General features: G+C 63.6%; 413 protein-coding genes, 1 tRNA gene, 6 rRNA genes, 5 pseudogenes and 4 riboswitches (2 of these 429 running past the window's edge). Of the genes and pseudogenes, 214 read left to right on the forward strand and 211 right to left on the reverse strand.

From position 1 onward, the window contains the following. From M1E17_RS20305 to M1E17_RS20320, 4 genes are all read right to left on the reverse strand, one after another. A protein-coding gene (locus M1E17_RS20305; protein WP_457963721.1) for an ABC transporter permease crosses the window boundary here: on the reverse strand, window positions 1–632 show its 5' end (the start). 1,687 nt of this gene lie to the left of the window's left edge; the window shows 632 of its 2,319 coding nt (coding positions 1–632); it begins with the start codon at window positions 630–632; its stop codon lies beyond the left edge, outside the window. Between the two features lie 5 nt (window positions 633–637). Continuing rightward, window positions 638–1,378 (reverse strand): ABC transporter ATP-binding protein, encoded by a 741-nt coding sequence (locus M1E17_RS20310; protein ID WP_457963722.1) that lies wholly within the window; start codon window positions 1,376–1,378, stop codon window positions 638–640. Between the two features lie 9 nt (window positions 1,379–1,387). Continuing rightward, window positions 1,388–1,924, reverse strand: coding sequence for a helix-turn-helix transcriptional regulator (locus tag M1E17_RS20315; protein WP_457963723.1), 537 nt, complete (start codon window positions 1,922–1,924; stop codon window positions 1,388–1,390). 161 nt (window positions 1,925–2,085) lie between these two features. Beyond that, a complete protein-coding gene (locus M1E17_RS20320; RefSeq protein ID WP_457963724.1) occupies window positions 2,086–3,231 on the reverse strand; it encodes an alpha/beta hydrolase in 1,146 nt (381 codons plus the stop codon). A gap of 259 nt (window positions 3,232–3,490) precedes the next feature. Here M1E17_RS20320 and M1E17_RS20325 point away from each other — a divergent pair, with 259 nt between their 5' ends. The 4 genes from M1E17_RS20325 to surE all read left to right on the forward strand — a co-directional run bounded on the left by M1E17_RS20325 (window position 3,491) and on the right by surE (window position 6,468). Then, entirely contained in the window at window positions 3,491–4,006 is a 516-nt protein-coding gene (locus M1E17_RS20325) for a cyclophilin-like fold protein (RefSeq protein ID WP_457963725.1), read from the forward strand. Between the two features lie 125 nt (window positions 4,007–4,131). Then, window positions 4,132–4,605 carry an SRPBCC family protein gene (locus M1E17_RS20330; protein WP_457963726.1) on the forward strand — a complete coding sequence of 158 codons (474 nt, stop codon included), beginning with the start codon at window positions 4,132–4,134 and terminating at the stop codon, window positions 4,603–4,605. Window positions 4,606–4,699: 94 nt separating this feature from the next. Beyond that, window positions 4,700–5,686, forward strand: coding sequence for a PfkB family carbohydrate kinase (locus tag M1E17_RS20335; RefSeq protein WP_457963727.1), 987 nt, complete (start codon window positions 4,700–4,702; stop codon window positions 5,684–5,686). Continuing rightward, window positions 5,683–6,468 carry a 5'/3'-nucleotidase SurE gene (surE, locus tag M1E17_RS20340; protein WP_457963728.1) on the forward strand — a complete coding sequence of 262 codons (786 nt, stop codon included), beginning with the start codon at window positions 5,683–5,685 and terminating at the stop codon, window positions 6,466–6,468. Before M1E17_RS20335 ends, surE begins: the two co-directional genes overlap by 4 nt. 89 nt (window positions 6,469–6,557) lie before the next feature. On the opposite strand, the gene M1E17_RS20345 is transcribed toward surE, so the two are convergent. Both M1E17_RS20345 and M1E17_RS20350 read right to left on the reverse strand, forming a co-directional pair. Then, on the reverse strand, window positions 6,558–6,695 hold the full coding sequence (locus tag M1E17_RS20345; RefSeq protein ID WP_457963729.1) for a methionine/alanine import family NSS transporter small subunit: 138 nt from the start codon (window positions 6,693–6,695) through the stop codon (window positions 6,558–6,560). Continuing rightward, on the reverse strand, window positions 6,692–8,266 hold the full coding sequence (locus M1E17_RS20350; protein WP_457963730.1) for a sodium-dependent transporter: 1,575 nt from the start codon (window positions 8,264–8,266) through the stop codon (window positions 6,692–6,694). The genes M1E17_RS20345 and M1E17_RS20350 overlap by 4 nt, the downstream gene beginning before the upstream one ends. A 277-nt stretch (window positions 8,267–8,543) precedes the next feature. On the opposite strand from M1E17_RS20350, the gene M1E17_RS20355 reads away from it, so the two are divergent. Beyond that, on the forward strand, window positions 8,544–9,017 hold the full coding sequence (locus tag M1E17_RS20355) for a GNAT family N-acetyltransferase (RefSeq protein WP_457963731.1): 474 nt from the start codon (window positions 8,544–8,546) through the stop codon (window positions 9,015–9,017). Window positions 9,018–9,071: 54 nt separating this feature from the next. On the opposite strand, the gene M1E17_RS20360 is transcribed toward M1E17_RS20355, so the two are convergent. Then, window positions 9,072–9,743: a hypothetical protein gene (locus tag M1E17_RS20360; RefSeq protein WP_457963732.1), complete on the reverse strand. Its 672-nt coding sequence runs from the start codon at window positions 9,741–9,743 to the stop codon at window positions 9,072–9,074. A gap of 197 nt (window positions 9,744–9,940) precedes the next feature. Between M1E17_RS20360 and M1E17_RS20365 the strand changes: the two genes are divergently transcribed. After that, window positions 9,941–11,554, forward strand: a complete 1,614-nt coding sequence (locus tag M1E17_RS20365) for a phospholipase D family protein (protein ID WP_457963733.1) — start codon at window positions 9,941–9,943, stop codon at window positions 11,552–11,554. Window positions 11,555–11,636: 82 nt separating this feature from the next. On the opposite strand, the gene M1E17_RS20370 is transcribed toward M1E17_RS20365, so the two are convergent. Beyond that, entirely contained in the window at window positions 11,637–13,154 is a 1,518-nt protein-coding gene (locus tag M1E17_RS20370; protein WP_457963734.1) for an MFS transporter, read from the reverse strand. A 190-nt stretch (window positions 13,155–13,344) separates the two neighbouring features. On the opposite strand from M1E17_RS20370, the gene M1E17_RS20375 reads away from it, so the two are divergent. Then, window positions 13,345–13,902, forward strand: coding sequence for a hypothetical protein (locus M1E17_RS20375; RefSeq protein WP_457963735.1), 558 nt, complete (start codon window positions 13,345–13,347; stop codon window positions 13,900–13,902). Further along, complete coding sequence (locus M1E17_RS20380) at window positions 13,899–16,763, forward strand: ATP-binding cassette domain-containing protein (protein ID WP_457963736.1); 2,865 nt, start codon at window positions 13,899–13,901, stop codon at window positions 16,761–16,763. The genes M1E17_RS20375 and M1E17_RS20380 overlap by 4 nt, the downstream gene beginning before the upstream one ends. Before the next feature lie 49 nt (window positions 16,764–16,812). Here the strand turns inward: M1E17_RS20380 and M1E17_RS20385 are convergent, their stop codons facing one another. Beyond that, window positions 16,813–17,979: an ROK family protein gene (locus M1E17_RS20385; RefSeq protein ID WP_457963737.1), complete on the reverse strand. Its 1,167-nt coding sequence runs from the start codon at window positions 17,977–17,979 to the stop codon at window positions 16,813–16,815. A gap of 159 nt (window positions 17,980–18,138) precedes the next feature. Here M1E17_RS20385 and M1E17_RS20390 point away from each other — a divergent pair, with 159 nt between their 5' ends. The 9 genes and pseudogenes from M1E17_RS20390 to M1E17_RS20430 form a co-directional block, all read left to right on the forward strand. After that, window positions 18,139–19,434: an ABC transporter substrate-binding protein gene (locus tag M1E17_RS20390; protein WP_457963738.1), complete on the forward strand. Its 1,296-nt coding sequence runs from the start codon at window positions 18,139–18,141 to the stop codon at window positions 19,432–19,434. Window positions 19,435–19,496: 62 nt separating this feature from the next. After that, window positions 19,497–20,471 (forward strand): carbohydrate ABC transporter permease, encoded by a 975-nt coding sequence (locus M1E17_RS20395; protein WP_457963739.1) that lies wholly within the window; start codon window positions 19,497–19,499, stop codon window positions 20,469–20,471. After that, window positions 20,468–21,379 carry a carbohydrate ABC transporter permease gene (locus M1E17_RS20400; protein WP_457963740.1) on the forward strand — a complete coding sequence of 304 codons (912 nt, stop codon included), beginning with the start codon at window positions 20,468–20,470 and terminating at the stop codon, window positions 21,377–21,379. Before M1E17_RS20395 ends, M1E17_RS20400 begins: the two co-directional genes overlap by 4 nt. Continuing rightward, window positions 21,376–23,103, forward strand: coding sequence for an alpha-glucosidase (locus M1E17_RS20405; RefSeq protein WP_457963741.1), 1,728 nt, complete (start codon window positions 21,376–21,378; stop codon window positions 23,101–23,103). The genes M1E17_RS20400 and M1E17_RS20405 overlap by 4 nt, the downstream gene beginning before the upstream one ends. A gap of 43 nt (window positions 23,104–23,146) precedes the next feature. Further along, window positions 23,147–25,087 (forward strand): family 49 glycosyl hydrolase, encoded by a 1,941-nt coding sequence (locus tag M1E17_RS20410; protein ID WP_457963742.1) that lies wholly within the window; start codon window positions 23,147–23,149, stop codon window positions 25,085–25,087. A gap of 219 nt (window positions 25,088–25,306) precedes the next feature. Next, complete coding sequence (locus M1E17_RS20415; protein ID WP_457963743.1) at window positions 25,307–25,588, forward strand: hypothetical protein; 282 nt, start codon at window positions 25,307–25,309, stop codon at window positions 25,586–25,588. A 57-nt stretch (window positions 25,589–25,645) separates the two neighbouring features. Then, window positions 25,646–26,455, forward strand: a complete 810-nt coding sequence (gene ppgK, locus M1E17_RS20420; RefSeq protein WP_457963744.1) for a polyphosphate--glucose phosphotransferase — start codon at window positions 25,646–25,648, stop codon at window positions 26,453–26,455. A 240-nt stretch (window positions 26,456–26,695) separates the two neighbouring features. Further along, window positions 26,696–27,730 (forward strand): alpha-hydroxy-acid oxidizing protein, encoded by a 1,035-nt coding sequence (locus M1E17_RS20425; RefSeq protein WP_457963745.1) that lies wholly within the window; start codon window positions 26,696–26,698, stop codon window positions 27,728–27,730. A 340-nt stretch (window positions 27,731–28,070) separates the two neighbouring features. Next, window positions 28,071–28,387 (forward strand): annotated as a pseudogene (locus M1E17_RS20430) (recombinase family protein); the annotation flags it as partial. A 118-nt stretch (window positions 28,388–28,505) separates the two neighbouring features. Here the strand turns inward: M1E17_RS20430 and M1E17_RS20435 are convergent. From M1E17_RS20435 to M1E17_RS20445, 3 genes and pseudogenes are all read right to left on the reverse strand, one after another. Continuing rightward, window positions 28,506–29,549: a PDDEXK nuclease domain-containing protein gene (locus M1E17_RS20435; protein WP_457963746.1), complete on the reverse strand. Its 1,044-nt coding sequence runs from the start codon at window positions 29,547–29,549 to the stop codon at window positions 28,506–28,508. A gap of 260 nt (window positions 29,550–29,809) precedes the next feature. After that, entirely contained in the window at window positions 29,810–30,430 is a 621-nt protein-coding gene (locus tag M1E17_RS20440) for an IclR family transcriptional regulator (RefSeq protein WP_457967855.1), read from the reverse strand. Between the two features lie 48 nt (window positions 30,431–30,478). Continuing rightward, a pseudogene (locus M1E17_RS20445) lies at window positions 30,479–30,643 on the reverse strand (helix-turn-helix domain-containing protein); the annotation flags it as partial. Window positions 30,644–31,131: 488 nt separating this feature from the next. On the opposite strand from M1E17_RS20445, the gene M1E17_RS20450 reads away from it, so the two are divergent. The 6 genes from M1E17_RS20450 (at window position 31,132) to M1E17_RS20475 (ending at window position 40,747) form a co-directional block, all read left to right on the forward strand. Beyond that, the gene (locus M1E17_RS20450) at window positions 31,132–33,198 is read left to right on the forward strand and encodes a BCCT family transporter (RefSeq protein WP_457963747.1); all 2,067 of its coding nucleotides are present in this window, start codon (window positions 31,132–31,134) and stop codon (window positions 33,196–33,198) included. A 106-nt stretch (window positions 33,199–33,304) separates the two neighbouring features. Next, window positions 33,305–35,662 carry an arylsulfatase gene (locus tag M1E17_RS20455; RefSeq protein ID WP_457963748.1) on the forward strand — a complete coding sequence of 786 codons (2,358 nt, stop codon included), beginning with the start codon at window positions 33,305–33,307 and terminating at the stop codon, window positions 35,660–35,662. A 171-nt stretch (window positions 35,663–35,833) separates the two neighbouring features. Then, on the forward strand, window positions 35,834–37,378 hold the full coding sequence (locus M1E17_RS20460; RefSeq protein ID WP_457963749.1) for an aldehyde dehydrogenase family protein: 1,545 nt from the start codon (window positions 35,834–35,836) through the stop codon (window positions 37,376–37,378). A 50-nt stretch (window positions 37,379–37,428) separates the two neighbouring features. Beyond that, the gene (locus M1E17_RS20465) at window positions 37,429–39,042 is read left to right on the forward strand and encodes a GMC family oxidoreductase (RefSeq protein ID WP_457963750.1); all 1,614 of its coding nucleotides are present in this window, start codon (window positions 37,429–37,431) and stop codon (window positions 39,040–39,042) included. A 117-nt stretch (window positions 39,043–39,159) separates the two neighbouring features. Further along, entirely contained in the window at window positions 39,160–40,185 is a 1,026-nt protein-coding gene (locus tag M1E17_RS20470; RefSeq protein ID WP_457963751.1) for a formylglycine-generating enzyme family protein, read from the forward strand. 244 nt (window positions 40,186–40,429) lie between these two features. After that, window positions 40,430–40,747 carry a CBU_0592 family membrane protein gene (locus M1E17_RS20475; protein WP_457963752.1) on the forward strand — a complete coding sequence of 106 codons (318 nt, stop codon included), beginning with the start codon at window positions 40,430–40,432 and terminating at the stop codon, window positions 40,745–40,747. A 115-nt stretch (window positions 40,748–40,862) separates the two neighbouring features. Here the strand turns inward: M1E17_RS20475 and metH are convergent, their stop codons facing one another. Continuing rightward, complete coding sequence (metH, locus tag M1E17_RS20480; RefSeq protein WP_457963753.1) at window positions 40,863–44,513, reverse strand: methionine synthase; 3,651 nt, start codon at window positions 44,511–44,513, stop codon at window positions 40,863–40,865. Window positions 44,514–45,647: 1,134 nt separating this feature from the next. Here metH and M1E17_RS20485 point away from each other — a divergent pair. After that, window positions 45,648–48,020: a P-loop ATPase, Sll1717 family gene (locus M1E17_RS20485; protein WP_457963754.1), complete on the forward strand. Its 2,373-nt coding sequence runs from the start codon at window positions 45,648–45,650 to the stop codon at window positions 48,018–48,020. 306 nt (window positions 48,021–48,326) lie between these two features. Here M1E17_RS20485 and M1E17_RS20490 read toward each other — a convergent pair whose 3' ends face one another. The 8 genes and pseudogenes from M1E17_RS20490 to gcvP all read right to left on the reverse strand — a co-directional run bounded on the left by M1E17_RS20490 (window position 48,327) and on the right by gcvP (window position 59,869). Further along, window positions 48,327–50,462, reverse strand: a complete 2,136-nt coding sequence (locus M1E17_RS20490) for a hypothetical protein (protein ID WP_457963755.1) — start codon at window positions 50,460–50,462, stop codon at window positions 48,327–48,329. Window positions 50,463–50,744: 282 nt separating this feature from the next. Further along, window positions 50,745–51,327 (reverse strand): annotated as a pseudogene (locus M1E17_RS20495) (ATP-binding cassette domain-containing protein); the annotation flags it as partial. A gap of 25 nt (window positions 51,328–51,352) precedes the next feature. Then, a complete protein-coding gene (gene lipA / locus M1E17_RS20500; protein WP_457963756.1) occupies window positions 51,353–52,360 on the reverse strand; it encodes a lipoyl synthase in 1,008 nt (335 codons plus the stop codon). 13 nt (window positions 52,361–52,373) lie between these two features. Next, the gene (locus tag M1E17_RS20505; protein WP_457963757.1) at window positions 52,374–53,801 is read right to left on the reverse strand and encodes an L-serine ammonia-lyase; all 1,428 of its coding nucleotides are present in this window, start codon (window positions 53,799–53,801) and stop codon (window positions 52,374–52,376) included. Between the two features lie 162 nt (window positions 53,802–53,963). Continuing rightward, entirely contained in the window at window positions 53,964–55,289 is a 1,326-nt protein-coding gene (gene glyA / locus M1E17_RS20510; protein WP_457963758.1) for a serine hydroxymethyltransferase, read from the reverse strand. Next, window positions 55,286–55,669, reverse strand: coding sequence for a glycine cleavage system protein GcvH (gene gcvH / locus M1E17_RS20515; RefSeq protein ID WP_457963759.1), 384 nt, complete (start codon window positions 55,667–55,669; stop codon window positions 55,286–55,288). The genes glyA and gcvH overlap by 4 nt, the downstream gene beginning before the upstream one ends. Window positions 55,670–55,844: 175 nt before the next feature. Then, window positions 55,845–56,981, reverse strand: coding sequence for a glycine cleavage system aminomethyltransferase GcvT (gcvT, locus tag M1E17_RS20520; protein WP_457963760.1), 1,137 nt, complete (start codon window positions 56,979–56,981; stop codon window positions 55,845–55,847). 11 nt (window positions 56,982–56,992) lie between these two features. Continuing rightward, window positions 56,993–59,869 (reverse strand): aminomethyl-transferring glycine dehydrogenase, encoded by a 2,877-nt coding sequence (gcvP, locus tag M1E17_RS20525; RefSeq protein ID WP_457963761.1) that lies wholly within the window; start codon window positions 59,867–59,869, stop codon window positions 56,993–56,995. Between the two features lie 146 nt (window positions 59,870–60,015). Further along, a riboswitch (glycine riboswitch) is annotated at window positions 60,016–60,114 on the reverse strand. A gap of 162 nt (window positions 60,115–60,276) precedes the next feature. Between gcvP and M1E17_RS20530 the strand changes: the two genes are divergently transcribed. Beyond that, complete coding sequence (locus tag M1E17_RS20530) at window positions 60,277–60,348, forward strand: hypothetical protein (protein WP_457967857.1); 72 nt, start codon at window positions 60,277–60,279, stop codon at window positions 60,346–60,348. Window positions 60,349–60,663: 315 nt separating this feature from the next. Here the strand turns inward: M1E17_RS20530 and M1E17_RS20535 are convergent, their stop codons facing one another. The 4 genes from M1E17_RS20535 to M1E17_RS20550 form a co-directional block, all read right to left on the reverse strand. Then, the gene (locus M1E17_RS20535) at window positions 60,664–61,896 is read right to left on the reverse strand and encodes a saccharopine dehydrogenase family protein (protein ID WP_457963762.1); all 1,233 of its coding nucleotides are present in this window, start codon (window positions 61,894–61,896) and stop codon (window positions 60,664–60,666) included. A 78-nt stretch (window positions 61,897–61,974) separates the two neighbouring features. Then, on the reverse strand, window positions 61,975–64,017 hold the full coding sequence (locus M1E17_RS20540; RefSeq protein ID WP_457963763.1) for an ABC transporter ATP-binding protein: 2,043 nt from the start codon (window positions 64,015–64,017) through the stop codon (window positions 61,975–61,977). After that, window positions 64,014–65,762, reverse strand: coding sequence for an ABC transporter ATP-binding protein (locus M1E17_RS20545; protein WP_457963764.1), 1,749 nt, complete (start codon window positions 65,760–65,762; stop codon window positions 64,014–64,016). The genes M1E17_RS20540 and M1E17_RS20545 overlap by 4 nt, the downstream gene beginning before the upstream one ends. Before the next feature lie 222 nt (window positions 65,763–65,984). Next, window positions 65,985–67,571: an ABC transporter substrate-binding protein gene (locus M1E17_RS20550; protein WP_457963765.1), complete on the reverse strand. Its 1,587-nt coding sequence runs from the start codon at window positions 67,569–67,571 to the stop codon at window positions 65,985–65,987. Between the two features lie 479 nt (window positions 67,572–68,050). On the opposite strand from M1E17_RS20550, the gene M1E17_RS20555 reads away from it, so the two are divergent. Further along, window positions 68,051–68,920: an ATP-binding cassette domain-containing protein gene (locus M1E17_RS20555; protein ID WP_457963766.1), complete on the forward strand. Its 870-nt coding sequence runs from the start codon at window positions 68,051–68,053 to the stop codon at window positions 68,918–68,920. Between the two features lie 623 nt (window positions 68,921–69,543). Here M1E17_RS20555 and M1E17_RS20560 read toward each other — a convergent pair. From M1E17_RS20560 to M1E17_RS20575, 4 genes are all read right to left on the reverse strand, one after another. Next, complete coding sequence (locus M1E17_RS20560; RefSeq protein WP_457963767.1) at window positions 69,544–72,192, reverse strand: hypothetical protein; 2,649 nt, start codon at window positions 72,190–72,192, stop codon at window positions 69,544–69,546. Between the two features lie 58 nt (window positions 72,193–72,250). Beyond that, window positions 72,251–74,326: an alpha-amylase family protein gene (locus M1E17_RS20565; protein WP_457963768.1), complete on the reverse strand. Its 2,076-nt coding sequence runs from the start codon at window positions 74,324–74,326 to the stop codon at window positions 72,251–72,253. Between the two features lie 88 nt (window positions 74,327–74,414). Beyond that, window positions 74,415–76,205, reverse strand: coding sequence for a dipeptide/oligopeptide/nickel ABC transporter permease/ATP-binding protein (locus tag M1E17_RS20570; protein WP_457963769.1), 1,791 nt, complete (start codon window positions 76,203–76,205; stop codon window positions 74,415–74,417). Further along, on the reverse strand, window positions 76,202–77,143 hold the full coding sequence (locus tag M1E17_RS20575; protein ID WP_457963770.1) for an ABC transporter permease: 942 nt from the start codon (window positions 77,141–77,143) through the stop codon (window positions 76,202–76,204). Before M1E17_RS20575 ends, M1E17_RS20570 begins: the two co-directional genes overlap by 4 nt. Before the next feature lie 538 nt (window positions 77,144–77,681). On the opposite strand from M1E17_RS20575, the gene M1E17_RS20580 reads away from it, so the two are divergent. From M1E17_RS20580 to M1E17_RS20605, 6 genes are all read left to right on the forward strand, one after another. After that, window positions 77,682–78,716 (forward strand): D-2-hydroxyacid dehydrogenase, encoded by a 1,035-nt coding sequence (locus tag M1E17_RS20580; protein ID WP_457963771.1) that lies wholly within the window; start codon window positions 77,682–77,684, stop codon window positions 78,714–78,716. A gap of 37 nt (window positions 78,717–78,753) precedes the next feature. Further along, window positions 78,754–80,298, forward strand: coding sequence for an ABC transporter substrate-binding protein (locus M1E17_RS20585; protein ID WP_457963772.1), 1,545 nt, complete (start codon window positions 78,754–78,756; stop codon window positions 80,296–80,298). Between the two features lie 163 nt (window positions 80,299–80,461). Then, window positions 80,462–81,241 carry an SDR family NAD(P)-dependent oxidoreductase gene (locus M1E17_RS20590; protein WP_457967859.1) on the forward strand — a complete coding sequence of 260 codons (780 nt, stop codon included), beginning with the start codon at window positions 80,462–80,464 and terminating at the stop codon, window positions 81,239–81,241. A 105-nt stretch (window positions 81,242–81,346) separates the two neighbouring features. Beyond that, on the forward strand, window positions 81,347–82,993 hold the full coding sequence (locus tag M1E17_RS20595; RefSeq protein ID WP_457963773.1) for an FAD-dependent oxidoreductase: 1,647 nt from the start codon (window positions 81,347–81,349) through the stop codon (window positions 82,991–82,993). Window positions 82,994–83,055: 62 nt separating this feature from the next. Continuing rightward, window positions 83,056–83,199 (forward strand): hypothetical protein, encoded by a 144-nt coding sequence (locus tag M1E17_RS20600; protein ID WP_457963774.1) that lies wholly within the window; start codon window positions 83,056–83,058, stop codon window positions 83,197–83,199. Continuing rightward, the gene (locus M1E17_RS20605; RefSeq protein ID WP_457963775.1) at window positions 83,196–83,543 is read left to right on the forward strand and encodes a family 1 glycosylhydrolase; all 348 of its coding nucleotides are present in this window, start codon (window positions 83,196–83,198) and stop codon (window positions 83,541–83,543) included. The genes M1E17_RS20600 and M1E17_RS20605 overlap by 4 nt, the downstream gene beginning before the upstream one ends. Here the strand turns inward: M1E17_RS20605 and M1E17_RS20610 are convergent. From M1E17_RS20610 to uxaC, 8 genes are read right to left on the reverse strand one after another with little or no spacing between them, the layout of a single operon-like run. After that, window positions 83,449–85,116 carry an MFS transporter gene (locus M1E17_RS20610; RefSeq protein ID WP_457963776.1) on the reverse strand — a complete coding sequence of 556 codons (1,668 nt, stop codon included), beginning with the start codon at window positions 85,114–85,116 and terminating at the stop codon, window positions 83,449–83,451. The two genes, M1E17_RS20605 and M1E17_RS20610, sit on opposite strands and share 95 nt — an antisense overlap. Then, window positions 85,113–85,862: an IclR family transcriptional regulator gene (locus tag M1E17_RS20615; protein WP_457963777.1), complete on the reverse strand. Its 750-nt coding sequence runs from the start codon at window positions 85,860–85,862 to the stop codon at window positions 85,113–85,115. The genes M1E17_RS20610 and M1E17_RS20615 overlap by 4 nt, the downstream gene beginning before the upstream one ends. Continuing rightward, the gene (locus tag M1E17_RS20620; RefSeq protein WP_457967861.1) at window positions 85,859–86,302 is read right to left on the reverse strand and encodes a MarR family winged helix-turn-helix transcriptional regulator; all 444 of its coding nucleotides are present in this window, start codon (window positions 86,300–86,302) and stop codon (window positions 85,859–85,861) included. Before M1E17_RS20620 ends, M1E17_RS20615 begins: the two co-directional genes overlap by 4 nt. Before the next feature lie 52 nt (window positions 86,303–86,354). Next, window positions 86,355–87,233 (reverse strand): 2-hydroxy-3-oxopropionate reductase, encoded by an 879-nt coding sequence (locus tag M1E17_RS20625; RefSeq protein ID WP_457963778.1) that lies wholly within the window; start codon window positions 87,231–87,233, stop codon window positions 86,355–86,357. Beyond that, window positions 87,230–87,817, reverse strand: a complete 588-nt coding sequence (locus M1E17_RS20630) for a gluconokinase (RefSeq protein WP_457963779.1) — start codon at window positions 87,815–87,817, stop codon at window positions 87,230–87,232. The genes M1E17_RS20625 and M1E17_RS20630 overlap by 4 nt, the downstream gene beginning before the upstream one ends. Further along, the gene (manD, locus tag M1E17_RS20635) at window positions 87,807–89,036 is read right to left on the reverse strand and encodes a D-mannonate dehydratase ManD (RefSeq protein ID WP_457963780.1); all 1,230 of its coding nucleotides are present in this window, start codon (window positions 89,034–89,036) and stop codon (window positions 87,807–87,809) included. The genes M1E17_RS20630 and manD overlap by 11 nt, the downstream gene beginning before the upstream one ends. Then, entirely contained in the window at window positions 89,033–90,490 is a 1,458-nt protein-coding gene (locus tag M1E17_RS20640; protein WP_457963781.1) for a mannitol dehydrogenase family protein, read from the reverse strand. Before M1E17_RS20640 ends, manD begins: the two co-directional genes overlap by 4 nt. Then, window positions 90,487–91,890: a glucuronate isomerase gene (gene uxaC / locus M1E17_RS20645; protein ID WP_457963782.1), complete on the reverse strand. Its 1,404-nt coding sequence runs from the start codon at window positions 91,888–91,890 to the stop codon at window positions 90,487–90,489. The genes M1E17_RS20640 and uxaC overlap by 4 nt, the downstream gene beginning before the upstream one ends. 201 nt (window positions 91,891–92,091) lie before the next feature. On the opposite strand from uxaC, the gene M1E17_RS20650 reads away from it, so the two are divergent. Then, window positions 92,092–93,153: a LacI family DNA-binding transcriptional regulator gene (locus M1E17_RS20650; protein ID WP_457963783.1), complete on the forward strand. Its 1,062-nt coding sequence runs from the start codon at window positions 92,092–92,094 to the stop codon at window positions 93,151–93,153. Between the two features lie 75 nt (window positions 93,154–93,228). On the opposite strand, the gene M1E17_RS20655 is transcribed toward M1E17_RS20650, so the two are convergent. Then, complete coding sequence (locus tag M1E17_RS20655) at window positions 93,229–93,375, reverse strand: hypothetical protein (protein WP_457963784.1); 147 nt, start codon at window positions 93,373–93,375, stop codon at window positions 93,229–93,231. A 119-nt stretch (window positions 93,376–93,494) separates the two neighbouring features. Continuing rightward, a complete protein-coding gene (locus tag M1E17_RS20660; protein WP_457963785.1) occupies window positions 93,495–94,271 on the reverse strand; it encodes an alpha/beta fold hydrolase in 777 nt (258 codons plus the stop codon). A gap of 440 nt (window positions 94,272–94,711) precedes the next feature. On the opposite strand from M1E17_RS20660, the gene M1E17_RS20665 reads away from it, so the two are divergent. From M1E17_RS20665 to M1E17_RS20685, 5 genes are all read left to right on the forward strand, one after another. Next, window positions 94,712–96,193 carry an FAD-binding oxidoreductase gene (locus M1E17_RS20665; protein WP_457963786.1) on the forward strand — a complete coding sequence of 494 codons (1,482 nt, stop codon included), beginning with the start codon at window positions 94,712–94,714 and terminating at the stop codon, window positions 96,191–96,193. Beyond that, window positions 96,190–98,394, forward strand: a complete 2,205-nt coding sequence (locus M1E17_RS20670) for a malate synthase G (RefSeq protein WP_457963788.1) — start codon at window positions 96,190–96,192, stop codon at window positions 98,392–98,394. Before M1E17_RS20665 ends, M1E17_RS20670 begins: the two co-directional genes overlap by 4 nt. 17 nt (window positions 98,395–98,411) lie before the next feature. After that, window positions 98,412–98,837 carry a GlcG/HbpS family heme-binding protein gene (locus tag M1E17_RS20675; protein WP_457963790.1) on the forward strand — a complete coding sequence of 142 codons (426 nt, stop codon included), beginning with the start codon at window positions 98,412–98,414 and terminating at the stop codon, window positions 98,835–98,837. A 72-nt stretch (window positions 98,838–98,909) separates the two neighbouring features. Beyond that, on the forward strand, window positions 98,910–100,697 hold the full coding sequence (gene uidA / locus M1E17_RS20680) for a beta-glucuronidase (protein WP_457963792.1): 1,788 nt from the start codon (window positions 98,910–98,912) through the stop codon (window positions 100,695–100,697). Window positions 100,698–100,785: 88 nt separating this feature from the next. Further along, window positions 100,786–102,240 carry a family 43 glycosylhydrolase gene (locus M1E17_RS20685; protein WP_457963794.1) on the forward strand — a complete coding sequence of 485 codons (1,455 nt, stop codon included), beginning with the start codon at window positions 100,786–100,788 and terminating at the stop codon, window positions 102,238–102,240. Window positions 102,241–102,342: 102 nt separating this feature from the next. On the opposite strand, the gene dtd is transcribed toward M1E17_RS20685, so the two are convergent. The 3 genes from dtd to M1E17_RS20700 all read right to left on the reverse strand — a co-directional run bounded on the left by dtd (window position 102,343) and on the right by M1E17_RS20700 (window position 104,688). After that, window positions 102,343–102,795, reverse strand: a complete 453-nt coding sequence (gene dtd / locus M1E17_RS20690) for a D-aminoacyl-tRNA deacylase (protein ID WP_457963796.1) — start codon at window positions 102,793–102,795, stop codon at window positions 102,343–102,345. Window positions 102,796–103,161: 366 nt separating this feature from the next. Next, a complete protein-coding gene (locus tag M1E17_RS20695) occupies window positions 103,162–103,935 on the reverse strand; it encodes a hypothetical protein (RefSeq protein WP_457963798.1) in 774 nt (257 codons plus the stop codon). A gap of 144 nt (window positions 103,936–104,079) precedes the next feature. Continuing rightward, window positions 104,080–104,688 (reverse strand): TetR/AcrR family transcriptional regulator, encoded by a 609-nt coding sequence (locus M1E17_RS20700; protein ID WP_457963800.1) that lies wholly within the window; start codon window positions 104,686–104,688, stop codon window positions 104,080–104,082. 216 nt (window positions 104,689–104,904) lie between these two features. Between M1E17_RS20700 and M1E17_RS20705 the strand changes: the two genes are divergently transcribed. The 4 genes from M1E17_RS20705 to M1E17_RS20720 all read left to right on the forward strand — a co-directional run bounded on the left by M1E17_RS20705 (window position 104,905) and on the right by M1E17_RS20720 (window position 110,079). Then, complete coding sequence (locus M1E17_RS20705; RefSeq protein WP_457963802.1) at window positions 104,905–106,359, forward strand: APC family permease; 1,455 nt, start codon at window positions 104,905–104,907, stop codon at window positions 106,357–106,359. Window positions 106,360–106,413: 54 nt separating this feature from the next. Next, the gene (locus M1E17_RS20710) at window positions 106,414–107,217 is read left to right on the forward strand and encodes a MoaF C-terminal domain-containing protein (RefSeq protein ID WP_457963804.1); all 804 of its coding nucleotides are present in this window, start codon (window positions 106,414–106,416) and stop codon (window positions 107,215–107,217) included. 43 nt (window positions 107,218–107,260) lie between these two features. Then, a complete protein-coding gene (locus M1E17_RS20715) occupies window positions 107,261–108,670 on the forward strand; it encodes an aldehyde dehydrogenase family protein (RefSeq protein ID WP_457963806.1) in 1,410 nt (469 codons plus the stop codon). A 146-nt stretch (window positions 108,671–108,816) separates the two neighbouring features. Then, window positions 108,817–110,079, forward strand: a complete 1,263-nt coding sequence (locus tag M1E17_RS20720; protein WP_457963807.1) for a cation:proton antiporter — start codon at window positions 108,817–108,819, stop codon at window positions 110,077–110,079. Here M1E17_RS20720 and M1E17_RS20725 read toward each other — a convergent pair. After that, window positions 110,076–110,528 (reverse strand): hypothetical protein, encoded by a 453-nt coding sequence (locus M1E17_RS20725; RefSeq protein WP_457963809.1) that lies wholly within the window; start codon window positions 110,526–110,528, stop codon window positions 110,076–110,078. The two genes, M1E17_RS20720 and M1E17_RS20725, sit on opposite strands and share 4 nt — an antisense overlap. A gap of 150 nt (window positions 110,529–110,678) precedes the next feature. On the opposite strand from M1E17_RS20725, the gene M1E17_RS20730 reads away from it, so the two are divergent. Beyond that, window positions 110,679–111,263 (forward strand): hypothetical protein, encoded by a 585-nt coding sequence (locus M1E17_RS20730; RefSeq protein WP_457963810.1) that lies wholly within the window; start codon window positions 110,679–110,681, stop codon window positions 111,261–111,263. A gap of 7 nt (window positions 111,264–111,270) precedes the next feature. On the opposite strand, the gene M1E17_RS20735 is transcribed toward M1E17_RS20730, so the two are convergent. Next, window positions 111,271–111,840 (reverse strand): helix-turn-helix domain-containing protein, encoded by a 570-nt coding sequence (locus M1E17_RS20735; RefSeq protein WP_457967863.1) that lies wholly within the window; start codon window positions 111,838–111,840, stop codon window positions 111,271–111,273. 95 nt (window positions 111,841–111,935) lie between these two features. Between M1E17_RS20735 and M1E17_RS20740 the strand changes: the two genes are divergently transcribed. Both M1E17_RS20740 and M1E17_RS20745 read left to right on the forward strand, forming a co-directional pair. Next, the gene (locus M1E17_RS20740; protein WP_457963812.1) at window positions 111,936–112,865 is read left to right on the forward strand and encodes an NAD(P)/FAD-dependent oxidoreductase; all 930 of its coding nucleotides are present in this window, start codon (window positions 111,936–111,938) and stop codon (window positions 112,863–112,865) included. Between the two features lie 83 nt (window positions 112,866–112,948). Next, window positions 112,949–113,215, forward strand: coding sequence for a hypothetical protein (locus M1E17_RS20745; RefSeq protein WP_457963814.1), 267 nt, complete (start codon window positions 112,949–112,951; stop codon window positions 113,213–113,215). A gap of 36 nt (window positions 113,216–113,251) precedes the next feature. Here the strand turns inward: M1E17_RS20745 and M1E17_RS20750 are convergent, their stop codons facing one another. The 4 genes from M1E17_RS20750 to M1E17_RS20765 all read right to left on the reverse strand — a co-directional run bounded on the left by M1E17_RS20750 (window position 113,252) and on the right by M1E17_RS20765 (window position 116,014). Then, window positions 113,252–114,034: a hypothetical protein gene (locus tag M1E17_RS20750; protein WP_457963816.1), complete on the reverse strand. Its 783-nt coding sequence runs from the start codon at window positions 114,032–114,034 to the stop codon at window positions 113,252–113,254. Next, window positions 114,034–114,480, reverse strand: a complete 447-nt coding sequence (locus M1E17_RS20755; protein WP_457963817.1) for a hypothetical protein — start codon at window positions 114,478–114,480, stop codon at window positions 114,034–114,036. Before M1E17_RS20755 ends, M1E17_RS20750 begins: the two co-directional genes overlap by 1 nt. A 507-nt stretch (window positions 114,481–114,987) precedes the next feature. Further along, window positions 114,988–115,353 carry a DsrE family protein gene (locus M1E17_RS20760; RefSeq protein WP_457963819.1) on the reverse strand — a complete coding sequence of 122 codons (366 nt, stop codon included), beginning with the start codon at window positions 115,351–115,353 and terminating at the stop codon, window positions 114,988–114,990. Between the two features lies 1 nt (window position 115,354). Then, the gene (locus tag M1E17_RS20765) at window positions 115,355–116,014 is read right to left on the reverse strand and encodes a sulfurtransferase TusA family protein (protein ID WP_457963821.1); all 660 of its coding nucleotides are present in this window, start codon (window positions 116,012–116,014) and stop codon (window positions 115,355–115,357) included. A gap of 127 nt (window positions 116,015–116,141) precedes the next feature. On the opposite strand from M1E17_RS20765, the gene M1E17_RS20770 reads away from it, so the two are divergent. The 8 genes from M1E17_RS20770 (at window position 116,142) to M1E17_RS20805 (ending at window position 122,500) form a co-directional block, all read left to right on the forward strand. Next, the gene (locus tag M1E17_RS20770; RefSeq protein ID WP_457963823.1) at window positions 116,142–117,869 is read left to right on the forward strand and encodes an AfsR/SARP family transcriptional regulator; all 1,728 of its coding nucleotides are present in this window, start codon (window positions 116,142–116,144) and stop codon (window positions 117,867–117,869) included. A gap of 29 nt (window positions 117,870–117,898) precedes the next feature. After that, a complete protein-coding gene (locus tag M1E17_RS20775; RefSeq protein ID WP_457963825.1) occupies window positions 117,899–118,297 on the forward strand; it encodes a GNAT family N-acetyltransferase in 399 nt (132 codons plus the stop codon). Window positions 118,298–118,415: 118 nt separating this feature from the next. Beyond that, on the forward strand, window positions 118,416–119,336 hold the full coding sequence (locus M1E17_RS20780; protein ID WP_457963827.1) for a hypothetical protein: 921 nt from the start codon (window positions 118,416–118,418) through the stop codon (window positions 119,334–119,336). Window positions 119,337–119,426: 90 nt separating this feature from the next. Beyond that, the gene (locus tag M1E17_RS20785; RefSeq protein ID WP_457963829.1) at window positions 119,427–120,251 is read left to right on the forward strand and encodes an alpha/beta fold hydrolase; all 825 of its coding nucleotides are present in this window, start codon (window positions 119,427–119,429) and stop codon (window positions 120,249–120,251) included. Window positions 120,252–120,308: 57 nt separating this feature from the next. Beyond that, a complete protein-coding gene (locus tag M1E17_RS20790) occupies window positions 120,309–121,088 on the forward strand; it encodes a hypothetical protein (RefSeq protein WP_457963831.1) in 780 nt (259 codons plus the stop codon). A 112-nt stretch (window positions 121,089–121,200) separates the two neighbouring features. Further along, window positions 121,201–121,815, forward strand: a complete 615-nt coding sequence (locus M1E17_RS20795) for a TetR/AcrR family transcriptional regulator (RefSeq protein ID WP_457963832.1) — start codon at window positions 121,201–121,203, stop codon at window positions 121,813–121,815. Next, window positions 121,812–122,186 (forward strand): DMT family transporter, encoded by a 375-nt coding sequence (locus M1E17_RS20800; protein ID WP_457963834.1) that lies wholly within the window; start codon window positions 121,812–121,814, stop codon window positions 122,184–122,186. Before M1E17_RS20795 ends, M1E17_RS20800 begins: the two co-directional genes overlap by 4 nt. Further along, window positions 122,186–122,500 (forward strand): DMT family transporter, encoded by a 315-nt coding sequence (locus M1E17_RS20805; RefSeq protein ID WP_457963836.1) that lies wholly within the window; start codon window positions 122,186–122,188, stop codon window positions 122,498–122,500. Before M1E17_RS20800 ends, M1E17_RS20805 begins: the two co-directional genes overlap by 1 nt. Before the next feature lie 16 nt (window positions 122,501–122,516). On the opposite strand, the gene M1E17_RS20810 is transcribed toward M1E17_RS20805, so the two are convergent. Then, window positions 122,517–122,990, reverse strand: coding sequence for a carboxymuconolactone decarboxylase family protein (locus M1E17_RS20810; protein ID WP_457963838.1), 474 nt, complete (start codon window positions 122,988–122,990; stop codon window positions 122,517–122,519). 142 nt (window positions 122,991–123,132) lie between these two features. Next, on the reverse strand, window positions 123,133–123,834 hold the full coding sequence (locus M1E17_RS20815) for a TetR/AcrR family transcriptional regulator (RefSeq protein WP_457963839.1): 702 nt from the start codon (window positions 123,832–123,834) through the stop codon (window positions 123,133–123,135). Window positions 123,835–123,922: 88 nt separating this feature from the next. Between M1E17_RS20815 and M1E17_RS20820 the strand changes: the two genes are divergently transcribed. Next, a complete protein-coding gene (locus tag M1E17_RS20820; RefSeq protein ID WP_457963841.1) occupies window positions 123,923–124,327 on the forward strand; it encodes a VOC family protein in 405 nt (134 codons plus the stop codon). A gap of 48 nt (window positions 124,328–124,375) precedes the next feature. Here M1E17_RS20820 and M1E17_RS20825 read toward each other — a convergent pair whose 3' ends face one another. Then, complete coding sequence (locus tag M1E17_RS20825) at window positions 124,376–125,158, reverse strand: alpha/beta fold hydrolase (RefSeq protein WP_457963842.1); 783 nt, start codon at window positions 125,156–125,158, stop codon at window positions 124,376–124,378. A 98-nt stretch (window positions 125,159–125,256) separates the two neighbouring features. Between M1E17_RS20825 and M1E17_RS20830 the strand changes: the two genes are divergently transcribed. Further along, window positions 125,257–125,730 carry a DUF1990 family protein gene (locus M1E17_RS20830; RefSeq protein WP_457963844.1) on the forward strand — a complete coding sequence of 158 codons (474 nt, stop codon included), beginning with the start codon at window positions 125,257–125,259 and terminating at the stop codon, window positions 125,728–125,730. Window positions 125,731–126,106: 376 nt separating this feature from the next. Here M1E17_RS20830 and M1E17_RS20835 read toward each other — a convergent pair whose 3' ends face one another. From M1E17_RS20835 to M1E17_RS20845, 3 genes are all read right to left on the reverse strand, one after another. Further along, window positions 126,107–126,283 (reverse strand): hypothetical protein, encoded by a 177-nt coding sequence (locus M1E17_RS20835; RefSeq protein ID WP_457963845.1) that lies wholly within the window; start codon window positions 126,281–126,283, stop codon window positions 126,107–126,109. A 492-nt stretch (window positions 126,284–126,775) separates the two neighbouring features. After that, complete coding sequence (locus M1E17_RS20840) at window positions 126,776–127,168, reverse strand: hypothetical protein (RefSeq protein WP_457963847.1); 393 nt, start codon at window positions 127,166–127,168, stop codon at window positions 126,776–126,778. Window positions 127,169–127,573: 405 nt separating this feature from the next. Beyond that, window positions 127,574–128,350 carry an SDR family NAD(P)-dependent oxidoreductase gene (locus tag M1E17_RS20845; RefSeq protein ID WP_457963849.1) on the reverse strand — a complete coding sequence of 259 codons (777 nt, stop codon included), beginning with the start codon at window positions 128,348–128,350 and terminating at the stop codon, window positions 127,574–127,576. Window positions 128,351–128,432: 82 nt separating this feature from the next. Here M1E17_RS20845 and M1E17_RS20850 point away from each other — a divergent pair, with 82 nt between their 5' ends. Continuing rightward, window positions 128,433–129,041, forward strand: a complete 609-nt coding sequence (locus tag M1E17_RS20850; protein ID WP_457963851.1) for a TetR family transcriptional regulator — start codon at window positions 128,433–128,435, stop codon at window positions 129,039–129,041. A 17-nt stretch (window positions 129,042–129,058) separates the two neighbouring features. Here the strand turns inward: M1E17_RS20850 and M1E17_RS20855 are convergent, their stop codons facing one another. Together M1E17_RS20855 and M1E17_RS20860 are read right to left on the reverse strand one after the other, a co-directional pair. Continuing rightward, the gene (locus tag M1E17_RS20855; RefSeq protein ID WP_457963853.1) at window positions 129,059–129,760 is read right to left on the reverse strand and encodes a putative glycolipid-binding domain-containing protein; all 702 of its coding nucleotides are present in this window, start codon (window positions 129,758–129,760) and stop codon (window positions 129,059–129,061) included. 29 nt (window positions 129,761–129,789) lie between these two features. Further along, complete coding sequence (locus M1E17_RS20860; protein ID WP_457963854.1) at window positions 129,790–130,020, reverse strand: hypothetical protein; 231 nt, start codon at window positions 130,018–130,020, stop codon at window positions 129,790–129,792. Between the two features lie 103 nt (window positions 130,021–130,123). On the opposite strand from M1E17_RS20860, the gene M1E17_RS20865 reads away from it, so the two are divergent. Continuing rightward, complete coding sequence (locus tag M1E17_RS20865; protein WP_457963856.1) at window positions 130,124–131,053, forward strand: aldo/keto reductase; 930 nt, start codon at window positions 130,124–130,126, stop codon at window positions 131,051–131,053. Between the two features lie 16 nt (window positions 131,054–131,069). On the opposite strand, the gene M1E17_RS20870 is transcribed toward M1E17_RS20865, so the two are convergent. Beyond that, entirely contained in the window at window positions 131,070–131,504 is a 435-nt protein-coding gene (locus M1E17_RS20870) for a YkvA family protein (protein WP_457963857.1), read from the reverse strand. A gap of 155 nt (window positions 131,505–131,659) precedes the next feature. Between M1E17_RS20870 and ftsH the strand changes: the two genes are divergently transcribed. Beyond that, window positions 131,660–133,726: an ATP-dependent zinc metalloprotease FtsH gene (gene ftsH / locus M1E17_RS20875; RefSeq protein WP_457963859.1), complete on the forward strand. Its 2,067-nt coding sequence runs from the start codon at window positions 131,660–131,662 to the stop codon at window positions 133,724–133,726. A 9-nt stretch (window positions 133,727–133,735) separates the two neighbouring features. Here ftsH and M1E17_RS20880 read toward each other — a convergent pair whose 3' ends face one another. Next, window positions 133,736–134,572 carry a response regulator transcription factor gene (locus M1E17_RS20880; RefSeq protein ID WP_457963860.1) on the reverse strand — a complete coding sequence of 279 codons (837 nt, stop codon included), beginning with the start codon at window positions 134,570–134,572 and terminating at the stop codon, window positions 133,736–133,738. Between the two features lie 423 nt (window positions 134,573–134,995). Here M1E17_RS20880 and M1E17_RS20885 point away from each other — a divergent pair, with 423 nt between their 5' ends. After that, window positions 134,996–136,087: a hypothetical protein gene (locus M1E17_RS20885; protein ID WP_457963862.1), complete on the forward strand. Its 1,092-nt coding sequence runs from the start codon at window positions 134,996–134,998 to the stop codon at window positions 136,085–136,087. A 98-nt stretch (window positions 136,088–136,185) separates the two neighbouring features. Here M1E17_RS20885 and M1E17_RS20890 read toward each other — a convergent pair whose 3' ends face one another. The 6 genes from M1E17_RS20890 to M1E17_RS20915 all read right to left on the reverse strand — a co-directional run bounded on the left by M1E17_RS20890 (window position 136,186) and on the right by M1E17_RS20915 (window position 142,314). Continuing rightward, window positions 136,186–136,350 (reverse strand): hypothetical protein, encoded by a 165-nt coding sequence (locus M1E17_RS20890; RefSeq protein WP_457963864.1) that lies wholly within the window; start codon window positions 136,348–136,350, stop codon window positions 136,186–136,188. A 5-nt stretch (window positions 136,351–136,355) separates the two neighbouring features. Beyond that, window positions 136,356–137,405: a glycosyltransferase family 2 protein gene (locus M1E17_RS20895; protein WP_457963865.1), complete on the reverse strand. Its 1,050-nt coding sequence runs from the start codon at window positions 137,403–137,405 to the stop codon at window positions 136,356–136,358. Between the two features lie 419 nt (window positions 137,406–137,824). Then, on the reverse strand, window positions 137,825–138,898 hold the full coding sequence (locus M1E17_RS20900) for a LacI family DNA-binding transcriptional regulator (protein ID WP_457963867.1): 1,074 nt from the start codon (window positions 138,896–138,898) through the stop codon (window positions 137,825–137,827). A gap of 169 nt (window positions 138,899–139,067) precedes the next feature. Further along, window positions 139,068–139,877 carry a carbohydrate ABC transporter permease gene (locus M1E17_RS20905; protein WP_457967865.1) on the reverse strand — a complete coding sequence of 270 codons (810 nt, stop codon included), beginning with the start codon at window positions 139,875–139,877 and terminating at the stop codon, window positions 139,068–139,070. Window positions 139,878–139,963: 86 nt separating this feature from the next. After that, complete coding sequence (locus M1E17_RS20910) at window positions 139,964–141,061, reverse strand: carbohydrate ABC transporter permease (RefSeq protein WP_457967867.1); 1,098 nt, start codon at window positions 141,059–141,061, stop codon at window positions 139,964–139,966. Between the two features lie 5 nt (window positions 141,062–141,066). Continuing rightward, on the reverse strand, window positions 141,067–142,314 hold the full coding sequence (locus tag M1E17_RS20915; RefSeq protein ID WP_457963868.1) for a sugar ABC transporter substrate-binding protein: 1,248 nt from the start codon (window positions 142,312–142,314) through the stop codon (window positions 141,067–141,069). Between the two features lie 392 nt (window positions 142,315–142,706). Here M1E17_RS20915 and M1E17_RS20920 point away from each other — a divergent pair, with 392 nt between their 5' ends. Further along, on the forward strand, window positions 142,707–144,737 hold the full coding sequence (locus tag M1E17_RS20920; RefSeq protein ID WP_457963870.1) for an amylo-alpha-1,6-glucosidase: 2,031 nt from the start codon (window positions 142,707–142,709) through the stop codon (window positions 144,735–144,737). 110 nt (window positions 144,738–144,847) lie between these two features. Continuing rightward, on the forward strand, window positions 144,848–145,321 hold the full coding sequence (locus tag M1E17_RS20925; RefSeq protein WP_457963871.1) for a sensor histidine kinase: 474 nt from the start codon (window positions 144,848–144,850) through the stop codon (window positions 145,319–145,321). A 52-nt stretch (window positions 145,322–145,373) separates the two neighbouring features. Here M1E17_RS20925 and M1E17_RS20930 read toward each other — a convergent pair whose 3' ends face one another. Continuing rightward, complete coding sequence (locus M1E17_RS20930; protein ID WP_457963873.1) at window positions 145,374–145,985, reverse strand: NADPH-dependent FMN reductase; 612 nt, start codon at window positions 145,983–145,985, stop codon at window positions 145,374–145,376. 197 nt (window positions 145,986–146,182) lie between these two features. On the opposite strand from M1E17_RS20930, the gene M1E17_RS20935 reads away from it, so the two are divergent. After that, window positions 146,183–146,365 (forward strand): hypothetical protein, encoded by a 183-nt coding sequence (locus M1E17_RS20935; RefSeq protein WP_457963875.1) that lies wholly within the window; start codon window positions 146,183–146,185, stop codon window positions 146,363–146,365. A 16-nt stretch (window positions 146,366–146,381) separates the two neighbouring features. Here the strand turns inward: M1E17_RS20935 and M1E17_RS20940 are convergent, their stop codons facing one another. Further along, window positions 146,382–146,882, reverse strand: coding sequence for an N-acetyltransferase family protein (locus tag M1E17_RS20940; protein WP_457963877.1), 501 nt, complete (start codon window positions 146,880–146,882; stop codon window positions 146,382–146,384). A 190-nt stretch (window positions 146,883–147,072) separates the two neighbouring features. Between M1E17_RS20940 and M1E17_RS20945 the strand changes: the two genes are divergently transcribed. Beyond that, window positions 147,073–147,999 (forward strand): SRPBCC family protein, encoded by a 927-nt coding sequence (locus tag M1E17_RS20945; protein WP_457963878.1) that lies wholly within the window; start codon window positions 147,073–147,075, stop codon window positions 147,997–147,999. Between the two features lie 149 nt (window positions 148,000–148,148). Then, entirely contained in the window at window positions 148,149–148,937 is a 789-nt protein-coding gene (locus tag M1E17_RS20950; RefSeq protein ID WP_457963880.1) for an SRPBCC family protein, read from the forward strand. Window positions 148,938–149,098: 161 nt separating this feature from the next. Here M1E17_RS20950 and M1E17_RS20955 read toward each other — a convergent pair whose 3' ends face one another. Beyond that, window positions 149,099–149,500 (reverse strand): winged helix-turn-helix transcriptional regulator, encoded by a 402-nt coding sequence (locus tag M1E17_RS20955; RefSeq protein WP_457963882.1) that lies wholly within the window; start codon window positions 149,498–149,500, stop codon window positions 149,099–149,101. Window positions 149,501–149,674: 174 nt separating this feature from the next. Between M1E17_RS20955 and M1E17_RS20960 the strand changes: the two genes are divergently transcribed. Together M1E17_RS20960 and M1E17_RS20965 are read left to right on the forward strand one after the other, a co-directional pair. After that, window positions 149,675–150,349: an FMN-dependent NADH-azoreductase gene (locus M1E17_RS20960; RefSeq protein ID WP_457963884.1), complete on the forward strand. Its 675-nt coding sequence runs from the start codon at window positions 149,675–149,677 to the stop codon at window positions 150,347–150,349. Window positions 150,350–150,404: 55 nt separating this feature from the next. Beyond that, a complete protein-coding gene (locus tag M1E17_RS20965) occupies window positions 150,405–151,046 on the forward strand; it encodes an NADPH-dependent F420 reductase (RefSeq protein WP_457963886.1) in 642 nt (213 codons plus the stop codon). Window positions 151,047–151,118: 72 nt separating this feature from the next. On the opposite strand, the gene M1E17_RS20970 is transcribed toward M1E17_RS20965, so the two are convergent. The 9 genes from M1E17_RS20970 to M1E17_RS21010 form a co-directional block, all read right to left on the reverse strand. After that, entirely contained in the window at window positions 151,119–152,318 is a 1,200-nt protein-coding gene (locus M1E17_RS20970; protein WP_457963887.1) for a Gfo/Idh/MocA family protein, read from the reverse strand. Next, window positions 152,315–153,109 (reverse strand): ThuA domain-containing protein, encoded by a 795-nt coding sequence (locus M1E17_RS20975; RefSeq protein WP_457963889.1) that lies wholly within the window; start codon window positions 153,107–153,109, stop codon window positions 152,315–152,317. Before M1E17_RS20975 ends, M1E17_RS20970 begins: the two co-directional genes overlap by 4 nt. A 60-nt stretch (window positions 153,110–153,169) precedes the next feature. Continuing rightward, window positions 153,170–153,922 carry a carbohydrate ABC transporter permease gene (locus tag M1E17_RS20980; protein ID WP_457967869.1) on the reverse strand — a complete coding sequence of 251 codons (753 nt, stop codon included), beginning with the start codon at window positions 153,920–153,922 and terminating at the stop codon, window positions 153,170–153,172. Between the two features lie 145 nt (window positions 153,923–154,067). Continuing rightward, window positions 154,068–155,030 (reverse strand): carbohydrate ABC transporter permease, encoded by a 963-nt coding sequence (locus M1E17_RS20985; RefSeq protein WP_457963890.1) that lies wholly within the window; start codon window positions 155,028–155,030, stop codon window positions 154,068–154,070. A 12-nt stretch (window positions 155,031–155,042) separates the two neighbouring features. Beyond that, window positions 155,043–156,278 (reverse strand): sugar ABC transporter substrate-binding protein, encoded by a 1,236-nt coding sequence (locus M1E17_RS20990; protein ID WP_457963892.1) that lies wholly within the window; start codon window positions 156,276–156,278, stop codon window positions 155,043–155,045. A 174-nt stretch (window positions 156,279–156,452) separates the two neighbouring features. Then, on the reverse strand, window positions 156,453–157,490 hold the full coding sequence (locus M1E17_RS20995) for a LacI family DNA-binding transcriptional regulator (RefSeq protein ID WP_457963894.1): 1,038 nt from the start codon (window positions 157,488–157,490) through the stop codon (window positions 156,453–156,455). A gap of 193 nt (window positions 157,491–157,683) precedes the next feature. Beyond that, window positions 157,684–159,720: an aldo/keto reductase gene (locus M1E17_RS21000; RefSeq protein WP_457963896.1), complete on the reverse strand. Its 2,037-nt coding sequence runs from the start codon at window positions 159,718–159,720 to the stop codon at window positions 157,684–157,686. Between the two features lie 67 nt (window positions 159,721–159,787). Further along, window positions 159,788–161,986, reverse strand: coding sequence for an alpha-xylosidase (gene yicI, locus M1E17_RS21005; RefSeq protein WP_457963898.1), 2,199 nt, complete (start codon window positions 161,984–161,986; stop codon window positions 159,788–159,790). A gap of 9 nt (window positions 161,987–161,995) precedes the next feature. Beyond that, window positions 161,996–164,074: a beta-galactosidase gene (locus tag M1E17_RS21010; RefSeq protein WP_457963899.1), complete on the reverse strand. Its 2,079-nt coding sequence runs from the start codon at window positions 164,072–164,074 to the stop codon at window positions 161,996–161,998. 146 nt (window positions 164,075–164,220) lie between these two features. On the opposite strand from M1E17_RS21010, the gene M1E17_RS21015 reads away from it, so the two are divergent. Next, window positions 164,221–165,213 carry a LacI family DNA-binding transcriptional regulator gene (locus tag M1E17_RS21015; RefSeq protein WP_457967871.1) on the forward strand — a complete coding sequence of 331 codons (993 nt, stop codon included), beginning with the start codon at window positions 164,221–164,223 and terminating at the stop codon, window positions 165,211–165,213. A gap of 26 nt (window positions 165,214–165,239) precedes the next feature. Here the strand turns inward: M1E17_RS21015 and M1E17_RS21020 are convergent, their stop codons facing one another. The 3 genes from M1E17_RS21020 to M1E17_RS21030 are packed head-to-tail and all read right to left on the reverse strand — an operon-like array spanning window position 165,240 to window position 168,888. Beyond that, complete coding sequence (locus tag M1E17_RS21020) at window positions 165,240–166,193, reverse strand: carbohydrate ABC transporter permease (protein ID WP_457963900.1); 954 nt, start codon at window positions 166,191–166,193, stop codon at window positions 165,240–165,242. Beyond that, the gene (locus tag M1E17_RS21025) at window positions 166,190–167,209 is read right to left on the reverse strand and encodes an ABC transporter permease (protein WP_457963902.1); all 1,020 of its coding nucleotides are present in this window, start codon (window positions 167,207–167,209) and stop codon (window positions 166,190–166,192) included. The genes M1E17_RS21020 and M1E17_RS21025 overlap by 4 nt, the downstream gene beginning before the upstream one ends. An 8-nt stretch (window positions 167,210–167,217) precedes the next feature. Beyond that, window positions 167,218–168,888, reverse strand: coding sequence for an extracellular solute-binding protein (locus M1E17_RS21030; protein WP_457963903.1), 1,671 nt, complete (start codon window positions 168,886–168,888; stop codon window positions 167,218–167,220). A gap of 259 nt (window positions 168,889–169,147) precedes the next feature. Here M1E17_RS21030 and M1E17_RS21035 point away from each other — a divergent pair, with 259 nt between their 5' ends. Continuing rightward, complete coding sequence (locus M1E17_RS21035) at window positions 169,148–171,994, forward strand: beta-glucosidase (RefSeq protein WP_457963905.1); 2,847 nt, start codon at window positions 169,148–169,150, stop codon at window positions 171,992–171,994. Window positions 171,995–172,046: 52 nt separating this feature from the next. Here M1E17_RS21035 and M1E17_RS21040 read toward each other — a convergent pair whose 3' ends face one another. Together M1E17_RS21040 and M1E17_RS21045 are read right to left on the reverse strand one after the other, a co-directional pair. Further along, window positions 172,047–172,979, reverse strand: coding sequence for a threonine/serine dehydratase (locus tag M1E17_RS21040; protein ID WP_457963907.1), 933 nt, complete (start codon window positions 172,977–172,979; stop codon window positions 172,047–172,049). Window positions 172,980–173,015: 36 nt separating this feature from the next. Continuing rightward, on the reverse strand, window positions 173,016–173,279 hold the full coding sequence (locus M1E17_RS21045; protein ID WP_457963908.1) for a hypothetical protein: 264 nt from the start codon (window positions 173,277–173,279) through the stop codon (window positions 173,016–173,018). Between the two features lie 171 nt (window positions 173,280–173,450). Between M1E17_RS21045 and M1E17_RS21050 the strand changes: the two genes are divergently transcribed. After that, entirely contained in the window at window positions 173,451–174,047 is a 597-nt protein-coding gene (locus M1E17_RS21050) for a thymidylate kinase (protein WP_457963910.1), read from the forward strand. A 15-nt stretch (window positions 174,048–174,062) separates the two neighbouring features. On the opposite strand, the gene M1E17_RS21055 is transcribed toward M1E17_RS21050, so the two are convergent. The 4 genes from M1E17_RS21055 to M1E17_RS21070 form a co-directional block, all read right to left on the reverse strand. Continuing rightward, on the reverse strand, window positions 174,063–175,538 hold the full coding sequence (locus M1E17_RS21055) for a cation:dicarboxylate symporter family transporter (RefSeq protein WP_457963912.1): 1,476 nt from the start codon (window positions 175,536–175,538) through the stop codon (window positions 174,063–174,065). A gap of 134 nt (window positions 175,539–175,672) precedes the next feature. Further along, the gene (locus M1E17_RS21060; protein WP_457963914.1) at window positions 175,673–176,041 is read right to left on the reverse strand and encodes a cupin domain-containing protein; all 369 of its coding nucleotides are present in this window, start codon (window positions 176,039–176,041) and stop codon (window positions 175,673–175,675) included. Window positions 176,042–176,291: 250 nt separating this feature from the next. After that, window positions 176,292–177,212: an MBL fold metallo-hydrolase gene (locus M1E17_RS21065; RefSeq protein ID WP_457963916.1), complete on the reverse strand. Its 921-nt coding sequence runs from the start codon at window positions 177,210–177,212 to the stop codon at window positions 176,292–176,294. After that, the gene (locus M1E17_RS21070) at window positions 177,202–178,275 is read right to left on the reverse strand and encodes a Gfo/Idh/MocA family protein (protein WP_457963918.1); all 1,074 of its coding nucleotides are present in this window, start codon (window positions 178,273–178,275) and stop codon (window positions 177,202–177,204) included. Before M1E17_RS21070 ends, M1E17_RS21065 begins: the two co-directional genes overlap by 11 nt. 194 nt (window positions 178,276–178,469) lie before the next feature. Here M1E17_RS21070 and M1E17_RS21075 point away from each other — a divergent pair, with 194 nt between their 5' ends. From M1E17_RS21075 to M1E17_RS21120, 10 genes and pseudogenes are all read left to right on the forward strand, one after another. Further along, window positions 178,470–179,531 carry a Gfo/Idh/MocA family protein gene (locus M1E17_RS21075; RefSeq protein WP_457963920.1) on the forward strand — a complete coding sequence of 354 codons (1,062 nt, stop codon included), beginning with the start codon at window positions 178,470–178,472 and terminating at the stop codon, window positions 179,529–179,531. Continuing rightward, a complete protein-coding gene (locus tag M1E17_RS21080; protein ID WP_457963921.1) occupies window positions 179,528–180,532 on the forward strand; it encodes an ABC transporter substrate-binding protein in 1,005 nt (334 codons plus the stop codon). Before M1E17_RS21075 ends, M1E17_RS21080 begins: the two co-directional genes overlap by 4 nt. Further along, window positions 180,529–181,344: an ABC transporter ATP-binding protein gene (locus M1E17_RS21085; protein WP_457963922.1), complete on the forward strand. Its 816-nt coding sequence runs from the start codon at window positions 180,529–180,531 to the stop codon at window positions 181,342–181,344. Before M1E17_RS21080 ends, M1E17_RS21085 begins: the two co-directional genes overlap by 4 nt. Further along, window positions 181,331–182,137: an ABC transporter permease gene (locus M1E17_RS21090; protein ID WP_457963924.1), complete on the forward strand. Its 807-nt coding sequence runs from the start codon at window positions 181,331–181,333 to the stop codon at window positions 182,135–182,137. The genes M1E17_RS21085 and M1E17_RS21090 overlap by 14 nt, the downstream gene beginning before the upstream one ends. A 70-nt stretch (window positions 182,138–182,207) precedes the next feature. Then, a pseudogene (locus M1E17_RS21095) lies at window positions 182,208–182,351 on the forward strand (GntR family transcriptional regulator); the annotation flags it as partial. 60 nt (window positions 182,352–182,411) lie between these two features. Next, the gene (locus M1E17_RS21100; RefSeq protein ID WP_457967873.1) at window positions 182,412–183,047 is read left to right on the forward strand and encodes a UTRA domain-containing protein; all 636 of its coding nucleotides are present in this window, start codon (window positions 182,412–182,414) and stop codon (window positions 183,045–183,047) included. Further along, entirely contained in the window at window positions 183,034–183,771 is a 738-nt protein-coding gene (locus M1E17_RS21105; protein ID WP_457963926.1) for an amidohydrolase family protein, read from the forward strand. The genes M1E17_RS21100 and M1E17_RS21105 overlap by 14 nt, the downstream gene beginning before the upstream one ends. Continuing rightward, window positions 183,768–184,094 carry a hypothetical protein gene (locus M1E17_RS21110; protein ID WP_457963928.1) on the forward strand — a complete coding sequence of 109 codons (327 nt, stop codon included), beginning with the start codon at window positions 183,768–183,770 and terminating at the stop codon, window positions 184,092–184,094. The genes M1E17_RS21105 and M1E17_RS21110 overlap by 4 nt, the downstream gene beginning before the upstream one ends. A gap of 19 nt (window positions 184,095–184,113) precedes the next feature. Continuing rightward, complete coding sequence (locus M1E17_RS21115) at window positions 184,114–184,764, forward strand: bifunctional 4-hydroxy-2-oxoglutarate aldolase/2-dehydro-3-deoxy-phosphogluconate aldolase (protein ID WP_457963930.1); 651 nt, start codon at window positions 184,114–184,116, stop codon at window positions 184,762–184,764. Further along, a complete protein-coding gene (locus M1E17_RS21120; protein ID WP_457963932.1) occupies window positions 184,742–185,749 on the forward strand; it encodes a sugar kinase in 1,008 nt (335 codons plus the stop codon). Before M1E17_RS21115 ends, M1E17_RS21120 begins: the two co-directional genes overlap by 23 nt. Window positions 185,750–185,983: 234 nt before the next feature. Here the strand turns inward: M1E17_RS21120 and M1E17_RS21125 are convergent, their stop codons facing one another. After that, on the reverse strand, window positions 185,984–186,556 hold the full coding sequence (locus M1E17_RS21125) for a hemerythrin domain-containing protein (RefSeq protein ID WP_457963933.1): 573 nt from the start codon (window positions 186,554–186,556) through the stop codon (window positions 185,984–185,986). Window positions 186,557–186,671: 115 nt separating this feature from the next. Beyond that, on the reverse strand, window positions 186,672–187,046 hold the full coding sequence (locus M1E17_RS21130) for a hypothetical protein (RefSeq protein ID WP_457963934.1): 375 nt from the start codon (window positions 187,044–187,046) through the stop codon (window positions 186,672–186,674). Window positions 187,047–187,315: 269 nt separating this feature from the next. Between M1E17_RS21130 and M1E17_RS21135 the strand changes: the two genes are divergently transcribed. The 13 genes and pseudogenes from M1E17_RS21135 to M1E17_RS21195 all read left to right on the forward strand — a co-directional run bounded on the left by M1E17_RS21135 (window position 187,316) and on the right by M1E17_RS21195 (window position 199,174). Continuing rightward, on the forward strand, window positions 187,316–188,596 hold the full coding sequence (locus M1E17_RS21135; RefSeq protein ID WP_457967875.1) for an ATP-binding protein: 1,281 nt from the start codon (window positions 187,316–187,318) through the stop codon (window positions 188,594–188,596). A gap of 281 nt (window positions 188,597–188,877) precedes the next feature. Further along, the gene (locus M1E17_RS21140; RefSeq protein ID WP_457963935.1) at window positions 188,878–189,678 is read left to right on the forward strand and encodes a hydroxypyruvate isomerase family protein; all 801 of its coding nucleotides are present in this window, start codon (window positions 188,878–188,880) and stop codon (window positions 189,676–189,678) included. A gap of 101 nt (window positions 189,679–189,779) precedes the next feature. Next, window positions 189,780–190,658: a 2-hydroxy-3-oxopropionate reductase gene (locus tag M1E17_RS21145; protein WP_457963936.1), complete on the forward strand. Its 879-nt coding sequence runs from the start codon at window positions 189,780–189,782 to the stop codon at window positions 190,656–190,658. Between the two features lie 160 nt (window positions 190,659–190,818). After that, a complete protein-coding gene (gene gcl, locus M1E17_RS21150; RefSeq protein ID WP_457963938.1) occupies window positions 190,819–192,609 on the forward strand; it encodes a glyoxylate carboligase in 1,791 nt (596 codons plus the stop codon). A 3-nt stretch (window positions 192,610–192,612) separates the two neighbouring features. Beyond that, window positions 192,613–193,812, forward strand: a complete 1,200-nt coding sequence (locus M1E17_RS21155) for a glycerate kinase (protein ID WP_457963939.1) — start codon at window positions 192,613–192,615, stop codon at window positions 193,810–193,812. Then, complete coding sequence (gene allB, locus M1E17_RS21160) at window positions 193,805–195,148, forward strand: allantoinase AllB (RefSeq protein WP_457963941.1); 1,344 nt, start codon at window positions 193,805–193,807, stop codon at window positions 195,146–195,148. Before M1E17_RS21155 ends, allB begins: the two co-directional genes overlap by 8 nt. 10 nt (window positions 195,149–195,158) lie before the next feature. Continuing rightward, on the forward strand, window positions 195,159–195,533 hold the full coding sequence (locus tag M1E17_RS21165) for a winged helix-turn-helix domain-containing protein (RefSeq protein ID WP_457963943.1): 375 nt from the start codon (window positions 195,159–195,161) through the stop codon (window positions 195,531–195,533). A gap of 79 nt (window positions 195,534–195,612) precedes the next feature. Further along, a complete protein-coding gene (bcp, locus tag M1E17_RS21170) occupies window positions 195,613–196,092 on the forward strand; it encodes a thioredoxin-dependent thiol peroxidase (protein ID WP_457963945.1) in 480 nt (159 codons plus the stop codon). Between the two features lie 158 nt (window positions 196,093–196,250). Next, on the forward strand, window positions 196,251–196,928 hold the full coding sequence (locus M1E17_RS21175; protein ID WP_457963946.1) for an ABC transporter ATP-binding protein: 678 nt from the start codon (window positions 196,251–196,253) through the stop codon (window positions 196,926–196,928). Window positions 196,929–196,956: 28 nt separating this feature from the next. After that, window positions 196,957–198,117, forward strand: coding sequence for a DUF6297 family protein (locus M1E17_RS21180; protein WP_457963948.1), 1,161 nt, complete (start codon window positions 196,957–196,959; stop codon window positions 198,115–198,117). Beyond that, window positions 198,105–198,212 (forward strand): annotated as a pseudogene (locus M1E17_RS21185) (hypothetical protein); the annotation flags it as partial. The gene M1E17_RS21180 and the pseudogene M1E17_RS21185, both read left to right, overlap by 13 nt. A 99-nt stretch (window positions 198,213–198,311) precedes the next feature. Next, window positions 198,312–198,473, forward strand: coding sequence for a hypothetical protein (locus M1E17_RS21190; RefSeq protein ID WP_457967969.1), 162 nt, complete (start codon window positions 198,312–198,314; stop codon window positions 198,471–198,473). A 272-nt stretch (window positions 198,474–198,745) separates the two neighbouring features. Beyond that, the gene (locus M1E17_RS21195) at window positions 198,746–199,174 is read left to right on the forward strand and encodes a nucleotidyltransferase family protein (protein ID WP_457963949.1); all 429 of its coding nucleotides are present in this window, start codon (window positions 198,746–198,748) and stop codon (window positions 199,172–199,174) included. A gap of 245 nt (window positions 199,175–199,419) precedes the next feature. Here M1E17_RS21195 and M1E17_RS21200 read toward each other — a convergent pair whose 3' ends face one another. Both M1E17_RS21200 and M1E17_RS21205 read right to left on the reverse strand, forming a co-directional pair. Continuing rightward, window positions 199,420–199,680 (reverse strand): hypothetical protein, encoded by a 261-nt coding sequence (locus tag M1E17_RS21200; RefSeq protein ID WP_457963950.1) that lies wholly within the window; start codon window positions 199,678–199,680, stop codon window positions 199,420–199,422. 179 nt (window positions 199,681–199,859) lie between these two features. Then, window positions 199,860–200,048 (reverse strand): zeta toxin family protein, encoded by a 189-nt coding sequence (locus M1E17_RS21205; RefSeq protein ID WP_457963952.1) that lies wholly within the window; start codon window positions 200,046–200,048, stop codon window positions 199,860–199,862. 428 nt (window positions 200,049–200,476) lie between these two features. On the opposite strand from M1E17_RS21205, the gene M1E17_RS21210 reads away from it, so the two are divergent. Further along, on the forward strand, window positions 200,477–201,049 hold the full coding sequence (locus M1E17_RS21210; RefSeq protein ID WP_457963953.1) for an N-acetyltransferase family protein: 573 nt from the start codon (window positions 200,477–200,479) through the stop codon (window positions 201,047–201,049). Between the two features lie 321 nt (window positions 201,050–201,370). On the opposite strand, the gene M1E17_RS21215 is transcribed toward M1E17_RS21210, so the two are convergent. Continuing rightward, window positions 201,371–201,673 carry a hypothetical protein gene (locus tag M1E17_RS21215; RefSeq protein ID WP_457963955.1) on the reverse strand — a complete coding sequence of 101 codons (303 nt, stop codon included), beginning with the start codon at window positions 201,671–201,673 and terminating at the stop codon, window positions 201,371–201,373. Window positions 201,674–201,939: 266 nt separating this feature from the next. Here M1E17_RS21215 and M1E17_RS21220 point away from each other — a divergent pair, with 266 nt between their 5' ends. The 9 genes from M1E17_RS21220 to purM all read left to right on the forward strand — a co-directional run bounded on the left by M1E17_RS21220 (window position 201,940) and on the right by purM (window position 210,106). After that, window positions 201,940–203,055, forward strand: a complete 1,116-nt coding sequence (locus tag M1E17_RS21220; protein ID WP_457963957.1) for a PP2C family protein-serine/threonine phosphatase — start codon at window positions 201,940–201,942, stop codon at window positions 203,053–203,055. Then, window positions 203,052–205,022, forward strand: a complete 1,971-nt coding sequence (locus M1E17_RS21225) for a glycosyltransferase (RefSeq protein WP_457963959.1) — start codon at window positions 203,052–203,054, stop codon at window positions 205,020–205,022. The genes M1E17_RS21220 and M1E17_RS21225 overlap by 4 nt, the downstream gene beginning before the upstream one ends. After that, window positions 205,012–205,344, forward strand: a complete 333-nt coding sequence (locus tag M1E17_RS21230) for an STAS domain-containing protein (protein ID WP_457963961.1) — start codon at window positions 205,012–205,014, stop codon at window positions 205,342–205,344. Before M1E17_RS21225 ends, M1E17_RS21230 begins: the two co-directional genes overlap by 11 nt. Next, entirely contained in the window at window positions 205,337–205,759 is a 423-nt protein-coding gene (locus M1E17_RS21235; RefSeq protein WP_457963963.1) for an ATP-binding protein, read from the forward strand. Before M1E17_RS21230 ends, M1E17_RS21235 begins: the two co-directional genes overlap by 8 nt. 194 nt (window positions 205,760–205,953) lie before the next feature. Continuing rightward, on the forward strand, window positions 205,954–206,451 hold the full coding sequence (gene uraD, locus M1E17_RS21240) for a 2-oxo-4-hydroxy-4-carboxy-5-ureidoimidazoline decarboxylase (protein ID WP_457963965.1): 498 nt from the start codon (window positions 205,954–205,956) through the stop codon (window positions 206,449–206,451). Next, on the forward strand, window positions 206,448–206,786 hold the full coding sequence (uraH, locus tag M1E17_RS21245) for a hydroxyisourate hydrolase (protein ID WP_457963967.1): 339 nt from the start codon (window positions 206,448–206,450) through the stop codon (window positions 206,784–206,786). Before uraD ends, uraH begins: the two co-directional genes overlap by 4 nt. Window positions 206,787–206,876: 90 nt before the next feature. Continuing rightward, a complete protein-coding gene (locus tag M1E17_RS21250; RefSeq protein ID WP_457963969.1) occupies window positions 206,877–207,191 on the forward strand; it encodes a hypothetical protein in 315 nt (104 codons plus the stop codon). Window positions 207,192–207,260: 69 nt separating this feature from the next. Beyond that, window positions 207,261–208,943 carry an amidophosphoribosyltransferase gene (purF, locus tag M1E17_RS21255; RefSeq protein ID WP_457963970.1) on the forward strand — a complete coding sequence of 561 codons (1,683 nt, stop codon included), beginning with the start codon at window positions 207,261–207,263 and terminating at the stop codon, window positions 208,941–208,943. After that, complete coding sequence (gene purM, locus M1E17_RS21260; RefSeq protein WP_457963972.1) at window positions 208,940–210,106, forward strand: phosphoribosylformylglycinamidine cyclo-ligase; 1,167 nt, start codon at window positions 208,940–208,942, stop codon at window positions 210,104–210,106. Before purF ends, purM begins: the two co-directional genes overlap by 4 nt. 263 nt (window positions 210,107–210,369) lie before the next feature. Here the strand turns inward: purM and M1E17_RS21265 are convergent, their stop codons facing one another. The 3 genes from M1E17_RS21265 to M1E17_RS21275 form a co-directional block, all read right to left on the reverse strand. Then, window positions 210,370–210,675, reverse strand: coding sequence for a hypothetical protein (locus M1E17_RS21265; RefSeq protein WP_457963973.1), 306 nt, complete (start codon window positions 210,673–210,675; stop codon window positions 210,370–210,372). Window positions 210,676–210,876: 201 nt separating this feature from the next. Beyond that, window positions 210,877–211,656: a VOC family protein gene (locus M1E17_RS21270; protein ID WP_457963974.1), complete on the reverse strand. Its 780-nt coding sequence runs from the start codon at window positions 211,654–211,656 to the stop codon at window positions 210,877–210,879. Between the two features lie 298 nt (window positions 211,657–211,954). Then, the gene (locus M1E17_RS21275; protein WP_267279321.1) at window positions 211,955–212,188 is read right to left on the reverse strand and encodes a DUF3073 domain-containing protein; all 234 of its coding nucleotides are present in this window, start codon (window positions 212,186–212,188) and stop codon (window positions 211,955–211,957) included. A 274-nt stretch (window positions 212,189–212,462) separates the two neighbouring features. On the opposite strand from M1E17_RS21275, the gene M1E17_RS21280 reads away from it, so the two are divergent. After that, window positions 212,463–213,395 carry a septum formation family protein gene (locus M1E17_RS21280; RefSeq protein ID WP_457963975.1) on the forward strand — a complete coding sequence of 311 codons (933 nt, stop codon included), beginning with the start codon at window positions 212,463–212,465 and terminating at the stop codon, window positions 213,393–213,395. Window positions 213,396–213,436: 41 nt separating this feature from the next. Here M1E17_RS21280 and clpB read toward each other — a convergent pair whose 3' ends face one another. After that, a complete protein-coding gene (gene clpB / locus M1E17_RS21285) occupies window positions 213,437–216,094 on the reverse strand; it encodes an ATP-dependent chaperone ClpB (RefSeq protein ID WP_457963976.1) in 2,658 nt (885 codons plus the stop codon). Between the two features lie 204 nt (window positions 216,095–216,298). Between clpB and M1E17_RS21290 the strand changes: the two genes are divergently transcribed. Next, window positions 216,299–216,634, forward strand: a complete 336-nt coding sequence (locus M1E17_RS21290) for a hypothetical protein (protein ID WP_457963977.1) — start codon at window positions 216,299–216,301, stop codon at window positions 216,632–216,634. A 320-nt stretch (window positions 216,635–216,954) separates the two neighbouring features. Here M1E17_RS21290 and M1E17_RS21295 read toward each other — a convergent pair whose 3' ends face one another. The 5 genes from M1E17_RS21295 to M1E17_RS21315 all read right to left on the reverse strand — a co-directional run bounded on the left by M1E17_RS21295 (window position 216,955) and on the right by M1E17_RS21315 (window position 220,873). Continuing rightward, entirely contained in the window at window positions 216,955–217,632 is a 678-nt protein-coding gene (locus M1E17_RS21295; protein ID WP_457963978.1) for a hypothetical protein, read from the reverse strand. Between the two features lie 91 nt (window positions 217,633–217,723). Continuing rightward, window positions 217,724–218,788 (reverse strand): sulfate/molybdate ABC transporter ATP-binding protein, encoded by a 1,065-nt coding sequence (locus M1E17_RS21300; RefSeq protein ID WP_457963980.1) that lies wholly within the window; start codon window positions 218,786–218,788, stop codon window positions 217,724–217,726. Then, entirely contained in the window at window positions 218,785–219,639 is an 855-nt protein-coding gene (locus tag M1E17_RS21305) for an ABC transporter permease (RefSeq protein ID WP_457963981.1), read from the reverse strand. The genes M1E17_RS21300 and M1E17_RS21305 overlap by 4 nt, the downstream gene beginning before the upstream one ends. Continuing rightward, complete coding sequence (modA, locus tag M1E17_RS21310) at window positions 219,636–220,466, reverse strand: molybdate ABC transporter substrate-binding protein (RefSeq protein ID WP_457963983.1); 831 nt, start codon at window positions 220,464–220,466, stop codon at window positions 219,636–219,638. Before modA ends, M1E17_RS21305 begins: the two co-directional genes overlap by 4 nt. Continuing rightward, on the reverse strand, window positions 220,463–220,873 hold the full coding sequence (locus M1E17_RS21315; RefSeq protein WP_457963985.1) for a TOBE domain-containing protein: 411 nt from the start codon (window positions 220,871–220,873) through the stop codon (window positions 220,463–220,465). The genes modA and M1E17_RS21315 overlap by 4 nt, the downstream gene beginning before the upstream one ends. A 179-nt stretch (window positions 220,874–221,052) precedes the next feature. Here M1E17_RS21315 and M1E17_RS21320 point away from each other — a divergent pair, with 179 nt between their 5' ends. The 6 genes from M1E17_RS21320 (at window position 221,053) to M1E17_RS21345 (ending at window position 226,842) form a co-directional block, all read left to right on the forward strand. Then, a complete protein-coding gene (locus M1E17_RS21320) occupies window positions 221,053–222,387 on the forward strand; it encodes an FAD-binding oxidoreductase (protein ID WP_457963987.1) in 1,335 nt (444 codons plus the stop codon). A gap of 120 nt (window positions 222,388–222,507) precedes the next feature. After that, window positions 222,508–223,734, forward strand: coding sequence for a sensor histidine kinase (locus M1E17_RS21325; RefSeq protein WP_457963989.1), 1,227 nt, complete (start codon window positions 222,508–222,510; stop codon window positions 223,732–223,734). Between the two features lie 77 nt (window positions 223,735–223,811). Then, complete coding sequence (locus M1E17_RS21330; protein WP_457967877.1) at window positions 223,812–224,399, forward strand: response regulator; 588 nt, start codon at window positions 223,812–223,814, stop codon at window positions 224,397–224,399. Between the two features lie 77 nt (window positions 224,400–224,476). Then, window positions 224,477–225,349 carry a hypothetical protein gene (locus M1E17_RS21335; RefSeq protein WP_457963991.1) on the forward strand — a complete coding sequence of 291 codons (873 nt, stop codon included), beginning with the start codon at window positions 224,477–224,479 and terminating at the stop codon, window positions 225,347–225,349. A gap of 120 nt (window positions 225,350–225,469) precedes the next feature. Further along, window positions 225,470–226,339, forward strand: a complete 870-nt coding sequence (locus M1E17_RS21340) for a DUF4031 domain-containing protein (protein ID WP_457963992.1) — start codon at window positions 225,470–225,472, stop codon at window positions 226,337–226,339. Window positions 226,340–226,422: 83 nt separating this feature from the next. Continuing rightward, complete coding sequence (locus M1E17_RS21345; RefSeq protein ID WP_457963993.1) at window positions 226,423–226,842, forward strand: VOC family protein; 420 nt, start codon at window positions 226,423–226,425, stop codon at window positions 226,840–226,842. Window positions 226,843–226,876: 34 nt separating this feature from the next. On the opposite strand, the gene M1E17_RS21350 is transcribed toward M1E17_RS21345, so the two are convergent. Both M1E17_RS21350 and M1E17_RS21355 read right to left on the reverse strand, forming a co-directional pair. Further along, complete coding sequence (locus M1E17_RS21350) at window positions 226,877–227,278, reverse strand: YccF domain-containing protein (RefSeq protein WP_457963994.1); 402 nt, start codon at window positions 227,276–227,278, stop codon at window positions 226,877–226,879. Window positions 227,279–227,386: 108 nt separating this feature from the next. Next, complete coding sequence (locus M1E17_RS21355; RefSeq protein WP_457963996.1) at window positions 227,387–227,983, reverse strand: phosphoribosylanthranilate isomerase; 597 nt, start codon at window positions 227,981–227,983, stop codon at window positions 227,387–227,389. Between the two features lie 297 nt (window positions 227,984–228,280). Here M1E17_RS21355 and M1E17_RS21360 point away from each other — a divergent pair, with 297 nt between their 5' ends. Together M1E17_RS21360 and M1E17_RS21365 are read left to right on the forward strand one after the other, a co-directional pair. Then, a complete protein-coding gene (locus M1E17_RS21360) occupies window positions 228,281–229,975 on the forward strand; it encodes an FG-GAP-like repeat-containing protein (protein WP_457963998.1) in 1,695 nt (564 codons plus the stop codon). A 132-nt stretch (window positions 229,976–230,107) separates the two neighbouring features. Then, complete coding sequence (locus tag M1E17_RS21365; protein WP_457964000.1) at window positions 230,108–230,773, forward strand: HutD/Ves family protein; 666 nt, start codon at window positions 230,108–230,110, stop codon at window positions 230,771–230,773. Window positions 230,774–230,907: 134 nt separating this feature from the next. On the opposite strand, the gene M1E17_RS21370 is transcribed toward M1E17_RS21365, so the two are convergent. After that, window positions 230,908–232,092, reverse strand: coding sequence for an integrase catalytic domain-containing protein (locus M1E17_RS21370; protein ID WP_457964002.1), 1,185 nt, complete (start codon window positions 232,090–232,092; stop codon window positions 230,908–230,910). Window positions 232,093–232,258: 166 nt separating this feature from the next. Between M1E17_RS21370 and M1E17_RS21375 the strand changes: the two genes are divergently transcribed. The 5 genes from M1E17_RS21375 (at window position 232,259) to M1E17_RS21395 (ending at window position 235,579) form a co-directional block, all read left to right on the forward strand. After that, window positions 232,259–232,789 carry a ferritin gene (locus M1E17_RS21375; protein WP_267276647.1) on the forward strand — a complete coding sequence of 177 codons (531 nt, stop codon included), beginning with the start codon at window positions 232,259–232,261 and terminating at the stop codon, window positions 232,787–232,789. 145 nt (window positions 232,790–232,934) lie between these two features. Further along, window positions 232,935–233,000: riboswitch (guanidine-III (ykkC-III) riboswitch) on the forward strand. Window positions 233,001–233,009: 9 nt separating this feature from the next. Continuing rightward, window positions 233,010–233,333 (forward strand): DMT family transporter, encoded by a 324-nt coding sequence (locus M1E17_RS21380; RefSeq protein WP_457964004.1) that lies wholly within the window; start codon window positions 233,010–233,012, stop codon window positions 233,331–233,333. After that, complete coding sequence (locus tag M1E17_RS21385) at window positions 233,333–233,713, forward strand: DMT family transporter (RefSeq protein WP_457964006.1); 381 nt, start codon at window positions 233,333–233,335, stop codon at window positions 233,711–233,713. Before M1E17_RS21380 ends, M1E17_RS21385 begins: the two co-directional genes overlap by 1 nt. Window positions 233,714–233,756: 43 nt before the next feature. After that, a complete protein-coding gene (locus tag M1E17_RS21390; protein WP_457964007.1) occupies window positions 233,757–234,383 on the forward strand; it encodes a nucleoside/nucleotide kinase family protein in 627 nt (208 codons plus the stop codon). Between the two features lie 179 nt (window positions 234,384–234,562). Further along, window positions 234,563–235,579, forward strand: coding sequence for an aldo/keto reductase (locus M1E17_RS21395; protein ID WP_457964008.1), 1,017 nt, complete (start codon window positions 234,563–234,565; stop codon window positions 235,577–235,579). Here the strand turns inward: M1E17_RS21395 and M1E17_RS21400 are convergent. Further along, entirely contained in the window at window positions 235,576–236,358 is a 783-nt protein-coding gene (locus tag M1E17_RS21400) for a hypothetical protein (protein ID WP_457964010.1), read from the reverse strand. The genes M1E17_RS21395 and M1E17_RS21400 overlap by 4 nt on opposite strands. Next, a complete protein-coding gene (locus M1E17_RS21405) occupies window positions 236,355–237,290 on the reverse strand; it encodes an ABC transporter ATP-binding protein (protein WP_457964011.1) in 936 nt (311 codons plus the stop codon). The genes M1E17_RS21400 and M1E17_RS21405 overlap by 4 nt, the downstream gene beginning before the upstream one ends. A gap of 102 nt (window positions 237,291–237,392) precedes the next feature. Here M1E17_RS21405 and M1E17_RS21410 point away from each other — a divergent pair, with 102 nt between their 5' ends. Continuing rightward, window positions 237,393–238,043 (forward strand): MBL fold metallo-hydrolase, encoded by a 651-nt coding sequence (locus M1E17_RS21410; protein ID WP_457964012.1) that lies wholly within the window; start codon window positions 237,393–237,395, stop codon window positions 238,041–238,043. Between the two features lie 244 nt (window positions 238,044–238,287). Here the strand turns inward: M1E17_RS21410 and M1E17_RS21415 are convergent, their stop codons facing one another. Then, window positions 238,288–240,204, reverse strand: a complete 1,917-nt coding sequence (locus tag M1E17_RS21415) for a DEAD/DEAH box helicase (protein WP_457964014.1) — start codon at window positions 240,202–240,204, stop codon at window positions 238,288–238,290. A 335-nt stretch (window positions 240,205–240,539) separates the two neighbouring features. Between M1E17_RS21415 and M1E17_RS21420 the strand changes: the two genes are divergently transcribed. Then, window positions 240,540–241,265 (forward strand): class I SAM-dependent methyltransferase, encoded by a 726-nt coding sequence (locus tag M1E17_RS21420; RefSeq protein WP_457964015.1) that lies wholly within the window; start codon window positions 240,540–240,542, stop codon window positions 241,263–241,265. A gap of 95 nt (window positions 241,266–241,360) precedes the next feature. Here M1E17_RS21420 and M1E17_RS21425 read toward each other — a convergent pair whose 3' ends face one another. Then, window positions 241,361–242,770 carry an MFS transporter gene (locus M1E17_RS21425; RefSeq protein ID WP_457964016.1) on the reverse strand — a complete coding sequence of 470 codons (1,410 nt, stop codon included), beginning with the start codon at window positions 242,768–242,770 and terminating at the stop codon, window positions 241,361–241,363. 119 nt (window positions 242,771–242,889) lie between these two features. Between M1E17_RS21425 and soxR the strand changes: the two genes are divergently transcribed. Both soxR and trmB read left to right on the forward strand, forming a co-directional pair. After that, window positions 242,890–243,384 (forward strand): redox-sensitive transcriptional activator SoxR, encoded by a 495-nt coding sequence (gene soxR, locus M1E17_RS21430; protein ID WP_457964017.1) that lies wholly within the window; start codon window positions 242,890–242,892, stop codon window positions 243,382–243,384. Between the two features lie 149 nt (window positions 243,385–243,533). Further along, entirely contained in the window at window positions 243,534–244,457 is a 924-nt protein-coding gene (gene trmB / locus M1E17_RS21435) for a tRNA (guanosine(46)-N7)-methyltransferase TrmB (RefSeq protein ID WP_457964018.1), read from the forward strand. Between the two features lie 2 nt (window positions 244,458–244,459). Here trmB and M1E17_RS21440 read toward each other — a convergent pair whose 3' ends face one another. Continuing rightward, a complete protein-coding gene (locus M1E17_RS21440) occupies window positions 244,460–244,906 on the reverse strand; it encodes a hypothetical protein (RefSeq protein WP_457964019.1) in 447 nt (148 codons plus the stop codon). 74 nt (window positions 244,907–244,980) lie between these two features. Then, a complete protein-coding gene (locus M1E17_RS21445; RefSeq protein WP_457964021.1) occupies window positions 244,981–246,585 on the reverse strand; it encodes a hypothetical protein in 1,605 nt (534 codons plus the stop codon). A gap of 257 nt (window positions 246,586–246,842) precedes the next feature. On the opposite strand from M1E17_RS21445, the gene M1E17_RS21450 reads away from it, so the two are divergent. Together M1E17_RS21450 and M1E17_RS21455 are read left to right on the forward strand one after the other, a co-directional pair. Next, window positions 246,843–247,685 (forward strand): DUF1206 domain-containing protein, encoded by an 843-nt coding sequence (locus M1E17_RS21450; protein WP_457964023.1) that lies wholly within the window; start codon window positions 246,843–246,845, stop codon window positions 247,683–247,685. A gap of 82 nt (window positions 247,686–247,767) precedes the next feature. Beyond that, window positions 247,768–248,262: a type II toxin-antitoxin system RatA family toxin gene (locus M1E17_RS21455; RefSeq protein ID WP_457964025.1), complete on the forward strand. Its 495-nt coding sequence runs from the start codon at window positions 247,768–247,770 to the stop codon at window positions 248,260–248,262. 21 nt (window positions 248,263–248,283) lie between these two features. On the opposite strand, the gene M1E17_RS21460 is transcribed toward M1E17_RS21455, so the two are convergent. Together M1E17_RS21460 and M1E17_RS21465 are read right to left on the reverse strand one after the other, a co-directional pair. Continuing rightward, window positions 248,284–248,946: an anti-sigma factor family protein gene (locus tag M1E17_RS21460; RefSeq protein WP_457964027.1), complete on the reverse strand. Its 663-nt coding sequence runs from the start codon at window positions 248,944–248,946 to the stop codon at window positions 248,284–248,286. After that, complete coding sequence (locus tag M1E17_RS21465; protein ID WP_457967879.1) at window positions 248,943–249,443, reverse strand: sigma-70 family RNA polymerase sigma factor; 501 nt, start codon at window positions 249,441–249,443, stop codon at window positions 248,943–248,945. Before M1E17_RS21465 ends, M1E17_RS21460 begins: the two co-directional genes overlap by 4 nt. Before the next feature lie 162 nt (window positions 249,444–249,605). On the opposite strand from M1E17_RS21465, the gene M1E17_RS21470 reads away from it, so the two are divergent. Further along, entirely contained in the window at window positions 249,606–250,145 is a 540-nt protein-coding gene (locus tag M1E17_RS21470; protein WP_457964028.1) for a COG4315 family predicted lipoprotein, read from the forward strand. Between the two features lie 108 nt (window positions 250,146–250,253). Here the strand turns inward: M1E17_RS21470 and M1E17_RS21475 are convergent, their stop codons facing one another. From M1E17_RS21475 to M1E17_RS21485, 3 genes are all read right to left on the reverse strand, one after another. Then, window positions 250,254–251,066, reverse strand: a complete 813-nt coding sequence (locus M1E17_RS21475; protein WP_457964029.1) for a hypothetical protein — start codon at window positions 251,064–251,066, stop codon at window positions 250,254–250,256. Further along, window positions 251,059–251,637, reverse strand: a complete 579-nt coding sequence (locus M1E17_RS21480; RefSeq protein WP_457964030.1) for an RNA polymerase sigma factor — start codon at window positions 251,635–251,637, stop codon at window positions 251,059–251,061. Before M1E17_RS21480 ends, M1E17_RS21475 begins: the two co-directional genes overlap by 8 nt. Window positions 251,638–251,764: 127 nt before the next feature. After that, window positions 251,765–252,403, reverse strand: a complete 639-nt coding sequence (locus M1E17_RS21485; protein WP_457964031.1) for a protein tyrosine phosphatase — start codon at window positions 252,401–252,403, stop codon at window positions 251,765–251,767. A gap of 142 nt (window positions 252,404–252,545) precedes the next feature. On the opposite strand from M1E17_RS21485, the gene M1E17_RS21490 reads away from it, so the two are divergent. Continuing rightward, on the forward strand, window positions 252,546–253,139 hold the full coding sequence (locus M1E17_RS21490) for a DUF5655 domain-containing protein (protein ID WP_457964033.1): 594 nt from the start codon (window positions 252,546–252,548) through the stop codon (window positions 253,137–253,139). 81 nt (window positions 253,140–253,220) lie between these two features. Here the strand turns inward: M1E17_RS21490 and M1E17_RS21495 are convergent, their stop codons facing one another. Continuing rightward, window positions 253,221–254,072, reverse strand: a complete 852-nt coding sequence (locus M1E17_RS21495; RefSeq protein ID WP_457964034.1) for a DMP19 family protein — start codon at window positions 254,070–254,072, stop codon at window positions 253,221–253,223. A gap of 349 nt (window positions 254,073–254,421) precedes the next feature. On the opposite strand from M1E17_RS21495, the gene M1E17_RS21500 reads away from it, so the two are divergent. The 5 genes from M1E17_RS21500 (at window position 254,422) to M1E17_RS21520 (ending at window position 259,033) form a co-directional block, all read left to right on the forward strand. Further along, a complete protein-coding gene (locus M1E17_RS21500) occupies window positions 254,422–254,724 on the forward strand; it encodes a hypothetical protein (protein ID WP_457964035.1) in 303 nt (100 codons plus the stop codon). Between the two features lie 343 nt (window positions 254,725–255,067). Next, complete coding sequence (locus M1E17_RS21505; protein ID WP_457964036.1) at window positions 255,068–255,349, forward strand: heavy-metal-associated domain-containing protein; 282 nt, start codon at window positions 255,068–255,070, stop codon at window positions 255,347–255,349. 55 nt (window positions 255,350–255,404) lie between these two features. Then, window positions 255,405–257,546 (forward strand): heavy metal translocating P-type ATPase, encoded by a 2,142-nt coding sequence (locus tag M1E17_RS21510; RefSeq protein ID WP_457964037.1) that lies wholly within the window; start codon window positions 255,405–255,407, stop codon window positions 257,544–257,546. A 121-nt stretch (window positions 257,547–257,667) separates the two neighbouring features. Further along, a complete protein-coding gene (locus tag M1E17_RS21515; protein ID WP_457964039.1) occupies window positions 257,668–258,246 on the forward strand; it encodes a hypothetical protein in 579 nt (192 codons plus the stop codon). 163 nt (window positions 258,247–258,409) lie between these two features. Next, entirely contained in the window at window positions 258,410–259,033 is a 624-nt protein-coding gene (locus tag M1E17_RS21520) for a DUF305 domain-containing protein (RefSeq protein ID WP_457964040.1), read from the forward strand. A gap of 157 nt (window positions 259,034–259,190) precedes the next feature. Here M1E17_RS21520 and M1E17_RS21525 read toward each other — a convergent pair whose 3' ends face one another. Continuing rightward, a complete protein-coding gene (locus tag M1E17_RS21525) occupies window positions 259,191–259,772 on the reverse strand; it encodes a TetR/AcrR family transcriptional regulator (protein WP_457964041.1) in 582 nt (193 codons plus the stop codon). A 131-nt stretch (window positions 259,773–259,903) separates the two neighbouring features. On the opposite strand from M1E17_RS21525, the gene M1E17_RS21530 reads away from it, so the two are divergent. Together M1E17_RS21530 and M1E17_RS21535 are read left to right on the forward strand one after the other, a co-directional pair. Next, on the forward strand, window positions 259,904–260,083 hold the full coding sequence (locus tag M1E17_RS21530; protein WP_457964042.1) for a hypothetical protein: 180 nt from the start codon (window positions 259,904–259,906) through the stop codon (window positions 260,081–260,083). After that, on the forward strand, window positions 260,080–260,610 hold the full coding sequence (locus M1E17_RS21535) for a DUF2269 domain-containing protein (protein ID WP_457964043.1): 531 nt from the start codon (window positions 260,080–260,082) through the stop codon (window positions 260,608–260,610). The genes M1E17_RS21530 and M1E17_RS21535 overlap by 4 nt, the downstream gene beginning before the upstream one ends. A gap of 21 nt (window positions 260,611–260,631) precedes the next feature. Here M1E17_RS21535 and M1E17_RS21540 read toward each other — a convergent pair whose 3' ends face one another. The 3 genes from M1E17_RS21540 to M1E17_RS21550 are packed head-to-tail and all read right to left on the reverse strand — an operon-like array spanning window position 260,632 to window position 263,275. Continuing rightward, on the reverse strand, window positions 260,632–261,615 hold the full coding sequence (locus tag M1E17_RS21540) for an ABC transporter ATP-binding protein (RefSeq protein WP_457964044.1): 984 nt from the start codon (window positions 261,613–261,615) through the stop codon (window positions 260,632–260,634). Next, complete coding sequence (locus M1E17_RS21545; protein WP_457964046.1) at window positions 261,616–262,488, reverse strand: ABC transporter permease; 873 nt, start codon at window positions 262,486–262,488, stop codon at window positions 261,616–261,618. Continuing rightward, entirely contained in the window at window positions 262,481–263,275 is a 795-nt protein-coding gene (locus tag M1E17_RS21550) for an ABC transporter permease (protein WP_457964047.1), read from the reverse strand. The genes M1E17_RS21545 and M1E17_RS21550 overlap by 8 nt, the downstream gene beginning before the upstream one ends. 186 nt (window positions 263,276–263,461) lie before the next feature. Between M1E17_RS21550 and M1E17_RS21555 the strand changes: the two genes are divergently transcribed. Continuing rightward, window positions 263,462–266,935, forward strand: a complete 3,474-nt coding sequence (locus M1E17_RS21555) for a DEAD/DEAH box helicase (RefSeq protein WP_457964049.1) — start codon at window positions 263,462–263,464, stop codon at window positions 266,933–266,935. A gap of 403 nt (window positions 266,936–267,338) precedes the next feature. Then, window positions 267,339–268,298 carry a family 43 glycosylhydrolase gene (locus M1E17_RS21560; protein ID WP_457967881.1) on the forward strand — a complete coding sequence of 320 codons (960 nt, stop codon included), beginning with the start codon at window positions 267,339–267,341 and terminating at the stop codon, window positions 268,296–268,298. Window positions 268,299–268,418: 120 nt separating this feature from the next. Here M1E17_RS21560 and M1E17_RS21565 read toward each other — a convergent pair whose 3' ends face one another. Continuing rightward, on the reverse strand, window positions 268,419–269,708 hold the full coding sequence (locus M1E17_RS21565; protein ID WP_457964050.1) for an ammonium transporter: 1,290 nt from the start codon (window positions 269,706–269,708) through the stop codon (window positions 268,419–268,421). 453 nt (window positions 269,709–270,161) lie between these two features. Here M1E17_RS21565 and M1E17_RS21570 point away from each other — a divergent pair, with 453 nt between their 5' ends. Beyond that, complete coding sequence (locus M1E17_RS21570) at window positions 270,162–270,632, forward strand: sensor histidine kinase (protein WP_457964051.1); 471 nt, start codon at window positions 270,162–270,164, stop codon at window positions 270,630–270,632. Here the strand turns inward: M1E17_RS21570 and M1E17_RS21575 are convergent. The 3 genes from M1E17_RS21575 to M1E17_RS21585 all read right to left on the reverse strand — a co-directional run bounded on the left by M1E17_RS21575 (window position 270,613) and on the right by M1E17_RS21585 (window position 273,666). Beyond that, window positions 270,613–271,188 (reverse strand): YdeI/OmpD-associated family protein, encoded by a 576-nt coding sequence (locus M1E17_RS21575; RefSeq protein WP_457964052.1) that lies wholly within the window; start codon window positions 271,186–271,188, stop codon window positions 270,613–270,615. The genes M1E17_RS21570 and M1E17_RS21575 overlap by 20 nt on opposite strands. Window position 271,189: 1 nt before the next feature. Next, window positions 271,190–271,615 (reverse strand): VOC family protein, encoded by a 426-nt coding sequence (locus M1E17_RS21580; protein WP_457964054.1) that lies wholly within the window; start codon window positions 271,613–271,615, stop codon window positions 271,190–271,192. A 122-nt stretch (window positions 271,616–271,737) separates the two neighbouring features. Then, window positions 271,738–273,666 carry an FAD-binding monooxygenase gene (locus M1E17_RS21585; protein ID WP_457964055.1) on the reverse strand — a complete coding sequence of 643 codons (1,929 nt, stop codon included), beginning with the start codon at window positions 273,664–273,666 and terminating at the stop codon, window positions 271,738–271,740. A 183-nt stretch (window positions 273,667–273,849) separates the two neighbouring features. Between M1E17_RS21585 and M1E17_RS21590 the strand changes: the two genes are divergently transcribed. From M1E17_RS21590 to M1E17_RS21615, 6 genes are read left to right on the forward strand one after another with little or no spacing between them, the layout of a single operon-like run. Next, on the forward strand, window positions 273,850–275,415 hold the full coding sequence (locus M1E17_RS21590; protein ID WP_457964056.1) for a fumarylacetoacetate hydrolase family protein: 1,566 nt from the start codon (window positions 273,850–273,852) through the stop codon (window positions 275,413–275,415). After that, a complete protein-coding gene (locus M1E17_RS21595) occupies window positions 275,412–276,101 on the forward strand; it encodes a GntR family transcriptional regulator (RefSeq protein ID WP_457964057.1) in 690 nt (229 codons plus the stop codon). The genes M1E17_RS21590 and M1E17_RS21595 overlap by 4 nt, the downstream gene beginning before the upstream one ends. Window positions 276,102–276,159: 58 nt before the next feature. Next, the gene (gene hpaE / locus M1E17_RS21600) at window positions 276,160–277,701 is read left to right on the forward strand and encodes a 5-carboxymethyl-2-hydroxymuconate semialdehyde dehydrogenase (RefSeq protein WP_457964058.1); all 1,542 of its coding nucleotides are present in this window, start codon (window positions 276,160–276,162) and stop codon (window positions 277,699–277,701) included. A 42-nt stretch (window positions 277,702–277,743) separates the two neighbouring features. After that, window positions 277,744–278,838, forward strand: a complete 1,095-nt coding sequence (hpaD, locus tag M1E17_RS21605; protein ID WP_457964060.1) for a 3,4-dihydroxyphenylacetate 2,3-dioxygenase — start codon at window positions 277,744–277,746, stop codon at window positions 278,836–278,838. Between the two features lie 2 nt (window positions 278,839–278,840). Then, window positions 278,841–279,626, forward strand: a complete 786-nt coding sequence (gene hpaH, locus M1E17_RS21610) for a 2-oxo-hept-4-ene-1,7-dioate hydratase (RefSeq protein ID WP_457964061.1) — start codon at window positions 278,841–278,843, stop codon at window positions 279,624–279,626. Then, window positions 279,611–280,426: an HpcH/HpaI aldolase family protein gene (locus tag M1E17_RS21615; protein WP_457964063.1), complete on the forward strand. Its 816-nt coding sequence runs from the start codon at window positions 279,611–279,613 to the stop codon at window positions 280,424–280,426. The genes hpaH and M1E17_RS21615 overlap by 16 nt, the downstream gene beginning before the upstream one ends. Before the next feature lie 4 nt (window positions 280,427–280,430). Here M1E17_RS21615 and M1E17_RS21620 read toward each other — a convergent pair whose 3' ends face one another. The 10 genes from M1E17_RS21620 to M1E17_RS21665 form a co-directional block, all read right to left on the reverse strand. Then, the gene (locus M1E17_RS21620; RefSeq protein ID WP_457964064.1) at window positions 280,431–280,829 is read right to left on the reverse strand and encodes a hypothetical protein; all 399 of its coding nucleotides are present in this window, start codon (window positions 280,827–280,829) and stop codon (window positions 280,431–280,433) included. A 208-nt stretch (window positions 280,830–281,037) separates the two neighbouring features. Then, window positions 281,038–281,463 carry a heat shock protein transcriptional repressor HspR gene (locus M1E17_RS21625; protein WP_457964066.1) on the reverse strand — a complete coding sequence of 142 codons (426 nt, stop codon included), beginning with the start codon at window positions 281,461–281,463 and terminating at the stop codon, window positions 281,038–281,040. A 14-nt stretch (window positions 281,464–281,477) separates the two neighbouring features. Beyond that, the gene (locus tag M1E17_RS21630; RefSeq protein ID WP_457964068.1) at window positions 281,478–282,449 is read right to left on the reverse strand and encodes a DnaJ C-terminal domain-containing protein; all 972 of its coding nucleotides are present in this window, start codon (window positions 282,447–282,449) and stop codon (window positions 281,478–281,480) included. Window positions 282,450–282,544: 95 nt separating this feature from the next. Continuing rightward, window positions 282,545–283,291 (reverse strand): nucleotide exchange factor GrpE, encoded by a 747-nt coding sequence (locus M1E17_RS21635; RefSeq protein ID WP_457964069.1) that lies wholly within the window; start codon window positions 283,289–283,291, stop codon window positions 282,545–282,547. 2 nt (window positions 283,292–283,293) lie between these two features. Continuing rightward, complete coding sequence (gene dnaK / locus M1E17_RS21640; RefSeq protein ID WP_457964071.1) at window positions 283,294–285,165, reverse strand: molecular chaperone DnaK; 1,872 nt, start codon at window positions 285,163–285,165, stop codon at window positions 283,294–283,296. Window positions 285,166–285,490: 325 nt separating this feature from the next. Next, window positions 285,491–285,757 carry a hypothetical protein gene (locus M1E17_RS21645; protein WP_457964073.1) on the reverse strand — a complete coding sequence of 89 codons (267 nt, stop codon included), beginning with the start codon at window positions 285,755–285,757 and terminating at the stop codon, window positions 285,491–285,493. Between the two features lie 129 nt (window positions 285,758–285,886). Then, window positions 285,887–286,786: a carbohydrate ABC transporter permease gene (locus tag M1E17_RS21650; protein WP_457964074.1), complete on the reverse strand. Its 900-nt coding sequence runs from the start codon at window positions 286,784–286,786 to the stop codon at window positions 285,887–285,889. Window positions 286,787–286,789: 3 nt separating this feature from the next. Then, window positions 286,790–287,668, reverse strand: a complete 879-nt coding sequence (locus M1E17_RS21655; protein ID WP_457967883.1) for a carbohydrate ABC transporter permease — start codon at window positions 287,666–287,668, stop codon at window positions 286,790–286,792. 185 nt (window positions 287,669–287,853) lie between these two features. Continuing rightward, the gene (locus M1E17_RS21660) at window positions 287,854–289,185 is read right to left on the reverse strand and encodes an extracellular solute-binding protein (RefSeq protein ID WP_457964075.1); all 1,332 of its coding nucleotides are present in this window, start codon (window positions 289,183–289,185) and stop codon (window positions 287,854–287,856) included. Between the two features lie 279 nt (window positions 289,186–289,464). Next, on the reverse strand, window positions 289,465–291,651 hold the full coding sequence (locus tag M1E17_RS21665; RefSeq protein WP_457964076.1) for an MMPL family transporter: 2,187 nt from the start codon (window positions 291,649–291,651) through the stop codon (window positions 289,465–289,467). A gap of 162 nt (window positions 291,652–291,813) precedes the next feature. Between M1E17_RS21665 and M1E17_RS21670 the strand changes: the two genes are divergently transcribed. The 7 genes from M1E17_RS21670 (at window position 291,814) to M1E17_RS21700 (ending at window position 298,154) form a co-directional block, all read left to right on the forward strand. Further along, window positions 291,814–292,332: a MarR family winged helix-turn-helix transcriptional regulator gene (locus M1E17_RS21670; protein ID WP_457964077.1), complete on the forward strand. Its 519-nt coding sequence runs from the start codon at window positions 291,814–291,816 to the stop codon at window positions 292,330–292,332. Between the two features lie 75 nt (window positions 292,333–292,407). Next, entirely contained in the window at window positions 292,408–293,226 is an 819-nt protein-coding gene (locus M1E17_RS21675; protein WP_457964079.1) for a methyltransferase domain-containing protein, read from the forward strand. Between the two features lie 66 nt (window positions 293,227–293,292). After that, window positions 293,293–293,916 (forward strand): LysE family transporter, encoded by a 624-nt coding sequence (locus M1E17_RS21680; RefSeq protein ID WP_457964080.1) that lies wholly within the window; start codon window positions 293,293–293,295, stop codon window positions 293,914–293,916. A gap of 125 nt (window positions 293,917–294,041) precedes the next feature. Next, window positions 294,042–294,581, forward strand: a complete 540-nt coding sequence (locus M1E17_RS21685; protein WP_457964081.1) for a low molecular weight protein-tyrosine-phosphatase — start codon at window positions 294,042–294,044, stop codon at window positions 294,579–294,581. Window positions 294,582–294,657: 76 nt separating this feature from the next. Beyond that, window positions 294,658–295,773: a GTP-binding protein gene (locus M1E17_RS21690; RefSeq protein ID WP_457964082.1), complete on the forward strand. Its 1,116-nt coding sequence runs from the start codon at window positions 294,658–294,660 to the stop codon at window positions 295,771–295,773. A gap of 58 nt (window positions 295,774–295,831) precedes the next feature. Continuing rightward, window positions 295,832–295,954, forward strand: coding sequence for a type B 50S ribosomal protein L36 (gene ykgO / locus M1E17_RS21695; protein ID WP_056624948.1), 123 nt, complete (start codon window positions 295,832–295,834; stop codon window positions 295,952–295,954). Window positions 295,955–296,051: 97 nt separating this feature from the next. Then, window positions 296,052–298,154, forward strand: a complete 2,103-nt coding sequence (locus tag M1E17_RS21700; RefSeq protein ID WP_457964083.1) for a chorismate-binding protein — start codon at window positions 296,052–296,054, stop codon at window positions 298,152–298,154. Between the two features lie 77 nt (window positions 298,155–298,231). Here M1E17_RS21700 and cls read toward each other — a convergent pair whose 3' ends face one another. Continuing rightward, complete coding sequence (gene cls / locus M1E17_RS21705; protein WP_457967885.1) at window positions 298,232–299,704, reverse strand: cardiolipin synthase; 1,473 nt, start codon at window positions 299,702–299,704, stop codon at window positions 298,232–298,234. Window positions 299,705–299,801: 97 nt separating this feature from the next. Between cls and M1E17_RS21710 the strand changes: the two genes are divergently transcribed. Beyond that, window positions 299,802–300,743, forward strand: a complete 942-nt coding sequence (locus M1E17_RS21710) for an aminodeoxychorismate lyase (RefSeq protein ID WP_457964084.1) — start codon at window positions 299,802–299,804, stop codon at window positions 300,741–300,743. A gap of 31 nt (window positions 300,744–300,774) precedes the next feature. Here the strand turns inward: M1E17_RS21710 and M1E17_RS21715 are convergent, their stop codons facing one another. After that, window positions 300,775–300,978: a hypothetical protein gene (locus M1E17_RS21715; protein ID WP_457964086.1), complete on the reverse strand. Its 204-nt coding sequence runs from the start codon at window positions 300,976–300,978 to the stop codon at window positions 300,775–300,777. A gap of 144 nt (window positions 300,979–301,122) precedes the next feature. On the opposite strand from M1E17_RS21715, the gene M1E17_RS21720 reads away from it, so the two are divergent. From M1E17_RS21720 to M1E17_RS21735, 4 genes are all read left to right on the forward strand, one after another. After that, window positions 301,123–301,632: an NUDIX domain-containing protein gene (locus M1E17_RS21720; protein WP_457964087.1), complete on the forward strand. Its 510-nt coding sequence runs from the start codon at window positions 301,123–301,125 to the stop codon at window positions 301,630–301,632. Between the two features lie 199 nt (window positions 301,633–301,831). Continuing rightward, on the forward strand, window positions 301,832–302,104 hold the full coding sequence (locus M1E17_RS21725) for a hypothetical protein (protein WP_457964089.1): 273 nt from the start codon (window positions 301,832–301,834) through the stop codon (window positions 302,102–302,104). Between the two features lie 301 nt (window positions 302,105–302,405). Continuing rightward, window positions 302,406–302,951: a GNAT family N-acetyltransferase gene (locus tag M1E17_RS21730; RefSeq protein ID WP_457964091.1), complete on the forward strand. Its 546-nt coding sequence runs from the start codon at window positions 302,406–302,408 to the stop codon at window positions 302,949–302,951. An 88-nt stretch (window positions 302,952–303,039) separates the two neighbouring features. Further along, complete coding sequence (locus M1E17_RS21735) at window positions 303,040–304,251, forward strand: acetyl-CoA C-acyltransferase (protein WP_457967887.1); 1,212 nt, start codon at window positions 303,040–303,042, stop codon at window positions 304,249–304,251. 48 nt (window positions 304,252–304,299) lie between these two features. Here the strand turns inward: M1E17_RS21735 and M1E17_RS21740 are convergent, their stop codons facing one another. Beyond that, a complete protein-coding gene (locus tag M1E17_RS21740) occupies window positions 304,300–304,500 on the reverse strand; it encodes an AsnC family protein (RefSeq protein ID WP_457964093.1) in 201 nt (66 codons plus the stop codon). A gap of 80 nt (window positions 304,501–304,580) precedes the next feature. Then, window positions 304,581–305,114 (reverse strand): hypothetical protein, encoded by a 534-nt coding sequence (locus M1E17_RS21745; protein WP_457964095.1) that lies wholly within the window; start codon window positions 305,112–305,114, stop codon window positions 304,581–304,583. Between the two features lie 104 nt (window positions 305,115–305,218). Then, window positions 305,219–305,335: riboswitch (SAM riboswitch) on the forward strand. A 13-nt stretch (window positions 305,336–305,348) separates the two neighbouring features. On the opposite strand from M1E17_RS21745, the gene M1E17_RS21750 reads away from it, so the two are divergent. Genes M1E17_RS21750 through M1E17_RS21760 form a run of 3 tightly spaced genes read left to right on the forward strand, consistent with a single transcriptional unit; the run spans window position 305,349 to window position 307,243 of the window. Further along, entirely contained in the window at window positions 305,349–305,627 is a 279-nt protein-coding gene (locus M1E17_RS21750) for a DUF1737 domain-containing protein (protein WP_457964097.1), read from the forward strand. Next, window positions 305,624–306,034 (forward strand): rhodanese-like domain-containing protein, encoded by a 411-nt coding sequence (locus M1E17_RS21755; protein WP_457964099.1) that lies wholly within the window; start codon window positions 305,624–305,626, stop codon window positions 306,032–306,034. Before M1E17_RS21750 ends, M1E17_RS21755 begins: the two co-directional genes overlap by 4 nt. Further along, window positions 306,035–307,243 carry an O-succinylhomoserine sulfhydrylase gene (locus M1E17_RS21760; RefSeq protein WP_457964100.1) on the forward strand — a complete coding sequence of 403 codons (1,209 nt, stop codon included), beginning with the start codon at window positions 306,035–306,037 and terminating at the stop codon, window positions 307,241–307,243. Between the two features lie 34 nt (window positions 307,244–307,277). On the opposite strand, the gene M1E17_RS21765 is transcribed toward M1E17_RS21760, so the two are convergent. Both M1E17_RS21765 and M1E17_RS21770 read right to left on the reverse strand, forming a co-directional pair. Further along, window positions 307,278–307,583, reverse strand: coding sequence for a DUF1905 domain-containing protein (locus M1E17_RS21765; RefSeq protein ID WP_457964102.1), 306 nt, complete (start codon window positions 307,581–307,583; stop codon window positions 307,278–307,280). Between the two features lie 156 nt (window positions 307,584–307,739). After that, the gene (locus M1E17_RS21770) at window positions 307,740–308,642 is read right to left on the reverse strand and encodes a LysR family transcriptional regulator ArgP (RefSeq protein ID WP_457964103.1); all 903 of its coding nucleotides are present in this window, start codon (window positions 308,640–308,642) and stop codon (window positions 307,740–307,742) included. Window positions 308,643–308,711: 69 nt separating this feature from the next. Between M1E17_RS21770 and M1E17_RS21775 the strand changes: the two genes are divergently transcribed. Beyond that, on the forward strand, window positions 308,712–309,335 hold the full coding sequence (locus M1E17_RS21775) for a LysE/ArgO family amino acid transporter (protein ID WP_457964104.1): 624 nt from the start codon (window positions 308,712–308,714) through the stop codon (window positions 309,333–309,335). A gap of 114 nt (window positions 309,336–309,449) precedes the next feature. Here M1E17_RS21775 and M1E17_RS21780 read toward each other — a convergent pair whose 3' ends face one another. Both M1E17_RS21780 and M1E17_RS21785 read right to left on the reverse strand, forming a co-directional pair. Next, window positions 309,450–310,709, reverse strand: coding sequence for a glutamate--cysteine ligase 2 (locus M1E17_RS21780; protein ID WP_457964106.1), 1,260 nt, complete (start codon window positions 310,707–310,709; stop codon window positions 309,450–309,452). 187 nt (window positions 310,710–310,896) lie between these two features. Then, on the reverse strand, window positions 310,897–312,420 hold the full coding sequence (locus M1E17_RS21785) for a UDP-N-acetylglucosamine 1-carboxyvinyltransferase (RefSeq protein ID WP_457964107.1): 1,524 nt from the start codon (window positions 312,418–312,420) through the stop codon (window positions 310,897–310,899). A gap of 194 nt (window positions 312,421–312,614) precedes the next feature. On the opposite strand from M1E17_RS21785, the gene M1E17_RS21790 reads away from it, so the two are divergent. Beyond that, the gene (locus tag M1E17_RS21790) at window positions 312,615–313,475 is read left to right on the forward strand and encodes a hypothetical protein (RefSeq protein WP_457964109.1); all 861 of its coding nucleotides are present in this window, start codon (window positions 312,615–312,617) and stop codon (window positions 313,473–313,475) included. 39 nt (window positions 313,476–313,514) lie between these two features. Here the strand turns inward: M1E17_RS21790 and M1E17_RS21795 are convergent, their stop codons facing one another. The 3 genes from M1E17_RS21795 to M1E17_RS21805 are packed head-to-tail and all read right to left on the reverse strand — an operon-like array spanning window position 313,515 to window position 316,587. Next, window positions 313,515–314,309 (reverse strand): energy-coupling factor transporter transmembrane component T family protein, encoded by a 795-nt coding sequence (locus M1E17_RS21795; protein ID WP_457964110.1) that lies wholly within the window; start codon window positions 314,307–314,309, stop codon window positions 313,515–313,517. Continuing rightward, window positions 314,306–315,937, reverse strand: a complete 1,632-nt coding sequence (locus tag M1E17_RS21800; RefSeq protein ID WP_457964112.1) for an ABC transporter ATP-binding protein — start codon at window positions 315,935–315,937, stop codon at window positions 314,306–314,308. The genes M1E17_RS21795 and M1E17_RS21800 overlap by 4 nt, the downstream gene beginning before the upstream one ends. Next, entirely contained in the window at window positions 315,937–316,587 is a 651-nt protein-coding gene (locus M1E17_RS21805; protein WP_457964114.1) for an ECF transporter S component, read from the reverse strand. Before M1E17_RS21805 ends, M1E17_RS21800 begins: the two co-directional genes overlap by 1 nt. 67 nt (window positions 316,588–316,654) lie before the next feature. Then, a riboswitch (TPP riboswitch) is annotated at window positions 316,655–316,796 on the reverse strand. 57 nt (window positions 316,797–316,853) lie between these two features. Here M1E17_RS21805 and M1E17_RS21810 point away from each other — a divergent pair. From M1E17_RS21810 to M1E17_RS21830, 5 genes are all read left to right on the forward strand, one after another. Further along, complete coding sequence (locus tag M1E17_RS21810) at window positions 316,854–317,396, forward strand: heme-degrading domain-containing protein (RefSeq protein WP_457964116.1); 543 nt, start codon at window positions 316,854–316,856, stop codon at window positions 317,394–317,396. A gap of 362 nt (window positions 317,397–317,758) precedes the next feature. After that, window positions 317,759–318,034 (forward strand): hypothetical protein, encoded by a 276-nt coding sequence (locus M1E17_RS21815; RefSeq protein WP_457964118.1) that lies wholly within the window; start codon window positions 317,759–317,761, stop codon window positions 318,032–318,034. A gap of 111 nt (window positions 318,035–318,145) precedes the next feature. Then, window positions 318,146–318,421: a hypothetical protein gene (locus M1E17_RS21820; RefSeq protein WP_457964120.1), complete on the forward strand. Its 276-nt coding sequence runs from the start codon at window positions 318,146–318,148 to the stop codon at window positions 318,419–318,421. Window positions 318,422–318,526: 105 nt separating this feature from the next. Next, window positions 318,527–319,021 (forward strand): DUF2975 domain-containing protein, encoded by a 495-nt coding sequence (locus tag M1E17_RS21825; protein ID WP_457964122.1) that lies wholly within the window; start codon window positions 318,527–318,529, stop codon window positions 319,019–319,021. Further along, on the forward strand, window positions 319,021–319,266 hold the full coding sequence (locus M1E17_RS21830) for a helix-turn-helix domain-containing protein (protein ID WP_457964124.1): 246 nt from the start codon (window positions 319,021–319,023) through the stop codon (window positions 319,264–319,266). The genes M1E17_RS21825 and M1E17_RS21830 overlap by 1 nt, the downstream gene beginning before the upstream one ends. Here M1E17_RS21830 and M1E17_RS21835 read toward each other — a convergent pair. Continuing rightward, window positions 319,253–319,909 carry a GDSL-type esterase/lipase family protein gene (locus M1E17_RS21835; RefSeq protein ID WP_457964126.1) on the reverse strand — a complete coding sequence of 219 codons (657 nt, stop codon included), beginning with the start codon at window positions 319,907–319,909 and terminating at the stop codon, window positions 319,253–319,255. The two genes, M1E17_RS21830 and M1E17_RS21835, sit on opposite strands and share 14 nt — an antisense overlap. 189 nt (window positions 319,910–320,098) lie before the next feature. Between M1E17_RS21835 and M1E17_RS21840 the strand changes: the two genes are divergently transcribed. Then, the gene (locus M1E17_RS21840; RefSeq protein ID WP_457964128.1) at window positions 320,099–320,362 is read left to right on the forward strand and encodes a DUF4235 domain-containing protein; all 264 of its coding nucleotides are present in this window, start codon (window positions 320,099–320,101) and stop codon (window positions 320,360–320,362) included. A gap of 80 nt (window positions 320,363–320,442) precedes the next feature. On the opposite strand, the gene mnhG is transcribed toward M1E17_RS21840, so the two are convergent. From mnhG to M1E17_RS21870, 6 genes are read right to left on the reverse strand one after another with little or no spacing between them, the layout of a single operon-like run. Next, entirely contained in the window at window positions 320,443–320,853 is a 411-nt protein-coding gene (mnhG, locus tag M1E17_RS21845) for a monovalent cation/H(+) antiporter subunit G (protein ID WP_457964130.1), read from the reverse strand. Then, window positions 320,843–321,121, reverse strand: coding sequence for a monovalent cation/H+ antiporter complex subunit F (locus tag M1E17_RS21850; protein WP_457964132.1), 279 nt, complete (start codon window positions 321,119–321,121; stop codon window positions 320,843–320,845). Before M1E17_RS21850 ends, mnhG begins: the two co-directional genes overlap by 11 nt. Continuing rightward, the gene (locus M1E17_RS21855) at window positions 321,118–321,660 is read right to left on the reverse strand and encodes a Na+/H+ antiporter subunit E (protein WP_457964134.1); all 543 of its coding nucleotides are present in this window, start codon (window positions 321,658–321,660) and stop codon (window positions 321,118–321,120) included. Before M1E17_RS21855 ends, M1E17_RS21850 begins: the two co-directional genes overlap by 4 nt. Next, window positions 321,657–323,261 carry a Na+/H+ antiporter subunit D gene (locus tag M1E17_RS21860; RefSeq protein ID WP_457964136.1) on the reverse strand — a complete coding sequence of 535 codons (1,605 nt, stop codon included), beginning with the start codon at window positions 323,259–323,261 and terminating at the stop codon, window positions 321,657–321,659. Before M1E17_RS21860 ends, M1E17_RS21855 begins: the two co-directional genes overlap by 4 nt. Further along, on the reverse strand, window positions 323,258–323,836 hold the full coding sequence (locus M1E17_RS21865; protein WP_457964138.1) for a Na(+)/H(+) antiporter subunit C: 579 nt from the start codon (window positions 323,834–323,836) through the stop codon (window positions 323,258–323,260). Before M1E17_RS21865 ends, M1E17_RS21860 begins: the two co-directional genes overlap by 4 nt. Further along, window positions 323,833–326,841: a Na+/H+ antiporter subunit A gene (locus tag M1E17_RS21870; protein WP_457967889.1), complete on the reverse strand. Its 3,009-nt coding sequence runs from the start codon at window positions 326,839–326,841 to the stop codon at window positions 323,833–323,835. The genes M1E17_RS21865 and M1E17_RS21870 overlap by 4 nt, the downstream gene beginning before the upstream one ends. A gap of 207 nt (window positions 326,842–327,048) precedes the next feature. On the opposite strand from M1E17_RS21870, the gene M1E17_RS21875 reads away from it, so the two are divergent. The 3 genes from M1E17_RS21875 (at window position 327,049) to M1E17_RS21885 (ending at window position 330,215) form a co-directional block, all read left to right on the forward strand. Next, window positions 327,049–328,452, forward strand: a complete 1,404-nt coding sequence (locus tag M1E17_RS21875; protein WP_457964139.1) for an MFS transporter — start codon at window positions 327,049–327,051, stop codon at window positions 328,450–328,452. Between the two features lie 93 nt (window positions 328,453–328,545). Continuing rightward, complete coding sequence (locus tag M1E17_RS21880) at window positions 328,546–329,028, forward strand: cation:proton antiporter regulatory subunit (RefSeq protein WP_457964140.1); 483 nt, start codon at window positions 328,546–328,548, stop codon at window positions 329,026–329,028. 5 nt (window positions 329,029–329,033) lie between these two features. Next, window positions 329,034–330,215: a cation:proton antiporter gene (locus M1E17_RS21885; protein ID WP_457964142.1), complete on the forward strand. Its 1,182-nt coding sequence runs from the start codon at window positions 329,034–329,036 to the stop codon at window positions 330,213–330,215. Window positions 330,216–330,256: 41 nt separating this feature from the next. On the opposite strand, the gene M1E17_RS21890 is transcribed toward M1E17_RS21885, so the two are convergent. Both M1E17_RS21890 and dcd read right to left on the reverse strand, forming a co-directional pair. After that, a complete protein-coding gene (locus M1E17_RS21890) occupies window positions 330,257–330,877 on the reverse strand; it encodes a hypothetical protein (RefSeq protein WP_457964144.1) in 621 nt (206 codons plus the stop codon). 496 nt (window positions 330,878–331,373) lie between these two features. Next, window positions 331,374–331,949: a dCTP deaminase gene (gene dcd, locus M1E17_RS21895; RefSeq protein ID WP_267279327.1), complete on the reverse strand. Its 576-nt coding sequence runs from the start codon at window positions 331,947–331,949 to the stop codon at window positions 331,374–331,376. Window positions 331,950–332,230: 281 nt separating this feature from the next. On the opposite strand from dcd, the gene M1E17_RS21900 reads away from it, so the two are divergent. Beyond that, window positions 332,231–333,808 (forward strand): CAP domain-containing protein, encoded by a 1,578-nt coding sequence (locus M1E17_RS21900; protein WP_457964145.1) that lies wholly within the window; start codon window positions 332,231–332,233, stop codon window positions 333,806–333,808. A gap of 22 nt (window positions 333,809–333,830) precedes the next feature. Here M1E17_RS21900 and M1E17_RS21905 read toward each other — a convergent pair whose 3' ends face one another. Further along, window positions 333,831–334,277, reverse strand: a complete 447-nt coding sequence (locus M1E17_RS21905; RefSeq protein ID WP_457964147.1) for an SRPBCC family protein — start codon at window positions 334,275–334,277, stop codon at window positions 333,831–333,833. Window positions 334,278–334,536: 259 nt separating this feature from the next. Here M1E17_RS21905 and M1E17_RS21910 point away from each other — a divergent pair. After that, window positions 334,537–334,610: transfer RNA gene (locus M1E17_RS21910), tRNA-Gly, on the forward strand. Between the two features lie 7 nt (window positions 334,611–334,617). Here M1E17_RS21910 and M1E17_RS21915 read toward each other — a convergent pair. Next, on the reverse strand, window positions 334,618–334,995 hold the full coding sequence (locus M1E17_RS21915; protein WP_457964149.1) for a hypothetical protein: 378 nt from the start codon (window positions 334,993–334,995) through the stop codon (window positions 334,618–334,620). Between the two features lie 204 nt (window positions 334,996–335,199). Here M1E17_RS21915 and M1E17_RS21920 point away from each other — a divergent pair, with 204 nt between their 5' ends. Further along, complete coding sequence (locus M1E17_RS21920; protein ID WP_457964150.1) at window positions 335,200–335,337, forward strand: hypothetical protein; 138 nt, start codon at window positions 335,200–335,202, stop codon at window positions 335,335–335,337. A gap of 183 nt (window positions 335,338–335,520) precedes the next feature. On the opposite strand, the gene M1E17_RS21925 is transcribed toward M1E17_RS21920, so the two are convergent. Further along, entirely contained in the window at window positions 335,521–336,888 is a 1,368-nt protein-coding gene (locus M1E17_RS21925) for an MFS transporter (RefSeq protein ID WP_457964151.1), read from the reverse strand. Between the two features lie 160 nt (window positions 336,889–337,048). On the opposite strand from M1E17_RS21925, the gene M1E17_RS21930 reads away from it, so the two are divergent. Continuing rightward, on the forward strand, window positions 337,049–337,903 hold the full coding sequence (locus tag M1E17_RS21930) for a LysR family transcriptional regulator (protein WP_457964153.1): 855 nt from the start codon (window positions 337,049–337,051) through the stop codon (window positions 337,901–337,903). A gap of 159 nt (window positions 337,904–338,062) precedes the next feature. Continuing rightward, window positions 338,063–338,377: a hypothetical protein gene (locus M1E17_RS21935; protein ID WP_457964155.1), complete on the forward strand. Its 315-nt coding sequence runs from the start codon at window positions 338,063–338,065 to the stop codon at window positions 338,375–338,377. Window positions 338,378–338,516: 139 nt separating this feature from the next. Here M1E17_RS21935 and M1E17_RS21940 read toward each other — a convergent pair whose 3' ends face one another. Both M1E17_RS21940 and M1E17_RS21945 read right to left on the reverse strand, forming a co-directional pair. Beyond that, window positions 338,517–342,035, reverse strand: a complete 3,519-nt coding sequence (locus tag M1E17_RS21940) for a bifunctional proline dehydrogenase/L-glutamate gamma-semialdehyde dehydrogenase (RefSeq protein WP_457964157.1) — start codon at window positions 342,033–342,035, stop codon at window positions 338,517–338,519. A gap of 272 nt (window positions 342,036–342,307) precedes the next feature. After that, a complete protein-coding gene (locus tag M1E17_RS21945; RefSeq protein WP_457964159.1) occupies window positions 342,308–343,771 on the reverse strand; it encodes an amino acid permease in 1,464 nt (487 codons plus the stop codon). A gap of 166 nt (window positions 343,772–343,937) precedes the next feature. Here M1E17_RS21945 and M1E17_RS21950 point away from each other — a divergent pair, with 166 nt between their 5' ends. From M1E17_RS21950 to M1E17_RS21965, 4 genes are all read left to right on the forward strand, one after another. Then, a complete protein-coding gene (locus M1E17_RS21950; RefSeq protein ID WP_457964160.1) occupies window positions 343,938–344,855 on the forward strand; it encodes a LysR family transcriptional regulator in 918 nt (305 codons plus the stop codon). 106 nt (window positions 344,856–344,961) lie between these two features. Then, window positions 344,962–345,387, forward strand: a complete 426-nt coding sequence (gene panD, locus M1E17_RS21955; protein WP_267276775.1) for an aspartate 1-decarboxylase — start codon at window positions 344,962–344,964, stop codon at window positions 345,385–345,387. Between the two features lie 52 nt (window positions 345,388–345,439). Next, the gene (locus M1E17_RS21960; protein ID WP_457964162.1) at window positions 345,440–346,366 is read left to right on the forward strand and encodes an AEC family transporter; all 927 of its coding nucleotides are present in this window, start codon (window positions 345,440–345,442) and stop codon (window positions 346,364–346,366) included. 45 nt (window positions 346,367–346,411) lie between these two features. After that, window positions 346,412–347,545, forward strand: coding sequence for an FAD-dependent oxidoreductase (locus tag M1E17_RS21965; protein WP_457964164.1), 1,134 nt, complete (start codon window positions 346,412–346,414; stop codon window positions 347,543–347,545). 54 nt (window positions 347,546–347,599) lie between these two features. Here the strand turns inward: M1E17_RS21965 and M1E17_RS21970 are convergent, their stop codons facing one another. The 4 genes from M1E17_RS21970 to M1E17_RS21985 form a co-directional block, all read right to left on the reverse strand. Further along, on the reverse strand, window positions 347,600–349,087 hold the full coding sequence (locus M1E17_RS21970; RefSeq protein WP_457964165.1) for an MFS transporter: 1,488 nt from the start codon (window positions 349,085–349,087) through the stop codon (window positions 347,600–347,602). A gap of 66 nt (window positions 349,088–349,153) precedes the next feature. After that, window positions 349,154–351,784 carry a trehalase-like domain-containing protein gene (locus tag M1E17_RS21975; RefSeq protein WP_457964167.1) on the reverse strand — a complete coding sequence of 877 codons (2,631 nt, stop codon included), beginning with the start codon at window positions 351,782–351,784 and terminating at the stop codon, window positions 349,154–349,156. A 257-nt stretch (window positions 351,785–352,041) separates the two neighbouring features. Then, window positions 352,042–353,031 carry an LLM class flavin-dependent oxidoreductase gene (locus M1E17_RS21980; RefSeq protein ID WP_457964168.1) on the reverse strand — a complete coding sequence of 330 codons (990 nt, stop codon included), beginning with the start codon at window positions 353,029–353,031 and terminating at the stop codon, window positions 352,042–352,044. Between the two features lie 217 nt (window positions 353,032–353,248). Further along, on the reverse strand, window positions 353,249–355,582 hold the full coding sequence (locus tag M1E17_RS21985; RefSeq protein WP_457964169.1) for a chromosome segregation ATPase: 2,334 nt from the start codon (window positions 355,580–355,582) through the stop codon (window positions 353,249–353,251). A 231-nt stretch (window positions 355,583–355,813) separates the two neighbouring features. Here M1E17_RS21985 and M1E17_RS21990 point away from each other — a divergent pair, with 231 nt between their 5' ends. Continuing rightward, complete coding sequence (locus tag M1E17_RS21990) at window positions 355,814–357,529, forward strand: helicase HerA-like domain-containing protein (RefSeq protein ID WP_457964170.1); 1,716 nt, start codon at window positions 355,814–355,816, stop codon at window positions 357,527–357,529. 131 nt (window positions 357,530–357,660) lie between these two features. Continuing rightward, entirely contained in the window at window positions 357,661–358,653 is a 993-nt protein-coding gene (locus M1E17_RS21995; RefSeq protein WP_457964171.1) for a hypothetical protein, read from the forward strand. A 105-nt stretch (window positions 358,654–358,758) separates the two neighbouring features. Here M1E17_RS21995 and M1E17_RS22000 read toward each other — a convergent pair whose 3' ends face one another. From M1E17_RS22000 to M1E17_RS22075, 16 genes are all read right to left on the reverse strand, one after another. Beyond that, complete coding sequence (locus M1E17_RS22000) at window positions 358,759–360,741, reverse strand: NHL domain-containing thioredoxin family protein (protein ID WP_457964172.1); 1,983 nt, start codon at window positions 360,739–360,741, stop codon at window positions 358,759–358,761. Next, window positions 360,741–362,891, reverse strand: coding sequence for a cytochrome c oxidase assembly protein (locus tag M1E17_RS22005; protein ID WP_457964173.1), 2,151 nt, complete (start codon window positions 362,889–362,891; stop codon window positions 360,741–360,743). Before M1E17_RS22005 ends, M1E17_RS22000 begins: the two co-directional genes overlap by 1 nt. A gap of 109 nt (window positions 362,892–363,000) precedes the next feature. Beyond that, window positions 363,001–363,288 carry an HU family DNA-binding protein gene (locus M1E17_RS22010; RefSeq protein ID WP_267276786.1) on the reverse strand — a complete coding sequence of 96 codons (288 nt, stop codon included), beginning with the start codon at window positions 363,286–363,288 and terminating at the stop codon, window positions 363,001–363,003. Between the two features lie 460 nt (window positions 363,289–363,748). Then, window positions 363,749–363,865, reverse strand: a 5S ribosomal RNA gene (rrf, locus tag M1E17_RS22015). Between the two features lie 235 nt (window positions 363,866–364,100). Then, window positions 364,101–367,225 (reverse strand): 23S ribosomal RNA (locus M1E17_RS22020). A 539-nt stretch (window positions 367,226–367,764) separates the two neighbouring features. Next, window positions 367,765–369,288: ribosomal RNA gene (locus M1E17_RS22025) — 16S ribosomal RNA — on the reverse strand. The 16S, 23S and 5S rRNA genes sit together here, the layout of an rRNA operon. Window positions 369,289–369,871: 583 nt before the next feature. Next, on the reverse strand, window positions 369,872–372,910 hold the full coding sequence (locus M1E17_RS22030) for a glycoside hydrolase family 2 TIM barrel-domain containing protein (RefSeq protein ID WP_457964174.1): 3,039 nt from the start codon (window positions 372,908–372,910) through the stop codon (window positions 369,872–369,874). A 120-nt stretch (window positions 372,911–373,030) separates the two neighbouring features. Then, complete coding sequence (locus M1E17_RS22035; RefSeq protein ID WP_457964176.1) at window positions 373,031–374,035, reverse strand: LacI family DNA-binding transcriptional regulator; 1,005 nt, start codon at window positions 374,033–374,035, stop codon at window positions 373,031–373,033. A 189-nt stretch (window positions 374,036–374,224) separates the two neighbouring features. Continuing rightward, a 5S ribosomal RNA gene (gene rrf, locus M1E17_RS22040) occupies window positions 374,225–374,341 on the reverse strand. Window positions 374,342–374,568: 227 nt separating this feature from the next. Beyond that, a 23S ribosomal RNA gene (locus M1E17_RS22045) occupies window positions 374,569–377,693 on the reverse strand. 539 nt (window positions 377,694–378,232) lie between these two features. Continuing rightward, window positions 378,233–379,756 (reverse strand): 16S ribosomal RNA (locus tag M1E17_RS22050). A gap of 680 nt (window positions 379,757–380,436) precedes the next feature. Further along, window positions 380,437–380,742, reverse strand: a complete 306-nt coding sequence (gene rpsN, locus M1E17_RS22055; RefSeq protein ID WP_050687445.1) for a 30S ribosomal protein S14 — start codon at window positions 380,740–380,742, stop codon at window positions 380,437–380,439. Window positions 380,743–380,745: 3 nt separating this feature from the next. After that, window positions 380,746–380,913 carry a 50S ribosomal protein L33 gene (rpmG, locus tag M1E17_RS22060; protein ID WP_013602737.1) on the reverse strand — a complete coding sequence of 56 codons (168 nt, stop codon included), beginning with the start codon at window positions 380,911–380,913 and terminating at the stop codon, window positions 380,746–380,748. Then, on the reverse strand, window positions 380,913–381,149 hold the full coding sequence (gene rpmB, locus M1E17_RS22065; RefSeq protein ID WP_108598676.1) for a 50S ribosomal protein L28: 237 nt from the start codon (window positions 381,147–381,149) through the stop codon (window positions 380,913–380,915). Before rpmB ends, rpmG begins: the two co-directional genes overlap by 1 nt. Window positions 381,150–381,402: 253 nt before the next feature. Further along, the gene (locus M1E17_RS22070; protein WP_457964178.1) at window positions 381,403–382,164 is read right to left on the reverse strand and encodes an SGNH/GDSL hydrolase family protein; all 762 of its coding nucleotides are present in this window, start codon (window positions 382,162–382,164) and stop codon (window positions 381,403–381,405) included. 50 nt (window positions 382,165–382,214) lie between these two features. Beyond that, window positions 382,215–382,694 carry a MarR family winged helix-turn-helix transcriptional regulator gene (locus M1E17_RS22075; RefSeq protein WP_457964180.1) on the reverse strand — a complete coding sequence of 160 codons (480 nt, stop codon included), beginning with the start codon at window positions 382,692–382,694 and terminating at the stop codon, window positions 382,215–382,217. A gap of 70 nt (window positions 382,695–382,764) precedes the next feature. On the opposite strand from M1E17_RS22075, the gene M1E17_RS22080 reads away from it, so the two are divergent. Next, the gene (locus tag M1E17_RS22080; RefSeq protein WP_457964182.1) at window positions 382,765–383,052 is read left to right on the forward strand and encodes a YciI family protein; all 288 of its coding nucleotides are present in this window, start codon (window positions 382,765–382,767) and stop codon (window positions 383,050–383,052) included. Here the strand turns inward: M1E17_RS22080 and M1E17_RS22085 are convergent. The 10 genes from M1E17_RS22085 to M1E17_RS22130 all read right to left on the reverse strand — a co-directional run bounded on the left by M1E17_RS22085 (window position 383,049) and on the right by M1E17_RS22130 (window position 396,539). Further along, window positions 383,049–383,903, reverse strand: coding sequence for an SGNH/GDSL hydrolase family protein (locus M1E17_RS22085; RefSeq protein WP_457964184.1), 855 nt, complete (start codon window positions 383,901–383,903; stop codon window positions 383,049–383,051). The two genes, M1E17_RS22080 and M1E17_RS22085, sit on opposite strands and share 4 nt — an antisense overlap. A gap of 358 nt (window positions 383,904–384,261) precedes the next feature. Further along, window positions 384,262–385,302, reverse strand: a complete 1,041-nt coding sequence (locus M1E17_RS22090) for a siderophore-interacting protein (RefSeq protein ID WP_457964185.1) — start codon at window positions 385,300–385,302, stop codon at window positions 384,262–384,264. Further along, the gene (locus M1E17_RS22095; RefSeq protein ID WP_457964186.1) at window positions 385,299–386,126 is read right to left on the reverse strand and encodes an ABC transporter ATP-binding protein; all 828 of its coding nucleotides are present in this window, start codon (window positions 386,124–386,126) and stop codon (window positions 385,299–385,301) included. Before M1E17_RS22095 ends, M1E17_RS22090 begins: the two co-directional genes overlap by 4 nt. A 1-nt stretch (window position 386,127) precedes the next feature. Continuing rightward, complete coding sequence (locus tag M1E17_RS22100; RefSeq protein ID WP_457967890.1) at window positions 386,128–387,165, reverse strand: FecCD family ABC transporter permease; 1,038 nt, start codon at window positions 387,163–387,165, stop codon at window positions 386,128–386,130. A gap of 71 nt (window positions 387,166–387,236) precedes the next feature. Further along, window positions 387,237–388,358, reverse strand: coding sequence for a FecCD family ABC transporter permease (locus M1E17_RS22105; RefSeq protein ID WP_457964188.1), 1,122 nt, complete (start codon window positions 388,356–388,358; stop codon window positions 387,237–387,239). Between the two features lie 10 nt (window positions 388,359–388,368). Beyond that, on the reverse strand, window positions 388,369–389,472 hold the full coding sequence (locus M1E17_RS22110) for an iron-siderophore ABC transporter substrate-binding protein (RefSeq protein WP_457964190.1): 1,104 nt from the start codon (window positions 389,470–389,472) through the stop codon (window positions 388,369–388,371). 186 nt (window positions 389,473–389,658) lie between these two features. Continuing rightward, the gene (locus M1E17_RS22115) at window positions 389,659–390,396 is read right to left on the reverse strand and encodes a hypothetical protein (protein ID WP_457964192.1); all 738 of its coding nucleotides are present in this window, start codon (window positions 390,394–390,396) and stop codon (window positions 389,659–389,661) included. 212 nt (window positions 390,397–390,608) lie between these two features. Further along, the gene (locus tag M1E17_RS22120) at window positions 390,609–394,091 is read right to left on the reverse strand and encodes an ATP-binding protein (protein ID WP_457964193.1); all 3,483 of its coding nucleotides are present in this window, start codon (window positions 394,089–394,091) and stop codon (window positions 390,609–390,611) included. After that, window positions 394,088–395,077, reverse strand: a complete 990-nt coding sequence (locus tag M1E17_RS22125) for a DUF4194 domain-containing protein (protein WP_457964195.1) — start codon at window positions 395,075–395,077, stop codon at window positions 394,088–394,090. The genes M1E17_RS22120 and M1E17_RS22125 overlap by 4 nt, the downstream gene beginning before the upstream one ends. Further along, window positions 395,070–396,539, reverse strand: a complete 1,470-nt coding sequence (locus tag M1E17_RS22130; RefSeq protein ID WP_457964196.1) for a DUF3375 family protein — start codon at window positions 396,537–396,539, stop codon at window positions 395,070–395,072. The genes M1E17_RS22125 and M1E17_RS22130 overlap by 8 nt, the downstream gene beginning before the upstream one ends. Window positions 396,540–396,809: 270 nt before the next feature. On the opposite strand from M1E17_RS22130, the gene M1E17_RS22135 reads away from it, so the two are divergent. From M1E17_RS22135 to M1E17_RS22145, 3 genes are all read left to right on the forward strand, one after another. Continuing rightward, window positions 396,810–397,100 carry a hypothetical protein gene (locus tag M1E17_RS22135; protein WP_457964197.1) on the forward strand — a complete coding sequence of 97 codons (291 nt, stop codon included), beginning with the start codon at window positions 396,810–396,812 and terminating at the stop codon, window positions 397,098–397,100. Window positions 397,101–397,173: 73 nt separating this feature from the next. After that, on the forward strand, window positions 397,174–399,159 hold the full coding sequence (locus tag M1E17_RS22140; RefSeq protein WP_457964198.1) for an acyl-CoA dehydrogenase family protein: 1,986 nt from the start codon (window positions 397,174–397,176) through the stop codon (window positions 399,157–399,159). Window positions 399,160–399,210: 51 nt separating this feature from the next. Beyond that, the gene (locus M1E17_RS22145; RefSeq protein WP_457964200.1) at window positions 399,211–400,056 is read left to right on the forward strand and encodes a hypothetical protein; all 846 of its coding nucleotides are present in this window, start codon (window positions 399,211–399,213) and stop codon (window positions 400,054–400,056) included. A gap of 11 nt (window positions 400,057–400,067) precedes the next feature. On the opposite strand, the gene M1E17_RS22150 is transcribed toward M1E17_RS22145, so the two are convergent. Further along, window positions 400,068–400,466: a YchJ family protein gene (locus M1E17_RS22150; protein ID WP_457964201.1), complete on the reverse strand. Its 399-nt coding sequence runs from the start codon at window positions 400,464–400,466 to the stop codon at window positions 400,068–400,070. Window positions 400,467–400,696: 230 nt separating this feature from the next. Here M1E17_RS22150 and M1E17_RS22155 point away from each other — a divergent pair, with 230 nt between their 5' ends. The 7 genes from M1E17_RS22155 (at window position 400,697) to M1E17_RS22185 (ending at window position 408,177) form a co-directional block, all read left to right on the forward strand. Then, a complete protein-coding gene (locus tag M1E17_RS22155; protein WP_457964202.1) occupies window positions 400,697–401,587 on the forward strand; it encodes a hypothetical protein in 891 nt (296 codons plus the stop codon). Window positions 401,588–401,796: 209 nt separating this feature from the next. Further along, a complete protein-coding gene (locus M1E17_RS22160; RefSeq protein WP_457964204.1) occupies window positions 401,797–402,870 on the forward strand; it encodes an aldo/keto reductase in 1,074 nt (357 codons plus the stop codon). Window positions 402,871–402,973: 103 nt separating this feature from the next. Further along, on the forward strand, window positions 402,974–403,978 hold the full coding sequence (locus M1E17_RS22165) for an aldo/keto reductase family protein (protein ID WP_457964205.1): 1,005 nt from the start codon (window positions 402,974–402,976) through the stop codon (window positions 403,976–403,978). Window positions 403,979–404,205: 227 nt separating this feature from the next. Then, window positions 404,206–405,315, forward strand: coding sequence for a sulfite oxidase (locus M1E17_RS22170; RefSeq protein WP_457964207.1), 1,110 nt, complete (start codon window positions 404,206–404,208; stop codon window positions 405,313–405,315). Between the two features lie 233 nt (window positions 405,316–405,548). Then, window positions 405,549–405,935, forward strand: a complete 387-nt coding sequence (locus M1E17_RS22175) for an RNA-binding S4 domain-containing protein (protein WP_457964208.1) — start codon at window positions 405,549–405,551, stop codon at window positions 405,933–405,935. Window positions 405,936–406,126: 191 nt separating this feature from the next. Continuing rightward, window positions 406,127–406,717, forward strand: a complete 591-nt coding sequence (locus M1E17_RS22180) for a hypothetical protein (protein ID WP_457964210.1) — start codon at window positions 406,127–406,129, stop codon at window positions 406,715–406,717. Next, window positions 406,714–408,177, forward strand: coding sequence for an amidohydrolase family protein (locus tag M1E17_RS22185; protein ID WP_457964212.1), 1,464 nt, complete (start codon window positions 406,714–406,716; stop codon window positions 408,175–408,177). Before M1E17_RS22180 ends, M1E17_RS22185 begins: the two co-directional genes overlap by 4 nt. Here the strand turns inward: M1E17_RS22185 and M1E17_RS22190 are convergent. Further along, window positions 408,174–408,677 (reverse strand): hypothetical protein, encoded by a 504-nt coding sequence (locus tag M1E17_RS22190; RefSeq protein WP_457964213.1) that lies wholly within the window; start codon window positions 408,675–408,677, stop codon window positions 408,174–408,176. The two genes, M1E17_RS22185 and M1E17_RS22190, sit on opposite strands and share 4 nt — an antisense overlap. 186 nt (window positions 408,678–408,863) lie before the next feature. Between M1E17_RS22190 and M1E17_RS22195 the strand changes: the two genes are divergently transcribed. After that, the gene (locus M1E17_RS22195; protein ID WP_267276813.1) at window positions 408,864–409,481 is read left to right on the forward strand and encodes a uracil-DNA glycosylase family protein; all 618 of its coding nucleotides are present in this window, start codon (window positions 408,864–408,866) and stop codon (window positions 409,479–409,481) included. A 92-nt stretch (window positions 409,482–409,573) separates the two neighbouring features. Here M1E17_RS22195 and M1E17_RS22200 read toward each other — a convergent pair whose 3' ends face one another. The 3 genes from M1E17_RS22200 to M1E17_RS22210 form a co-directional block, all read right to left on the reverse strand. Beyond that, window positions 409,574–410,749, reverse strand: coding sequence for a type II toxin-antitoxin system HipA family toxin (locus tag M1E17_RS22200; RefSeq protein ID WP_457964215.1), 1,176 nt, complete (start codon window positions 410,747–410,749; stop codon window positions 409,574–409,576). Next, complete coding sequence (locus tag M1E17_RS22205) at window positions 410,746–411,012, reverse strand: helix-turn-helix transcriptional regulator (protein ID WP_457964216.1); 267 nt, start codon at window positions 411,010–411,012, stop codon at window positions 410,746–410,748. Before M1E17_RS22205 ends, M1E17_RS22200 begins: the two co-directional genes overlap by 4 nt. A 141-nt stretch (window positions 411,013–411,153) precedes the next feature. Further along, window positions 411,154–411,720, reverse strand: a complete 567-nt coding sequence (locus tag M1E17_RS22210; protein WP_457964218.1) for a hypothetical protein — start codon at window positions 411,718–411,720, stop codon at window positions 411,154–411,156. Between the two features lie 271 nt (window positions 411,721–411,991). Here M1E17_RS22210 and M1E17_RS22215 point away from each other — a divergent pair, with 271 nt between their 5' ends. The 6 genes from M1E17_RS22215 (at window position 411,992) to M1E17_RS22240 (ending at window position 419,809) form a co-directional block, all read left to right on the forward strand. Further along, window positions 411,992–413,845 carry a glycoside hydrolase family 15 protein gene (locus M1E17_RS22215; RefSeq protein ID WP_457964220.1) on the forward strand — a complete coding sequence of 618 codons (1,854 nt, stop codon included), beginning with the start codon at window positions 411,992–411,994 and terminating at the stop codon, window positions 413,843–413,845. 124 nt (window positions 413,846–413,969) lie between these two features. Further along, on the forward strand, window positions 413,970–414,725 hold the full coding sequence (locus tag M1E17_RS22220) for a FadR/GntR family transcriptional regulator (RefSeq protein ID WP_457964222.1): 756 nt from the start codon (window positions 413,970–413,972) through the stop codon (window positions 414,723–414,725). 19 nt (window positions 414,726–414,744) lie between these two features. Continuing rightward, window positions 414,745–415,908 carry an asparaginase gene (locus M1E17_RS22225; RefSeq protein WP_457964224.1) on the forward strand — a complete coding sequence of 388 codons (1,164 nt, stop codon included), beginning with the start codon at window positions 414,745–414,747 and terminating at the stop codon, window positions 415,906–415,908. Window positions 415,909–415,979: 71 nt separating this feature from the next. Then, window positions 415,980–417,419, forward strand: coding sequence for an aspartate ammonia-lyase (locus M1E17_RS22230; protein ID WP_457967892.1), 1,440 nt, complete (start codon window positions 415,980–415,982; stop codon window positions 417,417–417,419). Window positions 417,420–417,500: 81 nt separating this feature from the next. Continuing rightward, the gene (locus M1E17_RS22235) at window positions 417,501–419,015 is read left to right on the forward strand and encodes an amino acid permease (protein WP_457967894.1); all 1,515 of its coding nucleotides are present in this window, start codon (window positions 417,501–417,503) and stop codon (window positions 419,013–419,015) included. 122 nt (window positions 419,016–419,137) lie between these two features. Beyond that, window positions 419,138–419,809, forward strand: coding sequence for a FadR/GntR family transcriptional regulator (locus M1E17_RS22240; RefSeq protein WP_457964225.1), 672 nt, complete (start codon window positions 419,138–419,140; stop codon window positions 419,807–419,809). A gap of 117 nt (window positions 419,810–419,926) precedes the next feature. Here M1E17_RS22240 and M1E17_RS22245 read toward each other — a convergent pair whose 3' ends face one another. The 7 genes from M1E17_RS22245 to M1E17_RS22275 form a co-directional block, all read right to left on the reverse strand. Next, a complete protein-coding gene (locus tag M1E17_RS22245; RefSeq protein WP_457964226.1) occupies window positions 419,927–420,922 on the reverse strand; it encodes a substrate-binding domain-containing protein in 996 nt (331 codons plus the stop codon). A 91-nt stretch (window positions 420,923–421,013) separates the two neighbouring features. Beyond that, a complete protein-coding gene (locus M1E17_RS22250) occupies window positions 421,014–422,051 on the reverse strand; it encodes an ABC transporter permease (RefSeq protein WP_457964227.1) in 1,038 nt (345 codons plus the stop codon). Next, window positions 422,048–423,580, reverse strand: coding sequence for a sugar ABC transporter ATP-binding protein (locus M1E17_RS22255; protein WP_457964229.1), 1,533 nt, complete (start codon window positions 423,578–423,580; stop codon window positions 422,048–422,050). Before M1E17_RS22255 ends, M1E17_RS22250 begins: the two co-directional genes overlap by 4 nt. Further along, window positions 423,577–424,545, reverse strand: coding sequence for an amidohydrolase family protein (locus tag M1E17_RS22260; RefSeq protein ID WP_457964230.1), 969 nt, complete (start codon window positions 424,543–424,545; stop codon window positions 423,577–423,579). The genes M1E17_RS22255 and M1E17_RS22260 overlap by 4 nt, the downstream gene beginning before the upstream one ends. Continuing rightward, entirely contained in the window at window positions 424,542–425,534 is a 993-nt protein-coding gene (locus tag M1E17_RS22265) for an aldo/keto reductase (RefSeq protein WP_457964231.1), read from the reverse strand. Before M1E17_RS22265 ends, M1E17_RS22260 begins: the two co-directional genes overlap by 4 nt. Then, complete coding sequence (locus M1E17_RS22270; protein WP_457964233.1) at window positions 425,531–425,845, reverse strand: L-rhamnose mutarotase; 315 nt, start codon at window positions 425,843–425,845, stop codon at window positions 425,531–425,533. The genes M1E17_RS22265 and M1E17_RS22270 overlap by 4 nt, the downstream gene beginning before the upstream one ends. After that, the gene (locus M1E17_RS22275) at window positions 425,838–427,205 is read right to left on the reverse strand and encodes an L-fuconate dehydratase (protein WP_457964235.1); all 1,368 of its coding nucleotides are present in this window, start codon (window positions 427,203–427,205) and stop codon (window positions 425,838–425,840) included. Before M1E17_RS22275 ends, M1E17_RS22270 begins: the two co-directional genes overlap by 8 nt. Window positions 427,206–427,410: 205 nt before the next feature. Here M1E17_RS22275 and M1E17_RS22280 point away from each other — a divergent pair, with 205 nt between their 5' ends. The 5 genes from M1E17_RS22280 to M1E17_RS22300 all read left to right on the forward strand — a co-directional run bounded on the left by M1E17_RS22280 (window position 427,411) and on the right by M1E17_RS22300 (window position 433,771). Then, window positions 427,411–428,289, forward strand: coding sequence for a fumarylacetoacetate hydrolase family protein (locus M1E17_RS22280; protein WP_457964237.1), 879 nt, complete (start codon window positions 427,411–427,413; stop codon window positions 428,287–428,289). Next, on the forward strand, window positions 428,286–429,059 hold the full coding sequence (locus tag M1E17_RS22285; RefSeq protein ID WP_457964239.1) for an SDR family NAD(P)-dependent oxidoreductase: 774 nt from the start codon (window positions 428,286–428,288) through the stop codon (window positions 429,057–429,059). Before M1E17_RS22280 ends, M1E17_RS22285 begins: the two co-directional genes overlap by 4 nt. 221 nt (window positions 429,060–429,280) lie before the next feature. Then, a complete protein-coding gene (locus M1E17_RS22290) occupies window positions 429,281–430,597 on the forward strand; it encodes an ATP-binding protein (protein WP_457964240.1) in 1,317 nt (438 codons plus the stop codon). A gap of 199 nt (window positions 430,598–430,796) precedes the next feature. Further along, the gene (locus M1E17_RS22295; protein WP_457964242.1) at window positions 430,797–432,341 is read left to right on the forward strand and encodes a DUF222 domain-containing protein; all 1,545 of its coding nucleotides are present in this window, start codon (window positions 430,797–430,799) and stop codon (window positions 432,339–432,341) included. Window positions 432,342–432,511: 170 nt separating this feature from the next. Further along, a complete protein-coding gene (locus M1E17_RS22300) occupies window positions 432,512–433,771 on the forward strand; it encodes a low temperature requirement protein A (protein ID WP_457964244.1) in 1,260 nt (419 codons plus the stop codon). On the opposite strand, the gene M1E17_RS22305 is transcribed toward M1E17_RS22300, so the two are convergent. The 4 genes from M1E17_RS22305 to M1E17_RS22320 all read right to left on the reverse strand — a co-directional run bounded on the left by M1E17_RS22305 (window position 433,768) and on the right by M1E17_RS22320 (window position 438,238). Continuing rightward, window positions 433,768–434,421, reverse strand: a complete 654-nt coding sequence (locus M1E17_RS22305) for an HD domain-containing protein (RefSeq protein ID WP_457964246.1) — start codon at window positions 434,419–434,421, stop codon at window positions 433,768–433,770. The two genes, M1E17_RS22300 and M1E17_RS22305, sit on opposite strands and share 4 nt — an antisense overlap. 40 nt (window positions 434,422–434,461) lie before the next feature. Next, the gene (locus tag M1E17_RS22310) at window positions 434,462–435,568 is read right to left on the reverse strand and encodes an NAD(P)-dependent alcohol dehydrogenase (protein ID WP_457964247.1); all 1,107 of its coding nucleotides are present in this window, start codon (window positions 435,566–435,568) and stop codon (window positions 434,462–434,464) included. Between the two features lie 9 nt (window positions 435,569–435,577). Then, entirely contained in the window at window positions 435,578–437,074 is a 1,497-nt protein-coding gene (locus M1E17_RS22315; protein ID WP_457964248.1) for an aldehyde dehydrogenase family protein, read from the reverse strand. Window positions 437,075–437,215: 141 nt separating this feature from the next. Next, entirely contained in the window at window positions 437,216–438,238 is a 1,023-nt protein-coding gene (locus M1E17_RS22320) for an AraC family transcriptional regulator (RefSeq protein ID WP_457964250.1), read from the reverse strand. Between the two features lie 153 nt (window positions 438,239–438,391). On the opposite strand from M1E17_RS22320, the gene M1E17_RS22325 reads away from it, so the two are divergent. From M1E17_RS22325 to M1E17_RS22340, 4 genes are all read left to right on the forward strand, one after another. Next, the gene (locus M1E17_RS22325; protein WP_457964252.1) at window positions 438,392–439,375 is read left to right on the forward strand and encodes an SDR family NAD(P)-dependent oxidoreductase; all 984 of its coding nucleotides are present in this window, start codon (window positions 438,392–438,394) and stop codon (window positions 439,373–439,375) included. Between the two features lies 1 nt (window position 439,376). Continuing rightward, window positions 439,377–440,261 carry an amidohydrolase family protein gene (locus M1E17_RS22330; RefSeq protein WP_457964253.1) on the forward strand — a complete coding sequence of 295 codons (885 nt, stop codon included), beginning with the start codon at window positions 439,377–439,379 and terminating at the stop codon, window positions 440,259–440,261. A 78-nt stretch (window positions 440,262–440,339) separates the two neighbouring features. Further along, entirely contained in the window at window positions 440,340–440,795 is a 456-nt protein-coding gene (locus tag M1E17_RS22335; protein WP_457964255.1) for a MaoC family dehydratase, read from the forward strand. A 95-nt stretch (window positions 440,796–440,890) separates the two neighbouring features. Next, window positions 440,891–442,486 carry an acyl-CoA synthetase gene (locus M1E17_RS22340; protein WP_457964257.1) on the forward strand — a complete coding sequence of 532 codons (1,596 nt, stop codon included), beginning with the start codon at window positions 440,891–440,893 and terminating at the stop codon, window positions 442,484–442,486. A 50-nt stretch (window positions 442,487–442,536) separates the two neighbouring features. Here M1E17_RS22340 and gluQRS read toward each other — a convergent pair whose 3' ends face one another. Further along, the gene (gene gluQRS, locus M1E17_RS22345) at window positions 442,537–443,427 is read right to left on the reverse strand and encodes a tRNA glutamyl-Q(34) synthetase GluQRS (protein WP_457964259.1); all 891 of its coding nucleotides are present in this window, start codon (window positions 443,425–443,427) and stop codon (window positions 442,537–442,539) included. A 416-nt stretch (window positions 443,428–443,843) separates the two neighbouring features. Between gluQRS and M1E17_RS22350 the strand changes: the two genes are divergently transcribed. The 3 genes from M1E17_RS22350 (at window position 443,844) to M1E17_RS22360 (ending at window position 446,537) form a co-directional block, all read left to right on the forward strand. Then, a complete protein-coding gene (locus M1E17_RS22350; protein ID WP_457967896.1) occupies window positions 443,844–444,302 on the forward strand; it encodes an Lrp/AsnC family transcriptional regulator in 459 nt (152 codons plus the stop codon). An 88-nt stretch (window positions 444,303–444,390) separates the two neighbouring features. Next, complete coding sequence (locus M1E17_RS22355) at window positions 444,391–445,899, forward strand: WXG100 family type VII secretion target (RefSeq protein ID WP_457964261.1); 1,509 nt, start codon at window positions 444,391–444,393, stop codon at window positions 445,897–445,899. Window positions 445,900–446,024: 125 nt separating this feature from the next. After that, complete coding sequence (locus M1E17_RS22360) at window positions 446,025–446,537, forward strand: hypothetical protein (protein ID WP_457964262.1); 513 nt, start codon at window positions 446,025–446,027, stop codon at window positions 446,535–446,537. Between the two features lie 49 nt (window positions 446,538–446,586). Here M1E17_RS22360 and M1E17_RS22365 read toward each other — a convergent pair whose 3' ends face one another. After that, window positions 446,587–447,042 carry an Lrp/AsnC family transcriptional regulator gene (locus tag M1E17_RS22365; protein ID WP_457964264.1) on the reverse strand — a complete coding sequence of 152 codons (456 nt, stop codon included), beginning with the start codon at window positions 447,040–447,042 and terminating at the stop codon, window positions 446,587–446,589. A 105-nt stretch (window positions 447,043–447,147) separates the two neighbouring features. On the opposite strand from M1E17_RS22365, the gene M1E17_RS22370 reads away from it, so the two are divergent. Next, window positions 447,148–447,786, forward strand: a complete 639-nt coding sequence (locus tag M1E17_RS22370; RefSeq protein WP_457964265.1) for a LysE family translocator — start codon at window positions 447,148–447,150, stop codon at window positions 447,784–447,786. Between the two features lie 61 nt (window positions 447,787–447,847). Here the strand turns inward: M1E17_RS22370 and M1E17_RS22375 are convergent, their stop codons facing one another. From M1E17_RS22375 to M1E17_RS22390, 4 genes are all read right to left on the reverse strand, one after another. Next, window positions 447,848–448,813, reverse strand: a complete 966-nt coding sequence (locus M1E17_RS22375) for a hypothetical protein (RefSeq protein ID WP_457964267.1) — start codon at window positions 448,811–448,813, stop codon at window positions 447,848–447,850. A 9-nt stretch (window positions 448,814–448,822) separates the two neighbouring features. Beyond that, window positions 448,823–449,323 (reverse strand): DUF456 domain-containing protein, encoded by a 501-nt coding sequence (locus M1E17_RS22380; protein ID WP_457964268.1) that lies wholly within the window; start codon window positions 449,321–449,323, stop codon window positions 448,823–448,825. Between the two features lie 150 nt (window positions 449,324–449,473). Further along, a complete protein-coding gene (locus M1E17_RS22385) occupies window positions 449,474–450,673 on the reverse strand; it encodes an NAD(P)-dependent malic enzyme (protein WP_457964270.1) in 1,200 nt (399 codons plus the stop codon). A 290-nt stretch (window positions 450,674–450,963) separates the two neighbouring features. Then, entirely contained in the window at window positions 450,964–451,572 is a 609-nt protein-coding gene (locus M1E17_RS22390) for a TetR/AcrR family transcriptional regulator (protein WP_457964272.1), read from the reverse strand. Window positions 451,573–452,151: 579 nt separating this feature from the next. Here M1E17_RS22390 and M1E17_RS22395 point away from each other — a divergent pair. Then, on the forward strand, window positions 452,152–453,291 hold the full coding sequence (locus M1E17_RS22395; RefSeq protein ID WP_457964274.1) for an FG-GAP repeat domain-containing protein: 1,140 nt from the start codon (window positions 452,152–452,154) through the stop codon (window positions 453,289–453,291). 40 nt (window positions 453,292–453,331) lie between these two features. After that, window positions 453,332–455,551, forward strand: coding sequence for an FG-GAP repeat domain-containing protein (locus M1E17_RS22400; RefSeq protein ID WP_457964276.1), 2,220 nt, complete (start codon window positions 453,332–453,334; stop codon window positions 455,549–455,551). A 59-nt stretch (window positions 455,552–455,610) separates the two neighbouring features. Here the strand turns inward: M1E17_RS22400 and M1E17_RS22405 are convergent, their stop codons facing one another. Beyond that, entirely contained in the window at window positions 455,611–456,897 is a 1,287-nt protein-coding gene (locus tag M1E17_RS22405; RefSeq protein WP_457964278.1) for an MFS transporter, read from the reverse strand. A gap of 116 nt (window positions 456,898–457,013) precedes the next feature. Here M1E17_RS22405 and rraA point away from each other — a divergent pair, with 116 nt between their 5' ends. From rraA to M1E17_RS22420, 3 genes are all read left to right on the forward strand, one after another. Next, complete coding sequence (gene rraA, locus M1E17_RS22410; RefSeq protein WP_457964280.1) at window positions 457,014–457,511, forward strand: ribonuclease E activity regulator RraA; 498 nt, start codon at window positions 457,014–457,016, stop codon at window positions 457,509–457,511. 96 nt (window positions 457,512–457,607) lie between these two features. Next, complete coding sequence (locus M1E17_RS22415) at window positions 457,608–459,269, forward strand: MDR family MFS transporter (RefSeq protein WP_457964281.1); 1,662 nt, start codon at window positions 457,608–457,610, stop codon at window positions 459,267–459,269. Between the two features lie 258 nt (window positions 459,270–459,527). Next, the gene (locus tag M1E17_RS22420) at window positions 459,528–460,967 is read left to right on the forward strand and encodes a sugar porter family MFS transporter (protein ID WP_457964283.1); all 1,440 of its coding nucleotides are present in this window, start codon (window positions 459,528–459,530) and stop codon (window positions 460,965–460,967) included. 105 nt (window positions 460,968–461,072) lie between these two features. Here M1E17_RS22420 and M1E17_RS22425 read toward each other — a convergent pair whose 3' ends face one another. After that, window positions 461,073–461,373, reverse strand: partial view of an N-acetyltransferase family protein gene (locus M1E17_RS22425; protein WP_457964285.1) — the 3' portion only. It continues 251 nt past the right edge of the window; only the last 301 of its 552 coding nucleotides appear in the window; its start codon lies beyond the right edge, outside the window — the gene reads right to left on this strand; it ends in the stop codon at window positions 461,073–461,075.

Consider the following 461,373-nt stretch of genomic DNA (forward strand, 5'->3'; position numbering starts at 1 on the left):
GTGAGCCGGTAGCCTGCCAGGTACCGCAACGGGGCATCAGCACTGATCAGCGAACCCATCTCTGTTGGCAGGACCCAGCCGCGCTGGGTTTCGCCGCGGACCGACGTCGTGGTGAGGTCTATCAGCACGCCTACGATACGGAATTCAGCAGGGCCGGCCGCCGTCGGCAGTGTAACGCTCTCTCCGAGACGCAGTTCCGGAGGGTTCCAGCCGTCGTGTGGAGTCACCGCAATCTCACCGGCTTGTTCGGGCCAGCGTCCCTCCACAAAGGACAGCTTCCCCACCTCTCCGCCGGGGCCACCACGCCCCACAACCTGCAGCGGACCTTTCTCGTCGCCGGACTGTGCCAGGAGCACCACGCTGTCCTGGACCTCGCCAAGGGCAGCTACGTTGGGCAGCGACGCTGTGGCTTGGATGTCGTTTCTGCTGACAAGGGCGGAATCGAACTCGAAAACCAGATGCGGTCCGGCCGCGGCCTCGAAGGCGCGATCCCACGGGCGGTGGGTGTCCCACAACAGGCTGGCCGACAGGACTGTCGTGACGGCGGCGAGGAAGGACATCAACAGGATGCTCAGGGTCCGGACTTTGTGTCGGCGGATGCTGGCATATGCCATGGTTCTGATTGCGTTCACCGCACTCACCGGCCCTCTGCCGTCCAGCCGATCAGGTCTGCTGCTGTTCCGGTCCGCTGGACACTGAGCCTGGTGTCGTCCGCCAGCCGGCCATCCCTCAGAGTCAGGATGCGCCGGCCGTAGCTTGCCGCCAGCTTAATGTCATGCGTCACGAGCACCACTGTCTGCCCGGCATCATTCAGTGCGGCCAGCAGATCCATCACGTTCTTGCCGGAGCGGGTATCCAGGGCGCCGGTGGGTTCGTCTGCGAGGACGATGTCCGGTGCATTGATGAGGGCCCTGGCCAGCGCAACCCTCTGCCGCTGGCCCCCGCTGAGCGTCTCCGGGTACCGCCGCGCCAGCTCGGCCGCACCAAGTTCCTCCAGCTGCTCAAGCGCCCGGGATTTGGCCTTTCCGCGGCGGACTCCGGCCAGTTCGGCGGGCACCATGACATTCTCGAGTACCGTCAGGCTTTCGATCAGATTGAAGAACTGAAAGACGAAGCCGACGCCCTTGCGGCGGTGTTTCGCCAGGGCGGACTCGCTTGCCCCGCCCACGTCCATCCCGCAAACCTCCACCCTCCCGGAGGTGGGGCGGTCCAGGCCTGCGATCAGATTAAGCAGGGTCGATTTACCGCTGCCGGATGGGCCTACGACGGCGGCGAACTCCCCCCGTTCAATGTTCAGGCTGATGCCGTCGAGCGCAGCGACGCCCGAATTTTCGGCAAACAGGCGGCTGACGTTCTGCATGACGACGATGGCGTTCATGCCACTCACCTAGTTCCTGCTGAGCTGCTCCACACAGGCATCGATCCATTTCAGGCTGGCTTCGGTATGCAGCCGCCCAGCCTGGAACAAAAGTGCCAGCGGCGAGCCTGTTTGTCCGCTGGACGTGCCCTCCAGGGCGCGCTCCTGGTCTGCCAGGTCGCGCAGCCGCTGCAGGTAGGCGTGCCGCTGGCTGTCGAGGACCTTGAGGATCCTCGCCGTGTCCGGTTCCCGTTGCAGGGCCAGGAGCAGCACTTTCACATAAATTTCTTCCCTAAGCAGCTCCGGCTGCTTGTCAGGGTTATCCAACCATTCATCGAAGAGCCGGCGCCCCTCGTCAGTGGCGACAAACTCCTGCCGCCCACGGTCCCCGCGGCTTCCGGACGGCTGAACCAGCCCGTCCCGTTCAAGCCGCTGCAGCATCTGGTACACCGATCCAATGTTGAGGTCCCACGTACCTGCCAGCATGTCCTCGAACTGCTGCTTGACCTCGTACCCGTGGAGGGGGCCCGCAGTCAGGAGTCCAAGGATGCCCAGACGAAGGGACACCGGAACCTCCTCACTACCGTTTCAACCTGCTATGTATAGGACAGAAGCATATGCCATATCTATAGGGGATTCAATAGTTTTTCACCACGGCCGCTGGCTCCGTAACGCCGAGAGACTAAGGGAGCCCGCCAACCGGAAGTTGGCGCAGCTCCCCTGCCTCCCTAGAGCTTGGTGCGGAAGAAGTCCGTGAGCTTGTCGAAGGGGATGAGGCCCACCCGGTCGTAGAGGTCCACGTGGCCGGCCCCGGGGACCCAGAAGAGCTCCTTCGGTCCGGTCGCGAGCCGGTAGGCCTCTTCGCTGAACTCCCTCGAGTGCGCCTGGTCGCCGGTGATGAAGAGCAGCGGGCGCGGGGAGATCAGGTCCAGGTCGTTGAACGGGTGGAAGTTCATGAACTTGGTGTTGGTGGCCAGGGCGGGGTGCGTGGTGGTGTTCGGGTGGTACCCGCGTGCAGTGCGGTAGAAGTCGTAGAACTCGCGGTCCACCGCCGTGGATTCTGAGGTGAGCACGTCCGGTGTGCCGCCGGTGTACTGGATCGCGCCGCCGGCGAATTCGACGTCGCGCTGGGCAGCTGCCTGCGCGGTGATGGCCTGGCGCTGTGCGAGGGTCACGGATTTGTTGAGCCCGTCGCGGTTGGCGGCGCCCATGTCGTACATGCTCACCGTGGCGATGACCTTGATCCTGGGATCGATCTTTGCCGCGCTGATCACAAAGCTGCCGCTGCCGCAGATCCCGATGGCCCCCACGCGCTCCTTATCTACGAACGGCTGCGAGCGCAGGTAGTCCACGGCGGCGCTGAAGTCTTCGGCATAGATGTCGGGCGAGACCGCGTTGCCCGGCTTGCCGGCGCTTTCTCCCCAGAAGGAGAGGTCAAAGGAGAGCGTGACGTAGCCCTGCTCGGCCATTTTGGTGGCGTAGAGGTTGGCGCTCTGTTCCTTGACGGCGCCCATGGGGTGGCCCACCACCAGAGCCGGGTGGGTGGTTCCGCGGTTCAGGTTGTTGGGCACGAACAGGTTGCCCACCACCTTCATCTCGTACCGGTTCTTGAATGAGATCTTCCGGACCGTGACCTGGCTGCTGGTGTAGAAGTTGTCTGCGCCGTTGGAGAGATCCCCGGGCTCCAGGTCCTTGCGTGCAGCCGGGGCGGCGAACGCCTGCTCCGCTCCTGCCAGGCCCGTTGCTCCGGACAGCCCGATGGCCGCCGCACCCGCGCCGGTGAGCTTGATCAGGTTCCGGCGCGATACGCCCTGTTCCGGGGCAGCCGCGGTTCCCAAAGCAGTGGTGTCGCTTCCGTTGAAGTTTGTGCTCATCGTATTCATCCTCGTGATCGTCGGTTACGTATCTTGATGGACTTCTTCGTCCTTTCGAGCACATCACAGCCGGATTGGTCAGTGAGAGTCCCTGCTGAGACTGGTTCTGCCAGAGCCCCCGTCCAGCGCCCCATAGGACGGTAAGGGAGGGATGAACGCGAGGGAGGCTCTGCCATAACCCGTCTTGACAGAGCCCTTGTTACCGCCGGATGCAGGCCGTTGGATGGAAAAGCAACCGAAAACGGAGAGGGAGGACGCCATGAAGCGACTTGCCATCATTGCGGCAATCCTGGTCCTGGCCTTCGCCGCCGTCACTGCCTGCGGCAGCAGTGACGGCGCCCCCACAGCCGATCAGCCGCTGCCGACACCGCAAACCAGCACGGAGGACACTGCCACCATGCAAAGCTCACCAATGGCAAACGGCACACCGATCACCATAAACATCGACGGACGGGCGGTAAAAGGCATTCTCCACGACAACGCCACCGCACGCTCATTGATCGGCCAACTTCCCCTGACTCTCACGTTCAAGGACCATGGCGGCCAGGAAAAGAGCGCCCGCCTGCCAGCGCCGCTCTCCCTCGAGGGCATGCCGGCGGGAAGCGACGCGGACCCGCTGACCATCGGCTACTACGCGCCGGACCAGGTACTGGTGCTGTACTACGAACACGTCGGGCGCTTCAACGGGATCGTCCGCATCGGCACGTTCGAGGACCTCGTCGCAGTACGCGACCAGCCCGACGGCTTTACGGCGAAGCTGGACCTTGCGTCTTAGATAGCGGAACTGGTGACGGACGACGGCGGGACCTCCCGCCGTCGTCCGCTTCCTTTTAACATTTCCCCTAGTCAGGCGGATGCTAAGTGTGCTTACCATGAAATGCGACTAATGAGGAGGAAGAGATGCAAACAGTAGAAGAAACTGTCGATGTTGCCGTTCCCGTACGGACGGCGTACGACCAGTGGACACAGTTCGAGACCTTCCCGCAGTTCATGTCCGGTGTTCAGTCCGTCACTCAATTGACTGACACAACGAATCACTGGGTGACCAAAATTGGCGGCGTGGAGCGTGAATTCGACACCGAAATCGTGGAACAGCAGCCCGACGAACGTATCGCCTGGCGGAGCGTGGACGGTAAGTCGCACGCCGGCGTCGTTACGTTCACCCCGCTGGACCCGACGGACACCCGGGTCTCGGTCAGATTCGAATGGGACCCGGAGACCTTCACAGAAAAAGCCGGAGCCGCACTGAACCTCGATGAGATGCAGGTCAAGGCCGATATGCGCAAATTCAAGGACTTCATTGAGTCCCGCGGCACGGAAACCGGTGCATGGCGCGGTGAAGTGGATGAGAACGGCCCGATGGGCCAGCCCTGAGACAACACAGCCGGGTATCGGCCGGACTCTTCCGACGGGAAGAGGCAACTATGTCCGGGATTCCATCTGTAAAGCCTGGAAGGCGTGATGAAGCATGGGTTCAGTAGTGATTTTCGCTCCTTCCCCCGTCCTCACCGTCACCGTGGAGGACATCAAAGGCATCACAGATATCCATATCCACGCGGGCGGCCAGGGAGTATGGCAGGCCCGAATGCTGGGTGCGCTTGGCGCAACAGTGACCATGTGTGCAGTCTTCTCCGGCGAAACCGGGCGGGTCTTGCGGCACCTAATAGCTGATGAAGGTGTCAGGGTGCTGGCCGTGGCCGGAGAAGGCAGCAGCGGGGCATACCTGCATGACCGCCGCGGTGGTGAACGCCATATCCTGGCGGAATCGCCCGGCGACCGGGTTACGCGCCACGAACTGGACGAACTCTACGGGCTGACGCTGCAGGCGGGAATCGAAGCCGGGACCGTGATCCTTAGCGGCACCGGCCGGGAGGATGCGGTACCGGCCGACATGTACCGCAGACTTACGGCCGATCTGGGTGCTGCCGGATGCACTGTCATCGCGGATCTCACCGGCGACAGGCTGAACGGCGTCCTGGCTGGTAAACCAGCGGTGATCAAGATGGCCGACGACGAAATCATGAGCAGTGGCCGTGCCGGCGCCGCGGAGACCAACCGGATTATTAAAGCCATGCACGAACTCGTACGAGAGGGTGCGACGTCGGTCATTATCACCCGCGCCCATCTGCCCTCGCTGCTCCTTCACGACGGTGCGGTCAGCGAAATCCACATCCCGCAACTTCAGACGGTGGATAACCGCGGGGCCGGTGATTCACTCACGGCCGGGATGGCCGCCGTACTGGCTGATCACGGGACCCTGCATGATGCAGTGATTTTAGGCACGGCGGCCGGCGCGCAGAACGTCACCCGCCACGGCCTGGGCACTGGAGAGGCAACAGCAATCCGCGAACTCGCCAACCTCGTCAGGATCGTTCCACTGGACGACACCACCGAGCAAGAACCGGCACAGCAGATGAGCCCCGATGAGCTGGCACGAAAGGTCAGGAAAGCATGAGCCAGCCTGCGCGTGTCCTCATTACCAATGACGACGGCATCGCGTCCCCGGGCCTGCTGGCTTTGGCCGCCGCGGCCGTCCGGGCTGGCCTGAGCGTCGTGGTCGCAGCACCCGCGTCCGAAGCCAGCGGCAGCAGTTCCTCGATTACCGCTGTGGAGCAGGACGGCAGAATTTCCATTGAAGAACGCCAGCTGGAGGACCTGGACGGCGTTGAAGCCTACGCCGTCCATGGGGCCCCGGCCTTCATCACGATGATTGCCACCCATGGCGCCTTCGGTCCCCCACCAGACATCGTTCTATCCGGCGTAAACCGTGGGGCCAATGTGGGCCGGGCAATATTGCACTCCGGAACGGTCGGAGCGGCACTGACAGCCGGTGTCAACGACGGACGCGGGATGGCAGTATCCCTGGACACCGGGCTCAATCCGGACGCGATCCACTGGGAAACAGCTGCCCGGCTGGCCACTGGGCTGCTGCCGTTCCTGATGGAACAGGACGTCGGCAGTGTCCTGAACCTCAACGTTCCGAACAGTGCCGGGCCCAAACTTCCCGAGTACCGTACAGCCACCCTAACCAGATTCGGCATCGTGCAGACCACCCTCGCCGAGCGCGGACAGCAGCATTTACGTTTGGCCATCGCGGACACCACGGAGGAACCGGACCCGGACAGCGATGCGGCGTTACTGGCGGCGGGCTTCGCCACGGTGACTGCCATCCAGCCGGTCACCGGAACCAGACTGCCCTCCCTGCCCGCGCTGCCGCACGCAACGTCACGTGGTTAGGTTGCGCCACTCTACAACGCCCTTTCCTACAAGAGCGGACGACGGCGGGACTTCCCGCCGTCGTCCGTGACACTACGGTTTCGGATTCTTCAGAGCTCCGGTGCGTGCTCCTCGGGCAGCGCCCCCTCATCCTCCGGGTGCCGCGCAAGGTTGAGCAGCGCCAGCGCCAGGCCGCCCCAAACCGTAAGGATGGCGATGATCATCATGGTGATCGCGATGGGTGTCACAGTGCCGTCTCCTTTGCTTCTTCCGCCACCACGGAGTCGTATTCCGGATCGTGATGGGCCTTGGATCTCTGGCTCCACGGGATGAAGGTCAACACCAGCGCCAGGACCACCAGCCCGCCGGCCATGCCCCAGCCAAACAGGCCCACAAACCACGCGGGATAGCCCTCATAGGTGGTGGAGATCTTGCTGATGAATTCGCTGGACACCATGTAGATCAGCGCCAGCGGCACAACGCCGGCTACCAGCACCATCCAGGACCGGCGCATCTTGATGGTGGAAATCCGGTTCAGATGGGCGGACAGAAGTGGAAGCTTTCGCAGGAACCACGCAATGACCACTACGGTCACCAGCGCCCCGAGAGTGATGCCGAAGCTGTTCACAAAGGCGTCAGAGGTATCCAACAGGTAGAGCCCCGTTGCCGTCGGGAAGAGTCCCAGCGAGACAACAGCCACCAGGCCGCTGACCGTTACTGAGGCCTTGATCCGGCCCCAGCCGAGCTTGTCCTGCACTGCGGCAACGATGACTTCCAGTACAGAGATCAGCGATGTTACTCCTGCGAACACCAGGGATCCGAAAAACAGCACGCCCATGACTGCCCCGAAGGGAGCCTGCGAAACGATGGTGGGGAAGGCGACGAAGGCCAGACCGATCCCCTGGGTTACTACATCGTTGACACCCGCACCCGCGGCCTGCGCCATGAACCCCAGAGCGGCGAAAACACCGATCCCGGCCAGGATCTCGAACCCGGAGTTGGAAAAGGCAACCACCATGCCGGAGCCGGTCAGGTCCGTCCTGCGCTTCAGGTATGAGGAATAGGTGACCATGATGCCGTATCCCACCGAGAGCGAAAAGAAGATGTGGCCATACGCGGCAGCCCACACGCCCGGGTCAGCCAGCGCAGCCCAGTCGGGAGTGAAGAAGGCGTTTAGCCCTTCTGCCGCGCCGGGAAGGAACAGCGACTGGAGCACCAGCAGGAGGAACATCACTACCAGCAGCGGGAGCAGGATGGAGTTCGCGCGTGAGATGCCCTTGCGGATTCCCGCGACCATGATCACGATGACCGCTACCCAGATCAACAGCAGCGGGAAGAAGACGGACGGGACGTAGCTGAATCCGATGCCCGGTGCGTCGGCAACCTGGAGGAAGTTTCCGAAGAAGTAGCCCTCGGCGTCATCCCCCCACGCCTCGGTGAAGGAGAAGATGGTGTACATCAGGGACCACGCAATGATCACCGCGTAATAGGCTGCGATGACGAAGCAGACAAGCACCTGCCACCATCCCAGGGGTTCTGCGGCCCGGTGGAGCCGCCGGTACGCCAGCGGCGTCGAGCCACGGAACTTGTGGCCCACCGCGTAGTCCAGGAACAGCAGCGGAATGCCAGCTGTCAGCAACGCCACAAGGTACGGGATCAGGAACGCCCCGCCGCCGTTGTCGTAGGCGATGTACGGGAAGCGCCAGATGTTGCCCAGGCCCACGGCCGAGCCGATGGCCGAAAGGATGAAGAGCCGGCGCGAGGAGAATGTCTCGCGTTTTACAGGTGCCGATGCGTTCGGTGAGGATGTGCTGCTCATTCCGTCACGCCCCAGATTGTTGCTCGCATTTGTGCCGTGCCGCCGTCAGCACGGCAAATTTCTGGCCGGTTCATGGGGGACTCGCTCTCAGGTGAAGGTGGACGACCAATTCACTGGCTATCTGGGGACTTTACTGCGCATTCTTCGGCTCATGGAAGCCCTCACCTCAAACCAGTGCGGCTCAAGGTAGTCGCCGGTCCGTTACGGCGGGACCTTCCGCCGTCGTCCCCATGAGCCGTGCCGCGGTTTCGCGGCGCCTGCCGGTACGTTTAAGGCGATGATTTCCATTGACCGGGACGACCCCGCACGCCACGATGTCCGTCAGCTCCTGAGCGAACACCTTGCGGACATGTTCGCCACCTCGCCCGCCGAGAGCGTCCACGCCCTGGACCACTCGGCCCTTTCCTCGTCATCAATCACGTTGTGGACAGCCCGCGAGGCGGGCGGCCTGCTGGGGTGCGGTGCACTCAAGGTCCTGGATTCCCCGCCCGGGTCCCCCAGGCATGGCGAAATAAAGTCCATGCGTACCGCAGCGGGTGCACGGGGACGGGGTGTGGCCACTCTTGTGCTCCGGCATATCCTCGACGACGCCCGGGCCCGGAACCTCGAGCGCGTCTTCCTGGAGACCGGGACCGAGGACTACTTCGCTCCCGCCCGGCGCCTGTACCTCGGCAACGGCTTCGCCGAGCGCCCGCCTTTTGCCGACTACACCCTGGATCCAAACAGCGTCTTCATGGAACTCCACCTGTAGGAAAGGCCGCTGGACGACGGTGAGGCTCACAAGCGCTGGGTGATCCGCGAAGAGTTAGCCTGGCTTCCCCAGATCGGCGCTCCGGCGGAGCTGCCGCAGCAGCGCAGCCCCGGTCGCCAGCTCCACGACGTAGACCAGCAGGGGCGGCAAGTCACCGGTAGCAACCAGGACGGCGGCGAAGACTCCGGCCCCGCCCACATTGAGCCAGCCCGGCCAGCGCGGGTCCTGTGGCAGGGCACCGGACTTGGCGTGAGCACGCGCCCGTGCCAGCAACCCGCCACCCAGGGCAGCCATGCCGGCAAGGCTCAGCCCCATATACCCCTGGAACGTCCACATGGGCACATTCCCCAACGCGAAGGCCTCCGGATCCTTGTATCGCGCCTCCAGGTGACCCAGGAACAGACAGGCTCCCGTGGCCAACGGAAGTGCAGCCGCCTGGACAAACCGCTGCCCCTCCAAGGGTTCCTGACCACCCCGATCACTTCCCGTACCCCAGTGACGGGCCAGCATCACCACCCCCACGGGCAACGCAGCTGTGCCTGCGGCCAAGAGCACTTGCTGGGTACTCCACTGTCCAGGGTCCGCGAGCAGAATGGCCAATTTGCGCTGCGGATCTCGTTCGACATACACCCGCGAGACTGGCATAAAGGCCCCGGCCAGGAACGTCGCCGATCCCGCCATCATGACAGCCGCCGCTGTCGCATCTCCGCGAATTCGCCGAGCCATGGGATTACGGTAAGCCTCGACGTCGGCAGAGACAAGGTCGCGAGTGACTCTTAAAAACCTCCGGCTGCTGTTCCGGGGTCGGCCTCCGGAATTGCCAGGACGACAATGTCACCCTCTGACATTGATCACCACAGTCGTAGGCTATGGGGTAGGCCGGACGACTGGTGACCGGCCTCGGGTCCCGAAGGGAACGACGAGTGAACGGTAGTCCGGATTACTGGTTCTTGAGTGCCGCTGAGCGGGGGAATGACGCCACCCGGGTGCACGCCGGCGGCGCGGGATTGTCGTCCTGGTCCCAGGGCAACCTTGTGCGGCCCCTGATTCACGGGGCCACCTACTTCGCCCGGCTGCATAAGGAGCTCTCGGCACTTCAGGCGGGAGACCGTGTGTGGTTCACCGACTGGCGTGGCGATGGCGACGAGCGGCTGACGGCGGACGGACCTGCGATCGGCGAGTTACTGGCCCGGCTGGCGCGGGCCGGCGTGGAAGTGCGCGGCTTGGTTTGGAGATCCCACGGAGAGCGCGTCTCTGCCCCCATGAGTAACCGGTCCAATGAGCTGCTCAGCCGCCAGATCAACGACGCCGGCGGCGAGGTGCTGCTGGATCAGCGCGTGCGCATTTTTGGCTGCCATCACCAGAAGCTGTTCGTCATCCGCAGCGGTAGCGATCCCTCGCGGGACGTCGCGTTCGTAGGCGGGATCGACCTCTCCCACAGCCGCCGGGACGACGCCGATCACGCGGGAGACCCACAGGCGGTAGACATGGATCCCCGGTACGGGAAACAACCTCCGTGGCACGACGCCGCCGTCGAACTGCGCGGACCGGTGGTGGCAGACGTGCTGGAGTTGTTCGCGGAAAGGTGGAATGACCCCCATCCCCTGGACCACCGCACACCGTACCGGATGCTGCTGCAACGCCTGGCCGACATGCCCCGGCACCCCGAACCCCTGCAGGAGACTGCGCCGCCGCCGCCACCGGCCGGCCCCCATGCCGTGCAGCTGCTGCGCACGTACGGCGTGAAGCATCCGCCGTTCCCCTTCGCCCCCAGTGGTGAGCGGAGCGTTGCCCGGGCGTACACAAAAGCCTTCGCCCTGGCCCGATCGCTGATCTACATTGAGGACCAGTACCTGTGGTCAGCAGAGGTCGCAGCCGGAATCGCGGCGGCCCTCGAACAGAACCCCGGGTTGAACGTGATCGCCGTGGTCCCCCGCTACCCGGACTCCGATGGTCCGCTCGGAGGGCCACCCAAGCGGCTGGGGCAGCTGCGTGCCATCCAAACCATAAGCCGCTCTGCCCCCGACAGATTCGGTGTGTTCAATCTGGAGAACACAGCGGGGACCCCGATCTATGTGCATGCCAAGATCTGCATCATCGACGACACCTGGTTCACCTGCGGATCGGACAACTTCAACCGCCGGTCCTGGACCACGGACAGCGAACTTACGTGCGCGGTCATCGACACCACGGCCGGTGAGCAGGAAGCGCCAGGAGCAGACACTGGTCCGGGCGCTTCCCGTCCGTTGGCCTACAGCCTCCGGCTCCAGCTCTGGGCCGAACACCTGGGACTCGACGAGAGTGACCCCCGGCTCCACGATCCGTCGGACGGCCTCCGCCTGTGGAACGCCGCCGCCGATGCCCTGGACGATTGGTATGAAACCGATCGCCGCTCGCCCCGGCCGAAAGGCCATGTGCGGCACCACACCACAGAACCGGTGTCGCGACTTCAGCGCCTATGGGCGCAGCCTGCAAACCGCTTCCTGGTTGACCCGGACGGCCGCCCCCGCAAGTTGCGCGGCACTACTGAGTTCTAGGCAGGGACAAAGCCAACACTTGCGAGGAAGCAAAGCGGACGACGGCGGGGCCTCCCGCCGTCGGACGCTTTGCTTTTGGTGTCTACCGCGGCTCCACAGCGCCGCTGAAGGATTGGTGGCCTTCGCTTTGGGCTCGGGCATTGATGACCAGGGCTGTGATGAGTCCGGATGCAGCGAGGAGGATGGCCGCCACGAAAAGTGCAGCACTGTAGCCACTGGTCAGTGCCTCGCCGGCTGTTGCCCTCAATGCGGCATCTCCGGCGGCGTGGGAGGTATAGAGCTTTGTGAGCGCATCGGGGAGCCGGGCATCGGTGATGCCCACGGAGACGGTGGAGAGCACCGCTACCCCGAGGGCCACACCGATCTGCTGGGACGAGTTCAGCAGCGCAGACGCGATGCCCGAGTCCTGGGCCTCGATGTTGTTGACGGCAGTGAGGGTCAGCGGGATGAAGCTCAGGGCGAAGCCGAAGGCCAGGGCAAAGATGCCGGGCAGCAAGGCCGCATATGTCGTGGAGCTTTGGATGGTGGAGAACCACAGAACGGCTGCACTTGAAATCAGGATCCCGGCCGTGGAGATGATCCGTGGGGCGAAGCGGACCACGAGCTTGGAAGCGGTTCCGGCGCCCAGGACAATGCCGACACCAAACGGAAGCCAGGCGAGGCCGGTCAGGACAGGGTTGTAGCCAAGGACGTGCTGCATGTACAGCGTCAGCAGGTAGAAGGTCCCCATGGGCCCAAAGGCCACCAGGAGCATGGCCAGGTAGGAGCCGGAGCGGTTCCGGTCCCGGAACAGACGCAGCGGCAGGAGCGGGTCGCTGCTGCGGGCCTGCAGCCTGATAAAAACAGGAATCAGGACGGCGGCAACCGCGAGGGAGGCGAGGGTGAGGACGTCGTTCCATCCCTGTTCGCCGCCACGGATGATCGCGAAGACGAGTGCGGTAATGCCTCCGGTTCCGGTCAGCGCGCCAACGAGATCCATGCGGCCCTCGTGCCTGGGCGCGTCCACCAGGGTGCGGGTGCCGGCCAGCAGGGCTAGTCCGATGGGCACGTTGATAAAGAAGACCCACCGCCAACCCAGGGTTCCTGTCAGCACGCCCCCCAGCAGCAGGCCGGCGGTGATGCCAAGGCCGGACATTGCCCCGTAGACGGCAAGCGCTTTGTTCCGTGCCTCGCCAGCGGGAAATGTCGTAGCAATGAGGGCCAGCGCGTTGGGTGCAGTCAATGCTGCCCCGATCCCCTGGAGGGCACGGGCCGCGATCAGCACAGGGCCTGTTGGGGCCAGGCCTGCTGCCAGCGATGCGACGGTGAACAGCAGGACACCAAGCTGAAGAGTGCGCCGCCGGCCAAACAGGTCCCCCACCCGGCCGCCAAAAATCAACAACCCGCCGAAGGCGAGGATGTAGGCGTTGATCACCCAGGGAAGTGTTGCGGCAGGTATGCCCACCTCGTTCTGGATGGTGGGCAAAGCGATGTTCGCGATGGAATCGTCCAGAACGAGCATCAACTGGGCGGTCGCAATAACCAGCAGGGCGAGCCCGAGACGGCGGCCCGGGGGTTGCGCTACCGCTTCAATTTCAATGGAAGCAGCAGACGTGGACATCAGATCTCCTAAGATTTTCGCGGCCAATCGATACCCCCAGGGGGTATATCTGTCATCGATCTTTTATACCCCACCGGGGTATGGAAGATCAAATGGGAACCGAGGATTCGCCGGATGGTTCACAGGTGACCTGACGTCACACAACGGAACCGCATCCCGCTCCTGACCAGCAACGGCCTACCCTTGACAGGTGACTTTGACTACGATCCGCACCGCCGCCGCGAGCTCCCTCGCCGCCGCAGGTCTACTGTTTACCCTCGCCGCCTGTTCAGCACCGGCCGCCACCCAGCCAACCACCTCCGCGCCGGCTTCCACGGCAACGTCTTCCAGCAGCGCCGACTCCGGACCCTGCACCGGTGTGAAGGTCATCGTCGACTCGGGCGCCCTGAAGCAGGCTGCCGCTGACAAGTCCGTTTGCGTGCCCGTGGACGCAGCAACTCCGGCCTCCAAGGTGCTCGAAGAAGCAGACGTCAAAACCGTAGGCACCACCCAATATCCCAACGAACTGATATGCCGTGTAAACGGTGTGCCAGCCGCAGACTTCGAGATCAAACACAAGGCCGGCACGTACAAGGAAGAATGCAGCGGCATGCCCGCCGCTTTTGCGTACTGGGCTATGTGGGTGAAGCCGGCCACCGGTGACTGGGCCTATGCCCAGGAGGGCCTGGCCACTCTGCAGATGAAGCCCGGAGAGAGCCTGGAACTGCTCTTCTCGGTCGACGGCGAACCGGCCGCCCCGAAGGCATGACCTTCCGACCCGCGCCGTTACGTGCAGCGGCGGCTCTCGCCGTCGTCTTCATCGCGGCGCGGGTCATCTACCGCATCCTGTTCAACGGTGCGGGCATCGGCGAACCGGTCCTGCTCGACCTGCCGCCGGTGCGGCTGCCTGCCCCCTTTGCCCACGTGGTCTTCCTCGGTCCTGTCACGGGACCCGGCTTGTGGCAGGCGGTTCTGTCAGCCCTGCCGATCGCCGGGATCATCCTCGGTTTCGGCATCCTCAACGCCTGGGTGGACATTGCCCGCGGCTTCGTGCACTTGGCCCGACGCGGGCCCATGCAGGGCATTGCCCGGATGCTTGTGGTGGCGTGGGCGGCGCTGCCGGCGCTTGCCGACGCCGTAACCTCCGTACGCCTGGCCTTCCGCTTGCGGGGCGAACGCTTCGGAGCCCGTGCCCTGGTGCCCGTACTCGAGCGAACCCTGGAGCACGCCGGGCGGGTTGCCGCGGCCCTGGAGCTGCGCGGCTTCGGGAGCCGGGCAGCGCATAGTTCCAATAACGACGGCGACATTCCGCTTCTGGTGCGAGACGCACAGTTCCGCATCGGTGATGCGCAGGTGCGCGTTGCCGGCTTCACGCCGTCGAGCGGGTCCATTTCGGTGATTACCGGGCCCACCGGCTCCGGCAAGTCCACCGTCCTGCGGGGCATCGCCGGGCTGCTCTCCCACGTTGACGGCGGAGAAATCTCCGGCACCGTGCGCGTCGGCGGAGCGGACCGCGCCACCACTCCGCCACGCGATACCGCACGCCTTATCGGCGTGGTCCTGCAGAATCCCCGGGCCGCGTTTGCCAGCACCCGGGTTCGGGACGAAATCTCCCTCGCACTGGAACTGCGCGGCATGGCATCCGGGGCAGCCAACGCCCGGGTGCTGGAGGTAGCGGAAAGCATCGGGGTGGAAGCCCTGCTGGACCGGAATCTCAGTACCCTCTCGGCGGGTGAGGCCACACTCGTGGCCATTGCTGCCGCGGTGGTGGAGCGTCCGGCCCTGCTCCTGGTCGATGAGCCCCTGGCCGATCTTGACACCGCAGCGCGCCGGCACGTCATCGCCGTACTCAGCGCCCTCGCCCACGAATCCGGTGTCTGCGTCATCGTGGCGGAGCACCGGGCGGAGCAGCTGGTACCCGTTGCCGACTCGTGGTGGACCATCGACGGCGGCGCCCTGGTGCCGGGTTCCGCGCCAGCCGCGCGTTCACACCGTCTCGAGGCCAGGCCGACGCCAGCGGCGCCGGCGGATCTGGTGCCAGTACTGACTGCCACAAACCTTGCCGTGCACCGCAAGGGCAAGCCGCTGGTGCGCGAAGCGTCGCTGACCCTGCACCGCGGTGAGGTGGTGGCCCTGGTGGGGCCGAACGGGGCCGGAAAGTCGTCCCTTCTGGTGGCGCTCGCGCTGGGTGAGGGAACGGTTAGTGACGGAACCGTCGACGGCGGCACGGGCGGTCAAAACATGCTCGACGGCGGCCGCGTCGCCCTCGTCCCGGACGCCTCGGACGACCTCTTCACCAGGGACACGGTGGCGGGAGAGCTGCGCGCGGCCGAGCGGCGCCAGGCGCGCCGAAAGAACGGCGCAAAACCTGAGCCGGGCTCCGCGGCTTCACACTTGGCCCGGTTGCGCGGAGACGTCAGTATTCCCATTGGCCACGAGCATCCCCGGGACCTCTCCGCAGGCGAGCGCAGGATCCTTGCCATCGCGCTGCAGACCATGGACGATCCCCAGGTACTCCTGATCGATGAGCCCACCCGCGGACTCGATCCTGCGGCGCGCGCAGCAGTCGCCGCGGCACTGCGGGCCGCAGCGGACACCGGCACGGCGGTCATGATCGCCACACACGACCACGATTTTGCCCAAGGCCTCGGCGCCCGGATCCTTCCGATGAGTGACGGCGTCGCGCCTTCTTCCGTCGCGGCCGATGTTCCTGAAGAGCCCCTTCCGTCTCCCCGGCCAACAGGTGCCGGAGCACGACCGAGGGTTATCGACGAACAAGCAGACTTCCAGGGCGCGGCCAGAAAGCCCCGTATCCGCATGCCCCGCGGCGTCGAGCTCGCAGTCCTGGCCGCCGCAAACGTTCTGGCCCTCGCAGCTTTCTGCTGGCCGCTCCTCGCCGCGGCCCTCCCGCAGGATGCCGCCGCTGCCCTCCCCTACGCGGCGCTGGCCATCGCGCCGCTCGCCGTCGTCGCCATTGTGGTCTCCCTCGACGGCTCGGTCAGCTCGGCACACACGGTGGCGTTGCTTGGCGTCCTGGCCGCCGTCGGCTCGGCAGTGCGCGTGGCGAGCACCGGCGTCGGCGGCGTGGAGGCAGTGTTTATCCTGCTGATCCTGGCCGGCCGGGCCTTCGGTGCCCGTTTCGGGCTGCTGCTGGGCGCCGCCACCATCGCCGTCTCCAGTGCCTTGTGGAGCGGGATCGGGCCCTGGACACCATTCCAGATTTTCGCCTGTGCATGGGTGGGTGCCGGGGCGGGCCTGCTCCCCCGCAGCGTGCGCGGCAAAGCCGAACTGTGGATGCTGTGCGGCTACGGCGTCGTGGCGTCCTACGTATTCGGCCTGCTGACCAACCTGTGGTTCTGGCCCTTCGCGGTAGGCGCCGGCACCGGCATCTCCTACGTGCCCGGCGCGCCGCTGGGCACCAACCTCAGCAGCTTCCTGCTCTACTCACTGGTGACGTCGACGGCGGGCTGGGACACCCTGCGCGCCGTCACCACCATCATCGGAATCATTCTGGTGGGCCGGGCCGTTCTCGCCGCGTTCCGGCGGGTGAAGCCGGTCTCCAATATGGGCGGGAACGCCGCGAAAGCTCACTCCCCCCAGGCCAAAGACCGGCTGCAACTCCGGGTTTGAAGGCACCCTTGCCGCACCGTCCCTAACCCATCAACGGAACCTCTAGGCGCTAATCGCGCTCGGACAGGATGGAGAGTGCTGGCAGGGTTCCGTGGACGAATGCCTGTATGGCAAGGACAGCGGCCCCGCGGCACCATTGCACGTTATCTTTTGACGCCAGGACGATGGGGGGCGTGGTGGCCCGGGGGTCGCGGTCCAAGGCAATGCCCGCTTCGACGGCGGCGCGGGCTACCGCGGCGAGCCGGACGCCTTCTCCGGCGATGATGATGCGCTGTGGCAGTGTGAGGTTGCAGATGGCTGCGATCAGTCTGCCGAGCCCGCGGCCAGCGTCGTCGACGACCCGCCTCGCGGCAGGATCTCCCTGTTCTGCCAGATCCAAGGCCTGTTCGTAGTCCACTTCACGCCCGAGGGCATTGGAAACATGCCGTGCGATGGAATCAGAATTCAGAACGCTAGTTGCGCAGCCCCGATGGCCGGCAAAACAAAGGGGACCTGTGGGGTCGAGCGGCCAGTGTCCTACGAGGCCGATGCCGTAATCGTCCCCCGTGACAAGGGCGCCGTTGGCTACAAGGCCGAACCCTGTTCCGATGCCGAGTGTGACAACTGCGAAGCGGTCATCTTCCTTCCCCTCGCCGAACCAATGTTCGTATTCGGTAAAGGCAACGAGGTCGTTGTCTATCAGGGTGGGTATTCCTGTTGCTGATGTGACCATGTCCGCCAGGTCGAGGTTGCTCCATCCAAGAAACCTGGCGTCAATGACGAACTTCCGGTCTCGAATCAAACCGCCGATACCGATACCGATGCCGCTGATGTCTTTCTCCAGCCCCAGACGCTGGGTCAACCCTGTGATTTGCTGGACGACTGCGACCGGGTCGCGATCCTTAATCGCTTCGGTTCGGTGGCTCCTGATTTCACCGCGAAGATTCGTCTGCGCAGCGATGATCTCGCTTTCGCGGATCTTCATTCCGATGAAATGTCTGGAATCGGCGTCGACATCCAACAGGCGGGTGGGCCGGCCCACCCGGCCGTCGTTGTGCTCCCCTACCTCTCTGAGCAGGCCTTCCTCAATCAGGGGTGTACTGAGGCGCGTCAGGGAACCGGGGGAGAGCTGGAGTCGGCGGGCTATCGCTGCCCTGGAAATCGGCCCCCTGCGCAGGACCTCGATCGCTACAGGAAGCGAGGCGTCCGGGGCCGACCACATTGACTGAGAATTCACAAAGACTATCCTGCCACGTCGAATTAGTTCTGTCATTCAACTTTTTCGCCTCCCTCCTGCGCCAAAATCGCCTATTGACAGTGCTAATAGTTTTGGAACAAAATAATTAACCAAGCCCGCAGCCGGGTTTTCACACTCTTAGACCAACGGAGCTCACCGATGTTCACCCAAAACAAACTCTCGAGGCGGGCCTTCGCGGCTCTGGCAACATCTGCTGTCGCCGCACTAGCCCTGTCAGGATGTTCTGCACCCCAAGCCAATTCCGAGGCAAAGACCCTCAAGGTCTGGTGGTGGGAAAACGATGACAGTGCCCTCTCCACCGGCTGGAACCGTGCCATTGAACTCTTTGAAGAGAAGCACCCCGACGTGAAGGTCGAGTTCGAACTCAAGACCTACGAGCAGATGCAGCAGTCAGGTCAGCTCCTGCTCGATTCCAATGACGCACCCGACGTCCTGGAGTACCTGAAAGGCAATGCCACAGCAGGCGTTGTTTCGCAGGCCGGGCTGCTGACCGACCTCACGGATGTGGCCAAGGACCGCAACTGGAAACTGGACAGCACCGCACAGGACGTCGGACTCTACGAAAACGGCGTGATGGGCTCCGGCCAGCGGTACGGCATCACGAACTACGGCGAGTACGTCTCCGTCTGGTACAACAAGGACCTCTTCGCTCAGCAAAACCTGCAGGTTCCCACGTCGCTGCCTGAGCTCGAACAAGCCATGGACAAATTCATCGGTGCAGGGATCACCCCGCTGGCCCTGGGCTCCCAGGACTACCCCGGCACCCACCTGCTGTACGAACTGGCGCTGGCCAACATGGACAAGGATGCCTGGTCCGCCTATCAGCAATTTGAAGGCGACGTTGACTGGAGCGCCTGGGAAAAGGCCGCCCAAACTGTGCAGGACTGGACCAACCGCGGTTACATCAGCAAGGACTCCACCGGCGTCAGCGCCCAGGACGCCGGCAACGCCTTCGCGGCAGGGCAGTACCCCATCTTCGTCTCCGGCACCTGGTGGGCCGGCGGCTTCGCCGACGATATCAAGGACTTCCAGTTCGACCAGTTCCTCTTCCCCGCCACAGACCTGCACCCCGGTTCCGGCGGCAACCTCTGGGTTGTCCCAGAAAAGGCACGCAACAAGGAACTCGCCTACGACTTCATGGAGATCACCATGAGCCCGGAGATCCAGAACCTGCTGGGCAACGAAGGGGCTGTTCCTGTCGCCGCCGATGAAGCGGCCATCACCTCCCCGATCGGCAATCTCACTACTCCGAGGTTCAACGAACTGCTGAACAGCAACGACGGCGGCCTGGGCTGGTACCCCGATTGGCCCGTCCCGGGACTCAATGACGTGCTGATCGCCCAGACCAGTGACCTGGTCCAGGGCAACATCACTCCGGCAAAGGCCGTGGAAAACATCAAGGCAGCTTACGAACAGGGCAAGCCCAGCAAGTAGGCCCGCCCCCAATATGTGGCGGCGCACCAGTCAGGCGCGCCGCCACATCAGAAGGACACACCATGACCGCAGTAACCCCGGCCCCTACGGCCCCCGCATCCCGGAACACCCCACCCAGAACAGGAACGCCGCGGCGAACTGCACGGGAGACCCCGCTCGGCTACTGGATCTACCTCCTGCCCGGCGCCATCGGCTTCATCGCCATCGTGGCCATCCCTTTCGGCATGAACCTCTACTACAGCCTCACCAGCTGGCGCGGCGTCGGCACCCCCAAGTTCGTCGGCCTGGACAACTACGTGCGCCTCGTGGCCGACCCCGCCTTCTGGGCCTCATTTCTGCACAGCACCGCCTTCATCCTTGCCATGGCCGTCATTCCCACCGCCCTGGGAGTCTTCCTGGCTGCCGTCCTCTTCGACTACATTGCTCCAAAGTTCGGTGCCCGGACAGCCAGCATCCTCCGCGCCATGTTCTACCTCCCGCAGATCCTTCCGATCGTGGTGGCCGGCGTCCTGTGGAAATGGCTGTACCAGCCGCAGTACGGGATCATCAACACAGTCCTTGACGGCATGGGGCTGGGCTGGCTCCAGCAGAACTGGCTGGGTGATTCCGATACAGCCATGCTCGCCGTCATGAACGTCCTGATCTGGCTTCAGATCGGCTACACCATCGTCGTATTCATGGCAGGACTCTCACGGGTGGATCCGGCCCTTTACGAGGCGGCCGAGATTGACGGTGCCGGCTGGTTCCAGCGTTTCTGGAGCATCACCATCCCCCAGCTCCGCCCGGAGATCGCCGTCGTCCTGATCACCACGTCTGTGGCCGCCCTGAAGGTCTTCGCCCCGATCTACGTCCTCACCAAAGGCGGGCCCGGGACCAGCACCATCGTCCCGGCCTACTTCTCGTACTCAAACTTCTTCACCACCACACAGGTGGGCTACGGCGCCGCCGTCGCCTCGCTCCTGGCGCTGCTCGTCACCATCATCGCGATCGTCCTGCTGCGCTACCAGACCCGCAACGCCGAGGGATTCGAAAAGTGACCACCACAGCCCCCGCTCCCGACACCGCCACACCATCACCGGAACGCCGGCACAAACCGGCCCGCACCAACAGGAGCGCCAGGAGCCGGCGCGGCATCAGCGGCTGGACCGTCCTGATTCTGTTGGCCGTGGCCGCGGCGCTGATGATTTTCCCCTTCTGGCTGGCCCTGATCAACGCGTTCAAACCCTCCACGGAGTACATCGCTGATGGCCCCATCGGAATCCCCACCGAACTGGACTTCACCGCGATCATCGACTTCTGGATCGGCGTGAACTTCAACCAGAAACTGCTCAACAGCGTCATCCTCTCCGGCAGCGTAGCCCTGATTGCCGCCACGTTGAGCCTGCTCAGCGCCTTCGCCATCGGCATCGGCCGGCTCAAAGGTAGGGTGTGGATCCTCGCCGTCTTCATGCTCGCCTTCACAATCCCGCAGGAAGCCTTGGTCTACCCGCTGTTCGTCCTCTCCCGGGAACTGAACCTCTACGACAACCTGCTCGGCGTCACCATCATCCTGGCCGTCCTGCAAAGCGCCTTCGGCACCTACATGCTCGCCTCCGTGCTCGGATCCTTCCCCATGGAAGTCCTCGAGGCAGCCCGACTGGACGGGGCAAGCCGCTTCCAGATCCTCCGGGTCATCGTCCTGCCCCTGACCCGCCCAACACTGGCCGTGCTGGTGACCTTCTTCTTCATCTGGACCTGGAACGACTTCTTCCTCCCCCTGGTCCTACTGCCAAGCGCTTCCAACCAAACCGTGTCCGTGTCTCTGGGCGCACTCAGCGGCCAGTACACCAGCGACCCCACCGCACTGGCCGCAGCATCCATGGCCGGCATCCTGCCAGCACTGATCTTCTTCCTCCTCTTCCAGCGCACCCTCATGCGCGGCGTAAACATCGGAGCCATCAAGTGACCACCCTCCAGCCCGCACTCCGACACCCCAGCCTCCGCCCCACTGATGAATGGTGGAAGGCGGCCGTCGTCTACCAGGTCTATCCACGCAGCTTCGCCGACTCCAACGGCGACGGCATCGGCGACATTCGCGGCATCATCAACCGCCTCGACCACCTGGAAGACCTTGGTATCGACGTCGTCTGGCTCTCCCCCGTCTACGCCTCACCCCAAGATGACAACGGCTACGACATCAGCGACTATTACGCCGTGGACCCCACCTTCGGGACCCTGCAGGACCTCGACGAACTGATCGCCGGACTCCACGCCCGCGGCATGAAACTGGTCATGGACCTCGTGGTCAACCACACCTCCGACGAACACGCCTGGTTCCAGGAATCGTGCTCAAGCCTGACAAGTCCCAAACGTGACTGGTACATCTGGCGCGATCCCCGTGACGGCGCAGAACCCAACAACTGGGGCTCCTTCTTCTCCGGCTCCGCCTGGGAGCCGGACGAGACCACAGGACAATACTTTCTCCACCTGTTCTCGAAAAAGCAGCCAGACCTCAACTGGGACAACCCCGAAGTCCGGGCAGCCATCTACCAGATGATGAACTGGTGGCTGGACCGGGGCATCGACGGCTTCCGCATGGACGTCATCAGCTTCATTTCCAAGCACCCGGACCTGCCGGACGGCGACGTCCCGGATGGAGGTAGCTGGGGCGACGGCATCGCGTTCTACGGCTCCGGGCCCCACGTTCACGAATATCTCCAGGAAATGCACCGGGAAGTCTTCGCCCACCGGGACGCCGACCTCATGACCGTGGGAGAAATGGTGGACGCCACGCCCGAACTCGCGCGGCTCTACACGAATCAGCAACGCCTGGAACTGGACATGGTGTTCCACTTCGAACACGTCGGGCTGGACCATGGTCCCGGCGGAAAATTCACCCGTAAGCCCCTTGACCTCGTTGCCGTCAAGCAATCATTCGCCCGATGGCAGGAAGCGCTGGCCGAAGTGGGCTGGAACAGCCTCTACTGGAACAATCACGACCAGCCCCGGGTTGTGTCCCGATTCGGAAACGACACGGACTACTGGTACGAATCCGCGACCGCCCTGGCGACGGTACTTCACCTGATGCGCGGAACACCCTACATCTACCAAGGTGAAGAGCTCGGGATGACCAACATGGCATTCCAAAGCATCCATGAGTTCCGTGACCTGGAAAGCCTGAATCACTACCGCGAAGCCATCACCGGAAGTGACGGCAGCACGGCAGCCGAACTCCTTGCCGGCATCGCCATCGGGGGACGGGACAATGCACGCACGCCTGTGCAGTGGGATGCGACGCCGAACGCCGGCTTCACCACAGGCGAGCCCTGGATTCCGGTCAACCCGAACCATGCCTGGCTCAACGCTGCCGCCCAGCGTCAGGACGCCGATTCGGTCTTGGCCTGGTACCGCAGCCTGGTCCGCCTCCGCCATGAAGAGCCGGTCCTTATCAACGGGCGCTTCACCCTCCTGCACGCGGATGACCCGCAGCTCTTCGCCTACACGCGGATCAACGACACCACCGAGCTGCTGGTCCTGGCCAACTGCTCCTCAGAACCTGCAGCACTCGCCGCGGAAACCTACAGTCATTGGACACGTGCTGACGTCATCCTCAGCAATCAGTTAGTCAACCGCCCCATCCAGAAGGAACTGCTGCCCTGGGAGGTGATCGTCCTTCGCCGCCTCGTCTGAGGCCTTTCGACTCACCCGCCAGCATCCAACGAGAGGAACCATCATGCCCGAAACAGGTCTGGGCCGTCTGGCCAAACGCATCACTGCCGCAGCCGCCGTCGTACTCTTCAGCACTGCCGCCCTCCCGGCGCACGCAGCGCCCGCCGCCGCGCCGGCAGCTCCGGCAGCACCGGCAGCACCGGCCAAGGAAGCTTCCATTACCACCGTGGACAACGGCAACCTGCACACCTGGTGGCACGACAACGGGGTCTTCAACACCGAAGGCCCCACCGAGGACAACGAGGTGCGCCAGTCCTCGATTTACGACGTCCAGGTCGCCTCGGCCAACCAACCGGAGAAGGCCTACGACGCCTTCACCTACATGAGCATCCCCCGCAGCGGAAAGGACAAGGTCGGCTACACCAAGGAAGACGGCGCGGAGTTCTCCTCCCAGGCAGGCCTGTCTATGAGCTGGTCCAGCTTCGAGTACGCCAAGGACGTTTGGGTGGACGTCAATCTCAAAACCGGCCAGACCATCACCTCGGCCGACCAGGTCCAGATCCGTCCCAGCAGCTACAACTTCGAAAAGAAGCTCGTGGACTCGGACACGGTGAAGATCAAGGTGCCGTACTCTGACGCCGGGTACCGGTTCTCGGTGGAGTTTGAGCCGCAGCTGTACACGGCGTACAACAACATGTCCGGGGACAGCGGCAAGCTGACCACCAATGCGGAGGGCAACCGCGCCATCCACACCGAGCCCCGGAACTCCATGATGATCTTCGCCGAACCGAAACTCAGCGGCGGACAAAAGGAGCGCCTGGTTCCGACCAAGGAATCAGGAAGTATCCACTACCCGGCCGAAGGTGAGGTGACCAACCTCAACTCGGTTGCCGAGGAGATCATCTACTTCAAGCCCGGCACGTACAGCATGGGCTCGGGCTATCACGCGGTCCTGCCGCCGAACGTGAAGTGGGTGTATCTGGCCCCGGGCGCCTATGTGAAGGGAGCCTTCCGGTTCTTCCACGACAACCAGAGCCAGTACAAGGTGACCGGCTATGGCGTCCTCTCCGGCGAACAATACGTGTACGAGGCGGACACGGCCAACAACTATAACGCTCTGAGTGGAGCCTCAAACTGCCACGTCTCCTGCGTGAAAATGCTTCAGTTCGAAGCATCAAACACCGAACAGAAGCTGGACCTGCAGGGCGTCACCATCAACGAACCGCCGTACCACTCCTTCGTCGTCTACGCGCACGAAGGAGAAAAAGAGGTGGGCGTAGAACGCTTCCGGATGAATGTGGAGAACTACAAGCAGGTAGGCAGCTGGTACTGGCAGACCGACGGCATCGAGCTGTACAACGGCAGCACCATGAAGAACACATTCTTCAATTCCAACGACGACGTGCTGAAGATGTACCACAGCGACGTCACCATCGATAACACCGTGATCTGGAAGAACGAGAACGGACCCGTGGTCCAGTGGGGCTGGACCCCACGAAACATCAACAACGTCAACGTCACCAACACCTCGGTCATCCATAACCGGATGTACTGGAAGGACGTCAAATACAACACCTGCATCTTCAATTCCTCCTCCCACTGGGAGGACATGGGCTCCACCACCAAGGCGGACCCCAGCACCACGGTCAAGAACATGACATTCGAAAACTTCAAGGTAGAGGGCATGACCAACTGCGCCATCCGCGTCCATGCCCTGTCCAACACCGAGAACATCAACATCAGGAATCTCAAGATCGACAGCTGGAACGGACTTGACTGGACCTCGCAGGTCAGCCACCTCAAGCGCTACACCAACCCTGCAGGCGAGAAGGTAACCATCGGCAACGAGGTGACTGACGGCAAGGGCCTCGCACTGGAAAACTACTCCGTTGGCGGCGAAATCATCGAGAAAACCGCCGGCAACTGGGCCGACTACCAGCCTGGCCGGCTCGGCTTCGACGGCGAGAACTGGGACAGCTGGAACGCCTTCAAGTCCACCCCATAGCAGGGGAAGTACAACCAGATCGTGAAACAAGGCGGGCAGCAGCACACAAGCCGCTGCCCGCTTCACGATCTAATGACGACCACCATGGTCATCAACAACAAGACCGGGACGTCCCATCCGGGTCGTACAAAAGCCCAGGCACGGCCTTGAACCCAACAATGCCGGGTTAGATCCGCTCGTCATCTCCCCTGCCATCAATTCACTACCCTAGGAGGGCTCATGTCCCACGGCGCCAATCGGCTACCCGACAACGAGGGCGGCCTCACCACACCCAACAGCCTGCTCCCTGGTCCTCCACCGCTCTCGCTAGCCGTTGAGGTCACGACAGGGGACGACACCCTTAGCCGGGACCAGAAAATCAGCGAAGCCGTCGACCGACTGATACCTGCCGCGTTCGAACATAGGCACGGCATCCTCGTCACGGAACAAGACATCGGCATGTACACGGTCCAAGTCGATCCGAGCGTGCCCTGCGGCGTTATCCACGAAAAGCGGCACTGAACAACCAGGTTGGCGGTCCTCCCCTGCCTCCACGCTCCTGCATCGAAGGAAAGTCATTTGGACGAGAAGTCACACAAAAACACGCCGCTGATCGGTATCGACATTGGAGGCACCGGCATTAAGGGCGGCATCGTCGATTTGATGGAGGGCAGGCTGCTGGGCGAGCCGTTCTGCGTACCCACCCCGCGGCCGGCAACACCCGGGGCCGTCGCCGAATCCGTGATGCTGGTCGTCTCTGAACTCTCGGCCCGCCCCGGAGCGCCCGCTCCCGGCTCCCCCGTCGGCGTGACCTTCCCGGGCATCATCCAGCACGGCGTGGTTCGTTCCGCGGCCAACGTGGACAAGAGTTGGCTTAACACCAATATGAATGCCCTCCTAGCGGCGCGTCTGGGTCGGCCCGTTGAGGTCATCAACGACGCCGACGCTGCCGGGCTAGCAGAAGCGCGCTACGGCGCTGGGGCCGGGGTTGCCGGCACCGTCCTCGTGATCACTTTGGGCACCGGAATTGGTTCTGCATTTATCTCGGACGGGAAACTGGTACCGAACACCGAATTGGGTCATCTGGAGATCGGTGGCCACCACGCCGAAAGCAACGCCTCAGCCGTTGCCCGCGAAAGAGCAGGCTTGTCGTGGAACGAATACAGCCTTCTGCTACAGCGCTACTTCTCCCACATCGAGTTCTTGTTCTCCCCCGAACTGGTCATCGTCGGCGGCGGCATCTCCCAGCGGGCACACGACTACCTGCCCAACCTCAAGCTCCGCACGCCCATCGTGCCGGCAGTTCTTCGCAACGAAGCAGGCATCGTCGGTGCCGCCGGCGAAGCTGCATCCAATCATCAAGAAATCCCAAGCTCCCGAATAAGTTAGAACGGGCACAAATTCTTGTCGGAACCAACACAGGTTTACGGAAGATAGGTTATCGGCGTTTTTCTAGGACGAGTAGATGTAGATGAGACGGACCCGGTGGCGCCTTATGACTCATGCGCAACTGCCGCCCACTTATGTACAAGTTGGTGCATCCTACTGGGAAGGACGGTTCTAGTACTGTAACGCCGCGGTGCGCGAATGCCGCGGGTGGCGCGTGAGACGCCGGAAGAGCAACCGCTGGTGCGTGAGTTGGAGACCACCTCCCTCGGCATGAAGTTGTCCATGCCGGTGATGGTCGGCCCTGCGGGGGCTCAAGCCATCAGCCCGGAGGCCGAGGTTGCCGTCGCCCAGGCGGCCCGCGAGGCGGGCACTGCCATCGGGCTGAGTTCTTTCGCCACCAAGCCCATGGAGGAGGTCGCTGCAGCCAACGCCAACTGGCTCTACCAGCTTTATTGGACAGGCACCCGCGACGACATCCTGTACCGGATCGAGCGCGCCAAGAAGGCCGGCGCCAAAGCACTGATCGTCACCCTCGACGCCACAGGAGGTGGGTTGGGACGCCGGGACTGGGGCAGCCCGCCGATCCCCTCTCAGATCGACTTGCAGGCGGTCTTGAAGTTCGCGCCCATGGCACTTTCCCGTCCCCAATGGCTGGCAAAGTACTTGGCCAACGGTCAGATCCCGAACCTCACCGTCCCTAACTCGGCCAACGGTCCAGGCAACGCCCCGATGTTCGGGCAGGTCTACGCCGAACTGATGTCCACGCCGGTGCCGACCTGGAATGATGTTCGTTGGCTCCGTGAGCAGTGGGATGGCCCTTTCGTGGTCAAGGGTCTCTACCGCGGTGAGGAAGCCAAGCGCGCTGTAGACATCGGAGCAGACGCGATCGTGGTCTCCAACCACGGCGGTAACAACCTGGACAGCACCTATCCCAGCATCCGCGTCCTGCCTGCTGTCGCACGTGCGGTCAACGGCCAGGCAGAGGTCTGGTTCGACGGTGGGATCCGACGTGGAATGGATGTCGCCAAGGCCCTGGCCCTAGGGGCGGACTTTGTCCTCCTCGGACGGTTGTGGATTTTCGGGCTCGCTGCAGGAGGGCAGCAAGGCGTCGAAGACATGCTGAACATGGTCCGAGACGGTCTCCACTGGTCGCTGGTCGGACTCGGGCACAGGTCCTTCAAGGACCTGAACGAAGACGATATCGCCGCACCCGACGACTTCTTCTTCGACCCTGACACCAAGTCAAGGCTGGACAGCCTGGAACTTCGCATCTAACGCGACGCTGGGCCCCGCTTAGGAAAATTCCTCCGGACGAAAGGAAATGGACAATGGAAACAATCACAGCTCCAACTCCCCTGATCGAGTGGATGGACGGCTACGCATCGCGTCCGCCCGGTGGCCGGTACCCGGGCAAGTGCAGGCACCCACAAAGTACCCACCGTATTGCCGCTACGGGTACCAGTGACGACAGGTTCTCTCTGCGGGAATGCGCCCTCTGCGGAAGCCGGGCATGGTTCAGCCGCAAGAGCAATCGACGTACAGATTGGATACAGGAGTGACCGAAGATCCGTTACGGCCGCCTGGCTGAACGTGACGAACAGGGAGAGAGCTATGCAAAGGAGTGCGGGTAGACATCAAAGAGAGCCTCGTCTTTACCGGTGAGGACTCCCCCATGGCCAGCCTCATGCTCTCCGTCATGGGGGCCTTCGCCGAATTCGAGCGCTCCCTCATCCGGGAGCGTCAGAGGGAAGGCATCGCCCTGGCCAAGCAGCGCGGCGCCTACAAAGGGCGGAAAAAGACCCTCACTCCGGAGCGGGCCGCCGAACTGGTTAGCGCGCCGGCAGCGGTGTCCCGAAAGCCCTCCTTGCCCGGGGCTACGGGATCAGCAGGGAGACCGTCTACCAGTACCTCCGCCACGCCAACCTGGGGTGAACCTATCCCCTGCCTGCGCTCGATATGCCATATCCGGACCTCGTCCTAGCTTGACGGAATCTTTATTATCGGCTCTTTAAAAGAGGTAGGGGGAGGAGCTCCGGAAGGGGCTTCGGAACTATCCTTCTGCGGTGTCCGGTTCGGCCCATTCGAGAGCCGCGACGAGGTGTCCCTCGTTGGGCAGGGCCTGCTGTTCCGCTGGAGGAAGCTTGTCATAGGTGTAGGCTGCGACGGCCATGGGCGATGTTGACCGGCCGAGGCTGTAGCGGACGCTGCGGTCGTTCTTGGTCCCGCAAATCAAGATGCCGACCGTTTCGTTGTGGTAATCCCGGCGGAGCATGTCATCGACGAGGGCAACATAGAAGTTGAGCTTTCCTGCGTATTCAGGCTGGAACTTGCCTGTCTTAAGTTCGATGACCACGTACCGAAGTTGCTCGATGTGGAAGAACAGCAGGTCGACGTAGTAGTCATCACCATCGACGTCGAAGTGTACCTGGCGGCCCACGAACGAAAAGCCTGGACCCAGCTCGCGGAGGGTTTCGGTGATGCGACTCGTCAGCGCGTTCTCCAGGTCGCGTTCGGCGCTCTCACCCGACAGGCCGAGGAACGCGAAGTTGTAAGGGTCCTTTGCCATTTGCTGGGCAAGTTCGGACTCCGGAGCCGCGAGCTGGCGGGTGAAGTTTGATGGCGCCGCGCCGGTGCGTTCCATTGAATGATTCATCATCATGTTCAGCAGTACGTTTCGGGACCAGCCGTACTGAACGGCCGCGGCCGCATACCAGTCCCGCTCCTCGCCGGTGGCTGCCTTGTCCCAAATCGTACGGATGTGACCCCACGGCAAATGTGCCACAAGCTGTGGCACATGTTCAGCCGTGTCCCAGGCGCGGACCATCGCGGTCATGTACTGCAGATTCCGGTACGACAGACCCTTCATATCGGGAAAGGAAATCGCGAGATCGGCGGCAAGCCGCCTGATGACTCCAGTCCCCCAGCCCTGGCTCGCCTGGCGGGCGATAATGTCCTTACCCAATGACCAGTAAAGCTCGATTACCATGGTGTTGACGGTTCGCTGCGCTTGGATTCGCGCACCGGCGATCCCGGTCTTCAGAGCTTCCAGCAGCTCCGCATAGTCCGCCGGCAGTTCGATTTCTGAAGAGACCATGCCTCAACCCTATCTACCGGCAAACGTGCCACAGGCTATGGCACATTTGTACCCGCCGGCAAAAAGGTGACCGCTCACTCATGTTGACGAAAGGCTGGTTATCGGCCTTTTAAACCAAGCGGGGGAGGACCCCGAAAGGGGCTGTTTTCCTGCCATCCTTCGTTGCGCTTTCCCCCAGACTTCGTAACTCACAAAAGCTTAGCCAGCGCCAGGTTCACTGCGCGAATGTCCAGGAAGGCAGGGCGCGCGCGGTTTCACTTTCAATGATGGACTTGTACGGGTCCGTATCCCATGTTTTCGCTGATTTTTCGGCTGGCCGATTTGAGCTCTTCGATCAGTCCGGGCACCTCTTCGGGGTCAAATCTGAAGGACGGGCCCGCGATGCTGACGGCCCCAATGACGGTTCCCTCGTGGCCACGGATCGGGGCGGCGATACCATTGAGTCCGTCTTCGAGTTCTCCGCGCACTGTGGCGTATCCGCGGTTCGCCACTGTCAAAAGTTGCTCCTCCAGTTCCTCCCGCGAGGTGATGGTCTGCTTTGTCACCTCGGGCATACCCAAATCCTTCAAGATGCGGCTGCGCTGTGCGGTGGAGAGTGATGCCAGGAAGACTTTTCCGCTCGACGTAGCGTGAATGGGGGTCAAGCGGCCCATCCAGTTTTGCGTTGCAGCTAGCGTTGAGGGACCGAAGGCTTCATCGATGTTCACGACGTGGTCCGAGCTCATAACGGCAAGGTTGACAGTTTCCCCGAATTTTGCGGCGAGGGCTTCAAGGACAGGCCGGGCCTCCCTTGTCAGGTCCAGCCGCATCGGTATGGCATTAGCCAAGTGAAGGATGCCCAGTCCGAGCTGGTACTTCCCCCGCCCGCTGCTCTGGGCCATACCTTGTGCTTCCAGCGCTCTGAGAAGCCGGGAAATGGTAGACTTATGGACTCCCATTTCCTCGGCGACTTCCGTGACGCCAGCACTGCCGGTTCGCGCCAGGATCCTCAGAACTGCAATGGCACGATCAACTGATTGAAGGCCGCCCCCCTGTAGTTCGGAAGCGGACTGCCCGCCGTCCGTCATTGGGTCAACATCGCGCATAAATGCCATGTATTTATACTCGCAGACTCGTTCCCTGGATCATGGAACGCCATAAAGGCCACTTGCGGCATCGTTGTGGGCTTCTGCTCAGGGCAGGGCATCCTATTCCTCTCAGCGCAAGGAACAGGCAGACCCCTCCCAACGAAATAATCCCCCATCTGCCGTAAAACTATTGACCCGGAACGTGATTCGGGTAACACTGAAAGCACAAGTTGCGGAGGACGCAACTTAGTACACATAGCGAACTAATGACTGTCCTTGCAGTGAAGAAGCCACCTCTGCAAGGGATGAGACGCCAGACGCGCAGAAGTAAGTGCTCGACATCTGTCGTGGACGAACTTCAGCGAATGCCATCAAAGACAGAACGCATGGCATCTTGGTCACCAAGAACGGCGGGCCACTCCACCGCTGAACTGAGCGAAGACGTGCGTCACTGAAAATCGTTATGCCTCCACTCTGACTGAAGAGTAAATCAAACGAACTGAGGTACATGTTTCATGGCTAAAGACGTATCGTCCACTCACAGAAGGAACAGCGACGAAGCGAAAAACGCCGCCCGCAAGGCCGGCAAGCCCATAGGCAGCCTGGATTACATCCGGCCGCGGTACCCCCACAACATTCACCCGGCGTTAGTGCCTGGTATCAGCGTCGATGAACAGCGCCGGAATTACAGTCTGGACAAGGTCGTCCTTGCTGTGGCTGGTACCTTGACCGTGGCATTCGTCGTCTGGGGCATCATCAGCCCATCCAGCGTTTCCGAGGTGGCAAGCGCGGCATTCTCCTGGACCACCACCAACCTGGGCTGGCTCTTCAACGGCGTCGCCACCGTCGTGCTGGTGGCTCTGCTGTGGTTGGCTCTCAGCCGATACGGGAAGATTCCGCTCGGGAAGGACGGTGAGAGCCCCGAATTCTCCACGTTTTCCTGGGTGGCGATGCTCTTCGCCGCCGGTCTCGGCATCGGAGTGCTGTTCTGGGGTCCCGCCGAGCCGCTGACCCACTACCTGAAGCCGCCACCGCGAACGGTCGAGGCCGAATCAGTCGAAGCCATGCATCAGGCACTGGCCCAAACGTACTACCACTGGGGATTTCACGCCTGGGCCATGTATGCCCTGGTGGGCGGTGCGGTCGCCTACGTGGGATACCGGCGCGGACGCGCACTGTTGATGTCCTCGATATTCCGACACCTCTTCGGACAAAGGCAGACTGACGGATTCGCTGGAAAACTGGTGGACATCTTCGCCATCATCGCCACCCTGTTCGGCACGGCTGCAGCCTTAGGGATCGCCGCACTCCAGATCGGCCAAGGCGTCATCATCGTTTCGGGTGTCTCTGAACTGACGAATGCTGTCCTCGTCGGTATCATCGGCGTGCTGACGATCGCCTTTATCCTCTCTGCCGTTTCCGGCGTCGCCAGAGGCATCCGCTATCTCTCGAATATCAACATCATTCTCACTTTGGGCATCGTCGGAGTGGTGTTCATCCTAGGGCCGACGCTGTTCCTGCTGAATATGCTGCCATCGGCGATCATGGAGTATATCGGATCACTGTTCGATCTCATGGCACGTTCTGCTTCCTGGGGAGAAGACACACAGCAGTTCCAATCCACGTGGACTGTCTATTACTGGGCCTGGTGGATCTCCTGGTCACCGTTCGTCGGCATCTTCATCGCTCGCATTTCCCGCGGCAGGACCATCAGGCAATTCATCCTTGGTGTGATCTTCATTCCATCCGCGCTGCTTTTTGTCGCGTACGGAACCATGGGGGCAACTGCAATCTGGATGCATCGCGAGGGGAGTCCGGGGTTCCACGATTCGATGGCTGCTCCCGAAGTGCTATTCACCTTGGTGGACAATCTTCCCTTCGCGGAATGGCTTCCTCTGGTAATCATGGTGGTGCTGGCGATCTTCTTCATCACCTCTGCCGACTCCGCCTCAATGGTTATGGGTATTCTCACCACACGCGGCAGTCAGGATCCTCCCAAACTCGTGGTGGTTTTCTGGGGCCTGGTCATGTCCGGGATCGCCGTGGTCATGTTGTTGATCGGGAACGCGTCCGCTCTTGCAGGGCTGCAATCACTAGTGATTGTCACGGCTGTGCCGTTCGCCATCGTGATGTTCCTGATCATCTTTGCCTGGTTCCGGGAGCTGAGATCAGACCCGTATATCTTGCGGGCCCGATATGCCGAGATCGCAGTGAGCAACGCCGTATTAGAAGGCGTCCACAAGTACGGAGACGACTTCGGCCTCGAGGTGGTAGAGACCGAGCCAGGGCGCGGAGCCGGTGCCGAAACCGATTCGGAGCATGAGGACTACACGGAGTGGTATCAGCGCACCAATGCAGAGGGGGAGCCGGTGGGTTTTGACTACGAAACCGGTAAATGGGCCGACGGCTGGGACCCTGAGACCGGCCAAATCGGCACCGTACCCACGCAGGAGACCGAGGACGCAGAAACGGGTGAAGACGAGGAATCCATGAATGAGGGCATCCGTTCTCATGACGATTCCTCGCAGCCGGTGTCCTCGCTCCCGCCAGGTGGTGCCCGGGCAACGACGGCCGGACTATAAAAGGCCACCGCACACGACAACTAAATTTGAGGGTCATTTCCATGACTCTGAGCCTGCCGGCACGACCGGCCAAACCTTAACAGTCTTCGATAGGAGCAAAAATCCGATGAATGAAATCAGAGACATTCTTCCCATCCCGGCAGGGAGAAGCCAGCCGGTAACGGCAGCCATGGGAATTCATCAACAGGAGGCACCCTTCACCCCTGTTGCCCCGCTTCGGGCCCCGGAGGGCGCTCCGAACGTGGTGGTGGTCCTCATCGATGACATGGGCTTTGGCGCCTCGAGTGCGTACGGTGGGCCCTGTGAGATGCCGACCGCGGAAAAGCTGTCTGAAGAAGGCCTTCGTTACAGCCGCTTCCACGTCACAGCTCTATGCTCACCCACCCGCCAGGCGCTGATGACGGGCCGGAATCACCATTCAGTGGGCATGGGCGTGACCACCGAAATGAGCACATCCGCCCCCGGTTACACGGGATTCCGCCCGGATAGTGCGGCAACCATTGCCCAGACCCTGAGCATGAATGGCTACAGCACCGCCGCGTTCGGCAAATGGCACCAGACCCCGCCCCGTGAAGTCAGCCCGTCGGGGCCGTTTGACCGGTGGCCCATTGGCGAGGGCTTCGATAAGTTCTACGGCTTCATGGGCGCCGAGATGAACCACTGGTACCCTCAGCTCTTCGACGGCACCACCCCCGTCGAGCCGACACGCCGGCCAGAAGACGGCTACCACCTCTCGGAAGACCTCGTTGACCAGGCCATCAACTGGGTCCAGACCCAGAAAACCCTCACGCCCGAAAAGCCGTTCTTCAGCTACATAGCCTTTGGCGCCACCCACGGACCCTTCCACGTCGCCCCTGAATGGAAGGACAAGTACCGCGGCCGCTTCGACTGTGGCTGGGACGACCAACGCGAAGCAACCCTGGCCAGGCAGAAAGAACTGGGCGTCGTCCCCGAATCCGCCGAGCTGAGCCCGTGGGCCGACGTCGTGCCGCACTGGGATGAACTAGGCGACACCGAGCACCAGGTAGCCGCCGCCTTCATGGAAACCTACGCCGGATTCGCCGAACACACGGACGCCCAGGTGGGCCGCTTCGTTGATGCCCTGGACGAACTGGGCGAACTGGACAACACCCTCTTCATCTACATCCTCGGTGACAACGGCGCTTCCGGCGAAGGCGGCATCGAAGGCACAATGCGCGAGCATCTGGTAGGCCACGGCTTCAAAGACAGCACGGAGGCCATGGCCCGGGAAATCGACGCCCTCGGCGACGCGAGCACATATGGCATCTACCCTGTCGGGTGGGCCCTGGCCATGAACACGCCGTATCAGTGGACCAAACAGGTCGCTTCCCACCTTGGCGGCACCCGCGACGGCATGATCATGCGCTGGGGCAACGGCATGCGGCAAGGCGGCGGCGGCGTGCGGAACCAGTACCACCACGTCATCGACATCGCCCCAACCATCTTCGAAGCAGCCGGCATCCCCCATCCCGTCACGGTTAACGGGGTGACCCAGCAGCCCATCGAGGGCACCAGCATGGTCTACACCTTCAACGCTCCCGACGCCGAAGACCGCAGGCGCACCCAGTACTTCGAAATGTGCGGCAACCGCAGCATCTACCACGAAGGCTGGACGGCAGTCACCCGCCACGGCACCCCATGGGAAATGGTCCCGGAAGGGCTGCCCTCCTTCGACCAGGACGTATGGGAGCTCTACGACATCCGGAACGACTGGAGCCAGGCCCACAACCTCGCCCACAAGCATCCGGAAAAGCTACGGGAACTCCAGCAGCTCTTCCTGATCGAGGCCAGCAAATACAACGTCTTCCCCCTTGATGACCGGGTCACGGAGCGGGAAAACCCCGAAGTCGCCGGACGGATCGACCTGCTGGGCCACCGGACATCGGTGACCTACCGTGCCGGCATGGGCCGCTTCACCGAAGAAACGACCCTGAACGTGAAGAACAGGTCCCACAGCGTCACCGCCCGGGTTGATGTCCCCGACGGCGGCGCCGAAGGTGTCCTGATAGCCCAAGGCGGCCGCTTCGGCGGCTGGTCCCTCTACGTGGCGGACGGACACCTCAGCTACGCCCACAACTGCTACGGCCGGGACCTCTACATCGTCTGCTCCGACGAGCGCCTCGTGCCGGGAACCCAGGAAGTCACCCTGGAATTCCAGTACGACGGCGGCGGCATCGGCAACGGCGCGGACATCCGCCTCGCCGCTGACGGCAAGATCATCGGCAAAGGCAGGGTAGACCAAACCACCGCCTATTACTTCTCCTTCGATGAGACGCTCAACATCGGTATCGACCGCGGCACCCCAGTCACCGACGATTACCTCCCGGTTGACAACGGGTTCACCGGCACGATCCACACCGTGCGGATCGACTTGCACGACGACGGGCACGACCAGCACCTCACTGCTGCAGACCGTCAGCGCATGGCACTGGCCCACCAGTAATCCGCAGGGCGGGTCGACAATGGCCCTCCCCCAAAGGCAGCGCTGGGCCTGGACCTGACCAACCTCGTCCGGGCCCTGCATCCGCCACCAGCGACTCTCTCCGGGAAGGGCGCCGCAACACTGCGTCCTTCCCGGAGGAACCGAAACTTTATGAAGAGGAAGGACAACTAAATGTCCGGAATGTATCTCGGCGAGAAGTCGGCACACGCCGGCGCTGAGCCCTTAGCAGCCGAAGGAACCCCCGCCGGAGCCGAAACCCTGTTCATCGGCGGCCGATGGGTCGCGCCCCAGTCAGGAGAGACCCGGACGATTAGCTGTCCGGCAGACGGGTCTGTCGTCGGGCTCGTTGCTGAGGCCGGGGAAGCCGACACCGTGTCCGCGATCGGAGCGGCCAAAACAGCTCATGACGAGGGCCGCTGGTCCTCGGTGCCCGAGCCTGAACGCGGAGACCTTCTCCTGGCCGTGGCACGCCGCCTGCGGGAGCGAAGGGACGAATTCGCCCGGGCGGAGTCCCTGGACACGGGAAAACGTCTGGTGGAATCAGAGATTGACATGGAGGACGTGGCCGCCTGCTTCACCTACTTTGGGAAGCTCGCAGGCCAGCAGGCGGGACGGGTGGTCGATGCCGGCAATCCCGCCGTCGTCAGCAAAATCGTCCACGAGCCGGTCGGAGTGTGCGGTCTGATCACGCCCTGGAACTATCCACTGCTGCAGGCAGCCTGGAAGGTCGCGCCGGCCTTGGCTGCCGGGAACACCTTCATCCTCAAGCCGGCAGAACTCACACCGCACACAGCGATACTGCTGATGCAGGTCCTGGACGAGGTGGGCCTGCCGCCGGGAGTGGCGAACCTCGTCCTCGGGCCAGGCGCCGTCGTCGGAGCACCCCTGGCAAGCCACCCGGACGTTGACCTGATTTCGTTCACGGGCGGCCTGACCACCGGAAAGACGATCGCTATCCAAGCGGCAGACACCGTCAAGAAGGTAGCGCTGGAGCTGGGAGGAAAGAACCCCAACGTCATCTTCGCGGACGCCGACTTCGATGCCGCCGTCGACAACGCCCTCAACGCGGCTTTTGTGCATTCAGGACAGGTCTGCTCCGCCGGCGCCCGCCTGATCGTGGAGGAATCCATAGCAGAGGCTTTCGTGGACGAGTTGGTGCGCCGCGCCCAGAACATCCGCCTCGGCGGACCCTTCGACTCCGATGTTGACGCCGGACCGCTGATCTCGGCGGCCCACCGCGACAAGGTCACAGCATATGTGGAAGCCGGTCTGGCGGAGGGTGCCCGCCTGCGTTGCGGAGGACGATGGGGAACAGATCAACTGGCCGACGGCTACTACTACCTCCCCACGGTCCTTGACAACGTTCACAGTGGAATGTCGGTACTCACCGAAGAGGCCTTCGGCCCCGTCGTTACCGTCGAAACCTTCAACGGCGAGGACGAAGCTGTGGCCCTGGGCAACGACACGATTTACGGCCTGGCCGGCGCGGTCTGGAGCCAGGACGCCGGACGGTCCCAACGGATGGCCGCCCGGTTGCGGCACGGCACGATCTGGATCAATGACTTCCACCCCTACCTGCCCCAGGCCGAATGGGGCGGCATGAAGCAGTCCGGAAGCGGCCGCGAACTTGGCCCCACCGGTATGGCCGAGTACCAGGAAATCAAGCACGTCTACCAAAACCTCCGCCCCGCCGTCACCGGCTGGTTTCCCCAGTAATGGCAGGGCATGACGCACAGGTTCCCATGGCACAACCCGGAAAGGAAAGTATGTTGAACGGGCCGCACGAGCAGAATTTTGACTATGTAGTGGTGGGTGCGGGGTCGGCCGGCGCCGTGGTCGCAGCCCGCCTTAGCGAGGATCCCTCGGTGCGGGTAGCACTGATCGAGGCCGGTCCCCGGGATGAAGGCATCGACGAAGTCCTCACCCTGAACCGGTGGATGGAACTGCTGGAATCCGGCTACGACTGGGACTACCCCGTCGAAGAACAGGAGAACGGGAACTCGTTCATGCGGATGGCCCGCGCCAAGGTACTGGGCGGGTGCTCCTCCCACAATTCCTGCATCGCGTTCTGGGCCCCGGCAGAGGACATCGACGAATGGGAATCGAAGTTCGGCGCCACAGGCTGGAACGCCGGGACGGCCTTCCGGATCTACCGCAAGATCGAAAACAACGCCGACGACGGCGAGCACCACGGCCACGACGGCCCCGTAAGGCTTCGCAATGTACCCGCGGCAGATCCCTGCGGCGTGGCCCTGCTTGACGCAGCCGAGGCAGCCGGAATTCCCCGTGCCAAATTCAACGCGGGCAAAACCATCACCCAGGGCGCGAACTTCCTCCAAATCAACGCCACCGAGGACGGAAAGCGGGCATCCTCCTCGGTGTCCTACCTGCACCCCGCCGCGGACCGCGAAAACCTCGTCATCCTTGACTCCACCCACGCCACCCGGTTGGTCTTCGATGACAACAAACGCTGCATCGGCGTCGAAGTCGTTGATAACGCCTTCAGCGCCCCCACGATAGTCAGGGCCTCCCGCGAAGTAATCGTCTCCGCCGGAGCCATCGATTCGCCCAAACTGTTGATGCTCTCAGGGATCGGTCCCGCTGAACACCTGGCCAAGATGGGCGTGGATGTACTCGTTGACGCCCCCGGGGTCGGCGCCAATCTTCAGGACCACCCGGAGGCCGTCATCCAATGGCAGGCCAAGAAGCCGATGGTCACCGAATCGACCCAGTGGTGGGAAATCGGAGTTTTTGCCCAAATCGACGAAGGCCTCGACCGGCCCGACCTCATGATGCACTACGGCACCGTCAATTTCGACATGCACACCTTCCGGCAGGGCTACCCCACAGCCGACAACGTGTTCTGCCTGACTCCGAACATCACGCACGCCCGTTCCAGGGGAACCGTGCGTCTCCGCTCACGGGACTACCGGGACAAGCCGCGGGTGGATCCCCGCTACTTCACCGACCTGGAAGGATACGACCTGCGGATCATGACGGCGGGCCTGCGCAAGGCACGGGAGATCGTGGCACAGACCCCGCTGGCAGAGTGGGCCGGTGAAGAGCTCTTCCCCGGAGCAGACGTCCAAACCGATGAGCAGATCCAGGACTACATCCGGCGCACACACAACACCGTCTACCACCCCGCCGGTACAGTCCGCATGGGCGCGATCGACGACGCCGTGTCGCCGCTGGACCCCGAACTCAGGGTCAAAGGAGTCACAGGCCTGCGCGTCGCGGACGCCTCAGTAATGCCTGAACTCGTCACGGTGAACCCCAACCTCACCGTCTATATGATCGGGGAGCGTGCAGCTGAACTGATCGCGGGGGAATTTAAGACGGCGGCGGCGATTGAAGAAGATGTCCCCGCAACCCTCTGAAACCAGGACCCTGCCGGCGGCCCCGCCTGGCCGGCAAGGCCGCCCGCAGAAGGCACCTCCGATGCCAACACGCGACAAGTCCTCCAACCTGGAAACAGCCGGCCCCAAAGAGGAAATATGAACCTGCCAATTGCTGATGCCACACACGACTCATCTGGTGGCGGACCCCTCATCCCCGGCCAGACGAAGGGATGTTGTGCGCCGTCCCGTGAAGCGCGTCTGCCTGAGATCGCCAACGAGGGGCCGGCCCACTACACGGGACTGACGGGGCAGGAATCCCACCACAGCATTGACATCCCCCAGGGGATATTCAGCATGGGCGATGCATTTGGGGAAGGCTACCCAGCAGACGGGGAGACGCCTGTCCATCAGGTCGAACTGGACGCTTTCCGCATCGACGCCACGGCCGTCACCAACAGCATGTTCGCTGCCTTCATCCAGGCCACTGGGTACCGCACCGAGGCCGAGCAGTACGGATCCTCCGCAGTGTTCCATCTGCTTTCCACCGCCACCGGTCGGGACATCTTCGGAGCCGCTGCCGGAGCCCCCTGGTGGCTGAACATCCGGGGCACCGACTGGGCACACCCCACCGGCCCGGGTTCAAACTGGCAGGACATCCCGGACCACCCTGCAGTGCATGTCTCCCATCACGACGCCCTGGCCTACTGCACCTGGGCCGGCCGTCGTCTGCCCACCGAGGCAGAGTGGGAATATGCCGCACGGGGTGGCCTGGAGGGCCTGCGCTACGCCTGGGGCAACGAGCTCACCCCGGACGGGGAACACCGCTGCAACATCTGGCAAGGCACCTTCCCGGCAACCAACACCAGCGAAGACGGACACGCCGGCACCGCCCCCGTCCGCTCCTTCCCGCCCAACGGGTACGGCCTCTATGAAATGGCAGGCAACGTCTGGGAATGGTGCGCCGACTGGTTCCTGCCCAAGTACTACCGCAACTCCCCCACCCATAACCCGCAAGGACCAACCATCGGCGCGGGACGCGTCATGCGTGGCGGCTCGTACCTCTGCCACGACTCCTATTGCAACCGTTACCGCGTAGCAGCCCGCACCGCCAACACGCCCGAATCATCCTCCGGCAATTTGGGCTTTCGCACTGTAGCGCTAGGACTGGACAGGCAGCGTTGACAACACCCGGAACTCTGGCAGCTATGAACTCACAGGGCGGCGGGCGAAGCGGTCTCTGCGCCCTGAATTTTTGGCTGACATGATGCTGAAAGGTGGCCGCCGCACTTCAGTCGGGACGGGAGGACTACGCCCGGGCCCACCCATGTCCGACAGCAAAACCGCGGCCGGCATCCAGCACATGCAGCTACGTGCCACGGCCATTTTCCAGCTGAGAAAAAACTGAAACCGACAGAGGACATCAACCGTGGACATCATTGCTGAAATATCCGGCTGGCTAGGGGCACTGGGAGTCCTCGTTGCCTACCTGCTCTTCTCGATTGGCCGTATCCCCAATGGCAGGCTTTTCCAAACCGCTAATCTATTTGGATCCGCCGCGCTCCTTGTCAACGGTTTTCATCATGGAGCCTGGCCATCGGTCAGCACGAATATCGTCTGGTGTGCGATTGCGGCATGGGCTCTGGTCCGTCTCAAGCAGTTGGCAGTGCAGCCGAACTTAACCGAACTCAACCCCCATCTGGACAAGGACGAGCTTTTACCCCGGCCTGGGCCGAGCGACGTCTAAACCAGAAGCCGGACATTCCACGTCAGGCAGTCACTCAAACACCGTCAGGATGGGGTCCAAAACGGGATTTCCTGCAGCTTTCTGGTGGACAGCCTGGATTGGACCACACCCAAGCTCACACCTTGAAGTACTTCGCCTCCGGGTGGTGGAACACGAACGCGTCGGTGGACTGTTCGGGGTGCAGCATCAGCTCGTCACTGAGGATCACGCCCATCCGCTCGGGTTTCAGCAGCTCCGTCACCTTGCGGCGGTCCTCCATGTCCGGGCACGCCGGGTAGCCCAGCGAGAAGCGGGCACCGCGGTAGTCGAGCTTGAAGTACCCTGCCTTGTCCTTGGGCTCCTCGGCTGCGAAACCCAGCTCGGTGCGGATACGGGCATGCCAGAACTCCGCCAGCGCCTCGGTGAGCTGCATGACCAGGCCGTTGAGTTCGTAGTAGTCGCGGTAGTGGTTCCCCTTGAACAGCTCCGCTGTCACCTCATCGATCGCTGAACCGGCGGTGACCAGCTGGATTGGCAGCACGTCGATCTGGCCCGATTCGCGCGAGCGCACGAAGTCGGCGAGGCACAGGTGCCGGTCCCGGCGCTGGCGCGGGAAGTCGAAACGCAGGCGCTCGGTGCCGATCGGGCCGCCTGAACCGCCATCGGGGGCGAGCAGTCCCGCAGTGCCCAGGACGCCGTCGTGATCCTCTCCGTGGTGCAGCACCACCACCTGCTCCCCCTCGGAGACCACCGGGAAATAGCCGTACGCGACGGACGCGTCAAGCATTCCCTCGGCGAGGATGCGGTCCAGCCAGTAACGCAGGCGCGGCCGGCCCTCGAGTTCCACCAGTTCCTCGTAGGAGGCGCCGTCGTCGCCGCGGCCGGGCTTGAGCCCCCACTGCCCCATGAACGTGGCGCGCTCGTCGAGCAAGGCCGCGTAGTCGTGCAGCGCCACGCCGCGGACGATGCGCGTGCCCCAGAACGGCGGCGCGGGCACGGCGTTGTCGGCGACGACGTCGGAACGCCCGGGCATCGCCTCCGGTTCGGTCACCGTGAACTTCGCCCCGCCCTTGTGGATCCGCTTCTTCAGCGGCGGAAGGCCGACGTCGTCCGGCGACTCACCGCGGGCAACGCGGACCAGCGGCTCCATGAGTGAGAGGCCCTCGAAGGCGTCCTTGGCGTAGCGCACCACGCCATCAAACTGCTCGGCAAGGTCCTGCTCCACGTAGGCGCGGGTCAGGGCTGCCCCGCCGAGGATGATGGGCCATTTCTTCGCCAGGCCACGGGACTGCAGCTCCGCGAGGTTCTCCTTCATCACCACGGTGGACTTCACCAGCAGGCCGGACATGCCGATCACATCGGCGTTGTGCTCCTCCGCTGCGGCCATGATCTCGGCGATCCCCTGCTTGATGCCGATGTTGATGACTTTGTAGCCGTTGTTGGTGAGGATGATGTCCACCAGGTTCTTGCCGATGTCGTGCACGTCGCCGCGCACGGTGGCGATCACCATGGTGCCCTTGCCCGACGCATCCGACTTCTCCATGTGCGGCTCTAGCAGGGCCACGGCGTTCTTCATCACCTCGGCGGACTGCAGCACGAACGGCAACTGCATCTCGCCGGCGCCGAAGCGCTCGCCCACCACCTTCATGCCCTCGAGCAGGTAGTCGTTGATGATGCCGAGCGGGGTCATTCCCTCGGAGCGGGCCAGGTCGAGGTCCGCTTCCAGGCCCTTGCCCTCGCCGTCGATGATGCGCCGCTCAAGGCGCGCACCGGTGGGCAGCGCCGCGAGTTCAGCGGCGCGCTGGTCCTTGAGCGCTGCGGTGTCGACGCCGGCGAACAGGTCCAGCATGATGGCCAGCGGGTCGTACGTGGTGTTGCCGTCGGCGTCGTATTCGCGGCGGTCCCAGACGAGGTCCAGCGCCACCTTGCGCTGTTCCTCCGGCAGGGACGCGAGCGGCACAATTTTGGCGGCGTCGATGATGCCGCTGGTCAGGCCCGCCTGCACTGCCTCGTGCAGGAACACCGAGTTCAGGACCATGCGCGCTGCGGGGTTCAGGCCAAAGGACACGTTGGAGACGCCGAGGGTGGTGTTGATGCCGGGGTACTTCGTGGTGATCTGGCGGATGGCCTCGATCGTTTCGATGCCGTCCCGGCGGGTCTCTTCCTGGCCGGTGGCAACCGGGAAGGTCAGGGCGTCCACGATGATGTCCTCGACGCGCATCCCCCATTCGCCCACCAGGGCGTCCACGAGGCGGGAGGCGATGGCCACCTTGCCCTCGGTGGTGCGCGCCTGGCCCTGCTCGTCGATGGTCAGGGCGATCACGGCGGTGCCGTGTTCCTTCACGAGCGGCATGATGCGTGCGAAGCGGCTGGTGGGGCCGTCGCCGTCCTCGTAGTTGACGGAGTTGACCACCGGGCGGCCGCCGATATGTTCGAGCCCGGCCTGGAGTACGGCCGGTTCGGTGGAGTCCATGACCAGCGGGAGCGTGGAGGCCGACGCGAAACGGGAGACGATCTCCTTCATGTCGGCCACGCCGTCGCGCCCCACATAGTCGATGCACACGTCCAGCAGGTGCGCGCCAACGCGGACCTGCTCGCGGGCAATGTCGACGCAGTCGTCCCAGCGCTCTTCGAGCATCGCCTGGCGGAACGCCTTTGAACCGTTCGCGTTGGTGCGCTCACCGATGGCGAGGTAGGACAGCTCCTGGTCGAAGTTCACGTGGTGGTAGAGGGACGCGATGCCGGCTTCCCGTTCGGTGGGAACGCGGCTGCCATCGGCACCCCTCCCGCCGCTGGCAACGCTGGCGCCGTTGCGGAAGGGCGCAAGACGTTCGACGACGGCGGCCATGTGCTCCGGCGTCGTACCGCAACAGCCGCCCACCAGGCCCAGGCCGAATTCGCGCACGAACTGCTCGTGCGCGGTGGCGAGTTCGGAGGGTGACAGCGGGTAGTGCGCGCCGTTGGGGCCAAGCACGGGCAGGCCGGCGTTGGGCATGCAGGCGATGGCCACGGAGGACTGCTTGGACAGGTGGCGGAGGTGCTCGCTCATCTCGTCCGGCCCGGTGGCGCAGTTCAGGCCGATGGCGTCGACGCCGAGCGGTTCCAACGCGGTGAGGGCCGCGCCGATTTCGGATCCCATCAGCATGGTTCCGGTGGTCTCGACGGTCACCTCGACGAAGATGGGGAGCCGGATGCCCCGGGTGACGATGGCCTGCTTGCAGCCGTTGACCGCGGCTTTGGTCTGCAGGAGGTCCTGGCTGGTTTCGATGAGGAAGGCGTCCGCTCCCCCGTCGATGAGGCCCTCGGCCTGCAGCGCGAAGGTCTGCTTGAGGTAGTCGTAGCTGGTGTGCCCGAGGCTGGGGAGCTTGGTGCCCGGGCCCATCGAGCCCAGGACCCAGCGCATGCGTCCGTCTGTTTTTTCTGCCGCTTCGGCGCGGTCGCGGGCGATCTCTGCGCCCTTCCGGGCGAGCTCTTCGATCCGGTCGTCGATGCCGTAGTCGGAGAGGTTGGACCAGTTGGCGCCGAAGGTGTTGGTTTCGACGGCGTCGATGCCTGTGGCGAAGTACGCGTCATGGATGTCTGCGAGGACGTCCGGCCGGGTGTGGTTGAGGATCTCGTTGCAGCCTTCGAGCCCCAGGAAGTCCTCCTCGAGCGAGAGTTCGCGGCCCTGCAGCATGGTGCCCATCGCGCCGTCGGCAATGACGACTCGGTGGTTCACGGCGTCCAGCAGCTCCTGCGAACGGGCGGGGCGGGGCACGGATTCTATATCAAGCGCAAAACGAGGCATCTAAACAGGTTACGTGCGACACACCGAAACATTGCTTCGTATTTCGATGTGCTACGACGGGGCGGTGGCGTGCTTTGGACGGCCGGCCGAGCCCATCACGATGTTGGCTTGGCAGCTTCGTCCCGTAACGGCACGCCACAGGTGCCGCGGGCGCTGAAGAGAGGGTTGGGGGCTCGCAGATTTGACGGTGTTGTTTGTGATCCCCGCCAGGCCGAAGAGTTCGTTCCCGATGGCGGCCCGGGCGGCATCGGTTGGTCTGATCGGCCCAGAAGCGGACGCGGTACGGGGCCCTAGCCGTAGGCGTGCAGCTTGACACGCTCGGCTTCCGGCACGAGCCAACACCCTGCCAGATTGAGGAGCCCGGTCCAGTTGTCCCTGACCAATGGCATCAGGCGGCAGGCTTGCCGGACGTGAGGTCGGCGGAATGGACGTCGGCGACGCCGAAGATTCTCACAAACCCGGAGTACTCCAGGTACGGCTGGGTGCCCGCTCGAGGATGAGTTGTGTCCGACGAGTGGGGCGTGAAAAGACTGCTGAAATCGCGAGAACACTAGAGAGCAGGTTGCTTGCCGGTCGGCAGAACAGGAAATCAGCAAAGGTTGGGGGCCATGTGTCACTTCTCGACATGACCTCATGAGAGCAAGTAGGTGAGTGTCATTTAGGACAATCACGGGTAACTTGTTGGTTCATTAGCTTGAGTTGCTGACGTGCTTCCGTTGCGCAGCAAGCAGAGCCTAATAGGGGGATAAATGGAGTTCGAAGAGAAGCTCTCATCGTTTGCAGCGAGGCTAAGCCAGCCGTGTGGTGCAGCGTGATGCCAAGTCCTACTTCACAGTTCTTTTGGACGACAACAACCGCAAGCCCATCGCTCGCCTGCACTTCAACCGCACCCAGAAGTACAGCGCGCTCTTGGCGTCAACAAAGAAGAAACCAGGGTGCCCATCAGCAGTTTGGAAGAGATTCATGAACATACAGAACCGCTGTGTGCGAGCGTCAAGAGCTACCTCTGAGCGCCCGTTTCGAGATTTAGGAAACAAGCTCCGCAGCGCGACTGACAGGACTCAACCTTCGCATTGTTCTTTGAACATCCTTCCCGCTCGTCGTGTCAAGGCTATTTAGTAAAGGATTACGACCGTGTCAACGATCTTCTTTGGTTATCCGGAACAGCCCCCTGCCAATGCCGAAGTCATGAGAAATACGGCGCAAAGCCTTGGAAGTGACTCCGGCATCACCGCTACGACTTGGCAAGACTTGACCGTTGACGGTCGAATTGTCATCGACCAAGTCCTAGACGCAATTGATAACTGCGACATGGCCGTTTTCGATATCACTTCTCTCAATTCAAATGTTCTGTTCGAATTAGGGTATGCAGTTGGGCGAGGAAAGATAATTTGGCTCACTCTCGATTCCACCGATTCTAGAGCGAAGAAGAACTGGAAAGATCTGGCCATTCTCAGCAATGTTGGTTACACGGCCTACCGAAACAGCGATGATCTCGTAAAGCTCTTTTATAGAAACAAGCCACTGCTGACGCCGGATTCACTCTATGACAAACTTATAGAACCGGCACTTCCGGAGCACGCCAGCGACCGGCGGTCGATTCTCTATTGCACCACATTTGAACCTTTTGAAGCCTCAAACAAGCTAAGTAACATGCTTGATGAGAGACAGCGACGCGGCCAAAGTGTTACAACTTCTGACCCCGGTGAATCTAGCCTTATCCCCATTGACTGGTTCGCACCACGGATTGCAAGCGCGGCCGGAGTGCTCGTAAATTTCGCTGGTGCCAAACGCAACAGAGCGAATATCCATAACAACAGGCACGCCCTAGTGGCCGGGCTAGCTACCGGTCTTGAGACCCCCGTCCTCATGCTCGCAGAAGGGGACTATCCAGCACCTTTTGACTACGAGGCAAAGCTAAGAATTTATGAAACCGCTGAGGAGTGTGTCGAAGAAGCGCGCAAGTGGTTGGACAACCTTGAATATGAAGGAATATCTTGGAACGCCCCTAGGTCTACGTCACCCAGTGCTTTGGGTGGGCTTCGCTTCGGGGAACACGTAGCGGAAAACGAACGAACGGAATTGGCAGAATATTTTGTTGAAACCTCCGCCTACCATGAGGTCGTTGCCGCGCGGGATAGCATCTTCGTGGGCCATCGAGGAACAGGTAAGACTGCTAACGCCATGCAAGCTTATCAACACATTGCAGCCAATAAAACAAATTTAGCTATCCTAATCAAACCATCCGGTTTTGAGTTCCCGGCTATGCTGGCGGTAGTGCTTCGTCTATCGTCGCATCAGCAAGATTACTTTTTTGATTCGCTTTGGCGCTTCATAATTCAAACTGAAATAGCGTCTGCCATGCTCCAACGACTACGCAGCCGCAGCTCCTTTGTGCCTTTCAGCGCAGATGAGCAGGCATTTATTGATTACGCCTCCAGCACCCCTTTCGATATGGACGAGGACATCTCGGTGCGGCTTGAGCAGACATTGATGGCGCTCACTGAATCCCTAGCAGCGACCACCACGACGCTCGATACCGAAAGGAACCTCATAAACGAAGCGTTCCACACTGAGGCGCTAGCCACGCTACGAGCCCAGCTTGGTCACGTTCTGAAAGGGAAGAAACGAGTAGCTGTCTTCGTCGACAACCTGGACAAGGGCTGGGAGCGTGGAGCGGACTTCAAAGTCATGGCTCGCTTTATTTTAGGTCTCCTAACCGCCCGAGGTAGAGTCGTAACTGATTTTGAGAAAGAGGACTACTGGCGTACCGCCATAAAGCTTACCGTCTCCGTGTTCCTGAGGAGCGACATATATACCTATTTGAGACGCGAGGCACGCGAGCCCGATAAGTTGCCTATCTCTACTATTTCTTGGCGCGATGCACAAACCCTCAAATCAGTCATCGAGTCACGGTTTATAATAAGCGAAGCTCATCCAGACCGAGTCTCTGAACTTTGGGAGAAGTATTTCTGCCCCTCTATAGGAAACTTGACCACCGGCGAGTACCTGACCAAGGTCACTCTTCCTCGACCAAGGGATGTGGTTTTTTTCTGCAATGCTGCTGTTGGAAAAGCCATCGACCGCCGACATACGCGTGTGGAGTCCGACGATTTCCTAGCCGCGGAGGAGGTCTATTCGCAATACGCCTACGAGGCGCTATTGGTTGAGAACGGTGTAACAATTCCCGAAATGGAGGATGCACTTCTAAGCTTCATCGACTCTACAGAAATTGCAACCGCAGGTATTCGAAAGCAAGAACTTTCACGCGGTGGTCTCGGGGACGACCGAATAGAACCTATACTCGATAAACTTCTATCGATGTCCTTTTTCGGTATTGAAATCTCAGAGGGAGTATTTGCTTATCCCGAGGTCGGAAGTGACATGGCCGCGGCCAGTGCACGGGCAAAAAAATATGAACCGCATACAGACTCTCGGCGGCTCATTATCCACCGCGCCTTTCGTACCTTTCTTGGCATCAATACCACTAACGGAAATCAGAAATAAGGTAACCTGCGGAGCATTCGTAGCTCATGAGCCCATCGTGCGCCTCCACAGCTGCATCAGCCCATAAGGTCGTTTCTACTGGGGATTCAGCTATAAGGCCGGTACTTACAGTGCCGAAAGGCACCATAACTATACAATCTGCCTCGCCGACAGATTAGGTCCAATTGGTTCCAGGCTGCGGTAGGGACCGGTTGCTCTCGGGCAGGCGATGCATGGGAGGAACCAGGCAGTCAGCTGTTGTCATGCAAGCATCTGCTGATCTTTCCATGGTATTCCCCGAAATCCGGGAGTCCGGTGGCCCAAGGGTTACCCCGCCGGGGGTTCGCTATCGCCGAACTCTGCGAGCTGCAAACCCCACGCCGCCCGATCGTCAAAGTAGATGCGCCGCGCATCAGTTGAGAGTTTGTACGTTCGGCGACCGCTCTTGACGGCCTCACGAACGATCAGATTCTGCTCGTCGAGTCGCTTAGCTCGCCACCCGATGAGCTGATGAGATACGTCTAGTTCACCGGCGATCTCGCTGGCGTAAAGTGGCCGAGCTTCAGAATCAAGGCTACGCAAGATCCCCAGTTCAGTTTGGGGAAGTAGTTGTTCGCTTGCCACACGGGCGACGACATCGGAGTATTTCTTTGCAATGTTAGTAACTACACAGGTCCCCTGCCGACAGAGCGGGCAAAGCATGTGATACTTCTTGAGGGAATCGAGGTCGGAAGAGTCGAAAACTGCGCCACAGGAGTCGCATTGAATTTCTTGATTCGTCGAGACGTAGGCCTGCAGAATCGGGTTATAGTCAAAGACTCGCTCAACAAAGTACAGTCTTTGTTCTCTTGATTTTGTAGGGCGTCCAAACGCGATGTTGTACTTTTCACACAGACCAAAATTCAGAGCGTAGATCGAAACGAGCAGCCCATCACGATTACTCATCACAAAATATTTGGTAATGAAAAAATTCAGTTCAAGCGTGGACAGTAGAGTTTCGAATGAGGGATTCACATTGAAGTGACTTGTAGGATGACGGCCATCGACCGACTGAAAGATGCTTGCGCTTTCCTTCGATCGCAGAGAACGTGCGCGGGCGACTACTTGCTCGAGCAGTTCCTTCAGGCTGAATATTGTCGATCGCTCGTGGAATGATTCATGCAGAAAGGCCCCCATCGCGAAGTAGGGCTCAAGTTTCTCTTCGTAGTAGCGCTTGGCCGCATCCCGAACTCCCTGGACGGTTATTCGGCGCCCATAAAGCAACTGCGATTCGTGGGCAAAAAACAGTATGTATCCAAGTGTGCGAGGGTTGCCCATCGATGCCTGGAATAGGGTGTCCCAAAGCTGCGAATCTCGGCCGATATCCATGAATCGGACGGGGTCCAGTCCGAAGTGATGCAGCCGCCGCTCGACCAAGCGTTTAGTGAATTCGCTGGACTTCTCCTCCATTGAGGCAACGCCCGATTGTCCGTAGATGCTGTGGAGGTCGAGCGTTATTTCCTCTATCTTGGATTTGTCCAGATTTCCGTAGTAAATACGCCCTGGGTAGGCAGCAATTTTGAACTTGACTAACTCCTCGGACCAGTTGTTGAGTGGTGCTACGAGAACATCGACCACGGACCGCATCGCATCTTCGGGGAGCTCTGAGAAGTCGTCGAGAAAAACATAGAGGTGCTTGATACCGAGTGGTTGCAATAGCGATTTAAGCCCAGTGATCAGGCGGTGGACGTCGATGCTTCGGAGAAGAACATCGGAGTACTCCGATTCAGATTCTGATTCGGAGGAGGCTTCTGCGGAAGCAGAAAAGTTTGCACTTGGGCCGGTGGCGGACAACTCTGTCCCCGCTTGTACGCCGATCAAGGCCCCGTTCTGGTCCCGCTGCCGCACGGATGCAGTGCGAATTCCCTGAACATTTACGAACTTAGGTTCTTCAAGTTCCATGAGAAACTCATCGAGTTTCTTTTCGAGGTCGTTGTATTCGCCAGTGAAAGCTTCGCGCAGGCGACTGCGCCAAGCGGAGTTCAGCTGGGCTCGCAAGTCGTCGCGAATTCCAATGACAACGGCTTTTAGGAACGCCGTCAGTAGGAGAAGGTGATCCAGTGCTGCGTCGCTGAGTGCACCGTCGGTTGAGGTCAGTGCGCTCGTTAGCGCGGGATCGACGCGTGAAGATTCAAAGACAGTTTTGATGTCAACATATGCGGCGATCACGTCCTTCTGCGCAAGTAGACTCTTGCGCGCCCGAAGGAACACGGTTGACTTTCCGGTACCCTTCCGGCCAACGATGAAGGTGGTCGTAGGTTGTCGGATCTGCTTGAGTACGTGGTCATGGGGTAGCGGATCGACGTAGAGCTGCTCGATGAGGTCTTTTCCGTCCGCAGTCTCCATCTCCGCGCGGCGGTAAAGCTTCAGGAGTCGAATAGCCTCAGTGAACTTTTCAAGCTCCTCTGTGTTGAAATCTGGCAATCTTCATCCGATCCATGTGACGTACTCGAAAACGATAGTGAAACGCATCATGCCACAACACGGCTGACCAAATAGCCCGCGTTACATCGTTTACCCTAGCAAGTTGAATGCACAGTACGATCGATGCGCTCAAGTTGAATCATGGGTTCCGGAGCGGGGGGTGCGTGGGCCTACTCAGTGCGCTCCCAAAGATCAGCTAGAAGACGACAATAAAGGCTCCATTTCGGTCTCGAGTATGCGACGACGAACGCCAACAACCATTCGATTCGTAAAGAGCTATAAAGACGTCGCCCCATCCAGGATCAGCAGGGACGGCCGCTCCAGAAGAAAGCCCGTGCAATCGTCAGCGGCTGCTTCTCGCCGGAGACACATTGGCGCCCTCGTCGTCCAAAACAGTCGTACCCGCCAGGCAATGCCGCACGAACCCGTCCACATACGTCGCCCGCTCCCTGGATTTCGCCCTCGGTAGCCGACGGCCGCCCATAAGCAATGTTGTCCCGGATGGTGCCGCCGAAAAGCCACGTATCGTGCAGCGCCCTCCCCCTCCGCGAGCGCAGCTCACGCGGCGGCACCGAGGTGACGTCCACGGCCGTCGAGCCTTATCCGCCATGCATCAATTTCCTAGAACCGCATCATCAGGTTCACCAGGATGGTCTTGCCCACGCCGGTCAGGCCAACTATCGCCACCGTCTGCCCCGGCTCCGCCACCAAGACAGCGACGAGATCAGCGGCTTGTCCGGCGAATAGTAGAAGGAGACGTCCATAAACGCCTGCACATCGCCAAGCTGCATCGCCCCGACCGCCACGGCAGGCCGCCCACCACCGCAATCCCCATATTTACCAGGTCCCCGATGAACGTCATAGACGTCCACGCAGACTTTTACGGCAGATCAGGAATGCCCTGCGAGCAGGGAGCTGGCTTCCTGGCGGGTGCTGCCCGAGGATTCGATGTGCGCCAGTTCGGCCGGGATTTCCCAGCCCTTCTTGCGCATCGCTGTGGCCCAGAGCCGGCCGGCACGGTAGGAGGAGCGGACCAGCGGCCCGGACATCACACCCAGGAAGCCCATCTCGATCGCTTCGTCCTGGAGGTCCACGAATTCCTGCGGCTTGACCCAGCGGTCCACCGGCAGGTGCCGTTCACTCGGGCGCAGGTACTGGGTGATGGTGATCAGGTCACAGCCCGCCTCGTGCAGGTCACGGAGGGCCTCGGAGATTTCCTCACGGGTTTCACCCATGCCAAGGATCAGGTTGGACTTGGTGACCATGCCCAGCTTCCGGCCCTGCGTGATGACATCCAGGGACCGGTCATACCGGAACGCCGGCCGGATCCGCTTGAAGATCCGCGGCACGGTTTCGACGTTGTGCGCGAACACCTCAGGCTTTGAATCGCAGATCGCCTCGATGTGCTCGGGCTTGCCGGAGAAATCCGGGATCAAAAGCTCGACGCCGGTGCCCGGGTTCAGTTCGTGGATCTTGCGGACCGTCTCGGCGTACAGCCAGACACCCTCGTCGGCCAGGTCATCACGGGCCACACCGGTGACGGTGGCGTACCGCAGCTGCATGGCCTGCACGGACCGGGCCACCTTGGTGGGTTCAAACATGTCCACCGGCGACGGCTTGCCGGTATCGATCTGGCAGAAGTCACACCGCCTGGTGCACTCGGACCCGCCGATCAGGAACGTGGCTTCCTTGTCTTCCCAGCACTCAAAAATGTTCGGGCAGCCCGCCTCCTCACACACCGTGTGGAGGCCTTCCTTCTTGACCAGATTCTTCAGCTGAACGAACTCGGGACCCATCTGGACCTTGGCCTTGATCCACTCCGGCTTCCGTTCCACCGGGGTGGCCGCGTTGCGCTGTTCGATGCGCAGCATCTTCCGGCCTTCTGGTGCCAGTGTCATCAGTACTCTTTCCTTAGCATTCGACCACGTTGACGGCCAGGCCGCCCATCGCGGTTTCCTTGTATTTGGAGGACATGTCCTTGCCCGTTTCGCGCATGGTCACGATCACCTCATCCAGCGACACCCGGTGCGTTCCATCGCCCCACAGCGCCATCTTGGCGGCGTTGATCGCCTTCGCCGACGCGATGGCGTTCCGTTCAATACACGGAATCTGAACCAACCCGCCGATCGGATCACACGTCAACCCCAGGTTGTGCTCCATCGCGATCTCCGCCGCGTTCTCCACCTGCTGCGGCGTGCCGCCCATGACCTCGGCCAGGCCCGCGGCCGCCATGGACGACGCCGAACCCACCTCGCCCTGGCAGCCCACCTCCGCCCCCGAAATAGATGCCTGTTCCTTGTACAGCACCCCGATGGCACCGGCCGCCAGCAGGAACCTGACCACGACGTCGTCGCGGTCCTCCTGATTGGCGCTCTCCATCCCCGGCGCGAAGTGCAGCGCGTAGAACAGCACTGCCGGGATGATCCCGGCCGCGCCGTTGGTCGGGGCGGTGACCACCCGGCCGCCCGAGGCATTCTCCTCATTGACGGCGAGAGCGATCAAGTTAACCCACTCCTGCCAATACTTCTGGTCATAGAAGTCCTGGTCCTGGCCTTCACCGTCCGGCCGTGAGCTTTCCTTTTTCAGCCGGTCGTACCAATCCGGGGCACGACGGCGGACCTTCAGTCCGCCGGGCAGCAGGCCTTCGCGCTTGAGGCTGGTGGCCACGCAGTCCTCCATGACGGACCAGATGTGCAGCAGGCCTTCGCGGATCTCCCTGGGAGTGCGGTTGTCCTCCTCGTTGACCCGCATTACGTCGCTAATGCCCAGCCCGGTTTCCCGGCAGTGCTCCAACAGTTCAGCGGCAGTCCGGAACGGCAGCGGCAGTTCCTTCTTGGATTCCTCTAGCTCCTGCTGCGCAGCGTCTTCCTCGCCCTCGCGGACGATGAACCCGCCACCCACGGAGAAAAAGGTGGCAGTGTGCAGGACATTGCCCTCGCCATCGGACACAGTGAAGGTCATGCCATTGGTGTGGCGCGCCAGGATGGTCAGCGGCCGCAGCACCATGTCATTCACGCCATAAGGCAGCGGCACGGTCCCAGCCAACTGCAGGACACCCGTCTCCTCAATCGCAGCCAGCCGCTCCTCCACCTCATCGGGCAGGATCAGCTCCGGATGAAACCCCTCCAGCCCGAGCAGGATCGCGGTCATGGTGCCATGACCGTGCCCGGTAGCAGCCAACGACCCGTAAAGGTCCACCCGCAACCCCGCCACCTCGGCCACCATGCCAGAGGCCTTCAGCTCCTCCGCAAACACAGCAGCAGCCCGCATCGGCCCGACGGTGTGCGAACTTGACGGTCCAATGCCAATGGAAAAGAGATCAAAGACTCCAACGGCCATGACGACTTCCTAACTAACTAATTTTCAGGATGCGGCACCGCAGTAACGGTGCCGCATGAGGGGCCGGCGGAGCCGGACTTTTCGAAAGCGTGCGTCAAAGCGACGAAGGAGCAGCACGCGTGAAAATGTCCGGTCCGGCGGTCCCGGAGCCAGCCACGGCGCCTAGGACAGCGGTGCCACGCCCGGGTAGAGCGGGTGGGCCGCGGCGAGGGCTTCGACGCGGTGACGGAGCCCGGAAAGGTCGGCTCCGGCGTCGGCCATCAATGCCTCGGCGATGATGTCCGCAACCTCGCGGAAGGCTGCTTCGCCGAACCCTCGGGTCGCCAGTGCCGGAGTGCCGATCCGCAGCCCGGACGTCACCATGGGCGGGCGGGGGTCGAACGGCACGGCGTTGCGGTTCACCGTGATGTCGATCTCCGCGAGCCGGTCCTCAGCCTGCTGCCCGTCCAGTTCGCAGTTCCGCAGGTCCACCAAAACCAGGTGCACATCGGTGCCGCCAGAGATGACGTTGATGCCCTTGGCGGTGACGTCCGGCTGGACCAGGCGCTCGGCGAGGATCCGGGCGCCGGCAAGGACCCGTTCCTGCCGTTCCCGGAACTCCTCAGACGCGGCGATCTTGAACGCCACGGCCTTGCCCGCGATGACGTGCTCCAGCGGCCCGCCCTGCTGGCCCGGGAACACCGCCGAGTTGATCTTCTTGGCGATGGCGGCGTCGTTGGTCAGGATGATGCCGCCACGCGGACCGGCGAGGGTCTTGTGCGTGGTGGAGGTGGTGACGTGGGCGTGCGGCACCGGGGAGGGGTGCAGCCCGGCGGCAACCAGTCCGGCGAAGTGCGCCATGTCCACCATCAGGTAGGCGCCCACTGAATCGGCGATCCGGCGGAACTCGGCGAAGTCCACCTGGCGTGCATAGGCCGACCAGCCTGCCACGATCAGGACCGGTTTGTGCTCGTGGGCCAGGCGCTCCACCTCGGCCATGTCGATCCGGTGGTCCTCTTCGCGGACCTGGTACGGGATGACGTTGTACAGCCGGCCGGAGAAGTTGATCTTCATGCCGTGGGTCAGGTGGCCGCCGTGGGCCAGGTTCAGGCCCATGATCGTGTCGCCCGGCTTGATCAGCGCGTGCATCACCGAGGCGTTGGCCTGCGCACCTGAATGCGGCTGGACGTTCGCGAACTCGGCGCCGAACAGGGCCTTGACCCGCTCGATGGCGAGCTGTTCGATGACATCAACGTGCTCGCAGCCACCGTAGTACCGCTTGCCCGGGTAACCCTCGGCATACTTGTTGGTCAGCACCGAGCCCTGCGCCTGCATCACTGCCACGGCGGTGTGGTTCTCCGACGCGATCATCTCCAGGCCGTCGCGCTGGCGGCCCAGTTCGTCGTCGATCTTGGCCGCGATCTCCGGATCCAGGACCGACAGGTCCGCGTCCAGGCTCGGCGAAACAACCTGCTCAAATGCTGCCGTGGCGGCAGCAGCGCCGCTCACAGCTCGCCGCCGTTGACCGTTGCGTACTCGGCAGCTGACATCAGCGGACCTTCTTCGGTCACGGCCACCCTGAACAGCCAGCCGGCACCATAGGGATCGTTGTTGATCAGGGCAGGATCACTGACAACGGCCTCGTTGATCTCCGTCACCTCACCAGTGACCGGCGAGTACAAATCGGACACGGACTTGGTGGACTCAACCTCGCCGCAGGTCTCCCCCGCGGTCACGGAAGAGCCGACGTCGGGCAGGTCCACGTACACAATGTCGCCCAAGGCGTCGGCCGCAACGGCGGAGATCCCAATCCCCGCAGGCCCCGCCCCATCCGAGGCAACCCACTCGTGCTCGGCCGAATACTTCAGTTCAGCAACTACTTTGCTCATGCGATTTCCTTAATTTGGTGTGAGAAGTGAGAGAGCGTCCGCCCAAACACTGCGTAAAGTGAGAGAGGGTTGGAGGGCCGGCGGAGCCGGGCTTTTCGAAAGCGTGCGTCAAAGCGACGAAGGAGCAGCATGCGTGAAAAGTCCGGTCTGCCGGTCCGTACCCAGCCCCGGAGGCTTACTTGGCCCGCTTGTAGAACGGCAGCGCTACAACTTCAAAGGGTTCCAATTTGCCGCGAAGATCCACGTCGACAACCGTGCCCGGCTCGGAGTGCGCGACGTCCACATAGGCCAACGCCACGGGGTAACCGAGCGTCGGGCTCGGCTGGCCGGAAGTGACCTCGCCGATGAGTGTGCCGTCTTTGAGGATTGAATAGTGAGCGCGGGCAGCCCGGCGGCCAGTGCCTTTGAGGCCGACGAGCTTTGCGCCGATGGTGGATCCGACGCCCGCAGCCTTGATGGCCGTCAGCGCTTTCCTTCCGACGAAGTCGCTTTCCTTGGCCAGGGAAACAACCGGGCCGAGTCCTGCTGCGTAGGCGTTCACGTAGCGGGATAGTTCGTTGCCATAGAGCGGCATGCCGGCTTCGAGACGCAGTGAGTCGCGGGCTGCGAGTCCTGCCGGGATGAGTCCATGGCTTTCCCCGGCTTCGAGCAGCGCTTCCCACAGGCTGGCTGCGTCCACGTTCGGGACGTAGATCTCGAAGCCGTCTTCGCCGGTATAGCCGGTGCGGGCGAGCAACAACTCCTGCCCGTTGATATCTGCTTCAACGGCCGCGTAATACTTCAGGTCCCTGACCGGCTGGTGCTGCCCGGCGGGGACCAGCGTCAGCAGGATCGCTTCCGCGTTCGGTCCCTGCACAGCGATCAGCGACGTCTCAGCGGAGGCGTCCCGAACGACGACGTCAAAGCCAGCCGCACGGTCCGCCAGCGCCGCCGCAACCACCTTTGCGTTGCCGGCATTGGGGACCACAAGGTACTCGTCCACGCCGTCTTCGGGAGACGGGCGGCGGTACGAAATGAGGTCGTCGATGATGCCGCCGTCGGTGTTGCAGATCAGGGAGTACTTCGCCCTGCCCACGGCAACGGCTGAAAGCTTTCCCACCAGCGCGTAGTCCAGGAAAGTGGCTGCATCCGGGCCGCTGACCCACACTTCGCCCATGTGGGAGAGATCGAACAGGCCTGCTGTATTACGCACCGCGTGGTGCTCGGCGAGCTCGGACTCGTACTTGAGGGGCATCTGCCAGCCACCGAAGTCCGTGAAGGACGCGCCGGCCTTTTTGTGCTGCTCGTACAGGGCTGTGTAGTTCTCAGTCATGAGTCGCGTCCTTAGTTTTCGAGGTCTGCAGTGTTGTCCTCGAACGCTTCGAGGGGAGGGCAGGAGCACACAAGGTTCCGGTCACCGGCGGCACCGTCTACCCGGCCCACGGGCGGGAAGTACTTGTCCTGTTTCAGGTGCGGGACCGGGAACGCCGCCTGCTCGCGCGGGTATTCACGGCCCCACACGGAACTTACGACGGCGGCAGCCGTGTGCGGTGCGTTGCGCAGCGGCGACTTCTCAACAGTGAAATCACCGCTGGCCACCTGCTCGATTTCCGCGCGGATGATGATCATCGCTTCGATGAAGCGGTCGATCTCAGCCAGGTCTTCGGACTCGGTGGGCTCCACCATCAGTGTGCCCGCAACGGGGAACGACAAGGTGGGAGCGTGGAAGCCAAAGTCGATGAGGCGCTTGGCCACGTCCTCCGCGGTGACGCCGGTGCGGGCCGTCAGTTCGCGGAGGTCAAGGATGCACTCGTGGGCCACGAGTCCGCCTGCACCCGTGTACAGGACGGGGAAGTGCTCATCCAGCCGGGAAGCAACATAGTTCGCAGCGAGCAGCGCCGACTTGGTGGCTTCGGTCAGGCCCCGCCCTCCCATCAGCTTCACGTACGCCCAGGAAATCGGAAGGACACCGGCCGATCCATAGCGCGAAGCGGAGATGGCCACGCCCCCGCCTGAGGAAGCCTTGTTCGCGTCGCCGGGCATGAACGGTGCCAGGTGTGCCTTGGCTGCGACCGGGCCAACGCCGGGACCGCCGCCACCGTGCGGGATGCAGAAGGTCTTGTGCAGGTTCAGGTGGGACACGTCGCCGCCGAACTTACCCGGCTGGGCCAGTCCCACCAGCGCGTTCAGGTTGGCGCCGTCCACATACACCTGTCCGCCGGCCTGGTGGATGGCGTCGCAGACCTCGCGGACGTCAGCGTCGTACACGCCGTGGGTGGACGGGTAGGTGATCATGATGCAGGACAGCACGTCCCTGTTTGCCTCGATCTTGGCGGTCAAATCGGCGTGGTCGATGGTTCCGTCGGAAGCCGTGGCCACCACAACAACCTTCATGCCGGCCAGCACGGCTGACGCAGCATTGGTGCCATGCGCGGAGGCCGGGATCAGGCAGACGTTGCGCTGCTCGTCGCCGCGGGACAGGTGGTAGCCGCGGATGGCCAGCAGGCCTGCAAGCTCACCCTGGGAACCGGCGTTCGGCTGGATGGACACCTGGTCGTAGCCGGTGATTTCGGTAAGGTCCGCTTCCAAACCTTCAATCAGTTCCCGCCAGCCCGCCGTTTGGGAGTCCGGAGCGAACGGGTGGATCGAGGCAAACTCCGGCCAGGAGATGGCTTCCATCTCGGCCGTCGCGTTGAGCTTCATGGTGCACGAGCCCAGCGGAATCATGGTGCGGTCCAGCGAAAGGTCCCGGTCGGACAGCTTGCGGATATAGCGCAACAGCTGCGTCTCGGAACGGTGAGTGTTGAACACCGGGTGCTGCAGGAAATCGGACGTACGGACAACGCCGGACGGCAGCTCAAAGCCGGCAGCGGATTTCACGGGACCGGCGCCAAAGGCGACTGCCACGGCGGACAGGACATCCGGCGTCGTGGTTTCATCCACGGAGACGCCAACGGTGTCAGCGTCGATGAGCCGCAGGTTGATGCCGCGGGCTTCGGCGGCGGCAATGACTTTGTCCGCCTTGCCGGGGACGCGGACCGTGAGGGTGTCGAAGAATGACTCGGACACAAGGTCGCGGCCGGCGGTCTTGAGGGCGGTTGCCAGGGTCCGGGCGTGGCCGTGGACGGTTTCGGCGATCGCCTTCAGGCCTTCCGGGCCGTGGTAGACCGCGTACATCGAGGCAACGATTGCCAGCAAAGCCTGGGCAGTGCAGATGTTGGACGTGGCCTTTTCGCGGCGGATGTGCTGCTCACGGGTCTGGAGGGCCAGCCGGTAGGCAGGAACCCCGGCGTTGTCCCTGGAAACGCCAACGATGCGGCCCGGGAGCGTGCGCTCCATGCCTTCGCGGACGGCCATGTACGCGGCGTGCGGGCCGCCGAAGAACAGCGGCACGCCAAAGCGCTGCGCGGTTCCGACGGCGATGTCGGCACCTTGCTCGCCCGGGGGCGTGATGAGGGTGAGCGCCAACAGATCGGCGGCAACAGTGACCAGCGCGCCGCGTTCCTTGGCGGCAGCGATGACCGGTGCGTGGTTGAAAACGCGGCCCGAAACACCGGGCTGCTGGAGGACCACTCCGTTGATGTCGCCGTCGGGCAAGCCCTGGCTCAGGTCCGCGATCTCCACCTCGAAGCCGAGTGCCTCAGCGCGGCCCTTCACGATGGCGATGGTCTGCGGGAGGCAGTCCGCGTCCAGGACGGTCTTGCCGGCAGCAGCGGACCTGGACTTGTTGGCCCGGCGCATCAACAGCACGGCCTCGGCCACAGCCGTTGCTTCATCCAGCAGGGAAGCGTTGGCCACCGGAAGGGCCGTGAGGTCCTGCACCATTGTCTGGAAGTTCAGGAGCGCCTCGAGCCGGCCCTGGGAAATTTCGGGCTGGTACGGCGTGTACGCGGTGTACCAGGCCGGAGCTTCCAGGATGTTGCGGCGGATCACCGGCGGGGTGACGGTGTCGTAGTAGCCCTGACCGATCATTTGGACGGCGGTCTTGTTCTTGGCGGCGAGGCGGCGCAGTTCGGCCAGGACCTCAACCTCGCTGAGCGCGTCCGTGCCGCTTGGAAGTGTCAACGGTGCGGACTGACGGATGGAATCGGGGACGGCCACGTCTACCAGGCCGTCCACGGAGTCGTAGCCGATTGCCTTGAGCATGGTGTCAACGTCGGCCTGGCGCCGGGCGCCGATGTGCCGGTCCGCGAAAGCGGTGGGGGTTGATTGAACAGTCAAGAGGAACTCCATGATTCAGGCGCCCAGTGAGCGCCACGATGATGTGGGTTCCTCCCCGCTCTGTATTGGACCTGAGAGATTCCGCAGATTGTGTTCTGCTTGCACCGTCGGTGAGCCCGGTTTAACGGACTGCTTTCCAGAGTTGCCTCGCCGCGGCGGTACATGGGCCTGAGAGATTCCTGGGGAGGATTTGCTCCTACGGCGCCTGACTGGATGTACCGGCAGGACTCTCCCGCCGCAGTTCAAAAGCGTTGCGTCACCCTTGGGTGGGTGGCACGGTTCACACCATAGCGGGTATTTCTGCAACTACGCAAGGCAAGGTTTGACCGGCCAGGGACCTGGCGGCTGACTAGCGCCGCCTGACCCGGAGCCGTCTTGAGCGCCTCTACCCGGAACTGGACACGTTCATGCAGGTCCGCCGCGAGTTCGATCCCCGCGGGATATTCCTCAACGACCACACGCGGGCCCTTGTAGGCTAACTCGGCAATTCCGGCGCAGTGGGACACGCGGGCGCATGGACTTGCCTCGTACGCCCGGCTGCCGTCCGGTGACGAAGTTTCACCACTTTCACCTAGTTTCACTACGTTTCCTCTGGAGGTCTGGTGCAGAACCCCTTCAAGCCGACGGCAGGAGCAACGCCCCCCTGCATTGGTCGGGCGGGCCGGGCTTTTGGACGAGTTCGAGTACGGCCTGCAGCAGGGTTCCAGAGCCCCTGGCCTTCTGACCATAGGCCGCTAGTCGGACTGGTCCAGTCAATGATTGCCCTGTTATCAGGTGACCTGCAGGACCTGGGTTCAGGCGAGTTTGGTTACCTGGTAAGTGTGGCCGGCCGCACGGAGTCGCTGTATGAGCACGTTGCCGAGTGCAGTGGCCGGTGTCAGCGACCCTTTCGCGGTCGGCAGCCGGTCGCCGTCGAGGGCAAGAGCGAGTGCAGTCTCGCCTGCCATCACGGCGGTGGCGGCATAGCCGGGATCACCAGGGCCAGCAGCAATCGCCTGGTATCGGTGCCCGTCCTCGGTGCGGGCGGTCACCTGAGAGTGGAACCAGCCCGCGCGCTGGGTGCTGGTGCTCGGACCCGCACCTGGTGCCGGAAGACAGCGGTCGAGCACCCCCCGGGTCGGCGGGAACGCCATCGCGCCCATGAATGCCCGGAGTCCGAGTGCCACTGCCCTGGCGAGAACCGCTCCTGCCGGTCCGCGGGCCACCCCCATCACCTCGCCGTACTGAAGGGAGCGGCCGTAGGCCCAGCCCTGCAGTGCGTTGCTGCGGCGCACTATCCGGGTGTTGACCGCGGCCATGATGAACGGCGCGGTCCAGGTGCCGTCATCGGAACGGCGCACAGTACCGGCGTCAGGAGGCTGTTGTGTCGTCGGCTCCCGTGTGCGGTCGGGGCTCAGAGCATAGGGGTCCGCGGCTAATGACCTCAGGGCGGTGCTCGATCGCATCGCCTCGAGCTGCCCGCGAAACGATTCGAGCGTGCCTCCGCTGATGCCACCCTTGGCCGTAGCAACGAGTTGGACCTCGACCAAACCGCCAGCGCCATCGGCTTCTGCCGCCTGATGAAGCAGCAGTACAGCGAGGTCGGACGGCACGGAGTCGTAGCCGCAGGAGTGCACGATCCTGGCCCCGCTCGTCCTGGCCAGAGCGTCGTAGCGATCGATCGCCTCCCGGACGAAGGACACCTCACCCGCGAGGTCGGCGTAGTGGGTACCGGCCCGTGCGCAGGCGTCGACCACAGGTAGTCCGTGTTTCGCGTATGGACCGACGGTTGTGAAGAGCACGCGTGTGCCCACGGCCAGGGCGGCGATCGAGTCCGCGTCCTCCGAGTCGGCTTCGATGAGGGCCCATCCGTGCGCCGCGACCGGCAACTGCGACCGAAGGGCCCCGAGTCTGGACCTCGACCGGCCCGCGAGTCCAACTCGCATCCCAGCCGGTGCATGCTCCGCGACGTAGCCGGCGATCAGTCGGCCAGCGAAACCCGTCGCTCCGTAGAGAACGAGGTCATGTTCCCGAGATGAGTTTTCCATAACTGCAGCCTTTCACAGCGGCAACTCCACGCTGACACGCGGGTCCTTGCCTTGGTCCTCGCAAGCAACCGGAACCGATCAGACCTCCGCCACCGGAGCGGCAAACTGCGCCTCGTACAGCCGGGCGTACGCCCTGCCCGCAGCAAGCAGTGAAGCGTGCGTCCCCTGCTCGACGATCTGGCCGGCCTCCATCACCAGGATGAGGTCGGCGTCGCGGATGGTGGACAGCCGGTGGGCGATCACAAACGAAGTCCGGTCGGACCTCAAAGCGCTCATCGCCTTCTGCACCAGCACCTCCGTCCGGGTATCCACCGAAGACGTCGCCTCATCCAGGATCAAAACCGAAGGCCGCGCCAGGAAAGCCCGCGCAATCGTCAGCAGCTGCTTCTCCCCCGCGGACACATTCCCGCCTTCGTCCTCAAGAAGAGTGTCGTACCCGTCCGGCAGCGACCGCACAAACCGGTCCACGTACGTCGCCCGCGCCGCCTCCAAAATCTCGTCCTCAGTAGCAGAAGGCCGCCCGTACGCGATGTTGTCCCGGATGGTCCCGCCGAACAGCCACGTATCCTGCAGCACCATCCCCATCCGCGAGCGCAGCTCACGCCGGGACACCGAGGTGACGTCCACGCCGTCGAGCGTTATCCGCCCCGCATCAATCTCGTAGAACCGCATCATCAGGTTCACCAGGGTGGTCTTCCCGGCCCCGGTGGGCCCCACAATTGCCACCGTCTGCCCCGGCTCCGCCACCAAGGAAAGCGAAGAAATCAAAGGCTTGTCCGGCGAATACGAGAAAGAAACAGACTCAAACACCAGCCGGCCCCGGCCAAAACCATCGGCAGAAGAAACCCCAGGCAACGGATCCGGCAGCTCCTCGTCCTCATCCAACAACGAGAAAACCCGCTCCGCGGACGCCACCCCGGACTGCAGCAGGTTGGCCATGGACCCCAGCTGCGCCAGCGGCATGGTGAACTGCCGCGAGTACTGGATGAACGCCTGCACATCGCCCAGCTGCATGGCCCCGGACGCCACCTGCAGGCCGCCCACCACGGCGATCCCCACATACACCAGGTTCCCGATGAACGTCATGGCCGGCATGATCAGCCCGGAAATGAACTGCGCCCCGAAGCTCGCCTCATACAGCTCCGCGTTCTTCTGCCGGAACCGCTCGCCCACCTCCTGCTGCCGGCCGAACACCTTCACCAGCGCGTGCCCGGTGTACGTCTCCTCGATCTGCCCGTTCAGCTCCCCCGTGTGCTTCCACTGCGCCACAAACAGCTTCTGCGAACGCTTGGCAATCAGTGCCGTGATCCCCAGCGTCATCGGCACGGTCACCAGCGCAATCAGCGCCAGCGTGGGCGACAGGATGAACATCATCATCAGCACACCCACCACGGTCAGCACCGACGTGACCGCCTGGCTGATGGACTGCTGCAGGCTCTGCGAAATGTTGTCCACGTCGTTGGTCACGCGGCTCAGCAGCTCGCCGCGCTGGATGGAATCGAAATACCGCAGCGGCAGCCGGTTGATCTTCGCCTCGATCCGCTCCCGCAGCCCGAACACCGTCCGTTGCACCACCGCGTTCAGCACATACGCCTGCACCCACATGAACGCCGACGCCAGCACATACAGCACCAGCGCCCACAGCAGCACGCTGGACAGCGCCGCGAAGTCGATCCCCTGCCCAGGCGTCAGCGCCATGGGCGTGAGCATGTCCGCCTGCTGGTTCTGCCCGGACGCCCGCAGCTGCGCAATCACGTCCGCCTTGCTTACCCCGGCCGGCAGCTCCCGGGACACCACACCAGCGAAGATCAGGTTGGTGCCCTCCCCCAGCAGCCGCGGCCCGATCACCGAGAGCGCCACACTGGCCACCCCCATTACAAGCACCAGCAGCAGCCACGCCCGCTCCGGCCGGAGTGTTCCCAGCAGCCGTTTGGCCGACGGCCCGAAGTTCATCGCCTTTTCGGCGGGGACGTTCATCCCCGCGAACGGCCCGCCGCGTCCCGGTCCGCCCGCCGGACGCGGGATGCGTTCGACGACGGCGGGCCCGCCTTTCGCGGCTGGTGCCGTTCCGCCGGTGGTTCCGGAAGAAGCGTTCGACGGCGGGCGGTGCGGGGAGCTCATACCGTCTCCTCCGCTGCCAGCTGGGACGAGACGATCTCGCGGTACGTCCCGGACGTCTCCAGCAGCTCACTGTGCGTTCCGCGCCCCACGATCCTGCCGCCGTCGAGCACTAAGATCTGGTCCGCGTCAACGATGCTGGACACGCGCTGGGCGATGATCACCAGCGTGGCGCCGGCGGTGCTGCGCTTGAGGGCCTGCCGGAGCCGGGCGTCGGTGCCGGTGTCCAGCGAGGAGAAGGAGTCGTCGAAGATGTAGAGCTCGGGCCGTTTCACCAGGGCCCGGGCAATGGCCAGCCGCTGCCGCTGCCCGCCCGAGACGTTGGTGCCGCCCTGGCTGATGGTGGCGTCCAGCCCGCCCTCCATCTCCTCCACAAAATCCCTGGCCTGGGCGATGCCTAGCGCTTCCCAGAGCTGGTCCTCGGTGGCGTCAGGCTTGCCGTAGAGCAGGTTGCTGCGCACGGTGCCGGTGAACAGGTAGGGCCGCTGCGGGACCAAACCGATGTGACCCCAGAGCAGGTCCGGGTGCAGCTCACGCACGTCCACGCCGTCGATCCTGACCGAGCCGGTGGTGGCGTCGAACAACCGCGGCATGAGGTTCACCAGGGTTGTTTTGCCGGCGCCGGTGCTGCCGATGATCGCCGTCGTCTGGCCGGAGCGGGCGGTGAAGCTGATGCCGGAAAGGACGGGCTGGTCGGCACCCGGGTAGGCGAATCCGACGTCGAGCATTTCCAGCTCTCCCCGGCGGTGCCCGTCGCTGGAGGGGGCGCTGCTGACAGGATGCAGCGGCGGCCGGACACTGGATTCGGTTCCCAGCACCTCGCCGATCCGGTCCGCCGAGACGGCTGCCCGTGGGATCATCACGGCCATAAACGTGGCCATCATGACGGACATCAGGATCTGCAGGAGGTAGCTGAGGAACGCGATCAGGGTGCCCACCTGCATGGAGCCGTCCTGGATCCGGAACGAGCCGAACCAGATCACTGCCACGCTTGAGACGTTCAGCACCAGCATCACCACCGGGAACGCGAGCGCCATCAGCCGGCCGGTGCGGAGGGCGGTGTCCGTGACGTCCTCGTTGGCGCGGGCAAAGCGTTCCGTTTCGATGTCCTCCCGGACAAAGGCGCGCACCACGCGGATGCCGGTGAGCTGCTCGCGGAGCACCCTGTTGACGGTGTCGATCCGCTTCTGCATCTTCCGGAACAGCGGCACCATCCGGACGGTAATCAGGCCGACGGCGATCAGCAGCACCGGCACCGCGACGGCGATCAGCCAGGACAGCTGCGCGTCCTGCCGCACGGCCATGATCACCCCGCCGATGCTGAGCATGGGCGCGGTGACCAGCATGGTGGCGGACATCAGGACCAGCTGCTGGACCTGCTGGACGTCGTTGGTGGATCTTGTGATGAGGCTTGGCGCGCCGAACTTGGTGACTTCCTGCTCAGAGAACTCGCCCACCCGTTGGAAAACAGCCCCGCGCAGGTCCCGGCCCACGCCCATCGCCGCCTTCGCTGCGAAGTACACCGCGATCACGGCGCACACGATCTGCAGCAGCGTGATGGCCAGCATCAGGCCGCCCAGGTTCAGGATGACCCCGGTGTCCCCCTTGGCCACGCCCTCATCGATGATGTCCGCGTTCAGGGTGGGCAGGTACAGGGACGCGATGGACTGCGCCAGCTGGAAAACCACGACGGCGGCCAGCAGCTGCCGGTGCGGCCGCAGGTATTCAACAAGCAGTTTCCAGAGCAAAAGCGGCTCCTGGTCCAGGGCTCACGGAACGTGATGCGAAGGTCAGTTTACGTCCGGAGGCTGGGTGAATTCCCTGAGAATGCCGGACATTCCCTGCCGGTTCTCGCAGAGCGTATTGGCCGTTGACGAGCAGAATAAAGCGGGTGGCCGAAGGAAAGGTCCTTCGGCCACCCATAGGCAGTCGCGGTCAAACGACTTTTGCCTGGTCTCTTTCAGGCCCGGTCAGCCCGTTTTTACATCAAAGGTCCGGATGGACGGGAAGTTCTTCTTACCGTTTCCCAGGAAGAGAACATCCTTGGATGTTACATAATTCGCGGAGTTGTAGAACAGTGGAGCGAACAATGCCTCCTCGACGACGTATTCGTTCAGCTTCTTGTACTTTTCGTTACGCGCCTCGGGGTCCACCTCCGAGCTCGCCTCCGTGAGGAGCGCGTCGACTTCTGGCACGGTCCACTGGAACGGGTTCTGGGTCTTACCCTTGAGTTGGCGGATTACCTCACGTGGCCCCACGTCAGTTCCCACTGTAAAGAAGTACATCGGGTAGTTGGCACCGGCCACTGCCGCCGTCGCGTTCTGAATGGGGACAGGTTCCCAGTTCACTCTAATTCCGATGTCTCCGAGCGCCTGCGAGATAGTGGGCTCAAAGTTCGTCGACATTACGGTGCTGGGCATTGATATCTCGAAGCCATTGGAGAATCCTGCCTCGGCGAGGAGTTTGCGGGCTTTCTCCGGATCGTAGCTGTACGTGGAGTCAAGGCTCTCGTCATAGATGGCTCCGTTCAGGTTGAACTGCTGAACGGTGGGCACACCCTGTCCCAACAGGATTTTTTCGACCATTGCCTTGCGGTCGAACGCGTAATTAATAGCCTGGCGGACCCGCACATCCGCAAGCGGCTTGAGCTTGGTACCGGCCCGGTCAGCCAGGTTGAGGTAGGAGACAGACGCGCCTTTCACCTGAACGTGGTTAAACTCTGGCCTGCCCTGGAACTGGGGCATCGCGTTCGCCTGCACTTGGCCGGTATCAATCTCTCCTGCCTTAAGGGCGTTGACGATAGCCGTTGCGTCGGAAATTACTCGAACCGTGATCGTCTTGAACGGGTAGGCATCAAGGTTCCAGTAGTCTTCACGTCGCTCAAGCACGAAGGAGCTGCCAGTGACGCTCTTCTGCGTGTTGAGGGTGTATGGGCCCGATCCGATCGGATTGGTGGCGATGTTGGGATCGCTGAGGTTTTTGTCATCGGCGATTACGCCGGCGTCAGTGGCAATGTTGTTGAGGAACGCCGGGTCCGGGGCGGTGAACTTGACGATAACCGTTTGTTCATCCGGGGCCTCGACGGACTCCACGGAGGTGAATTTGTCGGTCTGCTGCCCCGGGGTCGCCTTGTTGCGCTCGAAGGTTGCTTTGACATCTGCCGACGTTGCGGCCTCGCCGTTGCTGAACTTCAGGTCGTCACGCAGCGTCAAGGTCAAGGTGAGTGCGTCGTCGCTGTATTTCCATTCCTTGACAGCGTTAGGCTTCAGGTTGCCGTCGTTGTCCAGATACAGCAGGGTGTCGTAAATGGACCCCCAAACATAGGCCTGTGTACCGCCATCAAGCTGTGCCGGGTCCAGCGACCGCGGTGCAGCCGTCACCCCGAGGGTAATCTTCGCATCGCTGGCCCCCGACCCATTCGCGGGGGCATTGCCGGAATCGCTGTTCGATGGGGCGCACGCCGAAGTTGCGAGGACGCCGGCGATCAGCATCGCCGTGTAGGAAGCGCGCACTCTCCTGGACCTGTTCCCGGGAAGCGCTGTGTTGCGCATGTTCATGAGGACTCCTTTGTCTTGCAAACGTCCCATGCTGCTAGCGTGCGGACGTCCCCGAAAGTCTCGGGCTGAGATAAGTGAACCACCTCACAGCCCGCTTGACAACCGGTTGCCGCAAAAAATTTCCAGTAAGGCGGAAATTGGACAAACTAACGCGCACTTCCGTGCAGATATGCGAGAACTTGATTGCGGCAATCGCTTGTCAAGCACAGTGGTGGGATGCTGTACTGGATGCGGGCGGGAAAAAAGTAATTGGCCCAACACTTGTTGAGCGGCCACCCAAACCAGGCCTTGCACGGATGACGAAGGAGCCACCGCATGTGCATTCGAACGCGAAAGTCCGGCAGGACGATGGAGCTGTCACGAGGGAGAACCCGGACACGCGATGTCCAGTTGGTCAAGACATTGAGGAGCGCATCGCCTCAGGGCAGCCTCCTTATGGGTGCTGCCGGAAAATCTGAGCCAGCTTTGAGAGGGAAATAATGAGTCAGCTTCTGGAAGTCAAAGATCTTCGGGTCTCCTTTGCTGGACGAGGTGTCCGCGCCCGCTCGATAGAAGTGCTGCATGGCGTCTCGCTGTCTATCGCACCTGGCGAGGTATTGGGACTCGTCGGTGAGTCGGGGTCCGGCAAGACGACCATTGGCAGAGCTGTACTGGGCCTTGTTAAATCCAGTGGCGGCAACATTGTGCTAAACGGACAAGACATTACGCATGCTGACGCGAAGACGCGGAGGTCCCTGGCGCGCGAGATCCAAGTGGTTTTTCAGGATCCGTACTCTTCGCTTAACCCGGCACTGACAGTCGGGGACATCCTGAGTGAGCCGCTTATCGTCCAGGGGGCCTCGCCGCGCGATGCGCGGGCGAAGGTGCGCACGCTGCTGGATCAGGTCGGGCTGCCCAGCGATGCTGCCGAGCGGCTACCGAAGGAGTTCAGCGGCGGTCAGCGACAGCGCGTGGCCATCGCACGGGCGCTCGCTCCAGGGCCACGACTGATTGTCTGTGATGAACCTGTTTCCGCCCTCGATCTGTCGACGCAGGCCCTCGTGTTGGATTTGCTCCTCGATATCCAGCGCGAAACGGGCCTCGCATATCTGTTCATTTCGCATGACCTCTCCGTGGTTCGGCATGTGAGCCATCGTGTGGCTGTTATTTACAAGGGCGACATCGTGGAGACGGGGCCAGCGCGGACCGTAACACTCAAGCCGGAGCATCCATACACGCAGCGGCTGCTCCTCGCAGCACCGGTCGCCGACCCCGCCAACCAGGAGAAGCGTAGAACGGAGCGCCGCCGGCTTATCGAGCAGCAGCGGCAGATGGACGAGCAGGCTGGAGCAGCCTCGTTGGCCAGCTGATCTATCTGCTGGAGCCGGCGCATTGCCTGAGCCGGGCGGCTCAGAACCGTGGGGCAACTGCTGAAAGCGCAAGAGTGCTCATGTGACCCGTCGCGGCGTTTAGCGCTGGGCGAGGGATCCCCTAATGCTAATTCCTATGCCCACGCGAACCATGTTCGCGTGGGCTCCAGGGCGCCACATCGTGCCAGCAACGGATCCTCGAAAAGCTCCCAGGGCCGGGCTATCGGCTTGATCAATACCAGCGGAAGCTAGCTCGGGCCACAGGCCGGCTACGCGACGGCATTTTCGAAACGAACATGGCCGGTACGGGCACCGACGGGTCCACGCGGAGCTGCTCAAAGCAGGGGTGGGCGGTCGCGAAGAACGCCGTGCTGAAGCTGAAGCTAATGCAGGCCCTTGGGTTGGGTCTGCAAGGGATCTCCAAAAAGCTCGAGGGCCTGAGCCCGGTGCAATACCGGGCCCAGGCCCTCGCTGCTTAGGATACTATTGGCCAGTCCAACTGCCGGGACCAGTTCACATTCGCCGCGAAGCATCTGCGGTCTCGATCGGGTGAGCGGGCGGCTTTTTACGGGCGATAACGAAACGAGCATCGGCGGGTCTCCCGCCGCCGTCGGGTGCAGTGTTCAGCGGGAGGCTATATAACGTACCTCTACATCAGCACTGTTCCTCGTGGTCCAGGTCGAGCTATGCACGAGCTGGTAGGGCTGGTTCGAGAGGGTTTCGTTGAAAGCCGGCACGAAGACGGGGTGGTCCCCGTCAGTGTGCACCTCAGCGAAGTAGACCAGAGGGAATGCCGACGATGTGTAACCGGACGGCAGTACTGCGGAGAAGCCGCCGTGAATATGCGCCATTTCGACCGTCTCGTAGTCCTCGGCCTGGTTAAGGTGTCGGTAGCGGAGTACAGCACGGGTTATGGCGGGATCTGCGGTCAGGAGCCGAACCTCAAGCGACTCCCCGCGGTCGAAGGATGCCACGTGCTCGAACCGGGCGTCGGCGATCCATCGCTCCTTTCGTCGCTCAGGTCGTGAATGTGCTTCACCGGCCCGTTTTTTCGGCGCACGCTCGAGTTCCCGCTTAAGGAGGTGAAGGTCCTCCCGCATCCCCATGATCCTGTCGGACCAGGTGCCACGGTCGGAGGTTCCGACGCCGAACGCGAGGTCGTCCTGATAGACACCCTGGACAATCCTCGCGATGCCCGCATAAGCGGCGTGCGCGGTCTCCAGGATCCGGATTGCGTCCTCAAGGAGGCCTGTATCGCCCGTCCGCCGGAACAGCGCGTACTGCACTGCGGACCGGAACTTGCCGGCAAAAAACTGTCCGAGCTGGATGAGCACCCGTAGATCGATGATGGTGCGCAGCGTCTGCGCACTGTCGGAGGAGGCGGTGGCGGTGGCGCGTGACAACGCCTGCTCGCCTTTTGCAACCATCGCCTCAATCCACGCTGCTACCTCGAGCGGTGTGTACTTCGGCTGCAGTCGGCCTGGAACCGCATCATCGGCGTACTCTCCGACGCTGTAGAACAAGGTCGGATCAAACGGGCTGACCCCTTCCCACGTCTTGGGATCAGGTGTATCCCAGGCGTAATGCATCGAAAGCTTCCATTCAGAGATGGGCAGGTCGACGTACATTTCGGGAGAGTAGAAGTTGTTGGCCCCGCTGACGCCATGGACAACGGTTACCAACGGCAGGATGCGGCTCAAGTTGGCAAGAGCCGTCTCGAAGTCGCCTGCGGCACTGCCGTACTCGGAGCGAAGCGTGCGCTGCCAGATCTCCGGACTCGCATCCGGATCGTAGAGGAGACGGCCCCAAAGCACGTAGGTGTACCGGTATTTGCGCCAGTCCGACACACCGAGGCGGAGATCATCACGTACGTAGGGATCGCGGCGGGCCGGTTCCCCGGTGCCTCGTCGTCCCTTGAAGGTCAACGGCTCGCAGAATTCGATGCCTCTGGAACCGCCAATGGTCGAATACCGGCCGAAGCCACTGGCGATGGCAGGGTCACCCCACAAGAGCAATTTCTGAGTTCCCGGCCACACCCGAAAAATGACGTCGGTGGGCCGGTCCTCGTTGAGGTAGTCGGCGAAACCGTAGCGCGTGAACCGCCGGTCGCCGTCCGTCACCCCGGTCATCGCCTTCTCCATGCCGGGAAAGTGGAGGGGGTGCCGTTCATGCTGGCGAATCGAGGCCTGGTGGTAGGGCAGGCCCATATGCTCAGCCAAGTATTTTGCCGAGATCACCGGCCGCAGGTTTGGCTTCCTGGCTGCATCAATGAGGGGCTGATCCACCCCTTTCGCGTGCATGTCGACCTCGATTGGGCGGCCAATCCTGGAAATTCGGTCGAAAACTTTCTCCCAGAAGACCTCATGCCCCTCCTCATGAATCCCGCCCTCATGATGGACCCGGAAAGTGACCCCGTCAATTTCGGGTATCCGTTCCAGGAGTAGACCGAGGGCATCGGCGGAGTAGTCCGCGTGCGACTCCGGGCCGATGCCGAGGATCGGATACCAGTGGCGGGAGTCGTACCCGAAGTCGTAAGCGTGGTTCCACAGACCCAGTTGAAAACTCATGCCGCGGCGACGCGTCTCCCGGGCTATGTAAGCCAACGCCTCGAAGTTCCGGTCACGTTCGGCACTTGAAATACCCTCTGCCCGCACCTGGTATCCCGGCACGTCCAGCAGGAAGGGGTAGGCGAAAACAAGGTAGTTGTCCGTGGCGGTACGGCTCTCCCACCCCGTCCCGTAGTTGTACTGCATTCCAAACGCCAGGTGGAACCGGTTGAAGCGCTGTGCAGCGAGATGGTCGAGATACTCGGTCCAGAAGGAACGGTCGTGGAACCACGGGCTGTCTTCGTGGACGCTTGAAAAGTTCCGTTGAATGCCTCTCACCGGGACAGCAGGGCGCTGGGACTCCTTCCAGCCAAGCGGAAGTCCGTCCAGGCCATCAGCACGGGCGCGCTCCGTGATTTCCGAGAGAGCATATGCGTACCCACGCTCGTCCCCGGCCACAATGGCGACCCGGCGCCCACCGTAGGACGGCTCTGTGACTATGAGCGAGTACGACTCGGCCTCGCTCGAACCTGCGAGCGCCTCCAGTGCGAGCGCGTCAGTATCAGCGTTGTCCAGAAGCACGATCTCCAAGGCGGGATGCTTCCCGGGCCCCCCAACGCTGAGCGCCGGCCCGTCAAGCTCCCGCAGCTTTTCAATGGCCCATTGGACCGCCGTCAACTGGACGATGGCTGGATCTGAAGTGATAGTGAGGTGGGAGTTCAGCATGCTGGATTCCTTCCGATGTTGTCGGCCAGTTGATCGTCGTGTCCGCGGCTTGGAATCATTACTGCGTCGTAACAGTGATGACCTCGAATAGCTCAAGTGGGGGCAAATCGATTACCAGGTCGTCGTTCACGGCGGCTGTATCCAGTTCCAGGCCAGTGACCAGAGCCTCCACCAGGACCTTCTCCCGGCCGCGTCCGGTCAAATGCAGCCGGCCTCCGCTGACGGAAACGTGTGGTCCATAGGAGCGACGCCGGGCACCGGTGTGGTTGAGGAAATGGATGACAGTGCTGTTCCCGCTTCGTCCTGCAATGAGCTCAACACCTTCATGGATGTCGCCGCGGATGTCCGGGGTAACGAGGGACTGAACGAGTCCCAGGAGGTGGTCCCGCACGTCGGTTTTTCCGAACTCCCGATACGTTCGCCCGATTGTCCACGGGACATACGCGACTTCGCCATCTCCATAGATGCTGCGCGCGTAATCGGGATGCGCACTTCCCGTGTGGCCATAGGCGAGTTCGGGCGGAGCGAACGGAGCTTGGGGAAGCATGAAGCCGACCTTTGCTGCGTCGGGCTTCCATACATAGGGAAAGTATCGTCCATAAACCGGGACAACTGGTGCCTCATAGTGGAACTCGCCCATCCTGGGCTGAGCAGTGTCCGTCACGAAAGTGGAGCGAAGCTCGGTTCCGGACAGCACGGAGTCCAAGGCGCGAAATGCCGGATTGCACTGCAGCTCAACGACGCCGTCACGGCTTAGACCGGAGGAACCGGTGGCCACCATCTTCCCGCCCCGATGGATGAACGCGTCCACCGCTGCAGCTGCTTTGCCCAATGTTCCCACATCGGGCAAGACGAGCAGGGAGTACTGGTCCAGTCCTCCATTCTCTCCGAGCTTTCCCAGCTGGTCGACCGGAATCACATCGAATGGCAGGTGAGCCTCAAGGAGTGACTGGTAGACCCCCCGAAATTCCTCGAGAGCGTCCCAGTGGTTTGGTGCCGACGAGGCGATGTCTGGCCGCACCAGGCCGATGTTTGCCGCAGGGCGCAGCGTCCGGTACAGGTCGCTGTGCCGGCTACGGAATCGCATCACTTCCCGGCCCAGGGAGATGCTCGAGGCCATGGGGAGACGCCCGGGCGCGCCCATGTAGTACGCCGAAGGATTCCCGCCACGGGCCATGGTCTGAAGCACGTACTGCGCGAAATGCTCGGGTTGCTCTGAACCCATTCGATACGTGCTGTCAATGAAGGCGACACAGTTGACCATGACGGACGATTCCGGCCTTGAGGACACGTGGGCGCTGACCGCCTCCGCCGTAGCGTGTGGCCACAATTCCTTCCCGGGCATGGATCGGAAGGCGTTGTTGGCTTCCAAATAGACAATCGGGGCCCCGGCACGAAGGATGACGCCAATGTCCCGTGACTTCGAGTTCACATGATCCGCAATCCGCGCGGTCAAATCGCCAAGTGTCGCACTCACGTACTGGCGCCAGAGACCGAACGTCTCCGCCTTCATGTCAGCAGGAAGTTCTTTCCCGCCACTGAAGCGCTCAAACCCACTCTTGCACGAGTCACAGTGGCACGGCCCGTGCATCACCTCGTCGTAATCGCGTTCGTTAAAGTTGAACCAGTTAAAGAACACGGCGTCGATGTCGTAGCGATCAATGAGCTCGTCGAGCACATCGAACGTCCGGGACTGGTAGTACTCAGATGAAGGGCAGACGCTGAAGAGCGTGTGATATACCTGCGGTTTTCCCTCCACTGATCGGAAGAGCCAGTCAGGATGCTCTTTCGCTATCCGCGTCGATACCTTCGACATGTCCAGCCTGGCAATGATCTTAAGTTCGCGCCGCTTCGCTGCTGCCACGGCGTCACCGAACAGGTCGCCCGAAGGACGCATGCTGAGGAGCGGATTGCGCGTTTGGAAGGGCAGGTCGGTGGGATAAAAAGACTCAATCCCGCCCGCGTTGAGCAACCACGTGTCCGCGCCGTATTCGACGGCGGCATCAGCAGCCTTGTCGACGTCCATATGAACGTCGATTTCCTGCAGATTCGTTTGCAGCACGTTGTACGGATCGAGCCAGCGGCTGTCTTTGGGCAGGTCACGATCGTATTCACCGGAAGAACCGTGAAGCATGGAAAAACCTATCTAGTGAGTTCCGGCTATATGCCGACTGAGGGTAGGTGAGGGGATAGTGGGCTGATACAGCGGGTCGATCGTCCGGCTATCCGGCAAGTTCCTTAGCCGCCGGCACTCTGACGACTGGGGCGTCTTCGCGGACACTTTCCTCATCGAGAATCGATTCCAGAAGCTCCCGTGTGTAGGGGTGCTGTGGGTTCCTGAACACCTCCACCACGTCTCCTGTCTCGACGATCCGGCCCTGCTGCATGACGGCCATCCGGTCGCAGATGTCCGCTACGACGCCGAAGTTGTGGGTGACCAGTAGAATCGCCATTCCCATCTCCTTCTGAAGATCGCGGAGCAGGTCGAGAATCTCAGCCTGGATGGTGACGTCGAGGGCAGTGGTGGGTTCGTCAGCGATCAGGAGCTTGGGTCGGCTCGCTACGGCACCGGCGATCAGAATTCGCTGCGCCATGCCGCCGGAGATTTGGTGCGGATACAGGTCAAAGGTCCTTTGCGGATCGGTGATGCCCACATGTTCCATCAGCTCAAGCGCCCGTTCCCGAGCGGCGCGCCGCGAAAGCGTCGTCGCACTCCGGATGCCCTCGACAAGCTGGGCGCCCACCGTGAACGAAGCGTCGAGGTTCGACATTGGCTCCTGCGGGACGTAAGCGATGGAACGGCCGCGAAGCTTGCGGAGCTCCCCTTCACGCAGCCCAATGAGCTCACGGCCCTCAAGCTTGATTGAGCCGTTCGTAATGATTGATTCCGGAGGAAGCACTCCCAGGATCGCAAAGGCGGTCTGGGTCTTGCCGGACCCCGATTCGCCGACAAGTCCGAGGGTTTCTCCCGCCCGCAGGTCGAGTGAGACCCCCTTGAGCACGGGCTTCTTTTCGCCTGACGGCGTCGGGTAGGAGATTTCCAGGTTCTGTACTTGAAGCAGGTCAGAGTCCGTGCCGTCGGTCTGGCCAGCCGGGGTGACTGCCGCTTGGGCCGGCGCCCCCACCTTCGAGGCCTTGGGGCGGACACCCTCAAGCGCATCCCGCAGTGAGTTTCCCAGCAGGACCAGACACGCAGACATCAGCCCGAGCAGCAGCGCCGGCCAAACGAACTGAAGCGGGTCGACGTAGAGATTGAGAAAGCCGGACGAGATCATTCCGCCGAAGCTCGGGATCTCAGCGGATCCAAGGCCGAGAAATGCCAGGCCGGCCTGGACGTTGATGGCCGAGCCAGTGAGGAACGCCGCAGAGATGATGACTGGCCCGCGCACCACCGGCATGACGTGCCGGCCCAGGACCCGCAGTGTTGACAGCCCCGACACTCGGGCGGCGTCGACGTAGAGCTCGTTCTTCACACCGACTGTCAGGTTACGCACGATACGGTAGACACCCGGGGCAAGAAGGACGCCAAAGATAAGCATCGTGGCCCGGTAGTCGCCCTTCGTCACCGGCATGAGGACGATCAGCAGAAGGATTCCCGGGAAGGTCATGATCAGGTTGAAAATCCACTCGACCGAGGTCCGTACGCGGTTCCCGAAGTACCCGCCAACCAGTCCGAAGAAGAGCCCGATGACGATTGCCACACTGGTACCGATCAGACCGGAGATGACGCTCGTGTTGATCGCGTAGAGCAGGCGCGCAAAGATGTCCTGTCCGCTTTGGTCTCCGCCCAGTAGGTAGCCGGGGGTCCCCATTTCGGCGTTCACGGCATCCAGCGATGACTCGTTTGGCCCGTGCAGCGTGATGACCGGCGCCAGTATGCCGATGATGATGACCAAAAGCAGGAAGCTGGCCGTGATGATGGCTTGTGGGTCTCGGATCAGTCTGCGGTATGCCGACCGGCGTACGGGAGTTGCCGGAGCCTCCGTCGCGATGATCGCTGATTCGGTGCTCAATAGATTCTCGCCTTCGGATTTAGCCAACCATTGATGAGGTCCGTCACCAGATTGACGCTGACGACGAGCATCACACTGAATACTGTGATGCCCATGATGACTGGGATGTCCCCCTGCAGGGAGGAGTTGAACGCGAACGAGCCGAACCCAGGAAGGGCAAACACGTTCTCGATGATGAGTGCACCGCCGAACATCGAGATGAACTCAAGCGACAGGACAACGAGGGCCGGAGCAGCGGCATTGCGCAGCGCATGGCGATACACGATGGACCACGTCGGCACGCCGCGGGTACGGAGCGTCCGGACGTAGTCCTTCTGGAGCTCGCCGATCATCGTTCCCCGTACCTGGGCGGCGATGTTCGCGATTCCGTTGATAACAAGCACGATCACCGGAATGGTGATTGACGCGGCCCATTTGCTCGGACTTTCGCTGAACGGGGTAAACCCGGTTGCAGGCAGGAGACGCAGATTGATGGAGAGGACGACCACCAGGACAATTGCAATGAGCAGGTTCGGCAGAAGGTGCCCAAGCAGCGACGCGCTCTGCGTCACCCTGTCAATCGCCCCGGCACGTGAAGCCGCAAGTACGCCGAGGGCCACGGCCACTATGACACTGATAATAAGTGCGGTGAGAACGATCGAGAGCGTCACGCCAAGACGTGATACCACCGCACCGACCACCGCCTCACTCGTAAAAAAGGAGACTCCGAAGTCGCCGCGGACAACTCCGCCGAGCCAGTCAAAGTACTGAACGATGAACGGGCGGTCGAGTCCCATGTCCTTCTTCAGAGCGTCGATCGACTCTGCTGTCGCTGCTGGCCCAAGGATATTGGCGGCCACTCCATCAGATGAAAAGCTCAGCAGCCAATATGTAAGAAAGGTCACCAGAGCGGCAAGAATCACTCCGATACCGAGACGGCGAAGAATGTACTGAAGCATTCTTGGCCCTACCTAAGCTCTCGCCGCAGAGTAAACGAGTTGGAAGGTGGCAACTCGGTTGCTGGCGACCACTGCGGCCGCGGAGCTCTGCGCCGGATAGATGAGCGTATGCACATCGCGATGACTCCTTTGTCGTACGTTTTGATTGATGCCGACCTCAAAGGCCAGCCTTGGTACCGCGCAAGCTAACTCTATGCGCAAACGACGGTTTTGACAACCGGTTGCCGTAGATCCCTGCCCCGGCTCGCGCTGATGGCTACCAGTCGCGACCGGTGTCTGAAAAGTGAATCGAAGGTCCGGCCGCTCTTTCGGTAAGCCAAGCACCGCGGGCTGCAGCAATCGATTGACAAGATATCCCCCTTGAGTGATGTCAGCAAACTTGTACCCGCTCCCCGCCCGCCGTCGCTTACGGGAAAACAGCACTATTCGCCATCAGTTTTTTCTGGCAACCGGTTGACTTAAATGCTTATCTGCGTACGCTGATGGCAACTGGGTTGTGAAAAACCACCCGCTCCAACTGAAACGAGGAAGTTCAGCGATGGTTGCAGATTCGCCTGTCCACGAGGTACGCAGCGTGCTCGCCACAGTCATGTGGGAGCCTGAGGAAATTGACCAGCTTCGGCAGGCGTTCGCTCCAGCGGAGTTCCTCCACCTTCATCCCGGGGACGCGGACGGCATCGCTGACGCCCTTCAGCGTGTGGATGTTGCCATCCATTTGATGGATATCGATGATCGGTTCCTTGCGGCACCCAATTTGCGCTGGGTGCACTGTGATCATTCCGGATTGACACGCTCGGCACGTCCCGAGGTGTTCGAGAAGGGGATTGTCGTTACAGGATCGGCCGGCAGGTCCGCCCAGGCCCTTGCGCAGCACGGATTCTACTTCGCCCTGTCATTGACCTTTGACGCGAAGCAGCTTTTCGCAATGCAGGACGCACACGTGTGGCGCGGCATTCCGGACTACCACAACCGTTTGGCGCTATGGGGGAAGACCCTGGGGATCGTCGGATTGGGGAACACCGGCCAGGCGATGGCTGAACTAGGCAAGGCGTTTGGTATGAACGTCATCGGCTACCGTCGGAGCGCCGGTGATCTCCCCGGCGGTGTGGACAGGATGCTTTCAGCTGATGCGGGCGATTCCCTGGATGCACTTTTAGAAGAATCCGACGTGGTCATGCTGGCTGCTCCCCTGAACGACGAGACCTACCATCTGTTCTCCCGCGATCAGTTCAAACGGATGAAGAACGACGCCTACCTCATCAACATGGCCCGGGGCCAGCTCGTCGACCAGGACGCACTGATCAGCGCGTTGAACGCAGGAGAAATTGCGGGAGCCGGACTCGATGTGACTGACCCTGAGCCCTTGCCGGGCGACTCCCCGCTTTGGGACATGTCAAACGTCATAATTACGCCCCATATGACCCCGAAGCTTCCGTCACGCACCCAGCGGTCGATCGATCTCATCCTTGAGAACCTCCACCGGTACCAGCGCAATGAGCCGCTGCTCAACGCCCTTACGCCACGGGATGTCTTCACCAAAGGCCCCCGTCCAACTCAACCGATCCATTCCTGAAACACGGCTTGCCAACCCACCGAGCAAAGGAGCTCCCATGCCTCAAATCCACTCACGGCGCCGCGCGATCGGCGCCATCGCCGCCGCAACCATCCTGGCCCTCTCGGCCTGCGGCACGGGCGAAACCAAGCCTTCGGCCACTGGAGGCGGTAACAGCGACAGCACCGCGACGGTCGCACTCGGCGTGCAGGCCCCGCCCAATTCGTTGGACCCTGCACAGCTGCATGACGGCACCCAACGGTACGTCTGGTCGTCCCTCTACGACACGCTTATTTACAGCAACCACGACGGCAAGCTGGTACCAGCTGCCGCCGAGAGCTGGGAGTACTCCGACGACGCACTCACGCTGACCCTGAAACTCCGGGACGACCTCACCTTCAGCGACGGTGATCCTGTCACCTCGGCGGCGGTGAAGGCCACACTGGAACGCACCAAAAACACCCCGGGACCGCAGCAGAGCAACTTGGCTGCTATCGAGTCCGTCGAGGCTCCCGATGAGCGGACCGCTGTCCTCCGTCTCAAGCATCCGGATCCCAACCTCCTTGTCGCTCTCTCCTATGGGTCCGGTGTCATCGGTGACCCCGACACGCTCGCTGACCCGAGTACCGCCCTCAACCCGGTAGCTTCCGGCCCGTACGTCCTCAACAAGGACAAGACGATCGCTGGGACGACCTACGTCCTGGAACGGCGCGAGGACCACTGGAATGCGGACGCCTACCCGTTCAAGACGGTCACCATCAGGGCGATTCCGGACCGGACTGCGCTCTTCAATGCACTGCTCACCGGAGAACTCGACGCCGGCAGCGTCGACGGGACCCAGGCGGAGCAGGCTAAGGGCGGCGGACTGAACGTGAAGCGCGTCGATTCCACTGCGATCGCTGAGCTGGTGCTCGCCGACCGCGCAGGGACCGTGACCCCGGCGCTTGCCGATGTCCGGGTCCGCAAGGCCATCAACATGGCCCTGGACAAGGAGGGCATCGTGAAAGCGATCCTTCGCGGCAACGGCAAGACGACCAATCAGGTCTTCAACGATTTTTCGCCGGCATACGACCCGGAACTCGACGACGTCTACCGCCATGACCCCGAAGCGGCGCGCAAGCTTCTTACTGAAGCTGGCTACCCGGACGGCTTCAAACTGGTGATGCCCGCCAACCTGCCGTCGCTGCAATATCAGCCCACCATCAGTCAAGCACTCGGGGATATCGGAATAGAGGTGGAATGGGAGCCCGTGCCCGCCCAGAATGCCGGACAGAATACCAAATGGGGTGCCTACTGGAACATCGGTGCCACTGCGGCGGCAACCAGGACGGCAGCTGTGTATTACCGGTCGGGTGGTTCCCAGAATCCATTCAAGTACACGGATCCTGAACTCGACAAACTGTTCGAGCAATTGGATGCCGAGACAGATCCCGAGCGTCAGGGAGCAATCCTGAAGGAAATCAACGAATTCGGAGTGCAGGACGCCTGGTTCGCTCCAGTTTTCTCGCAGGCGGCGCTCTGGGCGACTCAGCCCGGCTTCGAATACGTCGGCACGGGTGTATCGCTGTTCGACGTCCGCAATTTCGGCACAAACAACAAATAGGCCGGCTTTTGCAACGATCCGCCCGTTGGGCACCCACCGTGGTGCTCCGACGGGCGAATCGGCATCCCGCCACTATCCACCCCTCCGTAATGACACAGTGTGTCATAACATGGGTGCCCCCGGCCCTCAACGAATCCACATCATCACCGTCTGGAAGGACATCATGGGCAACGAAGCCACGTGGCAAGAAGCCATTACAAACAACCGTTTTGCAGGGAAAACCGTCATCGTCACCGGTGCAGCCTCCGGGATCGGGCAGGCGACCGCCCTGCGCATCGCGAAGGAGGGTGGCAAGGTCATCGCTGCTGACATCAGCAAGGAACGCCTCGACGCCCTGGTGGAAGAGAACGCGGGCCTGGACCTGGTGCCTGTGCCCGGCGACGTCTCCACCGAAGAAACGGTCGCCGCAATCGTCGCGGCTGCCGGAGGGCGCGTCCACGCCCTGGCCAACGTCGCCGGGATCATGGACAACTTCGCGCCCATCCACGAGGTGGACGACGAACTCTGGGACCGCGTTTTCCGGATCAACGTCACCGCTCTTATGCGCCTCACCCGCGCCGTTGTCCCGCTCATGCTCGACGCCGGCGCAGGCTCGGTGGTCAACGTCTCCTCGGAGGCCGGCATCCGCGGCTCGGCTGCCGGCGCCGCCTACACCGCCTCCAAGCATGCCGTTGTCGGCCTCACCAAGAACTCGGCAGTGATCTACGGGCCCAAGGGACTTCGCTTCAACGCGGTGGCTCCCGGCCCCACGATCACCGGCATCGTGGCGAACTTCGGATCCCGGATGGCCGCAGAACGCCTTGGCCCGCTCATGCAGGCCACCATCCCCACCCCGGCAACGGCCGCGCAGTTGGCTGCCTCCATCACCTTCCTGCTCAGCGACGATGGCACCAACATCAACGGCGCCATCCTGGCTTCCGACGGCGGCTGGTCAGCCCTGTAGTGAACCGAAAACGGACGACGGCGGGAGGTTCCGTCGTCGTCCGTGTCTTTAAGCCTGCCCGGGTCAAAAGTGGAACCGGCGCCCATGAACTGAAGGAGCAAAAGCATGTCAGAGTCAAAGCTTTTTGACCACAGCTATGACGTCGTGGTCGTCGGCACCGGTGCCGCGGGACTGGCGACAGCCATGGGCGCCGCCGATGAAGGCCTTCGGGTACTCCTGCTCGAAAGCACCGGAAAGTGGGGCGGCAACACCGCCATGTCCGGGGGCGGCATGTGGATGCCGAATAACCCGCTGATGCAGCGTGACCGCGCCGGCGACTCCCGCGGTGAGGCGCTGACCTATCTGGAGGCGACGGTCGGCGAGGAGTTCCGGGCCACGACGCGGGCCCGGAAAGAGGCGTTCGTCGACGGCGTCGCCGACTTCGTCAACACAGCAGAGAAGTACGGCGTGAGATTCGTGCGTGCGGCTGACTACCCGGACTACTACCCCGAGCTCCCGGGCGGCAAGATCGGCCGTGGCCTGGAGGTGAAGCCGTTCAATATCAAGAGGATCGGCGATTGGTGGACGACGTGCCAGGCGCCGGTCGCACTCCCGGTGAAGACCGACGACATTTGGCTTCTGGGCCGGGCCTGGTCAACACCGTCCGGCTTCATCCGCGGGGCGCAGCTCGTCTTCCGCGCCCTCGGCGGGGCGGTCACCGGCAAGAAGCTCGCCGGCATTGGCGCCGGATTCGCCGCTGCCTTCCTCGACGTCGTCGTCCAGAAGCAAGGTGCTGACCTGTGGCTGAATGCCCCGCTGCAGGAACTCATCGTGGAGGACGGCCGTGTCGCAGGGGTACGGATAACCCGGGACGGCGAAGCACTGACAATTGGTGCGGCGCGCGGCGTGATGCTGGCCGGCGGCGGCTTCGACCATAACAAGGACCTCCGCCAGAAGCACCACGGAATCGACGGCGCCCCGTCAGGCGCCCCGGGCAACCTCGGGCGGCCCATCGAAATTGCGCAAGACAACGGCGCCGCGCTTGAGCTCATGGACGACGCCTGGTGGGGCGGATCGGTCGCAGCAGCGCCTGGCCATGGCGCCGCATTCATTGTGGGTGAGCGTTCCCTGCCCTACTCGGTCATCCTCGACGCCAAGGGCGATCGGTTCGCGAACGAGTCCGAGTCCTACGTCGACCTCGGCCACCACATGCTCGAGCACGACAAGGACGGCCCGTACTGGCTGGTCGGAGACGCCCGGCACGCCCGCCGCTACCTCCGCACCTTCGCGATCGACCCGAAGAACAACAAGGCCATGAAAGAGGCGGGGATTATGGTCAAAGCGGACACAATTCCCGGGCTCGCTGCGAAACTCGACATGGATCCCGCCCGCCTGGAGGCGACCATCCACCGGTTCAACGGCTTTGCCAGGGCCGGTGTCGACGGCGACTTTGGGCGCGGCAACTCAGCCTACGACCGCTACTACGGCGACCCCACGGTCCACCCCAACGCCTGCCTCGGTCCGCTGGAAAAGGGTCCGTTCACCGCGTTCAAGGTGGTGATTGGAGATCTCGGCACCAAGGGCGGCGTCGTCACCGACGCCGAGGCCCGGGCATTGCGCGAGGACGGCACGGTCATCGAAGGCCTCTACTCGGCCGGCAACAACTCCGCCTCCGTCATGGGACGGACATATCCCGGCCCAGGTTCCACTATTGGCCCCGCCGTCGTGTTTGGTCTCCGCGGCGCCCGCCACATGGCACGCCAAGGCCATTGATGCCTCGACTAGGGCACTCGATTTTCCAACCATCTCTATCCGATTGATCGGCATGGACCAGGATGAACTTTCCCAACGAATTCCTCTGGGGTGCCTCCACCGCACCCCATCAGATCGAAGGCAACAACGTCAACAGTGACTTCTGGGCCCGGGAGCAGCTCCGGGCCACTTTTCCAGCGCGGAACTGGCCCACTACCGCCGCATGATCGACACCGCACTCGCGCTGGGCCTGAAGCCTGTCATCACGCTGCACCACTTCACAAATCCCCGGTGGTTCGCCGAGGAGGGCGGGTGGATGGGGCCGCCGGCAGTCGAGCGGTTCACGGCATATGCCGAAGCCGTTGCAGGCATTCTCGATGGCGTTGACTGGATCTGCACCATGAACGAGCCCAATATGCTCGCGTTGATGACGACGATGAGCCGTGCAGCCGAGCAGCAGACAGACAAAAAGTGGCTCAGCCCCACCGTCGACGATGATGCCCGCCCAGTCCTGCCCGACCCCAACCCTGAGATCGGCTACCGGCTAGTCGAGGCATCACGCCGTCCGTGATCTCGTGCGGGAACGGACCGGCGCCGCAGTGGGATGGACTGTGGCGAACCAGGCACTGGTAGCTTTGCCGGGCGGCGAGGACATGTTCGAGCGCCACCCGAAACCGAGCCTGGCATGGCTTGGGAACGTGGCCAAGAGCGGGTCTGTTTCCCCTTCTGTCACACAACCCGCGGTTTCGGAATGAACGCGGCCAGGACTCCGCAAACCACAGCTGCAGGCAGCCCGAGGACAAGTGCCAGAAAAAATCCCTGTTGACTCGGTTCATCGGTGCCCCTGCAGCCCCGGCGGAGCCAGCGAGAACGGCTGCCACAACAGCTGCGGCAATGCTTGTTCCCAATGCACGCATCAGGGTATTCAAGCCGTTTGCTGCCCCGGTCTCTCCCACCGGAACAGCGAGCATAATCAACGTCGGCATAGCCGCATAGCCGAGCCCGATGCCAATTCCGATCATCATGTTGACGACCAGCACAAGCCAAATGCTTGGCAGCATGAGCACAGCTGCGAGATACGCGAGTGCGATGATGGTTGCCCCTGCTACAAGGAGCAGCTTCGGGCCCGCGCGCCGGCTTATGCGTCCCGCAATAGGTGCCATGGCGAGCATCGCCAAGCCTGACGGGACGAGAATCAGGCTCGCATCCACAATGCTCAATCCGAGACCGCCGGAAGATTCCGGCAACTGGAGCAATTGGGGAAAGACGATGCTGGATGAAAAGAGAGCAAATCCCATGGCGACCGACGCCAGGTTTGTCATCAGGACAGGCCCTTTGGAGCTCACAAGAAGGTTAACCAACGGGTTCTGTCTCCGGAGTTCGTACCATCCCCACGCCAGCAGCGAGAGAATTCCGATCAATAAAGACACCAGCGTTGGTACGCTCAGCCAACCCCAGGTGTTCCCCCGCGAAAGGGCAAGCAGCAAGCCCACCAACCCCATGGCGAGGCCAACGGCGCCCCAAAAATCGAACCGCCCCTGATTGCGGGATTCCCCAGCCGGAACAACGAGGAGATACAGCGCCACAGCGACTGCGCCGATTCCAGCAGAGACCCAGAAGAGCGCATGCCAGTCAAAGTACTCCGTCACCAGCGCACTGACCGGGAGACCCAGAGCACCGCCAACGCCCAAGGTGGCGCTTACCAGGGCGATTGCTCCGCCGAGTTTTCCTGGAGGAAGCTCATCCCTCAAAATGGCTATCCCCAGGGGTATGACACCCGTTCCCATACCCTGCAGCGCCCGGCCAATAATTAGGGGCAGAACCGACAGCGAGAACGCACAGACGACTGACCCAGCCACCAGGAGCGACAGCAAAATGATGGAAACGCGCCGCTTGCCATACATATCCCCCAGCTTTCCCGAGACAGGGGTGCAAATGGCCGCCACCAAGAGCGTCACAGTGATGACCCAAGCGGTGTCATCTCTGCCGGCCTCCAGCAGCTCGGGCAACTTCGACTGGATCGGAATGAGGATGGTCTGCATGAACGACCCACCCAACCCAGCAAAGGCAAGGGCAGCCACCAAAGGCGCATGTCTCCGAACTTTTCCGCCGGCTTGTTCAACTGCGACGCTCTTGGTACTCACTGAAGCTTCTCCGAGATGGTTTGGGCAGCCTTGGTAAGGATGGGCACCGCTCTGCTGGCGAAGTGCTCGTCCAGCCGGGAAACAGGGCCGGACACTGAAATGGCTGTGGGTGTAGGTGCATCAGGGACCGCTACGGCAAAACAGCGGACGCCAATTTCTTGCTCTTGCTCGTCGACCGAAAAACCTCTTTCCCGGATGAGCCTGAGGTCCGCCAGCAGGTCGCTGGCCCCGCTGATGCTTCTGGCCGTCGGGGTGGGCATTCCTGCCCGCATGAGTATTTGCTGGACCGTGTCTTCGCTCAATTGGGCAAGAATGGCTTTGCCAATTCCTGTCGTATGGGTGTGGGCGCGGCGGCCCACTTCCGTAGAAGTGCGCATGGAATGAAGAGAGGGCACCTGAGCCACATAAACCACCATGTCCACATCAAGCACCGCCATCTTGGCGCTCTCTCCCAGCTGGTCCACCAGCGTCTTGAGTTGCGGGAGGGCCAGAGCACCGAGTTGTTTGATTGCTCCATCTCCCAACGTGATCAGCCGGGGACCCAGTGCATAGCGACGGTTGGGGAGCTGGCGAATACAGCCGAGGGTGACCAGGGTGCGCAGATGGCGGTGGATGCTAGGCGGGGGAATATGGGTGGACGAGGAGAGTTCGCTCAGTGTGGCGGCTCCCCCGAGGTTTTCGATCAGTTCCAACAGTTCAAACACGCGTCCGACGGCCTGTACACCAACAGGGGATTTTTCAGTCATGGTGTTTTCAGGGCTGACTTCGTCAGGGATTCCGTGAGCTGGCGGAGTGCCTCCGCTGCATTGACAGCATCGCTCTCGCTCCATTCTCCGAGACACTGCTGAAAGAGCGCTGATCGTTGCGTTTGCACATGCCGGAGTTTGTCCTCGCCCGCCGGCGTCAGTGCGAGAAGATGAGCACGGCCGTCCCTGGGGTCCTTTCTTCGGACCAGCAAGCCTTGCTCTTCCAACTCGGCGATTTGCCGGCTGAGGACCGGCGCGCCGACGCCGAGACGGCCGGCAAGCTGCGTAGCCCTGCATTCCCCGTCACTGATGGACCGAAGCACGAAGTGCAGGGCTACTCCAAGTCCTTCTCCACGCAGGCTGGCCGTATCAATGCGGCGCAGTGCACGTTGGACGCCTAGCAGTTCGTACACCAGGGCTGCCGTCACGTCAGCTGTCATGACGAACCCTGTATCGCCGAACGCGGCGGCGATCAAACGTGAGCACTGACGGTTACTCGCGGCCGCTGAGCTGGAGGACCTGCTTGAAGAGTCCGGAGTGGTCCAGTGCGCCGTCGCCCTGGTTGACGGTGGCGGCGACGAGCTGTGCGACGACGGCGCCGAGGGGGACGGCGACGCTGGCTTCGCGGGCGGCTGAGGTGACGATGCCCAGGTCCTTGTGGTGCAGGGCCAGGCGGAAGCCGGGGTCGAAGTTGCGGTCCAGCATCTTCTGGCCCTTCTGCTCCAGGACCTTGGAGCCGGCCAGGCCGCCGCCGAGGACCTTGAGCGCGGCGTCGGTGTCCACGCCGTAGGCCTCGAGGAAGGCGATCGCTTCGGCGAGGACTTCGATGTTGACGGCGACGAGGAGCTGGTTGGCTGCCTTGACGGTCTGGCCGGAGCCGGAGGGTCCGACGTGGACGATGGTTTTGCCGACTGCGTTCAGGACGTCCGCGGCTGCGTCGAAGTCTTCCTTGTTCCCGCCGACCATGATGGACAGGGCGGCGTCGATGGCGCCCTGTTCGCCGCCGGAGACCGGTGCGTCGAGGGGGCGGATGCCGGCGTCGCGGGCGTCGTCGGAGAGGCGCTTGGCGACGTCGGGGCGGATGCTGGACGCGTCGATCCAGAGCGCGCCCTTCTTCGCGTTGGCGAAGACGCCTTCTTCGCCGCTGACGACACCTTCAACATCGGGGGAGTCAGGGACCATGGTGATGACGACGTCGGCGTCCTTGACCGCGTCCGCGATCCCGGCGGCGCCCTTGCCGCCTTCGGAGACGAGCTTGTCGATCCTGTCCTGGCTGCGGTTGAAGCCGGTGACGGTGTGGCCGGCCTTGACCAGGTTGATGGCCATGGGCAGGCCCATGATTCCGAGTCCGATAACTGCAACGTTGCTCACGATGGTTCTCCAATGCTGATCGAAGTAGTTGGTCGATAAGTGCGGCGCGGCGCCGACGAATTCGTGCCGGCGTGCACGAGCGAAGCTAAAGTGAATGACACGATCTGCTCGACGGGCGTGTCGATGTCTACCACCACTCCGGCCTCATCGGACTCGAGGTCCTCCAGCGTTTCCAGCTGCGAGTCCAGCAGCGACAGGGGCATGAAATGGCCCGGCCGCGCGGCCATCCGGCTGGCGAGCAGGTCCCGTGCCCCGTTCAGGTGGAGGAACCTTACTGTGGAGTCGCCGTTGCGGATAATGTCACGGTAGCTGCGCTTAAGTGCGCTGCATGCGATCACCAGCCCGGTCTGCGACGCCGAGAAGCGCCTGCCGATTTCGGCGAGCCATGGTGCCCGATCGCCGTCGTCCAGTGGAGTACCGGAGGCCATCTTGTCAATGTTGGACTGGGGGTGCAGCGAGTCTCCGTCGACGAACTCTGCCCCGAGGCGGGCAGCGATGGCGGCACCCACTGTACTTTTGCCGCAGCTGGTCACGCCCATCACCACGATATGGGCTGGAACGCCGGACTCTGGTTTACCAGTCATGGACCGTGCCGTCGACGAGGCGGTTGTAAGGCAGGTAGGCCTGCTGGTACGGGTAGGCTGCCGCGGCTTCCTCGTTGAATTCGACGCCGATGCCGGGCTTGTCCCCTGGGTGGAGGTAGCCGTCCACGAAGGACATGGACTGTTCGAAGACCTCGTTGGTCTTGTCCGAGTGGGGCATATATTCCTGGATGCCGTAATTGTGGATGGCCAGGCCCACGTGAAGCTGCGCGCCGAATCCCACCGGGGAGATGTCGGTGGGGCCGTGGAAGCCGGACTTGATCTGGTACTGCGCGGCGAAGTCCATCACCTTCTTCAGCGGCGAGATCCCGCCGAAGTGGGTGGACGCGGCCCGGACGTAGTCGATCAGCTGTTCCTTGATGACTGTCTGGAAGTCCCATACCGTGTTGAAGATTTCCCCAATGGCCAACGGGGTGGTGGTGTGCTGGCGGACCAGGCGCAGGCCCTCCTGGTTCTCGGCGGGGGTGCAGTCCTCCAGCCAGAACAGGTCATACGGTTCCAGCGCCTTGCCCAGCTTGGCTGCCTGGATGGGGGTCATCCGGTGATGGCCGTCGTGCAGGAGCGGGATTTCCGGGCCAAATTCGTTCCGGACCGCCTCGAACACGCTGGGCAGGTGGCGCAGGTACGCGCGGGTGTCCCAGTCCTCCTCCAGCGGGAAGGCGCCGCGGCCGGCGGGCTCGTAGTCGTAGCGCTCCCCCGAGGCCTGCGCCTGGGCGGCAACCCCGTAGACAGCTTTGATACCGGGAACGGCGGTCTGGATCCGGATGGACTTGTAGCCCAGTTCCAAGTGTTCCCGGACCGAGTCAAACAGGGACGGGATGTCCGCGCCTGAGGCATGGCCGTAGGCCCGCAGCCCGTTACGGGAGGCCCCGCCCAGGAGCTGGTAGACGGGCATGCCGGCCATTTTGCCTTTGATGTCCCACAACGCCATGTCGACGGCGGCGATCGCGGCCATGGTGACCGGGCCACGGCGCCAGTACGAGGAGCGGTACAGGAACTGCCAGGTGTCCTCGATCCGGTGCGGATCCTTGCCGATCAGCAGCTGCGCAACATGTTCCTTCAGGTAGGCCGCTACGGCAAGCTCGCGCCCGTTCAGGGTGGCGTCACCGATGCCGGTCACCCCGTCCTCGGTGGTGATGCGCAGGGTCACGAAGTTACGCGACGGACTGGTCACGAAGACTTCCGCGGCAATGATTTTCACAGCTGGGTCCTTTCAGGGGAGGTTAGCCAGGTACGGGATTCAGTACGTGGGAGTGATTCTGCGAACGTGCCTGTGAGGCTTTCTATCAGCTGCACTGCGGCGGCATCCGCTGCCAGTCCCGCATCCACCAGTTCCAACAGGGCACGGATCCGCGCAGTCCCCGCCAAGGCGATTGCAGCAGCCACGTCCGTTGCCAGCGGGTCCTGGGCAGGAGCCAGCCGGGCCGTGCACTCCATCCATGCGGAAATCATGAGTGCGGCACCGCTGCCGGACCGGCCTGCGGCCCGTTCCGCGCGCAGAACGGGAACGGCCCGCATCCGCAGCTTCGTGGTGCTATCCATGGCTATCTGTGACAGGTTGTGCGCAATGCGTTTATTGCCGAACCGTGTCAGCAGCGCCTCCCGATAAGCGGGAATCGCGAGGTCCCTGGCGGGCAGGTTGGCCTCGGCTTCGTCCCAGAAGGCCTCAACGGCATGGCGGCATAGAGGGTCGGCCAGGGCCTGTGCCACGGTTCGATGCCCCCGTAGCTGCCCGGCATAAGCCAGGAGCGAATGGGCTCCGTTCAGAAGCCAAAGCTTTCGGTTTTCGTACGGCTCGATATCCGCCACGAACAAGGCTCCGGCGTCCTCCCACCGCGGCCGGCCCGCGGGAAAGTCTCCGCTGAGGACCCAGCTGGCAAACGGTTCGGCCACCACCGGGGACATGTCCCGGTAGCAGCAGGAAGCTTCCACCGCAGCGACGTCTGCAGCCGTGGTGCGTGGGGTGATGCGGTCTACCGACGTGCTGACAAAACTCGTGTTGGTACTGATCCACTCGGCCAGGCCCGGCTCCCAGGCTTTGGCCATGCCCACTACTGCATTGCGGGCGACGGCACCGTTGTTGGCGAGGTTGTCGCAGCAGACAACGGCCAAAGGACCGCGGCCCGCTGCGCGTCGGGAGGCAAGGCCGAATACCAGCCTGCCCAGCGGAGTCGCTGGATCACCGTTGCTGCGCAGGGTGGCCAGGTCCGCGGCCACCTCAGGAGCGTTACTGTTGAAGGCGCCCTGGGAGTCTGCCAAATACGCCGCTTCGGTAATGGTCAAGGTGACCACGGCAGTATCGGGCGATGCCAGCAGTACGGCGAGCCTGGCCACGTCCGCGCCGTCCGCCGCTTCTACAATGCTGCCGATGACAGCGAACGAGTCTTTGGAATCTGCGCGTTCCACCAACGTAAACAGGCCGTCCTGCTCTGCCAGCGCAAGTGCGGCATCCGGGCGGCGGCCGGTGAAGGCGGCGATGCCCCAATTCGCAGCATCGCCGGCCTGCTGGGTGTACCAGGCCTGATGGGAGCGGTGGAAGGCGCCCAGGCCCAGGTGGACTATCCGCACCGGTGGCTTTGGGCCGGACCAGAAGGTCCGATTGAGCCGCGGAAGCCCGACCTCAGTCTGTGTTTGCTTCTCCAGACCGGTGCTCATAGCTTGAAGACCCGCCGGGGTGAGCCGTCCACAATGTCGACGATGAGTTCATGTGCCCGGTCTTCGCTGACGCGGTGTTCAGCCACCAATCGGGCCAGGAACGACGCCTCGATCCGGCGGGCGGCGTCGTGGCGGGCGGGAATGGAGCAAAACGCCCGGGTGTCGTCGATGAAACCGGAGGAACGGGAGAAGCCTGCAGTCTCGGTGACGGCGGAGCGGAACCTCAGCATGGCGTCCGGCGCGTCCAGGAACCACCACGGCGAACCAAGATAGACGGACGGGTAGAAGCCGGCCAGCGGGGCAAGTTCCCGGGAGAACACGGTTTCGTCCAACGTGAAGAGAACCAGGTGGAAATCCTTGGCCGTACCGAAGTCCTGCAGGACGGGACGGATGCCTTCGGTGTAGTTGATCGCGAACGGAATGTCGTGTCCGGTGTCGGCCCCGAAAGTCTGGAAGGTGGGTTCGTGGTGGTTGCGGTAGGAACCGGGGTGGATGGTCATCACCAGGCCGTCCTCCACCGACATCCGTGCCATCTGGTACATCATGTGTGCTTCGAAGTCGTCGCGGTCCTGGGCACTTGCCGTGCCTGAGCGGGCGCGGTCAAACAGTTTCGCGGCGTCCGCCGCTTCAAGCTTGAGGGTGGCCGGGGTGCGGACTCCATGGTCCGCAGAGACTGCGCCATGTTCCACAAAATAACGACGCCGGTTCTCCAAGGCCGTGAGGTAGGCACCATAGCCCGTGCCGCCGTCGCCCGCTGCCGCAATGAGCCGGTCCACGTTCTCCGACCACGCGGGGTGGGCAATATTGAGATAGGCGTCCGGGCGGAAGGTGGGCAAGACGCGCCCATGGAAGGACGGGTCCTGGGCAATTGCTTTGTGGCTCTCAAGGGTGTCCAGTGGATCGTCCGTGGTGGCCAGGACCTCGATGTTGAAGTCTTTGAACAGTTCCCGGGGCCGGAAGCCGGGCTCCTGGAGCTTTTCCGAGATGGCATCGTAGCTGGCATCGGCTGTTTCCGCGCTCAGCTCCCCTTCGAAGCCAAAGACGTCGCGGAACTGGGTGCGGAGCCAATATCCCGAGGCAGTGCCGTCGAACAAGGGCCACGCCTTGCAGAACTCGAGCCACACCGATCGGCTCTCCGGCTTGTAGGTAGCGGATTCCTGGAGCCGGTCCAGCGGTATGCCACTGGCATGGATCAGCCGGGTGACGTAGTGGTCCGGGCTGACCAGCAGCGCTGCCGGATCGGGAAAGGGAGTGTTCTGCTCGATGACTGCGGCGTCAACGTGCCCGTGCGGGGAAATGATGGGAAGGTCCTGGACGCGCTGCAGGAGTTCGCGGGCTATGCGGCGGGTTCCTGGATCAGCGGGCAGGAGCCGGTCTGGGTTGGCGGCAATCGATGACATGAGTCAATAGTCCGGTTTTAGGCATGCTATGTCAACCGGTTGCCATAGAGAGGTCGGCTACCGAATACGCGCTGACGTAAGAATGGTCAGGGATGACTTCCTTTCCCTACCTGTACCTTCCTGGAAGACGGCGCCAGATATTTAAGGTTTTTGGCAACCGGATGGATGTCTTTTCGCACCAAGGCAGTTAGGATTAGGTCCATGACTAAACTTCCAGCTTCCGACGCCCAAGTTGTGGCTGGCGATTCCCGTTCCAAAAGTGAGGGCAAGGCCCCCGGCAGGACCAATGCCACGATTTATGACATTGCGAAGCTGGCAGGAGTGAACCCGTCCACTGTTTCCAGGGCGCTCAGCAAGCCTGGCCGGGTCAGTGCGGGTACGAGGCAGCTCATCGAGGAAGCCGCCGCCGAGCTCAATTATCAAGTTAACCCGTTTGCCAGGGCGCTTCCGACGGGACGAACAAATACGTTGGGCCTGATTGTTGCCGACATTACGAATCCAACATTCTTCGGAACTATACGGGGTGCGGAATCCACCGCGGCATTCCGCGATTATTCTCTGATTCTGGCTGAGTCAGCCGAGTCGCCTGACCAGGAGCTTGCAGCCGCCCAGCGCATGTTGGCCAGTGTTGACGGGCTAATTCTTGCCAGTCCTCGAATGGACGATGACCACATCCGGGACCTCGCCAAGGAGAAACCGGTTGTGGTCGTCAACCGTGATGTAGAAGGCATCGCCTGCGTCGTTCCTGACGTCAACAAGGGCATTGGTGAAGCCATCCGCCATCTGGCCGGAAACGGGCATCAAAGAATCGTCTTCATTTCAGGTCCCACGGCCTCCTGGATGTCGGGCCAGCGCTGGAGGGGCATCCAGGAGGCTTGCGAGTGGTCGCGCATAGAAGCGGTAAAAATTGACTCCGACAGCCCCACGGTCAAGGGAGGGCGGGCCATGGCCCGTTTCGTCGTCAGCAGCGGCGCTTCAGCGGTGATTGCCTACAACGACCTTTTGGCGATAGGCCTCATGCAGGAACTGCAGGCGGCCGCCTACGCAGTCCCGGATCAGATCAGCATCATCGGGTTTGACGATATTTTTGGCGCAGACTTCACCACGCCGGGGCTCACCACTGTCCGCGCCCCGATGGAAAACTGTGGAATCGAAGCGGCCACCATATTGCTTCGGACACTCAAGGAGCCAGGAGAGGCAACTTTCACCCGCTACATCGATACTGAGCTGGTGGTGCGTGGGTCCAGCGGCCGGCTTCTCTAGCGGCAGCAGCGGGTCAGTCCCTCCTGATCCCACTATGTGAAAACGCGATAATTCCGGAGAAATGGTGGGCCAGAGCTAGGCCGCAAGGTAGACGTCAAACTCGGCGAGTTCCACTATTCTTCGCGTCCCATCGGACGCCAGAACCCAGAAGAGATCCATGGACGGTTGAATCTCTTCAACGTGTCCCGTCAGGTGGACAACAGTGCCCACTTTGACTTCCACGTAGTCCCCCTTGGCGATCTGGCTGCAGTCTCCGAGAGGGGACGCTCCGCCTTGAAGCGAGGAGCAATCTGTTTGTTGCTTTGGTATCGACTCGCGCATTGATCTCATGGTTTTCGTCGTTAGCTACTGAATTGAGCGTGATCAGCCACGAGGCGGGCGATCTGTGCCGGCTCCGCCACCGGTGCAAGATGTGCGGTTCGGGTGAGGATTTCGTGCCGTGCCTTGGGTGCGCTTTGCGCGATCAGTTTCTGATCTTCGATGGGATTGGCGCTGTCGCTTTCCCCGCTAATAACCAGAACCGGAACCTGTATCGTCGGTAAATCCTCACGCACGTCCGCTTCAGACAGGAGATCGCATGCGTTGGCGTACCCGACAGGATCCGTTGACTCGAGCATCTGCCGGTACCGGAGGACGACGTCGGGGTTTTTTTGCTGGAAATCGGCGGTGAACCATCGATCGATGATTTGAGGCACCAAGGGCACAACTCCCTGGGCCCGCACCAACCTGCCGCGCTCTTCCCAAACATCGCGTCGAAAGCGCGCTGCACAGCACATCGCGGTAACAGACTGAATTCGCTCCGGCCTATAAGCAGCAGCCCCCAGCGCGACCATTCCGCCAAGGGATACCCCGGCCACATGAGCCTTGCTGATGCCCGCGCCGTCCAAAACATCAAACAGATCCTCGACCAGATCGTCAAGGTCGAACGGCCTGTGACCGAGGGGACCACCGCGGTCCCTCTGATCGAATCGGACTATGTCAAAAAACGGCCGTAGCTCGGCAACAACCTCATCCCACATCTGCATTCCGGTGGCGAGGGAATTCACAAAGACGATGGTGCCCAACGATGGTTCAGAGTCCGTCCTTGGCTCAACGACTATGTTGAAAGCTCCGGTCATGCCTGGCCACCTGACCCAGTCAAGGCCAGGGAAGATGCGGCGCCTTCGGCGCCAATCCTGGAGGTGAGGAATGTAAGTTTCGGCATGGGAGCTCCTTATGCTCGGGGGTCTACTCTGTGTGCCCGCTCTGACGACATCCGAGCCCTGGCTAGGAAGGTTCTATAGGTTAGCGTAGGGGCGCAATGCCGGCAGTGTCAACCGGTTGCCAGACCTTACATCAAACGCCCGCGATAAGTCAGTATCGCTCCGAAAGGGGGAGGCGGCGGGGCGCGGCCAGTAGGAAGGGTTCGAGGCAGTCCTTTTTCGGCAACCGGTTGTCAGTGACAGCAATGCATGTTTTACTGAAAGCTGCAGCGGTACAGGAAACGCCATAGTCCGAGCCTTTCTGGCTGGAGATGTTCTTCGCAGACCAAAATTTGACCTCACAGGAGTGGCACCACATGTCAGACATAGCGAAAATTTCGGAGAGGGCCGTGGCTGGTGACGTATCCGCAGCGGCCGACAAAGAACGGATTTCTCCCAGTCCACTCCTTGACGAACTGGCGCTGGTACTGCCGGCGGACGCGCTCATTGCTGATCGCAAAGCCATGGAGCCCTACCGTCGGGACCGTGCACTTGATCCAGATGCTGCCGTGCCCATGGCTGTGGTGCTGCCTTTGACGACTGCGCATGTGCAGTCCGTGATCCGATGGGCGGCCAAGCATCGGATCCCGGTAGTACCTCGAGGCGCCGGTACGGGTCTGTCTGGGGGAGCTACGGCAGTGGAGAACGGCATTGTGCTCAGCACCGAGCGGATGCGCTCCATCGATATAGATCCCGCTACGCGTACCGCCGTGGTTCAGCCGGGTCTTTTCAACGCTGAGGTCAAAGCCGCAGTGGCCCAGGAGGGCCTGTGGTACCCGCCTGATCCTGCCTCCTACGAGATCTGCACGATCGGCGGCAACGCCGCCACCAATGCCGGGGGCTTGTGCTGCGTCAAGTATGGCGTCACGTCCGATTACATCCTGGGTATGGAAATCGTCACCGCTGACGGCAGGGCCATAAAGCTGGGAGGCCCACGACTCAAGGACGTGGCGGGGCTATCCATGCTCAAGCTCTTCGTTGGCAGCGAAGGCACCCTCGGAATCATCACTGAACTCACTTTGCGGCTTCTGCCAGCCGCCCCGCCCGCCCGCACTGTGGTTGGGTGGTTTTCAAGCAGCGAACAGGCTGCAAACGCCGTCGTCGACATTGCTTCGAGCATCCGCCCCTCGATGCTTGAGTACATGGACGGAACTTCCATTAATGCTGTCGAAGACGTGCTGGACATGGGGTTGCACAGGCATGCCGCTGCGCTGGTTGTGGCACGTTCAGACGATCAGAGCCCCAGCGGCGCGGAAACCGCAATGATGCTAGGTGCCTTTCAAAAGCACGGCGCGTTTGAGTCGTTTGAGGTTGCGGATCAGGAGGAGGGCGAGCGTTTTGCCCACGCGCGGCGTATTGCCATTCCCGCTGTAGAAGGATTGGGCACATTGCTGTTGGAGGACGTGGGAGTCTCAAGCCCCCGTCTGGGAGAGCTCGTTGTTGGGGTTGAGCGAATTGCACAGAACCGCAATGTCGTCATCGCCTTCATCGCTCATGCGGGTGACGGCAATACACATCCGCTGGTCGTATTTGACCCTGCAGACACGAACATGAGGGACCGCGCCTACCGTGCCTACGGCGAAATCATGGACCTGGCCATCGAACTGGGCGGGACAATCACCGGCGAGCACGGGGTGGGACGACTGAAGCGCCCATGGCTGATAAACCAGATTGGCGAGGACTTACTCCAAATCTCGCACAGTGTGAAAATGGCGCTGGATCCAGATGGCATCTTGAACCCCGGAAGTATTTTTGCCGCACCGCCATCGCGCGGCACTGCCAACGAGGGGCGCTCATGAGTCACCACAATAGCCGCGTCGACGCCGACGGCCTGGCCGTCGACCCAGCCCTTCATGCCTTTATCGAATCCGAGGCGCTGCCTGGAACCGGAATCGACGCTGCCGGGTTCTGGCGCGGCTTCGGAAGAATCGTCAAGGACCTGACACCACGAAACAGGGAGCTCCTCGCTGTACGTGACGAACTGCAGGGCCGTATTGACGAATGGCACAGGCTGCATCCGCTCCCGTTTGACCAAACCGAGTACCAGACGTTTCTGCAGGACATCGGATACCTTCTGCCGGCGCCGGAAGGCACCCAGGTCCGGACGTCCAACGTGGATGATGAGATCGCGAAACTTGCCGGCCCCCAGTTGGTGGTGCCCGTCACCAACGCCCGCTATGCACTCAACGCGGCTAACGCCCGATGGGGATCGCTTTACGACGCCCTCTACGGAACAGACGCACTGGACGCGAAGGCAGCTGCAGCCGGATATGATCCCCAGCGCGGCCAGGAGGTCGTCGCGTATGTGCGTGGTCTGCTCGATGAATTTATCCCGCTGACAGCAGGCAGCCATGCCGGTTCCACCGGTTACGCGGTACGCAACGGAAAGTTGTCGGTCACCCTTTCCGACGGTTCAAGCAGTGGCCTGGTCCATCCTGACCAGTTGGTGGGCTACACAGGAGAAGCCGATTTGCCGTCCACCATCGTTTTCCGCCACCACGGCCTTCACATAGAGGTCATCTTCGACCGAAGCACGGTTGTCGGAGCATCAGATTCAGCTGGTGTAGCCGACGTGCTGGCAGAGGCTGCTATCACCACCATTGTCGACTTCGAAGATTCGGTCGCCGCCGTCGACGCCGAGGACAAGATCGTGGGTTACCGCAACTGGCTGGGCCTGAACAGGGGTGATCTGAAGGACGTCTTTGAAAAGGGCGGCGACAAGGTCGTGCGCCGGTTGGCGGATGACCGGCACTACACATCCCCCTCTGGAGGCGAGGTAGTTCTGCCCGGGCGAGCCGTGCTTTTCGTCCGCAATGTTGGCCACCTCATGACCACCGACGCGGTCCTTGATTCTGACGGAAACGAGATAGGCGAAGGCATCCTGGATGCTGTCCTGACATCGCTGACGGCCCTGGCCGGGCTGGATCCGCAGAATCCTCGACGAAACAGTCGAACCGGCTCAATCTATATCGTCAAGCCCAAGATGCACGGCCCGGAGGAGGTGGCTTTCACCGTGGAACTTTTTGGCCGTGTCGAGCAACTGCTGGGCTTAGCGGCGAACACCCTTAAGCTCGGGCTCATGGACGAGGAGCGCCGCACCACAGTCAACTTGAAGGCCTGCATAGCCGAGGCCGAGGACCGCCTTGTTTTCATCAATACAGGCTTCCTTGACCGTTCCGGCGATGAGATCCACACCTCTATGGAGGCAGGACCTTTCGCCCGCAAGGCCGAACTGCGCAATCATCGGTGGCTTTCGTCCTATGAGGATCAGAACGTCGACATCGGAATTGAAGTGGGTTTGCCGGGCAGGGGCCAGATCGGCAAGGGCATGTGGGCGATGCCTGATCTCATGGCGTCAATGCTCGAACAAAAGATCGTGCACCCGATGGCAGGTGCCAGCACGGCCTGGGTACCGTCCCCCACTGCGGCAACCCTGCACGCAATTCACTATCACCGGGTCGACGTCGCGGAGAGACAGCGGGAAATTGCCCTCCAGGGCCAGCGGGGCACCCTTGAGGGCATTCTCACCGTGCCTGTTGAGACTGACCCGGACTGGTCGCCGGAAGAGCGCCAGGAAGAGCTTGATAACAATATGCAGTCCTTGCTGGGATATGTCGTCCGCTGGGTGGACCAGGGAATTGGATGCTCCAAGGTTCCGGACATTCATGATGTCGCCCTCATGGAGGACAGGGCCACGCTCCGCATCTCAAGTCAACACATTGCGAACTGGCTCCGCCATGGCGTGATCACGGAGCAAGAGGTGCACGAGAGCATGCAGAAAATGGCGGCCGTCGTCGACGCCCAAAATTCAGCCGATCCCCTCTACCGCGCGATGGCTCCCAACATCTCCGAGAGCATCGCATACCAGTGCGCCGTCGATCTGGTGCTGGAGGGAAGCACGCAGCCGAACGGCTACACAGAGCCCCTTCTGCACCAGCGCCGGCGCCAAGTGAAATCAAAGACGCTCAGCTCCATCTACGCGGAAAGCCCCAATTCATGACCTTGCCAGGAGCCACCATGCAGAACTTCGTTGAAACACCATCGGTGAACTACGCCACTGCCGCCCGGGCTGTTTCCCTGGCCATTGAGGCAGGAGCACAACGCGGCGTCCTGGTTTCGGTCAGTGTCGTGGATCCAGCAATGGGCCTTATCGCCTTCGGCCGCGCAGACGGTTCGATGCCCCACAGTGTGGAGACCAGCCGCCGAAAGGCCAACACCGCCGCCTCATCGAGACGCCCGACAGGGTGGATGCAAGGTGACTTCGCAATTGCCCTCCCGATGGGCACAGACAATCTGCTGACCAACATTCGTGGCGGGTTCCCTTTGATTTATCAGGAGAAACATCTTGGCGGCCTCGGTATCGCTGGAGGTACGCCTGACCAGGATTCCGAGATCGGTCTTGCAGTCCTGGACGCCCTTGCAGGGGATGCGTCGGAGGCCTGACTCCAAAACCGACAGTACTTCCGCGGTTCTGTTCCGCATCGACGCTTCGCACCAATACTGAAGGAGAACCGCGTGCTTAAACCACGTTCCACACCTACCCGCGAACTTCACAACCTCGACGGTCTTTGGCTGTTTGCGCTGGATACCCAAGCAGGAGAAAGCCCATGGACCCGGGTCCTGGATACAAAACTGGAAGCTGCGGTACCGGCGAGTTACAACGATCAATTCGTCTCCCCCGAAATTCGGAATCACGTGGGTTGGGTCTATTACCAGCGCACCGTGCGCGTTCCGCGTGGCTGGTCCGAGGAACGCACCGTGCTGCGTTTCGATGCTGCAACGCATGCAAGCCGGGTGTATGTAGGCGACACCCAGGTTGCCGAACACACCGGAGGCTATACACCCTTTGACGCAGACATCACTGACTTCGTCCAGCCAGGTGAGGAATTCCGGCTGACTGTCGCTGTAGGCAACGAGCTAACCAACACGACAATCCCTCCTGGCACGATCACGATGTCACAGAATGGCCGACGCACCCAGACCTATCTTCACGATTTCTACAATTACGCAGGACTGGCACGGTCTGTCTGGCTGTACAGCACACCTCAACTTCATCTCCAGGACGTGACAGTCACAACACAGGTCCGGGGGATGGCGGGCATCGTTTCCTACACCGTCCAGCAGACGGGCACCGCTGATGTAAGGGTGACCATCCTGGACCAGGAGAAGACACGAGTTGCCTCCGGGTCCGGGCAAAGCGGAACGATGGAAATCGAATCGGTCAATCTATGGCAGCCGGGTGCCGCATACCTCTACGAACTTCTCGTGGAACTCGTTGACGACGGGAAAGTTATCGATTCCTATACTGAGGTTTTCGGTGTCCGGACCGTAGAAGTAAAGGGCACCGAGTTCCTCATCAACGGCGAGCCCTTCTATTTCACTGGCTTCGGAAAACACGAGGACACCGCCATTCGCGGCAAGGGACACGACAATGCTTATCTCGTCCACGACTTCCAACTATTGGATTGGATCGGCGCGAACTCGTTCCGCACTTCCCATTACCCGTACGCCGAAGAAGTGCTGGAGTTTGCAGACCGTCACGGCATTGTGGTCATAGACGAAACAGCCGCTGTGGGCCTGAATCTCGGCGTACAGGCAGGCCTCTCGGGGAAGCCCACAACGCCTTCGTTCTCGCCCGAGACCTTCAATGATCAAACACGGGAAGCACACGCCCAGCACATTCGTGAATTGATCGCCCGCGACAAAAATCATCCCAGCGTGGTGATGTGGTGCATAGCAAACGAAGCGGCGACAAACGAAGAGGGTGCCCGCGAATACTTCGAGCCTCTTGTGAACCTGGTGCGGGAACTCGATCCCACCCGGCCGTTGACTTATGCCGTTGTCATGTTTGCTACCTTCCGCAACGATCTGATCGTTGACCTGTTCGACGTCGTAGGCCTGAACAGGTACTACGGCTGGTACGTCATGAGCGGTGACCTGGAGTCAGCCGAGAACTATTTGCGGATGGACATCCAGGGATGGATTGAGCGCGTCGATAAACCCATCATGATGACCGAGTACGGAGCTGACACTCAGCCGGGGGTCCATTCCGTGTGGGACCAGCCCTGGACGGAAGAATACCAAGAGGCCCTCTTGGAGATGCACCACCGCGTATTCGACGAATTCCCGCAGTTTGTCGGTGAACAAATTTGGAACTTCGCGGACTTCCAGACCAGCAACGGCATCCACCGCGTCGACGGAAACAAAAAGGGCGTGTTCACCAGAACCCGCCAACCGAAGGCCGCGGCACATGCACTCCGCAAACGGTGGCGGACAATCGGCAATCGCAAGCCAAAGAACTAAAAAGGGCAGTTGTTTCTCTGAGTAGTAACAGGGCGGCGTGGGTATTCAGCGCCGCCCTGTTTGATCAAGAAAGAAAGCCGTTGTGCCCATGAGTTCGCTTATCCTTCCAGGCTTTTACCCGGACCCTTCCATATGCCGGGTCGGTGAGGAGTATCTCCTTGTCAACTCCACATTTGAGTATTTCCCCGGTGTGCCCATCTTCTCGAGCCGAGACCTGCTTAGCTGGCGCCAGGTGGGGCACGTACTCGATAGGGAAAGCCAACTTAACGTCAGTTCCGGCATAGAGGGCGCAAGCGGGGGCATATTCGCACCTACGATCCGCTTCCAGGACGGCCGCTTCTGGATGACAACCACCAATATGCACGACCTGCGTAAGGGGCACCTTATTGTCTCGGCGGAGCGTGCGGGTGGGCCTTGGAGCGAACCGGTGTACACACCCGGGCTCATCGGCATTGATCCCGATCTCGCGTGGGACGAGCACGGTGACTGTTACCTCACGTGGTCCGACGTCGTACGGGGTGGCATATCGCAGGCCCGGATTAATCCGCAGACCGGACAGGTGCTGTCCGAATCCCGGGAAATTTGGGGTGGCACGGGTGGCGCCCATGTGGAGGGCCCACACGTCTACGCACGAAACGGCTGGTGGTACCTCCTGGCTGCAGAGGGCGGCACTGCCGCTGGCCACATGATCACTGTGGCTCGGGCGCGCACCATAGACGGCCCGTACATCGCCAATCCAGCAAATCCAATCCTGACGAACCGAAGTACAGCGCATGCAGTGCAGGCGGTAGGTCATGGCGACCTTTTTGAGCTTCATGATGGAAGTTGGGCAATGGTGCATCTTGGGACCCGGCCCCGCGGGTCCTTCCCAAAGTGGCACACCAACGGGCGGGAGACGTTTCTCGTCGGAATCGACTGGGTGGATGACTGGCCCGTCATTGCCGAGGACCGGTTTACCGCACCAAACGTTGACACCTCGTTCGAGGACCTCTTTGCTGAAAACGAGCTCCACTCGAGGTGGATTTCCCCCGGAGCGAACCCCTCTTCATTTGTCACACCGAGCGACAACGGACTCGTACTGCTTGCTGGACGGGCACCAGACTCGACGCGGGCAGAGCGGCTGCTTGCGGTGCGGGCATGCGATCCGGAATGGACTGCAAGCGTTCAAGGTACGGGCGACTTGGCGTTGACTGTACGCATCGATGACCTGCACCAAGCAATCGTTCAACGAGTAGGGGGCAAGGTAACTGCCCGCGTTGTCATCGGTCCAGCAGATCAGACTCTAGCCATGCAGGATTCCGTACCAGAAGACGTCGCACTGACCATTCGCGCAGTATCACCCGGTGGTCAGGCCGGCCACCGACAAGGGCCCGACACCCTCGTGCTCGGCACAGGCGTCGGCGCCGCCTTCCAGCATCTGGCTTCCCTCGATGGCCGCTACCTGTCAACAGAGGTGGCGGGTGGATTCACCGGACGTGTAGTGGGGATTGAAGCCGTCGGTTCCGACGCCCTTGTACGTTCCTTCTCCTACAGTTCGCCCTGACCTCGCGCCGGGCGTTTCCCGCCTATGGCTGGCGGCCCCCAACCCTCAGCTTTGCTCAAAACTTCCGGACGTCACCGCGGGTCGGTATCCGGCCCACCGCTCTCAGCCGCGGCGGGGAGCTGAAAAATCGGCGGTGTCGAGGCTGATCGTGAACGGTCCGTCATTGACCAGGGACAGTTGCATCATGGCCCCGAACCGCCCGGTGGAAACCTCCGCCCCCAGGCCCCGCAGGGAAGCGATCAGGTGTTCAATCAACGGCTCGCTGGTGTTCGCCGGCGCCGCGTCCGACCAGGAGGGGCGCCTTCCCCGCCGTGTGTCCGCGTACAGCGTGAACTGGCTGACCACCAGCAGGGGGCCGTTCTGGTCGGCACACGACCTCTCGCCCTCAAGGATCCGCAGGGTCCAGATCTTGGCAGCGAGGGCCGAAGCATCGTCCAAGGTGTCCGTGTGGGTGGCGCCGGCCAGGACAACGAGTCCCGGGCGGTCAATGGAACCCACCGTTTCGCCGTCGACTGTGACCTCGGCTCGGGTGACCCGCTGAAGGATGGCTCGCACGCATCAACCCTAACGGAGTCCGGCATCGGGTTTTGTGCGCGGGCCAGGCCGCTGGCGGCAGCCCTCAGCTTGGCGCCGTCAGGCCGACGTCGTCCGGGCTCTGCAAGAAACCCTTGAACGACTCCGCCCGTAGCACTGCCGACTGGAGCGCCCCGGCATGGGCCGTGAAGTTCCGGGTGGAAGCCCCCACGCGAGTCAAACTCCAGCGTGGGGGCTTCCGGGGGCCACCAGTTCTTGGGAAACGGGGAAGCCGAGAACAACTTACAGGCTGTTCACCTCCTCAGAAGCTGAATCCAGCCGGATCCCAGGATTCTTGAGTGAATCTTGAGCGCCGTTCGCATCACCCGCCGGCATCACCCGCCAGCGTCACCCCGCCGGCCGCAGTGACGTGATCATCCGCCGGATGTCCGCGTACTCCACCGTTTCCTTGTACTTCCTGGCCTGCTCCAGGTAGGGCAGGGACGCGGCCCCCGGCGTTACGTTGTTCTCCGGGTTGAAGAACGCGCCGAACATCGCAGCAGTGGGCGGCCAGTTAAAGAAGTGGAAGATGCACGATGCAGAGTCCCCGCTGGGTGCCGGGACCGAGGTGATGCCGTAGGCTGCCGCCGGTGTATCAGCCGGACCGGGGGTGGCGCCATTCCCGCGGGTCTCGTACACGAACCGGGGAGCTCCCTCACCCTGCATCAGCTCCGGCAACTCTTCAGAATCCAGCACAGAGTACGGATACCGGTCCATGCACGTGGACCCGACGGTCATGTTGGTCCGGAGCGCCGCCAGCGGCCGCCCGGCCTCGTTGGTGACCTCCGCGAAGGCACCGCCGCCCTCGGGAAGCTCGCCCGCCGGGTCCCTGACGCTCCAGGCGGTTGGGTGCTCGAACATCAGCTGGCCGTCGGCCGTGGTGTAGCTGGTCCAGGCTTCCGACGCCGGTGCCGTGCCGGTGGCATTCGGCGAGCCTGTCGCCGTCGGCGTCCCAGTTGTTGTCGGCGTCGCAGTTGCTGTCGAGGTGGCCGTCGCGGAGGTGACGGTGGGGCTGGGGCTCGACGTCGTCGTCGGTCCCGCCTGCGGGCCGCAGCCCGTGAACAGTAGCGCCATCAGTATGGCTGTGGGAAAAACCGCGACTGAGGCGGCCGGGCTGCGCATCACACGCTCCTCAAGGTCCGAGTTGGATCCTTAAATTGTGGGGCTGCCGTGCGCGTTAGGATCCGGCGGCGGCACGATTGGCGCCGAACCGTTGCGGTGATAACAAAAGGCTCCTGCGTGGCGCTATCTGGCGATCAGCCGTCGTTACCGAACCGGGAGGGGGCTGCTGCCGCCGGGGCTGTCGCTTGTGCTCTCCAGAATTGCGACGAGCTTGCCCACCTGGATGACGGCGGCCTTGATCCGTTGGGGGTCGCTGATGGTGAGGAATTGCAGCATGAGGCCGTCCAGGGCAGCAAAGATGGCCAAGGCTGCACCGTTGTCCACGTTGAGTCCCCGTTGCCTCAGGGCATCTTCAACGGTGCTCATGTAGTTCGCGTAAAGGCGTTCCACCAATGCCCGCACCTCGGGGTTGCGCCGGGATTCGAGAAGCATCTCGAACTGGAACAGCTGCAGCTCCGGTTCCTTCGACACCGTTTCGATGAGTGAATCGGCAAAGTTCTCGTCAAAGTCCGCGATCTTTTCCAGGCCAGTCTCCTCGATGGACCGCTGGATGGCCCACTCCATGGTGGCGGCGAGAAGACCCTCGATAGAGCCGAAGTGGTGCGTCACGAGGGTGTGGTTCACTCCTGCCCGCGACGCAACGGCACGGTACGTGACACCCCGTAGACCCTTTTCCCCGACGACGTCAATCACCGCGGACAGCAAGGCATCGCGCCCGTCTCCATAGGGCAAGCGGGTTGACGGCTGGTTCATGCACCGAGTCTAGCCCTCCTGGTCGGCTCCGGAAAAAGCATTGACAGCCAGAACTAAACAAATGTATAGTTCTGGAATGTGGCTGGTATCACGCAATGTGCGGAGCCGGCTCGAGCAGATTTCTTTCCCATGGAGCGCACCGTCGCGTGCCAGCAGGGACTTTCCAATACTTCTGCGCAGGCCTTGTGCCTTGCACACTTCTGAAAGAGCCAACGGATGAATCAAGAACCAGTCGGAATCTCTACCCGCCCAGTGCAAGAGGATCCAGCACCTGCCTCCTCCTCCCCACGGCTGAGGCCAAACAAGCTCGGCGTCATCGCCATTGCCTTCTTTGCCATTGCCGCAGCCGCCCCCATGGCCGCCGTGGTGGGAGCCAGCCCGGTACTGTTTTCGGCCAGCGGCCCGGGAACACCCGTTATTTACGTGATTGCTGCCCTGCTGGTGGCTCTCTTCTCAATCGGATACCTGCGGATGAGCCAACACATCACCAACGCGGGCGGCTTTGTCGCCTATATGGCCAAGGGACTGGGCAACAAGTGGGCAACCGGCGGGGCCGGGATCGCCATCCTGACCTACCTGAGCCTTCAAGTTGGCCTGTGGTCCCAGTTCGGCGTTTTTGCGCAGTTGCTGGTCGAAGGCCTGACGGGCATCAGCCTGCCGGTCTACTTCTGGATCGCCGTATTGCTTGCTGTGGTTACGGGCCTGACGATGCGGGGCGTCGATGCGAGCCTGAAGGTCCTGGGAGTCCTCATCCTCGGCGAAGCCTTTGCGGTAGCGGCCCTCGTGGTGTCCCTGATTGCCCAGAAGGGGCTCGGCATCTTCACGTTTGAAGGGTTCACTCCATCCAGTGTTTTCGGTCCGGGCCTGGGCATTTCCCTGCTGTTTGCCTTCGCCTGCTTCACCAGCTTCGAAGCAACCGTCGTCTTCGCCGAGGAGGCAAAGAACCCGCGGCGCACCATTCCCCGTGCGGCTTATTTTGTCATCGCCTTCATTGGCATCTTCTACACCATCTCCACCTGGGCCATCAGTGGAGCCATCGGCATCGACAACATCCAAACCGTCGCCGCCGAAAACCCTGCAGGAATGGTCTTCGATCTCGCCGAATCCAGCGCAGGCTATTGGCTGAACCTGACAATGCAGATCCTGGTTGTCACGAGCTTCCTGGCGATGCTCCTGGGCCTGGCCAACATGTTCTCCCGATACCTGTTTTCCCTCGGCCGGGCCGGAGCCCTGCCCGCCAAGCTGTCCTCCGTCTCCAAGACCGGCGCCCCGCACTTCGCAGGACTCGTCAACGGCCTCGTTCTCCTGGCGATCATCAGCATCTTCCTGCTCGCAGGCGCCGACCCCATTACAACCGTCTTTGCCTGGTTCGTGGCCCTTGGCACTGCAGGCTTCATCACCATCCTGCTGGTGACATCAGCGGCAATCGTCGTCTTCTTCGCCAGAAACCGGATCCGGGACAACCTCTGGGTCACCGTTATTGCGCCGTCCCTGTCTTTCCTGGCCTTCATCGTCATCGGATACCTGACGCTGGACAACTACGACGCACTGCTCGGCGGAGCAGGCGGCGTGGCCCGGTGGCTGCTCCTCGGCATCCCGCTCTTCTTCATGGCCGGGATCGCCCGCGGCGCACAAAAGCCATCCATCAATTTCGCCGCAGTCATCGGCTGACCCAAACCTCCACTTGACCCGTACACCAGCAGCAAAAGAACAAGGAACAAGAACATGACTTCAGCTGACATCCAGGACTACATCCCCGAAGACCAGTGGCCCCCCGTCTCGGCCATGCTGGAAGGCTTCGGCGATCAGACCCTGCCCGCCTCCCCCGCCCTGGCCGGCACCACATTGAGCCTCCCGGGCGAGGACGGCTCCCACGCCGAGTACGTTTTTGACGATGAGTCTTCGCTGGCATGGACAGTTAGCCGCAATGGGGACACGACCACCGGAACGGCGGGCTACAAGGCGATCGAAGCCCGGCCCGGCATCTTCATCATCGACTTCATCCGAGGCGAAGGTTCCGCCGCAGAAAACGTCACCATCATCGCGGACCGCAACACGGGGGCCACAACAACCGGTGTCTCCCGGTTTGTCACCGTGGACGGCAGGACGCGGAGCACCACCGATTTCAGCCAGGCCAACACTGAGGGTTCCCCAGTGCGCCACCAGCGCTCCACGGCCCTGGTCGGCAAGCGGATCTACTACCGCTACAGCGACGTCGAAACGTACGAACACATCTACCTCAACCCGGGAACCTTCACGTGGAACTGCATCCGCGGCGGCGAGGCAGGGCTGGCCGATACCGACCGTTGCATGACCTGGGAAGTGGCAGAGGACCTTTTCATCTTCTTCTGGACCGAAAAGGTCATGTGTATCGAAGCCGTGCTGCTGGTGGACCTGCGCGGGCAGCGCTCCATCGGCCGGATGTTCGGCTGGGACGATCCTGCAGCCGAACCCGTCGTCCTGCCCTTCAACTCCCGCCTCAGCGTCCTGAACACCACTGAATACCCGCAGGACTTCCAGAAGCACTAGCGGTCAGGACAGTACCCACCATTACTCGAAGAGGAGTAGCGAAATGAAAACGTACGAATCATTGCTGGACGAGGTCACCGCAGTCTCGGGCAGGACCCGCACCATCCTTGACCCTGCCACCGGTGGGATCGTCGGCGAGGCGCCCGTTCATGACCTTGAATACCTTGAGCGGACGGTCACCGGCGCGCAGGCTGCCCAGCCGGCGTGGGCAGCATTGGGCCACGACGCCCGGTCCGCTGCGCTCCTCAAGGCGGCCGACGCCGTCGAACGCTCCGCCGAGGAACTCGCCCATATTCTCTCCCGCGAGCAGGGCAAACCGCTGAACGGCCCGAACGCCCGCTTCGAGGTGGGCGCCTGCGCGGCATGGTTGCGCGCCGCTGCCACCATTCGCCTGGAACCTGAAATGGTAGTGGACGACGGCGAGACCCGGGCGGAGCTGCACTACAAGCCCATCGGCGTCGTTGCCGCTATCGGCCCGTGGAACTGGCCCATGATGATCGCGGTGTGGCAGATCGCCCCCGCCCTGCGAATGGGCAACGCCGTCGTCGTCAAACCCTCCGGCAACACCCCGCTCTCCGTCCTGGCGCTGGTGAAAGTCATGAACGAAGAGCTTCCCGAGGGCATCCTGTCGGTCGTTTCCTGCGGCCGCGAGGTTGGCGCACGCCTGACCGACCACCCGGCCATCGGCAAGATCATGTTCACCGGCTCCACCGCCGCCGGCCGCGCCATCATCAAATCCTCCGCGGACACCGTCAAGCGGCTCACCCTGGAGCTCGGCGGGAACGACGCCGGCATCGTCCTGCCCGACGCCGACCCGAAAGCCATCGCGGAGGACGTGTTCTGGGGCGCGTTCATCAACACGGGCCAAACCTGCGCCGCGCTGAAGCGCCTCTACGTCCACCAGGACATCTACGACGCCGTCTGCGAGGAACTCATCACCGTGGCCAGGGCCATGCCCATGGGCAACGGCCTGGATGAGAACAACGTCCTGGGCCCCCTGCAGAACAAGGCACAGTACGACGTCGTCGCCAACCTCGTGCAGGCAGCCAAGGACTCCGGCGCCCGCGTCCTGCTGGGCGGAAACCCGGATACCAGCCAGCCCGGCTGCTTCTACCCCACCACCCTCGTGGCGGACATCGACAACGACAACCCGCTGGTCACCGAGGAACAGTTCGGCCCCGCCCTGCCCATCATCCGCTACAGCACCATCGACGAAGCAGTGGAAATGGCCAACGGGCTCGACGTTGGACTGGGCGCGTCCGTCTGGTCCCCCAACCTGACGGCCGCCCGCGAAGTCGCAGGCCGCATCCAGGCCGGCACCGTGTGGATCAACAAACACGGCAACGTGGACCCCCGCATCCCCTTCGGCGGCGCCAAACAGTCCGGCTACGGCCTCGAGTTCGGCGTCGAAGGCCTCAAAGCCCTCGGCATCCCCCAGGTCATCAACGGCTAAGGACTTTCTGCGACGCCGGCGGTTGGGCACAAGCTGCCCGACCGCCGGCGCTTGGCGTCCGGCATCCTTCCTGCCGAACGGCTGACAGTATGGCGCCATCACCATGGGGGCGGTAGCTTTGGAATCTCTTCGTCGAAGCAGCCGAAGTGCCGGAGGTACCGCTGATGCCTGGCCTGTCCACGTCATTGATTCTGATCGCTATGCTGGCCATCGCAGCGCCCCTGGCCAGCCGTTCCCTTGATCGTGTGGTCAAGGTTCCGATTGTGGTGTTCGAGATTGTCCTGGGAATCCTGCTCGGCCCCAGCCTGTTGGGGTGGATCCAGCCCACCGAGTTCGTAGACACCTTGGCCCAGTTCGGGCTGGCCATGCTTTTCTTCGTTGCCGGCAACGAGATTGATTTCGCCGTAATCCGGGGCCGCCCCGCCACCCGTGCGTCTGCCGGCTGGGTCATCTCCCTCGCGGCGGGTATTGGCGCCGGGTTCATCCTGGCCCCGGGTCCGGAGGCTGCGGTGATCATCGGCGTCGCCCTGTGCTCCACAGCCCTGGGCGCGCTGCTGCCCATCCTTCGCGACGCGGGTGAATCAAAATCCCCGATGGGTATCGCGGTCACCGCATTAGGTGCCGCCGGGGAGTTTGGTCCCCTGATTGCGATCTCTCTGTTCTTTAGTGGCAGGGAATTGGGGCCGGCAACAGCGGTACTTCTGGGGTTTGTTCTCGTGACCGCTCTGGCCATTTATCTCGCCTCGCGCGCCCGGCACACACTGCTCCACTCCCAGGTAACCAGGACCCTCCACACCAGCGGCCAGTTCGCCGTCCGGTCCATCATGTTCATCCTCACGGCCCTGGTGGTGCTGAGCATGGTGCTGGGACTGGACATGCTGCTGGGTGCCTTCGCCGCCGGAGTCCTCTGGAAAGTTGCGATCGCGCGTGCCCCCGAACACGACCGGCATGTCATCGAGATGAAAATCGATGCGATCGCCTTCGGGTTCCTGGTGCCGATCTTCTTCATTGACACCGGCATCGACTTCGACCTGCGCGCGCTCACCGCCAGCCCCGCCGCCCTGGCGCTGGTCCCGGTGTTCCTGATCCTCCTGCTCATCATCCGCGGCCTGCCGTCATTGCTCGCCGCTCCTCCAAAGTCCAGCCCCGCCAGCAAACGGGCCATCATGCTGTTCGGGGCAACGGGGTTGCCGATTATCGTGGCGGTGACAGCCATTGGCCGGAACGAGGGGCTGATCTCCAGCGGGATCTCCTCCGCACTTGTTGGGGCAGGGATGCTCTCGGTACTCCTGTTTCCGCTGCTCGCACTTCGTCAGCTTCAACGCACGCCGTCGGAACGCCAGGGCCGCACCAAGAAATCCCGCAGGAAACAGGACCGGGCCAACGTCCCTGGTGAGGCACCACATTAGGCTGGTCTTCGGTTCCCAGCGCTCAGCAAGTCCAGCAGCATCGCGATCACGGCGGCCGGGATCAAGAAGATGCCGGCCAGGACGCCCCAGCCGCCGTCCTCAAACTGCAGGGCGAGTCCGCCCACCACCACCGCGGGCAGGCTGGTGAGGACAGCCACCCACCGCGGACTGCCCCGCAGCCAAGCCCAGCCAGCGGCAACGGCAAAGGCAGTTGCGCCCATCAGGACCAGCCGGTGCCCCACCGGATAAGTGGGTGGCTGAACGATGAAGGTAAAGGCGTCGGCCAACCCGCAGGCCATCAGCACGGCCGCGAGCAGGACCAGCAACGCCCAGGCGCCTTCCCGCCAACGGATCAGGTACATGGACTGACGGTAGCCCACCTCCCTAGTCCATTGCCGGACCACGGCTTCCGAACGGCGAATTCCCAGCGCGAAGCTGGACATTTCCATCTCGGATCCCTGACAGACTGTTCTTCCCCCGCAGGTGAGGGGACGACGGCGGGTGGTCCCGCCGTCGTCGGCGTCTCCGGAAAACCCGGCCGGCTTTGGCGTTGCCCTTATGGGGAGGCGGCGGTTGACCCGTAGGGAAGACTATGAGGTATGGGGAAATTGGGGGATTTGGATACGGTGCTCTGGGATAAACGGCTTCAGGGGGACGGGGCATCATCGCGCCCGGAGCCGAAGTGGCGAAGGCCCGCATCCCTGACGTTGGCCGGGCTGGCGTTTGCAGGGGTCACGGCCGCGGTGGTCTTCCTGGCGTCCGCCCCCGACGGGGACAAACGGGACGTGCGCTGCTATTACCACGCGGATCTGACCACCACGTACCCCGCCCCCTACGCTCCCCACGTCACTCTGCCGCCCTACATCCTGGCGGGAGAAGTGGATGCCGGATCCAGCACCGCCACTCCCCTCACGCTCTGCAGGGATACCTGGGACCAGGGACTCATGAACCCTGGGAACATTACGGACGACCTCATTCCATCCGATTTTCAGCAGCCCACCGCCCCTGCCAATCCCAGGGATGTCCGGGACGTCGAAGGGGAACCTCCCACCGCTGTTCCGTACGACGTCGGCCCTGGCCACTTCGTGCCGGAACTGACCGCCTGCATCGTGGACAACGCTGTGGCCGTCATCCCGGGCCCGGCGCAGGTCTGCAATCAGCTCGGTATCCCGGCCTTCGAATAGCCGGCGCTCAGTCCTTACTCGCCTTGGCACGGACATGTATGCGTTCGCCTTGTCCGCCGAACAGACTCAAAATTTCTGCCGGCTGCTCGCCGTCGCTGCCAAACCAGTGCGGAACATGAGTGTCGAATTCGGCTACCTCGCCGGGCCCCAGGATCAGGTCGTGATCTCCCAGAATCAGCCGCAGGCGGCCCGAGAGAACATAAAGCCATTCGTATCCTTCATGGGTCTTCGGGTCAGGGTGGGCCTTTGTGGTGGGGATGACGATTTTCCACGCCTGCATCCCGCCCGGTTGCCTGGTCAGCGGGATCACGGTGCGCCCGTTGGCGCTGCGGGGCTTGAGCCGTATCCGCGGATCGCCCACTTCCGGTGCGCCCACCAGTTCCTCCAGCGGCACCCGGTAGGCCTGCGCCAGTGGGAGGAGAAGTTCCAGGCTGGGGCGCCGCTGTCCGCTCTCCAGGCGCGACAACGTGCTTTTTGAGATTCCAGTTGCTTCGGCGAGGCTGGTCAGGGTCACATTCCGCTGCGTGCGCAGCCGTCGCAGCCGAACCCCAACCTGATCAAGCGCGGACTGAATCATCATGCTTGTGTCATTCACGAACCTATCCAAGGGCAATTTCCCGGAAACGGCAACGTTTGTTGTCGATTCAGGGACTTGGCGACAGCCTTGAGGACATGAGCGATTATGACGTAGTGATAGTGGGCGGCGGGGCTGCAGGACTGTCCGCCGCATTGGTGCTGGCGCGGGCCCGCCGCAAGATTCTGGTGGCTGACTCCGGGGGGCCGCGGAACGGGCCCGCCCCGCACATGCACGGTTTCCTCTCCCGTGATGGCATGCCACCCGCGGAGCTTCTGGCTGTGGGCCGGGCTGAGGTGAAGAGCTACGGCGGCGAGCTGCTCGAGGGTGAGGTCACGGAACTTGTGACCGCCGGCAGTTCAGGATTCTGGGTGCTGATGGCGGGCGGCCGGAGGATTTCGGCGAGGCGCATCCTGGTGGCCACCGGGTTGCGGGATGAGCTTCCTGATATCCCCGGCCTTGCTGACCGGTGGGCCCGCGATGTGTTGCACTGCCCGTACTGCCATGGGTACGAAGTCCGGGACCGGCAGCTGGGTGTGCTCGGCGGCGGACCCGACTCGGTCCGCTACGCGCAGATTGTCCGGCAGTGGGCTGACGACGTGGTGCTGTTCGTACCTGCCGGCTTCCTGACCGTACGCCAGCGTTCGGAGCTGGTGGCCCGTTCGATCGGGATTGTTGAAGGGGACGTGACCAGGGTTCTGGTGGAGGATGACCGCCTGCACGGTGTCGAAACCGACGACGGCCGCATCGTCCACCGGGATGCGCTGTTCGTCCCGCCGCGCTTTGTCCCCAACAACGATCTCCTGGCCCGAATGGGCTGCGAGCTGGACGACGCCGGATGGGCAGTACGGGATGGCGCTGGCCAGACCACCGTTCCCGGAGTATGGATCGCGGGCAACGTCGCCAACCCCCGGGCCCAGGTCATCACTGCGGCCGGCGAAGGATCCACTGCGGCGATGGCCATCAACGCCGATCTGGTGGATCAGGACATCCGGGACGCCGTCAGCGCCTTCAACCTGGGCTTCTGAACCTGGGCTTCTGACGGCACAAACTCTTGCTTTGACACGGCGTTCCGGCCACCAACACTTTTGAAAATACTCAAGGAGCACACATGTCCAACCAACCTACGATGACCCCCACGGCGAAGATCCTTCCGCCCAACAAGCATCAGCTGGCCCTGATGATCTGGCTGGCGGTGTTCCCCTCCCTGACCCTGATCAACCTCGTATTAGGAGACTGGCTGGGGACCCTGCACCCCATACTGCGCACATTTGTCCTGGCAACAGTCGCCGTCCCGATTGTCATCTATGGCCTGATGCCGTACCTGCATCGGCTACGCGCCAGCCTGCTGAAGCGCGCCGCCGTCGCTAAGCCTTAAGACCTGGCGTGTGAATCGCAGCGATAAGTGGCGGCCTCATTCTGCCTTCGACGACGCGGGGTAGAGGAAGACCTCTACCGTGTCGCCGCGGTAATGGAACCGGAAGATGCTCCCATTCGGAAGGCGTTCCATGCCGTCGTCCACCGACAGGAAGTCCCCGTTGATGTCTGCAAAAAGATCGACCCCAGGCGGCACACAGTTGGCGCCGTCTACACGGGGACCGGAACGGTCGATGATCATGAAGCACTGGAAGCCCTGTCCGTCCACTGAGAACCAGGGTTCAACCCCCCGATACGGTTGATAGCCGCGGAAGCTGGATTGGCCTTCATCCGCACCCAGGAATCCCAGCACCGAGAGCACGACGCCGTCTGCCTCGTCTGCGATTGGATGCAATGTGGCATCGGGATGCGGTGTTGCAATCCATGCCACGGCGACCACACCGGCAAGAAAGACTGCCAGCGCGCCGGCCGTAAATGAGTAACGTCGGGCTCGGGTCGCCGTGAGACGACGCCAGGTCAACGACGTCCATCCAATCCTGGACTCCGTCACGGGCGCGATGCTGGTTTCCGGGTCCGGCCATTCGTCAATAAACGTAGTCCGGGTGGAGTGAGCAACTGACCCGGAATCCGGTGCTACAACGGGTCGTCTGACATCGGTGCCGGTGACGGCGTGCGGACTCGCGGTGCGCGCCGCCTCCAGTTCCGCCAGTCTTGCCAGTGCTGCCGGGTCGGACTGGATATCCGGATGCGGACCGTATGCCCTCCTGCGGAGCTCGTCCAGCTCGCGCTCAGCATCGGGCCGGGGTGCGGATGGGCCCATCAGCCCTCCTCCGGAACGAGATAGACGTAAGCGTCCACCGTGTCGTAACGAAGTACGAATCGGATGATCCCGTCCCCGGCGCGTCCTTCGAATCCTTCAAACCCATCGCCGTGTGAGGAAACGTCCATTATGAGATCTGCTGGCGCCGGGGTACAGCGATATTCTGAGAGCGTACGGCTCGCCCGGTGCAATGCCACCAGACACGGCGAGTCGAACGCGTTCACCCCGGAATAGATCTCGAGACCGAGATACGACCCGTGTCCGCGGAGGGTTGAGGCCTCCATCCCCTCAACCAGCAGTACGGGGAGACCGTTACCGGCGGCGGCACCGGTCGAATGAAGAGTGGCGTCAGGACGCGGCGGGGATAACAGCAGGGTCGCCACAACGATCACTCCCGCGAGGACCAGTGCGCCACCGAGCCAATACAGGCGACTCCGCTTTGGCACGGAGTGTTCTATCGGGGCAGTGTCGGTGGGGGCTTCCGAATCTGCCGCACTCTCGCTCACGGGGGCAACCGGCAGAGAATCGTCGCCAGTGCGGTCCGCCGCCTCAAGTTTGCGCAACCTCGCCAGGGCCGGAGGGTCGACACCTATGTCCGGATCCGGACCGTATGCCCGCCTGCGGAGCTCATAAAACTCACCGTCGGCGTCCGAAGAGTGCCTGAAGCCTTCCACAGCTCAAAGTACACCCGTCCCGCGGAGCGGGTCTATACGCTCACACATGGGTCGCCGGAACCTCGCGCCGAAGCCCTGGGGATTGAGCGATTGAGGTGCGGAAGCCCACAAAGGGATTGGGCAACGGACATTTTGATGACCACACCATCGCTATCCCGGATCGTCCAGGCAACAAGCTCGTTTTCGGCTTCCACAACATCCTGGAGAACCCAAATGTCGGCATCCTTCCTTGGTTCCGGCTCGTACGGATGCCTTGCGGATCAACGGGGCGGCTTCGGATCAGGCGAACGCGACCGTCTTGGCTCCGGCCACGACCTCTTCGACGACCTTGGCGGCTCCCACGATGGTGGAGCCCTTCTCGAGTTGCTCCTCGTTGATGCCTCGGGGCTTGGCGCAAGCGCCGCACAGCCAGACCTGGCCGCCGTTCTCGATGAACTCGGTGTACAAGTTGCCGAGCTCCGGCAGCCCCGGCTGGGCCACTCCGTCGGTTCCACCCTTGGTCCCCAGCCACACGGCTTCGATCGTGCACAGCACGATCGCATCCTGACCCGCTGCCGCGGCGACGTTCGCGGCGACAAACGGGAGCGTGGCGCGCTCCGGTTCTTCCTTTCCATAGGTGCAGTTGAAGATCAGCTTCTCGCTCATCTCATCGTCCCCTTTCCACACTAACCAGCAGACGTCCGTCTCCCGGTGCTTTGATTGAATGAACAACGTGGCCCATCAGACGGGCCATGGAAGGCAGATCCTCTTTGGCAGCCGGATCGCGCGTGCTCACCACAAGCACGTCGCCGATCGGGATGTGTTGGATCTGTTCGCGGAAGTCTCGGGCGAGACCGTCGGCGCACCCGAGGTCTCCCGCGTCGTACGAGTGCACCTGACCCGGCTCGACTGCTGTGCTCAGGCGGAAGCCCGAGCACAGCAGATCAATCGCTTCCACGCGACCGTCGGTGCCGACGTCGAGCATCATGTGCTGCTCGAGGAGCCGCCATCCCCTCGCGTCGTGGAGCCGGAAGCGGTACGTCACCACCGCACGGCCTTCGATCTCCTGGACGCTGGAGGCCTCCACCTGGAACTGGTCTGCCCCCGCGAACCAGCCAGCGAACCGGCGGATGGTGGCGTCCGCACCCTGGTCTGTCATGAGCCTGCCCGGGACCAGCATCCTGAACTGGATGTCCTGGGCCAGCAGTGACTGGGCTCGCGTGAACTCCCGGGCGGCCAGGGCGTTCAGAAAAGCGGCCGCGACGTCACGCGGTCCAGCCGCAGCGGGGACGCCCCGCAGGCTGTTGTGCGTACCTTTGGAGAGCATGGCCCCTCCTCAACTCGGTTCATTCTCGATTCCGCTTCTTTCCACTCACGCTACGAAGGACACCGTTCCGCGAACGTTCCGCTGGGAACGACGTCCGGAGCCGGGGCTGTCGGTTACCATCGCTGTAATGAAGGAAGTGGAATTCCAACTCCTCGGGCGGTTTGCCGTCGCAGTCGATGGCAATCTGATGCCGGGTGACGCTTGGGGAAGCCGTCGGGCAGCAGACGTTCTCAAGCTGCTCGCTCTCTCCCCTGACCTTCGCCTGCACAGATCGCAGGTTATGGAGGCGCTCTGGCCCGAGAGCGATCCTCAGGCCTCTGGCACAAGCCTCCGAAAAGCCCTGTATTTCGCCCGGCGCGCCACAGCAGATGAGCAGACCGTCGTGAGCCACCAGGGGGTGCTCGTGCTCTGGCCCGCTGCCCAGGTCCACACCGACGTCGAGCGATTCGAGGGTGCGGCGCGCCAAGCGCTGGCTGCGAGTAATACTTCGGCCTGCCGAGCTGCAGCGAATCTTCACCACGGCGAACTCCTTCCCGACGACCGCTACGAGTCCTGGCTGGCCGAGCCACGCCAGCGTCTTCGCCAGCTGTATCTGGATCTTCTGCGCGTAGGGGAGCTGTGGCAGCGGCTCTCCGACGAAGACCCTACCGACGAGCAGGCAGCCCGCGCGCTCATGCGGGCCCATCTGGCCGCTGGCGAACGCAGAGAGGCTATCCGGCGGTTCGAGCGGCTGCGCGAGGCACTCCAAGACCACCTGGGCGTCGGGCCGGACCCGGCCACTATCGCCCTCTACGAAAACGTTCTGACCGTCGAAGGTGCGCTCCAACCCACCCAGGCCGAACGTGCCCACGCCCTGCTCGCCTGGGCCTTGGTGCATCTGAACCGCAACGACCTCAAGGAGGCGGAGCGTGCAGCGGAGGAGGCACGCTCCATCGCCCTCGACTCCAGACTGGGCCGAGAGCTTGGAGAAGCCGCTGTCATCCTCGCCAAGGTCGCCATGGCGCAAGGCCGCTGGCGCGAGCGGTTCGCCGAAGAGCTCGTGGAGTCTATGCGCATGAGGGCCAACATGGAGCCCATCGTCTACGACGCCCACCTCTGCCTTGCCGAGTACCACCTCACAGGGCCTGAAGGCTACGTCATCGCTGCCGACTTCGCACGACAGATGATGGGGATGGCCCAGGAGGCTGGGTCCCGGACCGGCACCGCCCTCGGCCAACTCATGCTTGGCGAGGCCCAGCTACTTGCCGGGCATCTCATCGACGCCCAAAAGAACCTCGCACAGGCGGCGCAGGCAAATGACCACGAAGGCTGTCTTTCCGGATCGGCCCTTTCGCGGCAGAGGCTCGCGGAGGTCGCACTCATTGGCGGCCGCAAGTTCGACGCAAACCGGCTGCTCAGCCGGGCGCGCTCATTCGCCGTCCGTTCCGAACTTGCCACCCACCTGTTGGTGCGTGTCTTCGGCACCATGATCCAGGCAGCTGCCGATTCGAAGAAGGCCCTCGCCGTCGTGCGGGCCGCCGAGCGGGAGCTGAGCGGGATGCGTTCCTGCGAGCCCTGCTTGATGGGCTACCTGACCAGTGCTGCGGCGGCCTGCGCGCGAGCCGGCGAACTTGATCGAGCACGCTCCTTCATCAGCAGAGCCGAAGGAATTGCAGGCATGTGGCAAGGAGGCCTGTGGAGCGGCGCTGTGTGGGAAGCCCGTGGCGTCCTCCGTAAGGCCGAAGGCGCGGACGATCAGTCTCGTGCAATGTTCCGCGAGGCAGCCCAGGAGTACACGCGCGCCGGCAGCCAGTCCGATGCCTACCGCTGCCTCGAAGCCGCGGCGACCCACACCAGGAGCACCCCTTCCGGGTAGGTGCTCGCACGGCTGCAATGCTGTTCAGCATGACGATCACCTTTGAATGGCGCGGTGCGGTAGGGAACGAAGAGATCAATCAGCTGCACGCGCAGGGGTTCGATCATGCGTACGTTGAAAATGATTGGACTGGCCTGCTCTCACGCCACAGCCTGGGCTGGGTCACAGCTCGCGACGACGAGGGCCTCGTCGGCTTCGTCAACGTGATCTGGGACGGTCAGGCACACGCGTTCATCGAAGACACGTTGGTTGCTGATCGTGCCCGCCGGCAGGGCGTCGGGAAACGGCTCATTGCCCTGGCAACGGAGGAAGCCAAGGCAGCTGGATGCGAATGGCTGCACGTTGACTTCGACGATCACCTGAAGGGCTTCTACCTGGACGTCTGCGGTTTCCGTCCCACGAGTGCCGGTCTCATTCAGCTCCGGTAGTTTCTGGCAGGTCGATGGTGGCGGGTAAACGACTTGCGTCGGGTGTGCGTGTTCCACCGACGCTCCCATGAAGGAATGCCCTAGGGTGGTTTTGCCTAGGCTCGACCCCACACACCACGTGAAACGAGACGCATCCATGGGACTGTTTTCCCGCAAATCCAATACCGCCGATCCGCACCTGCCGGAACTGAGCATTAAACAAGCGGACAAACTTCGTGCCATGTCCGTCGCCGCGGTCAGCCGTCTCGGCGTCTCCGCAGTGGCGGCAGGAGACCACCTCGCTGTGTCAGAAGGCAGCGGGAACGGGTACGGACTGTTCGCCGTCGGGCGGAAGGCAGCGCAGCTGCCCGAATCGGACTGGCCCGGCATGGTCGAGCAGCACTTCGGCAGCATCATCGGGGGCACTTCACAGTCTTCGGAGCTAGCGGTGGATGAAATGTTGAGCCGCGTCTATCCCAAATTCATCTCCCCAGGAACACTGGCACATTCCCAGCAGATTGACCCGTCACGGTACGGCTACGCCCGGGACGTCGCCATGATCCCCCTCTTGGTCGCGCTGGATTCCCCGGAATCCGTCACCTACGTGGGCGCACCCGAGATTGAAACCGCCGGCGGAGAAGACATCGTCTGGGACGCCGCGCTGAAGAACCTGATCGCCGAGGGTCCGGGTGAGCCTGAGGCAATGAACTACGAAGACGGATCCTTTCTGGTCTTCGAAACCGAATCGGTCTACCAGGCATCCTGGCTGGCTTACCCGGACCGGTTCTTTGAACTTCTCGGCTACCAGCCCGGACCACTCGGGGCGCTGCTCAGCATCCCGGCTACGAATATCCTTTGCCTCCATTTGGTCACCGAGGCCACAAGCATCACCGACATCTCCGCGATGATCAGCGTCACTGGGGCCATGCAGGCCCAACACCCATCCGCGCTCAGCCCCCTTCTCTACTGGTGGGATGGCACTACCGTGCAGCCCATTACAGGCCACGACGGCGAAAACGTCCATCTGATCGTCCCGGACGAACTCGCCAGCATCCTCTAACTACAACAGCCTGGCCAGGCGGTGAGCTCCTCGTGTTGAGCTGAGGGGCTGGCAGAGCTATCAGTCAGCGAGCGGGGAGGGATGACCAACATGAGGGAAAGAATGGCTGATCCGGAGACGACCGGGCAGTTCAGCACGGTGACGGTCGAATCTGAGGACGGAACGCTCACTGCACTTGCCCGCCCTGGACAAGGAGTCCCCATCGTCATCGTGCACGGGGTCATCGCGGATGCGCTTACCTGGAAGCAGGTCTCCAGAAACGTAGCGCCTGGGCGTCCAGTCTTCTTGCTCAATCGCCGGGGACGCGTCCCGAGTGCTCCCCTGGGTGAAGGGTATGGAGTCGAGCGGGAGGTGCAGGACCTCCTGCGCTGGCTATCGACTCTTGAAGGTCCGGTTGACCTTGTTGGGCACAGCTACGGCGGCCTCATAGCGGTTCAGGCTGTTCGACAGGGTGCCAACGTTCGCTCGCTGGTCCTGTACGAGCCGGTCGCACATCCCTTTGGCCTCGAGGCGCTGCCGCTCGTGGCGGCGGCCATTAGCGCCGGCGATCTTGATACCGCCGTCGAAATCATCAACGTTGATCTTTCCGGCTACACCAAAGCACACGTTCAGGCACTCCGGGATGGCCCAGCATGGCCTAAGCTCATGCAGCTAACAGAGCCCGCCGCCGTCGAGCTGCATGCAATCAACCACTTCGTTCTCACCGTCCCACAGTCATGGAGTACTCCAACGACGCTCATCGCAGGCGAGTTGAGCAGGAACCGCCCGCCCTACGGGCCGAGCGTTGACCTGTTTATGGAAACCTTGGACGTCGGGAGTGTCACCATCTTGGCGGGCCAAGACCACCTGGCGCACGTGACCGCTCCACAGGAACTGGCGGACGCAATAAACGGTGGCCTTCCGACTGGACGATGACAGGTGGCTCGTACCAACCCATCACACACTCACGGACATCCAAGGGAGAATGACTCCATGCTCCTGAATCCCGCGGTCCTGCCCGCGCCGCCGAACCGTGCTCCAGACGTTCAAGATGACTTTTCCGGCCCACTGCGTACCGACTTATGGGTGGATCACTACCTGCCGCACTGGACCACCCCGGACAGGTCAGCCGCGCGCTACGAGACGACGCCGGCGGGGATGCAGCTGCGTATCGACGCCGACCAACTCGACTGGCGCCCCGAGGACGCGCCATTGCGGGTCTCCAACCTCCAGACGGGCAACTTCTCCGGCGGTCTTGGGTCGAGTGTGGGTACGCATCGTCACCGGAAGGACGGATTGAGCGTTCGTACGCCGACCGCCACCCAGCTTCTCTGGGCGCCCTCGGCGGGCCGCGTCGACATCACCGTCAGTGCCTCCCGTGACGAAGAGTGCATGCTCGCCGCCTGGCTTGTCGGCGCAGAGCATCTGGGTGCCCGGCATGCCGGCGAGGTTTGCATCTTCGAACTTGACGCTGCCGCCGTCGGGCCTACTACCACCGCGCGGTCGGGGATTAAGGCCCACGGCGACCCGGAGCTGGTCACGGACGTGACCACCGTCGAGATCCCCGTCGACGCTTCCAAGCCGCATACCTGGACGGCGATCTGGGGCAACGGCCAAACGATCATCGGCTGCGAGGGCCTCGCCATCCGGCACATTCAGCAGGCCCCCGACTATCCGCTCTTCCTGTTGATCGACCTCTTCGAGATTGGACCGCCCAGTGGCGCCTACCCGAAATCAGCGACCCTCCACCACTTCAGAGGCTGGACTGCCTGACCGCGCTCATCTGAGTAGCTCGCGCCCCAATACGGCAATGCTCCGTTCCGTCCGGTTGTGAAGTTGGCCACTCGACTTGGACGCTTGGCCAACTTGCTGATAATTTCATTGAATGCCATCCACACGGGAGCACCGGAGCATTCAGGAGCGGCGCCAACAACTCCTCGACGCCACGATCCATGTGATGTGCGCAGAAGGGGTGGCGTCAGCGACCACGCGCGCCATCACCAAGCAGGCGGGACTGCCCCACGGGGCGTTCCACTACTGCTTTGATTCTAAGAACGATCTCTTCGCAGCACTGCTCGAAAGAGAGCTGCACCAAGCCATAGCAGCAGCCTTTGAGCCCACCGGCACGGGTGTGAACGTCCAGCTCCGGATAGAGCATGGACTAACGACCCGTCTTGAGGCAGTCAAGGCAAGGCCCGATTATGAGCTCGCTCTTGCGGAGCTGGCTGTGATGTCACGGCGTGACCCGGAACTGCAGCCTCTCACCGGCTGGGAGCAGGCAGCCTGCTTGAAAGCTCTCAGTTCGTACCTGGAGAAGTGGTCTGCCGATGACGACATTACGTGGGTGGCACCGCCGGAAAAGGTAGCTGCACTGCTCATTGCGCTGATCGACGGGATCACCTCGGCATGGCTGAACGACCGTGACGATGAACGTGCCGCCTCATCCATCCAGTTGGCCGCTCAAGCCACTTCCTCCCTACGGAAAAGGAACACGCCGTGAAATGGCTTTCCCTCGCCGGCGCCATTCTCTTGGAAGTTGCTGCGGCGCTGTCCATGCAGGCTGCTGTCGTTGACGCCGGGTGGTACGCCCTGGTGGTCATCGGTTACCTGGGTGCTTTCGTACTCCTTGTCCAGGTTCTCAAAGCCGGCATGGCTGTGGGCGTCGCCTACGGCATCTGGGGCGCCTCAGGCGTGGCGCTGACCGCGATTCTGGCAGCAATCCTTTTCGGTCAGGCACTCACCGGTGTGATGATCATGGGTCTGGTGCTGATCGTCGGCGGGGTCCTGCTCGTGGAAATAGGGTCCCAACGAGCCTTGGCCGCCAGAAAGAACTCAGCCCTGCCCGCCGCCGCAGAGCGAGTGGACGCCTGATGGGCTGGGTCCTTCTCTCCATTGCGATCATTTCCGAAGTGGGCGCAACCATCAGTCTCAAAGTCGCCACCGACGGAAAGAAGCGCTGGTATGCGCCGGTGGCCATTGGCTATATTGCGGCTTTCACCCTCTTGGCTGGCGCTCTATCGTTTGGGCTCCCCATCGGAGTGGCCTACGGCGTGTGGGCAGCGTCAGGGGTGGCCCTGACCGCCGTCCTGGCCCGCTATATCTTCAAAGACCCCCTGACACTAACGATGGGTGCCGGCATAGGCCTCATCATCGCCGGGGTGTTCCTGGTGGAACTGGGCCACTGACAGGACTGCCGCTCCCCTACGGCGCGACGGGGTAGGCCCCGCTGATGGCGATGCGGTTGTAGGTGTTGATCGTCATCGTCAGCCACGTCACTGCGGACACCTGGCCGGGGGTCAGATGGGCTACCGCCGATTCGTACAGTCCCCGGTTCCTGTGGGAATCCTGGATGGCGGTGATGTACTCGGCGAGGGCAAGGGCCGAGCGCTCCTGCTCGTCGAAGTACAGGCTTTCCCGCCAGGCAGGCAACACACTCAGCCGCTCCGGCGTCTCGCCCTTGGCCAGCGAGTCCTTTGTATGGATCCGCAGGCAGAAGGCGCACCCGTTGATCTGGGACGCCCGGATCTTGACCAGTTCGACGAGCAGCGGCGACAGTCCTTCCGCGAGCGCTGTCTTATCCGCTAATGTCCCCACCGCCGTCAGTGCCCCGTAAAGCTCCGGGTGCCTGCTTCCGACGTTCGTGCGGCGGGCCTTAGTTGTGGTGGTTATGGTCATTGGTCCTCCTGGTTTGATGGTGGTCAGTCAGCGCGTGTTCCTGCACTGGTTCCACCATCCATCCAGCCCGACGGCCAGGGCGAAGGAATGGGACGAAATGGCACTGAACGTCCCACGGCTGGCATGGGCGGCAACGAAGGAACTACTTCTCTGCCCGGTGGCTGGCCAGATAATCGGCGGTTGCCGTGCCGTCAATGGCGAATTCGGTCAGCCGCCGTAGGAACGCCCCGTCGATGTCCTGTCCCGTAGCGATCAGCCGGTGATGGACCGCCCCATACAGGGCGTCGATCACCGTGACCAGATCGACGTCGTCGCGAATCTGCCCGCGGCGCTGGCCCCGGCGCAGGACCGCAAGAAACCCCAGCCGGCGCTCCCGCAGCAGCGTCTGGCGGAACTGCCCTGCGAACTCTTCACTGCGGATCGCCTCAGCCATGAGGTTGGAAACTATCGACGCCGCCCCGCCCACCTTCAGGCAGTAGGTCAAAGCGACAAGGTAGGCGTGCAGGTCCCGTGCCACGTCGCCGGAGTCATCAACGTTGGTCAGCAAATTCGTCTTGAACGTAAAGGCTTCCAGCACCAGAACCTGACGGGAGGGCCAATACCGATACAGAGTTGACTTGCTCACACCCGACGCCCGGGCAACGGCGTCCATGGTGACGGCGTCGTACGTCAAACGGTCAACCAGGACACTGGCGGCCTTCAGAACACGAAGCCGCAATTCAGCCTCATGCGAGGCCACCAGGGGATGGGCGGGATCCGCCGCGCTTCGCTGCGCTACCCGAAACCCTGCCATCGCCCGCCGGAATCGATGACGGCTGTCCACTCCGTCATTGGATGCACTCATGGAAGGTCCTTTTATCTCTCACGGCCCTGTAGTTGTGGAGCTTACACCCGCCAGCGAGGTTGTGACGGGCGCATGAAAGACTCGCAGGATGAATGACGATTCAGAAGGCGCGTTGCATCATATCGAGCTGTGGGTGCCTGACATCCATAGAGCCTCGGCCGAGTGGGGCTGGATCCTGTCCGCCCTGGGATACGAGACGTACCAGACCTGGCCCCGTGGAATCAGTTGGCTAAGAGGCTCCACCTACATAGTGCTGGAGGAATCACCGGATCTGAGTGGCCGGCATCATCAACGAAGGGCACCTGGATTGAATCACCTCGCATTCAAAGCGGGAGGCAGGACCCGCGTGGATGCCCTTGCTGGAGACAGTGTTAAGCACGGCTGGACGCCCTTGTTCCCGGACAAGTACCCACACGCCGGCGGACCGGACCATTATGCTGCCTACCTGGCGAATTCAGACGGCTTCGAAATAGAGCTCGTCGCCACCCGCTAGGACTATTCGCAGCCGTTGTTTTCGAAAGCTGCCTCCTTTCGTGCGCGCTCAATGCTCCAAGCGAACAAGCCATTCGTCGAGGAGACGGCCAGTCAGCTCCGGTTGGTCAAGGTGGGCGTTGTGGCCGGCTCCGTCGAGAACTGCAATCGTGGATCGCACGTAGTGGTCGGCGAGGGCGATCTGATCGTAGAACCCGACCACGTGGTCTTGCCTTCCGGTGATAACGACAGTCGGCCCCTGAAACGTGGGCGAGCGATCCTCAGGCTCCGTCCTGAACGAATAGTTGCCCGAAATCCGATCGATGGCCTCCTGGTCAAAGGCCCGCAATCCCGGCAGCACTGATTCACGGAACAGGTCCCAGTTCTCGGGCGACTGGACCACGGCCATTGCCTCGTAGTCCGTTGCATCCTCGAAGTCCAAAGACGCCAAAAGGCCTGTATCCCTTTGCAGGACAGTCTTGGATGGCACATTCCGTGCACCTTGCTCTGCCACCGCAACCGGGCAAATGAGTGCCAGACCCAGAACCTGATCGCCAAATTCAGCAACGATGTGCCGCGCGATCATTCCACCGAATGAGTTTCCCAACACTGCGAACTTTTCGTTTCCAAAGGTGTTCCTGGCGAATTCCACAACCGCTTCCGCCACACTGTCGGCGCTGTCAATTTCCGGCCCCGCTGCGGACTTGCCCATGCCCGGAAGATCGATGTACACACGCTTCCACTGGCCCTGCGCGGCGAAGACTGGATCGAGCGCCAACATGTGGTGATGATCGACGCAGAACCCATGGATCATCAGGATGGGGGTACCGGACCCATACTCAACGGAATGCACCCCTGAACGCTACACCCCGACGTCGGCCCTAGGCTGGGTAGCTACATACGCCTACGCCCTCTCCTCCCCGAGGCGGAGCCGGCTGAGAAGAGGATGACATGACCAGCCCGGACCTTCACCGCTGGCCTCCCGGCAACGGCACATATCGCCGATCAGAGGTGACGGCGGGGATCGGATATGGCGAAGCCGTGTGGCAGCGGGTCGCCAGCGAAGTTCTCCTGTGGAAGGTAAAAACCGCTAGTGGTTTTGCTGTGGACTCCACGGGTCCGGTGTCGCCCGGCGACCGTGTCATCGTCACAGCAGGCCTGTTCGGTCTGACTGTTGTGGAGCCGGTTCAAGTCGTGGCTGTTGTGCAGAAGGCAGACCGGAGCGGTTTCTCCTACCGCACACTGCCGGGACACCCCGTCCATGGGGAGGAAGCGTTTATCGTCCACCGCCACGGCGATGAAGTCCGGCTCACCATTCGCTCACTCACCCGGGCGGCGTCTAGGCATCCGTGGCGGGGGCTCTTCCCACTCCTCCTGGTAGCCCAGCGAATGGTACGACGGCGGTACTTGCGCGCGCTCCGCTGACTAAGCGCAGCCGCCGCGAGCTAAAGCCATGGTCTTTATCGTGGTCTGATGGGCGGGCCTTAGTACCGACTGGGTGCAGGGAATGGAACGGCATCTTCCCGTTAGGGTTGCCAGATGGACATCCTGATCGCAGCCGCAGCGGTGCTTGGCGCCCCAACTGCCTTGGCGGCTGTCTGGTTCTGGTCGTCACGCAGGAACCGGGCCAACGGCACAAGGCGCGCAGGGAGCGGTGACCTGCTTGGAATTGCGGATGAACTCTTCCGCCCACAAACCCATCAAGCCCAGCAAATTCAGACGATCCAGCATGAGCTTCCAGCGCCTGCCCCCTCCCCTGGTGACCCGCATACTTCCTCATCCTGAGGTGCTGTAAAGCGAGTTAAGAACGTGGCCGTCGTCGTATGATCAGGCGTGCTCCATAGCCGAGGAGGCCCGCAGCTCCCGCCAGCGCCAGCACGGCACCAAAGGCGATCATCTGGCCCAGGAACATCACGGCCGCCACTCCAAGGGTGGCTGCATACGTGAGGGTAAAGGTGAGAGTGGAGGAGTCGTTCATCGCCCCAGGCCCCTGAAACGATCGAGACGCTCCGGCCGCGCTTCCACTGTGCACCCATTAAGTGACTGCAACGGCAGTGTGTTGCTTAAATTCATAGCTCCCCCAAGCTGTTTCCCCGCCGCCAAGTCTACCGGGACAGATCCGGGTTCACCTCCAAGGACGGCCCATGCCCTCTGTCTATTTCCTGGAACTGGGCGCAGAAGGCGGTACCAGCCAGGGAACCCCCGAATGTTCTGACGACGGCGGGGACCGCCGTCGTCCTTCTCTGCCGAGAAGTCTCTACCCGCGGACGGGTCAGGCCGAAGTTCGAGGCCGCGCTGGAGCTGCGCCGCCGGATTAAGGCCCACGCCGCGACACTACGGTGGCTGGCCTCCTGTGGTCACCAACGACATGCTGCACACCGTGCTCCGCCGCCGCGAGAACGGCGAGTCCGTCGATCACGGCGACCCCCACGGCTCCGCGCTAGTCACTCAAGGCATGCCGGCGGGGTCGTCAGCGCCCAGCAGGGAGCTGGTAGATCGCCACGTGGATCTTTCCCGAGTCTTTCGGCGGGATGACTACCCGGAATGCCGGCCCCCGTCCGGAGTCTGTCTCTTTGGAACACAGGGTGGAACCTGGCTCAATCCCGACGCCGCGCAGCACCTTCGCGTCCTGCCCAACGATCTCCGCATTGGGGGCCACCATCGAACCCGCCGACACACAGATGGACTTCATCTCCTCAGTATCGGCCGTGAAACTCGTCAGGGAAGCACCGGCAAAAGGCTCAAGCGGAGTCTGGTCCACCGCAATGCCGTCGGCACTCGCCGGAAGGCTTAGGTCCAGCGGTGCAAAAAGCGAAGCCGCCAGGCTGCTTGCGTCGCCGGGGGCAGGGGAATCCATGGTCATGTCAGGTCCTGTCGTCGTAGAGCCGGAGGCTTCCAAACGAGTGTCTGCCGGTGTCGCGCCTCCCGGCCGCGCGACACCGGGGGTGGCGCATCCGGCCAGCAAGATGCCGGTCACGGCCAGGGCCGCCGTCGCCATTCCTTTGCGCGCCATCACTTGACACGTCCGGAGCTGCGGTGAGTTGAAGATTCGCCTGTCATGTTGCAATTCTGCGCGATCCCTACTTCGTTAAGGCGTCCAAGCTGCTTGTCAGTGATGTTTACAACATCAGCACCGCTGGAAACGGGCCAGCATTCGCTGTGGCTGCCACAGTAGAAAGCCCATGCGGGCAAGTAGGACACCGACGTCTGGACCCACGGTTACGGAGATCCAGTGGGCAGCGTCAGATGCCCGCTCCCGGCCAGCGGCCTACAGTGCCGACCAGCCGCCGTCGGACGCCAGGATGGCGCCGTTGATGTTGGTGCCGTCATCGCTCAGCAGGAAGGTGATGGACGCAGCAAGCTGCGCGGCGGTGGCGACGGCGGGGACGGTGGCCTGCATGATCGGACCCAGACGCTCGGCGGCCGTTTTCGACCCCCAGTTCGCCACGATGCCGGTCATGGTGGGGCCCGGTGCCACAGCGTTGAACCTCAGGCCTTGCGGCCCATAAATCACTGCCGAGTTTTTGGTCAGGCCGACGACGGCGTGCTTGGACGCCGTGTACGCGGCACCGGCGGCGGACCCGCGCAGGCCCGCTTCGGAAGCGACATTGACCACCGATCCCGCTCCGGCTTGCAGCATCAGCGGAACCACCGCACGGGTGAGGCGCATGAGTGCGGTGACATTGATGCGGAAGACGTTGTCCCACATGTCGTCGTGGATCTCGTGGATGGGAGCGAAGTTGTCCATGATGCCCGCCACGTTGGCAAGGGCGTCAACCCTGCCGCCCGCCGCGGCAACCACGGCAGCCACCGTCTCTTCCGCGCTGATGTCTCCGGCCACGGGAACGATATCCAGGCCGCTGTTGTCGGCAACCAGGTCATCCAGCCGCTCCTTGCTGATATCGGCCGCGATCACCCGGCCGCCCTCCTTCGCGATGCGCAGGGCCGTAGCCTGGCCGATGCCCGAAGCTGCGCCGGTAACGATGACCGTCTTGCCGGTGAAGCGGCCCTCGGTGGCCACTTCCTGCCATGACGTGTTGCTCATGCTGTGCTCCCGAACGTAGTGGTGTTGATGCCTTCCAGCTTATGACACTCTGTGTCATTATGGAAGAGTGAATACTGGACGGATGCGAACTGAAGAGTCCACGGCTGCCGGGTCCCGCTCCACCGGACGGCCCGCCACCATCGATCCGGACGCGGTAGCCGCGGTGGCACTGCGGCTGTTCAGCCACCAGGGGTACGAGAACACGTCCATGGAGGACGTCGCCCGGGAAGCGGGCATCGGACGCAAGAGCCTGTACCGGTACTTCTCCACCAAGGCGGACCTGGTGTGGGGCGGGATGGAACCGGTCATTGAGGCCGTGACCCAGGAGTGGGACGTGTCCCCGGCCAGGCAGAGTTCCGACGGCGGCGTCCTGGCTGGGCTCCGGGCCGCCGCCGTCGCTGGGGTCACCACCCTCCCGGATCTTGCAGTGACCCGCGGGCGGCTGCGCCTCATCGCCGAGCACCCCGATCTGTCCAGCCGGAGCTACGAATTCCTGGCGCCGCAGCGGGAGCGCGCACGCCTCCATCTCGTGTCGCTGGGGCTTGGAGAGGATACGGCCCGCTACCTGTGCGCAGCGTTTCTGGGTGCGACGTTTGAGGCGTGGCTGCTGTGGGCGGCCGGCGAAGACGCCGATCCTGCGCCCTACCTCGCCGCGGCTATGGGGGTGCTTAGGGTCCCGGAAGCGGACTGAGGTTGGCTCTACAAAGATCAGGCGCCTTTCCCGTGGGGCAAAGGCACCAACCTGGCAAGCCCCGGGTACAGGGTGACAACGCCGTGCTGGTCGGTAGTCAGCTCTGCCGTGAAGTCCCGGCTCTCCGAGCTGAAGCGGACCGTGCCTGCTGAGGCGGGTGAGCTGCTGTATCTCTGCCTGCTGGGGAACACCCTGAGGCTGGGAACTTCCACCCAAGCCATGGTCAGCAATGACTCCCCTTCGGAAGATCCCGGACCCACCGCTCGCTGACCCAGCAAATTCAGCCGCCGGATGGGCATGGTGTTGGTCATGGGGCACAGGCCGAGGTCACAATCCAGTGAATCGCGGAGCTCGTCGGGGTTATCGATACCCGGCGGCGGCATGGCTGCAACTGCGTGCCCATCACCTCCCGACGCACCGCTTCCGGAAGCGGACGCGTGTGAACTCCAGACGCCGCCCTCACTGCGTTCAAGTTCGAGCTGGCGGCTCCAGCCGTGGCCGTGAACCGTGGCCGCCAGCCTCCGAGTGACCCACTGAGCCCCGGTTTCCAGGACCCAGCTCAGCGCGTACCAGTCGGTGCGGGACGTCCCGTGTGCCCGGAGCCTGTCCCGTCCAAAAAGGACGGCGGCTGTATCCAAGCGGCCCGGGTCATCCTCGCCCTGCCAGGCATAGTCACTGAAGACCTCGTTGCCCGCATCCGGCTCTGGCCGCGGGGGCATAGCGCCTTGCACGGCCTGCTCACCGCAGGCTAACTGCCTGCAGTGTCCGGGTCTGCAGCGTCCGGGTCCTCTTCGGGCTCAAACGTGTTGGGCTCCCCCGTGGCACCCAGGCCCACGCCCTTATCTCCGCCGGGGATCCCGCCGTCGGCGTTTTGGTCCCCATCCTTACCGGCAGGGGTTCCGCCGTCCGCTGGCTTTAGCTGCTGATCGTCGTCGGGCATTTCGTCGTCGGGCAATGAATCTGGTGAATTGATTGTCATGGCTCCTCCTTGACGGGTGGCAACCACGGTATCAGCGCCGGCAAGCATGCAGAATAGCGGAAGGGAAATCTCTTAACCCGATACTTCTAGCCCGAAGGAAAGCATGGAATACAGGATTCTCGGCCGTACCGGACTCTCCGTCTCCACAGTCTGCGTTGGGACAAGCTCGCTGGGCAGCCACCCTGCCCCTCGCGGCACCGACACCGCCGTGGCCACCATCCGCCGGGTTTTTGAGGGTCCCTTCAATTTCATCGACACGTCCAACGAGTACGGGAACGGCGGCAACAGCGAACGCAGGATCGGCCAGGCCATTGCCGAAGCCGGTGGGCTGCCCGAAGGGGTTGTCATCGCCACCAAAGTGGATCCCGTCGTGGGAACCCGCGACTTCTCGGGCGACCGCGTCCGCCGCTCCGTGGAGGAAAGCCTGGAACGCCTGGGCCTGGACCGCCTCCAGCTGGTGTACCTGCACGACCCCGAGAAAATCACGTTCGAAGAAGGTACCGCGGCCGGCGGCCCCCTGGAAGCACTGACCGAACTCAGGGACCAGGGCGTGATCGGAAACATCGGCGTAGCTGGCGGCCCGATTGACCTGGAGCTGAAGTACCTGGCCACGGACATGTTCGACGTCGTCATCAGCCACAACAGGTACACGCTGGTGGACCGGACTGCCGAACCGCTGATCCAGGACGCGATGGAACGCGGCGTCGCCTTTGTCAACGCCGCCCCCTTTGGCGGCGGGATGCTTGTCAAGGGGCCCGACGCCGAACCCAACTACTGCTACCGCCCCGCGAGCCAGGCTACTATCAGCCGCGTCCGGAAGATGGAGGCGATCTGCGCCGAGCACTCGGTGCCGCTGGCTGCCGCCGCGCTGCAGTTCTCCACCCGGGACCGGCGCATCACGTCCACGATTGTTGGGATGTCCGAACCCGCGCGTGTTGACCAGACCCTCCAACTGGCCGAATGGGATATCCCCGCCGAGGCCTGGGCCCGGATCCTGCCGCTCGCCGCGGCCGGGACCGGCGAACTCGACTAGCCAAAACGCGGGCCGGCTATGCTGCCCCGGCTGTGCCTGGAGCCTGTGGCCGCCCCGCTGCCTTAACGATGATTTCCAGGCCGGCAGGGGTTCCGGGCCAGTGCCGGCTCAGCGCCTCCGGTCCCGCACGCCGGAGGACTGAACGCAGCACCATGGCAACAATAATGGCGTCATCGGCATAGCCAATCACCGGGATGAAGTCCGGAACCAGGTCAAGGGGAGACAGCAGATACGCCAGGAGGAGCACCAGCCGGACCCGAATCCCCAGGGCCAGGGTGCGGTCAGCAGCGAGCCGGCGGATCAGGCGCAGCAGGTCCGGGAGCATCCGCAGCGCATCCTTCGGGGTGACAGTCTCCGGGTGCCTGCGCGCGTAAAGCCACAACAAAAACAGCAGGACGGCGTATGCCAGCAGGATGCCGGCAACCACCCCGGCAACGCTCTCCCACAACATGTCGCCTCCGCTTCCCGGCGCCCTGGTTTCAAGGCCCCGTCCTGAGGGTACAGGCCCTGCATGCGGACCTTTCGCCTGGCACGGGAAGATGAGGCGAATGGTGGGAACAAGTATCGTAAAAAGTGCGAAGGCTGGATCTTTCCCGGAGGTATCCCATGGCCGAACCAGCACCGTCCAAGGACGAACAACAGGATGGCGGTTCCGCCCCGCCCGCGGCCGCCGACGGCAAGACGCCGTGGCGGACCGAAGGGTTGCCTGCCCGCCAGTCACAGCCTGAAAAACGCTTCGGCGGGTGGAAGCGCACGCTGGTGTTTGTCCTGCTCTACCTTGCCTTCTTCGCTGTGCTGTCCCTCCAGGACCGGCAAAACCAGCCACTGTCCATCGCCTATACCGAGTTCAAGGAAGAGGTCCGGGACAACAACATTTCGGAAGTTTTCGCGCGCGGTCAGACCATTGAGGGGAGCCTCCGGTCCGAAAGGCCAGTGCCCGACGGCGGCGGGGCCAACTACAGCCAGTTCACCACCGAGCGTCCCCTGTTCGCCGACGACAGCCTGCTGACCGAACTGGAGCAGAACGATGTCACGGTGCGGGCCACGCCCCTGGTTGATGAACGGGGTGTCCTGACCAACCTGCTCATCGCCGTCGCCCCCATTGCCCTCCTGGTGGCGTTCTATCTCTGGCTCTTCAAGAAACAGTCCGGACTGCTCGGCGGCCTGGGCGGATTCGGGGCAGGCAAGAAGTTCCAGCCCGTGGACCCGGAGAAGGTGAGGGTCACCTTCAAGGACGTGGCCGGGATCGACGAAGTGGAAGCCGAAATTTCAGAAGTGGTTGACTTCCTCAAACAACCGCAGAGATACCGGGACCTGGGTGCCAAACCACCCAAGGGGGTCCTTCTCAGCGGCCCGCCGGGAACCGGCAAGACGCTGCTCGCGCGTGCCACTGCGGGAGAAGCCGGCGTCCCCTTCTTCCATGCAAGCTCCTCTGAGTTCGTCGAAATGGTGGTGGGCGTGGGAGCCAGCCGCGTCCGGGAGCTGTTCCAGGCCGCCCGGGAGGCGGCGCCGTCCATCATCTTCATCGACGAAATCGACACCATCGGACGCAAGCGGGGCGGTTCGCTGTCAGTGGGCGGGCATGATGAGCGCGAGCAGACGCTGAACCAGATCCTGACCGAAATGGACGGCTTCTCCTCATCGGAGGGCATTGTTGTCCTGGCCGCCACGAACCGGCCGGATGTCCTGGATCCCGCACTCCTGAGGCCTGGCCGGTTTGACCGTTCCATCACAGTCCATGCCCCGGACCAGGCCGGCCGAGCGCAGATTCTCCGGGTGCATTCCGGCAACGTCAAACTTGGCCCGGACGCCGATTTGGAAGCGATCAGCCGGATCACGCCAGGCATGACGGGGGCTGAACTGGCGAACCTCGTCAATGAGGCAGCACTCCTGGCAGTCAAGCGTTCCCGGTCAGCCGTCAGCCAACGGGATCTCCTGGACGCCCTGGAAAAGGTCCAGCTGGGAACCGTGAGGAACGTTGTGATGCCGGCCGAGGAGCGCAGGCGGACGGCGTACCACGAATCAGGGCACGCGCTCCTGGGCATGCTGGAACCCGGCGCCGATCCGGTCCGGAAGATTTCCATCATTCCGCGGGGCCGTGCGCTGGGGGTGACCCTCTCCACGCCCGACACGGACCGGTACGGCTACGACGAGAACTACCTCAGGGGGCGGATCGCCGGAGCCCTGGGCGGCATGGTGGCTGAGGAACTGGTGTTTGGCCTGGTTACCACCGGTGCCGAAAGCGACCTCCAGACCAGCACCCACCTCGCCCGGATGATGGTGGGCCGTTGGGGCATGTCCGAACGAATCGGGCCGGTGCAGGTCCTGCCCGAAGAAGGTGACCCGCGGGCTGCCGGCGTGTCCGAAGGCATGCTGGACGCGGTGGCCGAGGAGGTCAGGGCCCTGGTGGAGCAATGCCACCAACGGGCACGGACCCTTCTGCAGGAAAACCGCTGGCGGCTCGACTCCCTGGCACAACGGCTGCTGGAGAAGGAAACCCTGGATGAGCCCGAGATCTACGAGGCGGCAGGCCTCCAACACCCTCCGGCGAATGCCGACACCGACGCCGCTGGTGCCGGTGCTGGTGCTGGTGCTGCGGCGCCTTCTGCTGCGGCCGGCACAGTCGCCGAAGGAACCAGCCCCGCACAGCGCTTTCGGGCAGACCCGGACTGAGGCGGGGCCTTACGGAGCCATCCGGTAGCCCACACCCCGGACCGTTTCCACCCAGCGGGGGTCGCGTGAATTGTCGCCCAGGCGCTTGCGCAGATTTCCCAAATGGACCTCGACGGCGCGCTCCTCGCCGGTGCTTACATAGGAGCCGGTGTTGTAGGGCTCGTTCCTCAGCCGGCGGACCAGGTCAGCCTTGGTCTGCACCACCCGTCCGTTTTCCATCAGGACCAGGAGCAGGTCGAACTGGGTCCGGGTCAGATCCAGCGGCCGGCCATCAATGGCAGCCATGCGCGATCCCTCGTGCAGGGTCAATCCCTTATGTTCGAAGTCGCAGCGGATGATTGTTCCCTGACGCTCGGCAACGTGGCCGGCAGGAGAGACAGGGGACGACGGCGGCGGCGCCGGCCGCTGATGTCCGGATGGGTACCCGTTCCCCTGTTGCGGTGTTGAGGTGGTTTCTGTTGCCCTTGCACTTAGGGCCCGGGGCCGCCGGAGCATTGCCGCGATCCTGGCCCTGAGCTCCCGCGGCCTGAACGGCTTGGTGAGGTAGTCGTCGGCTCCGGCCTCGAACCCCATCAGGGCATCCGCTTCCTCCACCCTGCCCGAGACGATGATGAGGTAGGCATCGCTGAAGGTACGGATCCGGCGCGATGCCTCAATGCCGTCAAAGTCCGGCAGGCCAACGTCCATGGTGACGACCACCGGGTTGTGCTCCCGGACCGCCTCCACGCCCTCGATACCGGAAACCGTCGCATGCACAGCGAAACCTGACTGCTGCAGCACCTCCGTCAGAGATGTCCTGACGTCGTCGTCGTCCTCCACTACAACAGCAATACCCCGCTCAACCATCTACTCCCCCACTAGTCCGTTAGATTCCTGTGCACGCCGGAGATTGCAGGCTGCTCACCCCAGGGCGGCGCCGCCAAAATCGTGCGTTTAGTCATATCGGCGCTTCAGCAGTCCGCATCGGCACTACATCACGCTATTTCATGTTGTATTCGGATTCATAAACCGAATGGATGGGTATTGCAGTAACTCAACCCTGAAGACTGAACATGAGCCTACAGACCGAAATCGCTCCTTTACGCAAATTTCCCTTACTTTGAGTCATTCTTGAGGATGGGAAAAAATTGCGTCTTTCTTGAGGATATTTGGGACTCAATTTCACCCCACTGAAGCTATTGCGTTGTGGGTCAGATGTGGCCCATGATCAAGGAGCGCTCAATGGGGCGCGAAGCTGCTCACTGGGGAGCAACAGGTAAGGGGCGTTACATGGCTTCTTTTCGGTTTTCCGTTCCGGATCATTCCCGCTGGCTGAAACTGCTGGCGATGTTCACTGCGGCCGGGCTGGCGATGCTGGTGTCTGTCCCGCCGGCTTCCGCGGCAGACACCACTCCGATGGATCCAAATCCCGGTCCGGCTGGAAACTTCGCTTGGAAAGGCTTCAACTGGGAGAAGCGTTTCTGGGGTGGAGCTCCGCAGTACAACAAGGCTTTTGCTGCCGGGAACGTCAGCAACCCGGATGCCAACGGTTACGTCACCATGACCCTGACAAATCCCACCCGGGAAGCTCCGGTGGGAGCGGAGTTCCAGTCCACCAGGCAAGGGTTTGGGTACGGGACCTACTCAACCACTGTGGAGAAGAACTTGAGCCTGCTGCAGAAGGAAGTGGTGTGGGGGTGCCTGTTCACCTACGATCCCTTGGCCGCACCGGGTTTCAACGAGATCGACCTGTGTGAGGCGTCCGCCTGGGGCGGCGGGGCTGCGTACGGCGAGTCGTGGCCCGTCACGCAGGGCCACGGATACTGGTTTGATGCAAGCAAGCCACCGGGGCAGGGAAACAACACCATAGTTTTTGATGTCACTGCAAGTCCCGTCACCACGCACAGGATGGTCTGGGAACCCGGGAAGCTGACGTTTGAAACCTACGCCGGCGCTGGCTTTGTGGGCACGCTGCTCAAGCGCACCGTCCTGGAAGGCGCTACCGTTCCCGTCCCGGCCAAGGAACAGATCCACTTCAACCTGTGGGTCACCGGTGGAGGCGGCGGGGATCCTGCCCATGTGAAGCCGGAAACCGTTGTGATCCGTGACTTCTCCTTCACCGCTGCGTCCACTGCGCCGGCTCCGGCGCCTGTCCCGGCCATCAAGCTCACCGCCGCCACCACCAAGTCGAAGGGGGTTAACACCACCACCCTGAAGTGGGCCGGCGCCGTGGGAACCAACGTCACCCTCTGGATCAACGGCCTGCCCCGGACGGTGGCCAACACAGGCAGCTATGTGAACAAGTTCAAGGGCGGGAGCACCACCTCATACAAGGTCTGCGATGCCGGCGGATGCTCAAACCCCGTCAGTGTGGTGACCTAGCATCCCGCTTGCACCCGCTTGCGCACAATGCAGGGCGGCCAACTGGCCGCCCTGCATTGTGCTGTTACCCCTGACGGGGTTTCAACGCGTGTTGCTGGCTAGGACTTTGCCCCACGGACGGGAACGATCCTCTTGACGGCCATTCCGAGGGCCACCAGGGCAAACGCGGCGAGGGCGAACCAGAAGAGGTCGCCGGCCCCCGTCATGGCGAGCGTTCCAGAACCTACTCCGGCTGCGGCCGGGGCTGCTGGGTTGTCATACATAAGTGTTACCAGGCTTTCTTGTTGTTAAGGGCTGCATCTGCATACGCCTTCGCGTGGACCACCTGCAGGAACAGGTCGATCACCAGCTCGTACATGGTGGCGGCCCCGAGCATGTATTTCCATCCCCGCAGCCGCACCGTCACCACACGTTCGATCACGAAGACACCGGTCACGGCAAGCCAGAATGGCTGGATGTGCAGCCCTGCCCCCGTGCCCAGTGCAAACGCCACCGTGCCGAAATAGGCAAGTGTCACCAGCACTCCAACCACGGCCAGTGCCTGCCTTCCCCAATAGGGACGGGTGACCCGCGTCCATCCGTACTGGACGCAGTTCTCCACGGCTCCACGTTTCCACCGAAGCCGCTGGGCCCAGAGCTCCCGCCAGGACGGCATGACCTCTGTGACCAGAGTGCAGTCAGCCGGCGACTTGATCCGGTAATGGAGGGTGAGCAGGGCGAAGGAGAGCTCGTTGTCCTCTGTCAGGACGGACGTGTCGTATACCCCACCGCGTCCGTTGCCGGGAGGCAGGGAACCGTCCAGGCGGGCTGCCACAACGTCCCGAAGGGTCCGCGCCCGGAACAGCGCCGCAGTGCCCGTAACCACCAGGCATTTCCCCTTAAGCCGCTTGACGTCGCGGGCGTACCTGGCATATTCGTTCCGTTGCAGGTGGCCAACGAATCCTCCGCCGCTTCCCCCGCTGAACACCCCTCCAACCGCACCAAGCCGCGAATCCGCCTGCAGGTGAGCCACTGCCCGTTCGATGAAGTCAGCGGACAGTTGGGAGTCGGCGTCCTGGATAAGGATCAAGTCCTCGGGCGCAGCGTCCGGAAGCAGCCTGCTGAGGACAAAGTTGAGTGCTCCGGCCTTCTTGTCCACGTTCCCCTCCGTCGGGACAACCTCAGCTCCCTGGGCAAGTGCCAGCTGCTGCGTAGCGTCTGTGCAATTATCTGCGACGACAATCACCCTGCCCGGCGGAAGAGTTTGATCTTTAAGTGACTGGAGCGTTGCGGTGATTCCTGCGGCCTCGTTGTGGGCCGGAATGAGGACTGTAATCACCGGAGCGTTATACCGGGCTGCGTTTTCACAAAACCTGGGGATTTCCAGGCATCAGCCCGGTTTACCGCATCACAATGTGACCTGTCACTCATTATTCGCAATCCCTGCCCGAAGTTATCAAATATCTACTGACTTTGACTATTCCAAGGGGAACGCAAACCATAAGCACAAAAAAGGAAGGGATAGAACAAGGTTTCATAAAGAAGAGCGCACCCCGTAGGAGGCTCAACACGGAAACCTTGAGTTACAGCAGAAGGCCTTGAGCTTCCGCTGCGCCTGAGGTCAGATCTTCGGGGTGGCCAGCGGGCCCCACGGCGCGAACGAACACTTGAGGCCCCAGCCGGCGGCCTCCGCCAGGCGCGAACGAACACTTGAGGCCACAGCCGGCGGCATGGCACCCTCGTGGCGTTGGCCGGGTTTTACAGTCCTGGCGGCGTGGCCAGTGGGCCTCCGCCGTCGCGCAGGACAAGCCGGGAGGGAAGAAGGACATGCTCGGGCGTGCGTTGCTGGCTCGATGGGCCGTCGAGGATGGAGCGCATGATGTCCACAACCGTGCCCGCCGCCTCTTCGATCGGCTGGGCGATACTGCTCATTCCCACCGCGGCGGCGACAGGAGTGTCGTCGAAGCCGATCACTGCCGGGACCTTGTCCGGGAAGGCGGCCCGTAGCTGTTCCGAGGCACCGAGTGCCAGGGAATCACTGGCACAGACTATTGCTGTGGCGCCGTTGGCCAGCAAGGTAAGCGCTCCTGCTGCACCTTCCCGGATACTGTCCGGGACGCCCACTGACAAAAGATCCAGTTCGTGTGGCCCCAAGTGGGGGGACAATGCAGTTTTCCAGCCTTCCCTCCGGTCCCGTCCCAGGTCATACCCGGCGGGGCGTTCCCTTGCTGGCCTGTCACTGTCCGGCCAGCCGAGAAAGCCGATGCGGCGATGGCCCTGATCGAGCAGATATCGTGTTGCTTCCACGGTCCCGGCCTGGCCATCGACATCCACCCAGGCGTGGGGGCATGCGTCATTGTCAGCGCTCCAGGGTCGCCCGAACGTGACAAACGGGACTTCCCGATCCATGAGCCAGCGCGTCCGGGGATCATCCTGACGCGTGTCGGCGAGGATAAATCCGTCAAGGTCGGATGTCTCCAGGAGCTCCCCGTAGGCTTCGATTTCAGCGTCGTCGTGCGGGACGGCAAAGACCGTAACCCGGTAGCCGTGCTGTTGAAGGCTCGCAGTGAGGGAGTGGAGGAACCGGTCCATGATGGCACCGTTGATGCCGTCCGCTGAGGGAAAGAGCCGGTAACCAAGGTTTCGGGACCGGCGGGTGCGCAGTTGCCGTGCGGCAATGTTCGGTCGGTATCCGGAAGCGGCGATGAGCTCCGTCACCCGTTCCAGCGTGGGGGGACTGACGCGCTCGGGGGCGTTGATGGCATTCGAAATGGTTTGCCTGGAAACACCAAGTTGCTGCGCCAGGCTCGCCAGGGTTGGCCGGGAACCCATCTGACCTCTGCTTCCCTGCTGGTAACTGAAATTTCCAAGGCTCTTCTTGAACGTTCAAGGCCTGTGCTCCACCAGTGTAGGACAACAGCGCCGTCGTCGGGAGGCTTTGGACTGGAGTCGGGATGGCGCACTCCAGTCCAAAGCAGTGTTCCCTAGGTAGACCGCGCGCTCACTCCTTCAACGCTCCGGCTGTGCTGTTCATGATCCTTTTCTGGAAGATGAAAAACACTATGGCCACCGGGATGGTCATGATGGCTGCTGCCGCCAGTTTGAGCGGATATTGCGTTCCGGCACTGAGCTGGCCGGACGAGAGCTGGGCCACACCCTTGGTAAGAGTGACAAGCTCAGGACTTTGGGCGGCAATGATGAAGTGGCTCAGCTCGTTCCAGGAACCTTGAAACGAGAGAATGACGATGGTCATCACTGCCGGCATGGACATAGGCAGGACGACGGACCAGAAAGTGCGGAAGGTCCCTGCGCCGTCGATTCTGGCTTGTTCCTCGACGCTTGCCGGGATGGACTCGAAGAAGTTCTTCATAATGAACACGCCGGCCGCATCTGCCATGAGCGGGATGATCATTCCCGCGTAGGAGTCGTAAAGTCCCAACTGGTTGATCACCAGGAACTTGGGAATCAAGAGAACGACCCCGGGGACGGCCATAACAGCCACGACTCCCGCGAAAATAACGGACCTTCCACGGAAGGGGATCCGGGCCAGGGCATAGCCCGCAAGCAGATCGAAGAACACCCGCCCGCAGGTGACGAAGACCGTGACCACCACGGAGTTCCCGAACCACAATGGAAAATCCGAATTGAGGAAAAGCTTCTCGTAGGCCAATGTGGACCAGGTTGCCGGAAACAGCGACAGGGGATCGCTCGCGGCGTCGGGTTCGGTCTTGAATGAGGTGGCGAGGTTGATGAGGAACGGAAATATATAGACCACGGCCAGTGAAATGAGGACCAGGTAGGCCAGCCAAATAAATTTCCCCTGGCGTTTCCGGCGGGTCTTGCCCGGCGCTGGGGATGCCGGGGCGGCGGTTTCCGGCGTATCGGCTATCAGCGCAGTCACTGTGCTCTCCCTCGGCTCGGTTTTGGATTCATTCGTTTGCGGCGGGGCACGGATTCACGTTCTCGCAGTATCAGGCGCTGGATGACGGTGAAGACGATGATGATGGCGAACAGCAGGAATGCGATGGCTGCGCCTTGCCCCCATTGTTGATTGTTAAAGGCGGTGCTGAAGGAAAGGTAGGCGGGGGTGAGGGTGGTCTTTGCGGGTCCGCCCTGTGTGCCTGTGTAGATCTGGTCGAACACCTGCCACGAGCCGATCAGACCGAGGGTGATCACGGTGAAGAGCGTGGGACGGAGCATGGGAAGGGTTACGTACCAGAAGCGCTGCCAGGCGCCGGCGCCGTCGAGCATTGCCGCTTCTTCAAGTTCGCCCTGCAGGTTCTGCAGAGCGGCGATAAAGAGCAGCATGAACGTCCCGGAGGTTGTGAATATCGCCATGAGGATGAAGGCGGACATGGCCACGGAAGGCCCGGAAAGCCAGTCCCACCAGCTCACCCCCATGAGTGTTCCGGACGCCAACGCCGCGGGCGGTTCGCCGATGCCAACCGACTGCGCCAGGAGATGGATGATCCCGGTAGGTTCCTGGAACCAGTTAGGGCCGCTAATCCCCAGCAGTGACAGGAATTTGTTCACAGCTCCTGTGGCATTGAACAGGAACAGCCATAGGACCGTGATGGCCACTGAGCTGGTGACGGAGGGGAAGTAGAAGGCGGTCCGGAAGAAGCCCTTTCCCTTCAGAATCCTGCTGTTAACGAGTACCGCCAAGAAGAGGGATGCTATGGTCTGCAGCGGAACAACCAGCACAACGTAGTACAGGTTGTTCCGCAGTGCGGTACCGAAGTCCCTTTCGGCCAGGCCGCCGCCCGAGATAACCGCTTCGAAGTTCTCTGCTCCCACGAAGTGTGTGCCGCCGGAGAACGGGCTCCCCCTTCCCGTCCAGTCCGAGATGCTGACCCAGGCTGCCATGATGACAGGCAGGACCAGGAAGAGGCCGAGGATGATCAGCACGGGAGCCGTGAAGAGCCACCCGGTGGCGTTCTGGTTGCCCTTAGTCCCGCTTCTGCGGGTTCCGGTTCCGCGGGTACTGCGTGTCAGGGTGCTCACTTTGACAACGTCGCCGTCATTTCGGTCTGGATGGAATCCAGGATGGCTTTCGGATCTGAGGTCTGCAGCGTTGCCAGTTTCGCGTTGAAGTCCTTGAGTACGTCAGCTGCGCCGGGCTGGGACGGGAGGGTCTGGGCATACTCGACGCCGGCAATGGAGGCTTCCTGTTCGGGGAACTCCTTCTTGAACTCGCTCTCGGCAGAAACGACCGAGGGCATGACGCCAAAGGCCTTCGCGAAGGTCATCTGGGTCTGGGTGCCGGTCAGCTGCTCAACCAGGGCCTTTGCTGCGGGCTTGTTCTTGCTGTCAGCTGCGATTCCCCAGCAGTTGGTGAACTGCAGGGTGCCCTTGCCCTTGGGGCCTGCCGGAAGCTCTACCGTGCGGTACTTGATGGACGGGAAGTCCTTGGACAGGGCTCCTGCTATCCAGTTCCCTTCGATCGTCATAGCCGAAAGCTGTTTGCCGAAGGCCTCGCCTCCCCAGCCGGCGCCCAGGTCAGAGGAGTACTTTGCCACGCCATCGGTGAGCATCTTCTTGACGAAGGTGAGTGCCTTCACGTTCTCGGCGCTGTTGACGGTGGCTGTTTTGCCGTCGGAGCTGAGCAGGGACCCGCCTGCCTGGGGGAAGAAGGCACCGACGCGTGCGACTTCAGGGCCGAAGGACAGGCCGACGGCGTTGCCGGAGGTCAGCTTTTTGGCCGTGGCTTCGAGTTCGTCCCAGGTGGTGGGAATATCGGCATCGGTCAGACCTGCCGCCTGCCACAGGTCAATGTTGATGACAAGGGACAGCGTGGAGGAATCCTTGGGTGCGCAGTAGAACTTCCCGTCATAGGTGAAGGCTTTGGTCAGGCTTGGCTGGAAGTCAGCCTTGTTGGCCAGGGAGTCAGCGTAGGGCTCAAGGGAACCGTTGGAGGCGTAGCCGCTGAGCTGGTCAGGGGACAGGTAGAAAACGTCGGCAGGCTTTCCTGAAGCGAAGCCCTGACTGAGCTGCTGGATCAGATCTGAGGCTACGTTCACGGAGGCTTCGGTACCGGATGTCTTGGACCAGTCCGCCACGGCAGATTTCACAGCGGTTGCCTCTGCATCGCCGGAAGAGGCGATCAGCACGCTGATCGGTCCCGAGCCCGCATCTGATGATTTAGTGTCCGAGCTGGCAAAACCGGAACCGCAGGCGCTCAGGCCAAGGGCGCCGGTGACGCAAATGGTGATCGCTGCTGCGAGGCGGGAGGCGCGTGGTGTTTTCATTCGTGGGGATCCTCTGCTTCATTGGAAGGCGTCCGTCAATGGGCGCGCTGAAAGTGACGTGCGTGTTCATTGGAGTTGGTCAGTCCGCCTACGGTGAGCGGGCTGCCCAAGGTGCCTCCGCCGTCGGGCAGTGAACACCGCGATGAGAAGGAGCGGTGAACCGGGGCCATCAGGTCAAGGGGCTTTTGATCGATCAACTTTTGCTGTAAAACTGTATTTGAACGATCAAACGGGTGTTTCACAATGATGGTTGTGAGTTCTGCCACTGTCAAGGCCTGAGAGATCAACAATCAGTGAGCCTGGAATCTGCGCCCACTTTGACCAGCGAATATCCACCTCGCACCCGTAGTACGTCCCGAGCAATGTCCCGCGCTTGCGGCCAAGGAGTATCAATGAACAACCGGCAGCCCTTCCTTCACGATTTGAATGTCCTCCTGGCCGCTCCCATGCAGGTCTGGTCTGAGCATGACGGACAGCTGCGGCGCAGCGGCGGCGTCCAGGGCATCTACTGTGCCGATACCCGGGTGATCGATGAGGCTGTACTTACCATCAATGGTGAGGAACCAGAACCTGTTGGCTCATCCTCGGCCCAGGGCCATGTTGTGTCCTTCCAGGCCCTCATCCGGACCCTCGGCAGCGAGAATCCAGATCCGCTGGTCAGCCTGACCCGCCGCCGCAGCATCCTCCCCGATCGCGTCAGCGAGGAAATCATCCTGCGATCCGATCTGAGCAAGGACGTTACAGCGTTGGTTGAGATGGAGCTCGGGTCCGACTTCTCACCGTTGGAGTCGGTGAAGGCCGGTGGCAGGGCGCACCCTGTCCCGCCGGTATTGGACGGCGGGGTTTGGAAGGCGGCCGACGAAGGCGTCAGCTCTTCGATCAGCGCGCCAGGGGCCGTGATTGAACCGAACAGCAGCCAGCTTCGCCTCCGGTGGGAAGTAAGGATTCCGGCCCGCGGTACCGCCCGGGTCGGCTGGGAGGTCCAGGCCAAGGACAGTCTTGCCCCCTTCGTTGCAGCCCAGCCCACGACTGCATCATTCCGCGTCCGTGCTGATGACCGGCGCCTGAGCGCGCTGGCAGAAAAGGCCCTCGGTGACCTTGAAGGGCTGCGAATGTCTGCTCTTTCCTCGCCGCAGGATGTTTTCCTTGCCGCCGGGGCTCCCTGGTTCTTCACGCTGTTTGGACGGGACTCGCTGATCGCAGCCAGAATGCTCCTCCCGGTTGAGCCGTCAGTGGCAGCGGGGACGCTGCGCACGCTGGCCGCCCGCCAGGGCACAAAGTACGATCCTGCCACTGCGGAACAACCAGGCAAGATCCTTCACGAAGTGCGCCGCGGCGAATTCCGGATGCCCGAGGACGCCAGCAACGGCGAATTGCGGCTTCCGCCCGTCTATTTCGGCACAGTTGACGCGACACTCCTCTGGATTTCCCTTCTTCACGACGCCTGGAAATGGGGCATGCCCGAGGAGGAAGTCAAGGACCTGATGAGCAACCTTGAAGAAGCACTGCTCTGGCTCCGGGACTGGGCGGACCCGGACGGCGACGGCTTCCTTGAGTACATCGACGAGACAGGATTCGGCCTGGCCAACCAGGGCTGGAAGGACTCCGCGGACTCCATCCGATGGAACGACGGCTCGCTCGCCACAGGTCCCATCGCGCTGGCAGAGGTGCAGGCTTATGCCTATCAGGCGGCTACACACGCTGCGGATCTGCTGGAGGCGTTCGGACTTAAAGGCGCTGAGGACTGGAGGGGTTATGCAGCGAACATGGCTGACAAGTTCCGCAGTGCGTTCTGGTGCAGGGACGAGATCGGGGCGTACCCGGCGATTGCACTGGATGTGGATAAGCGGCCGGTTGATGGAGTCGCCAGCAACATGGGCCACCTGCTGGGCACCGGCATTCTGAATGAGGAGGAAAGCGAGCTTGTGGCACGCCGGATCATGCACCCCACCATGTTTTCCGGTTATGGTGTCCGCACTTTGGATACGGGGAACGGAGCCTACTGGCCCCTGCGTTACCACTCCGGGTCCGTGTGGGCTCATGACACGGCTATGACCCTGGACGGCCTGACAAAAGCCGGCTTTAACGACGAAGCAGCCCTCCTGGCTGCCGGTGTCATGGACGCAGCCGAAGTCTTCGACTACCGGCTGCCCGAGCTGTTCTCCGGCCACAGCCAAGCCCAGGGCGGGCCCCAGCCTTACCCGGCGTCGTGCCGCCCCCAGGCCTGGGCCGCCGCGTCGGCAATCCCCCTGATGCTGGCAACCCTGGGCCTGACACCGCAGGGGCCCGGGCTGCTGCCCACGGTTTCCGCCAGTGTCCCCACACCCTTTGGTGCGTGCACTTTCGAGGGGCTTCAGGCCGGCGGGCTGCCCTTCGCCGTGCACGTCGACCGGCAGGGTGGTGCCACCGTTATTCCTGCATAGCAAACCCCTTTCAACTTTTGATCTGATCTTGACGAAACCCTTCGGAACCCATGCGCTTGGCGGTTCAGTCTTGAAGCATAAGACCACCAGCTGCGGGGAAGCAGGAAGTCATGGGAAGCGAATCAGCTCTTCAAGAAGTAACAGCCGTGGGAGGCGTGATCACGGATCAACATCCGCTCGACTTCCACACCTTGGGGCTTGCCGGCTGCATTGACCGGCTCACGGCGCCCCTCCGCCAGCAAGGTACCGCGGTCCGCTGGGACACCCCGCACTGGGGCATCGAGATCCCGGCGAACTGCGCGTCCCTGCTGTACCAGTCGGCCCGGGAAGCGTTGAGCAACTCCTTGAAGTACTCAGATGCTTCCGAGCTCACCATCCAGCTCGCCGCGGTGGACCACGGCATTCGCCTGGTAGTGGCCGACGACGGTTCGGGCTTTGACAGCAGGATCGCCATCAGCGGCAGGCACCACGGTTATGGCTTGCGGCTTATGTCAGTGGCAGTCCATGAGGCCGGAGGCAGCGTTGATATCTGCTCCAGTCCGGGACGCGGCACCTGCGTGACAGTCACCCTTCCGCTGGACTAAGTCATGTGCAGGCTCCCCGTCCAGCGCCGCATCCGTTACACCAACCTGTGTGTCAGCGCGACAGCTTCTCCCTGTCCGGCTCCGGGTCACCGATGTGGCCAGGTGCGTTGGCAGCAAGGACCCGCTGGACAAAGGCGCAGTATTCCTCCATGTAGTGACTCAGGAATTTGGCTGTGGACTCGTCCTTGACCTCGCCGTCCTCACCGAAGACGTTGGCATTGAACTTGACGTAAGCTTCCGGGGCATTAAGCTGCGGCGCGTCCAGGAAGCTCAGCACGCTGCGCATGGAGGACTGCATCACGGCTGTGCCGATGCCGCCGGGTGACGCGCCGATGATGCCGGTGGGTTTGCGGGCGAAGGAGTTTGTTCCCCAGGGGCGGGACCCCCAGTCGATGGCATTCTTCAGGGCGCCGGGGATGGACCGGTTGTACTCGGGCGAGACGAAGAGGATGCCGTCGGATTCCTCAATGGCTTCCTTCAGGGCCCGGCCTTCGGGCGGGAAATCCGCGTCGTAGTCGTAGCTGTAGAGCGGCAGGTCCTTGATGGCGATCTCAGTGAACTCCAGCTCGGCCGGAGCCAGTTTGATCAGGGCCTTGGACAGGGTCCGGTTGATGGAGCCAGTTGCCAGGCTGCCGACAAAGTATCCGATCTTGTGCGTTGCCATAACAATCCTTCCAACAGCCCGCAGTAGCAGCGGGCTGGGTACTGGTTGGTGAAACGGGTGATAGAGGCGCAATGCACCACCCAGTCCAGCACAGAACGTTTCCCGCGGCCAGAGGTTTGCGGGGTTCTTGACAGCATGCAGTTGGGAGCGCTGAATAAAGCTGACCGAAGATTTCCAGCACACCGCGGGAGCAGGGCATGACTGACAAACCAGAGGCAACGGAGCGCATCCACAACGAGGCTCCGGCAGAAGGGGACCTCGACGCTGACCCCACTGATCTCCGGATGCACTCCCAGGATCCTGCCGAAGGCGCCGACTTCCCGAGCACAGACTTCTCCAAAACTGACACGGGACAGGCGGAGCCCACTTCCGGCCGTTAGCGCAGACGACGGGCGGCTACTGACCCGGATCCCTGACCATCCGGATCTCCGGCAACCTATACCAGTCCGGCGGCAACAAATTGTGCGCGCCGTCGGGGCGAAAACCGTGCTTGCCATAGAAGGCGCGGGCGCGAGGGTTGTCTTCAAGCACCCACAGGTAGGCGGGAGCCGCACCAACCGCGGCCTCCAGCAGCGTCCGGCCGAGTCCCGAGCCGTGCGTATGCCTCAGGGTGTAGAGGCAGTAGAGTTCCAGGGCGTGCGGCTGGTCCTTGTCACGGCCGGGGCCGGCGTCGGCCAGCCCCACCACCTGACCGCCTGGATCCAGGGCGATGAGCCGCGGCTCCCGGACCCCAAGGTAAGCGCGGCGCCGTTCAATCCGCTCCGGAATGCTGGCACGGCGGGCGGCGAAAAAGTCCGAAGGAAGCAGGTGCGAGTAGCACTCCTCGTGGGCCAGCGTATGCATCTGGACCACGGCCTCGGCGTCCTCAGGAGTGGCCTGGCGGATTCTGTACTCCATAAGTTCCAAGCCTAGCCCGGCAGTCCGGGAGGCCCTCGAAAGGAGGCTGCCCGGAACCCAGCTCAAAGCAATTGGCGAGTCGCGGCGTCGTACATTTGCTCTGGCCGCAGGCTTCCCCGGAAGGTATGGTAAGCATGCTGATGAATTACTGCTGTCCTCATCAGCTCCGGTTCCAGTCTAAGGAGACATCGTGAGCACGAAGGTGGAAAAACGCATTCTGGTGAACGTGCCGGTGAGCACGGCCTACAACCAATGGACCCAATTCGAGGACTTTCCGCACTTCATGGGCGGCGTCAAAAGCGTGACGCAACTGACTGACGACCGCCTGGAATGGGTGGCCGAGATCGGCGGCATTCGCCGGCAATGGACGGCCAAAATCCTGGAGCAGATCCCGGACCGCAAGGTGGCCTGGGCTGCCACGGAAGGGGCAACCAACGCCGGTGCCGTGGAGTTCGAAGACGTCGGCGGGGGCCAGACCTCGCTGCGGCTGACCGTTGAATACGAGCCCGAGGGCATCATCGAGAAGGTGGGTGACAAGCTCAACGTCGTGGAGCGGCAGGCCGAGGCCGACCTGAAGAGGTTCAAGGAGTTCATCGAGGACGAACGGTATGCCAGCGGCGCCTGGCGGGGCACGGTGAATGAGGGGGCCTCCGTGGGCACCCCGGGCGTTGAGGACGCGGCGGCATCCCGCGGTGATTCCGGCAAGGCGGGCGTCTCGGGCAAGATGGCGGCAGCTGCCGGGGCGGCAGCCGCGGCGGGTGCAGCGGCAGCCATGGCCAGCGGCGGCAACAAAGGCGCCACCGCAGCTGCCGACGAAACGGTAACGCCAACCGCTCCCGGGGAGCCAGCCACGGTCACGCCATTGACGACGGACACCACCACAGACACCACAACATCCGGCACGATGGCGGCAGCCGGCTCCACAGGTTCGGTGGCCGACCTGGGCGATGACAGGATCGGGCACGCCTTCGACCAGACCAATGGCCTGGTGGACATGACGGGCGAATCCGATGAGACGGTGGAGGGCGAAAACCTGAGCGCCGGCGAGCGCCGGGAGAACGAGAACAGGCCCGACGGCGGCCTTCCGCCCGTGGGAGGCGGCCTCGGCCAGCACTGACCGGGCGGCCGCCGTCGGGTTCTGCGGCTGCAGCACCCCGCGCGAGCGGCCCTGCCCCGCTTGGACGGCCCTGCCCGGCACCGCTTATGCGGGCCAGGGCCGTTCCTGCGGTTTCTTCGTCAGATTCACGTCACGTGGAAGGAGACGTTGTGAGCACAAAAGTTGAGAAGCGGATTGTGGTGGATGTACCGGTAACTACCGCCTACAACCAGTGGACCCAGTTTGAGGACTTCCCGCACTTCATGGGCGGCGTCGAGAGCGTCACCCAACTCGGTGATGACCGCCTGAAATGGGTGGCCCGGATCGCCGGTGTGCGCCGCGAGTGGGAAGCCAGGATCCTGGAACAGGTGCCGGACCGGAAGGTAGCGTGGGCATCCACCGGCGGCGCCACCAATGCCGGCGCCGTTGAGTTCGAAGACGCTGGCGGCGGCAAGACAGCCATCGCGTTGACCCTGGACTATCAGCCCGAGGGCGTGGTGGAAAAGGTGGGCGACCTCCTCCATGTGGTGGCGCGGCAGGCCGAGATGGACCTGAAGAAGTTCAAGAAGTTCATCGAGCACGAAGGCCACGCGAGCGGCGCCTGGCGGGGAACCGTCCACGGCGGCACCGTGGGTTCGGGAGCCGACGACGCCGGTGCCGGGGCTGTCGCAGGGTTAGGGTCAAGCGCTGGCGCTGGCGCAGGCGGGACAACCGCTGCAGCCCCTGGCGGGACAACGGCGGCAGGCCCGGACGTTGCAGGCCCGGGCGGCGTGGACCAGCCGGAGCACAACCGGTTTGCCCACCCGTTTGACCAGACCAATGGCCTGGTGGACGTTGAGGGCGAGTCGGACGAAACTGCCGACGGCGAGCTCCGCAGCGCAGCCCAGCGCCGGGAGGACGAGAAGCGCGGCCGGGGCTTCATTCCACCGCCTTCGGGAGGAACAACCGGACAGTTCTGACCAGCCGGCCGCAAGGGCCGCCGTCGGAAGCCCGGAAGTCTCATCCGTAACCGCTCCCGCTCAGGCGACAGCGGCTCTGCCCGCATGAGCGGCCCTGTCCCGCACGAGCGGTCCTGCCCCGCACCGCTTATGCGGGGCAGGACCGTTCCTGCGTGCGGGCGTCAGGACGGCACGTTCCGGTCATGCTCCGTCCGCGCCAGTGCCACCGCGGGCATGCTTGTTTCGGCCCAGTCCTTGAGCCCGTACACCAGGCCCAGCAGCGAGCGCCCCAGCGGTGTGAGTTCGTAATCTGTTCGCACCGGAACCGACGGGGTGACGTGGCGTCGCAACAGGCCGTCGCGCTCGAGGGCACGAAGGGTGGAGGTCAGCATTTTTTGGCTGGCCCCGGGGATCCGGCGCCTCAGTTCGCTGTGCCGCAACTGCCCCTCCGCGAGCTCCAGCAGCACCAGGGTGACCCACTTACTGCTGATGGTTTCCAGGAGTTGGCGCGCCGGACAGTGCTCCAGCCCGGCGTTGTAGGCCACCTGCGATTCCTGGCGCTTCTGATCGGCCGTCAGCGTCATGGTCAATGTCCCCCTCATGGTCCAGCGTGCGGACACCAGCGTACTCGGGGCGCTCTGCCGGAGGCACCTCAGCGTGCCTTAGGCACTTCAGAGTGCGTTCTTACGTCACCCGCCGCGCGCAGGAAGGATCGGATGGACGGGCCTTCAGCCCAGCCCACTTCGAAAGGAAATCCCTTGCCCACCATCCTCCATGTCAACGCGTCCCCCCGAGGCACCAGGAGCGGCTCCCTGCAGCTGGCCCGGCATTTCATCAGGACCGTGCAGGCCTCCACCCCCGGGGACATTGATATCCAGACCCTGAACGTGTTCGATCCCGGCGCCCTGCCCGAGTTCGGCACCACCGCCGCTGCGGCCAAGATGGCGGTATTCTCGGGCCAGGAGCAGACCCAGGAGCAGCTCACCGCGTGGGAGTCAGCCCGTGCCGTCTTTGACCAGTTTGCGGCTGCCGACGCCTACGTCTTCAACATCCCGATGTGGAATGCCGGCGTCCCTTATGCCCTCAAACAGTGGATCGATCTGGTGACGCAGCCCGGCTGGAGCTTCGGCTTTGATCCGAAGGATGGCTACAGCGGCCTCCTGGAGGGGAAGCATGCCATGGCCATCCACACCAGTGGCGTGTACGCACCGGGAGTTCCGCCGGCCTTCGGCCAGGACTTCAGCAGCACCTTCTTCGCTGACTGGCTGGACTTCGTGGGGATCAGCGATGCCGTCCATGTCCGCTTCGCGCCCACTGTGCTCAACGCCAGCCCTGAGGAGACGCGCCGCCTTGCGGAAGAAGAGCTCGACGGCGCCGCGCCGGCTTTCGCTGCGAAACTCACCCCGGCGGAACTACTGGCAGCCCGTGGCTGAAATATTCCCGCGGATCGGCTGAAATATCTGGGCTGGAGGGGCTGTTGGGCCGGACATGACAACAATAGGAATCATCGGTGCAGGACACATTGGAAGCCAGATTGCCCGGAAGGCGGTTGAACTCGGCTATGACGTGGTTATCAGCAACTCCAGGGGACCCGAAACCCTCAGCGGCCTGGTGGCGGAACTTGGCCCCAACGCCCGCGCCGCAACGGCGGAAGAGGCAGCAGCGGCGGGCGATTACGCCGTCGTAACCGTGCCTTTGAAGAATTACCGGGACATCCCGGTGGAGCCGCTGGCGGGCAAGATCGTCATCGACACCAACAACTACTACTGGGAACGGGACGGTCGCATTCCGGCCTTGGACAGGGGTGAGGCAACAACCTCCGGGCTCCTCCAGGAACACCTGCCGGAGTCCAAGGTAGCCAAGGGCTTCAACCACATCATGGCCTCGGAGATCACCACCGACGGCACCCCCGCCGGCACGCCGAACCGCCGGGCGCTGGCCACGGCCAGCGACTACCCGGAGGCGGCTGAACTGGTCACCCGGCTGTACGACGAGTTCGGCTTCGACACCGTCAACATCGGGCTGCTGTCCGAGAGCTGGCGGGTGGAGCGGGACCGGCCGGCATATGTCATCCGTCAGGACGAAGCCGAACTCAAGGAAAACCTCGCCAACGCAACCCGCACCATCTGATTCGAAAGTGGCTGGCAGCAGACGCTGCGAAAACGCTGTTTCACGACGTCTGCTGCCAGTCAGTTGGGGCCGTCAGTGGATCGGTTGATGTGACGGACCGAGGTCAGCCGCGGAAAAGGCGCCCGCGGTGGCCCAGGACAGAAGGACATCCGCGACGTCGGGCCGTTTCTCGTCCAGGACCGCCTGGCGGTAGGAGCGCTGGAGCAGAGCGTCGATACTGATGCGCCGGCCGGTGGCGGCGCTCTCAATCGCGGCTTCCACCATGGCCAGGCTGAGGATGTTGTCGTGTACCTGGCCCATGGGTGCCGCTCCCGTCCGGAGGGCGGTGGCGAATTCCCGGAGGGAACCGTGGACCTCGGTACCCGGGTCCGCCACGCTGCTGAATGCAAAAGTCCCGCCGTTCGGGGCAAAGCCGGTGCTCTCCGGGCCGGAAGCCTCCGCCATGAGCGAGGTCTCCGCCGTCGGCTGGTTTTCGCCGTCCCACAGCACGGTCCCGTGTTCGCCGCCCAGCCGCCAGGCTGCGTTCCATGACGTTTCCAGCCCCGGGCTGCACCAGCTTCCGTTGAAGACGAACCGCTGGCCGCCGGACATCTCGAAGGACGCCACGGCCGCGGCGTCGCCGCGGTACCAGCTCCACGGCGGGTTGTACTCCTCGCAGAAAACGGAGACAGGATCACCGTCCAGGAGGAAACGGGCCATATCGAACTGGTGGATGGCCATATCCAGCAGCAGCGGGTGGTCCATCTGGTCGCGGAACCCACCGAAACGGGGGGCTTTGAAGAAGTCAGCGGAGACGATCCCCAGCCGCCCCACCCCGCCGGCCATAGCCTTGGCTGCAAAGAGGTTGCGGTTGTACCGGCGGGATTGGCTCACCATGAACAACTGGCCGGTGGCTTCGGCAGCTGCCGCAAGGCTCAGCCCCTGGGCCACCGTGGAAGCCACGGGCTTCTCCCCCAGCACGGGCAGCCCGGCAAAAAGGGCTTCGGTGGTCACCGGATGGTGGGCAGCCGGAACGGTGACGTTGACAACAGCCTGGGCGCCGACGTCGGACGCCAGCTGCGCGGTTCCCGTCCCCACCGGCAGGTCCGGCTTTCCGATCGCAGCGGCGCTGGCGCGCGCCGCGTCCAGGTCAAGGTCCACGATGCCGCGGAGTTCCACCAGCGGCGAGGCTTCCACGGCACCGAGCCAGGCGCGGCCCATGGCACCGGCGCCCACCACCACCACTTTCAGAGGCGTGCCGTCGTCGTCGATGGTGGCGGAGGGGCGGCTCATGCGTCGCTGTCCTCGTAAATGGCTGTAGCGCCCTGGTACCCGGCGCCCTTGAAGAACTCGTTGGTGTCGTAGCGCAACAGTTCCGGCAGCTCTCGCCGGTCCCGGTCCGTGGCGGCCCACTGGACGCCGTTGGAGATGACCCGGCGGATGTCCTTGTGGTGGTACACGGGATAGTCCTGGTCCCCGGGGCTGAAGTAGAAGATCTTGCCGTGGCCGCGGCGGAAGGTGCAGCCTGACCGGAACACTTCGCCGCCGCTGAACGAGCTGATGAAAACCAGTTCCTCCGGCGCGGGGATGTCGAAGAACTCGCCGTACATTTCCTGCTCGTCGATGATGATCGGATGCGGGACTCCCTTGGCAATCGGGTGCGTGGGGTCCACGGTCCAGACCAGTTCGCGGTCCTGCTCGCTGCGCCACCGCAACGTGCAGGTGGTGCCCATGAGCTTGGTGAAGATCTTGGACCAGTGGCCGGAGTGAAGCACGATCAGGCCCATGCCGGACAGGACGTGGCGGTGGACCCGTTCGACAATTTCGTCGTCGACGGCACCATGGGCCATATGACCCCACCAGGTCAGGACGTCCGTATTGGCCAGGACTTCCTCGGTGAGGCCGTGTTCCGGTTCGTCAAGGGTGGCGGTGCGGACCACGACGGCGGCACCCAGGTTCTCCTCGATGCCCTCCTTCACGGCGCCGTGAATGCCCTGGGGGTAGAGCTTTGCCACCTGCTCGTGTTCCTGTTCGTGCCGGTTTTCGTTCCAGACGGTGACCCGGATCGGGGCAGTATCAGTCATTGCTTCTCCTATGGTTTCTGATGTTGTTGCTGAAAGTTCGGGAACTGGGTGTGCTGCGCACTACTTCACCGCGCCGCCGGTGGTTCCGGCAGCCACGTACTTCTGCGCCGCGATGAGCAGGATGATGGCGGGGATGGAGGCGAGGACCGCCGTGGCCATGACCGAGCTCCAGTCGTTCACGTACGCACCCATGTACTGGAAGATGCCCAGAGTGACAGGACGGACGGCATCGGTGGTGGTCAGGGTGAGGGCAAAGAGGAAATCACTCCAGGTGAACAGGAACGTGAAGAGCCCGGCCGTGATCAGCGCGTTGCGGCTCAGCGGAAGCACAATGGACCAAAAGGCCCGGAGGTGCCCCGCTCCGTCCACCTTGGCAGCCTCGATCACGGAGGCGGGCATGTTGTTCATGAACGCCCGCATGATGAGGATGGCAAAGGGGATGCCGTGGGAGGAATCGGCCAGGATGAGTCCGGGGATGGAGTTCAGCAGCCCGAGGTCGTTGTACGCCGTGTAAAGGGCATTGGCCACCACGATGCCAGGGATCATCTGGCTGATCAGGATGGCAAAAAGCACAACGCCGGCGCCGCGGACCTTGAAGTAGGCCAAGGCATAAGACGCCGGCGCGGCAATGGCCAGGCTGAACAGGACACTGCCCAGCGCCACCACCAGGCTGGTTGCCAGGTTCCGGCCCTGTTCCCTGATGGCCGTGGCGTAGCCGCTGAAATCGGGCGACAACGGGAGCCATGAGGTCTGCAGCGTGGCCCCATTGGGCTGCAGGGATGCGTTGATCATCCAATAGACGGGGAAAAGCATGATGGCGAGGAACAGTAGCGCCAGGGCCGTGTTCCCCCACCGCCGGAATCCTCCGGACTGGCCGGCGTGGCCTGCCGTGCTGCGCAGCCGGCGGGTTGTGCCGGCGCCGGCATCCTTTGAGGTCAATTTAATGGTCATCGAATCCTCACTCGTCAACGGCGCGACGGTTAACGCGCAGGTACAGAACTGCGAATACCAGGGAGATCAGCACCAGGACGTTGCCCATGGCCGCGCCTTCGCCGAACTTGAAGTCCTGGAAGGACAGGGCGTAGGACTGGGTGGCGATGGTCTGCGTGGAGTTGGCGGGCCCGCCGTTGGTCAGGCCCAGGATGATGTCCAGGACCTTGAGGGTGTAGACCACTCCCAGCACCAGGACCACACTGACCACCGGGCGGAGCATCGGCCACGTCACGTGGCGGAAGGCCCGCCATCCGGTGGCACCATCCAGCGAAGCCGCCTCATACAGTTCATCCGGGATGTCCTGCAGCCCGCCGTAGAGAACGGTGACGTTGAAGGGAATGCCGATCCAGATGTTGACTCCGACAACGGCGGCCAGGGCCAGCGAGGTGCTGGTGAGCCAGGGAATGCCGGTGCTGATGAGGCCAAGGCTTTCCAGGAAGTTGTTCAGGGCCCCGCTGTCTTTGTCCAGGATCCAGCGCCACACGGCACTGGACACGATGAGCGGCAGCAGCCAAGGCAGAAGCAGCAGCGAGCGGAGAATGCCGTTGAGCGGGAACCGCCGCTTGAAGAACACCGCGAGGCCCAGCCCCAGCACGAACTGTCCGGCAATGGAACCGGCAGTAAACAGGGCAGTGTTGATCAACGACGTGGAAAAGAGCGACGACGACAGAACACTTGCGTAATTGGCGAACCCCACCCATGGGGCTTCCCCGGTGTAGAAAGTGCTGGTGGAGTAGTCCTGGAAGCTCATCAGGACGTTCTTCACCACCGGGTAGCCAAAGAACAGCACGAGATAGGCGACGGCAGGCAGGAGGAACAGCCACTGGTAGACCCGCTCCCGGCGCCGGTATCCCTGGCGGCGGGCACCGGCGGGACCCGGGAGTGCCTGCACCGGGCGGTGCCGCACCTGTTCGACGGTTGTTGACATTGGGAGGTGCCCTTAACCTTCCTGGGCTTGCTTGAGGGCGTCCGCGGGGCTGGCCTTGTCAGTCAGTGCTGCCTGGATTGCGGTGTAGATCTTGGTGGCCTGGGCGGGCCACTCCTCTCCGAGCTGGCCGGTCCTGGCCCGCGCGTCCTTGACCAGTTCGGCAAATGAAGCCAGCTTCGGGTTCTCGGCCGCGAACTGTGCAGCAACCGCGGTCTTGGAAGGAATGGTGTTGCGTGCCTTGGCCATGGCCAGCTGGTTTTCATCGCTGTTCATGCACGCCACGACTTCGGCGGCCTTTGCCTGCCTGTCCTTGTTGCCGGTCTGCGGCACGGTCCAAACTTCGCCGCCCAGCGGGCCAACCGCCGTCTTGCTGGAATCCTTGACCGGGATGTCAACCACGCCGTACTGGAGTGCAGCCTGCTTGTCCAGCACCGGGATCTGCCAGGGGCCGTTGACCATCATGGCGGCCTTCCCCGCAACGAACTGGTCGTTAACGTCCGCCTGGGTCCAGTTCAACGCAGATGAGGACACCGATCCGCTATCCACCAGATCGGTCCAGAGCTGGAGTGCCTCGGCGGTTTCGGAGGTGGCAATGTTTTTCTCGTCGCCGCCGTTGGACCACATAAAGGGAAGGAACTGCCAGGTGCCCTCGTAGGTCGCGTTGGCGTTGAAAGCGAGTCCGTACTGGTCACCGGAGGTGAGCTTTGCTGCCGCTGCCTTAAGCTCCTCCCAGGTCTTGGGCGGGGTCACTCCGGCCTGGGCCAGTACGTCCTTGTTGTAGAAGAGGGCGATGGTGTTCACCGTGGGGGCCAGGCCGTACACCTCGTCCTTGTACGTTCCGGCGCTGAGGATTCCCTCTGGATAGCCATCGGTGCTGATCTTGAAATCGCTCAGCGGTGCCAGGGCGCCGGTGCCGGCAATCTGCTGAAGGTCGGGGTTGTCCAGCATCAGGACGTCAGGAAGGGTCTTTGAGGATGCCTGCTGCAGCACCTTGGCGATGAGGGACTTGCCCGGTATGGTTTCGCGCTTGATGCTCACGCCGGCCTGGGAACCACAAGTCTCCAGCGTGTTGCCGATGACCGACTTGTCCGGCTCGTTGTTGTAGTAGTCCACAACGGTAATTTCCGTCACGGCTCCGCCGCCGCCCGGCGCTGGGCTTGCGCCACAGCCGGCGAGAACCAGTGGTAACCCTGCGAGTGCCGTGACGGCGAGAGCGGCGGCTTTGGTGCTGACGAAAGCTGACTTCATTATCAGATCCTTTTCTGACGGACCGGGGCTGCATCGCCGCGGTTTTTCATTTTTTTAGGAGGCAACTGCTGGGTTGTTGGAGAGGGATTACGGGTGTATCGATACGCATCGACGATGCGTCTTTTTTCGGCATCCGCTCCGGAGTGTGGGTGGCCCCGGGGAGATGCCTTCTGGCTAGGAGGTGGACTGGGGTGCAGGAGCCACGAGCCCTGCGGTGCCATGCCGGTGGGTTATCACCGGTGGTATGAGTTCGAGTGTTCCCCCAGCGTCAGGGCTCTCTGCATTCATGAGGTTGAAAAGGATTTCAACGGCGCGCTGGGAAACCAGCCTTGGCTGGAGGTCCAGGATGGTGAATTCCTGGAGTTCAGCCATGGCCTCGGAAACCGCGCCGACCCCGACGACCGATGCGTCGCTGCCTGGTTCCAGCCCCCTTTCACGAAGGATCCGGGGAAGGAGTTCCAAGGTGGTGGTGTCCGGGGAGATGAACGCTGGCCTTCCGTCAGTGCCGGCAACGCAGGCATCAACGGCGGCTTCGATACTTCTGCGGTCAGTGCGGGCCGGAAGATGGTCAAGTGTCACGCCCAGCCTCTGGGCGGCCTCTTTCGCGCCCCCCAGGAATCTGTCCACGTAGTTCAGCTTGCTTCCGGCCAGCTGAGTGCGCCAACCGATAATGACTCCGCTGGTGTGTCCCGCCTGTGACAACTCCTCGACGCAGAGTTCGCCCGCCCTGGCGAAGTCCGCATCGATGCAGTTGAGGCCGGTGGAGTCATTCGGGATGCCGATGAACACCACCGGTACCCGCAGTTTCCGGACCACGGGAATCCGTTCGTCTTCGGCGTGGACCTGCATCAGGATCAGCCCGTCACAGAGCTGCTGCCCCACCACCCGCTCCAAGCCCTGGTTGCCCTCCTCATCCGTCACCAGCAGGACGTCGTGATCGTGGCGCCGGGCCGTGGCCGCGATCACCGCGATGAACTCCATCAGGGATCCGAACTGAGACTCCGGCGTGAGGGGAATAACCAGGCCGATCACTTGGGACTTTCGGCTGGCCAGCGCCCGGGCCCCCGCGTTCGGCCTGTACGTCAGCTGCTCAATGGCGGCCTCCACCCTCAGCCGGGTCTTTTCCGAGATGGGCCGCTTACCGCTCATGACGTAGGAGACAGTGCTCTGGGAAACGCCCGCCACGGCGGCAACGTCCTTGCTTGTTGGCACTGGCTCCCTTTCGTATGGGGCTGTCGCCGGTTCTCAACCGATCGGTGTCGTCGATGCGTATCGTCGATGCGTATCGAGAAAGTCTGACACGCAGTTCGGCCCACACGCAAGGGTCAGGGCGGCCTGAATTTCCTTCCCAAGGGCAACCTCGCTGCCGCCAGGCTACGGCTGTTGCTGCAGGTGAAGTCCGCCGTCATTCGCGGAGTGCTGGAAAGCCCTTCTGGCCGTTGCGCAGGTCCAGCCACGAGGACTGCTCGTCAGTCAGTTCGATGCCAAGACCCGTCATCGTGCCGCGATACTCAGCAATTGACCGTGGCCCCACCAAGGCAAAGGTTGGGAATTGCTGGGCCAGCACGTAGGCCAGCGCCACAGCTGTAGCCGGCACTCCGAATTCTGTTGCCAACTGTTCAGCCCGGCGCTTCCGCTCAAAGTTTGCATCGCCATAGAAACAACGCACCAGATCAGCGTCACTGAGGTCGTCAGCATTTGCGCGCGCGAAAAACCCGCGTGCCTGTGAAGACCAGGGCAGGAGCGCCACATTGTGTTCCGTGAGCCAACGTTTGGACTCCGGGTCGGTAGCAGTCCGGCATCCGGTCCAGGGCACATCGTAGGCTTCCGCCAGGCCGAAGTAGTTGCTCAGGACGGTGAGGGGCCGTTTGCCATTCGCGGCCGCCCAAGCATTGGCTTCATCAAACCGCTCCAACGACCAGTTCGAACCGCCAAAGGCCGTAATACGCCCCGCAGCGGCATGCTCGTCCAGCACATCAACAAACTCACCAACCGGGATGTCAGGATTGTCGCGGTGCATGAGGTACACGTCGGCATACTCAAGTCCCTGCCGGTCCAGGGATTCCAGCAGTTGCCGGGACAGGGAATCAGGATCACAGTGCGGCGTGTGGGCTCCTTTCACAATGACCACCGCATCCTCGCGGACCCCGCGGTTCGCGAGCCACTTTCCGAACCGCTTTTCGTGTTCACCGTTGGTGCCGTACAGCCACGCCGTGTCGAAGGTGTTGCCGCCGGCGGACCAGAACGCGTCAAAGAGCGACGATGCATGCGCCAGGTTCGGCTGGTTGTCACAGCCCATAACAAGCCTGGAGACGGATTTGCCCAACCCGGGAATCTGCGCATAGCGCATGGGTGTATCGGGCATGACAGCCAGTGGCAGGCCAGAGACGGTAGGAACGTTGGCCTCATCGATTTCGAACGGGAACCGCACACCCACCTGGTCCCGCCAGCGCTCCAGCACAGCCGAGGTTCCCAGCGTGTCGTCAAGGGACATCTCAACGGGCTCCTGGCCGGTGGCCACCGCCTGTGCGAGGGCGTCGGCCTCCAGGGCGTACGGCCGGTTGGCAGGGCTGTCCGAAGCGAAGGTGAACTTCTGCGGCTGCTCCCCCACACGCCGGAGTACCAGCTCCTGCCGGTCGTGAATGGTCCAGGGATCAGAAAGGAACAGGGTGCCCTCTGAACCGGAGATTGTCACCTCTTCGGGGTTCTCGATGCGGATCCCCGCACGCAGTGTTGCCGTGAGCTTCGAAGGGAAGGTCAGGTGTGCAACCGCCCATTCGTCCACGCCTGTGCTGCCGACGTGTCCGGCCCCGCGCACATCGAGGGGTTCAACGAAGGGTTGCCCGGAAGCTGCGCCTGCCACGGCACGTGCCATCGTCACCGGATAGCCACCGACATCGAGAATGCCGCCGCCGGCAAGGTTCGGGTCGAACAACCGGCCCTTCTTTTCAGGCACGTCAAAGCAGAAACTGGCATCGATGTGCTGGACCTGCCCGATGGCTCCGTTACGGATGAGCTCGAGGAGCTTCACCGTCTGCGGATGGAACCGGTACATGTAGGCCTCGATGAGGATGACGCCTGCGGTGCGCGCGGCGTCGACAACAGCCATAACGCTTCCATGATTCGGCGCGAGCGGCTTCTCGCACAGGACATGCTTGCCTGCGCGCACCGCGGCCAGTACGAGCTGCGCGTGACTGGTGTTCACGGTTGACACGTAGACAGCGTCAACGTCCGGGCTGGCCAGCACCTCTGCGTACGTGCCGGTGATAGCGTGCGGGACACCGGCTTCCACCGCGAAGGCCTTCGCCCGGGTCCGGTCGGAACTGCCGACTGCTACGAGCTCCCCCGTCTGGCTGGACGGAAGTTGCTTTGCGAACCGCCGGGCAATATGTCCCGGCCCGAGGATTCCCCACCTGATGGACCCCGCGACAAACTCCTTCATGACAAACTCCTGTGCGCATAAACGTTCGTGAATAGTCTGCTGATGTTGGGCAACGCTGCAACCCTAACTAGTGCTTGGTGCCGGTGTCGGCCAGGACCTGCGCCACCGCCCGGCCGCTTTCCACCGTCACCTCAAACCGGGCAAAACCGCCGTCGGCCTTCGGAACGGTGACCGTCCTGTGATGGCCGTCGACGGCGGCGAAGGCCTTGAATTCCACCTCATTGGCCCAGTCATATTCAGGCCTGTCGCTGACAGTTCCGAGCGGCAGGACCGCACCCTGGCGGACGTAAACTGCAGCCTCCATCACCGAGAAGGCCTTGCTGTGCCAGCGCTGTCCGGACAGCTGCTCGCCGCTTTCCAGATGCGTCCAGGTGCCCTCCGGCAAATAGAAGTCCACTGAGCCGCCACTCCCCATGACCGGCGCCACGAGCAGCTCAGACCCCAGCATGTACTGCCTGTCGAGGTGGGCGCACGCCGGATCGTCCGGGAACTCCAGGAACATGGGGCGCATCAGTGGCGTCCCCGTCTGGTGGGCTTCCTCCGCGGCGCCCAGCAGGTAGGGCATCAGCTTCATCTTGAGCCCGGTGAAGTGGCGCAGGACGTCGCTGGATTCGTCGTCCACCAGCCAGGGCACCCGGTAGGAGGCTGAACCGTGCAGCCGAGAGTGCGACGACAGCAGCCCGAAGGCGATCCACCGTTTGAAGAGCTCAGGGTCGGGGGTGCCTTCGAACCCGCCGATGTCATGGCTCCAGAACGCGAATCCCGAGGACGCGATGGACAGGCCACCGCGGAGGGATTCGGACATCGCGGAGAAGGTGGACTCGCAGTCCCCGCCCCAGTGGACGGGCAGCTGCTGTCCGCCCGCGGTGGCCGAGCGGGCGAACAGCACGGCCTGGCCTTCGCCCAGCTCCTTGGTCAGCAGGTCAAAAACCGTCCGGTTGTAGAGCTGGGCATAGTAGTTGTGCATCCGCTGGGGATCCGAGCCGTCATGCCATGCCACATCGGTGGGAATGCGCTCGCCGAAGTCCGTCTTGAAGGAATCCACGCCCTGGTTCAGCAGGGTGCGCAGCTTGTCCTGGTACCACGTGACAGCGTCCGGATTGGTGAAATCCACCAGGCCCATGCCGGCCTGCCACATGTCCCATTGCCAGACCGAGCCATCCGCCTTTTTCACCAGGTAACCCAGCTCGGCGCCTTCACGGAACAGGTACGAGCGCTGCGCTATGTAGGGGTTGATCCACACGCAGACCTTGAGTCCCCGCTCGTGGAGCCGGCGGAGCATGCCCTCCGGGTCAGGGAAGGTGGCAGGATCCCAGATGAAGTCGCTCCAGTGGAAGGCACGCATCCAGTGGCAGTCGAAGTGGAATACGGACAGCGGAAGCCGGCGCTCTGCCATCCCGTCAATGAAGGACATCACCGTCTTTTCGTCGTAATCCGTGGTGAACGACGTGGAGAGCCACAGCCCGTAGGACCAGGCCGGGATGCGTGAGGGCCTCCCGGTCAGCTCGGTGTAACGGCGCAGAATCTCCTTGGGCGTTGGTCCGTGGATCACAAAATACTGGAGCTTCTGCCCCTCCACGCTGAACTGCGTACGGGACACCACTTCGGAGCCTATTTCGTAGGACACGCGCGCCGGGTGGTTCACGAAAACGCCGTAGCCGGCGTTGGTGATGAAGAACGGCACGTTCTTGTAGGCGAGCTCACTGGACGTGCCGCCGTCCTCATTCCAGATGTCGATCGACTGGCCGTTCTTGACCAGCGGTCCGAACCGTTCGCCCAGGCCGTAGACGTTGGTGCCCACGCCGAGCGTCAGCTGTTCATGGACAAAGTGCTTCCCGTCCTGGTCCGTGATCACGCCGATGCTGCGGGGCACGGAGCTGGTCAGCAGACGGCCGTCACCCACGAAGTCAACGTTCCAGTCGCCCCCTGTGCTGACGCGTGCGGTAAGGCCGCCGGAGGTGAACGTGGCCGTCCCGCCGTCGTTCCCGATGCTGACGTCCGCGGTGCCTTCCTTCAGTTCGAAGTGCGGGCCAACGTCCACGCCGCCCTGGAAGTGTTCAATGGTCACGCCAATGACATCGGGAAGGGGTGATTCGAAGGTGATGGTCAGCTGGGGGCAGTTCAATGCATCGCCGCGGTCCGCGATCCTCTTGGTGGGCGCGAAGACCGTCAGTTTGTCCTCCGATGCTTCCACATCCACCACGTCCCGCGGATGCAGGGCAGACAGGCCCTTGCGGTACAGCCAGTAGCCGTCCGTGAATTTCATGCTGTTCCTCTATTTCCCTAGTTCTTTAAGTACGAGAGCCCCGAACGGCGGCAAGGTCAGGTGCTGGTTGTGCTCGGTGCCGGTGAGCAGGTCCACGGACGCCCAGCCGAGCTGAACCGTCTGCGGCAGTTTCGAATGGTTGAGCAGGAACAGGTGGCCGCCGCGGCTGGCTGCTTCCACCTGTTCCGGAAGCGCCGCGGCCAGCGGGGAGGCGATGCCAGCTGAATCCAGGGCTGCCGCCATGACCACGTCCAGCGCCTCTGCGGGAAGGTCCGCGCCGACGTACCAGGCACTTCCCTCGCCTTGGCGGTTATGTACGACGGCGGGCTTGCCTTTCAGGTGTCCCTCGCCAAAGTGGGCAACGGCCTGCGCGGTTTCCTCCCGGAGGGCCAGGCTCTCCGCCCAGACAGTGGCCTGCCAGGCTGCCTCAGCCCGTCCTGCGAGTACCGCGCTGGCAAAATCAATGCGGAGCGGGGAGGCTAGCGGCAACCACTCCTCGCCGTCCACACCAAGGAGTTCCGACAGCACTCCCGGGAAGCGTCCGGGTGCCAGATGTCCGTTTCCGTCGGCTACTGCGCTGAACGGGCCCACCACCAGGTGTCCGCCGCCCCGCATATACGCCACCAGCGAGCCGGCGTGCTCCTGCGTGAGGAGGAACAGGCTCGGCGCCAGGACCAGCTCGAATCTGTCCAGGTCCGCGGAAGGATGGACCACTTCAACGGCGAGCCCTCTCCGGAGGAGCGGCGCGTAGTAGGCCTGGATCTGCTTCAGGACGTCCAGCCGGCTGGTGGGGGTGTCCGGCGATTCGGCCGCCCACCAGCTGTCCCAGTCAAAAAGGACCGCGATCCTCGCCTTGCAAGGCGTGCCGGCCAGCTGCCGCAGGGACTGCAGGTCGCTTCCGAGTTCCGACACTTCGCGGAACACCCGTGTGTGTTCTCCGGCCAGGGGCACTACGGCGGAGTGGAAGCGTTCGGCGCCGAAGCTGGACTGGCGGAACTGGAAGTAGCAGACTCCATCGGCACCCCGGGCAATGGCAGAGAGGGCATCCACCCGCAGTTCGCCCGGTTCCTTGGCCACGTTGTGTTCGCGCCAGTTCACCGCCGAAGTTGCGGACTCCATGAGCAGCCATGGTTCACCGCGTGAGAGCCCCCGGCACAGGTCGTGGGTCAGCGAGCCCAGCCGGTGGGACCCTGGATCGGACGGATCGGTGTACCAGTCGTTGGCCACCACATCCGTTTCCTTGGCGAACGAGAAGTAGTCGGCGCCGCGGAAAAATCCCATCAGGTTGGTGGTGACAGGGCTCGTGGGGTCGTGGCGGCGGATGATGTCCCGTTCGGCGGTATACAGGGACAACAGCTGGTCGGAGGTGAAGCGCTGGAAGTCCAGGGTTTGGCTGGGATTGATCAGGTAAGGCGCCCGGCGCGGCGGCATGATCTGGTCCCAGCTGCCATACCGCTGGCTCCAGAACGTGGTGCCCCAAGCGCTGTTCAGCTCCTCCAACGATCCGTAACGCCGCATCAGCCAGGCGCGGAACGCCAGCGCGCTTTCGTCGTCGTAGCTGATCTGGCCCAGCTCGTTGCCCACGTGCCACATGGCAACCGCCGGGTGGCCCGCATACCTTTTGGCCAACGATTCCGTAATGGCAGCCGCGGCACGACGGTATTTGGCAGACGACGGGCTGAACTGGTTGCGTGAGCCGTACCAAAGGGTGCGGCCGTCCGCGTCAACAGGAAGCGTCTCGGGGTAATCGTGGCCCAACCAGGGCGGTGGTGATGCAGTGGGGGTAGCCAGGCAGACCCGTATGCCCCCGTTGTGCAAGAGGTCCAGGATCTCGTCCAGCCAGCCGAAGTTGCGGGCCCCTTCCCTGGGTTCAAGCAGTGCCCAACTGAACACCCCGACGGTGGCCAAGTTGATTCCGGCTTGCTGCATCAGCCGGATATCCTCCGGCCAGCTTTCCGCCGGCCACTGCTCGGGGTTGTAGTCCGCGCCGTGGATGAGTCCCAACGTCTCCGTCAGGGAGCCCAAGCGGCCCTGAGGGGTGGAAGTGGGAGAAAGGTCAAAGTTGATCATGGCATCGAATCGCTTCAATCAGGTTGGACAGTGTGGTTACTTAAAGCTGAGGTGATTGGCGGAGAAACAATCGAATTTCATCGAAACTGTGCAACATCTAATCCATATTTACTGGCTATGATGGGGGTTCCACCCGCTGAGGAAGGGAGTGGCCCGTGGCCACCATGAATGACGTCGCCAGGGCAGCCGGAGTTTCCACCAGCACGGTGTCCTACGTCTTGAGCGGCAAGCGGACTATCTCCGAGGAAACCCGCGAACAGGTCCTGGCCGCCATCCGGAAGCTGGACTACAGCCCCCATTCCGGCGCGAGGTCCCTTGCCTCCAGCAGGTCCAACGTGCTGGGCCTGATGGTTCCCCTGCGAGCGGACGTGAACGTCAGCGTGATCATGCAGTTCGTCGCCGGGGTTGTGACCACTGCCCGGGATTTCAACCAGGACGTCCTGCTCCTGACCCAGGACGACGCCGACGGCATCCACCGGGTGACCTCCCAGTCCATCGTGGACGGGCTGCTCATGATGGATATCGAAGCCCGCGATCCCCGGATCCCCCAGCTTGCGAAGCTCCGGAAGCCCGCTGTCCTGATCGGCTTTCCGGACGATCCACAGGGCCTGAGCTGCGTGGACTTCGATTTCGCCGCAGCCTCCCGCGCTGCCGTCCGCCACATGGCCGAGCTGGGCCACCGGAGTCTGGGTTTCATCGGCTCCCCGCAGGCCTCCCTGGAGCGTCACGCCACCTACGCCGACCGCGCCCGTAAAGGCTTTGAAGACGCCTGCCAGGCTGCCGGCATCACCGCTTCCCTCAGGGCCTGCGAACCCACATCCGGCGCCCTCGCAGGCGCCCTGGACGCCATGTTCTCGCGTGACGAGCCGCCTACTGCCCTGGTGGTCCACAACGAAGGACTGCTCCCCCTGCTGCGGGAAGCCCTGGCCCTGCGCGGACTGCAAATCCCCAAGGACATCTCGGTTGTTGCCATCGCTCCCGAAGACGCGGCCATGGCCTCCGCCCACCCGTGGACTGCAGTCTCCATCCCTGCCCACGACATTGGACGCGCCGCCGTCGAAATGGTCATGGACCGGCTCAACTCGGACAAGCCCGTGGAGATCCGGCTCATTGTGCCCTCCCTGGTGCAGCGCGACACCTCTGCGGCCCCAAGCTAGGAGAGCCTGTGCGGCGCCGTTGAAGGTCACCCCTTCACCGCGCCGATCATTACTCCCTTGGTGAAGTGCTTCTGCACCAGGGGATAAACCAGCAGAATGGGCACAACTGCCACCACAATGACGGCCATCTGCAGGGCCAGGGACGGTGCTGCCCCCTGCCCAACATCAATCTGGCCGGGAACCATCACGCCTTGCAGGACGTAGGAGCGCAGCACAACCTGGAGCGGGTTCATGGCGCTGTCATTGATGTAAAGGACGGCATTGAAGAACGCGTTCCAGTAGCCCACGCCGTAGAAGAGGGCGATGACTGCGGTCACGGCCTTGGACATCGGAAGCACAATCTGGGCCAGGATCCGCCATTCGCTGGCACCGTCGATCCGGGCACTGTCCAGGATTCCCCTGTCGATCCCCATAAAGAAACCGCGCAGGATGATGATGTTGAAGACCGAAATGGCCCCGGGAAGGATCAGCGCCCAGTAGGTGTTGATCAGGCCCAGTCCGGACACCAGCAGGAAGGCCGGAATCATGCCGGCGCTGAAGAACATGGTCAGCAGCAGGGTGAACAGCAGCGGCGTATGGGCGAAGGAGCCCGGCCGTGAGAGCCCGTAGGCACACAGGACCGACACCACCATGCTGAGCACGGTTCCCACCGCAGTCACGCCCACGCTCACCAGCACGGCCCGGGTGACCACGCCGCCGCTGATGATCTGGCGATAGGCGTCAATGCTGATTTCGCCGGGAATGATGACCATCCCGCCGGCCGCGGTGATGGTGGCCTGGGAGGACAGGCTGGTCAGCACGATTGCGTAAAGCGGTCCCAGGACGGCCAGCACCACCATGGTGAGCACGGCCGCCTTGCCGATCTTGGCAACCGGGCCCGGCTCTTCCTCCCAGACGGGCCTGGACGGATTCCTGCGGCGCAGGGCTGATGGCTTGGGCAGGGCGAATGATTCTGTTGGCTGTTTGCTGATGGTGCTCATGACTTTGAGTACACCCCGCTCTCTCCGAAAATGTGGGCAAGTTTGTTGGCGCCCAGAATGAGGGCCAGGGACACGACGCCCTTGATCAGGCCGGCCGCAGCAGCGTAGCTCCAGTCACCGTTCTGGATGCCGGTGTAGTAGACGAATGTGTCCAGGACCTCGGAGGCCTGCGCACCCACGGCGTCCCGCTGCAGGATGAGCTGCTCGAAACCCACCGACAAGGCATCCCCCAGGCGCAGGATGAGCAGCAGGACAACCACACCGCGCAGTCCTGGCAGCGTCACGTGCCAGGTCCTCCGCCAACGGCTGGCTCCATCCACTGCTGCCGCTTCGTACTGCTCCTGGTCTATGGCGCTGAGGGCGGCAAGGAACACGATGATGCCCCAGCCGGCGTCCTTCCAGATGGCCTGCGAAGTGATGAGGAACAGGAACGTATCCGGGTTGGTCATGATGTCCATGGCCTGCCAGCCTTGCGCCCTCAGGCTTTGGCTCAGGAGGCCTGCACCGCCGAAGACCTGCTGGAAGACGGACACCACAAGCACCCAGGAGAAGAAGTGCGGCAGGTAAACAATCGCCTGGATGGTGGAACGCAGCGCCGGGGACAGCATGGAGTTAAGCAGCAATGCCAGCACAATGGGGATGGGAAAGAAGAAGACCAGCTGGAAGGCAGTAATCACCAGGGTGTTTGTCACGGCGAGCCAGAAGCCAGGGTCTCCCAGCACCCGGCCGAAGTTGTCCAGGCCAACAATAGGACTGTCCTGGATGCCCACGAAGGGTGAGTAGTCCTGGAACGCCACGATGTTGCCCAGCATTGGCACATAAGAAAAGACCAGGAGGAGCGCAATTGCCGGCAGGGTCATCAGCACCAGGGACTTATCCCGCATCAGCCTGGTCCGGAAGCCCGTCTTCTTCCGGGCCGCAGTTGCCTTGCCGCCGCCGTCCTCAGCGCGGTGGCTGCGTTTGCCGTCGTTCGCCAGAGCTGCCGGGGCAGTCCGGGTGGATTCAGTGGTAGTCATCGCGGATCCTACGCGTTCAGGAATCCTGCGTAGAACTCACGCAGTTCATCGCCGCCATTGCGCTTCCAGGTAGCGATGGCGGTGTCAAGATCGGAAATGCTCTTCCGTCCGCGGAGGATGTCCTTGGCGAGGTCCTCGAAAGGGGCCCCCAGTGAACCGAACTTATTGGGTTCCTGGATCTGCATGCCGTAGAAGACGTCGTCCACCACGTTGGGGGCCTGCCGCGCCTCCCACTCCGTTTTGGTCTTTACATAGCCCGGGTACTGGACATGGTTGTTGACCACTGCAGAGTTGACCAGGAAGGCGTAGGTACTGGTGACTTCCTGCTTGCCCTTCTCGGTGGCCTGGGGGATGTTCTGCGCGTCACGGGTGTAGTGGACGCCCTCAACGCCATTGTTGATGAGCATGTTTTCTTCCGTGCCGAAGGGTGCGGCCGCGAAGTTGGCCACGGCCAGCAGCTCTTCCACCTTGGCCGGATCATCGGTTTTTTTGATGAAGCTGAAGATGCCGGCCGGTGAGCCGCGGAACAGTGTGGGCTTGCCGCCGTCGGGGGCAAAGTAGTCAAGCGGCTGCATTTGGAACTTGGGATTGCTGGGCAGGACCCGGCCCAGGGCTTCATGCCATCCGCCCAGGCCGTCGTTGGTCATCAGGACGGCGCCGGATTCGAACCGCTGCTTGGCCTGCTGGGAGTTGCCGGCCACGGCATCGGGGTGGACCGCTCCCGAGGCGAAGAGCTTGGCCGCCCATTCCAGGGCGGCCCGGTATTCGTCGGTCTCGAACTTGTTCTGGAGCTTGCCATCCACCAGCTTCCATTTGGGCACCACACCGTGCATGATCTGGGCGCCGTTCCACACGTCGTCGGAGCCCCAGCGGTTCTTGGCCGGATCGGTCAGTTCCTTAGCCACGGAAATGTAGTCATCCGCGGACTTGGGCGGTTCCACGCCGAGTTCGTCGAAGAGGTCCTTGCGGTAGAAGAAGGCGTCCGTGATAAGCGCGGCCGGGTACGGCAGTCCATAAAGTCCGCCTTCAAAGCAGCTGTACTTCCAGGAGGCGGTGGGGAGGTTGGCGAGGTTGGGGTATTTCTTGACCTTGTCGCCGGCAAGGTACTCGGAAAGGTCGGTGAACAGTCCCTTGGCAGCCTGGCCGAAACGAGGAGGAAGGTTCCAGGAAGGAATGACTACCCAGTCCGGGACGTCCTTCGGTGAGGCGAGCACGGTCTGGATCTTGTCCGCGTAGGTGTTGCCGTCACTGACCTGGAAATGCAGCTTGGTGCCCAGCCGCTCGTTGACTGCCTGGTAGTAGCTGTTATCAGCCGGGGGCACCGCCCACCAGGCGGGACTCATGACGGTGTAGCTGCCACCCTTCCCGGGCACACCCTGGACCGATTTCACGAGTGACTCGGGAATCCTGGTGAAGCCCGGGGCGGAGCCGTTTACCCCTGGGATGTCCGGCTTGACGATGTCCAGCGGAATGTAATCCGGCACCAGCTTGGCCGCGGCGTCTGAGAGGCCAGCAGAGTTGGTGGCCTGGGGTGCCGCCCCTCCGCTGCTGCAGGAGCTGAGGGCTGCCGCGGCTACCGCGCCGCCAACGATTCCCAAAAAGGACCGGCGTCCTAACCCTGCGCTCTTGAACGTTGAAAGCGAGGCTCTGGGTTCCGGTGAGGTGATTTTTCCAAGCATGATCTGCACTCCTTCGTGTGGACTTCCGTACGGGTCTGGCGCTGGGGCCTGCGCTCCGACACCCGCCTCGTGGCGGTTCAGTGGCATCGATAAGCAGGTGAAGAATCATCGAAGCGTTTCGATTGGTTCAGTGTAGGGCATGCCATTTTCGACGGCAAGGGTCGATTGTGTTGCCGCTCACAGGCGGAAGTGCAACACTATTGGTCAGTTGAGAACACGCAAGCGATTAAACAACTCTGGTTCCAAGAACGGATCAACCATGCCCTTGCCAACCACTGCAGCAGCCACCCACTCAGGCACAAAACCAGGCACAGAACCAGGCACAGACGCCGCGGCCCCCCGTGCCTCCGCAGTCCCGGCCATGGTGGCCAGGCTTACTCTGGAGCAGAAAATAGCGATGCTCCATCAGCATGCCCCGGCCGTGGAGGAACTGGGCCTGGCACGGTTCCACACCGGTGAGGAAGGTGCACACGGGGTGGCCTGGCGGGGTACGGCCACCGTCTTTCCGCAGCCGGTGGGACTTGCCGCCAGCTGGGACGAGGACCTGATCCGGAGGGTGGGCACCGCCGTCGGGCTGGAGGTCCGGGGCAAGAAGGCCCAGGATCCGGACGTCAGCGCCAATGTCTGGGCGCCGGTGGTAAACCCGCTGCGCCATCCGCTTTGGGGCCGCAATGAGGAGGGCTTCTCCGAGGACCCGCACCTCACGGCGACGCTCGCGAGTGCCTACTGCGCCGGGCTGAAAGGAAACCATGACAGGTTTTGGCTGACCGTACCCACCCTGAAGCATTTCCTGGCCTACAACAACGAGGCTGACCGCAACGTTTCCAGCAGCCAGCTTCGGGCCCGCGTGCTGCACGAATACGAGCTCCCGGCCTACCGGGGACCCATCGAGGACGGCGTGGCCGGGGCCGTTATGCTCTCCTACAACCTGGTCAATGGCCGGCCGGCCCATGTCTCGGACCTGGTGGCGTCCCAGCTGCGCACGTGGCACGGCGGGGAGGACATCGCGATCGTCACCGATGCCGGCGCCCCGTCCGCCCTTTATACCGCGGAAAAGTATTTCGACGACGGCCCCGCCGCCTACGCCGCTGCGCTCCTTGCCGGCGTGGACAGCTTCACCGAAGACAGCGACAACCCGGAACCGTCCCTGCAGCATCTTCGGGCTGCGCTGGAGCGCGGGCTGATTGGCGAAGAGGATATTGACCGTGCGGTGGGCCGCCTCCTCGCCCTGCGGGAGCGCACCGGCGAGTTCGAGCCCGACGGCGGCCCTTACGGGGTGTTGGGGGCGGAACTGATCGGGGATCCCGGGCATGTGGAACTGGCCAGGGAAGCGGCGCGGAAGTCACTGGTCCTGCTGCGCAATGCCGCTTCCGGCCTGGATGTCCCGGTCCTTCCGTTGGGAGCGGAACCAGGGAGGATCGCGGTGATCGGCGCCCTGGGTTCAAGGGTTTTGAGCGACTGGTACAGCGGCACGCTCCAAAACGCCGTGAGCATCGCCGACGGACTTTCGGGCCGGTACGGGGACGTGGTGGCTGAGGCCGGCATGGATCAGGTGACGCTGCGCTGCGTCCGCACCAACACCTACCTGGGAAGCGAGGATCCGGGAACCTCCCTGGCGGCCGGCACAGCAGCCCCCGGGCTCGCGGAGACGTTCCTGCTGAAGGACTGGGGTGGCGGCGAGTCCACCCTGCAGTCCGCCGCCACCGGCAAATTCGTGGCGGCCAACGGCTACTACCTCACGGCGTCTGCGGACCGCGTGGGCGGCTGGGTGGTCCAGGAAACCTTCCGGCTTCACCACGAAGTGGACGGCACGGTGGCCGTGCAGCACATCGGTTCGGGAAAATGGCTCCGGATTGAGGCCCACACCGGCAGCGCGGCGCTGTCGGCAAGCACCAAGGAAACCGCCGACAGGTTTGTGCTCAGGACCGTCGGCTCCGGCCAGCAGGCTGCACGCGAGGCAGCCGCCGCAGCAGATGTCGCCGTCGTGGTGGTGGGAAATGATCCCCACCTGGGCGGCAGGGAAACCATCGACAGGTCCACACTGGCACTTCCCCAGCAGGAGCAGGAACTCATCAGGCTGGTCCGTGAGGCGAATCCCCGCACGGTGGTGGTGATCGCCTCCTCCTACCCTTACTCCCTGGAGGCGCTGGCGGACATTCCGGCCATTGTGTGGACGTCCCATGCAGGCCAGGAACTGGGCAACGGCCTGGCTGACGTCCTCAGCGGAGACTCGGAGCCAACCGGACGCCTGGCCCAAACCTGGTGGGCGCGGGACGGGGATCTTCCGGACATCCTGGACTACGATCTCATCGCATCGAAGGGCACCTACCTCTACAGCGACGCCGAACCGCTGTTCCCGCTGGGGCACGGCCTGGGCTACAGCACCGTGAACTACGAATCTGTGGTCCTGGCCCAAGGTTCACTGGAGGTGGCGGTCCGCAACGTGGGCGCGCGGACGGCCCACGAACTGGTTCAGGTCTACGCTGCATGCTCCGGCCACCCCTTTGAGTTCCCGCGGCGCCTTTTGGTGGCGCACCGGCGCGTGGAACTAGCCCCGGGAGAGCTCCGCACGGTGAACATCGAGGTGCCCCTGGACCGCCTGGCCACGTACAGCGTGACTGAAAACCGGATGGTGGTGGAACCCGGAACGTATGAGCTGATGGTTGGGCCCTCGGCCGGCAGCCTGCTGCTGGGAGCGGAACTGACGCTCAGCGGTCAAGGCAGCGGCCCGCGCCGCCGCGGGGAATGGATCCGGGCGGAGCACTTTGATGATCACACCAACCTCGCGCTGGTGCCGGAAACGCCGCTGGCAGGCACCGCCGTCGCACCCGTTTCCGGGCAGGAAAGGGCGACGGCGGTCTACCGGGGCTGGGAGGGCGGCGCTCCCCAGTCGGTGGTCTTGCGGCTGTCGGCAGCCGGTGCCGGCAGGGTGGCCGTTCAGCTGGCTGCCCGCGGCGGAACCTGGATGGACGTCGGCTCTGCAGACGTAAGCAACGGGTTCAGCGGCGAGCGGCGCCTGGGGCTTTCTGCTGCCGCCGGCACCTTTACGGCGCTTCGGCTGGTACTGGAAGGATCCATCACGGTGACCGAACTGCAGGTGGGCTGAGCATTCCGCTCCCGTGCTTTTCGTGGCGCCCGGAACTAGGGTCAGCTCCGGCTCACAGCGTGGCGGGATCGGTGTTGGCCCCGCAGAGGACCACTACCACCCGCTCTCTTGAGCCGGGCACGTAGGCGCCCGAGTGCAGGGCGGCAAAAGCCGCGGCAGCACCGTGCTCCACTGCCAGGCGGTACTGGCTCCACAGCTCCCGGCGGGCGGCGATGATATCGGCGTCGGACACCAAAACGCTTTCGACGACGGTGCGCGCCGCCACCGTAAAAGCGATCTCGCCAATTCGCCGCGCGCCCAGGGAGTCGGCGGCGATGCCGGACACCGCAACGTCCACCGGCGCCCCGGCGGCGAGCGCGGAGTGCAGGGTGGGCGCGGTTTCCGGTTCCACTGCAACCACCCTGGCGCGGCCTTCGACGGCGGCAGCTATCCCGGCCATCAAACCGCCGCCGCCCACCGCCACCAGGACTGTGTCCACGCCGTCGAGCTGTTCAAGGAGTTCCGATCCCACTGTCCCCGCGCCGGCAACGATCTCCGGCTGGTCGTAGGCATGGCAGTACACCGCTCCAGTTTCTGCGGCATGCGTGACAGCGGCTTCATAGGCCACGGCGTACTCGGCACCGGCCTGGATGACAGTGGCACCGGTTGCTTCGAGTTTCCGCACTTTGACGGCAGGGGCGGTTTCAGGCACGAAGACCGTGGCGGGGACTCCCAACTGGGCAGCGGCATAGGCGTTGGCGAGGCCGGCGTTTCCGCCGGAAGCCACCACCACGCCCACATCGGGCTTGAGCTCCCCGCGCTCCTTGGTGGCCAGGATGCGGTTGAGCGCCCCACGTGCCTTGAACGTCCCGGTATGCTGCATAAATTCACATTTGAACCAGACTGGTCCGGGATAGGTGCCTGAATCGGCTTTCAGGATGGGCGTTTGCCGGGTCAGTCCAGCGATTCTGGCTGCCGCCTGGTCCACGTCGTTGCGGGTGATCAAGGGGCTCCTCTTGTGGGGCGGGATGGACGGGAACAATTAGGCCTGGTCGTCCCACATTCCCGATTCGTCCGCAGCCGCTTCCGGTTTTGGTTCTGCAGTTTGGCCAGCCTGGCCGCCGCTGCCCACGTACGACGCCGGCACGGTCCCTGGCGCCTGCGTCTGCTGCTCCTCGCGGATGTTTGTTGCCGTGCCCGCGTCCGGCTTGGGCTGCTGTTCGGCCTTCGGCTCCGCTGCGTGGTCCGGATCGCCGGGGCCGCGGAGGTCTGCGGAGTTCTGCGGCTCTTCGCTTGAAGTGGTCATGACTGCCTTTCACCTGGGAAAACTGCGCTTTGTCAGCCCCGGAGGTTCCCGGGAGGATTCCAGCCTACGTTCTGCCGCGCTACAGGTAAGGTGTGAGGTCCGCCTCAAGGAGGCAGATCGCGGCACAATCCGGCAACGCCCGCCGTTTAACCGGTGGCGAAGGGAGGCCAGATGCTTATTGTTCTGACGGGAATCGACGGTTCGGGAAAATCAACGGCCGCCGGCGCCCTGGTGTCCGCTGCCCGTGCCCAGGGCAGGAATGCACGGCTGCTGAGCAACCACGCCGGGCGGCGGAGCATGTCCGTGCTCAGCGCCAAGCTGGGCCTCCGGCTTCCCACACGGCTGGCCGACGCCGTCGAAACGACCTTCCGCGTAGTGAATGTGCTGGTCTCCCATGCCAGGGCCAGCAGGTTTGACGGACTGGTGGTGATGGACCGCCACCTGTACTGCCAGCTGGCACTGAGGGAAACCAAGGACCTGCGGCGTGGCCGCCTGCTCCCCTGGCTGCTGTCTGCCCTCCCAGCACCCGATGCGGTGATCCACCTGGACATCGAACCCGAACTGGCGCACCAGCGGATCGTGGCCCGCGGCACCGATGTGGAGTCGCTGGCAGATTTGGTGGCCTTCCGGGACGCCTACCGCTCGCTGCCCGAATATGCGGACTTCCTGGAAGTTAACGCCGGCGTCCCGCCAGCCGAGCTGGTTGCCCGGCTGGCGGGTATCGCCAATGGCCTCTGCGCCCTTAGTGCCTCACCTCAGCCCCGCTAGTTAGTACGGCGGCAACTAGCGCGCCGGAACGGGAACAGCACTGTCGGGCGCTGCGGAGGGCCCGCCGTCGTGCGTTTCCGCATTTTCCGTTACCGCGTGCGGTGCTGCATCGGGCATTACTGAAGAGCCGACGGCGGGTGCCGGGTCAGCGGCGTCGGCCGCCAGTTCCTCCGCCGGGAGCTCTCCCCGGAAGGCCCGGAGCATGGCCTCGCGGTCGAACTGCCCCTCCCATTTGGCCACGACGAACGTGGCCACGCAGTTGCCCAGCAGGTTGACGGAGACGCGCATGGAGTCCATGAGGCGGTCGGCGCCGAGCAGCAGGGCAACACCGGCCACCGGGAAAATGCCCAATGCCCCGGCGGTGGCGGAAAGTGCCAGGAAGGCAGAGCCGGGGACCCCTGCCATGCCCTTGGACGTCAGCATCAGGATGCCCAAAGCCACCAGCTGCTGGCCGAGGTCCAGCTGGTGCCCAAAGGCCTGGGCCAGGAAGAGCAGCGAAATGGACAGGTAGAGGGCGGCGCCGTCCAGGTTGAACGAGTATCCGGTGGGGACCACCAGCCCGGTGGTGGCCCGGGAGCAGCCCGCGTTGGTCAGTTTGGTCATAATGCGTGGCAGGACTGACTCCGTTGAAGCGGTCCCCAGGGCCAGCAGGAATTCTTCGCGGGAGTACTTGATGAACTGCCACAGCGGCACCCGCGGATACACCCACGCCACAATGAAGAGCAGCCCAATGAACACGATCGCAGCACCGTAGCAGGCCGCGATCAGGAGTGCGTAGGTGCCGAGCGAGCCCAGGCCGTACTGGCCGATGATGAAGGCCATCGCCCCGAATGCGCCGATGGGGGCAACCCGCATGACCCAGGTCATGATCTTGAAAAACAGTTCAAGGACGGTTTCCAGGAGGATGACCACCGGCAGGCAGCGCTCGCGGCCCATCACAACGATTGCGGCACCGAAGAAAACGGAGAAGCAAAGCACCTGCAGCAGGGTGTTGGAGGCGAACGCTCCCACCACACTGGTGGGGATGATGCCCAGCAGGAACTGGCCGGCGTCCTTGGGCGGCGCGGTGGCGGTCTTGGCATTGAGGGCGTCCTGGGAGAGCGACGCCGGATCGATGTTCAGGCCCGCGCCCGGCTGCACGATGTTGCCCACCACAAGTCCGAACACCAGCGCGAACAGGGTGGCCGCCGTGAAGTAGATGAGCGCCTTCACGCCTACGCGCCCCACGGCCTTTACGTCTCCCACGGCCGCTATGCCTGTCACGATCACCAGGAAGATCAGCGGCGCGATGATCATCTTGATCAGCTGGATGAACCCGTCTCCCAGCGGCCGCAGGCCGGACCCGAGGTCCGGCCAGAAATGTCCGATCAGGATGCCGGCAACAACGGCCACCAGAATCTGCGCGAAAAGGGACTTGTACAGCGGTTTCCTGCCGGCTGTACCTGTGTCAATCGGCAGTGGGACTTTGCTTGGCGCGGGGACGGGAATCATGTGCTGCCTATCGCTGAGGGGACGGCACTGTGTGCGCCGGACGGTCACCAGCAACGCTAGAGAGCAAGTGTTTCCGGAAAGCTACATCCGCTATGCGGAAATGTTTAACCGTAAAACGGAATTTTGGGTTGGCCTTAGGTCAGGGCGTGCAGACCGCGGCTCCGGGGCCTGCCGAATGAGGCGGCACCCAGGAATTCGACGGCGACAAAAGGTTCGCTGCCCACAACCCATTCGTCGTGGCCCGGTGGAAGGGCATACGTATCGTTCGCATGAATGGTGGAGCGGACGCCGTCTGACGTTTCAATTTCCAGTGAGCCCGAGACGCAGTATCCGAGGTGGTTATGCTCGCAGAACTCAGTCATCTCGGTGGGTTTGACGGACGTGGACCAGCGCCAGCCCGGAGCCAGGATCAGCCGGGCCACCGAATAGTCGTCCACGGTGACCAGATCGAACTCAGCCTTGTCTGGACACCGCTTCTTGTCCGGGACATCAAAGGATTTCACTGCCAAAGCTCTAACAAAATTTGCGGCCATTTTTGAGACGCTGCCTATGAATGAGGGTTCGGGATACCCAGGGGCGAGACCAGGGAAGGGCGCGGGCCGCCGACGCACAGCACTATGCTGACGCAAAGCACTGCGGGGCGAGCCCGCTGTTGTGGTCCCGTGGACGCGGAACCACACGGACGTTAAGTGGTGAAGATGTATCTACCACCGTATCCATCCGGCCCCTGAAGTCAATGGGCCTTCCGTAAGGCTAGGACAGGTCGCAGACCTGCAGCAGATCGGTTCCCACAGTGAGGTCGCCGTGGAAACTCTGCTGGACAATTTCCTTCCATTTTTCTTCCGGCAAATGGCCAGGGATGAGGTGGGTCAGGACCAGCCGGGAGACATTGGCGGCTGTTGCCACCCGGCCCACGTCATGGACCGAGGTGTGGTAATCCGGTATGCCGTACCCCGGGAAGAGTGCTTCATGAATGAGCACGTCTGCACCCTGGGCCGCTGCAATCAGCTTGTCGGAGGGCCTTGTGTCACCGGATATGGCTACAGAGTGGGCGGCGGTCCTGAATACGTATCCGAACGCATCCTCGACAGGAGAATGCTCCACCTCCACCGCAGACACCTGCCATCCGGAAAAGTTCAGTATGAGCCCGTCTTTGACCTCCACCACAGGAACGCTCAGGAGGGCAGGGTCATAGCCATGCCGGAGCCTGGCCCGGATGTCGTAGTCATGGGCCGCAAAGACCCGGTTGACGTATTCGAGGGTGCCGGGAGGACCGATGACAGTGGGCGGCTTCTTTTGGGTCCCGTGAATCCATGGCGCCAGGATGAGGAAGCCCAGATCAGCATTGTGGTCCAGGTGGTTATGGGTGATGAGCACGTGGGTGACATCCTCGGGACGCCAGCCGAGGTGGAAGAGCTGGTAGACGCAGCCGTTGCCGGTATCCACCATGACGACGTCGTCGCCGATGGCCAGCACGGTGGAGGGGCCGTAGCGGCCATCCACCACCGCCGGAGTACCCGTCCCGCTCAGCCAGCAGCGTAGCCGTACCCGCTCCAGTCCCTTGTCTTCTGACGGGGGTTCGGTAAGCCAGGCGCGGGCGAGCTGCCCGCCCTGGAGGTATTCCTCGAGGAGCGATTCCGGTTCATGCGATTCCGGTTGATGGCTAGTGGTCATTTTCGGGCCCGCCCTTCGCCCCGACCTGCATGGAGGTCATGTCCGACGGCCGTTTGGAGCAGCCGGACCTGGCGGACTCGTAAGCGGCAAGAATGGTCTTCAGGCTGCTGAGCAGCCGGGTGGGAGTGGCCTCCGGCTCGGCTCCGGTTCTGATGCAATGGACAAAGTGGCTGACCTCCTCGGCAAACCCCATGGAACTGTTCTCGTCCTGGACTGTGGTCTGCCGCCCGTCGACCGTGTAAATGATCCGGCCGGTCCACACATCCAGTTCCAGTGAACCCCTGTCGAAGAACAGCTCGAGTCCCAGCCGCCGCGGTCCAAGATGCCTGGAACGTGCAGTGAAAACGAATGATCCGAGGGCCCCTGAGGTGAACCGCGACGTGACCACCGCAGTAGTTTCCAGTGACCCCTCGGGCGCACCGGCTTCCGCACTGGTAAAGGCAGAAACTTCCTCAAAGGGTCCCACCATGGCCTCGGTCAGTGCCACGGTGTGGATTCCGGCCTGCATAAGATACCCGCCTCCTGCAGTATCCGGTGAAAACGTCCAAGCCGGAGCACCGCCTGTTGATGAGACGTAGAGTGAGCTTTCGTGCCTGGCCTTGATCAGGAACGGCTGACCGAGGGCGTGCTTGCGAATGAGCTCCTCAGCCTCCCGGCGCGCGCTGGAAAAGAGCCAGTTCTCTGCGACCATGACTGTTTTGCCGCTGGCCTCTGCCGCCCGGGCTATGGCTTCTGCGTCCTGCAGGTTTGTTGCCATCGGCTTCTCAACCAGAACGTGGACGCCGGCATTCAGCGCCTGGAGAACCATGGGTGCGTGCAGGTGCGGCGGGGTGCAGATATCCACTGCGTCAACATCGCCCGATCTGAGGAGTTCGTCCAGATCCGTGACGCATCTGGGGATCCCGAACTTGTCCGCGAGCTGTTGGGCCCGTTCCTGGTTGGGGTCCACCAGCACCTCAACCCGGGCGCCCGCAGCGACCGCCCAAGCGGGCAGATGCGCCACTTCAGCAATGTCGCCCGCCCCTATCAGGGCGACGCGTACCGGTTGTTCGTTGGCTGCCATAGCCTCCGCCTTTCCGCTGTCCACCTTTCAGAAGATGTCGATAACCGTACCTCAGGCCGGACTAGAAAAAAAGAGTTAGTCCGACCCAAAGTCCTCTTGACAGCTTGTTTTTGGACATATTAGTCTGACCAATGAAAACGGTGAAGCAGCCGCCGGTGCACGAAAGCACGACAGTGTGACCACAGGGGGTCGCAGTGCAGCTTGGAATGATCGGTTCGGATCTGCTCCACGCGCTGGAGTACACATCCATCATCAACGCGGGCCCTGGGCCCGCCTTTCCCAAGGCCAAGGTGGACCATTCCGCCGCGGTCGGAGGCATGCCCTCGCCTCAGTTCCGGTGTCCGGGGGCCTGGGATCCTGTCCTGCCCTCAGCGGACGACATCCTGGCAGACAGCGCTTTCCGGGATGTCAGGGTCACCTCGTGGTGGGGCCAGGACCAAACATTGGTCAGACAATGGGCCGCGGAAACGGGCGTAGAGCACGTCGCAGCGCGGCCGGAGGAGATGCTCGGCCGGGTTGACGGGGTCCTGATCTGCACCTGGGATGGCAAAGACCATGCAGCACTGGCCCGCCCCTTTGTGGAGGCCGGGTTGCCCGTGTTCGTGGACAAGCCCTTTACGGAAAGTACCAGGGACGCCCAAGAACTCCTCAGCCTGGCCGAGGCGAGTGGCTCTGTCCTCTTTTCATCATCGCCGTGGAAATGGTCGCCCGCCGTCCTCGAGCTGATCAACCAGGCCCCCGATCTGGGGGATATCAAGACCTGTGTTGCCAGCGGTCCGTACCTGGACAACCCCTATTTTTATACGACCCACATGGTGGAGACCGGGCAGGCAATCCTGGGCACCGGCGCCATATCGGTCCAGGCGCAACACTCATCGGCGGCACGCATCATCGTCGTGACCTACCAGGACGGGCGAATGCTCGTGGTGAATGCGCTGCAAGGAGTAGCAGCCACGCGACACGTGGTGCTCTACGGCTCGAAGGGGTACCTCGAAGCCGACATAGGTGAGGGACAAAAAGAAGCAGGAATGGTGGAGACACTCGCCAGGTTCCTGCGTGGAGCCGCCGAAGGGCGGCCCCCTCTCCCCTATGCCTACCCCTTTGAAGCCACCGCAGTAATGGAGGCAGCACAGGCCTCCATCGATGCCGGCGGAACGCCGGTGCGCCTGGACAGCCTCCTGGAAGAACAGGCAGGCGGCCACGAATTCACGCCAGGCGCGGTCACACCACCCCTCAAGAAAGAAGGAGCATCGTGAAAGTTCTCAGTTCCGGACGTTCCGGACTCATTGGACTGCTGTGTCTCGCATTAGCGTTCGTCACCACTGGCTGCGCAGGAGACACGCCCCAGCAAGGCCAGGACGCCAAGATCCCCATGACCTTCACGGGGGCCGGAAACCTGTCCTGGCTCAACGTCTTCGTGGCCGAGGATGAGGGCATCTTCGACAAGCACGGGATCGAATCAACCGTGAGGGTCTTCGACGTCGGATTCCTGGGAACCGAAGCGGTCCTCGCCGGCGAAGCACAAACCGCAGGCTCCGTGGAGTTCCCCCTCCTTGGCCTCCTTGGCCAGGGTGCCGGGCTGGTTGTGCCAGCAGTGGTGGCCACCGCTGAGGACCAGCGCATTGTGGTCAAGGATTCCATCCAGAAGCCGGAAGACCTGCGTGGCAAGAAGATTGGCCTGATCGGCGGTTCGGCCTTCGAATACTCCTTCCAGGAGTATCTGAACCATTTCAACATCCCCAAGGAAGAAGTGGAGTTCGTGAATGTTGACGCGGCTGAGCAGGTGGCCGTGATGGCCCGTGGCGACATCGACGGTTTCCTGAATGTCGAGCCTGTTATCTCCCGTGCGTTGAACTCCCTGGAGAATGTCCATGTCCTTGAGCCCGGCACGGAAGAGGTCTACACCACGCGGATTTTGCTCCAGATGAACAAGGACTGGGTGAACCAAAACCCTGACGGCGTGAAGAAGGCACTGGCTGCCCTGATCGAAGCAAATGATTTCATCAAGGCAAACCGGGACAAGGCAGCCGAGATCGGCGCCAAGTGGACCAAGTCCGACAAGGCAACGGTCACTTCATTCCTGGAGGACGCAAAGTTCGACTACAACGTGCACTATGACGCCGAGACCCGCCAGAGCATGGAAAAGATCGCTAACTGGATGATGCAGAACGGCAAGCTGGAAAAGATGCCTGACCTGAACCAGGTCTTCGTGACGGATCATCTGAAGGAAGTTGCACCGGAGCAGGTGAAGGAATGATGAAGCGCGCAGAAAGCGGCACCAAGACCGCAACGGGAATTGAGCTGCAGAAGGTCACCAAGCACTTTCCCCCCACCCGGAGCACCGCCGGGTACACGGCGGTCCGGGATGTTGACCTCGCTGTACGCCCGGGAGAGTTTATGTGCATCCTGGGGCCCAGTGGATGCGGGAAGTCCACCCTGCTGCACATGATGGCCGGCTTCGAAAAGCCGAGTGCCGGGGCCATTCTGATCAATGGGCATCAGATCGTTCGGCCTGGTGCAGACAGGGGCGTGGTCTTCCAGAACGAGATCGCGCTGTTTCCCTGGCTGACCGTGGAACACAACGTCGAATACGGGCTCAAAGTCCGTGGCGTGGATAAGGACCGCCGGCTCGCTGCAGTCGATGATGCCCTGACCCTGGTGGGCCTGGACCAGCATCGCCACAAGCTGCCACGGGAACTGTCCGGCGGCATGAAGCAACGCGTCCAGATTGCCAGGGTCCTGGCCAATGACCCGGACGTCATGCTGATGGATGAGCCCTACGGAGCACTCGACGCCCAAACGCGGATGAGGCTCCAGGACGAGTTGGTTGACGTCTGGCAACGGAAGTCAAAGACGGTTGTCTTCGTCACGCACGACGTTTCAGAATCTGTCTACCTGGCAGACCGCGTGGCGGTGATGACTGCCGGGCCGGCTGCAGGGATTAAGAATGTCTTCGAGATTGATCTGCCGCGGGTGAGGAATCGGACTGATTCGGAATTCGTGGACCTGGCCTCGTCATTGACGGCGGAACTCCAGCACGGAAAGGAACACGACGATGGCAATAACTGACGTCCATGTGACACATCCGCCGGCGGAGGAAAGGGGAAAACTTGAAGCGCGCCCCTGGATTACCTATACCGCCGTGGTGGCAGCTGCCATCGTCCTGTGGCATCTGCTGTCGCTGGTGGTGAATCCGCTGTTTCTGCCCAGCCCGTTGCGGGTGGGAGCAGCCACGGTGGAACTGATCGGCTCCGGTGAAATGCTCCAGCATGTTTCTGCCTCGTACGGCCGGGTGCTGTCCGGGTGGGCTATCGGTGCCGCCCTGGCCATCCCGCTGGGACTGCTGGCAGGGCGGGTGACGTTGCTGCGCGTGGCGTTGGAACCCTTCCTGAACTTCTTCCGGTTTGTTCCACCCATCGCCTTTCTGAGCCTGGCTTTGATCTGGCTGGGCATCGGCGAGACCTCCAAGGTTGCACTCATTGTCTATGCCTCCTTCTTCATCGTCTTCCTCAGCGCAGTGGCGGGGGTGCAGGGTGTTGATAAGGAGAAGATCCATGCAGCGCAATGCCTCGGGGCCAGCAGGAGGCAAGTAATTACCACTGTGGTAATGCCGGCGGCAGTGCCGGAAATCGTCACCGGCCTCCGCACAGCCATGGGCATCGCGTTTATGACCGTGGTTGCAGCCGAACTTGTGGCAGCAGAAACCGGCATCGGGTTCTTGATCTACAACTCGCGGCTATTCGCCCGCACTGACATTGTGTTCGCCGGCATCCTGGCCCTGGGTGTCATGGGCCTGACGGCGGACATCCTGTTCAGGCAACTCACCCGCCCCATCCATTACCGGTACGCGCTTCGCTTCTGATCCGCGCCTCTGATGAATATGGTGTTCGTGGGCACTGGATGTTCCACGGCCGGCATCTGGAAGGAGATCGATGGGTGACGTTAGCAGGGCAGACCACGCGTTCGAACAGCTGGAGAGGCTCATTTTGGAGCTCAGCAGCCAGGACGTGGACCGGCTACCACCTGAGACAGAACTTAGTCAGAAATTTGGGGTTTCGAGGGCAACTGTTCGAGAGGCGCTTGGCCGGCTGGAAGCTGCCGGAAGAGTGCAACGCAGACGGGGAAGGGGTACCACTTTGACGCCGTTGGTTCGGCCAGCCATCCGGTACCCCGCGAATATCATCGGCTCCTTCGCGGACTTCCTCCGCGAGTCCGGTGTTGATCACAAGCTCCTTGAGTTTTCCGTGACTCATATGGAGCTTGAGGAGGACATTGTCAGGCTGTTCGATAAAGACAAGTTCGACAAGGACAATATGTCGAACTCGGGCTTCCGAAGCATCAGGTGCTATTCCCTGGGCGGAGTTCCGGCAGCACTCCTTTATCACCTGCTTCCGGCAACCATCCAGGGCAGCCCGCTTCACGTGGAGAAACTGCGCGGTGACATCGTTCCCTTCCTGGAGGCGGTACACCATGTGCAGATCGACAGTGTCACCAGCGCCATCACCGCGGAGGAAGCGTCCGAAGACGTGGCCAGGCAACTGGGCCTCAAAATCGGAAGCGCCGTGCTGGTGATGTACACCCGCGTTATCGACAGCGAAGGGGCCACCCTTGCTTTGGGCGCGCTCGCCTTCAACCCGGCGGTTGTCACGCTCGGGGTGGAGGCGCTGGAGCACGTCACGGCAGGCGGCCAGCTGCAGTTCCCCACGGGATGGCTGCAGCGCAATGTCACCGCCCGAAGTCCCGGAAGGAGGGAAACAAATGAAACATATTGATGTCCACCAGCACCTTGGTCCCTGCAACGTCTTCGATTTGGAGGTTACGAAAAGCCAATTGGCGGCAGCCATAGACGACACACCGCTGGAGGGCTGCATCGTTCAGCCATTTCCGGGAGCTGCTGACGCTCCCCTGCAGCACGACGCGATCGCGGACCTGGCCAGGACGGCTCCGTTCAAGATCTGGGGCATCGCGAGCATCAATCCGCACATCCCCGACGACGCCTACCGCAACGAGATCCGCCGCTGCGTCCAAGACTTTGGTTTTGTCGGGGTTAAGCTCCACTCGATCGGGCACGCTGTCCATCCAGGCAGCAAGGACGGGCACAAGGTATTCACAGTCGCCCAGGAGTTGGGTATTCCGGTTATGGTGCACACGGGAGACGGAGTCCCGTTTGCGGACCCTACCGCCGTCCTCGGCCCGGCCCAGGAGTTCCCCGACGTTTCCATCCTCCTGGCCCACGCCGGCATGTCCACGTTCGCCGGTAACGCCATCGCAGTGGCCCGCGTCTGCCCCAACGTCTACCTCGAACCGTCCTGGTGCAAGACTCCCGAAATCGGCGCCATGATTGAGGCTCTGGGGGCGAACCGCGTGATGTTCGGCGCGGACCTGCCCTTCAACGTCAGGCCTGAAACCGAAAAGTTCCTTGCCCTTGGACTGTCCCCACGCGATCTGGAAGCAGTCATGTGGGGCACCGCCTCCGACTTTTTCAAACTGCAATGACGAACGTGATGGTGCGCGTCAGCGTCTCGATGGTTGTCGCGCCGGACAGAACCAGTGAAGTGATTCGCCGATTCGACGAGTCCTTCTTTCCCGCCATCTCTGCTCAGGACGGATTCCTCGAATGCGTCCTGCTCAGGGAGACAGACCGCGCTGACTCAGGCGATCTTCAACACCTGCGCATGGATATCAGCTTCAGCAGTGAGCGGCAGAGACTCAACTGGGTGGAGACAGAGTTGCACGACGACGTGTTTGCGCTCCTGGTCCAGGATACGAACAGCTACGAAGCCCTCCACCTCTCCGCCGTGTCAGCACAGGAGCAATAGGAGATACAGGAGATTGAGAATGATTACACCCTCTGATCTTGGGGTTATCGCGATCGTCCGCCTCCGCAACATTGCCGCCGGGGACGAAATCCTCGAGGCCCTAACCGGCGCAGGCATCCAAAGCATTGAGGTCACCCTCGGTACTCCCGGCTGCCTGGAGACAGTGGCTCGCTGGAGCCGGGCCCGGGCAGGCAATATCGGCGTTGGCAGCGTCCGGACGGAATCGGACGCCCGGCAGGCCATCGAAGCCGGTGCCCGTTTCCTTGTCACTCCGACGACGATGCCTCCAGTGCTGCAGGCAGCCCGGGAAGCACAAACCCCGGTGGTCTGCGGCGCCATGACCCCTACCGAAATAGACTCGGCCTGGCAGCAGGGCGCCACAGCGGTGAAGGTATTTCCCATTGATGCGCTGGGTGGTCCTGCCTACATTCGTGCCCTGCAGGGACCCATGCCGGACATCCCGCTGGTTCCCACTGGCGGCGTCGATGCCGAGCAGAGCAGGAACTACGCCCTCCTGGGCTGCGTCGGAGTCGGCGTCGGCAGCGCCATTGTGGAGGAAAAGACCGCCGCCACCGGTGATTGGGCCTCCCTGGCCCAGCGGGCCGCCGCATTCGTCCAGGCATGGCAGGCGCCTGGCCAGGCGGGACGTGGCGCAGGAACCGGAGCCTGAGGTGGCGTGGTCACCGGCGATCCGGCCGCTGGGCGGGCTGCTCGACGTTGTGGGAGTGGGTGAAGCGATGATGCTCCTGCAGGCCCCGCCGCCGTCGAGCATTAAGGAAGCACCCCACCTCGAGGTGAACGTGGCGGGCGCAGAATTCAACGCCTGCGCGGCCGTGGCGCGACTGGGCGGACGAGCGGCGCTGCTCACCAGCCTTGGCGACGACGCGCCGGGGCAGCGGGTTTGGCAAACAATGATGGAGCTTGGCGTTGAAACCCAGTTTGTCCGCGTGGATCCCGCCCGCCCCACCGGGATCTTCCTCAGGGAGACACCCAGCGATGGAAGCCGCCGGGTGTTCTACTACCGCCGGGGATCGGCCGCCTCGGCGATGGACGGCTCAGACGCGGACCGGCTGGTGGCGGACCAGGCGCCCCGCGCTGTGCTGCTGTCAGGGCTGACGGCGGCGCTCGGTCCGGGGCTGCGGGACCTGATCAAGAGAATTTCCTCGGATGCTGCCAGCCGCGGCAGTGCGGTGGTGGTTGATGTCAATCTTCGTCCCACCCTGGGCAGCATGGCAGAGGTCATCGCCACCATCCGTGACGTGCTTCCCCTCGTTGACCTCCTGGTCCTGGGTGACGACGAATCGCCGGAACTGTTTGGAACAACGTCGCCTGATGCTGTTTTCTCCGCCGCCGCTGAGGCGGGCGTCAAGGAGACGGTCCTGAAGGGCGCTGAGCGTGGCTGCTGGTTCCAGGGCGACGACGGCAAGCCTGTCCACCAGCCGGCCCTCGCGTCCCAGGTAGTGGACCCCATCGGCGCCGGCGATGCATTCTTGGGCGGGTATCTGGGCGCCCGGCTCGCGGGGATCCCGCCGGCTGGGGCGGCAATACTTGGCTCACAGTTCGCGGCGGGTGTTATTGCCTCGGTGGGCGACACCAACGGGCTTCCGGGTCCTGGGGAAGCGAAGTCGCTGCTGGAAGCCGTTTCGAAGGGCTGACCGGGACAAAGGTGTAGCCCGGAACATTGGGGGACGTTCCGGGCTACGGCATCAACTGTACGCTACCGGCGCGCATCCGCTGACCACGACTCGCGCTGCGTCCGCAATTTTTTGGTCCAGCCGCCCCGAAACGGGGCACTTCAACACGGACACGCCGGCCGCCGTCGTGATTTACGACGACGCCTCCAAAGTGCCCCACGACCGTTTGCATCGCTGGGGACCACGGCCTGCACGCTAGCCGGTATGTCTTCCTGTGAGCTTGTCCAAAAGCCGGTCGACCATGCCCACACCCGGTCCGACGGTCTTGTGGAAAAGCTCAGAGTGGGGTGCGCTGGGGTGCGGCCTGGTGGGTGCCAGTTTCTTGGCCTTCTGCACCTTCTCGCCCAATTCGACGAGTTTCTCGGCAGGAATATGAGTCCGGAGTTTCGGGAACTGTTCGGATTCTTCATCGTTCGCGTGGTGGCGCAACTGTGCCTCAAGTTGCCCAACCAGCTCCATGAAAGTCGGCTCAGAAGGATCGACGCCTTCTATCCGCTTCATCAGCTGAACGATCTCGTCATGTTCCTTTTTATCGTGCTCCACCTCCTCAGCGCCGTTCGGAATGTGCTTCTCCATCGCTGGGTAGACGTACATCTCCTCTGCGACCGCATGGCGCATCACTTCAGCGATCAGGGTGTCTGCCAAGTCCTTGCGCCGCTCGGCGTCCGGGGTGCCCCCAATTTGGCTGAACAGCTCAACCATTTCCTGGTGGTCGGCAGTGAGGATGTCGACGACATCCAAACCCGGCCCAACATTGGATTCCGTCATGACGCGGCCCTCCTGTAGATCGCCGTTAGGGAGCGTAATTATGAGAGCCAAGGTACCACCGCACGCGAGCGCGATCCATGGCCGTTTTTCTCTTTCTGCCTCGTCCTGCCGTGGGTCAGGGTTTGCCCGCTGCGTCGGGTTTATCACTCTCCCCGGCTTCCGGAACAACCTGGTTGGCGATCAGATCAACGCGGTCCGCTGCCGTTAGGTCCTCGTCGTTTTGAATAGCGGCGACGTCGGGACTTTCGACGGCGTCAGCCTGCTCCTGTTTGGTGTTCTCGGTTTCCTTCTTGGTGCCTTCCTCCTTGGGAGTGCCGTGGTGGTGATGGGGATCCTTGTGCCGTGCTTCCTCTAAATGGTGCTCCAGTTTCTCTTCTGCGTCCCGTCGGCGCTGGCCCACGGTGCGCATTTGCTGGGTGTTTGGTGTACCGGCGTAGCCCTCCACATGGTGGCTGGGTTCCGGCGGATTCTGGTGCTGTTTCTCGCTCATACTGGCATCGTCCCACCAGACGTTCACGGCAGGAAGGCCCTGTTTCGCAGAAATGCCGGCTTGCTGCAGACTGAGCATCTCGTCAGCTTTTCTAATCCTTACGCGTTAGCTTTCATTGCTTTTGCTTATGTTCTGGAGGTTCCATACTGAACAGACCACGACGGCGTGAGGCAGGTTCGCGCCGCCCGCCCCCTTTCCCTCCGAGAGAATGCGACGCACCATTGACTCCCACGACGGATATGACCTGGGCAGCCAAAACCACGGCAGCCATGCAGCCCTGGCACATCCGCGATTTCCATCCTGACGATCTGGACCAGCTCATCGGCGTCTGGCAGGAGTCCAGGATCGAGGGGGTGCATCCGGTCTACACCCTGGCGGAGATTATCGATGCCTGCTCAAATGGGGTTGCTGCTGTAGCCGTGACCGAAGGGAGGGTTGTAGGGGCGGCAGCCTGCAAAATACAGGACGACCGGGCATGGATGGTCATGCTCGCCCAAGCCGCGGACTGGCGGCAGCAGGGACTGGGCAGTGCACTCCTCGCAGGAATTGAAGGCAGGCTTACCAGCCAGCGGATTCGAAGGATCTCGGCGCTTCTCCCGGCCTCGGAGACCCGGATCGAGGCCTTCCGGAACAGCGAATACAGGGTAGAGGAGGACCTGCATTATTTTGAGAGGACCATTCCCCTTCAGCCTCGGGAAATCAAACCCTTGGGTCAGCTGGGAGGACGACTCCTCCCGCACGGACTATGGAATGCCCTGGCCGGCATGCAGCGTGAGAAGGACCTGATCGAACAGCGGTTGATCCTGCCATTGGCGCGGACTGAACTCGCCAAGTCCCTGGGCGTCATTCCGCCGCGTTCCGTGGTCCTTTTCGGCCCTCCCGGCACAGGAAAAACGACATTTGCAAAGGCCGTCGCATCACGCCTTGACTGGCCCTTCGTGGAGGTGTTCCCCTCTCGGCTTGCCTCCGACCCGCAGGGCCTCGCCGGGGCCTTGCGTAAAGTATTCCAGGACATTGGCGAGCTTGAGCACGCGGTGGTGTTCATAGACGAGGTCGAGGAGATAGCCTCCACCCGTAAAGGTGACGCATCATCGCTGCAGGGAGTCACCAATGAACTGCTGAAAATCATTCCGGCCTTCCGGGAGAAGGAAGGCAGGATACTGATCTGCGCGACGAACTTTATCCGGTCGCTGGACAAGGCGTTCCTGCGGCATGGCCGCTTCGATTATGTGATTCCCATTGGTCCGCCCGATCTCACGGCGCGGATAGCCATCTGGAAGCGCTACATCCCTCCCGCAATCTCGCCCCGGATCAATCTCGAAGCGCTGGCTCAGGCGAGCGAGCGCTTCTCCCCTGCGGACATCGAGTTCGCAGCCAGAAAAGCATCCCAGCAGGCACTTGAGCAGGCAGTGCAGGCCGCGACGATTTCTGGAGAACCGGCATTGACGACGGAGGCCTACCTTCAGGCCATCGACGGAACCCGTGCCACCGTCACTGAAGCGGTGGCCAAGGACTTCTTTGAAGATATAGACCGGATAGCGAGGGTTTAGCCTGCTCTTCGGTCTGCCCTGTTGCATGTGAGGCCGAGCCGGCAGGCACCTTCCACCTAAGCCTCTTCGGCCAGTTCGCGACCCGCTGCCGGGCGCCGCCACTTCTTCTTGAGGAGTAAGCACCTCCCTGAATGATCACGCGCCGCCCCCTGCCCTCTTGACTGCCTACCCCTACCTTCCCTACACTTTTCATAGAGCAGAATCTAAATTCCACAAAGCGGAAAGCGATGGACGCCAAAGCTGAGGGATCTGGAGAAAAGCCCACCCGGAAGGACCACCCCATGACGTACACAGTGAACTGCTCCATCATGCTGACGGAGCTGCCCCTGCTCGAGCGGCCCGCCGCCGCCAAGGCAGCCGGCTTTGACGCCATCGAGTTCTGGTGGCCATTCGACACGTCCGTCCCCACAGACGCCCAGGTAAACGGGTTTGAGAACGCCATCAAGGACGCTGGCGTCCAGCTCACCGGACTGAATTTCAACGCCGGCAACATGCCGGGCGGTGACCGGGGCCTCGTTTCCTGGCCTGCACGGTCCGCCGAATTCCTGGACAACATCGACGTTGTGGCCGGCATCGGCGAGCGGCTCGGCTGCAAGGCCTTCAACGCCCTCTACGGCAACAGGATCGACGGCGAATCGCCCGAGAAGCAGGACGCCACCGGCGCAGAAAACCTCGCGGCGGCAGCAGCCGGCGTGGCGCGCATCGGCGGCACGGTCCTCCTGGAACCGGTGAGCGGCGCACCCAGGTATCCCCTCCTCACGGCTGAAGACGCGCTCAGGGTTATCGCCCGCGTCAAGGCCGAATCCGGCGCAACCAACGTCAAACTCCTCGCCGACTTCTACCACCTGGCAGTCAACGGCGACGACGTGGAATCCGTCATCGAAAACCACGCCAAGGACTTCGGCCACATCCAAATCGCCGACAACCCCGGCCGCGGGGCTCCCGGAACCGGTGAGCTTCCCCTCGGCGAGTGGATCGCCCGCAGCCGCGCACTCGGCTACACCGGCTACATCGGCCTTGAATACAAGGAACCGCAGGAAACAGCCTTCAACTGGGCCATCCGGCAGCGCGTCTCCAAGTAATCCCAACTAAGTAGCGCTAAGTGTCGTTTAGAGTCCTCATAACGACAGATAGCGCGACCTAGTTGGGTAAGCCACCCACAGACTTCAGAAAGAGAACCATCATGAGCAACGTTGCAGTTATCGGACTCGGAATCATGGGCCTGCCCATGGCCATCAACCTGGTCAAGGCCGGCCACACAGTCACCGGCTTCAACCGCAGCCAGGACAGGATCGACAAGCTCGTCTCCGAAGGCGGCAAGGGCGCCGCCGGCATCGCGGATGCGGTCAAGGATGCCGACGTCGTCATCACCATGGTGCCTGACTCCCCCGATGTTGAGGGTGTGGTCAGCGGCGACGAAGGCGTCTTCGCCAACGCGAAGCAGGGCGCACTCTGGATTGACGCGTCCAGCATCCGCCCCGACGTCGCCAAGCGCCTCTCCGACGAAGCCCGCGAAGCCGGCATCCGCCCGCTCGACGCACCGGTCAGTGGCGGCGAACAGGGCGCCATCAACGCCGCCCTCTCCATCATGGTCGGCGGCGAGAAGGCAGACTTCGACGCAGCCTCGGACGTCCTGAACGCCGTCGGCAAAACCATCGTCCACGTCGGACCCTCCGGCTCCGGCCAGACCGTCAAGGCAGCCAACCAGCTCATCGTCGCCGTCAACATCGAAGTCCTCGCCGAAGCCATCGCCTTCCTCGAGGCCTACGGCGTGGACACCGACGCCGCGCTCAAGGTCCTCGGCGGCGGCCTGGCCGGCTCCAAGGTCCTGGACCAGAAGGGCCAGAAGATGCTGGACCGCAACTTCGACCCCGGCTTCCGCCTGGCCCTGCACCACAAGGACTTGGGCATCGTCACCTCAGCCGCCCGCGAAGCCAACGTCGCCGTCCCCCTCGGCGCCGTCGTCGCACAGCTCGTGGCCGCCACCGTCAACCAGGGCGACGGCGCACTGGACCACTCCGGACTCTTCAAGCAGGTCCTCCAGCTCAGCGGCCGCAGCTAACCCCGCCCTTTCCCTCCCCCCTAAGAGTTTTTGTCCAGATACGGCGACCAAAACGCCCTTTATCTCGCCGTATCTGGACAAAAACTCGCTTCAGCACACCCAAAAACAGCCCGGACAGCTCAACCGCCGGGGACACAACAGACTTAAGTAGGAGCACACCATGAGCAAGATGCGTACCGTTGATGCAGCGGTGGCCATCCTGGAAAAGGAAGGCGCCATCGAGGCGTTCGGCCTGCCAGGCGCCGCCATCAACCCCTTCTATTCCGCCATGCGCGCCCACGGCGGAATCCGGCACACGCTGGCCCGCCACGTTGAAGGCGCCAGCCACATGGCCGACGGCTTCAGCCGCGCCAAGGACGGCAACATCGGCATCTGCATCGGCACCTCCGGCCCCGCAGGCACCGACATGATCACCGGCCTCTACGCTGCGTGGGCCGATTCCATCCCCATGCTCTGCATCACCGGCCAGGCCCCCGTGGCCAAGCTGCACAAGGAAGACTTCCAGGCCGTGGACATCGAGTCCATCGCCAAGCCCGTCACCAAGATGGCCATGACCGTGCTGGAGCCGGGCCAGGTTCCCGGCGCCTTCCAGAAGGCCTTCCAGCTGATGCGCTCGGGCCGCCCCGGCCCCGTGCTGCTGGACCTGCCCATCGACGTGCAGTTGGCCGAAATCGAATTCGACATCGACACCTATGAGCCCCTGCCCGTCGAAAAGCCCAAGGCCTCCCGCAAGCAGCTGGAAAAGGCCCTGGACATGCTGACTGCCGGCGAGCGGCCGCTGATCGTGGCCGGCGGTGGCATCATCAACGCCGGTGCGTCCGCGCAGCTGGTGGAACTGGCCGAAATCCTGAATGTTCCGGTGATCCCCACGCTGATGGGCTGGGGCACCATTCCGGACGACCACCAGCTCATGGCAGGCATGGTGGGCCTGCAGACGAGCCACCGCTACGGCAATGAGAACTACCTGCGCAGCGACTTCGTCATCGGCATCGGCAACCGCTGGGCCAACCGCCACACCGGCGGCCTGGACACCTACACTGCCGGCCGGAAGTTCGTGCACATCGACATCGAGCCCACGCAGATCGGCCGGGTGTTCTCGCCGGACCTGGGCATCGCGTCCGACGCCGGTGCGGCGCTGGCCGGGCTGGTTGAGCTCGCCCGCGAGCGCAAGGCGGCAGGGTCCCTGCCGGACTACAGTGCCTGGGTTGCCGAATGCCAGGAGCGCAAGGCGTCCCTGCACCGCAAGACCCACTTCGAAAATATCCCCATCAAGCCGCAGCGCGTTTATGAAGAGATGAACAAGTCCTTCGGCCGCGACACCATCTACGTGTCCACCATCGGGCTGTCCCAAATCGCCGGCGCGCAGATGCTGCACGTGTTCGGCCCGCGCAAGTGGATCAACGCCGGCCAGGCAGGGCCCCTGGGCTGGACCGCTCCGGCAGCCCTCGGCGTCGTGCGTGGCAAGCCTGACGAGACGGTTGTTGCCCTCTCCGGTGACTACGATTTCCAGTTCATGATCGAGGAACTGGCCGTGGGCGCGCAGTTCAACCTGCCGTACATCCACGTGGTGGTGAACAACTCCTACCTGGGCCTGATCCGCCAGTCCCAGCGCGGCTTCAGCATGGAGCAGAACGTGTCACTGGCGTTCGAGAACATCAACAGCGCGGACCTGTCCGAAACCACCCGCGGCTACGGCGTGGACCACCTGAAGGTGGCCGAGGGCCTGGGCTGCAAGGCCGTCCGAGTGGAGGACCCCAACGACCTCGCCGCCGCGTTCGACAAGGCCAAGGCCCTGATGGGTGAGTTCCAGGTTCCCGTGGTGGTTGAGGTGATCCTGGAAAAGGTCACCAACATCTCAATGGGTGTGGAAATCAACGCCATCAACGAGTTCGAGGAACTGGCCGAGACCGCCGCGGACGCGCCCACCGCCATCCTGGCCCTGCAGGCCTAAACCATGCGGATCGTCATTGCCCCGGATAAATTCAAGGGATCGGCCTCGGCACCGGACGTGTGCAGGCACCTGGAAAAGGGGCTGCAGCGCGCTGCCGGCGGCAAGCTGGAGGTTCTCCGGATTCCAGTAGCCGACGGCGGCGAGGGCACCCTCGACGCCGCCGTCGGCTCCGGCTTCACCCGCCGGAGCGCCACGGTCAGCGGGCCTACCGGCCAGCCGGTCGAGGCGGATTTCGCGGTCCGCGGCCACGAGGCAGTCATTGAGATGGCGGCGGCCTCGGGCCTGGCCCTCCTCCCCGCCGGCGCGCTGGTTGGCGGACGGCCCGGCGCCACAGCGGCCACCACCGCGAGCAGCCTGGGCACCGGGCAGCTGATCCGCGCCGCGCTGGATGCCGGCTGCCGCCGCATCGTCCTGGGTGTTGGGGGGAGTGCGAATACCGACGGCGGTGCGGGGCTCCTGCAGGGGTTCGGCGCCAGGTTGCTGGACGCAACGAACAACGAACTGCCGCCGGGCGGAGCGGCGCTGGCCAACCTGCACAGCATCGACTTCACCCACTTTGAACCCCGCCTGGTAGACGCCCGCTTTGTGCTGGCCTCCGACGTCGACAATCCCCTGCTGGGCGCCCAGGGCGCCGCCGCAGTTTTTGGGCCTCAAAAGGGCGCAACACCGCAAGATGTCGAACTCCTCGACGCCGCCCTGGCCAGGTTTGTCGAAGTCCTGGCCAGGGAAATCGGAATCCGTGCCATCAAAGCCGCAGAGGCTCCGGGCGCCGGGGCGGCAGGTGGGGTGGGCTTCGCTGCAATAGCGGCCCTGGCCGCCAGCCGCCGCCCGGGCATCGACGTCGTGCTTGAATTCACGCAACTGGCGCGGCGGTTGGAGGGCGCGGACCTGGTGATCACCGGGGAAGGCAGCCTGGACGAACAAAGCCTGCTGGGCAAAACCCCTCTGGGCGTGGCCAGGGCGGCTGCGGCAGCCGGCGTGCCGGTGATTGCCGTGTGTGGGCGTACCACGCTTGACGCCGGACAGCTGGTGGAAGCCGGGTTCCAGGATGTTTACGCTTTGACTGGGCTTGAAAGCAATGTAGACAGGTGCATAGCAGAGGCGGGACGGCTGCTGGAGCAGCTGGGCACGCAGATCGGCGGACGGCTGGCGGCCAACAGGCTGCCAGAGCCCGCACGCAGTAAGGAGGACCTCCATGTCTGAAGAGCGCTTTGACCTCGTCATCCGGGGTCAGCGGATCCTCACCACCGCCGGCATCGCGGCCCGTGAGGTGGGCGTCCGCGGCGGCAGGATCGTTGCCATCGAGCCGCTGGGCAACGGGCTGACCGGCGCCGAGATCATCGAACTTGCCGACGACGAAACACTGCTTCCGGGCCTGGTGGACACCCACGTCCATGTGAACGAGCCCGGCCGCACCGAGTGGGAGGGCTTCGCTTCCGCCACCCGCGCCGCGGCAGCCGGCGGCGTTACCACCATCATCGACATGCCGCTGAACTCCATCCCGCCCACCACCACGGTGGCAGGCCTCAAGCTCAAGCGCGAAGTCGCGGAGGACCAGGCCTTCGTGGACGTCGGGTTCTGGGGCGGTGCCGTGCCAGGCAACAAGGCCGATCTCCGTCCCCTGCACGATGAGGGTGTGTTCGGCTTCAAATGCTTCCTCCTGCACTCCGGCGTGGACGAGTTCCCGCACCTGGAGGCGGATGAGATGGAGGAGGACATGGCCGAGCTGAAGTCCTTCGATTCCCTCATGATCGTCCATGCCGAGGATTCGCACGCCATCGACCACGCTCCCCACCCGGGCGGCGACCAGTACTCAACGTTCCTGGCTTCCCGCCCCCGCGGCGCGGAGAACAAAGCCATCGCCGAGGTCATCGAACGGGCCCGCTGGACCGGTGCGCGGGCGCACATCCTGCACCTGTCGTCGTCGGACGCGCTGCCCATGATCGCCACCGCAAAGCGCGACGGCGTCAAACTCACCGTGGAGACGTGCCCGCACTACCTCACCCTGGTGGCCGAGGAGATCCCCAACGGGGCCACCGCCTACAAGTGCTGCCCGCCCATCCGCGAAGCGTCCAACCGGGAGCTGCTGTGGCAGGGCCTGCAGGACGGCACCATCGACTGCATCGTCTCGGACCACTCCCCCTCCACACTGGATCTGAAAGACCTGGAGAACGGTGACTTCGCCGTCGCCTGGGGAGGCGTTTCTTCGCTCCAGCTGGGCCTGTCGCTAGTTTGGACCGAGGCCCGGCACCGTGGCATCCCGCTGGAGCAGGTGGTCAGCTGGATGGCCGCGAAGCCGGCCGCCCTGGCCCGGCTTTCCACCAAGGGCCAGCTGGCGCTGGGCTACGACGCCGACTTTGCGGTTTTTGCCCCAGACGAGGCGTTCGTGGTGGACGCCTCCAAGCTCAAGCACAAAAACCCCATCACCCCGTACGACGGCAAAGCGCTCTCCGGTGTGGTCCGCCAGACGTTCCTGCGCGGGAACCGGGTGGACGGCAAAACCCCCATCGGCAAGCTCATCCGCCGCGGCGGGGTCTGAGGGCGGCAGCATGACTGTGGTGGCCGACGGCGGCACCCGGCTTCCGCCGTCGCGCGGCCCTGTCAGCCGGGTGGCCGTTGATCTGGCGGCCGGCCAGGTCCTGCTGGACGGCCGGGAGGTTCCGTTGTCCGGCGTCGAATTCCAGCTGCTCCGCTACCTCGCGGAGAACTGTTCGCGCGCGATCGACAGGACAGAACTTCAGCGGTTCCTTGACTCTTTTGATACCCCCGGCGCTTCGCTCCGGGCCATTGACGTGTATGTGGGGAGGCTGCGGCGGAAGCTCGGAAATGCAGGCCATGCAGTCACCACCGTGCGGGGCCGCGGATACAGGTTTATCCAAGGTCCGTGTGCCACCATTCGCGGACCGGCGGAATACTGCATATGACGCCGGAGTTGTTGCTAGAGCAGGAAGCCGCTTCACTTGTTGTTTTGCCTCTAATGCCAGAGTCTCGCGAAGGATTGCCATGAGCCCCACACTGACCACCAAGCTTCAGCCCGGAACCCAGGCCCCTGATTTCTCCCTGAAGGACGCCAAAGGCAACACCACGTCCCTGGCCGCCTACCGCGGCAAAAACGTCATCGTTTACTTCTACCCGGCGGCGGCCACCCCCGGCTGCACCACTGAGGCCTGCGACTTCCGTGACAACCTGGCTTCCCTGCAGGGCTCCGGTTATGAAGTTATCGGCATCTCACCCGATGCACCGGAAAAGCTGGCCAACTTCACGGGTGATTTTGGCCTGACCTTCCCGCTGCTCTCGGACGAGGATCACCGGGTGGCACTGGCCTACGGCGCATGGGGTGAGAAGCTGGTGAACGGCGAAATCACCGAAGGAATCGTCCGCTCCACGGTTGTCCTTGATCCCGAGGGCAAGGTCACGCTGACCCAGTACCAGGTCAAGGCCGAGGGCCACGTCGCTGCGCTCAAAGAAGCGCTGGGCGTCTAGGCGGGCGCCTGGACGGGCGTCGTAGTAGGCCGTGCACGCGCCGTCAGGCATCAGCGTGCTCCAGGGTTAAGGGACGCGCACGTACGTCTACGTCTACTCGTCGAGGGTGGAGTTCCAGACGGAACCATCTAGGCGGGCCTCCCGTATAGGGTTGAAAGATGGGGGATGTGCTTGAAGCGGAGCGATTGTTGGTGGGGTATGCCGGGGCTCCGGTATGTGGAGAGGTCTCCTTCGGTGTTGCTGCCGGGAAGGTCCTGGCGGTGGTGGGTTTCAATGGTGCCGGTAAGTCCACGGTGGTTCGCACCTTGGCTGGTCGTCAGGACCCCTTAGCCGGAGACGTGCGTGTGAATGGGTTGCCGGTGATGCCTGACGCAGTGTGGTTCCGGCGTCACGTCGCGGCTGTATTCGATGAAGATGTCTTCTTCCCTTCGTTGACGGTCCGTGAGCATCTGCTGTTGGTGGCGCGGGGTCACTCGCTGCGCTCCCCTGACGATGCGGTCGAGGCTGAGTTGAGCTTTTTCGGGCTCGCAGAGCGGTCGCATGCGGTTCCTGACGCGCTGTCCTCGGGCCAGCGCCGGCGATTGCTCCTGGCCGCTGCTTTCATCCGGCCGTCATCTCTGTTGATTCTCGATGAGCCGGAGCAGCGCCTGGATCCGGTGATGAGGGACGCGCTTGCCGAACGCATTCAACAGCTCGCCGATGCTGGCACCACCGTAGTGCTTGTTACGCACGACCCCCGATTGCTCGTTCAGACAGCAACCGACTGTCTGGTCATCGATGAGGTTGTCGAGACAGTTGATACGGAACGAGGTGCGCAGATCATTGCTGGCGCCTGACTCGATGCGGCCGTTGTCGGAACCAGGCATGTCCGATGGGGACACGTCGCGCCTTGTAAGAGAGGTCGTCCGTTTCACCCGGACCAGGACCCGGCGGTACAACAGGGCCCGTTCATCACTCCGCGACATCTTCGTGGATGTGTACTCGTACGCCTTGGCCGGAGGCTGCGTCCTCATGCTTGCAGGGTCACTCATCGTGGCGCTCCGCAACGAAATTGCGGGGCTTAGCCTGGGTGCGCTGAGCCTGACGGCGGCACGGTGGCAGGTGTTGCCTGCGGAGTTCCTGTGGATGTTTTTGACCTACCTGGCACTAGTCGCAATCGCACTGACAGCCCGTCGGCTTGGACCGGTAACGGTCAGCCGTGCGGAAGGCGCGTGGTGGTTGCTGCTGCCGATTGACCGGCGCCTGATGGTCCTTCCTTCCTTTCGTTCCCGTCTCGTGGCGTCTGGCGCAGCGGCTTCGGTCGCCTACATGCCTTTCAGCCTGCTGACTGCTATCGACCGGTCCGCCTGGGCGCACGCCGGCTCAGCGGCAACCTTTGGACTCGGAGCCGTACTCGCTGTTGCCAGCGCAGCGATCCTGCAACGCACTCCAACATCGTCCGGGGCCCAGTGGGTGGCGATCTTCGCCGGCTTCATCCCCGTAGCCGTCCTGCCTTTCCTGGCTCCTGCTACATGGCCGCTCGTTTTGGCGCTCGTCGCAGCGGTGGCTCTCGTCGCGCATGTGCTTCCCCGCCTGGGTGATGTGCGTGGTGTCGAGCTGTTGCGTGGCGGTGCTGTTTCAGGCCACGCCGCCGCGTCCATCTTCTTTGTCGACGTCAACGAGTTGCGCCGGGCCCTAACTTCAGAACCGCGCCCGGGCATCAGCAGGCGCGGATCACGGTTCTATGGGAGGCCTACCCGTTGGCCCTTCGCTGCCGTGGTGCGCGCCGATATCGTGGCGTTCCTACGCCTGCAGCCCGCACCCACAGTTCCGCTGCTGGCGTTGGGTATCTGCGTAAGCGTCGCCCTGATCACTCCGGCCCTTCCCGTGCTGCTCCAGCTAGGCGTGATCCTCGTTGCTGGTTGCCTTACGACTGCGGGAACAGGGACAGTACTCGACGGACCGCCGTCGTCATCGCGCTCGACTCGCTTCTGCCCGTCAGCCCGGCGCTGGTGCGCTGCAGCCGATTGCTCATGCCCGCTTTAAGCATGGCGCTGTGGATGGGGGTGCTGACCACAGCTTTCGTAGCCCTCGGGCCCACTCCTCCCTCACTGATTTTTCTCGGGGTGCTCGCTGGTGCAGGAATGGGCGCAGGAGCGGTTCGCGCAGCAACACGTCCTGCGCCGGACTGGACGAGGCCGCCAGTAGAAACGCCTTTCGGGCCTGTGCCAAGGGACCAGATGTCATCTCTCCTGCGGGGTACGGACATCACGGTCCTGGCGATGGTTCCGGTCCTGCTCGCCCTGTTTCTAGGCTCTGTTCATCCATGGCTGGCCCTCGCCCAAGGCGTCGTCACCGTGGGGGCTGTCATCGCACAAGCCTCAGCCTCGACCGTCCGATAAACGTTCGTAACCGGAAACTCCAGGCCAGCTCCTTGGCTGTCCACATTCGGCGTCAATTCGGGTTATCCACGGCTCGAATGGGAGCTGGTCCTCGAACCCTGGGGTTGTGAGAGGGCAGGTCGTTCGTTCGGGCCGTTCCCGAATATCTGACCGGGTGAGGTAGTCGGGGGGGAATGCCAGGCATCCTCTGCATCACCCGCTGGTGGACGAAGCCCTTCGTAACGAATCCCCTTACGGCGCTCTAACGAATTTTCAGGGATAGCATCCCTCTTATGACAGCAAGACTAAAGGGTCGCCGTCGAGCTGCCCAGCAGATCATCAGTGACGTGGCTACCTGGGCGAAGCAGGAAGACAAAGTGAGAGCTGTTGCTCTCGTGGGGTCCTACGCCCGAGGAGCCGAGCGAATGGCCAGCGATGTCGATTTAGTGGTGCTAAGCGACACTCCCAGAAGCCTTGAAGACGCGCGATGGTTCGAACAACTCCATCCTGGGGCGCGTCTCATCCGCTCGGAGGTATGGGGGCCAGTACGCGAAAGAAGATTTCGGTTGGCATCAGGATTGATCGTGGAATTGGGCATCGCTCCCTCCAGCTGGGCTGATACGCCCTTAGACGAAGGAACGCGTCGAGTCCTCAGCGATGGCCACCGCGTTCTGTACGACACAGGCCTCCTCGAAAGTGCTGCCGCAACCGTCACCAGGTAAGGCGTCCTCTCCCCCGTCGAACACCGGATCCACTTATCGAGCCCGACGATATGGTGATAGCCGAGCCGCCCTGCCACCCCAGGAGCCACTTAAGGTCCCCAAAGCTTCAGAACGCTTGTTCTGTTTGATCTGCGATGCACAGTTCGCAGCGTAGTCCGGTAACACGGCAGGGTCGGCCCTATCCATCGCCCGGTGAAGGATCGCTCAGCGGGACATATTCTGGACAACTTCCAGGATGGCCCCCGCTATGACGGCGGCTTGGCTCGATCTGGCGCAAGCGCACGTATCAAGTTCGCGTAGGTCTCTTCGATGGCTCCATGGGTACTGCGGATGACAGAAGCGGACGGTCGCGTGTGAAGCCCGCGGGCCAGATCGTCGTACAGGGTCCCCAGTAGTCGCGAACCGCCGCCTTGCTCCACGATTGCCTTGATCTGCTCGTGCCAGGGAACATCCTCCCCCATGCCACGGCCGTTGAACCGCTCGATGGAACGCTCTTTGGTGTCCAAGATGACAATCTCTCGGAACCGCTGCCGGTTTCCTTAGCGGCGGCTCGGAAAACTGCAATCTCGTCATCCTCGTCGAGGAACTGAGGCATGATGACATCCCGTCCTGCGGCCAAGTGCGCGACAGCCATGCTGATTGCGACAGGGCGGACTATCTCCCCGGTTGCTTGGAAATCCTCTTGCTAACCACCAATCAGACAGCGCACCTGATCGACGTCCAGATTCAATGTGCCAGGGTGGTGATCGACGAACATCCTCGCCAGCGTTGACTTACCAATGCCGGGCGGCCCGTTCAAAAGGATTAGATCAGGCACGGATGGTCGTTCCGGCGGACCACTGAGCCGTAAGCTCCCACGTCTGTTCGCATACACGACACCCTAGTCCTCCAAACTCTGCTCATCCGCGGCTGCCCCATGTGATTCTGCCCGAACAACCAAGTCACGGTCGTCCCGTTAGCCGTTCCCCTAGTGGGAGGCTGGTTAGGCCGCTTCTGGGAAGCTAGCACCATGAAGAAGTTCGTGCGAGCACTGGCAAGTGACATCCTCGGTGCTGTCGGTCCAGGGCGCCGGTTAGTGGCAGTCGACGGGGTGGATGGCAGCGGCAAAACATTCTTCGCGGCTAACCTGGCATCCGAGATTCAGAATCGACCCGTGATCACCATCCACGCCGACGACTTTCTGAACCCCTCGCCCTCAATGCTCGTATCGATGGTTACGACACCAACGAGCTCAACCCAGAGCCTCACAGAATCAGCCGGTAAGCGTTGTGGGCGCCCAACGCCGAATGACAGGATGGCGGAATGGGGATAGAAATTCGGCCGGCCACGGAGTTTGAGGACCTGAAGGCGGTGGTGGGACCCAAGCGGCCCGACGCCAACGTCTGTTGGTGCCTGAGCTACCGCATCCCTTCCAAGCTGAACCTGGAGCTGCAGGGCCCGGCCCGCGGCGACCTGGTGAAGGAGCTGGTGGCCCAGGATCCGCCACCCGGCGTACTTGCGTACGACGGCGGCGACGTGGTGGGCTGGGCGGCTGTCCACCCCCGCTCGGACACCAGTTTTGCCCGCAACCGCAAAATACCGCACGTGGATGAACTCGACGTCTGGTCCGTGTGGTGCATCCGGGTCCGGCCCGGGCACCGCGGCAAGGGAATTTCACATCACCTGCTGGAGGGCGCCGTCGCCATGGCCCGCGCGTACGGCGCGCCTGCCATCGAGGGTTACCCCGTGGATAACAACGGCGAAAAGGTGGACCTCACTATGGCCTATGTGGGCACCCGCCAGCTTTTTGAACGGGCCGGGTTCGTCAAGGCCGCCGATACAGACTCCGTGCTCAACGGATTCCCGCGGGTGCTCATGCGCCTGGACTTGCGCTGACGCCGCGCTTCCTCAGCGCCGCGCTATTTTCTTCCATAATCGTGCTATTTTTTTCCAGCGCCTGGGCCAGTCCATGTCCATTAGCCAGAGGGCCAAAAGAAGCCCATCCACCGTCATGAGGCCGGCAATCAGATAGCCCCACCCGATAAGCAGCATGGCAATCTCCTGACCCCTAATCCCCAGCCGCTCGATTGCCCCAAGTGTGGCATGGAAAGGGCCGCCGAGGAACGTAGTTCCCGACAGTATGTGGGTCACCGCAGCGTACTTTGCGGCCTCGGTGAGAGCCGCCCGCCGGTACGGTCCGGAGAAACTGTGGGGGGGCTACTTCAGGAGGGCCACTACTCGACCATGGACTTCGTTCTCACGGTTGACGAGACGGGTGAGCCGCTCGACTTTCTCCGAGAATTCAACCCCCACCGCCAGCCTGTCGCCGGGCCAGCTCGAGGCCTCCCTGGAGTCCCCCAGGGCTTTGGCGAGGGCACGCGAAAGCAAACGGATCCGCCATGAATGCTTCAGGTAGTGAAAGGTTCGCTGGGGATAGTGGCGTTTCCTCACCGTGTCCACCAGTTCCCAAAGCCACAGCACAACGGCCACCAGCTTCCACCCGGTTTGAATTCTCCGCATATGCTCCTGCACCGTCCTCCACAAGCCGACCTTAAGTCGTTGTACCTTCACTTCGAGTGTCCCGAGGGTTGCTCAATATCCCCTCAAGGAGGACCAAGGATTTCGACAATCCTGTGGGGAAGCCCGTACCGGGGAGGACGCGTAGAGAAAAAAGGGCTGAACCACCGCTGTGAAAATCGGTTGCGTGAGGTGTCATATGCGTCGCAGTTGACGGCGCGATGCGTGCCCGGCGTGACAAGCCTGTAAAGACAGTAGTTAATAGGAGCATGCCTTACCTTCCCGAAACGCGCCGTGCCGTTGTGATTGAGGATGACCCGGACATCCGCGGACTGCTGGTGCGGGTCCTGACCAAGCAGGGATTCGACGTCACTGAGGCCGCTGCTGGCTTGCCCGGCGTGGAGGAAGTCCGCAGGGCCAAGCCGGACCTGGTCACTTTGGACCTGAACCTGCCCGATCTTGACGGCCTTGAGGTCTGCAAGCTCCTTCGCGAATTTTCGGACGCCTTTATTGTGATGCTCACGGCGCGGACGGATGAGCTGGACAAACTGACGGGGCTGGATAACGGCGCCGATGACTACATCAGCAAGCCGTTCAGCCCCCGGGAACTCCAGTCCCGGGTCAATGCGCTCTTCCGGCGCCGCCAACCCACGGCGGTGGTGGACCCCGCCGCCCAGGATGAACTTACGCGGGCCACCGAGGTGCAGCAGAGCCTGCTGCCCAAGGAGGACGTCAGAGTGGACGGTTACGATCTCGCCGGGATGTTCCGCCCCTCCCGCAGCGTGGGCGGGGACTTCTACGACTGGTACCGGACGCCTGACGGGCTGCACCTGACCTTCGCCGATGCGATGGGCAAGGGCATGGGAGCAGCCCTCATCGCTGCCACTGTCCGTGCTGTCATGCGCTCCATGGGTCCCCTGACGGATCTGGACGAAGCGTTTAGGGCGGCGAGCACGTCGATCGCGTCCGACCTCGATTCGTCCAGCTCATTTGTGACCCTGTTCCATGCCCGCCTTGATGCCGCTTCCGGCACCGTCAGTTATGTCGACGCCGGCCATGGGCTTGCACTGCACGTGGACGCCGGCGGGACGGCCCGCCGTCTTGCCTCCGGCGGCCCACCCGTGGGGGCATGGGGCGGTTCCATCTGGCCGCAGTCCGCACTGGTCCTGGCTCCGGGCGATTCCCTGGTGGTGGTCAGTGACGGCGTGCTGGATGTCTTTGATTCTGTGGATGCTTTCACGGAGGCAGTGCTGCAGGCAACGCACGGCCAGGAGTCGGCTGTCTCCGCCAGTGATGCCATCCTGTCCCTGGCACCGGCGGAATCCGCCGAGGATGACGTCACTGTGGTGGTGGTACGGCGGCTTCCGGTGACAGCCGGAGCATGACAAGGTTCTGGACCCGGCTGATAGTAGTACTGACGGTTGTCCTCGGCTTGAATTATGTGGCCTGGCGCTGGTCAGCCTCGCTGAACTGGGACGCGTGGTGGATCTCGGTTCCGCTGGTGATTGCAGAAACCTACAGCCTCATCGACGTCATGCTGTTTGGCATGACGGTGTGGAAACTGAAGCTGCGCAAGGGCGCCCCGGAGGCACCCGGGGATGCCACCGTGGACGTTTTCATCACCACCTACAACGAGCCGCTGGATATGGTGATGACCACAGCCCTGGCCGCCCAACGGATCCGCCACCCGCACAGCACCTGGATCCTCGACGACGGCTCCCGCCCGGAACTCAAAGCCCTTGCCGAGGAGCACGGTCTGGGGTACGTCACCCGCAGCGAGGACTGGACCTCGAACGTGCCCCGGCACGCCAAGGCAGGCAACCTAAACAACGCGCTGATGCAGACGCACGGCGAGTTCCTCCTGATCCTGGATGCGGACCAGATCCCTGAGCCGGACATCCTGGAAAAAACCCTGGGCTACTTCAACAACCGCCGCGTGGCGCTGGTCCAGACGCCGCAGTACTTCAGCAACGTTCCTCCCTCAGACCCCCTGGGCAGCCAGGCTCCCCTGTTTTACGGCCCCATTCAGCAGGGCAAGGACGGCTGGAATGCGGCCTTCTTCTGTGGTTCCAACGCCATCCTGCGCCGTGAGGCCCTGATGCAATTGGGCCTGGTGGGTTACGTCAAGGAGACCGAAAAGAGCATCCGGCGGGCCCTGGCGGCCTCCCGGTCTGCCATCCGGCAGGCCAGGAAATCGGCGGACATGGAATCGCCGCTGGTGGCCCAGGTGCTGGACGAGGTAGAGACCGCCACGCTGAAGGCCCAGCAGGAGCTGGACACGGGGGCGCCGCTGGGCGAAATCACGTACCGCGTCCGCCGCCGGGTTGACCAGGCCGTCCAAGCACTGGTGATGGCTGACGTTTCGGCCCTCCAGGCGGACCTTGAGGAGATCGCCGCCATGGAGCTCGCCCATGTTGGCGAAGCCGGGGTACCGGTGGTGGCCGATGACGCCGTGAAGCGGATGGCAGCCCGCGACTGGTCCCCGCTGGGCGCCCTGGAATCCGTGCAGGCAGTGCTGGATGCGCTGTCGGTAGAGCGTAATGACGAGGCACAGCCGGTGATGCCGCTGGCCACCATCTCCGTCACCGAGGACATGGCCACCGCGATGCGCATGCACTCCATGGGCTGGGAAAGTGTCTACCACCACGAGATTCTTGCCTACGGGCTGGCGCCGGAAGATCTCAAGACCATGCTGACCCAGCGGCTCCGCTGGGCACAGGGAACCATCCAGGTGATGCTGCGGGAAAACCCGCTGGTCCAGCGCGGCCTCAAACTTGGCCAGCGCCTGATGTACTTCGCCACCATGTGGACCTACCTCAGCGGATACGCGGCCGTCATCTACTTCGCCGCCCCCATCATCTACCTGCTGCTGGGTATCCTGCCCGTGACGAGCCTGAGCACGGACTTCTTTGTCCGCTTCATCCCCTTCATGGTGGTGAACCAGCTGCTGTTCGCCGTGGCCGGACGCGGGATCAGCACCTGGCGCGGCCAGCAGTACAGCCTGGCGCTGTTTCCCACCTGGATCAAAGCCTGCTCGACGGCGGCCCGAAACGTCTGGTTCGGACGCCCCCTGGGGTTCGCCGTCACCCCGAAGGCGCGCCAAAGCGGCGGTCCCTCCTGGAGCCTGATCCGGCCACAGATCGTGGTGTCCGCACTCCTGGCGGTGGCCGCCGTCGTCGGCCTGGTGCGGCTCGCCGTGGGACTGGCCGAGCCGCTAGGCACGCTGGTCAACGTTGCCTGGGTTATTTTTGACCTGGCGGTGATGAGCGTCCTGGTCCAGGCCGTTCGGTACAAGGGGTTTGAACCCGTTCCGCAAGCAGAGCCTGAAGAGAGGAAATCCGGTGGAGTTTAGCTACGAAATCAAGGACTCGTATGCGGAGGTGAAGGCAGACGGCCGGCTCAACATGGTGTCCGCGCCCAAGCTTCGTGAGTTCGTCACGGATATCATCGCGGGCGGGTCGAACAGGATTGTGGTCAACCTGGAAAACACCGCCTTTATGGATTCCTCCGGACTTGGGGCGCTGATTGGCTGCCTCAAAGCAGCACGCCAGGCGGGCGGGGACCTTCGGATCGCCGCTGTCCAGCCGCAGGTGAAGATGGTGCTTGAGCTGACCAGCATGGACCGGGTGCTGACCTCCTACACTTCCTCGGAGGAGGCGTTCAGCAATGACTGACATCCTGGCGCGCCGCAGCTTCCGGGGATTGGCCACCGGAGATGCCATTGAGGCGGTCCATGACCACCTCGACGGCCTTTGGGCGGATGCTCCCTTCGTCCAGGACATGGACCAGATGACGTTCACAACCGCGGTGATCGAGGCTGCCACCAACATCGTCCAGCACGCTGAACCCGCGAAGGAATCGGCGGTTGAGCTGGGGGTGGACATCAGCGTGCAGGCGGCGCTCCTCCAGGCCCGAGTCAGCGCGTTCAATGCCAAACCGCCGTTCGGACCCATGGAACCGGGCGTGCCTGACGATGAATCCGAATCCGGCCGCGGGCTCGCGCTGATCCAGGCACTAGTAACCACGGTGACGTTCGAGCGCCAGGACGGCACCAATACCTGGATCCTGTCCCGGACGTCCCAGGATTAGGTACAGGACGAGGTCTCAGGCCAAACCCATTCCCTTGACAGCTCTCGTCTCCATCGGCTTCACTATTACGTATGCTGAAATAACAGTTCCATGATGCGGAAGGTTTCCTAGCTGAAGTATAGAAACCGCCGGATAACCGGCCCTCCGCATAGCCGTCACCATGGATGCCAGCACGTCACATGAGGAACAGCAGCATGAAGCTTGCCGAATTCAACAGCGTGGAGCCCTCACGCGCCAGGGACGTCCTTAAGCCCTGCATCGACATCGGGCGCTGGGTGGAGGCGGTCACGGCCGCACGGCCCTTTCCGTCCAAGGCATCCCTCCTGGAGTTTGCTTCCCAGGCAGCTGAGCCGTTCACGCCCGCAGAGGTGGAAGCCGCCCTGGCCCACCACCCGCGAATCGGCGACCGGCCCACCGCCAGCACTGCGGAAGCCTCCATGTCCCGTTCTGAGCAGGCCGGAGTGGACCCTTCGGACGCCGGACTCGCTGAGGCGCTCGCCCAGGGCAACCGTGATTACGAGGAAAAGTTCGGCCGGGTCTTCCTGATCCGGGCCGCCGGAAGGACCGCCCCTGACATCCTGGCGGCCCTCGAATCCCGCCTGGCCAACTCCCCCAGTGAAGAAGATGCCATCGTGTCCCAGCAGCTGCGCGAAATAGCCCTGCTGCGGCTTGAAGGAGTGATCAACGAATGAGCCCGTCCCATGTCACCACCCATGTCCTGGATACCGGCGCCGGGCGCCCGGCGGCGGGAGTCGCCGTCGTGCTTTACCAGCACGACGGCGGAAGCTGGCGTGAGCTGGCCCGTTCGGCCACCGATGCCGATGGCCGCGCGAAGGACCTGGGGCCAGAGTCGCTGTCACCCGGGCGCTACCGGCTCAACTTTGGCACCGGCGACTACTACGCCGGCCTCGGCACGACCACGTTCTTCCCGGAAGTGGACCTGGTGTTCGAGGTGACCGGCGCCGAGCACTACCACGTCCCGCTGCTGCTGAGCCCGTTCGCCTACTCCACCTACCGCGGCAGCTAACCCCCTGAGTTTTTGTCCAGATACGGCGGGTTGGAACGGGGCAAAGTCGCCGTAACTGGACGAAAACTCCAGGGCAGTAGGCTTGATGGCATGGCTTTTGAAGAAACCCCCGCTGAACGCCGTGATGTAACCGTCCGGCGGGCACCCAGATACGTACCCTTCCTGATCCTGGGCGCACTGGTTGGCGTCGCCGCTGCGGCCGTGGTGGCATACGCGCTGCCGGGCGACGCAAGCTTCGACAGGGGCTCGGTGTTCGGCTTCTTCCTGGTGATGTTCGGGGCCTTCGGCGCGATCCTGGGTGCAGCAGCTGCCCTGATTCTGGACCGGCGGAGTGTGAAGCGCCAGCAACGCGCGGTTGTGGAGGCTGTTCCGGATTCGGAACCGGACGACGGCACGCAGCCGTAAGCGCAATCACACGCAGTCACAAAGGACCGGGCGGAAAAGTCTTACCCCATATCGTGAGATAATCGACCAGTGGCACGCGGCGATGGAAAACTTTCTCATGATCTTCTCCCTGGCGAAAAAGGCCCTCAGGACGCTTGCGGCGTTTTTGGGGTCTGGGCACCAGGTGAAGAAGTAGCAAAACTCACCTACTACGGGCTGTATGCACTGCAGCACCGCGGTCAGGAGTCGGCTGGTATTGCCACCAGCGACGGCAAGCGGATCAACGTCTACAAGGACATGGGACTCGTTTCCCAGGTCTTCGACGAGACCACGCTGAACACCCTGACCGGGCACCTGGCGGTGGGACACTGCCGCTACTCCACCACCGGAGCCAGCCACTGGGCCAACGCCCAGCCCACGCTCGGCGCCACCAGCACCGGCACGGTGGCGCTGGCGCACAACGGCAACCTGACCAACACGGCCGAGCTCAACGCCATGATCATGGAGCGCAACGGCGGCCAGCTCAGCGGCGAAATGAAGCAGGGCAACACCTCGGACACAGCCCTGGTCACGGCCTTGCTCGAAGGCGAGGAGGGCAAGACCCTCGAACAGACCGCCATCGAGCTGCTGCCCAAGATCAAGGGCGGCTTCTGCTTCGTCTTTATGGACGAGGGCACCCTCTACGCCGCCCGCGACACCTACGGCATCCGTCCGCTGGTCCTGGGCCGGCTGGAACGCGGCTGGGTGGTTGCCTCCGAGCAGTCCGCCCTTGCCACCGTGGGCGCCAGCTTCATCCGTGAAATCGAACCCGGCGAATTCATCGCCATCGACGAGGACGGCGTGCGCTCCCAGCGCTTCGCGGAGCCGACGCCGGCGGGTTGCGTTTTCGAGTACGTTTACCTGGCCCGTCCGGACGCCGCCATCGCCGGCCGCTCCGTCTACGAGTCCCGGGTAGAGATGGGCCGCCAGCTCGCCCGCGAAAACACCCAGGTTGCGGACATTGTCATTCCCGTCCCGGAATCGGGAACGCCGGCCGCCGTGGGCTACGCCGAGGAATCCGGCATCCCGTTTGCACACGGCTTCGTCAAGAACTCCTACGTGGGCCGCACCTTCATCCAGCCCTCCCAGACGCTCCGCCAGCTGGGCATCCGGCTGAAGCTGAACGCCTTGGAATCCGTCATCCGCGGCAAGCGCGTGGTGGTGGTGGACGACTCCATCGTCCGCGGCAACACCCAGCGGGCGATCGTCCGGATGCTCCGCGAGGCCGGCGCGGCAGCAGTCCACGTCAAGATCTCCTCCCCGCCGGTGCAGTGGCCCTGCTTCTACGGCATCGACTTCGCGTCCCGCGCCGAACTGATCGCCAACGGCGCCACCATTGAGGAAATCTCCCAGGCCATCGGCGCCGATTCCCTGGCCTACATCTCGGAAGACGGCATGATCGGCGCCACCCAGCAGCCGCGCGAACGGCTCTGCACCGCGTGCTTCACGGGCAAGTACCCCATCGAGCTGCCGGGCTCGGACAAACTGGGCAAGAATCTGCTGGAGCGCAAAGACCTTGGCGGGCTCCCGCCGTCGCCCTCTGCGCTGCCGGGCGAAACGGCGGCCCTGCTGGTGCCCGCCGTCGGCGACGGCGAGGATCCCGCCGAGAAGCGGGGGGCCACCGGCTGCGACCCCGGACCGGACTCCGAGTTCGAGAACCTGCTGACCGAGGCAGACCTTGTTCCAGACGTACACGTAGCCACCATCGGCGCTGACAAGAAAGAGTCAATATGACTTCCGCAACCCCCGCCGCCGGCAACCTCTCCAACCAGGCCGGCGGCATCACCTATGCCTCCGCCGGCGTTGACGTTGAAGCCGGCGACCGTGCCGTTGAGCTGATGAAGGGCGCCGTCAAGGCCACCCACAACTCATCCGTGATCGGTGGCGTGGGCGGCTTCGCCGGACTGTACGACGTCTCCAGGCTGCTGACCTACAAGCGCCCGCTCCTGGCCACATCCACCGACGGCGTGGGTACCAAGGTTGCCATTGCGCAGGCCATGGACATCCACGACACCATCGGGTTTGACCTGGTGGGCATGGTGGTTGACGACATCGTGGTGGTTGGCGCCGAGCCGCTCTACATGACCGACTACATCGCCTGCGGCAAGGTTGTCCCGGAGCGCATCGCTGACATTGTCCGCGGCATCGCAGCGGCCTGCTCCGTTGCCGGCACCGCCCTGGTGGGCGGCGAGACCGCCGAGCACCCTGGCCTGCTGGGCGAGCACGAATACGACGTCGCGGGCGCCGCCACCGGCGTTGTAGAGGCTGACGCCCTGCTGGGCCCGGACCGTGTCCGCGCGGGTGACGTTGTGATCGGCATGGCCTCGTCCGGCCTGCACTCCAATGGCTACTCCTTGGTCCGCCGGGTCATCAACCACGCCGGCTGGGCCCTGGACCGCCAGGTTTCCGAGCTCGGCCGCACGCTGGGCGAAGAACTGCTGGAGCCCACCCGCGTCTACGCCGCCGACTGCCTTGACCTGGCCCGCACCTTCCCAGTGACCGGCGGCTCGGGCGCTGCCGTGCACGGCTTCAGCCACGTCACCGGCGGCGGCCTGGCAGCCAACCTGGCACGCGTGCTTCCCCAGGGGCTGGTGGCCACCGTGGACCGCGCCACCTGGGAACTGCCTGCCATCTTCAAGCTGGTATCCGAGCTGGGCAACGTCCCGCTGGCAGACCTGGAGCGCACGCTGAACCTGGGCGTCGGCATGGTGGCCATTGTCTCCCCGGAAGCTGCCGATGCCGCCGTGGCCCGCCTGAACGACCGCGGCCTGCCGTCCTGGATCATGGGCACGGTGACCGCAGACTCTGACTCCATCCTCAAGTCCGGCCCTGATTATGTCCAGGGCGCCAAGGGAGTGGACGGCGGCGCTGTCCGCCTGGTCAACGCCTACGCGTAGCCGCTTGTGGGGGTGCTCAGCAAGCCCCACGATGTAGCTTCAACGGCCAACTGTTGGTGCAAGATTTCGTTGGACTGCCCCGAGTGCGGTATGCCGGGATCAGCACTGGCGTCGGTAGTCGTATGAGTTCCGCGGGTGCCAGCAGGGAGAAACACGACCAAGGGGCGCTGAGCTCAGTCTATGGGGAAATATGGAAGTGGGACCCCTTCCGGAGTCCCACTTTTGCGGCAGCTGAAACGCTCTATGCGTAAAACCCTGACCGGTTAAGTGTCCTGGGTGATAACGATGTCGCGGCCATTCCCTCTAGCTACACAAGTGAAGTCGTCGCCCCCTGTGTCCACAACATTCGCTGCAAGCAACACGGCGTTGACCTGTAGGTTGCAAACGTTGGCTACGATGTTGGCTGCCACGGCCACTCTGACATCCTCTAGGACAGTGACGTCACCGATGTTGACATTAACGAGGCCGGCTTGCTCGACTTGGGCGGACGCTGGGCCGGCCATTGCTCCTCCAGCCAGTAAGAGAGAGCTCGTAAGTGCGATTGTGGCTCCGGTTTTCTTCATGTGCATGGTGTTCTCCTAGTTCGGTGTTTATCCCGATTGGGCACCCCCAGCACGTATTACGCTAATACTAAGCATACTTACGATCAATCATTGACATGTGGGAATCATGCGTTTAATCTTTGCCACCTATGACGGAAGACATCACCCCACCTTTTGCTCCGTTGGTCCGGCAATGGCTGGGTATGCCGCAATCACGGCAATCAGAGGTTAAACCTCCAGCAGGCTGAACACGCCGCCCTGCGGATCCTTGAGGGTGGCCGTGGCGCCTGGTGTTTCCTCATCCTCTGCCTCAGGCGCAATCAGCACCTCGGCTCCCGCTGCCACTGCCTTCCGCACAGTCTCCGCCACATCGGAGACCCCAAAGTAGATCTGCCAGCCGGCCGCCTCCTCGGTGGCCGCGATCCCCGCCACCTCCGCATCGTCCACCATCAGCGTTGTGTACGTCCCGCCGTCGTCCTGTGGATACTCGGTGACCTCGTGACCGAACAACTGCTGGAAAAACCCGACGGCGGCCTGCGGCTCGGGCGTCAGGAGTTCCGCCCAGGACAGGGCGCCGGGCTGGTTGTAGCGGGCGGTGCCGGTGTGCGTTCCGGCCTGCCAAACGCCCGTAGCACCACCGCCCGGCGGATCCACGAAGACCATCACGCCGCTGTCCCCCACCGTCTCAGGCCCGAACTGCACGGCTCCGCCCGCATGAGGCGCCTCCTCGGCCACCGCGCGGACATCGGCAGCCGCAAAGTAGATGTTCCATTGCGCGGGTGTGCCTGCGGCTTCCTGCTGCGGGTTCTGGGGTGCCACCACTGCCACCAGGTCATCACCCAGGAAGGCCTGCGAGTAGCTGCGGCCATCCGGCGTCGGCAGGTCCTGGAACCGCCACCCAAACACTGCAGTGTAGAAGGCCTTCCCAGCCTCAACATCGCGCGTCTGGACGTCCGCCCAGCAGGGTTCGCCATGTCGGAACGAACGTGGACTCGAGTTATGGGGCATATGGGTTCCTTCCGCAGCGGCAACGCGCGAATGGACACTTGGCGCCCTCCGGAAAGGGGCCACAAGTGTTCGTTCGCGCCTCAACACCACCAGTCAACACCAAAAAGCCCGCCGCCCGCACCGGAGTTCCGGCGCAGGCAACGGGCCTGATAACTGAGGTCAACACCGGTTCCATCCGGATCCGGGTGCTGAAAAAGAAGCGCTGCACTGTCGAACTAAACGCGGAAAAAACTGCGGCATTCGAGGGTACTGCGGCGTCACTGGGCCGATGCCTTAGAGCAACACCGGCTTGCGACAACTAGCCGATCCGACGGGTGTCTACCTCGTCGTCGTCTTCTTCCAAATCGTCCGCGTACTTATCCACATAAGCCGAATAGTCCGGTTCAACCGGCTCATTCGCGAAATGGCTCGTGGCACGACTGCCCGGACCCGTCAGCTCACGCTGAAGTGCCGAATAGTCAGTGTTCGGGGAGTAGTACTTAATATCCCGAGCCTGCTTGGTAGCTTTTGCCTTTTGACGGCCGCGCCCCATGGCGTGACCCCCTTTTGTACTTGGACCGGAGGTGGTCACCTTGGCTATCGGTGAGGCCCCGGAATGTTTGGTCAATTTGTCGTACACCTAGATTACATGCTTTCGGCGCCCCCTGCTCCCCGATTGGGACCCCCAGAGGCCATGTTGGGGACCATTCCCGCGTTGAACCGCGGGGTTGCCAGCTTTTTTGTTAGGTAGAGTCACTTAACAACTGCTGAGACCGGCACCCCGGACCGGCTGCTCGACGCGGAGAGAACACAGGAGGTGCCTCCCAGTGAACGCCCAGGACGACCCTGCACGCCCATCTGAAGAAGGGCCGGGGAAGCCTTCCGGAAGCCCGGCCGGCAGTGGCCAGCGCCGCCTCCCGCCCAAGCCTTCCACGCCGCCCACGGCAAGCCAGCCGCAGGTGCCACCCGCGCCCGCTGGCGCTCCCGCAGCCGCTGGTGCTCCTCCAGCCAAGGTGCCACACGCGCCGGCAGCGCCTCCCGCACACAAGACACCCCAGACGCCCCCCACACCAGGATCAACGCCGAAGGCCCCAAAGGCAGGGCCAGGGACGGCAGGAGCAGTCCGCGGGCCAACGGCGGCGCCTCCCGCTCCTGCCCCCGAGGCACCCTTTCCGAAGAAGCCGCCGGCCCTGAAACCGGGCCGGTTCAAGGAGTTCCTCCTGAAACCCCGGCGCAACCGGCATATCCTGCTGAGGGCCGCCTTTGCGGTGGTGCTGCTGGCCGTTGTAGGAGTGCTGGTGTGGCTTGCCATGTGGCTCACGTCCAATGCCCAGCAACCATCCGCGGAAAACGACGTCCCCGGCGTGGTGGAAATTTCCCCCACCCCGCTGCCGAGCCCACTTCCGCTCCCGCGCGAAGGCGTGCCTCCGGCGGAGTACAGGCTGGGCGACTGCTTCAAGGACTTTGACCCGGAAGCCCTGTCCTCAACGCTGGTGGCCTGCGATACCGGCCACTCGGCCCAACTCGTGGCGATCTACCGGTATCCGGCAGGCGACCCCTATCCGGGCAGCGAGGCCCTCCAGGCCAAGGCCCTGGAGGCCTGCCAGGCAGCACGGCTGGCCCCCGCCGCCGACGACTACACCTTGAACTTCCGGCGCGCCTACCCGAGCAGCAGCAGCTGGGAATCGGGAGACCGCCGTGTGGACTGCTATGTCATGGCCGACGGCGGGAATGTCATCAACGCGAGCGTGTTGCCTTAGCAGAGGTGCTCCCTTGGCCCGCCCCGGGAGCACCTTCCCCGCTAGCCCTTCCGCCGGACAGAGAGGCCGCTGCCTCCAGGGCCGCCCGCGCCGGCAGTTGCCATGGCCTCCAGTCCTTCAACCGTGAGTTCGTTGACGTCAGCGGACGTGTCCACCAGCACCGTATCGCCGTCAACGATGTCTCCGGACAGGATGGCTTTGGCAAGCCTGTCGCCAATCTCGCGCTGGACCAGCCGGCGCAGGGGCCGGGCACCGTAGGCCGGATCAAAACCGGACATGGCCAGCCAGGCGCGGGCTCCTTCGGTCACCTCGAGGGTGAGCCGCCGCTCGTAGAGCCTCCTGCTGAGTTCGGCCACCTGCAGTTCCACGATCCGTGCGAGTTCTTCGACGGACAGCGCATCGAAGAGCACCACCTCGTCCAGACGGTTCAGGAACTCGGGTTTGAAGGCATTGTTCACGGTGGCCATCACGGCATTCCGCTTGGCCTGGGCGTCCAGGCTCTGGTCCACCAGGAACTGGCTGCCCAGGTTGGAGGTCAGCACCAGGATCACGTTCCGGAAGTCCACGGTGCGGCCCTGGCCATCGGTGAGCCGGCCGTCGTCGAGGACCTGCAGGAGGATGTCAAAGACCTCCGGGTGGGCCTTCTCCACCTCGTCCAGCAAGATCACGGAGTACGGCCGGCGGCGGACGGCTTCAGTCAGCTGGCCGCCCTCCTCGTAGCCGACGTAGCCCGGGGGCGCACCAACCAGCCGTGCAACGGAGTGCTTCTCGCTGTACTCGGACATGTCGATCCTGACCATGGCGCGTTCGTCGTCGAAGAGGAAGTCCGCCAAGGCCTTGGCCAGCTCCGTCTTGCCAACGCCGGTTGGCCCCAGGAACAGGAAGGAGCCGGTGGGACGGTTGGGATCGCTGATGCCGGCACGGGCACGGCGGACGGCGTCGGACACGGCGGCCACGGCCTTGGACTGGCCAATCAGCCGCTTCCCCAGCTCCTCCTCCATGTGCAGCAGCTTCTGGCTTTCGCCCTGCAGCATGCGTCCGGCAGGAATACCCGTCCAGGCGGAGATGACCTCGGCGATGTCGTCAGCCGTGACCTGCTCGGCAACCATCTGGGCAGGCTTGTCCGTAACTTCTGCTTCGGCGGCAGCAGCTGCGGTCAGCTCGCGTTCCAGCGCTGGAATCTCGCCATAGAGGACCCGCGAGGCGGTCTCCAGGTCGCCTTCACGCTGGGCCTTGTCAGCGGCGGAGCGCAGCTCATCGAGCTTTGCCTTCAGGTCACCTACCCGGTTAAGTCCGGCCTTCTCGGCTTCCCAGCGCGCGTTGAGGGCGGCCAGTTCCTCGTTCTTGTCGGCCTTGTCCGCCCGGATCGCGGCCAAGCGCTCAACAGAGGCAGGATCCGTCTCGTTTTCGAGGGCCAGCTCCTCCATGGTCAGCCGGTCCACGGCACGGCGCAGCTGGTCGATTTCCTCCGGGGCGGAGTCGATCTCCATCCGCAGCCGGGACGCTGCCTCGTCCACCAGGTCAATCGCCTTGTCCGGCAGCTGGCGCCCCGAGATGTAGCGGTTGGAGAGCGTCGCGGCGGCTACCAGCGCGGCGTCGGCAATGGTCACCTTATGGTGGGCCTCATAGCGCTCCTTAAGGCCGCGGAGGATGCCGATGGTGTCATCAACGCTCGGCTCCCCCACGTACACCTGCTGGAAGCGGCGTTCAAGCGCCGGATCCTTCTCAATGTTTTCGCGGTATTCGTCCAGCGTTGTGGCGCCAATGAGGCGCAGCTCACCGCGCGCCAGCATGGGCTTGAGCATGTTGCCGGCGTCCATGGAGGACTCCCCCGTGGCGCCCGCACCGACGACGGTATGGATCTCGTCGATGAAGGTGACAATCTGGCCTTCCGAGTTTTTGATCTCCTCCAGGACAGCCTTCAGCCGCTCCTCGAACTCGCCCCGGTACTTGGCGCCCGCCACCATGGATGCGAGGTCCAGGGCGATCAGGGTCTTGCCCCGCAGGCTCTCCGGGACGTCGCCGGCGACGATCCTCTGGGCCAGGCCTTCGACGACGGCCGTCTTGCCAACGCCGGGCTCACCAATGAGCACGGGGTTGTTCTTGGTGCGGCGGCTCAGGACCTGGATAATCCGGCGGATTTCGTTGTCGCGGCCGATGACAGGATCCAGCTTGGCGGAGCGCGCCATGGCGGTCAGATCGGTCCCGAACTTCTCCAGTGACTGGAAGGTGTTTTCCGGGTCCGGGCTGGTGACTTTACGGTCCCCACGGACACCCGGCAGTGCGGCGAGCAGCGCCTCATGGGAGGCACCGGCGTCGCGCATTAACCGGCCGACGGCGTCACTCCCGGCGGAGAGTCCCAGCAGCAGGACTTCGGTGGAGACGAAGGTATCGCCCAGCCTGTCCGCCTCGTTTTTGGCATTTTGGATGGCCTGCAGGGCAGGCCGGGAGAGCTGGGCCTGCTGGGTGGAACTCCCGGACGTTGCCGGAAGTGCCTTGATGGCACTGCTCGCCTGGACGCTGACTGCGTCCGGATCCGCGCCGGTGGCGCGGAGAAGCGCGACGGCGACGCCCTCGCGCTGGTCCAGCAGCGCCTTGAGCAGGTGTGCGGGTTCCACCTGCGGATTGCCCGCCGTGGAGGCGTTCATGGCTGCAGCCGAAAGCGCCTCCTGGCTCTTGGTGGTGAATTTGACGTCCAAAGGGAGCTCCTTCCGGGGATACGTTTTAGCTAAGTTGAGTCTACTACGCTCAACTTTGGAAGGCACTCGTTTGGCGCAATGTTTGCCCACAGCGAACCGCGTGATTCCCTCCCTTGCACTGTATCGCCGGCCGGGGGATCACCCTAGGATCGGTAGGTGACCGGGGATCACTGTTCCGCCGGCGCACTCGAGACGAGGACCGAAATGAAGAAATTTGTCGTTCTTTACATCGCACCGCAGTCCGCACAGGCACAGATGGCCGAGAGTTCCCCTGAAGCCGCCCAGGAAGGCATGAAAGCCTGGATGGAGTGGGCCGAACGCGCGGGCGACGGCCTCGTTGACTTGGGGAATCCGTTGGGCGCCGGCAAGGAAATCACCACGTCGGGAGCCTCCGAAACCACTACCAACGTTGCCGGTTACGGCATTCTCCAGGCCGAGGCTCTGGACGGCGCGCAGGCCTTGCTGGAGGATCACCCGCACCTCATGATGCCGGGGGCCAGCATCCAGGTCTACGAATCCCTTGACCTGCCCGGAATGTAACTTTTAGGCGTCGCGGGGAGCCGGCCCCGAAGGCTCCTAAGACAAACCTGGTAGGCGGTTCCCCAGCGAACCGCCCACCAGGCTCCCATTGCCCCCGCCGGGAACCGGGGACACCTCTCAACCGAGGCTCAGCAGACAGCCATGGCCGGCACCAGGTGGTGGGCCCGCCGTCAGGTGCGGCGGGCCCACTCGTGACCTTACTGCCCCTCATGCCATCTGTCACGTTAAAGTGACAAGACCTGTCACCAACTTTTCACCCGAATTTTTGTCCATTTGTGGCGACTTTGCCCGTGCGGAAGTCGCCACAAATGGACAAAAACTCAGGGCTGGGGGGCCGAAGGGGTCTGCTCGATGTAGTTGATCACCAGGAAGTCGCCTGCCGGCACCAGCTCCACGTACCATCGGGTGCGTGTCTCCCACCCCTCCCAGGAACCTCCTGAAGCGTCGCCACCCGGGCGTGGGCGGTACACGGCGTCGAACTTCAGGAAGGTTCCGTTGGCCGTGGCACTGGAATCGATCTCCTGCACCAATTCAAAGGTTCCGCGGCCGCCCTGGCCAGGTTCGTCCGTCGCAACAGACCGCAGGGTCCGGGCATTCATGGCCTCCACGGCGCTAAAGTACTGTTGCCACGCGACGTCGGAGTGCGAGGTGAAAATGGTGGTGGCGTAAGCCTCCGCGTTGCGGCCCGCCAGCTCATCGATGCACTTCTCGGGCACAACTCCGGCCGCCGTCCACGAGGTCAGAACCTCCGAGCCGGCGTTGAGCCACGCTTCATAGGAGTTCAGCACCCCGCCTATGGCTTCTTTCGGGGTGCCTCTGGGGATCCGGACCGGGACCACGTCCTCCTCACCCAGGAAGGGGCAGGCGGGCGCTACCAGGGACGTGGGACTGGGCGGCAACGGAGGCGGCGGCGAAGGAAAGAGGCTGCACCCGCTCAGCCCCGCCGCCAGCGCCAGCACGGCAGCCGCCGTCGTAAATTTCCTGCCCAACCCGCTCATTGACACTCCCCCATATGGCCGGCCCCGTTCAGCCAACGCTGACCAGCCTAGCCAGGCCAGACGCGGCCGCGCTCCTGCCACGGGATGATTTTCAGCCGGGGTAGATGGCCACCGCGCCAGCCTTGATGACAAAGTACACCTGCATCCCCGGCGCCAGCCCCAGGTCAGCAGACGCTTCAGGGGTGATGTCGGCACTCAAATACCCGCCGTCGCCGCCGCGGACCCTGATCAGGTCCCCGTGCGGCTCCAGGTGGGCGATGGTCACGGCGAAGGAATTCCGCGGACTGCCGTGCGCCTCATGGGGGAACACTGAAACGGCCGACGGCGGGAAGACCGCCACGCCGGGCTGTCCGGTGGGCAGCGGGCCGGGAAAGTCATCGTGCCGCCCGTAGATGGCCAGGGTCCCGGACTCCAGGCCGTGCGCCGTGATCCTGCCCGGGATGAAGTTCAGCCCGGCCAGCCCTGCGGCGAACCGGCTTTTCGGTCGCTGGAACACGTCACGGGTGGGGCCTGCCTCGCTGATCCGGCCGTTCTCCAGGATCACCACCCGGTCCGCCAGCATCAGGGCATCCAGCACGTCATGCGTAATGATGATGGCCCGCCGGCCGGCGAGAACCCGTTTCAGCAGCCGCCGCAGCAGCGGGGCAGCATGAATGTCGAGGGCGGCCATGGGCTCGTCCAGCAGGAGGAGCCCGGGATCCGCTGCCAGCGCCCTCGCCACAGCCACCCGCTGCGCCTGCCCGCCGGACAGCTCGGCTGGTCGCCGCATGGCCAGCCCTTCGGCTTCCACTTCAGCCAGCCACCGCCTGGCCGATTCCCGCGCGTGGTGCTTCGAGGCACCCGCGCTGCGGGGTCCAAAGGCCACGTTGTCCAGCGCGCTAAGATGCGGGAAAAGCAGGGGTTCCTGCGCCAGGAGTGCCGTGCCGCGCCGGTGCGGAGCTGTCCATTCACCCCTGCCGTCCGCGAGGTCAAACAGGACCCGCCCGTCGAGCTCCGCCCTGCCCGAGTCCGGGTGCAGCAAGCCCGCAACGACGGACAGCAGGGAGGACTTGCCTGCGCCGTTCGGACCCATCACCGCTACAGTCTCTGCCGGCCCCAGTGTGAGGGAGACATCGAAGCCACGGGCCTCCACGGCTGCCTGGACCGTGAACGTCACTGGACACCCCTACCGGTGGCGGATGGCGCCGTCGTACTTTCTGCAGTGGCGCTGCCGGAAGGGCGCGGGCTGCGGTACGCGAGGGCCACCACCGAGACCGCTACTGCCACCAGGACCAGGGAAAGGGCGACGGCGGCATCGGCATCCGTTTCACGCTGGAGGTAGATTTCAAGCGGCAACGTCCTGGTGACTCCTTCAAGGCTCCCGGCGAAAGTGAGCGTTGCGCCGAACTCGCCCAGGCTGCGGGCGAAGGACAGCACGGCGCCCGAGGCCAGGCCGGGAAGCACCAGCGGCAGCGTGACCCGGCGAAGAACCGTGCTGGGCCGGGCACCCAGCGTGGCCGCCACGGCCTCGTACCGGGGGCCCGCCGTCCTCAAGGCACCCTCGAGGCTGACCACCAGGAACGGCAGGGCCACAAACGTCTGGGCCAGGACCACCGCGGTGGTGGAGAACGCTATCTGCAGGCCCAGGACCTCAACGGTGCTGCCCAGCAGGCCCTGCCGGCCAAACGTGTACAGCAGGGCGATGCCGCCCACCACGGGCGGAAGCACCAGCGGGAGCAGCACCAGGGATCGGAGCAGCCGCTGGCCCGGAAAGCTGCCCCGCGCCAGGACCAGGGCGATGGGAACCCCCAGCAGGAGGCACAGCGCGGTGCTGGCGGCGGAGGTGCGCAGGCTCAGGCCCAGTGCCGTCAGCGAGGAGTCGGAGGTGATCAGTGGGAGGAATTGGGGCCAGTTGACCCGGGCCACCATGGCGGCCAGCGGGAGCAACACCAGCAACCCGCCGGCGGCGGCCACGGCGTAGATCCACGCGGGAACGCCCGTGTAGGTGGGGGCTCTGCGGCGGCTCATGGCGGCGGCGCACCGAAGCCTGCAGCGTCCAGCACCTCCTGGCCCGCGATGCCCAGGACAAGATCACTGAATGCTTCTGCCGCGGCCTTGTTCCTGGCGCCCTTCACCGTGGCAATGGGGTAGGTGTTGACGGCCTTGGCGGCCTCGGGGAAGGGCACGGACTCCACCTTCCCGCCAGCACCTTTTGCATCCGTGACGTAGACCAGCCCGGCGTCAGCCTCGCCCGACGTGACTTTGCCCAGGACATCGGTGACGGACGTTTCCTCGCTGACAGGGCTCAGCGTGGTGCCGGTCTCTTCTGTGATGCCGCGGATCGCTCCGCCACACGGCACCTGGCTGGCGCAGACCACCACCTTGGTGCCGGTCTTTCCCAGATCACGGAACGTGAAGATGCCGGCGGGGTTGCCGGGCGGAACGGCGATGGTGAGCGTGTTGCTGGCGAAGTCTCGCGGTTCATCCTCCACCAGTCCCTCATCCACCAGCTTGCCCATGTTCCGGCTGTCCGCTGAGGCGAAGACGTCCGCCGGGGCACCCTGGATGATCTGGGTTGCCAGGTCTGCAGAGCCGGCAAAATTGAGCGTGACCCTGGTTCCCGGGTTGGCGGCCTCAAATTGCCTGGCCAACTCGGTGAAGGGGGATTTGAGCGAGGCCGCGGCGAAAACCGTAACTGTGCCACCGGATCCGGAGGCGCCGCCATCGTTGTTTCCCCCCGGCCCGGCCGGCCCAGCCGGCCCCGACGGCGAGCAGGCGGCCAGGAAGCCGGTGGCGAGCACAGCGGCCAGCAGCTTTCCTGCAACTCTGAGATTTCCTGCAACTGGCAGCCTCATGCGGAGCCCTTTCCGTGCGGCGTCTCGATAATCACGGTGGTGGCCTTGACCACGGCAGTGGCCACGGATCCAAGCTCCAGGCCCAGCTCGCGGACAGCCTCGCTGCTCATCAGGGACACGACGCGGAACGGCCCGCACTGCAGCTCCACCTGGGCCATAACGGTGTCCATGGTGATGCCGGTGACCAGGCCTACGAACCTGTTGCGTGCCGAACTGACAGTCCTGTGCGGATCGTCCGGGAGTTGTGCCAGCTTCTGTGCGTGATGGGCCAACTCCAGGCCGTCCACGGAGAGCCGGCCGGCGGCGTCCTTGACGGGGGTCAGGCTGCCGTTCTCCATCCAGCGGCGGATGGTGTCGTCGCTGACGCCTAGGAACCGGGCTGCTTCCGAAACGCGGATACTGGACATTCGCTTAGTCTAGCCCTCATACGCGGCTTAACCTCCATCTCTCCTCCGCAGATTCGGTTCTCCGCTTGAGCCTGTTGCGGTAGCGGACCTGGCGGCGAAAAGAATTTGCGCTGGTGGATGAGCAGCGCCTGGTCCTACCCTTTCCTTGGGGAGGGCCTCACTCGCTGAGGAGTGTTGTTATGAAGTGGATAAAGCGGGACAGCCCGGACTACCAGGAGGCCCGGAAGGTCTTCAACGCCATGATCGACCGCAGGCCGGCCGTCATCGCCCAGTGTTCCAACGATGCCGACGTGGCCGAGGCCCTTCGGTACGGCCGGGAAAACTCGCTGCCCATTGCCGTCCGCGCCGGCGGGCACTCAGTGGCCGGAATGTCCACCAACGACGACGGCATAGTCATTGATGTGCGCCCCATGAAGTCCATCCACGTGGACCCGGAAAGCGGTATCGTCACCGCCGGCGCCGGCTTAACCTGGGGCGAGTTCGACCACGCCACGCAGGAGTACGGCCTGGCCGTGACCGGCGGCAGGGCCTCCACTACCGGAGTGGCAGGATTTACGCTGGGCGGCGGGTCCGGTTGGCTGGAACGTTCTTACGGCTTCGCGTGCGACAGCCTGGTATCAGTGAACCTGGTGACGGCCGACGGCGACCGCGTCACCGCGAGCGCACGCGAAAATCCCGACCTCTTTTGGGCTCTGCATGGCGGAGGCGGGAACTTCGGGGTGGCAACCTCCTTCACGTTCCAGGCGCACCGGGTGGGTCCGGTGGTTCATGCCGGCCTGCTGCTGTGGCCCGGCGATGCCGCAGGGGACGTCACCCCGGCGTTCAGGGACCTGGCGCTTGCGGCTCCTGACGGCGTGGGCCTTGGCCTGTTCTATTTGACTGCCCCTTCCGAGGATGGCATTCCCGAGGAGATGGCGGGAAAGATGGCAGTGGGGCTGGCCTACCTCTACGCCGGTGACCCCGAGCAGGGATCCGAGCATGCCAGGCCATTCCGTGAGCTCGGGCCCGCCGTGGACCTCGTGGGAGACACCAGCTACACGGCGTTCCAAAGCTCCCTCGACGACCCTGCCGACCACTACAACTACTGGAGTGCCGACCACCACGACGATCTGCCCGATGATGCGCTGGACCTGTTTGTGGAATCGGCACGGAACCTGCCCGACGCCACCTCCCAGCAGATCATCATCCGCTGGGGCGGGGCGGTGGGAGGGGACGCGGCCGCCGCAACTCCCCTGATGAACCGGAACTCCGCCTGGGTCAGCCATCCCTACGGGATCTCCCCCACCGCTGAGCAAGGCCAGGTTGCCAAGGCCTGGGTGAAGGGCTTCCGGGAGAAGATCTCGCCGTATGCCACGGGTGGCGTCTGGCTCAACTTCATTGGCAACGAGGGCCAGGACCGGATCCGGGCAGCCTTCGGCCAGCAGAACTACGCGCGCCTGGCCAGGGTCAAACGGGAGTTCGATCCGCAGAACGTGTTCCGCGGCAACCAAAACATCCTGCCGGCAGAGGGCTGAGCCGGCGAGCCGAGCGGAAAGCCTCCTGGGCTCATCACTCCGGTTGAACTTCCTCATCCTCTGTGTTGAACCCTTGCCGTGGGGCGGGTTCACGCCCCGGGCCCCGCCTAGGGTGGATGCATGTTCCCCCTTGTGAAGCGTTTCCACCTTCCAGCCCGCCAGGCGGCGGCTCCCGTCACGTCAGCGGCAGTGTTGCTGGCCCTTGTGGTGCTGGAGCAACGTGGTTTCAACCGGGACAGCGCCGTGTTGTTTGGGCTGCTTAGCGCTGTAGCCGTCGCCCGCCTGATTCCACTGGGAGCCCTGGCTTTCGTGGCCGGCGTCCTGGTGCTGCAAACCTTCAAGCTGGCACCGGGCGTTATGGTCTCCGGCGTCCTCAGCTACATAGCAGTCCCCCTGGCCATCCTCTTCGCCACCCTGGCCTACCGGGGCCGGCACCGCTGGCTGTTGCCGGCGTTTGCCGCCGCATCGGCCGGGCTCATCACCATCATCTGGTTCAGTGACGGCACCTGGATCAACTTCGTTTTCGGCGCCCAGCTGTACGGCCGAGGCGACGTCCGCACCGGGACCTACATTTTCCTGGTCTTTGGCGCTTTCGCGGCCTTCCACCTCGCCGCCTGGGCCGGCGGGCTGGCCGTCAATAACGCCTCCAGTAGCCGCCGGGCTCAGCTCCGGGCGGAGAGGAACCTGCGGGAGGCCTCCACCGATCTCGCCGTAGAGCAGGAACGCAACAGGATTGCCCGTGAACTCCACGATGTCCTGGCCCACTCCCTGACCGTCATCACCGCGCAGGCCGAAGGAATCCGCTACATACACCGCACGGAGCCCGATACCGTGGAGGAATCCGCCAGGATCATTGCCTCGGCAGCCCGAACGGCATTGCTGGAAACCCGGCACATGCTAGAGAACGTCTCGCCGTCGGACTCCTCCCCTGCGCCGTCCCTCCGCCAGCTGGATTCCCTGGCCGGCCAGTTCTCTGCGAGCGGCATGACGGTCAGCGTGGACGCACCCGAGATGCCGCCCGCGGTGACCCCCGTGCAGGAACTCACGGCTTACCGCCTGATCCAGGAAAGCCTGACAAATGCGTTCCGTCACGGCGACAGGTCCAAGGGGGCCACCGTTTCGGTCACCCCCGGCAGGGATGGGCTCGCGGTTCGGGTGAGCTCTGCGCTTGTCACGGAAAACCCGAAGGCAGGCTCTGCCTCCAATACTTCTGCTTCCGGCACCTCTGCCCGTGCGGGCACCGGACGGGGCATCCCTGGCATGAAGGAACGCGCGACGGCGGTGGGCGGCTCGCTCACTGCGCGCACCACGGGGACGCAGTTCGATGTGGAGGCACTCCTGCCGTGACTGAAATAGACGGGAAAGCGCCAGCGATCCGGATTGCCCTGGTGGACGACCAGCCCCTGTTCAGCGCAGGCCTGAAGATGATCCTGCGAAGCCAGGCCGACCTGGACTTCGTTGGGGAGGCACACAATGGTGCGGAAGCCGTGGAACTGGCAGCCGCTGTCGGGCCTGACATCATGCTGATGGATATCCGGATGCCCGTCATGGACGGGATTACCGCAACCCGCAGCATTACCTCCGCTCCCGGTGCTCCGAAGATCATTGTGCTCACCACTATCCAGCACGATGAGGCGGTGGTCCGGGCCATCCAGGCGGGCGCCGCCGGATTCCTGACCAAGGATGCCACGCCCGAATTCCTGCTCGCTGCCATCCGGACCGTCCATTCAGGCCACGCCGTGATGGCTCCGCACGCCACGAACCAGCTGCTTCGCGACTACACCACGCCGTCGGCCGGAAACCCGGCTGCCCTGGCGGCCTTGTCTGAACGGGAAAAGGATGTGTTTCTGCTGGCCGCGGAAGGCCAGGGGAACGCCGAAATCGCCGCCGGCCTGGTCCTGAGCGAGGCGACGGTGAAGTCCCATGTGGGCAGCATTCTGGCAAAACTCAAGCTCCGCAGCCGGATCCAGCTGGTGGCCTACGCCTACCAGAATGGCCTGCTCGGCGGCTGAGGCCTGCATTTGGGCCAGCAGGGACCTTCCGTCCAATCGAACACACGTAATCATCACCAACAATTGGAGGACACACCATGAAAAGGAAACTCATCGGACTCGCCGTGCTCGCGGCAGGGGCAGCGGCAGCCCTCGCGGCCTCAACTGTGCCGGGCGGTGCCGTCACTGCCTCAGCCTCACCCGTCAGCGGGATTACGGCTGAGGCCCAGTTGTATGCCAGCGCGGATGCGGCAGCTGAAACGGGCCGGGCCGCGGCCATCACGAAGTGCATGGCGGCAGCAGGTTACGACTACGCCCCGCAGGTGGCGGCTTACAAGGTCGATTTCAATGCCAACATGGGCCTCAAGCGCCTGGACGTGGCGGCCGCGAAAGCGGACGGGTATGCCTCGCTGCAGACGGCAGGGCCTGGCGAACCGGCGGACGGGACGGTCGAAGCCGCACTCTTCGCCGACCCCGCCTTTGTGGCCGCCCTGTCCGGAACCGGGCAGGACGATGACATCGTGCAGGTGAACGGCACCGGGCTGGGCACGTCCGGCAGTGGCTGCCGCGGGCAGGCGGCAACGGCGATCTACGGCAGCATGGAGAACTACATTCTGGCGACCGGAGTGGCAGGAAACTCACTCAACTCGGCTGCCGGCGCGGCGATGTCCGATTCAGGCTTCCAAAAGGCCATCGATGCCTGGAAGGACTGCATGGCTTCCTCGCCCTACGCCAACTTTCGCAGCCCGGCGGACGCGGTCAGTGCCGGAGTCCAGGCCGGCGGACTCAACGAGCTCAAGATCGCCGTGACAGACGCGACCTGCCGCGAACAGGTCAGCTTTCACGGCCGCCTGGATACTGTGCTGGACAAGTACCTCACCACCCGAATGCAGGAGCTGGAGCCGGAGATCACCAGGGTGAGGGAGATCCGGAAGCAGGCGGCTGCCCGGGCAGCCGAACTGACGAGGTAGAACCCGCATGCCGGCAGCCGGTCATCTTGGGGGAGACCGGCCGCCGGTGTTTGGGTTCAAGGTGGAGCTACGGCCCCTCCTGCCTCCCCCACCAGGGATTGCCCGGACTAGACTTCCTCCATGGCCATTTTTCTGGACCCGCCCCTTTGGCCTGCCCACGGAACACACTTCTCGCATCTCATCTCGGACAGTTCACTCGAGGAGCTCCACGCCTTTGCCTCTGCAGCCGGCATTCCGGAACGGGCGTTCGACTGCGACCACTACGACGTCCCGGAACGCCGCATTGAGGACCTGGTGGCCGCCGGGGCTGTCCCGGTTGAGGGGCGGATCCTGGTGCGGAAACTTATTTCCAGCGGGCTGCGCATCCCGGCTCGCCAGCGCAACGGGTCTCTGAAAGTGCCGCTGCTGAACCGCTGGAACTCTGTTATGCCGGGCCATGATGCACTGTTCCTGGACCTGCTGGACCGTTGGGGCGAAGAACACCGCAAGTATCATGGCCGCACCCACCTGCTCGCCGTGCTGGAGGCCCTGGACCTGCTCAGCGAACCCGCCGAGCCTCCCCGCCCGGTGGTCCTCGCAGCCTGGTTCCATGATGCCGTCTACCGCGGTATTGCCGGCCAGGATGAGGAGGAATCAGCCCGGCTCGCCGAGGACAGGCTGGCTGACGCCGGGCTGCCGGCCGCGGACGTCGAGGAGGTTGCCCGCCTGGTCCGGCTGACCGCTGACCACTGCCCGGAACCAGGGGACGACGACGGCGCCCTCCTTTGCGATGCTGACCTTTCGGTCCTCGGCGGCGAACCGGAGCCCTACGCCCGTTACCTGGCGGCCGTCCGGGAAGACTACGCGCACATCGGCGACGCCGACTTCGCGGCCGGACGCGCCGCCGTCGTACGGCGCCTGCTGGAACTGGACCCGCTGTTCCACACTGAACGGGCGCAGGAGCTGTGGCTGGACGCTGCCCGAAGCAACCTTCAGGGCGAGCTGGCCTGACGGGCGCCTGCCTGCTCTTTACCGCAGCAACCTACCCAGCCCAAGCCTTTACGGGCCGGCACAGCCAATGCAAGACTGCTCGGATGAACCTGCGAATCCAAGCCGTCTGCATCGACTCCACGAATCCCAAAGTGCCCGCAGATTTTTGGGAGAAAGCCCTGGGGTGGCGCCGGACGTATGAGGTGGAGGACGAGATAGTCCTCGAACCTCCGGCAGGCAGCCCCGAGGACGGCGTCTCACCGGACCTGCTGTTCCTCAAGGTGCCAGAGCGCAAGGAGATTAAGAACAGGCTGCACCTGGACCTTCGCCCGGAAGACCAGGCCGCGGAGGTCAAGCGCCTGCAGGAACTGGGCGCCCGCCGTGTATCGGTAGGCCAAGGGGATGACGTGACCTGGGTGGTGCTGGCGGACCCGGACGGCAACGAGTTCTGCGTGCTCCGCGCCCTCCGGACGGAGGAGCTGGAAGCCCAGGGACTGGTGCCGGGCGTTGAAACAAAGCCTTAGGGCACGTTGCCGCCGCACCCGAAACGTGTGGCTATTAGCGGTAGCTGGTGACGAACGGCGCGTCAGTGGGAACGATCTGTTTGCCCAGCGGCATCAGGGACACCGGGATCAGCTTGAGGTTGGCGATGGCCAGCGGGATGCCGATGATGGTGATGGCCATGGCAAAGGCGGTGACCACGTGCCCGATCGCGATCCAGATCCCAGCCACCAGCAGCCAGATCACGTTGCCCAGCAGCGAGAAGATGCCAGTTCCGCCAGGCTTGTCCACCACTGTGCGCCCGAACGGCCACAGCGTATACGCGGCAATCCGGAATGAGGCGATCCCCCACGGAATGGTGATGATAAGCAGGCAGCAGATAATTCCAGCAAGGAAATAGCCAAGGGCAAGCCAGAAGCCGCCAAAGATCAGCCAGATGATGTTGAGCAGTGTCTTCATCTGTCCATTGTGCCCTGAGGGGTCTGACAAAACCTCAGGGGCTGCCCTGATTGTCCCCTGAGCGGTCAGCCTGGTTGGCTGGTCGCCCGGCCCAGGTGTCCTGAGGAACTAGCCCTTGGCTGCATGGACGAAGGCGCGGATTTTCTCCAGGTCCTTCACCCCGCGGGAAACCTCGACGCCGGAAGACACGTCAACTCCCCACGCACCTGCAGCAGCGGAAGCCTCTGCGACGTTGGCGGAATCAAGGCCGCCGGCCAGCAGCCAGTGACGGCCCTCCAGTCCAGCCGTCCTGACCGAACTGTAATCCCATGCCTCGCCGGAGCCGGGGACGGCGGCGTCCACCAGCAGGAGTTCCTCGCCCCAGTTGCCGAAGGCTGCCTGCCCCGCCCCCATGGTGACCGCCCTGATCAGTTTCATGCCGGCGTCGTGGACGGTAGCGACGTCCCCAGGGGTGCGCTCCCCGTGCAACTGGACCCACTGCAGCCCGGCGGCGCGGGCAATGGCCACCGCATCCGCGGCAGGCTCGTGCCGGAAGACGCCAACGGCCGTAACGCCGTCGGGAACGCTGTCCAGGAGGGCTGGCACCTGCGACGGCGACACCACACGGGGGCTGGCCGTCAGGACAAAGCCGACAGCGTCCGCTCCGGCGGCCACGGCCTCCCGGACAGATTCGGGCGTACTCAGCCCGCACACTTTGACGAACATTCCGTGCTCCTTAAGGCAGACTTCACATTGTCCCCCGGAGGAGGTTAGCAGGGAAGGGCTGCCGATGTGACCCCTTCCAAAGGCACTGGTTCTCCCGCTCAATCAAGTCCCTGAACTGGGTAGCTGCTTCGGCAACTTCAGATCCGTGCCATTCCGGCCCACACACTTAGTTGAATCCGCCGGACACACCCCTAATGAGTGGTCCTTCCGCCAACCCGAACTATCACGGGGGTCTTAATTGCGGTTGAGGCAATCAGAGTGCTGCGTATACCCAATCTGACGCTAGGGTGTGTGCTTATGCGCAGTCTTTCCTTCATCCGTGCCGGTGCCGCCGCTGTTCTTGCGCTGATGCTCTTGGCCGCACCGATCGTCGCGGATGCCGCCTACGCCGCCCAGGCTGAGACCAACACCATCGCCGTCGGCCGACTTCCGCAGGGGGTGGCTGTTGATCCGGTGACGCACACCGCCTATGTCGTCAACACTGAAGACGGAACTGTTTCCGTCATCAATGGGAACACGGTGACCAGCACCATCCCTGTAGGCGATCACCCTTTGGGGGTGGCAGTGGATCCCGTTACGCACACTGTCTACGTCACGAACGGCGGCAGCCAGTCGGTGTCCGTGATCAAGGGCAACACCGTGACCGGCACCATCCCTGTCGACAGCAGCCCTTATGGAGTGGCGGTGGACCCGGAGACGCACAGGGTCTACGTCACCCACCCTTACGCCAACGTGGTCTCTGTGGTTAGTGGAGCTGCCGTTACCAGCACTATCCCGGTCGGGAATGGACCGCACGGGGTGGCGGTGGATCTGGCGACGCACACGGTCTACATTGCGAACCTCTACGACGGCACCGTATCCGTGATTGACGGAACCGCTGTCAGCAGCACCATAACTGTTGGTGTCGGACCTCTGGGAGTGGCGGTGGATCCGGGGACGCACACCGTCTACGTCACCAACCCCTCGGCGAGCAGCGTGAGTGTTATTAACGGGACGACCGTGACCGGCAGCATTGCCTTCGGCAACAGGACTCCGAATTGGGTGGCGGTCGATCCGCGGACACACACCATTTATGTGACCCACGTATATTCGGACAAAGTGTCAGTGGTTAACGGAACCACGGTGACCAGCATCATTTCCGTCGGAAGCGCACCAGTGGGAGTGGCGGTGGATTCCACGATGCAAACGGTCTATGTCACGAACGCTGTCAGCGGGACAGTGTCAGTGATCACGAACTTAGTCAAAAAGGGCTTCGATGCTGATGGCCACCCTGACGTTTTGGCCCGTGATGGCAGCGGTGCCCTCTGGCTTTACCCGGGCAACGGCACCGGCGGATGGCTGACCCCGGTCCAGGTCGGCTCCGGCTGGAACGTCATGACCGCCATCGTAGGCCCAGGCGACTTCAATGGCGACGGCCACGCAGACGTCACGGCCCGCGACGGCAACGGTGCCCTCTGGCTTTACCCCGGCAACGGCACCGGCGGATGGCTAACCCCGGTCCAGGTCGGCTCCGGCTGGAACGTCATGACCGCCATCGTAGGCCCAGGCGACTTCAATGGCGACGGCCACGCAGACGTCACGGCCCGCGACGGCAACGGTGCCCTCTGGCTTTACCCCGGCAACGGCACCGGCGGATGGCTAACCCCGGTCCAGGTCGGCTCCGGCTGGAACGTCATGACCGCCATCGTAGGCCCAGGCGACTTCAATGGCGACGGCCACGCAGACGTCACGGCCCGCGACGGCAACGGTGCCCTCTGGCTTTACCCGGGCAACGGCACCGGCGGATGGCTGACCCCGGTCCAGGTCGGCTCCGGCTGGAACGTCATGACCGCCATCGTAGGCCCAGGCGACTTCAATGGCGACGGCCACGCAGACGTCACGGCCCGCGACGGCAACGGTGCCCTCTGGCTTTACCCCGGCAACGGCACCGGCGGATGGCTAACCCCCGTCCAAGTCGGCTCCGGCTGGAACGTCATGACCGCCATCATCTAACTCCGCCACATTGTGGAACGTCCTATAAGGGCCGAGCTGTATGTAGTTACTCCACCGGTTCAGTCACAGCTTCACCGATCGCTCCACAGGCTTCCTAGGGCCAGCAGCCACGCAGGCAACTAGGCTGGACGGATGGAGATCATCCGTTATGCAGAGCTCAGGCCCCAACCATGGCGCAACGGCGGTGGTGTGACCCGGGAACTGGCCAGCCATCCCAAAGCAGCCTCCGCCCAGGATGGTGCCTGGGATTGGCGCGTGAGCATCGCCGAAGTCAGCAAGGCAGGCGACTTCTCGGGGTTCCCCGGGATGGAACGCGTGCTGACCGTGATCGACGGTGAACTGCTCCTCCTGACCGTCGACGGCGCCGAGCACCCGCTGGAAAAATACCGGCCCTTCAGGTTCTCCGGCGAAGCCGCCAGCCACGGCGCACTGCCCACGGGTGACATCCGGGACCTGAACGTCATTACCCGGACCGGTTCCTTCAAGGGCTACACGTCCATCATCGAGCTGTCCAAGAAGCGCGCCCACCCCCTCTTTGAGGGCCAGCTGGGCGTCCTGCTGCAGGGCCAAGCCACTGTCAGCGCGGGTGCAGCAGAGGAAGCCGGAGATGGTGCCGAACAAGACAGTGCCGAACATGACAGTGCAAAACCGGAAGCCGCCGCCCCGGCAGCGGAACCCGAGGCACTGAGCCGTTACGACGCCGTCGTGGGTTCTGATGAGCGCTCCCCCGAAATCCTGGGCCGCGGATTCCTGGCGGTGGTCTCGATTGACCGCGTGGCGGGCGAGGGAGCAGGGTAAAGCCACCCTTGGTTACGTGAGCCTTTCCACACCCTGTTGCCTCATTGCAATACCTCCGGCAAGGGTGATTCGTTGCCTCATTTGAAAACCTCCGGCTGAGTGCTTCGTTGCCTCATTGAAAAACCTCCGGCTTGTTAGCTGTTCCAAGCCCTGTTGACAGGTTTGACGGCGGCGGGACTCTTTGCCCGGGAGAGGGTCTCCAGCTGGGCGGTGAGTGCCAGGATCTGGCGTGAGAGGCTGCCGGGTTTGATCTGTTTGAAGGCGGCATTCATCCGGATGATCGGGCGCTTACGCATCTTCTCGTGCCGGATCGCCCGCTGGTGGGGTGTGGCCGGCGCGTCGTGTTTCTTGGTCACTTTTGCGCCGTGCCGTTGTTTCTGAATGAGTTTTTGCTGGGGCAGCAGGTAGTTAGTGAAGAGCCGGTCCAGCTCCCAGATTTCGTTGAGTTTCCCGAGCTCCCCGGTGGTGTCGTAGCGGAGGTAGCCGACCAGTTCCCGGACCCTTGCCCAGTTCTTTTGCTCCACGTGGGCGCCGTCGTTCTTGTTGCCTGGGCGGGACCGGGTGAAGGTGATCTGGTGTGCGTGGCAGTAAGCGAGCAGTTGCTCATTGATGAACTCGGAGCCGTTGTCCGAGTCGATCCCGATGATCGGGAAAGGGAACACCGCGATGACGTGTTCGAGGGCCTCGAAGACCCATTTGGCCGCCTTGTTCCGCACCGACCGGTTCACCGTCCAGCCCGTGGAAATATCGGTCACCGTCAGGGTGAAACAGAACTCCCCGAAGCTGTTGCCGCCCTCATGTCCAACCAGATCAATCTCCACGAATCCCGGGACGGCGTCGTCCCACTCGGCCCAGGTCCGGACCGGGATCTGGGATTTCAGGAGGGTGCCGGGCTTGGTATGGGACCGTCCCCGGGGGAAGAGTTTCGCCCGTTCACCGACGAGTTTGCGGTCGATCGTCGCCGCGCTCATGCGCATCAGCAGATCAGCCTGCCTGTCGGTGATCACCAGCTCTTTGTCCCGGCGCAGCAGCGGTACCAGGACCGGCAGCATCGGGGCCAGCAGCCTGCCGGCAGGGGCACGCAACACAGCCCAGCACCTGATCAGCGGGTCCAGCAGATCAGGGCCGTACACGGGCTTCCGGCCCGGCCTGGGCCTGACAACTTTCAGGACCAAGGCGCCCCGCAGAGCCGCCCGGGCGTAATCGCGGTGCCAACCGGTCAGCTCGACCAGCTCGTTCAAGATCCGGGACTTCCCCGCCCGATCCGCCGTCTTGTAAGCGAGAGCCTTCTTCTTCGTCACAGCCTGCCGTTGGATCATCGTTAGCTCCATGAAAACGGGCATAGCCCCAATCCGCTGCCACCACCGCGAACCACGCCGCTACGCGGAGGTTTTCAAATGAGGCAACGTATCCGGCTACGCGGAGGTTTTCTATGAGTCAACGCGCACACTGGCCACACCTGGGTTCCATCCATAGACTCGGGCTATGACCTCCACATCCTTCAATTCGCTCCTGTCCACCCAGATCGGCAACGAGTTCACCGCCTCGCAGCAGTACATCGCCGTGGCCACCTGGTTCGCCAACCAGGACCTCCCGCAGCTGGCGCGCTACTTCTACCGGCAGTCCGTGGAAGAGCGGAACCACGCCATGATGATGGTGCAGTACATGCTGGACCGGGACATCGCCTTCACCATTCCCGGCGTCCCCGCGGTCCGCAACGACTTCTCCTCGGTGACCGAACCACTGGCGCTTGCGCTGCAGCAGGAAAAGGAAGTCACCGCCAACATCGAAGCCCTCTTCCGTGCGGCCCGCGGCGAGGATGATGCCCTGGGTGAACAGTTCATGCTGTGGTTCCTCAAGGAGCAGGTGGAGGAAGTGGCCTCGATGACCACGCTGCTGAACATAGCCGAGCGTGCGGACAACCTGTTCGACATCGAGAACTTCATCGCCCGCGAGTCCATCGGCGACGGCGGCCGCGACTCCGCCGCCCCCGCGGCTGCCGGCGGCGCCCTCTAGTCCGCCCCGCCCTCAACTGAGCAGCGCTAACTGTCGTTTTGAACCCTCAAAACGACAGTTAGCGCGACCTACTTGGGGACGGAGCCCGGTGGTGAGGTTGGCCACCAACCCGGCCAGCCGCAGGCCGGTATTGCTAGGCTGGAAAGCAAGGTTCCGCAGTGGGGCCTCCGGACGACGGATCAGTACCCGGCACGCGACAAGACTGGCCAAAGGATCTGTCATGTCGTGGTTAATCCTCATCCTCTCCGGAGCGCTGGAAGCCGTCTGGGCCGCCGCCCTGCACCGCACCTTCCAGGCCACCGGCCGCCGCAGGGTCCTGCCCGCCGCACTCTTCCTGGCCTCCGTCCTGGCCAGTACCGGCGGACTCGCGATCGCCATGCAATCCATCCCCACCGGAACCGCCTACGCCGTGTGGGTGGGGGTGGGCGTGGTGCTGACCAGTGCGTATGCCATCATCACCAAGGTGGAACGGCCGACGGCGGCGCGCCTGCTGCTGCTCGCCGGCATCGCCGCCTGCGTGGTTGGCCTGAAGGTGGTGGCATAGTGCTGCAACGCTCCGTTCCGTGGCTGGTGCTGCTGGCTTCCGCCATTTTGGAAGCTGTCTGGGCAACGGCACTTGGACTGTCTGACGGCTTCACCAGGCCGCTGCCCACCGCCGTCTTCGCCACCACCGCCACACTGAGCATGCTGGGGCTGGGCATCGCGGTCAAAAGCATCCCCCTGGGCACCGCCTACGCCGTTTGGGTAGGAATCGGCGCCGGGCTGACCGTGGCCTGGGCGATGGCCACCGGTGCCGAGCCCTTCAGCCTGCTCAAAGTGCTGTTCATCGGCGGCATTGTGGTGTGTGCGGCCGGGCTCAAGGCATTGGCCGGCGAACCCGGCAACTCCGCTGCCCCGCCGGCGGCCGCGCGTAGCCGCCGGTAGCGCAAAAGCCTCTGGAATCCAGCGGGCGGTTTAGGATTTTGGCATGGACTCCCCCGAGATAATGCAGGCCCTGGACGCGCTGCGCCTCAGAGTAGCCGGGGGCAGCCGGACCCTGCTGGGCATTGCGGGCGCCCCCGGGTCCGGTAAATCCACCTTCGCCGAGTGGATCCGGCAGCAATTCGGCCCGGAGCAGGCCGTGGTGGTGCCCATGGACGGGTTCCACCTGGGCAACGCCATCATCGACGGCACTCCGCTGAGGCAGCGGAAAGGCGCCATCGACACGTTCGACGCCGGCGGGTACCTTTCGCTGCTCCAACGGCTGGTGCGCCGGGACGAAGACGTGGTGTATGCCCCGGAATTCCGGCGCTCCATCGACGAGCCCGTGGCGGCTTCCATCGCGGTCCCGGCCAGCATTCCGCTGGTCATCACCGAGGGCAACTACCTGCTGGCGGACACCCCTGCCTGGAAGCAGGTGCGGGCCCAGCTGGACGAAGTGTGGTTCGTTGACACCCCTGCGGATTTGCGGCTGGAACGGCTGGTGGCCAGGCACGAGGCGTTTGGCATGGAGCGTTCCGCCGCAGTGGCCTGGGCGCAGGGCCCGGACGAAGCCAACGCCGTTCTCATCGAGGCCACCCGCCTCGGAGCTGACCGGATCATCCCCTGGGGCTGAGTTTCCCGCACCGAGGGGTGAGATGTCGGCGCCAAGCCTTTGCCGGAACGCCGGGATCTCACCCCTCGATGAGGCGCATGGCGGGTGAGCGCGGGCGCGTGCCCGGAATAGTTCGGAATACTGGGGCCGAGGCGGAGGTTCTTGGCTGGGACACCACTTTGAGCGAACGGAGCCAATTTATGAAACCCGCACCCGCAGCATTGGTACAGCTGGCCCAGGGCCTGGAGGTCAGTCCGCTGGGGTTCGGGGGGATGGCCCTCACGCCCGTCTACGGCGGGGTGGATCCGGCCGAGGCGCTGAAAACCCTGCATCACGCCGTAGACGCGGGCGTCAGCTTCATCGACACCGCCGACATCTACGACGGCGGCAGCAACGAAGAACTGATCGCGCACCTGCTCAAGGACCGCCGGGACGAGGTCCAGCTGGCCACCAAGTTCGGGCTGGTGGGGAGCCCGGCCACCGGATACTCAGATATCCGCGGTGATGCCCCGTACGTCCGGCAAGCCGTGGAGAACAGCCTTCGCCGGCTCGGAACGGACACCATCGACCTCTACTACATGCACCGCCGGGATCTCCGGACTCCGCTCGCCGAAACAGTGGGGGCCATGGCGGAGCTCGTGGAACAGGGCAAGGTCCGGCATCTGGGTTTATCCGAGGTGACGGCCGAGGAGCTGCGCGAGGCCCACGCAGTGCATCCTATTGCCGCAGTGCAAAGCGAATGGTCCATCTGGAGCCGGGACGTGGAGCGCAACGTTGTTCCGGCCGCCGCCGAGCTGGGGGTGGGCTTTGTTCCGTACTCGCCGCTGGGCAGGGGGTTCCTCACCGGCACCGTTGACGCTTCACAGCTGGGCGAAAATGACTTCCGACGCCGGATCCCGCGTTTCGCCGCAGACGCCGCCGACGCGAACCAGGCTGTTGTGGCCGCCGTCCGGCTGGTTGCCACGGTGCTTGACGCAACCTCTGCCCAGGTGGCACTTGCCTGGCTGCTGGCGCAAGGCAGGCGGTTCGGCCTTCCTGTTGTCCCCATCCCCGGCACGCGCAAAACCCACCGGATCGACGAGAACCTGGGCGCCCTCGCCCTGGACCTGACCCCGGCGCAACAGGAGGCGCTGGACTTGGCGGCGGACGCCGTCGTCGGCTCCCGCTCGGCTGATCCCAAATGGGTGTCTGAGGGGCGCGAGGAGGCAGCCTCCTAGGCTTCGCCCCGTTCCGTGATCCACCAGCCGATCCCCAGGGGAAGCGCGTACCAGATGGCCACGGACGTGCAAGCCTCAAGGACGGACGGGGCTTCGGGACCGCCGGCGATAACGGCAATCGCGGTAATGGTGCTGAGGTAGCCGCTGGCGTCCGGCAGCAGGGTGATGATGAGGCCGTTGCCTACCAGCGTGATGAGAATGACGGCCACGATGGTCAGGGCTGTTCGCCGGATGGCCGCGGCCAGTGCAACGCCGAACATGGTGCCCAGCAGGCAGGCGGCCAGTCCGCTGCCGATGACTCCGGCGGAGTCCTGGAAGACGTCGGCGGGGGCGGCGTTCCCCATGGTGAGGCCTGCGGTGACGGCCGAGCAGAGGAGCACAAAGAGCTGCAGGGCCAGCGCCACCGCCACGGCCGCCACCACCTTGGCCCAGAACTGTCCGGTCCTGCCGCGCAGCAACGGGTAGTAGACAAAGGTGGTGCGGTGCGAGAAGTCAGAGGTCATTCCGAGTATCCCGATCAGCGGCATCGCCAGGCCCGTGAAAAGGCCGATGCCTCCTGCATACCCGGCGAACGTCATGGGCGTGCCCTGGCTCTGGCTGAACAGTGCCAATCCTGCTACCAGCGCCGCGGCCAGAGCAGCGAGGACGGCCAGGATGGCGAAGGAACTCCGGGTATCCAGCAACTTTCGGATCTCCACCCACGTCAGGAGAGCGAAGCTGACCTGGCGTTTGGGCGTCTGGGTCTGGAGCGTGCCGGTGGACTCAGTGTGTTGCGTCATGCTGTGGGCTCCAGGGCGTTGTTTCGGCTGGCGAATTCACCGGATGTCAGGGCAAGGAACTTCTCTTCCAAGGCCGAGTCGGTCACGTTGGACAGGTGGGTGAGGGCTATTCCGTGGGCGAGGCACGCCTGGCCGATGTCCTCAGGCGCTGCCTCCACGATGAACGTGTCACCTGTGCGGCTGTACTGCCAACCCAGCCCCGCGAACACCTCCGGGAGGCGCGTTGGATCTGCGGCGGATACCTTGGTACCGGCGCTGACGCTGAATTCTGCCACCCGGCCGGCTGCCACCACCCGGCCCCGGTCGATCATGACAATGTGGTCCGCCACTGCCTGCACGTCCCGGAGCAGGTGGCTCGACAGAAGCACCGTGCCGCCCTGGGACGTGAAGTGCTTCAGGAATCTGCGCACCCACACGGCACCATCGGCGTCGAGCCCGTTCGTCGGTTCGTCCAACACCAGGAACTGCGGACCTGCCAGGATGGCCAGGCCAAGGACCAGACGCTGGCGCATCCCGAGCGACAGGGATGACACCCGTTTGCCCCGGACCGTCACCAGGCCGGTCAGGATGAGTACCTCCTCGATGCGCGGGTCCGCCACTCCCAGGAGCAGGGCGTTCAGCTTCAGGGTCTCGCGCACGGACCTGCCCGGGTGAAGCGCTGTGGGATCCAGGACAAACCCGATGGCGCGGCCAGGGTGCACCAGGTCCGCACGCCTGCGCCCGGCGAAGAGGACTTCCCCGGTGTCGGCGCGGCTGAGGCCGGCAGCGATGCGCAGCGTGGTGGACTTCCCGGCACCGTTCGGCCCAAGGAACGCGGTGACCGAACCCGGCGGGCAAATGAAGCTGACAGAATCCACCACCGCCCTCCCGGCATAGGCCTTGGTGACGCCAATGAAGGCAATTCCGGACGCGGTTTCAGACTGTAACGCCAATGAAGCGTTCCTTCCCCCTAGGTAACTTCCTTGCGGAACCTAGCACAAAATGCCGGTTGCGCGTTGCGACGGCGTGACTTGCGGCTTCGTAGACTGATGCCTATGGATACGCTCATTCACTCCTCAGACAGCATTACTGTCCGCCGGATCTCCGTCAGCGAGGTGGACAACAATGTGTATCTGCTCACCGCCAGGAAATCCGGGGCGCAGCTCCTGATCGACGCGGCCGACGACCTTCCTGCCATCCAGGCGCTGCTTGCTGAGTCCGCCGCGGACAGTGCTGTCCCTCCGAAACTGGAGCTGATTGCCACCACCCACCAGCACTGGGACCACGTCCGGGCCCTGCCCGCCCTGGTGGAAGCAAGCGGGGCGCGGACGGCAGCCGGAAAGGACGACGCACCGGAACTGCCGGTGGCTGTTGATGTCCTACTGGACCACGGAGACCGCTACGCCTTGGACGGGTTCGAGGTGACAGCGGTGCACCTGCGCGGCCACACCCCGGGCTCCATCGCCTTGGTCTACCAGGACCCCGAGGGGCCGGCGCACATCTTTTCCGGGGATTCCCTGTTCCCGGGCGGCGTGGGGAACACCCAGAAGGACGCCTCCCGGTTTGAGCAACTCATCACCGATGTCAGCGAACGCCTCTTTGACGTATATCCGGACAGCACGGTGGTCCACCCGGGGCACGGCAAGCCCACCACCCTTGGCGAGGAGCGTCCCCATCTTCAGGAATGGCGCGCCCGCGGATGGTGAGCCCGGGCCGCGTTTTGCCGGCCTGGCCCGCTGCTCGTAAACCGCTACTAAAACCGCACTAAAAAGGACGGCCGCACCCTGGATTCAGGGTGCGGCCGTCCTTTTGTTCAGAAATCCAGGGCCCACGACCGCCGAGTTCCCTGACCGTGGATCCGCGCCGGCGAGGGACCCGGCCCGAGCTTGCGAGGGCAGGGAGCCGGTGTGGCCCTGCGAGGTTAGGGAGCGGTTGGGGATCTAGCGGTCTTTAGCGGCCGCGGCGTTCGTTGGACGCCGGAGCCGACGCGCGGCGGGGGCCACTGCGGGCAGGACGGCCTTCGCCGGACCGGCCGGAGCCGCCGTTGCCTGCATACGATCCGCCGGAGGTTCCACCGGTGTTGGAGGACCAAACAGCCTTGTTGCCGCCGGCGCTGCCTGCGGAGGCACCGGCACGCTGGCCGGATCCGCCGGTGCGGGCGCCGGCTGCAGCCGTGCGGGAGCCGGTTCCGGCTGCACGCTGGCCGGTGGCGGGTCGGCCGTTGCGCTGGCCACCGGTTGAAGCCGGCCGGCCGGTGCCGCCGCGGGGAGCATCGCTACGGGTTACGCGGGAGTCCGCACGGCCGTCTGAACCGCGGCCAGCCGATGAGCGGCCACCTGCCGCGGGGACGTCGTTGCGGTGCGTGGAAGCGGTGCCACGGCCACGGGCATTGCGCCGCGCTGCAGCTGCGGCAATGGCGCGGTCCTCGTTCTGCTCAATGACACGGTCTGCAGCATTGCGGGCAGCGGCCTGGCCTTCGTAGGCCACGGCACGGCGCTCCGCGCGCGGGATGTCGGAGCGGGTGGGCTCGGCGGAGACCCTTCCACGTCCACCGCGTCCGCCACGGCCACCTGCGGTGGGTGCCGCCTGGGTAGTGCGGCGGGCACGCTTGCGCTCGGCGTTGGCACCCGTGGAGGTGCCGCCGCCCTGATTGGCCTTGGCGGCCAGCAGGGCTGCCCGGGTGCGGGGATCGATCTTGTCGGCCATTTCGCCCACGAGTTCTGCAACCAGCGGGGAGTTGGCGGTGACGCGCTCGAAGCTGACCTCGACGCCGGCAGCCTTCATCAGCTTCTTGACGTCGGTCTGCTGCTCCGGGAGGGTCAGTGTGACCACGGTGCCGTCTGAGCCGGCGCGTGCCGTCCGTCCCGAGCGGTGCAGGTAAGCCTTGTGCTCGGTGGGCGGGTCTACGTGGATCACCAGTTCGACGTCGTCCACGTGGACGCCGCGGGCAGCGACGTCGGTGGCCACCAGGACGCGGACGTCACCGTTGGAGAATTCGGCCAGGTTCCGGTCACGGGCATTCTGCGAGAGGTTGCCGTGCAGATCAACGGCGGGGATCCCGGCGTCGGTCAGGGTCTTGGCCAGCTTGCGGGCGTGGTGCTTGGTCCGCATAAAGAGGACGCGGCGGCCGGCTCCTGAGGCGAGTTCCACGATCAGCTGCTTCTTGACTGTCTGGTCGTTGACCACCAGGACGTGGTGTTCCATGGTGGTCACCGCGGCCTGCGGGTCATCCACGGAGTGGGTCAGCGGGTTGGACAGGTAGCGCTGGACGATCTTGTCCACACCGTTGTCCAGCGTGGCGGAGAAGAGCAGGCGCTGGCCCTGGCTGGGGGTCATGTCCATGAGCTTCTTGACCACGGGCAGGAAGCCGAGGTCGGCCATGTGGTCGGCCTCGTCCAGGACGGTGATTTCCACGGCCTCAAGGGTCAGGATGCGCTGGCGGATCAGGTCCTCCAGGCGGCCCGGGCAGGCAATGACGATGTCGACGCCGGAGCGCAGCGCCTTTTCCTGGCGGGCCTGGGAGATGCCGCCGTAGATCACGGTGGTGTTCAGGCCGGCGGCCTTGGCCAGCGGCTCGATGGTGGCGTTGATCTGGGTGGCCAGTTCACGGGTGGGTGCCAGGACCAGGCCCATGGGGCGGCCGGGCTTGCGGAAGTGCTTGGCTTCCCGCTCAGCGAGTCGTGCTACAAGCGGGATGGCGAAAGCGATGGTCTTGCCGGAGCCGGTGCGGCCGCGGCCCAGGACGTCGCGTCCTGCCAGGGTGTCCGGAAGGGTCTTGACCTGGATGGGAAACGGTTCAGTGATTCCCTGTGCGGTGAGCGTGTCAGCAAGGGCTTTGGGCGTGCCAAGGGCAGCAAATGTAGTCAAAGTCAAAGGTCTTTCAGGCGGTATCCGTGCGGATATCGGCCCCCGATGCCGGTTGGCTCAAGGGTTCGCCGAAGAAAAGTCAGGTGATCAACCGGCCTGCTGCCACTTATGCAAAGCGGCGGCCGGGACCAAATAGAACGCGTTCATCGACGCAGGATGTGCCTCTCACATGAAAAAAGCCCAGTCCCTAAATGAAGGGAACCCGGGCATCACTGCACATCAAGTTCCCCAAGCTTACCATCCCGCCGCGCTTGACCCCGCCGCGGGTCCCCTTGCCCTCCCGGGCGCGGCCCGAGGCGTTGCCAGCGGGCGCCCTCCTGGAGCACGCTTGAGGCATGACTGAACAGGGCGGACATCACCACCACAAGACGGACGACGGCGGCACCCGGCTCACCGATGAACCCACCCAAAGTGCCGCTGAAGCCTGGGACGAGCGGTACAGCAGCAAGCCGAAGCTCTGGAGCGGCAAGCCCAACCCGCAACTGGTCCGCGAGGGAGGCGGGCTCCGGCCAGGCAAGGCACTGGACCTGGGGTGCGGCGAGGGCGCCGACGCCATCTGGCTCGCCCAGCAGGGCTGGACCGTCACCGCCGTCGACGTTTCCGCCGTCGCCCTGGCACGCGCCGCCGCGCACGAAAAGGCCGCGCTGGAGCGCGAAAGCGTCCACGCCGAAGGTCCTGGCGAGATTCCGAGCCGCATCCACTGGGAACAGTGCGACCTCGAGGAGTGGAAGCCCGTGGGAACGTACGACCTCGTCTCCTCCCAGTTCCTGCACTCGCCGCAACTGGCATGGCAGGGTCCGCTGCGGACAGCCGCCGCCGCAGTCAAGCCCGGTGGCACACTGCTGATCGTGGGCCACCACCCGGACCGGCTGCCGCCATGGGGCAACCACACCTCCCATGAGATGTTCTATACCCCGGCCCAGCTGGTGGAGGAACTTGGCCTCGACTCGCCGGAATGGCTGGTGGAGGTCAACACCACGCGTGACCGGCGCGTAGCAGGGCCTGACGGGCAGGAAGCCGTCATCGGCGATACCGTGCTCCGGGCTACCCGGCTGTCCTGACCGCCGCACCTCCCCCTACCACCCCTCGGAGTTTTTGTCCAGATACGGCGGGTTCCAGGCAGTTTTGCTCGCCGCATCTGGACAAAAACTCCGGGTCAGGGGGAGACGCGGGGGGCCACCGCCACGCCGACGGCGGCAAGCACGGCAGCCAGGGCGAAGACGCCACTGAACGATCCTGACGTCGTCGTGAATGCCGCGAAAACGATGCCGGTGGTGGCGAGCGCCAACGCCCCGCCGAGGGAATCGGAAATGGACATGGCCGAGCTGTTGAAGCCCTGGTCCTCCTTGGCGGACAGCGCCAGCGTCATCACGCTGAGCCGGGGGTACAGGAGCCCCATGCCTCCGCCGGCGAAGATCCAGCCGGCAATCGCGACGGCGGCGGACCAGTTAAGCGCGGTGGTTGCCAGTGCCAGGATGATGGCGCCCAGCACCAGCACCGATCCGATCCGCACCGCCGCGCTGTGGGACAGCCGGGTGCCGAGCCTGCCCTGGATCGCCGAAGCGCCCGCCCAGGCCAACGCACCGCCCGTGAGGGTGAGCCCCGCGAACGTTGGCGGGAAGGAGTACTGCTCAATCAGCAGGTAGGGCAGGTAGACCTCTGCACCGAAGAATGCCGCCGAGGCCAGCCCCCGGGTGAGGATCACGGTGGGCAGTCCGCGCCGGGACGTCAGCGTTCCCCGCGGCACCAGCGGACGCACAGCCGCCAGGGCAATGGCGACGGCGACGACGGCCAAGACGGCGGCCGCGGCGGGAACCCCGGGAATCCGGACCCCGGCGGACAGGTTCAGTCCCAGAACGGCCAGGGCGGCGAGCGCCGCCCACCCCATGCGGCCAACAGCCCATGGCGGCTTGGCCGCACCGCTCCCGTCCTTCTGTTCCCGTGCCATCCCCCGGAGTACCGGCACGATCATCACCAGGGCAGGAATCACCAGGCCAACCACGCCAAGGAACACCCAGTGCCAGCTGAGCACCTGCGCCACGATCCCCGCTGCGAACGGTCCGATCAGGGACGGGATAACCCAGGCGGCTGAGAAGGCCGCGAAAATCTTCGGATGGAGCAGTGCCGGATATACCCGCGCCACAACAACGTAGAGTGCCACGGTCATCGCTCCGCCACCAAGCCCCTGCACCAGGCGCCCGGCCACCAGCACGGGCATGGAGGCTGCCGTGCCCGCAATCAGCAGGCCAAGGACAAACAGGACAACCGACGAATAGAGCGGCACGGCAGGCCCGCCGCGGTCCGACCAGTTGCCGGCCGCCACCATGCCAATCACGCCGGTGGCCAGCGGGCCGGCGAAGGCAAGGGCGTAGAGGCCGGCGCCGTCCAGTTCCCGGCTGACCAGGGGCATGATGGTGGTCACCGCGAGCGATTCGAAGGCGGCCAGGAACACCAGGGCACACGCGCCGATTGTCACCCACAGATACGGCCGCCGGAGGATTCCGGCGGCGGGGTGGGTGGCTGGAAGAGTCGAATCGTGCACGGTAACGGCCTGATCAGTTTTCATGGACGCAACCGTAGGACCTCAACTATGGTTGAGGTCAAGGTGGCATCCGGCTGGCGGAAGGTCGGCCCTTCGGCCCGGAATGTCCAGCCCGGAGCGCCGTTGGTCCAACAGGTGGAAGCATGCCACAGCCCGCAGGCGGAGCGCACCATACTCTCAGCGTCGGCGAGTTGTCGGACCGCAGTGGAGTGGCGGCGTCGGCTCTTCACTTTTACGAACGCAACGGCCTACTCTCCTCCGAACGCACTGCCGGCAACCAGCGGCGATACCGCCGCGACGCCCTGCGGCGGGTGGCGTTCATCCGCGTGTCGCAGCGGGTGGGCATCCCGCTCAAAGACATCCGAGCGGCCCTGGATTCCCTGCCCGAAGGCCGCACACCCACCAAGCGCGACTGGTCACGGCTCTCGCGGCTCTGGCGCACCGAACTGGATGCCCGGATCGAGGCGCTTGAACACTTGCGCCGCGACTTGGATGGCTGCATAGGCTGCGGCTGCCTGAGCCTGAAGGCCTGCCGGCTGCAGAACCCGGCGGACCAGCTGGGCTCGGCCGGAACCGGGGCGGTCCGGTGGAAGGCTGGAGCCGTCCCGCCCACAGCCTCCATGCCGCCCAGCAACTGAGGGCAAAGCCCTGCGCCCTGCTGCCACTGCTGTCGCGCTGTGGCTGTGGCTGTGGCTGTGGCTGTGGGGGCAGCCTGACACAGTTCGGGGGCCGGCCTATCCCACGGGCCGCGGTCCGGCCCTGCGAACTCTCCTCTATTCTGGAAGTGATGAGTGAATCCCCAGAATCTCCCCAGCCCCCGCACAATCCGCGGCCGGTTACGCCCGGAACACAGGCCTCGTTCGGCACTTACGGTGGCCGGCCTGTCAGCTTCGTGCGCCGCGGAACCCGGCTGCAGGGACGCCGGCAGGCCGCATGGGAAGAGCACGCCGAGCGCTGGGCCGTGGACGTTCCCCGCCATATCGCCAACACCTCCGTCCACCCTGAGTACACGTTCGACGCCGAAGCGGTGTTCGGCCGGAAGGCGCCGCTGATCGTGGAGATCGGCTCCGGTCTGGGCGATGCCATCTGTCACGCCGCGGAGCAGAACCCGGACACTGACTTCCTGGCCGTGGAGGTCTATACGCCTGGACTGGCCAACACCATCATGAAAATCAACAGCCGCGGACTGCGCAACGTCCGCGTCGTTGAGGCCAATGCTCCGGAGGTGCTTGCCACCATGCTTCCCGCCGGGTCGGTCACCGAACTGTGGGTGTTCTTCCCTGACCCCTGGCACAAGTCCCGGCACCACAAGCGCCGCCTCATCCAGCCCGCGTTCGCCGGCCTTGCCGCGCGTGCCCTGAAGAAGGGCGGCCTGTGGCGGATCGCCACCGACTGGTCCAACTATGCCGTTCACGTCCGCGACGTCCTGGCCGACTCGGAAGACTTCGAAAACCTGCACACCGGCGAGCGCCATGGGCCCGAGAGCCCGCTCACCCAGGTGTGGCAGTCCGGCGTCGAATCCCTGGTGGGTGGCGCCCCGGTCCGCGAAGGCCGTGCCCCGGTCAGCACCGAACATACCGGCCCCAACGAGGGCGTAGACGAAACGGGTGGCTGGGCGCCGCGCTTCGAAGGCAGGATCCGCACCAGCTTTGAAGCGAAGGCCCATGAGGCCGGCAGGCTGATTTTCGACCTCTGCTACCGCAGGCTCTAGCCTCAGCTGACGCTGATGGCGGCCACAATCTCTTTGAGCATACTGAGCCGCGGCTCGATCTCAGGGTTGACGCAGGGCCAGATCGCCAGGACGCCAATGAAGCGGTTGTTTTCCCACACGCCAACGGGGGCTGCCACTTTCGCCGCACCGTCAGCATCCGTGTAACCCACCACCAGGGCGTACGAGGACTTGCCCGGCAGGTTCAATTCGCCTTCGGCCAGAAGTGTTCCCGCGCGGTCTTCCAGGTAGAACTCGGAGATCAGATGCGCCCAGCCGTTTGCCTGCGCGGGACCATCAATGGTGGCGTCATCCGTGGCCACGGTCACCAGGACATTGCCCAGGAGCCCGAACTGTTCGCTGTTGGGTCCTGCGGTGGAATTGTCCAGAACCTGGGTGTGTTCGGGAAAATCTGCGGTGAAGCCAAGCGGGGATTCGATATGCACTGACATGGTTGCTCCTTCAGCAATAAGTCACGGCCGGGTGGGCCGACGATGGGGCCGGGACGGGATGCAGGACGGTCATGTCAGGGCATCCTATTGAGCGAGGAGTCGTTCGCCACCTTGTGGTACGTGGACTGGTTGACCACCACCTGGCTCTCCGTCTTGAGACCTACCTTGGCCGCCTCGAAGTCGAGTCCGACCTCATGGGTGGCGGTGGCGACGTGGTTGAGCTGCACTGTTGCGGAGCCGGCCTCGTAGAGCTTGGCGGCATCCGAGGCTGCCCCCGGGATGTTGCCCGTGGCAATGTTCCGAACGTAGCTGTCCACAAGTTCCTTGTTGTCCGAGTAATCGACGTCGATCTTCACCGTGCCCTGAGTACCTGCCGTGAACGTTGACTCGGCCTTGCCGCCCGGCCCGTCCAGCCCAGCGCTGCCGCCGGAGGCCATTGTTCCTTCCATGGAAACGGAGATCGATTCCATGTTGTTGCCGGCATCCAGTTTGACCTCCATCCCGCCTTTCCCGGATGCCTGGCACACGTGTCCGTCAAGGTCCAGCTTGCCCTGCGCTGACACTTCGCTGCTGGCTGTGGCCGTGCCATGAGTCATGCTCCGCTCATAGGCGAGGTCAAGCTGGGCCGAACCCGATGCCCCGCTTGAATCGCCCTGGGCTTTCATGGACAACGTCCCCTTGAACTTGTCATCATGCCCGGTGGCTCCGTTGTCCCGGGCGGCGTCGTTGACGGTGTCCAGAATATAGGCCGGTGGGCTGCCCGCCATATCCGTCACCTCAGACAACTCATCAGGCGGGAGATCCGACATCATCCGATCGCGGGCGGCCAGGGCTTGCGCCGCGGTATCGAACTTGTACTCCCGTGACACTTCACTGCTCCCCGTTATACCGGCGGTTCCGGAGGGATCATTGACGCCAATGCCCAGATTTCCGTATACCTTCATGGTGGCCGAGCCATCCATGTTTTCCTGGACTTTAGCTCCCACTGCAGCGCCGCCATGCAGCCAGGCGGCCTTATACTCCAGTTCCGCTTTGTCTGTCTCTACGAGGCGGGGGATGTCCTTGGAGGCAACCTTCGTCAGTTCTGCCATGGCCTGGGCCTGCGCAGACTCCGGGATCCCGCCGTCCATCAACATCAACTGCCGGGCGAACGGATCGTTATTGTCTTCGCCCTCGATCAGGTACCGCCTGTCCTCCGCCGACAGGCCGTCCCACCATTTGGCCTGTTCTTCAGGGCTTGCGTCCACCATCCGGCCCAGGTCCTGTTCCAATTCGTGGTGGCGCTCTTTGGCTTCCGCTGCTTCCTTGACCCGCTGCTCGAGCCAGTTCAGGCCGTCATTGACGATGTTGTCCAACGGGCCGGCACCCTCGCCTCCGGATGATCCCGCGTCTCCGGTACCCGCCCCTCCGGAAGATCCGGCGGATGACCTTTCCTGCTCGTCGGCGTGCTGCAAAAGAAGCTTGGAGTTGTGACGGAGAGTAGACGCCACCTGTTCCAGGTTGGGACGGTGGCTTCCGGTCCACTCCTGGCGGAACCTCTCGCCGTCGGCACCTTTCCACGGCGCGGACTGAATCTGGCCCTGCAGGGAAGAAGCCTGGCTGCTCAGCAGTGAGGCCGCCTTGTCCGCGGCCTTGGCCAGATCCCGCAACTGGCTGACGTCAGCGCCGTAAAAAGTCATGCTGTCCCCCAAAGAAGTTGGCGATCAAGGTGTATCGCCGACCCAAATCGTTGCACACCTGCCCTGGTCCCCGCGATGGGCATCCCTCCCCATCCCCACGGCAAGGGCGCCATTTGCTGGCTTGCGGTCGCCCACGGCAGCCTGCCACTCGCTGCACCTCGCCGAAGCCGAGAGTTCCCGGACTGTTGCCAGCGGGGTTCCCGTGGCACGATTGGCCTTGTGGTGGGAGGCACGCAGGACTGCGCACCACAAGGCGCTTGCACAAAGGAACCACCATCAAAAGAGAACTCAGACAGGCCGCAGACGCGGCGGAGGATGTCACCAACTCGCATGCGTTGGAGGTATTGGCCAGGGCTGGGTTCGCGGCAAGCGGCCTGCTGCATTTCCTTGTAGGGGCCATCGCCATCCGGCTCGCAATGGGCGGAAACGGCAGCGCCGACGTCAGCGGAGCGGTAGCGGAACTCTCGAGCCAGCCGGCCGGGCCGCTCCTGCTGTGGAGCAGCTTTGCAGCCTGCGCAGCCCTGGCCCTGTGGCAAGTGGGTGATGCCATCTTCGATTTCAACCATCTGCCCACCAAAGACAAAGCGCTCAAGAAGGGCAAGGCAGCCGCCCAGGCCCTGGTGTTCACCACCCTGGCACTGACGCTGGCGTCGTTCGCCATGGGCACAGGTTCGGACGAGGACAACAGCCGCTCCGCGAGTGACCTGACTATCTCCGTCATGCAGGCACCAGGCGGCGTCGCCCTCCTGGTCCTTATTGGTGCAGGCATTGCGATAGCCGGAGTGGTGTACGCGGTCCGGGGAATCAGGAAGTCCTTCAAAAAGCACCTTAGGCTCCCCTCCTCCCCCACCGCCAGGACAGCGGTCTCGGCGGTGGGCGTTGCCGGGTACGTGGCCAAGGGCGTTGTGCTGCTGCTGACGGGACTGCTTATCGCGATCGCCACACTTCAGGCCAATCCGGAGGACTCCACAGGGCTCGACGGCGGGCTGAAGGCCCTCCGTGACCAGCCCTTCGGGATCTATCTGCTGGCGGCAGTGGGTGCCGGGGTGATCTGCTACGGCCTGTACATGATGGTCCGGGCGCGCCTGGCGAGAATGTAGCCGAACACACCCTGATGCTGCCGGCTGACACCGCACTGCCGCAGCTGTCCTGCCTACCCGGCAGTCCCGCTAGGGTTGACCCATGCCCCAGGTACGCGCCGAACGCTTCATCCGCCTCGACCCCGAAACCGCCTTCGCCTTCTCCCAGACCACCGGAGCCTTCCGGCTCAAGTGGGACCCGTTCATCTCCGCCCAGGGCTTCCTGGACGGAGCGACCTCTGCCGGGAAGGGCGTCAGGACGCGGACAGTGTCGCGGCTGGGCCTGGTGATGGTGAGCGAGTACGTTTCCTACACGCCGCCCAGGAACGTGGGCATGACCATGGTGTCAGGGCCATGGTTCTTTGCGAATTTCGGCGGGGGCTGGCGGTTCACTCCCGACGACGGCGGCACGCGGGCAGTCTGGAAGTACACCTTTTCCTGCCGGCCGGCATGGTTGCGGCCGGCAGCGGAGCGGATTGGCACCTGGCTCCTGGGCCAGGAGATCGACAAGCGGATCGAAGCGTTCGCCCGGGCCTGCGAGGATCCGGCCCTGGTAGCTGAGTTTCGCCGGACCGGCAGCGGAATCAACAATCAATAACTAGCCAGCACACGACAGCTCCTACGGAACGCTGATAACCGCCACCGCCTGCTGGGTTCCGTCCCGCAGCTCCACGCTGGCGATGCTGGAGAGCTGAACTGGGGTGGCGCCGGTGACCTTGATCCTGCCGCTGGGCGTGGCGGTCCAGGCGCAGGCCCTGTCCTCTCCGCCGTCACGGTCGCGGATCCACAGCGAAAGGGTCCCGTCCAGGGGCATGCTGCTGCCGTTCACGGCAAGTTCGGTGCCCCACGTCTTCTTCGCCATGTCGATGCTGAACCGGAGGCCGTTGCCGGACTGGACGGAGTAGCTGGCGTCCGGTTGCGGGGGCCTGTTGAGCAGCGGTCCGGCGGCAAGGCCCAAGGCGAGGCAGGCGGCAGCCACGGCTCCCACGAGCGCTGCCCAACGCCGTCGTGATGTCCGACGGCGGGCCGCGAGTTCGTCAAGAACCGCCGCCGGAACCGTGGTGGCCGGCTCGGAGACGGACGCAGGGCGGCCGCCTTCCGTCAGCGCCAGCGCGTCCGGGGCGGGCAGGGCGTCCAGCAGGAGCCTCAGTTTCTGCAGTTCCGCCAGCTCAGCCCGGCAGTCCGCGCATTCCTGAAGGTGGGCTTCGAAGCGGAGTGAATCCGTGGCGTCCAGGCCGCCCAGCACGTAGGCGCCGAGCAGTTGGTGCAGCTCGCTGCTCATCGTTCCACCCCCATTTCGTCCAGGATTGTCCGCAGCGCACGCACCGCGTAGTAGGCCCGCGACTTCACGGTTCCGCTGGGGATGTTCAGCTGCGCCGCGGCCTCGTTGACCGTAAAGCGCCGGTAGTGGAGCGCCACCAGGACGGTGCGGTGTTCGGTACTGAGCCGGAGCAGCGCCTCCTCCATGAGCACCCTGTTAAGGAGTTCGTCCACCCGCTCGGCCGCCTCAGCGGGATCGGCGAGCTCCTGCTCCAGGGCTTCGGCAGGCCGCCGCTGCGCCTTGCGGTAATTGTCGATCATGATGTTCCTCGCCGTCCGGAACAGGTAGCTTCGCAGGCTTCCGCTGATATCAGGAGCCTGCTGCCAGACGCGGAGCACCGTTTCCTGAACCACGTCTTCGGCCAGCTGGGGATCCCGGGACGCGCTCAGCACAAAGCGCCGCAGGGCGCTGCCATGTTCCCGGTAGATGGCGGCCACCACGTCCTCGTCCAGCGGCATGCCCGGCCTCTCCTGTCCTAGCTTTTCCTGCTGTTCCTGCATCCGGCTGATACGACGTACAGGGGCGGCAAAAGGTTCACTTTGAACCATTCTTTACCCTGATGCGTCGTACCAGTTAGCGTCCGGTGATCAGACGCCGGGCACCAGCCAAGGAGCATTCATATGAAACAGCATCTGGGCACTGGCTTTGCGGCACTGGTCCTTGCGGCCGCGCTCTCCGGCTGCGGCGGCAGCCCCGGAACCACCACAACAACGCCAGCCGCGCCGGCTGCACCGGAGACCACCAGCAGCCCCGGGACCACGTCTGCGTCGCCGGGAACCACTTCTGCAACCGCCGACCTTAAGAAGGCAACCTCCAGCGCCGGAGAGATCGTGGTTGACGCGAAGGGCATGAGCGTCTATTTCTTCACCAAGGATGTGAAGGACTCCGGCACCAGCGCCTGCACGGGATCGTGCATCACGCTGTGGCCGCCGGTTATCACCACCGCATCAACGCCCGCTGCTGAGGGCGTCACCGGAACGCTGGGCACCATCACGACGCCGGAGGGCGCAAAGCAGGTGACCCTGAACGGCCTTCCGCTGTACTACTACGCCGAGGACAAAGAACCCGGCGACGTCAAGGGACAGGGCTTCAGCAACGTTTGGTACCTGGCCAGCCCGTCCGGGGACATGATCAAGACGGGGGCGTCGGCGGGGTACTAAGCGCACGCTGCTGAGCGGTGTAGGTGCTGGGCGGTGTGGGTGCTGGGGCAGCGTAGGTGCCTGAGTTAGAAACCGCAGGTTCCTGAGTCAGGAGGCGTTGCCCCGGAGTTATGGGCCGTGGCTGGGCAGCGGCACGGGTGGGGTGGCCGGAAGCGGCAGGGCCGGAGTGTTTCCCTCACCGTGGAGCGGCCCGCCGGGGACCGCCGGGGTGAGGTTATCCGGCACGTGGACTTCCGGGAGGGTTACCTTCCCCGACGGGGCAGGAACCGAATCGTGCGCAGCACCATGCGTGCTTTCGGTCTCCGGGACTTTTGCATCCTGAGCCGGGGCAGTTTGGTCAGCCGGAGTGGTCGGTGCTGGCTTACCGGGCTGGGCAGGCACGGGCGCGGGAACTTCGGCCGGTTTGGTCGCTGGTCCCGCACCCATGGTGGAGACGAACGACGTCACCGCCTGGTTCAGCTGGCCAAAGGAGTCACGGACACCCTGGTCCGAAGCCGCGGCAACGGCTCCTCCGGCTGCCAGTGAAACTGCTACAGAAAGAGTGGTGAGCGCGATCCGGCGCTTGGCACGGCGCCGTGCCGCCAGTTCGTCGGTCACTTTGCCGGAGCCTGCGGAGGCACCGGCAGCGGAGGCACCGGCTGCGGCCGCCGTCGAGGCAGTGGTGGCAGCCGCGTTTTGGGCCGTCAGGGCCGAGGAAGTTGACTGGACTGACGGAAGAGTCGAGGTTGCCGGGACAGCAGCAAGCCGGGCAGTTGCCGGGGCCATGAGGGCGGCCACGGCTGCCGAGGGCTCGGGCTGGCCGGCGCCCAGCGCCTGCAGCTCAAGCAGGACCGGGCGGAGCGCGCCGTCGTCGCCCAGTTCTGCCTCCAGCAGCAGCTGGTCAACAGTCCCGTTGGTGCGGGAGCCTGCGGTGTCACTCATGATCTGCCTGGTTTCTTTTGAGTGTCTGGTCTTTGAGATTTTGCAGCGCCCTGCGCTGGAGCTGCTTGATGGCACCCTGGGACTTGCCCATGATGCCGGCCACCTGTTCGATGGAGAGGTCTGCCACAACCCGCAGGGCCAGGACTTCACGGTGGTCCTCTGCCAGGCCGTCCAGCAGGGCGGCCGCCCCGCCGTCGTGGCCCAGTGCGTGGTCTTCGGCCGAGGCGGTGCTGCGCCCGTCCTGCAGCGGATCATACGGAGTGAACTCCGGCCTGCGCTCCACTCTGCGGTAGTAATCAACCATCCGGGCGTGGGCGATGGAAAACAGTAATGACTTTGCGCCTGGGAGTCCGCCTGTAAGATCGCCGATTTTGGGGAAGAAGGCCAGAAAGACGTCCTGGGTGACTGCCTCGGGATCATCAACTCCACGGGCGCGGAGGTAGCCCAACACAGCGCCGGAGAACAAACGGTAGACAGCGCTAAAAAGCACAGCCGGATCCGTGCCGGCTGTGTCTGCGAATATCTCGATGTCTTCTTCGGCCAAAATGTCAAGCACCAGCGGCTCCTCCATCCCGGGCAGCTGACCCGCGCGTCCCGGTATCCGCGCGGACTGCTCCGCGGCCTCCTTGGGCTGCCATATGGTCTGCGGGAACCCGCCCCTTGGGGGCCAGGTTCCCGCAGACCACCCTAGCTGAAGGCTAGTGGTGGGCCGAAACGGCCGGAGCGTCCACTACATTGCCGGGGACTGCCGGAACGGCCGGAACGGCAGGAACTTCAGGCGCTCCGTCAACAGAAGGAACGGCCGGAACGGCGGGGACTGCCGGAACAGCCGGAACCTCTGCCTTGACGGCAGCGGAGCCCTTGGCAGCAGCCTCGGCGTCAGCGGCAGCCTTGGCCTCCGCGGTGACATCGGTGCAGAAGCTCTCGATGTTCGCTTCGCCATCGGCAGCAATTGCCAGCGAGGCGAAACCCTCGGAGTTGGCGTTCAGGCCACCGTGGGTGAAGGCGGTGCACAGTCCGAAGGCGGCGGCGCCGGCAGCGTCCACTGCAGTACCGGCAGCGGCGGAAGCCTTGGCCTCAGCCGAAACCTCTTCGCCGGACACGGCGGTCTTGGCGGAGGCGTCTGCAGCAGCATCCGCGTCTGCCTTTGCAGCTGCGGCAACGTCGTCAACCAGCTTCGGGGCCGGGGCACCGAGCAGTTCGTGGGCGGTCTGCTGTGCAGCCGTGGGAAGCACACCGGACGTGGCGGCGACGGCGGTGCCGCCGGCTGCCAGGGTGCCGGCAGCCAGTACTCCGGCTGCGATTTTGCTGGTGGCGAGAACAGTGAACAACGACATAAGACACTCCAAAAGCTAGAACAATGTGGATGCGGCTCCGGAGAGCCAATCACCACCTACATCGCTGGCAGGAGCGGGAAAGTTACGGTTGTCCCAAAATTTCTTTGATCATTGCCCTTGAGGACGGGATTAGGATCAAGGCATGCCCAAGACTCCGGAGCCCCAAAAGACCGCCAAAACGTGGCAGACCATGGTGGAAAGCAACCAGGCCCTCCTCCTGCGGAAGTCAGGGCACGACGTCGCTTATTGGGCGGAACGGGCGCGTGCCGAGGGCATCCAAAACGACGCGCAGCTCCGCGACTGGATGCGCGACCAGCACGGCATTACAGGCTACGCGCAGTACGCCGTGTCCTGGGAACTTTTCGGTTATCCGGAGTTCATGCTGCGCGACGCCGATGAGCTGATTGAGGGCCAGTACGGCCAGCACCCGGAGCTGCGCCCCATTGCGGATGCCCTCCTGGCCTGGGCCTCGGCCACTGACGGTGTGGGGATCCAGATGCGGAAGGGATACGTTTCCCTGCACAGCCCACGTCGGAAGTTCGCGCAGATCACCCGCACCACCAACACCGCCGTGGACGTGACGCTGCGCCTGGATGCCCCCGCACAGGGACGCCTGGAGGCCATCAAGGTCCGCCCCGACGACGCCTTTGACCGCCGCGTCCGCCTCACCTCCGTGGACGATGTTGACACAGAAATCCTGGACATCCTGGCCGCGGCCCTGGACCAGAACCGCTAAACAAGCCCGACGGCGGGTTCCCGGCACGCGGTCCGGCAGGCGAAAATCCGGGCGGGGCGCCGCCGTCGAACTAGGGGAGAGTTACGCGTCGACCATGTCCCCGTCAGCCTCTTCGAACTCGACGGCGGCGACGACTTCCTGGGTGACCGGGTTGATCATGAACGCTTCGTCGTCTTCCTCCACCATAAGGAAGTCTCCATGGTCCGTGCTGAAGTGCCAGGCCAGCGTCTTGTCCCCGTGGTGCAGGTAGTTGGGGTCGCCCATGGTGATCTTCTGGAGGCTGTAGCCGGCGATGTTGCACAGTTCACGAATGACAATCTCGAAGTCCGGGGCGTTCTCCAAGGCCTCGGCCTCCGCCCTGGCCTGACGCTGGGCGAGGTCCGGGATGAGAGCCACCAGACGCTCGATGTGGGCGTTGAGGCCGTCGTCGTCGAGCGCCAGCAGCGCGTCCTGCCCGCGGAGCCAGGCGGCGTTGAGGGCGGTGACATTCTCGGTTTCCAGAAGCTCCTCGAAGTCGCCGTCGAGCTCTTCCATGCGGAGGACGCCGTCGGGGGTCTCCTCGTCTTCATCCAGCCCGCCGTCGAGATACCGTTCGGCGTCCTCCTCGGACAAGGCATCGAATGCCTCAGCGGTCCGGTTGAACAGGTCCAGGTGGGCGGTGGCCCCCATACCTGCCAGACCCTCGCGGATCAGGGTGTCACTTTCCGCCCGGTCAAGGGACGTGAACACGTACTGGGCGAACCCGCCCTCCAGGGACTGGGTGAGGTAGAAGTCCACGTAGTAGCTGCGGAAAGCCACGGGGGAAATTTCGCTGGAGTGCAGCAGTTCCCGGTGCATGGCATCAACCACCCGGACATTGGAGTCAACAACCTCCTCGTTGCTTGCTTCGATGCTGCCGGTGGTCAGAACGACGGGCTGCTGGCTGGTGGTCATGGGATTCCTCACTGCTGAAAACCGTTGATGCTCGGGACACTTTTCACGCTACGGGGGCGGAGCGGACCAGGTATTGAGGAGGACATGAACGTCAAGCGAAGTTTGGGAAACCCCTGGAAGTGCGAACATCAGCGCCTCCGCGTGCGACTGCTGAAGAAATCAAAGCGGCAAAAATCCACGGCAAAATGCCGGGGCTGCGTCTTGCGGCAGCAGCCCGGCCCACCTAGGTTCGGAGCATGGCCGCACCCGGGGGGATCTGCCGGGGATGGAAACCGCTCAACGCCGGCACCCTATCCGTGGCGCGGCCCGCCACACCTTCATGTCCCCTGACTGATGAAAGGCCAAACCCATGCAACCGGATCTGGGCCAGCTCGCAGCAAACGAACACGCAAACTTGGCCACCTCACTGCTGTCATCTGCCGAAGCGGCGCTGCTGGAAAACCCCGGCAGCACCGAAGCCCATGTGGCACTCGCGCAGGCACACGCCACCCTGGCCCTGGCGCTTGAAACGCGCGCAGCGGCGTATGACACCCGCACTGCCACCTACGTCGCCTATCTGGCGACGCTGCCCACCGGAAACCAGGCGGACAAACAGCATGCTGCCGTCGTAGGGAAACTTGTCCGCGACCGACTTGGCTTCGAACCGGCCTGATTCCGGGCAGATCTGGGACAGATTCGGGGCAGGCAGAACACCTGCGATAAAAGACGCGTACTGCAAGGACCTCCCTTGCAGCATTTCCGCTCCCCCTTGACTTGCATACCCCCTGGGGGTATATTTTCAGTGTTGTCAGTGAAGTGGTATGTCCCGGCGGTGCCTTGCACTTGCCATCACAGCCGTTCAACCCCAGCACCCATCACCTTCTTCAAGGATTGGAACTGACATGCGTGGATTTGAACACCTGACCCCCTTGCCGTTGGCCACAGCCGGCCAGAGCTGCTGCTCCCCGCACAGTGGAGGCGGACACGGCAAGCCTGTCCAGCTCAAAGCTGGCGAGATGAAAACTGGCGGAATCGAAGCTGGCGAGGATAAGGCCATTGAGGTCAAGGCAGCCGATGTTGCCGCTGCCGGCGAAACTGAGTTCGGCCTTGAGGGCTTGACGTGCGGGCACTGCGTCCAAACTGTGGAAAAGGCCGTCACCCGAGTGGAAGGTGTGGAAGCCGCCTCGGTTGAACTTGTCCCGAGTGGACGCTCACGGCTGGTCGTCGCCGGAACACCGGATGAATCAGCCATAAACCAGGCTGTCACAGCAGCCGGATACACCCTCATCAGCCACTGACTACTACGGCTCGGCCACGGGCATGTTGCCCGCACGCCGCGCCTGAGGATTGATCATGGAAGACCACACCCACCATCACCACAACCACACTGCCGGCCACGGGACCGTCGCTGAGCGGTATACGCCTCCAGCGCCTGCAACAGACACCGCCCCGGACCATCGTCAGCATGGAGGACACGGCGGCAAGGATGACCACGCGGTCCACACCCAGGGGCAACATGCCGGGCACAGCACAGCCATGTTCAAGAACCGGTTCTGGCTGACACTCGTCCTGTCAGTTCCCGTCGTCTACTTCAGCCCCATGGTGGGCCACCTGCTGGGCTATATGGCCCCCACGTTCCCGGGATCGGCCTGGATTCCGCCAGTGCTCGGAACGGCGATCTTCATTTACGGAGGACAGCCGTTCCTCACCGGTGGCCTTCGGGAGCTGAAGGCCCGGCGCCCCGGAATGATGCTGCTGATTGCGATGGCCATCACCGTAGCGTTCGCGGCCTCCTGGACCACAAGCCTGGGCATCGGCGGGTTTGACCTGGACTTCTGGTGGGAGCTGGCCCTGCTGGTTGCCATCATGCTCCTAGGCCACTGGCTCGAAATGCGCGCCCTGGGTTCCGCGCAGGGAGCACTGGATGCGCTGGCGGCCCTGCTGCCGGATGAAGCCGAGCGGATCCAGGGGGACAGTACCGAAATCATTCCGGTGGCGGAGCTCCGCGAAGGCGACACAGTCCTTGTCCGCTCCGGGGCCAGGATGCCGGCAGACGGCATCATCGTGGGCGGGCAGGCCGAGTTTGACGAGTCGATGATCACCGGAGAATCCAAGACGGTGCCCCGGGGCGACGGAGACACCGTGGTGGCCGGCACGGTGGCCACGGACAACAGCGTCAGGGTGCGTGTCACCGCCGTCGGCGAGAACACTGCGCTCGCGGGCATCCAGCGGCTCGTCGCCGAAGCGCAGGCTTCCTCATCCAAGGCACAGGCGCTGGCTGACAGGGCTGCGGCGTTCCTGTTCTACTTCGCGGCCGGCGCTGGCATCGTCACCTTTGTGGCCTGGACCCTCCTGGGCAGTGTCCCTGAGGCAGTTACCCGGACAGTCACTGTGCTCGTGATCGCCTGCCCCCATGCACTGGGCCTGGCCATTCCCCTGGTCATCGCCATTTCCACGGAGCAGGCCGCCCGTGCCGGAGTGCTCATCAAAAACAGGATGGCCCTGGAACGCATGCGCACCGTCGACGTTGTCCTCTTCGACAAAACGGGCACATTGACCAAAGGCGAGCCCGAGCTGACTGACATCGCCGCTGCCCCGGGTGTTGACGCCGATTCACTTCTGACACTGGCAGGGGCCGCGGAGTCCGACAGTGAACACCCTGTGGCGCGTGCCGTCGTCCGGGCCGCCCGGCAACGCAACCTGACCATCCCGCCCGCCAACGGTTTCAGCTCGCTGACTGGCCGCGGCGTGCGTGCCGAGGTGGACGGCCGGATCGTCCATGTGGGTGGTCCTGCCCTGTTGCGCGAGCTTGGCACCGCCGAACCTGATGAGCTTGCCCCCTCCACCGGAGCCTGGATGGCCCGGGGCGCCGCTGTGCTGCACGTCATCGACGGCGGCAGGGTCCTTGGCGCAGTCAGCCTGGAAGATGCCGTCCGGCCGGAATCCCGCCAGGCGGTGGCTGCCCTGCAGAATCGCGGTGTCAAGGTAGCGATGATCACCGGCGACGCCCGGCAGGTGGCCCAGGCAGTCGCCGAGGACCTGCACATCGATGAGGTCTTCGCCGAAGTCCTTCCTGCAGACAAGGACAAGAAGGTGGCAGAACTTCAGGCCCGCGGCTTGAAAGTGGCCATGGTGGGCGACGGCGTAAACGACTCGCCTGCGCTGGCGAGGGCCGAGGTGGGCATCGCTATTGGAGCCGGCACCGACGTGGCGATGGAATCGGCAGGCGTTGTCCTGGCCGGGAACGATCCCCGGGCTGTACTTTCGATGGTGGACCTGTCCAGGGCCAGTTACGTGAAGATGTGGCAGAACCTCATGTGGGCAACCGGTTATAACGTCCTGGCTATCCCGCTGGCAGCTGGTGTCCTCGCCTTCGCTGGGGTGGTACTTTCCCCGGCGGCCGGCGCTGTCCTGATGTCAGTGTCAACCATCGTGGTGGCCTTGAACGCCCAACTCCTGCGGAGGATACGGCTTAATCCCTCCACGGTCAGTTGACTCCACTGCGGCGGAACGAGTGCGCGTTGTAAAGCGCCGAGGGTTGAATGAGTCGAGGTTACCGGCGGGCGGACGCCGGCCGGTAGCCTCACAACAGGAAGCGAACGAAAGGGGAAGCACCATGACCACAGCTGCACGCCGGCTCATGACGGCCTCCGTTCAGCGCACGCGCCTTCAGCGGGCCTTTCTTATGCGGCCGCTTCTGATCGCTGCGGTTCTGGCCATCGCGGCGGGGATCTTCGGAATGCATGTCATGACCGGCGGCAATCATGCCGGGCACTCCCCCAACGTGGCCAAAACGCCAGCCGCTGCAGCCAACAGCACGGCAGACGCCCACGGCACAACTGACAGCCACGCGAACGCCCTCACCGCAGGCCAAAGCTTGCCTGACAGCCACGCTGATCACCTCACCGCAGGCCACGACACGGCAACCGGATCCGAATTCGAGCACTCGTCACTTTCGGAACCTCGGTCCTACACCTGTTCCACAGAATGCACGCGCCAGACAGAGGGCAGCGGCGCCCACGCTATGGGCAGTCAATGCGTCCCTTCCGCCAAAACAGGCTCGCTGGCGGCACCGCAACCCGGAACCGCAGCCCTGGCCTTCACGGGCTATGGACGGTCCGTTACACCCACCGTTGCTTATAGCTATCTGCGGGAGGGTCCTTCTCCCGGTGAGCTGTCGATCAGCCGGACGTAGACAACCGCGGCGGTGGGCCAGCCGGAGGACTGCACCTCCTCTGGTACTCCCTGCCGACACCCCATGCGGATACGGACCGCGTATGGCAATGGTCAGCCGCATTCCCGATGACAAGCTCACCCCCGGCCCTTGCGGCCGAACAACTTGAAGGACCTGATTTTCCATGAACAAAAAACTCCTGACCCTTTCAGCAGCCTCCTTCGCCGTGGCTCTCACCTTGGCCGGCTGCGCCGCCGATTCCGGCTCCACCCCGATGCCAGGCATGAGCCACGGCAGCTCCGGAATGAGTCATGGCAACTCGGCACCGGCAGCATCAGCTGACCACAACGCCGCCGATGTAAAGTTCGCGCAAATGATGATTCCGCACCACGCGCAGGCTGTGGAAATGAGCGACATGATCCTGGACAAAACCGAAATCCCTGCTTCCGTCACAGCCTTGGCCACGAAGATCAAGGAAGCGCAGGGCCCGGAAATCGACACGATGACCGGCTGGCTCAAGAGCTGGAACGAACCCACAGAGATGGCTGCCGGCCACTCCATGAGCGGCAGCGGGATGAGCGGCATGATGGACGAGGCAGCCATGAAGGAACTTCAGGCCGCCCAGGGAACCGATGCCGCCCGGCTGTTCCTCACCCAGATGACTGCCCATCACGAAGGGGCAGTGACCATGGCCAAGGCCGAAACAAGTGAGGGCAAGAATCCGGAAGCAGTAGACCTGAGCAAGAAGATCGTGACCGCACAGGAAGCCGAAATCAAAGAAATGCAGGAGCTCCTGGCCACACTCTGACAGAAGCCTGGCCCAACCTCTGCCAAGGCTGACCGGCTGGAAGCTGCAGGGCTCGTTGGGGGACGGCCGGGAGACTCCCGGCCGTCCCCCGCGCCCTGCGCGGCAACCCGGAGGAGGTTCTTCCGGCAGCGTGAACCGGCCCTTTTGAAGACCCGCCTTAGCCCACGGAAGTCTCTACCGGCTGCAGGGCCGTGAGGGTCACTTTCACCAGGCGGCGGACAGCGTCAGGAGACTTCAAACTGCCAGCGGCCTCGAGGGCGTGCAGGCAGAAACCGGCCAGTTCTTCGGGCGCCACGTCTGACCGGAATACTCCCGCCTCCGCCCCCTCGCGCAGCAGATCGGACAGGAAACCCTGAAGCTGCTGCTGGGCCCGCCCGGTGTGCCCGCCCTGGTGCAGTCGCACAGATTCCGCATCGTTATGGCCTGAATGTGCCAGGAACGCATAGGACTGCAGCACCGCTTCCAGTTGCTGCGCGATCCCGGCCGTTTGATCCCGGACCTGAACGAGATGCTCCAGGTGGATCCGGATCTGACGCTCATGCCAGGCCGTCAGGATGGCCTCCACGTCAGTGAAGTACTTGTACAAGGTGGCGCGCCCGATCCCGGCCGCCTGTGCGATTCCGGACATGGTCACGGCGCCAACGCCCTGCGTTCGTACGAGGGCGGCAGTAGCATCCAGAATGGCCGCCCGCACAGCATCGCGGTGAGTCTCGATAGTCTCATTCCAGAGCTTCGGCATTCCCGAATCATACAACATGACGCACGGTAGACAGCCTGCCACTTAGCGATACATACTGTCTTACAAAAGGGCGCAGCGAACCGCAGGCCCAGCTGCCACAGGCACTTGTAGCGCGAGAAGAGAAGGCCTCAATGTCAGAACATCCAGGATCCGGACCAGGTCAGTCCCCTGATGAGCAGTCCCGCCATGATCTTCCCCGGCACCGAACGCCGGGATGGGTGAAGGGATTCATGATTGCCGGAGTCCTGCTCATAGTCGCCTTCGCCGTGATTCACCTGAGCGGCGGCGGCATGATGACGCACACGCCGTGAAACTTTTCACTACGGGGATCCGCAAGTTCGCCCTGACCGTCCACATCGCAACGTCTGTCGGCTGGCTGGGGGCCGTTGCTGTTTTCCTGGTTCTGGCAATGGGAGGCATGACCTCTTCGGATCCGCAGCTGGTCCGGGCAGCGTACGTTGCGATGAACGTGGTCGGCTGGACAGTAATCTTCCCCCTGAGCCTGGCATCGTTGCTCTCCGGCGTTATCCAGGGGCTCGGAACCACGTGGGGCCTCTTTCGCCACTATTGGGTCCTGATCAAACTCCTGGTCACCACCTTGGCCACCGCCCTGCTGCTCCTTCATCTGCAACCGGTCACGCGGATGGCCGAGATCGCCCTGAACGCGGACCTTGCCCTCACTGATGCCGCAGGAATGCGGGTCCAGCTTGTGGCGGACGCCGGCGCCGCGCTGCTCGTACTCCTGGTGGCCACGGTCCTGTCCGTCTACAAGCCGCGAGGCCTGACCCGGTACGGGCAGTCCCGCCTCGAAAAACAGCAGTCCAGCCGCCCCACCTAGCCCTGAGAGCGGAATCCAGGGCTACCGCGCCGCGGTGTACAGCCGCCGCACCAGGTCTTCGATATCCGGCTCGTGCAATGACAAGTCGGCAACGGCAGCCGTTGCCGAGACTGCCGCCAGCAGCGCCGCGGCCGAGAGCTGCCGCGGGTCGAAGGTGATGCGGTGCCGGATGTCCTCCGCCTCGGTCCCGAGGTGGGTGGCGCCCTGGGGCAGGACCAGGCCGGCGGCCGGCAATGGCGAACTGAAGTCAACCACCATGGTGCGGCGGGCTTCCGCAACTTCCGCGAGCCCGGTGAGGGGACCGTCGAAGGCGATGGCGCCGTCGTCCACTACCAGTACCCGCTGGCAGAGCCGCTGGACATCACTCATGTCGTGGGTGGTCAGCAGCAGCGTGGTCCCGTGTTCGCGGCGCTCGAAATCCAGGTAGCGGCGCAGGCTCTCCTTGCTGATCATGTCAAGGCCGATGGTGGGTTCGTCCAGGATGACCAGCTCGGGCCGGTGCAGCAGCGCCGCCGCCACCTCTCCGCGCATGCGCTGCCCCAGCGACAGCTGGCGGACGGGGGTGCCGAGGAACGGCTCAAGGGCCAGCTGCTCCGACAGTTCCTGGAACCGGGGACGCCAGCGGCTCTCCGGCTGGCGGTGCATGGCACCCAGGATGGGAAAGGAATCCTGGAGCGGAAGGTCCCACCAGAGCTGCGAGCGCTGCCCGAACACCACACCGATCTTCCGGGCCAGTGCCTGACGCTGAGGGACGGGCTGCAGTCCGCAGACAGAGACGCGCCCTGAGGAAGGCACCAGGATGCCGGTGAGCATCTTGATGGTGGTGGACTTCCCGGCTCCGTTGGCGCCGATATAGCCCACGGCTTCCCCTGCCTCTACCGTGAAGCTCACGTCCCGGACCGCGTGCACTGTCCGCCGTCGGCGTTTGAGCCGTTTGAGCCCACGCCCCGTCCCCGGTTCGGCGACGGTAAAGTTCCGGCTCAGCTGCTCCGCTTCGATGATCATCTAGCCTCCTGCTCCGGTGTACTTTTTGATGGCCGCCCGCCACAGCAGCAGCATAAGCGCCCAGAGAACGACGGCGGCAGGCAGTCCCAGCCAGCCCGTCCAGCTGGGTATTCCGGCCGGTCCGTCAAGCCCGAGCAGAACCAGGCTGGGGGCATACGCCACGAGCGTCGCAGGGATCACGAACGTAAAAAAGACCTGCAGGGGCAGGAACAGGGCGGCGCCAGGCATCGACGCCACATACCGGCCGCCATACGTAAAGGCATTCGCGAACTGCCTTCCGTCCAGGAGCCAGAACTGCAGCGCCCCCGCCCCGACAAACAGCGCGCCAAAAATCCCGGCGCCGGCCAGGGGCGTGGCGATGAACAAGGCCGCCTTCCCCGGGTCCCACTGAATGTCGGTCAGGAACAAGGCCGCAGCCAGGGCCACCAGCGCGAAGACCAGCCTGCCCACACGCCGTAGCTGGAAGTCGGAGGTCATCAGTTGCAGCAGGACAGGCAGCGGCCGGACCAGCAGGACCTCCAGCTTTCCCATCCGGATGGCGTCACTCATGGAATCGGTCTCGCCCAGCAGCAGATCCGCGGCAGAGAAGCCCACCGACGCGAAGCCGAACACCAGCAGGGTCTGGGCAAAGGTCATGCCCCCGAAGGCCGGGACGTTGTGCACGATGGCGTAGAGCTCCACAAACTCCGTGAGGGCCAGCATCATCTGGCCGGCGACGTCGGCGGCAAAGCTTCCCCGGTACGCCGTCTGCGAGCGCAACCGTGCAGACACCAGGAGCCGCAGCAGCTTGGCGTTGGTGACCGGAGTGCTGTCCAGGGCCGGGCCGTCTGCAGTTCCAGTTTCAGTCCCAGTTCCAGTTTCAGTTTCAGCCACCCTGGACCACCAGCTTCCGCGAACCGTACCGGACCATCAGCTGGGTGCCGGCCAGCAGCACTGCCAGCCACAGGAGCTGGACGCCCACCAGCGCAAGGCTTTCTCCGCTGTCGGTCCTTCCGGCCAGGATGTCCACCGGGGTCTGCAGCATGGAGGGGAACGGAGTGGCGCGGGCGAAGTCCAGCATCCATTGCGGGAACCACGTCACGGGAACCAGGAACCCGGACAGCAGGTTCATCACCACCATGTACAACATCCAGTAGCCACGGACTTCGACCACCCAGAAGGCCAGCAGGTTGATCATGAAAAAGCCCAGGAAGTTCAGGGTGATGGCGGCCAGGATGGAGACGAAACCCAGCACGTACGGGCCGGCATCGGTGGGAAGGGACAGCCCGGTGACAATGGCCCCAACGATCAGCGGCGGAAGTCCCCGGGGCAGGACGTCAAAGGCCGCCCGCCCCATGTCCTGAGCCCAGTAGGAGGCGGTGAGGTTCACGGACCGGGAAAGGTCGACGGCGATGTCCCCGCTTTTGACCCGCCCGGCCAGTTCCGCGCTGCCGAAGAGTCCCAGCGGGGCCAGGAGCGCCTGCCCCAGCCACACATAGGTTGCCGCCTCGATTGCCGAGTAGCCCCCGATGGTGCCGCCCGCCGTCGAAATCGCCGACAGCAGCAGGGAGGCACGGATGAGGCCGAAGACAGTGTTGGTGAACGCTCCATACAGTGCGGCCAGGCGGTAGGTGGAATGGCGGCGGAAGGATGACTTGGCCAGCTCCCAATACGCGCGCACCGGTCGAGTCTACCCGGGCACCCGCTTCACACCGCCGCCGGATTCGCGGGAACGCTGAGAGGTCGCTGGAGCGTCCCTGGGAACTGGACGCGTTCCCGCGACCCTCGCCGGGCGAACTAAGATGGATCAGATAACCTCCGATCGGACACGGCCCCGCCGTGGCCTGCTGAAAGTAGCGCGCACACCATGCCATCCCTACCGGACGAGAGTGCGGCACTGGCAATACAGACTCCCGCCATCAACGACCGCTCCCTCGCGGCCGGACTGGCCTATGCCATGGGAAGCCGCGTTTCGGGGATCTCGTTCGACGCCACCACCGGCCTCATGCTGGGCAAGGTCCGGGGAGGCGCTGACGTCCCCTATTCCACCACCGCCAAGCTGGTCCGGAAGTCAGGCGGCTGGAGCTGCACCGTTGGTGTCTGCAGCTGCCCGGTGCGCAAGGACTGCAAGCACGTGGCCGCCCTGCTGTTCGCCGCCGAGGACAATCCGGCCACCCGCGTCCAACTGCTGGCCCCGGCGGAGGTTTCGCGCCTCTCCCGCCAGCCCGCCACGTTTGAGCTGGCCGACTGGGAACAGGCCCTGAGCCCGCTCATCTCCCAGCCGGGCATCACCCAGTCCACCAACGGCATCCCCCTGGCACTGCAGTTCGAAATCGAAGAACCGGCCCCGCACTTCTCCTACACAGGCCGCCGGGACCCGCTCCGCAGCGTCCGCCAGCTCAAGGCCCGGCCCGTGATCATGGGCACCAAGGGCAAGTGGATCCGCGGCGATGTCTCGTGGAACACGCTGAGCTACCTGAACTTCCGGCGTGAATGCAACGAGGCGCACGTGGAGTGGATGCAGACGTTCCTGGCCGCCCACACCGCCGCCGCCAACCGCCTGCATAACTCCTCGGCCCTCTGGCTGGGGCTGAATACCTTCGCCGGCAAGAACATGTGGGGCCTGCTGGCAGATGCCCAGAAGATCGGCCTGGCCCTGGTCCACAGCCGCGGCAGTGAGCCGGTGCGGCTCGCAGAGTCCCCCGCCGCCGTCGGGCTTAATCTGAGCCGGTTCGGCTCCGCGGCAACCGCGAATGCCGCAGGCGGCCCGCCCGCTGATAATGAAAAAGCGGACGACGGCGGCGGGCTGGAGCTCGCTCCCACCATCACCGTTGAGGGGGCGGAGGTTGACCCGGCAGCGGTGGGGACCATCGGCCGGCCCGCGCACGGCATCTTCCTGACCACCGGAGGGGAAGCCCTCCCTGGTGTTGCCGCGGACAACGTGATCACCCTGGCCCCGCTGGAGAACGGGCTCAGCGAGGAACTGCTGACTTTCGTCACCGCGGGCAGCACCCTGCACATCCCCGCGAAGGACGAGACGCGTTTCCTCACCGGTTTCTACCCGAAGCTCAAACAGGCAGCCCGGGTCACGGCCAAGGACGAGTCCGTGGAACTGCCCACGCTGGCTGTCCCCACACTCTCGCTGCTGGCCAACTACGGGGCCGACCACAAGGTCCGGCTGCACTGGGAATGGCATTACACCTCCGGCACCCTGGTGACGGCGCAGCCCCTGTGGCGGCACCCCGGTGACCACGGCTACCGTGATGACCTCGCCGAGGCCCGGATCCTGGAGGGCGTCGGCCAGCCCTGGGACCTGGTCCCGGCCCTCGGTGAGTCCGCTACTGGCGGCTGGGGAACTCCGCGGCTGGCGGCTTCGGCCGAACTGGGTGGCCTGGATACGCTGGCGTTCACCGAGGACGTACTGCCCATGCTCCGCCGCACCCCTGACGTTGTGGTGGACACCTCCGGCGACATCGCCGACTACCGGGAGGCCGAGGAAGCCCCGGTGGTGTCCATTTCCACCAAAGCCACCGAGCAGCGCGACTGGTTCGACCTCGGAATCCAGATCTCGCTTGAGGGCCAGCCGGTCTCCTTCGCCGCGGTGTTTTCCGCCCTGGCGGCCGGGCAAACCAAAATGCTGCTGCCCAGCGGCGCCTATTTCTCCCTCGACCTGCCCGAGCTGCATCAGCTGCGCGCGCTGATCGAGGAGGCCCGCTCGCTGCAGGACAACAAGGACGCGCCCCTGCAGATCAGCCGTTTCCAGGCCGGCCTGTGGGACGAACTGGCCCAGCTGGGCATCGTGGATGAGCAGGCCGCTGCCTGGCGCTCGGCGGTGGGTGGGCTGCTGGAAGGCGGCGTCAAAGGACTGCCGCTGCCTGACTCGCTCCACGCCGAGCTGCGCCCGTACCAGCTGGAGGGCTTTAACTGGCTCACGTTCCTTTACCGGCACAGCCTGGGCGGGATCCTCGCGGACGACATGGGCCTGGGCAAAACCGTGCAGGCCCTCGCCCTGATGTGCGCGGCCAAGGAGCATGCCGTTTCCGAGGGCCGCGCCAACGGTGACGCTCCAGGACCAGCGCAGGGAACAGCGTCCGACGGCGGCACGCCCTTTTTGGTGGTGGCGCCCACCAGCGTGGTGGGCAACTGGGCAGCCGAGGCCGCCCGTTTCGCCCCGGGCCTGACGGTGCAAACCATTGGCGAAACGTTCGCGAAAAACAGCAAGGACGCCGCACTGGCGCTCGCCGGTGTGGATATCGTGATCACCTCCTACGCCCTGTTCCGGATCGACTACGACTCCTACGCATCCAGGCCGTGGGCCGGGCTGGTCCTGGATGAGGCCCAGTTTGTGAAGAACCACCAGTCCAAGGCCTACCAGTGCGCCCGAAAACTGCCGGCGGCATTCAAGCTGGCCATCACCGGCACGCCGCTGGAGAACAACCTGATGGAATTCTGGGCACTGACCTCCATCGTTGCGCCGGGCCTGTTCGCCAGCCCCAAGCGGTTTGCCGAGTACTACCAGAAGCCGGTGGAAAAGAACGGCGACAAGGGACAGCTGGAGAAGCTCCGCCGTCGGGTCCGTCCGCTGATGATGCGCCGCACCAAGGACCAGGTCATCCAGGACCTGCCGCCCAAGCAGGAGCAGATCCTTGAAGTGGTGCTGAATCCGCGGCACCAGAAGGTCTACCAGACCCACCTGCAGCGCGAACGGCAGAAGATCCTGGGCCTGATCGAGGACGTTAACAAGAACCGCTTCACCATCTTCCAGTCGCTGACCCTGCTCCGGCAGCTCAGCCTGGACGCCTCCCTGGTGGATCCGTCGCTTTCCGGCGTTCGGTCCAGCAAACTGGATGTTCTCTTTGAGCAGCTGGAGGACCTGGTGGCGGAAGGCCACCGCGCATTGATCTTCAGCCAATTCACCGGGTTCCTGGGCAAGGTGCGCGAGCGGCTGGTGGAGGAAAACATCGAGTTCTGCTACCTCGACGGCAGCACCCGGAACCGCACAGACGTGGTCAATGAGTTCAAGAACGGCGCCGCGCCCGTCTTCCTGATTTCGCTCAAGGCCGGCGGATTTGGCCTGAACCTGACGGAAGCCGATTACGTGTTCCTGCTTGATCCCTGGTGGAACCCGGCGTCCGAGGCCCAGGCCGTGGACCGTACCCACCGGATCGGGCAGGCTCGGAACGTGATGGTGTACCGGCTGGTTGCCAAGGACACCATCGAGGAAAAGGTCATGGCGCTGAAGGCACGGAAGTCCCAGCTGTTCGCGGATGTGATGGAAGGCGACGCCCTCTCCGGCGGAGCCATCACCGCGGAAGACCTGGCTGGCCTGTTCAAAGAGTAGGCAGCCCTGAGGAGCAGGCAGCCCGAATGCCCGCCCCGGCGCGTCCCTCCAAGTTTCATTCCGGGTCGCTGAGGGGGTCCTGGGGCAGGACGTGGGACCAGGCGTGGGACACGGGCGCAGGAACTGTGGGTGCAGCGTAACGCGGACCCATGGCCAGCACGCCAAATCGCCCCTATGCTGTAGCCAGCCCAAAAACTACAACGTTGGAGAAGACGTGCCTCAGCACCAGGCATCCGAAGAATCTACCGCCACCCATATAATTCCCTTCCTCCGTGGCGGCTCAGCGTATGAGCGGTCCGGCCCCGCTCAGGCGGTGTCGGCCCGCAGCGCTTTTGCGGGCGAGGGCCGCTCGTACGGCGCAGGGCAGGGGGAAACCTCGGCACCGGCCCAGCCGCTCACTCCCCTGCGCCCCGACGCGTTTACAGTCCCCTATCGTGATCCCATCTGGGACGGCCCCACCGATCCCATTCTGGTCCCGGACCACCTCACCGGCGAATGGGTCCTGTTCTACACGCAGCGCCGTGCGACAGCGCCGGGCCTGACCGGCGTCGAGTGGGTGCACGGCACGGGAATAGGCGTGGCGAGATCGTCCGACGGCGGACTCAGCTGGAGCTACGAAGGTACCGTGGACGGACTGGTGCCCCCTGGAACTGAACTCCCCGCCACTCTCTGGGCGCCCGACGTCGTACGGATCGGTGACCAGTGGATCATGTACCTGACCGTCCTGGGCGGGGTGCGTACGGACTGGACGGGTAGTGCGTCCATCGTCCAGTTCGCCAGCCCGGATCTGGTGAACTGGGAGTACCTTGGTGCCCTGGACCTGGATTCGCCGCGCGTCATTGACGCCGCCGTGGCCCTGTGCGGCGATGGCCGCTACCGGCTCTGGTACAAGGACGAAGCCCGGGCGTCGAAAACATACAGTGCTGTCAGCGACACACCTGAGGACCCGTCGTCGTGGGTTCTTGAAGGCCTCACCATCCCGGGCCGCTCACATGAGGGGCCCAAGGTCTTCCAGCTCGAGGGAACGTTCTGGATGATCGTGGACGAGTGGCGGGGCCAGGGTGTTTACCGCTCGGAGGACGGCACGGGAGGTTGGACCCGGCAGGAACACCTCGACGGGCTCATCCTGACGCAACCGGAATCCGTGGGAGGACGGCCCGTCGTCGGACGGCATGCAGACGTGGTTCCCCTCGCACCGGCGGAGGACGGCAGGGAACGTGCCCTGCTGGTCTACTTCACCCACCCGTACTGGGGTGGGGAGGACATCGACACCATGGCCCCTGACCCCAGGACGCACCTGAGCCACGTCCGGGCGGCAGTATTGGAAGTACTGGACGGAAACCTGGTCTGCACGGAGCACTGACTCCGCGCACCAACAACGCCCACCACAACAGAGGGCCGAACTACGGAACTATAAGCCAGCCGCTGCTGGCACCGGTCCGTGGTTCGGCCCTCTGCCTGACTCGAAGGAGTCCTTTTCGAATTAGCTTCGGTGCGGGGAGCCCAGCTCCACTGGGTCTTCGTCAGTAAGGTACGCCAGCTCGGAGTGGGCGGCGAGGTCGATGCCGCGCATCTCGTCCTCCGGCTTGATGCGGAGTCCAATGGTCCGGTCAAGGATCTTCGCCAGGATCCATGTGATGCCGAACGAGTAGGCCAGCACCGTCACCGTGGCCAAAGCCTGGACACCGAGGAGCTCGACGCCGCCGCCGTAGAAGAGGCCGCTCACTCCATTCGGAGCCGCGTCGGTGGCGAACAAACCGATGAGCAGGGTGCCCAGCATGCCGCCGACCAGGTGGACGCCCACCACGTCGAGTGAATCATCGAAGCCCAGACGGAACTTCAACTCGATGGCGAGGGAGCAGACCGCGCCGGCTATGGCTCCGATGGCGAGGGCACCGAGGGGGCTCACGGCACCACAGGCAGGGGTGATGGCAACGAGTGCGGAGATCAGGCCTGAAGCTGCACCCATGCTGGTGGCGGCCCCGCTGCGCAACCGTTCAACCAGAGCCCAGGCGAGGAGTCCGGCCGAGGCTGCGACTGCGGTGTTGAGAAACACCACAGAGGCGGACTGGCCGGCAGAAAGTGCCGAGCCGGCGTTGAAACCGAACCAGCCAACCCAGAGCAGCCCTGCGCCCACCAGTACCAGCGGCCGGCTGTGCGGCTTGGTGTGTTCCATCTTCGGCCAGCCGGAACTCTTGCCCAGCACCAGGGCCAAGGCGAGCGCTGCGGCACCCGCATTCATGTGAACAGCGGTTCCGCCTGCAAAGTCGATCGCCTTGATTCCACTGGCGATCCAGCCACCGGTAACGCTCCCGTCCGCCGAGGAGAAGGCGAACACCCAGTGTGCGATGGGGAAGTAGACGATGGTGGCCCAGATCCCGGCAAACAACATCCAGGCCCCGAACTTCATCCGCCCGGCTGCCGCTCCCGCAACCAGGGCCGTAGTGACGCAGGCGAAGAACAGCTGGAAAGCCGCGAAGAGGATCACCGGAATGGATGCTGCCTCATCTGCTTCCATCAGCTGACCCATGCCGGGGAACTCGGTGATGTCCCCGATGAGGCCCAAGCCTCCCACGGAATTTCCAAAGGCCATCGAGTAGCCAAACAGCGCCCACAGCACAGCAACCAGGCTGGCCCCACCAAAGCACATCATCATCATGTTGAGAATGCGGCGAGACCCCACCATGCCCCCGTAGAACAAGGCGAGGGCGGGAATCATCATGCAGACCAGTGCTGAACTGGCCAGAATCCAAGCGACATTTCCCGAATCCATGGGAAACCCCTTTCGTGATGCGAAGAGAGAACGGAAATTGCCCGTCAGAGCCGCTCCGGAGGAAGATCGCGGAGTCTGCACCGCGTTCGTCGGAGGGCAGCTATTGCCGTCTGATTCCAACTGTATGGCGGCGTGTGGGCGGTGGGTTTCCGGCCGGTTAAATCAACGTTTCAGTCGCAGATACCCGAGTTTCACCTGTAACGCTGATGCGTTGGAAGGGTGCTGCAATGCCCGCGCGCAGGGGGCGCAGCGCCGGAGTTGCGGGGTGCGCAGCGCAGGGCCGCAACATCACCCGGCCCTTGCTTGCCAAACCCTGTCCGAAACCTGTCCTTCCACTGCGCCTTACTGCCGGAACCCTTGATCGTGGAGGGCCATTGTTATTCCAACGGCACACCGATCCAACCAGACCAGGTGGGCGAATCAGAAAGAGATGCAAAGGAAGCAGGGACAGCCGTGAGTCACACAACAGTTCTGGACCAACGTACCGCCGGCGCCGTCACTCATGACCTGGCCGCTGACTTCCATACTCTGGGACTTGCCGGCTGCATCGACAAGCTGACTGCTCCGCTGCGCCGGCAAGGTGTTGCGGTGCACTGGGAGACGCCGCATCACGGCATCGAAATTCCCGCAGCCTGCGCCGCCTTGCTTTACCAGGCTGCCCAGGAAACACTCACCAACGCCTTCAAATACTCCCGGGCAACCGCGGTCACTGTCCGCCTGGCAGCGGTTTTCCATGGCGTTCGGCTGACCATCACCGACGACGGCGTGGGATTCAGCGCCGACAGCAATGCCAACAGCCGGACCAATCACGGCTACGGCCTCAGACTGATGGCCATGGCCGTCCATGAAGCCGCCGGCACCATCACAGTGGAGTCCGCCCGCGGTGAGGGTACCCGCGTATGCATCACCCTTCCGCTGGACTGACAGCAGAAGTCGGGCCCGCCAGCTTCGCCACCTCCCGCGCCAGGGTCTTTGCCCGAGATTCAGGCGTACGGGCCTTGAGGAGTGGAAGGATCACGGCGTAGCGTTCCGATTTGCCCAGGTTTTCGAAGGCTGTTCCGGCAGCGGGGTCAGCGGCCAGCGCGGCCGTCAGGTCGGGCGGCACGTCCGCGGTGCGCTGGGACTCATACGCTGCAGCCCAGCGTCCGTCCGCCTTGGCTGCGTCGATCTCCGCAAGTCCCGGCGGCTTCATGCGCCCGGATTCCATCAAGGCCTCCGCCTTGACCACGTTGATCCGGGACCACGAGCTTTTCGCCCGCCGCCGCGAGTACCGCTGGAGGAATGACGCGTCGTCATTGGACTTGCGCTGGCCATCGATCCAGCCGTGGCACAGCGCCACGTCCAGCGCTTCCTCAATGGTCAGCAACGCCGCCCCGGAATGCCGCTTGCCGATCAGCAGCCAGGCCTCGCTCGTGTTGCCTTCGTTTGCGGTGAGCCACGAGTCCCACTCCCCGGCGTTCCGGAACTCGAGCGGATCCACGTCAGCCCTGCGGGCGGGAGGCAAGCACGTCCAGGTAATGGGGGTTGTTCATCACGCCCAGCACATTTCCAAAGGGGTCCACCACTGAGGCGGTGATGAAACCCGAGTCCCCGTGGGCGGTGATGGGCTGGTACTCCGTGGCACCCATCTCCAACAGCCGCTCCACGGTGGCACTGAGATCGTCAACATGCCAGTGCATCACGGCGCCACCAGGCCCATTTGCTGTCGACGGCGGCCGGAAGCGGCTATCGATGATGCCCAGCTCATTCTGGTAATCACCGATGCGGAACTCCGAGTAGGCGAGGATCCCGTCCGGCCCGGGCCGCTGGAAGTAGGCGTCAAGACCAAGGAATTCCTGATACCAGGCGGTGGCAGCTGCCACGTCGTCGGCCCAGAAGTTGATGGTGCTGAATCCCCGTAGGCTCACAGTTCGTTCCCTTCGTCGACTTCCAGTTCCCCTTGTGCACGGCGGCTCGCCGGGCAGGGGACGGGCACCGGCCGGAGAATCAGCCGAGCGCCCCTGCCCGTACCCTACGACGGGAAGTCGCCTTATGCACGCAGTTCACTCGAGGAGCTGGAGATCCGGTGGCGCAGCAGGGGCGCAAAGAACGCTACCAGTTCGGACGTCGCCGTCAGGGGCAGGACGTTGGCCACGTACTGGTCCGGACGCACCACCACCACAACGCCGTTGCGGCTCAGGCCGCGCAGTTCAAAGATGTCCGCATTCGGATCGGTGGCGTAGGCCTTCTCGTAGTCGGTCAGCCTGAACGGCCCCACCTGCGGCTTGAACACAGCCGGCACCGCGCCGATGTCAACGGCCGTGTGGGGCTGCTGGTAGATCACCTTAACGTCGAACCATGCGTCCGGATCAGCGTCCGACGGCGTCGCAGCCAGCGGTGATTCCGGCGAGTTCGCAAGCCACTCGGCAAGCTGATCGGTGGCGGAACGCGCCGGCCCCGTTCCCGTTCCGGGCAGGGCGGAATCGGCGAAAACGTAGATGCGCCACCGGCCGTCAGCAGTGGCATGATGGCCAAGGTGCAGGGGATTGGTGTCGCCGATACGGACAACGGGCGCCGACTTGAAACGCTTGCCAATCGGGAAGCCGGCGGCCAGGTCCTGGTGGTCGGAGGCAGCCACGAGCATGGATGGTGCGTACTGCGTCATGAAGCCGGCCGGGAATTCGGCGGTGCGCACGTAGAAGTCCTCGAGATCGGAAGGGTTCTCGAACTCTTCCGGCTTCTTGGCCATCATCGCGGACCACTCTTTGTCGAAGTCGATCAGGTTCCTGGCTACCACCTGGCGCTCCTCCGAGTACGTGGACAGCAGGCTCTCCGGGCTGCGCCCCTCCAGGACGTGTCCAAGTTTCCAGGCAATGTTGAAGCCGTCCTGCATGGAGACGTTCATGCCCTGGCCGGCCTTGGCGCTGTGCGTATGGCAGGCGTCGCCCGTGATGAAAACGCGGGGGGTGCGGGTACCGCGGTCCTCCGGCAGGACGTCGTCGAACCGGTCCGTGAGGCGGTGGCCCACCTCATAGACGCTGTGCCACGCGACGTTCCGGACATCCAGGGTATACGGATGAAGGATGGCGTTCGCCTTGGCGATGATCTGCTCGATGCTGGTATTGCGGACCGCATGATGGGTTGCGGGGTCCACCTCGCCGAGGTCCACGTACATCCGGAACAGGTGGCCACCCTCGCGCGGGATCAGCAGGATGCTGCCCTCGGCTCCCTGGATGGCGCACTTGGTTCGGATGTCCGGGAAGTCAGTGACCGCCAGCGTATCCATGACGCCCCAGGCATGGTTGGCTTGGTCCCCGGCGAGGGTGCATCCAATGGCCTGGCGCACCTTGCTCCGCGCGCCGTCAGCCCCCACCACGTATTTGGCGCGGACAGTGCGCTCCTGCCCTTCGTTCGGGCCAGCGGTGTGGAGGAGTGTCACGGTGACCGGGTACTCGCCCTCATCGGCAACGCTCAGGCCCTGGAAGTCGTAGCCATAGTCCGGCGTCATGCGGGTGGGTGCGTTCGCCATGTACTCAGCGAAGTAGTCCAGGACGCGGGCCTGGTTGACGATGAGGTGCGGGAACTCGCTGATGCCCATCTCGTCGTCGACGGCGCGGGCGGTCCGGATGATGTTGGCATGGTTTGCCGGGTCCGGCTTCCAGAACGCCATTTCAGTGATGCGGTACGCCTCGGCAATGATCCGTTCGGCGAAGCCAAAAGCCTGGAAGGTCTCTACGCTTCGGGCCTGGATGCCATCGGCCTGGCCGATGGCGAGGCGGCCGGGACGGCGCTCAATAATGCGCGTAGTGACATTCGGGAACCGGGACAGCTGGGCAGCGGCCAGCATTCCGGCAGGGCCGGAACCAACGATCAGCACATCCACCTCACTGGGAAGGTCGGCGGGCCGGTTGATGCCGACGCCGGCGGTTGGCTGGACCCGCGGGTCACCGGATACGTAACCGTGGTGGTGGAATTGCACGGGTTTTCCTCACTTCACTGTGTGGCTGATTGAATGAACTCGCTGTGTTCTATATGAGAACTAGAGTTTCTATATTCGAAACGTGTGGTTTTGGAGGACACTTTACGCCACATGTGACGTGGACGACAAGAGAGCAAATCCGGGGTCCGCTGGGGGTTGACGGGACCCGGCGATGGAGGCATAGTGATCGTATACGATTTCGTACCCGATGAGGAGACAACCTTGGAGAAGGTCAACGAAGACACCCTGGCGGCAGCACGCAAGGTGATCGCGGTGCATATCAATTACCCCAGCCGCGCAGCGCAGCGGGGCCGCACTCCGGCCCAGCCGTCCTACTTCCTCAAGCCATCGTCGTCGCTGGCCCTCGGCTCAGCAGAGGCCCCCGGGACGGTGGAACGGCCCTCAGGCTGCGAACTTCTCGGCTATGAAGGCGAAATTGCCCTGATCATCGGCAAACCTGCCCGCCGTGTGGGCCTTGACGATGCCTGGAGCCACGTCGCCGCCATTACGGCCAGCAATGACCTCGGCGTCTATGACCTTCGCTACGCGGACAAAGGTTCCAACCTCCGGTCCAAAGGTGGCGACGGCTTCACGCCGGTGGGCCCGGGCCTGATCGCGGCAGACATGGTGGACGCCGCCGGGCTCCGAATCCGCACCTGGCGCAACGGCGAACTGGTCCAGGACGACACCACGGAGGACCTGCTCTTCCCGTTTGCCCGCCTTGTGGCCGATCTCTCCCAGCTGCTCACCCTCCAGGAGGGGGACATCATCCTCACCGGCACGCCCGCCGGCGCGTCGGTCGCCACGCCGGGCGATGTCCTGGAAGTGGAGGTGGGCACCGTTGACGGCAGCCTCACCACGGGCCGCCTGGTCACCCGGGTGGAGGAAGGCACGACGCCGTTTGCGGACTTTGGTGCCGAGCCCCAGACTGATGACCTGCAGCGGGAGGAGGCCTACGGCTCTCGCGAGGCCGCCGGACTGCCAGCCGTCGATGATGCAGGGGCGGGCGCCGCCGTCGGGCCTGTCCTCTCCCCCGAACTGAAGGCAAAGCTGGAAAGCGTGTGCACCGCAACACTGTCCTCACAGTTGCGCAAGCGCGGCCTGAACAACGTCAGCATCGACGGCCTCACCGCCACCCGCCCGGAGAAGCGCGTGGTGGGGCTGGCCCGGACGCTCCGTTACGTCCCCAACCGCGAAGATCTCTTCAAGATCCATGGCGGCGGCTTCAACGCGCAGAAAAGGGCCATCGACTCTGTCAACGAGGGCGAAATCCTGGTCATGGAGGCCCGGGGCGAAAAGGGCACCGGCACCATCGGTGACATTCTGGCCCTGCGGGCCCAGGTCCGCGGTGCGGCAGCCATCATCACCGACGGCGGTGTCCGGGATTTCTCCGCTGTGGCAGCGATGGAGATGCCCACCTACTATTCCAACCCGCACCCTGCAGTGCTGGGCCGGCGCCACATCCCGTGGGACACGGACATCACCATCGCCTGCGGCGGCACCACCGTGCAGCCCGGCGACATCATCGTGGCTGACTCGGACGGCATCCTGGTCATTCCGCCGGCTCTGGCCGAGGAAGTGGCGGACGAATCCATCGTGCAGGAACGCGAGGAGACGTTCATTGCGGAAATGGTGGAGCAGGGCCACAGCGTGGACGGGCTCTATCCCTTGAACGCCGCCTGGCGCAAAAAGTACGAGGAATGGGAAGAAGGCATGGGAAGAAGCACGGGAAGCGGGCCGGTCCAATGACTGAAACAGCCACCGACACTGAGACCACGTCAGCCAACATCACCGGCAGCAAGTCCGAGCAGGCCTACCGGGCCATCAAGGCCAGGATTGTGGAAGGCACGTATACGCCCGGGTACCGGCTGGTGCTGGCCAGCATCGCCAAGGACCTGGGTTTCAGCGTGGTCCCGGTCCGGGAGGCCATCCGGAGGCTTGAAGCCGAAAACCTGGTCAAGTTCGAACGCAACGTGGGCGCCACCGTGTCCGGGATTGATCCCACCGAATACCTGTACACGATGCAGACGCTGAGCATCGTGGAGGGGGCGGCGACGGCGATGTCCGCACCTCTGATCGACTCGGTGGCAATAGCCCGGGCCCGTGCCGTGAATGCCGAGATGCGCGAATGCCTGGAGCACTTCGATCCCGTCCGGTTCACCCGGCTGAACCAGGACTTCCACAGCATCCTGTTCGAGCACTGCCCCAACCCGCACATTCTTGATCTGGTTCATCGCGGCTGGAACCGGCTGGCCTCCCTTCGCTCCTCCACGTTCCGCTTTGTCCCGGGCCGGGCCCATGATTCCGTGGACGAGCACGAGGCCCTCTTGAAGCTGATCGAGGACAGCGCCAGCGCCGACGAGATCGAAAAGGCCGCCCGTCTGCACCGCTCCGCCACCCTGGACGCCTACCTGAGCCAGGCCAAAAACATCTGACCCGCTCCCCAAAAGCAAAGTCACCGAAGTAGCCACACCAGCAGTAAGGAAAACAACAATGACGTTCACTGCCCAAGAAACCAAAGCCCATTACGTGCCGCAGGACCTGCCCGCCCACATCCAGCACTACATCAACGGCCAGTTCGTTGATTCCGTGGGCGGGGCGACCTTCGACGTCCTGGACCCTGTCTCCAACACCAACTACGCCACCGCCGCGGCCGGCCAGAAGGAGGACATCGACCTCGCCGTGGCCGCCGCCCGCGAGGCCTTCACCAACGGACCCTGGCCGAAGATGAAGCCCCGCGAACGGGCCCGGGTCCTGAACAGGATCGCCGACGCCGTCGAAGCCCAGGAAGAGCGCCTGGCTGAGCTGGAAACCTTCGATACCGGCCTGCCCATCACCCAGGCCAAGGGCCAGGCCCTTCGCGCCGCAGAGAACTTCCGCTTCTTCGCGGACCTGATCGTGGCCCAGTTCGACGACGCCATGAAGGTCCCCGGCTCCCAGATCAACTACGTGAACCGCAAGCCGATCGGCGTCGCGGGCCTGATCACGCCGTGGAACACCCCGTTCATGCTGGAGTCCTGGAAGCTGGCCCCGGCCCTGGCCACCGGCAATACAGTGGTCCTGAAGCCCGCCGAGTTCACCCCGCTCTCCGCGTCACTCTGGGCCACCATCTTCAAGGACGCGGGCCTGCCGGACGGTGTGTTCAACCTGGTTAACGGCCTGGGCGAGGAAGCCGGCGACGCACTCGTGAAGCACCCGGACGTGCCGCTGATCTCCTTCACCGGCGAGACCACCACCGGCCAGACAATCTTCCGCAACGCCGCCGCCAACCTCAAGGGCCTGTCCATGGAACTCGGCGGCAAGTCCCCCTGCGTCGTATTCGCCGACGCCGACCTGGACGCCGCCATCGATTCCGCCCTGTTTGGCGTCTTCTCCCTTAATGGCGAACGCTGCACGGCCGGCTCCCGCATCCTGGTGGAACGGGCCATCTACGACGAATTCTGCGAAAAGTACGCCGCCCGCGCCAAGAACATCGTGGTTGGGGACCCGCACGATCCCAAGACCCAGGTGGGCGCCCTGGTCCACCCCGAGCACTACGAAAAGGTGGCGTCCTACGTGGAGATCGGCAAGTCCGAAGGCCGGTTGCTGGCCGGCGGCGGCCGCCCTAACCACCTGCCTGAAGGCAACTACATCGCACCCACCGTGTTTGCCGACGTCGCCCCCGACGCCCGGATCTTCCAGGAGGAGATCTTCGGGCCCGTCGTCGCGATTACCCCGTTCGAGAACGATGACGAGGCGCTGGCTTTGGCGAACAACACCAAGTACGGCCTCGCGGCCTACATCTGGACGCAGAACCTGACCCGCGCGCACAACTTCTCGCAAAACGTGGAAGCCGGCATGGTGTGGCTGAACAGCCACAATGTCCGCGACCTCCGTACCCCGTTCGGCGGCGTCAAAGCTTCCGGCCTGGGCCACGAGGGCGGCTACCGCTCCATCGACTTCTACACCGACCAGCAGGCCGTGCACATCACACTCGGCAGCGTCCACACCCCCAAGTTCGGCAACATCGAAGCGTCCGCCGCCAACGAAGGCTAACCCCTTACTTTCCGAAGACCTGCTCAAAGAAGAGAGAATCCCATGACAAACTTTGTACCCACCCCCACCGTTCCGGCTCCGGACATCGTCCGCTGCGCCTACATGGAAATCGTGGTCACCGACCTGGCCAAGTCCCGCGCCTTCTACGTGGACCTGCTGGGCCTGCACGTCACCGAGGAAGATGAAAACAACATCTACCTGCGCTCCCTGGAGGAGTTCATCCACCACAACCTGGTGCTGCGCAAGGGACCCATCGCCGCCGTCGCCGCCTTCGCCTACCGGGTCAAGTCCCCGGCCGAGGTGGACGCAGCCGAGGCCTACTACCGCGAGCTGGGCTGCCGAGTGGAACGCCGCAAGGAAGGCTTCACCAAGGGCATCGGGGACTCCGTCCGGGTGGAGGACCCGCTGGGCTTCCCCTACGAGTTCTTCTACGACGTGGAGCACGTCGAACGCCTCACCCAGCGCTACGACCTCTACTCCGCCGGCGAACTGGTCCGCCTGGACCACTTCAACCAGGTCACCCCGGACGTGCCCCGCGGCCGCAAATACCTCGAGGACCTGGGCTTCCGGGTCTCCGAGGACATCCAGGATTCCGACGGCGTCACGTACGCCGCGTGGATGCACCGCAAGCAGACGGTCCACGACACCGCGCTGACCGGCGGGAACGGCCCGCGCATGCACCACGTCGCGTTCGCCACGCACGAGAAGCACAACATCATTCAGATCTGCGACAAGATGGGCGCCCTGCGCATCAGTGACCGGATCGAACGCGGCCCCGGCCGGCACGGTGTCTCCAACGCCTTCTACCTCTACATCCTGGACCCGGACGGCCACCGGATCGAGATTTACACCCAGGACTACTACACCGGCGACCCCGACAACCCCACCATCACCTGGGACGTGCACGACAACCAGCGCCGCGACTGGTGGGGCAACCCCGTGGTCCCGTCCTGGTACACCGAAGCCTCCCTGGTCCTGGACCTCGACGGCAACCCCCAACCGGTGATCGTCCGCGAGGAAAAGTCCGAAATGGCTGTCACCGTGGGTGCCGACGGCTTCTCCTACACCCGCAAGCAGGACAGCGAAGGAACGGATGCCGGAGAAAAGACAGGCTTCAAACTGGGAGCGCAGCTGTAGCCATGATGGATGCCACCACGATTGAGGCCATCGCCGACGAACTGCTGGAAGCCGGCCGGAACCGCAAACCCGTGCCCCGGCTGACGGCACGCTACCCGGAGATGACAGTCGAGGACTCCTACGCCGTGCAGCAACTGTGGCGGCGCCGGAACGAGGACGCCGGCCGGACCCTGGTGGGACGCAAGATCGGCCTCACGTCCAAAGCCATGCAGGCCGCCACCGGCATCACCGAACCGGACTACGGCGCCATCTTCGATGACATGGTGCTGGAAACCGGCTGTTCGGTGCAGTGGGACCAGTACACCCACCCGCGGGTGGAGGTGGAGCTGGCCTTCGTCCTAAAGGACGGGCTGAAAGGCCCCGGCTGCACCATCTTCGATGTCCTGAACGCCACCGACTACGTGGTCCCGGCCCTTGAGATCCTTGATTCCCGGATCGAGATGGAGGGCCGGACCATCGTGGACACCATCGCCGACAACGCGGCCATGGGTGCAATGGTGGTCGGCGGCAACCCGGTCCGGCCTGATGACGTGGACCTGCGCTGGGTGGCGGCCATCCTGTACAAGAACCAGACAGTGGAAGAAACCGGCGTGGCCGCAGGCGTCCTGGACCACCCGGCCAACGGCGTGCACTGGCTGGCCAACAAGATCGCCGCCCATGGGGACAGCATGAAGGCAGGGGACATCATCCTGGCCGGCTCGTTCACCCGTCCGCTGTGGGTCTACAAAGGTGACACCGTCCATGCCGACTACGGACCGTTGGGGAGCATCACATGCCGCTTCGAATAGAAGACACCTTCCGGGATGCACTGCGCAAACAAAACGGCAAAGGAGGCAGGCCGCTTGCCGGCATGTGGGTTTGTTCGGGGAGCCCGCTCATCGCCGAAGTGTGCGCCGGCTCCGGCCTGGACTGGCTGCTGATCGATGCCGAGCATAGCCCCAACGGCCTGGAATCCATCCTCGCCCAACTCCAGGCAATCAGCGGCTACCCGGTCCACGCCGTGGTCCGGCCGCCGGTCAACGACACCGTGCTGATCAAGCAGTACCTGGACCTCGGTGTCCAGAACCTGCTGATCCCCATGGTGAATTCCGCCGCGGACGCCGAAGCGGCGGTTGCTGCCACCCGGTACCCTCCCCACGGTGTCCGCGGTGTTGGCTCGGCACTTGCCCGGGCTTCACGCTGGAACCGGATCCCGGACTACCTGGGAAGGGCGGCGGAAACCATCAGTGTCACAGTCCAGATCGAGTCCGCAGCCGCCGTGGAAGCCGTGGACAAGATCCTGGACGTGGACGGTGTGGACGCCATCTTCCTGGGGCCCTCGGACCTTGCGGCCTCCATGGGCGTGCTGGGAGAGCAGGAACACCCGGAGGTCCGGGCCGCCGTCGAACACTGCCTGCAAGCCGCCAGAGCGGCAGGGAAACCGGCGGGCGTGAACGCATTCAATCCCGTCACGGCGAACCAGTACCTGGACAACGGCGCCAATTTCATCCTGGTGGGTGCCGACGTCGCGCTGCTCGCCCGGGGCTCGGAAGCGCTGGCCGCGGAGTTCATCCGGAGATCCGACGGCGGTTCCCGCGCCAGCTACTGACTGCTCAACCCATGGCAGGGGCGGCGGACGTGCGGCCGGCGAACTGGCGGCGCGCCCAGCGGGCCAGCTTCTTGCCCATGCCCTTCCACCAGTTGTCCTCGTCCTTGTCATGGTGCAGCCGGAAGATGATGGCGACCAGGACAAACATGCCGGTGACCACGTCCATCCAGGACCACAGCAGCAAAGCGATCAGGACAGTGACACCGTTGACGATGACCGACGGGATAGCCAGGGTCCGGAAGACGGTGCTGGCCACGTACCGGCGGTGCGACCTCGGCACCGAAAGCGCCCGCACCATGTCAAAGCAAAGGCACACCACCACCAGCGTCTGCCCGGCGATCAGCAGCAGCTGGCCGGGTGCTGATGAGGCGAACATGGTCACGGATTCCGTTCCGGCGCTCATGAAAGAGCCCCGATGACTCCGGCGCCGGGAAGGAATACAGGACGATGACAAGAACCAAACACGCGAATACACCCCCAGAGGCTTGAACTACGCTGTGAGACTCAGCTAGGTCCATTCAAGACACTGGCCGGGAGCCAGTCACGAGTAGTGGGTACTCTATTCCGTGAGCCTCCACCGGCCGGACTACGCGTTGATGCCCGCCGCAACACTAGTCGGTGAGTGCCCGCGGCCGCCAGAGCACCACGGCCTGGGAGCGGGCACGCGGGCGCTGGCCGCGTGCCAGGCTCACGACGTCGCCGGCGGCTCCAGCGGCAAAAATCCTTGAATCAAGGGGATTACGACGGCGGCCCAGTTCCTCGGTCAGCTCCGACACCTTGCGCTGAAGGGCACGCACCTGGTGTTCCAGCTCAAGTATCCGCTTGATGCCCTCCAGTGAGACGCCCTCGTGCGAGAGCCGCTGCACTTCGCGCAGCATGTTGATGTCCCGCTGCGAGTAGCGGCGGGACTTGCCGGGCGCGCGGCTGGGCGAGACGATGCCGAGCCGGTCGTACTGCCGCAGCGTCTGTGGGTGCATGTCCGCCAGCTCGGCAGCCACGGAGATCACAAAGATCGGCTGGTCAGCATTGATGTCCACGGCGTGCCCCGTTACTACAGCCGGGCCTTGGCGGCCAGGCCCTGACGGACGTCGGCATCGGCTGTGGCCTCGGCGAAGGCCTTCACCGCAGCTTCTGCTTCCTTATTCAGGTTCTTGGGGACCGCGACGTCGATGGTCACCAGGAGATCGCCCTCGCCCTTAGACGTTTTGACGCCACGGCCTTTGACCCGCAGCGTACGCCCGGAAGGTGTGCCGGCAGGTACCCGGACCCGGACCTTGTCTCCGTCAATGGTGGGAACTTCGATGTCGGCGCCCAAAGCAGCTTCGGGGAAGCTGACCGGTACGTGGATGCGCAGGTTGTCGCCGTCGCGCGTGTAGAAATCGTGGGGCTTGACCGAAACGGCAACCACCAGGTCACCGTTGCCGGCCGGACCTGGCTGGCCCTTCCCGCGGACGCGGACCTTCTGGCCATCCTTGATGCCCGGCGGAACCCGGACGTCAATCACCTCGCCGCTGGGCTCGCGCAGGCCGATGGTGGTGCCGCGGATGGAGCCGGCGAACGAAATAGTGGTGGAAGCGGTACGGTCGGCACCCTTCTGCGGCGTCCGCTGGAAGCCGGGCTGGGCACCGAAGCCGCCGCCGAACAGGTCGGCGAACTCGGGCGGAATGCCGCCGGAGGTGCTGAAGCCGCCGGCGTGGCGACCGGTGCTGCCGGTAAAGAGGCCGCCGAACATGTCCTCGAATCCGCCGTTGGCGGCACCGGCGCCGCCGGGCGCAAACCTGGCGCCGCCGCCCATGGCACGGATGGCGTCATACTGCTGCCGCTCCTCGGGATCGGACAGCACGGAATACGCCTCGGAAATGTCCTTGAACTTTTTCTCCGACGCAGTGTTTCCCGAGTTGGTATCCGGGTGGTGCTGGCGGGCGAGCTTCCGGTAAGCCTTCTTGATGTCGGCGTCGGAAGCGTCCTTGGCGATACCAAGGATCGCGTAAAAGTCCTTGTCCACCCAATCCTGGCTAGCCAATGGCGTTTCCTTTCAAATCTCAGTGCCGAGATGGCAGTTCACGGCAATGTTCTGTCGAATCACTGCCGCGAACTGCCATCTCGATTGGGGTAATCCTAAGCCGGGACGGCCACAATCACTTGGGCTGCGCGGAGGACGCGGTCGCCTGACTTGTAGCCTGAGCGGAGTACCTGGCTGACGGTGTCAACCTCGATGTCCTCGCCGGGCTGCTGGATGAGGGCCTCATGGATCGTGGGATCGAACTCCACTCCGGTCTCATCGATGCGGATCAGGCCGTACGTCTTGAGCGCGTTCTCCAGCTTGGTGGCGATCGCGGCGAACGGGCCGTCGTTCAGGTCACCGTGCTGCCGGGCGGCGTCCACGTCATCCAGTACCGGGAGCAGCGAGTTCAGGACGCCGATGACGGCCATCTCCCCTGCTACGGCACGGTCACGTTCAACGCGCTTGCGGTAGTTGACATACTCAGCCTGGAGGCGGAGCAGGTCATTCTTCAGCTCGGCGGCTTCAGCTGTGGTTGCCTCCGGCGAAACCCCCTGGGCCACGGATTCCTCGGCGGGCACCTCAATGCCGTTAAGGATCTCCTCGGCCTGGGCCAAGGCGTCACCATCAGAATCTGCAAAGGCTTCAGCGCCGGCCGCCGCCTCGGCGGGGGCAGCATGCTGCTCGCCCTGCGGGTGGCGGGCCTGCCCGGTCACCGGGTCAACCTTGCGGTTGTCCCGGATGACCGGCTCCTGCTGGCCGCTGGCCTGCTGTTCCTGCTGGCGCTCCTGGCTTTCCCGGACTTTACGGTGCTCCTCGTGGGCGGAGGAGCTGTGCTCTTCCTCGTTACCGTGGTGGGGCATGGCTACTTCTTCGCTTCGTCTTCGTCGATGATTTCGGCGTCAACGATGTCTTCGTCAGCAGCCTTTTCATCCGCACCCGCGGCGCCTTCGGCACCTGCGGCTCCGGTGGCGCCGTTAGGCGACCCGGCCTGCGCGTAGATGGCTTCGCCGAGCTTGCCCTGGGAAGCCTGCAGCTTCTCGAAAGCAGTCTTCACGGCGGCGTCATCCGTGCCTTCCAGGGCCTTCTTGAGTTCGTCGACGTCGGCCTGGACCTCGGTCTTGACCTCCTCAGGCAGCTTGTCCGAGTTGTCGGCGATCAGCTTGTCCACGGAGTAGGCGAGCTGCTCGGCCGTGTTGCGGGTATCGGTTGCCTCGCGGCGGGCCTTGTCCTCGGCTGCGTGTTCCTCAGCGTCACGGACCATGCGGTCGATGTCTTCCTTGGACAGGGCGGTGCCGCCGGTGATGGTCATGGACTGCTCCTTGCCGGTGCCCTTGTCCTTCGCCGAGACGTGCACAATGCCGTTGGCGTCGATGTCGAAGGTGACCTCGACCTGCGGGACGCCGCGCGGAGCCGGCGCGATGCCGGTCAGCTCGAACGTGCCCAGCGGCTTGTTGTCGCGGGTGAATTCACGCTCGCCCTGGAAGACCTGGATAGCCACCGAGGGCTGGTTGTCATCAGCCGTGGTGAAGGTCTCGGAGCGCTTGGTGGGGATAGCCGTGTTCCGCTCGATCAGGTGGGTCATGACACCACCCTTGGTCTCGATGCCGAGGGAAAGCGGCGTGACGTCGATCAGCAGCACGTCCTTGCGCTCACCCTTGAGGACACCGGCCTGCAGTGCGGCGCCAACGGCCACGACCTCATCAGGGTTGACGCCCTTGTTCGGCTCCTTGCCGCCGGCCATTTCCTTGACCAGTTCGTAAACGGCGGGCATACGGGTGGAACCGCCCACCAGCACGATGTGGTCGATCTCGGAGAGCTTGATGCCGGCTTCCTTGATGACGTCCTGGAATGGCTTCTTGGTGCGGTCCAGCAGGTCCTTGGTGAGGTCCTGGAACTTTGCGCGGGTCAGCTGCTCGTCCAGGTGGACCGGGCCGTCAGGGGTGACGGAGAGGTACTGGAGGGAGACGTTGGTGCTGGTGGAGGAGGAGAGTTCCTTCTTAGCCTGCTCCGACGCTTCACGCAGGCGCTGCAGGGCGATCTTGTCCTTGGAGAGGTCAATGCCCTTGACCTTGAGCTGCTTCAGCAGGTAGTCAACAACGCGCTGGTCCCAGTCGTCGCCGCCGAGGTGGTTGTCACCGGCCGTGGCGCGGACCTGGATGGTGGAGAAGTTGTCCTCATCCTTGCCGACTTCCAGCAGGGAGACGTCGAAAGTTCCGCCGCCGAGGTCGAAGACCAGGATGAGTTCGTCTTCCTTGCCCTTGTCCAGGCCGTAGGCCAGCGCAGCCGCGGTGGGCTCGTTGACAATGCGGAGAACGTTCAGGCCGGCAATCTCGCCGGCTTCCTTGGTGGCCTGGCGCTGGGCGTCGTTGAAGTACGCCGGAACGGTGACCACGGCGTCGGTGACCTTTTCGCCGAGGTAGGACTCGGCGTCGTTCTTAAGCTTCATCAGGATACGGGCGGAGATTTCCTGCGCCGTGTACTTCTTGTCATCAACCGAGACGCTCCAGTCGGTGCCCATGTGGCGCTTGACGGAGGCGATGGTGCGGTCAATGTTGTTGACGGCCTGGCGCTTGGCGATTTCGCCAACCAGCACTTCGCCGGACTTGGAGAATGCAACGACCGACGGCGTGGTGCGGCCACCCTCGGCGTTGGCAATGACGGTGGGCTCGCCACCTTCGAGAACGGAGACGACGGAGTTTGTTGTTCCGAGGTCGATACCTACTGCACGTGACATGTGTTGCTTCCTTCTTTCGGTGATCGAACTTCCGGGTTTGGGCTTTCCGGTAATCCAGTGATCGTCCTGTCGAGATCCGGGCACCTCGCCCAGTCCTTGAGTGATCTACACTCAACTTTACTCAGCACAGAATTTAAGTCAATCGAAAGTTGAGCGCACCACGCTCAACTTTGGCTGACGGCGCGCAGGTCAGCAGGGAATTTCGTATCAGCATCCGCAGGATGACAGGGAATGCTGGGCACGCTTTTGCTACCCCACAAACGGCCGGAGCCTGTTCCGCTGTGCGTGAACAGGCTCGGATGGTGAGGGAAATCAGCTGGATCGGCTAGGTACCTTCACTGTCGCCGCGGAGAGTGCGGTCTTCCCCTGCGGCGTCCGCTTCGGAAATGTCCGGCCTTTCGCCGGCGCCCGCCGTGCCGGCCCGGCCGTAGTCGCCCTGGGCGTATTCGCCTTCACCGACGTGCGCGTCGGGGTCAACGGCGCCGGCACGGCGATAGTCGCCTTCAAGGTATTCGCCCTCGCCCTCTTCCACAGCGGCCGGAGCGTTCTCGTCGTCTATCCCTGCGTTTTCGAGATCATTGTTCTCGGTCATCGCGCATCACTCCCCTGGAGGACTGGACGCGTCCGTGCGGACGCACTGGAAGTCTACTCAGGTGTGGCGGGCGGCAAAAGGATGCCGCCCGCCGTCGGACGTCCTTCAGACTGGCTGAAAATCCGGCTGTTACGTTCCTGCCAGGCCGGTAGTGGCAACACCCTTGATGATCTGCCGCTGGAAGAACAGGAACACCACGATCAGGGGCAGCGCTGCGAGCAACGCGGAGGCCATGTTCTGTGCGTACTGGATGCCGTAGGCGCTCTTGATGGTCTGCAGGCCAACCGGCAGGGTGAGCAGGGAGCTCTCGTTGGTGGCGATGAACGGCCAGAGGAAGTTGTTCCACGCCCCGATGAACACAAAGATGGCCACTGCGGCGAGGATCGGACGGGATAGTGGAAGCACGATCGTGGTAAAAATCCGCAGCCTGCCCGCACCGTCCATCAGTGCCGCTTCCTCCAGTTCCCGCGGAATCTGGTCGAAGAATTTCTTCAGCACAAACACCATGGGGGAATGGATCACCTGCGGCAGGATCAGGGCCCAGTAGGTATCAATAAGGTTCAGGGACTGCATCTGCTGGAACAGCGGGATAATCAGCACCGGCGGCGGGATGATGATGGACGCGATAATAACGCCCATCAGGATCCCTTTGCCGCGGAAATCGATCCGCGAAATGGCGTAGGCCACTGATGCGGAAATCACCAGGGTGATGAGGGTGATGGCCGCCGATGTGAAGAGGGAATTCAGCGTCCAGGTGGGGATGTTTCCGCTCGCCAGGACTTTGGTAAAGGCATCCAGCGTAAAGCCCGACGCCGGCAGCCAGCTGATGGGGGTGGACGCGGCTTCTGTTTCGCTCTTGAGCGCGGTGACCGTTGCCCAGGCGAAGGGGACGAGCCACGTGACGGCAAGGACCGTAACAACGGCGGTGGCAAGGACGCGGGACAACGGAGTCCGCTTCCGGCGGGCGGAGAAGCCGGCGTCTGAGCCCTTAAGACGCAGGGCGGGCCGTGTGAGGGTAGTGGTGGCCATGGCTCAGGCGCTCCGTTTCCGTGTGAAAAAGACCTGGACCAGTGCGATGAGCAGGATCAGGCCGAAGAAGATATAGGAAATGGCCGCCGAATAGCCCAGCCGGTAGCCGGTGAAGCCGGCCTCGAAGATGTACTGCACAATCGGCCGGGTGGCCCCGCCGGGACCGCCTTGGGTCATCTGGTAGATCTGGTCGAAGATCTTCAGGGACGCCAGGATCTGCAGGATGACGATCATGACCGTGGTGGGGCCCAGCTGGGGAAGGCTGATGGAGAAGAACTGGCGCCACCCTCCCGCACCGTCCAGCGACGCGGCCTCGTAATGCTGCTGCGGAATGTTCTGCAGCGCGGCCAGGTACAGCAGGAAGTTGAACCCTATGGTCCACCAGACCGTGGCGATCACGATTGCCCACATGGCCACACCTGGATCGTTCAGCCAAGCCACCGGCGGCAGGCCCATTTTCGCCAGGACATCATTGAAGAGTCCCAGCTCCGGGTTGTACATCCAGGCAAAGAAGAGCGAGACCACGGTGGAGGCGAGCAGGAAGGGTGAGAAAAAGGACAGGCGCCACAGCCACTGTGCAGGCAGCCCCATGTTGACCAGGGCTGCCAGCGCCAGGGCAATCACCACCAGCGGGACAGTGCTGATCAGGGTGAAGTACAGCGTGTTGCCCAGCGAGCGCCACATGTCGGAATCCGCGAACGCCTCCGTGTAGTTCTCCAGGCCGATAAATCCTGTGTTGGCGCCGGTCAGGGACGTTCCGGTCATGCTCATGTAGGCGCCGGAAAGCATCGGCCACACCAGGAACATCAGGAAGAAGGCCAGGAAAGGGGCGGAAAACGCCCAGCCGTGGATATTGTTGCGCCGGCTCTGGGCGCCGGCCAGCCTGGCTGGGGAAGGCTGCCCGGAACCTGCCTTTCGGGCGTGGGTTTCGGCGGCCAAGGTTTCGATGGCAGCGGTGTGTTGGGCAGGGCTTTGTCCGGCCCGGTTTTCTCCGGCTGAAGCCGGCGTGCGTACGGTACTCAAAGGGACTCCTTTGTCGCAGAGGGTTCGGCAGGTCGAACGGGCAGTCAGACGGGGTTCGGCATGGCCAGGACGGTATTAATCCGGGAGATGAAGGCATCCCAGCCGGCCGTGGCCTTGTCCCTGCCCAGGAACACGTTCTGGACGTTCTCGGCAAAGTAGCTCTGGAAGTCGGAACCCGATCCGGTAAACCAGGCTTCCGGATCGTAGTTGATGATCTCCGCGGCGTGGGCGTAGTCGGCCTGCGGATCGAGTGCCGCGTATTCCGCTGAGCGGACCACCGGCTGGAAGGCCGGGATGTGTCCGGCCTCGGCCCAGCTGAGTGAGCCCTTGAGCATGGACGCCACAAACTGGTACACGCCGCGGCGTTTGGCCTCGTCAGCCTGTGCCTGGTGCGGCAGCACAAACGAATGCGAATCAGCGAACGCGGCCGGCGTCCCGTACAGGGTGGGAATGGTGGCCGCACCCAGGGGAACCCCCGCCGTCTTCATGGTGGGCAGCTCCCAGACGCCGGTAAAAAGCAGGCCCGAACCCTGGCCCGCGAACTCCGCGATGGCAGTCCCGCCGTCGCCGCTTTTGGTGGCGATGGTGTTGTCAAGCAGGGTGGTGATGAACTCCAGGCAGTCGATGGCCACATCCCGCTCCACTCTGGCCGGCTGGCCCGGGTCCAGCACCAGGTCTGCGCCGTGCTGCCGGTAGAGGGTGTAGAAGAGGCGCCACATCTGGGCGCCGTCGCCAAGGTAGCCGTAGGAGAGCCCGTGTTTTCCTGTGACGCGCTGCAGTTCCCGGCTGACCTCCAAGAAGCGGTCAGGTGAGCTGATCTCCAGCAGCCGCCCGTCCTGCCCCAGCACTCCGGCCTTGTCGGCTACCTCGGTGTTGTAGAGCATCACAAAGGGGTGGGAGTCCAGTGCCAGCGAAAACACCTGGCCACCAAACTGGCTCTTCTCCCAGATCCTGGGGCTGAAATCCTCCGGCCGGACTCCGAACTCCGCCAGCAGGTCCAGGTCCCAGGCATCCAGGAGTCCGCCCGGGGCGTAGCCGGGAACCCTGGCCGCGTGCATCACGGCCACCTCGGGCGGCCGCCCACCCGCCGAGGCCATGGCAAGTTTTGTGTAGTACGGCGCACCCCACGCGAGCACCGTGGGTTTGACGTTGAACGCCCGGTGCTGGGCGTTGGCCGAATCGATCATGGCCTGCATCTTGATGCCGTCGCCGCCGGAGAGCAGGTGCCAGAAGCGGATATCACCGGTAGCAGCCTGCACGGGCCCCCCGCATCCGGTCACCCCCGCCCCCAGGGCCAATCCCCCCAACAACGCCCCACCGCCCATCAGCACCTGCCGGCGGTTCATGTGCATGCCGCCTGAATCCTGTTGCTTCACCGTCACTCCTTTGGACGTAGCGAGACAAAAAACCCGGCCGACGGATCCGAAAATGTTCAGAAACCGGTTGCTCAGCCGGGGCTGCTCCAGACTTTACATCGTTGTATATCGCGGAGCAAGGAATATTTGTTAGCGATCACAATAGTGGACCGCCGAGTGAAACGGTGAGGAGTCTTCAGCGAAGACATGGTTAGGCCAGTGGGGCAACGCTCTGCAGGGTTGGCAAATGGACGGACCGTCCGCAGCTCAACCGGCAGCTCCCCGGCCCGACACCCGTACTCAAATGAGGGCGTGGCGTGACGCCGGCTCCCCCGTTTCGGCGGCGTCCAGCTCCGGCTTCCCCAGCTTCCCCGGCCACCAAATGCGGGGCCCGATGTGGTACGCCAGGGCCGGGACCAGCAGCGAGCGCACCAGCATGGTGTCCAGCAGCACGCCGAACGCCACAATGAACGCCAGCTGCACCAGGAACATGATGGGAATGACGCCAAGCGCCGCAAACGTGGCGGCCAGCACCACTCCCGCTGACGTGATCACCCCGCCGGTGACGCCCAGGCTGCGCAGGATGCCGGGCCGGGTCCCGTGCTTGAGCGACTCCTCCCGCACCCGGCTCATCAGGAAGATGTTGTAGTCCACTCCCAGGGCCACCAAAAACACAAACCCGAACAGCGGCACGGTGGCGTCCGCGCCGGGGAATCCGAGCAGGTTGTTGAAGACCAGCGCCGATACGCCCATGGCCGCGCCGTAGGAAAGGACCACCGAAAGTACCAGCAGGACCGGGGCAACCACCGACCTCAGCAGCAGCATCAGGATGACCAGGATGACCGCCAGCACCACCGGAATGATGATTACCAGGTCACGCTGGGCGGTGGTGTTGGTGTCCAGGGCCGTCGCAGTGACGCCTCCCACCAGCGCATCGGGGTCAACTGTTTTCACCTGGTCGCGCAACGCCTTCACGGCATTCTCGGCGTCCCCGGAGTCCGGCGCGTAGTCGAGCGTTGCGTTGATCAGCACTTTCCCTTCCCGCACGTCGGGGACAGCGGGAGCACCGGGGGCTCCGGTGATGGGTACGCTTCCCGCGGCCAGGAGATAGGCTTCCCCGACGCCGTCGGCCGCCCTGACCGTCTCCAGCACCTGCGCTGCCTTGCCTTCGTCCGCAACCACGACGGCGGGGCTGCCGCTCCCGGCGTCGAAGTGCCGCGCCAGCGCGTCCTGGCCGTCCACTGCGTTGGAGGCGGTGAGGATGACGTCGGTCTGCGGCACCCCGTTCGCCTTCAGCTGCAGGAGGCCGGCCGAGGCTGCCAGGAGCAGGAGCACCGATCCGATCCAGACCATGCGCGGCCTGCGCGAGACAAGCGATCCGGTGGCCCGCCAGATGCCCTTTTGCCCCTCAAGACCGGTGACGAGTTCCGGTTCGCGTTCATCCGCGGGGACAAGCTTCGGCACGAAGGGCCAGAAGGATGCCCTGCCCAGGAGCGCCATCAGCGCGGGCAGCAATGTAAGCGCCGCAAACAGCGAGCACAGGATGCCCGCCGCGGCCACCGGGCCCAGGGCCTTGTTCGAGTTCAGGTCGGAGAACAGCAGGCACAGCAGGGCAATAATCACCGTCGCGCCCGAGGCCACGATCGGTTCAACCGACGCTTTCCACGCCGTCAGCACAGCCGCCGTCCGGTCGGTGGTGTGGGTGAGGGCTTCGCGGAACCGGGCAACGTAAAGCAGCGCGTAGTCGGTGGCCGCACCAATCACCAGGATGGACAGGATGCCCTGGCTTTGGCCATTGAGCTGGATCCACCCCAGCTTGGCCATGCCGAACACCAGCAGGATGGCGGCGCACAGCGCGAACACTGACGTCAGCAGCACCACCAGGGGGAGCAGGAGGGACCGGTACACCACCAGCAGGATCACAAAGACCGCGCCCAGGGCCACCAGCAGCAGGATTCCGTCGATGCCCGCAAAGGCGCTGACCAGATCGGCGGTCAGGCCTGCCGGGCCGGTGACGTAGGCCTGCATGCCTTCAGGCGCGGCGTCCGCCAGCGTATCCCGCAGTTCCTGAACGCCCTCCTTGAGCTCATCCGACGAGGAGATGGGAGCGATGAATTGCACAGCCTTTCCATCCGCGGAAGGGATGGGACCAATCACGGCGCTGCCCAGCTGGAGTGCCTCAAGGTCCGCCTTGACCGCCCCGGCCTGTCCAAGCTGCGCCGGAGAAAAGGCAGCGTCATTTTCGATGACGATGACGGCGGGAATTTCATTGGAGTCGCGGAACTTCGCCTGCCAGTCCTGGGCCTCGGTGGCTTCAGCGCCGGCCGGAAGAAACGATGCCTGGTCGTTGGAGGACACCTCTTCCAGCCGGCCGAACGTTGGACCGCCAACACCGGCGACGGCGAGCCAGGTCAGCACCAGGAGGACCGGAATGAGCCAGCGCAGCAGGAATGGCACCCGGGGACGACGTACAGGATGTGATGGCATGTTCCCTCGAAGGTTGCGGAGAGTAGAATTGATTCCATAATAGAGTATCTCCACCATGGAGATAAGTCTCCGAGGCAAACTCTTGGGAGAGTGAATGCTGGAGGCGCACCAGGCTGCAGTAATATCCGTCAGGGCACTACGGCGAAGCGGAGGAGGCGGAACATGGCAGAGGAAGTGTTCCAGCGCCCGCCAAATGCCGGACCCCAGGCACTGGTCCGACTCCTCCAGGACTTCACCCTCGAGGCAAACCGCTACGTGGACACAGCCGGCGGCCGGAACGACATGCACCGCACTGACCTCAATGCATTGGCCGTGATTATGCGCCACACCGCCAAGGGGCTGGTGGTCACGCCGGGCGTACTGCGCAGGGAACTCAACCTCAGCTCCCCCGCCACCACGGCGTTGATAGACCGGCTGGACAGTTCCGGACACGTGGTCCGCGAACGGCTCGGCTCGGACCGCCGCCAGGTCCAGCTCCGGATGACGCCCAAGGCTTTCCAGGACGGCAGCGCGATGTTTATGCCCCTGTCGCGGCACATGGGCACTGCCATGGCGGCCTTTTCTGCCGAGGAATTGGAAACCGTCTCGCGTTTTATGACCGCCATGGTGGAGGCCACCATCGCCGCCCGGCAGGAGGCTTCCGGAACAGCGTCCGACGCCGGCTCCTCCCCAGCCGGCTGACTCCAGTTGACGCCGCCCTGGGCGCTCGGAAAGGTGTTGAGCAGCCAGCCCCGCGGGTTGGGGTAGCGTTTGGTTATGAGTGCGCAAGAGCCTGAAGACGACGTCTACACCCACGGCCACCACGAGTCTGTGGTCCGCGCCCACGCCGCCCGTACGGCCGAGAATTCCGCCGCGTTTGTCCTTCCGCACCTGACCCCTGGCGTGAGTGTGCTCGACGTCGGCTGCGGACCGGGCAGCATCACCTGCGACTTCGCCGTCCTGGTGTCACCCGGCAAGGTAACAGGGCTGGACCGGTCCCCTGACATCATCGCCCAGGCCACAGCCCTCGCCGCCGAGCGGGGCGTGGACAATGTGGAGTTCCTCGCAGGCAACATCTATGATCTCGATTTTGAGGATGAAACCTTCGATCTGGTCCACGCACACCAGGTTCTCCAGCATCTGACCGATCCGGTGGAGGCGCTGCGGGAAATGCGGCGCGTCGCGAAGCCCGGCGGTATCGTGGCTGTCCGCGACGCCGATTTCCACGGCATGAGCTGGTACCCGGCCATCCCCGAACTGGATGAGTGGATGGACCTGTACCAGCGGATCGCCCGGCGCAACGGAGCGGAGCCCGACGCCGGACGCCGCCTGGTCTCCTGGGCACAGTCCGCAGGGTTTACTGACGTTGCACCCACCAGCAGCAACTGGCTCTATGCCACAGGCCAACAGCGGCGATGGCAGGCCCGTGTGTGGAGCGAACGGGTGCTGCACTCCGCCTTTGCAGAGCAGGCTCTGGAGTACGGCTTCGCCAACCCCGCGGACCTGGCGCGGATTTCAGCAGGCTGGCACCGCTGGGGGTCCACGGACGACGGCTGGTTCCTGATCCCCAACGGGGAAATCATCGCGAGGGCTTAACCGCGCACCTGGCGAGCCACTCAACCGTCAACCAGCGCCTCAGCTCGCGCGCACTAAGATCGGAGGGTGCAACTCTCCCTCTGGCTGGCTCTCGCCGGTACTGGCGCCCTGATCAGCTTCACTCCCGGTGCAGGCGCCATCAACACCATGAGCAATTCGCTGAGAGCGGGCTTCCGGCGCTCCATCTGGGGGATCCTCGGCCAGCAGGCGGCGCTGGTGATCCATGTGGTCATCGTTGCCCTGGGAGTGGGAGTCCTCGTCGCCAGTTCCCCGGTTGCCTTTAACGCCATCCGCTATTTGGGTGCCGCCTACCTGGTCTACCTGGGCATCCGGCAGTTCCTGAGCAAGCCGGGCCTGGACCAGGAGCAGGCTGTGGCCCTCCGGAACGAGCCGGCCTGGTCCATGTTCCGGCGGGGCCTCTGGGTGAATCTGCTCAATCCCAAGGCCGTGGTTTTCTTCCTGGCGTTCATGCCGCAGTTCATCCGCCCGGGGCAGCCACTGCTGGCGCAGTACGCCGTCCTCACGGCCACTGTTGTGGTGATCGACATCCTGGTCATGTGGTTCTTCTTTGCCCTCGCCGCCAAATCCTTCCAGCGGTTCACCCACGATGTCCGGGGACAGCTCATCCTCAACCGGATTTTCGGGGTCCTCTTCGTCGCGGTGGGAGTCCTGCTCGCCCTCATTCACTAGGCTTTCACCGGCTGCGCCGCGACGCGACAGCGTATGACGAAACCTTAAAGTCTCTTTACGCCACAGTAAAGCCGTGAGTAATTCCGGCTAGCCAAGACGGTCCGGCATCCCGCATGCTTAGCTCCATGAACTCACCGTCGAGCCCATACCGGATCATTGCCGTGTGCACCGGAAACATCTGCCGGTCCCCCATGGCCGAACTGATGTTGGCCGCGGCCCTTGCTGCGGATGGGCTGGACGGCGTAGTGGAGGTGGACTCGGCCGGAACCACGGGCTATGAGGCCGGACGCCCCATCGATCCCAGGGCGGCACGGCGGCTGACCGCCACCAGGCTCGCGTCAGACCGGCACCTCGCCAGGGAATGGCGGGCCGACTGGTTCAGGGAACGGGATCTCATCCTGGCTTTGGATGTGGACCACTACGCCTGGCTGCGGGAATCGGCACCGGACCAGGAGTCCATGGACAAGGTGCGGATGTTCCGCAGCTTTGACCCTGCCATCGCCTCCAAGGACCTGCTGGACCAGGGCATCGAAGACCCCTGGTACGGCGGACAGTCCGATTTTGACGCCGTCTGGCACCAGATCAACGCTGCCGTGCCGGGGATCATCCGGCACGTCCGGGCAGCCCTCCGGGAATCCAGGCAGCTTCAGCCGCAGCAACAGTAGAACGTCCGACGCCGGCAGTCACCAGGCGGGCGGCAACCATTTGTAATTGCGAACCATTCTCATTTAGACTTGCCGCATGCATCTCACTGTTGTCAGTTCGATCGATTCCCTGTGCCGGCAGCAGGCGTGCCAGGACCTGGCCGCCAGCCACCCTGAAAGTGTGGTGGTCCTGCATGACCTGCTCGAGAACGGCGTGGTCATTCGGCGGGTCTTCAGCGCAGACCAGCTTCTGGAACGGGTAGAGACGCAGCTCGAGCACGGATGCCTGAGCTGCACGGTACGCCTGGACCTGGTCCCCACCATCGAGGGGCTGCTCTCCGCCGGTGCCACCCGCATCATTGTTGGCCTCCCCTCCGCCGTGCCTGCCGCCGCCGCGATTGCCGCCCTTGACCGTGGGCTGTCCAGTCCCTTCACCATTGATTCGGCCGTCCTGGCCTGTGCCCCGGACGCCCTGGAAGACCACATCTGGGACCACCACACGCTGTTCGAGTCCGGTTTCACGCCCATCCATGAAGACCAGCGCACTCCCGGGGAGTTTCTCCTCGGCGAACTGTGCTTCAACGACACTGTCCTCCTGGCAGCACCGGACATCGTTCCGGCCGACCAGCAAGGACACGAGAGGGGCGTTCACCTGATCCGCGAACTTGCCCCGCACGCCCACGTGGCGCCGGGTGCCACCGATGTACGCCCTGGCCTCCACCACTACGCCGACGCCGTTGCCCGGACGGTTCCCGGGACCGTCCATGATCCGGCTTCCTGCGCAACCGTGCCGGCCTCGCCGTTCGCCACCGTTTTCCAAAGCGTGGAGCGCCCGCTGCACCCGGAGCGGTTCCGGCACGCCCTGGCAACCCTCGCCGAAGGCTGCTGCGTTCTGCGCGGCCGGTTATGGATCGCCTCGGCGCCTGAATGCCGGATCGCCATCCAGGGCATCGGGCCACGCGTCTGGCTCGAAAACACCGGCGCCTGGGGCACCCAGACAGGAGCGCCGCCGTCGGGCTCCAGCGCCGCAACCGCTGCCAGATGCAACCGGCAGCCGGAATGCCGGGGGACCGTGCTGGCAGCAACCGGCGAGGACGTTGACTCGGCGGAGATCGAACAGCTGCTGAGGGGCTGCGAACTGACCGACGCGGAGATGCTCGCCGGCTTTGACGGCCTGCATGACCCGTTTGGCCTGAATTCCGAAGAAGCCTAGTCAGCCAGCATCAACCGACCTGAACAACCAACCTGAACAAGCAAAAGAGGAGCACATCATGAAGGTACGGAATTCCCTGCGGGCACTGAAAAAGATGCCGGGAGCGCAGGTGGTGCGCCGTCGCGGCAGGACGTTTGTCATCAACAAGAAGAACCCCCGGATGAAGGCCCGGCAGGGCTGACTCGCAGGGCTGGCAGGGCTGACCGGGCCGGCTGCACGGAAGGGCTGCACAGAAGGGCTGCAGCCGGGAAAGCGGCCGGGCAGGTACGCTCTATTTCATGACCCCCGCACCTGTGATCATCGCCATCGACGGGCGGTCCGGCGCAGGAAAGACCACATTGGCCATCGAACTGGCCGCACGCCTCAGGAACCATCACAAGGTTTCGCTGTTCCACCTCGAGGACATCTACCCAGGGTGGAACGGCCTGAGGGCTGGTGTGGAGCGCTACGTTTCAACCGTGCTCACGCCCCTGAGCCGCGGAGAACAAGCTACGTGGATCAGCTGGGACTGGGAAAAACACTACGACGGCGACACCCGGGTCACGCTGCCCGCGGAGATTGTCATCATTGAGGGCGTGGGAGCGGCCGCCGCCGAAGCGCGCCCGCTGCTCAGTGCCGTTATTTGGGCCGACTCCCCGACGGACGTCCGCCGGTCGCGCGCCCTGGACCGGGACGGCGGCACCTACGAGCCGTTCTGGGACGAGTGGGCTGCGCAGGAGGACGACTGGCTCGCCGGGGATGACGTCCCCGGGCAGGCGGACCTTCGCGTGCTCAATCCGGCAGACGGGTCCGCCCCCGCCGATGTCCTGCAGCTCCTCCCCTGCCTCCCCGCCCTGGCGCAGGTCCTGGTGCCCGAACTTTTCACCCGCCGCGGCCACAGGCTCCGGGCCGAGCGCCTTCACTCCAGCCCGGACGCCGCAACCCTCTTTAGCAAGCTCTACGGAAGCTCTCCGAATGCCGTCTGGCTGGACTCCTCCAATGCACCGTCCGCTCACGGGGCTGAGAAGTCCCCTGCCACGGAACGCAGCCGCTTCAGCATCCTGGCAGACGACGGCGGGACGTTCGGCCAGGCCCTTACCCACCGTTCCGGCGAGAGCCTGATAACCGCCGGCTGCGCTACCGCCAAGGTGGCAGGCCCGTTCTTCCGCTGGCTCGACACCGCCTGGGGCGGCAGCACCGTCCGGGCACCCGAGGGCTACCCCGGCGAATTTACGCTGGGCTGGCTCGGCTGCCTGGGTTATGAGCTCAAGCGCGAAACCGGGGGAAGCGACGTTTTCGCCCCCACCCCGGATGCCGCGCTGATCTTCGCCGGCCGGGCCGTGGTCCTGGACCATGCGGAGGAAACGGCGTGGCTCCTGGCGCTCGAGTCGCCGGACGCTGACGAGTGGCTGGCGGGCGCCCGGCTGGCGGTAACAGAAGCAGCCCCAGCCGGTCCGGGGACGGCGCACGACGCCGGGAGCAACGCCGTCGTACGTTCCGCGCCGCTGGCGCCTCCAACGCTGCCGGCGTTCAGCAGCCGCGACAGCGAACTGGCCTACAAGCACAAGATCGCCGCGGCGCAGCACGAAATCGGTGAAGGAAATTCCTACGAGGTGTGCCTCACCACCACCCTCACGGCCCTGGTTCCGGCCGAATCGCTGTCACCGTGGGAGGCCTACCTGGCGCTGCGGCGCCAGAACCCGGCACCCTTTGGCAGCTATCTCCGATTCGGCCCGCTGACCGTTGCCAGCACCTCGCCTGAGCGGTTCCTGAAGATAGCCTCCGACGGCGGCATGCGTGCCGAGCCGATCAAGGGCACCCGCCGCCGGGCTGCGGATCCGGTCCGGGACGCCGAGCTGCGGCGGGAGCTGGCCACCTCGCTCAAGGACCGCGCCGAGAACATCATGATCGTGGACCTGCTGCGGAACGATCTGAGCCACTTCGCGGAGCCGGGATCGGTCACCGTCAGCCGGCTGTGCGAGATTGAAAGCTACGCCACGGTGCATCAGATGGTGAGCACCATCGATGCCCGGCTGCTGCCAGGCTCGCCCCGGGCCGAGGCCGTGGCCGCGTGTTTCCCGGCGGGGTCCATGACGGGGGCGCCCAAGATCAGCACCATGGCCATCCTGGACCGGCTGGAGGGGGAGCCGCGCGGGATCTATTCCGGCGCCATCGGCTACTTCTCGCTCAACGGCGCCACGGACCTGGCAGTGGCCATCCGCACCCTGGTGATCAGGGCTGATGCCGGGGACGGCAACGACGGTAAGGCAACGGCCGAACTGACCCTCGGCGTCGGCGGTGCCATCACCTCCGACTCGGCGCCGGACGAGGAGTATGAGGAGATCCGGGTCAAGGCCTTCGGTGTGCTCTCGGCTCTGGGGGCCGTGTTTCCGGACTCCTGACCCCCACGGAGTTTTTGTCCAGATCGGGCGGGTTGAACCCACCGGAAGTCGCCACAAATGGACAAAAACTCCGCGGGTTATTGCACGGTGGCGGTCAGCCGCGCCACGTTGTCCACGTACCTGGCCGCGAGCGGGCGCTTCAGCCAGTCCTCCAGTTTGAGCTCGTGCGAAATGTCCCGATAGGTATTTTCCACCGCGCGCATATTGTTCACGATCTCAGCGCCCAGGAGCATCACCGAGACCTCCAGGTTGAGCGAGAAGGAGCGCATGTCCATGTTGCTGGACCCCAGGACTGCCACTTCATCGTCGATGGTGAAGTGCTTGGCGTGGAGCACGAATGGGGCCTTGTAGAGGTAAATCCTGACGCCGGCCTCCAGCAGGGCCTCGTAGTAGGAACGCTGGGCATGGTGGACCAGGAACTGGTCGCCCTTCTCCGAGACGAAAAGTTCCACGTCCACGCCGCGCTGGGCCGCCGTGGTGATGGCGTAGAGCAGGGAATCGTCCGGCACAAAGTAGGGGCTGCAGATGGAGATGCGGTGCTGGGCCGAGTAGATCAGGGTGTTAAACAGCCGCAGGTTGTTTTCGGTGATGAACCCGGGACCGCTGGGTACCACCTGCGCCGTCACTTTGCCGGGCTCGGGGTTGGACGGAAGCTGAAGCTGGTGCTCCAAGGATTCGTCGGTTTCGCTGAGCCAGTCGGTGGCGAAAACCACGTTGAGGGTGGTCACGATGGGGCCCCGCAGGCAGGCCATCAGTTCCACCCATTCGCGGCCGGCTTTGCGGTGCCTGGGGTTGTTGTAGGAGGGCTCGATCAGGTTCTGGGATCCCGTAAAGGCCAGCTCGCCGTCGATCACCATGATCTTGCGGTGGTTGCGCAGGTCCGGCCGGCGCCACTGGCCATGAATGGGCAGCAGCGGGAGCATGCGCTTCCATTGGATCTTGCCGGCCCTGAGCCGCTTGAGCAGGTCACGGTAGCCCTTGATCCGGAGGGTGCCGATGTGGTCGAACAGGACCCGGACTTCGACGCCTCGTTCGGTGGCCTCTTCCAGAGCCGTGAGCAGGTCATCGGTGATGTGGTCGGTGCTCATGATGTAGAACTCGGCGTTGACGAACTTCTTCGCTTTCCGGACGGCCTGGGTCATGGCCAGGATCGAATCCGGGTAGCCGGGGAGGAGCTCAACGGAATTGCCGTCCACCATGGGGAGCGAGCCAAGCCGCCGGTTCAGTTCCGCGGCGGACGTCACCCATTCCGGCCCGGGGTAGTGGCTTTCGACGTCGGCGAGGGAGGAGATGCCCGCGCGCACCCTGTCATTGACTTGTTCCTGCTGCTGCCGCCGACGGCTGGAGAGCTTGAAGTTGCCGAACAGCAGAAAGAGCACCAGGCCCACGAAGGGCACAAAGAAGATGACCAGCAGCCAGGCCATGGCCGTCGTGGGGCGCCTGTTGCCGGGGATGATGCCCACTGCCAGCACCCTGATGGCCAGGTCCGCAACGCTCAGCAGCACCACAAGCCACGTGGGCGAGGTACCCGCAAGCGACAACGGCCACAACACTCGAACCACCCCCGGGTCTGTGTACCCGCCGGACGGTTTCCGGCCAGGCAATGGCTTCAGCTTATCCGCGGCGGGCCGGGACTAAGCTGAAGCCATGACTTCTCCTGCTTCCGTGGTGCTCGTTTTTCTTGACCCTGCCTTCCAGGACGGCCGGCTGGCGGACGCTTCCCAGCCCCAGCTGATGGCCACGGACCAGGGCGCCACCCGCGGCGACGGCGTCTTCGAGTCCATGCTTGCGGTGGGCGGCAGGGTCCGTAAGGTCCAGGCGCACCTGAACCGGCTGGACAGCTCGGCCGTGGCCCTGGACCTGGACATTCCCGGGCAGGATCAGTGGCGGCGTGCCATCGAAACTGGTGTGGCCGAGCATCGTTCCCAGCATCCGGCAAGCACGCCGGCGGATGACGAGCTGGTGGTGAAGCTGGTTGTAACGCGCGGCGTCGAAGGGGCATCCGGACCCACGTGCTGGGTACAGGTGTCACCCGTAGGTTCCCTTGGACGGCGCCAGCGCGAGACAGGCATCGACGTCATCCTCCTTGACCGGGGCTACGACAGTGACGCAGCCGAGCGCGCGCCGTGGCTCCTGCTGGGTGCCAAAACCCTGTCCTATGCGGTGAACATGGCAGCGCTGCGGCACGCACACAAACAAGGCGCTGACGACGTCATCTTTACGTCCTCAGACGGACGTGTCCTGGAGGGACCTACGTCCACTGTCCTGCTGGCCCACCTGCAAAGGTCCGACGACGGCGCCGGTGGCACCCGTACGGTGCGCCGGCTCGTCACGCCCCAGCTGGACAGCGGCATCCTCCCCGGGACATCACAGGAAGCCCTCTTCAAGGCCGCCGCGGCGGCGGGCTGGGAACTCGGGTATGGCCCCCTGCAGCCGCAGGACCTCCTGGAGGCCGACGCCGTCTGGCTGATTTCCAGCATCCGGCTGCTGGCGCCCGTCAACCACATCGACGGCAAGGAGATCGGCACGCCTGCCGTCCAGAAGCAGCTGACCGCCGAGCTGAACGAGCTGTTTGCCCGAATTCAGTAGCCGGATTTTCTTCGGGGTCCATGTCCCCTGGCTATGCGCCAGGGGATGGTCTCCAGCTGTATGGGTTCTCTGCCGGCCCGCCTCGTCGATGCTGGTCATAGCCCTGCTGCCAGGCTGTTCCGACGGCGGAGACCAGGCCTGCGAGGATCGGATAGTAGGGGTGGTCCGGTCCGATAAAAAGCATCTCCTCCCGGGCCTTGTCGATCAGGGCTGGAATGGTATTCTCCGCGGTCATGCTGGGATGGTCGCACGAAGTTTCGGATTTGGCACGTCCCGGCCTTCAGGCCGGAAAAGTGCAGGCCGGAATATAGCGCAGGCCGGAAAAGCGCAGGCCGGAGTACAGCCCGGCCTGCAGGTATAGCCTGTGGGGGGAGGGCAGATGGCGGTTCACAGTGCAGGGATCATGTTGTACCGGTGGAGGACCACGGGTCAGCCGGAGGTTTGGATTGCCCACATGGGCGGACCATTCTGGGCGCGCAAGGACGCCCGGTCCTGGTCAATTCCCAAGGGCGAATACCCTGAAGACGAGGATCCGCTCACTGCGGCATTGCGCGAGTTTGCCGAGGAAATGGGAACTCCCGCTCCGGACGCGGAGTACCGCGAATTAGGCGCCTTCCGGCAACCGTCCGGAAAGATCATTACAGCCTTCGCAGCGGAGGCGGACTTCCAGCCCGAACAGATCCTCAGCAATACCTTTCCCCTTGAATGGCCGAAGGGTTCCGGCGTGATCCAGGACTTCCCGGAGATTGACCACGCTGCATGGTTTTCCGAGACGGACGCGCGCGTGAAGCTGGTGAAGGGGCAACTCCCCATCCTTGATGCCCTCCTTCGTGTCTTACGCCCATCCGGGGACAACAAAGAGCGGCGGGCTGATCCGCCCGCCCTTTGATTCCCGCACTTTGACCAGAGACGTCAACCTGCCTGAAGTGTGGCCGCGGTGAGGGAGGTGTTCTGCTGCCTGCATTTACAGGGCGCAGTGACGGGGCTAAATTTATTACTCCGGTGAGTGGCCGGATCTGGGCCGGCATATTTTCCGGGATGTCCCTATCCCTGCGATGCTCTGGCGACCAGCCGGCAAAGGACCAGCCATGAATCCCACCCCAAAACAGCCCGTAACTGACGACAGCATCAAAGTACGCCAGGTCAGCCATTATCAGTTCACCTGGGTAGCAGGCGAGGCCACCAAACCAGGCACATGGACCCTCCAGCTGGTACTGGACCAAGGCGCCTGGGAGGAAGTCCTCAGCCTGAGCGCTGACGACGCAGACAACCTCCAGGACCTGCTGACTTCCGCCGGAACGGTTTTTTACGATGTCAGCCGAAGGACCCTCATGTTTGGCACCACCCCTGTGGGTCAGTGACCGTTCCGAAGAACTCCATGGCCGCCGGCGCTGTCCATGCGTAGCATCGGCGGCATGGAACCTCTTCCTGACACTGCCGAACAAATCCGCGGCAAACCCGCGAGTTTTTCAGCCAGGGCAGGAGTTCTACCGCTCCCGGGGAACACACGGTCTGAGGGTCAGGGCGAGCCTGCCTCACAGGCGGCCTTACATGTCCGGGATCACGCTGGCGCGTTAAGATGAAGCTCAGGCGTTCTGGAACACTGCCTTTCTTTCAGGCAACAAATGTTTCGGCGCAAGGGCTACACCCTGAAGAGGTACGTTGCACCACATCGAGTCCTCGCAGTTAATCGGCAACATCCAGGTCAGGCTGCTTCACCGGGAAGATGCAGCACTGCTGAGTCAGGCCTACGCCCGGAACCGGGAACACCTGGCGCCCTGGGAGCCGGCCCGTGCGGATGAGTTCTTTACCCCTTCCCACCAGCTTGGACTCATCCACATCAGGCTCGCCCAGCATTCAGTGGGGCAGGAAATTCCCTGGATCCTGCTGGACGGCCGCCGCGTCATCGGCACCGTCACCCTGACGGGCATTGTCCGGGGGCCGTTCCTCAACGCCCATCTGGGGTACTGGGTGGACAAAGACTACAACGGCGAGGGGGTAGGTTCCGCTGCCGTGCTGTTTGCCGTGAAGCATGCCCGCATGGAGCTGGGCCTCCACCGGGTCCAGGCAGCCACCCTGGTCCACAACGGTGCATCACGGAAGATCCTCCGGCGGGCCGGCTTCCAGGAAATCGGAGTGGCCCCGGAGTATCTGCACATCGCCGGCAGCTGGCAGGACCACCTCCTCCACCAGCTGCTCCTGCATTAGCCCCCGCCCCCTTTCCGGCACCAAGTCCGAGACCCGAACCCAGTGGAAGGCAGCCACCATGAGCAACGAGGCCCTGAGTAACGAGCCTATGAGGAGCGAGGCCCTGAAAGCTGACGCGCGTACCGCAGTCATCCTGGGCGGCGCCCGCACTCCCTTCGGACGATTCCGGGGCAGCCTGGCCGCGCTGTCATCCAGTGAACTGGGCGCCCACGCGATCCGCAGTGCACTTGAAAGGACAGGCGTGGACCCCGGCCAGGTCCATGCGGTGATCGTGGGCCAGGTCATCCAGGCAGGTGCAGGGCAAGGACCCGCGCGGCAGGCAAGCCTGGCAGCAGGCATTGGCTGGGACGTTCCCACGGTAACCATCAACAAGCTCTGCCTCTCCGGACTCACTGCGGTGATCGACGCCGCCAGGATGATCCGGGCCGGCGAGGCAGACTTCATCGTGGCAGGGGGCCAGGAATCCATGAGCAACGCCCCGCACCTGCTTCAGCGCCTTCGCAACGGTGTGGCAATCGGCGACGCCCCGCTGATGGACTCACTGAATTACGATGCCCTGCAGGACCCCGTCTCCGGCGTCCTCCAGGGCGCCGCAACCGATGCGGGCAACGCCGAACGCGGAATCAGCCGGGCGGACCAGGACGCTGTTGCCGCGAGGTCCCATCAGCGGTCGGAGGCAGCGAGCTCCGCCGGACTGCTTGCTGCCGAGATCGCACCGGTCAAAGTACCGCAGCGCCGTGGTCCAGCACTGATGGTGGATTCTGATGAAGGCATTCGCCCGGGCACGACGGCGGAGGCCCTGGCTGCCCTTAAGCCCGCCTTCTCCACGGCCGCGACTGCCACTATCACCGCCGGATCCGCCTCTCCCCTTTCAGACGGCGCGGCCGCCGTCGTGATTGCCAGCAAGGCCGCCGCGGAACGTGCCGGACTGAGCTGGATCGCCGAGATCCGCAGCCACGGCCAGACTGCCGGCCCGGACGCTTCCCTGCATTCCCAGCCGTCCCGCGCCATCGAACGCGCCCTGGCTGCGGAAGGGCTTGGCGTGGCTGATCTGGACCTGATCGAAATTAATGAAGCCTTCGCGTCCGTGATTATCCAATCGGCCCAGGACCTGGGCGTCAGCACGGAGCGGATCAACGCCGAGGGCGGCGCCATCGCCTTGGGCCACCCAGTGGGCGCCTCAGGCGCACGCCTTGTGCTGCACCAGGCGCTGGCGCTGCAGCGGCGCGGCGGCGGCACCGGGGTTGTGTCCCTCTGCGGCGGCGGGGGCCAAGGCGAGGCTCTCATCCTCAAGGCCTGAAATGTAGTGCGCCAAGCCCCAGGAACCCTGACGGACCGCGTTGACGGGCTAGCGCCTGCCGTACTTCCGGTGAACTGCCTGCTTGCTGACGCCCAGGCACAGGGCGATCGCTTCCCATGAGAGTCCTGCCTGGCGGGCGTTCCTGACCAAGGCAGCTTCGGCCCGCCCTACTTCCTTCTGCAGCTCCGCCACGGCATAGAGTGCCTCGGCCGGGCCCTTCCCATCCATCGATCCAACGAGTGTCTTCATCCGATCCACCTCCACGACGTCAACATTAGTTGACACCACTTCGTTCGTCAACCTACGTTGACGCTCAGACTGGTGCCACCTCAGGCCGGTGGAGCCGCGTGAACTGTGAGCGGGACCAGCCGGTGGGTGCAGGACGCACGTTCCAGGCTCAGGGTGCCCGGAGCGGCCCTGTTGTTGACGCCGGTGTCATCACACCAGTCCACGCCGTACGGGACAGCGCTGACTCCGCCCTCTCCGGCAGCCATGGTCTCCGGAACGGTGAAGACAAAGGTGAAGCCGCCGTCGTCGGTCATGGGAGCGAGCTCCTCCAGGACCGTCTGCCCCGCAGCATCCGTCACCGTCACCTGGATGCGGGCATCCGCGCCGTAGAGCGCATCACAGGTGGTGTCCTGCGCGGAGACCGTAACCTTCCCGCCAGCCTGAACGGCCGACGGGGAGACAAAGTACTCCGGCGGCCCGCAGGGCGGCGGAGCGAAGGGGTCCCGGCAGCCTGTCAGTGCAAAGGCAAGGGATGCGACGGCGAGGACGACCGCGGTCCATCGCAACCGGTTTTGCACTGCTGGCCTTCCCCGCTGTTTGCCCACACAGTCTTTTCCCACAGATCGTTCACCCATATCCTGCTGTTTCCCCATACCGTGATTGTCCGGCATGGCGTTGGTTACGCAACATGACGATGGCGGCGGTGCGGGGCGGCGGGCCAGGTGTTACGTTTTTGGGCAGTAATGAGTACCGGCGCCAAGCCCTGACTGGCCGGTCGGCAACCCTCCCTTTCGCGGCGGGGTGCCTCAGGTGAATACTCGGCATATCGAAAAAATTCGAGCTGCAAGCGTGAGAGAAGGAGATCCGTCGTGACAGACGCACCTGCCACTGAAGAAAAGCTGTCCTACCGACTGATCACAGGGCCGGATGACCGCTCCTTCTGTGAGCGGATCTCAACCGCATTGGCGGAGGGCTACGTCCTGCACGGCAGCCCGGCCGCAACGTTCAACGGCAGCAGCGTGATCGTGGCGCAGGCCCTGGTCCTCCCGGCTGCGATCGCCTCCGCGGACGCCGCCGTCGCCACCGCTGTGGACGATCTGGAAACTGCCGGCGAAGAGCTCGAATTCGACGGCGAGGGCCACGCATGAGCTACGCAGGAGACCTCACCCCGGAGGAAGCCTGGACCAAGCTGGAGCAGGGCGCCATCCTGGTGGATGTGCGCACGGAGGGCGAATGGGCGCATATCGGCATCCCGGACACCAAGGCGACCGACAACGATCCCCTTTTCATCCAGTGGACGTTCCCGGGTGGCATCCCCAACCCCGATTTCATCAATGACCTGACACAGCAGGCACCCGAGGACACCGGCACGGAACTGGTGTTCCTGTGCCGTTCCGGGGCCCGGTCCATAGCTGCAGCCATCGCCGCCACCCAAGCAGGCTACACGTCCTACAACGTCCTCGAGGGCTTTGAAGGCGAGCCGGACCGCTACGGCGAACGCACCGTCAATGGCTGGAAGAACCGCGGCCTGCCTACGAATCTGGGAACGAACTAAGTGACATTCAATGAAGATGCCGCCGGCTGGAGTCCTGACACCCAGGCAGTCCGTGGCGGGCTGGACCGCACCAATTTCCAGGAGACCGCCGAGCCGGTCTTCCTGAACTCCGGGTTCGTCTACGAATCGGCCGCAGCTGCCGAACGCGCCTTCACCGGCGAGGACGAGCGCTTTGTCTACTCCCGCTACGGGAACCCCTCCGTAGCCACCTTCCAGGAACGGCTCCGCCTCCTCGAGGGCACCGAGGCGTGCTTTGCGACGGCGTCGGGAATGTCTGCAGTCTTCACCGCCCTGGGTGCCCTGCTGGCTGCCGGTGACCGCGTGGTTGCGGCCCGCTCGCTGTTCGGTTCCTGTTTCGTGATCCTGAACGAGATCCTGCCGCGCTGGGGCGTGGAGACCGTCTTTGTGGATGGCCCGGACCTGGACCAGTGGCGTGAAGCATTGTCCCAGCCCACCACCGCAGTCTTCTTCGAGTCGCCGTCCAACCCGATGCAGGAAATCGTGGACATCGCGGCAGTCAGCGAACTGGCGCATGCCGCCGGAGCCACCGTCGTCGTCGACAACGTCTTTGCCACTCCCCTGCTGCAGCGCTGCGGCCAGCTGGGCGCGGACGTCATTGTCTACTCCGGCACCAAGCACATCGACGGCCAGGGCCGAGTCATGGGCGGGGCAATCCTGGGCACCAAGGAATTCATCGACGGCCCCGTGAAACAGCTCATGCGCCACACCGGACCCTCACTGTCCGCCTTCAACGCCTGGGTCCTCACCAAGGGGCTGGAGACCATGGCGCTGCGCGTCAACCATTCCTCGGCCACCGCCCTGAGGCTGGCAGAGTGGCTGGAACAGCAGCCTGCGGTCAGCTGGGTCAAATACCCGCTGCTGAAATCCCACCCGCAGTATGAGCTCGCCGCCAAGCAGATGAAGGCCGGCGGCACCGTGCTGACCCTAGAACTCGCGACGACGGCCGGACGCTCGGGCAAGGAAGCCGCCTTTGCGCTGCTGGACGGGCTGCGGATCATCGACATCTCCAACAACCTCGGCGACGCCAAGTCCCTCATCACCCACCCTGCCACCACGACGCACCGCGCCATGGGTCCCGAAGGCCGTGCGGCCATCGGGCTGAGCGACGGTGTGGTGCGGCTGTCCGTGGGCCTCGAAGACGCGGATGACCTGATCGGCGACCTGGAGCGGGCGCTCAAGCAGATCTGACCCGCCCGGTCGCGCCGGAAGGGAGCTGGCCCTGCTAATCCGTTCCGTGGACTTGGAGTCGCACTGCCACGTCATCACCGGCGCTGATCCGGGCCGCGTCCCTCACGGCCTTCTTGACGGGCAGCAGGTACGAACCGCTTTTGCTGTCCGGGAACAGTGACGTCTGCCACGTGTGGCCGGAGATTTCGGCGGTAACTCTAACCGATCCGAAGCCTTTGCGGAGCGAGCCCGCATCGTCGCGAACGTCCTCTGCAACGTCCGCGGGGAGAGTCAGGAAGTGCCACCCCGCTTCTTCCGGGATATGCCACAGTTTGGCGTGAAAAGAGTACGACGACGTCACGCGCCTGAGTATTCCACGCCGGCCTGAGAGCCGCACCCCTTCGGCGCGAACGAACACTTCAGGCCCCTCCCCACGTGCGAACTGGCAGATAATGCCCTCAAAGGGCGATTATTGCGTCATTATCTGCCTGTTCGCGATCCGCGTGTTCGCGGGGTGTCAGGCTTGGGGCTGGCGGAGCTGACGCGAGGCGGCTTCGCGGACCGCGGCGGTGAGCTGGTTCAGCACCGGGGAGTCTATCTTCCAGCGCTGCCAGTACAGCGAGACATCCACAGGATGAGCAGGTGCCAGCTCCACCAGTTCGCCGTTCCTGATATCAGCCAGGCAGTGCTGCTCGGGCAACAGTCCCCATCCCAGCCCCAGCCCGATGGCCTGGGCGAACTCGGCCGACGACGGCACGTAGTGCCGCGGCGCGGTCAGTTCAGCGCCGGTCAGCGACTGGAAGAAGCCGCCCTGCAGCTCGTCCTTCCGGTCAAAATCCATCACCGGTGCCGCGCTTCCGGCGGTAAGGTCCGGCCCGTCCGGCCACCAGCGACGGACGTAACCGGAACTGGCCACGGCCCGGTATCTCATGGCACCCAGCGGCTCCACGCTGCAGCCCTGCACCGGCTCCGGCGTAGCCGTCACAGCCGCCATCACGGTCCCGGTGCGCAGGAGCTGCGTGGAATGCTGTTCATCCTCCCGGCGGATTTCAAAAAAGGCGCCGCCGTCCGCGGGAAGGCTGGCCAGCGCCGTCAGGAACCACGTGGACAGTGAGTCGGCATTTACTACCAGGGGAATCGGCGCGCCCGGGCTGTCACTGCTGTCCCCGAGCTCGCGCCGGGCGTCCCATTCCAGTTGCCGGACCTGCCGGGCGAACCGCAGCACAGCCGCCCCTGCCGCCGTGGGCAGGACGGGGTTGGTGCGCTGCAGCAGGATTTGCCCGGCCGCGTCCTCCATCGCTTTCAGCCGTTGGGAAACGGCAGACGGCGTGACCACCAGGCTCCGGGCCGCGGCCTCCAGCGTCCCCTCATCCACCACAGCAGCAAAGGTCCGCAACTGCTCCAACTGGAAGCTTCGCATTAGCTTTCCTTACTATTCCTAAGAATGTTTAGCTGGATTAATTGTAAGCTCCACTTTACGTTGGAGGATATGGATTTGACTCAACTTTTGACCACCACGGCTCTCGGCTTCGGCACGGGACTGGCCCTCATCGTTGCCATCGGGAGCCAGAACGCGTTTGTTCTCCGCCAGGGCATCAGGGGCGAGCATGTGGCCGCCGTCGTCCTGGTGTGCAGCGTCTCGGACGCCCTGCTCATCGCCGCCGGCATCGCGGGAATTGGGGCCCTTGTGGAGGCGAGTCCGGTGGTGGTTGAGGTTGCACGGTACGCAGGAGCGGCGTTTCTGGCCGCCTATGGTGCCCTGGCGGCCAAGCGGGCCATCCGCCCGGGGGCGCTGACCGCCTCTGGCCGCCAGAGTGCCCTCAGCGCCGGGGCGGCAATCTCCACGGTGCTGGCCCTGACGTGGCTCAACCCTCACGTCTACCTGGATACCGTTCTGCTGCTGGGGTCGGTGGCCAACCAGCAGACGCAGGACCTGCGGTGGTGGTTTGGGGCCGGCGCCATCACCGCCAGCATTGCCTGGTTCAGCGCCCTTGGATTCGGGGCACGGAGCCTGCGTCCGTTCTTCGCGCGGCCGTCATCGTGGCGTGTCCTCGACGGACTCATCGCCCTGGTGATGCTGTCGCTGGGAGTGCGCCTGGCAGTGGGGGCCTGACGGCCCCCGCCTGGCGACAGCGAAAAAAACCTCCGGCTCAGGCGCGAACGGGCAGATAATGCCCTGTTTTTCGCCTTTTGTGGGCATTATCTGCCCGTTCGCGCTGCCTGTTTGCTAGTGGAAGCCTGGCTGGGACAGGCGGACCCGCAGCAGCTCCGGCGCGTCGTCCTCGTCAGGAAAGCCGGAGGCTCCACGCATGGTGACCGCAACTGCCTTCGCGACGACGGCGGCCAGCCCGCCGTCGTCGGCAGCCGTTTTGTCGCTCACCGCCTTTTCCATTACCGCATCGCGCACCCGGCGCTGTTCGGCGGCGCCGGTGCCGCGTGAGATGACGTCCTCCACGCCCTGGCGTGCCAGCCCCAGCTCGCCCTGTTCGCTGAGCACGGGAGCGAGATAATCCACGAGTGAGCGGACAACGTCGTGTGCGGGGGCAGGCCGGAAGGTGCCGAAGTCCAGCAGTTCGCCGCTCAGGCCACTGCTGCTTGCCTGCCACGCCGCCATCCGCAGCAGAACGGTGGGAACAGGGGCGGGTTCAACTCCGGCGTGCCACTCCCGGCTGGCTGACTCCACCATTGCCCGCACCAGCACGGCTATCAGGGCCGCGTCCTCGGCCCGAAGGCAGACGTCGGCCACCCGGACCTCTACCGTGGGATGGTTCCTTGACAGCCGGGCATCGAAGTAGATCATGCCTTCATCCAGCATCACACCACTGTCCAGCAGACGGGCCACCAGCCGCCGGTACGCCGAATACGTACCGAAGATGCCGGACGGGCCGGAGGTGGGCCACCGGTTCCAGGCCTGCGTACGGTAGCTTTCGAACCCGGTGGGCATGCCGTTCCAGAAGGGCGAGTTTGCACTCAGCGCAGTGAGTACCGCCAGCTTGTCGCGGATCCTGTCCAGCACGGCCACGCCTTCCTCCGGGGACTCGATGAAGGTGTGGACGTGGAATCCGCAGGTCAGCTGTTCCTGAGCGGTCAGGCCAAAACGCTCCAGCATCCGGGCATACCGCGGATCCGGAGTGGTGTGGGTAGTGGAGGCAAGCGGCGATGTGGCCAGGGCTGCCACCCTGGCCCCGTTCTTTCGGGCCGCCTGGTCGGCCAGCAGGCGGCCGGCACGTATCTGCCGCAGCAACTCCCCATATTCCAGGCACGGCCGGGTCTGGGTCTCGATCTGCTCAAGCTTCAGCTCGGCACTCAAACCCATGTCGTCGTCGTGGAAGGCGGTCTTGTCTTCGGTTTCCAAGGCATGCGGATCCTGCGGGGAATCATCTGCCGCAAGCCGCCGCCCCGAGAGCAGGGCGTCGGCGAGTGCAAGGGGTTCCCCCGTCTCCGGATCAACGATCAGGAGTTCTTCCTCGACGCCGAATGTGCGCATGTCTATATTCTGCTGCAACCCGCCGGAGTTGGAGCGGGGACACAGGCATCATGACGAAACGCGAACGAACACTTGAGGCCCTGCGAGAGGTGCTCAAGTGTCCGCTCGCGCCCGCCGTCCGGGCCTTAAGTGTCCGCTCGCGCCATCCAAGGGGGGCTTAAATGCCCGCTCGCGCCATCGAGGGGGCTCAGTCCTGGAAGTACTCAACCTTTGCGCCGATGGTGTTGAGCCTTTCGGCGAGGTCCTCGTAGCCGCGCTCAATCACGTAAATGTTGCGCAGCTCGGAAACGCCGCGTGCCGCAAGCATGGCCAGCAGCAGGCAGGCTGCCGGGCGGAGCGCGGGCGGGCAGCCCACCTCGGCGGCGCGCCACCTGGTGGGACCGGTGACGTAGATCCGGTGCGGGTCCAAAAGCTGCACCTGGGCGCCGAGCCGGTTGAGTTCGGTAAGGTAAATGGCACGGTTCTCATACACCCAGTCGTGGATCAGGGTCTGGCCATGGGCGTTGGCCGCGATCACCGCGAAGAACGGCAGGTTGTCGATGTTCAGGCCCGGAAAGGGCATCGGGTGGATCTTATCCTCGGGCGCATGGAGTTCGGAGGGTTTGGTGGTGACATCCACCAGACGGGTGCGGCCGTTGCGGGCCATGTATTCCCCGGATATCTCCAGCTGCTGGCCCATCTGCTCCAGCATGGCCAGTTCGATTTCCATGAACTCGATGGGAACGCGGCAGATGGTCACCTCCGAGTTGGTCACAATGCCGGCGGTGATGAGGCTCATGGCCTCGATCGGGTCCTCTGACGGAAAGTATTCGATGTCGACGTCAACGTGCTCCTGGCCGGTGATCCTCAACGTTGTGGTCCCCACGCCGTCGATCTCCACTCCCAGCATCTGCAGGTAGAAGCAAAGGTCCTGCACCATGTAGTTGGGGCTGGCGTTACGGATGACAGTGGTGCCACGCCGGTGGGCAGCGGCCATGATGGCGTTTTCCGTGACGGTGTCGCCGCGCTCCGTCAGCACAAAGGAACGGGAGAGCTCGTCCGCGGCCGGTGCCTTGACTGCATAGAAGCCCGAGGTTGCTTCCACCGAGAGCCCGAACTGACGAAGGGCCTGCATGTGGGGCTCCACGGTCCGGGTGCCCAGGTCACAGCCACCGGCGTAGGGAAGCCGGTATTCAGACGTTTCATCCAGGAGCGGCCCAAGGAGCATGATCACGCTCCGGGTGCGGCGCGCCGCCTCCACGTCCATGTCAGCCAGATCCAGTACGGCCGGGCGGCGGAGCCGGAGGTCCGTGTCGTTGAGCCAGGTGCATTCAACGCCAATACTGCTAAGCACTTCAACGATGCGGTTCACTTCCTCGATCCGGGCCAGCCGGCGCAGGACGGTGGTGCCGCGGTTGATCAGGCTTGCGCAGAGAAGGGCCACACCGGCGTTCTTGCTACTGTTGACGTCAACTGCCCCCGAGAGGGTTTGGCCGCCCTCAACCCTCAAGTGGGTCATCTGGGGTTTTCCAATGTTGACGATGCTGCGGCCGAAGATAGCTTCGAGGCGCTGGATCATTTTGAGGCTGAGGTTCTGCTTCCCCTGTTCCATTCGCGCGATGGCACTTTGGCTGGTCCCAAGCTCTGCGGCCAGCTGGCCTTGGGTCCAGCCTTTCTCGTTGCGGGCATCGCGAAGGGTGGCGGCGACGTGGTCAGCAGTTTCCTGAGTCATGACCAAAATATATCATAAATGAGCTATTTCGCCAGATATTCGCAACGTTGAGAGTACAATCCGTGATACAAAACGCTGGATATACCCGGCTGGTGCGATAATCGCCTCACCATTGAGCCAGCCCTTGACCCCTCCCAAGTCTGCGGAGCACACTAAAACCTACGGGCTCACAGGTCCGGAGGTGGGTGTCAGCCATGCATAGAAGCACAAACGCAGTACGCGCTCCAACGCACGTGCGGTTGCTGCTGTCATTGCTGTTATCGCTGGGCTTGGTCCTCTGCCTGCCGGCCGCCGTACTGCTGGCCTTGGCCCCACCGGCCGGCGCAGCCCCTTCGCCGGGAGAGGGCGTCCAGCAGTCCTTGGGCAATGACGTGTCGTGGCCCCAATGCAACAGACCCCTTCCCAAGGGGCAGGCGTTCGCGATCGTCGGCGTCAACAATGGACGGGCGAACACCACCAACCCATGCCTGGCCGAACAGCTCGAATGGGCCAGGACGTCGTCGTGGCATCCGGACCAGCCCGCCGTGGCCCTCTACGTGAACACCGCCAATCCGGCGCTTGCGGGCTCCTGGTGGCCGTTCAACAACGACTATCCTGAGGGTTCGGCTGTCCGGAACCCCTACGGCGCATGCGAGAGTGGGAAGGTTTCCGAGGCCTGCTCCTATATGTACGGTTACGCCAAGGCCTATGACGACGCGTACATCCGCGGCATCGATGATCCTGCGTCCTACCGGTGGTGGCTGGACGTGGAAACCGAAAACAGCTGGTCCACCAACCGGGCTGCCAACCGGGCCGTCCTGGAGGGAATGACAGATTTCTTCCGCAGCATTGGCGCGGAGGTGGGGATCTACTCCAGCAACGTGCAGTGGAACCAGATTGTTGGTCCAGTCAGCAGCTCCAGCAGCCTGTACTCCCTGCCCAGCTGGCTGGCCGGAGCCAGCACGGAACGCGGAGCAAAGGCCAATTGCTCCCGGCCCCCGCTTACGGCCGGCGGCAAAGTCACCCTGGCCCAATTCGTGTACGGCGGCTACGACTACAACTATTCCTGCAGCTGAGGCAGGCCTGCCATTCGGTTGCGGCCCCGTTAGTCCAGGCTAGCGCCAGACGAAGCTCCAGGTCCCGAATGCCGCCGCCGCCAGCACAGCGCCCGCGGCAATGAGAAGTCCGCCCAGCAGCACCCAGACATCCAGCAGGGAGTAGGTGGATTCGCGGGCCCAGGTCCGCTGGGCACCGCCAAAACCGCGGGCTTCCATGGTGACCGCCAGCCGGGAAGCGCGCCGGATTGCCTGCACCAGCAGGCCAAAACTCTGGCCCAATGTGGCGCGCAGCCTTTCGAGGGGACTTCCCTGCGAGCCGACTCCGCGCGCACGCCGGGCCATGCCAATGGTCTGCCATTCCTCCGCCATGAGCCCCACGAGGCGCATGGCGGCAAGCGTGCCCAGGACGAAACGGTGCGGCAGCTTCGCCTTCTGCGCCAGCGCATCAGCGAGGTCCGTCGGGTCTGTGCAGGTCATCAGCAGGATGGCCGGCAGCGCAATGGCCAGGCCGCGCAGCATAAATCCGATCCCCAGCTGCAGGGAACCCTCGCTGATGGACCAAATCCCGACGTCGAGCAGTACGGCACCGCTGTCAGCTGCCATGATCGATGTGCTCCAGCCGCCAACGGCCGCGGCGAGAATCAGGGGCCAGGCCCGCTGCCACAGGATACGCAGCGTGAGGCCGGCAAGTGGAAAGAGCGCAAGCTCCGCCACCAGCGCCGTGGTGGCAGACACCCAGTCGATGGACAGTGCCAGCACGAGGGTAATCAGGAACACGGCCGCGAATTTCGCCAGCGGATTGGCACGGGTCAGGAGAGCGTGGTTGCCGCGGAGGTTCAGGGCTGTCCTCATGCGGCACCCGCTTCCAGCCGGGCGTCTCCTTGGGAGGCGGGGCCAAGCTGCAATTCAGTGCCGCCCAGGACCGCGCTGAACTCCTGGTCATGGGTCACGGAGACAACCGCCGTTCCCGCGTCCAGCAGCTCGGAAAGGAAGGAGGCCAGCTCAGCCCAGGTGTTGGCGTCCTGGCCGAAGGTTGGCTCGTCCAGCACCAGGACCTTGGGGTGGGCTGCCAGCACCGTGGCCACGGAGAGGCGCCGCTTTTCACCGCCGGAAAGGGTGTAAGGGTTGGCCTCGACGAGGTGGGTCAGGCGCAGCCGTTGGATCAGGTCGTCGACGCGCTCCTCGCCGTGTCCCAGATGGCGGGGACCAAACATCAACTCGTCAAGGACGCGCCCGGTGACGAACTGGTGCTCGGGCTCCTGGAACACGGTGCCCACCCGGGAAATCAGCTGGTTGGCCTTCCATCGGAAAGGATCGATACCCGCGCCGCGGCTCAGGTCCACGGTTGCCGAAACTTTTCCGCGGACCGGCGCCAACAGCCCCGCGAGTGTGAGCGCGAAGGTGGATTTCCCGGAGCCGTTGGGGCCGGTCACCGTCAGCGCGCGCCCCTCGCGGACCTGCGCGGAAATCCCCTCCTGCACCGGCACAGGCGCAATGGTCGTGAAGCCGCGGCGGCGGGGCCGTTCGCGGGACACTGCCAGTTCCTCGGCGGCCAGCAGAAGTCCGCCCGAACCCGGCGAACTGCGGGCCCGGGTGGCAGGGACGTAGCCCGGCACCCAGACGCCGGCGCCGGCCAGCATGTCCCGGGCATCTGCAAGCACCTGGTCCGGAGGGCCGTCAAGCAGGACTGCAGACGCCGAGTCAGAGCCCGGCTGCAGCACCACAATCCTGTCCACCAGGTCTTTCCAGACGGAGACGCGGTGCTCCACCACCACCAGTGTGGCGCCGGTCTTATCCAGGCAGCGGCCCACGGCGTCGCGGACCTCCAGCACCCCGTTAGGATCCAGGTTAGCCGTCGGTTCATCCAGCAGGATCAGCCCTGGCCGCATGGCCAGAATGCCGGCCAGCGCGAGGCGCTGCTTCTGCCCGCCGGACAGGGCCGACGTCGGGTGGTCCAGCGGCAGCCCGCCGGCACCCTGTCCGGCGGCAGCCTGTCCGGCAGCACTCTGTCCGGCAGAACCCTGTCCGCCTGAATTCTGCCTGGAGCCGGCGCTGCGGAGCCCCACGTCCTCAAGTGCTTCATTGACCCGCCGCCAGATCTCTTCCCGGGGCACTGCCAGGTTCTCGGCACCAAAGGCGACGTCGTCACCAAGCCGCGAGAGCACCACCTGCGTTTCCGGATCCTGCTGCATAAGCCCGGCCCGGCCTCGCCGCTCCCGCGGAGCCGAACCGTCAATGAGCAGCGAACCGGTTTCGTCGGCGTCGTCCTCTTCATCCCCCAGCACACCGGCAAGGGCGTGCAGGAGTGTGGATTTCCCCGCTCCTGAGGGGCCCAGGAGCAGCACCCGCTCGCCCGGGCCGATCTCCAGATCGAGTCCCCGGACGGCGGGTGTGGAGCGGCCGGCATGCCGCCAGCCCCAGCCCCGGGCGGAAACTGAAGCGGGCCGCGCAGCAGAAGCGCCGGCGTCGGGAGGTGTCATCAGTTGAAGACGCGCTCCGAAGCGGCCTTGCGGGAAGCGAAGGAGCTGAGGACGCCGGTCTTGGCCAGGCCGCGGGTGGCGATCCAGGACAGGGCGCCGGCGATGATGGCACCGGAGAGAGTGCAGAACAGGATGTAGGCCAGCTTGTCACCGGCCTCATAGGCGATGTTCCAGCCCCACGGCATAAAGGAGTCGTTGAGGCCGCAGAAGAGCCCGGCAGCGGCACCGGCCAGCAGCGCAGCGATGAGGTTGAACTTCTGGTGCAGGAACGACTTGAACTTGAAATTGCCGTAGACCAGCAGGAAGAACACCAGTTCGGCGCCCAGGCCCTGCAGGAGTCCGGAGATCAGCACGGTGGCGCCGTACTGCGATCCCATGATGAGCTCGCCCGTGGCGGCCACGGTTTCGCAGAAGATGGCAGCGCCCGGCTTGCGGATTATCAGCATGCCCAGTACCGCCGGGATCATCCAGCCGCCGGCGATCAGGCCGGTCAGCGGCGGGTAGACGGCGTTCATGGGGGCGGAGACGATTCCGGCGCCCTGGGACCAGGCCCAGAAGATCACGCCGCCGGCGATGGCGATGAGGGCGGCCACCACGATGTCCACCACACGCCAGGAGTTGCCGGTCTTCTTGATTGTTGCAGTTGTCATAATGGTCCTCCTGAGGAACAGGAGGGGAAAGTGCACCCCGGCGCGCGGCATCGGCCGCCCTGCCGGACACTTCGAGAACTCGACTCCCTTGCGCCGGTACTAACCGGATCAGGTTCGAGGGTCTGCGGCTGTCCGCACTCTCAGCGCCCACCTGCGGTTCCCTGGCAAAGCCAGTGATGCCCGACGGCGGCGCTCCCCTGTCGTAAATAAATCTGCCCTTGTGGGCGTGGTCCAGTTTACACCGCGAGAGGGGTAGATTGTGGGCCATGACTGCCGAACCCTCCCCTGTGACGACGTTTGATCCGGACTCTGCCGTGAGCCAGCCGGAAGGGTCGCTTGAAGCCTTGATTGCCCGGATCGAGGCAGAGATCAGCGAGCTGCAGTTCCCGCATTTCACCAAGGACGATGCCCTCAACCTCGGACTGCTCCTGGTGGAACTGGGCAAAGGCCGTCGGTTGCCCATTGCCATCGATATCACCAAGGGTGAGCAGGTCCTTTTCCACGTGGCCCTGGACGGGGCCACACCTGATAACGAACATTGGATCCGGGCGAAGCAGCGCACGGCCGCCCGCTATGAGATGCCGTCCCTGCTGGTGGGGCTCCGCGGACGGCGGGGCGGCGGCCGGGTGGAGGACGAGGGCTGGTTCGACGAGTCCCGGTACGCCCCGCACGGCGGCTCCTTCCCGCTGTACGTGGCGGGTGTGGGCGCGGTAGCCACGGTCACAGTGTCCGGGTTGCCCCAGCAGCAGGACCACGACCTGGTGGTCGAGGCGCTGCGGGAAATCCTGGCGTCGATGCAGGCGAGGTAGCTTCGGGGCACTTCCGGATTCCTAATATCATTCATGCCGGCGCCACTCCAACGAAGATGGCAGCACCAACAACGAACGTCATACGGCGACGCATGAATCCCCCTTCAGTGTCCGTGCCAACAGCCTGGCGGCAGGCACATACGGGGCTGCGTCCTGAAGGGCGTGGCATCAAGCCGCGCCCCCAGGATCGAGGCGGCCTTTGTCAGACCCCTCCTCCATACTCTCCATAGGATCGCGAACACCTGTCAACGACGTAAAACCGCAGGCCACGGGCAGGACGCATTGGAACGTAATACGAATATATGTTCTAGGATTCCTCTATGGGATCCTGAGCAAACGGGAATTGGGAGAGTGCATAAGCCGTGACAGTTACAGCTGATGAAACAGCCGTGGACATCGCCGTTGATGTCAGGTTCAACCTTGCAGGCAAGCCCCTGGCCGTGCGGTACCAAGGCGATGTCTGGCCGGTGGCAGGCACGCCCACGCAGTGGTTTGGTGGCAGCGATAGCCCCGAAAAGGTCGAGTACTGGCGTGCCCAAGTGTGTCTCGGATCAAGCTCTGCCGTCCGCATTTTCACCCTGCGCCGCGAACACCTTTCCAGGCAGTGGTTCCTGGAGTCCATAGCCGAGAGCTGTTAGGCCCCGGTGAGATCCGGCTGGCCGCCAATTAGCGACCAGACGTGGGCCGCGATCAGAACGGAATTCACCCTGCCTTCCCTGGACCAGGTCCAGCGCAGGCTCTCTGAGCTCATGGAGGATCCCGAACCCGTGATGCAGCAGCTGGTCCGCGTTTTCATTGGGGAGGGCACTTACTGCCCGGGATTCCAGTTCCTCGCCGGCGGCCTTGTCCACCCCACTGTCCTGGACCTTTTTCAGCGAGCCATGGCCTTGAAGATTCCCCACAATCACTTCACCCTATGGATGGTCTCCCCTTCGCCCGCCCTCGCAGGGGCCCGCCCCGTTGAGCTTCTGGAAACCCGGCCTCCGGCCTTGTTCAGGGCGCTGGAAGCGTTAGGCCGGAAGTAGGCGCAGCTCTCGGTCGCGAATAGCGAAAGCGTGATTACAAAAGGGTGCGTGATCTACCGAATATCGATAGACTTTCATTGTTACTCGATATTGAAGGAGATCCCGATGGGAAAACTGACCATCCTCGTGCTGCGCATTGTCCTCGCCGTGGCGCTCGCCGGCTCGCTGTTCGTGCAGGTAAGGATGGTGCCGCTGCTGGCCGTTGACCTGGAGGAGGCCGGAGCGGATTTGGTCGGCGTTCGGATTCCACTCCTCGCCATTGTGGTGCTGGGCATCATGACCGTCCAGGTCACCCTTGTTTGCGTGTGGCGCCTGCTGACCATGGTGCGGCGGGGGACAGTGTTCTCCCATGGTGCTTTCCGCTACGTCGACATCATTTTTGGAGCCGTCGCGGCGGCATCCGTCCTGGTGTTCGGGATTGCCGTCCTTCTCGCCCCGGGGGACGCGGCGCCGGGCATCGTTCTGCTGATCTGCGGGGCCTCCCTGCTGATTGCGGGCGCGGCCCTCATCGTCCTGGTGCTCCGCACTCTGCTCGCCCAGGCGGTGGCCCGGGACGTGGAGGCACAGCACCTGCGGACAGAGCTGGACGAGGTCATCTGATGCCCATCATCGTGGATATTGATGTGATGCTCGCTAAACGCAAAATGTCCGTTGGTGTGCTGGCGGAACGGGTTGGGATCACGCCCGCCAACTTAGCGGTGCTCAAGAACGGCCGGGCCAAGGCAGTGCGCTTTACAACTCTGGAGGCACTGTGCGAGGTTCTCTCCTGCCAGCCCGGAGACCTGCTCCGCTGGGAGCCCGATGACCAGCGGCAGCCGGCAGACCAGCTTGTCAGCGGGCAATGACCCTGGATTCAACGGAGTAACCCTGAAGACCCGCGACGGCGGCAACCGCCCGGGCGATCTTGGCCCCTCCCTGGGAGGAGGGTTCGATAGGGTTCGCGTAGTCGCCATCCTCGTTGCAGATCAGGCGAAGGTCTATCAGGGACATGCCCCGCGAGAATGCCGCGCGGCTGATGCAGTCGTTGAAAAACGCCAGGGCGGTCTTGATGATCCGGTGCTGCGCAGTGGAGGCAGGAGTGTCGTAGATCGTGCACAAGGCAACGGGGATCCCAGTGGCCGAAACGGCTTCAGCCATCAGGTCGTAGTCCGCGGCAAACTGTTCCTGGGCGCTGCTGAAAAGGTTCAGGGCTTCCGCGACGGAGCTGGCCGGCGATTCGAGCAGGTACGCAAAGCCAAGTGCATCGTTGCCGCCGGCGCTGACCACCAGGTGGGTGGCATCGCGGGGCAGCGAAGCAAGCTGTTGCAGGACCCCGGAAATCACATCCCCGTCCACGGCCAGCAGTGTGGCATTCCAGCCGGGTGGAAGCTCAGCGCGGACCTGGGCGATGACGTCGGGACCGCCGTCGACGTATGCCTTGTTGTCCAGGATCGAGTCACCGAGCAGAACGACGTGTCCGGCCGAAGCCTGAGGTTTCGCAGCAGCCATGTGTCTGAGCGCCTCGATTTCTGTCTCTCAGCGGCACCATTGCCGGGAAGGGTTTTTCCCAAGATAACCCGTTTTCACTGCCCGATCGTGCCCACGCTGAGAGCGAACCGCCGCGTGATCCGGGAGCCTCCGGCTCAGCGGACGCTAGGCTAGTGGCAGTCCCTTTTCCGCCCGCAAGGAGTCTGCAGAATGAACCTCTTCATCAAGCTGATTGGCACCGCCGTTAGCCTCGGCGCCGGACTGGTCGGCACCAAGGTGGTCAACGCCGTTTGGGAAAAATCCACCGGCAGGAAGGCGCCCACGGGCAGGGACGAAGATACTCCGACCAGCCTTCGTTCGGCCCTGACGTTTGCGCTCATCTCCGCCTCGGTCAGCACCATCATCCAGGTGCTCGCCAACCGCGGCACCCAGCGCGCCATCACCCGTTTCGCGAAGAGCCAGGACATCGTCTAACACCCCCACACCCCCTGGAGTTTTTGTCCATTTGTGGCGACTTTTCCAGTGGTGAAGTCGCCATAAATGGACAAAAACTCCTAGTCCCGGGAGGGGTCGTCGGAAGTGTCCTCCTGGGCCGTCTTGGCCGCGGCTCGCTGCACCACAGCCTCCAGCTCATCCGAACTGAGCAGCTCCCTGTGCAGGTGCTTGGTGCGGTATCCGGCGCGTCCCACCATGTGCGCGGACACCGGCACAGTCAGCAGCTGGAAAATCCACGCCACCGCCAGCACCGGCCACACCCACCACGTCCGCAGCTGCAGCCCGATGGCAGCCAGCAGCAGGAACAGGCCCAGCACCTGCGGCTTGGTGGCCGCGTGCATCCTGCTCATCAGGTCCGGGAAGCGCAACAGCCCGAGGGCGGCGGCCAGGGACATCAGTGCGCCCACCACCATAAACACCGCGGACACTGCGTCAATGACGCTATCCAGCGTGCTGGTCTCAGGAGTCATGGGGCTGCTCCCGCCGGTCCGCCACGAACCGGGCAACGGTCACCGAGCCGATGAAGCCGATGATGGACAGGGCCACCAACAGCATGAGGTTGTTCAGGTGCCGGTTCACCGCCATGTCAATGCACAATGCAGCGCCGATGATGGCGAGCAGGACGTCGGACGCCAGCACCCGGTCCAGGAGCGAAGGGCCGCGGGCGATCCTGATAATGGCGCCGGCCGCGGCCAGCGAAAGGATAATTGCCGTGACGGCCAGGACGGTCTGCATCATGCTGCCTCCAACCGGACGGCGTCGAGTTCTTCCCTGGTTCCCATGACGCGGATCAGCCCCGCTTCGATGGCCCGCACTTCGCGGCGCAGGTTCTCCACATCCTCGGCGTTTTTTACGTTGAGCCCGTGGACGTACAAAGTTGACGATGAACGGTCCACCTCCACCACCAGGGAACCCGGGATGAGGGAGATAACGTGGCCTGTGGCCGTCATCATCAGGTCCTGGTGGCTACGCAACGGTACGGCCACCACGGCGTTGGTGACGTTGGGCCCGCGGACGACTGCCAGGTACAAGACCTGGAAGCTTGCTGCCACCACTTTGCCAAGGAAAGCCAGGGCAAACGGAATGGCGTGGAGAAGATTAAAGCGCCCACTTAGTTCCACGGGCGGCAGGTAGAACATCCGTGCCACCACCACCGCCAGCAAGGCGCCGAAGAGGAGATTTCCGGGGCTGAAGTCCTGCCAAAGGGCACCCCAGACCACAACAAGCCAGACAAGGAGCGGCAACTCCTGGCGCAGTGAGACCCGGCGCCGGCTCATTTGGCACCCCCGGGGCCCAGGACAAGAGGCACCGGAGCGTTATCGCCCAGCACCGCCTGAATGTAGGAGGACCGGTCCAGCATGTCCTGGGCCGCCTGGTCCGAGACTTTGAAGAGCGGGCCGGCGAACACGGTCAACGCAACACCCAGCAGCACCAGGCCCAGGGTGGAGCCCACCATGGTGCGCGGCAGCAGCGTCACGTTGTTGCGGCCGCCGCGCCGGCCCCTGTCGGAGTCTTCGGGGGCGGCCAGGAGCACAGGATCCGGGTGCTCAGCATCCGAGGGTTTCCGCCAGAACGCACGGTTCCAGACCCTGGCCACGGCCAGGAGGGTCAGGAGGCTGGTGACCACGCCGCCAATGACCAGGGTGAAGGCCAGGGGTGTTCCCAACTCGATGCCGGCCTGCATGAGCCCCACCTTGCCCAGGAACCCGGAGAACGGCGGGATGCCGGCCAGGTTCATGGCGGGCACAAAGAACAGCAGTGCCAGCAACGGTGACAGCTTCGCGAGTCCGGCCAGCCGGTCCACCGAGGAACTGCCGCCGCGGCGTTCGATCAGCCCCGTGACCAGGAACAGGCTGGTCTGGATGGTGATGTGGTGGGCCACGTAGAAGACTGCCGCGCCAAGGCCGGCCGCCGAGGACATCGCCAGGCCAAACACCATGTAGCCGATGTGGCTGACCAAGGTGAAGGACAGCAGACGTTTGATGTCACTTTGGGCCAGGGCGCCAAGAATTCCCACGATCATGGTGAGCAGCGCGGCCACCATCAGCGGAGTGTTGAGCGTGTCCCCGGGGAAGAGCAGCGTCTCGGTGCGGACCATCGCATAGACGCCCACCTTGGTCAGCAGGCCTGCGAACACCGCCGTGACGGGGGCGGGGGCGGTCGGGTACGAGTCAGGCAGCCAGAAAGACAGCGGGAACACCGCCGCCTTGATCCCGAATGCCACCAGAAGCATCACGTGCAGGAGCGTTTGGGTCCCTTGGTCCAGTTCCGCGAGCTTGACGGCGAGGTCCGCCATATTCACCGTTCCTGTAGCCCCGTAGACCATCGCGATGGAGATCAGGAACAGGACCGATGACACCACCGAGACCACCACGTACGTCACACCGGCCCTGATCCGGGGCCCGGTGCCGCCCAGGGTCATCAGGACGTAGCTTGCCGTCAGCAGGATCTCGAAACCCACGTAAAGGTTGAACAGGTCCCCGGAAAGGAACGCGTTGGAGACGCCGGCGACCAGGATCAGATACGTGGGGTGGAAGATCGAGACTGGCGCATCCTGGTCGCCGTCGGCCATGCCCTGGCCCGTGGCATAAACCAGAACCGCCAGGCTCACGGCGGAGGAAACCACCAGCATCAGGGAGGAGAACTGGTCCACCACCAGGACGATGCCCCAAGGCGGCAGCCAGCCGCCGATGTTCACCGCCGCAGTCCCGCCATCCCAGACAGAAGCCAGCAGGACGCACTCCAGCAGCAGCGTCAGGGACAGCAGCGTGATGCTGACAGCCCGCTGGGCCCGCGAGTGCCGGATCAGGAGAAAGGTCAGGGCGGCGCCCAGGATGGGAAGGACGACGGCGAGCGGGGCAAAGCTTGCGATGTTCACTTCACACCTCCTTCGGGGCCGGGGGTGACATTTTTGGATCCGGGCTGCTCTTCCGAGGCGGCGTCGGTGGCGGTGAGCTGTGTTCCGCCGGCCTCGACGGTTGGTTCGGCACCGTCGGTGGCGTGGTCGGAGACAGAACGTCCGTCACCGCCCAGCAAGGTGAGCGGGAATTCTGAGGTCTCCACCGGGATCTCGGCGTCGTCCTCGGCGTCGAAACTGGGGGTCTCGGCCACGCGAAGGTCTTCCACGTCCAACTGGATTTCGTCCTGCCGTGCCAGAACCCAGGTGCGGTAGATGATGCTGAGCATAAAAGCCGTCACGGCGAACGAGATGACGATCGCGGTGAGAATCAATGCCTGCGGAAGCGGATCGTTGTAGTCCTGGGCAGGGGTGTCCTTGTTGTACAGCGGCGTCAGCCCCGCGTAGCCGCCGGTGGCGAGGATCAGCAGGTTGGTGGCGTTGGCCAGAAGCATCAGTCCCAGCAGCACCCGCGTGAGACTGCGTTCCAGGATCAGGTAGATCCCGCAGGCGTACAGGGCTCCCATGACAACCAGGAGGGTCAGGTTAACGCTCATGCGTCACCCTTCCCGGCGGTTCCTGCGGCGACATCCACCGGTTCCCCCTCCTCGGCAGGCGCCGCTGCCTGCTCGTCGAAGTGCTCATCGATCTCGGCGCCCAGGCTGCGCAGAACGTCCAGCACCAGTCCAATCACCACGATGTAGACGCCAATGTCGAAGATGGTGGAAGTGACAAACTTGATGTCACCGAACACCGGCAGCCACAGCTCGATGATTGCCGTCTGGAACGCCTGGCCACCGAGCAACAGGGGCACGACGCCGGAGGCAGCGGCCGTCGCTAGCCCCATCCCCAGGAGTGTCCCCGCGCTGATGGGGGTGGCCTCCCGCAGCTCGAAGCGCCCGCCGGCCAGGTAGCGGATGGTGAGCGCCAGGCCGGCAGTCAGGCCCCCCGCAAAGCCGCCGCCCGGGAAGTTGTGCCCGGCCAGGAGGAGGTAGAGCGAGAAGATGATCATGGAGTGGAAAAGCAGCCGGGTCACCACTTCAAAGATGATGGACCGGCGCTCCGGCGCCAGTGTCCGTCCCGCCACGATCCAGGCATCCCGGGTGGATGCGGCAAACTTCCGGCTGATGGCCAGTGCGGCAGCGTCCCGGGAGCCGGGATCCACTCCCCTTCGGCGGCCCACGGAGCCCTCCGCCACAGTGGAAGAGATCCGGATGCCGTCGCCGCGGCCACGGACAAAAATGAGGCTGGCTACCCCTGTGGCAGCCAGGGCGAGGACCGTTATCTCGCCGAAGGTGTCCCAGACACGGATGTCGACGAGGGTCACGTTGACGATGTTCAGCCCGCCGCCGCCCTCGTAAGCCAGCCGCGGAAATTCCAGGGATACGGGCGTAGCCACCCGCGCGCCCATCGCGTAGATGGCGGCGAAGACCATAGTGGCCCCGAATGCCAGCCCGATGATGACACGCACCACACGGTATTTGCCGCCGGTCCGGTCCCTCAGCTCCGCTGGCAGGCTGCGTAAGGCCAGCAGGAACGCCACCAGGATGATGGTTTCCACCAGCATCTGGGTAAGGGCCAGGTCCGGCGCACCCTGGAGCGCGAACATCAGCGCGATCCCATAGCCGGTCACCGAGACCATCAGCACTGCCAGGAAGCGTTTGTTGGCCTTCACTGCTGCCAGGGCCCCAATCACGATGCCCGCGCCTGCCACGATCTGCAGGGGCGAGTTGGGATCAATGAAGTACAGGCCCTCCGGAAGCGGCTTGTTGGCCAGGACCAGTGCTGTCATCGGAAGCGCAAACGCCACAGTGAGGATGACGGCCAGATAGAAGTAGAGCGAACCACGCTGCGTGCGCCCCGTGATCCAGACGGCAACATCATCGAGTGCCCCGACGGTCAGCTGGTAGGCCCGGTCCCCGTCTATCCAGCCGGGGACGCGGGACTGGGCGCGTGCCACCAGGTCCCGGCCGTAGTACATGGCCAAACCAAGAACAAAGGTGACAGCCGTGAGCCCCAGGGCAGGGGTGAAGCCATGCCACAGCGCCAGGTGACCTGCCTCTGCAGCTGATGTGCCGGCGTCGGGAGTGGCCGTGGCGAACAGCCCAGCGTATGGCTGGATCCAGCCATCGACGGGCGCCGGCCAGACACCGTAAGCGATGGTGAGGAGGCTCAGCAGGGCAGGGGCCGCAATGAAAGACGGCCGAATGGCCTTGAACGGTGTCCGTTCGACTCCCGGTTTGGTGGCGAACGCACCCCACATAAAACGGGCACTGTACGCGAAGGTGAGGACCGAGCCCAGCACAATTCCTGCCAGCACTGCCATCCCCCAGGGATCCCCGTCGGCTGCATGGTGGACAAAGGCCTCAAGCACTGATTCCTTTGCCACGAACCCTGCCAGCAGGGGGACTCCCGCCATGGACGCGGCGCCGATTCCGGCCACGATGCCCAGGGCCCGGGAAGAGCTGAACACTCCCGAGAGCTTACGCACATCGCGAGTGCCGGACTGGTGGTCGATGATCCCCACCACCAGGAACAGCGTGGCCTTGAACAGGCCATGAGCCAGCAGCATCGCGAGGCCGGCCAGTGCGGCGTCGGGAGTGCCCAGCCCCACCACCATGGTGAGGAATCCCAACTGGCTGACGGTTCCGTAGGCCAGTATGAGCTTGATGTCGGTCTGGCGGAGCGCGCGGTACCCGCCCACCAGCATGGTGGCCAGGCCCAGCCCGAGCACGATGGGCGGCCAGTAGGTGGTTTCGGCAAACCCGGGGGCCAGCCGGGCCACCAGGTAGACGCCGGCCTTCACCATTGCCGCCGCGTGCAGGTAGGCGCTCACCGGCGTGGGGGCGGCCATCGCGCCCGGCAACCAGAAATGGAACGGCACCAGGGCAGATTTGGTGATGGCACCCACCAGGATCAGTACGACGGCGGCCGCCACCGCCGCGCCGGAAGGCCCGGCTACGAGGGCGGGGGCCTGTTCCAGGATGGCGGAAATCCGGTAGGTTCCGGCGCTGAAGCCCAGCATGATCAGGCCCACCAGCATGGCCAGCCCGCCCGCCGTCGTCACCATCAGCGCCTGCAGCGCCGAGCGCCGGGCCGCAAGCCTGGTGCGGGCGAAGCCGATCAGCAGGTACGACAGGATGGTGGTCAGTTCCCAGAAGATGAACATCAGCAGCAGATCGTCCGCCACCACCAGCCCAAACATGGCCCCGGCGAAGGCCAGGAGCTGTGCGCCGAAACCGCCAAGGTCCTGGTCCGTCTTCTTGAAATACCTCGCGCAGTAGACAAGCACCAGGGCGCCAACGCCCAGGACCAGTAAGGACATCACCCAGGCAAGGGCATCCATCCGGAACGCGAATTCAAGCTTGAGCCCTGGAATCCACGGGAAGACTTCGGCGACCGCCCCTGGACCGGCGTAAACAGCAGCATGTTGGAAGAGCAGCCAGACGAACGATAACCCCGGCACGGCCGCGAGTACGTAGAAGGTGTTCCGGCCCCACCGCCTGAACAGGAAGGGCGCCACAGCAGCCACCGCGAAATGCACGGCAAGGACTGTGATCACTGGTATCTCCGCAACGTCAGGCATTCGATTGTCAAAAGTCAGGGCAGGCGGTCATGGGTGAGGGCGGCATGGGTAAGATTCGGTGCCCACAGTTTATCAAGACGCTGCTGTCACTTTTTCCCGCCGCCGCTGCTGCCGCCGCCGGAAAGCCGGGTGTCCGGGATATCCTCCGGCTGATGTTCGCCACGGGCGGATACGATGCTGCCTATGAACAGCGCCAGCGCTCCCGAGGCCATGCAGCCGCCATCGGAACTCGAATCCGGGAACCACGCCACAGGTAAGGGCCGCGTGCTCGCCTGGGCATCGTGGGACTGGGGATCTGCTGCGTTTAACGCCGTGATGACCACCTTCGTTTTCACTGTGTATCTCACCTCGAATGCCTTCGGCGGCCAAGACCGGGCCTCGGCTGTTCTTGGCGGCGCGCTGGCTGTGGCCGGGGTGGCCATCGCCCTGCTGGCTCCAGTGACCGGGCAGCGTTCTGACATCGGAGGACGGCGGAAGCTGTGGCTGGGAGTCAACACCACCGCCGTCGCGATTCTGACCGCGCTGTGCTTCTTTGTGTTTCCCCGGCCGGAGTTCCTGCTGCTGGGCGTTGCCCTGATCGCGCTGGGCAACGTGTTCTTTGAGTTCGCGGGCGTGAACTATAACGCCATGCTGGCCCAGATCTCCACCCCGAAGAACATCGGCAAGGTCAGCGGATTCGGCTGGGGCATGGGGTACCTGGGTGGCATCGTGGCGCTGCTCGCCGTCCTGCAGCTGTTCGTCCAGCCCAGCTTCGACTGGTTCGGCGCCTCCACGGAGAACGGCCTCAACATCCGGCTGGTGGCGGTCTTCTCCGCGCTCTGGTTCTTCATCTTCGCCCTGCCCGTCCTCTTCGCGGTTCCCGAACTGCCGCGGCCCAACCAGGCCAATCCGCTGGGATTCCTCGCTTCCTACCGCCTGCTCTTCCGCCGGATCAAGGCCATCTACGCCACAAGCCCGCACACCATCTACTTCCTGCTCGCCAGCGCCGTGTTCCGCGACGGGCTGGCCGCAGTCTTCACCTTCGGCGGAATCATCGCCGCCGGGACGTTCGGCTTTGAGCTGCCCCAAGTCATCTTTTTTGCGATCTTCGGCAACATTGTGGCCGCCGTGGGAGCAATCATTGGCGGTTTCGTGGATGACCGTGCAGGGCCCAAAGCTGTGATCATCGGCTCGCTGGTGGGACTCCTCATCGCCGGCACCATGATCTTGGTCCTGGGCAACGGTGACTATGTGTTCTTCGGCCTGGCCTGGGAAGGCAGCACTACGTTCTGGGTGTTCGGGCTGTTCCTGTGCCTCTTTGTGGGCCCTGCGCAGTCCTCCTCCCGGGCCTACCTCGCCAGGCTGGCGCCCCACGGCGAGTCGGGCGAACTCTTTGGCCTGTATGCCACCACCGGCCGTGCCGTCAGTTTTCTGGCCCCAGCCCTGTTCACCCTCTGCATCGCTGTAGCCACTCCCCTGGTGGCGCCGGGCGAGGCGCAGCGGTGGGGAATCCTGGGCATTATGGTGGTTCTGCTTGCCGGGCTTCTGGTCCTGCTGCCGGTCAAGTCTCCGGACAAAGCCCCCATCGCGGTGGTCCCCGCAGCCTAGCGCGAACGGACACTTAAGCCCCGTCGAGATGTGCCGCCTGCCTGCCCCCGCGGTGGCGCCTGAAAATGCCCGACGGCGGACTAGGCTTAGGGTATGAACGTGGACGAGACGGACCTCCCCGGCCTGGGCCGGCGGAAGGATTTCATGACGGCTTCCGGCCGCCGTATCGGTGTGGTGGAGTTCCGGGAAGGCCAGACGGAACTCATTGTTTCCACCTGGGACGATCCCGATACCTGCCAGGCGTCGATTCCCCTGACCGGGGATGAGGCAGCCACCCTGGGCAACCTCCTGGGCGGACAGCACCTTGCCATGAAACTGACTGAGGAGCACAGGGACGTCCCGGGCATCGTGACCCGCCAGTTCTCCATCGCACCAGGGTCCCCGTTCCAAAACCAGCCCATGGGGAAGGCGTGCATCCGGACGCGGTGCGGAGTCTCGATCGTGGCGATCATGCGTGAAGGCGAGGTGCTCCCGTCGCCGGGTCCCGACGTCGTCCTTCATTCGGGTGACCTGCTCGTCGCAGTGGGCACGCAAGAAGGCCTGGACCAAGCAGCCGATATCCTGCGCAACGGCTGAGCGTTATGGACCCGCTGGCCCTGACCCTCATTGAACTGGGGGCCGTTGTGTTCTGCCTTGGCCTGTTGGCCAGGCTGGCCGGACGGATCGGAATGTCCCCCATCCCGCTGTACCTCGTAGGCGGCCTCGCCTTTGGTGCCGGCGGCGTGATGGAGCTCGAAGGCATCCACGAGTTCGCCCACCTCTCCGGCGAAATCGGTGTCATCCTCCTCTTGCTTATGCTCGGATTGGAATATACAGCTGCCGAGCTTTTCACCGGTCTGCGCAGGTCATGGCAGGCCGGTGTGCTGGACCTGGCACTGAACTTCGCGCCAGGGGCAGGACTCGCCCTGCTGCTGGGTTGGGGCGTGGTGGGGGCATTGGTGATGGGCGGCGTCACCTACATTTCCTCCTCCGGCATCGCCGCGAAAGTCATCACGGACCTCGGCCGGATCGGTAACCGCGAGACGCCTGTGGTGCTCGCCATCCTGGTATTCGAAGACCTGGCGATGGCTATCTACCTCCCCATTCTCACGGCCACCCTGGCCGGGGTGAGCTTTTGGGGCGGGCTGACCACGGTGGGCATTTCCCTGGCCGTGGTCACCGTGGTTTTGATGGTGGCGCTGCGGCACGGCCACCGGGTCTCCCAGGCGGTCCACAGTGAGAACTCAGAGGTGTTCCTGCTCAACCTCCTGGGTTTGGCCCTGCTGGTGGCCGGGCTTGCTTCCGCCATGCAGGTTTCGGCCGCGGTGGGTGCATTTATGCTCGGTATCGCCATCTCCGGCGCCACCGCCCACAACGCCACCCGGATTCTTGAGCCGCTCCGTGACCTTTTTGCGGCCATCTTTTTTGTGGCCTTTGGGCTCAATACGGATCCCTCCTCCATCCCTCCTGTCCTTGGCTGGGCGCTGGCCCTGGCCTTGATCACGGCCATCACCAAGATGGTCACCGGCGTGTGGGCCGCCAAGCGTGCGGGGATCGCCCGGCCCGGCCGGTACCGGGCCGGCGCCGCCCTCATTGCTCGCGGTGAATTCTCCATTGTCATCGCCGGGCTGGCCGTGGCGTCCGGGGTAGTCACTGGTGAACTGGCAGCCCTCGCCACTGCTTACGTGCTGCTCATGGCGATCATCGGTCCGCTGGCGGCCCGTTATGTAGAGCCCCTGGTCAAGCCGTTCCTGCGCCCGCTGCCCGTGCCTGCCCAGGCCTAACCCTTGCATCGAGGGGTGACATCTCGGCGGTAAGTGGGAGGCTAAGTACCGAGACCGCACCTCTCGACCCGCCATCCAGCCCGAACCAACGCATCGGCTACCCGATGTGCGCAGCCATCGAAGCCCCACGTCCGCACCTGGCTCGCTGTGATGGTGACTGATGTCCAGCCGATGGCGGCTATTGACTCGTCCCGGCGGATGTCGGATTCGCGCTGACGCTCCTGCAGGTGGTGGCGGCCATCGTAATTGACGGCTACCTTGAAGGCCGGATAGGCAATGTCAGGCCAAGCCAACTCCCACCCTGTGTGGTCCAGAACCACGTAGCGCAACGTCGGCTCTGGCAGTCGCAGCCGGCCAAGAGCCAGCCGCAGCCGGGTCTCGGGCGCAGAATCTGCCCCAACCCGGCACAGTTCCACGGCGCGCCTCGCCGTTCGGACTCCCCTCGCCCCAGGGTTGGCAAGGACCTGCTCCCGGAGATCATCGAGTGAGCAGAACGCTTCCTTCCGCGGCCCAAAACTCCTGGACTGCCAGCAGATGAAGTGATCTCCCGCGGCCACGAGGTCCTCCATATCCAGGACCGAAGCCAAGTCCAACCAAGTCCTGGCGGGGCTGGTAACCGGCACGCCGTCGAACTCTCCCACATCTGTGTCACGGAGGAGCAAGCGGTGACCGGCAACACCTTTTCGGACCGGGCGGGCGCCTCCACCAGTTTTGGCTAGGTGGATTTTCAGATCGTTTTGCAGCGCCAGCGGCAAAGGGCAGCCCCAGAGTTGCGCGGCCGTTCCCAGGCAGCAGACAGACTGAGGTGTCAGCCCCGTGAGTAACGCGCAGGTGTGGTGCAGAGTCTGTGCGTCACCCCAAGGGACGCGTACTCCCCTGCTGGCCACGCGCAGGTCACTCCGCCAAGCCCGCCCGGACCCCACGCCCGCATCCAGCTGCTCCTGCAGGGTGAATGAACGGCCCGCAAGATGGCTTGGGAGAGGAGACGGCTGCCGCATGACCCATTGTTGACCGCCAACAAGGCCGCCACAGGGTTATCCACAGCGTGGAGGAAGAGTGCCGATCCACCAGGGCGTCGACACGTGAGATCTCGGCACTAAGCGGCAGCCTAAGCGCCGTGATCTCACCCCTCGCGAACGGGAGGGCGGGCCGGGAGCCCTAAATCGAGGTTCGGTGGAAGTTCTGGTGGCTGCGGCTGGCGGTGGGGCCGCGCTGGCCCTGGTACCGGTTGCCATACTGGCCTGAGCCATAGGGGTGCTCGGCGGCCGAGGTCAGCCGGAAGAAGCACAGCTGGCCGATCTTCATTCCCGGCCACAGCTTGATGGGCAAGGTGGCCATATTCGATAGCTCCAGGGTCACGTGGCCGGAGAAGCCGGGGTCGATAAACCCGGCCGTGGAATGCGTCAGCAGCCCCAGCCTGCCGAGCGAGGATTTCCCTTCGAGCCGGGCAGCGATGTCATCCGGCAGCGTGACTGTCTCGTAGGTGGAGCCCAGGACGAACTCACCGGGGTGCAGGATAAAGGGCTCGCCGGTCTCAACCTCCACCAGGCGGGTCAGCTCGGGCTGCTCTTCCGCCGGGTCGATGTGCGCGTACTTGTGGTTGTCGAAAAGCCGAAAGAACCGGTCGATCCGGACGTCCACCGACGACGGCTGGACCATCGCGGAATCGTACGGTTCAAGGACAATCCGTTGGGAGTCTATTTCGGCACGAATATCGCGGTCAGAGATCAGCACGCCTCCCAAAGTACCGCATGCGTCATCCACACTTATATTCTTTCGTTGTTGCTGTCGCCTGGTGGGGCTAATGTGGCCTCAGATACAGAGGCGCCGGATGGTCTCCCGGATGGCCCAACAGAGCTGGGGATGTTGTGAATAGATTGGTGGCGCCATCTCTTGTTGGTGCTCTCTTCGCCTTAATGCTGGTCTCCTTACCAGCGGTGATACCGTCCGCGCCGCTGCCGGCGGATGAGCCGGCAGCCACAGCAGGCCCTTTGGGCGGTCGGTTTGAGCCCGCCATGAACGACGCCGGCGCCCCCCTTGCCGGGGAAAGTTCAGAAGAGACGGCGCTCACCCCCGCGGTGGAACCGGCCGCCGAACCTGGCATCCGGCCAGCATCGCCGGTACAGGCTCCTGCCACAGGGACGACAGCGAAAGCCGGCACCGGCCAGGCCCTCACCGAAGAAACTGCACCGAACCCCGGATCTACCGAGGAGCCAGCCCCCGAAGTTCCCTGGATTCCGCCGCTCTGGGCGCCGGACTCTGAACTGGCCTCGCCAACGGCCCCGGCGCCGGCGGCACCTCCCGTGCCCGGGGCAGAGTCCGCCACTACTGCCCCCGGCGCCGAGGCACTGGTTCCGGATAACAACGCCGCGGCCATACTCACGGTGTTCAACAGGATCAATGAATACCGGGCGTCCAGGGGCCTGGCGCCGGTCAAGTACCACGCCACGGTGGCCGGGATGGCCCAGGAATGGTCCGACAGCATCGCCTCACGGGAGGTTATTGAGCACCGCGCGAGTTTCTGGACAGACCCCCGCGCCCTGAAACCGAACAACGGCGCCGGCGAGGTCATCGCCATCCGTACCGACCGTGACGCAGCAATGCTCGTGGAGTGGTGGAAGGGTTCCCCCGGCCACAACGCCATGCTGCTCGATCCGCGGTTCAACGTGATGGGCGCAGGGATCACCTACACTGACCGCACGTACAAAATCTGGGGTGTGGTCAACTTCTTCGGCTACACCACGCTGCCGGCAGGCACCACCAACTCCCCCGGCGGCGCCCCGGCGCAGCCTACCCTTCCCCCCACCGTCTGCGACCCTGCCGTCAAGCACATGCCGCCAACTCTTGACCTTGCCAGCGCGGCCATCAACAGCCCGGCGGACCTGATCTCGATCAACTCTTCCGGGCAACTCCTCAACCGGCCAGCGGCCGGGAACCGGGCCTTCGGCGGGGCCAAGGTTATTGGTTCCGGCTTCGGGACTGCCAAGGAAGTGTTCATTACGGACTGGGAGCGTGATGGCACCTATGACCTCCTCACCCAATGGCAGGACGGGCGGCTGACGCTGCATGCCGGCGTGGCCAGCGGAGGCTTCCAGGCCCCGGTGACACTGGGGCAGTCCGGCTGGGCCCCGCTGACTCTGGCAGTGGGCGGCTGGTGCGCCAACAACCGTCTGCCCCAGGTCCTGGCGCTGGACGCTGAAGGAAATCTCTTCCTCTACCCAAACAAGGGCCTGGCCGATATGGCGGCAAGGACACTCATCGCCAGCGGGGTCACGGCCAGGCGGCTGGCCATGGTGGACTATGACGCCGACGGTTTCCAGGACCTGCTGGCCCTGCGGACGGACGGTGCGGTCCAGCTCTATCGTGGTGGAGGGATGCCAACTCCCAAGGCCGAGGGCCGCCCCACCGTGGCCACAGGCTGGTTGGATGTTACGGCGGTCCGGCCGCTGAAGGATGCCACCGGCTTGAACTCCACAGGGGTGGCGCTGCGGCGGGCTAACGACGTTGTGCAGTACTGGGACCTCACCACCGGAAGCCTCGCGGCGCCGTCGAACATCATCGGAAACTGGACGGGGCAGCGGCTGGCGCAATAGCGGAAGCCGCCCGCCGGAAATGCTAGGCGGCGGCCTGGAGTTCCAGGACGTCCTTAAGCCGCTCCAGCTGGGCGACTTCTGCTTTCATGGTCCGCTGGATCATGGCACTCATCAGGCCGCCCATCAGGCCTTTGGGCTGGAACTCCAGGGCGAACCGCACCCGGGTTCCCTCGGCTTCGGTGCTGAGGTAGTAACCGCCCGCTGGCCGGGCCTGTCCGCTGATGACCCGGAACTGAATCTCTGCGCCGGGGCGGGCCTGGGTTATCTCGAATTCACTCGTGATAAACCGTCCGGAGCGGCTGGAGACGGTCTGCTGATAGACGGCGCCTTTGGTGCCGGCCGCCCCCGATGCGAGGCTGATGGTGCGGATCCCTTCGCGCCACTGGGGGAGGTTCATTCCGTCAATCAGGTAGGTGTAAACGGCCATCGCGTCACGCCGGATGAAAACCTCGTGCTCTGCAAATGCCATGGGAATCCTTCGTTTGACGTCGGGGCAGCCGTTGTAGCCCGCTCCACCCCCCTGACGCCGCAGCTATCCGGTTCAGACTAGCCAGTGCTTTCCGGCCGAACCTAGCCACAGGCCGGGACGTTATTGAAGAGTTACTGGATGACGCGGCCGATGAAGCTGACGTCGGTCCATGCCGACGCCGAACACCGGATACGAGTTTGGCTGGTGCAGCCGTCCATGTGCGCTAAGCTAAGTTCTGCCCCGCGCAAATCGGGGCCACGCGGCTGTAGCTCAATGGTAGAGCGCTAGCTTCCCAAGCTTGATACGCGGGTTCGATTCCCGTCAGCCGCTCCAATGCTTCCTAGGTTTTCCTCTCCTGCCTGACCCGCCGCTCGATCGCCTTTTTGAGTGCGGCCAGCCTGGCCTCCTCCTGTTTGCGGTAGCTGCCTTCCTTTGCGGCGGGCAGCAGGCGGGCCAGCCCCTTGGGCGCGTATTCAGCGCTCACCGTCATCCTGGTACTGTCCGCCACGGGATAAACCACATACGAGCAGGTGATGGTTTCATTCCTGCCGTCCAATTTCTCGGTCCACGAACGTTCAGGTTCCAGACCCAGGAACTCCGGCACGAGGTTTTCCTGCCCCGGGACTTCCGAACGGGCTGCTGCATCGACGCAGAAGGCGTAGACCGCGGCGCGGCTGCAGGGGATGAGGAGGGTGTTTTCAATGGCTATGGATCCCATGCTGCTGTTCCCGTACTTCTAGAAGGCCTGCCCCACACAGTGCCCAGAGCGCCATTTTCACACCGTGGACGGGGGCGGGCAAGAGCCGACACTCCGGATGACCAGGCAGGCTCGGGCGAACTCAGCCCCCGGCCCGGGGGCTTTAGGTACCGCGGTGTATCGTTCGAAGTCAGGAACCGCTTCGGTTCCGCTACAGGAGCAATCATGGCTGACAAGTCCCCGCGTCAAGCAGCATCCAAAAAAGCCGGCAAGTCCATCAAAGAAAAACGAGCAGACAAGAGGGCTGCAGCCGCACCGGCCAGTTCCCTGGACGTCACGTCCAAGGCCGCCAAAAAGAAGTGACCGGACAACAGAGCTAACGGACCCTGGGCGTTTTGGCTTCGACCCGAAAACCGGACGAACGCTTGGGCGCACCTATCCACACGGTCAACATTGTGCAGTTAATCTCGACGACGGTGCCCCCTTCCTGAGCCAGGTCATCACCGAGCCGCCAGGCTCCACTAACTGCTGTTGCCCGGGCTCCGCCTAGGCCGCTGCCGGCCGGCTGACAATCCGTACCGGGTGGCGGCGGTCTTTCAGGTCCACCCGCAGCTTCAGTGCACCTTTCCGGGCAAGGACAACACCGACTGTGAGTGCTGCGAGCGCCGGCACACCGCCGGAGACGAGCAGCGCCGCATGCGGGTCTGCATGTTCGGCGATCCAGCCCAGCATGGGACCGCCAATGGCCTGGCCGCCAATCAGCACCATGATGTACAGGCTCATGACGCGGCCGCGGATGCCCATGTTGGAGCTGATCTGGACCAGCTGGTTGGAGCCGGTCAGGAACATCAGGCACCAGAAGCCGGAGAGCACCATCACCACGCTGAACCACAGCATCGACGGGGCCAGGGCAGCCAGGCACAGCATCAGGCCGTACATGCCGGCGCAGAACACCACTGACCGGAGCCGAAGCTGCCGGCGGCGGGTGGAGGCGATGGCACCGCAGAGGGCACCCAGCGCCACCAGCGCATTCAGCAGGCCGTAGCCGCCGGCGCCGACGTCGAACACGTGGTCAGCGAAGGCTGCCAGCAGCACCGGCAGGCTCATGGCGAAGACGGCGATGAACCCGGCCATCAGCCACGGCCAGTAAATGGTTGGTTTGCCCAGCGCGTACCTCAGGCCTTCCCGAAGCATCCCTTTGCGCTTCGGGGCCGGAGTGCTGACATACAGCTGGTCCTTCCGCAGGAGTAGCAGCATGGTCACGGTGGAGCAACATGCCACGGCGTTCGCCGCGAAGGCCCAGCCTGCCCCGACGGCAGTGAGCAGGATTCCAGCCAGCGCAGGCCCGATCAGGCCGCCCAGCTGGAACGTGGTGGAGTTGACGCTGATGGCGTTGCGCAGATACTTGGGGCCCACCAACTCGTTCACGAATACCTGCCGCGCGGGCTGGTCCAGCACCGTGACCAGGCCCAGCACCAGCGCGATGACATAGACGTGCCAGACCTCCACCGCTCCGCTGAGGGCCAAGGCAGCGAGCGCAGCGGCCAGGACTGCGGCCATGCACTGGCACACGATCAGGATCTTTCGCTTGGCGAACCTGTCCGCCATCATCCCGGCCCACGGCCCCAGGAAAAGTGAAGGCATGAACTGCAGGGCAACGGTGATGCCGACGGCGGTGACCGAGCCGGAGAGTTCAAGGACCATCCAGTCCTGCGCGATGCGCTGCATCCAGACGGCGATAACGGCCACGAAGTGCCCGATGGCGAAGATGCGGAAGTTGGGAACCTTCAGGGAGATGAACGTGTGCTTCCAGGGCAGGCGTTCACTGACGACGGCGATGGGCTGGGTCTGGGCGGAAGCGGAGTCGATGATGGGCTGGCTGACTGTTGCCGACGATGGCGGTGGGGGTGCCACAGGGGTGTCCTCAAGGAAGTGGGCGGGCTGGGATGCCCTTAACGCTAAGCTGGTCCAGCGTGATTATGCAGCCTTATGGCTGCTATAACTCACATAGTGAAACGTAATGCCACTGCTTGAACGCCCAGCTCCAGACCCCTTCGCCGAATGGAGTCCACCCGTGTTTGAACCCGCCCAACTCCGCTCTTTCCTCGCCGTCGCAGAGACGCTGAGCTTCACCAAAGCAGCGGAACGGCTTGGCCTTGCCCAGCCAACCATCAGCCAGCACGTGCGGAAGTTGGAGGCAGCTGCCAAGCGCGTCCTGGTCACCCGTGACACCCGTGATGTACGGCTTACGGACAACGGCGACGCCATGGCCGGCTTCGCCCGGAACATCCTCTCCGCCCACGACGCCGCCTCGCGCTACTTCTCCGGCTCAGCCATGCGCGGCCGCCTGCGCTTTGGCACCGCCGATGACCTCGCCATCACCGGGCTGCCCCGGATCCTGCGCGAGTTCCGGCAGATCTATCCCCAGATCAACCTGGAACTGACGGTGGGCCAGAGCGATCAGCTCTACAAAAAACTCAACGCCGGCCAGCTGGATCTGGTGTTCGTGAAATGGGTGGCCGGGGCCAAGGACGGCACCGTGGTCCAGCACGATTCATTCTCCTGGGTAGGGCTGGAGCAGACCTTGCTGGAGCCAGGCAGCCCAGTCCCGCTGATTGCCTACCCGTCCCCCAGCCTCAGCCGGAAGCTGGCCATCGACGCCCTGGAATCGCATGGCAGGACGTGGCGGATTACGTGCACCACGCGGCAGATCAGCGGTGTCCTGGCCGCAGTTCGTGCAGGCATTGGCGTTGCCGTCATGCCGTCGTCGCTGGTCCCGGAGGACCTGAAGATCATCACCCGACGCTTCGAGCTTCCCCCGGTTGGCGACGTCGACTTCACCCTGATCCGCAACCCGCTGGCCAACGCCGAGGTGATTGATGCCCTGACGCAGGCCATCGTGGGCAGGACCCTGCAAAAGTCCGCCTGAAACGGTCCTCCTTGGCGGCCCGGCCGCGGGGTCATCAAAACCATTGAACAAGAAGCCCGCATAATCTATGCTGGTTTTCCATGGTCAAGCAGAGGGCCGGTTCAACAACACGAGCACGCCCTCCGCCCATGGGCTGGCTGTGCTCGAGATAGGCAGCCAATGACGACAGCCAAGAACACCCAATTCCACACAGCACACGCACGCCCCCTCAACACGGCGCGCCCGCTGACTACCCGCTATTCAAGCCTCGGCTCCGGCATCGCCGTTGAGTCCGAATATGTCGGAAAGCCCACCTGCGAAAAGTGCGGAACCGACGAATTCATCTACCTTGAGTCCTACGTCCCGCCTGTCTTCCGGCGCGACGGAGCAATAAGGACACTCGGCGAGGTTGCCTACACGTGCACCCGCTGTGAAGACTTCTCCGCCCATAGCGTTCCCGCGTCGTGGACACCCCCAGGCTGGTATCTGGGCTAATTTCCACAGTTTCCTGAGCCCGGCGCATCCGGCGCGGGCCAGTTGCTACAACAACCAAATGCTACGACAACAAGGCCGGGCGGCCCACCATCTGGTGGCCACCCGGCCCTGTTGTGTGCTGACTCTGCCTGCTGATTGGCTAGATGAGCTCGTCCGAGAGGTGGTTCGGGGTTCCGAAGCGGTGTGCGGTGATGCTGACAGCCTGCTCATGAAGGAACGGCAGCAGCTCCACCCGTCCGGATTCGGTCACCTCGTGGGCGTAAACCGCGAGGTCGGGCCGCCCGTCTGTCGCCTCCGCCAGTGCGGTGAAGTTCCCGCCGATCAGGCGGATCCGCGCCCCCGACAATTTGCCGGCGGCGGCGAGCCGGGCAGCCGTTGCCAGCCAGCCGGCGTCGGACTCCACGGTCACGTCAATATCGAGTCCCGTAAACACCGAACGGAGCTGGGCGGGAAGTTCGACGGCGGTGGAAACGGTGAGCCTTGAGCCTGCCACAACGCCCGCGGCCACAGTCCGCGCCAGGTGCACCAGCGGGGCACCTTCGGAGAGGCGGACGGTTACCGGCAGGGACCGGTAGCGGAAGATGTTCCGCTCCGCGCTCAGGCCGGAGACATCCTTGGCGGTACCGAATTCGTCCGCCCAGGCCTGGGCATCGGACGCCACAGCGCGCTGCAGGGATTCCAGCTCGGCAGGCTCAACGGCGCTACCGGTCGCGTTGATGATCCGGCGGACACCGGGGTTTGTGACCCGTGAACCGAGCGAGCTTTCCTTGCTGATCCAGTCGCCGAGGCCTGCCAGGTAGTTGGGGCCGCCGGCCTTGGTTCCGGGACCTACAGCAGACTTCTTCCAGCCGCCGAAGGGCTGGCGCTGCACGATGGCGCCTGTGATGCCGCGGTTCACGTACAGGTTTCCGGCCTGGATGGTGTCCAGCCATGTGGCCAGCTCAGCGGAGTTGAGCGAGTGCAAACCTGCGGTGAGGCCGTACTCAATCTGGTTCTGGAGCGCGATGGCCTCTTCCAGGGTATCCGCCGTCATGACGCCCAGCACGGGTCCGAAGAATTCGGTGAGGTGGAAGTAGGATCCACGCTTGACGCCGTAGCGGACGCCCGGGCTCCACAGCCTGCCGGTGCCGTCCAGCTTGCGGGGTTCAATGGCCCAGCTTTCGCCTTCGCCGAGGGTGGTCAGGGCGTTGAGCAGCTTGCCGTTGGCCGGCTCGATGATCGGTCCCATCTGGCTGGTGGGGTCCTGCGGGTAGCCCACCTTGAGGGATGTCACGGCGTCGATCAGCTGGTTGCGGAACCGCTTGGATGTTGCCACGGAGCCCACCAGGATCACCAGTGAAGCCGCAGAGCATTTCTGTCCGGCGTGGCCGAAGGCGGAGTAGGCCACGTCTTTGGCGGCCAGGTCGAAGTCGGCGCTGGGGGTGACGATGATGGCGTTTTTGCCGCTGGTCTCTGCCAGCAGCGGAAGGTCTTGGCGGAAGGAGCGGAACAGCTCGGCGGTCTCGTAGCCGCCGGTCAGGATCACCCGGTCCACGGCTGGGTGGGAGATCAGCTGCTTCCCGAGTTCCCGCTCGCCCAGCTGCACCATGGTGAGCACGTCACGCGGGACGCCCGCTTCCCACAGCGCCTCGATCATCACCGCACCGCTGCGGCGGGCCTGCTTGGCAGGCTTGATCACGACGGCGGAGCCGGCGGCGAGCGCCGCAAGGGTGGACCCTGCCGGGATGGCGACAGGGAAGTTCCACGGCGGAGTGACCACGGTGAGCTTCGCCGGGACGAACGTGGCACCGTCGACCTTTGCCAGCTTCCGCGCGGACTCGGCGTAGTAGTGGGCGAAGTCCACGGCTTCGCTGACCTCGGGGTCGCCCTGGTCGATGGTTTTGCCGGTTTCGCTGGCCATGACCTCGAGCAGGTCGGCGCGCCGGGCCTCCAGGACGTCGCCGGCCCGGTGCAGGATTTCAGCCCGCTCGTCGCCGGACAGGGCACCCCAGGCCTTGCCCTTTTCCACGGCCGTTTCGATCACCGTGTTGAGGGTGTCCGCGTCCCTGATGGTGGCGGCCTCCACGGCAGCGTTGCCCAGCGTGGAGGACGGGACGCGGCCCAGGATGGCCCGGCCCCAGTCCCGGTTGGCCGGCAGTGACGGGTCGGTGTCAGGGGTGTCCTTGAATGAATCGTGCGGCAGCGGCTCCGGCGGCAGGCTGCGGTTCTGCCGGCGGTTGGGCGCCGGGACGGCGTCGTCGAGCTTTTCCAGGGAGACCAGGAAGCGCAGCTTCTCACGCTCGAACAGGGATTCGTTCTCGCTCAGTTCGAAGACTGCGGACATGAAGTTGTCCTGGCTCGCGCCCTCTTCCAGGCGGCGGATCAGGTACGCAATGGCGACGTCGAACTCGGCCGGGTGCACTACCGGGGTGTAGAGCAGCAGCGAGCCCACATCCTTCTTGACGGCCTCCGCCTGGCCCTGCGCCATGCCCAGGAGCATCTCGAACTCGATGTTCTGCTGTGCGGTATCCGCGATGCCGCGCTGCTTGGCCAGAAGCCAGGCAAAGGCGATATCAAAGAGGTTGTGGCCGGCCACGCCGATCCGGATGTTGCGGATCCGCTCCGGGTGCAGGGAGTAGTTGATGACGCGTTTGTAGTTGGTGTCGGAATCCTGCTTGGTTCCCCACGTGGCCAGCGGCCAGTCGTGCAGGGAGGACTCAACCTGTTCCATGGGCAGGTTGGCGCCCTTGACCACACGGACCTTGATCGGCGCGCCGCCCTGGGCACGGCGTTCGGCCGCCCAGTCCTGCAGCCGGATCATGGCGGAGAGCGCGTCCGGCAGGTAGGCCTGCAGCACAATGCCGGCCTCGAGGTTCTTGAACTCGGGCTTGTCCAGGATCCGGGTGAACACCGCGATGGTCATGTCCAGGTCCTTGTATTCCTCCATGTCCAGGTTGATGAACTTGGCCTTCTGTCCCGCACCGGCAAAGGACGCGGCTTTGGCGAACAGCGGAGTGAGCTTCTCCACCACGTGCTCCACAGCCTCGTCAAAGGCCCAGGGCGAGTGGGGTGCCACGGTGGAGGAGACCTTGATGGACACGTAGTCCACGTCGGGACGGGCCAGCAGGGTGTGGGTGCCTTCGAGCCGGCGGGAAGCTTCGTGTTCACCCAGGACGGCCTCGCCCAGGAGGTTCACGTTGAGCTTGATGCCGTCCTTGCGGATCTTCGCGATGGCGGGGCCAAGCTTGGCGTCGGTGGCGTCCACGATCAGGTGGCCCACCATTTCGCGGAGCACCCGGCGGGCGACCGGAATGACAACCTGCGGAAGGACGGGGGCCATGGTGCCCCCCAAACGGACTGCGCTGCGCATGTACCACGGGAGGAAGGCGGGGACCTTGGGGGCCAGGGCCGCCAGGTTCCGGGCCGCCACGTGGATGTCTTCGGGGCGGACCACACCGTCCACAAACCCAACGGTGAATTCCAGGCCGTTGGGGTCCTTGAGGACACCGGCCAGCTGCTCCGCGGAAGCGTCCACCGGCACCTTCGAGGCCTCTGTCAGCCAGTGGCGCACCAACGCGATGCTCTCCTGGGCAAGCGCCTTCGCCTCCGGCACATCTGCACGTGTGGAGGAGCTGGCTGGGCCGGCATTCACACCGGTCTTCACTGCAATGTTGGTCATGGCTGGTACTCGTTCTTTCCTTGGTCCGGAGGGCTCTTACTCCTCAGTATGAGCCTCGGATCACATAAGATAAAGCGATGTTTTCTGAGCAATACAGGTTAAGAAATCCAATGTTTCCGTCTGACCGCAACGGACGTTAAATGGCAACGGCAGGTTCATCCCCCTCCCCCCGATGCCCTATCACTTTTGGCTCCCAAAATGGTTGTTTGGGGACCGTAAGTGATAGAGCAACACGGGGTTGGAGGAATAAACCTGCCGCTATAAATTGCCGGTTAGCGGACGGGAGTGTCCACCTCGTCGGTCTTCGTGTGGCGCGGGCTGTTGGGGTTCATCAGCGAGTGCTTGCGGCCGTAGAAGAAGTAGATGGCCAGGCCGATGAGGAGCCACACGCCGAAGCGCCATTTGGTGTCAGCCGGCAGCTGCCAGATGAGCAGGGCAGAGGCCAGGACGCCGAAAGCCGGGATGAAGGGCATCAGCGGCAGCCGGAACGTCCTCGGCGCATCAGGCCTCTTGTAACGGAACACGATGACGGCGAGGCAGACCACTACGAACGCGGCCAGAATCCCGATGTTGGTCAGGTCGGCCACGGCCTTGATGGGGAAAACGCCGGCCAGCAGGGCGGAGGAAATTCCAGCAATCCATGTGACGCGCTGAGGGGTGCCGTGCTTGTCGGTTCCGGCGAACCAGCCCGGCAGCAGCCCGTCGCGGCTCATGGAGAACCAGACGCGGGTGACGCCCAGCAGGAAGGTCAGCATCACAGTGAGGATGGACAGGACTGCGAACACGGAGATGATGGTGGCTATCACCGGCAGGCCGACGCTGGTGAAGGCGGAAGCGAAGCCTGCAGCAGGATCAATGTCCTTATAGTTCTGCATTCCGGTGAGAACCAGGGTTGCGGCAACGTAGAGCAGCATGGCCACGATCAGGGACAGGACGATGGCCTTGGGCATGTGCTTCTTGCCGTCCTTTGCTTCCTCAGCAGCCGTGCTCATCGCGTCGTAACCGAAGACAGCGAAGAAGACAGTGGCAGAGCCTGCCAGCACGGGGCCAAAGCCGCTGGGCATGAACGGGTTGTAGTTGTTGGCATCGATGTAGAAGACGCCAAGACCGATGATGAAGAGGATCAGGACTACCTTGATCGCCACGGCCACCAGCTCAAACCGGCCGAAGGCCTTTGTACCGCGGCTCAGGATCCACGTCACCAGGAGGCAGACCAGGATGGCGGGAATGTTGATGATGCCCCCCTTGCCTTCATCCGGCGTCGATGCCATCCAGGTAGGCAGGTGAATTCCCAGACCCGAAAGGAAGGCTTCAAAGTAGCCGGAGATGCCAATGGCCACCACCGCCACGATGGCGATGTATTCGAGCAGCAGGTCCCAGCCAATAAACCAGCCGATGACTTCACCCAAAGCCACGTAACCGTAGGTGTAGGCGGAGCCGGCACGGGGAATCATGCCCGCGAATTCCGCGTATGACAGGGCCGCCGCCGCGGATGCGAGGCCTGCAATCAGGAACGAAATCAGCACGGCGGGCCCCACACCCGGAGTGTCCTCGTTACCTGCTGCGACCAGCCCGGCAAGGGAGAAGATCCCGACGCCGATGATGCCGCCGACACCGATCGCGGTCAGCTGCCAGAGGCCAAGCGACTTGAACAGCCCGCTGTGCTTGTTTTCTTCTTCGATGTCGTTCAAGGGCTTTCGCCGCATGATCGACTGGGTCAAATCTCTTGTGCTCATCAGGAACTCCTGCTTGGGTGGGGCCCCATCTAGGCTCCCGGTACGTGGCCTGTGACGGGGGTAACTCAACCCCAACAGTATGCAAGTGCAATTGCATTAGATAAAGTGACTATTCCCAACCTGTATTGATTAGCCCAGGCATTCCTTCTTCAAAAAGGACCAGCACATGCTCGACGTCCGGCGGCTGCGGCTGCTCCGTGAACTGCAGATCCGAGGCACTCTGGCGGAAGTGGCCGAGGCGCTTCAATACAGCCCTTCGTCAGTGTCCCAGCAGCTGGCCCTGCTGGAAAAAGAGGCCGGGGTGGAGTTGCTCCGGAAGACGGGGCGCCGCGTGCAGCTGACCCCCCAGGCGGAAGTCCTGGTGGCCCACACCGCGCAGCTGCTGGAGACCCTGGAGCAGGCGGAGGCGGACCTGGCAGCGTCGCTGACCACCGTCACCGGAACGGTCCGGATCGCCGTTTTCCAGTCCGCGGCCCTGGCCCTGATGCCGGACACCCTGTCCCGGATGTCCACCGCCTACCCCGAGGTCCGGATCGAAATGACCCAACGGGAGCCTGAAACAGCCCTGCATGAAACGTGGGCCCGGGACTTCGACCTGGTGATCGCCGAACAGTATCCGGGTCACGCCGCTCCCCGTTACCCCGAACTGGACCGCATCAAACTCACCACTGACGCCATCAGGCTTGCGGCTCCGCCGGAGGCTCCCGGCAGGCCGCAGATCACGTCCCTCAAGGACACCGCGGACATGCCTTGGGTGATGGAGCCCAGGGGTGCGGCCTCCCGGCACTGGGCCGAGCAGGCGTGCCGCAGCGCTGGTTTTGAACCCGATGTACGGTTCGAAACAGCTGACCTGCAGGCTCAGATCCGGCTGATCGAGTCGGGGAACGCCGTGGCTTTGATGCCGGACCTGGTCTGGACCGGGCGGGGCACCACGGCGCAGTTGCTGGATCTGCCGACCAACCCGTTCAGGACAATTTTTACGTCTGTCAGGCGCGCCAGCGCCTCCAGGCCTGCGATCCTGGCGGCCCGCGAAATGCTGGCCCTCACTGCCGAATCCGTCGCAAAATCGGACGACGCCGGGTAGGAACCGCACGCCTCCGGCAGCCTTTGTAGCTGGCGAATTAATGCCGGGCGCCTTTGTTTCCTGCGTCACAGCGCGATCAGGACCCCGGCGCTAGACTGGGCACGTTATGAATCGCACAATGTTCAAATCCAAAATCCACCGGGCCACCGTCACGCACGCTGACCTGCACTACGTAGGTTCGGTCACCGTTGACCTGGACCTGCTTGATGCTGCCGACATCCTCCCCGGCGAGCTCGTGGCCATTGTGGACGTAACAAACGGCGCGCGCCTGGAAACGTACACCATCGCCGGCGAGCGCGGCTCCGGCGTCATCGGCATCAACGGACCCGCTGCGCACCTGGTCCATGAGAACGACGTTGTCATCCTCATTACCTACGCCGCGATGACCACCGAGGAAGCCAGGGCTTACCAGCCACGGGTTGTCCACGTTGACCAGGACAACAAGATCATCCAGTTGGGCAATGATCCCGCCGAAGGCTTGACGCCCGGACTGATGCGGCCCCCTTTCGCACTTAACAACGCCACCCTGTAATCCGGAGCGTGAGTCCCGGTACACCCTGCCCCTGCGCCCCACAGGTCATTGGTTGGTAGGCGTACTTTCGGGCTTCTTTGTGGTCTGGTGCATCATCCTGGTGGGCTGGTTTGTGGGCAGGCGCCGCCTCCTGGGCGAGAACGGACGCCAGGTCCTCAGCGGACTCACGTTTTTTGTTGCCAGCCCGGCGCTGTTGTTCGAAACGCTCGGCAAGGCCCGCCTGCAGGAGGTCTTTGCCGAGCCCCTGCTGGTGACAGCCGTGGCCGCCTTCGCGTCCGCCATGATCTTTTTCGCCATCATCAAATTCTGGCTCAGGCGCCCGCTGCCCGAAGCCCTGATGTCCTCCATGGCAGCATCCCTGGTCAACTCGGCCAACCTGGGCATCCCCATCGCCGTGTACGTCCTGGGGGATGCCAGCTACGTGGCACCCCTGCTGATCTTCCAGCTGGCGTTCTTCAGCCCGCTGTTCTTGATGATCCTGGATGCCAGCACAAGCTCCCACCGGGCCACGCCGCTGAGCTTTGTGGTGATGATCCTGAAGAATCCGATGATTGTGGGCTCGGCCCTGGGGCTGGTGGTGGCCGGAACCGGCTGGGAGGTCCCTGCTCTGGTCATGGAACCCATCCACCTGATTGGCGGCGCAGCCATTCCGGCCATGCTGATCGCGTTTGGTATGAGCCTGAACGGGTCCAGGCCACTGCAGGCTACGGGCGGACGGCGGCTGGATACCTTGCTGGCCAGCGGCTTCAAGCTGCTGGTGCAGCCTGGCATCGCCTACCTGTTTGCCCGGTTTGCGCTGGGGATGGAAGGCCACGCTTTGTTCGCCGTGGTGGTCATCTCCGCCCTCCCTACGGCGCAGAATGTCTTTGTGGCCGCCAGCCGCTACAAAACCGGCCTCATCGTGGCCAAGGACACCGTGCTGATCACCACCGTGGTGGCTGTGCCCGCCATGATAGGGCTCGCCCAACTGCTCACCTGAGCACTGAGCACGGAGCACTGGAGAACTCAAGCAAGTGGAGGACTGATGGGAACAATCCTGGATACCGTTGTGATCGGCGGAGGTGCCATGGGCTCTGCTGCCGCTTGGGCCCTGTCCCGGCGCGGCCGGCAGGTCACGCTGCTGGAACAGTTCGGACCCGGCCACCTCAAGGGTGCCTCGCATGGAGCCACCCGCAACCTCAACCCCGGCTACCGCCGCCCGGAGTATGTGGCCATGCTGGCCGAATCACTGGCCTTGTGGGACAAGCTGGAGCAGGAGAGCGGCCAGCGGCTCCTCACCCGAACCGGCATCGTCAGCCATGGCCCGGATCCCCGGCTCTCCGAGGTGCAGGCGGCTCTTTCCGAGGCCGGGCTCCGGGCCGATTTCCTCAGTGTTGAAGCCGCCTCCGAGCGCTGGAGCGGGATCCGCTTTGACCAGCAGGTGCTTTACATGCCCGACGGCGGCCAGCTCAACCCCGAGGCTTCCCTGCCGGTTTTCCAGCAGCTCGCCGTGGCACGGGGAGCCGAAATCCGGCACCACACCAAAGTGGCGGACTTACAGATCGCGGACGACGGCGTCCGGCTCACGTTGGATTCGGAAGCGGGCAGGGAGACCGTCACTGCTGCCCAGGCAGTAGTGACGGCGGGTGGCTGGACGGAGAAACTGTTGGGCGGCAGCGCCGGTGCTTCGCAGCTGAGGCTCCCCCGGCTCCGGGTCACGCAGGAGCAGCCGGTCCACTTTGGCATTGCTGACCCCCATGCCGTATGGCCGGGGTTCAACCATCATCCGGGGAGCGGGGCAGCCTACAAGGACTGGTACTCACCCGTCTATGGGATGCAGACCCCGGGCGAAGGGATCAAGGCGGGCTGGCACGGCGTGGGACCCGTGGTGGACCCGGACCGGAGGTCATTCCAACCCGAACCCCGGCAGCTGGCGGCACTGCAGGACTATGCCCGGAGGTGGCTGCCCGGGGTGGACGCGGACTCTTTCGAGGCCATCAGCTGCACCTACACCACCACCCCGGATGAGGACTTCGTCCTGGACCGGATCGGCCCGGTGGTTATTGGTGCCGGCTTCTCAGGGCACGGGTTCAAATTCACCCCGGTGATCGGCAGGATCCTTGCTGACCTGGCAATCGGCACACGGCCTGCGCCCGCTATCTTCTCCGCGGCGCGCTAGCTGGTCTCCGCGCTAACTGATCGCCGACAGCTGATCAGTGCGAGCGTTAGCTGGTCACTGCGTGCGGCGCAGGGCAGCATTCGTAGGGGCACTATCGGCGGCGCCAGTCCCCTCGGCCTGCACGTCAAGGTCTGCTCTGCTCGGGGACGTGGCCGGCATTGCCGCCACCGCCCCGATGCTGAGCACGGCGCAGGCAAGGACTGCCAGGAAGACGGCACCGGAGGCGACCACAACGGTGTGCTCGCCCGCAGCTTCGGGCGGGGTGCCGGCATAAAGGGCATTGGCCACGGCTCCGAAGACGGCAACACCCAGGGCACTGCCAATGGAGCGTGCGAAGAGATTTGTGCTGGTGACCACGCCGCGCTCATTCCACGGAACACTGGACTGGGCCGCGATCAGCGTGGGTGTGGCCACCAGCCCAAGACCTAATCCGACGACGAAGCAACTGACCGCGATCAGCGCTACGTTGGGAGTCGCCGCAGTGAGGGTCAGGATGGCCACGCCGAGGATGGTGACTGTGATGCCGATCAGGGCCGTCGGCTTAAACCCGATCCGAAGGTAGAGCTTTCCGGCCTGCGAGGCACTGATCGGCCAGCCGAGGGTAAGGGCGGCAAGGGCCAGGCCGGCCACCAGCGGGGAAGTGCCCAGTGCCCCGTCCAGGAAGGTGGGCACATAGGACGTCAGGCCAATCATGATTGAGCCCACGCCGAAGGAAACCAGGGCCGTAGAGGCCAGCAGGCGCCGGGACACCACCCACGGCGGAAGGATGGGCTCTGCCGCCCGCCGCTCGACCAGCACAAAAACGATCAGCAGGACTCCGCCGACTGCGAACGCACCGATGCTCAGCGGCGAATCCCAGGCCCACGCCTGGCCGCCTTCAAGCGCGCCAAGGATAAGTAGGCTGAGCGAACCGGCCAGGAGGACCGCGCCGGGATAGTCCACCCGGTGTTTGGCCCGCTGGACGTTCTCGTGCAGGGTCCGCAGCAGCATCCAGCCCGCCAGGATGCACAGCGGAACATTGACAAGGAATATCCCCCGCCAAAGGCCCAGGGAGGAGAAAATGCCGCCAAGGCTCGGTCCCACCACCGAGGAAATGGCCCACACGCTGGCGAGGTAGCCCTGGACCTTGGCGCGTTCCTCGAGCGAGTAGATGTCCCCCGCAATGGTGATGGACACTGGCAGGACCGCCCCGGCGCCCAGGCCTTGCAGGGCCCGGAAAGCGATCAGTGCCGGCATGCTCCAGGCGATGCCGCAGAGTACGGAGCCCAGCAGGAAGAGGCTGATTCCGGCCAGGATGATGGGCTTGCGGCCAACCATGTCGGACAGTTTCCCGTAGATGGGCACCGAAACGGCCTGGGCCAGCAGGTACGCGGAGAAGAGCCAGGGAAATGACGAGAACCCGCCGAGGTCATCCACGATGGAGGGAACAGCCGTGGCCACGATAGTCGCGTCAATGGCCACAAGGCCGGTGGCCAGCATCAGGGCAATGAGAATGGGGCCCCGTTCAGATCGGAACCCCACTCCTTGGGCTTGGGTAGTCATCTGGTGGTCTCGTCTCGGTGGCAGCGTCCGCTTACCTCCACTCTAGGTACCTGACCTGAAAGCCGACTACTTTTTACCTTGATGCCCGTCCAGGATCCTGGCGCAGCGGATGAATCCGAGGTGCGAATAGGCCTGGGGATGGTTCCCCAGATGCGTTTCGGTGCCCGGATCGTATTCCTCCGGCAGCAGGCCGGTGGGACCAAAGAGGTTCACCAGCTGGTCGAAAAGGTCCCAGGCCTCCTCGATCCTGCCCACCGCAACGTACGCCTCAATCAGCCAGGTGGTGCAGATGTGGAAGCCGCCCTCCAGGCCCGGCAGGCCGTCGTCGTACCTGTACCGGAAGACTGTTGGCCCTACCCGCAGTTCCCGTTCGACGGCGGTGACGGTGTCCAGGAAGCGCTGGTCGTTCACATCCAGCAGGCCGGAGAGCCCGATGTGCAGGACGGCGGCATCCAGGTCCGGGCTGTCGTAGGCGACGGTGTAGGACCGCGCGGAGTCATCCCAGCCTTCGCGCAGGACCTCGTCCCGGATCACGGAGGCCGTGGGGGCCCAGGACGGTTCCGGCGCCCGGCCGTGACGGGCGGCGGTGCGCAGCGCACGGTCCAGGGTCACCCAGCACATCACCTTGGTATACACGTGATGGCGGGGTGCCCGCCGCGCCTCCCAGATGCCATGGTCGGCCTCGTGCCAGCGGGCCAGCACGGCTGCCGCCATCTGCACCATCAGTTCCCAGTGCTCATCGGCGAGCGCGCCCTCCCGCTCGCTGAGGGCGTGGATAAGCTCGGCGACGCGGCCGAAAACGTCCAGCTGGACCTGGTGGTCGGCGGCGTTCCCGATCCGCACCGGACGGGAACCGGCATAGCCGGGAAGGCTGTCGATCACGGCTTCGGTGGATAACGGCGCCCCCGTCACTGAGTAGAGCGGGTGCAGCCATTCGGGGCCGGGCGCATTCTCCAGGATGCGGCCCAGCCAGTCTAGGAAGCCGGCTGCCTCCGCCGAAGAACCAAGATCCACGAGCGCGTTTACGGTCATGGATCCGTCCCGCAGCCAGCAGTACCTGTAGTCCCAGTTGCGGGTTCCGCCGATGCCTTCCGGCAGGGACGTGGTGGGGGCGGCCAGCACGGCGCCCGTGGGTGCGTGTACCAAGGCCCGCAGCACCAGCGCCGAGCGGCGCACCAGGGATGGCTTGACGTCGGGCAGCTCCAGGTCCTGCACCCAGCGGCGGGAGTGATGCGCCACCCCGGCACGGCGTTGAGTCTCGCCGCCCGGGTCTGCGGGCTGCGGCTCGGTGTCGCCGCAGCGCATGTTGAGGACCACGGGCCCTTCCTGCAGGTTCACTGATGCCGTGGCGGTGGCGTGCCGTCCGTCCGAAGTGATGGCGAACGTAACGCCTGGTGACAGGAGAATGATGGGGTCCGACGTGCCCACCACGTGGATTTCGTCACCGCGGGCCTCCATGCTGAAGGGGGCGTTGGCGTAGTCCGGCCGCGGCGCAAACACGATCTTGGCCGCGCCGCTGCCGGAGAGCACACGGACCAGGCTGGTGATGCCCTCCGGTGCCGGTTCGAGGTAGTCCGTGACGGTCACGTCCGCCCAGCGTGTCTCCACGATCATGGTGCTGTCCACGTAGCGCTGGCCCAGCACCTGCGAGGCCTTGACCGGTTCAACCGAGAAGTGTCCGGCGGCATCTCCGCCCAGGATGTGGGCGAACAGGGAGCCGGAATCGGGCAGTGGATGGCTCATCCAGCAGATTTTGGCGTCGGGAGTGACCAGGGCGGTGGAGGACCCGTTGCCGATCATGGAATGCCGTTCCAGCCCCACCGCGTCCTCGCCGAAGAGCCAGGCCCGGCGCAGTTCAAAAAGGATCGCGAGCACCCGGGCAAAGGATTCCGGATCGCGCAGCCGGTGGCCGGCGGCGGTCTGGCCGGGGCCCACGCGCAGGCCCATGTCCGGGCCGCGGAGTGTGGCCATGGCCAGTTCGTCGCTGTAGGCGTCCCCCGCATACATGGCTGCGCTGGCGCCCAGCCGGGACCTCAGGCTCTCCAGCGCATCGGCCTTTGACGGTTCCACAACGGACAGGTCCAGCACGGAGCCATCCACAATAAAGAACAGCCCGTGGGCGCGGGCGATTTCCCGTGCCGTGTTTGTGACCGCCCGCACGACGTCCGGTGCGGCCGGCCGGGTGTGCACCGAGACGGCCACCGGCTTCCGTTCAATCCAGATCCCCTTTTGGAACCCCACCGCCTCGGACAGTGCGGTACTTGCTCTTTGGAGGGCGGCTTCGGTGGCCAGGGACTGTGTGTGGGCGAACCCCATATCCGCCTCCGCACCATGGGATCCGATGAGGTGCACTTCAGCGGGGAGCCGGGACACCGCGGCAAGGTCACGCAGCGAGCGCCCGGAAATCACGGCGGCATGGGTATTGGGCAAGGCGGCCAGGGCGCGCAGTGCAATCGCGGCGCTCCCCAGCGGCAGCGTTTCGGTGGAGATGCCCTCTGCGTCGCACAGGGTTCCGCCGTAGTTGCAGGCCACGAGGAGGCCGGGCGCGCGTGCCAGGACCTTCAGCTGGGCCAGGAGCGTTGGTGTCAGCCCGTCGTCGGCGGCGTCCGACTGCACGAAGGCCCGCAGGAGGCCCAGCGGCAGCGATTTGGTGAGCAGCGCGGTGTCCGCGACGGTCTGGTTCAAAGGCGTTGGCATCCATGTACCCCTTAAGGCAGAACCTGGCCCGGGAAGGCAGCCGCTGGATTTCCTGGCGGGCTACCGGGTGGTGCCCCTCCCCGGAATTCCATTGACGGAACTCCAGAGGGGGCACTGTTCATCCTGCTCGGAGGCAGTTTCGCCTGAATGTCCCTGCCGTTGCCGCCATGTTAAGTTCGACGGCGGCAGGCACCACCGGCGCAAGGGCTGCGGTGTGCAGTCTTCCGCCAGCCGGCTGCATCATGCTGGGCCCGGAGCTACACCCGGGCCAGGCCTGCAGCCTGGGCCAGCAGCTCAACAGATTCCAGCCTGGAAGCCGGATCGGTGCTCTGGTGCGCCACGATGAGTTCGTCGGCGTCGGAGTGCCTGCCGAACTCATCCAGGTACTCGATCACGGCGTCCGGGGTCCCGACGGCCGAGTACGTCATCATCTGCGCCACGTGCTGCCCCTGCGGGGAGTCCAGGATCATGTCCGCTTCGTCGTCGGTGAACTCGCGTCCAGCGCCGAAGAACAGCGAAACGCGGGCGCGTTTGGTGGCTTGGAGGGTTTCCTGGGCGGCGGACGCCGAGTCCGCAGCAATCACGTTGACGCCGGCGATCACATGCGGGGCATCCAACTGGGCCGACGGCTTGAACTCCCGGCGGTAGAGGGCCACGGCGTCCTGCAGCGCGTTGGGCGCGAAATGCGAGGCGAAGGCATAGGGCAGGCCCAGCTGGGCAGCCAGGCGCGCGCCGAACAGAGAGGAGCCAAGGATGTACAGCGGCACGTTTGTGCCCTTGCCGGGGGTTGCTTCCACGCCCTGGATCCGGGTGGGGCCGGTGAGGTAGCCCTGCAGTTCCAGGACGTCCTGCGGGAAGCTGTCGGCGGACATCGGGTCCCGGCGCAGTGCGCGCATGGTGTTCTGGTCGCTGCCGGGGGCACGGCCCAGGCCAAGGTCGATGCGTCCGGGGTGCAGTGCCTCCAGGGTGCCGAACTGCTCGGCGATGGTCAGCGGGGAGTGGTTGGGCAGCATGATGCCCCCTGCGCCCAGCCTGATGCTTTCCGTGTGCGCCGCCACGTGGGCTATCAGCACGCTGGTGGCGGAGGAGGCGATGGAGGACATGTTGTGGTGCTCGGCGTACCAGATCCGCCGGTAGCCCAGCTCCTCCGCACGCTGCGCCATGGCCACGCTGCCCGCGAAACTCTCCGCCGCCGTCTGGCCCTTGCCGATGGTTGCCAGATCAAGAATGGAGAGGGGAAGAGTCACGTCGCTGCCGGCCTTTCAAATGCGTTGCGTAGTGGTGCCGGCCTGTTCGCGGCCGGGCACACTGTGGACAACGACGCCGGCACTCCGGTTATTTCTGCAGGCCGCCCAATTCTGACCACTGCGGCGGGTATCACACCTTTTGGCGAACGCAGGAAGGGGCCCGGCCTTTTCGGCCGGACCCCTTCTATGCGTTAGGTAACTGGGCGACGTTACGACGTCACGCCACGCAACCGCCCAGAACAATCTGCCCGTCGATTGCCTTGATCTGGTTCTGGACTGTTCCAAGCTTGCCCTGCACATCGCCCACAAACTTCTTCTGGACCGCCACGGCGTCCTTGTTCACCTTCTTTTGTGCCTCCAGCGTCCTGAGCAATGCCTGTGCATCCGTGAGCTGCTTATCAAGCGTCGACAGCTCACCCTGCAAAGCCTTCAGCGCAGCTTCCCCGGCGCTGATTTCGCCGTTTAGCCTGTTGAGTTGCTCCAAAAGCGGCGCAACCCGGGTCTGCAGGTTCAGGATCTCGGCTTCCTTCCCGCTGATCTGGGTGTTGAGGCTCTTGAGGTCAGCCACGAGCTTGTCCAGTATCAGATTCAACGAATCGATTTCACCGGTCTTAGCTGCGACTGCGGCGTTTGCTTCGTCGACGGCTGTCTGAAGTGCCGGGACGTGGCTCTCCAAGGTGCCGAGCTCAGCCTTCTTGTCCTCAACAGCAGCGTTCGCGGAGTTCAGCGAGGCCTCAGCTTCTGCCAGCCGGGTCTGCAATCCTGCCAGGACGGACTTCTGGCCGGCGATAGCTGCCTTGGCGTCTTCGACTCCCGAAGTCAGTCCCGGGAGTGCCGATTCAAGATCCGCTACAACTATCGCCTGTGCCGTGACGGCGTCTGCGGCGGCTGCCGCCGCATCCTGTAGCGCCGGGAGCTGCCCCTGAAGGACGCTGAGTTCACCCTGCTTTGCCGTGACCGAACCTTTGGCCTGCGTTACGGCGGCCTGGAGGTCGGGCACCTCGGACTTCAGGGCTGCAATCTCGGCTTCCTTGGCCGCAACGCCGGCGTTCGCCGCCGTGACCGTTGCCTGCAGTGGTGCGGCCTGTTGCTGCAAGATGCTGCTTTCCTGCTGCTTGGCCAGCAACTGGGAGTTCAGGGCGGCTACTTGGGTATTGAGCGCATTCAGGTCGCCTTGGAGGCCCGAGATCAGCGTGTTTTTGTCGGTGATCTGGGCATTCGCAGCGTCCAGCAGAGTCTGTTTGGCGGTCCGCTCGTCCTGCAGGGCGCGCTTTCGGGAGGAGTTGCCCTTGATGTCATCAATCTGTGCAGTGAGCGATGCGATCTCAGCGTCCAGGGCCGCTTTAGTGACATTGAGGGCTTCAAGATCGCTGATGGCGGTGGTCAGAGCCGACTGCTTGGCGGCGATCGACGCGTTCAGTGTGATGATCTTCCCCTGCAGGGAGGTAACCTCCGCATTGACTGCTGCGATTTTGCTGGTGTTGACTGCGAGGGCAGCGGCAGCGGCGGCGGCTTCTGCCTGCAAAGTGACCAATTCGGCCTGTGCCGTCGTGATCTGGGCGTTCTTGGCGTTGAGGGCGTCCGTAGCCTCGGTTACGTCGGTCTGCAGGGCAGCCAATTCTCCTTGGGCGGTGCTGATGGCCGCGGATTTGGCTGCCGCTGCCGCCGCTGCGGCCGCAGCCGCTGCCCGGGAGTCGACCAGCGTCGATTTCGCGTCATCGACCTTTGCCTGCTGCGCTTCGAGTTCGGCCTGCGCGGCATTCCCCAGCTCCACGAGCCGGTTCAGCTCAGCCTCGGCCTCGCTCACGGCCTGGGCTGCAGTGGTGACTGCGGCAGCGGCGGTCTCAGCCGCGACGGTCAGCGCTGTAAGTTCTCCCTCGGCTATCCGGATGGCAGCATTCTGCTCCGCGAGCGCAGCGGCGGCAGCATCTGCGGCGGCCTGAAGGGTTGCCTTTTCGCCTTCGGCGATGTTGATCTGATTGGTCTTCTCAGCGATCCCGGCGTCGACTTCAGCAGCCTGCTGCTTGAGCAGGGCGAGGTCGGCCTCAGCCTTCACCTGGTCCGCCTTTAGAGGCACTATTTGTCCTTCGACGTCTGTCCGCTGGGTGCTGAGAGCAGCAAGTTCCCGCTCGGTATCGGCGATTGATTGGTTCAAACTGTCCTGGGTCACTACAAGAGCGGCGCTCTGGGCCTGCCCCGAAGCGAGGGCGCCGTCGAGTTGCGTTGCCTCGGCGGCCAAGGCGGCCAGTTCCTTGTCCGCGGCGGCAATCTGCGCCGTCAGGCTGTCTGCAGTTGCCTGCAGCCCGGCCCGATCAGCCTGCAACGCAGCGATCAGCTCCGCGTTCTTCCGGGCGGAAGCCCTGAGCAGATTCTCCTGGACGGTCCCGCGATGCGCCAACTGATTCACCACGCCCGTGCAGATGCCTGTCCCGGAACCGGAATTGGCAGCAGCGGGCATGGCAAAAACGAGGGTGGAGGTCAGGAGACCGGGAAGGACAACCGCAGCTGCGAGGCGTCGGGTAAGGGCTGGCGTTGAGCGAACATTACTCATGAAGACTCCTGGTGAGACCGTGGGCGCGGCCCGCTTTGGCCGCTGCATAGGCCAACCGTAGGGGTGGGCATGGTTCGGCCACACGCGTAGTCGCCACTCGACTTTTTTCCGCGAGTACTCGTTTTCTGGGGGCCCGCGCCGGGCACTACTTGGTTTCGTCCCGGCGCGCAGCAGTTTGTGGCCCGCAAAGTTTCACCGAGAAACTCGCGCCGCCGCGGCTAAGCTAACGGCATGGCGAAGAAAACCACCGCGGAAAAAGTTGCCACCATCCAGCAGGGCTACACCCTTGAAGGCGCCACCATCGAGCTTGGCGCGGCCATCATCGACGGGGAGCTGCACAAGGAAGCCCAGGTCCGGCTGCCGCTGGCCATGATGAACCGGCACGGCCTGGTGGCCGGAGCTACCGGCACCGGCAAGACCGTCACCCTGCACATGATGGCCGAGCAGCTCTCAGCTGCAGGGGTGCCCGTTTTCCTGGCGGACATCAAGGGGGATCTCTCCGGCCTGGCGACGGCAGCCACCGGAAGCGGGAAACTGTCAGCCCGCACCGACAGCATCGGGCAGGTGTGGGCGGGCAAGACGTTCCCCGTCGAGTTCCTCGCCCTCGGTGGCGACGGCAACGGCATTCCCGTCCGCGCCACTGTCACCTCCTTCGGCCCCATCCTGCTGTCCCGGGTGATGGAACTCAACGACACCCAGGAATCCAGCCTTCAGCTGGTGTTCCACTTCGCGGACAAAAAGAACCTGGAACTTATTGACCTGAAGGACCTCCGTTCGGTGATCCAGTTCCTGACCTCAGCCGAGGGCAAGGACGAGCTGGAGGAACTGGGCGGCCTGTCCAAGGCAACGGCCGGGGTGATCCTGCGCGAACTGGTCAACCTGGAAGCCCAGGGGCTGGAAAGGTTCTTCGGCGAGCCGGAATTCGACACCGCGGAGCTCCTTCGCACAGCCCCTGACGGCCGCGGAGTGGTCACCTGCCTGGAGCTGCCCACGCTGCAGACCAAGCCCATGCTCTTCTCCACTTTCCTGATGTGGCTGCTGGCGGACCTTTTCGAAGACCTCCCCGAGGCTGGCGACCTGGACAAGCCCAAGCTGGTCTTCTTCCTGGACGAGGCCCACCTGCTGTTCAGCGACGCCTCCAAAGCCTTCCTGGACGCCATCACCACCACCGTCCGGCTGATCCGCTCCAAGGGTGTGGGCATTTTCTTTGTCACCCAGACTCCGAAGGACGTACCCGCCGCCGTCCTTGGCCAGCTTGCCAACCGCATCCAGCATGCCCTCCGCGCCTTCACCCCTGAGGACGCCAAGGCCCTCAAGGCCACGGTTTCCACCTTTCCGGTCAGTGACTACGACCTTGAAGAAACCCTCACCTCCGCAGGGATCGGTGAGGCAGTCATCACCGTCATGAACGAGAAAGGCGCCCCGACGCCGGTGGCCCTGACCCGGCTGCGCGCACCCGAATCCGTGATGGGCCCGAGCACTGACGAGCTCGTCAAAAGCACGGTGGCCGCCTCTGCACTGCTCGCGAAGTACGGCACTGCTGTGGACAACATCTCTGCCTACGAAAAACTCAGGGGAGAAACAGGCGCTGCTCCGGCCGTGGACACAGGGCCAGCCGCGCCCGGCCAGCCGCCGGTTCCGGAGAGTGCCAGCCAGGCCGACGTCGACGCCGAGGCCCGCCGGATCGAGGAGGAAATCCTGGGCCGGCCCAGCAGCCGGCCCGCACCGGCGCCGTTCCCGGAAACATCAAGTCCGGGACACGAACCCGCTCCGGCGCCGCGCGAGCGTCCGGTCCCGGCCGGCGGCGGAATGATGGACGATCTGGCTGGAGCGCTGGGCGGTGCACTGGGCGGTGGCCTGAAAAGCATGGCCAGATCCATGGGAACACAGCTCGGCCGGGAACTGCTCCGGGGCGTGTTCGGAACGTCGTCCAGGCGCCGCCGCTAACCAGAACCTGCCGGTCCCCCGGTGCCTGATCCGCCGTCGTCGGACGTCCCGAATGCGTCCGTTTCCGGTCCCTCCTGGCGCCCGCGAAACCTGAATTCCTTGGGGTTGCAGGTAACGTAAGGGACGTGCAGATGAGTCAAGCGTTGGTGAAGATGGCGGCCGTATGGCTGCTGGGCCTCATGCTTGCCGTCGCCGGAGCGGTGGTTGCCGTGAACCTGGTCAACAACACAGTTGCCAGTCCGCAGCAGCCGGTCCGTGAATATCTGGACGCCCTGCACGACGGCGACGGCGGCAAGGCGCTGGGCCTGTTGCGGGCCGCTGTGCCCCCCGGCAACGCCGCAATGCTGGACGGTACCGCCCTGCAGACCGCCGCTTCCCGCTTCACGAATGTCAAGATCGGCAAGGCCGAGGAACGCACCGGCGAGCAGGTGATGGTGCCCATGGAGTACACCATCGACGGCAGCCGGCTCCGCACCGAGTTCCTGCTGGAGAAGACCGGGACGGAGTGGCTCTTCTTCAACACCTGGGCCTTCGTCCCGTCGCGGCTGCCCACACTGGATATCACCGTGGTGAACGCCAGCGAGGCCACGCTGAACGGGGTGCCGGTGAACATGCCCGATGGCCGCAACTCCTTCGCCGTGTTCTATCCCGGCGAATATGAAGCGTCACTGAACGGCGAATATTTCGCTGCCCCGCCCACACGTGCCACTGTCACGTCCCGGGAAGCACCCGTTGCCCCGCTGAACCTGCTGACCGAAGCCACCGGCGACCTGCGGGAGGATGTGTCGGCGAAGGTCAAGGAGTTCCTGGACACGTGCGCGGCCGACGCCGTGAAGCAGCAGAAGCTCCAGCCGGACTGCCCCTTCTACTTCGCCAGCAACAATCTGGTGAAGGACGGGACCATCAAGTGGACCGTGACGAAATACCCCGAGGTAGCGATCGAACCGTTTGACGGCCGCTGGGTGGTGTCCCCGCTGGACGGCAAGGCCAAGGTGGAGGGGCTGCAGCAGAACTCCTTCACGGGAGCCTGGTTCCCGCTGAACGAGGAAGTGGACTTCAGCTTCACCACGCGCCTGGACGTCAACGGCGACACTATCAACGTGACGCCGCTCCTGACCTACTAGCCCCTCCGCCGGCTGCGCGCCGGCGCCCTCCGGCGCGCAGGCAAAAGGCTGCCTCCCGTGGCGCGCAGGGGAGGCAGCCTCAGAAACAGATCACGACGGCGGTGATCAGTCCATGCCGCGCAGGTCCAGGACCAGTTCCCTGTCGCCGTCGTCCGTCATCAGAACGGGGATGCCCCAGTCCTGCTGGTAGAGGTGGCAGGCCGCATGGTCAGGGATCTCGCCGTCCTCCGTCTCGGCACCGTCACATGCAGCGGCGCGGGCAGCGATGTGCAGGATGCCTTCCGGGACGTCGGAGGCGAGCTCCAGTGTGCGCAGCAGGCCCACGGACGTTCCGCCGCCGGACACGATGAGCTCCGGGGGCGTGGAGGAGATCTTGAGCTGGGTGGGATCGCCCCAGCGGTCATCAAGCTTCTGGCCCGTGGGAGCGGTGAAGCGGACGGTCAGCTCATGCAGCCCGGGGGCGACGGGGCTCTTGGGCCGGTGGGTCTGGACCGCACCCTCATCCACCTGCTGGGCTTCCTTGGGGATGGGAACGTACACCAGCTGGTGCTGGTTCGCCTCCACTACCACCAGCAGCGGCTCGGAGCCGGCCGCCTGGGTGTGGTCCACAATGACATCGGACGGCTCAGACAGGCCCCGGGCAAGGGTGGAGACAGTTCCCGCCGCCGGGTCATACCGCCGCACCGCGCCGTTGTAGGTATCCGCCACGGCCACAGAGCCGTCCGGCAAAACCGTCACCCCCAGCGGATGCTGGAGCCGGGCAGCAGACGCCTCACCGTCCCGGAATCCGAAGTCAAACAGGCCCTTGCCCACGGCGGACTCCACCGTCAGCGTGCCGTCGTCGTCAATCACCAGCTTGCGGAGTGCGGACGTTTCGGAATCCGCCACCCAGATGTTGCCATCGCTGTCCTCGGCAAGGCCTGAAGGCTGTGCGAACCAGGCCTCGTGGGCGGCGCCGTCCAGGAGTCCTTCCAGGCCGTTGCCCGCCGCGATAGCAACGGCACCACTCAGCGGGTCGAAGCTGAAGATCTGGTGCACGCCGGCCATCGCGATGACCACGGCGTTGAGCTTCCTGGACCAGATGACATCCCAGGGCGAGCTCAGGGAAACCTCCAGCGGGTGCTCGCTGAGGCGCCCGGTGAAGCCCGCTGCGTCCTCATCCACGCGGGCGGGTCCCGTTTCCAGGAGCCGCTGGATGCCGTTGCCTGCCAGGGTTGTGGCCTTTCCGTCCGTCAGGGACAGCCCGCGGAGGCGGTGGTTAACCGAGTCGGCAATGACGACGTCGTAGCCCACCTTCGCTGCCACGTCCTCCGGGAGCAGGACCAGGCCCTGCGGCTCGTTGAACCGGGCAGTGGCTCCCTCACCGGCGGCGTCGCCGTCGGCGTGCCCCTTGGTTCCGGAGCCGAAGGTTGCCAGTACTGCCTTGAAGTCGGTTGCGAGCTCCACCAGCCGGTGGTGGCCGGTGTCGGTGACAAGCCAGCTGCCATGCCCGGAGGCGTCTGCGGCAGCGGCTGAACCGCGCCCGTCGGGAAGGTAGAGGGCCTTCCCCGGGAAGCGCAGGGTGCCGGAGGTTGGTTCCGGTGCCACGTATGGGCCGGAACCGCGGTGCAGGGTCCCTTTGGCCTCGTGTTCGGCGATCAGTTCGGGGATGAGGACGGACAGGCCATCGGCGTGGCCTTCGCCCGAGAGGTGCGCCACGATGTAGCCCTCGGGATCAATGACCACCAGGGTGGGCCAGGCGCGGGCGGTGTACGCCTTCCAGGTTTCCAGCTCGGGATCATCCAGGACGGGGTGGTGGATCTCGTAGCGCTCCACGGCCGCAGCCAGTGCCACCGGATCGGCTTCATGCTCAAACTTGGGCGAGTGGACGCCCACGGTCACCAGGACGTCGGAGTACTGTTCCTCCAGTGGCCGCAGCTCGTCCAGGACATGCAGGCAGTTGATGCAGCAGAAAGTCCAGAAGTCCAGCAGCACGATCTTGCCGCGCAGGGCTTCCAGGTCCAGTGATTTGCCGCCGGTGTTGAGCCAGTTGCGGCCCACCAGTTCGGAGGCGCGGACCCGGTGGTGGGTGCGTACGGTTTCGCTCATCAGCGTCCTTCCAGCTTTGAGTTGCGTTCTGCCAGCTTGGCGTCGCGTTCGGCCAATTTGGCAAACATATCGTTGTAAGCGGTGAGATCGGCGTCGTTATTCCTGTCCGCTGCCCGGTCCACGCGCCGCTTCTCGCGTTCATCGGACCGGGACCACATGATGGCGACGCCGATCGCCACCAGCAGCGTGGGCACCTCACCGATGCCCCAGGCCACGGCACCGCCCATCTGCTGGTCCACCAGGGCAGAGGGACCCCACGTCCGGCCAAGGTTGCCAAAGTAGTCTGCTGCCAGGAGGTTGGTCCCGCCCATGATCGCCACGCCGAAGAACGCATGGAAGCCCATGGTGGCCAGCAGCAGGAGGAGCCGCATGGGGTAGGGCGCCCGGCGGGGCAGCGGGTCCGTGCCGATCATGCTCAGGATGAAGATGTACCCCGTAAGCGCGAAGTGCAGGTTCATCAGTTCGTGGCCCACGTGCTCACGCATGGCAAAGCCGAAGGCGTCAGAGTAGTAGAACAGCACAATCGAGCCGGCGAAGTTGCCGGCTGCAAAGATGGGATGGGTCACCAGCTGAGAAAACCTGGAGTGCACAAAGACCAGGAGCCACTCGCGCAGGCCCCGGGACCCGTCGCCGCGGGCGGGCAGGGCCCGCAGGGCCAGTGTTACGGGGGCACCGAGAACAAGGAAGATTGGTGCCACCATGGTCAGGGCCATGTGATCCACCATGTGGGCCGAGAAAAGGACACGGCCATAGACCGCCGGCGGCCCCGACGTGATGTAGGTCAGCACCAGCAGGCCGATCACCCAGTTCACGGAACGGAACCACGCCCATTTGTCCCCCCTCCGGCGGACTTTGGCCACGCCCAGGAAGTAGGACACCAGGCCGAACAGGGCAAGGGCAACCCAGAGCAGGTCCAGCCGCCACTCTGTGAGCCATCGTTCCGGCGTCAGCTCGGGCGGGAGTTCATAGCCGGTGAGGATGAAGGCGGGGGATGCGTCAGGCGCAAAGCTGGTGGGCTGCGGTGGCGCTGAGCGGCTCAGCGCCACAGCTACACCGGAGGTCCCCGCCATGACCAGAAGTTCCACCAGTACCAACTGCCACAGCACCCTGCGGGAGGAGAAGGCACCTCCCTTCCGTCCCAGCTGCGGGATCACCCATTGCCGGTGCATCAGTCCGATGCCGCCCAGGACCAGGGTAGCCGCTGACTTTGCCAGGATCAGTTGCCCGTAAGGCGAGCCGAAGAGGTCGCCCCAGCTGGTGATGCGGATGCTTGCATTCATCACACCGGAAGCAAACACCAGGACAAAGGCAAAGCCTGCAAGAGTGGAGAACCGGCGCAACGTGGGCTCGGTAATGTCGGTGCCCGCCCCGGCCTTGGAACCCGTCAGGATCCCGGAGATGAGGGCCAGCATGATGATCCCGCCCACCCAGACGCTGACACCCACCAAGTGCAGGCCCAGGGAGTTGATGGCGCCCTCATGGTCAGAGGAACTCGACGAATGCCCAATCAGCGCTGGGGGCACCAGCCCCGCCAAAGCCAGGATCAGGGTCAGGGCCAAGGCATTGAGGGACCGCACACCAAAGAGTGCTGTGGTTACGACGGCGGCGATGATGGTCACCGCCAGCCAGGCGCGCCCCGTTTCGATGTCCGTCATGAAGAACACCAGCGCCTGCGTGAACTCAGCGTCCCCTGACACCCCCTGGCCGGCCACGTCGGCGTAGGTGAGCACCAGCACCGCAATGGCCGACAATGTCCAGGCCGCACCGGCGGCGGCTGCCACAGCCAGCGCGCGGGCAAAAGCCGGGTGTTCGGGAGCATCGCTATCGCTGGTCCTGGAACGTGGTCCCGAGGTTCTGGGGAGAATTCCGACGGCGAAGATCAGGCCGCCGATGACCGTCGCCAGGGAAACGTTGTGGATGGCCTTGCTGACGGGAAGTCCCCAGCGGACCAACGCGCCCGGGTCTGAGACCTCACGGGCGGCGGCCGCACCGGAGAACAGCAGTGCCGCCGCCAGGCCCAGGAACAGTGCTGCAAGCCCTGCCACCTGCCACGGCCGGGAAACCCCCAAGACGCCGCCAGCCTCGCCCGATGCTCCCCTGCCAGGGGATGGATGGGCTGCTGTGGAACGGGACTTTGCTGCGGAAGGCACCTATCCATTGTCCGCCACGGGTGCCTGCTCGGCGAATCGGCTTGATAGCACTTAAAAGCAAGGGAGCGGCACCCCGGGGGGCGCCGCTCCACTGATGCTTTGAAGAAGACTACTTCTTCTTGGCTACTGCAGCCTTCAGCTTGGAGCCGGCGGTCAGCTTAACGCTGTGGCCTGCTGCAATCTGGATGGTCTCACCCGTCTGCGGGTTACGGCCGGTGCGTGCTGCACGGTCGGTGCGCTCCACTGCGAGCCAGCCCGGAATGGTGATCTTCTCGCCCTGGGCGACAGAAGTCTCGAAAACCTCGAACAGTGCATCGAGGACGGAGTTGACGGCAGCCTGGCTGGTGCCGGCCTTGCCTGCTACCTCTGAAACAAGTTCACTACGGTTCTTAGCCATTGATGTCCTCCTGGACGGTCACGATTTCTGGAGCCTGAACGCGGCATGCGTACAAGCCACTGTTCGAAAACTTACCAGCTTGGGCCGTTGAGGACCGCAAATTCCGCGTGTTTCCGCGATTTTTTGGGTTAAATCACCCGAATTTAGGGGATTCAGCCGGGAATTGCGCCCTCAGCGGACGCTCTCTCAGGTCCTGCGGCTTTTGTTGCGACGCTCTCTCAGGTCCTGCGGGCTTTGGCGGGACGCTCTGCCGGGTTCGTGGTGTTCGACGGCGGCGCCGGCGGCGGTTGAGCTGGCTGCGCCCTGGCTGGCTTCTGCAGGATGTGAGGGAGGGTCCGGTGTTTGACTGCAGGAAGTGAGGGAGGGTCCGGTGGGGGTGTTCAGGAGTGTGGGTCGGGTTTTGGGTGTTTAAATGGGTCAGGCCCCGACATGTGTGTGTCGGGGCCTGAGCCTAATGATTGTCCGGCGGTGTCCTACTCTCCCACACCCTCCCGGGTGCAGTACCATCGGCGCTGTGGGTCTTAGCTTCCGGGTTCGGAATGGGACCGGGCGTTTCCCCCACGCTATGACCGCCGTAACCCTTGTACCCGTCCCCCGTGGTGCTTGTTGGGGGTGGGAAGTCTGGTGGTTACAACATGCTCTGCCGGTTAGGGCAGTTGTGGTGTTGTTATTTAGTTTTGTGTTTTGTTCCCTGCAACGAAACCGGTTTGGTTTGTTGTTTGGGAACCACATAGTGGACGCAAGCAGTCTTGTTATCTTTTTACCAGCCCCGTGGTTGCAAACGCTTTTGAAACCGTTTGCAGGGGTGGTGTGTGGTGTAAGTTATCGGCCTATTAGTACCGGTCAGCTTCACGAGTCGTTAGTCCTCGCTTCCACATCCGGCCTATCAACCCAGTGGTCTGGCTGGGGGCCTCTCACACACAAGGTGTATGGAAATCTCATCTCGAAGCGAGCTTCCCGCTTAGATGCTTTCAGCGGTTATCCCATCCGAACGTAGCTAATCAGCGGTGCACTTGGCAGTACAACTGACACACCAGAGGTTCGTCCGTCCCGGTCCTCTCGTACTAAGGACAGCCCTTCTCAAATTTCCTGCGCGCGCAGCGGATAGGGACCGAACTGTCTCACGACGTTCTAAACCCAGCTCGCGTACCGCTTTAATGGGCGAACAGCCCAACCCTTGGGACCTACTCCAGCCCCAGGATGCGACGAGCCGACATCGAGGTGCCAAACCATGCCGTCGATATGGACTCTTGGGCAAGATCAGCCTGTTATCCCCGAGGTACCTTTTATCCGTTGAGCGACGGCCATTCCACAATGTACCGCCGGATCACTAGTCCCGACTTTCGTCCCTGCTCGAGATGTCTCTCTCACAGTCAAGCTCCCTTGTGCACTTACACTCGACACCTGATTGCCAACCAGGCTGAGGGAACCTTTGGGCGCCTCCGTTACTTTTTAGGAGGCAACCGCCCCAGTTAAACTACCCATCAGGCACTGTCCCTGACCCGGATTACGGGCCGAAGTTAGATGTCCAAAGTGACCAGAGTGGTATTTCAACGATGACTCCACCCGAACTGGCGTCCGGGCTTCAACGTCTCCCACCTATCCTACACAAGCCACTCCGAACACCAATACCAAACTATAGTAAAGGTCTCGGGGTCTTTCCGTCCTGCTGCGCGTAACGAGCATCTTTACTCGTACTGCAATTTCGCCGAGTTTATGGTTGAGACAGCGGGGAAGTCGTTACTCCATTCGTGCAGGTCGGAACTTACCCGACAAGGAATTTCGCTACCTTAGGATGGTTATAGTTACCACCGCCGTTTACTGGGGCTTGAATTCTCAGCTTCGCCGTGAGGCTAACCGGTCCTCTTAACCTTCCAGCACCGGGCAGGAGTCAGTCCGTATACATCGTCTTGCGACTTCGCACGGACCTGTGTTTTTAGTAAACAGTCGCTTCCCCCTGGTCTCTGCGGCCCCGATCCCCTCCGGACAGCGTGTGTCCATCAAGGTTGGGGCCCCCCTTCTCCCGAAGTTACGGGGGCATTTTGCCGAGTTCCTTAACCATAATTCTCTCGATCGCCTTAGTATTCTCTACCTGATCACCTGTGTCGGTTTGGGGTACGGGCGGCTAAAACCTCGCGTCGATGCTTTTCTCGGCAGCATAGGATCACCAAATCCCCCCGTGAGGGGGTCCCATCAGATCTCAGGCATCATGAACAGCGGATTTGCCTACCGTTCGCCCTACATCCTTAGACCGGGACAACCATCGCCCGGCTTGGCTACCTTCCTGCGTCACACCTGTTAATACGCTTACCTCCCAGGATCAGGTCCCGCGCTCCACCAAAACCCTCACACCACAAGGGTGATCGGGCAGGTCTCGGGCAGTTAGTATCCCCTGTTCAGCATGGACGGTTTTTCGCCGGTACGGGAATATCAACCCGTTGTCCATCGACTACGCCTGTCGGCCTCGCCTTAGGTCCCGACTTACCCAGGGCAGATTAGCTTGACCCTGGAACCCTTGATCATTCGGCGGACGGGTTTCTCACCCGTCTTTCGCTACTCATGCCTGCATTCTCACTCGTGTAGGCTCCACCGCTGGTTTACACCGCGACTTCACTGCCCACACGACGCTCCCCTACCCATCCAGACGCCTGAACCACAAGGGCTTAGCTAATATCTGAATGCCACAACTTCGGCGGTGTACTTGAGCCCCGCTACATTGTCGGCGCGGAATCACTTGACCAGTGAGCTATTACGCACTCTTTTAAGGATGGCTGCTTCTAAGCCAACCTCCTGGTTGTCTTCGCAACTCCACATCCTTTCCCACTTAGCACACGCTTAGGGGCCTTAGTTGGTGGTCTGGGCTGTTTCCCTCTCGACTATGAAGCTTATCCCCCACAGTCTCACTGCTGCGCTCTCACTTACCGGCATTCGGAGTTTGGCTGACGTCAGTAACCTTGTAGGGCCCATTAGCCATCCAGTAGCTCTACCTCCGGTAAGAAACACGCAACGCTGCACCTAAATGCATTTCGGGGAGAACCAGCTATCACGAAGTTTGATTGGCCTTTCACCCCTACCCACAGCTCATCCCCTCCATTTTCAACTGAAGTGGGTTCGGTCCTCCACGACGTCTTACCGTCGCTTCAACCTGGCCATGGGTAGATCACTTCGCTTCGGGTCTAGATCACGCCACTGCAACGCCCTATTCAGACTCGCTTTCGCTACGGCTTCCCCACACGGGTTAACCTCGCGACGTAACACTAACTCGCAGGCTCATTCTTCAAAAGGCACGCCGTCACAGCTACAAGGCTGCTCCGACGGATTGTAAGCACACGGTTTCAGGTACTGTTTCACTCCCCTCCCGGGGTACTTTTCACCTTTCCCTCACGGTACTGGTCCGCTATCGGTCATTAGGGAGTATTTAGGCTTATCAGGTGGTCCTGACAGATTCGCACGGGATTTCTCGGGCCCCGTGCTACTTGGGATACTCTCCAGGCGGTACAAAACATTTCGGTTACGGGGCTCCCACCCTCTCTGGCCGGCCTTTCAAGACCGTTCACCTATGCCTGCACATCACACCCCACTGTCCCGGCAGAGACAGAACGGAAAGTCCCACAACCCCGACCATGCAACGCCCGCCGGCTATCACACATGGAACGGTTTAGCCTGATCCGCTTTCGCTCGCCACTACTCACGGAATCACTATTGTTTTCTCTTCCTGCGGGTACTGAGATGTTTCACTTCCCCGCGTTCCCTCCACGCACCCTATGTGTTCAGATGCGGGTCACCAGATCACTCGCGCGTCTGGCGGGGTTTCCCCATTCGGACACCCTGGGATCACAGTCCGGTTATCGACTCCCCCAGGCTTATCGCAGATTCCTACGTCCTTCTTCGGCTCCTAATGCCAAGGCATCCACCGTGTGCTCTTAAAAACTTGACCACAAAAGATCAATCAGTAATTTACGAGAGAACCATGAAAACCAACCACACCCCAACACCCCAAAGGGCATCAACAGCGCAGCCAGATCCAGGTTCATATTCTTGGAAATTGCTTCTTATAAAAGATGCTCGCGTCCACTATGTAGTTCTCAAACAACAACCCCAAACCACACACCCCACACACACCCCCAAAAGGGCAACCGTGTGATCGGTGCAGCCAGGAAACCAGAAACAAACAAACCCGGAAAAAACACACCACAGCCAAAACCATGATCTTTTCCCACCGGCCCTGTTGCCTCAGGACCCAACAGTGTGCCAAACACTAAACCACCCAAACCACACCCCACCGTTCCAGGACACCCGCACTTCAAAGAAGAACAGGACATCCGTACTAGATAAGGCATAAACCAGGCAGCCGCTATTTGTTGATATTCCACCCATGAGCACCCGCCGCAGAACTTGCGTCTGCGCAACGGGCATATACTCCTGACAAACCCCCACCACGCATACACGCGGCAATGGTTTGTAGGTGCTCCTTAGAAAGGAGGTGATCCAGCCGCACCTTCCGGTACGGCTACCTTGTTACGACTTAGTCCCAATCGCCAGTCCCACCTTCGACAGCTCCCTCCCACAAGGGGTTAGGCCACCGGCTTCGGGTGTTACCAACTTTCGTGACTTGACGGGCGGTGTGTACAAGGCCCGGGAACGTATTCACCGCAGCGTTGCTGATCTGCGATTACTAGCGACTCCGACTTCATGGGGTCGAGTTGCAGACCCCAATCCGAACTGAGACCGGCTTTTTGGGATTAGCTCCACCTCACAGTATCGCAACCCTTTGTACCGGCCATTGTAGCATGCGTGAAGCCCAAGACATAAGGGGCATGATGATTTGACGTCGTCCCCACCTTCCTCCGAGTTGACCCCGGCAGTCTCCTATGAGTCCCCGCCATCACGCGCTGGCAACATAGAACGAGGGTTGCGCTCGTTGCGGGACTTAACCCAACATCTCACGACACGAGCTGACGACAACCATGCACCACCTGTGAACCGGCCCCAAAGGGGAAACCACATTTCTGCGGCGATCCGGTCCATGTCAAGCCTTGGTAAGGTTCTTCGCGTTGCATCGAATTAATCCGCATGCTCCGCCGCTTGTGCGGGCCCCCGTCAATTCCTTTGAGTTTTAGCCTTGCGGCCGTACTCCCCAGGCGGGGCACTTAATGCGTTAGCTACGGCGCGGAAAACGTGGAATGTCCCCCACACCTAGTGCCCAACGTTTACGGCATGGACTACCAGGGTATCTAATCCTGTTCGCTCCCCATGCTTTCGCTCCTCAGCGTCAGTTAATGCCCAGAGACCTGCCTTCGCCATCGGTGTTCCTCCTGATATCTGCGCATTTCACCGCTACACCAGGAATTCCAGTCTCCCCTACATCACTCTAGTCTGCCCGTACCCACCGCAGATCCGGAGTTGAGCCCCGGACTTTCACGGCAGACGCGACAAACCGCCTACGAGCTCTTTACGCCCAATAATTCCGGATAACGCTTGCGCCCTACGTATTACCGCGGCTGCTGGCACGTAGTTAGCCGGCGCTTCTTCTGCAGGTACCGTCACTTTCGCTTCTTCCCTACTGAAAGAGGTTTACAACCCGAAGGCCGTCATCCCTCACGCGGCGTCGCTGCATCAGGCTTTCGCCCATTGTGCAATATTCCCCACTGCTGCCTCCCGTAGGAGTCTGGGCCGTGTCTCAGTCCCAGTGTGGCCGGTCACCCTCTCAGGCCGGCTACCCGTCGTCGCCTTGGTGAGCCATTACCTCACCAACAAGCTGATAGGCCGCGAGTCCATCCAAAACCACAAAAAGCTTTCCACCCCCCACCATGCGATGAGGAGTCATATCCGGTATTAGACCCAGTTTCCCAGGCTTATCCCAGAGTTAAGGGCAGGTTACTCACGTGTTACTCACCCGTTCGCCACTAATCCACCCACAAGTGGGCTTCATCGTTCGACTTGCATGTGTTAAGCACGCCGCCAGCGTTCATCCTGAGCCAGGATCAAACTCTCCGTTGAAGTAAAACAAAAACAGACACAACCACCAACCCCGGGAAAACGGGATAAAACGGCTGCACAAAATTTGAAACCAGCTGTAAAAACCAAACCAACCACGGGGTGGTCAGTCCGGCAAATTCAACCAATTCATATAAAATAAACCGGTATCAACAAACTTGGCACACTATTGAGTTCTCAAACAACAGACACACCCGGCACCACCACAACCCCTCAAGGGCCGCGGATCGCTCCGGAGCAACTTTTCAAACTTACCCGATTCCTGGAAGCTTTGCAAATCAGCGTTTCCGCGATTCAAGCTTCACATAATCGGCCCCACCCGGCTCCGGCACGCTAATAAGCGAGCCATTTTCAGGCTGTTGAAGAAGGGGGTCGGTCGCTATTTTTCCGCGTCAGCGGCGGCGACTCAGAAAACAATACACGGCCGGAACCGCAACGGCAAATCACCCCCGATGGCCTGCAGGTGACCCCCGGAACCCGTGTAATTCCGCGGATTCCGGGGGTCTCGATGGCTGTTGCGCGGGGAAGTCAGCGAAACCCGTTCTTATGGAGTGGGTCACATTGGCTGAACGTCGGTCCGGCAGCGTCAGTCCCGCATGGTCAACACCACTGAGAAGTCAGCTTCCTGCGGCTTCAGCCGGTACGGCTCCAGGGCGCCGGGCCCGCAGGCTGCCGTTCCCACCCCGCGCATCACGTGGTCAATGTAGACGTAGCTCCGGCCATCGGCGAGCAGATCAGTCCGGTGGGTGGCTGAGTCAAGGACATCCTGGCCATAAGGGCGGACCGTCAAAGCGAAGGGGCTGCCGGCAATTTCAAGACTGCCGGCGTCGAGCTCCAGGCCCGCCTTGCGGACGCCGGACCTCGCACCCGATTCCTGCGGACGGACATAGTCGACGTCCATCTCCGCCAGCGGCAGCTGAAACCAGCCTGTCCTGGCACCCTGACCGGTATCCGCATAGCTCTGGTGCGGGCCTTGGCCGAACCAGCTCACGGTGTTCGTCTGAGTGCCCAGCACCATTTCGAGCCCGATCCGCGCCCACTCCACACCGTGGCCGGCGTTGGTCCAATCCCCATCCGGCCGTACCTGGGTCCGCAGGTTCACGCTTTGACCGTCGCTGCTCCACGAATAATCCACCAGCACGCCGAACTGCTTGTCGGCAGCGCCCATCCGGGTGCGGACCGTCAGCACCTCCCCGCCGTCCGGGGAGGGAACCGCGGAGATGCCCAGCAGGCGGCTGTGGAGCCGGTTGAGCCCGGCTTCCTTCCATTGGGTGGCCAGCGGGCGCCGGTCAGGGCCGGTCCATTCGCCGCCCATGTCATTGTCCGTGGGAGCCCACCAGAGCACGAGTCGCAGGTGGTCCACCGGTACGGCGCCGATCGAGGTGGGCAGCCCCGAGAGACGGTCGAACACCACCGGGCCCAGCCGAAGTTCACTTTCCTCAACCTGCACAGTTTCGGTTGCAAAAGGCTCCTCGCTGGCTGCAAGGCCCTGAACGGCCTGGCCCCAAGCCAGTTCATGACCAGCGGCCGCCCAATCGGCGTCAGCAGCAAGGACTGCACTGACGGTGAGGACTGACGGCCGTCCTTCACCCAGCCCGGCAAGGCCGGCGGGGAGTTCCACACGCGTGTCGGATCGGGGCGGCAGTGGCGCAAGGGCCACGGGGCCGCCGTCGAGCGTCACGCCGTCGGACTCCACCACGTATCGGAAGGTGAACGCCGAGGTATCCGCGAAGTCAAAGCCGTTGCGCACAGTGAATCCGGACCAGTCCTCGTCCACCTCGATTTTCAGCGGCTCGATGACCTTCTTGAAGTCAAGCAGCCCGGGCCGGGGCTTCCGGTTAGCGTCCACGAGGCCGTCAGTGACAAAGTTGCCGTCGTGAACTTCCTCACCGAAGTCACCGCCGTACGCAAAGTGCTCCTGGCCGTCCTCGTCCGTGACCGTAATGCCATGCTCGAGCCACTCCCACACGAAGCCGCCCATCAGCCGTGGGTAGCGGTCGAACAGCTCCTGGTACTCGGACATTCCTCCCGGACCGTTGCCCATGGCATGGACGTACTCGCAGAGGACGAAAGGCATGGCACGGCGCCGGGCGTCAAGCGCGGGATCCTCGAGGGCCTCCTCCAGGCCTTGGCCGATCAACGCAGTTTCCGCCTGGTTGGCATACATTCGGGAATATACATCCACGTAGGCGCAGGTCCAGTCACCCTCGTAGTGGATGGGCCGTGAGGGATCCCGGTCCTTGGTCCAGCGCGACATCGCCTCCAGGTTACGGCCAGTGCCGGCCTCGTTCCCGAGGGACCACATGATGACGGCGGCGTGGTTTTTGTCCCGTTCCACCGTACGGCGCATCCTGTCCAGCAGGGCCGGCTCCCACTGCGGATCATCGCTGGGGTTCTGGTTCCAGCCGGCACTGACAAAGCCATGGGTCTCCAGGTCGCACTCGAGCACAACGTAGAAGCCCAGCTGGTCCGCCAGGGCAAGAAAATCGGGGTGCGGCGGGTAGTGCGAAGTCCGGATGGCATTGATGTTGTGCTGCTTCATGAGCCGGAGCTCGGCTTCCACCACCTCCCGGGGCACTACCTTGCCCAGGCGCGGATGATGCTCATGCCGGTTGACGCCGCGCAACAGGATCCGCTGCCCGTTCACTTTGAACTGGGCGTCCTCGATGGTGATGCTGCGGAAGCCGATCTGCAGCTCAACCGTTACCCCGGGGGTGCTGACGGTGGCCTCATAGAGCCGCGGCAGTTCCGCAGACCAAGGCGAAATGTCCTTGAGGCGGTGTTCAGAGCCGGCGGCCAATTCGAGCCCCAGCTCCGGGATGCGTACGACGGCGTCAATCGCCTCACCGTCCCGGCTCACCTCCACACGCAGGATTCCTTCGCCGGTGTGATGGTCATAATCCGCATGGACAAACGCGTCATCAATGCCCTGTTCGGGCCTGGCCTGCAGGGTGACATCCCGGAAGATGCCGGGGAGCCACCACATATCCTGGTCCTCCGTGTACGTGGCAGCGGAAAACTGGGCTACGCGTACAGCCAGGAGGTTTTTGCCTTCAACGAGGATCCCGGACACGTCAAACTCGTGGGCAAGCCGGCTGCCGCGGGTTGTGCCCAGTTCCGTCCCGTTCAACCACACGGTGCCCGCGGACTCGATGCCGTCAAACCGGAGAATGGCACGCGGCTGGAACTCCGCTCCGGCGTGGAACTCCACCAGGTGGTCGCCGATGGGGTTTGTCTCCGGGACATGAGGGGGTTCCACCGGGAAGGGGAACTGTACGTTGGTGTACCACGGTGAGCCGTGTCCGTGCATGGGCCAGCTCGACGGCACGGGAAGCCCGGTAAATCCGTCCGTGCTCCGTCTCAGCTGCCAGCCGTCCTCCGGTGCCTGCCGGATGCCCGGGCTCAGCCGAAACTGCCAGTCACCGTTCAGTGACTGTCGGGGGGCGTCGCTGTGCAGGTACGCGCGTGCCGGCAGGGTTCCCCGGGCTGGCTGAACCGAGGCCAGCTCCTGGATTGCGTCTGCGCCAATTTCCAGGGCGCGGCCTTGGGCGGCAGTGCCCTGGCTGCTCTGTGCGGGTACTTCGGTCTCTGCCGCTGCCGGCGCGGAGGGTGACTGAACTGACATGGATATTCCTTGCTCCAGAGTGGTGGGAGTACCGCCTCAGACCCGGACTGTGGAAGTCTCGTGAACGTTCACGGTTTTGGAAAATTCTATCCCCTGCCACACAGATTTGGTAGGCCCCGGCTAAGCCGACTGACGGAGGACAAGGTCATGCCTCAGCATCAAATCGGCATCAGAGCTGCCTGGCACAATCGATCCGGACAGTAAACCCTCAAGAAGGTCGACGGCGGTCCGGCCCACGTCGCGCAGGTTCATAGACAAGGTAGTCAGTTCAGGGGTCACCAGCTCACCCAGCGGGATGCCGTCCATTCCTATCACGGCGCAGTCATCTGGCACGCTGCGTCCACTTCCAGCCAGTGCCTTCAGGACGCCGGCAGCCATCAGATCGTTAAAAGCCACCACTCCGTCCAGTCCCGGATGGCGTGACAGCAGATCCTCGACGGCATGACGTGAGGGTTGGGCCGCCTCGGTGGAATGGGCCACTATGAGCCCGATTCCACGTTCCTCGGCCACTCCCGCCACCGCTGCGCCCCGCGCCGTCAGTGACCCTTCCATCCCGGAATCCAGGTAGGCGATCTCCCGGCAGCCCCGCGTCACCAAGTGGTCCAGCGCGAGCCTGGCTGCATGGGGGTAATCGAATGAGATCCTCCCGGCAGCCATATAGGGATGATCCAGGACAACGGCGGGACGCCGTCCCAGCATGGCTTGCGCCGCCTCCGAGTCCGGTCCAAGGTATCCGATGACTGCATCGACCTGAGGGGCGAGCCGGGCGACGGCGTCCAGCGCACTGCTGGTGCCGTGACCAAAATCATCCATCACCACATTCCAGCCCCGCTGTGTGGCCATCTCCACCACACTTGACGCAAACGCCGGAAAGTACGGGTTGGTGAGATCCGGGATGGCCAGCCCCACGGAGGTGTGTGCTCCCTGGACCAGCCCTCTTGCGTACCTGCTTGGCGTATAGCCAAGCTCCCGAGCCAACTCCTGGACACGCTCGCGCGTTTCCTGCCTGATGCCCGGCATATCGTTCATGGCCCTGGTGACGGTCTGCCGCGAGACTCCTGCAGCGGCCGCCACGTCCAGGATTGTCGCGCGTTTTGCCCGGTGGATACGCGAAGTGGAGGTCATAGATCGTAAGTCTAGTTTGGCGGAACGCTCTCGCAGGTCCTGCGGGCTGTGGCGGGACGCTCTCGGGCCCTGGGGGTGTGGCGGTGCCGGCGGTGTGGGAGTGGAGGAAAGGGTGAGGGGTTCTGGGGGTTTTGGGTGTTTAAATGGGTCAGGCCCCGACGTGTGTGTCGGGGCCTGAGCCTAATGTTTGTCCGGCGGTGTCCTACTCTCCCACACCCTCCCGGGTGCAGTACCATCGGCGCTGTGGGTCTTAGCTTCCGGGTTCGGAATGGGACCGGGCGTTTCCCCCACGCTATGACCGCCGTAACCCTTGTACCCGTCCCCCGTGGTGGGGGTGGGAAGTCTGGTGGTTACAACATGTTCTGCCGGTTAAGGCAGTTGTGGTGTTGTTATTTTGTTGTGTTTTTTGTTCCCTGCAACGAAACCGGTTTGGTTTGTTGTTTGGGAACCACATAGTGGACGCAAGCAGTCTTGTTATCTTTTTACCGATGCTTGGTGTGAACGTCTTTTGAATGCCGTTCACGCATTGGTGTGTGGTGTAAGTTATCGGCCTATTAGTACCGGTCAGCTTCACGAGTCGTTAGTCCTCGCTTCCACATCCGGCCTATCAACCCAGTGGTCTGGCTGGGGGCCTCTCACACACAAGGTGTATGGAAATCTCATCTCGAAGCGAGCTTCCCGCTTAGATGCTTTCAGCGGTTATCCCATCCGAACGTAGCTAATCAGCGGTGCACTTGGCAGTACAACTGACACACCAGAGGTTCGTCCGTCCCGGTCCTCTCGTACTAAGGACAGCCCTTCTCAAATTTCCTGCGCGCGCAGCGGATAGGGACCGAACTGTCTCACGACGTTCTAAACCCAGCTCGCGTACCGCTTTAATGGGCGAACAGCCCAACCCTTGGGACCTACTCCAGCCCCAGGATGCGACGAGCCGACATCGAGGTGCCAAACCATGCCGTCGATATGGACTCTTGGGCAAGATCAGCCTGTTATCCCCGAGGTACCTTTTATCCGTTGAGCGACGGCCATTCCACAATGTACCGCCGGATCACTAGTCCCGACTTTCGTCCCTGCTCGAGATGTCTCTCTCACAGTCAAGCTCCCTTGTGCACTTACACTCGACACCTGATTGCCAACCAGGCTGAGGGAACCTTTGGGCGCCTCCGTTACTTTTTAGGAGGCAACCGCCCCAGTTAAACTACCCATCAGGCACTGTCCCTGACCCGGATTACGGGCCGAAGTTAGATGTCCAAAGTGACCAGAGTGGTATTTCAACGATGACTCCACCCGAACTGGCGTCCGGGCTTCAACGTCTCCCACCTATCCTACACAAGCCACTCCGAACACCAATACCAAACTATAGTAAAGGTCTCGGGGTCTTTCCGTCCTGCTGCGCGTAACGAGCATCTTTACTCGTACTGCAATTTCGCCGAGTTTATGGTTGAGACAGCGGGGAAGTCGTTACTCCATTCGTGCAGGTCGGAACTTACCCGACAAGGAATTTCGCTACCTTAGGATGGTTATAGTTACCACCGCCGTTTACTGGGGCTTGAATTCTCAGCTTCGCCGTGAGGCTAACCGGTCCTCTTAACCTTCCAGCACCGGGCAGGAGTCAGTCCGTATACATCGTCTTGCGACTTCGCACGGACCTGTGTTTTTAGTAAACAGTCGCTTCCCCCTGGTCTCTGCGGCCCCGATCCCCTCCGGACAGCATGTGTCCATCAAGGTTGGGGCCCCCCTTCTCCCGAAGTTACGGGGGCATTTTGCCGAGTTCCTTAACCATAATTCTCTCGATCGCCTTAGTATTCTCTACCTGATCACCTGTGTCGGTTTGGGGTACGGGCGGCTAAAACCTCGCGTCGATGCTTTTCTCGGCAGCATAGGATCACCAAATCCCCCCGTGAGGGGGTCCCATCAGATCTCAGGCATCATGAACAGCGGATTTGCCTACCGTTCGCCCTACATCCTTAGACCGGGACAACCATCGCCCGGCTTGGCTACCTTCCTGCGTCACACCTGTTAATACGCTTACCTCCCAGGATCAGGTCCCGCGCTCCACCAAAACCCTCACACCACAAGGGTGATCGGGCAGGTCTCGGGCAGTTAGTATCCCCTGTTCAGCATGGACGGTTTTTCGCCGGTACGGGAATATCAACCCGTTGTCCATCGACTACGCCTGTCGGCCTCGCCTTAGGTCCCGACTTACCCAGGGCAGATTAGCTTGACCCTGGAACCCTTGATCATTCGGCGGACGGGTTTCTCACCCGTCTTTCGCTACTCATGCCTGCATTCTCACTCGTGTAGGCTCCACCGCTGGTTTACACCGCGACTTCACTGCCCACACGACGCTCCCCTACCCATCCAGACGCCTGAACCACAAGGGCTTAGCTAATATCTGAATGCCACAACTTCGGCGGTGTACTTGAGCCCCGCTACATTGTCGGCGCGGAATCACTTGACCAGTGAGCTATTACGCACTCTTTTAAGGATGGCTGCTTCTAAGCCAACCTCCTGGTTGTCTTCGCAACTCCACATCCTTTCCCACTTAGCACACGCTTAGGGGCCTTAGTTGGTGGTCTGGGCTGTTTCCCTCTCGACTATGAAGCTTATCCCCCACAGTCTCACTGCTGCGCTCTCACTTACCGGCATTCGGAGTTTGGCTGACGTCAGTAACCTTGTAGGGCCCATTAGCCATCCAGTAGCTCTACCTCCGGTAAGAAACACGCAACGCTGCACCTAAATGCATTTCGGGGAGAACCAGCTATCACGAAGTTTGATTGGCCTTTCACCCCTACCCACAGCTCATCCCCTCCATTTTCAACTGAAGTGGGTTCGGTCCTCCACGACGTCTTACCGTCGCTTCAACCTGGCCATGGGTAGATCACTTCGCTTCGGGTCTAGATCACGCCACTGCAACGCCCTATTCAGACTCGCTTTCGCTACGGCTTCCCCACACGGGTTAACCTCGCGACGTAACACTAACTCGCAGGCTCATTCTTCAAAAGGCACGCCGTCACAGCTACAAGGCTGCTCCGACGGATTGTAAGCACACGGTTTCAGGTACTGTTTCACTCCCCTCCCGGGGTACTTTTCACCTTTCCCTCACGGTACTGGTCCGCTATCGGTCATTAGGGAGTATTTAGGCTTATCAGGTGGTCCTGACAGATTCGCACGGGATTTCTCGGGCCCCGTGCTACTTGGGATACTCTCCAGGCGGTACAAAACATTTCGGTTACGGGGCTCCCACCCTCTCTGGCCGGCCTTTCAAGACCGTTCACCTATGCCTGCACATCACACCCCACTGTCCCGGCAGAGACAGAACGGAAAGTCCCACAACCCCGACCATGCAACGCCCGCCGGCTATCACACATGGAACGGTTTAGCCTGATCCGCTTTCGCTCGCCACTACTCACGGAATCACTATTGTTTTCTCTTCCTGCGGGTACTGAGATGTTTCACTTCCCCGCGTTCCCTCCACGCACCCTATGTGTTCAGATGCGGGTCACCAGATCACTCGCGCGTCTGGCGGGGTTTCCCCATTCGGACACCCTGGGATCACAGTCCGGTTATCGACTCCCCCAGGCTTATCGCAGATTCCTACGTCCTTCTTCGGCTCCTAATGCCAAGGCATCCACCGTGTGCTCTTAAAAACTTGACCACAAAAGATCAATCAGTAATTTACGAGAGAACCATGAAAACCAACCACACCCCAACACCCCAAAGGGCATCAACAGCGCAGCCAGATCCAGGTTCATATTCTTGGAAATTGCTTCTTATAAAAGATGCTCGCGTCCACTATGTAGTTCTCAAACAACAACCCCAAACCACACACCCCACACACACCCCCAAAAGGGCAACCGTGCGATCGGTGCAGCCAGGAAACCAGAAACAAACAAACCCGGAAAAAACACACCACAGCCAAAACCATGATCTTTTCCCACCGGCCCTGTTGCCTCAGGACCCAACAGTGTGCCAAACACTAAACCACCCAAACCACACCCCACCGTTCCAGGACACCCGCACTTCAAAGAAGAACAGGACATCCGTACTAGATAAGGCATAAACCAGGCAGCCGCTATTTGTTGATATTCCACCCATGAGCACCCGCCGCAGAACTTGCGTCTGCGCAACGGGCATATACTCCTGACAAACCCCCACCACGCATACACGCGGCAATGGTTTGTAGGTGCTCCTTAGAAAGGAGGTGATCCAGCCGCACCTTCCGGTACGGCTACCTTGTTACGACTTAGTCCCAATCGCCAGTCCCACCTTCGACAGCTCCCTCCCACAAGGGGTTAGGCCACCGGCTTCGGGTGTTACCAACTTTCGTGACTTGACGGGCGGTGTGTACAAGGCCCGGGAACGTATTCACCGCAGCGTTGCTGATCTGCGATTACTAGCGACTCCGACTTCATGGGGTCGAGTTGCAGACCCCAATCCGAACTGAGACCGGCTTTTTGGGATTAGCTCCACCTCACAGTATCGCAACCCTTTGTACCGGCCATTGTAGCATGCGTGAAGCCCAAGACATAAGGGGCATGATGATTTGACGTCGTCCCCACCTTCCTCCGAGTTGACCCCGGCAGTCTCCTATGAGTCCCCGCCATCACGCGCTGGCAACATAGAACGAGGGTTGCGCTCGTTGCGGGACTTAACCCAACATCTCACGACACGAGCTGACGACAACCATGCACCACCTGTGAACCGGCCCCAAAGGGGAAACCACATTTCTGCGGCGATCCGGTCCATGTCAAGCCTTGGTAAGGTTCTTCGCGTTGCATCGAATTAATCCGCATGCTCCGCCGCTTGTGCGGGCCCCCGTCAATTCCTTTGAGTTTTAGCCTTGCGGCCGTACTCCCCAGGCGGGGCACTTAATGCGTTAGCTACGGCGCGGAAAACGTGGAATGTCCCCCACACCTAGTGCCCAACGTTTACGGCATGGACTACCAGGGTATCTAATCCTGTTCGCTCCCCATGCTTTCGCTCCTCAGCGTCAGTTAATGCCCAGAGACCTGCCTTCGCCATCGGTGTTCCTCCTGATATCTGCGCATTTCACCGCTACACCAGGAATTCCAGTCTCCCCTACATCACTCTAGTCTGCCCGTACCCACCGCAGATCCGGAGTTGAGCCCCGGACTTTCACGGCAGACGCGACAAACCGCCTACGAGCTCTTTACGCCCAATAATTCCGGATAACGCTTGCGCCCTACGTATTACCGCGGCTGCTGGCACGTAGTTAGCCGGCGCTTCTTCTGCAGGTACCGTCACTTTCGCTTCTTCCCTACTGAAAGAGGTTTACAACCCGAAGGCCGTCATCCCTCACGCGGCGTCGCTGCATCAGGCTTTCGCCCATTGTGCAATATTCCCCACTGCTGCCTCCCGTAGGAGTCTGGGCCGTGTCTCAGTCCCAGTGTGGCCGGTCACCCTCTCAGGCCGGCTACCCGTCGTCGCCTTGGTGAGCCATTACCTCACCAACAAGCTGATAGGCCGCGAGTCCATCCAAAACCACAAAAAGCTTTCCACCCCCCACCATGCGATGAGGAGTCATATCCGGTATTAGACCCAGTTTCCCAGGCTTATCCCAGAGTTAAGGGCAGGTTACTCACGTGTTACTCACCCGTTCGCCACTAATCCACCCACAAGTGGGCTTCATCGTTCGACTTGCATGTGTTAAGCACGCCGCCAGCGTTCATCCTGAGCCAGGATCAAACTCTCCGTTGAAGTAAAACAAAAACAGACACAACCACCAACCCCGGGAAAACGGGATAAAACGGCTGCACAAAATTTGAAACCAGCTGTAAAAACCAAACCAACCACGGGGTGGTCAGTCCGGCCAATTCAACCAATTCATATAAAATAAACCGGTATCAACAAACTTGGCACACTATTGAGTTCTCAAACAACAGACACACCCGGCACCACCACAACCCCTCAAGGGCCGCGGATCGCTCCGGAGCAACTTTTCAAACTTACCCGGTTTCCGGCCCGGTTGCAAATCCATCTTTCAGGACCCGCACCCGGTCAAAAACCATCCTGCACCCGAACTGAAGCACTCTAAAGAGCTACCAGAATCTGGTGTTGAATTTGTGGGTTTCGCCGCCCTGGTAACCAGCTCTTCGCTGTCTCCCTCTGGCGACTAGAAAAACAATACACCCACTCCGCGCCCATCGCAAATCCCCTTCGGAGGGGGCCAAACCCCCGCCGTTACTGGGCTGAAGGGGCCTTGGAAGGCAAAAACCAGGCGCCGTCGTCGTACGGGGTTTCCGTGTCCTGCGACACAGCGGCGGGATGCCCGCAATCGGGCACAGGAAGCATCGCAACATGCAGGCTTAACGCACAGAAGGGCCGGCAACCAAACGGTTGCCGGCCCTTCTCAAGCAGCTGGAATCAGCGGTGCTGAATTACCAGGAAGACTTGGTGATGCCCGGGAGTTCGCCACGGTGAGCCATGTCGCGGAAGCGAACACGGGAGATGCCGAACTTCTGGAAGGTACCGCGGGGGCGGCCGTCGATGATGTCGCGGTTACGCAGACGGATCGGGGACGCGTTGCGGGGCAGCTTCTGCAGGCCGAGGCGTGCAGCTTCGCGTGCTTCGTCGGTAGCGTTGGCGTCGACGAGGGTCTTCTTCAGTTCGAGGCGCTTTGCGGCGTAACGCTCAACGATGACCTTGCGCTGCTCGTTGCGAGCAATCTTTGACTTCTTAGCCATGGTTTAGCGCTCCTCTCGGAATTCGACGTGCTGGCGGATCTTGGGATCGTACTTCTTCAGAACCATGCGGTCCGGATCGTTACGACGGTTCTTGCGGGTTACGTAGGTGTAACCCGTGCCCGCAGTCGACTTGAGCTTGATGATCGGACGTACGTCCTTGTCCTTAGCCATTAGAGCTTCACTCCCCGAGCAAGGATGGAGGCGACGACTACGTCGATGCCGCGCACGTCGATGGTCTTGATGCCACGTGCAGAAACCTGCAGCGTGACGTTACGGCGCAGGGACGGAACCCAGTAGCGCTTCTTCTGAATGTTCGGATCGAACCGACGCTTGTTGCGGCGGTGCGAGTGCGAAATGCTGTGCCCAAAGCCCGGCTCGGCTCCGGTCACTTGGCAGTGTGCTGCCATGACTTCTCCTCAAGAATTGAAAGTAATGATCCGCATATCTGCTGCTGGATCATGCGTCCAAGTGCGACCCAAACTAATCAGGGCGAACGGTTAGTCACGCAACTTGAGCCCCTAACTACCGGCTACCCTGGAGAAAATTACCGGGCCACCGGAGCAATTGCGCACGCTCCGCGCACTTAGCGCCTACCAAGTCTACGAGTTCGAGTAATTAAAGACCAATCCGGCCTCAAAAGGTGTATAAGCAGCTGCCCTGTCAGATGCGGGTCAACTCCGCATATCTGGGCTTCAGTCCGTCGCCGGAAGACCTTCCGGTTACTCGGCGGGCCACCCACGGGGCCGCGAACTCGCGGACCCAGCGGGCGTTGGCGCGAAGGGCTTCCGTCCGGCTCAGTTCCGGTACCGGGGTCATCGGCGGAACCTCGATCGAATGATCGTGTTCCAGGACTGTGAGGACGCGCTTGGCCATGTTGGCATGCCCGGCCACCGACATGTGCATCCGGTCCTGGGCCCACATTCCCCAGTCGTAGTACTCACTGAAACGCCAATAATCCACCAGCAGGGCACCGTGGTCGCCGGCGATTCCGCGGACCAGTTCGTTGTAGATAGCGGTCCGGCCCCGGGTGGTGCCGAAAATCTTCGAACCCCTGGAATCAAAGCCGGTGAACATGACCACGGTGGCGCCCGTGGCGGTCAGCTTGCGGATGCCGGCGTCGTACTCAACCAGGAGATCGTCGATGTCTACCTTGGGGCGAAAAATATCGTTCGCCCCCGCATAAACGGTCACCAGCGTGGGTTTAAGTTCGACGGCGGCGGCCACCTGCTCTGCCATGATTTGGCGCAGTTTCCTCCCGCGGATGGCGAGATTGGCGTAACCGAAACCGGGATCGGCGGCACCCAGCTGTTCGGCTACGCGGTCCGCCCAGCCGCGGACACCATTGGGGCGCGAGGGATCCTCATCGCCGACGCCTTCCGTGAAGGAGTCACCAAGCGCTACGTACCGGGCTGAAAAATCCATAGCGCCAGTGTGTCATCCGTTGCCGGGAGCAACAAAGCCGGGAATGCTGCTCAGCTCTCCCGAAGGATCCAGTGGTCCTCATCGAGGCGTGCCACGACCTTTTCGCCGATACGTGCCAGGTCCAGGACATCCTGCTCGGAGAGGGCGTCCAGGAATAGCTCCCGCACCGACTCGACGTGATCAGGTGCCAGGCTCACGATGGTGGCCATCCCCTCTTCGGTGAGGTGGGCGATGGTGACGCGGGCGTCGTGCGGGTGCGGGCGGCGCTCCACCCACCCCCGCTTCTGGAGTTTGGTCACGACGTGCGAAAGCCTGGACAGGGAGGCACTACTGCGGGCAGCGAGTTCACTCATTGGAAGGAACCGCTCGTCTGCTTCTGACAACATCGCCAGGACGGTGTAGTCGAAAAGGGACAGCTTTCCGGCGACATGCAACTTCGTGTCCAGCGCGGCCGGCAACAGGGTGTTGATGCTTACCAGGGCAAGCCAGGCACGGCGTTCGTCTGCGTTGAGCCAGCGCGGTTCAGTCATGCGTCCATTCTAGGAGTACGGGAGCTTGAGGCTTCAAGTGAGGAGTCCTGCCAGCGGTAAGCTGGAACGCATGTATGTTGTGTCGCTGAGCTACAAAGTGCCCGAGGACATCGTGGAGTTCCATCTTGGAGCCCACGTCGAATGGTTGCAGGAAGCCTTTGACGACGGCGTCTTTGTTGCCGCCGGCCGGAAGGTTCCCCGAACCGGCGGGCTGCTGCTGTCGAGGACCGACCGCGCAACACTGGACGCGAGCCTCGCCAAGGACCCCTTTTACGTGAATGGCGTGGCGGAGTTCGAGGTCATGGAGTTCGCGGCCAACAGGGTGGCCCCTGGTTTTGATAACTTGCTGGACAACTAGCCCTGCTGTTCCGGGGCTCCGGCAGCTCGCTGCCGGAGCAGTTTTTTCAGGCCGCGCTTCGGTGGCACCCGGACAGGCTCGGGCCAGCGCGGGCTAAGCGCATCCCCCAATGTGATGCCCTTGATCTTTCGCCCGAACAGCGGAAGCACCCAGTCATGGACCCAGCGCCGTTGCCGCCTTTCCCATTCCCGCAGGCTCAGCCTCACCGGCGGATCCCACTCCTTGGGACGAATCTTGTGCGGCACGCCGAGTTGGTCCAGGACCTGTCCCGCAAGGTACTTGTGACCCGCCTTGGACATGTGCAGCCGGTCAGCGTCCCACATCCGCCGGTCGTGGAAGGCGTCGAGGCACCAGTAGTCCACCAGCACGGCGCCGTACTCCGCAGCTATCTTGCGCACTCTTTGGTTGTAACTGGTGTTGCGTTTCTTCAGGGGCTCAAGGAGTGCTGAGACTTTGACGTCGAAACCGGTAAAAAGGACAAGGGTTGCTCCGGTTTGGGCCAGCCGCGTCACCATATATTCGTAGTCCGCCATCAGCGCGTCCATGTCGGTGCCGAGGTCCAGGATGTCGTTGCCGCCGGCATACAGCGTAACCAGCGTGGGCCGCATCGCCACGGCCGGTTCCAGCTGCTCGCTGATGATGTGCCGCAGCCGCTTGCTCCTGATGGCCAGGTTGGCGTACCTCCAACCGGGCTGCGCTTTGGCCAACTTTTCTGCTACCCGGTCAGCCCATCCCCGAACGCCATTGGGGAAACGCTCGTCACGGTCACCGACCCCCTCGGTAAACGAATCGCCAAGGGCAACAAAAACCCGCCGCCCATCCCTATCCGGAAGCAAAGGACCAGCACCCATCCCACCAACCTAACCACCCAAGGAAACGCGAGCACGACGCCAGGATGAACAAAAGGTGAGAGAGCGTCAGGCAAAAACCAGCGAAAGCTGAGAGAGCATCACCGAAAACCCAGAAAAAGGTGAGAGAGGGTTTGGTAAGTTGCCCGCACTATCCCAACGTAACCCCAACAGAAAGAGCGCAGGGAAGCCGAGATGAGGCTCAAGTACCCGAGGCACGGCCAGTTGCGTTGTTTTGCGTAGGAGCGCATCGCCGACTGGAGCGCAGTGAAGGCCGTCCGCGGCCGGAACGTAGCGCAGGGAGGTGTCTAAGCGACGGCAAAACGACGCAACTGGCCCGCCCAGCCAGGACCGAGAAGACCTACCCCTCGGCCTTCCCCTGCCGCCAGTACCCCATGAAGGCGACCTGCTTCCGGTCGATCCCCACGTCCCGCACCAAGTACCGACGCATGTCCTTGATGACCGCGGCTTCCCCGGCGATCCAGGCGTAGAAGGGCATGGCGCCGGCAGGCATGTCGGGGTTCTTCGTGGCTTCGATCTCGGCTGTTTCCATCCGGGCTGGAGTCTCCCAGAGGATGTCCACGTCCACATTGACGTCCTCGGGCTCGGGACCGGCGCCGCCGTCGGACTCCTTAATACCCACCCACCCGGGAACCGGGATTGCCTGGCGCACTGCCTGCTGCAGCAGTTCGCCGTGCGGCCGGGACCGTCCGATGGCGGCGCCCCTCGCCAGCCAGGTGATCTGGACGTCGGCGGCGGTCTTGATGTCCAGGAAGTCACCGGCCTGCGGCACCTCGAGGAAGGCGTGACCGCTCATGTACGAGGGCAAGTTCTCGAGGATCGCGGAGATCGCTGGAATGGCTGTTTCATCCCCGGCCAGAAGGACCCGCTGGGCCATACCCGGCCGCCATTCGATGCCCGAATAGATCTCAGCAGTCACGCAGTGCGCGGCGCGGTTGTTGGGGCCGATCATGGTGATGGCGTCACCAGGCTTCGCGTTGAGGGCCCAGTGGGCGGCCGGGCCACCGTGACCGTGGTCGTCGAAGTGCATCACAAAGTCCACGTCGATCTCCGGGTACACCGAATCCAGCCGTGACTGGCGAACGGTGTAGGTACGCATGGAGCCGCGGACCGCCGGGTCCATCGCCAGCCATTCGCGGTACCAGCCGGACTCGGCCATTTCGAAGACCGGCAGCGGAAGCTGCGTGCCGTCCTCGGCCAGGGACGGGATCATAAGCTTGATCCGAAGATCCATGGTGTCGCCGTGGACGCCGAAGTCGCGCAGGGAATAGCCGCCGAAGGTCACCCGGCGGAAGTTGGGGCTGAGCTCCTGCACGGAGGAAACCGTCACTTCAAACGCAAGGGTCATCGGTTCCGTGGAGGCAACATCGCGGGTCTTCATGAAACAAACTCCAGTTCGTTGACGGCTTCATAAGCGGTGGCGTGGTGGCGGCCGATGGGGATGATCAAGGGGGTGCCTGAAACAGGATCGGGAATCACGCGGGACTCCAGTCCGAAGACTTCGCGAACCAGTTCCTCCGTGACAACGTCACCGGGGGCTCCCAGCGCGACCACCGCCCCGGCTTTCATGGCGATGACGTGGTCCGCGTAGCGCGCCGCCAGGTTGAGGTCGTGCAGGACGATGGCCACCGTGGTGCCGCGCCTGCGGTTCAGGTCTGTGACGAGGTCCAGGACTTCCACCTGGTGGGCGAGATCCAGGTAGGTGGTGGGCTCATCCAGCAGCAGCACCTCGGTTTCCTGCGCCAGCGCCATGGCGATCCAGACGCGCTGACGCTGCCCGCCGGACAGCTCGTCCACGTTCCGCCCGGCGAGTTCAAGCGTATCGGTGGCTTCCAGCGCACGCTGCACTGCGGCGTCGTCCTGCTCGGACCAGCTGCGGAAGAAGCCCTGGTGCGGGTAACGTCCCCGGCCCACGAGGTCGCGGACGGTGATGCCGTCCGGAGCCGTGGGGTGCTGCGGGAGGAGCCCCAGGGTGCGGGCAAGTTCGCGGGCCGGCCGGGAGTGGATGTCCTTGCCGTCCAGCGTGACTGAACCCGCCGCGGGTTTGAGGAGCCTGGACAGGCCGCGGAGCAGCGTCGACTTTCCGCAGGCGTTGGCGCCCACGATCATGGTCACCTTGCCCTCGGGGATTTCGGCCGTGAGGCCGTCCACCACGCAGCGCTGATCGTATTTGAGCGTGAGGTCCCGGGCGGTCAGAACTGCCATGTCAGGCATCCTTTCGGTTGGCCGTGACCAGGAGCCACAGCAGGAACGGGGCACCCAGCGCCCCCGTGATCACGCCAACGGGCAGCACGGTGCCATCCAGCAGCAGGGGGGCGATGTTGGCGGCGAAGTAATCCGCCGCCAGGACAATCAGGGCACCCACAAAGGCCGACGCCGGAAGGCTGGCTTGGCGGGTAAAGCGGCGGGCGATGGGACCGGCAAGGAAGGCGACGAACGAGACCGGGCCTGCTGCCGCCGTCGCGACCGCTGCCAAAGCGACGGCGGTGATGACCAACGCCAGGCGTGTGAATCCCACGCGGATCCCCAATCCTGCTGCGGCGTCATCGCCGAGTTCCAGGATGCGGAGCGGACCGGCCAGGGCCACGACGGCGGGAACCAGGATCAGGAGCGAAAGCGCCAGCACGCCGGAGCGTTCCCAGTTTGCCGAATTGAGAGAGCCGTTGAGCCAGACAAGGGCATCTGCAGCTGTCCGGATGTCCGCCCGCGTCATCAGGAAGCTGACAACTGCGTGCAGTGCGGCGGCGATGCCCACTCCGGCCAGGATGAGTCGGTTGCCGGCCGCGTTGCCGGTGTTGCCGCCCCCTGAACCAAGGGAGCCCCCGCGGGAGATGGCGTAGATCAGGGCGGCCACGCCCAGCGCGCCGCCCAGAGCCGCGCCGGACACGGCAGCGCCCGAGGCTCCAAAGATGACAATTGATGTGACCGCTGCCGCGCTGGCGCCTGAGGTTATGCCGATGACGTCGGGGCTGGCCAGGGGGTTGCGAAGCATGGTCTGGAAGAGGCCCCCGGCAAGACCGAATGCGGCGCCGATCATGGTGCCGATGACCGCGCGGGGCAGCTTGTTTTCCATCACGATGAAGCTGGCGCCGGGGATCCGTTCACCGCCGGTCAGGTGGGCGATGACGATTCGGAAGAAGTCCGGGACCGTCACCGTATAGCTGCCCAGCAGAACGTACGCGGCGAAGAGCGCCACCACACCGATGGCCAGTGCAGGTGTCCGCCACCCAGGTTGCGCTATCAGATATGGCTGCTTGGACGGTGTTTTGGGGACCGGAAGTGATAGGTCAACGGGGCGTTTGGTTTCGGTGGTGCTCACAGCCCTGCTCCCTTCCCGCGGCGGATCAGCCAGACGAAAACGGGTGCACCCACGATGGCGGTCATGATGCCGGCCGGAACCTCACCGGGCAGCAGCACCACCCGGCCGATGATGTCAGCGGCCAGCAGCAAGGCAGGAGCCAGGACCAGGGAGAACGGCAGGATCCAGCGGTAGTCGGGGCCGGTGAGGGAACGGACGGCGTGCGGAATGACCAGGCCAACAAACGCAATGGGGCCGGCCAGGGCCGTGGCGGAACCGCAGAGCAGGACAATGCCCAGCGCTGTCACGCCGCGTGCCAGGCCAACCCGCTGGCCAAGACCGCGGGCAATGTCGTCGCCCAGGGCCAGGCTGTTGAGGATGCGGCCCGTAAAGAGCACAATCAACGCCCCCGCCGCGAGGAAAGGCAGGCCCGGCAGCACCACAGACCAGTCGCGGCCCGCTATCCCGCCCACTTGCCAGAAACGGAACCTGTCCAGCGTGTCCTGGCTGGAAACCAGGATGACGTTCATCAGCGAGTACAGGCCTGCGCTGAGCGCGGCACCAGCCAAAGCGAGTTTGATGGGCGTCGCACCGTCCCGGCCCAGGGATGCAACAAGATAAACCACGACGGCGGCCGCTGCGGCTCCGATGAAGGCGAACCAGATGTAGCCGGTGAGCGAGGAAACCCCGAACACGTAGATCCCGGTGACGACGGCGAGGGCGGCCCCGGCATTCACGCCGATGATTCCGGGATCTGCCAAGGGGTTGCGGGCCACACCCTGCATGGCGGCGCCGGCGAGGCCGAGGGCGCCGCCGGCGAGCAGGCCCAGCACGGTGCGCGGGATGCGGGCATGGACAACTGCGTGATCGCCGTTGGCCGGATCAAAGCCGGTAAGGGCCTGCCATACGGTGCCCAGGGAAAGGCCGCGGGCACCGACGGCCAAGGAGAGAGCTGTCAGGAGGGCAAGTACGACGACGGCGGCGATCAGCCAGGCGGCCTGGCTGGTTCTGCTTTTTCCGCCTTCGCGGAGCCCGCCACCGGCGCGAACGGACAGTTGAGGCCCTTTTTGCGACCCTTTTGGGGCCCCAAGTGTCCGTTCGCGCACAGCGGAGGGCGCCGTCGTCGTACTTTCCGTCACGGGACAGTGCTTACTTCACTGCGCCGGTGACTTTATCCGCTGCGCTCGCAAGCTGCGGCAGGAACGTGTCCAGTGACCACGGCAGGCTCAGCGGAGAGGATGCGGAGATGGACAGCGTGAGGGTATTGTCCGAGTCGGCAACAAGGCCGCCCTTCTTGATGGCCGGGATCTGGCCGAGCAGGGGGTCGGACTTGATGGTGTCGGTGGTGGCGGCGTCCGGAACCCAGGTGACGAAGATGTCGGAGTCCAGCTCGTTGGCCTTTTCGGCGGACCACGGAATGAAGAATTCCTTGGAGCCCTTGGAGTTGTCCTCCACAACAGAAGCCAGCTTCATGCCGATCTCGCTTAGGAAGCGGGGGCGGTTGTCGTTGGCGGTGTAGACGTTGACGCCGTCAGCCGAGGCGGGTTCCAGGTTGCCGTAGATGAAGGTCTTGCCGGCGATCTGCGGGAACTTGGCGACCTTGTCCTTGATGGTGGACTCGGTGTCCGCGATCAGCTTGGTGGCCTCGGCGTCCTTGCCAAGGGCCTTGCCAATGATGGAGGTGGAGTCCTGCCAGGACGTACCGTATGCCAGCTCGGGGTGCGCCACTACGGGGGCGATCTCGTTGAGCTTCTTGTAGTCCTCTTCGGTCAGCCCGGAGTATGCGGCCAGGATGACGTCCGGGGTGAGCTTGGCGATTTCGGTGAAGTTGATGCCGTCAGTCTCGGAGTACTGTACGGGAGCCTTGTCTGAGCCGAAGCCCGCGCCAAGCTTTTCGAGGGCTGCGTCCTTCCACGGCGTGGAACCCTGGTCATTCCCGCCCCATTCGTTCTTCGGGAGGCCAACCGGGACCACACCGAGGGCGATGGAGACGTCGTCGTTAACCCAGGAAACGGTGGCGACGCGCTTGGGCTGTTCCTTGATGGTGGTCTCGCCGTAGACATGCTTGATGGTGACGGGGAATTGCGAGCTGCTGGAGCTGGAGGTGCCGGCATCTGCGGCAGAGGATGCAGGTCCCGTGGAGCAGGCAGTCATGGTGAGCGCCGCGGCGGCCAGAACAGCTGATGCCTTGCCGGCCGACTTGAACAGCATGCGGCGGGTGGCACTTGGGCCGGAGAAGAAGGGGGAAGTCACGGAACTCCTTAGGTGAATGATGCGAACCCAAGTAAGGCTAGCCTACCCTCGTCTCCATTACGCAAGGATTCCATGTCTTAATTGCTTCCAGGTGACTAAGGACACATTTTCGGCCTAAACTGCAAGGCTCCCCCTGCAGCGGGGAAGCCTTGCGGTGAAGTGGCGGACGTAGAGCCCTGCCTTCTGTTACGCGTAGGAGATGCTCATCAGGAGCCCCCTGAGCGCCTGGCCTTCTGTACCGGCGAGCCAGGACTTGGCGGCATCATCGCTGGCAAAGGGGTTGTCGATGAAATCAACCTCCGCAATGAGGACGCGGTCGCCGATCCGGATAATCCCGCCCAGCGCCATCTCGGCCCCGGCCAGAGGGACGCCCGGCGTCAGGTGCATCCGGTAAATGGCAATGTCGTTCACATTGTCCACGTAGAACGAGTAGTGCGCAGCCGGGTCAGGTTGTCCCTGCAGGCCTGGAACCGGCACGGATTCGAACACCGTCCTGGTGACGGGACTGCTGACACCGTCGGCAATCTCTCCCGTATATATCTCAGCCTGCCTGGTCCCGTTCGCGTCGTACACGGTGGCCGTGCCCGCAAAGGGCGAGGCTGCGGCTTCGAAAAGCTCCACGCGCCAGTCCGCCGGGTACTTAAACGACAGTCTGCCGTCCGGGAACGTATACGTTGCCAGCCCGGCAGGAACGGAAGAGGACGACGGCGGTGCGGCGGCCGCCGTCGGGCCGGCAGAGTCGGCAGACGGGGTGGCGTTTGACGAAACCGGCGGAGCGCTTGATGAGGCCGAGGGACTGGCAGCGGCGGAAGCTTCCGAACCCGGGGCTTCCGAACCGGCAGTCGAGGCGTTGGCCATGCAGCCGGTCAGAGCGAGGGCGGCGGTGGCGATGGCGGCAAAAAGACGTGCTTGTGCTGGGCGCATTGATGGTGCCTTTCAGGAAAAGCCCCTCAGACTCGGCCGGTACTCAGCGGGACCCAGCGTTCCGCGGCACCTTGGGGGAGGATCAGGGCGAGGTGTTTGATGCCCACCAGAATGGCAGCCCGAAAGCATCTTCCACTAGGGTTTTGGCAATATCTCCATCGATTTGTTATATAAATTACTCTCTCCGCCGCGACGCACGGAAATGAGGGGTGTCAGCGGAGCACAATATCCACCGGGTTGGCCTCCGAACGCCATACACCTGAGGAACCGCGTGCAGCGTTGATCACGGGAGCCGTGAGTACACCGGAGCGGTTGGTGCGCTTGTCCCGCAGAATCTCCGTCACCGAGCCCAGGTGCCGGGAGAGATCGATGACGTTCTCCGGGGCAGCAAGCAACAGTTGGAATCCGAACTCGTGAAGTGCCTTGATTCCAGCACCGGCAAACTCCTCTGAGGCCAGGACAAACGCCTCGTCCATCATCACGGTGCCGTAGGTGGTGAAGCCCTGTTCCGCAATGCCCAGCTGATAACTCAACGCCGCGGCCATGATGAAGGCCGTGAACCTCTGCCTCTCGCCGCCGGACATGGAGCCCGTGTCCGCGTGCATGTAGACGTCGGTCTTTTTCGCGTCGCCGTTCCGGCCGCCGCTTATCTCTCCCCCGGCTGTCTCTGCTGCGACTGTCTCTGCCACCAAGTGGCGGTGTTCCTTGCACTGGATGAACAGGTGCCCGCGCACGTCCAGCACCTCCGCCCGCCAGCGCCGGTCCTCCGGAGCCTGCGAGCTGAGCCGTTTGACGAGGGTCTCCAGCGACTTGTAGCGGGTGGTGAGTTCGGCGTCGTCGGTTCCTTCGCCTTTACCCGTACGCGTGTGGCGCGCCTTCAACGCATTCTGGATCGCGTCCTTGAACTGCTTTGCCGTGGCGGGCAGGGTTTGCTTGATGTCCAGTTCCAGGTAGCTGCCCTCATGGAAGTTAACCTGAGACAGGATGCCGTTCAGCGGCAGGATGCGGCTGGTGATGGCCCGGCGTTCCTCGTCCAGCAAGTGCAGGAGGGTGCTAAAAGACTCGTGGGTGCGCTGGTTGAAGAACTGCCGGAATTCCGCTTCCTGGGAGGGAAGCCCGTCGCTCACAATCGCGTGGTACCGGGTTTCGAACTCGCCTGCCGCGCCGATGGACGTGCCATGGTCCGCGGAGATCGCGGTTCCCCACTCCCGCACAAAGCCCTCGAAAATCCGGGTCAGCCGCTCGGAGGTGGCCTGCCCGCTCGATTCAGCGGCATGCAGCTCGCCCAGGAGTACCGTCCGTACCCGGTTGGCCAGGTTGTCCAGCTCATGCATCTCCGTGACGTCACCAAACTCGGTGAAGTACGGTTCAAGCGCCGTCACGGTGGCCTCCGACGGCGGCGCCTGCTCCAAGCGGGCCCGGGCAGCTTCCAGCAGGGAATCGGCGGTGCTCATCTGCCGGTCAAGCGCCTTGTATTCGCTTTGCAGGACGGCAGCCGCCTCCGTGCTGGACTGGTGTTTTTGCCGCGCCGCTTCGATGTTGGCACGCAGCGGCTCCAGGTCCGCCTGTGCGGCCAGGGCGTCCTTGAGCCGCTGTTCAATCCTGGCGAGCTCCTCCGCCGCCACCGCTGCCGAGACCTGTTCCCATGGCCTGTGGTCTTCGGCGATGCGCCGCAGCGCCTCGAGCTGGCGGCTCATGCCCTGGTGCGACTCCTCGCGGCTTTGCGCCAGCTCCGCCGCCTTGGCGAGTTCCTGCTGCAGATCCTCCACCTGAGCCGCCACCAGTTCCAGCTTGGAGGCGTTGTCGAACCCGAGAACGTAGTCCTGCCGGCTTGTGAAGCGGTCATCCTTCTCCACCGTGTGGCGGTTCCGCTTGACCACACCGCCCAGGCTCAGGCCCTTCTCCAGTGCTGCCAGTTCACCCGGGTCCTCGACGCACGGGAAGGCGAAATCGAGGGCGATGCGCTCCCGGATCCACGCCCCGGCGTCTGCGGCGGCATTGGTAGTGAGGATGTCCAGTTTGGTCAGCAGATCGCCGTCGCGAACGTCCTCTACCGCCAGCGCGCCGCCGGGCAGCGGCTTGGACACGTCCACTGCGCGCAGGGCACCACGGACTGTGTTGTCATTGAGGTAGCGGGTCACTGCCGCGAAATGTTCGCCCGGGACCAGCAGCGTGGTGGCAAGGTTCCGGAGCGCACGCTCTGCAGCAGGCCGCCACCGCTCCTCCCCCTCGGCAAGGTCGATCAGCTCGCCGCCGAACGGCATCCGCTCCTCCGGAACGCCGGTGGCTGCTGCTATCGCTGCCCGGTTTTCAATGCTCGACGGCGGCAGCAGGGACTTGCGCGTTTTCAGCGACACCAGCTCCTGCTGCGCTGCCGCGAGTTCACGCTTTTTGGTGGCGTGGCCGTCAAAAGCCTCAAAGCGAAGTTCCTGGAGCGCCTTCGAATCGTCCTTCAGCTCCGCTGATCGGGCCTCCGCCTGCTCGTGGGCCTGTTCCCAGCCCTCCGCAGTCCACTCAAGCTGCAGCCCGGCGTCGGCCAGGGCTTTGCGGGCGGCCTCCTCCACCTGTTCACGGAGGAGGAGCCCTACCTGGGCATTTTCCATCGATTGCTCAATGGCGGAAATCGCGTTGCCGCCCTGGTTGTTGTAGTCGGTCTCCAGCTGGCGCAGTTCCTTGGCCAGTCCGTCACGCACCGACCGCTCCGCCCCGAGCTCCTTGGCCTTCGCCTGGGCCAGCTCCTTGAACCGGGCCAGGGTCTGTTGGTGGACTGCTACCGCGAGCTGCTGCTTGTAGGCATCGAATTCCTCGCCGGCCAGATCACGGAGGCGGTTTGCGTCCAGCAGCGATTGCGCATACTCCTTGTTCAGCCCGGGCACCGGCGCCAGCTGGTCACGCTGCTGCCGCACGTCCTCCAGCCGCTGCCGGATGGACATCAGGTTGCTGAACTCCTCCACCACGTCATCGGCGGCGGCGAGGGTGGCCGGGGCGTCCAGGACCTGGTCACGGAAAAAGGTGTTGACGCTGCCGCCCAGGCCTTTACCCGCCTGAATCACACGCAGGAGAGGCAAGGCCTGGTCCGAGCTGATGCCCAGCAGTCGCCGAAACCGTTCGGCGAAGGCCTTGTGGACATCGAAGATCTGGGCGTCCGGGAAGATCGTTTCCAGCGCCGCCTTGGTGAAGCGCTTCTCCGCAATGTCCTCGATGGCGGCCAGGTCCAGCGGCTTGCCGTCAATCACATAAAACCGGCCGACGCTGGATTCCGTGCCGTTCTTGGGCAAGTCAAAGAGAGCCGACACCGTCACCCGGGTGCCCGCCGCGTTATCGAACGTCAGGGCCACGGCGGACCAGGTGGCACCCGGGCGCTGGAAGGCACTTGCCGAGCCCTCGCCCACGGCCTTGTCGCCCACCTTTCCGCGCATGTACGTGAACGTGGTCCTCTTGTCCTCCACGGCACCACCGGAACGCTGGGCCGCAGCCTCATTGGAGCGCGGCCGGGCATCAAACACGCGCAGCATGGCATCGAACAGCGTGGATTTGCCCACGCCCGAGTTGCCCGTCAGCAGAGTGCCATTGCGGTCCACGTGCATCGTGTGGGCTCCATGGAAGGTGCCCCAGTTCACCACCTGGACCAGGGCAAGGCGCATCTGGCCCGGGTTCGTGAGCTCGCCCATGGGCAGCATGGATGCGATGCTCACTTGCTTTCCTTCGCTGTGGTTGCGTTTGTCGTTGCTGGGTTCGGCTCCACAGCCGATGCCGCCCCCGCCCCTTCGCCGGGCGGCATTCGTCCTGCGGACGATCCGCCCGGCTCCGACAGGCCCGATGCCACTCCCTGGGCGGCATCGGCTGCTGCGCCTGGAGGTAGCTCACCTTCCGAATCGTCGTCCCCAGCGTCCTCTTCCGTAGAATTCTCGCCGTCGAGTTCTAGGAGGGCTTCGGTTCCTGCGGGGTCCGAGGTGGCTGCTACCAGGGCTTCGATTTGGGCCGGGATGTCGCCGATGTTTTCGAACGGCAGTGCCAGCGGGAGGGCGTTGGAGATGGTGTAGACGTCGTCCAGGCCGGTGTTGAGGAGGAGTTGGCGGGCCATGAGTTTGGTGATTGCCCTGCTGACCACGTCGGCGTCCCTGAGGGCATCCTGCTGGCCGGCTGGCTGGTAGTGGGCCACCAGGTCTGCGATTTCCTCCCGCGTAATGGTGGGATCTGTCTGGGCTGTGACGTGGCGGTCAAGCAGGAGCCGGAGGCGGAGGAGCACGATGGTTTCCACCCGGCTCAGGGCCCGCTGCTGGCGCAGGATGCTGGAGCGGGTGCCGCCGCCGATGGCCTCGGGGTCAACAGGCCGCAAAACCGCGATCTTGCGCTCATGGTCCAACTGCAGCGTAAGGAAAAGCTCGGACAGGCGGCTTCGGAGAATCAGCTGGTTGTCCAGGAGCGTCGTCCACAGCTTTTCGTCCCGGCCGCCGTCGATGTACGGACCTTTCAGGAGCTTGACCAGCGCCTGACGGACCTTCATGGACAGCACGCCGGAATCCCCGGGGAAGAGCGCCGCGCCATCAACGAATGTGTCCCTGGGTGTGACGGTAAAGGCTTGTTCAGCACCAGATGCCGCCGCCAAGGAAACTGCCTCCTCCAAAGGAACTGTCGCCTCTTCAGCGGGGGCCGCCGCCGTCGTCGTTTCTTCAGTCATCTGAGTCCTTTGCGAGCGTGACCACCGGCAGGTAGGCCGTGCGGCTGGTGCCGTCTATCTGTTCAAAGTCCAGTCCGTCCCAGGCTTCGCGGTAGAAGTCCGCCCCGGACTGGAGTGCGTGCGAGAGGAGTGCGCGGATGGTGTTGATGTGGCGCTCTTCCGGCGGCAGCTGGCCCCAGGCCTCGGCGAGGGTGGAGGCCCCGGCAACAGCGGCCCGGACAACATCGGGGCGGGCCTTGGCCGTCCGCGGCGAGCGCACGCGGTCGGAGTCGCTGAAGGCAATGGGGTCAGCCAGCCTGGGCGGGACAGCGAACTCATCCGGATCATAGAGCTTGACCATGGCCAGGGATTCAAATCCGGCGTTGAACAGGACGGGACCAGCTACCAGGCCCGGGCGTTCCCGCTCGTACGGCAGGGAACGGATAGCTTGTTCGGCTTCGCGCAGCACCTTCCGGAGCCGTACTGACTGACGGAAATCGTCACTTTGTACGTAGGTGTTCAGGCTCTCGCTGAGCTTGCCGTAGATGCGCTGGATTTGGCTGTGCTGCTGGCGGAGTTCGGCCACCAGGTTCTTGAGCGTTTCGCGGTCCTCGGGCGACAAGTCGTCAGCGAACTGCCGGCTCAGGACTTCGCCGATGGCCGAGCGGAACCTGAGCTGCTGTTGCGGGTCCTCCAGGAAGGCGGTGAAGGAACGGAAAGTCCTGCCTTCCGGGCTCTGCCGCAGCCTCTTGTCCGCCTCCAGCACCTGCGCCATGGTGGCGCCCTTGCTGAGCGACTCCTCAATGATCTGGTTGCGCAGTTCGCCCACCAGCTCCTCGATGCGGTCACGCATCTTTTTATAGTCAGCGGGCAGGCTGGCGGCCAGGTCAAGGATGTTCCCGGCGGCCTCTACGGCTTCGTCGTCGTCCAGCAGGCCGTCGAAGTCTCCGGAGCTGATGTCCTGGATCAGCTGCCGGCGGTCTTCGATCTCCTCTTCAAGGGATTCCAGCCGCGCGCTCTGGTCCGGGTTGGTCTCGTTGGCCAGCTTCTCCACATCGCCCAGGAGCGTGCCCAGCCGGGAACCGTTCAGGGTGGAACGCTCGCTGGAAAGGCTATCCAGGAACGCCAGAACGCGGGCCGCGGGTTCCGTGACTTCGTACACGATCTGCCCCGACTGGTTGCGCCGGGTCAGGAACTGTTTACGTGTCCATTCATCGGCGTATTTTTTCCCGGAAGGCGTTCCGTTCGCCCCGCTGCCCAGCCCCGGTTCCTGGCGCCGCAGCTGCTCAAGAAAGGAATCGACGTCGGCATGGAACTCTTCCAGCGGAAGCTGCGGACGGACGCGGGTAAACGAGGCCTGCAGTACAGCAATCACCCAGGGTGCGGAGCGTGTCAGCGCCCAGGCCGGTCCCTTGGTGAGGAGTTCGAGGTCCCGGAGCCTGGCGCTCATCGCATCAGCGGATGACCTGGCGGAACGGGGCACAGATACTCCTTCAGCTGGTGGGGGCTCGGCAGTGGAATCCGGAAACTGCCAGCTACAAGGTTAACGCAGCCCGGCACAGCCCCTCATCGGCCCCCTAATCAGGGTGCGTCCGCAACCGGCCCGTGACCTTCGTCGCCGTATCATTTCGATCCCGTATCAACAGCCTGATCCACCCTTCTGGCTCTGGCTGCGAGGGCCGGCTGCCCCTACGCTCATGCTACTGATCTCAACCAACTCTCAACCACATCAGACGTCGCAGCAGGGGGAAGCATGCAGTTCGACTTAAGTGCAGTGGAGACAGCCACCATGGTGTTCATCGGAACCCTGATGTTTGCCGCCGTCCTGCTGGTCTTTGTCCTGACGGCGGCGTTCATCGCGCTGGTCCTGGTGGGTGTGGGCAAGCTCGCCTGGATAATCCTCTCAAGCACGTTGCTGGCCGTGGTTCATGGCATCAACCACGGCTGGGACAGGCTTGTGCACCACGCCTCAGCGGTGGAGGTGTCCGGGGACTTTCAAGGACAGCAATCCCCTAGCACCGGTAGCTACCCGCGGGTAATATAGAGGGACAGCTGAAGGGTTCTCCAACCCGGCGGATCCATGGCTTGAACGGCCATCCCGGTCAAGGAGATAACCCATGAGCTCCGCTACTGACAGTCCCGCCGCCGAAACCCCCGTTGCCGCCCGCAAGATCGGCCCCGAAGTCACTGCCGAGGAAGCCCGCGCAGTGGCGGAAGCCGCCAGAGAGAGCGGCTGGGACAGGCCGAGCTTCGCGAAGGGCCTGTACCTGGGGAGCTTTGACCTTAACCTCATCCATCCGTGGCCGGCGGCTGATGCCGGGGACGTGGAACGCGGTGAGGCTTTTCTGGCGCGGCTGACCGAATATGCCCGCACCCTGTCCGGAAGAGTGATCGAACGCGAGTCCAAAATTCCGGACGAGTATCTGCGGGGACTGGCCGAGCTGGGCGCCTTTGGCATGAAGATCCCGCAGGAGTACGGCGGCCTGGGCCTTTCGCTGGTCTACTACGGCCGCGCCCTGGCGCTGCTGGGCAGTGTCCACCCCAGCCTCGGCGCACTCCTCTCCGCCCACCAGTCAATCGGTGTTCCGGAGCCCGTGAAGGTGTTTGGCACGGCCGAGCAGAAGCACGAATACCTTCCGAGGTGCGCCGGGGGCGCCATCACCGCCTTCCTGCTGACCGAACCCGACGTCGGCAGTGACCCCGCCCGGATGGGCAGCACGGCAGTACCAACGGACGACGGCGAGTCCTACCTTCTGGACGGTGTGAAGCTTTGGACCACTAACGGCGTGATCGCCGAACTGGTGGTGGTCATGGCGCTGGTCCCGGCGCACACCGATGCGGACGGCACCAAGCACAAGGGCGGCATCAGCGCATTCGTTGTTGAGATGGACTCCCCCGGCATCACCGTGGAAAACCGCAACGCCTTTATGGGGCTGCACGGAATCGAAAACGGGGTGACCAGGTTCCACCAGGTCCGCGTTCCTGCCGCGAACAGGCTGGGCCGCGAAGGCCAGGGGCTCAAGATCGCGCTCACCACGCTGAACACCGGCCGGCTCTCCATCCCGGCCCTTTGTGTCGCCTCGGGCCGCTGGAGCCTCAAGATCGCCCGGGAATGGTCCAATGCCCGCATTCAGTGGGGCCGGCCCGTGGGCAAGCATGAAGCCGTGGGCAAGAAGATCGCCTTCATCGCAGCTTCGGCTTTTGCCCTGGACGCCGTTTTTGAACTGTCGGCTGAACTTGCCGACGCCGGCCAGAAGGACGTCCGGATCGAGGCCGCGCTGGCCAAGCTCTGGTCCACGGAAATAAGCTGCCGGATCGCTGACGAACTGGTGCAAATCCGCGGCGGCCGCGGTTTCGAAACCGCCGAATCCCTGGAGGCCAGGGGCGAACGGGCGGTTCCCGCCGAGCAACAGCTGCGCGACCTCCGCATCAACAGGATCTTCGAAGGATCGTCGGAGATCATGAAGCTCCTCATCGCGCGGGAAGCGGTGGATGCCCACCTTGCCGCCGCAGGTGACCTCGCCTCCGCCGATGCCAGCCTGTCAGACAAAGCCAGGGCCGCCGTCGGGGCTTCCGGTTTCTACGCGAGATGGCTGCCCAAGCTCGTGGCCGGCGCGGGGATGGACCCGCGGTCCTACAGCGAGTTCGGCCGGCTGGCCAAGCAAATCAGGTTCGTGGAGCGGTCCTCTCGGCGGCTGGCCCGGCAGACCTTCTACGGCATGGGACGCTGGCAGGCAAAGCTGGAGCACAAGCAGGCGTTCCTGGGCCGTGTTGTGGACATCGGCGCGGAGCTTTACGCCATGGCCGCCTGCTGTTCACGGGCCGAAATGCTGCTCCGCACAGCCCCGGAGCGTGGGGCCACAGCATACGAACTGGCCGAGGCGTACTGCGAGCAGGCCCGGGTCCGCGTTGACGAGTACTTCGACCAGCTGTGGCGCAACACCGACGACGCCGATCATGACCTTTCGCGCAAGGTCCTGGCCGGGGATTACACCTGGCTGGAGGCCGGTGTCCTTGACTCATCTGAAGGCACCGGACCCTGGATTGCGGACGCCACTCCCGGCCCCTCCAAGATGGAAAACCTGCACCGGAACTACCGCTAGCAGATAGTAAGCATCCTTGCTATCCCCGTTGAGCAGTGGTTGAGTGGTGCCATGAGCAGCTCAACAGACCCAAATGACAGGCTTCCCCAGCGTGCCGGCGATGAGAACAGGCGTGCCGGGGATGAAACCAGGCGTGCCGGGGATGAGAACTTCCGCAGGGAAAGTGCTCGTGACGAAACATTCGCCGGCGGACAGCCCACCCGGGCATTCGACCAGGCTCCCGCGGGCGCCTACGGCGAACGGGAGTACGTGGCGGATCCGGACGTGACGGACACGGCGGCGGCCTATCCCGCTGCGGCAGACCCGAACCTGACCGACCGCGCCACCGCTGTGGCCCGCGAGAAGGAACAGTTCGGCGGCATCAAAGTGGGCTCAGCCTTCTTTGGCTGGCTCACCGCCACTGGAATGTCAGTACTCCTGACTGCCCTGGTGGCCGGAGCCGGGACCGCTGTAGGCCTCGCCAACAACACGGACGTCAATGAAGCGGTCAACCAGGTGACGACGAACGGCGCAGTGGGGATCGTAGGGATCATCGTCCTGCTGGCCATCCTGTTTGTGTCCTACTACTCGGGCGGCTACGTGGCCGGCCGGATGGCCAGGTTCAATGGCGCCAAGCAGGGATTCATGGTGTGGATCTGGGCACTGATCGCCGCCGTGGCGGTGGCGCTGCTGGGCCTCATCGCCGGGCAGCAGTTCAACATCCTGGCCAATCTGAACAGCTTCCCGCGCATCCCCATCAACGAAGGCGAGCTGACCACGGCAAGCATCATCGCCGCTGTAGTTGTGGCGCTGATCGCGCTGGCGGGAGCCGTGCTGGGCGGGCTGGCAGGCATGCACTTCCACCGCAAGGTGGACAAGGCAGGCTTCACTCCGGACGAAGCCTACGACGAGACCTAAGCAATCGAAACCTAAGCAATGAGGACGGCGTCGACGTAGTACCAGCGCCCCTCCTCCCGCACAAAACGGCTGGTTTCATGATGAACTCCCCGTTCCCCGCCATAGACGAAATGGGCCTTGAACTCCACTGTGCCCTCATTATCAAACGGCCCGCCCGTGGCGGACAGGATGTCGAGGCGGCGCCACTGCATCCCCTGGTCCAGTTCCAGCTCCGCGGGAGCGGTGCGGGGGTGCCAGGTGGACATCAGATAATCAGCGTCGAGCAGGACAAACGCGCTGTATCGGGAGCGCATCAGTTGCTCAGCGGTTCCCGCCCGGGCTTCGCCACTGTGGAAACGGCCGCAGCACTCAAAGTACTCAAGGCCGGAAAGGCACACGCAGGTGCGGGCGTTGGTCGGCTTCTCAAACATGGTGCTCCTGTCGGGGGCTGCCGGGCCCGCGTTCGGATCGCGGCCGGGGCTAATCCGACTATAAACGCCCGGGGAATTGTGTTTTCGGGTAACAGGTTCGAAACAACCTCGAACGCGCCCCGCCCGGCGGCGGCAGCGCTCAGGAATAGTCCGTAAGGTGGTGGGGGGCTGTTGCCCGTGGTTGATGGTGCCGGCACGGGCCTCGCTGCCGGCAGAGAGGAGATGGTGACGTGGACGCAACAACGATTGCCCTCAACCTGACCTTTTTCGGAACACTCGGCCTCGCCTTCCTGATGTTTTTTGTCCTGTTCCTGCTGGTCGTGGCCACCCTGGTCCTGGCCGGCATCGGACGCCTGGCCGCCCTTCTGGTGATGGCCCTCTTTGGAAGGTTTCCCCGGAACGACCCCGCCTCGCTGGTCCACTTCCCTGCCAATGCAGCACAGGAAGCAGAGGATGCGCCCAGGCCCGGCCCAGCGGCCCCGGGGCAGTCAGTCCCGGCGTCAGGGGGCTTTCCAGGGTCCCGCAGCCTCCCAGAGTCCGATGGCTTTCCACAGTCCCGCGGTCTTCCTGAGTCGGGCGGTTTTCCAGAGTCCGACGGCGCCGCTGCCGCCCCCTCCCCTGCCTCCAAAGCACGCGCCGGCGGAGTACTCCGGGCCCTTCGTTCCAAGGCGGCGAAGCCAGCTTCAGCGCCGGCGGCTCCCCGCGACTGGGGCGCCCTCCTGAAGCCGGCGGAGTTTCGTTCCCGGTTCCTCACCGCCGTCGAACATCACCCGTTACTGACGGCCGCCCGGAGTGAGCCGCCAGTACTGGCCAAGGACTGGGCCGCAGCCGTCGCCGAAGCAGACGCCCGGGCCATTGCGCGTGCACGCGCCGCCGCGCCCGAGATCAAGCTGTCCGTGCGGGAACTTCCCAGTCCCGCCGTTCCAGCCGAAAAGGTGGAAGCCGTGGCGCCGCTGGTGGAGTCTGCTTTGCATCAGGACAAGCCGGTGCACGATGTTCCGCGCTCGTTCAAGAAACCTCCGGCCGCTGCTCCGCTGTCCATGCTGGACACAGGCTCGCTGGTATCCCTCTCCGGCCACTCCAACGCACTTAAGGGCAAGCTGCCTGCAGACCGGCACTGAATCCAGCGGCTGGCCTCAATCATCCTGATCCAGCCGTCCTGATTCAGCCGGCCCGATCTTCACAAATCGTCACTGGGCACCCCGGCGTTACCCCATGCTACGAAAAGCGAAGCACTGTGGCGCATTCCGGCTGTGAGGCACGCAATTTGGGTAGCCTCATGACGATCCACAGCAATCCGCGTGGACAATCTAATGTGAGGAATCCGGGGATGAGCCTCAGCGAACTGCGGGTATTCGGGCGGTCAGGTACGCCCATCAGCCCGCTCACTTTGGGCACCATGAACTTCGGCGCGGGGCCTGGCGCATCCGGCAGCGGCATATCAGGCGGCGCCCCCACCGGCGCTCCCACCGGCGCCGACGAAGCCATCCGCATCATCCAGGCCGCGCTGGACGCCGGCATCACCGCGGTGGACACCGCCGATGTCTATTCACAGGGCGAGTCGGAGCAGGTGGTGGGCCGGGCACTTCGAGGCCGCCGCGACGATGTTTTCCTCGCCACCAAGTTCCACGGGCAGATGAGCCCCAACCCCGCCCATTCGGGAAACTCCCGTCGATGGATCATGCAGGCAGTGGAGGGCAGCCTCCGACGCCTGCAAACAGACCGGATCGACCTCTACCAGGCCCACCGTCCGGACTACAACACCGACGTACTGGAGACCATCACTGCCCTGAACGACCTGATCAGGCAGGGAAAAATCCTCTACTACGGCACCTCGGTATTCACACCCGCGCAGCTGGTGGAAGCCCAATGGCTTGCCACCACCAACCACCTGATCCCTCCGGTGGCCAACCAGGTCCCATATTCAATGCTGGTGCGCGGCAATGAACGCGACGTCCTGCCCATCGCCCAGCAATACGGCCTGGGCGTTCTCGCCTACGGCCCGCTGGCTGGAGGCTGGCTCTCCGGGGACTTTGTTTTGGACTCTGGAAGAGCCCCTACCCGGACGCATTCACTCCCTGGCCGCTACGACATTTCCGGACCGGCCAGCGAGCGGAAGCTGCTGGCCGCCGATTCGCTGGCGCGGCTGGCCGACAAGCTGGAGCTGCCCCTGGTGGAACTGGCTGTTGGTTTCGCCCTTAGCCACCCAGCCGTCAGCAGCGTGATCATCGGTCCCCGCAGCGAAGAGCACCTGCAGGCCTACCTGAAGGCCGCCGAGACCGTATTGGACGAGTCCGTGCTTGATCTGATCGATGACCTGGTGCCTCCCGGAACCAACTTTGTGGAGCGCGATGCCGGGGCTGTAGTCCCCTCCCTGGAGTACGCGGAGCTGCGCCGACGTTAGGACGTGGATGTCCGGCCCTCCCGCTAAGTCCAGCACTCGCTGTCTGATCCATTGCTTCGGAAAGCCCTTTCCGGATGTGTGAAAGTCCGGTAGCTTGAAAAGCATGGAATTCAGATACCTCGGAAACAGCGGCTTCAAAGTCTCGGAAATCACGTTCGGCAACTGGCTCACCCACGGCTCGCAGGTGGAGAACGAGGTCGCGAGCCAGTGCGTGCGGGCGGCACTGGACGCCGGCATCAGCACTTTCGACACGGCGGACGTCTACGCCAACACGGCCGCGGAAACGGTCCTCGGTGAGGCGCTGAAAGGCGAGCGCCGGGAGTCCCTTGAAATCTTCACGAAGGTCTTCGGCGCCACCGGGCCCAAGGGCAAAAACGATGTGGGCCTGTCCCGCAAACACATCATGGAGTCCATCAATGGATCCCTGGGCAGGCTTCAGACCGACTACGTCGACCTCTACCAGGCGCACCGCTACGACTTTGAAACGCCGCTGGAGGAGACCATGCAGGCGTTTGCGGATATCGTGCGGCAGGGAAAGGCCCTGTATATCGGAGTCAGTGAATGGACGGCCGCCCAGCTCCGCGAAGGGCACGCGCTCTCCAAGGAACTGGGCTTCCAACTGATTTCCAACCAGCCGCAGTATTCCATGCTGTGGCGGGTCATCGAGGCTGAGGTGGTTCCGGCGTCGGAAGAATTGGGTGTATCCCAGATTGTCTGGTCCCCCATGGCCCAGGGAGTGCTGAGCGGCAAGTACCTGCCCGGCCAGCCGGCGCCCGAAGGCAGCCGCGCCACGGATGAGAAGGGCGGCGCCAGGATGATCGAACGATGGATGCGCGACGACGTCATTACCGGGGTTCAGGCGCTAAAGCCCATTGCGCAGGAAGCCGGGCTATCCATGCCGCAGCTTGCCGTGGCCTGGGTGCTGCAGAACCCGAATGTGGCCTCGGCCATCATCGGAGCGTCCCGGCCTGAGCAGATCGCGGACAGTGCGGCGGCGGCCGGCGTCACGCTTGAACCGCAGGTCATGAAGAAAATCGACGGCGCCATCGGGGCGCTGGCCGAGCGTGATCCTGCGCAGACTAAATCCCCCGCCACCCGGGAAGCCTAGGGAGCCGGCCGACTCAGGGGGACTCGTCACCCATGACGGGTCCCCCATGCGGAAGTGTCCGGGTACGTGATGGGGATGTGCGTGCGCTTGCCACATTGGATCCTGTATCCCTGAATCCGACATGAATTCGATCTTCCGTCGGCTGTTTGAGCGTTGACGGAGCGGGCGGCCAGGCGTAAACCTGTGAGCAGGGGATCCGGCAGCCGCTCGAGCAGAATCGCACCGCCATGACAAAGCAGATCTACAGGCAACGTCCATCCACCCGCCCCGTGCCGCAGGCCGGCGAGCCCACCCCGGGGCCGCTGACACCCGAGGAGCTTCAGCTATCGGCCCGCAACCACTCCATGCCGCTGGAGGCGCTCCGGTACGACGTCACGCCCCCCGGGATGCACTACATCCTGACGCACTTCGATATCCCGGACACCGGCACGGGGCCTTGGCATCTGCGCATCGGCGGTGCGGTGGAACGGGCGATGGAACTCAGCCTTGCCGCGCTCAAAAAGGACCCCGCCATCACCATCCCGGTCACGCTGGAGTGTGCCGGCAACGGCCGCTCCCTGCTGAAGCCCCGGCCGCTCAGCCAGCCGTGGGTCCTGGAGGCAGTAGGCACGGCGGAGTGGACCGGGGTGCCGCTGGCCTATTTGCTGGCGAAGGCCGGGGTTCTGGACGAGGCCGTGGAGGTTGTCTTCACCGGTGCCGACGAAGGGATCCAGGGCGGCGTCCGGCAGAAGTACGCCCGCAGCCTGCCCATCCGGGAAGCGCTGCGCCCCGACGTCGTGCTTGCCTACAGGATGAACGGCGCGGACCTGCCGCCGCAGCACGGCTACCCCCTCCGCCTGGTGGTCCCCGGTTGGTACGGCATGACCAGCGTTAAGTGGCTGGAGTCCATCGAAGTGGTGACAGCCCCCTTTACCGGATTCCAGCAGCACGTGGCATACAGGTACCAGGACACCGCGGACGACGCCGGTACACCGGTTTCGCGGATCAGGATCCGTTCGCTGATGATTCCGCCGGGCATCCCGGACTTTTTCACGCGCAGGCGGTCGCTCCCGCCGGGGCCTGTGTTGCTGCAAGGCAGGGCCTGGTCAGGCGAGGCCGCGGTCACGGGCGTTGAGGTGGGGATCGACGGCGAGTGGCTGCCGGCCCAGCTGGAGAAACCTCCGGGCCCGTTCGCCTGGTGCAAGTGGACGCTGCCGTGGGTGGCCGATCCTGGCGAGCATATGCTGGCCTGCCGCGCCACGGATGCCACCGGGGCGGTCCAGCCGCTGGAACAGAACTGGAATTACCAGGGGCTGAGCAACAACATGGTGCAGCACGTGAACGTCACCGTGGAGTAAAGATTTCACAGCACACCGCGCCGGCTGAATATCGCTCAGTATCCCCACCAGCGGGTTAAACAGATGCGTCGGACACCCCCCAAAAGTGCCCGACGCTTGTCTGCTGTATGCGCCATGCTACGCACGAATTCATTAAAAAGCCATACGGCCGGTATTTTAGTTCATCCTGGTCCAAGAACTTGCGACGGACAAAACTTAAACGCGCCGCCGCGCCCGTATACTCAGTCCCAGCCATGACCAGCCTTCCTTCCTCCCCTGCCAGTGTTCGAATCGACGCTTGGCTGTGGGCCATTCGCGCCTACAAGACCCGCTCCGCAGCCACTGCCTCCTGCCGCGCCGGCCATGTACGCCTCAACGGCAGTCCGGCCAAGGCGTCCGCCACCCTGGTCACGGGGGACACTGTGACAGTCCGGATGTCTGGCTACGAACGGATTCTTGAGGTGAGGCGCCTGATTGCCAAGCGCGTTGGGGCTGAGGCCGCTTCCCACTGCTTCACCGATCACACCCCGCCGCGTCCCGTCGCGCCGGCCTTGGGTCTTCCGCAGCGGGACCGCGGCGCAGGGCGGCCAACCAAGAAGGACCGCCGCGAGATGGAGCGGCTCCGCGGGCCAGCACTTTAGGCCCTGTAGAAATCTGGTTTCAGCCTCCTGAAACAGTGGCTGGTGCCAACGATGGTCAGTCCTGCCCATCGGCGCGGGCAAGGCTGAACGCTAGGCTGGGACAGCGAGCCGGGGTCCGGCTGCTTCCAGGGACAGTACACGGGACCGTTCCGGTTGAGGATGGATGCTCGGGCTGCAGATCAGGGGGAACAATGGGGACAGCAAAAGTGCTGGCCGTTCGGCGCATCTGCGGCGTTTCACGAACGCCGCATCGGCGGCTGGCCGTGGCAGGAATTCTGCTCGCAACGCTGCTGCTTCCGTCCCTGACCGGGTGCCAGCAGACACAGACACGTCCCGTACTGCCAACGGTGACCGAGCCGCCGTCGAACGTGGTGGAAAGCGCCCAAAAGTATGGACCGGTCATCGACGACATCCGTAGGGCGCTGGAAGATGAGTTCCCAGGTATCAGCTGGCGCGCGGGGGATGGATACGCCATCGCGGAGCGGACCGACGGGCAGTGCTCGCTCTGGCTGCCGTCGTTCCGGAGCAACGGTGACGTTGTGGGAGCGTCGGAGGAATTTCGGCGGGTTATGGACACTATCAATCCCGTGTTGGAACCGTACGGCTTCAGCCCCGTCTCAGTTCTGGATGAGGGGTCCGAAGGATGGTGGTCCGTCACGTCGGGCAATGCGCAGGGAGCCAGGGTGGGGATTTCCGGGCGGACGTCGGTCGAGTTGAGGCTTAACGTTCCTGTCGAGTCCGGCCGGTGTTCTCCCGAGGAGCTCGCGGGCCTCGCTCCATGACCGGCCTCGTCCTGAAGTCCGTCCGCCAGCCCGGTAGAGACGCCATCTCGGACCTGCACATTGCGGATGGCGCGGTGAGCCGGATCAGCCCGGGAAGTGTGATTCCGGACGGCACACGCGTAGTCAGCCTGGATGGGCGTTATGTCATTCCCGGCCTCTGGGACGAGCACGTTCACATGGTCCAGTGGGCCCTGCATTCCAACAGGCTCGACCTGTCGGAGGTCCGTTCGGCCCGCGAGGCTGCGGCCGCCGTCGGATCCCACGGACTCGACGCCCTGCCTTCCGTCACAACCGTGGGCGTGGGCTTCCGCGATGCCCTCTGGCCGGATGTCCCCACTCTGGAAACGCTCGACGTCGCCACCGGCAATCAGCCGACGGCCCTGATCAGCCACGATCTGCATTGTGTGTGGGTGAACAGCGCTGCCGCGGCGCGCTACGGGGTGGCGGTTGACGGGAGCGGCCTGCTTCGGGAGGAACCGGCTTTCGCGCTGACCCGTGAACTTGGCAGACTGCCGGACGCGGTGGTGGACCGATGGGTCCGGGATGCTGCAGACGCGGCAGCTGCCCGGGGCATCGTGGGCATCGTTGATTTTGAGATGACCTGGAACCGGGACCCCTGGCTGCGGCGCATCGGCAGCGGCTTCGACGCCTTGCGGGTGGACGCGGGCGTTTATCCGGCGGACCTTGGGCGGGCCCGCAGCGACGGCATGCGCACAGGCCTGGTGCTCGACGGCGGGAGAGGACTGCTGCGCGTTGGCCCCCTGAAAGTGCTCATCGATGGCTCACTCAACACGCGCACCGCCTTCTGCACCGACCCATATCCCCACGGCGGCCACGGGCTGCTGACCGTCAGCGAGACGGAGCTGCTGGAGCTCCTGGAGGAGGCCAAGGCGGCGGGCTTCGTTCCGGCGGTACATGCCATCGGCGATGCTGCCAACCGGGTGGCCTTGGACGCCTTTGAACGCGCTGGTATCGGCGGCCGGATTGAGCACGCCCAGTTTGTCCGGCAGCAGGATCTTCCCCGGTTTGGCCAGCTGGGAGTTACCGCCAGCGTGCAGCCGGTCCATGCCCTCGACGACCGTGACGCTGCCGAGGCAAACTGGCCCGGCCGCACCGACCGGGCGTTTCCACTGAGGTCCCTCCTGGATTCAGGGGCCATCCTGGCACTTGGCTCAGATGCTCCCGTTGCGCCGATCGATCCATGGGGTGCCATGTCGGCCGCCACCACCCGATCCAGGCAGGACGGCCGCGGGCCCTGGCATCCCGAGCAGGGAATTAGCAGGCGGCAGGCTCTTTCGGCATCGGCGCGGGGACGTCGCCGTATCAGGGTAGGAGATCCGGCAGATCTCATGGTGCTCGACGCCGATCCGCTCACCGTTCCGGACGCGGTGTTTGCCGCGATGCCTGTTGCCGCCACGCTCCTGGCCGGCAGGTTCACCTACGACGGCGGGCTGGCTTAGTTCCGCGCACGGGCCTGCACCAGGTTCGCAAATGGCAACCGGCCATACTCCGCGACAAAATCGGCGTGCAGCCGGGCCTCGGCGGCGTTCAGTTCCCCGGCAGGCAGTTCTTTCCACGCGATGAGCAGCGATTCGGCGTGCTTGAGCTGCCACACCAGCCTTCCGTCCCAGTGACCCGGCGGTTTTCCCTTCCCGAAATCGAGGAATTCCTGGATCTGGCGGCGCAGTCCCCGGTTACCCTTGCTCCCGGGACCGGCTTTGCCGATATAGAGGACATCCGCGTCCTTGATCCATTCGGCGCCAAGGGCCGGCAGGGGCAGCGACGGATTCTTCTTTTTGAAGACGCCGGCAGTGCTTTTGTGTAGAAATTGGGGCTCGAATCCGTCCGGCCTGAGCACGGCAAAGACGCCGGTGCCCTGCGGCACCCGCATAATCTCCAGGGCGTCCACTGCCCTGAATCCTGAAAATCCGTCAGCCTTGAGTGTTTTCCTGCTGACCATCGTGAGGTTCCTTTAGCCGTGGCGGTGCGGTGACGTGGGTCGCCATGGACATTCTTCCTCAATGGCCAGCCGAAAGGGATACCGGCGGGCGGTAATGGAACATTCTCCCCGCGCACCCTAACGCCCAAAAGCGTAGAGTGGCCTAAGACGCCTGATTCTGGACGCCGTGCTGCTGAGGGAGAGATCGTGACGATTGACTGGGACGAAAAAAAGGCCCTGCTACAGGAACCGAACATCGCGGCGGTCACGCAGCTTTGCGACGAACTGATGGAAAAGAAGCCAGGGTCAATCGTTCCCTACATCGATCCCGTGCATGACGAGGACGAATGCCGGATCGTGAGCCTGCAGGTAAGCCCCGGCAAGGGCACCGAGTCCGGGTTCATCTCCCACTACAACGACGACGAAGCCGCGCGCCGGGCCACCCAGATCTACGAACTCGCAGAGCTTGATCCCCGCTACGTCATGCCGTGGAACGCCTACCCCTGGATCCGGGATCCGGACCTTCCCTCCGCATTGAATGTCCAGGAGAAGACAGACGGCCTGCGCCCCTTCCGCCAGTTCCTGAAAATCAACCGCCGCGTCTCCGCCGTCATCGCCCACGGCACGGACGCCTCTACGTTCCTGACCCTCTTCGAGAAGACGTACCACTCCTCGCTCAAGAACAGCGGTATCAAGATCTACAAGGCCAGCGCCCTGGGCGGCCGGGCCTTCGCCGTCTCCGAAGCCAAGCAGGAGGACCTCCTGGCCAAGAGCGTGGAGATCTACCGGGACGCCATGCAGCGGGCCGGAATCCAGCACCTCTAGCCTCCTCGAGATGGCAGTTCACGGCAGTTCCGGGGCCTGACACTACCGCCAAGTGTCATCTCGTAAAAGCATGCTTGAGGCAATCCCAAAAATCACCCTTCCAGCAGCCTCCGCCGGTGCTTCAGCTCCTTGACCCACGATCTGGTGACCAGATCGGGAAACGGTGAGCCGCCGTCGTCGTCCCCTTCCTCCGCGTTCACGCCGGTGAAGGCGCGGCCTGCCTCGAGGTCTGGAATCAGCGGTCCGGACGCCGTCAATACGAGCGCCAGCACGTGGGCCGCTGCACGCTCCGTCAGCCCAAGTTCGGTGGCCCAGGCCAGAAAGTGCCGCCGGGAGATCCCGCTGCGTTTTCCGCCCAGCGTCAGTGCCAGTGTTTTGTCCCCGTAGACCACCGTGGAGGGGATGTCATACACGGGTGCAATGGTCCACTCCCCCTCCGGATGCTGAACCATGGAGACGTTCTTTGCGTGCAGGTCACCGTTGCCCGTGAGCCAGGCAAAAGCGGCCTGGAGCGCCAGGTTACGGAGCGCCGGGAGGGGCGCAGAGCAGTATTCGGCCAAGGCGTGGACTACCTGCCCGTAGCCCACGTTGTATTTGTCCGCGGGGTAGAGCCGGAGCACTTGGGCCGCGTCCTCCACGGCCAGGCGCTGGATATCAGGTCCGTCGACTGCCGGCCCTGCCGCTGCTGCCTGTCCTCCCCCTGCTGCCGGGACCCTGTCAAAGCGTTCCACCAGCAGGCCGGGCCTGCCGGCCACATCGCGGATCAGCCGGACCCTGCTGAGCGGGATCCGCAGCCTTGCAGCGTAGCGGAACATGACCAGCTCGTTTTCCACCACATGGGGAAATTCGGGGGCGTTGAGCTTGAGGATGAAGCGTTTGCCTGCACTGGCCACCGGCAATGAAATCATCCCGGCGGAGAGCTTGTCCTGCACCCCGGCGAGGGCTACTGGATCAATCAGGTCCGGATTGCCCAGCAGTTCGTCGAAGTCCACGGGCTGCCGGGTGTCCAGCTCTACCGCATGCTCGTCAGGATCCAGCCGCTCACCGTGCCCGACGATCTGGACATCTCCCACCGGGTTGGCGCCTGCCGCAATCAGCAGGGAGAGATCATCATCAATACTGGTTTTGACGGACCGCCGCAGCGCGTTGAGCCGGCGCCCCTCGGGGAGCAGGCCGGTGAAGTAGCTGAAGCGCGTACCGCCGTCATGCCTCTCCAGCCGCGCAGCCAGCACGCCTGCCTTGTAGATATCCGCGACCCGGTGCTTCATGGTTTGGACTCGCCGTCCCTGGCCTGAGTGGCGAGGGCGTGGGCGGCCTTGCCGGGCCGGGCGGCCAGCCGGAGCTCCAGCCCAAGGGTTTCAAGTACAGCAGTCAGCGAATCCAGCTGGATGCTTGGTTTTCCCTGCTCCACGAACCGGACGAAGCGTTCGGACACACCCGCCATGTCGGCAAGATCCTGCTGGGTGAGTCCCAGCCTTCCCCGCCGGGCCCGGACCTCTGCTGCCAGGAGGGCACTGATGGGTTCTGCCACGATGCTCCAATAGTTCGATTGGGTACGATCGTTCCGATCTCTGGTGGTGAGTAGAGTCTACGCTCACGTCCATCCAGTCGGAAGGGGAAGATCGGAACGAACGTACCGCTTAGAGTCTTGAGTTGCGTTCCCGCGAAACCGTCAGCGCAGCCAGCGCAGCGACGGACTCTTGATCATGCCGGCCCATTGCCGGCCAAGGCCAAACGTGTCCCCCGCGCGCACGGCGGCAAGGGCGATGATGACAGCAGCGTAGATAACGTGTTCGTCAATGACGGGATTGCTCTTGAGCGGGAGGGAAGACAGCCACATCAGGGCCAAAAGGATGGTGCCGCCTGCGGCCGCGGTGCGGAGCGCGATGCCCAACACCAGCGCGGTTCCCAAACCAAGGAGTCCAAGCATAAACGCCCAATCCACGATGGCGGCTCCAGCTAGCGCCTGAAAGGTGCCGGAGAACGCTCCGTCCAGACTCCCGAGATAGCCAGTCGTGGGTGAGCCGCCGGCGATCCAGGCTTTCTGCGGCAGCGTTGCGAAACCAAGTCCGAACGTTTTGTCCAGAAATGCCCAGAGAAAGACTGTCCCCAGCAGAATGCGAACCACCGCAAGAGAGCGCACTCCGGGCCCGGGAGCCGGGGTTGCGCTGCGTGAAGCCGGCCGGGTCAAAGGTCTTTCGCGTTGCGCTTCCTCTGCTGTTTGCTGCCTGGTCTGCATGTGTTCTCCTTCATCCTGAACGGTGTTTACTCACGTCCCCCTGATAAGTAGCAGGCAAAATTCGGGCCCGGTCAATCCTTGCGTAATTTAAGTCATAGAAGAAGTCAATTTGTTTACAGTTCTCAAGTGAATATCCGCTGGTCCGGCAAGCTGCACAGATCCGCTGACTCTGGCTCGGCGGTGGGAATCTTCCCTGCAAGTGGCGAACTGGCGGGCATCAGCGGGATAATTTAAGTACCCAGAGAAAGAGAATCTGAAGGAACCAGCAGGCATGTTTGCTGCGGCGATCCCACGCCCGGTGGAGCGCCTCGATGGGTACCTGCCCATCGAGGATCATGGTCTCATCGGCGACGGTTCCACCTGTGCCCTGGTAGGGCGCGATGGTGCAATTTCCTGGCTCTGCCTCCCTGAATTCGACAGTCCCCCGTTCTTGGCAGGGCTTTTGGATATGGACGCGGGCGGGCTTTTCGAGATCGTCCCGGTGCCTCTGCACTCGTCGGCGCAAAGGTACACGGAAGACTCCTGCGTGCTGGTCACCTCGCTGTTCTCCGACCACGGCATGCTCCAGGTGACGGACTGCCTTACCCTTCGCTCCGGAGCGAACCTTGCCGAACCCGTCCCGGCCGGCCGGCGTGAGCTGCTCCGCCAGGCGCGGGCAGTGGGAGGCGATGTGCGGGTCCGGGTTCGCCTGACCCCCAAGATCGGCACGAGCTTTGACAAGCTTGCCGGCGGGTGGCGGTTTGACTGGCCGGTGAACGGCACCTCGGAAGTGTACCTTTGGTCGTCGGTGGAGCTTAGGCCTGACGGCCGCGGACTCTCCGCTGACTTGACCTTGCGCGCGGGCGAAACAATCACGGTCTCCCTCCACTGGTCCGGGCGCTTCCGGCTGCGTCAACGGCCGGACGCCAGAGTGCTGATCGACCAGACCGTGAGGGGCTGGCGCCAGTGGGCGTCAGGGCTGGACTGTGAGGGATCCCAGGCCGATCTGATGAAGCGCTCGGCCCTCACGCTGAAGATGCTGGACCATGCAGAGACGGGGGCGATCATGGCCGCCGCCACGTCCTCCCTGCCCGAATGGCCCGGGGCGCCCCGCAATTGGGACTACCGCTACACCTGGGTGCGGGACGCAGCATTCTCCAACTACGTCTTCCGCCGGATTGGCGATCCCAGCGATGCCGACGTGTTCCTCGCTTGGGTCCTCACCAACGTGGAGCGCGACGGCGAGCCACACGTGATGTACGCACTGGACGGCTCCCAGCCGCCTGAAGAAGTGGAGGACCCGGTGCTGCGCGGCTACCGGGGATCCTCCCCCGTACGTTGGGGAAATGGCGCCAGGCACCAGGCCCAGCACGATGTCTACGGAGAAATCGTGGACGTTGCCTACCAGTGGTCCAACAGCGGGCAGCCAGTGGACCGCCAGCTTTGGGCTGCCCTGACTCCTATCGTCGAGGCCGCCATCAGGAGCTGGAGAAGCCCGGACAGCGGGCCGTGGGAAGTCAGGAGCACCGGCCGGCCCTTCACCTATTCGGCAGCGATGTGCCACGTGGCCATCGACCGCGCTATCCGGATCGCCCGGCGACACAAGCTGCCGTATCCGAAACGGCGCTGGGAGGCGGCCGCGAGGGAGATTCACAACGCCACCCTTGGATTGTCCTGGAATGAGGATAAGGGAACCTTCACTGAACACCTCGGCGGCGCCGGTGGCCTTGACGCCGCCCTGCTGACGCTCCCCGTCCGGAACGTCATTTCGTTCAGTGACCCCAGGATGGTCGCCACCACCAAAGCCATCGCTGCCAACCTGGACGCCGGCGACGGACTGCTTTTCCGCTACCTGCCGTCGGAATCCCCGGACGGCCTCCCGGGCGGCGAAGGCGCTTTCCTCCTGTGCAGCTTCTGGCTGGTGGACAACTTGGCAGGGCAAGGACGTGTGGATGAGGCGCACGAGCTCTACGAATCCCTCTGCAGGCGGGCGAACCCCCTGGGACTGTTTCCCGAGCAGATCCATCCTGACACCGGGGAGTTCCTGGGGAACTTTCCGCAGGCCTTCAGCCACGTCGGCGTGCTGGCCAGCGGCCTGCGGCTCCTCAAAGCCCAGCAGCGCCGGCGCAGTGCCGAGGCTTCGTGAAGGCGGCCGAAACGAGGGTCCGCTCCGCTGCCCGCAGCCCTGATCTGTCCCGCAAATAGAACCTCCGCCCTTTCGCTAGCTCCCGCGTGTTGACAGCGCCTGTGACCCGTGCCATATTTTAAGCGTGAACCTGTCAGACAGCCGGACAGCAGGACAGCCTGCAGAGTCCGCAAGCAGCCAGCCCCCCGCTCAGGGGCTCCCCGGGGGAATGGCCCAGCCCTTGGCCCGGCTCAGTGCCGCCGAGGCAGTGTTCAATGCCATCCGTGCCGATATCGAGTCAGGCAAGGTAGCTGTAGGCGGCAAACTCAGCTCGGAAGCCACGCTTTCGCAGCAATATGGGGTAAGCCGCTCCGTCATCCGGGAAGCCTTGCGCTCCTGCACCGCCTTGGGCCTCACCGTCACCAAAACTGGCAAGGGCACCTTTGTGGTGGCCAACAAGGTGGCCAACGACCTCACATTGGGGCAGTACTCCGCCCGGGACCTCAACGAGGCCCGGCCCCACATCGAAGTGCCGGCTGCAGGGCTGGCCGCCCAGCGCCGCACCGATGAGGAACTGGAGACCCTCCGGCAGCTTGTGGCGGCAATGTCCACGGAATCCGATCCGGAATCGTGGGTTGCCCTGGACTCCAGCTTCCACGCGGCCATAGCGTTTGCCAGCCGCAACAAGGTCTTTGCCAGTGTGGTCGCAGAAATCAGGGGCGCCCTGGAGTTCCAATCCGAAACCCTGAACATGGTGGCTGACCGCCAGCACGCCTCAGACGTGGAGCATCAGAAGATTCTCGATGCCATCGAAGCAGGCTCCGCCGAAGAGGCAAGCGCCGCGATGGCTGAGCACCTGCACGCCGTGGGCCTCGCCCTCGAGTCCATCCTGAACAAGTAACCGTTACCCCTAGGACCACATGCCAACCCCCGCATTTTCCGCTGCCCAGAAGGCTGCCCGCACCGACGTCGGGCCTCTCGACGTGACTGGCACTGCGTCCGGCGCCGTGCCTGACGCCCTGACCGCAGAAGCGGCACCGGCAGCCCAAGATCTGCCGCAGCACGCCGCACTGGCGGTTGCCGTCCGCGACGGCCTGGTGGAAAGCGTGCACTACGGCTCGGTCATTGCCACCGCCCCGGATGGTTCGATCCTCGCGGCGGCCGGCGATCCCCTGGCCCCCTTCTATCCGCGTTCCTCACTCAAGCCGCTGCAGGCCGTAGCTATGGTCCGGGCCGGGCTGGAACTCCCGGCCGATTTGCTGGCCCTGGCCGCAGCCAGCCACTCCGGTGCTGCCAAGCACCGCGACGGCGCCCTGCGGATCCTGGAGCAGCACGGCCTCACGGCCAGCGACCTGGAAAACAGCACGGACCTCCCCTACGGCATCAATGAACGCGAAGAATGGCTCCGTTCCGGAGGTCGGCCAACCCAGCTCACCCAGAATTGCTCCGGCAAGCACGCCGCCATGGCCGCCACGTGCGTCATTAACGGCTGGCCTGTGCGCGGCTACCTTGAACCGTCCCACCCGCTGCAGCAGCTCGTGGCCCAAACCATTATCGAGTTGACCGGTGAGCAGCCGTTCGCCCTCAGCACGGACGGCTGCGGCACCCCTCTCCTGGCCTTGACCCTCCGCGGCATGGCGCGCGCCTTCGGCCGAATCGGCCGGGCCAGCGCCGCTGCCGGAAGCACGGGGAGGGACAGCAGCACACCCGGCGACGGCGGGACCCTGCCGCTGACAGCAGAAGCCACCGTTGGCCGTGCCATCCAGCAGCACCCTGACATGGTGGCCGGCGACCACCGGGACGTCACCGAACTGATGCACCTGCTGCCCGGCACCGTAGCCAAAGACGGTTTTGAGGGGATTCAGCTGGTGGGCCTGCCGGACGGCCGGGCCGTTGCCGTAAAAATCGCCGACGGCGCCGACCGCGCACGGATGCCCGTCACCGTGCGCGTCCTCAAGGCGCTGGGCGAGGACACCGCGTCCCTCGCCGGCATTGCCAGTGCACCCGTGCTGGGTGGAGGCCGCCAGGTAGGGCGGCTGCTGTCCACTGATTTTTTGTCCACGCCTGTCAAAGAAGCCGCGTGAGGACCCCCATGACCACCCCCGATACCAGTAACGCCATCAAGGCCGCAGCCTCAACAAGGGCAGCGGACGGCATGGCGGCAAACTCCGCTGAGGAAAAGAAAGTGTCTACGCGTTCCGAGCATGATCTGCTCGGTGACCGGGACGTCCCGGCGGAGGCCTACTGGGGCGTGCATACCCTGCGCGCGGTGGAAAATTTCCCCATCACCGGCCAGCCGCTGTCCTCGAACATGCACCTGGTCCGCGGCCTGGCCGCGGTCAAACAGGCCGCGGCCCGCACCAACCTTGAACTCGGGCTCCTGGACCCCGAACGCGCCGCCGCGATCGAACAGGCCTGCACCGACGTGATCAACGGCCACTACGCTGACCAGTTCGTCGTGGACGTCATCCAGGGCGGCGCCGGGACCTCCTCAAACATGAACGCCAACGAGGTCATCGCCAACCGCGCCCTGCAAATCCTGGGCCACCCCAAAGGCGAATACACCCGCCTGCACCCCAACGACCACGTCAACCTCTCCCAGTCCACCAACGACGTCTACCCCACCGCCGTGAAACTGGGCACCATCTTCGCCGTCAAGGAACTCCTCGCCGCGCTCGAAGAACTCGAAGAAGCCTTCGCCGCCAAAGCCCTGGAATTCCGCACCATCGTCAAAATGGGCCGCACCCAACTCCAGGACGCCGTGCCCATGACCCTGGGCCAGGAATTCGGCACCTACGCCATCACCATCGGCGAAGACCGGCTCCGGCTCGCCGAAGCAAACCTGCTCATCCACGAAATCAACCTCGGCGCCACCGCCATCGGCACCGGCCTGAACGCCCCCGCCGGCTACACCGAAGCCGCCTGCCGCCACCTCGCCCACATCACCGGCCTGCCCCTGATCACCGCCCCGGACCTGATCGAAGCCACCCAGGACGTCGGCGCGTTCGTCCACCTCTCCGGCGTCCTCAAACGCGTCGCCGTGAAACTCTCCAAAACCTGCAACGACCTGCGCCTGCTCTCCTCCGGCCCACGCGCCGGCCTCGGCGAAATCAACCTCCCCGCCGTCCAGTCCGGCTCCTCCATCATGCCCGGCAAGATCAACCCCGTCATCCCCGAAGTAGTCTCCCAGGTCGCCTACGAAGTGATCGGCAACGACGTCACCATCACCATGGCCGCCGAAGCCGGACAACTCCAACTCAACGCCTTCGAACCCATCATCGTCCACAGCCTCCACAAGAGCATCTCCCACCTCCAGGCAGCCTGCACCACCCTCACCGCACGCTGCATCCGAGGCATCACCGCCAACACCGAACACCTACGCCTGACCGTGCAACAATCCATCGGCCTGGTCACCGCACTAAACCCGCACCTGGGCTACACCACGGCCACCGCCATCGCCCAGGAAGCACTCGCCACCGGCAAAGGCGTCGCCGAACTCGTCCTCGAACACGGACTGCTCACCGACGCGCAGCTCCAGGAACTCCTCAGCCCCGAACGCCTGGCAAACCTCACCAAACGCGCCACCCAGCAATAGTCCCCACCTGATAGTCCCCAGCCCAAGAGAAAAAGGACTCCCGTGACACAGCCCCCAGTGACCGCCCAGCAACAAGCGGCCATCTCCGACCACACCATTCCGGCGCACGCCCATGCCTCCGAAGCAGCCCTGCATCAGGAGGATGAGGGCTACCACAAGGGCCTAAAGCCCCGCCAGGTCCAGATGATCGCTATCGGCGGCGCAATCGGCACCGGCCTGTTCATGGGTGCCGGCGGCCGCCTGGCCTCCGCCGGCCCCGCCCTGATCCTCAGCTACGCAGTCTGTGGCTTCTTTGCCTTTATGATCCTCCGGGCCCTCGGCGAACTGGTCATGCACCGGCCCTCCTCCGGTTCCTTCGTTTCATATGCCCGCGAATTCTTCGGTGAGAAGGCAGCGTTCGTCACCGGCTGGCTCTACTGGCTGAACTGGGCGATGACGGCGATCGTGGACATCACCGCCGTCGCGCTTTACATGAACTTTTTCAAGAAATACGTACCGGCCATTGCCGATGTCCAGCAGTGGATCTGGGCACTGCTCGCCCTCGTTCTGGTCCTTGGCCTGAACCTGGTTTCCGTCAAGGTGTTCGGCGAGCTTGAGTTCTGGTTCGCTCTCATCAAGGTGGTTGCCCTGGTGAGCTTCCTGGTCATTGGCATCTATTTCGTCATCTTCGGCACCCCTGTGGAGGGCCAGGAAGTTGGCTTCACCCTGATCGCCGACAACGGGGGCATGTTCCCCAACGGCCTGCTGCCGGCAATCGTGGTCATGCAGGGTGTGCTGTTCGCCTACGCCTCCATCGAGCTGATCGGTACCGCCGCCGGTGAAACGGAGAACCCGGAAAAGATCATGCCCAAGGCCATCAACACTGTGGTCCTGCGTATCGCTGTGTTCTATGTCGGTTCCCTGATCCTGCTTTCGCTGCTGCTCCCGTTCACGGCGTACAAGGCCGGCGAAAGCCCGTTTGTCACCTTCTTTGGCTCCATCGGCGTGGAGGGCATCGACGCGATCATGAACCTTGTAGTGCTCACCGCGGCGCTGTCTTCGCTGAACGCCGGGCTGTACTCCACGGGACGCATCATGCGCTCCATGTCGCTGGCCGGCTCGGCGCCGAAGTTCGCCGGGCGGATGAACAAGGCCGGCGTTCCCTACGGCGGCATCGCGCTGACCGCAGTGGTGGCTGTCCTTGGTGTGGTCCTCAATGCGATCGTCCCGGCGGAAGCATTCGAGATTGTCCTGAACGTCGCCTCGCTGGGCATCATCAGCACCTGGGCCATGATCGTCCTGTGCCAGATGCAGCTGGCTAAGCTCGCCAAGCGGGGAGAGGTGCTGCGCCCGGCCTTCCGGATGCCCGGCGCCCCGGTAACGGGCTGGCTTACCCTCGCTTTCCTTGCCGCGGTGCTGGTCATGATGGCCTTTGACTCCCCGGCCGGGACCTGGACTGTCGCTTCGCTGGTGGTCATCATTCCGGCCCTGATGCTCGGCTGGTACCTCTGCCGCGACCGCGTCCTGGAAATCGCCTCGATCCGCGACGGCCACACCGGACCTTACCCCCTGGTGGCCAACCGGCCGGCCCCCGGTACGGGCAAGGACGGCAAGTAACACCTGCCGCACCCTCTTCAGGTAGCGCCCGACGGCGGCACACGGTTCTGTTTTCACGGAACCCGGGTGCCGCCGTCGCGGTTTCTGCTAAACATCAGATGTATGCCGCTAAGATGAGTCCCATGGCAGTCACTGATGAAGCGATCGGCAAGATTAAGGAGATGCTCCTTCGGGGCGAACTCAGGGCCGGCGACCGCCTGCCTCCGGAGAAGGAGCTCAGCGACCGGCTGGGCCTCTCACGGAGCTCCCTGCGCGAGGCAGTCAAGGCGTTGGAGCTCATCAAGGTCCTGGACGTGAGGCGCGGGGATGGCACGTATGTCACCAGCCTGGATGCGAAGCTGCTCAATGAGGCCGTGGCTTTTGTGGTGGAACTCCATCAGGACAAGTCCATCCTTGAACTCTTCGAGGTCCGACGTATCCTCGAACCCGCCACCGCCTTTATCGCCACGGGAAAAATCGGCGCCACCGAACTCCTTGAACTCAGCGCCACCATGGAGGGCATCGACGAGAACACGGACGTGGAGGAACTGGTCGCCCATGACTTGGAGTTTCACCGCATTATCAGCAGGGCGGCGGGCAACGCGTATCTGGAAAGCCTGCTGGATGCCCTTTCCGGCAGCACGGTGCGCGCCCGCATCTGGCGCGGGCTCACGCAGGAGCGGGCGGTTGCGCACACGCTTGCCGAGCACAAGGCCATTGCCGATGCCCTGGAACGCGGCGACGCGGAACTTGTCAGGGCCCTGGTGACCGTGCACATCAGTGGTGTGGAGAGCTGGCTGCGGCAGGCACTCTAAAGGCAGGCACTCTAAACAGGGAACAGAAATGGCCCGCTGCTTCAGCAGCGGGCCATTCCCATCCTGTCAGCCTGCGCCGGCCGGCAGATGCTGCCGGCCTGACGGGCTGGCCAAGACCTACTGGTAGAGGTTCGGTTTAATCTTCTCCGAGTCAATGTTCGTGGCGTCGTACCAGTAGAACCCGGTATCCACCACCTTCTCCAGCTTGTCGCCCTTGATCGCGGCCACGGCAGCCTTCACGGTTTCGTAGCCGATTCCCACCGGGTTCTGCGTCACGGCACCGGCCATCAGCCCGGACCGGATGGCGTCGATCTGGGCTTTGCCGGAATCGAAGCCAACAATGGTCAGCTTGCCCTTGAGGCCAAGTTCCTCCACAGCCTTGACCACGCCGATGGCCGAACCCTCATTGGTGCCGTACATGCCCTTGAGGTTGGGGTTGGCCGTCACAATGGCCTTGGCGGCATCGGCGGAGAGGAGCTGATCGCCGCCGGCATACTGGATGGCCACGATCTTGATTTCCGGGTGGTTCTTCTCGATGTATTCCTTGAAACCGTCCCGCCGGTCCGTACCCGACTTGGACGTCTGGTCGTGGCCGATGATGGCGATCTCACCCTTGCCGCCAATGAGCTCGGCAAGGTGTTTGGCGGCCTCCGCAGCGGCAGCCTTGTTGTCCGTGGATGCCGTGGTGACGGGAATGTCCGAGTCGACGCCGGAGTCGAAGGCAACCACCGGGATGTTCTTGCCCTTGGCCTGTTCCAGCAGCGGCGTGGCTGCCTGTGAGTCGAGGGCAGCAAAACCGATGGCGGCCGGCGATTTGCCCAGGGCGGTGGTCAGCATCTGGATCTGCTGGTCCACGTCCTTCTCAGTGTTGGGACCCTCGAAGCTGACTTCGACGTCGAACTCCTTGGCGGCCTGGTCAGCGCCCTGCTTCACGGCCTGCCAGAACTGGTGCTGGAACCCCTTGGAAACGATGGCGATGTAAGGCTTGGCTCCGCCGGCGGCAGTTCCGGCCGGCGTTCCTGCCGGTGCCTCGCAGCCGGCGATTGCCACCACGCCCAGCGCCAGGCCGGACAAGGTGAGGAAACTGCGGCGATCAAAAGTGGGCTTGTTCATTCGTGAAAACTCCGTTGTTTTTGATGGGGAATGGAGAGGGTTGGGGGATGGTGCGTTGCCGGGGAATGCCGTCCGGCGGCGGCGGGAGGCGCTACGTGGCAGCCTCCTTCCGGCGAAGCATGTCCAGGTAGACGGCCACCAGGATCACAACGCCGATGGCCACGTTCTGCCACTCCTGCGGCACCGAGATGACCCGCAGGCCATTGGTGAGGACGGACATGATGAGGGCACCAATCACCGTTCCCACGATGGAGCCCTTGCCTCCGGCCAGGGAGGTTCCACCGATCACGACGGCGGCAATCGCCTGGAGCTCATATCCCATGCCCTGCCCGGGCTGGGCGGAGTTAAGCCGGGCAGCGATGATGACACCGGCCAGCCCAGTGAAGGCGCCCGCCGCGGTGTAGATCCAGAGCTTCCAGCTGCGGACGTTGATGCCGGACAGTGCCGTTGCCTCCTCGTTTGATCCGATGGAGAAGGTGTAGCGGCCCAGGAGGGTCTTGCTCATCACCACGCCCGCCACGGTGGCCACGGCGAAGAAGATGAACACAGCGTTTGGAATCACCAGTCCGACGATCGGCTTACCGAGGGCGAGGTTGGAAAAGCCTTCGGTCCCGGTGAAGTAGATGGGCTTGGTTCCCGAGACCACCAGCGCCATGCCCTGGGCCACCAGCATGGTTGCCAGTGTGGCGATGAAGGGCGGAATTTTCAGGAACGAGATGAGGAAGCCGTTCACCGCCCCGATCAGCGCACCCATCAGGATGCCGCCCACCACCCCGGCCCACAGCGGCAGGCCCAGGTAGGTCAGCACCACGCCCACCATCACCGAGCACAGACTCATTCCGGTGCCCACCGAAAGGTCGATGCCGCCCGTGATGATGACAAACGTGGCGCCAAGCGCCAGCAGTCCGATGACAACGGTGGAGAGGAGGATGTCCGAGAGGTTGCCGGGCAGCAGGAACCGTGAATTCATGGCTCCAAAGAAAACCACCAGGACAATCAGCGAGCCGAAGGCCAGGAGCTGCTGCAGGGAGGAGCGAAGCCGCAGGCTAAGGCCGTTTCCCCGTGTGGGCTGGGACTTCGCCGTCAGCACCGTGGATTCTTTCGGTGTGGGGGTTTGTACGATGCTCATGAGGTTGGTGCTCCTGTGGTGATGGAGACCCGTCGGGTGGCGAGCTCCATGATGTTTTCCTGGGTGGCTTCGGCGTTGGTGAGGAAGCCGGTGATTCGCCCTTCGCACATGACGGCGATCCGATGGGACAGGCGCAGGACTTCGGGAAGTTCCGAGGAGATCATGATGATCGCCTTGCCCTCAGCTGCGAGTTCGTTCAGCAGTTTGTAGATTTCGTCCTTGGCGCCCACGTCAATGCCGCGGGTGGGCTCGTCAAAGATGAGGATGTCACAGTCCTTGACGAGCCATTTGGCGATAACCACCTTCTGCTGGTTGCCGCCGGAAAGATTCCGGGCCAGCTGCTTGATGGACGGCGTCTTGATCCGAAGCTTCCGCGAGTATTCGTCGGCCGTGCGGCGCAGGGACCCGTCATTGATGAATCCCGCCGTCGAATTTTTTGCCAGCGAGGAGAGCATAATGTTCTCCTTGACGTCGCGTTCCAGGAGCAGGCCAAGATGCTTCCGGTCCTCGGAGAGGTAGCCGATTCCCAGTTTCGCGGCGGCCGCCGGGTTAGGAATCCGCGCGTCGGCCCCGTTCACCTGCAGCTGCCGGAAGCTGGCTTTGTCCGCGCCCACCAGGGCCCTGGCAACCTCCGTCCGGCCGGCGCCCATCAGCCCGGCGAACCCGAGGATCTCGCCCCGGCGCAGCTCAAAGCTGACGTCCTTCAGCAGGGACGGAGTGGACAGCCCGGCAACAGCCAGGACGACGTCGTCAGCACGGTGTGTTTCTTCGGCCGCCGGCCGCTGTTCGCCGGAGATGGAACGGCCCACCATCAGCGAGATGACCTCCCGCATGGTGCTCGCCGCGGTATCCACGGTGTCCACATATTCGCCGTCGCGGATAACGGTGATGCGCTGGGAAATCTGCTTGAGCTCATCCATTCGGTGAGAAATGTAGATGACGCCGGTGTCAGATGAAACAAAGCCGCGGATCAGTTCGTGCAGGGTGGCCACCTCGGCGTCATTGAGGGCGGCTGTGGGCTCGTCCATGATGATCACCTTGGAGTCATGGCTCAAGGCCTTGGCGATCTCCACCATCTGCTGCTTTGCCACTGTCAGGTCCCCGCAGCGCTCCCGGGGGTCCAGTTTGAGGCTCATCCGGTCAAACAGGTCCTGGGTTTTCCGGTTCAGGGCGCGCTCGCTGAGGATCCCATAGTGCCGGGGTTCGCGGCCAATGTAGATGTTCTGGGCCACCGTCAGGTCCGGCATCAGGTTGAACTCCTGATGGATGATGCTGATGCCCAGTTCCTGCGCGTGCTTTGGTCCGGCCGGCGTAAAGGCCACGCCGTTGAGCTCGAAGGTTCCCTGGTCGGGAACGTAGATGCCGGAGAGCAGCTTCATGAGCGTTGACTTGCCCGCACCGTTTTCGCCTACCAGCGCCAGCACTTCACCGTGCCGAAGGTCCAACTGCATGTTGTGCAAAGCCCTGACCCCGGGGAATGTCTTGCCCACCCCGCGCACGGATAACAGCGTTGTTTGATCCGCGGTCATGCTCTCACCTCATCTTCCTTGCTTGTTGTTGCCGATTCCGGCATGTCTTCTGTGTGCTGCGTCCCGTAGATGTGCCGCGCCGTGGCTTCGAGGAAAGCGTGCTTACCTGCAGCATCAAGCTCCTCCGCCAGCTCCAGCAACACATCCAATGTGCGTTGATACGGTGCCCCGAGCATGCTGACCGGCCAGTCCATCCCGATCATGAGCCTTTCGGGCCCAAAGTTTGCCAGGGCCTCGTCCCAGGCCGGGCGCAGCGTCTCGGCTGTATATTCCGTTCCCGGCATGTACAGGCCGGATACTTTTGCCACTGTATTGGGCAACCCGGCCAAGGCCCGGAACTCCCGGCGCCAGCGGTCCAGACCCTGGTTTGCTTCAGCGCCTGCTTCAGGTCCGCCGTTGGCTCCGATGGGCGGCTTGCCCAGGTGATCCAGCACAACTGTCAGCTCCGGAAGGTCGCGGGCCAGATCTGCGGCCGGGCCCAGATGCCGGGGAAAGGCATCGGGAATGTCCAGTGTCAGGCCCCGGTCGGCCACCAGCCGCAAAGACTCGCGGACCTCCGGAAGCTCCAGGAAGTTGTCCCGTGGATCGTCATGGATCAGGTGGCGGACGCCCCGGAACTTGGGGTTCCGGGCAAACCGTTCCAGCGCAGCTGCTGCCTGCTCCGGATGTTCCAAAGGAATCCAGCCCACGACGGCGATGACCCAGTCATTGCGGTCAGCAACGGCGAGCATGGATTCCGTGTCGGCAAGGGTGTCGTCAGCCTGCACCAGTACCGCGGCGCTGACTCCGGCATCGGAGATGGTCTGCTGGGCCTCCGCTTCCCCAAAGCTGCGAAAGAGCGCTCCATGCTGCGGTCCCAGCCACGAGTAGGGGCGCGCCGCGCCGTCCTGTTCCAGGGATCGCCCGGTTTCTAGTGGCTGGTTCGCCGACTGCAGGTCCCATAGGTGCAAGTGGGAGTCGATCATGAGGGGATCAGCTCCTGCCGCAACAGTTCTGCCCAAAGTTCGCCGGGAACTTCTTCAGCCATCCGGGCAGCGTTGTCCCGGATCTGTTCCGGGGACGTTGCCCCCACTGTCACATTGACCACGGCCGGGTGGCGCAGCCCGAACTGCAGGGCCGCCGTCGGAAGTTCCACACCAAAGCGTGCGCAGATGCCGGCGAGCTGCCGGGCACGCTCAATCTTTTCGTGCGGCGCCTGCCCATAGTTATAGTGCGCGTCATCAGGAACATCCTGCCGCGCCAGCAGTCCGGAATTGTAGGCTCCAACATTTACCACTCCTGTACCCTTTTCCACGCAGCGCTCCAGCAGCGGAACCTGCGGCTGCTCCAGCAGCGTGTAGCGTCCGGCCAGCATCACGAGGTCCAGGTTCGCGGCCTCGACGCATTCCAGCGCTGCCTCCGCCGAGTTGATCCCCACGCCGATGGCGCGAACCAGCCCTTCGGAGCGCAGCTTCTCCAGCGCAGGCAACCCGTCGCGGATGCCGGCGGCGAGATCGTGGACATCGGCGTCGTGCAGGTAGGCAATGTCCACCTGGTCCAGGCCGAGACGCTCGAGCGAGTCCTCCAGGCTTTGCCGGATACCCTGTTCTGAAAAGTCCCAGACGCGCCTGCTCAGGGCGGGCACGTCGAAGCCTTCGGGGTCGCCCGGTGCATCCTCAGCGGCATGGATATCGGGCGGCGTACCACCCGTCAGAACGCCCTGGTGCGGTACCAGAAGGCGTCCCACCTTGGTGGACAGCACAAATTCATTCCTCGGCTTTCCCCGAAGCACCCCGCCCAGCCGGCGCTCCGACAGGCCCAGTCCATAGTGGGGGGCCGTGTCGAAGTACCTGATGCCGGCCTCCCACGCTGCTTCAACGGTGGCGGTGGCCCTGGTGTCTGGCATGGCGCGGTAGAGGTTGCCGATACCCGCTCCCCCAAAGCCCAGGGCGCCGAGGGGCAGTGGCGCGTTCACGGCAGCTCCCAAACGAGCGGTATGCCGGAGTCTTGTCCGCTGTAATCGTCCTGCACTTCCAGGAGCTCGGCCATCCGCGCCTGCCAGGGGACGTTGGCTGGATGCTGGGCCAGTTCGCGGCGCATGCGCTTGTAGTCCTCCACTTCCACCAGGTGGATCAGCTCGCGGCCGCTGCGCCAGATGCGCCAGTTAACCACGCCGGCTCCCTTCAGGGCCGCCACGAGCTCCGCCGGTATGGCGTCATGGGCGTCCGCATATGCCTCGGCGGCACCCACCTTCAGCCTGGTGTGCAGGACGATGGTCTCAGGCATCAGCTGCGGCTTCTTTGAGGGGGAATTCCGGCACCAGCTCGTAACTGCCGTCAGTGGCTGATGTGGCGCTCCATTCCGCGCCGTCCGGGTAACTGTAAACAGCCAGCGTATTCCGGTGCATCTCCGCGCCGGCACCTGGTGCTAACGGTGGCCAGTAACAGCCATCGTGAACGTCCACGGGAGTGATGAAATGCTCGTGGAGGTGGTCAACGAATTCAATCATACGGCCGTCTTTGTCGGCCGAGACAGCAATGAAATCGAACATGGACAGATGCTGGACTGCCTCACAGAGGCCAACACCGCCTGCATGGGGGCAAACCCGGACACCGAACTTGGCGGCGAGCAGCAGGATCGCGATGTTCTCGTTCACACCGCCCACGCGGGCCGCGTCGATCTGGAGTACTTCCAGGGATTGCGCCTGCAGCAGCTGCTTGAACATCACCCGGTTCTGGACGTGCTCCCCGGTGGCCACGGGAATGGGCGCGACGCCCCTGGCAATGGCCGCGTGGCCCAGGATGTCGTCAGGACTGGTGGGTTCTTCAATCCAGGCGATGTCGTAGGGCGCCAGGTGACGCATCCATTCAATCGCGTCCTGCACATCCCACCGCTGGTTGGCGTCGACGGCAATTTTGATGTCTGGTCCCACCGCTTCACGGGCCACGCGGACACGGCGGAGGTCGTCCTCCAGCGAAGCGCCAACCTTCAGTTTGATCTGGCTGAAGCCATCCGCCACAGCTTCCTTGGCCAGCCGTGTCAGCTTCTGGTCGCTGTACCCGAGCCAGCCGGGCGTGGTGGTGTAGCCGGCGTAGCCTTCCTCAAGGAGGCGCGCGCGGCGCTCAGCCCTCCCCGGTTCGGCCTTACGGAGGATCTCCAGTGCCTCCTCGGGGGTGAGGGCGTCGCTGAGGTAACGGAAGTCAACCAGGGCAATGATCTCCTCAGGGCTAAGACCCGCCAGCAAGTCCCACAGCGGCAACCCGGCACGTTTGGCTTTGAGGTCCCACAGGGCGTTGACCACTGCGCCAATCGCCATGTGCATTACACCCTTTTCCGGGCCCAGCCACCGCAGCTGGGAATCGTGGGCCAGCAGCTTCCACGTGGATCCCATGTCGTCCAGCAGCTCTTCAGCGTTCCGGCCAAGGATGTGCGGGCGAAGGGCATCGATTGCAGCCGCCTCCACCTCATTTCCGCGTCCAATGGTGAAGACGAATCCATGGCCCTCGAGACCGTCCCCGGCATCAGTGCCAATGATCAGGTAGGCGGCCGAGTAATCCGGATCCGGATTCATGGCGTCGGAACCATCGAGGTCCCTGGACGTGGGGAAGCGGATGTCAAAGGTTTCTACCGCGGTAATGATGCTCACAAATGCTCCTCGTGTGCAGCCGTTGGAAGGGCCGCTTGGTGGCCGGCCAGGCAGATGATGAAGCTCCCGGGCCTGAAATCTGAGAACAACCTAAACATCGGATGTTTCACTTGTCAATGGGCTAGTTTTGCGTACTATTAGGAAAACGGCTGGAGCAAAGCTCGGATGTTAACCCGATGCTGCTTCAACAAATCGAAGGAAACGTATGGATATCAAGCTGGCCCGGCTCGGAGAGCGTGGCAAAGAAGAACCGGTGGTGCTCATGGCCGACGGGAGCGGGGACCACAAATACTTCAGCCTCGCTGCCCTCACGCAGGACATCGACGGCGCCTTCCTCGCTGCAGACGGCATTCAGCGGACGCGTGAAGCTCTGGCAGCCGGGGAACTGGCGGAGGTTTCAGCTTCCGGGGTCCGGATCGGGGCGCCGGTTGCCCGTCCCGGCTCAATCATTTGCATTGGCATGAACTATGCGGCGCACGCCGCAGAATCAGGCTCGGCTCCGCCCGAGATTCCGGTCGTTTTCCTCAAGCCGGCCAACACCGCCAGTGGCCCTTTCGACGCGGCCCCCATCCCGCCGTCGTCGGAAAAATACGACTGGGAAGTGGAGCTCGGCGTTGTTATCGGACGGGAAGCGAGCTACCTTTCCGATCCCGGCCAGGCTTTGGAGTGCGTTGCCGGATACCTCGTGGCCAACGACCTCTCGGAGCGGAACTATCAGCTGCCAGGTGCCGCAGGCCAGTGGACGAAAGGCAAGTCCCTCCCCGCCTCCACACCGCTTGGCCCCTGGCTCGTCCCCGCCGACCAGGTCAACGCCGGCCGCCTTCAGCTCCAGACCAGGGTCAATGGCGAAGTCCGGCAGGACTCCTCCACAGCCGACCTGATTTTTGACGTCCCCACGCTGGTACACCACGTCAGCCAATACATGCTCCTTGAACCAGGAGATGTCATCCTCACCGGCACTCCGGAAGGCGTGGCCCTGTCCGGCCGGTTCCCTTATCTCCAGCCGGGAGACGTGGTGGAACTGGACATCGAAGGCCTGGGCCGCCAACGCCAGGAGTTTTACCGTGAAGGAGCATTGCAGTGACTGCCACACCTGAGAGTTTTGTGAACAGGGATTTCGAGGGCCTGGTTGCTCTGGTGACCGGAGGAGCGTCCGGAATCGGGGCAGCAGTGGCGGACAGGCTGGAGGCAGGCGGCGCCAAGGTTGCGGTCCTGGACCTCAACCCCGCCGGCACCTCCCACTACGCCGTTGAGTGCAACGTCGCCGAGGACGCCTCGGTGAGGGCCGCGGTGGACGCCGTTGCCAGGCAATTCGGCAGGCTGGACATTGTGGTGAACAACGCGGGCATCGGCGCCATGGGCGATGTCGCAGCCAACGACGACGCCGAATGGGCCCGCGTGCTGGATATCAATGTTGTGGGGGTTGCCAGGATCACGCGTGCTGCCCTTCCGCACCTGCGCCGATCCCCCGCGGCAGCCATTGTCAACATGTGCTCTATCGCTGCCACGGCCGGACTCCCGCAGCGTGCATTGTATTCGGCGTCCAAGGGTGCCGTGCTGTCGCTGACGCTGGCCATGGCGGCTGACCACATCCGCGAAGGCATCCGGGTCAACTGCGTCAACCCGGGAACAGTGGATACCCCCTGGGTTTCCCGGCTGCTTGGCCAGGCGGACGATCCTGAGGCCGAGCGTGCCGCCCTCAATGCCCGCCAACCCCATGGCCGGCTGGTGGCCGCCGAGGAAGTGGCAGAGGCGGTGGCGTACTTGGCAAGCCCTCGGTCCGGGTCAACCTCCGGCACGTCCCTGGCTGTCGACGGCGGCATGCAGGGGCTGCGGCTGAGGCCACTCGGCTAACCTTCCTGCCTTTTCCGGCGGCATCTCTGGTCCGGCGGCATCTCTGGTCCGGCAGCCATCCTGCACGTCCGGGAATCCCGGTTCTTCGTAACGCAACCGGCCCGCAACCCCGCGGCCGGAAGCATCGCCTATGCTCAACAGAACGCCCCAAGGCGCGCTCCCGCGCCTGGCAACGCGTGTGAACTGTGCGATTCAACGACGAACCACCCAGGAGATACGGCATGACCACTTGGCGGATCAGGGATTTCCATTCTGCTGACCTTGACGGGATCCTGCACCTGTGGGAAACGCTCAAGGCAACCAATGTGGAACCCGTTTATGCTCTTTCCGAGGTGCTGGCCTCCTGCGAAAAGGACCACGCCGTGGTGGCTGTGCTGGGCGATATGGTGGTGGGCGCCGCCGTCGGACGTGCGGCGCACGACCAGGGCTGGATCGTTTTCCTGGCCACCCTTCCGGAGTACCGGGGCCGCGGCATCGGGACCTCGCTGCTGGCTGCCGTCGAAAACCGTATGGCTCCGCACGGCCTCAACAAGCTCTCGGCCCTGATGCCGGAGGCGGAAACCCGGGTGGAGGCCTTCCTCAGCCGGGGGTTCGCGTTGAAGAAGAACCTGCGCTATTTCGAGCGGACCATTCCCGTCCAGCGACAGGAGCTCGGCGCCCTTGGTCAGCTGGGCGGCCGGATCCTGGCCCGCGACCTCTGGGAAAACGTGGCCGGCATGCGCAAGGAAAAGGAACTCCTGGAGCGGCGCCTCGTCCTCCCCCTGGCCGAAGCCGATCTCGCCGATGAATACGGCGTGGTGCCGCCGCGTGCCGTCGTGCTTTTCGGTCCTCCGGGAACGGGCAAAACCACCTTCGCCAAGGCGATCGCATCGCGGCTGGAGTGGCCGTTTGTGGAAGTGTTCCCGTCCAGGCTTGCCTCCGATCCGAAAGGCCTGGCAGGAGCGCTGCGGGAAACATTCCTGGAGATCGCCGAGCTGGAGCACGCCGTGGTGTTCATCGACGAGGTGGAGGAGATCGCCTCCCAGCGTTCTGGCGAGCCGCCATCGCCGCTGCAGGGAGTCACCAACGAGCTCCTGAAGATCATTCCCGCCTTCCGGGAGCAGCCTGGCCGCCTCCTGGTCTGTGCCACCAACTTCATCAAGTCCCTGGACACTGCGTTCCTGCGGCACGGCCGGTTCGATTACGTCATCCCCATCGGCCTGCCGGACCGCCAGGCACGTGAGGCGATGTGGCAGCGCTTCATTCCTGCCGCCGTCGTGGACAACGTGGACGTGGAACTCCTGGTGGACCGCACCGAGGGCTTCTCGCCGGCGGACATCGAGTTCGCCGCCCGCAGCGCTTCCCAGCGAGCGCTGGAAAAAGCCGTGTACGACGACGGGGGGCTGGCTTCGGGCGGGACCCTTTCCGTTCGCGAGGCGGTGCGGAAGGGCCCATCCACGCAGGATTACCTCGAGGCTATCGGCGAGACGCGGACTACCGTCAGCGACGAGGTTCACCAGGACTTCCTGGAGGATATCGACCGCCTGGGCCGCGTCTAAGCCGGCGCAGCTCTCTTCTTCGCCCGCGCCCTGCGCGAACGGACACTTAAGCCCGCTCCCCTCAGCGCGAACGGACCAAACAAACTCAGGCCGGGCCGGACGGGATGCCGTTGCTGCGGGCTCGCGGGTGCGGAACGTCTTCGGGAGCAGTCGAGGTTCGGGACCGTTAATTGTCGGTGCCCGCTGGCAAGCTAAGGGTATGGACAACGGGGAAGTCTTGGAAGCAGTTGAAGCACCTGATGCTGCCCTTGTCCTGATGGAAGTGGCCTCCTCCGCTGCCGGCGCAGGTTCTGATTCTGGTTCTGACGCGGGCACTGACTCTAACTCGGGAGCCGCTTTTGATGCTGGCGCTGGTTCTGATCCGTTGCGGGATTTGGCGGAGGAATGCCTGGCCGTCATGGCGGAGGCGGCCCGCGATGAAGCCCGGGCAGCTGCCCGGAAGGCCCGGGCGGCCGCCACATACGCGGACACCTGCCGCCGCCGGCTTTCACCGTCGGCGTCGCTGCACGAACAGTCCGTGGCGGAGATGGGCATGGTCGCCGAGGTCGCCTGTGCCCTGACCATCAGCGAAGGCGCCGCCTCAGCTTTCCTGGTCCAGTCACACCAGCTAAGCACCGAACTGCCGCGCACCCTGGCGTCCCTGCAGGCCGGGGGCCTGTCCTGGCAGCACGCCCGGATCCTCTGCGATGAAACCACCGGCCTGGGCCCCGCCGGTGCGGCCGCCCTGGAAACCCACTTCCTGGACCCCGACGCCGCCAATGCTGCCCGTGCCTGCCTCGCCGGGGACCTCACACCCTCCAGGTTTCGCGCCAGGGCCAGGACCTGGCGCGAACGCCACCATCCCGTCTCGATCGAAACCCGCCATACCAAGTGCGTCCTGGACCGCCGCCTCGAGTACACCCCGGACCGCGACGGGATGGCCTGGCTCTCCGCCTACCTGCCGGCAGATCAGGCCGCCGCCATCTGGGAACACACCACCGCCGCAGCCCGGGCACTCCAAGGCCCCACCGAGCCCCGCACCCTCACCCAACTCCGCGCCGACACCCTCGCCAGCGCACTCCTCGGCGGAGAGAACACCAACCCCGGCAGCAACAGCAACGGAAATACCGACGGCTCACCCCTAGATAGCGGCAGCGGAGCACTCCTTGGTGGAGGAAGCGACAAGGGCGCAAATAGCCTTGCCAACCCCGGCGAACGAGGCGCTGCCGGGCAGGTCCCGCCGCCACGGGCCCAGGTACTGGTCACCGTGCCCGTGTTCTCGCTCCTCGGCCTCACCGACGAACCAGCCACCCTAGACGGCCACGGCCCCATCCCCGCCGCCATGGCCCGGAACCTGGTCGCCAACGGAGCCCACTCCTTCTACCGCGTCCTGACCGACCCCCGCGACGGCGCACCACTGGAAATCGGCCGAACCAGCTACCGGCTCACCACAGCAATGCGCCGCTGGCTCAGGCTCCGCGACGCCAAATGCCCCTTCCCCGGGTGCAACAACCACTCGCTGGATAACGAAGCGGACCACCTTCTGGCCTGGGCTGACGGCGGCAATACCGGCATCAGCAACCTCGGTCAGCCTTGCCGCAAACACCACCACCTCAAGCACAACACCGCCTGGCAACCGACCCCGGCCACCAAAAACGAGCCACCCGGCTGGACCTCACCCACCGGCCGGCACTACAAAAGCGAACACCAAGACTGGGAACCACCCACCTGGCCGGACCACTCACTCACCGAACGCCTCACCTGACGTGAAGCCCCGACCCGGTCTGGACCGCGCCCGCCGCACCGAACGCGATCCAAGACTGAGCCGCACCGCCGTTTGAGCCCGAGCCACTTCAGACCATGCCCCCTTTAGGACCACGGCCCCCGCCCCGATGCTGTGGAACATCGAGCCGGGCCGACGGTAATCTTTGACCCATGTCCTCGAACCCGCTTCGGCACGCCATGGCCCGCATGGGCGGCCGCGATCCGCATCAAGCCCACCGAGCCGCCACTCCGCTGGAACTCTTCTTCGACCTCACCTTCGTGATTGCCTTCGGCGTGGCCGGCAGCCAGTTCGCGCATGAAATTGCCGAAGCCCACTTTGCCGCCGGGTTCCTCGGATTCGGCTTCGCCATGTTCTCGGTGATCTGGGCCTGGATCAATTTCACCTGGTTCGCCAGCGCCTACGACACTGACGACTGGATCTTCCGTGTCGTCACCATGGTCCAGCTGCTGGGAGTCCTGATCCTGGCAATGGGCATCGAGCCGTTGTTTGAGTCGCTCGTCGAGGGCAAAAGCGTGGACAACGCAGTGATGGTGGGCGGCTACGTGATCATGAGGCTGGCTCTCGTCTTCCAATGGGTGCGCGCTTCCCGGCAGGATCCGGCCCGCCGTGAAACCTGCCTGCGCTACGCCACCTGCCTTGGGCTGGTGCAGCTCGGGTGGATCGCAGTGGCGGTCATCCAAGCCGACGTGTTGACCACCTTCCTGATGATCGTGCCCCTGTTCGTGCTGGAAATGGCCACACCGTACTTCGCCGAACGCCGGGCAACCACACCATGGCATGCGCACCATATCGCGGAGCGCTACGGCCTCCTGGCCATCATCGCCCTGGGCGAATGCCTGATCGGCGCCATCGAAACCCTTCGGGCCATCGTGGCCCTCCACGGCTGGAGCGTTGATGCTGCGCTGGTGGGCTTCGGCGGCACGGCTCTCGCCTTTGGCATGTGGTGGATCTACTTCATCCTGCCCGCCGGCCGCGCACTGCACCTTCAACGCGACCGTTCGTACTTCTTCGGCTACGGTCACATGCCTGTGTTCGCGGCCATCGCGGCGACCGGCGCTGGACTCCACGTCGTGGCCTACTACATCGACCACCAGGCGCACATCAGTGCCGCGGTAGCGGTGGCCAGCGTCGCAGTGCCGGTAGTGCTCTTCAAAGTGTCGCTGACCTGGCTGTTCAGCGGCATGATCTGCAGGGACCGCTCAGTGATGGCAGTAACCGCAGGCGTCACCGCAGCAATGGCGGCAACAATCGGCCTGGCGGCGGCCGGAGTCCCGGTTCCAGTCTGCCTCCTGGTGATCGTGCTGGCACTCGGCGCCTCGATTGTCGTGGACGAACGCCGCGGCGTCGACAAAATGAACACGGCCCTCGAACAGCTTGAGGCGGAGGCTAAAACGCCCCGTCCGGCCTAGGACTCGCGGGAGTCGGACGTTCCGCTGGGGGCCTCTTCGTACGAAAGGTTCTCATAGTCCGTCTGGTCCTCGTCGTCCAGCCTGTCGTCCAGTTCCCGGAGCAGCCAGGGGTTCACCCGTGCCAGGATCTTCCGCACCTCTTCCACTTCCACGGCCGCGTAAAGCACCGGCCGGGCGTCGTCATAGCGCGTGACCGGCGGCTTGTCCGGCCACTTTTCGGCCAGCGCTTTGACCCGCTCGGGCAGGGAGTTGTGGGCGTTGTCCGCGATCTTCACCAGCGCTGCGTCGTGGTCTTCGGCGATGAAGCGGATGCCGGCCTGGTAGTCATCCGGGTCGTCATGGAGCCGTTTGGTGACGCGCTCGATAATGCCTACTGCCCGCTCGGAAACCCCCATGTCCAGAAGCGCCTGGCGTGTAATGGGGGTGTCCTCCGCGATGTCGTGCAGGTACCCGGCAATCCGGATGTCGTCATCGAAGTCGGCCAGGGCGTCCCCCACCGCGATCACGTGCTCACGGTAGGGACGCTTGAGCTTGTCCTTCTGGCGGTTGTGGGCCACCTCGGCCAGGACCTTGGCCGTCTCCACCGTGAATCCCGGCTGGCGGGGCCCGTTATCCGGAGAGCCGGCTTCCGTAAATTCCATTTCAGACATGGTTCCAGCCTACGCGCCGGGCTGGCTGCTCAAATCCCGTTCAGAGGACCATCACGGGCTTGATGGCCTGCCCTGATTTCATGTCCTCCACAGCCTGGTTGATGTCTTCGAGTTTGTACGTGCTGACCAGCTTGTCCAGGGGGAACCGGCCGGCTTCCATCAGCGCAATGATGGCTGGGATGAGTCTCTCGATTTCGCTGTCCCCCAGCGTAATTCCCTGGATTCGGCGGCCCGGCATCATGAAGTTCACGTCCACTGCCGCCGTCGCACCAAAAGCGGGCGCGCCAACAGCCACAATCTCGCCACGGGCCGCCGTCGAGAAGACGGCCTGCTCCAGGACTTTCGTGTGTCCGGTCGCTTCGATCGCCGCGTTGGCGCCGCCCCCGGTGATCCTTTGGATTTCAGCAGGGACATCCTGGATTTGGGAGGCATCGATGGTGTGGGTCGCGCCCAGCTCCCGTGCCAGGTCCAGTCGGGCAGGAACCATGTCGACAGCGATGATGGTGGCCACCGGGGACAGCACCGCGGCCATGATGGCTGACAGTCCCACAGCTCCGACGCCGAACACCGCAAGGCTGGATCCTGCCCTGGGCTGAATGGCGTTCCAGACCGCCCCGGCACCGGTCTGCACTCCACAGGCCAACGGGGACAGGTGCTCAAACGGAAGATCGCTCTCCACTTTCACGATGCTCCGCTCGTCCACCACAGACTGCCGGGCGAAGGATGACTGGCCGAAAAAGTGGCCACCCACGGGTTCGCCTCCGCGGGAAATGGGGGAAGTTCCGTCGCTTCTGGCTCCCCCGATCAGGTTCTCGGAAAGCCAGGTGTCACAGTAGGCGGGGTGGCCGTCCCGGCAGTTCCCGCAGGATCCGCAGGACGTAAAGGAAAGCACCACCTTGTCGCCCGGCCGGACCCTGGTGACAGCAGTGCCAACGTCAGCCACCACGCCGGCACCTTCATGGCCCAGGACGCCCGGCAGTGGAAAGGGCAGGCCTCCGCCGGCCACGGAAAGGTCGGTGTGGCACAGGCCGGCCGCCTTGATGTCGACCAAAACTTCGTGGGGCCTAAGGTTGTCCAGTTGCACGGGCTGGATGGAAAAGCGGGCGCCCGGGGACTCAACTACAGCGGCGTCGGTGGTAAGAAGCATGGTCATCTCCTAATCCGTGGCGATGACGACGGACTTGGTGCGGCTGTAGGACTCCAAGGCCTCCGGGCCGTATTCGCGGCCCCAACCGGAGTTCTTGACCCCGCCGAAAGGCACCGCAGGGTCCAACAGCGCCCAGGAATTGACCCAGACAATACCGGCATCAAGCCTCGAGGAAACGCGGTGCGCCCGGGCAATGCTTGACGTCTGGACACCGGAGGCGAGCCCGTACTCAGTGCTGTTTGCAAGCTCGATGGCCTCATCCTCCGTGTCGAAGGGCTGGACGGTGAGGACGGGACCAAAGACCTCCTCCCGGACAGCCGCGGCATCGTTGGCAAGGCCGGCAATAACTGTCGGCCTGTAGAAAAACCCGCCGTTCAGCTCCAGCCGCTCACCGCCCACCACCACCTGGCCGCCGACAGCCTTGGCGCCCTCAACATAGTCAGCTACTTTGTCCAGCTGTTTCCGGCTGGCCAATGGCCCCATAACGGTTTCCGGGTTGCTGGGATCGCCCACAGGAACCCCGGCAACGGCGTCTTTCAGGATCCCCAAAACCGTTTCGTAGATGGGCCGTTCCACCAGGAGCCGTGGCCCGCCCATGCAGAACTGGCCCGAATTGAAAACGAAGGCGCCGATGACGGTGCCGATGGCCTTGTCGAGGTCGGCGTCGGCGAAAAGGATGTTCGCGGCATTGCCGCCCAGCTCAGCGGTGACCGGCCGGAGGTTCTGACCGGCGAGGGCAGCCACATGCCGGCCGACGTCGGTGGAGCCGGTGAAGGCCACCTTGCTGACGTCGGGGTGGGCCACGAGTTGATCACCCAGGGTTCCTCCCGAGCCGGTCACAACATTAAAGACACCCGCCGGCACACCTGCTTCGGTGAGAATCTCGGCCATCAGCAGGGCACTCAGTGGAGTGTCGCCTGCGGGTTTGTGCACTACCGAGTTGCCGGCAGCCAGGGCCGCTGCAATCTTGGTGCTGGAAAGGATCAGCGGAAAATTGAACGGCGTGATGGCCGCCACCACGCCCAGCGGCTCCCTCTTGGTGAAGGCATGCGCCGGGAGGGGAGTCTCCCGGACGGAACCGTCGAGTTGCTGCGCCAGGGCGGCCACGTACTCGTACTGGTCAGCCGCTGTGGCCACATCCACCACTCGCGCGAAGATGATGGGCTTACCGACGTCGGTGCTCTCGGTGAGCGCCAGGTCCTCGGCGCGTTCCCGTATCAGCAGCGCCGCCTTATTGAGCACCCGTGAGCGTTCCCGGCCGCTGAGACGGGACCACCTGCCGTCGTCGAACGCGGTTTTAGCGGCGGCAACAGCGGCGTTGATGTCCGAGATTGTCCCGGCAGCGACCGTCACGGCCACGGCACCCGTGGCGGGGTTGATGATGTCGGTTGTGCCGCCGTCGGACGAAGGCCGCCATTCGCCGTTGATGAACAACTGGCCCCGGGTGACGGCCTCCGGAAGGGTGACCGACGGAATGAGCACTTTTTCAGACTCTGTCATTGTCATTGGCTTGAACTTCCTTGTTCGCGGTAAGCATGAATCCCAGACCAGGCGACGCGCTGCGCTGGATCTAAGGTGATGCGGATCATGATTGCCGTCAAACACGGGCAGGACAATGGCCTCCTGCGCGATTCGGATACTCCAGAGTCAGGAAGCCGTCGGTTCCGTTGATTTTTTCAACGTTTGGGACGGCGCCTCGCCAAAAGTCTTCGCATAGTGGATAGCGAACCTGCCTGCGTGCGGGAACCCCCAGCGTGCGGCGACATCACCCACGCGGGTGGAAGGCCTGGCTGAAAGCAGCTCGCTTCGGACCCGGCGAAGGCGGATGCTGCGCAAATGGTCCATGGGCGTTGTGTCGAGATGCTTCCGGAACCCCAGCTGAAGCGCCCGCGGGCTGACAAAGGCGTCGGCCGCCAAGGCTTCCAGGGTGATGGGCAAATGGGCGTTGGACTCCATGAAGTCGATGGCCCGCCGCACGGCCGCAGAGCCCACAGCCTCCGCATCCCCGGCCAGCTCTTCGCTGAAGTTGTTCGGCGCCGACAGGAGCAACCCCCGCACGGCGTACTGGACGGCGGCGTGTGCCATCAGCGGCGAGCTCAGGAGAGAGTCGGGATTGCTCACACCGGCAATCAGAAGTTCGACGGCGGCACGCCACTCCTTACCCCGGTGCGAGGTCAGGTCGAAGGAGCCTTCAAAGGCAAGCTCTTTTTCGGCTGAGCGCCCCAGGAGCGCTTCGAGTTCCTGATGCATCAGGGACGTGGGTATCTTCAGCCCCAGCAACTGCGTTGGTTCTGACCAGCCCTGGAGGGTGGTGGGCCCCACAGGCCCGTGGATGGCGGCGAGGGAGGGGCTCCCCAGCACCACACTGCTGCCCTGGGAAAACTTCATCCGTCCAAAGCGGGGGAAATTGACCTGGTAGGAGGTCTCCAAATCGCCCGTCGAGATCTTCATCGGAGTGCCGTATTCCAGCAGGCCCAGCGTCACGCCCTCGAGGGTTATGCCCTTGGTGCGCCATTGAAAATCCTCGGCGGAACGGCCCATGTCCAGATGGTGCGGGTAGTAGACCTTGCCGCCGATGTCCAACGCCTCGTCGGGGATTTTGCTCTGGATGGCAAAACGGCCGAGCGCCTCGGCGGAGGCGTCAGCTGCAGAAACGCCGGTGGCTCGCATACGTCAACTAGAGCACGGGCATGGAAAAAGGAACAAGTGGTACCAGCCAACAAATAATCGTTGACTTTTACAACAATATGGATTTTCATTGATATGAGCACAGCAGTTACGGCACAGAGCAGGCTGCGCACATCAGCGAGCAAAGGAGCAACCATGAGCCTCTCAGGCAAAGTAGCAATCGTCACCGGAAGCGGACGGGGATTGGGCCTGGCCTACGCCCGGGAACTGGCACGCCAGGGCGCCGCCGTGGTCATCAATGACGTGGACTCCGATGTCGCAGCTGATGCAGTCCGGACGATCGAGGCCGACGGCGGACGCGCCGTTTCCGTCGTCGCCCCCGTGGGCAGCACGGAAGTTGCGAAGCAACTGGTGGCCGGAGCCGTGGAGGCTTTCGGCCGGTTGGACATCCTGGTCACCAATGCCGGGATCCTGCGGGACAAGTCATTGTTGAAGATGACGGATGAGGATTTTGACCTGGTGATCAACGTCCACCTGAAAGGGACGTTCACCTGCGTACGGGAGGCCTTCGCGTACTTCAAGGAAAACAACGTGCCTGGCCGGATCATCACCATCGGTTCGCCGACCGGCCAGCGCGGCAACTTCGGCCAGACCAACTACGCCGCGGCGAAGGCCGGGATTGTGGGCATGGTCCGCACCTGGGCGCTGGAGATGAAGAAGGCCGGCGTGACCGTGAACTGCGTGATCCCGGTAGCCGCTACCGCGATGACCAAAACCATCCCGTATTTCCAGAAGGCTGTGGAAGCGGACGAGCGCGGCGAGGCCATGCCCGCGTTCTTCCGCCACGATCTTGGTTTCGGAACGGCCGACGACGTCGCCGGGCTGGTTGCCTTCCTCGCCTCTGACGAGGCCGCCAACATCACCGGCCAGGCCATCGGCGCCGGCGGTGACCGGCTGCAGGTCTGGACCCACCCGGAGGCAGCCAGCACCGAATACCGCGAGGGCGGCTGGAGCTACGAGGCCCTCCGCGACAGCGCCGATTCGCTCTTCAATGCAGACACCCTGCAGAGCTACGGCGAGGAATTCCTCCCGCTGCCCGAGGAACTGAAGCCCGAACCAGCCCAGCCTGCACCGGCACAGCCCTCGCAAGCACAGCCCTCGCAAGCACAGGCCCGCTGACATGGCACGCTACGAACTGGGCATCGATGCCGCCGCGCTGGACGCGATCGACATGCACGTCCACCTCGAAGTGGACAGCTGCGGCCACGGGTCCCTGCCCGACGCGCTGACAGAGGCCTCGGCGAAGTACTTCAAGGCCGAGGACCGCACTCCGTCCCTGGACCGGATCGCCGAGGTGTACCGCGAACTGAACATGGCCGCCGTCATCTTCACCGTGGACGCCCGCACCCAGCTCAAACACGAACCCAACAGCATCCCGGAACTGATCGCCGGCGCGGCCCGGAACAACGACGTGCTGATCCCGTTCGGCAGCGTTGACCCGCGCACCGGCGAAGACGCGATCGCCGGAGCCAAGCACCAGGCCATCGAACTCGGAGCCCGGGGCTTCAAGTTCCACCCGAGTCTGCAGGGCTTTGACCCGTCCAACGAACGCTTCTACCCGCTCTGGGAAACCCTGCAGGAACTCGGCCTGCCGGCCATCTTCCACACCGGTCAGAACGGCATGGGCGCCGGCCTTCCCGGCGGCTACGGGATCAAACTGGCGTACTCCAACCCTTTGCTGCTGGACGCGGTGGCCGCTGATTTCCCGGAACTGCAGATCATCATGGCCCACCCCTCCGTGCCGTGGCAGGACGAAGCCAACTCGATCGCCACGCACAAGGCAAACGTGTTCATCGACCTCTCCGGCTGGTCACCAAAGTACTTCCCGGAATCCCTCGTCCGCCTGTCCAACTCAGTACTGCAGGACAAGGTCCTCTTCGGCACCGACTTCCCGCTCATCACCCCACAAAAGTGGCTCGGCGCCTTCGCCGACCTGCCACTCAAGGAGGAGGTCCGCCCCAAAATCCTCAAACACAACGCCGTCCGCCTGCTTGGACTGGATTGATCCGCACCAGGCAGCTGACCTCTCCACCTTTAGTCCTTTCGGCATAATCCCCAACATCAGAAGCACAGGAGCCCAACCATGCCCAATCTCGTCGTCGACTTCGACAAACTGCTCACACTCGCCGGGACGGACCTCGGATTCACCGGGTACCGTGAAATCACGCAGGAACAGATCAATAAGTTCGCCGAGGCCACCGGTGACGACCAGTGGATCCACGTGGACCCCGAGCGTGCCAAGGACGGGCCCTTCGGCGCCCCGATCGCGCACGGCTTCCTTACCCTCTCGCTCATCATCCCCTTCTGGGGCGAGCTGTTCGACGTCGAGAACGTCACCACCAAGGTGAACTACGGGCTTGATAAGGTCCGCTTCACGTCGCCCGTGAAGGTGGGCTCGCGGATCCGCATGCAAGCCACTATCGCCGACGTCACCGAGGTAAAGGGCGGAGCCCAGATCAAGGTGGCCAACACCATCCACATCGAAGGCCAGGAACGCCCCGCCGTGGTGGCCGAATTCCTGGCCCGCTTCTACATTTAGCTTCCTCCGACCTCATGGCGCCCCAACGCGGGGCTGGCTTTTCCGGGTCCAAGCCAGTCAAAACGGACTAGTCTCACACATAGGAAGGATTCGCCATGGAAAACTTTGGCATTGGCTCGTGGCTGCAGCGTCGCCGCCCCAAGTCCGGCAACAAAACAGCTCTTATCAGCGGTGACCGGACAGTGAGCTATGACCAACTCGCGGATCGCAGCATCAGGCTTGCCAACGCCTTACGGGACCGCGGAGTTGCCAGGGGAGACAGGGTTGCCTACCTCGGCGAGAACCATCCCTCCTTCCTGGAAACCCTCTTTGCCTGTGGCCTGCTGGGCGCTGTTTTCGTCCCGCTCAACACCCGGCTGGCACCGCCCGAGATCCAGTTCCAGCTTCAGGACTGCGGTGCAGTATGCCTCGTTCATTCCAGCAGCCTGGATGGCCTCGCCATCAGCGGCGCAGCGGGCACACAGGTGGCACGGCGCATCGTCCTAGACGAAGGCATGGAAACAGGAGCCACTGAGTTCAAAACAGAAGCTGAGTTCAACACGGAACAGGGCACGACGGCGGTGGAGGACTTCGAGGCCGCCATTGCGACCGGCTCGAATGAGTTTTTCGACGAGCAAGTGGGGCTCGACGACGGCGCCATGATCCTCTATACGTCCGGCACCACGGGACGGCCCAAGGGTGCGCTCCTGACCCACGGGAACATCGTGTGGAATTGCCTCAATGTGGTGGTGGACTTTGATTTCGCGTCCACGGACGTGGCGCTGATCATCTCGCCGATGTTCCACGTTGCTTCATTGGACATGGGCGTGCTGCCCACCCTGCTGAAGGGCGGAACTGTTGTTCTGGAGGCGAAGTTCAATCCCCAGCGGACGCTGGAACTGATCGAAAAGCACCACGCCACCACCATGAGTGGTGTCCCCACCACCTACCAGATGCTCTGCGAGCACCCGGATTGGGAGGGAACCGACCTATCTTCGCTGAACAAGCTCACGTGCGGCGGCTCCGCTGTTCCCCTGCGGATCCTGGAAGCCTATGAGAGTCGGGGCCTTGTGCTTTCCAACGGCTACGGCATGACCGAAACAGCACCCGGGGCCACCACCCTTCCGGCCGCCCGTTCCCGGGAGAAGGCCGGCTCGTCGGGGCTGCCGCACTTCTTCACCGACGTGCGCATTGCGGACTTTGACGGCAGCGTGGCTGCTCCCGGTGCTGTGGGCGAGATCCAGGTCAAAGGCCCCAACGTTATCCTGCAGTACTGGAACCTGCCCGAGGCAACCGCCGAATCCTACGCCCCCGGTGGATGGTTCAAGTCCGGCGATATGGGCTACAAGGACGACGACGGGTTTGTGTTTGTCTCGGACCGGCTCAAGGACATGATCATCTCCGGCGGTGAGAACATCTATCCCGCGGAAGTGGAACAGGTCATCACGGAGCTGGAGGCCGTGGGCGGCGTAGCTGTGATTGGTGTGCCGGATGAGAAGTGGGGCGAGGTGCCGCGCGCCGTGGTGCTGCTCCGCGAGGGCATGCAGCTGACGGAAGAGGAGCTTCGGGCGCACCTTGAGGGCCGGCTGGCGCGCTACAAGATTCCCAAATCCGTGGTGTTCGTGGACGAGATGCCCAGGACGGCCAGCGGCAAGATCCGGAAGGCCGAGCTCCGGAGGATCAGCGGAGGCCAACCCTCCGGACGGGCCTGAGCCCAGGCACGCAGCACCGTCCCGGCCCCGGGTAGGCCAACGGGCGGCCGCTAAGCGCCCGGGTAGCCGCGCCACACCCACGGTTCGCGCGGCAGCCCTTCCGGCCGGAAGTCCCTCAGCGCCTGCTCCAATGTTCCGGCCGGCAGACCCAGGGACTCCAACAGCACGTCCCGCACTGCGGACGCCGAAACTCCTGCGAGCGCGAGGTCGGCCAGCGTGACGGCACCATCGCGCTTCGCCAGGCGGACGCCGTCGGAATTCACCACCAGCGGGACGTGCGCATATTCCGGAACCGGTATGTCCAGCAGCGAGGCCAAGTACGCCTGCCTGGGGGTGGACGGCAGCAGATCGTCCCCACGGACCACCTGGTCAATCCCCTGCTCGGCGTCATCCACCACTACCGCCAGGTTGTACGCCGTCACGCCGTCGTTTCGGCGCAGCACAAAGTCGTCCACCACTCCTGTGAACTCCCCGTGCAGGATGTCCCGCACGGTGTACTCCGCCGTGTCCGACCTCAGCCTGATGGCAGCCGGCCGCGTGGATCTCTTGAACTCAAGCTCGGCAGGGTCAAGATTCCTGCAGGTGCCTGGATACGCACCCTGGGGCGCGTGCGGAGCTGACGGCGCCTCCTGGATTTCCCGGCGCGTGCAGAAGCATTCATACGTCCGGCCGGCATCACCCAGCCTGCTGATCGCCGCCGCATACAGCCCGGTTCGGTCCGTCTGGCGTACGACGGCGCCGTCCCAAGTCACGCCGATAGCCATCAGATCGCGGAGCTGCTCCGCCTCCGCACCGGCCCGGGCACGGTCCAGGTCCTCCACGCGCACCAGGAAGTTCCGGTCCGTGGACCTGGCAAACAGCCAGGCCAGGATGGCTGTGCGAAGGTTGCCAACGTGCAGCTCACCGGAAGGGCTCGGGGCGAAGCGGCCGGCGGAAGTCATGGAACAACACTAGGCGGAGGAGCAAACGACTGAAGAACCCACGGCTGAAGAACCGCGGAGTTGAGAAGGGCAGGCCTGAAGAACCAAGGGCGGAAGAACAGCCGGCACAGCACAAGAGCCCCTCAGCTACCGATGACTTCGGCGGACCGACGTCGGGAGCTCAGGGGCTCTTGCCGTGTGTTTGCAGAATGACCGTGGTGTGAACAAGTGTCAATCAGCGGCGGCCTCCTTGCGGGAAGCGAAGTCCAGGGACCGGGTGGTGTGCCGGAGTGCCTGTAGCCTGCGGGGTGGGGCGGTAGCCTTTAGCCCTTGTTGCCATTATTTGAGCAGGCACCCTACAGTTGGCACAACCGGCAGAGTTTTGATTGATCAATCCGACCAATACCTGCCGGGGTAACCGGCAGGAACTGATCAGATTGCAGGAACTGGACGTAACGGACAGGCGGATCCTCAAGGCCCTGGACGATGATCCCCGGGTACCCATCATGGTGCTCGCCCAAAAGCTCGGCCTGGCCCGCGGGACTGTGCAGTCGCGCCTGGAGCGGATGACGGCGTCGGGAGCCCTGCGTCCCAACAGCAGCCGCGTGCTTCCTGCAGCATTGGGCCGAGGTGTGGCCGCGGCTGTCAGCGCCGAGCTGGACCAGAGCCACCTCAACGAAGCCATCGCCGCGCTTCGGGAGATCCCCGAGGTCCTGGAGTGCCATGCCCCGGCCGGCGACACCGACCTGCTGATCCGAGTGGTGGCCACCAGCCCGGATGACCTGTACCGCGTTTCCGAGGAAATCCGGCTCTGCCCGGGAATCGTACGGACGTCCACCAGCATGTTCCTGCGGGAAGTCATCCCCTACCGGACCACCGGACTGCTGAAGGGCTGAGTTCCGGCTACAGCACGGGGAGCTCTCCCCATCGCGGACACCTGCTCAACGCGGCTAGGCTGTCACGGGAATCCACACAGGGGGGAACATGGCGGGAACATTCTACGGCGCCGACGTGCCGGCGCTTCGGCAGCTCGCCAAGGAGTTGGCCAGCGGCGCCAGCCGGCTGGACCTGCTGGGCCAGCAACTCAACGGCTCGGTCAGCAACAGCCCCTGGAAAGGCCACGACGGCGACAGGTTCCGCAGCGACTGGAACTCTGGGCACCTCAAAGTACTGAAGTCCGCATCGGCGGGGCTGGAGCTGGCGTCCAGGGCGCTGCTCGCCAACGCCGATGAGCAGGACAAGGCAAGCACCAGCGGCGGGCCCGGCTCAGGCAACGGCAGTGGCGCCGGCGGTTCCGGCAACGGGAGTAACAGTGGGCCCGGGGAGGGCACGGCCCAGGATCTGACGGACACGCTGACCGGTATGACCCCGGAAGAACGTGATGACTACCTCAAGAGCGACGAGTTCAAGCAATGGGCCCTGGCTAATCCTGAAGCAGCCAAAACTGCCATGGATGCCGCCGCAGACTCGGGCCTGATCGATAAGAACTCCAAGGTGTACGGTGACTTTCTGAGCTCGTACTGGAACCAGCAAGCCATGCTGGACATGGGCATCGACCTCTCCGATTGGGACACCTCCAAGGGCACGGAGCACAACTGGGAGACCATCAGGAAGGTCTACGACTTCTATGGCCAGGCCTACCTCTCCAACCCTGACCTGCAATGGGCAGGCATGGCCAACATGATTGGCCCGTCATTCGCGGGTGGGTTCAAGGACATGGCCATGCTTCGGGACCTCGCCCAGCAGATTTCGGACAATCCGGCGTCGGATATCCCGCTCCCGGTCCTGGACCAGATCGAACAGCTCGCGGGGATGACCGACCAGGAAATCCGCTACTACGAAACCAGCATGCTGGATATGAACAAGGAAATCTTCCTGGACCAGGCCCGCCAGCATCAGGCCTACATGACCGGGGGACTGGACGAGATCAACCGGTTGCGTGATTCGGGCGCAATAGACCCAGGCACCGCCCAGGAATGGGCCAAAATTGCTTCCGGGGACCCCGAGCTGGTCCAGGAGGGCAACACGGCGTTGCTCTTCCGGGAACAAAACGAGATTATCGCGGACGACTACGACAACATGCGCAACCACCCTGGCGGGGAAGCGGTGACGTACATGGTGACGCTTGCCGGAGAACCCTCCATCCCCGGCGCGAAGAGCTACCCCGAGGTGTTCCCCTACACGTTCGACGTGGAAAGCCCAGGGCCGGAAAACATACCCTTCACCAACTGGGACAACCCCGCCCAATTCCGAACGGACTTCACCACAGGCTTCCCCGACGGCAACATCTCGGACGCAAACCAGCGGTGGGAACTCATCAGGCAGGACACCCTGCCCGCCTATCAGAACCTCCTGGCCGAAGATCCGGCACGCGCCGGCCAGATAATCGGCTCGGACTTCAACGACCGGGTGGAGCAACACCGCCCCATCAACAACATCCCCGGCATTATGGACCGCTTCCTGGATGGCTTTAGCGCGGAGGTCCACCAGTGACATCTACCCGCCATTTCCGCCGGCTCGCCGCCGCAGCTGTCCTTGCTGCAGTGACAGTATGTGTCGTTCTCACCGGCTGCCAGGTCAGCGGTACCACCACCGAACCAACCTCTCAAGGGAGCACCATGAGCACCTCGGAATTCTCTACCCTGGACGCAGCCGGAGTGGAGCAGATCCGCACGTCCAAGGCTGCACGGCTGGACATGAGCTCAGGGCGGCTGGAAAAGACGGCCGTACGCGTCACCGACGACAGCTACGGTCCCGAGATCAACACCAAGGATTCGGGAAAGATCAATCTCACCATCGTTGGCCCCAGCGGCGAGATCAGCGGTGACACGGACCGGATCCGGTTCAACACCACCACCAAGCGGCAGGACTTCACCGAAGTCACCTACTTCCTGACCGCCGAATCACCGGAGGAGTATTTTGAGCTGATCCGGGACGGTGTGGCCCGATACGGCATCGATTCCGGCTCCGCCGAACGCTGGATCAGCAGTACCCGGGACGATCCAGGTACCAAGAGCGACTTCTCCATCACCTCCGGCACGTCAACGGGGCTGGACGTAAATTATGACCTGCGGTACGACGGCGGCAAGGCCACCCAGGTGATCATCGTCCACGTCCGGCCAGCTACGTAGGAAGCAACAGCGAACTACCCAGCGGAGCACCAGTGAAGGACAAGGACAGCTAAACCGGCGGACCCGCGTTGGACTTGAGGTTTTTCATCACCAGGGTTGAGGTGAGTCTCTCAACGCCGGGCAGGGACGTCAGTTCGGCATCGTAGAAGCGCTGGTAGGCGGGCAGGTCCTCCGCAATGACCTTGAGCAGGTAGTCAGGAGAGCCGAACAGCCGCTGCGCCTCCACGATGTTGGGATTGTCCGCCACACGGTTCTCGAAGATCTCCATGGTGGGCCGGTCCACCTGCCGCAGGGTCACAAAGACGATGGCCTCGAACCCCAGTCCAACCGCCGCGGGATCGATGTCCGCCTTGTAGCCGCGGATCACCCCTGACGTCTCCAGGTCCCGCAGGCGGCGATGGCACGGCGCCACGGTAAGGCCCACCCTGGCGGCGAGCGCTGTTGCAGTCATGCGGCCATCCTCTTTAAGGTGACGCAAAATACTTCTATCAATGTGGTCAATCACGCAATAACCTTACCCAAAGCCTCTTCTTTTGCGCGAAAAAGGCGAGCACTTTTGGTGCTGAAATTACTAGGGTTTGTCCTGTAGCCATCTGACAGGAGCCCGCCATTGAATGCCCAGCTGTTTTTCGCCTTTGTCCTGGTGGCCGCTGCCCTCGCCTGCACTCCCGGAGTGGATTGGGCCTACTCCATCACTGCCGGCCTGCGGCAGCGCAGCTTTGTTCCCGCGGTGGCCGGGCTGTGCGGTGGTTACGTCCTGCACACCGTGCTGATGGTGGCTGGCCTCGCCGCGCTGCTGACGGGCATGCCCGGCGTCCTCGGCTGGATCACCCTGGCCGGCGCCGTCTATCTTTTGTGGCTCGGGGTCAGCACCCTGCGCTCCTGGCGCGAAGCCTCGTTCAGCGCAGCATCCGATGCCGGGACAGCCGCCAACCAGGTCCGCACCTTTTTCCAGGGGATGGGCACCAGCGGCATCAACCCCAAGGGCCTGCTGTTCTACGTGGCTTTGGTGCCGCAATTTGTGAGCGCCGAGGCGCCCCTCCCGGTGCCGGTGCAGTCAGGGCTGCTGGGCCTGACGTTTGTGCTGCTCGCCGCGGTGGTCTACACCTGTGTAGCGCTCCTGGCCCGCAAGCTCCTCCAGTCCCGTCCCGGGGCTGCGCGAAAGGTCACCCTGGCAAGCGGCATCATCATGGTGGGACTGGGCCTGGTGCTCCTGTCCGAGCAGGCGGTCCCGCTGTTCCTGTCCTGAGGGACGTGCGCCTTTCCTGAAGGATGTGCGCCCTATCCTGACCGGACAGGCTTATGCCGCCTCACTCTCCGCCGGACTGCTTCCAGTCCTGTTCCCAGAGCCTGCGCTCCTCGACGTCTTTTCGGATGACCTCGAAGGTTTCGAGCTCCGCGGGCCTGCCGCGAAGCCAGTCCCGCGGGTTGAGGGACTTCCTCCCGTTGTCCAGCAGGAGCAGGGCGCGGTCGGTCAGGGCGTCATTGCGCAAAGCCAGGTCCGTTTTCCGGCGGCGGAGGACCTCCTTGAGGGTTTCCTGGGCCTTCGCGCGGGCGCCAAGCCGCCGCAGCGAGCGCGCCCTGAGCAACAGCAACGCCGCGGAAAGATCATCGGAGTTGAGCAGGCCTTCTGTCCAGACCACTACCTCCTTGTCCCATCCCAGCGCGAAGGCCAGTGAACAGCGGGCCAACGCTGAGGGCAACGACGGCGGCAGCCTGGCCACAGTCTGCAGCGCGGCTTCCAGCTGGCCGGTTTCGCGCAGGGAGTGCGAGAGCGCCAGGAACACCGACTCCTCACTGAAGAGCACGGGGACTTCGATGCGTTCGGCCACTTCCACCGGGGTGACCACGCGCATCAGGTAGGCCGCAGCATACTGGTTGGCGTCGTCGTCGTTCCTGGTGGACAAGCCGCGCTGGAGGAGCTCGGACGCACGCAGGTAGCCGCCATGCTTGTACTCCAGCAATCCGGCCATCATGTAGCAGAGGCCCGCCCATCCGGGATAGGTCCGGGCCACCGTGATCAGCCGTTCCGGTTCCTTGTTGGCGAAGATGGCTGCATGGACGGCCTTGGCCGCCTTGCTGGGCATCCTCTTGAGTCTGGGGACGTCCCCGTCCACCGAAATCAACGCCGGGTCGCGGCCGCCCAGCACTCCGTGGATCAGCCCGCCGACGCCGTCAGCCAGCTCCCGCACCGGCGTCCTGAGGTGGGCGTGCCCGAAGGGCGTCAGGTCCCGGGTGTCCCGATAAATTGGTAGTGCAGCATCCCCCGAGGTCATTTCTCCATGCTACGTCGCCAGCGAGACCCACAGGCCGATGACCCACGTGCTTGCCGCCAGGCTCGCCAGGCCAAATTCCACGAGTATGCCCAGTCCGGTTGCCTTCAGCGCGGCCCAGCTGGTGGACGTGGCCGTACCGATGCTCCGGGTGCGGTGGAACTCGCTGAGCAGGAGCCCGGCGGCGAACCCCACAAAGAGTCCAACCAGCGGGATGATGAACATGCCCACCACGCCGGCGGCCAGTCCGATCAGCACGCTTCGGTTGGGAATGCGGTGCTCCCTGAGTTTGCGGCCGGTCAGCACCGTGCTTGCCACCATTCCGGCGAGAACAAGCGGCAGCCCCACGCCCAAAACCACCCAGCCGGCTGTTCCGGCCCCGCCCCAGATGGCCCACGCCAACAGGCTCGCCGCGATCAGGATGCTGCCGGGAAGGATCGGGATAACGGTGCCGGCCACGCCCACCAGGATCGCCAGGCCACAGAGGACGGTCACCACCGTTTCGGAGTTCATGACCCCAAGTGTAGGGCGGCGGCCGGAAGAACCCCTTCCTGCTTGGTTCCCCGCATGCATGTTGCCGGTTAACCCTCGACGGCGGCGCCTCCCGTACATGGGAGGCACCGCCGTCGAACGTAATGGCCTGTTGCAGGCAGTCGCTGCTGTCTACTCGGCGTCCACCGCTGCGGCCACAGCGGCAGTGACTGCCGGAGCGACGCGCGGGTCCAGCGGGCTGGGCACGATGTACTCTGCCGAGAGGTCAGCCTCCGCCAGTTCTGCAATGGCTCGGGCTGCCGCAAGCTTCATGGCCGGCGTGATGCGGCGTGCTCCGGCGTCCAAGGCGCCGCGGAAAATCCCGGGGAACGCAAGAACGTTGTTGATCTGGTTCGGGAAGTCACTGCGGCCGGTGGCCACTACTGCGGCGTACTTGGAGGCAACCTCCGGGAGGACTTCGGGGTCCGGGTTGGAGAGGGCGAACACAATGGATTGGCTGTTCATGAGCTTGAGGTGTTCTTCATCCAGCTTCGAGGAGGAAACGCCGATGAAGACGTCGGCGCCCAGGAGGGCCTCGCCCGGGCCGCCGCTGACGCCGCGCGGGTTGCTGCGCTGTGCCATCTGGGCCTTTTTGCTCTCCGGGCCGGCGGCAATGTCGGCACGTTCGCTGTTGATGACGCCGCGCGAATCCAGCAGCACCACATCCTGGATGCCGGCCGTGAGCAGGATTTCTGCCACCGCGATGCCCGCTGCCCCGGCGCCGGAAACCACCACGCGGAGGCCGGCCAGTTCGCGGCCGGTGACCTTTGCTGCATTGGTCAGGGCTGCCAGCGCTACAACGGCGGTGCCGTGCTGGTCATCATGCATTACCGGGCAGTCCAGCGCCTCGATGAGCTTTTCTTCCAGCTCGAAGCAGCGCGGCGCGGAAATGTCCTCGAGGTTTACGGCGCCGAAGCTGGGGCGCAGCCGGACAAGGGTCTCCACGATCTCGTCCACGTCGGTGGTGCTAAGGACCAGGGGGATGGAATCAAGGTCGCCGAAGGTCTTGAACAGGGCCGACTTTCCCTCCATCACGGGAAGGGAAGCGCTGGGTCCGATGTCGCCCAGGCCCAGCACGGCAGTTCCGTCGCTGACCACCACCACCAGGCGCTGTGCCCAGGTGAGTGTGCGCGCAAGCTCGGGCTTGTTGTGGATGGCACGGCTGACCTCGGCCACACCAGGGGTGTAGGCGATGGACAGGTCGCGCTTGTTCGACAGCGGGACGGTGCTGGAGATCGAGAGCTTGCCGCCCTGGTGGGCGTCGAAGATCTCGGCTTCGGTCAGGGCCGTTGCTGCGGAGTTATCGATGGGTGCAATTGCGTCAATGGACACGTCTTTGTCTCCTGGGGCTAGCCGTGGGCGCACGGCGCATAGTGGCTCAAGCACAGGGAGGCTCAAGGCGGAGCAATTCGGCGCTTCGCAGGGCCCAGGGGTGTCGGGCCCGGTGTGAAGCCCTTGCAGGGCGGGTTGCCAGCCACTCCGGTTCTGCAATGGTAAACAGAACGGGAGCCCTCAACTGGCAGTCCCGGCCCGCAGAATGCAGAAGAAACGGTTTATCACGTCCTTTAGTGACCCGGATCACCCTAATAAGACGTATTTAATACCCGATTGGTCTAGACCAGCTAAGCGGAATGGTGCAGTGAATAGCCCTCGGAGGAGGCCTGATCGAAGAGGCTGCAAGCCTTCTTCAGGTCCTCTTCGGCCTCAAAGAGCGAGAGACGCCTGTTTCTGACCGACTGGACCAGACCAGTGACGGTCAGCAGCAGGACCCTTGCCACGGCAGGATCGTCGCATACCGGTCCCAGCGCCTTCTCACCCAGGACGTCGATTTCACGCAGCAGCGCGGTGGTATCCCGGCCCGTGATGTAAGCACCCCTGGTGAGGCACTGCTCGACGGCGGGCTGCATCACCCTCATGTGGAAGATCTCCATGACAACCCCAGCGAGGGCACGGCTGCGGAAGCGCGGGCTCGCGTTCCGTGCGGCGCCCTGTAACTCCTCCAACTGGTGGCGATACAGCGCAAGCATCAGGTGTGTCGGAGTGGGAAAGTAGCGGTACAGGGTGCCGAGCGGCACATCGGCTTTGGCCGCAACTTCGGCCATATCCACCGAAGCCAGGCCCTTGCGCGCCCACCCTGCAGCGGCCTCCAGGATTCGGGCGTAGCGCAACTGCTGGCGTGGAGCAGAGGGCCTCGCGGCCATGGGCGGATGGTCTGAAAGGGTCTCGGGCATCAGGTTTCCGGAGGTTGTGTTTTATGGTGCTGCGGCCAGGAGCATCCCCATCCAATGCCACCTGCAAATCCGGTCCAACTATACGCCACACTTTCGTGGCGTAATTAGTCCATTCCATTGATTTGCCCCTTCACAGAGAGCGCCCAAGAGGCTAGTTGCTGCGTGGCAAGACGCCGGTGCGCTGGGCCGACGTAGGGCGCACCGTACCGGCTGGATCCGCGCCGCGCTTTTGGTGCCGGCCCCATTTTCCTGGCTGCTCCACCGGCCCACCTGGGTGCCAGGATTTCGCTCGCCGGTCCCGGGCCATGTCGTCTTACTGTGGCCGGAATAAGACATGTCTAGCCCGTTGGATCGTTGGGGTGAGACGATATGGATGCCATGATGTCGGGGGGACTTGATGGCCGGCCCCAGTAACACGGGACCGTGTGGAACACCGGTTCTTCATTTGGGGAACTTCAGGGGCTGGTGGGCCGGATCCTGATGCGGGCGCGGGCTGGAGTGCACTCGTTCCGGGAGCCGCTGGAGTCACTATCACCAACGGCTGCAGCTATTTTTCACAACTGAAAATGAGGTCTCAGAATGAGCATCATCAAGAGTGCCAAGTGGGCGGCGCGCCTGGGGGCCGGCGCGGCCGTGGCAATAGCGGCTGCTTTCGCCATTTCCGGGGCGGCCAACGCCAACAATAACCCGGAAAATCCCGTGATCAATGGGCAGCCCTTCGTCGGGTCAACCCTGACCGTCGAGATCGACCCGACGTCATACCGGGGCTGTGGAGCCGCGGCCGGTCCGGACTACCGCATCTATTGGACCCGCGACGGCGAGATCATGCCAAGTCACGGCACGTGGTGGTTTTACCGTCTGAGCGAAGAGGACCGTGGCAGCCAGATCGAGGCACACGTGGCCAGCAACTACCCCTGCCAGCCCATGGCTGTCCACAGCGGGCCAACGCCGCCCATAGCAGCCTCCAACCGCGTCAACGGATACACGGGCCGCGGCGCATCTGAACTCCTGGCCCGCACGTCCAGCGGCACACTGAACTTGTACTCGAAGGTGAACGGCGCCTGGGAAGCCCCCAGGACTGTCGGATGGGGCTGGAACATATTCAACCACCTTCTCTCCCCTGGCGACTTTGATGCCGACGGCAACAATGACGTACTGGCCCGCGACAGTTCCGGCCGGCTTTTCCTGTACGGCGGAACCGGCGACGGCGGGATGTTTCCGGGGCGGCAGATCGGCAGCGGCTGGAACATCTTCGAATCAATATTCAGCCCGGGGGATTTCAACGGCGACGGCACCAATGATGTCCTTGCCGCCAGCTTTGACGGAACACTCTATTTATATCCGGGAAACGGAGCCGGCGGGTGGCTGGCGCCATCCGTGGTGGGCAGTGGCTGGGGCGTGATGGACGCCATTCTCACACCAGGCGATTTCGACGGCAACGGCACAGTGGACTTGGCTGCCCGCGACCGAAGCGGGGCACTGCATCTGTACAACACCGACGGGACCGGCGGCTGGGGCGAGGTCAGCACCATCGGCCAAGGGTGGGATGTCATGACCATTATTGGCGGCGCCGGAGACTTCAACGGTGATGCAACCAACGACGTTTTCGCCATCGGCTCAGACGGACGCCTATTGGCCTACTACGGCAACGGCGCAGGAGGCTGGACTGGAGATGAAGCCATAGGACAGGGGTGGCAGATCTTTACTGCCGTCTTCTAGGGGACCTGCTGGCCTGTTGCCAGCAATTCAGGGGGATTCCATGGCGTATTCCAGTTCATCTTTTGAAGGACGTTCAACGCGCAACGGCCGCGCACGACTCCGCGAAGGGCCGTCACGTGGCACTGCACGAGGCACGACGGCGGCCCTGCTCTGCGCACTTTTGATCGCCTTCGCCCTGGTCCCGGTGGCGCCGGCTGAAGCAATGGGCCCCGTGCTAACACACTTTGAGCGCACCTCCCCGGACACTATCGACGCCGGGGACACCGTGATCATGCACTTCAGCACTGACATCCCGGTGGCCTTCGGGAGATTGAGGCTGTCCAACGCCAACGGACAGTACCCTCCCCGGGACTTCAGTTGGGGAGACCAAGACGGGCCCGAACTGACTCAGCACGTCATTAGTCTGCCCACCGATGCCGGCTCGTGGCTCGGCGGTCTCTATCTTGTGGAGTCCATATCGTTCTGGGACACCCATACCCATTCTGGTGGGACGACATACCGTAGCCATCCGGGAGGCCAGTGGTTGCGCGCCGCGGATTTCACTGTGGTCAATACCGAACTCACCGCAGCCCGCCCTGACCTGGTTGGGGTGGAGGTAACCTCGGGCGGTGTCCTTGTCCCGGGGGAGGAGGCGGTTATTGCTTTCAGCCTCTCGGCACCTGCTCAAAAGGTCAAACTCCATTTCAACGACGAGTCCCTGCTGAACGCAAAGGTCTTCGAATGGACAGGGAGCCCGGCCCCCCGCCCATTCACAGGCGAGGTGCGCATCCCCATCGATTCCAGCTTCCTCGAAGGTGAATATCAGCTGAAGTCAGTTGCAGTGTCCTACCTTGGCGGCCAGGCCGCATATAGTTTCGGCCGGGGGTTTTGGCCAAACTGGGATGGCGACTTTTTCGTAGTGAACCCCGATAAACCGCTACAAACGTTCGAGAACCTAACTCCGCCTGAGCTCTCAATTGGAAACTACCCGGACAACGTTGAATACGTCCTGAGCATGGGTGACGTTAGACCCAGTCCAACGGGAGGGACCTGGTCGAAGGCACCAACTCAGGTGTGGGGCAGGTGGCTACGGGATGGCAAGCCCCACTGCGGCGCGATGTGGTGCGATTCGAGGTTCTATGCGACCTCAGCCAGTGATATGGGATCGGTGCTCGAATACGAACAGACTGCAATGCTGGCAGGTCACAGGGCGTTAACGGTCCTTTCCAATCCCATCTATTTCTCCCGCTCGGGGCCAACAACTGTCACCGGGGGCAGCCGGGTAGGGAGTGAACTCAGGGCCAGCTTCGATCTATCGACTGTCACGGCATTGCCCGAAGGGGCCGCCCCGACAGTCGGGTTCGAATGGAAGGATTCCGCGGACCCGGCGATTATCCTTGCCACGGGAGACACCTACCGGCCCACCCAAGCGGATGTTGGACGCACTGTTCGTGCGGTGGCCGTGGTCGACTTCGATGGCCAGACGGTCGCCCGGTCGGTCAGTAACGACGTTGGACCGATTGGGAAGGCATCACGACTCAGCGACTTCAACGGTGACGGGTTCAACGACCTCTTTGCGGTGGACCAGACCGGCGTCCTTCGTCTGTACGGGGCCCGCCCGTCCGGCTGGGAGTCTCCGCTCGCCGTCGGCCGGGGCTGGGGTGTTTTCAATCTCGTCCTCTCGCCGGGCGATTTCAACGGCGATGGCAACGTGGACGTCATGGCACGGGATTCCAGTGGCAACCTGTTGCTCTATCAGGGGGATGGCCGCGGGGGCTGGCTTCACGCGTCAGTCGTGGGAACCGGCTGGTCCGGAATGACGGACATCATGGGCCCTGGAGATTTCAACGGCGACGGGACAAGCGATGTCCTGGCCAAAGACAGGAATGGCCGGTTGCTGCTTTATCCGGGTAACGGGCATGGCGGCTGGCTCGCCCCCTTCCAGGTGGGTCAGGGGTGGAACATCTTCGATAAGATCTTCGCCCCCGGCGATTTCGACGGCGACGGCGGACCTGACGTCCTGGCCCGCAACAGCAACGGCGAACTGTTCCTCTACCAAAGTGACGGGCTCGGGGGCATCTTCGGCGTCCACACCATTGGAACCGGCTGGGACGTGATGGCCAATGTGGGGAGCATCGGCGACACCAGCGGGGACGGTTGGAACGATCTCTACGCCATTGACCGTGGAGGAGTCCTGATGGTCTATCACCACAACGCCACCGGCTGGACCGGTCCTCATCCCAGCGGCCCGGACTGGAACACACTGAAATTTGTTTTCTAGCCGCCGGCAAACAGCGGTGTCTTTCGCACAAGCCTGATGACAGTCATGGCCCGTAGGGGTCAGTCAACGCCCTTGATCTTCACCACAAAGACCGCGCCCAGGAGCCCGATGCAGGCGGCCGTGATGAACAGTGTCAGATACCCGCCAAAGTACGTCACCGCAAGGAATGCGAGGCCTGGCGCGAACACCTGCGGCAGCGAGTTGGCCACGTTGATGACACCCATGTCCTTGCCTCGGTCCGCCGCCTGAGGCAGTACCTGCGTGAGCAGCGCGAAGTCAACGGCAAGGTAAGCGCCAAACCCCACGCCCAGGATGCCGGCTCCAATGAGGGCGCCGGTCCAGACCGGGAAGAAGGCCATGGTCAGTCCCGCCGCGGCAATGATTCCGGAGGACCCGATCACAAACGGCTTCCGCAGGCCCAGCCGGTCGCTCCACGGGCCCGCCACCACAGCGGTGATCATCACCATCACCGCATAGATGCCAGTCAGGGTCAGGACCCCCAGCGCCGGGTCCTCATGCTTAAGGACGTCCCGGAGGAAGAACAGCAGGTACACGATGGTCATCTGGTTGCAGACGTTGACCAGGAAGCGGGTCAGCCAGGCCCAGGCGAAGTCCGGGTGGCGGGCAGGGCTGATCCAGAAGCTTCGGACAAACTCCCCCAGCCGGAACGGAACCTTCTCACCTTTAGGCAGTTGCGGATCGTTCCGGTGGAACAGATACGGCAGCACAGAGAGTATGAGCGCCGCAGCACATAAGGCGTATCCCACCATGTAGTTGCCACTGACGACGGCGCCGAACACCGCCCCGATCAGGATTCCCACCGTCTGGCCCATGGCAGCCAAACCGCCCACACCGCCGCGCTGAAGCACCGGAACACGGTCCGGGACGGCAGCTGTAATGGCGGCGTAGGCCGCGTTGGCTCCCAGCTGCACCAGGCACCAGAAGAGCACCATCAGAGCGACAGTCGTTGCGCCTGACAGGGCCAGGAGCGCGGCCGTCCCCAGGATGGCACCGGCCAGCACCCAAGGCGAGCGGCGGCCGAAGCGGGAGGTGGTGCGGTCAGAGAGGGCGCCAAACAACGGATTGGCCACTAGTGACACGGCGGCGCCGCACGCTGTCACAAGGGACAGGATGGCTTCCTTGTTGTCCTCGTCAATGCCGATGGCCTGCAGGCCGATAAAGACGTTGATGGGTCCAAAGAACGCCGCATTAATACCAACGTTGACCAGCACCAGGCCGGTGACCCAGCGCGCGGTGACCTTCCGGGTGGGTTCGGCGAGTGCCGCCGTCATGCCGTCCGCTGCGGCGCCGGGATCCGGCGGTGCGGGTGTGTTGGACAGGCTCATGGCTGGTTCCCCCTGGAACAGTTGGTGATTCTGAAAATCAGACTATCGTGGGCTTCATTGCACCGCTTGTCTTACCGCAAACTGCCATTCAGCGGCGCCCAAACTTCAGGAGAAGCATGACAACAGCCGCAGGAAACCAGTCCGCCCAGGCCGTCAACACCGCAGACCTCTACGATGAGCGCGGCGAAGACCTGGCCTCGGTGTCCCTGCAGTTCCAGTCCCTCGGTGGCCGCTCACACTTCAGCGGGCCGGTCAGGACCATCCGCTGCTTCCAGGACAACGCCCTGGTGAAGTCGACGCTGGCGACTCCCGGCGATGGTGCGGTGCTGGTGGTGGACGGCGGCGGATCGCTGGGCACGGCCCTGATGGGCGACATGATTGCCGAAAGCGCCGTCGCGAACGGGTGGGCCGGCGTGGTGATCAATGGCGCCATCCGGGACCGCGAGGCCATCGCCCGGCTGGACCTCGGGGTAAAGGCCCTGGGCAGCAACCCGCGAAAGAGTGCCAAGGCTGGCGCCGGGGAAGTTGACGTGGACGTGGAGATCGACGGCGTGACCTTCCGCCCCGGCATCACCGTCTGGTGCGACCCCGACGGCATCCTCGTGGAGCGCTGAGCGGGAATAAATTCAGGCTGCGGGAACAAAAACGGAACTGACATAGTTACTGGAAGCAACTATTAGTACCAATTCCTCTTTTTCCTGGGAGCAGCCATGTCCAAATCCACCGCAGTGCGGGCCGCCGGAGAAACCCTGACGCACCGGCAAACAGTCACAGTGATGGTGGGACTCATGCTTGGCATGTTCCTCTCATCGCTGGACCAGACCATCGTGTCCACGTCCATCTACACCATCGCCAACGACCTGGACGGGCTCTCCCTCCAGGCGTGGGCCACCACCGCCTACCTCATCACCTCCACCGTCAGCACTCCGCTGTACGGCAAGCTGAGCGACATCTTCGGCCGCCGCCCCCTCTACCTTGCCGCCATCGTGATCTTCCTGGCAGGCTCGCTGTACGCCGGGTCCGTGCACTCCATGACGGAGCTGGCCATCGCCCGCGGCATCCAGGGCATGGGCGCCGGCGGCCTGCTGGCCCTCGCCCTGACCATCATCGGCGACATCGTCTCCCTCAAGGATCGCGCCAAATACCAGGGCTACTTCATGTCCGTGTTTGGCATTTCCTCAGTCCTGGGCCCAGTGGTCGGTGGCGCCTTCGCCGGCTCCGCCAACATCCTGGGATTCGACGGGTGGCGCTGGGTATTCTTCATCAACCTGCCCATCGGCCTGGCAGCGCTGGCCGTGGTGTTCCTCTACCTTCACCTGCCGGCCAAGCACGTCAAGCAAAAAATCGACTACTGGGGTGCAGCAGCCATCACCCTTGCCATCGTGCCGCTCCTGCTCGTCGCGGAGCAGGGGCGCAGCTGGGGCTGGACGTCCCCAAGTTCGTTCCTCTGCTACGGCCTGGGCGTGGTGGGAATCGTCTGGTTCCTGCTGGCTGAGAAGCGCGCCGGAGACTACGCACTGATTCCGCTCCGGCTCTTCAAGAACATGACCTTCGGCCTGTCCTCGCTCCTGAACTTCATCATCGGCGTCGGCATGTTCGGGGCCATCGCCATGCTTCCGATGTACCTGCAGCTGGTCAAGGGGCTCACCCCCACTGAGGCCGGCCTGATGATGATCACCTTCACCGCGGGCATCCTCACCGGCTCCATCACGGCCGGCCGCACCATTTCCGCCTCCGGCACCTACCGGATCTTCCCCATCATGGGTACGGCCATCCTGACCGCCGCCGCTCTGGCCATGGGCCTGACCCTCGGCGTGGATACCGGGCTCTGGGTGCCAGGACTCATTGCCGTCTTCTTCGGCATGGGACTGGGCTTCTGCATGCAGCCGCTCACCCTGGCCATGCAGGTCTCCGTCCCGGCGAAGGACATGGGCGTGGGAACCTCCTCCGCCGCGTTCTTCCGCTCGATGGGCGGTGCGGTGGGCACTGCGGTGTTCATCTCCATGCTCTTCAGCCTGGCCGCGGGCCGCATAGCTGACACCATGAAATCGGCCATGGGCAGTGCCGACTACCAGGCCGTGCTCAATGACCCGGCCGTGGCCGCCGACCCCGCCAACGCCAAGCTCTATGAGTTCTTCCAGCACGGCGCATCCAACGAGTCCCTCAACGACACCAGCTGGCTGCACACCGCCAACACCGTGCTCACCCGGCCCATCACCGAAGGATTCGCCTACGCGATCGACACCGTGATGATCACAGCGGCAGTACTCACGGGGATCGCCTTCCTCATCAGCTTCGCCTTGCCGAACAAGAAGCTGACGGACCCGAAAGCCGCGCCGCAGAAGGAGCCGGAGGCAGTGCCCGCGCACTGACGGCTCGCCACATCACGGCAGGCAGTCTTTTTGGGCTGCCTGCCGTTTTGTTTTCCCGGAATGCCGGGCCTTCAGTAATGGACGACGACGGCACGCATCCCGCCGTCGTCGCCTTTCGTTGTGGGGCGGGTGGGGCTCAAGTGGAACAGTGGGCGGTGACGTGCCACACTGTGTAGCGCGTGTGCGCCGGCGTCTGGCCGGTACCGTAGCCGACGACGTCCGCACCGCAGCCACCCGACCCCAAACCCAGGGAGTACCATGTCCACCGCCAAGGAGCAGATAACCGCCAAGATCCCGCAGCGGGTGATCTGGCTGGCCCTGGCGGGCGCGGTGGGCGGCTTCCTCTTCGGCTTCGACTCGTCGGTAGTCAACGGCGCTGTTGACGCCATCAAGGACGAGTTTGCGCTCTCCGAGGCCGTCACCGGCTTCGCCGTGGCCATTGCCCTGCTGGGCTGCGCGGCGGGCGCCTACCTGGCCGGCAAGGTTGCCGACCGTTACGGCCGCATTCCCGCCATGAAGCTTGGCGCGCTGCTGTTCCTGGTCAGCGCCATCGGGACAGGATTCGCGTTCGGCGTCTGGGACCTGATCTTCTGGCGCCTGGTGGGAGGACTCGGCATCGGGCTGGCCTCAGTCATCGCCCCCGCCTACATCTCGGAGATCTCCCCCCGGCAGGTGCGCGGCCGGCTGGCCTCGCTGCAGCAGCTGGCCATCACCACGGGTATCTTCGCCGCACTCCTCTCCGATGCCCTCTTCGCCACCAGCGCTGGTGGAGCGGACCAGGGGTTCTGGCTGGGCATTGAAGCCTGGCGCTGGATGTTCCTGGCCGCGGCTGTGCCTGCCGTGGTTTACGGCTGGATCGCCTACACCCTCCCCGAGTCCCCGCGTTTCCTGGTCTTCCAGGGCAAAGACGAGGAAGCCCGCAAGGTCTTCGACTCCATCGCCCCGGCCGAAGACACAGACAGGCACATCCGCGAAATCCAGGATGCCATCGAAGAGGACAAGCTGGCGGGCCAGAAGGGATCGCTCCGCGGCAGGACCTTCGGTCTTCAGGCTGTGGTGTGGGTGGGCATTACCCTCTCCGTGCTGCAGCAGTTCGTGGGCATCAACGTGATCTTCTACTACTCCACCACGCTGTGGAAGGCCGTGGGCTTCCAGGAGAAGGACTCGCTGACCATCTCCGTGGCCACCTCCATCACCAATATCCTGGTCACCCTGGTGGCTATCGCGCTGGTGGACCGCATCGGCCGCCGCCCCATCCTGCTGGCCGGCTCGATCGGCATGGCTGCCTCCCTCGGCACCATGGCCCTGGCGTTCTCCTCCGCGGTGGGCTCCGGCCCGGACATCTCCCTGCCGGGCGCCTGGGGTCCTGTGGCCCTGGTGGCTGCCAACATCTTTGTGGTCAGCTTCGGCGCTTCCTGGGGGCCCCTGGTGTGGGTACTCCTGGGCGAGATCTTCCCGTCCCGGATCCGCGCCCGCGCGCTCGGCCTGGCTGCGGCGGCGCAGTGGGTGGCCAACTTCGCCATCACGCTCAGCTTCCCCGTGATGGCGGCCGCCTCCCTGCCGCTGACCTACGCCATGTATGCACTGTTCGCAGCGGCGTCATTCTTCTTTGTGATGTTCAAGGTACCGGAAACCAATGGCATGTCCCTGGAACAGGCCGAGACCCTGTTTGTGCCCAAGGGATCCGCGAAGGCGTAAGGGACTGCCTCCCTGTCCCGCGTCCGCCCCTCTCCCCCAAGTAGGTCGCAGTAAGTGTCGTTATGAGCGCTCATAACGACACTTACTGCGACCCAGTTGGGGATTCTAGAGCGTAAGTTTCATGCCTTCGTGGCTCCTATCGAAGCCAAGCCGCTCGTAAAACCGGTGGGCGTCCTTGCGCGTCTTGTGGGTGGTCAGTTGCATCGTGGTGCAGCCCCGCGTCCGTGACTCTTCGATGGCCCAGTTCAGCATGAGGTTGCCGATCCCCTGGCCGCGCAGGCTTGCCGCCACCCTGACAGCCTCAATCTGGGCACGCCACGAACCGCGGCGTGAAATTCCCGGCAGGAAACTCAGCTGGAACGTTGCCACTACCTGCCCTGACGCCTCGCCGGGAGGCACGAGTTCG

The sequence above is a fragment of the Arthrobacter sp. D1-29 genome, from assembly GCF_054130585.1.

Coding starts and splice junctions, on each gene's coding strand:
- M1E17_RS20980 (WP_457967869.1), bottom strand. CDS start 153,922: ATGCTTTTCCCCGTCTATTGGATGATCAACGCATCCCTGCAGCCCAAT.
- M1E17_RS22405 (WP_457964278.1), bottom strand. CDS start 456,897: ATGAGCCTGTCCAACACACCCGCACCGCCGGATCCCGGCGCCGCAGCG.
- M1E17_RS21105 (WP_457963926.1), top strand. CDS start 183,034: ATGAAACATATTGATGTCCACCAGCACCTTGGTCCCTGCAACGTCTTC.
- M1E17_RS20555 (WP_457963766.1), top strand. CDS start 68,051: ATGAGTCAGCTTCTGGAAGTCAAAGATCTTCGGGTCTCCTTTGCTGGA.
- M1E17_RS21725 (WP_457964089.1), top strand. CDS start 301,832: ATGAATCCCACCCCAAAACAGCCCGTAACTGACGACAGCATCAAAGTA.
- M1E17_RS21555 (WP_457964049.1), top strand. CDS start 263,462: ATGCCATCCCTACCGGACGAGAGTGCGGCACTGGCAATACAGACTCCC.
- M1E17_RS20460 (WP_457963749.1), top strand. CDS start 35,834: ATGTCCGGAATGTATCTCGGCGAGAAGTCGGCACACGCCGGCGCTGAG.
- M1E17_RS21125 (WP_457963933.1), bottom strand. CDS start 186,556: ATGACGGAATCCAATGTTGGGCCGGGTTTGGATGTCGTCGACATCCTC.
- M1E17_RS20650 (WP_457963783.1), top strand. CDS start 92,092: ATGACTAAACTTCCAGCTTCCGACGCCCAAGTTGTGGCTGGCGATTCC.
- purM (WP_457963972.1), top strand. CDS start 208,940: ATGACTTCCGCAACCCCCGCCGCCGGCAACCTCTCCAACCAGGCCGGC.
- M1E17_RS21295 (WP_457963978.1), bottom strand. CDS start 217,632: ATGAGCGGGTTGGGCAGGAAATTTACGACGGCGGCTGCCGTGCTGGCG.
- M1E17_RS21470 (WP_457964028.1), top strand. CDS start 249,606: ATGAAACAGCATCTGGGCACTGGCTTTGCGGCACTGGTCCTTGCGGCC.
- lipA (WP_457963756.1), bottom strand. CDS start 52,360: ATGACACTGGCACCAGAAGGCCGGAAGATGCTGCGCATCGAACAGCGC.
- M1E17_RS21840 (WP_457964128.1), top strand. CDS start 320,099: ATGAACCTCTTCATCAAGCTGATTGGCACCGCCGTTAGCCTCGGCGCC.
- M1E17_RS21030 (WP_457963903.1), bottom strand. CDS start 168,888: ATGCTTGGAAAAATCACCTCACCGGAACCCAGAGCCTCGCTTTCAACG.
- M1E17_RS21215 (WP_457963955.1), bottom strand. CDS start 201,673: ATGCGGAGAATTCAAACCGGGTGGAAGCTGGTGGCCGTTGTGCTGTGG.
- M1E17_RS21670 (WP_457964077.1), top strand. CDS start 291,814: ATGGCAGAGGAAGTGTTCCAGCGCCCGCCAAATGCCGGACCCCAGGCA.
- M1E17_RS20915 (WP_457963868.1), bottom strand. CDS start 142,314: ATGAAAACACCACGCGCCTCCCGCCTCGCAGCAGCGATCACCATTTGC.
- M1E17_RS20790 (WP_457963831.1), top strand. CDS start 120,309: ATGCTCCTGAATCCCGCGGTCCTGCCCGCGCCGCCGAACCGTGCTCCA.
- M1E17_RS20735 (WP_457967863.1), bottom strand. CDS start 111,840: ATGATTCAGTCCGCGCTTGATCAGGTTGGGGTTCGGCTGCGACGGCTG.
- M1E17_RS21025 (WP_457963902.1), bottom strand. CDS start 167,209: ATGACTACCACTGAATCCACCCGGACTGCCCCGGCAGCTCTGGCGAAC.
- M1E17_RS22010 (WP_267276786.1), bottom strand. CDS start 363,288: ATGGCTAAGAACCGTAGTGAACTTGTTTCAGAGGTAGCAGGCAAGGCC.
- M1E17_RS21565 (WP_457964050.1), bottom strand. CDS start 269,708: ATGGATTCGGGAAATGTCGCTTGGATTCTGGCCAGTTCAGCACTGGTC.
- M1E17_RS20355 (WP_457963731.1), top strand. CDS start 8,544: ATGATTTCCATTGACCGGGACGACCCCGCACGCCACGATGTCCGTCAG.
- M1E17_RS20870 (WP_457963857.1), bottom strand. CDS start 131,504: ATGTTGTGGGAGAGCGTTGCCGGGGTGGTTGCCGGCATCCTGCTGGCA.
- M1E17_RS22250 (WP_457964227.1), bottom strand. CDS start 422,051: ATGAGCATCGTACAAACCCCCACACCGAAAGAATCCACGGTGCTGACG.
- ykgO (WP_056624948.1), top strand. CDS start 295,832: ATGAAGGTACGGAATTCCCTGCGGGCACTGAAAAAGATGCCGGGAGCG.
- M1E17_RS20710 (WP_457963804.1), top strand. CDS start 106,414: ATGACTTCAGCTGACATCCAGGACTACATCCCCGAAGACCAGTGGCCC.
- M1E17_RS22175 (WP_457964208.1), top strand. CDS start 405,549: ATGACCAGCCTTCCTTCCTCCCCTGCCAGTGTTCGAATCGACGCTTGG.
- M1E17_RS21320 (WP_457963987.1), top strand. CDS start 221,053: ATGAAGTGGATAAAGCGGGACAGCCCGGACTACCAGGAGGCCCGGAAG.
- M1E17_RS21110 (WP_457963928.1), top strand. CDS start 183,768: ATGACGAACGTGATGGTGCGCGTCAGCGTCTCGATGGTTGTCGCGCCG.
- trmB (WP_457964018.1), top strand. CDS start 243,534: ATGAGTGAATCCCCAGAATCTCCCCAGCCCCCGCACAATCCGCGGCCG.
- M1E17_RS22200 (WP_457964215.1), bottom strand. CDS start 410,749: ATGAAGCACCGGGTCGCGGATATCTACAAGGCAGGCGTGCTGGCTGCG.
- M1E17_RS21235 (WP_457963963.1), top strand. CDS start 205,337: ATGACTGACATCCTGGCGCGCCGCAGCTTCCGGGGATTGGCCACCGGA.
- M1E17_RS20605 (WP_457963775.1), top strand. CDS start 83,196: ATGATCGACACCGCACTCGCGCTGGGCCTGAAGCCTGTCATCACGCTG.
- M1E17_RS21920 (WP_457964150.1), top strand. CDS start 335,200: ATGGCTGACAAGTCCCCGCGTCAAGCAGCATCCAAAAAAGCCGGCAAG.
- M1E17_RS21035 (WP_457963905.1), top strand. CDS start 169,148: ATGCCCTTGCCAACCACTGCAGCAGCCACCCACTCAGGCACAAAACCA.
- M1E17_RS21520 (WP_457964040.1), top strand. CDS start 258,410: ATGAACAAAAAACTCCTGACCCTTTCAGCAGCCTCCTTCGCCGTGGCT.
- M1E17_RS22085 (WP_457964184.1), bottom strand. CDS start 383,903: ATGGGTGCTGGTCCTTTGCTTCCGGATAGGGATGGGCGGCGGGTTTTT.
- M1E17_RS21620 (WP_457964064.1), bottom strand. CDS start 280,829: ATGAGCGCCGGAACGGAATCCGTGACCATGTTCGCCTCATCAGCACCC.
- M1E17_RS21755 (WP_457964099.1), top strand. CDS start 305,624: ATGAGCTACGCAGGAGACCTCACCCCGGAGGAAGCCTGGACCAAGCTG.
- M1E17_RS20805 (WP_457963836.1), top strand. CDS start 122,186: ATGGGCTGGGTCCTTCTCTCCATTGCGATCATTTCCGAAGTGGGCGCA.
- M1E17_RS20320 (WP_457963724.1), bottom strand. CDS start 3,231: ATGAGCACAAACTTCAACGGAAGCGACACCACTGCTTTGGGAACCGCG.
- M1E17_RS21965 (WP_457964164.1), top strand. CDS start 346,412: ATGGGAACAATCCTGGATACCGTTGTGATCGGCGGAGGTGCCATGGGC.
- M1E17_RS22150 (WP_457964201.1), bottom strand. CDS start 400,466: ATGTTTGAGAAGCCGACCAACGCCCGCACCTGCGTGTGCCTTTCCGGC.
- rpsN (WP_050687445.1), bottom strand. CDS start 380,742: ATGGCTAAGAAGTCAAAGATTGCTCGCAACGAGCAGCGCAAGGTCATC.
- M1E17_RS21305 (WP_457963981.1), bottom strand. CDS start 219,639: ATGAGCCGCCGCAGAGCCCCCACCTACACGGGCGTTCCCGCGTGGATC.
- M1E17_RS22415 (WP_457964281.1), top strand. CDS start 457,608: ATGTCCAAATCCACCGCAGTGCGGGCCGCCGGAGAAACCCTGACGCAC.
- M1E17_RS21835 (WP_457964126.1), bottom strand. CDS start 319,909: ATGGCTGCTGCGAAACCTCAGGCTTCGGCCGGACACGTCGTTCTGCTC.
- M1E17_RS21700 (WP_457964083.1), top strand. CDS start 296,052: ATGACCCCCGCACCTGTGATCATCGCCATCGACGGGCGGTCCGGCGCA.
- gcvH (WP_457963759.1), bottom strand. CDS start 55,669: ATGAGCAAAGTAGTTGCTGAACTGAAGTATTCGGCCGAGCACGAGTGG.
- M1E17_RS22035 (WP_457964176.1), bottom strand. CDS start 374,035: ATGACCTCCACTTCGCGTATCCACCGGGCAAAACGCGCGACAATCCTG.
- M1E17_RS21180 (WP_457963948.1), top strand. CDS start 196,957: ATGTCCGATGGGGACACGTCGCGCCTTGTAAGAGAGGTCGTCCGTTTC.
- M1E17_RS20585 (WP_457963772.1), top strand. CDS start 78,754: ATGCCTCAAATCCACTCACGGCGCCGCGCGATCGGCGCCATCGCCGCC.
- M1E17_RS21340 (WP_457963992.1), top strand. CDS start 225,470: ATGGCCATTTTTCTGGACCCGCCCCTTTGGCCTGCCCACGGAACACAC.
- M1E17_RS21675 (WP_457964079.1), top strand. CDS start 292,408: ATGAGTGCGCAAGAGCCTGAAGACGACGTCTACACCCACGGCCACCAC.
- M1E17_RS20325 (WP_457963725.1), top strand. CDS start 3,491: ATGAAGCGACTTGCCATCATTGCGGCAATCCTGGTCCTGGCCTTCGCC.
- M1E17_RS21970 (WP_457964165.1), bottom strand. CDS start 349,087: ATGACTACCCAAGCCCAAGGAGTGGGGTTCCGATCTGAACGGGGCCCC.
- hpaE (WP_457964058.1), top strand. CDS start 276,160: ATGACGTTCACTGCCCAAGAAACCAAAGCCCATTACGTGCCGCAGGAC.
- M1E17_RS21820 (WP_457964120.1), top strand. CDS start 318,146: ATGGAGGATCCCGAACCCGTGATGCAGCAGCTGGTCCGCGTTTTCATT.
- soxR (WP_457964017.1), top strand. CDS start 242,890: ATGCCACAGCCCGCAGGCGGAGCGCACCATACTCTCAGCGTCGGCGAG.
- M1E17_RS20395 (WP_457963739.1), top strand. CDS start 19,497: ATGACCGCAGTAACCCCGGCCCCTACGGCCCCCGCATCCCGGAACACC.
- M1E17_RS20775 (WP_457963825.1), top strand. CDS start 117,899: ATGACGATCACCTTTGAATGGCGCGGTGCGGTAGGGAACGAAGAGATC.
- M1E17_RS21720 (WP_457964087.1), top strand. CDS start 301,123: ATGGCGGTTCACAGTGCAGGGATCATGTTGTACCGGTGGAGGACCACG.
- M1E17_RS20410 (WP_457963742.1), top strand. CDS start 23,147: ATGCCCGAAACAGGTCTGGGCCGTCTGGCCAAACGCATCACTGCCGCA.
- M1E17_RS20560 (WP_457963767.1), bottom strand. CDS start 72,192: ATGCTGAACTCCCACCTCACTATCACTTCAGATCCAGCCATCGTCCAG.
- gluQRS (WP_457964259.1), bottom strand. CDS start 443,427: ATGACTTCCGCCGGCCGCTTCGCCCCGAGCCCTTCCGGTGAGCTGCAC.
- M1E17_RS22400 (WP_457964276.1), top strand. CDS start 453,332: ATGGCGTATTCCAGTTCATCTTTTGAAGGACGTTCAACGCGCAACGGC.
- M1E17_RS21495 (WP_457964034.1), bottom strand. CDS start 254,072: ATGACCACCAGCCAGCAGCCCGTCGTTCTGACCACCGGCAGCATCGAA.
- M1E17_RS20590 (WP_457967859.1), top strand. CDS start 80,462: ATGGGCAACGAAGCCACGTGGCAAGAAGCCATTACAAACAACCGTTTT.
- uraD (WP_457963965.1), top strand. CDS start 205,954: ATGAAGCTTGCCGAATTCAACAGCGTGGAGCCCTCACGCGCCAGGGAC.
- M1E17_RS20965 (WP_457963886.1), top strand. CDS start 150,405: ATGACAACAATAGGAATCATCGGTGCAGGACACATTGGAAGCCAGATT.
- M1E17_RS20685 (WP_457963794.1), top strand. CDS start 100,786: ATGAGTTCGCTTATCCTTCCAGGCTTTTACCCGGACCCTTCCATATGC.
- M1E17_RS21400 (WP_457964010.1), bottom strand. CDS start 236,358: ATGACGCAACACACTGAGTCCACCGGCACGCTCCAGACCCAGACGCCC.
- M1E17_RS20900 (WP_457963867.1), bottom strand. CDS start 138,898: ATGGGTTCCCGGCCAACCCTGGCGAGCCTGGCGCAGCAACTTGGTGTT.
- M1E17_RS21210 (WP_457963953.1), top strand. CDS start 200,477: ATGGGGATAGAAATTCGGCCGGCCACGGAGTTTGAGGACCTGAAGGCG.
- M1E17_RS22185 (WP_457964212.1), top strand. CDS start 406,714: ATGACCGGCCTCGTCCTGAAGTCCGTCCGCCAGCCCGGTAGAGACGCC.
- M1E17_RS22140 (WP_457964198.1), top strand. CDS start 397,174: ATGAGCTCCGCTACTGACAGTCCCGCCGCCGAAACCCCCGTTGCCGCC.
- M1E17_RS20745 (WP_457963814.1), top strand. CDS start 112,949: ATGTCCAACCAACCTACGATGACCCCCACGGCGAAGATCCTTCCGCCC.
- M1E17_RS22000 (WP_457964172.1), bottom strand. CDS start 360,741: ATGAGCGAAACCGTACGCACCCACCACCGGGTCCGCGCCTCCGAACTG.
- M1E17_RS22420 (WP_457964283.1), top strand. CDS start 459,528: ATGTCCACCGCCAAGGAGCAGATAACCGCCAAGATCCCGCAGCGGGTG.
- M1E17_RS21460 (WP_457964027.1), bottom strand. CDS start 248,946: ATGAGCAGCGAGCTGCACCAACTGCTCGGCGCCTACGTGCTGGGCGGC.
- M1E17_RS21345 (WP_457963993.1), top strand. CDS start 226,423: ATGAACCTGCGAATCCAAGCCGTCTGCATCGACTCCACGAATCCCAAA.
- M1E17_RS21465 (WP_457967879.1), bottom strand. CDS start 249,443: ATGCCGCTGGACGAGGACGTGGTGGCCGCCATCTACCGGGAACATGGC.
- M1E17_RS20670 (WP_457963788.1), top strand. CDS start 96,190: ATGAGTCACCACAATAGCCGCGTCGACGCCGACGGCCTGGCCGTCGAC.
- M1E17_RS20535 (WP_457963762.1), bottom strand. CDS start 61,896: ATGGAAAACTCATCTCGGGAACATGACCTCGTTCTCTACGGAGCGACG.
- M1E17_RS21395 (WP_457964008.1), top strand. CDS start 234,563: ATGAAACCCGCACCCGCAGCATTGGTACAGCTGGCCCAGGGCCTGGAG.
- M1E17_RS21480 (WP_457964030.1), bottom strand. CDS start 251,637: ATGGAGGAGCCGCTGGTGCTTGACATTTTGGCCGAAGAAGACATCGAG.
- uraH (WP_457963967.1), top strand. CDS start 206,448: ATGAGCCCGTCCCATGTCACCACCCATGTCCTGGATACCGGCGCCGGG.
- bcp (WP_457963945.1), top strand. CDS start 195,613: ATGAGCCCCACACTGACCACCAAGCTTCAGCCCGGAACCCAGGCCCCT.
- M1E17_RS20465 (WP_457963750.1), top strand. CDS start 37,429: ATGTTGAACGGGCCGCACGAGCAGAATTTTGACTATGTAGTGGTGGGT.
- M1E17_RS21795 (WP_457964110.1), bottom strand. CDS start 314,309: ATGAGGACAGCCCTGAACCTCCGCGGCAACCACGCTCTCCTGACCCGT.
- M1E17_RS21325 (WP_457963989.1), top strand. CDS start 222,508: ATGTTCCCCCTTGTGAAGCGTTTCCACCTTCCAGCCCGCCAGGCGGCG.
- M1E17_RS21355 (WP_457963996.1), bottom strand. CDS start 227,983: ATGTTCGTCAAAGTGTGCGGGCTGAGTACGCCCGAATCTGTCCGGGAG.
- M1E17_RS20665 (WP_457963786.1), top strand. CDS start 94,712: ATGTCAGACATAGCGAAAATTTCGGAGAGGGCCGTGGCTGGTGACGTA.
- M1E17_RS21715 (WP_457964086.1), bottom strand. CDS start 300,978: ATGACCGCGGAGAATACCATTCCAGCCCTGATCGACAAGGCCCGGGAG.
- M1E17_RS21335 (WP_457963991.1), top strand. CDS start 224,477: ATGAAAAGGAAACTCATCGGACTCGCCGTGCTCGCGGCAGGGGCAGCG.
- M1E17_RS20695 (WP_457963798.1), bottom strand. CDS start 103,935: ATGCGCAGCCCGGCCGCCTCAGTCGCGGTTTTTCCCACAGCCATACTG.
- M1E17_RS20660 (WP_457963785.1), bottom strand. CDS start 94,271: ATGACCGGAGCTTTCAACATAGTCGTTGAGCCAAGGACGGACTCTGAA.
- M1E17_RS21195 (WP_457963949.1), top strand. CDS start 198,746: ATGACAGCAAGACTAAAGGGTCGCCGTCGAGCTGCCCAGCAGATCATC.
- M1E17_RS20855 (WP_457963853.1), bottom strand. CDS start 129,760: ATGCCCCCGCGGCCAGAGCCGGATGCGGGCAACGAGGTCTTCAGTGAC.
- M1E17_RS20940 (WP_457963877.1), bottom strand. CDS start 146,882: ATGGAGTACAGAATCCGCCAGGCCACTCCTGAGGACGCCGAGGCCGTG.
- M1E17_RS22380 (WP_457964268.1), bottom strand. CDS start 449,323: ATGAACTCCGAAACGGTGGTGACCGTCCTCTGTGGCCTGGCGATCCTG.
- M1E17_RS22215 (WP_457964220.1), top strand. CDS start 411,992: ATGTTTGCTGCGGCGATCCCACGCCCGGTGGAGCGCCTCGATGGGTAC.
- M1E17_RS21690 (WP_457964082.1), top strand. CDS start 294,658: ATGCATCTCACTGTTGTCAGTTCGATCGATTCCCTGTGCCGGCAGCAG.
- M1E17_RS21190 (WP_457967969.1), top strand. CDS start 198,312: ATGTCATCTCTCCTGCGGGGTACGGACATCACGGTCCTGGCGATGGTT.
- M1E17_RS20675 (WP_457963790.1), top strand. CDS start 98,412: ATGCAGAACTTCGTTGAAACACCATCGGTGAACTACGCCACTGCCGCC.
- M1E17_RS21360 (WP_457963998.1), top strand. CDS start 228,281: ATGCGCAGTCTTTCCTTCATCCGTGCCGGTGCCGCCGCTGTTCTTGCG.
- M1E17_RS20310 (WP_457963722.1), bottom strand. CDS start 1,378: ATGAACGCCATCGTCGTCATGCAGAACGTCAGCCGCCTGTTTGCCGAA.
- M1E17_RS20935 (WP_457963875.1), top strand. CDS start 146,183: ATGACTGACAAACCAGAGGCAACGGAGCGCATCCACAACGAGGCTCCG.
- rpmG (WP_013602737.1), bottom strand. CDS start 380,913: ATGGCTAAGGACAAGGACGTACGTCCGATCATCAAGCTCAAGTCGACT.
- M1E17_RS21490 (WP_457964033.1), top strand. CDS start 252,546: ATGCCCAAGACTCCGGAGCCCCAAAAGACCGCCAAAACGTGGCAGACC.
- M1E17_RS21950 (WP_457964160.1), top strand. CDS start 343,938: ATGCTCGACGTCCGGCGGCTGCGGCTGCTCCGTGAACTGCAGATCCGA.
- M1E17_RS20795 (WP_457963832.1), top strand. CDS start 121,201: ATGCCATCCACACGGGAGCACCGGAGCATTCAGGAGCGGCGCCAACAA.
- M1E17_RS21020 (WP_457963900.1), bottom strand. CDS start 166,193: ATGAGCACCATCAGCAAACAGCCAACAGAATCATTCGCCCTGCCCAAG.
- M1E17_RS20565 (WP_457963768.1), bottom strand. CDS start 74,326: ATGCTTCACGGTTCTTCCGGTGAATACGATCGTGACCTGCCCAAAGAC.
- M1E17_RS22145 (WP_457964200.1), top strand. CDS start 399,211: ATGAGCAGCTCAACAGACCCAAATGACAGGCTTCCCCAGCGTGCCGGC.
- M1E17_RS22225 (WP_457964224.1), top strand. CDS start 414,745: ATGCCAACCCCCGCATTTTCCGCTGCCCAGAAGGCTGCCCGCACCGAC.
- M1E17_RS22075 (WP_457964180.1), bottom strand. CDS start 382,694: ATGACTGAACCGCGCTGGCTCAACGCAGACGAACGCCGTGCCTGGCTT.
- M1E17_RS22395 (WP_457964274.1), top strand. CDS start 452,152: ATGAGCATCATCAAGAGTGCCAAGTGGGCGGCGCGCCTGGGGGCCGGC.
- M1E17_RS21770 (WP_457964103.1), bottom strand. CDS start 308,642: ATGCGAAGCTTCCAGTTGGAGCAGTTGCGGACCTTTGCTGCTGTGGTG.
- M1E17_RS21265 (WP_457963973.1), bottom strand. CDS start 210,675: ATGCACATGAAGAAAACCGGAGCCACAATCGCACTTACGAGCTCTCTC.
- M1E17_RS22295 (WP_457964242.1), top strand. CDS start 430,797: ATGGACAACGGGGAAGTCTTGGAAGCAGTTGAAGCACCTGATGCTGCC.
- M1E17_RS21995 (WP_457964171.1), top strand. CDS start 357,661: ATGAGTCAAGCGTTGGTGAAGATGGCGGCCGTATGGCTGCTGGGCCTC.
- M1E17_RS20765 (WP_457963821.1), bottom strand. CDS start 116,014: ATGCTCTCCAAAGGTACGCACAACAGCCTGCGGGGCGTCCCCGCTGCG.
- M1E17_RS20985 (WP_457963890.1), bottom strand. CDS start 155,030: ATGTCAACAACCGTCGAACAGGTGCGGCACCGCCCGGTGCAGGCACTC.
- M1E17_RS20920 (WP_457963870.1), top strand. CDS start 142,707: ATGAACAACCGGCAGCCCTTCCTTCACGATTTGAATGTCCTCCTGGCC.
- M1E17_RS21745 (WP_457964095.1), bottom strand. CDS start 305,114: ATGGGTGAACGATCTGTGGGAAAAGACTGTGTGGGCAAACAGCGGGGA.
- M1E17_RS22160 (WP_457964204.1), top strand. CDS start 401,797: ATGAGCCTCAGCGAACTGCGGGTATTCGGGCGGTCAGGTACGCCCATC.
- M1E17_RS21275 (WP_267279321.1), bottom strand. CDS start 212,188: ATGGGGCGCGGCCGTCAAAAGGCAAAAGCTACCAAGCAGGCTCGGGAT.
- M1E17_RS21375 (WP_267276647.1), top strand. CDS start 232,259: ATGACCTCCACATCCTTCAATTCGCTCCTGTCCACCCAGATCGGCAAC.
- M1E17_RS21855 (WP_457964134.1), bottom strand. CDS start 321,660: ATGAGCCGGCGCCGGGTCTCACTGCGCCAGGAGTTGCCGCTCCTTGTC.
- M1E17_RS21900 (WP_457964145.1), top strand. CDS start 332,231: ATGAACGACGCCGGCGCCCCCCTTGCCGGGGAAAGTTCAGAAGAGACG.
- M1E17_RS21685 (WP_457964081.1), top strand. CDS start 294,042: ATGAACTCACCGTCGAGCCCATACCGGATCATTGCCGTGTGCACCGGA.
- M1E17_RS21445 (WP_457964021.1), bottom strand. CDS start 246,585: ATGACTTTTTACGGCGCTGACGTCAGCCAGTTGCGGGATCTGGCCAAG.
- M1E17_RS21270 (WP_457963974.1), bottom strand. CDS start 211,656: ATGCCCCATAACTCGAGTCCACGTTCGTTCCGACATGGCGAACCCTGC.
- M1E17_RS20750 (WP_457963816.1), bottom strand. CDS start 114,034: ATGGGCCCATCCGCACCCCGGCCCGATGCTGAGCGCGAGCTGGACGAG.
- M1E17_RS22180 (WP_457964210.1), top strand. CDS start 406,127: ATGGGGACAGCAAAAGTGCTGGCCGTTCGGCGCATCTGCGGCGTTTCA.
- M1E17_RS22230 (WP_457967892.1), top strand. CDS start 415,980: ATGGCGGCAAACTCCGCTGAGGAAAAGAAAGTGTCTACGCGTTCCGAG.
- M1E17_RS22080 (WP_457964182.1), top strand. CDS start 382,765: ATGTATGTTGTGTCGCTGAGCTACAAAGTGCCCGAGGACATCGTGGAG.
- M1E17_RS22320 (WP_457964250.1), bottom strand. CDS start 438,238: ATGCGAGCCACCGGCGTTTCTGCAGCTGACGCCTCCGCCGAGGCGCTC.
- M1E17_RS21785 (WP_457964107.1), bottom strand. CDS start 312,420: ATGACTCAGGAAACTGCTGACCACGTCGCCGCCACCCTTCGCGATGCC.
- M1E17_RS20740 (WP_457963812.1), top strand. CDS start 111,936: ATGAGCGATTATGACGTAGTGATAGTGGGCGGCGGGGCTGCAGGACTG.
- M1E17_RS21390 (WP_457964007.1), top strand. CDS start 233,757: ATGGACTCCCCCGAGATAATGCAGGCCCTGGACGCGCTGCGCCTCAGA.
- gcvT (WP_457963760.1), bottom strand. CDS start 56,981: ATGACTGAGAACTACACAGCCCTGTACGAGCAGCACAAAAAGGCCGGC.
- M1E17_RS21350 (WP_457963994.1), bottom strand. CDS start 227,278: ATGAAGACACTGCTCAACATCATCTGGCTGATCTTTGGCGGCTTCTGG.
- M1E17_RS20595 (WP_457963773.1), top strand. CDS start 81,347: ATGTCAGAGTCAAAGCTTTTTGACCACAGCTATGACGTCGTGGTCGTC.
- M1E17_RS20455 (WP_457963748.1), top strand. CDS start 33,305: ATGAATGAAATCAGAGACATTCTTCCCATCCCGGCAGGGAGAAGCCAG.
- M1E17_RS22255 (WP_457964229.1), bottom strand. CDS start 423,580: ATGACCGCGGATCAAACAACGCTGTTATCCGTGCGCGGGGTGGGCAAG.
- M1E17_RS21940 (WP_457964157.1), bottom strand. CDS start 342,035: ATGACCAACATTGCAGTGAAGACCGGTGTGAATGCCGGCCCAGCCAGC.
- M1E17_RS21875 (WP_457964139.1), top strand. CDS start 327,049: ATGAACAGCGCCAGCGCTCCCGAGGCCATGCAGCCGCCATCGGAACTC.
- M1E17_RS21140 (WP_457963935.1), top strand. CDS start 188,878: ATGACGTACACAGTGAACTGCTCCATCATGCTGACGGAGCTGCCCCTG.
- surE (WP_457963728.1), top strand. CDS start 5,683: ATGAGCCAGCCTGCGCGTGTCCTCATTACCAATGACGACGGCATCGCG.
- M1E17_RS21155 (WP_457963939.1), top strand. CDS start 192,613: ATGCGGATCGTCATTGCCCCGGATAAATTCAAGGGATCGGCCTCGGCA.
- M1E17_RS21595 (WP_457964057.1), top strand. CDS start 275,412: ATGACTGAAACAGCCACCGACACTGAGACCACGTCAGCCAACATCACC.
- M1E17_RS22315 (WP_457964248.1), bottom strand. CDS start 437,074: ATGACAATGACAGAGTCTGAAAAAGTGCTCATTCCGTCGGTCACCCTT.
- M1E17_RS21055 (WP_457963912.1), bottom strand. CDS start 175,538: ATGATTCCCGTCCCCGCGCCAAGCAAAGTCCCACTGCCGATTGACACA.
- M1E17_RS20370 (WP_457963734.1), bottom strand. CDS start 13,154: ATGTCCACGTCTGCTGCTTCCATTGAAATTGAAGCGGTAGCGCAACCC.
- M1E17_RS20840 (WP_457963847.1), bottom strand. CDS start 127,168: ATGACCATGGATTCCCCTGCCCCCGGCGACGCAAGCAGCCTGGCGGCT.
- M1E17_RS21880 (WP_457964140.1), top strand. CDS start 328,546: ATGAACGTGGACGAGACGGACCTCCCCGGCCTGGGCCGGCGGAAGGAT.
- M1E17_RS22325 (WP_457964252.1), top strand. CDS start 438,392: ATGAGCCTCTCAGGCAAAGTAGCAATCGTCACCGGAAGCGGACGGGGA.
- M1E17_RS21220 (WP_457963957.1), top strand. CDS start 201,940: ATGCCTTACCTTCCCGAAACGCGCCGTGCCGTTGTGATTGAGGATGAC.
- M1E17_RS21975 (WP_457964167.1), bottom strand. CDS start 351,784: ATGCCAACGCCTTTGAACCAGACCGTCGCGGACACCGCGCTGCTCACC.
- M1E17_RS22300 (WP_457964244.1), top strand. CDS start 432,512: ATGTCCTCGAACCCGCTTCGGCACGCCATGGCCCGCATGGGCGGCCGC.
- M1E17_RS21380 (WP_457964004.1), top strand. CDS start 233,010: ATGTCGTGGTTAATCCTCATCCTCTCCGGAGCGCTGGAAGCCGTCTGG.
- M1E17_RS21540 (WP_457964044.1), bottom strand. CDS start 261,615: ATGATCATCGAAGCGGAGCAGCTGAGCCGGAACTTTACCGTCGCCGAA.
- M1E17_RS20540 (WP_457963763.1), bottom strand. CDS start 64,017: ATGAGCTCCCCGCACCGCCCGCCGTCGAACGCTTCTTCCGGAACCACC.
- M1E17_RS22305 (WP_457964246.1), bottom strand. CDS start 434,421: ATGTCTGAAATGGAATTTACGGAAGCCGGCTCTCCGGATAACGGGCCC.
- M1E17_RS21805 (WP_457964114.1), bottom strand. CDS start 316,587: ATGACAACTGCAACAATCAAGAAGACCGGCAACTCCTGGCGTGTGGTG.
- M1E17_RS21735 (WP_457967887.1), top strand. CDS start 303,040: ATGAGGAGCGAGGCCCTGAAAGCTGACGCGCGTACCGCAGTCATCCTG.
- M1E17_RS20860 (WP_457963854.1), bottom strand. CDS start 130,020: ATGACAATCAATTCACCAGATTCATTGCCCGACGACGAAATGCCCGAC.
- M1E17_RS20820 (WP_457963841.1), top strand. CDS start 123,923: ATGAATGACGATTCAGAAGGCGCGTTGCATCATATCGAGCTGTGGGTG.
- M1E17_RS20770 (WP_457963823.1), top strand. CDS start 116,142: ATGAAGGAAGTGGAATTCCAACTCCTCGGGCGGTTTGCCGTCGCAGTC.
- M1E17_RS22115 (WP_457964192.1), bottom strand. CDS start 390,396: ATGCGCCCAGCACAAGCACGTCTTTTTGCCGCCATCGCCACCGCCGCC.
- allB (WP_457963941.1), top strand. CDS start 193,805: ATGTCTGAAGAGCGCTTTGACCTCGTCATCCGGGGTCAGCGGATCCTC.
- M1E17_RS21515 (WP_457964039.1), top strand. CDS start 257,668: ATGACCACAGCTGCACGCCGGCTCATGACGGCCTCCGTTCAGCGCACG.
- M1E17_RS20390 (WP_457963738.1), top strand. CDS start 18,139: ATGTTCACCCAAAACAAACTCTCGAGGCGGGCCTTCGCGGCTCTGGCA.
- M1E17_RS22190 (WP_457964213.1), bottom strand. CDS start 408,677: ATGGTCAGCAGGAAAACACTCAAGGCTGACGGATTTTCAGGATTCAGG.
- M1E17_RS21615 (WP_457964063.1), top strand. CDS start 279,611: ATGCCGCTTCGAATAGAAGACACCTTCCGGGATGCACTGCGCAAACAA.
- M1E17_RS20640 (WP_457963781.1), bottom strand. CDS start 90,490: ATGAGCACCGGTCTGGAGAAGCAAACACAGACTGAGGTCGGGCTTCCG.
- M1E17_RS21740 (WP_457964093.1), bottom strand. CDS start 304,500: ATGAAGACACTCGTTGGATCGATGGATGGGAAGGGCCCGGCCGAGGCA.
- M1E17_RS22240 (WP_457964225.1), top strand. CDS start 419,138: ATGGCAGTCACTGATGAAGCGATCGGCAAGATTAAGGAGATGCTCCTT.
- panD (WP_267276775.1), top strand. CDS start 344,962: ATGAATCGCACAATGTTCAAATCCAAAATCCACCGGGCCACCGTCACG.
- M1E17_RS20705 (WP_457963802.1), top strand. CDS start 104,905: ATGAATCAAGAACCAGTCGGAATCTCTACCCGCCCAGTGCAAGAGGAT.
- ftsH (WP_457963859.1), top strand. CDS start 131,660: ATGGCCGAACCAGCACCGTCCAAGGACGAACAACAGGATGGCGGTTCC.
- M1E17_RS21885 (WP_457964142.1), top strand. CDS start 329,034: ATGGACCCGCTGGCCCTGACCCTCATTGAACTGGGGGCCGTTGTGTTC.
- M1E17_RS21165 (WP_457963943.1), top strand. CDS start 195,159: ATGACTGTGGTGGCCGACGGCGGCACCCGGCTTCCGCCGTCGCGCGGC.
- M1E17_RS21800 (WP_457964112.1), bottom strand. CDS start 315,937: ATGACACCTCCCGACGCCGGCGCTTCTGCTGCGCGGCCCGCTTCAGTT.
- M1E17_RS21475 (WP_457964029.1), bottom strand. CDS start 251,066: ATGAGTGACACCGCAGGCTCCCGCACCAACGGGACTGTTGACCAGCTG.
- M1E17_RS21525 (WP_457964041.1), bottom strand. CDS start 259,772: ATGCCGAAGCTCTGGAATGAGACTATCGAGACTCACCGCGATGCTGTG.
- M1E17_RS21650 (WP_457964074.1), bottom strand. CDS start 286,786: ATGGCCACCACTACCCTCACACGGCCCGCCCTGCGTCTTAAGGGCTCA.
- M1E17_RS21065 (WP_457963916.1), bottom strand. CDS start 177,212: ATGACCACTAGCCATCAACCGGAATCGCATGAACCGGAATCGCTCCTC.
- M1E17_RS21145 (WP_457963936.1), top strand. CDS start 189,780: ATGAGCAACGTTGCAGTTATCGGACTCGGAATCATGGGCCTGCCCATG.
- M1E17_RS20360 (WP_457963732.1), bottom strand. CDS start 9,743: ATGGCTCGGCGAATTCGCGGAGATGCGACAGCGGCGGCTGTCATGATG.
- M1E17_RS22245 (WP_457964226.1), bottom strand. CDS start 420,922: ATGAACAAGCCCACTTTTGATCGCCGCAGTTTCCTCACCTTGTCCGGC.
- M1E17_RS20845 (WP_457963849.1), bottom strand. CDS start 128,350: ATGAGCAACACGTCATGGCAGGAAGTGGCCACCGAGGGCCGCTTCACC.
- M1E17_RS21050 (WP_457963910.1), top strand. CDS start 173,451: ATGCTTATTGTTCTGACGGGAATCGACGGTTCGGGAAAATCAACGGCC.
- M1E17_RS21440 (WP_457964019.1), bottom strand. CDS start 244,906: ATGTCAGTGCATATCGAATCCCCGCTTGGCTTCACCGCAGATTTTCCC.
- M1E17_RS22260 (WP_457964230.1), bottom strand. CDS start 424,545: ATGATCGACTCCCACTTGCACCTATGGGACCTGCAGTCGGCGAACCAG.
- M1E17_RS22270 (WP_457964233.1), bottom strand. CDS start 425,845: ATGCCTGAGACCATCGTCCTGCACACCAGGCTGAAGGTGGGTGCCGCC.
- M1E17_RS20550 (WP_457963765.1), bottom strand. CDS start 67,571: ATGAACATGCGCAACACAGCGCTTCCCGGGAACAGGTCCAGGAGAGTG.
- M1E17_RS21455 (WP_457964025.1), top strand. CDS start 247,768: ATGCCCCAGGTACGCGCCGAACGCTTCATCCGCCTCGACCCCGAAACC.
- M1E17_RS21410 (WP_457964012.1), top strand. CDS start 237,393: ATGGATACGCTCATTCACTCCTCAGACAGCATTACTGTCCGCCGGATC.
- M1E17_RS20865 (WP_457963856.1), top strand. CDS start 130,124: ATGGAATACAGGATTCTCGGCCGTACCGGACTCTCCGTCTCCACAGTC.
- M1E17_RS21315 (WP_457963985.1), bottom strand. CDS start 220,873: ATGTCCAGTATCCGCGTTTCGGAAGCAGCCCGGTTCCTAGGCGTCAGC.
- M1E17_RS21130 (WP_457963934.1), bottom strand. CDS start 187,046: ATGAGCGAGAAACAGCACCAGAATCCGCCGGAACCCAGCCACCATGTG.
- M1E17_RS21865 (WP_457964138.1), bottom strand. CDS start 323,836: ATGAGCGTTAACCTGACCCTCCTGGTTGTCATGGGAGCCCTGTACGCC.
- M1E17_RS21645 (WP_457964073.1), bottom strand. CDS start 285,757: ATGACCGAGAACAATGATCTCGAAAACGCAGGGATAGACGACGAGAAC.
- M1E17_RS21510 (WP_457964037.1), top strand. CDS start 255,405: ATGGAAGACCACACCCACCATCACCACAACCACACTGCCGGCCACGGG.
- M1E17_RS20450 (WP_457963747.1), top strand. CDS start 31,132: ATGGCTAAAGACGTATCGTCCACTCACAGAAGGAACAGCGACGAAGCG.
- M1E17_RS20470 (WP_457963751.1), top strand. CDS start 39,160: ATGAACCTGCCAATTGCTGATGCCACACACGACTCATCTGGTGGCGGA.
- M1E17_RS20580 (WP_457963771.1), top strand. CDS start 77,682: ATGGTTGCAGATTCGCCTGTCCACGAGGTACGCAGCGTGCTCGCCACA.
- yicI (WP_457963898.1), bottom strand. CDS start 161,986: ATGAAATTCACGGACGGCTACTGGCTGTACCGCAAGGGCCTGTCTGCC.
- M1E17_RS21790 (WP_457964109.1), top strand. CDS start 312,615: ATGCATAGAAGCACAAACGCAGTACGCGCTCCAACGCACGTGCGGTTG.
- M1E17_RS20885 (WP_457963862.1), top strand. CDS start 134,996: ATGGCTTCTTTTCGGTTTTCCGTTCCGGATCATTCCCGCTGGCTGAAA.
- M1E17_RS20955 (WP_457963882.1), bottom strand. CDS start 149,500: ATGACGCTGACGGCCGATCAGAAGCGCCAGGAATCGCAGGTGGCCTAC.
- M1E17_RS20815 (WP_457963839.1), bottom strand. CDS start 123,834: ATGAGTGCATCCAATGACGGAGTGGACAGCCGTCATCGATTCCGGCGG.
- M1E17_RS20850 (WP_457963851.1), top strand. CDS start 128,433: ATGCGAACTGAAGAGTCCACGGCTGCCGGGTCCCGCTCCACCGGACGG.
- uxaC (WP_457963782.1), bottom strand. CDS start 91,890: ATGTCATCGATTGCCGCCAACCCAGACCGGCTCCTGCCCGCTGATCCA.
- M1E17_RS21915 (WP_457964149.1), bottom strand. CDS start 334,995: ATGGGATCCATAGCCATTGAAAACACCCTCCTCATCCCCTGCAGCCGC.
- M1E17_RS21500 (WP_457964035.1), top strand. CDS start 254,422: ATGCAACCGGATCTGGGCCAGCTCGCAGCAAACGAACACGCAAACTTG.
- M1E17_RS20380 (WP_457963736.1), top strand. CDS start 13,899: ATGACCTTCCGACCCGCGCCGTTACGTGCAGCGGCGGCTCTCGCCGTC.
- M1E17_RS21370 (WP_457964002.1), bottom strand. CDS start 232,092: ATGATCCAACGGCAGGCTGTGACGAAGAAGAAGGCTCTCGCTTACAAG.
- M1E17_RS21710 (WP_457964084.1), top strand. CDS start 299,802: ATGACTTCTCCTGCTTCCGTGGTGCTCGTTTTTCTTGACCCTGCCTTC.
- M1E17_RS20600 (WP_457963774.1), top strand. CDS start 83,056: ATGAACTTTCCCAACGAATTCCTCTGGGGTGCCTCCACCGCACCCCAT.
- M1E17_RS20715 (WP_457963806.1), top strand. CDS start 107,261: ATGAAAACGTACGAATCATTGCTGGACGAGGTCACCGCAGTCTCGGGC.
- M1E17_RS22090 (WP_457964185.1), bottom strand. CDS start 385,302: ATGAAGACCCGCGATGTTGCCTCCACGGAACCGATGACCCTTGCGTTT.
- M1E17_RS20925 (WP_457963871.1), top strand. CDS start 144,848: ATGGGAAGCGAATCAGCTCTTCAAGAAGTAACAGCCGTGGGAGGCGTG.
- M1E17_RS21090 (WP_457963924.1), top strand. CDS start 181,331: ATGGCAATAACTGACGTCCATGTGACACATCCGCCGGCGGAGGAAAGG.
- M1E17_RS20335 (WP_457963727.1), top strand. CDS start 4,700: ATGGGTTCAGTAGTGATTTTCGCTCCTTCCCCCGTCCTCACCGTCACC.
- M1E17_RS21665 (WP_457964076.1), bottom strand. CDS start 291,651: ATGCCATCACATCCTGTACGTCGTCCCCGGGTGCCATTCCTGCTGCGC.
- M1E17_RS20835 (WP_457963845.1), bottom strand. CDS start 126,283: ATGAACGACTCCTCCACTCTCACCTTTACCCTCACGTATGCAGCCACC.
- M1E17_RS21365 (WP_457964000.1), top strand. CDS start 230,108: ATGGAGATCATCCGTTATGCAGAGCTCAGGCCCCAACCATGGCGCAAC.
- M1E17_RS20350 (WP_457963730.1), bottom strand. CDS start 8,266: ATGAGCAGCACATCCTCACCGAACGCATCGGCACCTGTAAAACGCGAG.
- M1E17_RS21905 (WP_457964147.1), bottom strand. CDS start 334,277: ATGGCATTTGCAGAGCACGAGGTTTTCATCCGGCGTGACGCGATGGCC.
- M1E17_RS20330 (WP_457963726.1), top strand. CDS start 4,132: ATGCAAACAGTAGAAGAAACTGTCGATGTTGCCGTTCCCGTACGGACG.
- M1E17_RS20415 (WP_457963743.1), top strand. CDS start 25,307: ATGTCCCACGGCGCCAATCGGCTACCCGACAACGAGGGCGGCCTCACC.
- M1E17_RS22280 (WP_457964237.1), top strand. CDS start 427,411: ATGGATATCAAGCTGGCCCGGCTCGGAGAGCGTGGCAAAGAAGAACCG.
- M1E17_RS21070 (WP_457963918.1), bottom strand. CDS start 178,275: ATGGCAGCCAACGAACAACCGGTACGCGTCGCCCTGATAGGGGCGGGC.
- M1E17_RS20990 (WP_457963892.1), bottom strand. CDS start 156,278: ATGAAGTCAGCTTTCGTCAGCACCAAAGCCGCCGCTCTCGCCGTCACG.
- M1E17_RS21420 (WP_457964015.1), top strand. CDS start 240,540: ATGACTGAACAGGGCGGACATCACCACCACAAGACGGACGACGGCGGC.
- hpaD (WP_457964060.1), top strand. CDS start 277,744: ATGACAAACTTTGTACCCACCCCCACCGTTCCGGCTCCGGACATCGTC.
- M1E17_RS22375 (WP_457964267.1), bottom strand. CDS start 448,813: ATGACCTCGGGGGATGCTGCACTACCAATTTATCGGGACACCCGGGAC.
- M1E17_RS21775 (WP_457964104.1), top strand. CDS start 308,712: ATGGATTTGACTCAACTTTTGACCACCACGGCTCTCGGCTTCGGCACG.
- M1E17_RS22310 (WP_457964247.1), bottom strand. CDS start 435,568: ATGCTTCTTACCACCGACGCCGCTGTAGTTGAGTCCCCGGGCGCCCGC.
- M1E17_RS20830 (WP_457963844.1), top strand. CDS start 125,257: ATGACCAGCCCGGACCTTCACCGCTGGCCTCCCGGCAACGGCACATAT.
- M1E17_RS20890 (WP_457963864.1), bottom strand. CDS start 136,350: ATGTATGACAACCCAGCAGCCCCGGCCGCAGCCGGAGTAGGTTCTGGA.
- M1E17_RS21945 (WP_457964159.1), bottom strand. CDS start 343,771: ATGAGCACAAGAGATTTGACCCAGTCGATCATGCGGCGAAAGCCCTTG.
- M1E17_RS22030 (WP_457964174.1), bottom strand. CDS start 372,910: ATGTCAGTTCAGTCACCCTCCGCGCCGGCAGCGGCAGAGACCGAAGTA.
- M1E17_RS22095 (WP_457964186.1), bottom strand. CDS start 386,126: ATGGCAGTTCTGACCGCCCGGGACCTCACGCTCAAATACGATCAGCGC.
- M1E17_RS21505 (WP_457964036.1), top strand. CDS start 255,068: ATGAAAACTGGCGGAATCGAAGCTGGCGAGGATAAGGCCATTGAGGTC.
- rraA (WP_457964280.1), top strand. CDS start 457,014: ATGACAACAGCCGCAGGAAACCAGTCCGCCCAGGCCGTCAACACCGCA.
- M1E17_RS20505 (WP_457963757.1), bottom strand. CDS start 53,801: ATGGCCGTTGGAGTCTTTGATCTCTTTTCCATTGGCATTGGACCGTCA.
- M1E17_RS20725 (WP_457963809.1), bottom strand. CDS start 110,528: ATGGAAATGTCCAGCTTCGCGCTGGGAATTCGCCGTTCGGAAGCCGTG.
- M1E17_RS20575 (WP_457963770.1), bottom strand. CDS start 77,143: ATGCTTCAGTACATTCTTCGCCGTCTCGGTATCGGAGTGATTCTTGCC.
- M1E17_RS20760 (WP_457963819.1), bottom strand. CDS start 115,353: ATGAGCGAGAAGCTGATCTTCAACTGCACCTATGGAAAGGAAGAACCG.
- M1E17_RS22125 (WP_457964195.1), bottom strand. CDS start 395,077: ATGACTGAAGAAACGACGACGGCGGCGGCCCCCGCTGAAGAGGCGACA.
- M1E17_RS21290 (WP_457963977.1), top strand. CDS start 216,299: ATGAAGAAATTTGTCGTTCTTTACATCGCACCGCAGTCCGCACAGGCA.
- M1E17_RS21135 (WP_457967875.1), top strand. CDS start 187,316: ATGCAGCCCTGGCACATCCGCGATTTCCATCCTGACGATCTGGACCAG.
- M1E17_RS21425 (WP_457964016.1), bottom strand. CDS start 242,770: ATGAAAACTGATCAGGCCGTTACCGTGCACGATTCGACTCTTCCAGCC.
- M1E17_RS21810 (WP_457964116.1), top strand. CDS start 316,854: ATGACTGCCGAACCCTCCCCTGTGACGACGTTTGATCCGGACTCTGCC.
- M1E17_RS20930 (WP_457963873.1), bottom strand. CDS start 145,985: ATGGCAACGCACAAGATCGGATACTTTGTCGGCAGCCTGGCAACTGGC.
- M1E17_RS22135 (WP_457964197.1), top strand. CDS start 396,810: ATGCAGTTCGACTTAAGTGCAGTGGAGACAGCCACCATGGTGTTCATC.
- M1E17_RS22165 (WP_457964205.1), top strand. CDS start 402,974: ATGGAATTCAGATACCTCGGAAACAGCGGCTTCAAAGTCTCGGAAATC.
- M1E17_RS21935 (WP_457964155.1), top strand. CDS start 338,063: ATGACGACAGCCAAGAACACCCAATTCCACACAGCACACGCACGCCCC.
- M1E17_RS20440 (WP_457967855.1), bottom strand. CDS start 30,430: ATGGCCCAGAGCAGCGGGCGGGGGAAGTACCAGCTCGGACTGGGCATC.
- M1E17_RS20620 (WP_457967861.1), bottom strand. CDS start 86,302: ATGACAGCTGACGTGACGGCAGCCCTGGTGTACGAACTGCTAGGCGTC.
- M1E17_RS21085 (WP_457963922.1), top strand. CDS start 180,529: ATGATGAAGCGCGCAGAAAGCGGCACCAAGACCGCAACGGGAATTGAG.
- M1E17_RS20880 (WP_457963860.1), bottom strand. CDS start 134,572: ATGGTTGAGCGGGGTATTGCTGTTGTAGTGGAGGACGACGACGACGTC.
- M1E17_RS20630 (WP_457963779.1), bottom strand. CDS start 87,817: ATGACTGGTAAACCAGAGTCCGGCGTTCCAGCCCATATCGTGGTGATG.
- M1E17_RS22290 (WP_457964240.1), top strand. CDS start 429,281: ATGACCACTTGGCGGATCAGGGATTTCCATTCTGCTGACCTTGACGGG.
- M1E17_RS22340 (WP_457964257.1), top strand. CDS start 440,891: ATGGAAAACTTTGGCATTGGCTCGTGGCTGCAGCGTCGCCGCCCCAAG.
- M1E17_RS21850 (WP_457964132.1), bottom strand. CDS start 321,121: ATGATGCAGACCGTCCTGGCCGTCACGGCAATTATCCTTTCGCTGGCC.
- M1E17_RS21485 (WP_457964031.1), bottom strand. CDS start 252,403: ATGTCGTTGTTCACTGTTCTCGCCACCAGCAAAATCGCAGCCGGAGTA.
- M1E17_RS21115 (WP_457963930.1), top strand. CDS start 184,114: ATGATTACACCCTCTGATCTTGGGGTTATCGCGATCGTCCGCCTCCGC.
- M1E17_RS20730 (WP_457963810.1), top strand. CDS start 110,679: ATGGGGAAATTGGGGGATTTGGATACGGTGCTCTGGGATAAACGGCTT.
- M1E17_RS22355 (WP_457964261.1), top strand. CDS start 444,391: ATGGCGGGAACATTCTACGGCGCCGACGTGCCGGCGCTTCGGCAGCTC.
- M1E17_RS20615 (WP_457963777.1), bottom strand. CDS start 85,862: ATGACTGAAAAATCCCCTGTTGGTGTACAGGCCGTCGGACGCGTGTTT.
- M1E17_RS22360 (WP_457964262.1), top strand. CDS start 446,025: ATGAGCACCTCGGAATTCTCTACCCTGGACGCAGCCGGAGTGGAGCAG.
- M1E17_RS21000 (WP_457963896.1), bottom strand. CDS start 159,720: ATGAAGGAGTTTGTCGCGGGGTCCATCAGGTGGGGAATCCTCGGGCCG.
- M1E17_RS21780 (WP_457964106.1), bottom strand. CDS start 310,709: ATGCGCACATTCGGCGTCGAGGAAGAACTCCTGATCGTTGATCCGGAG.
- hpaH (WP_457964061.1), top strand. CDS start 278,841: ATGATGGATGCCACCACGATTGAGGCCATCGCCGACGAACTGCTGGAA.
- M1E17_RS21250 (WP_457963969.1), top strand. CDS start 206,877: ATGGCTTTTGAAGAAACCCCCGCTGAACGCCGTGATGTAACCGTCCGG.
- M1E17_RS21990 (WP_457964170.1), top strand. CDS start 355,814: ATGGCGAAGAAAACCACCGCGGAAAAAGTTGCCACCATCCAGCAGGGC.
- M1E17_RS20435 (WP_457963746.1), bottom strand. CDS start 29,549: ATGGTCTCTTCAGAAATCGAACTGCCGGCGGACTATGCGGAGCTGCTG.
- modA (WP_457963983.1), bottom strand. CDS start 220,466: ATGAGGCTGCCAGTTGCAGGAAATCTCAGAGTTGCAGGAAAGCTGCTG.
- M1E17_RS21175 (WP_457963946.1), top strand. CDS start 196,251: ATGGGGGATGTGCTTGAAGCGGAGCGATTGTTGGTGGGGTATGCCGGG.
- M1E17_RS22170 (WP_457964207.1), top strand. CDS start 404,206: ATGACAAAGCAGATCTACAGGCAACGTCCATCCACCCGCCCCGTGCCG.
- mnhG (WP_457964130.1), bottom strand. CDS start 320,853: ATGACTCCTGAGACCAGCACGCTGGATAGCGTCATTGACGCAGTGTCC.
- M1E17_RS20810 (WP_457963838.1), bottom strand. CDS start 122,990: ATGACCATAACCACCACAACTAAGGCCCGCCGCACGAACGTCGGAAGC.
- M1E17_RS21015 (WP_457967871.1), top strand. CDS start 164,221: ATGAATGACGTCGCCAGGGCAGCCGGAGTTTCCACCAGCACGGTGTCC.
- M1E17_RS21330 (WP_457967877.1), top strand. CDS start 223,812: ATGATCCTGCGAAGCCAGGCCGACCTGGACTTCGTTGGGGAGGCACAC.
- M1E17_RS22210 (WP_457964218.1), bottom strand. CDS start 411,720: ATGCAGACCAGGCAGCAAACAGCAGAGGAAGCGCAACGCGAAAGACCT.
- M1E17_RS21830 (WP_457964124.1), top strand. CDS start 319,021: ATGCCCATCATCGTGGATATTGATGTGATGCTCGCTAAACGCAAAATG.
- M1E17_RS22330 (WP_457964253.1), top strand. CDS start 439,377: ATGGCACGCTACGAACTGGGCATCGATGCCGCCGCGCTGGACGCGATC.
- M1E17_RS20970 (WP_457963887.1), bottom strand. CDS start 152,318: ATGAGCCGCCCCTCCGCCACCATCGACGACGACGGCACGCCTCTGAAA.
- M1E17_RS21825 (WP_457964122.1), top strand. CDS start 318,527: ATGGGAAAACTGACCATCCTCGTGCTGCGCATTGTCCTCGCCGTGGCG.
- M1E17_RS20700 (WP_457963800.1), bottom strand. CDS start 104,688: ATGAACCAGCCGTCAACCCGCTTGCCCTATGGAGACGGGCGCGATGCC.
- M1E17_RS20975 (WP_457963889.1), bottom strand. CDS start 153,109: ATGACTGATACTGCCCCGATCCGGGTCACCGTCTGGAACGAAAACCGG.
- M1E17_RS21635 (WP_457964069.1), bottom strand. CDS start 283,291: ATGCCCCACCACGGTAACGAGGAAGAGCACAGCTCCTCCGCCCACGAG.
- gcl (WP_457963938.1), top strand. CDS start 190,819: ATGAGCAAGATGCGTACCGTTGATGCAGCGGTGGCCATCCTGGAAAAG.
- dnaK (WP_457964071.1), bottom strand. CDS start 285,165: ATGTCACGTGCAGTAGGTATCGACCTCGGAACAACAAACTCCGTCGTC.
- M1E17_RS22390 (WP_457964272.1), bottom strand. CDS start 451,572: ATGCCCGAGACCCTTTCAGACCATCCGCCCATGGCCGCGAGGCCCTCT.
- M1E17_RS20785 (WP_457963829.1), top strand. CDS start 119,427: ATGAGGGAAAGAATGGCTGATCCGGAGACGACCGGGCAGTTCAGCACG.
- M1E17_RS22070 (WP_457964178.1), bottom strand. CDS start 382,164: ATGGATTTTTCAGCCCGGTACGTAGCGCTTGGTGACTCCTTCACGGAA.
- M1E17_RS22335 (WP_457964255.1), top strand. CDS start 440,340: ATGCCCAATCTCGTCGTCGACTTCGACAAACTGCTCACACTCGCCGGG.
- rpmB (WP_108598676.1), bottom strand. CDS start 381,149: ATGGCAGCACACTGCCAAGTGACCGGAGCCGAGCCGGGCTTTGGGCAC.
- metH (WP_457963753.1), bottom strand. CDS start 44,513: ATGCCTCGTTTTGCGCTTGATATAGAATCCGTGCCCCGCCCCGCCCGT.
- M1E17_RS21985 (WP_457964169.1), bottom strand. CDS start 355,582: ATGAGTAATGTTCGCTCAACGCCAGCCCTTACCCGACGCCTCGCAGCT.
- M1E17_RS21045 (WP_457963908.1), bottom strand. CDS start 173,279: ATGACCACTTCAAGCGAAGAGCCGCAGAACTCCGCAGACCTCCGCGGC.
- M1E17_RS21530 (WP_457964042.1), top strand. CDS start 259,904: ATGTCAGAACATCCAGGATCCGGACCAGGTCAGTCCCCTGATGAGCAG.
- M1E17_RS21225 (WP_457963959.1), top strand. CDS start 203,052: ATGACAAGGTTCTGGACCCGGCTGATAGTAGTACTGACGGTTGTCCTC.